General features: G+C 62.5%; 392 protein-coding genes, 10 tRNA genes, 1 pseudogene and 1 riboswitch (1 of these 404 only partly in view). Of the genes and pseudogenes, 158 read left to right on the plus strand and 245 right to left on the minus strand.

Annotation, left to right across the window (positions count from 1 at the left end):
* Positions 1-208: 208 nt before the first annotated feature.
* The 6 genes from KUV72_RS03595 to kdgD all read right to left on the minus strand — a co-directional run bounded on the left by KUV72_RS03595 (position 209) and on the right by kdgD (position 7,317).
* The gene (locus tag KUV72_RS03595; RefSeq protein ID WP_222237486.1) at positions 209-1,534 is read right to left on the minus strand and encodes an enolase C-terminal domain-like protein; all 1,326 of its coding nucleotides are present in this window, start codon (positions 1,532-1,534) and stop codon (positions 209-211) included.
* A gap of 45 nt (positions 1,535-1,579) precedes the next feature.
* A complete protein-coding gene (gene garD / locus KUV72_RS03600) occupies positions 1,580-3,172 on the minus strand; it encodes a galactarate dehydratase (RefSeq protein WP_222237487.1) in 1,593 nt (530 codons plus the stop codon).
* Complete coding sequence (locus KUV72_RS03605; RefSeq protein WP_206940895.1) at positions 3,162-4,709, minus strand: tripartite tricarboxylate transporter permease; 1,548 nt, start codon at positions 4,707-4,709, stop codon at positions 3,162-3,164. The genes garD and KUV72_RS03605 overlap by 11 nt, the downstream gene beginning before the upstream one ends.
* A gap of 14 nt (positions 4,710-4,723) precedes the next feature.
* Positions 4,724-5,158 (minus strand): tripartite tricarboxylate transporter TctB family protein, encoded by a 435-nt coding sequence (locus KUV72_RS03610; protein ID WP_222162874.1) that lies wholly within the window; start codon positions 5,156-5,158, stop codon positions 4,724-4,726.
* 101 nt (positions 5,159-5,259) lie between these two features.
* Entirely contained in the window at positions 5,260-6,315 is a 1,056-nt protein-coding gene (locus KUV72_RS03615; RefSeq protein ID WP_222162873.1) for an ABC transporter substrate-binding protein, read from the minus strand.
* A gap of 84 nt (positions 6,316-6,399) precedes the next feature.
* A complete protein-coding gene (kdgD, locus tag KUV72_RS03620) occupies positions 6,400-7,317 on the minus strand; it encodes a 5-dehydro-4-deoxyglucarate dehydratase (protein WP_206940901.1) in 918 nt (305 codons plus the stop codon).
* A gap of 252 nt (positions 7,318-7,569) precedes the next feature.
* Here kdgD and KUV72_RS03625 point away from each other — a divergent pair, with 252 nt between their 5' ends.
* Positions 7,570-8,532: an AEC family transporter gene (locus KUV72_RS03625; protein ID WP_222162872.1), complete on the plus strand. Its 963-nt coding sequence runs from the start codon at positions 7,570-7,572 to the stop codon at positions 8,530-8,532.
* A gap of 25 nt (positions 8,533-8,557) precedes the next feature.
* Here KUV72_RS03625 and KUV72_RS03630 read toward each other — a convergent pair whose 3' ends face one another.
* The 12 genes from KUV72_RS03630 to KUV72_RS03685 form a co-directional block, all read right to left on the minus strand.
* Entirely contained in the window at positions 8,558-8,872 is a 315-nt protein-coding gene (locus KUV72_RS03630; RefSeq protein WP_206940905.1) for an antibiotic biosynthesis monooxygenase family protein, read from the minus strand.
* A 57-nt stretch (positions 8,873-8,929) separates the two neighbouring features.
* Positions 8,930-9,415, minus strand: coding sequence for a phosphohistidine phosphatase SixA (gene sixA / locus KUV72_RS03635; RefSeq protein ID WP_222237488.1), 486 nt, complete (start codon positions 9,413-9,415; stop codon positions 8,930-8,932).
* Positions 9,408-10,475: an NAD(P)H-dependent glycerol-3-phosphate dehydrogenase gene (locus KUV72_RS03640; protein ID WP_222162869.1), complete on the minus strand. Its 1,068-nt coding sequence runs from the start codon at positions 10,473-10,475 to the stop codon at positions 9,408-9,410. Before KUV72_RS03640 ends, sixA begins: the two co-directional genes overlap by 8 nt.
* Before the next feature lie 243 nt (positions 10,476-10,718).
* Positions 10,719-12,161 (minus strand): NAD(P)(+) transhydrogenase (Re/Si-specific) subunit beta, encoded by a 1,443-nt coding sequence (locus KUV72_RS03645; RefSeq protein ID WP_206940911.1) that lies wholly within the window; start codon positions 12,159-12,161, stop codon positions 10,719-10,721.
* Between the two features lie 16 nt (positions 12,162-12,177).
* Positions 12,178-13,749 carry a Re/Si-specific NAD(P)(+) transhydrogenase subunit alpha gene (locus KUV72_RS03650; RefSeq protein WP_222162868.1) on the minus strand — a complete coding sequence of 524 codons (1,572 nt, stop codon included), beginning with the start codon at positions 13,747-13,749 and terminating at the stop codon, positions 12,178-12,180.
* A 336-nt stretch (positions 13,750-14,085) separates the two neighbouring features.
* Complete coding sequence (locus KUV72_RS03655) at positions 14,086-15,072, minus strand: alcohol dehydrogenase catalytic domain-containing protein (RefSeq protein WP_222237489.1); 987 nt, start codon at positions 15,070-15,072, stop codon at positions 14,086-14,088.
* Between the two features lie 15 nt (positions 15,073-15,087).
* Positions 15,088-15,855: an SDR family NAD(P)-dependent oxidoreductase gene (locus KUV72_RS03660; RefSeq protein WP_206940917.1), complete on the minus strand. Its 768-nt coding sequence runs from the start codon at positions 15,853-15,855 to the stop codon at positions 15,088-15,090.
* Positions 15,852-17,165: a histidinol dehydrogenase gene (gene hisD / locus KUV72_RS03665; RefSeq protein WP_222237490.1), complete on the minus strand. Its 1,314-nt coding sequence runs from the start codon at positions 17,163-17,165 to the stop codon at positions 15,852-15,854. Before hisD ends, KUV72_RS03660 begins: the two co-directional genes overlap by 4 nt.
* Before the next feature lie 228 nt (positions 17,166-17,393).
* Entirely contained in the window at positions 17,394-18,704 is a 1,311-nt protein-coding gene (locus tag KUV72_RS03670; RefSeq protein ID WP_222237491.1) for a TRAP transporter large permease, read from the minus strand.
* 11 nt (positions 18,705-18,715) lie between these two features.
* Positions 18,716-19,279: a TRAP transporter small permease gene (locus KUV72_RS03675; RefSeq protein WP_206940923.1), complete on the minus strand. Its 564-nt coding sequence runs from the start codon at positions 19,277-19,279 to the stop codon at positions 18,716-18,718.
* Positions 19,251-20,423 carry a TRAP transporter substrate-binding protein gene (locus KUV72_RS03680; RefSeq protein ID WP_222237492.1) on the minus strand — a complete coding sequence of 391 codons (1,173 nt, stop codon included), beginning with the start codon at positions 20,421-20,423 and terminating at the stop codon, positions 19,251-19,253. The genes KUV72_RS03675 and KUV72_RS03680 overlap by 29 nt, the downstream gene beginning before the upstream one ends.
* A 2-nt stretch (positions 20,424-20,425) precedes the next feature.
* Complete coding sequence (locus KUV72_RS03685) at positions 20,426-20,668, minus strand: hypothetical protein (protein WP_222237493.1); 243 nt, start codon at positions 20,666-20,668, stop codon at positions 20,426-20,428.
* A 225-nt stretch (positions 20,669-20,893) separates the two neighbouring features.
* Between KUV72_RS03685 and KUV72_RS03690 the strand changes: the two genes are divergently transcribed.
* Positions 20,894-21,910, plus strand: a complete 1,017-nt coding sequence (locus KUV72_RS03690; RefSeq protein ID WP_222237494.1) for a LacI family DNA-binding transcriptional regulator — start codon at positions 20,894-20,896, stop codon at positions 21,908-21,910.
* 7 nt (positions 21,911-21,917) lie between these two features.
* On the opposite strand, the gene KUV72_RS03695 is transcribed toward KUV72_RS03690, so the two are convergent.
* The 7 genes from KUV72_RS03695 to KUV72_RS03725 form a co-directional block, all read right to left on the minus strand.
* Positions 21,918-22,964: an Ldh family oxidoreductase gene (locus KUV72_RS03695; protein ID WP_222237495.1), complete on the minus strand. Its 1,047-nt coding sequence runs from the start codon at positions 22,962-22,964 to the stop codon at positions 21,918-21,920.
* Entirely contained in the window at positions 22,961-23,896 is a 936-nt protein-coding gene (locus KUV72_RS03700) for a hydroxyacid dehydrogenase (protein WP_222237496.1), read from the minus strand. The genes KUV72_RS03695 and KUV72_RS03700 overlap by 4 nt, the downstream gene beginning before the upstream one ends.
* An 80-nt stretch (positions 23,897-23,976) precedes the next feature.
* Positions 23,977-24,468 (minus strand): tripartite tricarboxylate transporter TctB family protein, encoded by a 492-nt coding sequence (locus tag KUV72_RS03705; protein WP_222237497.1) that lies wholly within the window; start codon positions 24,466-24,468, stop codon positions 23,977-23,979.
* Positions 24,465-25,991, minus strand: a complete 1,527-nt coding sequence (locus tag KUV72_RS03710; RefSeq protein WP_222237498.1) for a tripartite tricarboxylate transporter permease — start codon at positions 25,989-25,991, stop codon at positions 24,465-24,467. Before KUV72_RS03710 ends, KUV72_RS03705 begins: the two co-directional genes overlap by 4 nt.
* A gap of 10 nt (positions 25,992-26,001) precedes the next feature.
* Positions 26,002-26,967, minus strand: a complete 966-nt coding sequence (locus KUV72_RS03715; protein ID WP_222237499.1) for a tripartite tricarboxylate transporter substrate binding protein — start codon at positions 26,965-26,967, stop codon at positions 26,002-26,004.
* 149 nt (positions 26,968-27,116) lie between these two features.
* The gene (locus KUV72_RS03720; protein WP_206940942.1) at positions 27,117-28,286 is read right to left on the minus strand and encodes a UxaA family hydrolase; all 1,170 of its coding nucleotides are present in this window, start codon (positions 28,284-28,286) and stop codon (positions 27,117-27,119) included.
* 2 nt (positions 28,287-28,288) lie between these two features.
* Positions 28,289-28,573: a UxaA family hydrolase gene (locus KUV72_RS03725; RefSeq protein ID WP_206940944.1), complete on the minus strand. Its 285-nt coding sequence runs from the start codon at positions 28,571-28,573 to the stop codon at positions 28,289-28,291.
* A 213-nt stretch (positions 28,574-28,786) separates the two neighbouring features.
* On the opposite strand from KUV72_RS03725, the gene KUV72_RS03730 reads away from it, so the two are divergent.
* A complete protein-coding gene (locus KUV72_RS03730) occupies positions 28,787-29,509 on the plus strand; it encodes a GntR family transcriptional regulator (RefSeq protein ID WP_222162858.1) in 723 nt (240 codons plus the stop codon).
* Positions 29,510-29,589: 80 nt separating this feature from the next.
* On the opposite strand, the gene KUV72_RS03735 is transcribed toward KUV72_RS03730, so the two are convergent.
* The 11 genes from KUV72_RS03735 to KUV72_RS03785 all read right to left on the minus strand — a co-directional run bounded on the left by KUV72_RS03735 (position 29,590) and on the right by KUV72_RS03785 (position 43,099).
* Positions 29,590-30,885, minus strand: coding sequence for an adenylosuccinate synthase (locus tag KUV72_RS03735; protein ID WP_206940948.1), 1,296 nt, complete (start codon positions 30,883-30,885; stop codon positions 29,590-29,592).
* A 158-nt stretch (positions 30,886-31,043) separates the two neighbouring features.
* Positions 31,044-32,225, minus strand: a complete 1,182-nt coding sequence (locus KUV72_RS03740; RefSeq protein ID WP_222237500.1) for an ATP phosphoribosyltransferase regulatory subunit — start codon at positions 32,223-32,225, stop codon at positions 31,044-31,046.
* Positions 32,226-32,496: 271 nt separating this feature from the next.
* Complete coding sequence (gene hflC / locus KUV72_RS03745; RefSeq protein ID WP_222237501.1) at positions 32,497-33,402, minus strand: protease modulator HflC; 906 nt, start codon at positions 33,400-33,402, stop codon at positions 32,497-32,499.
* Positions 33,403-34,656, minus strand: a complete 1,254-nt coding sequence (hflK, locus tag KUV72_RS03750; protein ID WP_206940954.1) for an FtsH protease activity modulator HflK — start codon at positions 34,654-34,656, stop codon at positions 33,403-33,405.
* A 156-nt stretch (positions 34,657-34,812) separates the two neighbouring features.
* Positions 34,813-36,129 (minus strand): ribosome rescue GTPase HflX, encoded by a 1,317-nt coding sequence (gene hflX, locus KUV72_RS03755; RefSeq protein WP_206940964.1) that lies wholly within the window; start codon positions 36,127-36,129, stop codon positions 34,813-34,815.
* Between the two features lie 18 nt (positions 36,130-36,147).
* Positions 36,148-36,393, minus strand: coding sequence for an RNA chaperone Hfq (gene hfq / locus KUV72_RS03760; RefSeq protein ID WP_045993095.1), 246 nt, complete (start codon positions 36,391-36,393; stop codon positions 36,148-36,150).
* A 126-nt stretch (positions 36,394-36,519) separates the two neighbouring features.
* Positions 36,520-37,479, minus strand: coding sequence for a tRNA (adenosine(37)-N6)-dimethylallyltransferase MiaA (miaA, locus tag KUV72_RS03765; RefSeq protein WP_222162855.1), 960 nt, complete (start codon positions 37,477-37,479; stop codon positions 36,520-36,522).
* A gap of 11 nt (positions 37,480-37,490) precedes the next feature.
* Positions 37,491-39,629 (minus strand): DNA mismatch repair endonuclease MutL, encoded by a 2,139-nt coding sequence (gene mutL / locus KUV72_RS03770; RefSeq protein WP_222162854.1) that lies wholly within the window; start codon positions 39,627-39,629, stop codon positions 37,491-37,493.
* Positions 39,626-41,065 carry an N-acetylmuramoyl-L-alanine amidase gene (locus tag KUV72_RS03775; protein WP_206940971.1) on the minus strand — a complete coding sequence of 480 codons (1,440 nt, stop codon included), beginning with the start codon at positions 41,063-41,065 and terminating at the stop codon, positions 39,626-39,628. Before KUV72_RS03775 ends, mutL begins: the two co-directional genes overlap by 4 nt.
* A complete protein-coding gene (gene tsaE / locus KUV72_RS03780) occupies positions 41,062-41,568 on the minus strand; it encodes a tRNA (adenosine(37)-N6)-threonylcarbamoyltransferase complex ATPase subunit type 1 TsaE (protein WP_222162853.1) in 507 nt (168 codons plus the stop codon). The genes KUV72_RS03775 and tsaE overlap by 4 nt, the downstream gene beginning before the upstream one ends.
* Positions 41,549-43,099 carry an NAD(P)H-hydrate dehydratase gene (locus tag KUV72_RS03785; RefSeq protein ID WP_222237502.1) on the minus strand — a complete coding sequence of 517 codons (1,551 nt, stop codon included), beginning with the start codon at positions 43,097-43,099 and terminating at the stop codon, positions 41,549-41,551. The genes tsaE and KUV72_RS03785 overlap by 20 nt, the downstream gene beginning before the upstream one ends.
* Positions 43,100-43,222: 123 nt before the next feature.
* On the opposite strand from KUV72_RS03785, the gene queG reads away from it, so the two are divergent.
* A complete protein-coding gene (gene queG / locus KUV72_RS03790) occupies positions 43,223-44,323 on the plus strand; it encodes a tRNA epoxyqueuosine(34) reductase QueG (RefSeq protein ID WP_222237503.1) in 1,101 nt (366 codons plus the stop codon).
* Between the two features lie 80 nt (positions 44,324-44,403).
* Here queG and orn read toward each other — a convergent pair whose 3' ends face one another.
* On the minus strand, positions 44,404-44,991 hold the full coding sequence (gene orn, locus KUV72_RS03795; RefSeq protein WP_222237504.1) for an oligoribonuclease: 588 nt from the start codon (positions 44,989-44,991) through the stop codon (positions 44,404-44,406).
* A 93-nt stretch (positions 44,992-45,084) separates the two neighbouring features.
* Between orn and rsgA the strand changes: the two genes are divergently transcribed.
* The 3 genes from rsgA (at position 45,085) to asd (ending at position 48,030) form a co-directional block, all read left to right on the plus strand.
* Positions 45,085-46,119, plus strand: a complete 1,035-nt coding sequence (gene rsgA / locus KUV72_RS03800; RefSeq protein WP_206940990.1) for a small ribosomal subunit biogenesis GTPase RsgA — start codon at positions 45,085-45,087, stop codon at positions 46,117-46,119.
* Positions 46,120-46,162: 43 nt separating this feature from the next.
* The gene (locus tag KUV72_RS03805) at positions 46,163-46,993 is read left to right on the plus strand and encodes a sulfurtransferase (protein ID WP_206940992.1); all 831 of its coding nucleotides are present in this window, start codon (positions 46,163-46,165) and stop codon (positions 46,991-46,993) included.
* A gap of 107 nt (positions 46,994-47,100) precedes the next feature.
* Entirely contained in the window at positions 47,101-48,030 is a 930-nt protein-coding gene (gene asd, locus KUV72_RS03810; RefSeq protein ID WP_222237505.1) for an archaetidylserine decarboxylase, read from the plus strand.
* 27 nt (positions 48,031-48,057) lie between these two features.
* Here asd and epmA read toward each other — a convergent pair whose 3' ends face one another.
* Together epmA and efp are read right to left on the minus strand one after the other, a co-directional pair.
* Positions 48,058-49,029 (minus strand): EF-P lysine aminoacylase EpmA, encoded by a 972-nt coding sequence (gene epmA / locus KUV72_RS03815; RefSeq protein ID WP_222237506.1) that lies wholly within the window; start codon positions 49,027-49,029, stop codon positions 48,058-48,060.
* A 136-nt stretch (positions 49,030-49,165) separates the two neighbouring features.
* Entirely contained in the window at positions 49,166-49,732 is a 567-nt protein-coding gene (gene efp, locus KUV72_RS03820; protein WP_206940998.1) for an elongation factor P, read from the minus strand.
* A gap of 105 nt (positions 49,733-49,837) precedes the next feature.
* On the opposite strand from efp, the gene epmB reads away from it, so the two are divergent.
* Positions 49,838-50,875, plus strand: coding sequence for an EF-P beta-lysylation protein EpmB (epmB, locus tag KUV72_RS03825; RefSeq protein ID WP_222237507.1), 1,038 nt, complete (start codon positions 49,838-49,840; stop codon positions 50,873-50,875).
* A gap of 187 nt (positions 50,876-51,062) precedes the next feature.
* On the opposite strand, the gene leuA is transcribed toward epmB, so the two are convergent.
* Entirely contained in the window at positions 51,063-52,769 is a 1,707-nt protein-coding gene (leuA, locus tag KUV72_RS03830) for a 2-isopropylmalate synthase (RefSeq protein WP_222237508.1), read from the minus strand.
* Between the two features lie 922 nt (positions 52,770-53,691).
* Between leuA and KUV72_RS03835 the strand changes: the two genes are divergently transcribed.
* Positions 53,692-54,966 (plus strand): glycerophosphodiester phosphodiesterase family protein, encoded by a 1,275-nt coding sequence (locus KUV72_RS03835; RefSeq protein WP_261317343.1) that lies wholly within the window; start codon positions 53,692-53,694, stop codon positions 54,964-54,966.
* 247 nt (positions 54,967-55,213) lie between these two features.
* On the opposite strand, the gene arcC is transcribed toward KUV72_RS03835, so the two are convergent.
* The 9 genes from arcC to pgi form a co-directional block, all read right to left on the minus strand.
* On the minus strand, positions 55,214-56,143 hold the full coding sequence (arcC, locus tag KUV72_RS03840; RefSeq protein WP_222237509.1) for a carbamate kinase: 930 nt from the start codon (positions 56,141-56,143) through the stop codon (positions 55,214-55,216).
* 77 nt (positions 56,144-56,220) lie between these two features.
* Complete coding sequence (locus tag KUV72_RS03845) at positions 56,221-57,231, minus strand: ornithine carbamoyltransferase (protein WP_206941006.1); 1,011 nt, start codon at positions 57,229-57,231, stop codon at positions 56,221-56,223.
* A 98-nt stretch (positions 57,232-57,329) separates the two neighbouring features.
* Positions 57,330-58,586, minus strand: coding sequence for an arginine deiminase (gene arcA / locus KUV72_RS03850; RefSeq protein ID WP_222237510.1), 1,257 nt, complete (start codon positions 58,584-58,586; stop codon positions 57,330-57,332).
* Positions 58,587-58,673: 87 nt separating this feature from the next.
* The gene (gene arcD / locus KUV72_RS03855; protein ID WP_222237511.1) at positions 58,674-60,101 is read right to left on the minus strand and encodes an arginine-ornithine antiporter; all 1,428 of its coding nucleotides are present in this window, start codon (positions 60,099-60,101) and stop codon (positions 58,674-58,676) included.
* A gap of 514 nt (positions 60,102-60,615) precedes the next feature.
* The gene (serB, locus tag KUV72_RS03860) at positions 60,616-61,824 is read right to left on the minus strand and encodes a phosphoserine phosphatase SerB (protein ID WP_222162841.1); all 1,209 of its coding nucleotides are present in this window, start codon (positions 61,822-61,824) and stop codon (positions 60,616-60,618) included.
* Positions 61,825-61,888: 64 nt separating this feature from the next.
* Positions 61,889-64,150 carry a DNA topoisomerase IV subunit A gene (parC, locus tag KUV72_RS03865; RefSeq protein WP_222162840.1) on the minus strand — a complete coding sequence of 754 codons (2,262 nt, stop codon included), beginning with the start codon at positions 64,148-64,150 and terminating at the stop codon, positions 61,889-61,891.
* An 86-nt stretch (positions 64,151-64,236) separates the two neighbouring features.
* Positions 64,237-66,117 carry a DNA topoisomerase IV subunit B gene (parE, locus tag KUV72_RS03870; protein WP_206941016.1) on the minus strand — a complete coding sequence of 627 codons (1,881 nt, stop codon included), beginning with the start codon at positions 66,115-66,117 and terminating at the stop codon, positions 64,237-64,239.
* Between the two features lie 70 nt (positions 66,118-66,187).
* Positions 66,188-66,823 (minus strand): YqiA/YcfP family alpha/beta fold hydrolase, encoded by a 636-nt coding sequence (locus tag KUV72_RS03875; RefSeq protein ID WP_222237512.1) that lies wholly within the window; start codon positions 66,821-66,823, stop codon positions 66,188-66,190.
* A gap of 93 nt (positions 66,824-66,916) precedes the next feature.
* On the minus strand, positions 66,917-68,587 hold the full coding sequence (gene pgi, locus KUV72_RS03880) for a glucose-6-phosphate isomerase (RefSeq protein WP_206941020.1): 1,671 nt from the start codon (positions 68,585-68,587) through the stop codon (positions 66,917-66,919).
* Between the two features lie 178 nt (positions 68,588-68,765).
* On the opposite strand from pgi, the gene cmoA reads away from it, so the two are divergent.
* Positions 68,766-69,509, plus strand: coding sequence for a carboxy-S-adenosyl-L-methionine synthase CmoA (gene cmoA, locus KUV72_RS03885; RefSeq protein WP_206941022.1), 744 nt, complete (start codon positions 68,766-68,768; stop codon positions 69,507-69,509).
* Entirely contained in the window at positions 69,510-70,514 is a 1,005-nt protein-coding gene (cmoB, locus tag KUV72_RS03890) for a tRNA 5-methoxyuridine(34)/uridine 5-oxyacetic acid(34) synthase CmoB (protein ID WP_222237513.1), read from the plus strand.
* A gap of 72 nt (positions 70,515-70,586) precedes the next feature.
* Here cmoB and KUV72_RS03895 read toward each other — a convergent pair whose 3' ends face one another.
* The 7 genes from KUV72_RS03895 to KUV72_RS03925 all read right to left on the minus strand — a co-directional run bounded on the left by KUV72_RS03895 (position 70,587) and on the right by KUV72_RS03925 (position 76,815).
* A complete protein-coding gene (locus KUV72_RS03895; protein WP_224851996.1) occupies positions 70,587-70,838 on the minus strand; it encodes a Rho-binding antiterminator in 252 nt (83 codons plus the stop codon).
* A gap of 456 nt (positions 70,839-71,294) precedes the next feature.
* Positions 71,295-72,722 (minus strand): sulfate adenylyltransferase subunit CysN, encoded by a 1,428-nt coding sequence (cysN, locus tag KUV72_RS03900; RefSeq protein WP_222237514.1) that lies wholly within the window; start codon positions 72,720-72,722, stop codon positions 71,295-71,297.
* A gap of 126 nt (positions 72,723-72,848) precedes the next feature.
* Positions 72,849-73,805 (minus strand): sulfate adenylyltransferase subunit CysD, encoded by a 957-nt coding sequence (gene cysD, locus KUV72_RS03905; RefSeq protein WP_206941027.1) that lies wholly within the window; start codon positions 73,803-73,805, stop codon positions 72,849-72,851.
* 258 nt (positions 73,806-74,063) lie between these two features.
* Entirely contained in the window at positions 74,064-74,801 is a 738-nt protein-coding gene (locus KUV72_RS03910) for a metallophosphoesterase (protein WP_206941029.1), read from the minus strand.
* A 124-nt stretch (positions 74,802-74,925) separates the two neighbouring features.
* Positions 74,926-75,375, minus strand: a complete 450-nt coding sequence (locus KUV72_RS03915; protein WP_222237515.1) for a DUF1249 domain-containing protein — start codon at positions 75,373-75,375, stop codon at positions 74,926-74,928.
* A 1-nt stretch (position 75,376) separates the two neighbouring features.
* Entirely contained in the window at positions 75,377-76,003 is a 627-nt protein-coding gene (locus tag KUV72_RS03920) for an NUDIX domain-containing protein (RefSeq protein WP_206941033.1), read from the minus strand.
* A gap of 113 nt (positions 76,004-76,116) precedes the next feature.
* Positions 76,117-76,815, minus strand: a complete 699-nt coding sequence (locus KUV72_RS03925; RefSeq protein ID WP_261317344.1) for a hypothetical protein — start codon at positions 76,813-76,815, stop codon at positions 76,117-76,119.
* A gap of 331 nt (positions 76,816-77,146) precedes the next feature.
* Here KUV72_RS03925 and greB point away from each other — a divergent pair, with 331 nt between their 5' ends.
* The gene (gene greB / locus KUV72_RS03930) at positions 77,147-77,698 is read left to right on the plus strand and encodes a transcription elongation factor GreB (protein WP_222162834.1); all 552 of its coding nucleotides are present in this window, start codon (positions 77,147-77,149) and stop codon (positions 77,696-77,698) included.
* A gap of 18 nt (positions 77,699-77,716) precedes the next feature.
* Here greB and KUV72_RS03935 read toward each other — a convergent pair whose 3' ends face one another.
* Complete coding sequence (locus tag KUV72_RS03935) at positions 77,717-78,703, minus strand: methyltransferase (protein WP_222162833.1); 987 nt, start codon at positions 78,701-78,703, stop codon at positions 77,717-77,719.
* The gene (locus KUV72_RS03940) at positions 78,700-79,614 is read right to left on the minus strand and encodes a methyltransferase domain-containing protein (protein ID WP_222162832.1); all 915 of its coding nucleotides are present in this window, start codon (positions 79,612-79,614) and stop codon (positions 78,700-78,702) included. The genes KUV72_RS03935 and KUV72_RS03940 overlap by 4 nt, the downstream gene beginning before the upstream one ends.
* A 133-nt stretch (positions 79,615-79,747) precedes the next feature.
* Between KUV72_RS03940 and KUV72_RS03945 the strand changes: the two genes are divergently transcribed.
* The 5 genes from KUV72_RS03945 (at position 79,748) to KUV72_RS03965 (ending at position 86,321) form a co-directional block, all read left to right on the plus strand.
* Positions 79,748-79,824 (plus strand) — tRNA-Arg (locus KUV72_RS03945).
* A gap of 495 nt (positions 79,825-80,319) precedes the next feature.
* Positions 80,320-81,276: a hypothetical protein gene (locus KUV72_RS03950; protein WP_222237516.1), complete on the plus strand. Its 957-nt coding sequence runs from the start codon at positions 80,320-80,322 to the stop codon at positions 81,274-81,276.
* A gap of 741 nt (positions 81,277-82,017) precedes the next feature.
* Positions 82,018-83,109, plus strand: a complete 1,092-nt coding sequence (locus KUV72_RS03955; RefSeq protein WP_222237517.1) for a hypothetical protein — start codon at positions 82,018-82,020, stop codon at positions 83,107-83,109.
* A gap of 95 nt (positions 83,110-83,204) precedes the next feature.
* On the plus strand, positions 83,205-84,269 hold the full coding sequence (locus KUV72_RS03960) for a hypothetical protein (RefSeq protein WP_222237518.1): 1,065 nt from the start codon (positions 83,205-83,207) through the stop codon (positions 84,267-84,269).
* Positions 84,270-84,506: 237 nt separating this feature from the next.
* Complete coding sequence (locus KUV72_RS03965) at positions 84,507-86,321, plus strand: P-loop NTPase fold protein (protein ID WP_222237519.1); 1,815 nt, start codon at positions 84,507-84,509, stop codon at positions 86,319-86,321.
* Positions 86,322-87,039: 718 nt separating this feature from the next.
* Here the strand turns inward: KUV72_RS03965 and KUV72_RS03970 are convergent.
* Entirely contained in the window at positions 87,040-88,032 is a 993-nt protein-coding gene (locus KUV72_RS03970; protein ID WP_222237520.1) for a GlxA family transcriptional regulator, read from the minus strand.
* Between the two features lie 117 nt (positions 88,033-88,149).
* On the opposite strand from KUV72_RS03970, the gene KUV72_RS03975 reads away from it, so the two are divergent.
* Positions 88,150-88,872, plus strand: coding sequence for an enoyl-CoA hydratase/isomerase family protein (locus KUV72_RS03975; protein WP_222237521.1), 723 nt, complete (start codon positions 88,150-88,152; stop codon positions 88,870-88,872).
* Between the two features lie 229 nt (positions 88,873-89,101).
* Here the strand turns inward: KUV72_RS03975 and KUV72_RS03980 are convergent, their stop codons facing one another.
* Together KUV72_RS03980 and KUV72_RS03985 are read right to left on the minus strand one after the other, a co-directional pair.
* Entirely contained in the window at positions 89,102-89,524 is a 423-nt protein-coding gene (locus tag KUV72_RS03980; RefSeq protein WP_222237522.1) for a DUF3617 domain-containing protein, read from the minus strand.
* A gap of 336 nt (positions 89,525-89,860) precedes the next feature.
* Positions 89,861-90,574, minus strand: a complete 714-nt coding sequence (locus KUV72_RS03985; RefSeq protein WP_222237523.1) for an enoyl-CoA hydratase/isomerase family protein — start codon at positions 90,572-90,574, stop codon at positions 89,861-89,863.
* Between the two features lie 217 nt (positions 90,575-90,791).
* On the opposite strand from KUV72_RS03985, the gene KUV72_RS03990 reads away from it, so the two are divergent.
* Together KUV72_RS03990 and KUV72_RS03995 are read left to right on the plus strand one after the other, a co-directional pair.
* The gene (locus KUV72_RS03990; RefSeq protein WP_222237524.1) at positions 90,792-91,700 is read left to right on the plus strand and encodes a LysR family transcriptional regulator; all 909 of its coding nucleotides are present in this window, start codon (positions 90,792-90,794) and stop codon (positions 91,698-91,700) included.
* 135 nt (positions 91,701-91,835) lie between these two features.
* Complete coding sequence (locus KUV72_RS03995) at positions 91,836-92,903, plus strand: zinc-dependent alcohol dehydrogenase family protein (RefSeq protein ID WP_261317345.1); 1,068 nt, start codon at positions 91,836-91,838, stop codon at positions 92,901-92,903.
* Positions 92,904-93,011: 108 nt separating this feature from the next.
* On the opposite strand, the gene KUV72_RS04000 is transcribed toward KUV72_RS03995, so the two are convergent.
* Positions 93,012-94,046: an alpha/beta fold hydrolase gene (locus tag KUV72_RS04000; protein WP_222237525.1), complete on the minus strand. Its 1,035-nt coding sequence runs from the start codon at positions 94,044-94,046 to the stop codon at positions 93,012-93,014.
* A gap of 351 nt (positions 94,047-94,397) precedes the next feature.
* Between KUV72_RS04000 and KUV72_RS04005 the strand changes: the two genes are divergently transcribed.
* From KUV72_RS04005 to KUV72_RS04030, 6 genes are all read left to right on the plus strand, one after another.
* Positions 94,398-95,057: an aspartate/glutamate racemase family protein gene (locus KUV72_RS04005; RefSeq protein WP_222237526.1), complete on the plus strand. Its 660-nt coding sequence runs from the start codon at positions 94,398-94,400 to the stop codon at positions 95,055-95,057.
* Between the two features lie 103 nt (positions 95,058-95,160).
* Positions 95,161-96,237, plus strand: coding sequence for an isocitrate/isopropylmalate dehydrogenase family protein (locus tag KUV72_RS04010; RefSeq protein WP_222237527.1), 1,077 nt, complete (start codon positions 95,161-95,163; stop codon positions 96,235-96,237).
* A gap of 82 nt (positions 96,238-96,319) precedes the next feature.
* Positions 96,320-97,330, plus strand: a complete 1,011-nt coding sequence (locus tag KUV72_RS04015) for a Bug family tripartite tricarboxylate transporter substrate binding protein (RefSeq protein ID WP_222237528.1) — start codon at positions 96,320-96,322, stop codon at positions 97,328-97,330.
* Between the two features lie 73 nt (positions 97,331-97,403).
* The gene (locus KUV72_RS04020) at positions 97,404-97,874 is read left to right on the plus strand and encodes a tripartite tricarboxylate transporter TctB family protein (RefSeq protein ID WP_222237529.1); all 471 of its coding nucleotides are present in this window, start codon (positions 97,404-97,406) and stop codon (positions 97,872-97,874) included.
* Between the two features lie 26 nt (positions 97,875-97,900).
* Positions 97,901-99,418 (plus strand): tripartite tricarboxylate transporter permease, encoded by a 1,518-nt coding sequence (locus KUV72_RS04025; protein WP_222237530.1) that lies wholly within the window; start codon positions 97,901-97,903, stop codon positions 99,416-99,418.
* 116 nt (positions 99,419-99,534) lie between these two features.
* On the plus strand, positions 99,535-100,470 hold the full coding sequence (locus tag KUV72_RS04030) for a GntR family transcriptional regulator (protein WP_222237531.1): 936 nt from the start codon (positions 99,535-99,537) through the stop codon (positions 100,468-100,470).
* A gap of 31 nt (positions 100,471-100,501) precedes the next feature.
* Here KUV72_RS04030 and KUV72_RS04035 read toward each other — a convergent pair whose 3' ends face one another.
* The gene (locus tag KUV72_RS04035; protein WP_222162820.1) at positions 100,502-100,873 is read right to left on the minus strand and encodes a YkvA family protein; all 372 of its coding nucleotides are present in this window, start codon (positions 100,871-100,873) and stop codon (positions 100,502-100,504) included.
* Positions 100,874-101,320: 447 nt separating this feature from the next.
* Between KUV72_RS04035 and KUV72_RS04040 the strand changes: the two genes are divergently transcribed.
* Complete coding sequence (locus KUV72_RS04040) at positions 101,321-102,292, plus strand: TIGR03571 family LLM class oxidoreductase (RefSeq protein WP_222237532.1); 972 nt, start codon at positions 101,321-101,323, stop codon at positions 102,290-102,292.
* Positions 102,279-103,250 carry an alcohol dehydrogenase catalytic domain-containing protein gene (locus KUV72_RS04045; protein ID WP_222237533.1) on the plus strand — a complete coding sequence of 324 codons (972 nt, stop codon included), beginning with the start codon at positions 102,279-102,281 and terminating at the stop codon, positions 103,248-103,250. Before KUV72_RS04040 ends, KUV72_RS04045 begins: the two co-directional genes overlap by 14 nt.
* A gap of 67 nt (positions 103,251-103,317) precedes the next feature.
* Here the strand turns inward: KUV72_RS04045 and KUV72_RS04050 are convergent, their stop codons facing one another.
* The gene (locus KUV72_RS04050; protein WP_222237534.1) at positions 103,318-104,298 is read right to left on the minus strand and encodes a LysR family transcriptional regulator; all 981 of its coding nucleotides are present in this window, start codon (positions 104,296-104,298) and stop codon (positions 103,318-103,320) included.
* A gap of 201 nt (positions 104,299-104,499) precedes the next feature.
* Here KUV72_RS04050 and KUV72_RS04055 point away from each other — a divergent pair, with 201 nt between their 5' ends.
* Positions 104,500-105,882 (plus strand): efflux RND transporter periplasmic adaptor subunit, encoded by a 1,383-nt coding sequence (locus KUV72_RS04055; protein WP_206941063.1) that lies wholly within the window; start codon positions 104,500-104,502, stop codon positions 105,880-105,882.
* A complete protein-coding gene (locus KUV72_RS04060) occupies positions 105,879-109,067 on the plus strand; it encodes an efflux RND transporter permease subunit (protein WP_222237535.1) in 3,189 nt (1,062 codons plus the stop codon). The genes KUV72_RS04055 and KUV72_RS04060 overlap by 4 nt, the downstream gene beginning before the upstream one ends.
* Before the next feature lie 252 nt (positions 109,068-109,319).
* Here the strand turns inward: KUV72_RS04060 and KUV72_RS04065 are convergent, their stop codons facing one another.
* A complete protein-coding gene (locus tag KUV72_RS04065) occupies positions 109,320-109,925 on the minus strand; it encodes a TetR/AcrR family transcriptional regulator (RefSeq protein WP_222237536.1) in 606 nt (201 codons plus the stop codon).
* Positions 109,926-110,161: 236 nt separating this feature from the next.
* Here KUV72_RS04065 and KUV72_RS04070 point away from each other — a divergent pair, with 236 nt between their 5' ends.
* The 12 genes from KUV72_RS04070 (at position 110,162) to KUV72_RS04125 (ending at position 125,480) form a co-directional block, all read left to right on the plus strand.
* A complete protein-coding gene (locus KUV72_RS04070) occupies positions 110,162-110,716 on the plus strand; it encodes a carboxymuconolactone decarboxylase family protein (protein ID WP_206941068.1) in 555 nt (184 codons plus the stop codon).
* Between the two features lie 195 nt (positions 110,717-110,911).
* Positions 110,912-111,595, plus strand: a complete 684-nt coding sequence (locus KUV72_RS04075) for a haloacid dehalogenase type II (protein WP_222237537.1) — start codon at positions 110,912-110,914, stop codon at positions 111,593-111,595.
* Between the two features lie 860 nt (positions 111,596-112,455).
* Positions 112,456-114,006, plus strand: coding sequence for an arylsulfatase (locus tag KUV72_RS04080; protein WP_222237538.1), 1,551 nt, complete (start codon positions 112,456-112,458; stop codon positions 114,004-114,006).
* A 101-nt stretch (positions 114,007-114,107) separates the two neighbouring features.
* Positions 114,108-115,088: an HAD family hydrolase gene (locus tag KUV72_RS04085; RefSeq protein WP_222237539.1), complete on the plus strand. Its 981-nt coding sequence runs from the start codon at positions 114,108-114,110 to the stop codon at positions 115,086-115,088.
* Positions 115,089-115,250: 162 nt separating this feature from the next.
* Positions 115,251-115,327: transfer RNA gene (locus KUV72_RS04090), tRNA-Arg, on the plus strand.
* Positions 115,328-116,241: 914 nt separating this feature from the next.
* Positions 116,242-117,243: an AAA family ATPase gene (locus tag KUV72_RS04095; RefSeq protein ID WP_222237540.1), complete on the plus strand. Its 1,002-nt coding sequence runs from the start codon at positions 116,242-116,244 to the stop codon at positions 117,241-117,243.
* A gap of 20 nt (positions 117,244-117,263) precedes the next feature.
* Complete coding sequence (locus KUV72_RS04100) at positions 117,264-118,265, plus strand: DUF58 domain-containing protein (protein WP_222237541.1); 1,002 nt, start codon at positions 117,264-117,266, stop codon at positions 118,263-118,265.
* Entirely contained in the window at positions 118,262-118,801 is a 540-nt protein-coding gene (locus tag KUV72_RS04105) for a DUF4381 domain-containing protein (protein ID WP_222237542.1), read from the plus strand. The genes KUV72_RS04100 and KUV72_RS04105 overlap by 4 nt, the downstream gene beginning before the upstream one ends.
* Positions 118,798-119,805 (plus strand): vWA domain-containing protein, encoded by a 1,008-nt coding sequence (locus KUV72_RS04110; protein WP_222237543.1) that lies wholly within the window; start codon positions 118,798-118,800, stop codon positions 119,803-119,805. Before KUV72_RS04105 ends, KUV72_RS04110 begins: the two co-directional genes overlap by 4 nt.
* Entirely contained in the window at positions 119,802-121,469 is a 1,668-nt protein-coding gene (locus KUV72_RS04115) for a VWA domain-containing protein (RefSeq protein ID WP_222237544.1), read from the plus strand. Before KUV72_RS04110 ends, KUV72_RS04115 begins: the two co-directional genes overlap by 4 nt.
* The gene (locus tag KUV72_RS04120; protein ID WP_222237545.1) at positions 121,466-123,082 is read left to right on the plus strand and encodes a BatD family protein; all 1,617 of its coding nucleotides are present in this window, start codon (positions 121,466-121,468) and stop codon (positions 123,080-123,082) included. Before KUV72_RS04115 ends, KUV72_RS04120 begins: the two co-directional genes overlap by 4 nt.
* Entirely contained in the window at positions 123,075-125,480 is a 2,406-nt protein-coding gene (locus tag KUV72_RS04125; protein ID WP_222237546.1) for a tetratricopeptide repeat protein, read from the plus strand. The genes KUV72_RS04120 and KUV72_RS04125 overlap by 8 nt, the downstream gene beginning before the upstream one ends.
* Before the next feature lie 101 nt (positions 125,481-125,581).
* Here the strand turns inward: KUV72_RS04125 and KUV72_RS04130 are convergent, their stop codons facing one another.
* Entirely contained in the window at positions 125,582-127,570 is a 1,989-nt protein-coding gene (locus KUV72_RS04130; RefSeq protein ID WP_315857848.1) for a diguanylate cyclase domain-containing protein, read from the minus strand.
* 176 nt (positions 127,571-127,746) lie between these two features.
* Here KUV72_RS04130 and KUV72_RS04135 point away from each other — a divergent pair, with 176 nt between their 5' ends.
* Complete coding sequence (locus KUV72_RS04135; RefSeq protein WP_222237547.1) at positions 127,747-129,192, plus strand: catalase; 1,446 nt, start codon at positions 127,747-127,749, stop codon at positions 129,190-129,192.
* 93 nt (positions 129,193-129,285) lie between these two features.
* Here the strand turns inward: KUV72_RS04135 and KUV72_RS04140 are convergent, their stop codons facing one another.
* The 8 genes from KUV72_RS04140 to KUV72_RS04175 form a co-directional block, all read right to left on the minus strand.
* Complete coding sequence (locus KUV72_RS04140) at positions 129,286-130,398, minus strand: hypothetical protein (protein WP_222237548.1); 1,113 nt, start codon at positions 130,396-130,398, stop codon at positions 129,286-129,288.
* Positions 130,399-130,499: 101 nt separating this feature from the next.
* A complete protein-coding gene (locus tag KUV72_RS04145; RefSeq protein WP_222237549.1) occupies positions 130,500-131,657 on the minus strand; it encodes a porin in 1,158 nt (385 codons plus the stop codon).
* 578 nt (positions 131,658-132,235) lie between these two features.
* Positions 132,236-133,732 carry a ProQ/FINO family protein gene (locus KUV72_RS19955; RefSeq protein WP_315857849.1) on the minus strand — a complete coding sequence of 499 codons (1,497 nt, stop codon included), beginning with the start codon at positions 133,730-133,732 and terminating at the stop codon, positions 132,236-132,238.
* Between the two features lie 158 nt (positions 133,733-133,890).
* Positions 133,891-134,472: a dihydrofolate reductase gene (locus KUV72_RS04155; protein WP_222237787.1), complete on the minus strand. Its 582-nt coding sequence runs from the start codon at positions 134,470-134,472 to the stop codon at positions 133,891-133,893.
* Between the two features lie 11 nt (positions 134,473-134,483).
* Entirely contained in the window at positions 134,484-135,320 is an 837-nt protein-coding gene (locus KUV72_RS04160; protein ID WP_206941097.1) for a thymidylate synthase, read from the minus strand.
* A 137-nt stretch (positions 135,321-135,457) separates the two neighbouring features.
* Positions 135,458-136,261 carry a prolipoprotein diacylglyceryl transferase gene (gene lgt / locus KUV72_RS04165; RefSeq protein WP_206941099.1) on the minus strand — a complete coding sequence of 268 codons (804 nt, stop codon included), beginning with the start codon at positions 136,259-136,261 and terminating at the stop codon, positions 135,458-135,460.
* Positions 136,262-136,344: 83 nt separating this feature from the next.
* Positions 136,345-137,133, minus strand: a complete 789-nt coding sequence (locus KUV72_RS04170) for a sulfite exporter TauE/SafE family protein (protein ID WP_206941101.1) — start codon at positions 137,131-137,133, stop codon at positions 136,345-136,347.
* Complete coding sequence (locus KUV72_RS04175) at positions 137,133-138,329, minus strand: response regulator (RefSeq protein WP_222237550.1); 1,197 nt, start codon at positions 138,327-138,329, stop codon at positions 137,133-137,135. Before KUV72_RS04175 ends, KUV72_RS04170 begins: the two co-directional genes overlap by 1 nt.
* A 131-nt stretch (positions 138,330-138,460) precedes the next feature.
* On the opposite strand from KUV72_RS04175, the gene KUV72_RS04180 reads away from it, so the two are divergent.
* Positions 138,461-139,279: an NRDE family protein gene (locus KUV72_RS04180; protein ID WP_222237551.1), complete on the plus strand. Its 819-nt coding sequence runs from the start codon at positions 138,461-138,463 to the stop codon at positions 139,277-139,279.
* A gap of 43 nt (positions 139,280-139,322) precedes the next feature.
* Here KUV72_RS04180 and ptsP read toward each other — a convergent pair whose 3' ends face one another.
* Positions 139,323-141,584: a phosphoenolpyruvate--protein phosphotransferase gene (gene ptsP, locus KUV72_RS04185; protein ID WP_206941114.1), complete on the minus strand. Its 2,262-nt coding sequence runs from the start codon at positions 141,582-141,584 to the stop codon at positions 139,323-139,325.
* Between the two features lie 115 nt (positions 141,585-141,699).
* Positions 141,700-142,191 (minus strand): RNA pyrophosphohydrolase, encoded by a 492-nt coding sequence (locus KUV72_RS04190; protein ID WP_206941116.1) that lies wholly within the window; start codon positions 142,189-142,191, stop codon positions 141,700-141,702.
* A gap of 222 nt (positions 142,192-142,413) precedes the next feature.
* On the opposite strand from KUV72_RS04190, the gene KUV72_RS04195 reads away from it, so the two are divergent.
* On the plus strand, positions 142,414-143,070 hold the full coding sequence (locus tag KUV72_RS04195; protein ID WP_206941118.1) for an HAD family hydrolase: 657 nt from the start codon (positions 142,414-142,416) through the stop codon (positions 143,068-143,070).
* 222 nt (positions 143,071-143,292) lie between these two features.
* Here the strand turns inward: KUV72_RS04195 and KUV72_RS04200 are convergent, their stop codons facing one another.
* The 10 genes from KUV72_RS04200 to yrfG all read right to left on the minus strand — a co-directional run bounded on the left by KUV72_RS04200 (position 143,293) and on the right by yrfG (position 154,629).
* Positions 143,293-144,267, minus strand: coding sequence for a malate dehydrogenase (locus tag KUV72_RS04200; RefSeq protein WP_222237552.1), 975 nt, complete (start codon positions 144,265-144,267; stop codon positions 143,293-143,295).
* Positions 144,268-144,542: 275 nt separating this feature from the next.
* Complete coding sequence (rsd, locus tag KUV72_RS04205; RefSeq protein WP_206941122.1) at positions 144,543-145,025, minus strand: sigma D regulator; 483 nt, start codon at positions 145,023-145,025, stop codon at positions 144,543-144,545.
* A 176-nt stretch (positions 145,026-145,201) separates the two neighbouring features.
* Positions 145,202-145,726: a disulfide bond formation protein B gene (locus tag KUV72_RS04210; protein WP_206941125.1), complete on the minus strand. Its 525-nt coding sequence runs from the start codon at positions 145,724-145,726 to the stop codon at positions 145,202-145,204.
* On the minus strand, positions 145,723-147,369 hold the full coding sequence (gene gshA, locus KUV72_RS04215; protein ID WP_409995880.1) for a glutamate--cysteine ligase: 1,647 nt from the start codon (positions 147,367-147,369) through the stop codon (positions 145,723-145,725). Before gshA ends, KUV72_RS04210 begins: the two co-directional genes overlap by 4 nt.
* A gap of 109 nt (positions 147,370-147,478) precedes the next feature.
* Positions 147,479-149,845 carry a Tex family protein gene (locus KUV72_RS04220; protein WP_222237554.1) on the minus strand — a complete coding sequence of 789 codons (2,367 nt, stop codon included), beginning with the start codon at positions 149,843-149,845 and terminating at the stop codon, positions 147,479-147,481.
* 191 nt (positions 149,846-150,036) lie between these two features.
* The gene (msrB, locus tag KUV72_RS04225; RefSeq protein ID WP_222237555.1) at positions 150,037-150,534 is read right to left on the minus strand and encodes a peptide-methionine (R)-S-oxide reductase MsrB; all 498 of its coding nucleotides are present in this window, start codon (positions 150,532-150,534) and stop codon (positions 150,037-150,039) included.
* 193 nt (positions 150,535-150,727) lie between these two features.
* Positions 150,728-152,284, minus strand: a complete 1,557-nt coding sequence (locus KUV72_RS04230) for a phosphoenolpyruvate carboxykinase (RefSeq protein WP_206941133.1) — start codon at positions 152,282-152,284, stop codon at positions 150,728-150,730.
* Between the two features lie 316 nt (positions 152,285-152,600).
* Positions 152,601-153,476 carry an Hsp33 family molecular chaperone HslO gene (gene hslO / locus KUV72_RS04235; RefSeq protein ID WP_222237556.1) on the minus strand — a complete coding sequence of 292 codons (876 nt, stop codon included), beginning with the start codon at positions 153,474-153,476 and terminating at the stop codon, positions 152,601-152,603.
* Positions 153,477-153,575: 99 nt separating this feature from the next.
* Positions 153,576-153,962, minus strand: coding sequence for an RNA-binding S4 domain-containing protein (locus KUV72_RS04240; RefSeq protein ID WP_206941138.1), 387 nt, complete (start codon positions 153,960-153,962; stop codon positions 153,576-153,578).
* Positions 153,955-154,629, minus strand: coding sequence for a GMP/IMP nucleotidase (gene yrfG / locus KUV72_RS04245; RefSeq protein WP_222237557.1), 675 nt, complete (start codon positions 154,627-154,629; stop codon positions 153,955-153,957). Before yrfG ends, KUV72_RS04240 begins: the two co-directional genes overlap by 8 nt.
* 220 nt (positions 154,630-154,849) lie before the next feature.
* On the opposite strand from yrfG, the gene nudE reads away from it, so the two are divergent.
* Positions 154,850-155,434, plus strand: a complete 585-nt coding sequence (nudE, locus tag KUV72_RS04250) for an ADP compounds hydrolase NudE (RefSeq protein WP_222237558.1) — start codon at positions 154,850-154,852, stop codon at positions 155,432-155,434.
* An 18-nt stretch (positions 155,435-155,452) separates the two neighbouring features.
* On the opposite strand, the gene KUV72_RS04255 is transcribed toward nudE, so the two are convergent.
* The 11 genes from KUV72_RS04255 to nrdR form a co-directional block, all read right to left on the minus strand.
* The gene (locus KUV72_RS04255) at positions 155,453-156,544 is read right to left on the minus strand and encodes an oxidoreductase (protein ID WP_206941144.1); all 1,092 of its coding nucleotides are present in this window, start codon (positions 156,542-156,544) and stop codon (positions 155,453-155,455) included.
* Between the two features lie 248 nt (positions 156,545-156,792).
* The gene (gene ilvD / locus KUV72_RS04260) at positions 156,793-158,640 is read right to left on the minus strand and encodes a dihydroxy-acid dehydratase (protein ID WP_206941146.1); all 1,848 of its coding nucleotides are present in this window, start codon (positions 158,638-158,640) and stop codon (positions 156,793-156,795) included.
* Between the two features lie 272 nt (positions 158,641-158,912).
* Positions 158,913-161,360: an endopeptidase La gene (gene lon, locus KUV72_RS04265; RefSeq protein WP_206941148.1), complete on the minus strand. Its 2,448-nt coding sequence runs from the start codon at positions 161,358-161,360 to the stop codon at positions 158,913-158,915.
* 141 nt (positions 161,361-161,501) lie between these two features.
* Positions 161,502-162,758 carry a DUF945 family protein gene (locus KUV72_RS04270; RefSeq protein WP_206941150.1) on the minus strand — a complete coding sequence of 419 codons (1,257 nt, stop codon included), beginning with the start codon at positions 162,756-162,758 and terminating at the stop codon, positions 161,502-161,504.
* A gap of 48 nt (positions 162,759-162,806) precedes the next feature.
* Positions 162,807-163,280: a phosphatidylglycerophosphatase A gene (locus KUV72_RS04275; RefSeq protein WP_206941153.1), complete on the minus strand. Its 474-nt coding sequence runs from the start codon at positions 163,278-163,280 to the stop codon at positions 162,807-162,809.
* Positions 163,277-164,236, minus strand: a complete 960-nt coding sequence (thiL, locus tag KUV72_RS04280; protein WP_222237559.1) for a thiamine-phosphate kinase — start codon at positions 164,234-164,236, stop codon at positions 163,277-163,279. Before thiL ends, KUV72_RS04275 begins: the two co-directional genes overlap by 4 nt.
* 12 nt (positions 164,237-164,248) lie before the next feature.
* Positions 164,249-164,749 carry a transcription antitermination factor NusB gene (nusB, locus tag KUV72_RS04285; RefSeq protein WP_206941158.1) on the minus strand — a complete coding sequence of 167 codons (501 nt, stop codon included), beginning with the start codon at positions 164,747-164,749 and terminating at the stop codon, positions 164,249-164,251.
* Positions 164,746-165,243, minus strand: a complete 498-nt coding sequence (ribE, locus tag KUV72_RS04290; RefSeq protein ID WP_206941160.1) for a 6,7-dimethyl-8-ribityllumazine synthase — start codon at positions 165,241-165,243, stop codon at positions 164,746-164,748. Before ribE ends, nusB begins: the two co-directional genes overlap by 4 nt.
* Positions 165,244-165,348: 105 nt before the next feature.
* Positions 165,349-166,494, minus strand: coding sequence for a bifunctional 3,4-dihydroxy-2-butanone-4-phosphate synthase/GTP cyclohydrolase II (ribBA, locus tag KUV72_RS04295; protein WP_206941162.1), 1,146 nt, complete (start codon positions 166,492-166,494; stop codon positions 165,349-165,351).
* Positions 166,495-166,708: 214 nt separating this feature from the next.
* Entirely contained in the window at positions 166,709-167,881 is a 1,173-nt protein-coding gene (gene ribD / locus KUV72_RS04300) for a bifunctional diaminohydroxyphosphoribosylaminopyrimidine deaminase/5-amino-6-(5-phosphoribosylamino)uracil reductase RibD (protein ID WP_222237560.1), read from the minus strand.
* A complete protein-coding gene (nrdR, locus tag KUV72_RS04305; RefSeq protein ID WP_222237561.1) occupies positions 167,878-168,363 on the minus strand; it encodes a transcriptional regulator NrdR in 486 nt (161 codons plus the stop codon). Before nrdR ends, ribD begins: the two co-directional genes overlap by 4 nt.
* 193 nt (positions 168,364-168,556) lie before the next feature.
* On the opposite strand from nrdR, the gene KUV72_RS04310 reads away from it, so the two are divergent.
* Positions 168,557-170,347 carry a sugar phosphorylase gene (locus KUV72_RS04310; protein WP_261317347.1) on the plus strand — a complete coding sequence of 597 codons (1,791 nt, stop codon included), beginning with the start codon at positions 168,557-168,559 and terminating at the stop codon, positions 170,345-170,347.
* 284 nt (positions 170,348-170,631) lie between these two features.
* On the plus strand, positions 170,632-171,438 hold the full coding sequence (dsbG, locus tag KUV72_RS04315) for a thiol:disulfide interchange protein DsbG (RefSeq protein WP_224851991.1): 807 nt from the start codon (positions 170,632-170,634) through the stop codon (positions 171,436-171,438).
* A gap of 80 nt (positions 171,439-171,518) precedes the next feature.
* On the opposite strand, the gene KUV72_RS04320 is transcribed toward dsbG, so the two are convergent.
* The 7 genes from KUV72_RS04320 to KUV72_RS04350 form a co-directional block, all read right to left on the minus strand.
* Positions 171,519-172,739, minus strand: coding sequence for a glycosyl transferase (locus KUV72_RS04320; protein WP_222162790.1), 1,221 nt, complete (start codon positions 172,737-172,739; stop codon positions 171,519-171,521).
* Entirely contained in the window at positions 172,736-173,677 is a 942-nt protein-coding gene (locus tag KUV72_RS04325; protein ID WP_222237562.1) for an HAD-IIB family hydrolase, read from the minus strand. The genes KUV72_RS04320 and KUV72_RS04325 overlap by 4 nt, the downstream gene beginning before the upstream one ends.
* Before the next feature lie 305 nt (positions 173,678-173,982).
* Positions 173,983-175,248, minus strand: a complete 1,266-nt coding sequence (gene glyA, locus KUV72_RS04330; protein ID WP_206941179.1) for a serine hydroxymethyltransferase — start codon at positions 175,246-175,248, stop codon at positions 173,983-173,985.
* 242 nt (positions 175,249-175,490) lie between these two features.
* Positions 175,491-176,879 carry a hypothetical protein gene (locus KUV72_RS04335; RefSeq protein ID WP_206941181.1) on the minus strand — a complete coding sequence of 463 codons (1,389 nt, stop codon included), beginning with the start codon at positions 176,877-176,879 and terminating at the stop codon, positions 175,491-175,493.
* A gap of 280 nt (positions 176,880-177,159) precedes the next feature.
* On the minus strand, positions 177,160-178,710 hold the full coding sequence (locus tag KUV72_RS04340; protein WP_222237563.1) for a polyphosphate kinase: 1,551 nt from the start codon (positions 178,708-178,710) through the stop codon (positions 177,160-177,162).
* Between the two features lie 82 nt (positions 178,711-178,792).
* Complete coding sequence (locus KUV72_RS04345; RefSeq protein WP_222237789.1) at positions 178,793-181,369, minus strand: ABC transporter permease; 2,577 nt, start codon at positions 181,367-181,369, stop codon at positions 178,793-178,795.
* Between the two features lie 80 nt (positions 181,370-181,449).
* Complete coding sequence (locus tag KUV72_RS04350; protein ID WP_222237564.1) at positions 181,450-182,199, minus strand: ABC transporter ATP-binding protein; 750 nt, start codon at positions 182,197-182,199, stop codon at positions 181,450-181,452.
* Positions 182,200-182,290: 91 nt separating this feature from the next.
* Here KUV72_RS04350 and KUV72_RS04355 point away from each other — a divergent pair, with 91 nt between their 5' ends.
* Positions 182,291-182,944 (plus strand): arylesterase, encoded by a 654-nt coding sequence (locus KUV72_RS04355; RefSeq protein ID WP_315857852.1) that lies wholly within the window; start codon positions 182,291-182,293, stop codon positions 182,942-182,944.
* A gap of 62 nt (positions 182,945-183,006) precedes the next feature.
* On the opposite strand, the gene KUV72_RS04360 is transcribed toward KUV72_RS04355, so the two are convergent.
* Together KUV72_RS04360 and KUV72_RS04365 are read right to left on the minus strand one after the other, a co-directional pair.
* Complete coding sequence (locus KUV72_RS04360; protein ID WP_222237565.1) at positions 183,007-183,900, minus strand: DMT family transporter; 894 nt, start codon at positions 183,898-183,900, stop codon at positions 183,007-183,009.
* A 178-nt stretch (positions 183,901-184,078) separates the two neighbouring features.
* The gene (locus KUV72_RS04365) at positions 184,079-184,348 is read right to left on the minus strand and encodes a SelT/SelW/SelH family protein (RefSeq protein WP_206941189.1); all 270 of its coding nucleotides are present in this window, start codon (positions 184,346-184,348) and stop codon (positions 184,079-184,081) included.
* A gap of 62 nt (positions 184,349-184,410) precedes the next feature.
* Here KUV72_RS04365 and KUV72_RS04370 point away from each other — a divergent pair, with 62 nt between their 5' ends.
* From KUV72_RS04370 to KUV72_RS04390, 5 genes are all read left to right on the plus strand, one after another.
* Positions 184,411-185,724, plus strand: a complete 1,314-nt coding sequence (locus KUV72_RS04370; RefSeq protein ID WP_222237566.1) for an MFS transporter — start codon at positions 184,411-184,413, stop codon at positions 185,722-185,724.
* 161 nt (positions 185,725-185,885) lie between these two features.
* Entirely contained in the window at positions 185,886-186,320 is a 435-nt protein-coding gene (locus KUV72_RS04375) for a PAS domain-containing protein (RefSeq protein WP_206941193.1), read from the plus strand.
* Between the two features lie 146 nt (positions 186,321-186,466).
* On the plus strand, positions 186,467-186,667 hold the full coding sequence (locus KUV72_RS04380; RefSeq protein ID WP_206941195.1) for a PA3496 family putative envelope integrity protein: 201 nt from the start codon (positions 186,467-186,469) through the stop codon (positions 186,665-186,667).
* 296 nt (positions 186,668-186,963) lie between these two features.
* Positions 186,964-188,625 carry an energy-dependent translational throttle protein EttA gene (gene ettA, locus KUV72_RS04385; protein WP_206941197.1) on the plus strand — a complete coding sequence of 554 codons (1,662 nt, stop codon included), beginning with the start codon at positions 186,964-186,966 and terminating at the stop codon, positions 188,623-188,625.
* A gap of 228 nt (positions 188,626-188,853) precedes the next feature.
* Complete coding sequence (locus KUV72_RS04390; protein ID WP_222237567.1) at positions 188,854-190,206, plus strand: DUF2254 domain-containing protein; 1,353 nt, start codon at positions 188,854-188,856, stop codon at positions 190,204-190,206.
* A 41-nt stretch (positions 190,207-190,247) separates the two neighbouring features.
* Here the strand turns inward: KUV72_RS04390 and lpxL are convergent, their stop codons facing one another.
* From lpxL to KUV72_RS04490, 20 genes are all read right to left on the minus strand, one after another.
* A complete protein-coding gene (gene lpxL / locus KUV72_RS04395; RefSeq protein ID WP_206941201.1) occupies positions 190,248-191,168 on the minus strand; it encodes an LpxL/LpxP family Kdo(2)-lipid IV(A) lauroyl/palmitoleoyl acyltransferase in 921 nt (306 codons plus the stop codon).
* Positions 191,169-191,213: 45 nt separating this feature from the next.
* Entirely contained in the window at positions 191,214-192,323 is a 1,110-nt protein-coding gene (gene alr / locus KUV72_RS04400; RefSeq protein WP_222237568.1) for an alanine racemase, read from the minus strand.
* A 291-nt stretch (positions 192,324-192,614) separates the two neighbouring features.
* Positions 192,615-193,610: an RNA polymerase sigma factor RpoS gene (gene rpoS / locus KUV72_RS04405; RefSeq protein WP_206941780.1), complete on the minus strand. Its 996-nt coding sequence runs from the start codon at positions 193,608-193,610 to the stop codon at positions 192,615-192,617.
* Positions 193,611-193,721: 111 nt separating this feature from the next.
* Complete coding sequence (locus tag KUV72_RS04410; RefSeq protein WP_222237569.1) at positions 193,722-194,858, minus strand: peptidoglycan DD-metalloendopeptidase family protein; 1,137 nt, start codon at positions 194,856-194,858, stop codon at positions 193,722-193,724.
* A 28-nt stretch (positions 194,859-194,886) separates the two neighbouring features.
* Complete coding sequence (locus KUV72_RS04415) at positions 194,887-195,804, minus strand: DUF368 domain-containing protein (RefSeq protein WP_222162909.1); 918 nt, start codon at positions 195,802-195,804, stop codon at positions 194,887-194,889.
* A gap of 35 nt (positions 195,805-195,839) precedes the next feature.
* Positions 195,840-196,505 (minus strand): protein-L-isoaspartate(D-aspartate) O-methyltransferase, encoded by a 666-nt coding sequence (locus KUV72_RS04420; protein ID WP_206941207.1) that lies wholly within the window; start codon positions 196,503-196,505, stop codon positions 195,840-195,842.
* Positions 196,492-197,238 (minus strand): 5'/3'-nucleotidase SurE, encoded by a 747-nt coding sequence (surE, locus tag KUV72_RS04425; RefSeq protein ID WP_222237570.1) that lies wholly within the window; start codon positions 197,236-197,238, stop codon positions 196,492-196,494. The genes KUV72_RS04420 and surE overlap by 14 nt, the downstream gene beginning before the upstream one ends.
* A complete protein-coding gene (gene truD / locus KUV72_RS04430) occupies positions 197,235-198,443 on the minus strand; it encodes a tRNA pseudouridine(13) synthase TruD (RefSeq protein WP_222237571.1) in 1,209 nt (402 codons plus the stop codon). Before truD ends, surE begins: the two co-directional genes overlap by 4 nt.
* Positions 198,440-198,973 (minus strand): 2-C-methyl-D-erythritol 2,4-cyclodiphosphate synthase, encoded by a 534-nt coding sequence (gene ispF / locus KUV72_RS04435; RefSeq protein ID WP_315857858.1) that lies wholly within the window; start codon positions 198,971-198,973, stop codon positions 198,440-198,442. Before ispF ends, truD begins: the two co-directional genes overlap by 4 nt.
* 26 nt (positions 198,974-198,999) lie before the next feature.
* Positions 199,000-199,728: a 2-C-methyl-D-erythritol 4-phosphate cytidylyltransferase gene (ispD, locus tag KUV72_RS04440; protein ID WP_222237573.1), complete on the minus strand. Its 729-nt coding sequence runs from the start codon at positions 199,726-199,728 to the stop codon at positions 199,000-199,002.
* On the minus strand, positions 199,725-200,063 hold the full coding sequence (gene ftsB / locus KUV72_RS04445) for a cell division protein FtsB (RefSeq protein WP_206941219.1): 339 nt from the start codon (positions 200,061-200,063) through the stop codon (positions 199,725-199,727). The genes ispD and ftsB overlap by 4 nt, the downstream gene beginning before the upstream one ends.
* Positions 200,064-200,321: 258 nt before the next feature.
* A complete protein-coding gene (locus KUV72_RS04450) occupies positions 200,322-201,398 on the minus strand; it encodes a transporter (protein WP_224851990.1) in 1,077 nt (358 codons plus the stop codon).
* 234 nt (positions 201,399-201,632) lie between these two features.
* Positions 201,633-202,421 carry a hypothetical protein gene (locus tag KUV72_RS04455; RefSeq protein WP_222162775.1) on the minus strand — a complete coding sequence of 263 codons (789 nt, stop codon included), beginning with the start codon at positions 202,419-202,421 and terminating at the stop codon, positions 201,633-201,635.
* Positions 202,422-202,488: 67 nt separating this feature from the next.
* Positions 202,489-203,193: a C39 family peptidase gene (locus KUV72_RS04460; RefSeq protein WP_206941223.1), complete on the minus strand. Its 705-nt coding sequence runs from the start codon at positions 203,191-203,193 to the stop codon at positions 202,489-202,491.
* A gap of 84 nt (positions 203,194-203,277) precedes the next feature.
* On the minus strand, positions 203,278-204,438 hold the full coding sequence (locus tag KUV72_RS04465; protein WP_222237574.1) for a hypothetical protein: 1,161 nt from the start codon (positions 204,436-204,438) through the stop codon (positions 203,278-203,280).
* Between the two features lie 75 nt (positions 204,439-204,513).
* Entirely contained in the window at positions 204,514-205,194 is a 681-nt protein-coding gene (locus KUV72_RS04470; protein WP_222162773.1) for a hypothetical protein, read from the minus strand.
* Positions 205,195-205,196: 2 nt separating this feature from the next.
* Entirely contained in the window at positions 205,197-205,766 is a 570-nt protein-coding gene (locus KUV72_RS04475; RefSeq protein WP_222237575.1) for a hypothetical protein, read from the minus strand.
* Positions 205,767-205,771: 5 nt separating this feature from the next.
* The gene (locus tag KUV72_RS04480) at positions 205,772-206,122 is read right to left on the minus strand and encodes a hypothetical protein (protein WP_206941231.1); all 351 of its coding nucleotides are present in this window, start codon (positions 206,120-206,122) and stop codon (positions 205,772-205,774) included.
* 923 nt (positions 206,123-207,045) lie between these two features.
* On the minus strand, positions 207,046-208,419 hold the full coding sequence (locus KUV72_RS04485; RefSeq protein WP_224908422.1) for a sigma-54 interaction domain-containing protein: 1,374 nt from the start codon (positions 208,417-208,419) through the stop codon (positions 207,046-207,048).
* Between the two features lie 271 nt (positions 208,420-208,690).
* Positions 208,691-209,869 carry a GNAT family N-acetyltransferase gene (locus KUV72_RS04490; RefSeq protein ID WP_222237576.1) on the minus strand — a complete coding sequence of 393 codons (1,179 nt, stop codon included), beginning with the start codon at positions 209,867-209,869 and terminating at the stop codon, positions 208,691-208,693.
* 213 nt (positions 209,870-210,082) lie between these two features.
* On the opposite strand from KUV72_RS04490, the gene edd reads away from it, so the two are divergent.
* The 4 genes from edd to KUV72_RS04510 are packed head-to-tail and all read left to right on the plus strand — an operon-like array spanning position 210,083 to position 214,965.
* Entirely contained in the window at positions 210,083-211,972 is a 1,890-nt protein-coding gene (gene edd, locus KUV72_RS04495) for a phosphogluconate dehydratase (protein ID WP_206941235.1), read from the plus strand.
* A gap of 7 nt (positions 211,973-211,979) precedes the next feature.
* Positions 211,980-212,948 carry a glucokinase gene (glk, locus tag KUV72_RS04500; protein WP_222162771.1) on the plus strand — a complete coding sequence of 323 codons (969 nt, stop codon included), beginning with the start codon at positions 211,980-211,982 and terminating at the stop codon, positions 212,946-212,948.
* A complete protein-coding gene (locus tag KUV72_RS04505) occupies positions 212,945-213,994 on the plus strand; it encodes a D-hexose-6-phosphate mutarotase (RefSeq protein ID WP_222237577.1) in 1,050 nt (349 codons plus the stop codon). The genes glk and KUV72_RS04505 overlap by 4 nt, the downstream gene beginning before the upstream one ends.
* A gap of 17 nt (positions 213,995-214,011) precedes the next feature.
* Positions 214,012-214,965 carry a carbohydrate kinase family protein gene (locus KUV72_RS04510; protein ID WP_222237578.1) on the plus strand — a complete coding sequence of 318 codons (954 nt, stop codon included), beginning with the start codon at positions 214,012-214,014 and terminating at the stop codon, positions 214,963-214,965.
* A 109-nt stretch (positions 214,966-215,074) separates the two neighbouring features.
* Here the strand turns inward: KUV72_RS04510 and KUV72_RS04515 are convergent, their stop codons facing one another.
* The 4 genes from KUV72_RS04515 to zwf all read right to left on the minus strand — a co-directional run bounded on the left by KUV72_RS04515 (position 215,075) and on the right by zwf (position 218,766).
* Positions 215,075-215,743, minus strand: a complete 669-nt coding sequence (locus tag KUV72_RS04515; protein ID WP_222237579.1) for a hypothetical protein — start codon at positions 215,741-215,743, stop codon at positions 215,075-215,077.
* 160 nt (positions 215,744-215,903) lie between these two features.
* Positions 215,904-216,566: a bifunctional 4-hydroxy-2-oxoglutarate aldolase/2-dehydro-3-deoxy-phosphogluconate aldolase gene (locus KUV72_RS04520; protein WP_206941245.1), complete on the minus strand. Its 663-nt coding sequence runs from the start codon at positions 216,564-216,566 to the stop codon at positions 215,904-215,906.
* A 15-nt stretch (positions 216,567-216,581) separates the two neighbouring features.
* Positions 216,582-217,265, minus strand: a complete 684-nt coding sequence (gene pgl, locus KUV72_RS04525) for a 6-phosphogluconolactonase (RefSeq protein WP_206941247.1) — start codon at positions 217,263-217,265, stop codon at positions 216,582-216,584.
* Between the two features lies 1 nt (position 217,266).
* A complete protein-coding gene (gene zwf / locus KUV72_RS04530; RefSeq protein ID WP_206941249.1) occupies positions 217,267-218,766 on the minus strand; it encodes a glucose-6-phosphate dehydrogenase in 1,500 nt (499 codons plus the stop codon).
* Between the two features lie 341 nt (positions 218,767-219,107).
* Between zwf and KUV72_RS04535 the strand changes: the two genes are divergently transcribed.
* The 4 genes from KUV72_RS04535 (at position 219,108) to KUV72_RS04550 (ending at position 223,225) form a co-directional block, all read left to right on the plus strand.
* A complete protein-coding gene (locus KUV72_RS04535) occupies positions 219,108-219,965 on the plus strand; it encodes a MurR/RpiR family transcriptional regulator (protein ID WP_206941251.1) in 858 nt (285 codons plus the stop codon).
* A 124-nt stretch (positions 219,966-220,089) separates the two neighbouring features.
* Positions 220,090-220,965, plus strand: a complete 876-nt coding sequence (locus KUV72_RS04540; RefSeq protein WP_222237580.1) for a putative selenate ABC transporter substrate-binding protein — start codon at positions 220,090-220,092, stop codon at positions 220,963-220,965.
* Between the two features lie 29 nt (positions 220,966-220,994).
* Positions 220,995-221,720, plus strand: a complete 726-nt coding sequence (locus KUV72_RS04545; protein WP_222237581.1) for an ATP-binding cassette domain-containing protein — start codon at positions 220,995-220,997, stop codon at positions 221,718-221,720.
* Positions 221,717-223,225 (plus strand): PhnE/PtxC family ABC transporter permease, encoded by a 1,509-nt coding sequence (locus KUV72_RS04550; protein ID WP_222237582.1) that lies wholly within the window; start codon positions 221,717-221,719, stop codon positions 223,223-223,225. Before KUV72_RS04545 ends, KUV72_RS04550 begins: the two co-directional genes overlap by 4 nt.
* A gap of 109 nt (positions 223,226-223,334) precedes the next feature.
* Here KUV72_RS04550 and KUV72_RS04555 read toward each other — a convergent pair whose 3' ends face one another.
* Entirely contained in the window at positions 223,335-223,694 is a 360-nt protein-coding gene (locus KUV72_RS04555; RefSeq protein WP_222237583.1) for a RidA family protein, read from the minus strand.
* A gap of 242 nt (positions 223,695-223,936) precedes the next feature.
* Here KUV72_RS04555 and KUV72_RS04560 point away from each other — a divergent pair, with 242 nt between their 5' ends.
* The 4 genes from KUV72_RS04560 to KUV72_RS04575 all read left to right on the plus strand — a co-directional run bounded on the left by KUV72_RS04560 (position 223,937) and on the right by KUV72_RS04575 (position 226,872).
* On the plus strand, positions 223,937-224,215 hold the full coding sequence (locus KUV72_RS04560; protein WP_206941259.1) for a DUF2282 domain-containing protein: 279 nt from the start codon (positions 223,937-223,939) through the stop codon (positions 224,213-224,215).
* Positions 224,216-224,387: 172 nt separating this feature from the next.
* Positions 224,388-225,398 (plus strand): DUF692 domain-containing protein, encoded by a 1,011-nt coding sequence (locus KUV72_RS04565; RefSeq protein WP_222237584.1) that lies wholly within the window; start codon positions 224,388-224,390, stop codon positions 225,396-225,398.
* Complete coding sequence (locus KUV72_RS04570; protein WP_222237585.1) at positions 225,395-226,339, plus strand: putative DNA-binding domain-containing protein; 945 nt, start codon at positions 225,395-225,397, stop codon at positions 226,337-226,339. Before KUV72_RS04565 ends, KUV72_RS04570 begins: the two co-directional genes overlap by 4 nt.
* Before the next feature lie 59 nt (positions 226,340-226,398).
* Positions 226,399-226,872, plus strand: coding sequence for a DoxX family protein (locus tag KUV72_RS04575; RefSeq protein ID WP_222237586.1), 474 nt, complete (start codon positions 226,399-226,401; stop codon positions 226,870-226,872).
* A gap of 162 nt (positions 226,873-227,034) precedes the next feature.
* Here KUV72_RS04575 and KUV72_RS04580 read toward each other — a convergent pair whose 3' ends face one another.
* Both KUV72_RS04580 and KUV72_RS04585 read right to left on the minus strand, forming a co-directional pair.
* Complete coding sequence (locus KUV72_RS04580; RefSeq protein ID WP_222237587.1) at positions 227,035-227,889, minus strand: universal stress protein; 855 nt, start codon at positions 227,887-227,889, stop codon at positions 227,035-227,037.
* Positions 227,890-228,058: 169 nt separating this feature from the next.
* On the minus strand, positions 228,059-229,555 hold the full coding sequence (locus KUV72_RS04585; RefSeq protein WP_222237588.1) for a SulP family inorganic anion transporter: 1,497 nt from the start codon (positions 229,553-229,555) through the stop codon (positions 228,059-228,061).
* Positions 229,556-229,830: 275 nt separating this feature from the next.
* On the opposite strand from KUV72_RS04585, the gene KUV72_RS04590 reads away from it, so the two are divergent.
* Genes KUV72_RS04590 through KUV72_RS04625 form a run of 8 tightly spaced genes read left to right on the plus strand, consistent with a single transcriptional unit; the run spans position 229,831 to position 236,932 of the window.
* Complete coding sequence (locus KUV72_RS04590) at positions 229,831-230,940, plus strand: aminoglycoside phosphotransferase family protein (RefSeq protein ID WP_222237589.1); 1,110 nt, start codon at positions 229,831-229,833, stop codon at positions 230,938-230,940.
* A gap of 45 nt (positions 230,941-230,985) precedes the next feature.
* Positions 230,986-232,278 (plus strand): ABC transporter substrate-binding protein, encoded by a 1,293-nt coding sequence (locus KUV72_RS04595; protein WP_261317348.1) that lies wholly within the window; start codon positions 230,986-230,988, stop codon positions 232,276-232,278.
* Positions 232,265-233,992 (plus strand): ABC transporter permease, encoded by a 1,728-nt coding sequence (locus KUV72_RS04600; RefSeq protein ID WP_222237590.1) that lies wholly within the window; start codon positions 232,265-232,267, stop codon positions 233,990-233,992. The genes KUV72_RS04595 and KUV72_RS04600 overlap by 14 nt, the downstream gene beginning before the upstream one ends.
* Positions 233,993-234,016: 24 nt before the next feature.
* Positions 234,017-234,736, plus strand: coding sequence for an ATP-binding cassette domain-containing protein (locus KUV72_RS04605; protein WP_222237591.1), 720 nt, complete (start codon positions 234,017-234,019; stop codon positions 234,734-234,736).
* Positions 234,723-235,430, plus strand: coding sequence for a TIGR04283 family arsenosugar biosynthesis glycosyltransferase (locus KUV72_RS04610; RefSeq protein ID WP_222237592.1), 708 nt, complete (start codon positions 234,723-234,725; stop codon positions 235,428-235,430). The genes KUV72_RS04605 and KUV72_RS04610 overlap by 14 nt, the downstream gene beginning before the upstream one ends.
* Positions 235,420-236,088, plus strand: coding sequence for a TIGR04282 family arsenosugar biosynthesis glycosyltransferase (locus KUV72_RS04615; protein WP_222237593.1), 669 nt, complete (start codon positions 235,420-235,422; stop codon positions 236,086-236,088). Before KUV72_RS04610 ends, KUV72_RS04615 begins: the two co-directional genes overlap by 11 nt.
* Positions 236,085-236,666: a sigma-70 family RNA polymerase sigma factor gene (locus KUV72_RS04620; RefSeq protein WP_206941272.1), complete on the plus strand. Its 582-nt coding sequence runs from the start codon at positions 236,085-236,087 to the stop codon at positions 236,664-236,666. The genes KUV72_RS04615 and KUV72_RS04620 overlap by 4 nt, the downstream gene beginning before the upstream one ends.
* Positions 236,663-236,932, plus strand: coding sequence for a zf-HC2 domain-containing protein (locus KUV72_RS04625; RefSeq protein ID WP_222237594.1), 270 nt, complete (start codon positions 236,663-236,665; stop codon positions 236,930-236,932). The genes KUV72_RS04620 and KUV72_RS04625 overlap by 4 nt, the downstream gene beginning before the upstream one ends.
* Positions 236,933-237,174: 242 nt before the next feature.
* Here the strand turns inward: KUV72_RS04625 and KUV72_RS04630 are convergent, their stop codons facing one another.
* The gene (locus KUV72_RS04630) at positions 237,175-237,663 is read right to left on the minus strand and encodes a DUF302 domain-containing protein (RefSeq protein ID WP_222237595.1); all 489 of its coding nucleotides are present in this window, start codon (positions 237,661-237,663) and stop codon (positions 237,175-237,177) included.
* A gap of 251 nt (positions 237,664-237,914) precedes the next feature.
* On the opposite strand from KUV72_RS04630, the gene KUV72_RS04635 reads away from it, so the two are divergent.
* Positions 237,915-238,586, plus strand: a complete 672-nt coding sequence (locus KUV72_RS04635) for a DUF3047 domain-containing protein (protein WP_222237596.1) — start codon at positions 237,915-237,917, stop codon at positions 238,584-238,586.
* 11 nt (positions 238,587-238,597) lie between these two features.
* On the opposite strand, the gene purU is transcribed toward KUV72_RS04635, so the two are convergent.
* The 6 genes from purU to glyA (KUV72_RS04665) form a co-directional block, all read right to left on the minus strand.
* Complete coding sequence (gene purU, locus KUV72_RS04640) at positions 238,598-239,509, minus strand: formyltetrahydrofolate deformylase (RefSeq protein ID WP_222237597.1); 912 nt, start codon at positions 239,507-239,509, stop codon at positions 238,598-238,600.
* Entirely contained in the window at positions 239,506-240,123 is a 618-nt protein-coding gene (locus KUV72_RS04645; protein ID WP_261317349.1) for a sarcosine oxidase subunit gamma, read from the minus strand. Before KUV72_RS04645 ends, purU begins: the two co-directional genes overlap by 4 nt.
* A 52-nt stretch (positions 240,124-240,175) precedes the next feature.
* Positions 240,176-243,286, minus strand: coding sequence for a sarcosine oxidase subunit alpha family protein (locus KUV72_RS04650; RefSeq protein WP_222237598.1), 3,111 nt, complete (start codon positions 243,284-243,286; stop codon positions 240,176-240,178).
* A complete protein-coding gene (locus KUV72_RS04655; protein ID WP_222162751.1) occupies positions 243,283-243,708 on the minus strand; it encodes a sarcosine oxidase subunit delta in 426 nt (141 codons plus the stop codon). The genes KUV72_RS04650 and KUV72_RS04655 overlap by 4 nt, the downstream gene beginning before the upstream one ends.
* A 15-nt stretch (positions 243,709-243,723) precedes the next feature.
* Positions 243,724-244,974 carry a sarcosine oxidase subunit beta family protein gene (locus KUV72_RS04660; RefSeq protein WP_206941283.1) on the minus strand — a complete coding sequence of 417 codons (1,251 nt, stop codon included), beginning with the start codon at positions 244,972-244,974 and terminating at the stop codon, positions 243,724-243,726.
* A 110-nt stretch (positions 244,975-245,084) separates the two neighbouring features.
* A complete protein-coding gene (gene glyA / locus KUV72_RS04665) occupies positions 245,085-246,407 on the minus strand; it encodes a serine hydroxymethyltransferase (RefSeq protein WP_222237599.1) in 1,323 nt (440 codons plus the stop codon).
* 63 nt (positions 246,408-246,470) lie between these two features.
* Here glyA (KUV72_RS04665) and KUV72_RS04670 point away from each other — a divergent pair, with 63 nt between their 5' ends.
* Positions 246,471-246,683 (plus strand): hypothetical protein, encoded by a 213-nt coding sequence (locus KUV72_RS04670; RefSeq protein WP_222237600.1) that lies wholly within the window; start codon positions 246,471-246,473, stop codon positions 246,681-246,683.
* A 97-nt stretch (positions 246,684-246,780) separates the two neighbouring features.
* On the opposite strand, the gene KUV72_RS04675 is transcribed toward KUV72_RS04670, so the two are convergent.
* The 3 genes from KUV72_RS04675 to KUV72_RS19800 form a co-directional block, all read right to left on the minus strand.
* A complete protein-coding gene (locus KUV72_RS04675; protein ID WP_222237601.1) occupies positions 246,781-247,890 on the minus strand; it encodes a GlxA family transcriptional regulator in 1,110 nt (369 codons plus the stop codon).
* 93 nt (positions 247,891-247,983) lie between these two features.
* Positions 247,984-249,090 carry a hybrid-cluster NAD(P)-dependent oxidoreductase gene (locus tag KUV72_RS04680; protein WP_222237602.1) on the minus strand — a complete coding sequence of 369 codons (1,107 nt, stop codon included), beginning with the start codon at positions 249,088-249,090 and terminating at the stop codon, positions 247,984-247,986.
* A 145-nt stretch (positions 249,091-249,235) separates the two neighbouring features.
* Entirely contained in the window at positions 249,236-249,358 is a 123-nt protein-coding gene (locus KUV72_RS19800) for a hypothetical protein (RefSeq protein ID WP_261315894.1), read from the minus strand.
* A 101-nt stretch (positions 249,359-249,459) separates the two neighbouring features.
* Between KUV72_RS19800 and KUV72_RS04685 the strand changes: the two genes are divergently transcribed.
* The gene (locus KUV72_RS04685) at positions 249,460-250,746 is read left to right on the plus strand and encodes an aromatic ring-hydroxylating oxygenase subunit alpha (protein ID WP_206941292.1); all 1,287 of its coding nucleotides are present in this window, start codon (positions 249,460-249,462) and stop codon (positions 250,744-250,746) included.
* Positions 250,747-250,824: 78 nt separating this feature from the next.
* Here KUV72_RS04685 and KUV72_RS04690 read toward each other — a convergent pair whose 3' ends face one another.
* The 16 genes from KUV72_RS04690 to KUV72_RS04765 form a co-directional block, all read right to left on the minus strand.
* Complete coding sequence (locus tag KUV72_RS04690; RefSeq protein ID WP_222237603.1) at positions 250,825-254,373, minus strand: EAL domain-containing protein; 3,549 nt, start codon at positions 254,371-254,373, stop codon at positions 250,825-250,827.
* Positions 254,374-254,851: 478 nt separating this feature from the next.
* Complete coding sequence (locus tag KUV72_RS04695; protein ID WP_222162745.1) at positions 254,852-256,213, minus strand: GntP family permease; 1,362 nt, start codon at positions 256,211-256,213, stop codon at positions 254,852-254,854.
* Between the two features lie 265 nt (positions 256,214-256,478).
* A complete protein-coding gene (locus tag KUV72_RS04700) occupies positions 256,479-257,738 on the minus strand; it encodes a sugar diacid recognition domain-containing protein (protein ID WP_222237604.1) in 1,260 nt (419 codons plus the stop codon).
* 77 nt (positions 257,739-257,815) lie between these two features.
* A complete protein-coding gene (locus tag KUV72_RS04705; protein WP_206941298.1) occupies positions 257,816-258,079 on the minus strand; it encodes a hypothetical protein in 264 nt (87 codons plus the stop codon).
* A 135-nt stretch (positions 258,080-258,214) separates the two neighbouring features.
* On the minus strand, positions 258,215-261,202 hold the full coding sequence (gene fdhF / locus KUV72_RS04710) for a formate dehydrogenase subunit alpha (RefSeq protein ID WP_222237605.1): 2,988 nt from the start codon (positions 261,200-261,202) through the stop codon (positions 258,215-258,217).
* Complete coding sequence (locus KUV72_RS04715; RefSeq protein ID WP_222237606.1) at positions 261,199-262,944, minus strand: NADH-ubiquinone oxidoreductase-F iron-sulfur binding region domain-containing protein; 1,746 nt, start codon at positions 262,942-262,944, stop codon at positions 261,199-261,201. Before KUV72_RS04715 ends, fdhF begins: the two co-directional genes overlap by 4 nt.
* A gap of 60 nt (positions 262,945-263,004) precedes the next feature.
* Positions 263,005-263,910, minus strand: a complete 906-nt coding sequence (locus tag KUV72_RS04720) for an electron transfer flavoprotein subunit beta (RefSeq protein WP_222237607.1) — start codon at positions 263,908-263,910, stop codon at positions 263,005-263,007.
* Positions 263,900-265,411 carry an electron transfer flavoprotein subunit alpha/FixB family protein gene (locus tag KUV72_RS04725; RefSeq protein WP_222237608.1) on the minus strand — a complete coding sequence of 504 codons (1,512 nt, stop codon included), beginning with the start codon at positions 265,409-265,411 and terminating at the stop codon, positions 263,900-263,902. The genes KUV72_RS04720 and KUV72_RS04725 overlap by 11 nt, the downstream gene beginning before the upstream one ends.
* Complete coding sequence (locus KUV72_RS04730) at positions 265,408-267,492, minus strand: DUF3483 domain-containing protein (protein WP_222237609.1); 2,085 nt, start codon at positions 267,490-267,492, stop codon at positions 265,408-265,410. The genes KUV72_RS04725 and KUV72_RS04730 overlap by 4 nt, the downstream gene beginning before the upstream one ends.
* A 149-nt stretch (positions 267,493-267,641) precedes the next feature.
* Complete coding sequence (dgcA, locus tag KUV72_RS04735; RefSeq protein ID WP_222237610.1) at positions 267,642-269,729, minus strand: NADH:flavin oxidoreductase; 2,088 nt, start codon at positions 269,727-269,729, stop codon at positions 267,642-267,644.
* Between the two features lie 142 nt (positions 269,730-269,871).
* Positions 269,872-270,414, minus strand: a complete 543-nt coding sequence (locus tag KUV72_RS04740; protein ID WP_222162736.1) for a 4-vinyl reductase — start codon at positions 270,412-270,414, stop codon at positions 269,872-269,874.
* Between the two features lie 109 nt (positions 270,415-270,523).
* On the minus strand, positions 270,524-271,537 hold the full coding sequence (locus KUV72_RS04745; protein ID WP_222237611.1) for a dipeptidase: 1,014 nt from the start codon (positions 271,535-271,537) through the stop codon (positions 270,524-270,526).
* Positions 271,538-271,954: 417 nt separating this feature from the next.
* Entirely contained in the window at positions 271,955-272,653 is a 699-nt protein-coding gene (gene mtgA, locus KUV72_RS04750) for a monofunctional biosynthetic peptidoglycan transglycosylase (protein ID WP_222237612.1), read from the minus strand.
* A 224-nt stretch (positions 272,654-272,877) separates the two neighbouring features.
* Positions 272,878-274,020, minus strand: coding sequence for a GlxA family transcriptional regulator (locus KUV72_RS04755; protein WP_222237613.1), 1,143 nt, complete (start codon positions 274,018-274,020; stop codon positions 272,878-272,880).
* 456 nt (positions 274,021-274,476) lie between these two features.
* Positions 274,477-275,334, minus strand: a complete 858-nt coding sequence (fghA, locus tag KUV72_RS04760; RefSeq protein ID WP_206941310.1) for an S-formylglutathione hydrolase — start codon at positions 275,332-275,334, stop codon at positions 274,477-274,479.
* 147 nt (positions 275,335-275,481) lie between these two features.
* The gene (locus KUV72_RS04765) at positions 275,482-276,591 is read right to left on the minus strand and encodes an S-(hydroxymethyl)glutathione dehydrogenase/class III alcohol dehydrogenase (protein WP_222162732.1); all 1,110 of its coding nucleotides are present in this window, start codon (positions 276,589-276,591) and stop codon (positions 275,482-275,484) included.
* Between the two features lie 203 nt (positions 276,592-276,794).
* Here KUV72_RS04765 and KUV72_RS04770 point away from each other — a divergent pair, with 203 nt between their 5' ends.
* A complete protein-coding gene (locus KUV72_RS04770) occupies positions 276,795-277,724 on the plus strand; it encodes a LysR family transcriptional regulator (protein ID WP_222237614.1) in 930 nt (309 codons plus the stop codon).
* 75 nt (positions 277,725-277,799) lie between these two features.
* On the opposite strand, the gene KUV72_RS04775 is transcribed toward KUV72_RS04770, so the two are convergent.
* From KUV72_RS04775 to KUV72_RS04800, 6 genes are all read right to left on the minus strand, one after another.
* The gene (locus KUV72_RS04775) at positions 277,800-278,792 is read right to left on the minus strand and encodes a branched-chain amino acid ABC transporter permease (protein WP_206941313.1); all 993 of its coding nucleotides are present in this window, start codon (positions 278,790-278,792) and stop codon (positions 277,800-277,802) included.
* Between the two features lies 1 nt (position 278,793).
* The gene (locus KUV72_RS04780) at positions 278,794-279,681 is read right to left on the minus strand and encodes a branched-chain amino acid ABC transporter permease (RefSeq protein ID WP_206941315.1); all 888 of its coding nucleotides are present in this window, start codon (positions 279,679-279,681) and stop codon (positions 278,794-278,796) included.
* 94 nt (positions 279,682-279,775) lie between these two features.
* Positions 279,776-281,032 (minus strand): ABC transporter substrate-binding protein, encoded by a 1,257-nt coding sequence (locus KUV72_RS04785; protein ID WP_409995780.1) that lies wholly within the window; start codon positions 281,030-281,032, stop codon positions 279,776-279,778.
* A 190-nt stretch (positions 281,033-281,222) separates the two neighbouring features.
* Positions 281,223-281,975, minus strand: coding sequence for an ABC transporter ATP-binding protein (locus KUV72_RS04790; protein ID WP_409995781.1), 753 nt, complete (start codon positions 281,973-281,975; stop codon positions 281,223-281,225).
* Positions 281,972-282,748, minus strand: coding sequence for an ABC transporter ATP-binding protein (locus KUV72_RS04795; protein WP_206941317.1), 777 nt, complete (start codon positions 282,746-282,748; stop codon positions 281,972-281,974). Before KUV72_RS04795 ends, KUV72_RS04790 begins: the two co-directional genes overlap by 4 nt.
* A gap of 319 nt (positions 282,749-283,067) precedes the next feature.
* The gene (locus KUV72_RS04800; RefSeq protein WP_222162730.1) at positions 283,068-284,447 is read right to left on the minus strand and encodes an L-serine ammonia-lyase; all 1,380 of its coding nucleotides are present in this window, start codon (positions 284,445-284,447) and stop codon (positions 283,068-283,070) included.
* Between the two features lie 217 nt (positions 284,448-284,664).
* Here KUV72_RS04800 and KUV72_RS04805 point away from each other — a divergent pair, with 217 nt between their 5' ends.
* Complete coding sequence (locus tag KUV72_RS04805) at positions 284,665-285,576, plus strand: LysR substrate-binding domain-containing protein (protein ID WP_206941321.1); 912 nt, start codon at positions 284,665-284,667, stop codon at positions 285,574-285,576.
* A 117-nt stretch (positions 285,577-285,693) separates the two neighbouring features.
* Entirely contained in the window at positions 285,694-286,341 is a 648-nt protein-coding gene (locus KUV72_RS04810; RefSeq protein ID WP_206941322.1) for a hypothetical protein, read from the plus strand.
* A 268-nt stretch (positions 286,342-286,609) separates the two neighbouring features.
* On the opposite strand, the gene rpoD is transcribed toward KUV72_RS04810, so the two are convergent.
* The 3 genes from rpoD to rpsU all read right to left on the minus strand — a co-directional run bounded on the left by rpoD (position 286,610) and on the right by rpsU (position 290,953).
* Positions 286,610-288,451: an RNA polymerase sigma factor RpoD gene (rpoD, locus tag KUV72_RS04815; protein WP_222237615.1), complete on the minus strand. Its 1,842-nt coding sequence runs from the start codon at positions 288,449-288,451 to the stop codon at positions 286,610-286,612.
* Between the two features lie 304 nt (positions 288,452-288,755).
* Complete coding sequence (dnaG, locus tag KUV72_RS04820; RefSeq protein WP_206941324.1) at positions 288,756-290,573, minus strand: DNA primase; 1,818 nt, start codon at positions 290,571-290,573, stop codon at positions 288,756-288,758.
* 164 nt (positions 290,574-290,737) lie between these two features.
* Complete coding sequence (gene rpsU / locus KUV72_RS04825; RefSeq protein WP_013333229.1) at positions 290,738-290,953, minus strand: 30S ribosomal protein S21; 216 nt, start codon at positions 290,951-290,953, stop codon at positions 290,738-290,740.
* Between the two features lie 459 nt (positions 290,954-291,412).
* Between rpsU and tsaD the strand changes: the two genes are divergently transcribed.
* Entirely contained in the window at positions 291,413-292,444 is a 1,032-nt protein-coding gene (tsaD, locus tag KUV72_RS04830) for a tRNA (adenosine(37)-N6)-threonylcarbamoyltransferase complex transferase subunit TsaD (RefSeq protein WP_222237616.1), read from the plus strand.
* 48 nt (positions 292,445-292,492) lie between these two features.
* Here tsaD and plsY read toward each other — a convergent pair whose 3' ends face one another.
* Positions 292,493-293,080 (minus strand): glycerol-3-phosphate 1-O-acyltransferase PlsY, encoded by a 588-nt coding sequence (gene plsY, locus KUV72_RS04835; RefSeq protein WP_224908452.1) that lies wholly within the window; start codon positions 293,078-293,080, stop codon positions 292,493-292,495.
* A 316-nt stretch (positions 293,081-293,396) separates the two neighbouring features.
* On the opposite strand from plsY, the gene folB reads away from it, so the two are divergent.
* Positions 293,397-293,762 (plus strand): dihydroneopterin aldolase, encoded by a 366-nt coding sequence (gene folB / locus KUV72_RS04840; protein ID WP_222237617.1) that lies wholly within the window; start codon positions 293,397-293,399, stop codon positions 293,760-293,762.
* Positions 293,762-294,283: a 2-amino-4-hydroxy-6-hydroxymethyldihydropteridine diphosphokinase gene (gene folK / locus KUV72_RS04845; RefSeq protein ID WP_222237618.1), complete on the plus strand. Its 522-nt coding sequence runs from the start codon at positions 293,762-293,764 to the stop codon at positions 294,281-294,283. Before folB ends, folK begins: the two co-directional genes overlap by 1 nt.
* Positions 294,284-294,287: 4 nt before the next feature.
* Here folK and KUV72_RS04850 read toward each other — a convergent pair whose 3' ends face one another.
* From KUV72_RS04850 to KUV72_RS04885, 8 genes are all read right to left on the minus strand, one after another.
* A complete protein-coding gene (locus KUV72_RS04850) occupies positions 294,288-295,457 on the minus strand; it encodes a polynucleotide adenylyltransferase (protein WP_261317350.1) in 1,170 nt (389 codons plus the stop codon).
* Between the two features lie 2 nt (positions 295,458-295,459).
* On the minus strand, positions 295,460-295,792 hold the full coding sequence (glpE, locus tag KUV72_RS04855) for a thiosulfate sulfurtransferase GlpE (protein ID WP_222237619.1): 333 nt from the start codon (positions 295,790-295,792) through the stop codon (positions 295,460-295,462).
* Positions 295,793-295,879: 87 nt separating this feature from the next.
* Positions 295,880-296,698 (minus strand): symmetrical bis(5'-nucleosyl)-tetraphosphatase, encoded by an 819-nt coding sequence (locus tag KUV72_RS04860; RefSeq protein WP_206941332.1) that lies wholly within the window; start codon positions 296,696-296,698, stop codon positions 295,880-295,882.
* Positions 296,699-296,722: 24 nt separating this feature from the next.
* Complete coding sequence (gene apaG / locus KUV72_RS04865; protein WP_206941334.1) at positions 296,723-297,103, minus strand: Co2+/Mg2+ efflux protein ApaG; 381 nt, start codon at positions 297,101-297,103, stop codon at positions 296,723-296,725.
* A complete protein-coding gene (gene rsmA / locus KUV72_RS04870) occupies positions 297,100-297,966 on the minus strand; it encodes a 16S rRNA (adenine(1518)-N(6)/adenine(1519)-N(6))-dimethyltransferase RsmA (RefSeq protein WP_222237620.1) in 867 nt (288 codons plus the stop codon). Before rsmA ends, apaG begins: the two co-directional genes overlap by 4 nt.
* A 116-nt stretch (positions 297,967-298,082) precedes the next feature.
* Positions 298,083-299,120: a 4-hydroxythreonine-4-phosphate dehydrogenase PdxA gene (pdxA, locus tag KUV72_RS04875; RefSeq protein WP_222237621.1), complete on the minus strand. Its 1,038-nt coding sequence runs from the start codon at positions 299,118-299,120 to the stop codon at positions 298,083-298,085.
* Positions 299,121-299,198: 78 nt separating this feature from the next.
* Positions 299,199-299,840, minus strand: coding sequence for a SurA N-terminal domain-containing protein (locus KUV72_RS04880; RefSeq protein WP_222237622.1), 642 nt, complete (start codon positions 299,838-299,840; stop codon positions 299,199-299,201).
* 84 nt (positions 299,841-299,924) lie between these two features.
* On the minus strand, positions 299,925-302,387 hold the full coding sequence (locus KUV72_RS04885) for an LPS-assembly protein LptD (protein WP_222237623.1): 2,463 nt from the start codon (positions 302,385-302,387) through the stop codon (positions 299,925-299,927).
* Between the two features lie 188 nt (positions 302,388-302,575).
* On the opposite strand from KUV72_RS04885, the gene KUV72_RS04890 reads away from it, so the two are divergent.
* The 3 genes from KUV72_RS04890 (at position 302,576) to KUV72_RS04900 (ending at position 304,838) form a co-directional block, all read left to right on the plus strand.
* On the plus strand, positions 302,576-303,613 hold the full coding sequence (locus KUV72_RS04890; RefSeq protein ID WP_222237624.1) for an aminoglycoside phosphotransferase family protein: 1,038 nt from the start codon (positions 302,576-302,578) through the stop codon (positions 303,611-303,613).
* Positions 303,610-304,293 (plus strand): N-acetylmuramate alpha-1-phosphate uridylyltransferase MurU, encoded by a 684-nt coding sequence (murU, locus tag KUV72_RS04895; protein WP_222237625.1) that lies wholly within the window; start codon positions 303,610-303,612, stop codon positions 304,291-304,293. The genes KUV72_RS04890 and murU overlap by 4 nt, the downstream gene beginning before the upstream one ends.
* 125 nt (positions 304,294-304,418) lie before the next feature.
* Positions 304,419-304,838, plus strand: coding sequence for an OsmC family protein (locus KUV72_RS04900; protein WP_206941347.1), 420 nt, complete (start codon positions 304,419-304,421; stop codon positions 304,836-304,838).
* Between the two features lie 238 nt (positions 304,839-305,076).
* Here KUV72_RS04900 and coq7 read toward each other — a convergent pair whose 3' ends face one another.
* A complete protein-coding gene (coq7, locus tag KUV72_RS04905) occupies positions 305,077-305,721 on the minus strand; it encodes a 2-polyprenyl-3-methyl-6-methoxy-1,4-benzoquinone monooxygenase (protein ID WP_206941349.1) in 645 nt (214 codons plus the stop codon).
* Between the two features lie 280 nt (positions 305,722-306,001).
* Complete coding sequence (locus KUV72_RS04910; protein WP_206941351.1) at positions 306,002-306,343, minus strand: histidine triad nucleotide-binding protein; 342 nt, start codon at positions 306,341-306,343, stop codon at positions 306,002-306,004.
* 237 nt (positions 306,344-306,580) lie between these two features.
* Between KUV72_RS04910 and KUV72_RS04915 the strand changes: the two genes are divergently transcribed.
* Positions 306,581-307,816, plus strand: coding sequence for a cation:proton antiporter (locus KUV72_RS04915; RefSeq protein ID WP_222237626.1), 1,236 nt, complete (start codon positions 306,581-306,583; stop codon positions 307,814-307,816).
* A 143-nt stretch (positions 307,817-307,959) separates the two neighbouring features.
* Here KUV72_RS04915 and KUV72_RS04920 read toward each other — a convergent pair whose 3' ends face one another.
* Positions 307,960-309,384 carry a PLP-dependent aminotransferase family protein gene (locus KUV72_RS04920; RefSeq protein ID WP_222237627.1) on the minus strand — a complete coding sequence of 475 codons (1,425 nt, stop codon included), beginning with the start codon at positions 309,382-309,384 and terminating at the stop codon, positions 307,960-307,962.
* 204 nt (positions 309,385-309,588) lie between these two features.
* Here KUV72_RS04920 and KUV72_RS04925 point away from each other — a divergent pair, with 204 nt between their 5' ends.
* Positions 309,589-310,467, plus strand: a complete 879-nt coding sequence (locus tag KUV72_RS04925; RefSeq protein WP_222237628.1) for a DMT family transporter — start codon at positions 309,589-309,591, stop codon at positions 310,465-310,467.
* 18 nt (positions 310,468-310,485) lie between these two features.
* On the opposite strand, the gene KUV72_RS04930 is transcribed toward KUV72_RS04925, so the two are convergent.
* From KUV72_RS04930 to phaR, 4 genes are all read right to left on the minus strand, one after another.
* A complete protein-coding gene (locus KUV72_RS04930) occupies positions 310,486-311,358 on the minus strand; it encodes a phosphoribulokinase (protein ID WP_206941357.1) in 873 nt (290 codons plus the stop codon).
* Positions 311,358-311,792 (minus strand): acyl-CoA thioesterase, encoded by a 435-nt coding sequence (locus KUV72_RS04935; protein ID WP_222237629.1) that lies wholly within the window; start codon positions 311,790-311,792, stop codon positions 311,358-311,360. The genes KUV72_RS04930 and KUV72_RS04935 overlap by 1 nt, the downstream gene beginning before the upstream one ends.
* A gap of 60 nt (positions 311,793-311,852) precedes the next feature.
* Positions 311,853-313,136: a phosphoribosylamine--glycine ligase gene (gene purD / locus KUV72_RS04940; protein ID WP_222162714.1), complete on the minus strand. Its 1,284-nt coding sequence runs from the start codon at positions 313,134-313,136 to the stop codon at positions 311,853-311,855.
* A gap of 101 nt (positions 313,137-313,237) precedes the next feature.
* Positions 313,238-313,699, minus strand: coding sequence for a polyhydroxyalkanoate synthesis repressor PhaR (phaR, locus tag KUV72_RS04945; protein ID WP_222237630.1), 462 nt, complete (start codon positions 313,697-313,699; stop codon positions 313,238-313,240).
* A gap of 121 nt (positions 313,700-313,820) precedes the next feature.
* Here phaR and KUV72_RS04950 point away from each other — a divergent pair, with 121 nt between their 5' ends.
* On the plus strand, positions 313,821-314,534 hold the full coding sequence (locus KUV72_RS04950; RefSeq protein ID WP_222237631.1) for a 16S rRNA (uracil(1498)-N(3))-methyltransferase: 714 nt from the start codon (positions 313,821-313,823) through the stop codon (positions 314,532-314,534).
* A gap of 128 nt (positions 314,535-314,662) precedes the next feature.
* On the opposite strand, the gene KUV72_RS04955 is transcribed toward KUV72_RS04950, so the two are convergent.
* The 3 genes from KUV72_RS04955 to KUV72_RS04965 form a co-directional block, all read right to left on the minus strand.
* A complete protein-coding gene (locus tag KUV72_RS04955) occupies positions 314,663-315,232 on the minus strand; it encodes an ATP-dependent zinc protease (RefSeq protein WP_222237794.1) in 570 nt (189 codons plus the stop codon).
* A gap of 162 nt (positions 315,233-315,394) precedes the next feature.
* Positions 315,395-316,690 (minus strand): lytic murein transglycosylase, encoded by a 1,296-nt coding sequence (locus KUV72_RS04960; protein ID WP_222237632.1) that lies wholly within the window; start codon positions 316,688-316,690, stop codon positions 315,395-315,397.
* Positions 316,691-316,905: 215 nt separating this feature from the next.
* Positions 316,906-318,207, minus strand: coding sequence for a DASH family cryptochrome (locus KUV72_RS04965; RefSeq protein ID WP_222237633.1), 1,302 nt, complete (start codon positions 318,205-318,207; stop codon positions 316,906-316,908).
* 318 nt (positions 318,208-318,525) lie between these two features.
* On the opposite strand from KUV72_RS04965, the gene KUV72_RS04970 reads away from it, so the two are divergent.
* From KUV72_RS04970 to KUV72_RS04995, 6 genes are read left to right on the plus strand one after another with little or no spacing between them, the layout of a single operon-like run.
* On the plus strand, positions 318,526-321,381 hold the full coding sequence (locus tag KUV72_RS04970; RefSeq protein ID WP_222237634.1) for a monovalent cation/H+ antiporter subunit A: 2,856 nt from the start codon (positions 318,526-318,528) through the stop codon (positions 321,379-321,381).
* 1 nt (position 321,382) lies between these two features.
* The gene (locus KUV72_RS04975; protein WP_206941365.1) at positions 321,383-321,727 is read left to right on the plus strand and encodes a Na+/H+ antiporter subunit C; all 345 of its coding nucleotides are present in this window, start codon (positions 321,383-321,385) and stop codon (positions 321,725-321,727) included.
* On the plus strand, positions 321,724-323,232 hold the full coding sequence (locus KUV72_RS04980; protein WP_222237635.1) for a monovalent cation/H+ antiporter subunit D: 1,509 nt from the start codon (positions 321,724-321,726) through the stop codon (positions 323,230-323,232). The genes KUV72_RS04975 and KUV72_RS04980 overlap by 4 nt, the downstream gene beginning before the upstream one ends.
* Positions 323,229-323,726: a Na+/H+ antiporter subunit E gene (locus KUV72_RS04985; protein WP_206941367.1), complete on the plus strand. Its 498-nt coding sequence runs from the start codon at positions 323,229-323,231 to the stop codon at positions 323,724-323,726. The genes KUV72_RS04980 and KUV72_RS04985 overlap by 4 nt, the downstream gene beginning before the upstream one ends.
* Complete coding sequence (locus tag KUV72_RS04990) at positions 323,723-323,992, plus strand: K+/H+ antiporter subunit F (protein ID WP_206941368.1); 270 nt, start codon at positions 323,723-323,725, stop codon at positions 323,990-323,992. Before KUV72_RS04985 ends, KUV72_RS04990 begins: the two co-directional genes overlap by 4 nt.
* A gap of 15 nt (positions 323,993-324,007) precedes the next feature.
* A complete protein-coding gene (locus KUV72_RS04995) occupies positions 324,008-324,391 on the plus strand; it encodes a Na+/H+ antiporter subunit G (RefSeq protein ID WP_206941369.1) in 384 nt (127 codons plus the stop codon).
* A 69-nt stretch (positions 324,392-324,460) separates the two neighbouring features.
* Here the strand turns inward: KUV72_RS04995 and hemH are convergent, their stop codons facing one another.
* Positions 324,461-325,531 carry a ferrochelatase gene (hemH, locus tag KUV72_RS05000; protein WP_222237636.1) on the minus strand — a complete coding sequence of 357 codons (1,071 nt, stop codon included), beginning with the start codon at positions 325,529-325,531 and terminating at the stop codon, positions 324,461-324,463.
* A 112-nt stretch (positions 325,532-325,643) separates the two neighbouring features.
* On the opposite strand from hemH, the gene KUV72_RS05005 reads away from it, so the two are divergent.
* Positions 325,644-327,224 carry a cryptochrome/photolyase family protein gene (locus KUV72_RS05005; RefSeq protein WP_222237637.1) on the plus strand — a complete coding sequence of 527 codons (1,581 nt, stop codon included), beginning with the start codon at positions 325,644-325,646 and terminating at the stop codon, positions 327,222-327,224.
* Entirely contained in the window at positions 327,221-327,598 is a 378-nt protein-coding gene (locus tag KUV72_RS05010) for a thiol-disulfide oxidoreductase DCC family protein (RefSeq protein WP_222237638.1), read from the plus strand. The genes KUV72_RS05005 and KUV72_RS05010 overlap by 4 nt, the downstream gene beginning before the upstream one ends.
* Before the next feature lie 196 nt (positions 327,599-327,794).
* On the opposite strand, the gene KUV72_RS05015 is transcribed toward KUV72_RS05010, so the two are convergent.
* The 9 genes from KUV72_RS05015 to rnr all read right to left on the minus strand — a co-directional run bounded on the left by KUV72_RS05015 (position 327,795) and on the right by rnr (position 336,119).
* Positions 327,795-328,097 carry a DUF6482 family protein gene (locus tag KUV72_RS05015; protein ID WP_206941373.1) on the minus strand — a complete coding sequence of 101 codons (303 nt, stop codon included), beginning with the start codon at positions 328,095-328,097 and terminating at the stop codon, positions 327,795-327,797.
* 552 nt (positions 328,098-328,649) lie between these two features.
* Entirely contained in the window at positions 328,650-328,943 is a 294-nt protein-coding gene (locus KUV72_RS05020) for a hypothetical protein (protein ID WP_206941374.1), read from the minus strand.
* A gap of 92 nt (positions 328,944-329,035) precedes the next feature.
* Positions 329,036-330,424 (minus strand): replicative DNA helicase, encoded by a 1,389-nt coding sequence (dnaB, locus tag KUV72_RS05025; protein WP_222237639.1) that lies wholly within the window; start codon positions 330,422-330,424, stop codon positions 329,036-329,038.
* Between the two features lie 159 nt (positions 330,425-330,583).
* Entirely contained in the window at positions 330,584-331,030 is a 447-nt protein-coding gene (gene rplI / locus KUV72_RS05030) for a 50S ribosomal protein L9 (protein WP_206941376.1), read from the minus strand.
* Positions 331,031-331,046: 16 nt separating this feature from the next.
* Positions 331,047-331,898: a hypothetical protein gene (locus tag KUV72_RS05035; protein ID WP_222237640.1), complete on the minus strand. Its 852-nt coding sequence runs from the start codon at positions 331,896-331,898 to the stop codon at positions 331,047-331,049.
* Positions 331,899-331,909: 11 nt separating this feature from the next.
* On the minus strand, positions 331,910-332,137 hold the full coding sequence (gene rpsR, locus KUV72_RS05040) for a 30S ribosomal protein S18 (protein ID WP_016853668.1): 228 nt from the start codon (positions 332,135-332,137) through the stop codon (positions 331,910-331,912).
* 45 nt (positions 332,138-332,182) lie between these two features.
* Positions 332,183-332,554, minus strand: a complete 372-nt coding sequence (gene rpsF / locus KUV72_RS05045; RefSeq protein ID WP_206941380.1) for a 30S ribosomal protein S6 — start codon at positions 332,552-332,554, stop codon at positions 332,183-332,185.
* A gap of 284 nt (positions 332,555-332,838) precedes the next feature.
* Positions 332,839-333,561: a 23S rRNA (guanosine(2251)-2'-O)-methyltransferase RlmB gene (gene rlmB, locus KUV72_RS05050; RefSeq protein ID WP_222162899.1), complete on the minus strand. Its 723-nt coding sequence runs from the start codon at positions 333,559-333,561 to the stop codon at positions 332,839-332,841.
* A gap of 125 nt (positions 333,562-333,686) precedes the next feature.
* Positions 333,687-336,119 (minus strand): ribonuclease R, encoded by a 2,433-nt coding sequence (gene rnr / locus KUV72_RS05055; protein WP_222237641.1) that lies wholly within the window; start codon positions 336,117-336,119, stop codon positions 333,687-333,689.
* A gap of 240 nt (positions 336,120-336,359) precedes the next feature.
* On the opposite strand from rnr, the gene KUV72_RS05060 reads away from it, so the two are divergent.
* The 3 genes from KUV72_RS05060 to KUV72_RS05070 all read left to right on the plus strand — a co-directional run bounded on the left by KUV72_RS05060 (position 336,360) and on the right by KUV72_RS05070 (position 336,770).
* Positions 336,360-336,446 (plus strand) — tRNA-Leu (locus KUV72_RS05060).
* A gap of 74 nt (positions 336,447-336,520) precedes the next feature.
* Positions 336,521-336,607, plus strand: a tRNA-Leu gene (locus KUV72_RS05065).
* Positions 336,608-336,683: 76 nt separating this feature from the next.
* Positions 336,684-336,770: transfer RNA gene (locus KUV72_RS05070), tRNA-Leu, on the plus strand.
* Between the two features lie 123 nt (positions 336,771-336,893).
* On the opposite strand, the gene KUV72_RS05075 is transcribed toward KUV72_RS05070, so the two are convergent.
* Entirely contained in the window at positions 336,894-337,766 is an 873-nt protein-coding gene (locus KUV72_RS05075) for a DNA/RNA non-specific endonuclease (RefSeq protein ID WP_315857853.1), read from the minus strand.
* Positions 337,767-337,835: 69 nt separating this feature from the next.
* The gene (locus tag KUV72_RS05080) at positions 337,836-338,111 is read right to left on the minus strand and encodes an Lrp/AsnC family transcriptional regulator (protein ID WP_206941383.1); all 276 of its coding nucleotides are present in this window, start codon (positions 338,109-338,111) and stop codon (positions 337,836-337,838) included.
* A gap of 315 nt (positions 338,112-338,426) precedes the next feature.
* On the opposite strand from KUV72_RS05080, the gene KUV72_RS05085 reads away from it, so the two are divergent.
* The gene (locus KUV72_RS05085) at positions 338,427-338,741 is read left to right on the plus strand and encodes a high-potential iron-sulfur protein (protein WP_222237642.1); all 315 of its coding nucleotides are present in this window, start codon (positions 338,427-338,429) and stop codon (positions 338,739-338,741) included.
* A gap of 120 nt (positions 338,742-338,861) precedes the next feature.
* On the opposite strand, the gene KUV72_RS05090 is transcribed toward KUV72_RS05085, so the two are convergent.
* The 10 genes from KUV72_RS05090 to KUV72_RS05135 all read right to left on the minus strand — a co-directional run bounded on the left by KUV72_RS05090 (position 338,862) and on the right by KUV72_RS05135 (position 347,950).
* The gene (locus tag KUV72_RS05090) at positions 338,862-340,427 is read right to left on the minus strand and encodes a SpoVR family protein (RefSeq protein WP_206941386.1); all 1,566 of its coding nucleotides are present in this window, start codon (positions 340,425-340,427) and stop codon (positions 338,862-338,864) included.
* A gap of 181 nt (positions 340,428-340,608) precedes the next feature.
* Positions 340,609-341,907 (minus strand): YeaH/YhbH family protein, encoded by a 1,299-nt coding sequence (locus KUV72_RS05095; protein ID WP_222237643.1) that lies wholly within the window; start codon positions 341,905-341,907, stop codon positions 340,609-340,611.
* A gap of 63 nt (positions 341,908-341,970) precedes the next feature.
* Entirely contained in the window at positions 341,971-343,893 is a 1,923-nt protein-coding gene (locus KUV72_RS05100) for a PrkA family serine protein kinase (RefSeq protein WP_206941388.1), read from the minus strand.
* Between the two features lie 412 nt (positions 343,894-344,305).
* Positions 344,306-346,318, minus strand: coding sequence for an NADPH-dependent 2,4-dienoyl-CoA reductase (locus KUV72_RS05105; RefSeq protein ID WP_222237644.1), 2,013 nt, complete (start codon positions 346,316-346,318; stop codon positions 344,306-344,308).
* 322 nt (positions 346,319-346,640) lie between these two features.
* Positions 346,641-346,717: transfer RNA gene (locus KUV72_RS05110), tRNA-Asp, on the minus strand.
* Positions 346,718-346,720: 3 nt separating this feature from the next.
* Positions 346,721-346,797: transfer RNA gene (locus KUV72_RS05115), tRNA-Val, on the minus strand.
* A gap of 64 nt (positions 346,798-346,861) precedes the next feature.
* A tRNA-Asp gene (locus KUV72_RS05120) sits at positions 346,862-346,938 on the minus strand.
* A gap of 28 nt (positions 346,939-346,966) precedes the next feature.
* Positions 346,967-347,043, minus strand: a tRNA-Asp gene (locus KUV72_RS05125).
* A 40-nt stretch (positions 347,044-347,083) separates the two neighbouring features.
* Positions 347,084-347,159: transfer RNA gene (locus tag KUV72_RS05130), tRNA-Val, on the minus strand.
* A 218-nt stretch (positions 347,160-347,377) separates the two neighbouring features.
* Positions 347,378-347,950: an alpha/beta family hydrolase gene (locus KUV72_RS05135; RefSeq protein ID WP_261317351.1), complete on the minus strand. Its 573-nt coding sequence runs from the start codon at positions 347,948-347,950 to the stop codon at positions 347,378-347,380.
* Between the two features lie 303 nt (positions 347,951-348,253).
* Here KUV72_RS05135 and ccoN point away from each other — a divergent pair, with 303 nt between their 5' ends.
* From ccoN to fnr, 10 genes are all read left to right on the plus strand, one after another.
* Positions 348,254-349,678, plus strand: coding sequence for a cytochrome-c oxidase, cbb3-type subunit I (gene ccoN, locus KUV72_RS05140; RefSeq protein ID WP_222162702.1), 1,425 nt, complete (start codon positions 348,254-348,256; stop codon positions 349,676-349,678).
* A gap of 23 nt (positions 349,679-349,701) precedes the next feature.
* Complete coding sequence (gene ccoO, locus KUV72_RS05145; RefSeq protein WP_222162701.1) at positions 349,702-350,319, plus strand: cytochrome-c oxidase, cbb3-type subunit II; 618 nt, start codon at positions 349,702-349,704, stop codon at positions 350,317-350,319.
* A gap of 2 nt (positions 350,320-350,321) precedes the next feature.
* Positions 350,322-350,534: a cbb3-type cytochrome oxidase subunit 3 gene (locus KUV72_RS05150; protein ID WP_206941393.1), complete on the plus strand. Its 213-nt coding sequence runs from the start codon at positions 350,322-350,324 to the stop codon at positions 350,532-350,534.
* A complete protein-coding gene (ccoP, locus tag KUV72_RS05155; RefSeq protein ID WP_222237646.1) occupies positions 350,531-351,463 on the plus strand; it encodes a cytochrome-c oxidase, cbb3-type subunit III in 933 nt (310 codons plus the stop codon). The genes KUV72_RS05150 and ccoP overlap by 4 nt, the downstream gene beginning before the upstream one ends.
* A 127-nt stretch (positions 351,464-351,590) precedes the next feature.
* Positions 351,591-353,018: a cytochrome c oxidase accessory protein CcoG gene (ccoG, locus tag KUV72_RS05160; RefSeq protein WP_261317352.1), complete on the plus strand. Its 1,428-nt coding sequence runs from the start codon at positions 351,591-351,593 to the stop codon at positions 353,016-353,018.
* Positions 353,018-353,542, plus strand: a complete 525-nt coding sequence (locus KUV72_RS05165) for a FixH family protein (RefSeq protein WP_222237647.1) — start codon at positions 353,018-353,020, stop codon at positions 353,540-353,542. Before ccoG ends, KUV72_RS05165 begins: the two co-directional genes overlap by 1 nt.
* On the plus strand, positions 353,542-355,995 hold the full coding sequence (locus tag KUV72_RS05170) for a heavy metal translocating P-type ATPase (RefSeq protein ID WP_222237648.1): 2,454 nt from the start codon (positions 353,542-353,544) through the stop codon (positions 355,993-355,995). Before KUV72_RS05165 ends, KUV72_RS05170 begins: the two co-directional genes overlap by 1 nt.
* Positions 355,992-356,231, plus strand: coding sequence for a cbb3-type cytochrome oxidase assembly protein CcoS (gene ccoS / locus KUV72_RS05175; RefSeq protein ID WP_206941400.1), 240 nt, complete (start codon positions 355,992-355,994; stop codon positions 356,229-356,231). Before KUV72_RS05170 ends, ccoS begins: the two co-directional genes overlap by 4 nt.
* 9 nt (positions 356,232-356,240) lie before the next feature.
* The gene (locus KUV72_RS05180; protein WP_222237649.1) at positions 356,241-356,927 is read left to right on the plus strand and encodes a sulfite exporter TauE/SafE family protein; all 687 of its coding nucleotides are present in this window, start codon (positions 356,241-356,243) and stop codon (positions 356,925-356,927) included.
* A gap of 158 nt (positions 356,928-357,085) precedes the next feature.
* Entirely contained in the window at positions 357,086-357,826 is a 741-nt protein-coding gene (gene fnr, locus KUV72_RS05185; protein WP_206941404.1) for a fumarate/nitrate reduction transcriptional regulator Fnr, read from the plus strand.
* A gap of 250 nt (positions 357,827-358,076) precedes the next feature.
* On the opposite strand, the gene ttcA is transcribed toward fnr, so the two are convergent.
* The 6 genes from ttcA to KUV72_RS05215 all read right to left on the minus strand — a co-directional run bounded on the left by ttcA (position 358,077) and on the right by KUV72_RS05215 (position 364,234).
* Positions 358,077-359,000, minus strand: a complete 924-nt coding sequence (ttcA, locus tag KUV72_RS05190) for a tRNA 2-thiocytidine(32) synthetase TtcA (protein ID WP_224851979.1) — start codon at positions 358,998-359,000, stop codon at positions 358,077-358,079.
* Between the two features lie 229 nt (positions 359,001-359,229).
* Positions 359,230-359,469, minus strand: coding sequence for a hypothetical protein (locus KUV72_RS05195; RefSeq protein WP_224851978.1), 240 nt, complete (start codon positions 359,467-359,469; stop codon positions 359,230-359,232).
* An 85-nt stretch (positions 359,470-359,554) separates the two neighbouring features.
* Positions 359,555-360,247: a 3'-5' exonuclease gene (locus tag KUV72_RS05200; protein WP_315857854.1), complete on the minus strand. Its 693-nt coding sequence runs from the start codon at positions 360,245-360,247 to the stop codon at positions 359,555-359,557.
* Positions 360,244-362,058, minus strand: coding sequence for a DUF294 nucleotidyltransferase-like domain-containing protein (locus KUV72_RS05205; RefSeq protein WP_222237650.1), 1,815 nt, complete (start codon positions 362,056-362,058; stop codon positions 360,244-360,246). Before KUV72_RS05205 ends, KUV72_RS05200 begins: the two co-directional genes overlap by 4 nt.
* Before the next feature lie 86 nt (positions 362,059-362,144).
* Entirely contained in the window at positions 362,145-363,938 is a 1,794-nt protein-coding gene (locus KUV72_RS05210; protein ID WP_206941409.1) for a sodium:solute symporter family protein, read from the minus strand.
* Positions 363,939-363,976: 38 nt separating this feature from the next.
* Positions 363,977-364,234: a DUF4212 domain-containing protein gene (locus tag KUV72_RS05215; protein ID WP_206941410.1), complete on the minus strand. Its 258-nt coding sequence runs from the start codon at positions 364,232-364,234 to the stop codon at positions 363,977-363,979.
* Positions 364,235-364,616: 382 nt separating this feature from the next.
* Between KUV72_RS05215 and KUV72_RS05220 the strand changes: the two genes are divergently transcribed.
* Positions 364,617-368,561: a NahK/ErcS family hybrid sensor histidine kinase/response regulator gene (locus KUV72_RS05220; RefSeq protein WP_222162694.1), complete on the plus strand. Its 3,945-nt coding sequence runs from the start codon at positions 364,617-364,619 to the stop codon at positions 368,559-368,561.
* Positions 368,562-368,665: 104 nt separating this feature from the next.
* Here KUV72_RS05220 and KUV72_RS05225 read toward each other — a convergent pair whose 3' ends face one another.
* Both KUV72_RS05225 and KUV72_RS05230 read right to left on the minus strand, forming a co-directional pair.
* The gene (locus KUV72_RS05225; protein WP_222162693.1) at positions 368,666-370,189 is read right to left on the minus strand and encodes a protein adenylyltransferase SelO; all 1,524 of its coding nucleotides are present in this window, start codon (positions 370,187-370,189) and stop codon (positions 368,666-368,668) included.
* Between the two features lie 147 nt (positions 370,190-370,336).
* Positions 370,337-371,011 (minus strand): GntR family transcriptional regulator, encoded by a 675-nt coding sequence (locus tag KUV72_RS05230; protein ID WP_222162692.1) that lies wholly within the window; start codon positions 371,009-371,011, stop codon positions 370,337-370,339.
* A 208-nt stretch (positions 371,012-371,219) separates the two neighbouring features.
* On the opposite strand from KUV72_RS05230, the gene dctP reads away from it, so the two are divergent.
* The 12 genes from dctP to KUV72_RS05290 all read left to right on the plus strand — a co-directional run bounded on the left by dctP (position 371,220) and on the right by KUV72_RS05290 (position 388,718).
* The gene (dctP, locus tag KUV72_RS05235) at positions 371,220-372,317 is read left to right on the plus strand and encodes a TRAP transporter substrate-binding protein DctP (protein WP_222237651.1); all 1,098 of its coding nucleotides are present in this window, start codon (positions 371,220-371,222) and stop codon (positions 372,315-372,317) included.
* A gap of 67 nt (positions 372,318-372,384) precedes the next feature.
* Positions 372,385-372,936, plus strand: a complete 552-nt coding sequence (locus KUV72_RS05240; protein WP_222237652.1) for a TRAP transporter small permease — start codon at positions 372,385-372,387, stop codon at positions 372,934-372,936.
* A complete protein-coding gene (locus KUV72_RS05245; protein WP_222237653.1) occupies positions 372,936-374,285 on the plus strand; it encodes a TRAP transporter large permease in 1,350 nt (449 codons plus the stop codon). The genes KUV72_RS05240 and KUV72_RS05245 overlap by 1 nt, the downstream gene beginning before the upstream one ends.
* Before the next feature lie 28 nt (positions 374,286-374,313).
* Positions 374,314-375,669, plus strand: coding sequence for a malonyl-CoA decarboxylase (locus KUV72_RS05250; RefSeq protein WP_222237654.1), 1,356 nt, complete (start codon positions 374,314-374,316; stop codon positions 375,667-375,669).
* Complete coding sequence (locus KUV72_RS05255; protein WP_222237655.1) at positions 375,666-377,198, plus strand: malonate--CoA ligase; 1,533 nt, start codon at positions 375,666-375,668, stop codon at positions 377,196-377,198. Before KUV72_RS05250 ends, KUV72_RS05255 begins: the two co-directional genes overlap by 4 nt.
* Before the next feature lie 131 nt (positions 377,199-377,329).
* Complete coding sequence (locus KUV72_RS05260) at positions 377,330-378,355, plus strand: AraC family transcriptional regulator (RefSeq protein WP_206941420.1); 1,026 nt, start codon at positions 377,330-377,332, stop codon at positions 378,353-378,355.
* 83 nt (positions 378,356-378,438) lie between these two features.
* Positions 378,439-380,262, plus strand: coding sequence for a GMC oxidoreductase (locus tag KUV72_RS05265; protein ID WP_261317353.1), 1,824 nt, complete (start codon positions 378,439-378,441; stop codon positions 380,260-380,262).
* Positions 380,259-381,698 (plus strand): coniferyl aldehyde dehydrogenase, encoded by a 1,440-nt coding sequence (locus KUV72_RS05270; RefSeq protein WP_222237656.1) that lies wholly within the window; start codon positions 380,259-380,261, stop codon positions 381,696-381,698. The genes KUV72_RS05265 and KUV72_RS05270 overlap by 4 nt, the downstream gene beginning before the upstream one ends.
* 72 nt (positions 381,699-381,770) lie before the next feature.
* The gene (locus KUV72_RS05275) at positions 381,771-383,726 is read left to right on the plus strand and encodes an acyl-CoA synthetase (RefSeq protein ID WP_222237657.1); all 1,956 of its coding nucleotides are present in this window, start codon (positions 381,771-381,773) and stop codon (positions 383,724-383,726) included.
* A gap of 59 nt (positions 383,727-383,785) precedes the next feature.
* A complete protein-coding gene (locus KUV72_RS05280; protein ID WP_222237658.1) occupies positions 383,786-385,675 on the plus strand; it encodes a DUF1302 domain-containing protein in 1,890 nt (629 codons plus the stop codon).
* 67 nt (positions 385,676-385,742) lie between these two features.
* A complete protein-coding gene (locus KUV72_RS05285; RefSeq protein ID WP_261317354.1) occupies positions 385,743-387,767 on the plus strand; it encodes an alkyl/aryl-sulfatase in 2,025 nt (674 codons plus the stop codon).
* Between the two features lie 87 nt (positions 387,768-387,854).
* Complete coding sequence (locus KUV72_RS05290; protein ID WP_222237659.1) at positions 387,855-388,718, plus strand: SDR family NAD(P)-dependent oxidoreductase; 864 nt, start codon at positions 387,855-387,857, stop codon at positions 388,716-388,718.
* A 26-nt stretch (positions 388,719-388,744) separates the two neighbouring features.
* Here the strand turns inward: KUV72_RS05290 and KUV72_RS05295 are convergent, their stop codons facing one another.
* Positions 388,745-390,052 (minus strand): DUF2252 domain-containing protein, encoded by a 1,308-nt coding sequence (locus tag KUV72_RS05295; RefSeq protein ID WP_222237660.1) that lies wholly within the window; start codon positions 390,050-390,052, stop codon positions 388,745-388,747.
* A 448-nt stretch (positions 390,053-390,500) separates the two neighbouring features.
* Here KUV72_RS05295 and KUV72_RS05300 point away from each other — a divergent pair, with 448 nt between their 5' ends.
* Positions 390,501-391,049, plus strand: a complete 549-nt coding sequence (locus tag KUV72_RS05300) for a methylated-DNA--[protein]-cysteine S-methyltransferase (RefSeq protein ID WP_224851970.1) — start codon at positions 390,501-390,503, stop codon at positions 391,047-391,049.
* A 72-nt stretch (positions 391,050-391,121) separates the two neighbouring features.
* Here KUV72_RS05300 and KUV72_RS05305 read toward each other — a convergent pair whose 3' ends face one another.
* The gene (locus KUV72_RS05305) at positions 391,122-391,475 is read right to left on the minus strand and encodes a DUF427 domain-containing protein (RefSeq protein ID WP_206941431.1); all 354 of its coding nucleotides are present in this window, start codon (positions 391,473-391,475) and stop codon (positions 391,122-391,124) included.
* Positions 391,476-392,224: 749 nt separating this feature from the next.
* On the opposite strand from KUV72_RS05305, the gene KUV72_RS05310 reads away from it, so the two are divergent.
* Positions 392,225-392,947, plus strand: coding sequence for a hypothetical protein (locus KUV72_RS05310; protein ID WP_222237661.1), 723 nt, complete (start codon positions 392,225-392,227; stop codon positions 392,945-392,947).
* Between the two features lie 253 nt (positions 392,948-393,200).
* Positions 393,201-394,484 carry a chromate efflux transporter gene (gene chrA, locus KUV72_RS05315; RefSeq protein ID WP_222237662.1) on the plus strand — a complete coding sequence of 428 codons (1,284 nt, stop codon included), beginning with the start codon at positions 393,201-393,203 and terminating at the stop codon, positions 394,482-394,484.
* 102 nt (positions 394,485-394,586) lie between these two features.
* On the opposite strand, the gene KUV72_RS05320 is transcribed toward chrA, so the two are convergent.
* The gene (locus KUV72_RS05320) at positions 394,587-395,303 is read right to left on the minus strand and encodes a DUF3581 family protein (RefSeq protein WP_222237663.1); all 717 of its coding nucleotides are present in this window, start codon (positions 395,301-395,303) and stop codon (positions 394,587-394,589) included.
* 345 nt (positions 395,304-395,648) lie between these two features.
* Here KUV72_RS05320 and nhaD point away from each other — a divergent pair, with 345 nt between their 5' ends.
* The 5 genes from nhaD to KUV72_RS05345 all read left to right on the plus strand — a co-directional run bounded on the left by nhaD (position 395,649) and on the right by KUV72_RS05345 (position 402,945).
* Positions 395,649-397,124 (plus strand): sodium:proton antiporter NhaD, encoded by a 1,476-nt coding sequence (gene nhaD, locus KUV72_RS05325; protein WP_206941438.1) that lies wholly within the window; start codon positions 395,649-395,651, stop codon positions 397,122-397,124.
* A gap of 309 nt (positions 397,125-397,433) precedes the next feature.
* Positions 397,434-397,886 (plus strand): hypothetical protein, encoded by a 453-nt coding sequence (locus tag KUV72_RS05330; protein ID WP_224851969.1) that lies wholly within the window; start codon positions 397,434-397,436, stop codon positions 397,884-397,886.
* Positions 397,855-399,165: a hypothetical protein gene (locus tag KUV72_RS05335; protein WP_261317355.1), complete on the plus strand. Its 1,311-nt coding sequence runs from the start codon at positions 397,855-397,857 to the stop codon at positions 399,163-399,165. Before KUV72_RS05330 ends, KUV72_RS05335 begins: the two co-directional genes overlap by 32 nt.
* A complete protein-coding gene (locus tag KUV72_RS05340; RefSeq protein ID WP_222237664.1) occupies positions 399,165-402,032 on the plus strand; it encodes an EAL domain-containing protein in 2,868 nt (955 codons plus the stop codon). The genes KUV72_RS05335 and KUV72_RS05340 overlap by 1 nt, the downstream gene beginning before the upstream one ends.
* A gap of 103 nt (positions 402,033-402,135) precedes the next feature.
* Positions 402,136-402,945, plus strand: a complete 810-nt coding sequence (locus KUV72_RS05345) for a PEP-CTERM/exosortase system-associated acyltransferase (RefSeq protein ID WP_206941442.1) — start codon at positions 402,136-402,138, stop codon at positions 402,943-402,945.
* On the opposite strand, the gene KUV72_RS05350 is transcribed toward KUV72_RS05345, so the two are convergent.
* From KUV72_RS05350 to nanR, 3 genes are all read right to left on the minus strand, one after another.
* The gene (locus KUV72_RS05350) at positions 402,913-403,971 is read right to left on the minus strand and encodes a DUF3541 domain-containing protein (protein WP_222237665.1); all 1,059 of its coding nucleotides are present in this window, start codon (positions 403,969-403,971) and stop codon (positions 402,913-402,915) included. The genes KUV72_RS05345 and KUV72_RS05350 overlap by 33 nt on opposite strands.
* Before the next feature lie 458 nt (positions 403,972-404,429).
* Positions 404,430-405,251 carry a trimeric intracellular cation channel family protein gene (locus tag KUV72_RS05355; protein ID WP_315857855.1) on the minus strand — a complete coding sequence of 274 codons (822 nt, stop codon included), beginning with the start codon at positions 405,249-405,251 and terminating at the stop codon, positions 404,430-404,432.
* A 32-nt stretch (positions 405,252-405,283) separates the two neighbouring features.
* Complete coding sequence (gene nanR / locus KUV72_RS05360; protein ID WP_206941446.1) at positions 405,284-405,991, minus strand: transcriptional regulator NanR; 708 nt, start codon at positions 405,989-405,991, stop codon at positions 405,284-405,286.
* A 163-nt stretch (positions 405,992-406,154) separates the two neighbouring features.
* On the opposite strand from nanR, the gene KUV72_RS05365 reads away from it, so the two are divergent.
* The 13 genes and pseudogenes from KUV72_RS05365 to KUV72_RS05430 all read left to right on the plus strand — a co-directional run bounded on the left by KUV72_RS05365 (position 406,155) and on the right by KUV72_RS05430 (position 421,462).
* Entirely contained in the window at positions 406,155-406,985 is an 831-nt protein-coding gene (locus tag KUV72_RS05365) for a phosphogluconate dehydrogenase C-terminal domain-containing protein (protein WP_206941448.1), read from the plus strand.
* Between the two features lie 39 nt (positions 406,986-407,024).
* Positions 407,025-408,290: a ribulose-bisphosphate carboxylase large subunit family protein gene (locus KUV72_RS05370; RefSeq protein ID WP_222237666.1), complete on the plus strand. Its 1,266-nt coding sequence runs from the start codon at positions 407,025-407,027 to the stop codon at positions 408,288-408,290.
* Positions 408,287-409,648, plus strand: coding sequence for a four-carbon acid sugar kinase family protein (locus KUV72_RS05375; protein ID WP_222237667.1), 1,362 nt, complete (start codon positions 408,287-408,289; stop codon positions 409,646-409,648). The genes KUV72_RS05370 and KUV72_RS05375 overlap by 4 nt, the downstream gene beginning before the upstream one ends.
* A 55-nt stretch (positions 409,649-409,703) precedes the next feature.
* Positions 409,704-410,792, plus strand: coding sequence for a TRAP transporter substrate-binding protein (locus tag KUV72_RS05380; protein WP_261317356.1), 1,089 nt, complete (start codon positions 409,704-409,706; stop codon positions 410,790-410,792).
* Between the two features lie 114 nt (positions 410,793-410,906).
* Positions 410,907-411,509 carry a TRAP transporter small permease gene (locus KUV72_RS05385; RefSeq protein WP_222237668.1) on the plus strand — a complete coding sequence of 201 codons (603 nt, stop codon included), beginning with the start codon at positions 410,907-410,909 and terminating at the stop codon, positions 411,507-411,509.
* Positions 411,506-412,780, plus strand: a complete 1,275-nt coding sequence (locus tag KUV72_RS05390; protein ID WP_206941456.1) for a TRAP transporter large permease — start codon at positions 411,506-411,508, stop codon at positions 412,778-412,780. The genes KUV72_RS05385 and KUV72_RS05390 overlap by 4 nt, the downstream gene beginning before the upstream one ends.
* 65 nt (positions 412,781-412,845) lie before the next feature.
* The gene (locus KUV72_RS05395; protein WP_222237669.1) at positions 412,846-414,306 is read left to right on the plus strand and encodes an aldehyde dehydrogenase family protein; all 1,461 of its coding nucleotides are present in this window, start codon (positions 412,846-412,848) and stop codon (positions 414,304-414,306) included.
* Between the two features lie 62 nt (positions 414,307-414,368).
* Positions 414,369-415,268, plus strand: coding sequence for an NAD(P)-dependent oxidoreductase (locus KUV72_RS05400; protein ID WP_222237670.1), 900 nt, complete (start codon positions 414,369-414,371; stop codon positions 415,266-415,268).
* A gap of 196 nt (positions 415,269-415,464) precedes the next feature.
* Positions 415,465-416,565 (plus strand): annotated as a pseudogene (locus KUV72_RS05405) (mandelate racemase/muconate lactonizing enzyme family protein).
* 316 nt (positions 416,566-416,881) lie between these two features.
* Complete coding sequence (locus KUV72_RS05415; protein ID WP_222162673.1) at positions 416,882-417,412, plus strand: (2Fe-2S)-binding protein; 531 nt, start codon at positions 416,882-416,884, stop codon at positions 417,410-417,412.
* The gene (locus KUV72_RS05420) at positions 417,399-419,780 is read left to right on the plus strand and encodes a xanthine dehydrogenase family protein molybdopterin-binding subunit (protein WP_222237672.1); all 2,382 of its coding nucleotides are present in this window, start codon (positions 417,399-417,401) and stop codon (positions 419,778-419,780) included. Before KUV72_RS05415 ends, KUV72_RS05420 begins: the two co-directional genes overlap by 14 nt.
* 62 nt (positions 419,781-419,842) lie before the next feature.
* Positions 419,843-420,841: an XdhC family protein gene (locus KUV72_RS05425; RefSeq protein ID WP_222237673.1), complete on the plus strand. Its 999-nt coding sequence runs from the start codon at positions 419,843-419,845 to the stop codon at positions 420,839-420,841.
* A gap of 39 nt (positions 420,842-420,880) precedes the next feature.
* The gene (locus KUV72_RS05430) at positions 420,881-421,462 is read left to right on the plus strand and encodes an NTP transferase domain-containing protein (protein WP_222237674.1); all 582 of its coding nucleotides are present in this window, start codon (positions 420,881-420,883) and stop codon (positions 421,460-421,462) included.
* Between the two features lie 20 nt (positions 421,463-421,482).
* On the opposite strand, the gene denD is transcribed toward KUV72_RS05430, so the two are convergent.
* The 5 genes from denD to ltnD all read right to left on the minus strand — a co-directional run bounded on the left by denD (position 421,483) and on the right by ltnD (position 426,365).
* Complete coding sequence (gene denD / locus KUV72_RS05435; RefSeq protein WP_222237675.1) at positions 421,483-422,457, minus strand: D-erythronate dehydrogenase; 975 nt, start codon at positions 422,455-422,457, stop codon at positions 421,483-421,485.
* Positions 422,457-423,272, minus strand: a complete 816-nt coding sequence (gene otnI, locus KUV72_RS05440) for a 2-oxo-tetronate isomerase (RefSeq protein WP_222237676.1) — start codon at positions 423,270-423,272, stop codon at positions 422,457-422,459. The genes denD and otnI overlap by 1 nt, the downstream gene beginning before the upstream one ends.
* 117 nt (positions 423,273-423,389) lie before the next feature.
* Positions 423,390-424,037 (minus strand): 3-oxo-tetronate 4-phosphate decarboxylase, encoded by a 648-nt coding sequence (otnC, locus tag KUV72_RS05445; RefSeq protein ID WP_222237677.1) that lies wholly within the window; start codon positions 424,035-424,037, stop codon positions 423,390-423,392.
* Positions 424,034-425,326 carry a 3-oxo-tetronate kinase gene (gene otnK / locus KUV72_RS05450; protein WP_222237678.1) on the minus strand — a complete coding sequence of 431 codons (1,293 nt, stop codon included), beginning with the start codon at positions 425,324-425,326 and terminating at the stop codon, positions 424,034-424,036. Before otnK ends, otnC begins: the two co-directional genes overlap by 4 nt.
* 91 nt (positions 425,327-425,417) lie before the next feature.
* A complete protein-coding gene (ltnD, locus tag KUV72_RS05455; RefSeq protein ID WP_222237679.1) occupies positions 425,418-426,365 on the minus strand; it encodes an L-threonate dehydrogenase in 948 nt (315 codons plus the stop codon).
* Positions 426,366-426,686: 321 nt separating this feature from the next.
* Here ltnD and KUV72_RS05460 point away from each other — a divergent pair, with 321 nt between their 5' ends.
* Together KUV72_RS05460 and KUV72_RS05465 are read left to right on the plus strand one after the other, a co-directional pair.
* On the plus strand, positions 426,687-427,718 hold the full coding sequence (locus tag KUV72_RS05460) for a LacI family DNA-binding transcriptional regulator (protein ID WP_222237680.1): 1,032 nt from the start codon (positions 426,687-426,689) through the stop codon (positions 427,716-427,718).
* A 232-nt stretch (positions 427,719-427,950) separates the two neighbouring features.
* Positions 427,951-428,253, plus strand: a complete 303-nt coding sequence (locus KUV72_RS05465) for an ATP-binding cassette domain-containing protein (protein WP_222237681.1) — start codon at positions 427,951-427,953, stop codon at positions 428,251-428,253.
* 171 nt (positions 428,254-428,424) lie between these two features.
* Here the strand turns inward: KUV72_RS05465 and KUV72_RS05470 are convergent, their stop codons facing one another.
* The 3 genes from KUV72_RS05470 to KUV72_RS05480 form a co-directional block, all read right to left on the minus strand.
* Complete coding sequence (locus KUV72_RS05470) at positions 428,425-429,432, minus strand: sugar-binding transcriptional regulator (protein WP_222237682.1); 1,008 nt, start codon at positions 429,430-429,432, stop codon at positions 428,425-428,427.
* A gap of 115 nt (positions 429,433-429,547) precedes the next feature.
* Positions 429,548-431,266 carry a dihydroxyacetone kinase family protein gene (locus KUV72_RS05475; protein ID WP_222237683.1) on the minus strand — a complete coding sequence of 573 codons (1,719 nt, stop codon included), beginning with the start codon at positions 431,264-431,266 and terminating at the stop codon, positions 429,548-429,550.
* An 81-nt stretch (positions 431,267-431,347) separates the two neighbouring features.
* Positions 431,348-431,830: an RpiB/LacA/LacB family sugar-phosphate isomerase gene (locus tag KUV72_RS05480; protein ID WP_222237684.1), complete on the minus strand. Its 483-nt coding sequence runs from the start codon at positions 431,828-431,830 to the stop codon at positions 431,348-431,350.
* 800 nt (positions 431,831-432,630) lie between these two features.
* A riboswitch (FMN riboswitch) is annotated at positions 432,631-432,829 on the plus strand.
* Positions 432,830-432,908: 79 nt separating this feature from the next.
* Between KUV72_RS05480 and KUV72_RS05485 the strand changes: the two genes are divergently transcribed.
* Entirely contained in the window at positions 432,909-433,415 is a 507-nt protein-coding gene (locus KUV72_RS05485) for a 6,7-dimethyl-8-ribityllumazine synthase (protein ID WP_222237685.1), read from the plus strand.
* A gap of 159 nt (positions 433,416-433,574) precedes the next feature.
* On the opposite strand, the gene KUV72_RS05490 is transcribed toward KUV72_RS05485, so the two are convergent.
* From KUV72_RS05490 to KUV72_RS05500, 3 genes are all read right to left on the minus strand, one after another.
* The gene (locus KUV72_RS05490; RefSeq protein WP_222237686.1) at positions 433,575-435,137 is read right to left on the minus strand and encodes a glycerol-3-phosphate dehydrogenase; all 1,563 of its coding nucleotides are present in this window, start codon (positions 435,135-435,137) and stop codon (positions 433,575-433,577) included.
* Between the two features lie 47 nt (positions 435,138-435,184).
* Positions 435,185-436,819 carry an FGGY-family carbohydrate kinase gene (locus KUV72_RS05495; protein ID WP_222237687.1) on the minus strand — a complete coding sequence of 545 codons (1,635 nt, stop codon included), beginning with the start codon at positions 436,817-436,819 and terminating at the stop codon, positions 435,185-435,187.
* 188 nt (positions 436,820-437,007) lie between these two features.
* Positions 437,008-437,994, minus strand: a complete 987-nt coding sequence (locus tag KUV72_RS05500) for a sugar-binding transcriptional regulator (RefSeq protein WP_222237688.1) — start codon at positions 437,992-437,994, stop codon at positions 437,008-437,010.
* A gap of 246 nt (positions 437,995-438,240) precedes the next feature.
* On the opposite strand from KUV72_RS05500, the gene KUV72_RS05505 reads away from it, so the two are divergent.
* Both KUV72_RS05505 and KUV72_RS05510 read left to right on the plus strand, forming a co-directional pair.
* A complete protein-coding gene (locus tag KUV72_RS05505) occupies positions 438,241-439,038 on the plus strand; it encodes a hydroxypyruvate isomerase family protein (protein WP_222237689.1) in 798 nt (265 codons plus the stop codon).
* Between the two features lie 63 nt (positions 439,039-439,101).
* Complete coding sequence (locus KUV72_RS05510; protein WP_222237690.1) at positions 439,102-439,914, plus strand: triose-phosphate isomerase; 813 nt, start codon at positions 439,102-439,104, stop codon at positions 439,912-439,914.
* Here the strand turns inward: KUV72_RS05510 and KUV72_RS05515 are convergent.
* Both KUV72_RS05515 and zapE read right to left on the minus strand, forming a co-directional pair.
* Positions 439,892-440,362 (minus strand): GNAT family N-acetyltransferase, encoded by a 471-nt coding sequence (locus tag KUV72_RS05515; protein ID WP_222237691.1) that lies wholly within the window; start codon positions 440,360-440,362, stop codon positions 439,892-439,894. The genes KUV72_RS05510 and KUV72_RS05515 overlap by 23 nt on opposite strands.
* Before the next feature lie 112 nt (positions 440,363-440,474).
* On the minus strand, positions 440,475-441,689 hold the full coding sequence (gene zapE / locus KUV72_RS05520; RefSeq protein ID WP_222237692.1) for a cell division protein ZapE: 1,215 nt from the start codon (positions 441,687-441,689) through the stop codon (positions 440,475-440,477).
* 180 nt (positions 441,690-441,869) lie between these two features.
* Here zapE and KUV72_RS05525 point away from each other — a divergent pair, with 180 nt between their 5' ends.
* Positions 441,870-442,298, plus strand: a complete 429-nt coding sequence (locus KUV72_RS05525; protein WP_222237693.1) for a DUF2946 domain-containing protein — start codon at positions 441,870-441,872, stop codon at positions 442,296-442,298.
* Between the two features lie 68 nt (positions 442,299-442,366).
* Positions 442,367-443,725 carry a PepSY-associated TM helix domain-containing protein gene (locus KUV72_RS05530; RefSeq protein ID WP_222237694.1) on the plus strand — a complete coding sequence of 453 codons (1,359 nt, stop codon included), beginning with the start codon at positions 442,367-442,369 and terminating at the stop codon, positions 443,723-443,725.
* Between the two features lie 120 nt (positions 443,726-443,845).
* On the opposite strand, the gene KUV72_RS05535 is transcribed toward KUV72_RS05530, so the two are convergent.
* Positions 443,846-444,781 (minus strand): DUF808 domain-containing protein, encoded by a 936-nt coding sequence (locus KUV72_RS05535; protein WP_222237695.1) that lies wholly within the window; start codon positions 444,779-444,781, stop codon positions 443,846-443,848.
* A 95-nt stretch (positions 444,782-444,876) separates the two neighbouring features.
* Here KUV72_RS05535 and KUV72_RS05540 point away from each other — a divergent pair, with 95 nt between their 5' ends.
* From KUV72_RS05540 to KUV72_RS05560, 5 genes are all read left to right on the plus strand, one after another.
* Positions 444,877-445,158, plus strand: a complete 282-nt coding sequence (locus KUV72_RS05540; protein ID WP_222237696.1) for a hypothetical protein — start codon at positions 444,877-444,879, stop codon at positions 445,156-445,158.
* A 219-nt stretch (positions 445,159-445,377) separates the two neighbouring features.
* Entirely contained in the window at positions 445,378-446,535 is a 1,158-nt protein-coding gene (gene wecB, locus KUV72_RS05545; protein ID WP_206941486.1) for a non-hydrolyzing UDP-N-acetylglucosamine 2-epimerase, read from the plus strand.
* Positions 446,528-448,726, plus strand: coding sequence for a glycosyl transferase family protein (locus tag KUV72_RS05550; RefSeq protein WP_222237697.1), 2,199 nt, complete (start codon positions 446,528-446,530; stop codon positions 448,724-448,726). Before wecB ends, KUV72_RS05550 begins: the two co-directional genes overlap by 8 nt.
* 68 nt (positions 448,727-448,794) lie before the next feature.
* Complete coding sequence (locus KUV72_RS05555) at positions 448,795-451,845, plus strand: NfrA family protein (RefSeq protein WP_222237698.1); 3,051 nt, start codon at positions 448,795-448,797, stop codon at positions 451,843-451,845.
* A 36-nt stretch (positions 451,846-451,881) separates the two neighbouring features.
* Entirely contained in the window at positions 451,882-452,859 is a 978-nt protein-coding gene (locus KUV72_RS05560) for a DUF4434 domain-containing protein (protein ID WP_222237699.1), read from the plus strand.
* Between the two features lie 178 nt (positions 452,860-453,037).
* Here KUV72_RS05560 and astB read toward each other — a convergent pair whose 3' ends face one another.
* From astB to KUV72_RS05590, 6 genes are all read right to left on the minus strand, one after another.
* Positions 453,038-454,393, minus strand: coding sequence for an N-succinylarginine dihydrolase (astB, locus tag KUV72_RS05565; RefSeq protein ID WP_222237700.1), 1,356 nt, complete (start codon positions 454,391-454,393; stop codon positions 453,038-453,040).
* 5 nt (positions 454,394-454,398) lie between these two features.
* A complete protein-coding gene (locus KUV72_RS05570; RefSeq protein ID WP_222237701.1) occupies positions 454,399-454,551 on the minus strand; it encodes a hypothetical protein in 153 nt (50 codons plus the stop codon).
* A complete protein-coding gene (astD, locus tag KUV72_RS05575) occupies positions 454,551-456,020 on the minus strand; it encodes a succinylglutamate-semialdehyde dehydrogenase (protein ID WP_222237702.1) in 1,470 nt (489 codons plus the stop codon). Before astD ends, KUV72_RS05570 begins: the two co-directional genes overlap by 1 nt.
* Positions 456,020-457,063, minus strand: a complete 1,044-nt coding sequence (astA, locus tag KUV72_RS05580; RefSeq protein WP_206941494.1) for an arginine N-succinyltransferase — start codon at positions 457,061-457,063, stop codon at positions 456,020-456,022. The genes astD and astA overlap by 1 nt, the downstream gene beginning before the upstream one ends.
* Positions 457,063-458,133: an arginine N-succinyltransferase gene (locus KUV72_RS05585; protein WP_206941495.1), complete on the minus strand. Its 1,071-nt coding sequence runs from the start codon at positions 458,131-458,133 to the stop codon at positions 457,063-457,065. Before KUV72_RS05585 ends, astA begins: the two co-directional genes overlap by 1 nt.
* A gap of 62 nt (positions 458,134-458,195) precedes the next feature.
* Entirely contained in the window at positions 458,196-459,410 is a 1,215-nt protein-coding gene (locus KUV72_RS05590; RefSeq protein WP_222237703.1) for an aspartate aminotransferase family protein, read from the minus strand.
* A 275-nt stretch (positions 459,411-459,685) separates the two neighbouring features.
* Here KUV72_RS05590 and KUV72_RS05595 point away from each other — a divergent pair, with 275 nt between their 5' ends.
* Entirely contained in the window at positions 459,686-460,342 is a 657-nt protein-coding gene (locus KUV72_RS05595) for a class I SAM-dependent methyltransferase (protein WP_222237704.1), read from the plus strand.
* On the opposite strand, the gene KUV72_RS05600 is transcribed toward KUV72_RS05595, so the two are convergent.
* Entirely contained in the window at positions 460,313-461,317 is a 1,005-nt protein-coding gene (locus KUV72_RS05600) for a GlxA family transcriptional regulator (protein WP_261317357.1), read from the minus strand. The genes KUV72_RS05595 and KUV72_RS05600 overlap by 30 nt on opposite strands.
* Before the next feature lie 55 nt (positions 461,318-461,372).
* Position 461,373, minus strand: a 1-nt sliver of a protein-coding gene (locus KUV72_RS05605) for an isochorismatase family protein (protein WP_222237706.1). 554 nt of this gene lie beyond the right edge of the window; only 1 of the gene's 555 nt is visible here; its start codon lies beyond the right edge, outside the window; only part of the stop codon is in view: it crosses the right edge, with 1 base visible at position 461,373.

Consider the following 461,373-nt stretch of genomic DNA (forward strand, 5'->3'; position numbering starts at 1 on the left):
AGCCGGCGGCGTAGCCGGGCTCCAGGGTCTCGCCGGTGGCCGGATTGATGGCATGGATGGCCTTGCCGCTGGCCGCCACGGCCTGGCTGCCAATGAGTTGCTTGCCTTGCAGAGTCATGAAAAGGTCTCCTGTGATGGGTCGCGTGCGCGCTGACAGCGGACTATCAACGTGCTGTCAGCGGACTGTCAGCGGACTGTCAGCGCGCTATCAACGCACTAGGGCCGGACGCTTGGGATCAAACTCCCAGCCGTCGATCAGATACTGCATGGCCATGGCATCGTTACGGCTGGTGACATCCAGACGCTGGTACTTTTGGTGGGCTTCCATCAGCTTGTCATCATCAATCTCGACGCCAAGGCCTGGGGTGGTCGGGACCTTCAGCTTGCCACCCTCGATCTTGAACGGTTCCCTGGTGATACGCTGCCCGTCCTGCCAGATCCAGTGTGTATCAATGGCCGTGATATTGCCGGGGCACGCCGCCGCGACGTGGGTCATCATGGCCAGCGAGACATCGAAATGGTTGTTGCTGTGGGAGCCCCAGGTCATGCCCCACTCATGGCACAGCTCACCCACTGCTACCGCTCCCTGCATGGTCCAGAAGTGGCAGTCCGCCAGCGGAATGTCGACCGCGTTAAGCTGCACCGCCAGCTTCAATTGGCGATAGTCGGTGGCGATCATGTTGGTCGCGGTGGCAAGGCCGGTACGACGCTTGAACTCGGCCATGGTCTCGCGCCCGGAGTAGCTGCCTTCCTGACCGCAGGGGTCTTCAGCATAGCTCAGGATATCCTTGATCGGCTCAAGCACGCGTACCGCCTCCTCCAGCGACCAGGCGCCGTTGGGGTCCAGGGTCAGACGTGCGTCAGGGAAGGCCTCGTGCAGGGCTCGGATGCAGTCGGCCTCTTCTTCGCCGCGCAGCACCCCGCCCTTCAGCTTGAAGTCCTTGAAGCCGTAGCGGTCGTAAGCCGCCTTGGCCAGATTCGCCACCGCCTCAGGGGTCATCGCCTTCTGGTAGCGCACCTCATCCCAGGCGTCTACCGGGTCAGCCACCTTGGGATAGGGCAAGTCAGTCTTGTCCGGATCCCCCAGCAGGAACAGATAGCCCAGTGCCTCGACCTCATCACGCTGGCGTCCGTACTGGCCCAGCAGATCCGCGACCGGCATCCCGAGCGCCTGACCGAACAGGTCATAGAGCGCCGACTCGATGGCGGTGATCACGTGCACTGCCACCCGCAGGTCGAAGGTCTGGCGACCGCGCTCTTCCGGGCCATTGCGAGACAGCACCTGGCGAGCTTGGCTCAGTACCTGCTTGACCTCATTGACTCGGGCCCCTTCCACCAGGGAGCGACACTGCTCGAGCCCCTTGAGGATACCGTCGCTGGAGGGAATCTCCCCCACCCCGCGATTGCCTGAGGCGTCTTCCAGCACCACCACGCAGCGAATGAACCAGGGCGCATGTCCGCCGCTCAGGTTCAGCAAAAAACCGTCTTCACCGGCAACCGGCACGATGTTCATTTTGGTGATCTTGGGGAACATGAATACATGGCCTCTTGGTCGTTCGAATCGAAAAGGATGAAGCGCTCAGGTCACCGGCGCAGGGTTGAACAGCACCAGGTCGTTGTAGAGTCCCAGGCGGTCAGCGGCGACCTGGTGGCGTCCGCTGGCGACCTCGAGGATCAACTCGAACAGCTCCCAGCCGATGTCCTCGATGCTGGCCTCGCCGGTGGCAATGCGCCCGGCATCCAGGTCAATCAGGTCGTGCCAGCGCCGTCCCAGCGTGGAGTTGGTGGACACCTTGATCACCGGCGTCATCGCCAGGTTGTAGGGCGTTCCACGCCCGGTGGTGAACACCTGAAGATTCATGCCTGCCGCCGCCTGCAGGGTGCCGCAGATAAAATCGCTGGCGGGAGTGGCGGCAAAGGTCAGGCCGCGCTTGCGCAGGCGCTCGCCAGGGCCGATGACGTCCACAATGGGGGAGTTGCCGGACTTGATCACCGACCCCAGCGCCTTCTCAACGATGTTACTGAGCCCACCTTTCTTGTTGCCCGGTGATGGGTTGGCGCTGCGATCTGCCTGGCCTTGGGCGAGATAGTCGTCGTACCACGCCATCTGGTCGATCAGCGCCTGGCCGACCTGGCGGTCGACGGCTCTCGGCGTCAACAGGTGGATGGCATCACGCACCTCGGTCACTTCGGAGAACATCACACTGCCGCCGGCCCTTACGATCAGGTCCGTGGCAAAGCCTACCGCCGGATTGGCGGTCACCCCGGAAAACGCATCACTCCCGCCACACTGCATGCCCACCGTCAGCTCGGACACCGGGCAGGTTTCGCGACGACGCCGGTTCAGGCGTTCAAGGTGGCGCTCGGCCATTTCCATGATGCCTTCGACCATCTCGCCGAAGCCCTCGAAGGACTCGTGCTGCAGGCTAAGCACATTGGCATCGTCGTTGGTCTCGTCGTGCGTCAAGGCATCGGCGCTGCGCTCGAAGATCTTGACCGGCTCATCGTCGATCAGGGTCGAGGGCTGGAGCTTCTCGCAGCCCAAGCCGATGACCATCACCTCGCCACCAAAATTGGGGTTACGCGCCAGGTTCTTGAGCGTGCGAATCGGCACTATCGCGGCAGGTGCGCCGATGGCAACGCCACAGCCGTAGCTGTGGTTAAGCCCGACCACGTCATCGACATGGGGAAAGCGCGGCAACAGTTCGCGCTTGATCCTGGCCACCACGTGGTCCACCGTTCCCGCCACGCACTGCACGCTGGTGGTGATTCCCAGCACATTGCGTGTGCCGACGCTGCCATCGGGATTGCGAAACCCTTCGAAGGTATAGCCTTCCAGTGGCTCCACGGGGGGCGCTTCACGGGTCGCCAGCGGCAGTTCATCAAGGGTTGGCGGGATCGGTAGCCGGACGTTGTTCTCGTTGACATGGCCACCACGAGCAATGGCTGACAGCGCCGTGCCGATGACCTCGTTGTAGCGAATGATCCGCTCGCCCTCGCCGATGTCGGTCAGCGCCACCTTGTGGCCCTGGGGGATATCCACCCCCAGCACCACTCCGTCGTCCAGTCGCGTACCGGCAGGCAAGCCGCCCTGGCCGACCACAATCGCTACGTTATCGCTGGGATGGACGCGGATGACACGGCTTTGATTCACCTGGTTGTTAGCCGTCATGGCGATCTCCTTGCTGGGTGCTGCCGGTGACCTGGCTCAGCTCCATCTTCTGGCGCGCACGACTCTTGAGTCCAAGCACGATGGAGAAGCCAATCGACGCCGCGATCAACAGCCACAGCACGACCGCAATGGGGCTCTTGGTAAAGAAGATGGAGTAGGTGCCGAAGGACTCGAGGCTCTTGACGAAGTAGACCTCGGCGGAGCTTCCCAGGATAAAGCCGATGATCAGCGGCGCGACCTCCAGTCCAATCTTCTCGATCAGATAGCCAAAGATGCCGAAGATCAGCAGCGTCCAGACATCGAACATGATGCCGTAATTGATCGCGTAAGCGCCCACCACACACATCATCACGATAATGGGATACAGGATGTACTTGGGCACCAGTACCACCCTGGCGATGTACTTGATGGCGTAGAACATCAGGAAAAACATGACGACGTTGGCAAACACCAGCGCGATCATCATCACCGTCCAGGTATCCTGGTTTTCAGGAATGAACAGCGGCCCGACCTGGATCCCCTGAAGGGTGAAGGCACCAATCAGCACCGCCGTAGTGGAGTCACCGGGAATCCCCAGGGACAACAGCGGTATCAGTGCGCCACCGGTGAGTGCATTGTTGGCCGACTCCGAGGCAATCAACCCCTGGGGAGCCCCCTTGCCCATCTCGCTCGAGTCCCGAGACAGGTTCTTTTCCTGGGTGTAGGCCAGTACCGAAGCAGCGCTGCCGCCGACTCCCGGCAACATGCCGACGAAGGTGCCGATAAACGAGGAGCGTGTCAGATTGGTAAGGCGCCCCTTGAACAGCCCAAGGGAAAAACCACCGCCTTTACCCATGTCGAGCTTGGCGCCGGACAGGCCGCTTTTCACGCCCTTTTCCGCTTCCAGCAGGATCGTCGAGATACCAAAGATCCCGATCAATACCGGCAGCAGCGAGAAGCCATCCACCAGATAGGGCTCAAGAGCATCAAACATCAAGCGGGTCTTGCCGTTGCCGCCATCAGACAGGCTGTAGGTACCGATCAGACTGAGCCAGATACCGATAACGCCGCTGAAGATGCCAATCAGCATGTTGCTCGACATCGACGCAATCACCGTCAGCGCCAGCAAGATAATCAGAAACTTCTCGACATAGGAGAACTTGATCGAGAATTCCGCCAGCAGCGGGGCAAAGAAGAACAGCACCATTGCACTGATCAGCCCCCCCACCAGGGAAGACACCACGCAGACGCGCAGCGCCATTTCCCCCAGCCCCTTCTGGGCCATGGGATAACCATCGAACGTCGTGGTGATGGAGGACGGCGTTCCCGGAATATTGAGCAGCACGGCAGGTACCATGCCGCCGGAAATGCCGCCGACATAGAGACCAAGCAACAGCGCCAGGCCGTGCTCCAGTCCAAGGGCATAGGTCAGCGGCAGGCACACCGCCACCGCCATGGTCGCGGTCATGCCGGGTATCGCACCGAAGATGATACCAATCAGCGTGCCGATCGATGCCAGCAAGAAAAAGGTGATATCGAGGTAGGACAGGATTTCCATGGGTCAACGCTCCCCTACGGCAAGGTGATGTAGAACAGCTTGGCGAAGATCAGCCAGGCCAGGGATGGCGCCACCACGGCATTGATGGCAGCGGTGATCACCTTGCGGCGGGTTCGGGTATGCATGTACATCATCGACATCAAAAACAGAAAGACGATGGACACGAACAAGAAGCCATAGCCGGTGTAGGGAAACAGGTTGCCCACCACTGACATCAGCGCGAAATAGCCGACAATCAGTACCAGCGTGCCGAAGAAACGAACTCCATCCATGGACTCGCCGATGATCGGCAGCGTCTTTTCTCCGCGCTTGACCGCGGCGAGAAAGGGCACAAGACGAAACACCACGACCAGGGCAAACAGCAGTGCCAGCGCCCAATGAATGATCGTGGGAAAAAACAGATGAGACGAGTCGAAGTCGATCGACACACTCAGCGGGGAGGTTTCCATAGCGGCTCCGTGAAGGCCTGTCGGGAGAGCCTTGCAAGATGAGGTGACAGTGAAGGCGCCGGCGACGGGTCGCCGCCGGCCCTCCTTGATCGGTCAGCAGATCACGGCTTGATGCTGTCGATGATCTCGGCGTAACGATCTGCCTTTTCGCGCAGGTGAGCCTGGGCTTCGTCGGACGGCATGAAGTCGGGGATAAAGAACGACTGCTTTTGGGTTTCCTGGATCTCGCCCTCGGCGTAGATCTCGGCCAGGGTGGCGTCGATCTGCTCGACGATTTCGGGATTCATGTCCTTGTTGTAAAGGAAGAAGAATTCCTTATCGAAGGCGAAGTTCCCGGCGTCGCCCATGGTCACCTCGACGTTGGGCTCGACGAACTGAAGCAGGGTCTCGCGATCGGTCTGACCCAGTCCCTCTTCATGGGCTTGCTGCAGCGTGTCGTGACGCGCCGTCAGCCAGACAAAGCGCATCGCCTTCTGGTCATCTTCTGGCAGGCGGGTGTACTGCTCGTTGGCCTGCACCGAGCCATTGATCAGGTCGGCCTGGTCATCAAACAACAGCTGGTTCTTGTCTGCCTGGGAGCCGGTGTTCACCGCTACCAGGTTCTCCTCACTGCCAGGGTGCTCGATGCGAATCGCATTCTTCAGCGCGGTGTAGCCGATCTCCGAGACGCCACCCGGTTGAATGGCCACACGTACCGTCTCGCCGCTGCCTACCGCCTCGATGATGTCGTCCAGGCTTTGGTACGGCGAATCCTTCGGTACCAGGTAGGCGTTACCGGGATTGATGGCGATGGTCGGCCCGATGATGTAGTTCTCGAACGGATCCTTGTAGCCCTCGACACCATATTGATTACCCAGATAGGCCTGATCGTGGAAGATCATCAGGGTATTGCCACGGGGGTCACGATCCAGGGCTCGATAGGCGGCGCTGACACCCACCGCGTCAACCTTCATGTTCAGGTCCAGCGCCTCGGACAGCTGGTCGACCACGATGGCGGAATTCTGGTAGGTATCGCCCCCGGTGGAGCTCGAGCCGATGACCACGCGAATGTTGCCGCGCAGCGGGCCGTCAGCGGCCAGTGCCACGCTGCTCGACAGGGCCATGGAGGCCGCCAGAGCGGTGGTGGCCAGGGTAATGGAGAGTCTTGGCATGCTCATGGAGTCACCTGATTGAAATGGTTGTGGGTGGCTTCGTGCTTGGCCCTGCAAGCAGGGCCGGGGGCGGATATTCCGCCAGGAGAATCAGAAGGAACGGGCGCGCTCGATCAGCTGTTCAAGCTGCTTGCGCTCGTCCGCCGTCGGCATCTCGAGCGGCGCACGCACAGAGCCGGACGAACGGCCGATCAGGTCGGTGCCGGCCTTTATCAGGCTGACCGCGTAGCCAGCCTTGTTGTCACGCAGGGCAACGAATGGCAGGAAGAACTCGCGGGAGATCTTGCGCACGGTGTCGGTATCACCGCCGCGCAGTGCCTTGTAGAAGGTCACCGCCATGTCCGGCACGAAGTTGAACACCGCACTGGAATAGGTATTCACCCCCATGGCCAGGTAAGACTCGGCGATGATCTCGGCAGTCGGCACTCCGCCCACGTAGGCCAGGCGTTCGCCGACGGTCTTGATCACCCGGTTGAGCGCCTGCATGTCGCCCTTGCCGTCCTTGAGCCCTACCAGATTGGGATGGGCATCGGCCAGACGCTTCACCGACTGAGGGTTCAGCACCCCATTGCCACGGTTGTAGTAGATCACGCTGATGCTGGTGGATGCACAAATCTGTCCGGCATACTCCACCAGGCCGTCCTGGGGACACTCTGTCAGGTAAGGAGGCATCAGCAGAATGCCGTCGGCTCCCTCTTCTTCTGCAATGCGGGCGAATTCACTCCCGGTCGCCACGCTGAGGCCTGCGCTGGCAATCACCGGCAGCTTGCCGTCAACCACTTCCACTGCCAGCCGCACAATCTCACGAAACTCCTGGATCGAGAGATTGAAGAACTCTCCCGTGCCGCCAGCCACGAATACCGCCGAAATCTCGTGGCTGATAAACCACTCAAGGCGCTGACGATAGCTGTCGGCGTCAAAGCGGCCCTGGTCATCAAAATCGGTGACGGGAAATGACAGCAGACCATCGCTGATCGCCTGCTTGACCTGTGCATGGGTAAATTTCACCGGGACGTCCTCCTGTCTTCATGTCGTTGCGTCTTCGCAACACCTGTCGCATCACACTTCACATGGCGAGACGTGAGGGTCTCGACGCCCTCAAGTCATACATCATACAAAGTACAAGCTAGACACTTGCGTCCTGACTGACAAGAGGCGTTATGGTAGATTGAGACCAAAGTTCAAGGCGCGCACCCAGCTCCGTCGTGGGACATCTCATGGACGAATCAGCGCCTGACACGGAGGCTTTCAAGCGCACCCATGACCCTGCTCGACGTCTTTGTCTCGACGCTGAACATCAGCCTGCCGGTATTCGCCATGGTATTTATCGGTATCGGCCTGAAGCGCCTGGGCTGGATCGACCAGTCCTTCGTCAATACCGCCTCTCGGCTGGTCTTCCGCGGCACCCTGCCGGTCATGCTGTTCCTCAGCCTGATTCATACCGACATCGCCCAGACCCTCAACCCTTGGATGCTGCTCTATTTCGGCCTGGCCACCTTGGCGAGCTTCATCCTCAGCTGGGGCTATGCCGCGCTCAAGGTCAAGCGCCATCGGCGTGGCGTCTACGTGCAAGGCGCCTTCCGCGGCAACTGCGGGGTGGTGGGGCTCGCGCTTGCCGCCGGCATGTACGGTGATGTCGGGCTGTCGTTGGGCAGCTTGCTGCTGAGCGTGGTGATCTTGAGCTACAACATCCTGTCGGTCGTGGTACTGGCTGCCTACCAGCTGGATGAGCATGGCGAGCGTCGGGCCATCGACTGGAAGAGCATCCTCCGCCACATCCTGACCAACCCACTGATCCTGGCCGTGGTGGCAGCATTACCGCTGGCGGCCCTGGGCATTCAATTGCCCGCCTGGCTCGAAACCAGCGGTGACTACTTTGCTTCCTTGACGCTGCCCCTGGCCTTGATCTGTATCGGCGCCACCATCTCGACCCGAGCGCTGAAAAACAGTTACCGCACCGCCGTCAGCGCGAGCCTGGCGAAGATGGTGGTGATTCCGCTCCTGGCAACCCTGGGGGCCATGGCGGCAGGGTTTCGCGGGCCAGAGCTCGGCGTGCTGTTTCTGTACTTCGCCAGCCCCACCGCCGCCGCCGCCTTCGTCATGGCCAAGGCCATGGGCGGCGACGAGACGCTGACCGCCAACATCATTGCCTTGACCACCCTGATGGCCAGCATCAGCGTGACGCTAGGCGTGTTTATCCTGCGGATCAATGGGCTGATCTAATTCAGGAGCTGGCTCAGGGGCTGGCTCAGCGGCTGGCCTGCGTGCCCTCGACCACCTCGAACTGCTCGATGCCGCCGCCCTCGCGGGTCGCTTCTGCGGGCAGCGGGTTGGCGTGGGCGCGCTTGAAGTCATCGCTGCCGACCCAGGCACGAAAGGCGGCCTGGCTTTCCCACTCGGTTTCCACCACGTATGGCGCCTGGTTACCGAGTGGGCGCAGCACACGCATGGCAATGAAGCCTGGCTGCGCGTCGATCTCACCGGCTCGACGGCGAAAGCGCTCTTCAAACTCCGCCTCGAAACCCTCGTTGACATAGATACGATTGTTGACGATAAAACTCATGGTCATTCCTGTGGCGAGAAAGTGAGCCGCCCAAGGCGGCAGACGTACGCAAGGACATCAGGCAAGCGAAGCCGGGTGGGTCATGGACACCAAGCGCGCACAGCCCGCGGCATAGATATCCGCCTCCAGCTCCGCTATCGCGGCAGTGCCAAAGCCCACTCCGGCCTGCTCTCGACCCTCGACCAGCAGCCCCGTCAGGCATGCCACCAGCGGCATATGGCTGACCAGCAACAGCGGCGCCTCACCGGCGTTGAGGGTCAGCCAGTCCACCGCTGCCTCGGGCGGATCATCCGGCGTGATGATCTCCAGGGTATCTATGCTGATGCTGCCCGGTAGCATCTCCATCACCAGCGCCGCCGTCTGCTGGGCGCGGACGAACGGGCTCGCCAGGATCCGCAGGTTCGCCACATCGATATCGCTGCGGTCAGCCAGCCAGCGACCCATGGCACGTGCCTCACCTTCTCCGCGCTCGGTCAGACGTCGCTCGTGATCAGGATAGCCAGGGGCGGCCTCTCCGTGACGCATGATCAACAGCTCAGCCATGACGAGCCTCCGTGTCACGACGGTCCTGCTTGACGTCTTCCCGCGGAAGCACAAACTCGACGTCGCTGCTCTGCTCGTTGCGCATCAAGAGCTTGGCCATGTCTCTGGCCGGGACACCGCGGAACAACACCTGGTACAGGCCCTCTGCCAACGGCATGTAGACCCCTTCGGCATCGGCCTTGTCACGTACCAGCTTCACGGTATTGACGCCTTCGGCCACCTGGCCAAGGGATGCCACCGCATCATCGAGGGACTGCCCCTTGCCCAGGGCAAAGCCGACGCGATAGTTGCGCGACAGCTCCGATGAACAGGTCACGATCAGGTCACCCACTCCAGCGAGCCCCAGGAACGTCATGGGATTGGCCCCCTGAGACACCGCGAAGCGGCTCATCTCGGCCAGCGCCCGGGTCATCAGCATGCTGCGGGTGTTTTCGCCCATGCCCAGCGCCGCGGCCATACCGGCGGCGATGGCATAGATGTTTTTCAGCGCGCCGCCAAGCTCCACGCCATAGCGATCATTGCTGGCGTAGACACGGAAGTAGTCGCAGCCAAGCACCGCTTGAACACGGGCACGGGTCTCGGCGTCGTGGCTGGCAATCACGGTGGCGGTCAGCTGTTTCTGAGCCACCTCCGATGCCAGATTGGGTCCAGACAGGACGCCTACATGGGTAAAGCCGGTCTCATCCTCGAGAATCTGGCTCATCAGCTTGAAGCCTTCTTCCTGGATGCCCTTGGTGGTGCTGACCAGGATCTGCTCCGGCGTCAGAAAGGTGCGAGCTTGTCTCACGACATCGGCAAACGCCTTGGAAGGAATCGCCACCAGCACCAGGGAGGCCCCCTCCAGCACCCACTCAAGCTGCGTGGACGCCTCTACCCGAGGATTGATGGCATAGTCGGGCAAGTAGCGGGGATTGCGATGATCGCGGTTGATGCTATCTACCAGCGAGGCATCCCTAAGCCACTGGCGCACCTGACAGCCGTTGTCGGCCGCGATACTGGCCAGCGCCGTGCCAAAACTGCCCCCTCCCAGCACCGCTACCCGGGTGTCCTTGTCGGTCATGCTCGCTCCGCAGTCGATGAGTCCACAAGGATTGTACCGAATAATAGACCCGCAGCGAGACGCATCATCCAGACCTTGCCTACCCCATACCGAAAAACGACAACGCCCCTTCAACAGGGGCGTCGGCGGGCCCCTCAAACAAAGAGGGGCGGCAGCGGGCCCCTCAAACAAACAGGGGCGGCGGAGGGCCCCTTAAGCAACAGGGGCGTCGGCGGGCCCCTTAAGCAGCAGGGGCCTCTCAGATCAATCGATCAACGGTACCAGCGAATCAATGCTGGCTCGTGCATCGCCGTAGAACATCCGCGTGTTTTCCTTGTAGAACAGCGGATTCTCGATACCGGAATAGCCGGTACCCTGGCCACGCTTGCACACGAACACCTGCTTGGCTTCCCACACCCTGAGTACCGGCATGCCGGCAATGGGGCTGTTGGGATCTTCCTGAGCCGCCGGGTTCACGATGTCGTTGGAGCCAATGATGATCACCACATCGGTAGAAGCGAAGTCATCATTGATTTCGTCCATCTCAAGCACGATGTCGTAAGGCACCTTGGCCTCGGCCAGCAGCACGTTCATGTGGCCAGGCAGGCGTCCCGCTACCGGGTGGATGCCAAAGCGCACTTCCTTGCCGGCAGCACGCAGCTTGCGCACCAGCTCGCTGACGGCATTCTGCGCCTGGGCCACCGCCATGCCGTAGCCCGGCACGATGATGACGCTGTCGGCATCATTGAGGGCACTACCCACGCCGCCCGCATCAATGGCGATCTGCTCGCCCTCGATCTCCTGAGCCGGCCCCTGAGTGCCACCGAAGCCACCCAGGATGACGCTGACGAAGTTGCGGTTCATCGCCTTGCACATGATGTACGAGAGGATGGCACCGGAAGAGCCGACCAGGGCACCGGTGACGATCAGCAGATCATTGGACAGGGTGAAGCCGATGGCGGCCGCGGCCCAGCCCGAGTAGCTGTTGAGCATCGACACCACCACCGGCATGTCCGCACCGCCGATCCCGAGGATCAGGTGCCAACCGATGAAGAACGCCAGGGCAGCGATCAGCAGCAGCGTCCAGAAGCCCGCGCCATTGAGGTAGGCAATGGCCAGTACCAGCGAGAGTGCAGCAGCACCGGCGTTAAGCGCATGGCCGCCGGGATACTTCTTGGGCTTGCCGTCGATCTTGCCGGACAGCTTGCCAAAGGCGATCACCGAGCCGGTAAAGGTTACCGCACCGATAAACACTCCCAGCACCACCTCGACCTGGAGGAAGGTCAGCTCCGCCGCGGTCTTGTGGGCCAGGGTGGCAGCAAAGGCGGACAGACCGTCGAGGGACTCGCCTGCGGCCTTGAGATCCAGCACTCGGGCGCGCTCCATTTCGGCGTTCCAGCCGACGAACACCGCCGCCAGACCGACGAAGGAGTGAAGAGCCGCCACCAGCTGCGGCATCTGTGTCATCTCGACTCGCTTGGCCACCAGCGTGCCGACGACGGCACCGATGATCATCATCGGAATCATCAGCCAATAGTTGCCGATGTTCGGGCCCAGCATGACCGAAAACACGGCCAGCGCCATGCCGACGATGCCATACCACACCGCGCGCTTGGCCTTCTCCTGGTTGCTGAGTCCCCCCAGCGAAAGGATAAACAGCACACTCGCCGCGATCGCCGCGGCGGTTACGAATTGTTGTCCTAGCATTTCGTCTCTCCGCGGTTCAGGACTTCTGGAACATGGCCAGCATCCGGCGTGTCACCAGAAAGCCACCCACGACGTTGATGGAAGCGATCAATACCGAGATGGCTGCCAGCAGGGCGACCAGCCAGCTGCCGGATCCCACCTGAAGCACGGCGCCGAGAATGATGATCCCGGAGATCGCGTTGGTCACCGCCATCAGCGGCGTGTGCAGAGAATGACTGACGTTCCAGATCACCTGGAAACCGACGAAACACGACAGCGCGAAGACGATGAAGTGCTGCATGAAAGAGGCCGGTGCCACCAGACCCAGCAAGCCCATGATGACGCCGCCGACCACCAGCATGGTGACCTGGCTCTTGGTCTGCTTCATGAAGGCAGCGTGCTCAGCAGCCTTGCGCTCTTCCGGAGTCGGCTCCTTTTCCTTCGGCTTGGGCTTGGCCGCAGCAATCGCCTTGACCTTGGGCGGCGGCGGCGGAAAGGTGACCTCGCCCTGGTGGGTCACGGTGGCCCCACGGATGACATCATCTTCCATGTCATGAACGATCTGCCCGTCCTTCTCCGGGGTCAGGTCGGTCAGCATGTGGCGGATGTTGGTGGCGTACAGCAGCGATGACTGGGTGGCCATGCGCGACGGGAAGTCGGTATAACCGACCACGATAACGCCGTTATCGGTGACAACGCGCTCGTCGGCCACGGTCAGGTCACAGTTGCCCCCCTTCTCGGCGGCCAGATCGACCACCACCGAGCCGGGCTTCATGGCCTTGACCATATCCTCGAGCCACAGCTTGGGCGCTGGGCGTCCAGGAATCAGGGCGGTGGTGATGACGATGTCCACCTCGGGTGCCTGCGCCCGGAACAGCTCCAGCTGCTTCTCGCGGAACTCGGGGCTCGAGGGGGCAGCGTAGCCACCGCTTTCGGAGCCATCCTGGGAGTCCTCGAAGTCGAGAAACAGGAATTCCGCGCCCATGGACTCGATCTGCTCGGACACTTCCGGACGGACGTCGAACGCGCGCACCACGGCACCCAGGCTGGTGGCGGTACCGATGGCAGCAAGACCCGCGACACCGGCACCGATGATCAGCACCTTGGCCGGCGGCACCTTGCCGGCGGCGGTCACCTGGCCGGTAAAGAAGCGGCCAAACTGATTGCCCGCCTCGATCACTGCGCGATAACCCGCGATGTTGGCCGTGGAAGACAGGGCATCCATCTTCTGGGCGCGGGAAATCCGCGGCACCATGTCCATGGCAATGACGCTGGCGCCCTTGTCCTTGCAGGTGTTCAGCATGTCTTCGTTCTGGGCCGGCCAGAAGAAGCTGATCAGCGTCTGGCCAGAGCGCAGCAGATCGGATTCCTGCTGCTGAGGCTCCCTCACCTTGACGACCACATCGGCCTGCTCGAACACCGCCTCCATGCTGTCGACGATGGTGACGCCAGCCGCTTCATAGGCCGCATCATTAAATCCGGCCAGCTCACCCGCGCCTGTCTCGATCAGGCATTCGTGCCCCAGCTTCTGAATGTGTCCGGCGCTTTCGGGCGTCAGCGCTACCCGCGCCTCGCCCTTGTGCCGTTCCCTCGGTGCTCCAATCTTCACAATGGATCTCCCATGTGGCCAACGTTATAGCGATTGCTTGTTATGGGTTCTTGTTATTGTCGTTTGCACCAGTGTTACCTCTACTGGCCGGTCTGCACAAGAGGGCAACGACAGTAAATTGTGCAGTGCAGCGTTAAAGCAAGCACCTGAATCCATTAAGAGAACCGGCGGCATGCGGGGTGTAAGCTTATGCCCTGCCGAGCGTCGAAGCCCGCCCTGTTCGGCGGCGTGGCGTGATCACACCACCTGTTGCGACAGTGCCTGCTACCCCGCGGGAGGTACCCTCATCACCACGATGCGACTTTCGTCGCATGCCCCGCACCGAGTCGGAACGGCTCAGGGGTGCAGGATGATCTTGGCGGCACCGGTGCGCCCATTGGCCAGTGCATGGAAGGCGTCGCCCCCCTCGCTGAGGGACCGATGCTCTACCCAGCTCAGCTCTCCCAGCGCCGACGCGTCCAACAGCGCTACCGCAGCATGCAGATCCTCGAGGCTGTAGGTGTAGGCGCCCAGAAAGCTGAGCTCCTTCAGGGTGGTGGCACGGGTGTCGGTGACGCCTGCGTTATCCTGAAGCCCCAGGTGCATGATCGCTCCGCCAGGACGGGTACAGGCCACCGCCATCTGGCGAGTCGGCCCCGCCCCCACGCAGTCGAAGACGGCCTCCACGGAGTTTTCGCCTGGCGCGGCTGAGAGTGGATCCAGCGCCTCGAGCCCCGCTCTTTCCGCCGTCTCGCGCCGCAGCGGGTTGAGGTCAGCGATGCGCAGGGAGCGCACCCCACGTCCGCGCAGTACCAGTGCGGTGATCAGCCCGATGGCTCCGGCACCGATGACCAGTACGCTGGACTCGGCCAACGGCCGATCGAGCACTCGCTCAAGACGGTGAATGCCGTGCAATGCCGTTGCCACGGGCTCGGTCATGGCCGCCACCTCGGCACTCAAGGTGGCAGGCAGCTCGATCAGGCTGCTGTCGGCGATAGTGACCGACTCGGCAAAGCTTCCCGGCCGGGTCATGCCAATCATGCTGCGGTTCTCGCACAGATTCTGGCGCCCAGAGCGACAGTAGCGACAATGTCCACACACGATCAGCGGGTTCATGGTGACTCGTCGCCCCTTCCAGGCACCTTCGACCACCCTTCCGGCCGCCTCGTGGCCCAGAATCATCGGCGGAACACGGCGCGGATCATGGCCATGGTAAGCATGCAGGTCCGACCCGCAGATACCGGTTGCTTCAACCTGCACCCGTGACTCGCCCGGCGCCAGGGGCTGAGGTTCCGCCTGCTGCAGCGCCATGCGCTCATGCCCGGTATAGAACAAGGCTTGCATCCTGTTTCTCCTGGTTTACTTGGCGGTGAAACCGCCGTCGACATGCAAGATCTGCCCGGTGACATAGGCCGATGCCGGTGATGCCAGAAAGACTGCCGGCCCCGCGATGTCCTCGAGCCGCCCGTTGCGTCCAATGGCGGTCTGGCGTGCCAACGCCTCGGATCGTTCAGCGTCGCCGAATACCGGCGAGGTGAGTTCGGTGGGGAAGAAGCCAGGCGCCAGCGCGTTGGCGTTGACCCCATGCCGCGACCAGGCCTCCGCCATGGCGCGCGTCAGCTGGGCAATTCCCCCCTTGGCCGCGCCATAGGGGGCGCTGTCGGGAAAGGCGCGACTCGACTGCAACGAGGCCAGGTTGATGATGCGGCCGTAGCCTGCCCGGCGCATGCCAGGCACCAGAGCTCGGGACAGGAAGAACGGGGTTCCCAGGTGCAACTGCAGCGTCAGTTCCCAGGCGGCAAGATCGACCTCGCCCATCGGCTGGCGCAGATTGACTCCTGCCGCATTGACCAGAATGGTGGGCTCGCCGAAGGGTTCAGCGGCACGCCGCGCCACCTCGTCAAGCCCATGCGGGTCGGCCAGATCGGCAGCAAGAGCGGCCGCCTGGCCGCCCTCCCGACAGATCACATCAACGCCGTCGGCCAACGCCTCTGCTCGCCTGGCCGTCAACACGACCCGAGCACCACTCGCCGCCAGTGCTTCACCGATGGCGCGCCCCAGACCACTACTGCCCCCAGTGACCAGCGCCACCCGACCGGCTAGATGGAAGTCAGGACGCATGCTCATACCTCGTCTTCTACCGCCAGCTGGAAAATCTCGTCGGGATAGTACTTGGCCAGACGGATGTCGCCGGTACGCGCGTGCCCCTCCATGCCCTCACAGCGGGAAAGTCGCGCGGCGGTGGCGGCAACGGTACGCGTGGCCTCACGGCTCTGACGCTGGTAGGTCACGATCTTGAGGAACTTCTGGGCGCACAGCCCGCCGGTGTAGCGCGCAGCACCCTTGGTCGGCAGGATGTGGTTGGTGCCAGAACACTTGTCACCAAAGGCCACCGACGCTTCCTCCCCCACGAACAGCGACCCGTAGCTGTTCAATCTCGCCATCCACCAGTCCAGGTCCTCGACCTGCAGCTCCAGGTGCTCGGAGGCATAGCGATCGCTGACCTCGACCGCCTCTTCACGGCTGTCGCAAATGATGATTTCGCCGTAGTCGCGCCAGGCGGCATCCGCAGCCTTGCGCTGGGTGTCAGGCAACGCATCGATACGTGTCTGGATCCGCGCATCCACCGCTTCGGCCAGACGTAGGGACGTCGTGAACAGCCAGGCGGGGGAATCCGGGCCATGCTCTGCCTGGCCCACCAGGTCCTCCACCACGATGTCGGGGTCGGCGCTGTCATCGGCGATGATGCCGATCTCGGTAGGCCCGGCAAACATGTCGATGCCACAGCGGCCAAACAGCTGGCGCTTGGACTCTGCCACAAAGCGATTGCCGGGACCGACAAGGATGTCGGCAGGCTTGCCGGTGAACAGACCAAAGGCCATGGAGGCAATGCCTTGAACGCCACCCATCTGCAGAATGACGTCCGCTCCGGCCAGATCCATGGCATACAGGATCGCCGGATGAATGCCGTTCTCGTCACGGGGCACCGAACAGGCCACCACATTCTTGACGCCAGCCACCTTGGCCGTCGCCACGCTCATGATCGCCGACGCGATATGGGCGTAACGTCCCCCTGGTACGTAGCAACCGGCCGTTTCCATGGGAATCAGCTTCTGGCCGGCAAACAAGCCGGGCGACAACTCGGTCTCGAACCCTTGAATGCTGTCACGCTGGGCAGCGGCGAAGCGGCTGACTCGCTCGTAGGCGAAGTGAATATCCTGCTTGAGCTGTTCTGGCACCTTTTCCTTGGCCGCTTCGATCTGGTCACGGCCGACGATCACATCACCGCTCCAACCATCGAGTTCGCGACAGTACTCCCGCGCCTTGTCCTCTCCTCCCGCTTCAATCTCGGCGAGCATGCGCGACACCACCTCGCGGGTCTGATCGTCGTTGCTGGAGGCATTCTTGTCGGCTTGCTTGTAGTAATGAATTGCCATGATGTTTCTCCTAGAGGTGATCGGCCAATGTGGATCACCGCGCCTGCCTGGGCATGCGCAGCTCCAAGTAGGTGCCACCGGCTCGGCCGTCTAAGCCAGTGGCGTTGCTCACGTTGTGACGCATCAAGTCGTTGCGCTGCGGTACGTCGCATCCAATGTAAGCGCTTACAAATGACGCCTTAAAAGAGGGAGGCACAGGCGTCCTCCCTCGTCCATGTCGCTGTACCGTTATCCCAGCGCCCAGGTGGACAGCCACGGCAGATAGGCAATCATCAACACGACGATCAACATGCCGAGCACGAAGGGCACCGCGTAACGGGCAATCGCCAGCACCGAGCAGCGGGTCAGTCCTGACACCACGAACAGGTTGAGCCCCAGCGGTGGCGTGATAAAGCCAAGCCCCAGGGTGGTGACCATCAAGATGGCAAAGTGGAAGTCGTTCATGCCGGCCTCCTGAGCGACCGGCAGCAGCAGCGGCGCCAGGATGACGATGTTGGGAGTGGTCTCCATGACGCATCCCGCCAGTACCAGAATGCCGATCATCAGCAGGATCATCAGCCATGGTGCATCGGTGAGCCCGCTGATGCCGCTCACCAGCGTCTGGGGAATATCGAGGCTGGCCAGGCTCTGCGCCAGCGGCAGCGATAACGCGATGATGGGCACGATGACGCCGCACACCCTGGCCGAGCTTTCCAGCATGCGCGGGATATCTCCCAGCGTCAGCCGTCCCTGGCGCAGACCGATGATGACCACTACCACCACGGCCACCGCGGCCGCTTCGGTAGGGGTGAAGATACCGGTATAGATGCCGCCCAGGATCACCACCGGCACAAACAGTGCCCAACGGGCATCCCATACGGTGTCGAGCCAGCGCTTCCAGGAAAATCGCTCTCGATCGCCTTCGAAGCCATAGCGCCGATTGAGCACCATATTGGTCGCCATGACCGAGATCATGACCATGACCCCGGGAATGGCCGCAGCCAGAAACAGCGTCGAGGCCGACATGCCAAGTACCAGCCCCATGACGATGTAGGCAATCGAGGGGGGAATCAAGATGCCGGTACAGGCTCCCGAGGCGACCAGCGCACAGGCCGCCGGGAGCGGGTAGCCACGCTCTACCAGGCGAGGAATGGTCATGCGGCCAACCGCCGCCGCGCCTGCCGCATCGGAGCCTGAGATACAGGCGAAAAAGCCGCAGCCCAGGGTGGTGGAGTTGCCAAGGCCCGTCTTGAGCCCTCCGACACTGGCCTCCGCCACATCGAGCAGCTTGCCGGACAGCCCTGAGCGCACCAAGGCGTCACCGGTGAGGATAAACAGCGGCACCGCAATCAGCGCGAAGGCATTGATCCCCTCGAACAGTGACTCACCGAAGACGGACAGTGGCAATGCCTCGGTGAAGGTCAACATGCCAAGCGTCCCGAGCCCTATGGCCACCCAGATGGGCACGCCAACCAGAATCATCACGACCAGGGCGGTCAGCGGCGCGTAGAAGGTCCAGTCAAGCGAGGCCGCAGCCTGCTGAAGTTCCATGAATTCCATGACGCATCACCTCAGTCGAAGAGCTTCTGGCCATCGAACACGGGATCACCGCGCTGCATCCGACGGACATCGGCCAGCATGCACTGGATCACCCGCCAGGCGATCAGCAGAAAGCCCATGGGAATGGCGGCGAGAAACAGCGCCTGGGACACCCGCAGGCCCGGCGTCACCGATCCGAACTGGATGGACGTCAGGACCGGTGCGACAGACAGGTAGAGCGCCCATACGGCCAGAACCAGCGTGCACACGTCGGTGATCCACCATCCCAATCGCTTCATCCTTGGGCCGCCCAGATTGATCAAGACGTCGATGCGAATATGGGCACGGTCACGCACCGCCGCCGCTGCGGCCAGCCAAGCAAGATAGATGAAGGCATAGCGGGCCAGCTCTTCGCCCCACACCGAGGAGTAGTTGAGGACGAAGCGGCGGATGACTTCCACCGCGATAGTCAGGATGATCAGCGCATAAAAGGTCAGCAGCAGCCAGCGCTCAGTGCGCCGATCGACAGCATCCCAGCGCAGTCTGAGCGCGTGCCAGCGGTTGTCCTTAGGCGTTGCTGTCGACGTAATAGCCATTTGACACCTCCGCAGCTTCCAGCAATGAATCAAAGGCCTCCAGTGAACCGGCCAGCTCGCGCTTGGTCGCATCCCAGGCCGCCAGCTGGTGGCCACACTTCTCCTTCCACTGGCTGCGCTCATCCTCATCCGGGATATAGACCTCCACTCCCGCCTGGCGCATCTGGTCGTAGGCATAGGCTCGCGCCGCCGGCACCTTGGCCAGATTCTCGCGGAAGGTCACATCGGCTGCTGCCAGCACGCTTTCCTGCAGTGCCGCATCCAGCCCATCGAACCAGGCCTTGTTGCAGGTGTAGACCTGGGCGTCGGGTACCGACTGAATAGTGGAGATGCTCGACAGCACATCGGTAAAGCCGAACACCAGCAATGCCTGCACACTGGGATCCAGGGCATCGGCCACGCCCTGCTTGATGGCAGAGGAAGTTTCGCCCCAGGCCACTGGCGTGGGGTTGGCACCGGCCAGACGATAGACCTGCTGAAGAATCTGGGAAGACGGCACGCGGAACTTGATACCGGCAATGTCGTCGGGTACGCGCACGGGGCCGTCGAGCAAGCCCTCACGCACGGCAACGGTGCGCGGGTCGATACAGATGTACGACAGCACCTTGAAACCGCGCTCCTCCACCTTGTGATGGACCACCTCACGCCATGCATCAGAAGTGACCAGGTTGACCAGCCGCTGGTTGTCACCGCACCAGTAGGGAATATTGATCAGGTCGACCTCAGGGGCAAAGGCGGAGAGGTTGGACAGCGAATGCTGGGCCATGGCGATGGTGCCATTCTGGACCTTGGTGATCAGACCTCCCCCGGCGCCCAGCTGACCACCTGGCGCCAACTTCACGTACAGGCGACCGCCGGAGAAGTTCTGCAGGTTCTCCTTGAGGTTGAGTTGTATGATGGGATACGCCCGGGATGCCCCCAGCGTGTAGCCGGTGGCCATGACCAGAGTCATCTCCGCGGCAGATTCCCGCTCGGACTCTTCCTTGGCGGTGGCCGCCATGGCGCGCTCGGAGAACAGCGTTCCTCCCACCGCGCCGATAATGGCAGCAGTGAAGCCGAAACGCGCAACGCTGCCCAGGAAGTGGCGTCGTTCCGGCTGGCTGGGCGCTCCGTCGGCCGTAGTGTCGAAGTGGCGTGCAAGCATGATTATTGTCCTTGTTGTTGTGCGGTAGACGTCGCCTCCGCCTCCGCCTTCATGCCAGCCTCGAACTTGAGGCAGGCCGATACGAAGGTGGCGGTGGCAGCAGCGAGCAGAATGCCCTCCTCCGCCGCCCCCATGGTCCATAGGCCCGGCAGATAGCGTTGGATGGCAACGTTAAGGAAGAACGCGGCGAATAAAAGAATGGCTAGCCAAAGCAGTGGCTTGGCAGCAGATGACGACCTGGACATAAGAGGCGGCTCCGGTCTTTCGTTGGCGTTGTGTCGAGTGTTGGCCAGCGCTCCAAACGACGTCAGCAGGCATGGACACTCGGTGCTACACTTTGGTCAGATTATTTTTGTAAGCGCTTACAAAGCGTACTACTCAAGGTAGATTCCTCTATAGGACCTGTCCAGAAAAAAGTCCTCTATAGGACTAAAGGCCAAACCGGCTATACCATCGAGCGAGGACACCAGATGAGTGAGCGCCAGCGAAGAACCTTATTGGAAGACGTCGCCCGGGAAGCCGGCGTGTCCACCGCGTCGGTATCGCGCGTGCTCAACCAGGCCCCCCACGTCAGCGAGCGACTCAAGGCCAAGGTCGAATCTGCAGTGGCTCGGCTGGGGTACGTGCCGGATGGCTCGGCCCGGGCGCTGGCATCGCGGCGCATAGGGGCAATCGGCGCGCTGGTGCCCACTCTCGACAACCCGATCTTCGGCACCATGGCCGACAACCTCGAGCGCCAGCTCAAGGGACATGACTGTCGCCTGCTGCTGGCGACCTATCGTTACGACCTGGATGACGAGCTGCAGGCACTGCGCACGCTGATCCAGCATGGGGTCGACGGTATCGTGCTGATTGGCCACGAGCATCACGATCAGACATATGCACTGCTACAGCAGCGACAACTGCCCTTCGTGACCTCCTGGCAGACCTCCACCACGGCCCAGGGGCCATGTATCGGCTTCGATAATGCCGCAGCCGCCCGCCAGCTGGTCCAGCATCTGCTTGGCCTGGGCCACCGACGCTTTGGCATTATCACGGCCCCCTTCGGCCAGAACGACCGCGCCAGGGCACGTCTTCAGGGGTTTACCGACACCCTGACCGCTGCGGGATGCCCGGCACCTCAGATAGAGGTCGTGGACTATGGCATTGCTGAGGGCGCGGCAGCCTGCGCGCGTTTACTGACGTCCGACCGCCCACCCAGCGCCCTGCTGTGTGGCAACGACACCCTGGCGTTAGGGGCCTTGCTGGAAGCACAGCGCCGTGGTGTCAGGGTGCCCAATGCCCTCTCCATCACCGGCTTTGATGACCTGCCCCAGGCGGCGTTCATGACGCCCGCCTTGACCACCGTCTCGGTTCCCGCCAAGGACATCGGCATCCAGGCGGCCGATGCGCTGATGGGGTGGATACGCCACGGACATCGACCAGCGGATATCACCCTGGAGGCACAGGTGAAGCTGCGCCAATCGACGGGGCCTGTTCCTGACTAGTACATCCCTAGCCCCCGGAGAAGCTCCTGGCGATGTCTGAAAGCTCTGCCACCAACCCGGCGGGCAAGGAAATGCGGTCTCCACCCTGCTGCCGAAGCTGGCGGCGGCGGTCACCAGGCAAGCGCACCCCCGGCTGGTCGAGCATCGCCGCAAACAGGGTTTCACAACGCGACAGCACGTTGGGCGCAAAGCGAGCCGCATCGAACAGCAGGATCAGGTGGCCCACTTCGGGGGGCTCACCTTCGGCTTCAAAGAACGACCCCGCCTCAAACCCGAAGCGACTGCCGGAAAGGCCCGCGCAGAGCAGTTCGACCATCATCGCCAGGGCCGCACCCTTGGCATCTCCGGCGGGCACCATGCTGCCCTGAATGGCCAGGTCCGGGTCCGTGGTCGGCAGGCCATCGGGCCCGACCGCCCAGCCCTCGGGGATAGATTGCCCGGCCTTGCGGGCCAGCATGACCTTGCCTCTGGCCACCTTGGACAGGGACAGGTCGAGCACCATCGGTGGACCAGAGCATCGCGGACAGGCGAAGGCGATCGGGTTGGTACCAAACAGCGGCTTGTGACCGCCCCAGGGCGCCATAGCCGAAGGTGCGTTGCTGAAGGCAAGTGCCATGAAGCCGTCCATGGCAGCGCTCTCCACCGGAGCGCCAGCGACGCCGAAATGGTGTGAGCGTCCAACGGAGACAGCGCAGACACCCAACTCGGCAGCCACCTTCTGGCCTTCTTCAAGGCCGCGAGCCACCGCAGGAAAGGCGAGCCCCTGATCAGCATCTACCCGCACGACGGCTCCGTCTCGCGTCACCCGGGGCACCGCCCTGGCATTTACCTTGCCGGTGGCGGCTTGATCGAGATAGAACGGCAGTCGCGACAGGCCGTGAGACGGCAAGCCGTCGCGCTCGGCGTCCAGCAATGCTGTTACCGTCAGCGTCGCCTCGCGCTCGGCAAAGCCTCTGGCCAGCATTGCCTGCATGGCGAGGTGGCCGGCCTGCTCCCGGCTCAGCGCGGTGGTCTGCGGCAGCGCGCCCTCGCTGGGTTGTTCAGCTTGCTTCATGACACCTCCTCAGACGTCAGCATGATGGCCACGTTCTCTGCCGTCATCTGACTGATACGCTGATTGGATTCCTCCGTCACTCCGGCAATGTGCGGTGTCAGGATCAGGTTGGGCGCCCCCTCCAGCACCGATCCCGCCGCCAGAGGTTCCTGTTCGAAGACGTCCAGCATGGCGCCCGCCAGATGACCGCTCGTCAGCGCTTCCGCCAGGGCCGCTTCGTCGACCACGCCACCCCGCGCCGCATTGATCAGCACGGACTGGGGTTTCATGCAGGAAAGCCGCTCGCGATCCAGCAGGTGGCGCGTCTGATCCACCAGCGGTACATGCAGACTGAGCACATCGGCACGCCCGAGCAGATCGTTCAGCGTGTCGCACCGATCTATCGTCTGCCACACGGGGTCACTGGCCGGCACATGCGGATCGTAAGCCTGTACCTGCATGCCCAACCCCATGGCGAGTCGAGCGGTCGCCCGGGCAATCACTCCAAGCCCGACCAACCCCAGTACTGCGCCCTTCACCTCGCAGCCCATCAGTGCTTGACGGGGCCACTGGCCTTGCAACATCGCCTCAGTGGACGCGTACGCCCGGCGTCTCAACATCAAGGCGCCGGTCACCACGTACTCGGCCACCGAATCGGCGTTTCCGCCCTGAGCGGGCTTGACCTCGATCCCGCGCCTTGCGCACTCGTCCAGGGCGATGTTGTCGAGTCCCACCCCGAGGCGTCCCACCACCTTGAGATGGGGGGCTGCCGCCAGCAGCGCACTATCCACCTGGGTGCGGTTGCGAACGATCAGCGCCTCGCACTGGCTGACGGCTTCCCGCAGTCGCTCGGGCTGATCCACCAGCTGAGGGTCCATCACCACGTCATGCTGTTGAGCGAGCCAGGCCACCGCCCGCTCGTCCATGAACTCCGAAATCACGATCCTGGCCATGACGATCTTCTCCTTGTTGCCTGCCCACCCCTGGTGCGGACATCTCGACCGCCACAGGGGACGACAGGGTGTGGGTGGGGTCATGCCGCAAGCCAGCGTCCCGTAGGTAGTGGCACGTTGAGTACCACGGCGAAGAGCACATAGAAGAACGCCACCAGCAGACAGCCGGCCAACAGGTGTCCGGCCAAGCGCTTGAGCGTCCATTGCTGATACTGCGCCACCGCCATCAAGGCCACGAAGCTGCCAAGGCCAGTCAGCAGAAACCCGAGCCATGGCAGTGCCAGGGCCCACACCGACATGACCCCGACCAGCGCCAGGCGTCGAGGCCTGGAACCTCCCCCCGCCGGGCTCCCTGCGACCACCCCGCGCAGCAGTAACTGCGCCAGCCGCAGTGCGGCGGCTACCATCACCCCTGCAGAGATGACCGCAGGAAACACTGCGCCCAACTGGCTCATCTGGCGGGTTCCCCACAGGCAAAGGCCAGCGCCCACCATAAACAGCACGGGCAACAGCACCTCACTGGCGCGAGAGCGGGCGGCCGGTACGGCACGCATCGACTTGTCAGCCGTCATGACGACACCTCCTCGTTAAGGCTGTTGTTGCCTTGCCGCTTGGCGACGCGGCGCGCCTTGACCAACGGGTAGAAGACGCTCAACAGCGATAGCGCGATGATGATCAGGCTGATCGGCCCTCCGAAGAAGGTGCCGACCACGGAGCCGCTGGCACGTCCCATCAAGAACCCCTGGACGAAACCCTGCTCGGCGATGGGGCCCAGAATCAGTCCCAGCACAATGGGTGAGGGCCGAAAGCCATAGCGGTTCAGCACCCACCCCACCACGCCCAGGCAAAGCATGATCATGACGTCGCTGGCGCTGTTGCGTATGGCGTAGGTCCCGATCACCGTCATGAAGGCAATGGTGGGTACCAGCAGCGCCTTGGGAATGGCGATGATCGACTTGAAGGCGTAGCGCCCGATCAACAGGCCCAATGGCAGCAACAGGCAGGTCGCCAGGAACAGCCCCGCCACAAAGGTGTAGGTGATGCCGGCGTTGGTGGTGAACAGCTCCGGCCCGGTACGAAATCCCTGCACCAGCAAGGCCCCCAGGATCACCGCATCCGGCGGCGTGCCGGGAATGCCCAGAACCAGCGTAGGAATGAACCCTCCGCCCACGGTGGCATTGTTGGCAGACTCGGTCGCCAGCACGCCCTGTGGGTTGCCCTTGCCGAAGGAGCCTGGGTCCCTGGCCACGCGACGCGCCTCGGAGTAGGACACCAGACTGGCGATGGAGCCACCGGCACCAGGCAGGATCGCCACGCCGGTGCCGATGGTCGCAGAGCGCAGCAGGTTCCACTTGCCCCTGATCGCCTCGCCCAGGCCCTCGCGGAAGCGTACGCCGCGGGATGCGTCGTCGACTTTAAGATGAGCCGCTGGGGTCGCCACCAGGTCGATCAGTACCGGAATACAGTAGAGTCCGATCAGCGCCGACACGGTCTCGATGCCGCCGAGCAACACCGGCATCCCGTAGGTGTAGCGGATATCACCACCAATCACCGCGACGCCGACCGTGGACAGCAACAGTCCCAGGCCAGCCCCCATGAAGCCCTTCAGGGTCGAGTCCTCGGACAGCGCAGAGATCAGGGTGAGCCCGAAGATCGCCAGCCAGAAATACTCGACCGGGCCAAAGCTGAGAGCCACCTGGGCCAGCAAGGGGGCCAGCAGCAATAGCGCCAGCACCCCCACCAGCCCCCCCACCACCGAGGCAATGGTCGACAGCGTGACGGCCAGATCGCCATCACCCCGCTGCGCCATGGGATAGCCGTCGAAAGTGGTGGCAATCGCCGAGGGTGTCCCAGGCGTGTTCACCAGAATGGCGGAATAGGAGCCGCCGTAGATGGCGCCGGTATAGATGGCACCGAGCATGATCAGCGCAGACTCAGGCGCCATGCCGAAGGTGACAGGGACCAGCACGGCCACCGCCATGGTGGCAGATAGCCCTGGCAGCGCGCCGATCACGATGCCGGCGATGACGCCCAGCAAGGCCAGCGCAAGATTCAGCGGCGACAGCGCGCCGAGAGCATGAGTGATGAGCTCCATGATCGTAACCTCAATCGATCAAGCCGAGTTCTCGTGCACTGGTCTCGTACTGGGCGCTCTGTTCCACCAGAAAATCCGCTACCTCATCATTGCCGACATCCAGCAGGACGAACCCCAGATCCTCCATTTCCTGGCGGAACTGCGGGTTCTGATTGATCTCGCCGAAGATCTCCGACAGCTTGGCCGTGACCGCGTCGGGGGTGCCAGCAGGCACCGCCATGCCACGGTAGGCACCGCCTACCATGTCGTAGCCCAGTTCCTGAAAGGTCGGAACATCGGGGAACAGCGGATGCCGCTCGTCGGCCGCGACCGCCAGCATGCGCACCTTGTCCTGATGATTGGCGGCGACCGTGGTGTAGCCCCACTCCGCCTGAACCTGGCCACCGAGCAGCGCGGTGACGGCAGCGCCGGTGCCCTTGAAGGGAATATAGGTGGTGGTCACGTCCGCCAGCTGCTGAAAACGCGTATTGGCCACGTCATTGGCGCTGTAGGTGCCGCTGCCCGAAAAGGTCACGGCGCCAGGGGCCTGGCGCGCCGCTTCGACCAGCTCTTCAAGGGTCTGATAAGGGCTGTCGGCATTGACCAGAATGGCATCCGGTGAATAGTGGAAGAAGGTGAAGTTATGGATGTCCTGGGTAGCGAATCCAGCATCCTTGCCCATGGGTTTGAGCACAATATGGGGCAGGTTGGTCCCCATGATGGTATAGCCATCGGCAGACATGTCATTGAGCTGCGACCAGCCGACCGCTCCGCCGCCTCCGGGCATGTACTGGATGACCAGTTGCTCGCCGGTCAGCTCCTGAAAGTACTTTTGCTGCAGGCGGGCGCTGATATCGGACTCGCCCCCGGGACCAAAGGGAATGACATACTGGATATCCTTCGACGGAAAGTCCTCGGCTTCCGCCATCGCCAGCGGAGCGACAAGGGAGGATGCTGCCAGCATCGCAGTCAGTGTGAAGGTAGTGGAAAGGCGCATGACGTGACTCCTGATATTGTCGTTATGGGGTGGTCAGGATCTGAGTGGCGAGCCCACATCGCTCGCCGTTCTTGCACAACTTTCTTTTCCAAACGCGTCGAACCTCCCGACCACTGCCGGGAGGACCTTGCACTAGCAGTGTCGCGGTCTCAGGCGCTTTCGTAGAGACGCGTCAACACGAACTCCCGATGACCCAGCGCTTCGGCGGCGGTATGTCGGCCGTTGGCCGTGCGCACCATCATCTCGAGCAGCTGATCACCCGCTTCTTCCATGTTGATCTCGCGCTTGAGGATGGAGGACACATCCACGTCGATATGCTCGCTCATGGTGCGCACCGTGCGCGGGTTGGCGCAGATCTTGACGACCGGCAGGATGGGATTGCCGATCACGTTGCCCTGGCCGGTCGGGAAGAAGTGCACCACATAACCAGCAGCCGCGCACAGCGTGACCATTTCGGCGGCCGCGGACGAAGAATCCATGAACCATAGCCCTGGCTTGTCCGGGGTCTCGGCCTTGTCGAGCACACCATCGACCTTGCAGCGACGACCGATCTTCTGAATGTTGCCCAGCGCCTTCTCTTCGATAGTGGTCAAGCCGCCCTCGATGTTGCCCTTGGTCGGCTGGGACTCGGACAGGTCACTGGTCTTGTGACGATCAATCATGGCGCTGTAGCGATCGAACATTGCCTGGAACTGCTGGCGTACTTCCGGCGTTGCGCAGCGCTCAGCCACCAGGTGTTCACCACCAGTCAGCTCTGACGTTTCACCGAACACCAAGGTGCAGCCCGCGTCATACAGCTTGTCGAACGCATCACCGACGGTAGGGTTGGCACCGCAGCCGGAGGTGGTGTCCGATTCGCCGCACTTGGTGGACACCCACAGCTCGCTGATGTCGCACTCTTCACGCTGGATCTCGCTGGCGTACTGGACGAATTCCTTGGCCTTCTTGGAGGCGGCGCAGATGGTGTTGTGATCGCCATTCTGTTCGATCCAGAAGCCCTCGACCGGCTTGCCGGTGGTCTTGATGCCATCCACCACCTTGTTGGTCCAGCCCGGCTCAATGCCGATGACGATCACCGCTGCCACGTTGGGGTTACAGCCTGTACCAATCAGCGTGCGAAAGTGGAGATCCAGGTCAGCACCGAACTGCAGTCGACCATAAGGGTGCGGCAGCGCCAGCGCGCCCTTGATGTTATTGGCCACGGCCTCGGCGGCAGCGTTGGAAATATCATCCACCGGCAGCACGATAACGTGGTTACGTACGCCCACCCGGCCATTCTCGCGACGATATCCCTGAAACTTGCGTCCCTTGATTTCCATGCTTACCACCTCTTGGTTTTGACGTTGTGGACGTGAAGGTGCTCACCCTGCTTGATCGGCTTGACCACCCGACCGATGTCCACCCCGTACTTGATCACGGTGTCGCCCTCGGCCAGATCTCGCGTGGCCAGCTTGTGGCCAATTGGAATGTCATTGCTGACGGCAAAGGTCACGGTCTGGTCCTGGTGCATCACCCAGCCGGTCAGGGTTTGCCCTGCCTTGATCCCCTCCACCACCACGACCCCGACGCTGTCGTCGGCATCGTGAACCACAAAATCGATGCTCATGCTGTGCTCTCCTGAACGAATGTTATTGACGTTGTGATATCGCCAGCTGACCGGACGGCCTGATCATGGCCGGGTGGTCTCGGGCGACGCTTGCCGCCCTCACAACTCATGTATAGGACATAGGATATAGTACAGTCAAGTATCATCTACAGGTGGCCACCGCTATACTGTCCAGCAAGCACCGGACCTCGCGGAACGAAGAAAGGACATCCGATGGAACAACCCAACCTCAGCTATCGCCCGCTCTATCAGCAGATCAAGGACGTCCTGCTGCAACGCATCGTGTCCGGCGAATGGGCGCCCGGCACGTTTATTCCCAGCGAATCCGCGCTCGCCAACGAGTACAAGGTCAGCGTGGGCACACTACGCAAGGCACTGGACTCCCTGGCCAGCGACAATGTGGTCATTCGCTATCAGGGCAAGGGAACCGTGGTCGCCACCCACGATCAGGACAGCTCGCTATTTCGCTTCTTCCACCTCACACGACTGGACGGCACGCGATCCCTACCGACGTCGCGAATCCTGGTCAGAACGAAGCGCCAGGCAAGCGAACAAGAACGTGAGGCACTGGCACTCGCCCATGGCGCTGAGGTCATTCACATTCAACGGGTACGAGAGCTCGAAGGCACCCCCGCACTGCTTGAGGATGTGGTGGTATGTGCCAAGCGATTTGCCACGCTGGATAGCCATCCGGAAACCCTGCCCAACACGCTGTACCAGCTGTATCAGCAGCGCTTTGGCAGCAACGTAAGCCACGCCGAGGAGCGCCTGTTTGCGGTGGCGGCAAGCAAGGATGAGCAGACCCATCTGGGCATTGCGGAAGGAACACCGATTCTGGAGATTCGGCGCATTGCCAAGGATATTCAGGACCAGGCACTGGAATACCGCGTATCCCGTTGCGAGACACGCCATCATTGTTATTTCAATGAGCTGTAGAGTGGCTGACGGCAGCTAATGGGCGGGTCAAAAAGACAAAAAAGGCCGGCATCATTGCCGGCCTTTTACGGTCTTGCTGCTTATGCCCCGAAAGGATTACGCAGGACGATGGTCTCGTTGCGATCCGGGCCGGTGGAGATGATGTCGATAGAGGTACCGACCTGCTCCTCAAGGAAGCTGATGTAGGCACGAGCGGCACTGGGCAGGTCTTCGACGCGTTTGACGCCGAGGGTGGACTCGCTCCAGCCGGGCAGGTCCTGGTAGACCGGTTCGACGGCCTCGTAGCCCTCGGAGTCCACCGGGTTGTCGAGCACGTCGCCGTCCTTGCTGCGGTAGCCGACGCAGACACGGATGTTCTCGAGGCCATCGAGCACGTCCAGCTTGGTCAGGCAGATGCCGGAGACGGAGTTGATCTGTACCGCATGGCGCAGGGCCACGGCGTCAAACCAGCCGCAACGACGGGCACGACCGGTGGTCGCACCAAACTCGTGGCCCTTCTCGGCCAGGTGACGGCCATGCTCATCGAACAGCTCGGTCGGGAAGGGACCGGAACCCACGCGAGTCGTGTAGGCCTTGGTGATACCCAGCACGTAGTCCAGGTACAGCGGACCAACGCCGGAGCCGGTGGCCGTTCCACCCGCGGTGGTGTTGGAGCTGGTGACGTAGGGGTAGGTGCCGTGGTCGATGTCCAGCAGCGAGCCCTGGGCGCCCTCGAACAGGATGTTTTCGCCATCCTTGCGCAGGTCGTGCACCAGGCTGACGGTGTCGGCCACCATCGGACGCAGCTCTTCAGCCATCTGCATGGCGCTCTCGAGCGTCGCCTGGAAGTCCACCGGCTCTTCACCGTGATACTTGGTCAGCACGAAGTTGTGATAGTCCAGCACTTCGCCCAGCTTGGAGGCAAACCGCTCGCGGTGCAGCATATCACCCAGGCGCAGACCGCGACGGGCAACCTTGTCTTCGTAGGCCGGACCAATGCCGCGACCGGTGGTGCCGATCTTGGCGATGCCGCGCGCTTTCTCGCGGGCCTGGTCAAGACGCACATGGTAGTCGAGGATCAGCGGACAGGCTGGCGACAGGCGCAGACGCTCGCGCACGGGCACGCCCTTGCTCTCGAGCTCACGGATTTCCTTGATCAGCGCTTCAGGAGACAGCACCACGCCGTTGCCGATGACGCAGGTCTTGTCTTCGCGCAGAACGCCGGACGGAATCAGGTGGAGGACCGTTTTCTCACCGTCGATCACCAGCGTATGGCCGGCATTGTGACCGCCTTGAAAACGCACCACGGCGGAGGCAGATTCGGTCAGCAGGTCAACGACCTTGCCCTTGCCCTCATCGCCCCATTGGGTACCCAGTACGACTACGTTCTTGCCCATTGCTCTTCTCGTCTCTCTTGGTTGCGCCTTGGGGAAACACTGCACAGCTCGCGAATCGCGACTGGAGACAGCGTTTGCGTGGCGCCACTGTCGGTGTCAGCGCCAGACCCCGGCGCCCCGATTCGGCCTTCGTGAGAAGGCATCACCTTACTCTGGCGTTACGTGGTGAGGGGTTCTAGCACCCACTCCTGTCCTCTAGCGACCAGCTGCTCGCTGCAGTCGTGCCCTGGAGCACGCTGTCCCGGCAGGCCCTGGATCACGCGGCGGCCCTGTCGCCTAAGCTTCTGTACCGCCTCGTCGAGCCCTGGAGCGCCCTCATCAGCAGGCGCCCACACGCTATCTCCGGCCGGATCCTTGGTGGCCAGGGTAGCCAGCAGCTTGAGGTCCATGGAGAAGCCTGTCGCCGGACGGGCGCGGCCAAAGGCACGACCGGTATCGTCATAGCGACCGCCCTTGGCCAGTGCCTGACCATATCCCGGCACATACGCGGCAAACATCATGCCCGTGTGGTACTGATAGCCACGCAGCTCAGCCAGATCAAAGTAGCAGTCTACCTCGGGATGCTCGCGCTGCACGCCCTGGTACAGGTCATAGAGCTTGTCGAGGGCATCATTGACGGCCTGCGGCGCCTCGGCAAAGGCTTCGCGGGCCTGGTCGAGGACCTCGGGGCCGCCGTGCAGTTCGCCGAGGGTACGAAACATGGTGGCCAGCGCCGGATCGCTGACGGTGCGCGCGACCTCGGCCTCCAGCTGACCGGGTGACTTGAGCGCCAAGGCCGCGGAAATCGCATACTCCGCCTCCGCATCCAAGCCAGCCACTTCCACTAGATTACGGTAGATACCCACATGGCCCAGCGCCAGGTGAACTTCACCGGCACCCGAGGCCTCCAGGCTTTCCAGCGCCAGGCGCAGAATCTCGAGGTCGGCGGCCAGGCTGGCACTGCCGAACAGCTCGACACCGACCTGCACCGGGCTACGTCCGCCCTGATGCTTGTCGGCCTTGGCGCGCAGCACATTGGTGCAATAGCAAAGGCGTACCGGCCCCTCGCGTTTAAGCGAGTGCGCGTCGATCCGCGCGACCTGTGGCGTGACGTCCGCCGTCACCCCCATCATGCGGCCGGTGAGCTGGTCGGTAAGCTTGAAGGTCTGGAGATCCAGGTCCGTGCCGGTACCCGTCAACAGGGAGTCGAGAAACTCCACGGGAGGCGGCATCACCTGGTCGTAGCCCCAGAGATGAAAGAGGTCGAGCAGCGCCCGGCGCAGCTCCTCCATCCGGCTGGCCTGAGGAGGAAGCACCTCGTCCATGCCGTCGGGCAGAAGCCAGCGGTCAGCGATGGTCATGTCGATATCCTGCCTGGTCGATATCTTGCTGTGACGTTTTGCCTGTCCCGCACGCACGCCAAACCTCGCGCACAAGTGAATTCCGGTGATTCGTCTTGGGACAAGAATCAAGGACTTCGGCGTGCAGGCGAACGCGTTGAACTCAGCGATGTCGGGGAATGTCGGCCACAAAAAAACCGGGCCACGCCCGGTTGACGGATTCTATCACGTTTGGCCGCCAGTTGAACCCCGCAGGGGCGTCTTTCGCCCCTGCGAGTAGCAGCCATCTGATCTAGTTCACCACCCGAGGCGTACTGCCAGCATCGGGATTGGCGCTTTTCAGGTAACGGAAGAAGTCACTGGACGGGTCCAGCACCATCATGTTGCCCTCGCCTTCCGCGAAGGAATCACGGTAGGCATTGAGGCTGCGCCAGAAGCGGTAGAACTCGGTGTCGCCCTGATATGCCTGGGAGTAGATCGCGGCGGCTTCAGCGTCACCTTCACCGCGCAGTGTCTCGGCACGCTCGTTGGCCTGGGCCAGCAGCACCTGACGGCGACGATCGGCGTTGGCGCGAATACGCTCGGACTCTTCCTGACCCTGAGCGCGCCATTCCCGTGCCTCGCGCTCACGCTCGGAGCGCATACGGTCGTACACCGCGGAAGACACATCCTCCGGCAGATCGATACGCTTCACGCGAACGTCGAGAATGGCAACACCCAGCTCGTCCTGCATCAGGGTATCGAGCTCTTCGGTGGGGCCAGACATCAGCTCATCACGCTTTTCAGAGATGATCTGCTGCAGATTCAGCTGACCGAATTCGTTACGCAGGCTCTCGTCGACACGGGGCTGGATCAGGCGCACCGCCATCAGCTCATCCCCTGCCGTCGCCTCGTAGTAGCGGGTGGGGTTGACCACCTGCCACTTCACGTAGGAATCCACGATCACCGCCTTCTGTTCCTGGGTCAGATAGCGGCTGGCATCAGTATCCAGCGTCAGCACCCGGGTATCGAACTTGCGGATGGTCTGGGTGATCGGCACCTTGAAGTGCAGACCCGGCTGAATGTTTTCCTCGATGACTTCACCGAAGCGCAGCTTGACCGCACGTTCGGTCTCGTCGACCACGTACAGGCTGTTGCTGGCTAGCCAGGCCACGGCGGCCAGGCCACCGACGATGAGCAGGGATCGGTTATTGATCATTTAGCGACCCTCCCGCTGAATACCACTGTCGCGGCCGCTGCGACTGGAACTTGAATTGGCGCTCGAAGAGCCACTCTCGGCGCGAAGGCGCTCCAGCACCTGCGGATCGAGCGAGCTGGCGCTTTCGGATGAGGACTGGCTGCTGCCGCCACGACCAAGGCGGTCCATCGGCAGTACCATCAACGGACTGTTCTGATCGACGTCCACCAGTACCTTGCTGGTCTGGCCGAGCACCTCGGAGATGGTGTCGAGGTACAGGCGTTCACGCATGACCTCAGGCGCATCACGATATTGGGTCAGCAATGCCGTGAAGCGGTTGGCCTGACCGCGGGCCTCGGCAACCACCGACTCACGATAGCCCTGGCCCTGCTCAACGATACGCTGCGCCTGACCCTGTGCTTCCGGGATGATGGCATTGGCGTAGGCCATGGCCTGGTTGATCGTACGCTGACGATCCTCACGCGCCCGGATAACGTCATCGAAGGCATCCTGAACCGCATCGGGGGGCGAGGTGGACTCGACGTTCAAGGTCACCAGACGGATGCCCGTACCATAATTGTCCAGGTAGGTCTGCAGACGACTGGCCACGGCGCTGCCGAGAATCTCACGACCGGAGGTCAGGATGTCGATCATGTCGGTGCCGCCGACCACATGACGCAGGGCCGAGTCGAGGGCATTTTCCAGCGACAGCTCCGGATCACGCACGTTCAGCACGTAATCGCGGGGATCTGCGACCTGGTACTGGGCCGACATTTCCACGGACACGATGTTTTCGTCTTGTGTCAGCATGGACTGGGTCTGGCTGACAGAGCGCACGCGGGTCACGTTGACCATGCGCACATCGTCGATCAACGGCGGATTCCACTGCAGACCCGGCGTCACGACTTCCTGGAACTTGCCGAAGCGCAGAACCACGCCACGCTCGGACTGGTCTACCAGATAGAAGCCACTGGCCGCCCAGACAGCCAGACCGATAACGATCAGCAGGCCCGGCAGCGCAAAGGTGTTGCGCGGACGATTGCCGCCGCCCTTGCCACCGCTGCCACCGCCACGCTTGCCGCCTCGGCCACCCAGCATGCCATTGAGCTTGTCCTGAAACTTCTTCAGGGCTTCATCCAGATCAGGTGGTCCCTGGTTATCGCCGCCACGGTTGTCACCGCCGCGGTTACCGCCACCATTGCCGCCTCGACGCCCCCCGCCACTCCAGGGATCGTGCTGGTTGCCGTTGCCGCCACCAGGCTCATTCCAGGCCATACGTCGTCTCCACTCTGTGCCCCCGCGTCACGAGGCGCATCGATTGCGATCCTTGGGTCACGCTGCACAGACCTCTGCGCTCGACGTCCATCCAGCGTTTCCCTTGTGGCGTCGCCATCCGGGCGACGCTCTAGCCGACCCGTCTGACGGATCGGTTCACGCTTCCCAGACGTCACGCTCCTTGAGTGCGTCGGGAAGGTAATCATTAACACGCTCACCCAGGCGAGCCATCAACTGATTGAAATCGCGCCGCGGCAAGCGAATCTCCAGCTGAGTCCTGCCCTGTTCATCGAAGGACTCTTCCCGCACCGCGTTCACCTCGTGCAAGGCGGCGCGCAGCTTGCCCTGCTCCGGCGTCAGGGTCAGGGAAAAGTCGATGATGTCCTCAGCCAATCGCTCGGTCAGGGCCTGCGTCAACAGGTCCAGCCCCAACCCCTTCTGGGCAGACAGCCATACGGTCTGAGGCACACCATGCTCATCACGCTCGATGCGCGGCGAGCTGTCGAACAGGTCAATCTTGTTCATCACCTTCAGCGACGGCACATCCAGCGCACCAATCTCGTCGAGCACGGCGTCCACCTGGGTGACGTTGAGCTCACGATCCGGGTCCGCCGAGTCGATGACATGCACCAGCAGGCTGGCCTCGGCGGCCTCCTGCAGGGTGGCCTGGAAGGCTTCCACCAGCTTGTGCGGCAGGTGCCGGATAAAGCCGACCGTGTCCGCCAGTACCACCGGCCCCACGTCCTCGACGTTCAAGCGCCGCAGCGTAGGGTCGAGAGTAGCGAACAGCTGGTCCGCCGCATAGACCTCAGACGCCGTCAAGCTGTTGAAAAGCGTTGATTTACCGGCGTTGGTATAACCCACAAGCGAGACGCTCGGGATTTCCGCACGAGAACGTGCCCGCCGATTTTGCGTGCGCTGACTGCGCACCTTGTCCAGCCGCTTGTGAATCGACTTGATCCGTGCCCGCAACAGGCGACGGTCAGTCTCGAGCTGGGTCTCACCCGGGCCACGCAGGCCGATACCCCCTTTCTGACGCTCAAGGTGCGTCCAGCCTCGCACCAGGCGCGTGGACATGTACTCCAGCTGGGCCAGCTCCACCTGCAGCTTGCCTTCATGGGTACGCGCGCGCTGAGCGAAGATATCAAGGATCAGGCCCGTACGATCGAGCACCCGGCACTTGAGTGCCTGCTCGACGTTACGCTCCTGAGAGGGGCTGAGCGCGTGATTGAAGATCACCAGTTCCGCCTTGTGCACTGCCAAGGCCTCGCCGATCTCCTCCAGCTTGCCCGACCCCACGAAACTCTTGGGGTCAGGACGCTTCCGCGAGCCGGTGACGAGCGTCGCGGGCTCGGCACCCGCAGACCTCACCAGCTCGTGGAACTCACCGGGATCTTCGCGCTCCTTCTCGTCCTGAAAATCAATGTGGACGAGCACCGCCGTTTCACCGGCGTCGGGACGTTCAAAAAACAATCAATACCTCACGAAATATCAGCTCTCCGGCTGCGCCGCAGGATCCTGGGCCGGCAGACGCACGTTGCGTGACGGCACCACCGTGGAGATAGCGTGCTTGTACACCATCTGGCTGACGGTGTTGCGCAGCAGGATGACAAATTGGTCAAAGGATTCGATCTGGCCCTGGAGCTTGATGCCGTTGACCAGGAAAATCGATACCGGAATGCGCTCCTTGCGCAGAATGTTCAGGTACGGGTCTTGAAGGGACTGCCCTTTGGACATGTTGCTCTCCCTGAAGGTGTCTTAGGGTTTTAGGTTATGGTGGCGCCCGCTCCTGCCTTCAAGGCGACGGACATCACAGTATTCTGCGGGACCCTGAAAGCGGCCACACGAAATCGTTATCTTACGCTAAGTCCCAGCGCTGCGCACGAGTTTCAGGAGCCGCTCGGCGGGCTTGCCCGCCAGCGGATCCACCCATGTCAGTTCAGGCCAACTCCGCAGCCAGGTCAATTGACGCTTGGCCAATTGACGGGTGGCGACGACGCCCCGGTGGACGAAGGTGTCACGATCAAATTCGCCGTCCAGGTACTGCCAGGCCTGACGGTAGCCGACGCTCTTCATCGAAGGCATCGACAGCGACAGGTCTCCTCGTGCCTTCAAGGCGGCGACTTCGTCGAGGAAGCCCGCATCCAGCATGAGCGAAAAACGGCGCTCGATTCGCTGGTGCAGCACCGAACGGTCGGCAGGAGCGAGACCTATGGACAACAGCCGAAAAGGAAAGGTTTCACGGCGCTGTTCACGCCACAGCTCACTCATTGGCCGACCCGCCAACGCGTAGACCTCCAGGGCACGCATCAAACGCTGGGGGTCGTTGGGATGGATCCGCGCCGCCGAGGCCGGGTCCACCTCTGCCAGACGCCGATGCAACGCCTCCAGCCCCTCACGCTCAGCGTCTTGCTGCAGCTGGCGTCGCACCTCGTCGTCCGCCGCCGGCAAGTTGGCCACGCCCTCGACCAGGCGCTTGTAATACATCATGGTGCCCCCCACCAGCAGCGGCAGCTTGCCGTGGGCCGCGATATCGTGCATTTCGGCCAGGGCATCGTCGCGAAACTGCGCCGCGGAGTAAGACTCGGCAGGGTCACAGATGTCGATCAGGCGGTGGGGCGCCCGCGCCAGCTCCTGTGCAGACGGCTTGGCCGACCCGATATCCATGTCGCGGTAGATCATGGCCGAATCGACGCTGATGATCTCTCCGTCGAGACGCTCGCGAATATCGATGGCCAGGTCGGTCTTGCCCGCCGCGGTGGGGCCCATCAGCAGCACTGCCAGCGGCCGCTGATCCACTGTCGCGGCCGCTTCTGCGGCCATGTCCTTGCTCATCATTGGCCTCGCAGGAACAGCTTGTCCAGATCCTTGAGGCTCATCTGGGTCCAGGTGGGACGGCCGTGATTGCACTGACCGCTGCGCTCAGTGCGCTCCATGTCCCGCAGCAGCGCATTCATCTCGGCGACGGTGAGCTGACGATTGGCGCGCACGCTACCGTGGCAGGCCATGGTCGACAGCATTTCGTTGATATGCGCCTCGATCCTGTCCGAGCGGCCATAGCGCTCCAGGTCAGACAGCATTTCACGCACCAGCGGCTCGACATCCGCATCGGCCAGCAGCGCCGGCACCTGGCGCACCAGCAGGGTCTCAGGACCGGCGGCATCCAGCTCCACCCCCAGTCGCACAAAGGCGTCACGCTCTCGCTCCGCGGTCTCCGCCTCGGCCCCGCTGACCGCCAGTGACACCGGTACCAGCAGCGGCTGGGCATCCAGCGCTCCACCGTGTACCTGGGTCTTCATGCGTTCGTAGACAATCCGCTCATGGGCGGCGTGCATGTCCACCAGCACCAGACCCTGGGCGTTCTGCGCCAGAATGTAGATACCGTGCAGCTGCGCCATGGCATAGCCCAGCGGCGGCGCCTGGGTGGCGTCTTCCTCGGGCATCTGCGGGGCGTTCATCCCATGCTGTCCGGCGACCTGGCCATCGCGAGGCATGCTGATCGGTTCAGGCCTGCGTCTTTCGGCCAGCGCTGTCTCGGCGGCCATCCCCCCTGCGCCTGGGGCACCAGGCTGCGGGTTCAACAGGCTCTCTTCATGCTCGGGATGGAGCTTGCGATAACCGTCCATGAACGCCCGCACCCGATCCGGGGTCACGTTCGACTCTCCCTCTTCCCTGCGCGGGTGCAGCGCCATGGGCTGCTGCTGCCAGGAGGGCGACGACGCCTCGGCTGACCTGGCCTGGGAGGATGCTGCAGCTGGTTCGCGAATCTCGCCGGTCTCCGGGTCAACGTCCAGGCCATCATCGCGCTTGGCGTAGCCCTGGTCGTGTCCCTCGGCGCCTCCATCGCGCTGGCCAGCACGAGCTTCTCCCAGCGCGCGATGCAGGCTCGAGAACAGAAAATCGTGCACCATGCGACCGTCGCGAAAACGCACTTCGTGCTTGGTCGGGTGAACATTGACGTCCACCACGGTCGGGTCGACGTCGAGATACAGCACGAACACCGGATGACGGCCATTGAACAGCACGTCGCGGTAGGCCTGGCGAATGGCGTGAGCCACCAGACGGTCTCGCACCACACGTCCATTGACGAAGAAGTACTGCTGATCCGCCTGGGCCCGCGAATGGGTCGGCAAGCCAACCCAGCCCCACAGCCTGAGACTGCCGGTGGCAATATCAAGCGTCAGGGCGTTGTCCAGGAAGTTCTTGCCCAATAGCGAGGACAGGCGTCGCTCCACCGAGTGATCGTCCCGTGCCACCGGCAACTGGTGGATCGTCTTCTGGTTGTGGCGAAGCGTCCAGCCGATATCAAAGCGCGATAACGCCTGACGCCGAAACGCCTCTTCCACATGATTGAATTCGGTTTTCTCGGTGCGCAGGAACTTGCGCCGGGCCGGCGTATTGAAGAACAGATCCCGCACCGCGACCGAGGTGCCCCTGGGGTGCGGCGCCGGTGTCACGCGGGGTTCCATGCGGCGGCCCTCCGCCACCACCCGCCAGCCACCTTGGGGGTCGTCCTGTACATTCGAGGTCAGCTCGAGCCGTGACACCGAACTGATCGATGCCAGCGCCTCCCCCCGGAAGCCCAGACTGGCCACGCCTTCCAGCTCTTCCAGCGAAAGAATCTTGCTGGTGGCATGCCGCGACAGCGCCAGCGGCAGATCGTCCTCCCCGATGCCGGAACCATTGTCGCGAATGCGGATCAGCCGCGCACCGCCCGACTCGATATCCACTTCGATGCGCGAGCTTCCCGCATCGATGGCGTTCTCGATCAGTTCCTTGACCACGGACGCTGGCCGCTCGACCACCTCACCGGCGGCAATCTGGTTCGCCAGGCGCGGATCGAGGATCTGAATACGCCGGCGGGCATCCTGCTGTGCCTCCGGGTCGCTCAAGCGATGCCCACCGCCTGGGGTCTCGTCCTGAGCACCACGGCGGCCGACATCGTTGCTGGATACGTGCTGGGGATCATTCATGAACTGGGAATCCTCAATACCTGCCCCACACGAATCACGTCGCCAGACAGCTCATTGACCTGCTTGAGCGCATTCAACGCCACGCCATGACGCGAGGCGATGGCCGACAGAGTGTCGCCGGGCTGAATACGGTACTCGTTGGACGCCGTCGAGCGCCCCTGGTCACGCTGCCAGGCCAGCAGGCTGGCCGGCGGCGGGTTACGCTCGAAGTGCGCGCGAATCCCGCCGAAGACAGCGCTCATCATGCGCTGCTGGTAGGCGCCATCTCTCAGTCGCCGCTCTTCTTCCGGGTTGGAGATGAAGCCTGTCTCCACCAGCAACGAGGGAATGTCCGGCGACTTCAGCACCACGAAGCCAGCCTGCTCGACGCGGGGCTTGTGAAGATCGTTGATGCGACCAATACGGCTAAGCACCTCATCGCCGATCGTCAGCGAATCATTCAGCGTCGCTGTCATGGTCAGGTCCAGCAGCACCCCGCGCAGCACCTGGTCCTTGTCATCCAGCGACAGGCTGCCATCGACACCGCCGATGAGGTCGGACCGGTTCTCGGCAGCGGCCAGCCACTTCGCCGTCTCCGACGTCGCGCCACTCTGGGACAGCGCAAACACCGAGCTGCCGTGGGGCCTGGGGCTATTGAAGGCATCGGCATGAATCGACACAAAGAAGTCCGCTTTCTGCTCCCGGGCGATCAAGGTGCGCTGGCGCAGTCCGACGTAGTAATCGCCGTCACGAATCATCACCGCCTTGAAGCCGGGAGTGTCGTTGAACTGGCGGGCCAGGCGATCCGCCATCTGCAACACGACATCCTTCTCGCGGGTGCCACTGGGGCCCATCGCGCCAGGATCCTCGCCGCCGTGGCCTGCGTCCACCGCGATGATAATGTCACGCTTGGGGTGCGGCTGGGCGGCATCCACCACCGGCGCAGCGGCCACCGGATCGCGCCCTTCCGCCACGGCTACGGTCTTGGCACGTTCCGCGGCGATTTCCTGCTCACGGATCATCGACTCGATCGGGTCGATGGGGTCTTCCACCGCACTTTCGCCCGGATATTCGAGATCCACCACCAGGCGGTGGCCATACTGATTGTTCGGCGCCAGCGAGAAGTGACGCGGCTCGATGGCGCGGCTCAATTCAAGCACCACGCGCAGATCGTTGCCTTCGCGCACGCCGGTGCGCACAGCGCTGATCGCGCTGTTCGACAGGTCCATGCTGTTGGGATCGGCCGCCAGGCTGGTATCCCCCAGGTCGATGACCAGCCGGCGCGGGTTATCGAGCTCGAATACATTGGCGGTGGCCGCGGCAGACAGGTCAAACACCAGACGCGAATGGTCCGGCGCCGCCCACAGACGCATGTTATCGACGCTGGCGGCATGGGTCGCCGCGCAGACCACGGCAAGCCCCAGCCCCCCGACCAGAGTCAACAGCTGACGCATCATGCCTTGCCCCCTGCCAACCGCACGTCGCCGCTGATCTGCTGCGCCAGGCGTTCGAGCACCTCGCTGCCATAGGCGGTCAGCGCGCTGATGTGGGCCCGGCGCCCCCGGGGCTCCGCGTGGCTCAACGCTACCTCCAGGTCCGGCGGGGTCAGCCAGCCTTCACCGCGCTCGGCCCATTCGACCAGGCACAGGTTGCCCTCGGCGAACAGGTCCCTGCCACCAATGAATTCCAGCTCTTCAGGATCGCCAAGGCGATACAGATCGAAGTGATAGAGGGTAAGAGGCTCCTCACGCAGCGCCAGCTCGTAGGGTTCTACCAGCGTGTAGGTCGGACTCTTCACCGCGCCTTGATGGCCGTATGCGCGCAGCACGCCACGTGCCAGCGTGGTCTTGCCGGCGCCAAGCTCTCCCGACAGGTGGACACGCCCACGCCCATCCAGGGCTCGTCCCAGGCATTCCCCCAGTGCGACCTGGCGGTCTTCATCATCGAGTCGCAGCTGCATCTTCCTCGCCCATCGTCGGATTGACTAATTTTCGTGCACAGGATGCCAGATCGCTGGCCAACAGACCACGCTCGCCGCCCTCTCGCGCTGCCATATCCCCGGCCAGGGCATGCACCAGCACTCCCACTCTCGCGGCACGCTCGAGTGACCAATCGAGCGAGGGACCCTGGGCAACCAGGCCAGCAATGATGCCGGTCAGCGTGTCGCCCATGCCACCACTGGCCATGCCGGGGTTGCCGAAGGGACACAGCGCGAGTCCCTGGGGACCAGCGATCAGGGTGCCAGCCCCCTTGAGCACTACCACCCCGCCCCAGCGTTCACGCAGGGCCCGTGCGGCACCCGGGCGATCCGCTTCAATCTCGGCCACGCTGCACCCGAGCAGGCGTGCTGCCTCCCCCGGATGCGGCGTCAATATCCAGTCATCGCGGCGCTGACCGGAGAAGCGCGAGACCAGCAGGTTAAGCGCATCGGCATCCAGGACCAGCGGAATGGAGCGCCCCAGCGCGGTCTGCAGCACCGACTGGCCCCAGCTGCCCTGGCCAAGCCCCGGGCCTACCGCCAGCACCGTCAAGCGCTCCAACAGTTCGTCCAGTTCACTGGCATGGGTCACACCCCGCGCCATCACCTCAGGACAGCGCACCAGACTGGCACCGACATGCTCGGGAGCTGTCGCCAGCAGCACTCTGCCCGCTCCGACACGGGCACAGCACTGTGCCGCAAGTAGCGCAGCACCGCCCAGGCCGGGCGCACCGCCGAAGATGCCGGCGAAGCCCGCAGCGCCCTTGTGCATGTCACGCTCTCTCGGCGGCAGCGCCGACTCGATCAGGCCGGACTGCAGTCGCCAGGCGGTCGGCTCTATGTCGTCATGAGCTAGCGCATCGACACCCAGGGGCTCCACGACCACCTCGCCGGCCAACGCCGCGCCGCGGCCAGTGTGCAGGCCCAGCTTGTCGCCGATAAAGGTCACTGTCATCACTGCCTTGACGGCGAGACTCGGCTCGGCACCACCATCGGCGGTAATTCCCGATGGAATATCCACCGCCAGCACCGGCCGCCCACTGGCATTGATCGAGGCAATGCAAGCGGCGTAGTCGGCCCTGAGCTGTCCGGTAAAGCCGGTGCCCAACAGCGCATCGACCACTACCTCACCGTCCACCACGAGCTCGTCATTCCATTCAACAAAGGCCACGCCGGCATCATCTGCCATTTGCGCCGCACGCAAGGCGTCTCCTTTCAGCTGCCCACGTGGACACATCGACACCCGCTGCACCTGGCGCCCCTCGGTGGCCGCCAAGGCTGCCAGTACATGACCATCGCCACCGTTGTTACCGCCGCCACACAGCACGCTCAGCGACTTGGTGGCTGGCCAGCGCGCCTTCAACCAGCGCCAGGCGACACCGGAGGCGCGATGCATCAAGGCAAAGCCGTCCGTTTCTCCGGCAATCGCACGCCGGTCGAGCTCACGTACCTGTTCGGCGGTGTACAGCGGCGTCTGACCTGGCTCAGGCGTGCCGACGTCGACGTTATCCATGCGGTTCTCCCTACGATCCGGATGCTTTACCATGACGACCCTTCTTCCAGTCTAAGCGGTTCCCGTGCTGAGCAAAGCTCGGTGGCCCGCCGCTACGCCATCTTGCCAGGGTTGTCCTCATTCATGTCCGCATCGTCTCCGCGCGCCGACGTCGATTTTCACGAGCTGGCAGCCCGCATTCGCACCTGGGGGCGCGAGCTGGGGTTTCAGCAGCTCGGTATCACCGATGTGGACCTCAGCGAAGACGAGGCCTATCTGGAGCGCTGGCTGGCGGCTGGCTACCACGGCGAAATGGGCTTCATGGCCAAGCACGGTACCAAGCGTACCCGGCCTGCGGAACTGGAGCCCGGAACCATCCGCGTCATCAGTGTACGCCTGGACTACCTGCCGCCGGAGGTCGAGACCACCAAGGTGCTTGGCCAACCTGACCGGGCCTACGTGTCACGCTATGCGACTGGGCGCGACTACCACAAGCTGATGCGCAAGCGCCTGCAGCGCCTGGCGAAGATGATCGAAGCAGAAGTCGGCACCTTCGGTTATCGCGCCTTTGTCGACTCAGCCCCGGTGATGGAGCGTGCCCTGGCCCGCAAGGCAGGTCTGGGCTGGTTCGGCAAGAACGCCATGCTGCTCAACCCCAAGGCGGGGTCGATGTTCTTTCTGGGCGAGCTGTACACAGACCTGCCGCTACCGCTGGACGCGCCCTTCGAGCAGGAGCACTGTGGCAGCTGCAGCGCCTGCCGTAGCGCCTGTCCCACTGGCGCCATCGTCGACGACAAGGTGGTCGACGCCCGAGCCTGTATTTCCTACCTGACCATCGAGCTTCACGGTGCCATTCCTGAACGCTTTCGGGCCGATATGGGCAACCGGGTGTTTGGCTGCGATGACTGCCAGCTGGTCTGTCCGTTCACCCGCTTCACCCGAGTCAGCCACGAAACGGACTTCGCCCCGCGCCATGACCTCGACAGGGTCTCGCTACTGAGCCTGTTCGGCTGGAGCGAGGAGCAGTTTCTCGAGCGTACCGCCGGCAGCCCGATTCGCCGCATCGGCTACGAACGCTGGCTGCGCAACCTGGCCGTGGGGCTTGGCAATGCGCCATGGAGTTCCGCCATCGAAAGTGCGCTACTGGTGCGCCTGGCCTACCCCTCCGAGCTGGTGCGCGAGCATGTGCGCTGGGCGCTGGAACGTCAGCGCCGTCAACGCCCAGCGCTGATTCCGACCCAGTAACCCGTGCCGCTGGCACGCCCTTGTGGTTGGCCGAGCACACCAGCGAATCAGGACGGCGTCGTCAAAGCCCCCTGAGCAATTCAGTCGTTGACGTTCGCCTTGAGGAAGGTCTTGCGATAGTGCGCAAGCTCCGCGATGGATTCCTTGATGTCATCCATGGCCAGGTGCACGTTGCGCTTGGAGAATCCTTCAAGAGCCTCGGGATTCCAGCGCTTGGCCAGTTCCTTGAGGGTCGAGACATCCAGGTTGCGGTAGTGGAAAAAGGCCCAGAGTTCGGGCATTTCACGCTCCAGAAATCGCCGATCCTGGTGGATCGAATTGCCGCACATGGGCGAGCTGCCCGGGGCGACATGGGCCGCCAGAAAGGCCAGCGTCTGGCGTTCGGCCTCGGCGGTGTCGACGGTGCTCTTGCGCACGCGCTCCACCAGCCCGGACTCACCGTGGGTGCGGGTATTCCAATCGTCCATGCCGGCCAGCAGCGCCTCACTCTGGTTGACCGCGATGACAGGCCCCTCAGCGATGACATTGAGATCGCCATCGGTGATCAGCGTCGCCACCTCGATGATACGCTCTCGCTGCGGATCCAATCCGGTCATTTCCAGGTCAATCCAGATCAGCAGATCGCTTCGCGGTGTGGTGGGAGCCTGTGCGGCAGATGCATCAGCCATGATCGTTTCCTTGCGTCGTAGGGCGCCCGCTGTCGGGACAGGGGGCGTCCGGGTAGGTACAATGCCGCCCATTGTACCGACCATCAGGTGCTCATGAGCAAACGCAAGTTGAGCCGTCAGCAACGCTGGCGCATCGAGAAGATCCAGGCCGAACGTGCCGAGCGAGCCGCCAAGAAGGCTGGGCGGGACGACGAGAAGTTGGCGGCTGGCGAATACGGCGCGGAACGCGACGGCCGAGTGATTGCTCACTTCGGACGCACGCTGGATGTCGCTGAGCGGGCCGGTGATACCCCGACTCGCTGCCATCTGCGAGCCAACCTCGAGGGGTTGGTCACCGGAGACCGTGTCATCTGGCGCGCCGGCGAGGACGGTAGCGGTGTGGTGGTCGCCAGGGGCGAGCGCGACAATGTGCTTGAGCGCCCGGACATGCGCGGGCTGCTGAAGCCGGTGGCCGCCAACATCGACCAGATCCTGATCGTCTTCGCGGTAGAGCCCGAGCCCCACGCCGGTCTCATCGACCGCTACCTGGTCGCCGCCGAAGCCACCGGCATTACGCCGGTGCTGGTTCTCAACAAGACCGATCTGCTGCCCGAGCAAGGCGGTGAACTGCGCGCGCTGCTCGACCGCTACCGCCATATTGGCTATCAGGTGGTCGCCACGACCACCGCTCACGCGGGTGGACTGGACGACCTGTATGCTCAGCTCGCCGACCGCACCTCCGTATTTGTCGGGCAAAGCGGGGTTGGCAAGTCCTCGCTGATTGATCGGCTGCTACCGGATGAGGAGCTGCGTATCGGCGCCCTCTCCGAGGACTCTCGCAAGGGCCGGCACACCACCACAACGGCCCAGCTCTATCGCCTTCCGCCACCCAGCGACAGCCTTGCCGCGGGAGAGCTGATCGACTCCCCCGGTATTCGCGAGTTTGGCTTGACGCACCTGGACGAGCGCCAGGTGACCGAGGGCTTTATCGAGTTCGCACCCTACCTCGGCCTGTGTCGCTTCCGCGATTGTCGCCACCGGCAGGAACCGGGCTGTGCGCTGCTCGATGCTGTCGATGCTGGCGCTATTCACCCCGATCGCTTTGCCAGTTATCGTCGCATCGTCGATAGTCTGGATAGCCCGACCTAAATCCGCCGCCGCTATCGTCAGGATGATCCAGAAGGAGACCCCCATGAGCTCAGAAGACAATCTGCTGCCCCTGATCGCCGAGCCAGAGGACCTGGCGAGCGTGCTGGATCACGAGGATATTCTGGTGATCGACGTGCCGCTCAAGGCCGACAGCTACGCCCAGGGCCATGTCCCAGGGGCGATCTTCCTGGACCACCGCCGACTGCTGAAAGGCAGTGGCGACGTGCCCAACGACGTACCCGACGTTGAGGCCTTGTCAGCCCTGTTCTCGTCGCTCGGGCTGACCCGCGACACCCACGTGGTGGCCTACGACGACGAAGGGGGTGGCTGGGCCGGGCGCCTGCTGTGGACGCTTGAGCTGATCGGCCATCGCCGCTACTCCTATCTCAATGGCGGGATTCATGCCTGGCGGGCCGAGGGGCTGCCCCAGTCCACCGAGGAGCACGCCGCCACCGCCTCCGACTACCAGGCCGAGATCCTTAATCCAGAGGTCGCCATTGACCGGCTCGAGCTGCAGGAGCGACTGGGCAGCGACCACTTCGCTATCTGGGATGCCCGCTCCGTGGGCGAGTTCGAGGGCACCAAAGGCGACAACAAGCGCCGTGGTCACCTGCCCGGTGCGGTCAACATGGAGTGGACGGATGCCATGGATCGTGAGCGTTCACTTCGTCTGCGCGACTATGCGGAGCTGATCACCGAGTTGGACGCCATGGGCATCACGCCAGACATGGAAGTGGTCACTCACTGTCAGAGCCATCACCGCAGCGGCTTTACCTGGCTGGTGGCCAAGGCACTGGGCTTCGAGCGCATCCGCGCCTATCCCGGCTCATGGAAGGAATGGGGCAACCGCGACGATACGCCGATCGAGGGCTGACGCCGCCGCCTCATTGCGCCAGAGCCACCCGCACGTCTCACACGCTCAGGCTCACCGCCACGGTGGCCTGAGCCTGTTCCAACCCGTTTATCCGGAGCCGTCATTTCGTGACCCTCGCCAAGCTGTTTGCCCTGATCCAGTACCCGATCCCCCAACACCTGCTGTCCAGGCTGGTGGGTCGTCTCGCCGACTGCCGTATCGGCTGGCTCAAGAACCTGTTGATCCGTGCCTTCATCAAGCGCTTCAACGTCGACATGAGCCAGGCCGTCGAAAGCGATCCTGGTGTCTACCCAAGCTTCAACGCCTTCTTCACCCGAGCGCTGACCGCCGACGCTCGCCCGCTGGCGGACGGTCTGCTGTGTCCCGCCGACGGCACGCTGTCACAGTGGGGCGCCATTGATCGTGGTCGCCTGGTGCAGGCCAAGGGGCATCGCTTCAGCGTCTCCGAGCTGCTGGGGGGCGATCCGCTGTCCGCAGCGCGCTATCAGGACGGTAGCTTCGCCACCGTGTATCTGTCCCCCAAGGACTACCATCGCGTGCACATGCCGCTGGCGGGCACCCTGACCGAGATGGTCTACGTCCCTGGACGGCTGTTCTCGGTCAATGACGCTACTACCCGCCACGTGCCTGGACTGTTTGCTCGCAACGAGCGCCTGATTTGTCATTTTGATACCGAGCAGGGGCCGATGGTGATGGTCCTGGTCGGAGCGATGATCGTCGCCGCCATCGAGACCGTCTGGGCAGGCCAGGTTACGCCTCAGTCCGGCCGAGTCGAACGCATACGCTTCGACCGCCCGGTGCACCTGGAAAAAGGTGCGGAAATGGGGCGTTTCAAGCTGGGCTCCACGGTGGTGATGGCCTTTGCCGAAAAGATCGACTTCGACGCCCTGCACGGCAAAGGGGGCAACGCCGTAGCGGTTCGCATGGGTCAGCGCCTGGGGGCACACCCCGGCCAGCAGGCAACTCCAGCACCGGAAGACGCCAGCGAGGCGACGGCAGAGGACCAGCCCGGCGCGGCAAAAGACGGCGCTGAATGACACCAGGGGAAGTGGCAGTGGCCCCGGTCAGCACCGGGGCGTGGCAAAGGCCATGACCTGATCAATACGCGACTTGCCGAGCGCCAGCTGAATCAGCCGGTCGAGGCCCAGGGCGACACCGCTGCCCTCGGGCATACCGGCCTCCAGGGCCGCCAACAGGCGCTGGTCGACATCCACCTCCGGCAAGCCCGCCTGGGCTCGAGCGCGATTGTCTTCGGCAAAGCGCGCTCGCTGCTCCTGAGCGTCAGTCAGCTCATCGTAGCCGTTGGCCAGTTCGAGTCCCTTCAGGTACACCTCGAAGCGTGAGGCGACCCAGGCACCATCCTCGGGATCCCGATGGCGCCTGGCCAGGGCCGCCTGGCTCGCCGGATAGTCCAGCACCACATCGATGCCGTCGCGGCCAAGCGTCGGCTCGATGACCAGGCACATCAGCAGGTCCAGGCAGTCATCGCGCTCCGCCGTGCTCATGTCCAGTCCGCCGGTAGCGGTAGCCAGCGTGCGCAGTGCCTCCAGCTCGACCACGAAGGGGTCGATCGACAGCTCCCGTGCAAACAGCGCTCGGTAGCGATGACGGCGCGTCGGGCCCGGATCGGTCGGCAGCAGGGTGCGAATCAGCTGCTGGGTCTCCTCGATCAGTTGATCCAGTGACCAGCCAGGGCGATACCACTCCAGCATGCTGAATTCGATGTTATGACGCCGTCCGACTTCACCGTCACGGAAGCTGCGGGCAATCTGGAAGACAGGGCCTGCCCCTGCCGCCAGCAAACGCTTCATATGGAATTCTGGTGATGTCTGCAGCCACAGCGTTTCAGCACCCGCGGGAGTGCGGGCCTGGCAGGACAACGAGGCCAGGTGCACATCGGTACTGCCAGCATGCCCCAGGATAGGCGTCTCCACTTCCAGCACATCACGCTCGGTAAAGAACGCACGCACCCTTGCCAGCAGAGCCGCACGGCGCCGCAGCGTGTCTAGCGTGGCGGAAGGTTGCCAATCGTTCATGCTTGCCTACCTTGGGTAAAAGACGAAGGGCCACGCGGTAGCGTGGCCCTCGTTTAGCTATCGATCACTGCAATCGATCACTGCAATCGATCGCTGCAATCGATCGCTGCTGTCGATCGACGGCGTTCGCCCCGCCTCAGGCGCGGGAGACGTACTCGCCCTTGCGGGTATCGATCTTCAGCACTTCACCCTGGTTGATGAACAGCGGCACGCGGACCACCGCACCAGAGGACAGCGTCGCCGGCTTGGAACCGCCCTGGGCCGTATCGCCCTTCAGGCCCGGATCGGTCTCGACCACTTCCAGCTCGATGAAGTTGGGCGGGGTAACGGAGATGGCGTTGTCATTCCACAGGGTGATGGTGTAAACCACCTGCTCCTTGAGCCACTTGTCGCTGTCACCCAGTGCCTTCTTCTCCACCGCATACTGCTCGAAGGAACCATCGGTCTTCATGAAGTGCCACATGTCACCGTCGGTGTACAGGTACTCCATGTCCAGATCCATGACATCGGCGCTTTCCAGGGAGTCGCCGGACTTGAAGGTACGCTCCCACACGCGGCCAGTCATCAGGTTGCGCAGCTTGACGCGGTTGAAGGCCTGGCCCTTGCCGGGCTTCACATATTCGTTCTCGACGATGGCGCAGGGGTCGCCGTCGAGCATCACCTTCAGACCGCCCTTGAATTCGTTGGTAGAATAGTTCGCCATGAAATCTGTTCCCTTTTGGTGCCCGTCCCGGCCATCGGCCCCGGTCGGCACACGACTGACATTCCACGAGGGCCAGCCCCTCGCGCCTATCGATGGATGGCCCGCATGATAACCCGAAGCCCGTCGCTTTTGCATTGCTCTGCCCCGGATGAGCCGGAGCTTCCCGCCCCCGGTGGCTGGCAGCGCCAGCTGGCCGGAGCCATTCGCGACCCTGCCGAGCTATGCCGCCGCCTTGGCCTGGATGCCAGCTTGGTGCCTGGCGCCGAGGCCGGCCACGCCCTGTTCGAGGTGCGCGTGCCCGAGGCCTTTGCCGCCAGAATGCGTCACGCTGACCCGCAGGACCCCCTGTTGCGGCAGGTACTGCCCCTGTCCGACGAACAGTCGACGCCATCAGGCTACGTCACGGACCCGCTGCAGGAGGCGCAGCACACCGCCAGGCGCGGACTGATCCACAAGTACGCTGGCCGGGTACTGCTGATCACCAGTCCCGCCTGCGCGGTCAACTGCCGCTACTGCTTCCGTCGCCATTTTCCCTATCAGGACAATGCGCCTTCACGCTCTCAGTGGGACGATACCCTCGACTACCTGCGCGACGATGTCAGCCTGCGAGAGGCCATTCTGTCCGGCGGCGATCCCCTGGCCGCCAGTGACCGCCAACTGTCCTGGCTGGTCGAACGGCTGGACGCCATCAGCCATCTCAAGCGCCTCCGGATGCACACCCGGCTGCCGGTAGTGATCCCCGATCGGGTCGACGGACCGCTGCTCGACTGGCTTGGCAAGACGCGCCTGCAGAAGGTAATGGTGCTGCATATCAACCACGCCAACGAGATCGACGACGCGGTGATTCGCGCCTGCCAGCGACTGGCTCGAAGCGGCGTCACCCTGCTCAACCAGAGCGTGATCCTGAAGGGCGTGAACGACTCGGTCGATGCCCTGGAGGCCTTGTCAGAACGGCTGTTCGAGGCGGGTATCCTGCCCTACTACCTGCATGCCTTCGATCCCGTGGTCGGCGCCGCCCATTTCGATGTCAGTGACCAGCGGGCCGATGCTCTGGTCGATGAGCTACGCACTCGACTCCCCGGTTTCCTCATGCCGACGCTGGTGCGTGAGATACCCGGCGAGGCCAGCAAGACACCTCTGTAACAACAACAGAAAAGCGAACGGGAAGGAAAGCGAGGAAAGCGAGGAAAGCGAGGAAAGCGAGAAGGGAAAAGAGCAAGGAACGGGGATCGGTGACACCCCGGGCGCCAGTGCCCGGGCCAAGGAAAAGGCCCCCGCCGCAGGGAAGCTGCGGCGGGGGCCTCGTCATCGCGCCTGGCGGCGGTTAGGCTTAGGCCACGCTATCGGCGGTGACGTTGGGTGCCACCTCCTCGGTAGACAGGCAGCGGTTCACCGCGCTCATCACCCCCTTGATCGAGGCACTGGTGATGCTCTCGTCGGTACCAACCCCAAACACGGCTTCTCCCTTCACCCGCACTTCAACGTAGGCGATGGCTTCTGCGTCGGCGCCCTGGCCACGGGAGTGCTCGTGATAATCGATGATTTCGATGTCATGGCCCTCACCGCGCAATGCCTTGACGAAGGCCGCCAGGGGACCATTGCCCTCACCGCTGATGGTGTGGCGCTGACCGTCCTTGGCGATGCAGGCCTCAAGCATGACCGTCGGACTGTCCGGCTCGGACGACAGACGGTGACTGACCAGGCTGTAGGGCTCGGTCTTGGCCAGGTACTCGTCGACGAAGGTCTGGTAGATCATCGCCGAGGTAATCTCCTTGCCGACCCGATCGGCCACCTCCTGCACCACCAGGCTGAACTCCATGGACAGCCGGCGCGGCAGTTCGATGCCGTGCTCCTGCTCGAGCAGGTAGCTGACGCCGCCCTTGCCGGACTGGCTGTTGACGCGGATCACCGCCTCGTAGCTGCGGCCCACGTCGAGCGGATCGATGGGCAGGTAAGGTACCGCCCAGACGCTGTCCGGATCTTCCTTGCGCAGCGCCATGCCCTTCTTGATGGCGTCCTGGTGAGAGCCGGAGAAGGCCGTGAACACCAGATCACCCACGTAGGGGTGGCGCGGATGCACCGGCAGCTGGTTGCAGTGCTCGACCTCGCGCATGATCGGGGTGATGTTCGAGAAATCGAGCCCCGGATGCACACCCTGGGTGTAGAGGTTCATGGCGAGGGTCACGATGTCGACGTTACCGGTACGCTCACCATTGCCGAACAAGGTGCCCTCGACCCTGTCGGCGCCGGCCATCACCGTCAGTTCAGCGGCGGCCACGCCGGTACCCCGGTCATTGTGCGGGTGCACGCTGACGATCAGGTGATCACGGTGTTCGACATTGCGGCAGAACCATTCGATCTGATCGGCATAGTTATTGGGGGTCGCGCACTCCACCGTCGCCGGCAGGTTGACGATCATCTTGTTGTCGGCGCTTGCACCATAGGTCTCGCGCACCGCATTGACGACGTCGACGGCAAAGTCCATCTCGGTGGTGGTGAACAGCTCCGGTGAATACTGGAAGGTCCACTGGGTGTCGGGCGCCGCCTTCATCAGGTCGCGAATCTGGGTGGTGGCGTCAACTGCAATCTGGATGCACTCGGCCTTGTTGACGTTGAACACCACACGACGGAACACCGGATCCGTGGCGTTGTACACGTGCACGATAGCCTTCTTGGCGCCCTTCAGGGCCTCGAAGGTGCGCTCGATCAAGTGCGGACGTGCCTGAGTCAGCACCTGAATGGTCACATCGTCCGGCACCTTGTTGTCTTCGATCAGGCTGCGCACGAAGTCGAAGTCAGTCTGGGACGCTGACGGGAAACCCACTTCGATTTCCTTGAAGCCAATCTTCAGCAGCAGGTCAAAGAAACGCTGCTTGCGTTCCTGGTCCATCGGATCGATCAAGGCCTGATTACCGTCGCGCAGGTCGACGCTGCACCACTTCGGCGCGGCCTCGATACGCTGGTTGGGCCACTGCCGATCAGGCAGGTCCACGGCGACGAAGGGACGGTACTTGCTGGAAGGATCGTTGAGCATCATGGCGAATTCTCCGGATACGGGCTGTGTCTAGCGATCGTTGGTACGATCTTGCTCGCGGTATTGTCGAGCTATTGTTGGCAGGCCTGACGTGCGCCTTATGGGCTGTGGCCAGGCATAAACGGCGACGCCCCGCTCACCAAAGGAGAGCGGGGCGTCATAAGTCGTAGCGCAGTAACATCAATGACAGCACCATCGCGCACCGTGACGATCATGGCCGCATGACGAACACAGGCTCCTGGGCGGCTCATGGCGGGAAGGTTCATGGCGGGGGACTGGACACTGACTAACATGGTTCAACCTCGATTCGACTAACTCTTGGCAACAAGCTCCAGGCGATGAAGGCGGCTCGGGAAGAGCCAGGGCAGGCGCCATCGCCACGCGCATTTACACGCGTAGTAGTAGTCGTAGGTCGAGGAGTCGAAGTGTCATGTTCATGCGCCTAGAAAATCAGTCTTAGCTGCCCTTGTCAACCATTCCCCTGCATGACCCCGCCCGCAACGCAGCGGCCAAGTCCCCTGTCATCCCTCGCAGAAGCGGCGCCAGCGGTACGCGCGAACGACGCTTTTCTGCTGATTTGCTGACCTACCTCGCTGTCACGCATTTGTCCTCTACCCCGTCTAGAGTAGGTGTTAGGTCACAGGCCCCGATACGGCCGCAAGCCATGGACAAGGCGGCACGCCACCGGTTGTCTCCCGGCCGCGGCTTTACGGTCCCTACACCCTATCTGGACGATGTCGGGACGCCACGCCTCGCACCCAAGGCCATTCAATCCCCCACGTCATTCCTACACTGCTGGAGACACAAGATGGTTGCGCTGAACCACAGCACCCCACTTGCTAGTACGCGATATCGCACACCAATCGCCCCCCAGGACCGCAGTCCCCACAGGCCCCGTCACGCCGTTCTGAGCACAGCCCTGTGCTTGAGCGTTGGCATCAGCCTGCTGACGATGGCCCTGTCTTCCTCGGCGGTGGCAGCATCCGATCCCACCAGCGCATCGAACTCTCTACCGGTCAGCGTCGGCCCGCGGCCCTACTTCCTGATCGACGACATGGATGAGGACAACGCTCAGTCCGCCGAGCTCAAGGCCACACTTCAGCAGTGTGCGTCGTCCCTGGACCAGCTTGAGCCCAGCGACTTTTCGATTGGCCATCGCGGTGCGCCTCTCATGTTCCCGGAGCACACGAAAGAGTCCTACCTGGCGGCGGCAAGAATGGGTGCAGGGGTGCTCGAGTGTGACGTGGCCTTCACCGAAGACAAGGAGCTGGTGTGCCGCCACTCCCAGTGTGACCTGCATGGCACCACCAACATTCTGGAAACCGAACTGGCCAGCCAGTGCAGCGTGCCACCAGCCTTCAATGCCGACGGCACCCTGAGCAACGCCAGCGACATCCAGTGTTGTACCAGCGATATCACCCTGGCCGAGTTCAAGACCCTGGAAGGACGCATGGATGGCGTCGACACCAGTGCCGACACCCTGGAGGCCTATCTGGCTGGCAACCCCCGCTGGCGCACAGAGCTCTACGCCGATCGCGGCACCCTGATGAGCCATGCCGAAAGCATCGCGCTGTTCCAGCAGCTCGGGGTCAAGATGACGCCGGAGCTGAAGACGCCTAGCGTGGAGATGCCCTTCGACGGCATGAGCCAGCAGGACTACGCGCAGAAGCTGCTCGATGAGTACGCCGAGGCAGGCGTGGCGCCAGCCGACGTCTTTCCGCAGTCATTCCTGCTGGATGACGTGCGCTACTGGGTCGATAACACCGAGTTTGGAGATACCGCCGTCTATCTGGACGACCGCTATGACGTGGAAGGCTTTGACGTGACCGACCCCAGGACCTGGCAACCGTCTATGCAGGAGCTGGCGGATATGGGCGTCAAGATTCTGGCCCCGCCGATGTGGATGCTGCTGGCCGCCGGCGACGACCCTGACAAGCCCATCGTGCCATCGGTCTACGCCGAAGAGGCCAAGCAGGCGGGACTTGAACTGGTCGCCTGGTCCTTTGAGCGCTCGGCACCCTTGACCCGGGATGGCGCCTGGTACCACCAGACCATTGATGACGTGGTAGACAACGATGGCGACAAGATGGTCGCGCTGGACGTCATGGCCAGGGATATCGGCGTCAAGGCAGTGTTCTCGGACTGGCCCGCGGCGGTCACCCTGTATGCCAACTGCATGGCGGACGAGCTGGCGCCCTAGGCTCCCGGCAAGAAGATTAGCGCCCACCACGTAAAAACGGCCGGGTGGCAAGCCACCCGGCCAGAACGCCTTCCGTGGCGTTGGCGCCCCTAACGCCATTCCGAGGGTTCCATCCTAACGACCCTGCCTGGCTGCGGCGCTCCCCCATCGGCGGTACCCAGGCCCCCTCAGACGAGGGGACCAGCAGCGGCACTGCCATCTCGCCAAGTCCGTCACCAGCCAGGGGCACTCCCTTGCGGCAAGCCATTCAGGCGAAGGACAAGCCCTGCGCCTCAGCAGTAATGCGGGTGCCGGCACGTCCCGCCACGATGGCCTCGATATCAGCGAGTGCTCCGATTACCGCCGTCTTGCCGCTGGCTCGCACAAACTCACAGGCCGCCTGCACCTTGGGGCCCATGGACCCGCTAGCGAAGTCGAGCGCTTCCAGGCTGTCAGGGTCGGCCTCCGCCACCCGCCGGCTCTGGGGCGTTCCCCAATCCAGATAGACACCGTCAACATCCGTGGCGATGATCAGCAGATCACTGGCGAGCTCTCGAGACAGCAGCGACGAGCACATGTCCTTGTCGATGACGGCCTCGATGCCCTGAAGCTTGCCGTCCTCAGCGTACACGGTGGGAATCCCACCGCCGCCGGCACAGATCACCACCGTGCCCCGCTCGAGAAGCCAGCGCAGTGGGCGAATCTCGAAGATCCTTTTGGGCCTGGGACTCGGCACCACCCGGCGATAATGATCACCGTCCTTGGCCATGGCCCAGCCCTTGAGCTCCGCCAGACGGCTGGCCTCCTCCTGCGTGTAAATGGGACCGATCGGCTTGGTAGGGTGAGCAAAGGCCGGGTCAGCGGCATCGACTTCCACCTGGGTCAACAGCGAGGCGAACGGCACGTCGCCGGGCAACAGATTGCCCAGCTCCTGCTCGATCATGTAGCCGATCATGCCCTCGGTCTCGGCCCCCAGCACATCCAGCGGGAAGGCATTGTCCTCGTCATAGGCCGCCCCCTGCAGCGCCAGCAGCCCGACCTGAGGGCCGTTGCCGTGGGCAATCACCAGCTCATTGCCCGATGCGATTCGCGCGATCTGCTCACAGGCGATACGAATGTTGGCGCGCTGGGCGTCCCCATTCATGACTTCGCCTCGTCGCAGCAGTGCATTACCGCCAAGCGCTATGGTGATACGCATACGCTACTCTCCCGGTTCAGGTTGGCGAGCGGCACCAGGCCACTCGCCAGGTTCAGGCCAACATCGACGCCAGCGACTCACACATCTCCCAGCGTCGACACCATTACCGCCTTGATCGTGTGCATGCGGTTTTCCGCCTGCTCGAAGGCAATGCAGGCCGGGGATTCGAACACCTCCTCGGTGACTTCAATACCGTTCTTGAGGACCGGATACTGCTCGGCGACCTGACGCCCCACCTTGGTGTCGCAGTTGTGAAAGGCGGGCAGACAATGCATGAACTTGACCCGAGGGTTGCCCGACGCCGCCAGCAAGGCCTGGTTGACCTGATAGGGCAGCAGCTGGTCGATGCGCTCGGCCCATGCCTCCACCGGCTCACCCATGGAGACCCACACATCGGTGTGAATGAAGTCGACGCCCTTGACCGCTTCCTGGGGATCTTCGGTCAGGCAGAGTCGTGCCCCACTCTGCTCGGCAAAGCGACGACAGTTGGCCAGGTGCTCTTCATCCGGCCAGAGCGCCCTTGGCGCGGCGATACGCACGTCCATGCCCAGCTTGGCGCCGATCAGCAGCAGCGAGTTGCCCATGTTGTTGCGCGCATCGCCCAGATAAGCGAAGGAGATCTCGTGCAGCGGCTTCTCCGCGTGCTCACGCATGGTCAGCACGTCAGCGATCATCTGGGTCGGGTGGTACTCATCGGTCAGCCCGTTGTACACCGGCACCCCAGAGAAGGCCGCCAGCTCCTCCACCACCTCCTGGCTGAAGCCGCGATACTCGATGGCGTCATACATGCGTCCCAGGACCCGAGCGGTATCACGCATGGACTCCTTGTGACCGATCTGGGACGAGGTCGGGTCGATGTAGGTCACATTGGCGCCCTGGTCATAGGCGGCCACTTCAAACGCACAGCGGGTGCGGGTGGAGGTCTTCTCGAAGATCAGCGCAATGTTCTTGCCCTTCAGCCGCTGGGTCTCGCAGCCGCTGTACTTGGCGCGCTTGAGATCACGAGACAGGTCCAGCAGGTAGCGCAGCTCGCGCTCGGAGTGATGCATCAGTGACAGCAGGTGACGATGGTGGATGTTGAACGCCATGAGTGTCTCCTTGACGGCTGCCTGGCAGCCGTCGATGGGAAGCCAAAAGAGAAAAAGACGGTTCCGCTGACGTCAGCGATCGACGTCACAAGCCGGTATCAGTAGTCGACGGCATCGCGGGAAATGGGGCAGGTCATGCAGTGACCGCCACCACGTCCGCGCCCCAGTTCGCTGGCACTGATGGTGATGACCTCGACGCCTGCCTTGCGCAGCAAGGTGTTGGTGTAGGTATTACGGTCATAGCCGACCACCACACCGGGCTCGAGGGCGACCACATTGTTGCCGTCATCCCACTGCTCGCGCTCGGCCTCGTAGCTGTCGCCGCCGGTCTCCACCACACGCAGCCTGGGCAGACCAAGGGCCTCGGCCACGACCTCGATGAAGCCTTGATTCTCGCGTCGCACGTCGATGCCACTGGGCTTGCTCTCTTCCGGGCGCAGGCTGAACGGCACGATATCCTTGACCACCTCCGGGAAGACCGTGACCAGATCGCGATCACAGAAGCTGAACACCGTATCCAGATGCATCGCGGCACGAGAACGCGGCAAGCCCGCCACGATGACCCGTTCGGCTTCACCCGCCCGGAACAAGGCGCTGGCCACCTGGCCGATGGCCTGATGCGAGGTACGCTCCCCCATGCCGATCAACACGACGCCGTTGCCCACCGGCATGACATCGCCACCTTCCAGCGTTGCAGCACCGTGGTCCTGATCAGGGTTGCCATACCACACCTTGAAGTCGGCGCCGACAAACCTCGGGTTGAAGCGATAGATGGCTGACGTCAGCAAGGTTTCCTGGCGCCTGGCCGGCCAGTACATGGGGTTGAGGGTGACGCCACCGTAAATCCAGCAGGTGGTATCGCGAGTGAACAGGGTGTTGGGCAACGGCGGCAACACAAAGCTCGAGCGCCCCAGATAGTCACGGAAGGTCTTGAGGGTCTCGCCACCATGACTCTCGGTGATATCGGCCCAGGACACCCCGCCGATCAGAAAGTCGGCTAGACGCCGAGGCTCAAGGTCGGTCAGCCAGGCGCGAACTTCATCCGAAAGCCCATGGCCGACCAGGTTGGAGGTGATCTTGCGGTCCAGAATCCAGCGCACCGCGTCACGATTTTCCAGTGTTTCGGTCAGCAGATTGTGCATCTCGAGCACTTCGACATCACGCTCACGCATCTTGGTCACGAAGTCGAAATGATCACGCTTCGCCTGATTGGTCCAGAGCACATCATCGAATAACAGCTCGTCGCAATTACTGGGCGTCAGCCTGAGGTGAGCAAGCCCCGGTGAACACACCATGACCTTGCGAAGCTTACCCACTTCCGAGTACACACCCAATCGAGAACCGCCTATCTTCATCGCTTTTCTCCTTCCCCTATAAACAAGGGAATTCGTATCAGAAAGTCACTCTCCAGAACCTCTTTCACCTACTCTATTCGACTCCCCCTAGAGGCTTAACCACCCTTGATAAAGACCTGCTACTGCCAAGGCAAAAGCACCGACAGTCGCCATAAAAATGATCATCTCGTAGCGCTTGAAAACAGCCTCACCGCGCTCACGCTTAGCCCAGATAAACAGGATCGCGCCTGGCGCGTAGAGAAGCGCCGAGAGCAGCAGATACTGGATACCTCCCGCATACAGAAGCCAAAGGGCATACAGCGTGGCCAAGCCACTGATGCAAGCATCCTTCAGCCGATCTTCCGGGGAGCCCTCGTACCCCTCGCCCTTCAACGTCAGCATGAGGGCATAGGCAGCGGACCAGAGGTAAGGCACCAGAATCATCGAGCTGGCGAGATACAAGAGACTGAGATAGGTCGACTCGCTGAGCAGCGTGAGCAGAAGAAACACCTGGATCAGGCCATTGGATAGCCATAGCGCTTTGACCGGCACCTTGTTGACGTTTTCCCTGCTCAAGGCCGCGGGCATGGTGCCGTCACTGGAAGCGGCACGAAGTATCTCGGCGCACAGTAGCGTCCACGACAGCAAGGCTCCCAATAGCGAGATCGCCAAGCCTGCGCTGATCAGGTATCCCCCCCAGGGACCCACCACATGGCTGAGCACCAGCGCCATGGAAGGGTTTTTAAGACCCGCGAGTTCAGGCTGGGACATGATGCCCATGGACAGGACGTTGACCATGACCAACAGCAGCAGTACACCGAGAAAGCCGAGCACAGTGGCCCGCCCCACATCGCGACGTTCCCGAGCCTTCGAGGAATAGATGCTCGCGCCCTCGACGCCGATGAACACCCACACCGTCACCAGCATCATGTTGCGCACCTGATCCATCACGTTGCCAAGATCAGGGTTGGCCTGCCCCCAGATATCCAGAGTAAAGACGTCCAGCCGAAACCCAATCGACGCCAGCACGATGAACATCACCAGCGGAACCACCTTGGCGACGGTGGCCACGATATTGATATATGCCGCCTGCTGAATGCCCCTCGAGACAAGCCAGTGAACGCTCCATAGCAGCATTGAGGCGCACAGTACCGCGAGCGGCGTATTGCCATCACCGAAAGCGGGAAAGAAGAAACCGAGGGTACTGAAAAGAAGAACGAAATAGCTGACATTTCCGAGCCAGGCGCTGATCCAGTAGCCCCAGGCAGAAGAGAAACCAAGGTAGTCACCGAACCCCGCCTTGGCGTAGGCATAGATACCGGCATCCAGTTCCGGCTTTCGATTTGCCAGCGTCTGAAAGACGAACACCAGCGCCAACATGCCGACCGCCGTAATACTCCATCCGATCAGCATCGCTCCGGGAGACGCACTTGCCGCCATGTTCTGCGGCAGTGAAAAGATTCCTCCACCAATCATCGAACCAACGACCAGCGCAAGCAGTGCACAAAGCCCGAGCTTATGTCTGGGTGTTTCCATGGAGGCTTCCTCGCAGGAAAAAAAGTTTGCCGATTCAGCCTACGCTCTTTTTTCTCCGCGATAACGCCCCAAACCGAGGTATTCCCTTCTTCGGTGACTCGTATCAACAGCGTGAAGTAAGACGAATTTATTCGACATCGATCATGAAATGCGGCTCCACAACACATCATTGATCTGCATGCCTGGACGGCAACGATAGCCACCTCATGTGACCACCACTTGGGTCAAGTATTGGGCACTTTCACGAACGTCCACTCCTCTTCCTCAGGACGCCATAAAAGAGACACCTGCACCAGAAAGCCGCCCAAAAGACGTTGTGAACAGAACAACACACAGCATGGGAGAACGCGCAGAGAATACGAGAACGCGCCGAGACACGACGAACACGCAGGGAGAAAGCACAGGACAAACGAAAAAGAGGAGTCCGAAGACTCCCCTTTCGAGTGTGCTGGCATGGTGCCCCATCCAGCGTGATGTCCTTTCCGATGAGTCTTGGCCGGTCAGTCTTGGCCGGTCAGTCTTGCGCCAAATCCGCCTGACGATAGCCGATCAGGTACAACACGGCATCAAGACCAAGGGTCGAGATACTCTGTCTCGCCTGGGCTCTGACCATGGGCTTGGCCCGGAAGGCAATTCCCAGGCCGGCTGCCGCCAGCATCTTGAGATCGTTGGCGCCATCTCCCACGGCGATGGTCTGCTCCATGGAGATGCCCTCGCGCTGGGCGATCTCGCGCAGCAGCAGCGCCTTGCGATCGGCATCCACAATCGGCTCACGCACCTCACCGGTGACCTTGCCGTCCTCGATGACCAGCTCATTGGCGTGGATTTCATCGAAGCCCAGGCGTTGCTGGAGATAGCGCGCGAAGTAGGTAAAGCCACCGGACAGGATAGCGGTGCGATAGCCCAAGCGCTTGAGCTGAGCCATCAGTGTCTCGACGCCGTCCATTAACGGCAGCTCAGCGGCGATCTCGGCCAGCACGGACTCATCCAGCCCCTTGAGCTTGGACATGCGCTCGCGGAAGCTCTCCTGGAAGTCCAGCTCACCGCGCATGGCCCGCTCGGTGACCTCCGCCACTTCGTCATAGACACCGTGACGCCTGGCCAGCTCATCGATGACCTCGGCCTTGATCAGGGTCGAATCCATGTCGAAACACACCAGACGACGGTGAGTACGCCAGATCGAGTCTTCCTGCAGCGCGATATCCACCCCGTGGGCCGCGCCCAGGGCCAGGGCCTTCTCGCGCAGCGACTCGAGATCGATCTGTTCGCCGCGCAGCCAGCATTCGACGCAGCTGCCTTGGGCCGGTGCCTCGCCGTCCAGCGGCTCGCGTCCGGACAGGCGATGCATCAACTCCACCGTCAGGCCATGCTCTGCCGTCAGCGCGCCCACTTCGGCCAGGATGCCGGCAGGCAGTCGAGGCGCCAGCAAGGTCATGATCCACCGCGGCTGACCCGCGGTCTGACTCCAGCGATGGTACTCCTCGGCGCTGATCTGGATCGCCTGCACATCGAGCCCGAGCTCGTCGCCGGTGTGGGCCAGCGCACCTTCCAGGTCCGCCTCGTGATCCAGCGCCACAAGGGCCTCCAGCGAGACGATGCCAAAGGTCACGCTCTGGTTGATATCGAGAAGTCTTGCCCCGCTGCGGGCCAGCGCCTTGCCAAGTCCGGCCAGCTGGCCAGGACGAGCCTGGCCGGTGGCACGCATCAAGATTCTTCTGGTCATGTAGTCTGTCCTGTAACCTCACCGCCTTGTATGGGGTGGCGACAACGTGAACCCCCACCGAGGATCAGGCCTCGACGCGCTCCAGCCGATCAACCTTCTGCAGACCGCGCGGCAGCTTGCTGCCCCGACGCCCGCGTTCGCCGCGATAGTAGTCGAGTTCGCCATTCTTGAGCGATAGCTTACGTTTGCCAGCATGGACCACCAGGGTATCTCCCGGGGCCAACACGACCAGTCCACGCACGAATTCTTCACGCCGGGCGGCCCGGGCGCCAGGAATGTCGAGCATCTTGTTGCCCTTGCCCTTGGACATCTCCGGCAACTGCTCCAGCGGGAACAGCAGCAGCCGCCCCTCGTTGGATACCGTGGCCACGGTCAGCTCTTCGGCCGCTGGCAGCTCCACCGGGGGCAGCACGTTGCAGCCCTTGGGCAGTGACAGCACCGCCTTGCCGGAGCGATTCTTGCCGGTCAGGTCCTCGAGTCGCGCAACAAAGCCATAGCCGCCGTCGGAGGCCAGCAGGTAGCGGGAGTCGCCGGGAGCCAGCATGACCCCGGCCATATGCGCACCGGCCACCACGTTGACCTTGCCGGTCACCGGTTCGCCCTGGCCACGGGCGCTGGGCAACTGATGGGCCGGCAAGGTGTAGGCACGGCCGGTATCATCCAGCAGTACCAGCGGCTGGTTGGTCTTGCCCCGGGCGGCCAGATGGAAGGCATCTCCCGCCTTGTAGGACAAGCCAGCCGGATCGATATCGTGGCCCTTGGCCGCGCGAATCCAGCCCTTCTCGGACAGCACCACGGTGACCGGGTCGGCACCGACCAGCTCGACTTCGGACAGCGCCTTGGCTTCGCCACGCTCGACGATGGGCGAGCGACGCTCATCGCCGTGTTCTTCTGCCGCCTGTCTGAGCTCCTGCTCGATCAGGTCGGTCATGGCCTCGTCGCTGCCCAGCAGCTCCTCGAGCCGCTTGCGCTCCGCCTCGAGCTCACTCTGCTCGGTGCGGATCTTCATTTCCTCCAGCTTGGCCAGATGACGCAGGCGCAGCTCCAGGATGGCCTCGGCCTGACGATCGCTGAGACCGAAGGCCTCGATCAGGGCGCTCTTGGGCTCATCCTCTTCACGGATGATCCGGATCACCTCATCGATATTTAGGTAGGCGATCAACAGACCTTCCAGCAGGTGCAGGCGATCGTTGACCTTGCCCAGCCGATGCTCCAACCGCCGGCGTACCGTGGTACGGCGGAAATCGAGCCATTCGCCCAAAAGCTCCGGCAGTGGCATCACCCGCGGACGGCCGTCGAGACCGATCACGTTGAGGTTGACCCTGACGTTCTTCTCGAGGTCGGTGGTGGCAAACAGGTGCGCCATCATCGCCTCGATGTCGACCCGATTGGAGCGGGGCTCGATCACCAGACGGGTAGGCTCCTCATGGGTGGACTCATCGCGCAGGTCGGCCACCATCGGCAGCTTCTTGGCCTGCATCTGGGCAGCGATCTGCTCGAGCACCTTGGCCCCGCTGACCTGATACGGCAGCGCGGTGATGATGACCTGGCTTTCTTCCTTGTCGAACTCGTAGCGGGCGCGCATCTTGACGCTGCCACGGCCACTTTCATAGATCTTTCTGAGGTCGGCGCGGGGAGTGATGATCTCCGCCTGGGTGGGAAAGTCCGGTCCCGGCAGGTGCGCCATCAGATCCGCCGTCGTCACCGAGGGGTTACGCAGCACCTGGCAGGTGGCCTCGACCACCTCGCGCACATTATGGGGTGGAATATCCGTGGCCATACCCACGGCAATCCCGGTGCCGCCATTGAGCAGCACGTGGGGCAGCCGTGCCGGCAGCACCACCGGCTCATTCATGGTGCCATCGAAGTTGGGCGCCCAGTCCACGGTGCCCTGGCCCAGCTCACTGAGCAGCACCTCGGCAAACTTCGACAGCCTGGCTTCGGTGTAGCGCATCGCCGCGAAGGACTTGGGGTCGTCTGGGCTGCCCCAGTTGCCCTGGCCATCGACCAGCGGATAGCGATAGCTGAACGGCTGCGCCATCAGCACCATGGCTTCATAGCAGGCGCTATCGCCATGGGGATGAAACTTACCCAGCACGTCACCGACGGTACGCGCGGACTTCTTGTACTTGGCATTGGCGTTCAGCGACAGTTCACGCATGGCGTAGACGATGCGCCGCTGTACCGGCTTCATGCCGTCGCCAATATGGGGCAATGCCCGGTCGAGAATGACGTACATCGAATAGTCGAGGTAGGCCTTCTCGGTGTATTCGCGCAGGGACAGTCGCTCGACGTCGCCCTCCGCCACCTCAATGTCCAGAGTCATGTTCCCTCGTTCTCATCCTGGTCGCCGCAAGCGACGACATGGTATTCCCAGGCGCAACCGGCGCCGCCCGCTCTGCCTCGGCCGGATCAGACGTCGATATCGGCCAGGTTGCCGTAGTCTTCAAGCCAGCTCTTGCGGTCCGAGGCGCGCTTCTTGGCCAGCAGCATGTCCATCATCTCCAGCGTGCCGTCGCCATCTTCCCGGGTCAGCTGCACCAGGCGGCGCGTCTCTGGCGCCATGGTCGTCTCGCGCAGCTGCAGCGGACTCATCTCACCCAGGCCCTTGAAGCGCTGAACATTGGGTGTTCCACGCTTGCCTTCCAGGGAACGCAGAATGGCGGCCTTCTCGCTCTCGTCCAGGGCGTAGAAGACCTCCTTGCCCAGATCGATGCGGTACAGCGGCGGCATGGCGACAAACACATGCCCGGCGTCGACCAGCGAGGGGAAGTGGCGCACGAACAGCGCGCACAGCAGCGTGGCGATGTGCAGCCCGTCAGAGTCAGCGTCGGCGAGGATGCAGATCTTGTGATAGCGCAGCTTGGACAGGTCGGCGCTGGCCGGGTCGGCACCGATGGCCACGGCAATGTCGTGGACCTCCTGGGAGCCGTAGATATCATGGGAGTCGACCTCCCAGGTATTGAGGATCTTGCCGCGCAACGGCAGGATCGCCTGGGTCTCGCGGTTGCGTGCCTGCTTGGCGCTGCCGCCGGCACTGTCGCCCTCGACCAGGAACAGCTCGCTCATGGCGGGGTCCTGACCGCTGCAGTCGGCCAGCTTGCCGGGCAGTGCAGGACCAGAGGTCACCTTCTTGCGGGCCACCTTCTTGGAGCTCTTCTGGCGCCGCTGAGCCGCGCTGATGACCAGCTCGGCCAAGGCTTCTGCCTGGTCCACATGGTGGTTGAGCCACAGCGAGAAGGCGTCCTTGACCACCCCGGACACGAAGCCCGCCACGGTGCGCGAAGACAGCCGCTCCTTGGTCTGTCCGGCGAACTGCGGATCCAGCATCTTCACCGACAGCACGTAGGCGACGCGCTCCCACAGGTCTTCGGCGGTCAGCTTGACGCCACGGGGCAGCAGGCTGCGGTACTCGCAGAATTCCTTTAGCGCATCGAGCAGGCCGGAGCGCAACCCATTCACATGGGTGCCCCCCTGGGCGGTGGGGATCAGGTTGACGTAGCTTTCCATCAACGAGTCGCCGCCTTCGGGAAGCCACTGGATCGCCCAGTCCACCGCCTGCTCGTCGTCGGCAAAGTGACCGACGAAGGGCGAGCTTGGCAGGACCTCGTAGCCGTCGGTGGTCTGGGCCAGGTAGTCGCGCAGACCGTCCTCGAATTGCCAGGTGGTGGCGGTGCCATCGGCCTCGACCAGCTCCACCTTGAGCCCGGGGCACAGCACTGCCTTGGCGCGCAGCAGGTGCTTGAGGCGGCCCACGGCCAGATTGGGACTGTCGAAATAGCTGACGTCCGGCCAGAATCGCACCACCGTGCCCTTGGCCCGCTTGGCCGCAGTACCGATGACGTGCAGATCCTCGACCTTGTCGCCGTGCTCGAAGGCCATGGCGTGGCGCTCGCCATCGCGCAGCACTTCCACTTCCAGGCGCCTGGACAGGGCGTTGACCACGGATACCCCGACACCGTGAAGACCGCCGGAAAAGCGATAGCTCGATGAGGAGAACTTACCGCCTGCGTGCAGGCGCGTCATGATCAGCTCGATCCCCGACACTCCGTGCTCGGGGTGCACGTCGATGGGCATGCCACGACCGTTGTCCGACACCTCGATACCGCCATCATCGCGCACCACTACGCGAATCTCGTTGGCGTGCTCGGCGAGGGCCTCGTCGACACTGTTGTCGATGACCTCCTGCACCAGGTGATTCGGGCGGGAGGTGTCGGTGTACATGCCGGGGCGCTTGCGAACGGGCTCCAGCCCGGAAAGCACCTCGATCGAACTGGCACTGTATTGGGTCATGCGTGGTCCATCATCAGGATGACTGGAATCGTCTCTTTTCTGCCTTGGCGCCAGTCGCGAGGGCCTGCGCCTAATCCATCACCGGCGCCATCACGCCTGGTTCAAGGCGATGCCCGGCGTGGGCGAACACCGCTGGCAGGTAATCGGCCAGGGCATTGAAGCCGTGCTCCCCTCCGGGATGCAGCACCGCTCTGGCGCCGCGATAGGCCTCGAACGCATCGTGACTGTTCAATGTCTCGTCCTGGGTCACCAGCAGCAGCAGGTAACGCCATGGGGTCAAGCTCTCGGGCGTCAGCTGGGCCACCTGGTCACGATGCCCCTGCTCGACCACGAAGCGTTCTCCGGTGTAGGCGTTCACAAAGCTCTGGCCCAGCATAGTATCGACCAGCCGCGCCGGGCGCACCGCCGGATTGACCAATACCGCCTTGAGCCCGTGTCGCTCGGCCAATATCGTGGCCAGAAAGCCACCCATGGAACTGCCCATGACCAGCGGCTGCGGCCCAAGACGCGACATCAAGGACTCACCCAGCGCCAGCGCATCGACGGCACGCGACGGCAGATCCGGGGTCTCGCAGGGCAGGTCCAGTGCGTCGCAGGCGGCCTTGACCAGGCGTGCCTTTGGCGACGCCCCGGCGCTATTGAACCCGTGCAGGTACAAGATGCCGGTGGCGACTGGCGACGTCTGAGGCGTCATGGGGCTCAGCATAACGGAAAACCTGTATAAATGGCCAGTTTGCTGACAGGGCCGCCCCGCTGACCCACTGCGGGAGGCAGGGAGCCAGCGGGAACTGTGATCGCTTCAGCGCTCCCGCGAGGCCTGCCAGGTTGCCTCGATCAGGCCTCGGGTGGAATCGTCCATATCATCAAGACCCTGACGGCCTTCAATGATGTCACGGGTCTCGTTGGCGATCTTCTTGCCCAGTTCAACGCCCCACTGGTCGAAGGGATTGATGCCCCAGATGGTCGCCTGCACAAACACCTTGTGCTCGTACAGCGCAATCAAGGCGCCCAGGGTCTCCGGCGTCAACCGCTCCAGCAGCAAGGTGGTCGAGGGCTGATTGCCACGATAACGCTTGTGCTCGGGCCGTGGGCCGTCCTCGGCAATGGCGTCATCACCCAGCATCAACACGCGCGACTGGGCAAAGCAGTTGGCCAGAGTCAGGCGGTGCTGACCCATCAGGTGCTCACGGGTGGCCGGATCCTCGACATCCTCGTAGCGCGCCAGGGGCGCAATGAAGTCACACTCCACCGCCTGGGTGCCCTGGTGCAGCAACTGGTAGAACGCATGCTGGGCGTTGGGACCGAGCTGTCCCCACAGCACCGGGCAGGTGGAATAGTCCACCGTGTCACCGTCATTGGTGACCGACTTGCCGTTGGACTCCATCTCAAGCTGTTCGAGATAGGCGGCGAAGTACTCCAGTCGGCCGTCGTAGGGCAAGATCGAGTGGGCGCGGATGTCCAGGAAGTTGTTGTTCCAGATACCGGCCAGGGCCAGCAGCACCGGCAGATTGTCGGCCAAGGGCGCCTTCTGGAAATGCACGTCCATGGTATGGGCACCGGCCAACAGGGCACGGAAGCCCTCCATCCCGATCACCAGTGCGATGGGCAGGCCAATGCCCCCCCACAGCGAGTAGCGCCCGCCGACCCACTCCCAGAATTCGAGCTGGTGATCACAGGCGATGCCCCACTCGGCCATCTTCTCGGGACTGGCGGATACCCCGATGAAGTGCTGACGCAGTACCAGCTCATGGTCGACGCCTTCCTGGCGCGAGCCCACCAGCCGGGACAGCAGCCAGTCCCGCGCCGTATTGGCGTTGGACAGGGTGTCGATCGTGGTGAACGATTTTGACGACAGCACGAATAGCGTGGTTTCAGGATCGAAGCGCGTCAGGTAGTCGACCAGCTGCGAGCCGTCCATGGTCGAGGCGAAATGAACCTCCACCGGATGAGTCCCCTGAGGACGATAGTCGGCCAGGGCGTGGGTCACCATCAGCGGCCCGAGGTCGGAGCCGCCCACCCCCAGGTTGACCACGTCACGAATCGGCTTGCCGGTGGCGCCGCGCCACTGCCCCGAGTGGAAGCGCTCGACCATGGTGGCCATCTTGTCCAGGGTGGCATGCACCGCCGGCACCAGGTCTTCCCCCTCGACCACCAGCGTCGCATCGGCGGGCAGACGCAAGGCGGTATGCAAGGCAGGCCGATCCTCGCTGATATTGACCTTCTCGCCGGCCAGCAGACGCTGAGTGGCTGCCGGCACCCCTGCCTCCTCGGCAAGGCGCAGCAAATCCGCGAGGGTGTCCTGATCCCAACGCTGCTTCGACAGGTCCAGCTTGAGGCCAGCCGCTTCCCGGCTGAAGGTGGCGAAACGCCCCTGGTCCTGACGGAACATGTCGCACAGGTGGCGCTGTCCTACCTGTTGGGCCTTGTCCTGCAGGGACCGCCAGGCCTGGGTTTGGTCGATCGTCGGCATCTATCCTCTCCTTGGGCATAGTCTGGGGAGCGGCAGCCTTGGCTGCATCCATGTCACGTCTGCGACGGTTCCCCAGGTCAAAGGTGTGACGGGTCAGCGACGGCAGCTGCCTCATCGTGCAGCACGGGCCCAGGACGCGTACAATCACAGCCCCCGAGCCCGACAACACTGGCAATCCATGAGTGACGCATCTTACCGTGACGCCATCTTTTCCACACCCCTGGACAAGGTAGCGCGCTTTTCGTTCGACGAACGTGTCGTCGCCTGCTTCCCCGACATGATCCGCAGGTCCGTTCCCGGCTACGGCCAGATCCTTGGCATGCTGGGCGTGCTGGCCGAGCGCCATCTGCGCCACGGCGCCCACGTCTACGACCTTGGCTGCTCGCTGGGCGCCGTAGGCCTGGCGCTGGCCGGCCAGCTTCCGCGGGACGCCTTCACCCTGACCGGCATCGACCTGTCCCCGGCCATGGTGGAACGAGCACGTCAGACCCTGGCAGAGGAGTGTCCCGAGCACGCCATCGAGGTCATCGAAGGGGACATCCGTCACATCGATTACCGCCCCAGCGGCATGATCGTGCTCAACTTCACGCTGCAATTCCTGGCACCGGAAGATCGCAACGACCTGCTGGCACGGCTGTATCAGGCGCTGGAGCCCGGCGGCGTTCTGGTACTGTCGGAGAAGATCAAGTCCGGCGACGAGCAGGACAACGCCTGGCTGGTGGAGCGCTACCATGATTTCAAGCGGGCCAACGGCTACAGCGATATGGAAATCAGCCAGAAACGCAACGCCCTCGAGAACGTGCTGATTCCCGATACCCTTGAGCAGCATCATCAGCGCCTGGCGGATGCCGGCTTCGGCCGCTCGCTGACCTGGTTTCAGTACCTGAACTTCGCCTCCATGATTGCCTTCAAGGAGGCTTGAGTGATCCCCGAGCATCAGCGTGATCTGTATCGCGCCTTCCTTGAACACTCCTTTCGCCATGCCGGCATGGGCACCTGGCTTGCCAGACTGCCCGAACAGTTTGCCAGCGGTCTGGACCGTCAGCGGCATGGTGACCTTCCCGCCTGGGAAAAGGCCGTGGCCAAGCTCCCGGCGCTACCTGACAAGCGCCATGTCCACCTTGACCAGGACACCGTCGAGGTATCGCTTGAGCTGGATGAGAGCCGTAAGCGTCAAAGCGAGAACCTGCTTCGGGCGCTGATCCCTTGGCGCAAGGGGCCCTACCGGCTGGCTGGCATCACCATCGATACCGAGTGGCGCTCGGACTGGAAATGGCAGCGCCTGGCGCCGCACCTGGCGCCGCTGCGGGGCCGCAAGGTGCTCGACGTCGGTGGAGGCAATGGCTACCACGCCTGGCGCATGGCCGGGGCCGGGGCCGACTTCGTGCTGGTCATTGATCCATCGCCGCGCTTCTACTGGCAGTTCCAGGCCGTCAAGCACTTCGTCGGCGAGGCCGATGGCGGACGCACCCATTTCCTGCCGGTCGGTATCGAAGACGTCCCTGATCGGCTCGGCTTCTTCGACACGGTGTTTTCCATGGGCGTGCTCTACCACCGTCCATCACCGCTGGAGCACTTGATACAGCTACGGGACGCCCTGCGTCGCGGTGGCGAGCTGGTGCTGGAAACCTTGGTAGTCGAGGGCGATGAAACCCGCGTGCTGGTGCCGGGAGACCGCTACGCCGCGATGCCCAACGTCTACTTCCTGCCGTCGTCCAAGGCCTTGGTTGGCTGGCTTGAAAAGGTCGGATTCTGTGACGTTCGCGTTGTCGATGAAGGCCCCACCAGCCTGGACGAACAGCGCGCGACGGACTGGATGACCTTTCAATCACTGAATGATTTTCTTGATCCAGAGAACCCCCAACTCACCCGAGAGGGACATCCGGCACCACGGCGTGCGGTGATCATTGCCACCCGGCCAGCATGACCGACAGCAAGACGCCCTGCCGAGTCTATCGGCAGGGCGTCGTCATTCGGCACGCCATCGCGGCTTCAGGTGTTAGACGAAGTCCAGCACCATGAAATGAGGGTTGTCGACCAGCACCTCCATGCGGGTGATGTCATCGAGCACCACCAGCCGGTCACCTCCTTCAGTGCGCAGCGACAAGCACTCCTCATGGTCCTCGTTGAACGAGGTGTCTACCGCTTCGCCCTGTTTTTCGACCCCACCCTTCAAGGAAAGCTTGACCGGAAAATGGTACAAGCAAGCAAGTTCAATATTATCGTAGAGATGGCAAGCCACCATGCTCATGCCCTCCCCTGTTGATCAACTCACCTGGGTATCAACTCACCCAAGTATTAACTCACCCAAGTATTAACTCACCTATGTATTAACTTACTGATGTCGAGATCTGTGGATCACGTTGAGATTGCCGATATGCGTCGCCCTGTCGATGCCGTGACATGTGACATATCTCATATGCGAGGCATCCTGCCTTTGGTCTAGCCCAGATACCAGCGCGGCACCATTTGGCTGCACAAACCGCGTTAGTTTCACCGAAAAGCACGAGCCTTGCCGCTCAGAAAGAGCGCTGGTATTGCGCCAATTCGAGCTACCATTCCTGATCCAGCGGATGCTTCCATCGGTTATCCAGAACGGGCATCCAGAACGGGCATCCAGAACGGGCATCCAGAACGGCCATCCCCGCACATAACAAAGGCTCCTGCGTCAGCACGCAGGAGCCTTGTTCACACTGCCTTGACGGCGTCAGCGGTTCAGCAGGTCACGTACATCCTTGGCTTCCCAGTGGGGGAAGTACTTGCGAACCAGGGCGTTGAGCTCCAGCTCGAAGCCTGCCCAGTCGACTTGCCCGACAGACGCGCCCTCGGCACTGGCGGCACCCCGAATCATGCCGGCGCCAACGGTGACGTTGGTCAGACGATCGATGACGATAAAGCTGCCGGTGCCGGCAATCTTCGCATAGTCGTCGATCGGCACTTCGGCTGTCAGCGCTACCCGGCAGCGAGCGATGGCATTGAGCTCAAGCTGCTGCGCCTGGTGACGCTCCAGGGTGTTGACGTCGACCTGGTAGTGAATCGCCTCGACCTGTCCGGACACGGCACGCCCGGCCATGCGGATATCGTATTGGCGACCAGGCACCAGCGCGTCGTCATGCATCCACACGATATCGGCGTCGAAGGCACTCGACAGGGTGATGTCGGCATCGGCTGCCACCAGCCAGTCGCCGCGAGAGATGTCGATCTCGTCTTCCAGGGTCACGGTGATCGCCTGTCCCGGATAGGCGTCATCCAGGTCGCCGTCGAAGGTCACGATGCGCTCGACCTTGCTGAGCTTGTTGGACGGCAACACCTTGACCGACTGGCCAGGGCGCAGGATGCCCGCCTCCAGGGTGCCCGCATACCCCCGGAAATCGAGGTTCGGACGATTGACGTACTGCACCGGGAAACGCAAGTCACTGAGGTTCTGGTCGCGGCTGACTTCCACCGTTTCCAGCAGCTCGAGCAGGGCCGGGCCCTGGTACCAGTTCAGGTTGTCGCCGCGCTCGACCACATTGTCGCCCTTGAGGGCAGACAGCGGTACGAAACGAATGTCCGACGCCGACAGCTGCTCGGCAAAGGCCCGATACTCGGCGACGATCTCGTCGAAGCGCTCCTCGGCGTAGTCGACCAGGTCCATCTTGTTGACCGCGATGACCAGGTGCTGGATGCCCAGCAGGTCGGCGATAAAGCTGTGGCGACGGGTCTGGGTCTGCACGCCGTAACGGGCGTCGATCAGGATCACCGCCAGGCCCGCGGTGGAGGCACCGGTGGCCATGTTGCGGGTGTACTGCTCGTGCCCCGGGGTGTCAGCGATGATGAACTTGCGCTTGTCGGTGGAGAAGAAGCGATAGGCCACATCGATGGTGATGCCCTGTTCGCGCTCCGACTGCAGACCGTCGACCAGCAGCGCCAGATCCACCTCCTCGCCGGTGGTGCCCTTGGTCTTGGAGGCCTGGGTGATGGCCGCCAACTGGTCATCGAAGATCATCTTGGAATCGTGCAGCAGGCGACCGATCAGGGTCGACTTGCCGTCATCGACGCTGCCGCAGGTGATGAACCTGAGCAGGTCCTTGTTTTCGTGCTCGTGCAGATACTGCTCGATGTTGTCAGCAATCAGACTGGACTGGTGAGACATGCTGTACCCCTATGGGTGACCCGACGTCACTCTGGACGTCCGGCCCTTGATCTGTCATCTGCGTCCTTGTCCCCGGTCACTGTCGGCCGGGGCAAGGCGCGTGGCTGCGTGCGGTCGGTGCCGTCGTCAGAAGTAGCCTTCGCGCTTCTTCTTCTCCATGGAGCCGGCCTGATCGTGGTCGATGGCGCGGCCGGAGCGCTCGCTGGTACGGGTCAGCAGCATCTCCTGGATGATCTCAGGCAGGGTCTGGGCCTTCGACTCCACCGCACCGGTCAGCGGATAGCAGCCCAGGGTCCTGAAGCGCACCCACTTTTCCTCGGGCTGCTCGCCCTCGGCCAGGGGCATGCGCTCGTCGTCGACCATGATCTGCATGCCGTCACGCTCGACCACCGGACGCGGGGCCGAAAAGTACAGCGGCACGATGTCGATGTTTTCGAGATAGATGTACTGCCAGATGTCCAGCTCGGTCCAGTTGGACAGCGGGAAAGCGCGAATCGACTCGCCCTTGTTGATGCGTGCGTTGTACAGGTTCCAGAGCTCGGGGCGCTGATTCTTGGGGTCCCAGCGGTGATGCTTGTCACGGAACGAGAACACGCGCTCCTTGGCCCGGCTGGCCTCTTCATCACGGCGGGCGCCACCGAAGGCAGCGTCGAACCCGTACTTGTCCAGCGCCTGCTTCAGCGCCTGGGTCTTCATCACGTCGGTGTAACCGCTGGACCCATGGTCGAACGGGTTGATCCCGGCAGCCTTGCCTTCCTGGTTGGTATGGACGATCAGCTCCATGCCCGCCTCTTCGGCCATGCGGTCACGGAAGGCGATCATCTCGCGGAACTTCCAGGTGGTGTCCACGTGCATCAACGGAAACGGCGGCGGCCCCGGATAGAAGGCCTTGCGCGCCAGGTGCAGCATCACCGAAGAATCCTTGCCGATCGAGTACAGCATCACCGGGTTGGAAAACTCGGCGGCCACCTCACGGATAATGTGGATGGACTCGGCCTCAAGCTGCTTGAGGTGAGTCAGTCGCTTCGGCGTAAGAGAAGCCTGAGCGGCTCTCTCGCGGGCTGGTGCGGAAAGGCTGGTCATGACCGGGACACCTCGCATGACGGAAATAAGGAAGATGCTAGCGAGGATACTGCGAAGGGAATAATAACGTAAAAGAATTAATAACTATCTTTTTAGAACCATAAGAACTTTTGCCCGTACGCGCTCAACGACCATCTGCGCCCAACGACCAAATGCGCCCGACGACCCTCTGCGCCCAACGACCCTCTGCGCCCAACGACCATCAGTGCCCAAGCAAGCGACACTGGACATGGGCGCAGGTATGTCAGCAGCGCCTGACTACAGCTCGACCCGTTCCACCCAGGTCAGCCACTCCCCCCCTCGCTTCAGGTCTACCACGCGATAGCCTGGCCGGGACGCCTCATCCACGGCGAACTCATCGCTGCCAGGCAGAAACTGATCCGAGGTAGCCGGACAGGCATACACCTCCACCTGACCATCAGGCAGTGCCCTGGTGCCATGGAAGGCCTGGTGCACATGACCGCACAGGACCATCTTTACCTGCGGATATCGTCCCACCACGTCCCAGAAGTCATCGGCATCCTCAAGCCCCAGGGCGTCGATCCAGGCACTGCCCACGACCATGGGGGGATGGTGCATGACGATCACGGTGGGACGAAGCTCCTGGCCTAGACGCTGATCGAGCGCAGCCAGGGCATCTTCGCCCACCCGGCCGCTGGCCTCGCCCGGTATCTGGGTGTTGAGCTTGAGCACTCGCCAGGCTCCCGCGTCGACCTCTGCCAGCACCTCTCGCTCTGCACTCATCAGCGCCAGATCATCATGATTGCCGGGCAGCCAGAACCACGGACAGTCCAGCGCTGCCAGACGCTCTGTGGCCAGGCGGTACGCGCCTTCGGATTCATCCTGAGCGATGTCACCGGTCACCATCACCAGGTCTGGCCGGTCCAGATCCACCGCGGCGATGACCGCCTCGAGCTGGCGAGCGGGCAGGCCCCGTCGGGAGCGAGCCATGGGATCGGCATACAGGTGGCAATCGCTAAGCTGGATCAAACGCATGGCAATGTCTCGACAGCCCAAACCAAGGAAAGCCCTCCGCCAGGAGGGCCAGCGCAGGGTCAGGGTATCGCAGACAGCGTCGAGCGCAAGCGATCGAGATCAGAGGTTGGGCCCGGAGCTGTGGTCAGGGCAGCTGAGGAAGGTCCATGGAGTGGCCATGGGCCAGGCCGTGATCCAGCCATTCGCCGAGGAAGCGATTGATCTGCAGCTTTTCATCCGGCTGATGCATGTGCGCGTTGGGATAGCGATAGCGCCCATCGAAATGCCGCCGACGCTGAAAGTCGGTGACTTCTGCCATGCGCACGTCGTGGTACAGGTGCACTCGCATGCGCGGGCTGTCGATGACGCTGTCGAGAACGCCTTCCTGGGTCACGCGAACAATGGTGGTGTAAGGAGCCAACTCTTCGACGTGCAGACGCAGCGCGCCCAGGCGCCGCTCACCATTGCGCAGCTCGACGTCGCGAATCTCGCCCTCCTCCAGGTCACCCAGAAGCCGAGACAGACGGATGTAATTGGCGGTGCACTCGCTTTGCAGGGTGCGCAAGTCCGTTACATAAGCGCTGCGATGGGTCACGTTACCTCCTTGCTCTCAACGATGCGCGTTCGGCAGCCAACCAATGGAAACCGATCAGGCACATGGCGTTATCGAGTCGTCCCTGGCCGAGAAGTTCCCAGGCCCGCTGGAAGGGCAACACATGCACGCGAATATCTTCATGCTCTTCATCAAGGCCATGCACCCCGCCCAGCCCACGGGTGTCGACCAGCCCGCAGAACAGCGTCACGCGTTCGTCGCAGGCACCAGGACTAGGATAGTAGCTATGCAGCAGGATGAGGTCACCGACCTCGCAGCCCGCCTCTTCCAGCGCTTCGCGCCGAGCCACATCTTCCAGCGACTCATCCTTGTCGACCAGTCCGGCCACGCACTCCAGCTTCCACGGGGTGTGGGGATCTTGCAGCGCTCCCGCGCGAATCTGCTCCACCAGCACGACGCTGTCGCGCTCGGGATCATAAAGCATGACGCCCACCGCATCGTGACGACTGTGGACTTCCCTCACCACGGGCTCGCTCCAGCCGCCTTCGAACTTGCGATGGCGGTAGGTCAGCTTGTCCAGGCGGAAGAATCCCTGGTACAGGCAGTCCCGTGACACCAGCTCGACATCCTGAACGGTGAAGGGGGCATCAATGTGGCTCGTTTCCGGCATGGGGGCCTCCGCTGACAGATCGGCCCATTATCCGGATCGGTCATGGGCCCCACAAGGCGAGTCCAGGTGGGGCCTCCTGTCAAGGCGGAAAACAACAGGGAAGTCAGCGGGGGTCAGAGCTCGTTGAGCAGTGCGCGCGCCTCGGCCTTGAGCGCCTGGTCCGAGGCCTCGCGACCGGCACGAACCGAGCCATTGATGGCCTTCTCGGCGTGCTGGCGGGCCTCGGCGTCGCGGCCTTCATCGGCCAGGTAGGCGGCATAGTAGTAGTTGACGTCCACCCCACCCGGGCGAATCGCCAGCGCGCGCTTGAACATCTCCTCGGCCTTGTCGTCATCGCCAAAGGCGACCGGCCAGCCCGGCGCGCGGTCGTACAATGCTCCCAGGGTCACGTAGGCCGAGCCTTCGAGGCCGTTGGCATCCAGTGCGATGGCCCGCTCCAGCGCGCGGCGCGCTGCCTTGGCGTTGTCCAGCGCGCCGAGCCCGCCCTTGGCCTTGGCCAGCGACGCCTCGATGATGCCCTCCCACACCAGCAGTTCGCTGACGTTGGGATTGGCCGAACTCAACGCCCGGGCCTCGGCGGCCAGCGCTGTCAACGGGGCTTCCTGGGCCGACAGGGCGCTCGAGGTGGTAACGCTCTCCCAGCGATTCTTGATCTGGTCGAGCTCACCCTGCCAGGCCAGCGCCACACCACTGGCGAGGCAAGCGGACAGGGTGACAAGCGTCAGCGCCGTTGTGGCCAGCAGCCGACGCGGACGTTGGCGCAAGGACGTGAATGGAACATCAGGCGAGGTGGAAAACAGAGTTCGTGACATTTGGCGGCTCCGGATACTGTTATTGTGATGCACCCTGATGCTGGGTGGTCATGGTGGGCGGCCGAACTGAGCGATCAGGCCAAGCCATCAGGTCAAGCAATGGCGAGCACTGACCGGCTGGGGTGTAGCCCGATACGAGAAACCACATCGCGTTCTGGCGCCCTCCTCGAAATGTAACGAACGTTTGATTTATTCGCCAGTCACATTCTGGCTGAACGCTCACTGCATCGCTCTCCCGGCCTTTCCCCACCACCCAAGGCGCTTGCGCGGCGGCCCAAGTCGCGGCACCCTCGTGGACCTTGTCTGTTTCAACGACTCACCGAGGATCGCCATGAAAGGCCGCAACATGACACGTTGGCGTGACCCGGCCAAGGACCCGCGCCAGGAACCCAAGAGCAACCTGATCACTCAGGAAGGCGCTGATCGCCTCAGGGGAATCCTTGACCACCTCAGCCGGGTCAAGCGACCACAGCTGTCGGCCAAGGTGGGGGAAGCGGCAGCGCTGGGGGACCGCAGCGAAAACGCCGACTACACCTATAACAAGAAGGAGTTGAACCGCGTCATCGGGCGCATTCGCTACCTGACCAAGCGCCTGGACGAGCTGCAGGTCATCGACCGACTTCCCGCCGACACCGACCGGGTGTTCTTCGGTGCCTTCGTCACCCTGGAGGACGAAGACGGCGAAGAGATGTCGCTGCGCATCGTCGGCCACGACGAGACCGATACCAGCAAGCGCTGGATCAGCGTAGATGCGCCCTTGGCCAAGGCCCTGCTGGGCAAGTCACTGGATGACGAGGTGACGGTGGCCGCGCCGGGCGGCGAGACCACCTGGTTGATCACCGAGATTCACTACCGCGCGCCAGGCAAGACCGCCGGCCGCTGACCGAAGCTCACAGGCGCTTCAGCGACGCACCGCGCGGTACACGCGAAAGCGTCCGTTGTCGGCCAGGATCTCGAAGCTACCGAAGGCCCGCTCAAGAGGGTCGGCATAGGGCAAGAAGGCGTTGGCCACGAGGATCAGCTGGCCGCCAGCATCGAGATGGTCCGGCGCCTGCTGAATCAACCGGGCCGCCGGGCCGTAGTCGATGGACCGCTCCTGGTGAAAGGGCGGGTTACTGACAATCGCTGTGAAGCGCTGGCCGTCCAGCGCCGAATAGACATCGCTTTCCAGCACCTCCCCCGTCAGCCCATTGGCCTTGAGCGTGCGCCGCGTGGCTTCTGCCGCAAAGGCGCTGACATCCACCGCCGTGACATCACGCCCCAGCTGCGCCATCCAGGCCGCCAGAATGCCGTCACCGCAGCCCATGTCCAGCACCTTGCCCTGGGGTAGCTGCTGCTCCAGCTGTTCGATCAGCAGTTGCGTGCCCTCATCAAACTTGCCGTGGCCAAACACCCCCGGATGACTCGACAGCTGCAGGCCCGCCGCCTCGAACGAGGTCCAGACCGCTTCAGGGTCCAGCGCCAGTGCGCTGGTGCGCGTCTCGAACAGCGAGCAGCGGCGTGCACTGTCGAGCTTGCGACAGCCCATGCCCAGCGCCGCCAGGACCTTGAGCACTCGCTTGATGCCCCCCTGGTGCTCCCCCACCAGCTGCAGCGGCGTGCCCTCGGGCAGGGTCCGGCACAACCACAGCAGCCACCATTCTCCCAAGGCGTGTGCCTTCGGCCAGAACAGTACCGCCCCCGGGGGTGACGCAGGCTCCGTACTGAAGGGCGACAGCGCCGAACGCTGGCGCGCTTCCCAGGCAGCCCGTACCGAGACGTCAGCGCTGACCAGACAGCCCTCCCCGGCCTCCAGCCAGCTATCTCGCGGCGGCGCGACCCACCACCAGCCACGATAGTCCGCGTCTTGACGCTCAAGCAGCTGGCATACAGCAGTGTCGGCACTCATGGTGTTATCTCCTGACGCTTGGCGTCTGCCGGCAAGGGGCGGCGAAAGGTGTAAAGCAGATAGCGCCCCAGGCGCCAGTGTGGATCCATCTGGCAATAGCGGTGTTCCAGCGCCACCAGCTTTTCCAACTCTCGATCGTCCTGCGGGGGGCGACGTAGATAGTCGTGGAACACCCGGATACCGGCCACGTCCTGACAGACAAGCCCTTCCTGCTCGGCCCAGTCGGTGACCTGAGCATGGGTCAGGGGAGAAATCGGTGTCAGCCGCTGGCGTTGGCCCTTGCCTTCCAGGCGATCTTCCAGCGCCTTGTCCAGGTTGCCCTTGACCACATTGGACAGCCTCAGCGCGTCGCGATTGAACACCATCAGTGACAGCTGGCCGCCTGGGGCTAACAACGAGGCCAGGTGAGAGATCGCCTCGCGAGGGTTGCCCAACCATTCCAGCACCGCGTGACATACCACCAGGGGCCAGGGACCCGGCACCTCGCTGGCCAGTTCCTGCAGCGGCAGCGGCTGATAGCTCGCCTTGTCGGCCACCAGCTCGCGACCGGCTGCGGCCTGCTCGATTCCCGCCTGGGCCCGCTCCAACATCTCGGCAGAGGGCTCAGCCAGCGTTACCTGATGGCCCCGTTGCAGGAACCACTGCGCCTGCTGGCCAAGGCCAGCCCCGACGTCTAGCACCGGCTGCTGCGCCAACTCGAGCATCTCGGGCAGCAGACGATCCAGCAGGGACAGGCGAAGCTCACCGCGCAGGTGGCCGTAAAGTGAGGCCGAGAACTTGTCGGCCAGACCATCGAAATGGCGGTCGCCACGGGGCGACAGCGAAGAGGACGCTGCGGGCGTATCGACCGCTGGCGACGAGCAGGTCGCCTCGGAAAGCGAAGCAGCGGGGCCGTGTGACGGTTGGGACATCGACAGAAACCAGTGAGATCGCACAAAAGGCGCATTCTACCGAGCATGGCAGGCGCTGGCACCCACCCACGCCCTTCACCGGGCAACTGCGGGTTTATCTTGTGGAGTCAGCCGCTTATAATGCCGCCCCAACGCCCTCTTAGCTCAGCAGGATAGAGCAGCCGCCTCCTAAGCGGCAGGTCGCAGGTTCGAATCCTGCAGAGGGCGCCATTTCAGGGTCCTCATCCCTCCCTGGGATTTCCGCCCTCTCTGGCGCTTGACGAGTCGCATTCCCCCTTCACCAGCCAGGCAAGCGTCCTTTTGACGCCCGTTTTTTCGCCTATCGGCTGAGGCATCTCTTTCCAGTCCAATTCCCCATGCCTTCCGGGAGTTCACTCTTCCCGCCAATTCATTGCGGAAACCCTTGAAGCGCGGAATATAGCGCATTGGCCCGCGGTATTTACTCGATGATAGGCTTGTCCACTATACGACGCTCGCCACGCGCCGAATTATGGTGGAATGAAAGGAAGATCCATACATTTTGATCGGTGGTGCTGCGGGCAAAGCGACGAAACACCACCTTGACCATTGCCACCGTCACAACCAAAGCGATTATCGAGATCGTCAGGCGAAATACTGTCTGCAGCAGATCTTCACGGCAGCAAGGATCGCTGATCCGGCGTCAGGAAAAGCCACTGAGCACTAGGGAAGGTACCGAGACGGGCCATGACAAATATTCAGAAGAAGATACTAGAAGCCGTCGGCGTGTTAAGCAGAAATCGACTGCGCTTATCCACCTTTTCTCAGAATCATATATTTGACGTAACAGAAGGGCTGGACATAATAAAAGTTCCAAGCTTTATATGCACAAGAGACAAAGAATGCCTGGTGCTAGCCGAATCCTGGTTCCGAGAGAGAGGGCTATACCTCTCATGGGGAACCATAGGAGGCACTGTTATTTTAGGCTTCTTCTTATATATCGCACTCGTATTACCTTGGACGGTGGAGAGAGACCTGGGCATCATGGACGCTCTGATTCTTCCCCTGATGGGATGTTTGGGCTTCTTATTTTCCTTTCCTCTGGTATTTGCAGCAAAAGGCGAGTTAAAGAATCAAGGTCTCCAGTACGCCGTATTCAATCAGCGTACTAAAAATATTCATTATGTCAGTGACGTAGATTTTAACACCAGAACGTGTCGCTGGGATGAATGCACCTTCTGCCTTGCCTATTCGGCAGGAGGCATCGAAGGCAACTACTATGAACTGAAGGGTTATCTGCTTGATCAAGAGGGTAGTGTCAGAGATAGCTTCTCATTCGATGACTACTACTATATGCCATCAAACTCAGCCACTTCTCGCCAGGCAATGATTGATGACCTGACGGCCAGATTCGAATACGTACGCCGCTTCATGGAAGAGGGAGCCGAAGCGAAAGAGCCGGTTAGAGGGGGACTGGATTTGACACCTACTCTCTCCGAAGCCGCGCATCGGTTCCAGCCCAGGTCCACACCCTCCGACGGCAAGGTGGCTCACGTCATCTATTCGCTAGTGCGGGTCGTATTTCTGGTTCCCTTCAGCGTGCAAGTCGTTGGCCATTACTTTTTCTGCCGCTATTGCCGCCTGCCAACGTGGCCGCAGAGTGTGATTGACGAGTGCGGCGAGGACATTTTTCCCAAACGGTAGTGCTGCCCCATTTCAGGCTAGGGCCCAGCAGCACCACCCAGTATCGGTGCCTACATACGTTCACATTTATGTGACATGACCATGCCGAAAATACTAGATCTACGCCGCACATAAGATCGGCTTCCTACCCATCAACCCCGCCATACGGCGGGGTTGATCCGTTTCGGGCCCTATCAAAAGCGCTGCCCTAGGCGTCCATGAGTAACAAGCTCTCCTGGCTCACCAGCGCCCAGTTGCCACCATCCCCCCCTCACCCGTCCGCCACCCTGGCGCGCTGTCGACACCCCGCCCCGCCTGCGCGCTAAACCTGTCGGTTTTTATGCACTCATGCACAAGCCCCCATATCGCGCCACTACTGGGCTTCACTGGAGGTAGAGGGTCCGCAAGAATCATGCGAAATCATGCGGTTCCATGCAGAAAATACTGGGCGTTGTGGCTGCGTCAGTGGCGAGGAAGGTGAATCTGTGCCAAGTTCGCAACAGTATGGTCTCACACAAGCCTGACTGGTCCCGAGGCTGCTTACGACCCAAAGCGGCCCTGCTGGCAAAGGCAGCATGCTCGTTTATTGGTTTTATATAGCTACGTCAAATAAAATACACCGAAAAATCAATGAGTTGATGTGGCGGCATAAGAAAGTGGAACGCGCGCGCTCGTTCAAGTCAATAAACGAGCGGGCTGTCTAATACCTGTTAGGCCGCAGATGAGCCAAGGTGCAGAATGAATGACTCGAATGAACTAGTAATGATCGTTCGTGAACAGGTAAGTGGGTGGCTTACATCGCTTGTTGCTTGGTCTGAGGAAAGCAACATCTTGCTGCCAATCTTGCTATCAGTCGTGGCGGCAGTTGTGTTTTGGTTGGTGTTTTCATACCTGCCAGAACAAAATCGTCGAAAAAAGTTACGACCGATAGTAGAGATTTCGCTTTTTGACGCGTACAAACAGCTTTTTTTACTATTCGACCTAGTAATGCGTCATGGCTCGCACAGTCAGTCATTTTTCCAATCACAAATTCGCGCTGGCAAGCTTTCTGAAGATGACATCAAGCTAGGGCTTCAAAACAAGTGCCTGAACGAGTCTTACCTGCATGATCCGCATGTAAAGAATGCGCTTCTCGTTGTAGGGGAAGAAATCCTAGACCGGACATTAGATATTGACGAGCTTGCGAACAAGGTGCTCAGCTTTCATACATACGCCACTGCTGAAGAACTTGTTTTACTTGAAAAAATTCGAGAAAAGATTCGTGTTTATGACTTTGGTGAGCGCCACGTGAAGCGAACGTGTGTCACCATCATCAACGGGAGAGTGCTTCGTCCTATAGACCCATCTATAAGCTATCGCTATAAAAACTTCTTCGAGCTCTATCAGCTTTTCTGCCAATTGCAGAAGCTGGTTTTAAATCATAGTCCATTAGATCGGGATCGCTTTCTCTACAAAATGCAATCGCTTTACTACTCCGGCCAGTACCACACTTGCTCTAAGCTGGTTAGATCTGAAGGAAAGCGGTTCGAGAAGGGAACAACGCTCTATAATAGCTACTTAGCTTTGAGTGAGCGTGGGCGAGGCAGGATGAAATCCTTTTACAAAATTATCGAGGACACATATAAACACAGACCCTACGGTGGATCGTTGGTTTCCTCGAGAAGCATTTTTAGGGATCTCCTTTGTGACAAAAAATTGATTGAGATCCTTGCGCAGTTTCATTCCTCAGCTGAACTTTCTGCTTTGAGGGAATCTGTGCAGCAAGATCAGGAAGATAAGGAAGCGTTCATGGCTGCAAATCAAGCGTTGGCTAAACACTTTAGACGGCAAGTGGCTAATGAAAGTACGGCCTAACAAGCCGCTCAATTTCGTTCCCGGCCTGACGACCGTCCACCGGACGCCCTTGTCAGGGCGCCGCTTAGCTCAGCGTTATACCTTCGGAGGTTTTAATGATAAAAGTAGATAATGGGAAGATATTTTTCATCGAAAACCATCTTTTTGATCCTGTCATTGAAAAATTTGATGGAATATTGGATCGATACAGAAGGTATGAGGTCGAACTGTTCATACATATTGTCAGTGATCCTTCTTGCCGTTATGAGAGCGGGGTTGGGTCTAATCGAACCCTCAGAGAAATAGCAGGTCTTGATGCTAAGGATCGCTTCAAAAGGATATTGGTTAATAAAGTGGTTAATGCAAACCCGAAAGGGTTTTATGCAAATAAAGTAAAGAAAGACAAAGCTCTACCGGATGAGATAAGGTCGGTTAGTTTTGCATATTGTCACCAGGACGAGGTCAGTAATCACTTTTCTGCTAGAAATTCAGAATACGGATTTGTTTTTTTTCATGATTTCTTACAACGATTAGGGATGCTACCAGTAAGATACATCAATGAAGAGGATGAGGAGTCCATCCGTCGTCTCGTTTTCAATGAGGCCTATTTGTTGGAGGCGTATGGCAGGTCCTATGATATGCGGTGGGAAAACGAGTGGCGGATTAATCGTGACCTTTTTTTTGATTTTGAGGATGTGGCCTTCATTGTAGTGCCTGACGATGAATATTCCGAATTCATCGACTTTACTATAAAGGAAGATTTAGAATATCTCGTTATTCCATCGTCAGTTTTTAATGACCCTCTTCAGTTCTTTTTGACTGCACATACAATGGAACACCACGCTTGGAACCAAATAGCTCTGTACGGGGAATGGAAAGTGGATTTTGAGATGTTTCCTGAGTTTACTGACGAAGAAAGAGGCGAATTTATGGCGCGTTGTGGAGAGCATGTGGCTTGTCTAGCTAAAGCCGAAATCCAAGATGTATATGAGAGACGGTTCGTATCAAGGTTTATGAGCTTTGCATCAAGTTTGAAAGAGGATTTTCTCAGAAAAACATCCTTTAACGAACTCAAAACCGTTTCCGCTAACGCTGGGGAGCCTTACAAGACTCATAGAGACCTGATGATGCATTGCTACACAGAGCGATTGGACGTACAGCGAAAAAATATTGACCTTTGATTCTAAGTGTAACAATCGGCTGCACCGCGACCGATTTTTCGCCGCACCACGGCTCTAACTCGGCGCGTGAGCTGGGCGTTAATATCAGCAAAGTATCAACGACCGCTTTTGGCCGGACTCGGAAATTTAAGATACGCTGATGGAAAGATCGGCAGCTCATGGCCCAAAATGCATAAAAGTGGGTGCCCTTTTCTTCTTGCCTTGAATGTAGACAAGACCAATCGCAATGGTATCGATATGGATCGCAACCAGCACGTAAAAGAGTACCTGACCTACTACACTTCTTTCCCTCATCCTCCGCGGTACGCCGTTCTTCTGAATGGTCCATGGGGAATCGGTAAGACACATTTATTGAAGGAATTCCTTGGCGAACTCCCCTCCAAGGGAATCAGGTATATTTACCTCAGCCTTTATGGTCTTACAACCCTTGACGAGATCGATGACGTGCTGTTCCGAGCGATGTATCCGGTTTTCGATAATAAAAGTGTAAAAATAACAGGGCGCGCGGTAAAGGCGCTGGGAAAATATTTAAACATCAGTGTCGATTTAAAAGCCAAGGAGCTTCTAGATAGGGCCAATGCAGAAATCTTCGTCTTCGACGACTTGGAGCGGTGCAACATTCCAGTCAACAGGGTGCTCGGCTACATCAACGAGTTCGTAGAGCACGAGGGCCGAAAAGTACTTATAATCTGTAATGAGAGGGAAATCAAAGACAAGGATGATTACACTCGAGTACGTGAAAAGTTGATCGGCAAAACCCTCGAAATTCAGTCGGCCTTAGAGCAGGCTCTCAGTGCCTTCTTGGCGTTGGCGAAAGATGATCAATCTAGAGAGTTCATGGCTTCACAGATAGATGAAGTATCAATCATTTACCACCAATCAGAACTTCACAATCTGAGAGTGCTTCAGCAGACAATTTGGGACTTTGAGCGATTCTACACTGCTTTAGAAGACAAGCATCGAAATAATAATCATGCGATGACAGCTCTTCTAAGGATGCTCTTCGCACTATCTTTCGAAATAAAGACAGGTCGATTAACGGCTAGAGATCTACTCGATAGACAGACTGCACTACTCATGTCCCACATGCCCTCGGCTAAAGAAAAAGGTTCGGAATCGTTACTCGTAGCTGCTCAGCAGCGTTACCCAGAAGCTAGGCTAGATGATACAGTACTTTCTGATGAGACCCTTACGGATCTACTAATAAAAGGCGTTGTTGACAAAGGCGCGATCCGTACAGACCTGGATGCAAGCACATTTTTTGTCAGTGCTGACGATGAGCCCGCCTGGAGGACTGTTTGGTATGCCTTTGAACGAACGGAAGAAGAATTCGATACGGCATTTTACGAAATGGAGAGGGCATTCGATAATCGTGAGTACGAATCCCTCGGTGAGATTCTTCACGTTTTCGGACTTCGTCTATGGCTAGCAAAAATCGGTGCCATCTCTTGCACTCTTAAGGAAGTCATAGAGCAGGGTATGCGCTACATTGACGATCTCTACGCGGAAGGGCGACTACAGCCGCTTTCACCCGGCGAGGATGCGCATTACTTGAGACCCAGTAGCCATGGAGGGCTGGGATTTCATGAGAGTAAAACTGCAGAATATAAAGAGCTCTTCACATACCTCCAGGAAAAACGGGATAAAGCCGCAAGCGATCGATATCCAATTCTTGCAGAAGATATCCTGAAGGAGATGTCTACATCTCCAGAGTTATTTTTTCATCGAGTAAATTTGATTAGTGGAGAGAATAGTGGACTTTACAACGTCCCGGTACTAGCTGAACTTGATCCTAAAAAATTTGTTGCTGCTCTACTAGATATCCATCCAGCACAGCAATGCAATATCCTGATGGCGCTGAAAGCAAGATACGAAAGAAAGACTCTTGATAGGGAACTGGTCACAGAGAGGCCATGGGCTAGCGAGGTTCGCAGTCTCCTTCTTGACGCTTGTAAAGAAATGTCTCCCATCTCAAGATATAGAATTCATCGATGTGTCATGCATTCATTAGATGATGTGCTCGGGATAAAAAACCAAGGCCAAGAAGACTAAGGATGTAAAACAGACAACAAGGTCTCTGAGCATAGGTGGAAACAGTAGAAGAGCAACACTTGGGGAAAATAGGCACTGATGCCTCCAGTGCCTGTGCTAAGGTCAGAATCCGGTCGAGGGAATCGTAGAATTCGCTAATCTACAGTACGTTAATATGGCGCCTCATCAGGAAGGTGAAATATGCCTTCAATTTTTCATCGCTTAGTGACTCCCAAAATAACTCTAAGCTCTGCGCTATATCAGCCTCTTCTGAAAGACCGCTTCTGGCCGAAAGTGGACCGGGGGGGGCGTGCACTTCGCTGCGAAGGCATGGATCCACAGCCTTATGTTGAGGGGAGGATGGTATAGAAAATGGTATAATAAAAATCTCAATAACCTATAAAAATCATACAGAACAGTGAGTTACTTTGTTTTATCGAATCCTGCAGAGGACGCCATCAACGTATTCCACGCCATCACCTACTTCTTGAACACACAGCATCACTTCACGGCCCACGCTCACTTCTGTTCCCCCTATGACGTGCTGATGTTTCGCCAACCAAGCCATTCACACTGCGCGGACTATTGTGCTCTGGGCTGTCATACGGCATTCGAGGTATCTATGCGGTGTCGGAGACAGCGAGCTTGAGGTCTTACCGCTTTCATGGCGCAACATTGTGCGGAGGTGTATTGAATCGTCTTGGGTCACTTCCTGCTACGGCGCGCATTGCCCCCAGCTTCAACCCTCTGTTTTCATATGAAAGCGCTCTCGATAGACCCCAGGGCTAAGTCCTACGCGTTGGCGAAACAGCCTCGTAAATGAGCTCACGTCGCTATAGCCAACTTGAACCACAATTTCCTCAACACTATGGGAGCTGCTGTCGAGGAGCGCGCGGGCTGTTTCCAGTCGCAACTCCTGCAGGTAGACCAGCGGTGTCTGGTTCATGACGGCGCGAAAGCGCCTGATCAGCGTTCTATCGCTGACAGCAAGTGCTTTGGCAAGATCCGTCATCCGCACACGTTTCGACATATGGCGTTGCAGCCACTGCTGAGCCCGGCTTACCAGAGCATCTGAGTGCTGCTTCCTCGCCAGCAAGGGGAGGTAGGGAATCTGGCTCACCTGACTCACATCTATCAGCATGGTCTTCGCACATTGCGATGCGAGAACAGGTCCGGCACAGCGCTCGATAACACGTATCGTCTGAATCAAGTACGACGCTGAGGCGCCTGCGCACATCAGGCGATCATCTTCCGTCACTACGGACTGAAGCCGAAGGTCCACCTCTGGGAACCTCTCACGAAACTGGCGCTCAAGCCACCATGTGGTAGTGGCCACTCGCTCATTCAGCAGGCCTGTTTGTGCAAGAACAAACGTACCGGTGCAATTGGCTGCCACCCAGGCCCCTGCTTTCCATTGCTGCAACAGCCACTCACTTGCCCCCGCTTGCTGTGCGAGGAAGTGATCAAACTCACGCGAACCGCCATAAAAAACGCTAGGCACGAACACCAGATCATAATGCTGCCGTGTGTCCAGCGGATGCGTTTGCAAAGGAAGGCCATTGCTCGCGGTGACGGGGCCTCCCGCGGCTGAGACAAAGTCCCAGTGAAAGTAAGCCGACACCGGCGCCTGAGCGAGACGCAGATGGGAATTTGCCACATTCAGGATGTCGGCAAAGCCCGCCGCAGTCGATGCATAGCACTGATCAAGAGTGAGAATGGCTGCGTGGGGCATAGGATGTCGTAAATCGCATACTTTATGTCATTTTACACACTGTATGTGGATGCCATAGGCCTGTCCAATGTCGATGACCACCGTCGTATCCCATCTACCGGAACAGGACCCTTCCTCATGGAGCGAAGCGAAGCCATTCAGTGCAGTGTCCAAGACAGCATCATGCACATACGTATTGACCGGCCTGAAAAACGCAATGCGATCACCATGCCGATGTTCACTTCACTTACCGCAGCCCTGAAGGATGCCGAACAACGGGATGATGTGCTCTGCATTGTGGTAACAGGCAATGGTGAGAGCTTCTGCGCAGGTCATGACCTGAAAGCCTTCGAGGAGTGGCCCCAACAGCCCGAAGACCCGGTGCCATGTTTTTTGCATGCCATCGCCAACGTGCGCAAGCCGCTAGTCATCGCTGCGCATGGCTCTGCTGCGGGAATAGGCGTCACCTGGCTTCTTCATGCTGACTGGGTCGTCACAAGCGCTGAAACGACGTTCAAGCTACCCTTTGTCGCCCTGGGCATCGCTCCCGAGGCGGCAAGCTCTATGCTGCTTCAGCGCGCCATAGGGCTTCCGCGTGCCAAGCGTTTGATCTTCGGTGGAGAGGCCTTCACGGGTGAACAGGCATATCAGTGGGGGCTCGTCGCAGAGCTATCGCCGCCTGAAGAGCTTCAAGAACGGGCATTTGAGCGCGCAAGAGACTTCGCATCAAAGGACCCCATCATACTTCGGCGCATAAAGGACTGGTTGCATCCCGGCGATGAGTATCACCAGCGCATTGACCAGGAAGTGGAAGAAATCAATGCGGCGGTGGTTCGCAGGACGGCATCCAAAGAGCATTAGGGAGTCAGACACGCAACATTGAGGCGAACAATCCCCTCCCCTGGGCTGTCTCTTCGATATGGGGAGAACCCGGGGCCAAGGATGAAAGGGACACCTGGCAGTCAATCGAGCGGGACTACCGTCGAGATAACTCCCGCACTACGTCCAAGCAAACGATAAAGGCGCGCCCCTAGGCACGCCTTTCACTGCGATTCTTCTACGGCTTCAGTTGATCAATGCTTCGCGCAAATCAGCCTTCGCAGCTTTCGCCCAACCAGCGGCCTTCCTGATGAATGGTGACTTGCTGGCCGTTATCCATGTCGATCACGCTGGCGAAGTGCTCGTCGCTGTGGAGGGTGATGTCCGCATCGAAGCTGGTGCTGCGTGCACCGGCGGTGCATGAGGCCTGGGCGTCGATGGAGTTGCCGTCACGGTCGATGGTGATGCCCTCACAGCCAGATTCGGTCCAGTCCTTGCGCATGGTGGCGGCCAGGTCATCGGACTCTTCTGCAGTCATGCACTGGGTAGTGGTTCTTTCTTCGGTCATCTCGGCGGGCAGCTGTGCGCCTTCCATGCTCTGAGTGATCTCCCACTGGCCCGGCTTGAGATCTGCAGCCAGGGCGGTGGATGATACGGCAACGAGCAGTGTCGCAAGCAGAAGGTGACGTGACATGGATCCATCCTGTCGATAAGTGAAGCTCAGTATCCTATCAACGCCAAGGACACACTGCATAACTTACGGCGCTCGACATCTCGACTGCTAGGGGAGCTCAAGATCCTTGTTTTACCGCATGTAAACTCCGGTCTTTCCGCTCCGGAAGCGATCGACCTGTCATCGCTCGAAACATGTATTCAGCGTTTCCCTAATACACTGTGAACACCGTGTTCGGCAGATCACACTGCTAGCTCGACCGCGCCTTCTCTGGGCCTTCTCAGGGGCTGCTCAGGGCCTGCTCAGGGGCTGCTCAGGGCCTGCTCAGGGCCTGCTCAGGGCCTGCTCAGGGCCTGCTTATGCCAGGCTGACGGCGGCGGCACCTGCTGGAGAGATGACGTGACTCAGCATGGAGGCCACCTTGGCGGTGTGGGACTGCGCCATGCGTGTCGCGGTTTCCTCGACGTAGGCTCCCATCTCGTGCGGGTCCAGCGCACGCTGCACCATTCCCAGGTACTCGGCCTGATCGGCACCATAGTCACGGTTGCCCAGGGCTACCTGGCCGACGCCGTAGTCACGGCCGAAGGCGCCGAGATAGATCGATGCCAATGAATCGCGCGCGTCACTCTGTTGGAGACCCGCCATGGCGGTTTCCATCGGCATGAAGCGGGCTTTGCCTCGGGCGGCGATACAACTGTCACAGGCCATGGCCAGCTCGTGACCACCGTAACGGGCAATCCCTTCTACCCGGGCGATGGTCACCTGGGGCAGTTGACCAATACGGGTCAACAGTGCCTTGAAGTCCTGATAGGCGTATTCATTGCGGACGTTGAACTTTCCATCCAGCTGCTGGCAGCTGCTGCCACCAATCTGGGCGTTGAAAATATCGGGATGACGCGACTGAAACACCACGACGCTGATAGTGACGTCCAGTTCCAGCTGCTGTACCACTGTGGTCAACTCTTCCAGTGCCAGCTCACTGGAGTGTTCGGTGGGCGCGTCGCTGAAGCTGATCCAGGCGATGGCGTCGTCGATCTGAACATCTAGGGTGGCAAGCTTCTGGTAGCGCATGGGGTGTCTCCGCTGGCATGGTCGCTTGGCGATGTTGGCTTAGCGATACTGTTCTGTTGTCGTCGTTGTCTAAGCCAACTTAGCGCGCCGTTGGTCCAAGCAGAATAGCTACTTTCCGCTTTCAGAATTTAGGTTTTCTATATAATGCCAGAGCACTTGATGTAAACGCTTGAAGCCGCGCGATAATACCCTCCCCTCATCTTTCAGGAGTCAGCGCATGGATACCGACGGCTTGCGCCTGTTTGTCCTGGCGGCGGAAACACTGAATATCAGCGCCGCCGGACGTCAGCTGGGAATCGCCCCCGCCGTAGCCAGTGCTCGACTGTCGAAGCTGGAAACCCAGGTGGGGGCCGACCTGCTGCATCGCTCGACCCGCAAGGTCTCGCTCTCACCGGAAGGCGCCACCTTTCTGCCTTTTGCCAGGGAAATGCTGGCCCAGGCAGATGCCGGGCTTGCGGTGCTTGGCAAGGACAGCGAAGACGTGGTCGGCCGGCTGCGTTTTGCCGCATCCAGCACCTTCGCCCAGCAGTACATTGCTCCTATCCTCCCGGAGTTTCTGGAACGTTATCCGGGCATCAGCGTCGATCTCCGGCTCTCCGATACCCAGATGAACCTGATCGAGGGCGGTTATGACCTGGCCCTGCGCAACTATCCCATCGAGGACAGCAGTCTCAAGGCGCGCAAGCTGGCCGACGATCGCCGTATTCTGTGCGCCTCCCCCGGTTATCTGGAGCGCTACGGGGTGCCCACATCCCCCCAGCAACTGGCCGAACATAGCCTATTGGTGTTCCAGGACGGGGCGCCCCGCGCGCTGGCCAAGCATGGCGTCAGAACCCCTCACACCTTTCCCCCCGCCGGGATCAAGCCGCGGGTGTACTGCGATGACGGCGCCAGCATGAGATACGCCGCGGTGGCGGGAGTCGGCATCACCATGCATGCGCTCTGGAGCGTTCGCCACAACCTCGACCAGGGCAACCTCATTCGCGTGCTGCCGGACTACGAAGTGGACGATCGATCGGCAATCTGGCTGGTCTACCCAAAGTCCAGCGTGGTCACGGCCAAGGTCCGGGTGTTTATCGATTTTCTGCTGGAGAAGATCGGCGACCCGCCAGTCTGGGAGCGCTAAAAACGGCGCGGGCTATGTCGTCACGGGCCAGCTTCGCGAAATGGAAGAAACTGATTCCGGCCTCATGGCGTTTTTCTGCCGTGGCGATTCGGACATCCTGAGCAGCAACTCAACCCCTGACTCAGGAGTCGCACCATGTCCGCAACTACTCTCTCTGCCAGCACCCTCTCCACCAGCACCCTCTCCACCAGCACCATGCACGCCATGGTCCTCAACAGCTACGGCCCCGACGCACCCTTTGAGCCGGCGACCCTGCCGCGCCCCACGGTGACACCGGGTCACGTGCTGGTGCGCGTCAGCGCCACCAGCGTCAACACCATCGACACCATGATCCGGCAGCTCGGCCAGGAAGAGCTGCCCATCGCGCCGGCCCTTCCTGCCGTGCTCGGCATGGACTTCGCCGGTACCGTGGTCGAGGTCGGCGAAGGCGTCACCGACGTTGCACCGGGGGATGAGGTCTACGGCTGCGCTGGCGGCCTGGGTGATCTGCAAGGCACCCTTGCGGACTACATGCTGGCAGATGCTCGGCTGATTGCCCGCAAGCCTGATCGCCTGTCCATGCGCCAGGCAGCAGCACTGCCGTTGGTGGCGATCACTGCCTACGAGGGTCTGACGCGGTCAGGCGCAGGTAACGGCCACAAGGTGCTGGTCCATGGCGGCGCCGGTGGCGTTGGGCATGTGGCAGTGCAACTGGCCAAGCACTTCGGCTGCGAGGTCTTCGCCACCGGGTCTGGCGCCGCCCAGCTGGCCCAGATCGAGGCCTTCGGCGCGACCGCCATCGACTTCAAGGAACAGTCCGTCGAGGACTACGTGCATCGTTACACCGACGGCGCCGGTTTCGATGTCATCTTCGACACCGTCGGGGGGAGCAACCTGCTCAACTCTTTCAATGCCGTAGCGCTGAATGGTCAGGTGACCACTACCCTGTCTCTGGCAGAACTGGACATGTCGGCGGCACACTTCAAGGGCGCATCGCTGCACGTGATCTTCATGCTGATTCCGATGATTCACAATGTCGGCCGCGAGGTTCATGGCACGATCCTGGCGCGCCTGGCAGAGATCATCGATGCCGGTGCACTGACCCCATTGGTCGATGACCACCGCTTTGGCCTTGGCGATGTCGGCCAGGCGTATGCTCATCTCACCTCCGGCAAGGCCGTGGGCAAGGTGGTGGTAGAGCTGGACGCCGAAAGCGACGCCTGATCGCCTCGCCAGGCGCCCCGGCCATCCATGCCTGGGCCACCGCGCGATCATTGCGTCCTCAAAGACAAAGGGCTCGCCTGATGGCGAGCCCTTTGTCTGTTGCAACCGTCAGGGGGATTGACGGTCCTGCGATAGCGAGTCAAATGCTTCTAGCGCCTTCAGGCCTTCGACGATACGTGGCCAGGCCCGGTCCTTCGACGGACGAAACCAGTCGATGTGACCAAGCCGGGTATAGCCAAGAGACGCCGGGGTAACACAATCGGCGCTGGTGGAGGCAGCCGGAAAAAGACGCAGCAGGTCTGCCACATTGGCAGGGGTGGCAATGGGGTCATCGCTGGCATGTAGAACGGTGATAGGTATCGTCAGTTCATCATGATGATCCACCTCAGTGGTCTTGCCCAACGCATTGGCGACGTACCCCGGCGAGCTGCACCACTTGGCCCACTGACGCGCCACCCCTCTGGGCAGATTCTCCCCCCAACCCAGTGAACGCGTTCTCGCCTCGCCCCACAGTCTGACGCTGAACGGCAAGTACAGATAGAACATGAATGCCGCTAACGCCCGCATCTTCAACGGCATTCCGCCCAGATACCCGGTAGAACCGGAGATGCTGACTACCGCCGCCAGGCGACGATGGTTATGCCATAGGCCCATCATCTGCCCACCAGCACTATGGCCAATCATTACTGCTCGCTCGGCCCCAGTCAGTGTGAGCAAATGATCCAGCGCCGCGGGCTGGTCGTATACCCCCCAGTCCTGCAAGCGGCTGGTATCGTCGACAAGTGACCCATGGCGAGACTCGCCAATGCCTCGATGATCAAACACCAGCACATCTCGCCCTTGCTGGCTCAGCCACTCACAGAAATGACGATAGAACTGCTGACGAATACCGGTGGCGGGACACAGGAGAATCGGCAAGCGTCCTTGCTTGCGCGGGCCGGGCGCGTTCTGCTGCGCATCATCCGATGTCGCACGGGCACAACGGGCTGCGTAGTAGGTACCCACCAGCGTTACTGCATCCTTGCAGCGAATCTGGATCTGTTGCCCGACTCTACCCTGACGTGTGCTACCAGGATCTGCCTCCGCCGCCACACCGCTGCCGGACGTCCGGTATGCTTGTTGCGGCTCACCTGACTCAACCATCGCTGCTTCTCCTCCCCAAGGCTTGTCTGAAAAGTGCCTGCGCTCGTCGACTTTTCATACAAACCCTAGCGTCTGCCACGCGCTCGTGCGCGTCGGCCCTGTCCTTCAATAAATGCTCGAGCGCCGACTTTTAAAACGTTCGTTTGTTTCATTATTGACGCTCGCCTGTTCCCGTCAAGCGCCTGCGATGCACAAGGCACTCGGAAGCACCTGACCGCACGGCCTGAAGGGTCAGCTGCGACTAAAGACCAACGCGAGACAAATTGACACGCTAACACCCGGCCCATAGATTGTATTTACGAAAACAAAAGAACAATAAGCATTGCAGCCCCATGCCCTCAGGAGTCCCCCATGAGAATTGCGCTGATCCATGCCGTCACCCAGGCGATGTCTCCCATCCACGATGCGTTCGACCGCCACTGGCCAGACGCCGAGCGGATCAACATTCTGGATGACAGCCTGGGGCGCGACCGAGCAGACGACGCTATGGCGACAAGCTGCACGGATCACCGCATCAAGTCACTGGGTCGTTACGCGCTCGACTGCAATGTCGACGCCGTGCTCTACACCTGCTCTGCCTTCGGTCGGGCCATCGATACCGTAGCGGCCGATGCCCAGGTACCCGTGCGCAAGCCCAACGAGGCGATGTTCAGAGAGGCACTCAACTACGGCGATCACATCGGCCTGCTGGGGACCTTCGGCCCTGCCATGCAAGGTATGCGGGAAGAGTTCGAGGCACTGTGCCGACAGCAAGGTGCGGGGCGACTCGACAGCCTGTGCATCGAACACGCAGGCCAGGCGCTACGCGAGGGTCGCCAGCACGAGCACGAACAACTGATTTGCGACGCCATCCAGCGCCTGGCGCATTGCGACGCCATCATGCTGGCCCACTTCTCGACCTCGCTTGCTCTGGATCCGGCACGCCAGCGAGCGTCTCGCCCTGTTCTCAGCAGTCCAGATGCCGCCGTCCGCGCGCTCAAGCATGAACTATGCCCCGAGCGACAGCCATAGAGCGCATCAGCCGCCCTGCAAAGTGCAGGCACCCTCCACCCACGACGCCTCATGCCAAGCCACTTGGACCACCGGCGTCAGCAACCACCAAAGGACAACCAACGTGACGAAGCTACTCGTTCTTCCCTGTGACGGCATTGGCCCAGAAATCGTCGCCTCTAGCATGCAGGCAGTGGAGGCGGTCAATCGACGCCACGACCTTTGCCTGTCTTTTGACTATGACGTCGTCGGCTTCGACAGCCTCAAGCAACACGGCACCACCCTGAGAGAGGAAGTGCTGGACAAGGCCAAGGGCTACGACGGCATCATCCTGGGCACCCAATCCCACGCTGACTATCCAGCACCGGAGCAAGGCGGGCGTAACGTCTCGGCAGGCTTTCGCATCGGCCTGGATCTGTATGCCAATGTGCGCCCCGCCCGCACCCGTGAATTCCTGGAGTCCAACCTGCGACCAGGCAAGACGATGGATCTGGTGATCATGCGCGAGGCCACCGAGGGCTTTTATCCTGATCGCAACATGACCCGGGGCTGGGCCGAGCTGATGCCGTCTCCCGACATGGCGCTATCCGTGCGCAAGATCACTCGTCATTGCTGCGAGCGTATCGCCCGACGTGCCTTCGAGTTGGCCAGTGTCCGTCGCGGAAAAGTCACGGCGATCCACAAGGCCAATAGCTTCCACATGACGGATGGACTCTTTCTCGAGGTCGTCAGGGAGGTGGCTCAAGACTATCCCGGCGTAGACCTCGACGATCTTCTGATCGACGCCTCGACGGCCCATTTGGTCAAGAACCCCGAACAGTTCGACGTGATCGTAGCCACCAACTTCTATGGCGACATTCTCAGCGATCTCGCCAGCGAACTCTCCGGTAGCCTCGGCCTCGCCGGCTCGATCATGGCCAGCGACACCCACTGCTGTGCACAGGCCCAACACGGCTCGGCGCCAGACCTGGCCGGCAAGGACATGGCTAACCCCTCCTCCATGCTGCTGTCTATCGCCATGCTGCTGCACTGGATTGGCGAGCACCGTGGAAAAACCAACTTTGTCGAGGCCGCCGCCAATCTGACCCAGGCAGTAGACCGTTGCCTCGAGAACCCCGCCACTCGCACCGTCGACTTGGGCGGCAGCAGTGGCTGCCACGCCTTCGGCGCCGCCGTCGCCGAACGGATTGACCGTCCGTAAAGCGATCTCCAGGTTCGCGATAGCCACGCCACTCGCTTAAGTCCTCATCACGCCAACACGACAACACCAAAAGGCCAGAACCATGACTCACCACGCCCCCCAGACGACACGCACCACCAGCCAGACACGCCTTCCGGTCACTCAGCATCGCCCTTGGGGTGCTGCGCTTGCCCTGACTGGCGCGCTGGCTGGCCTTCTCGCTGCCACCTCGGCCCAGGCCGACGACTATCCGGCAGAGACCTTGAACTATGTCATCGCCTTCGGCCCTGGTGGCGGCAATGACCTGATGTCTCGCACCGTGGTGGACATCCTCAACAAGTACGATCTCTACGGCGAGCACAATATTGTCGTCAGTAACCGCGAAGGTGGCAGCGGCGCTGTCGGCTTCAGCTACGTCAAGAACAAGGAAGGTTCGCCTTATTACATGACCTCCACCAGCGGCAACTTCATCTCCACCCCGCTGGTATCCAACACCGATTGGAATTACCAGGACTTCACTCCGATCGCCCTGCTGGCCAACGATGCCATGCTGATCGTGGTCAACGCGGACTCCGAGATCGAAACCTTGGACGATTTCGTCGAAAAGGCCAGGAGCGAGCGTTTAACAGTGGGAGGCATCGGCGCAGCAGGCCCCGACAGAGTGGTGGCGCGCCTGTTGAAGCAGGCTGCGGATATCGACTTCGAGTATGTGCCCTCTCAGGACGGCGGGCAGGTGGTGACATCGCTGACATCAAGCAGCGTCGACGCCATCATCTCCAACCCCTCAGAGGTGGCCGGCCAGATAGAGGCCGGCAACTTCCGCCCACTGGCCTATTCCGAGCCTCAGCGCAGCAGCGTCTACCCGGACATCCCTACTTTCGAGGAACTGGGTTACGCGGTGAGCTTCTCGCTGCCCCGCGGCGTAGTGATGCCAAAAGAGATTCCCGACAGCGTGCAAGAGTGGTGGGTGGACACCCTTCAGCAGGTGGTCGCCACGCCGGAATGGGAAAGCTACCTGACCACCAACAGCTTGTCAGGCAACACCATCTGGGGGGAAGACTTTGGTCGCTACCTGATCGACACCAACGCCAAGTTCGCTGACTCCCTCAAGTAAGGGATCCGAGCGCCGGGCAGGTCAACGGCCTGCCCACCCAACCTCCCTTCATCGGCCGATTCAAGGTATCGCCATGAGCCACGCCTTTGCCCTCATCCTGTTTATAGGCTCCAGCTTCTATCTCGGCTACGGCTACTGGACCCTGGAGCCCCTCACCGACACTGGCCGTCCCGGCCCCGGCTTCTTCCCGCTGATTGTCGGGGGGCTGCTGACCCTGCTGACCGGACTGTCGTTGGTGAAGGAACTCTCGGCCAGGCATGCCCTGGCCACGGGCCTTACCAGCAAGCCAGTCCATGGTGACTCGGTACGCTGCAGTAAAGACACATGCCTCCTGGTCATCCTCATCGCCGGATTCATTCTGATCCTCAAGGTCGTTGGGGCCATCCTTGCGATGATGCTCTTCATGCTAACCCTGCTGGCGGTGTTCAACCGCGGCAGACATGTGCAAAACCTGCTGTACAGCACCGGCTTCCCGCTTGCCGTTTACGCCCTGTTCGAGCTCTGGCTTCGCGCCGGACTGCCCCAGGGTCCCTTTAGCAGCTGACCCACTCTCCTCGGAGCCACGCCATCATGATTGCAGAACTGTTTTCCAACCTAGGGATGGGCCTGGCAGTTGCCTTCACCCCGACCAACCTGATGTTTCTGCTGATCGGCGCCCTGGTCGGTATGATCGTCGGACTGTTTCCCGGCTTCGGCCCTGCGGCCGGCATCGCCATCCTGCTGCCTCTCACCTTTGGTCTCGAACCCACCACCGCCATCATCATGCTGGCGGGCATCTACTATGGCGCCATGTACGGAGGCACCATCACCTCCATCCTGATCAACACACCGGGGGAATCTGCCACGGTCGCCTCGACGCTCGATGGCTACCCTTTGGCACAGAACGGGCGTGCGGGCCCGGCATTAGTGATGCAGGCAGTGGCCTCCTTCGTCGGCGGCACCTCCGGGGTATTGCTGATCAGCGCCCTGATTCCTACCCTGGCCACCTTCGCGGCATCCTTCGGCCCCTCCGAGTATTTCCTGATCATCCTGTTTGGTCTCATCATGCTGACGGCGGTCATGGGCGACAACAAACTCAAGGGCGCCATTTCCGCCCTGATCGGCTTCGCTATCTCGATGGTGGGGGTCGATGTGATCAGCGGTTCCCAGCGCTTCACTTTCGGCTCTTCGGAACTGATCGGCGGCATCTATTTCGTTCCCGTGGCCATCGGGTTGTTCGGCATCGGAGAGCTGCTGTACTGCGTCTACATCGGCCAGCACCGCCAGCAGGTCAAGAAAATGCGGCTGTCCTACCGCAGCAAGGAATTCTGGCCCAGCCGAGACGACTTCTCCCGCTCCCGCTTCACCTTCGTGCGTGGCTCTCTGATCGGCTTTGTCTCCGGACTGCTCCCCGGGTCTGGCGGCACCCTGGGGTCGATCGTGGGCTACTCGGTGGAAAAGCGTGTGGCCAAGGATTCTGAAAACTTCGGCAAGGGTGACATGCGCGGGCTCGTCGCACCGGAATGCGCCAATAATGCCGCCTCCGCCGGTTCCATGGTGCCGCTGCTGTCACTTGGTATTCCGGGCTCCGGTGCAACCGCCGTATTGCTGGGCGCCTTCATGATGTGGGGGTTACGTCCGGGCCCGATGATGATCGTCAATGATCCGGAGTTCGTCTGGGGCCTGATTGCCAGCATGTATCTTGGCAACATGATCCTGATTGCGCTGTGTGTGGTCGCCATTCCACTCTTCGTCAAGTTTCTCGATATTCCCTATCGCTTGGTGATTCCGGTCATCGTGGTGCTCTGCGTAATAGGCACCTATGCCCTGCACTCCAGCATCATCGAGACCTGGATGCTGATCGCCGGCGGACTCCTTGGGCTGGGCATGAAACTCTACGGCTACTCCCCTGCGGCCACCGTCCTGGCACTGGTACTGGGCTCGATGGCGGAGAACACCCTGCTGCAGTCGCTGATCACTTCCGACGGTAGCCTGATGATCTTTGTAGAACGACCGGTATCGCTGGTGCTGACCTGCTTGGTGCTGTGCGTGGCCATGGGGCCCTGGCTGGCGAGATGGCTGCGCCGATCCGCCGCTCGCATCGCCTGAGGGGGAAGGCGGTGCGAGGCGCTTACTGACTCAAGGGGGCAGATACTGTCATTGATGGCGACAGCCCCCTTATACTCCAGCCACCCCGTCCCACCGAGATACCTCAAGGATCCGCGATGTCATCGACCAAATCTCGTGGCGCCTCGACCCAAGCCCTGGCGCTGGAGGCCTGCTACAGCATCAAGCGACTGGGTCTGGTCGAAGAGGAACACCTGCCCGAAGCCAGGCTGTGTGAGCTACTGAAGGTCTCGCGCACTCCCGTCCGCTCGGCGCTGGCCCTTTTAAGCGATGAGAAGGTGCTGATTCGACGTCCCAATCGCGGTTTTTTCCTGAGCGACAGCCAGGCCCTCGAGCGCTTTATCTCGCGCCACGCGACGGGGTCCAGCGAGGATAGCCTGCCCGCCTTGAGCTTTACCCTGGCGCTGGATTATCTCAATGGAGACCTGGGGCCTGAGCTTCAGGAAGCGGAGCTTGCTCGGGCTTACGAGGTGAGCCGCCAGCAGGCCCAGCAGGCCTTGTCCGCGATGGAGAGCGAGGGCTGGATGACACGACGTCTGGGCTACGGCTTCGAGTTCAATGCCACCCTGAGCTCGCCGGAAAGCTACGACCAGTGCTATCGCTATCGAATTCTGATTGAACCGGCAGCCCTGCTGGAGCCAACCTTCAAGACTGACCCTGCCGTGATGAAGCGGCTGCGCCAGCAACAGCAGGCCTTGCTCGACGGCAAGGCTCCACACCGGGCGGGCAGCATGTACAGTAGCGGGACAGAGTTCCACGAATCGCTGGTTGGCTTCTCCCACAACCCCTTTCTGCTCGATGGCCTGCAGAAAGCCAATCGATTGCGGCGGTTGATCGAGTACTCACTGTCCCGAGTACGCGAGACGACTCACAGGGAGTGCGAGGAGCACCTGGAACTGCTGGAGCTGATCGACAGCGGCGACCTCCCCCGAGCTGCAGCCTTCCTCGAGCGCCACCTCAAGCGCGCCCGAGAAGAGAAGGTGAGTCTCGTGCAGACCTTGCTACGTCAGCGCTTGGAGCGTCGTGCCGATTGAAACACCACGCCGGCGCGGTAGCGAAGTGGCCTCACGAAAACCACCGCGCCAGCTTGGCCCGCGCCAGTTGTCGATGCTCTTCCTTGACGTAGGAGGCCACGGTGATCAGCGCCACCGCCAGCATGCCCATGTCGTCGGTGTAGCCAATCAGCGGGGTCAGATCCGGCAGCGCGTCGATAGGGGAAATAAAGTAGCCAAGCGCCCCATAGATGGTGGTCTTGGCCCACACCGGGGTGTCCTTGTCGCGAGCGGCGTAGTACAGCGTTAGCGCCCGTGACAGGGTGACCTCGCCAGCGGCCTTGGCATAACGGCTGACCTTGGCCCAGAAACGTTCGTCCGAATAGTGTTCCGCGTGATCTGGTTCATCGGCCAGGATCACTTCTTGCCTGGTGTTGTCATTCATCTCATCAACCTCCTGATCAGCTACCGGCAGCCTGGCCTCATTCCGTGAGCCAAGCCAGCACTGCGTCAATGCCTGCCTGGACGAGTCGCTGGATAGCACGCCATTGAATGCCTTACCTGCACCGCATGGGCTGCGGGGTCTGCACCGCGGGCGCCGGGCACCGCTCGGCTAAGGTATGCAGCGCTTGCTTAGTGAAGCAGGACTGCCGCGGCGACTTCAATGGGTCTGCTGGGCGGGCACTAGCATCGATCTGCGTCCGCCCAGGGCTCATCCATTACCTGGGGTCCAGTATGACGCCAGCATAGCGCGATCTTCCTTAACCCCGGATAGATTGTTGTCGCAAACGAAAAAGTGTTTCGGCCCCAGGTGCCTTTTTCCCGTCAGCTTGCGACAGCACACTCGTGCCATGACCCTTCTGTTGATGCCTTACATAAGGCAGGAGCCACAATGAGCTTGCAACGTTTGACCCAGGGGCCTCTCACCATTGGTCTTGAGCTCCCCCTGGATAACGACTGGAGCCAGCCGGGCGAGGCGTCGAGACGACGGGACGATCGCCCCTTCGGCGTACCGGATCTGAGCGCTCACCTGGAGCGCGCCCAGCTGGCGGACCAACTTGGCTTTCGCGCGCTGTGGCTGCGCGATGTTCCGCTCTACGACCCCAGTTTCGGTGACGCCGGCCAGGTGTTCGAGCTGTTCACGTACCTGGGGTATCTCGCGGCATCTACCCGGCAGACCCTGCTGGGTACCGCGGCAGCCGTATTGCCGCTGCGCATGCCGTGGCTGGTAAGGAAGGCCGCCGCCAGCGTGCAACACCTCAGCCACAACCGCCTGCTGCTGGGCGTCGCCAGCGGAGACCGCCCGGTGGAATACCCCTTGTTCGGTGTGCCGTTCGAGCAGCGAGGTGAGGCCTTTCGCGATGCGGTAGCGGTGCTCAAGGGCGACGCCGACCAGCGCCTTGACGCGGGACAGGCCCTGCTGCCGGAGGCAGAGCAGCCACCATTGCTGGTCGCCGGTCTGGCTCAGCAGCGCCCCGACTGGGTCGGGCAGCACATGGACGGCTGGCTGGCCTACCCAGGCACCCCCGACGACCACGTTCGAAGAGTCGACCTGTGGCGCAGGGTGGCCGGCGACAAGCCCTACGTCAGCTTCATCCACCTGGACCTGGCCGAGAACCCTGAGGAACCGCCACGCCGGCATCGCTTCGGCCTGCGGGTCGGCAGCCAGGGCCTGATTCAGGAGCTGACGGCCATGCAGGCTGCAGGTGTCAACCACATCGGGCTTAACCTGCGGCGCACCCAGGCCCCGATCGAGGATACCCTGCAGCGCCTGGCTGCCGAGGTACTGCCCACCTTTCACCACGACGCTGAGGCGTCGTCGTCTTCTACAACGCAACAGGATGTTACCCATGCCCCAGCATGACACCTTCAAGGCCTGGACTTGGCACGAGCCGGGGGAGCCGCTGTCCCTCACCCTGGAAGATCACGAGATGCGCCCCGCCGAGGCCGGTGAGGTCATCGTCGATACCAGGGCCATCGGCCTGAACCCGGTCGACTGGAAATTCATCGCCATGGAAAGTCGCCTGTGGCAGCCCGGTCAGATTCCCGGCGTCGATGCGGCCGGCGTGGTGATTGACGCCGGCCCTGGCGTCGACCACCTGGCACCCGGCGACCGTATTGCGGTACACACCTCGCTGGCCGGACCCGGCACCTTTGCCACCCGACTCAGGCTGCCCGCCCGTGCGGTCATGCGGCTTCCGGATGGTATCGACTTCATCACCGCGGCGGCGTTCCCGTGCCCGGTGTTGACCGCCTGGCAGGCCATCGAAAAGCTGCCCGTCACGACCGGTGCGCAGCTGCTGGTGTCCGGCGGTTCAGGCAGTGTGGGGCGTATCATCGTGCAGCTGGCCAAGGCGCGTGGCTTCCACGTGATCGCCATGTCCTCTCCCGAACGCCATGAACTGCTGTACGCCCTGGGGGCCGACGAGGCCATCAGCTCACCCCATCAACTGACGGCACCGCTCTTCGCCGTCATCGATACCGTGAACGGCGAGCACGCCCGCCAGCTGTCACAGCATCTGGGCGCCAATGGCCATGTCGTATGTGTACAGGACCGCTTGGACGGCCCAGTGGCGCCGCCGTTCGAGCGAGCCCTGTCCCAGCATGAGGTGGCGTTGGGCGCATTACACATGACCGGCACCGACCAGGACTGGCAGGCGCTGGTCAACGCTGGAGAGACACTGCTGAATCAGGTGGCCGAAGGCGCCCTGTCGCTGTCCGATGTGGCGGTGGATGAGTTTGATGCGCTGCCGACCCGCCTGAGCGAGCTCAAGCACGGCCCGCGGCAGGCAGGCAAGCTGGTCATCCGTGTAGACGGCTAGGCGGTAGACGGCTTAGCGGCGCAAGGGCTGGCGACAGAGCGTCGCCCGCCCCTTTCAGACGGTGCGGTCAGGCGGAGCGGTCCGCCACTGGGCCAAGAGGTCCGGCCGCCTTGCCGTACATCTCGGCAAAGCCTGGGATATACGCCTCCCACTTGGGGGGCGTGCCGACCATCTCGCGCAGAATCTCGATAAAGCGTCGGGTCCGCAACGGCATCTCGCGATGGGGATACAGCAAGGTGATGATGCCAAAGGCCGGTAGCGGCAGGTCGGTCATCAGCGGCACGATCTTGCCCTCCTTGACCTCATCATTCATGGCAAAGGCTGGCAGCACGCCAATGCCCATCCCGGCCATCACCCCCCGTTTCACCACTTCCGCCTCACTGGTACGCATCTGGCTGTTGAGCGGCAGCTTCTGCTCTCGTCCCTGTTCGTCCAGATAGGGCAGGTAGTCCACCTGAAACTCGAGGGAGCTGAAGGTCAACGCGGGCAGCCGCGACAGTGTGGCGAGATCGCGGGGCTCTCCATGGCGCTCGATAAATTCCGGGCTTGCACCAATCAGCAGATGGTTCGGTGCCAGCGGCGAGGATACCAGCGTCGAGTCCTGAATATCCCCCACCCGCAGGACCAGGTCGTAGCCCTCCCCGATCACGTCGGCCCGACGCTCCTCCAGCTGCAGGTCCACTTCGACGTCGGGATAGTGTTCGCGAAAGCGACGCATGGCCTCGAAGCCCAGGCAGCGACCGAGAATGCCGGGAGCACTGATCTTCAACCTGCCACTGGGTGCCTGCTGCAGGTTCTCTGCCAGCGCCTGGGTGTTATACATCCATTCCCGCAGCTCGCGGCCCTGCTGCACCATGGCGAAGCCCGCCTGGGTCAACGACAGCGAGCGGGTAGAACGATTGAGCAGGCGGACGCCCAGCTCCTGCTCGAGCCTCGCGATATGCTTGGACACGACGGACCGATCCAGCTCACGCCGCTTTGCCGCCTCAGAGAAACTGCCAAGTTCCGCTACGTCTACCAGCAGCAGCAGTCGGCTGGGTTGGTCCATCGTGTCTTTCCTCGTGTGGGGGGTGGGAGCAGGGATCTCGGGGCTGGGGTCCCGGGGCTGGGATCTCGGCCTAAGACTGTGGGTGCGATTGATTCAGCATAAAACCGTGCATATGTGGCAACAATAATGTGCGACCAACCGGTCTAATACAACCCCCAATCAACGATTACACTGGCCAACCTTTTTTCGAGGAGTCGCCAGATGTCACATCTCAGCCCCCCGCGCGACCCCCAGGTGGCGTCGCAATCTCCCTCTCGCACCCTGCCCAGTGCCAGCATTCCCTCTGCTGGCCGTCTGCTTCTCGGGGTGCTGGGGATGGCCAGCCTTGGCCTGTTGCTGGCGGCTTGCCAGCCCAGCGAGGGCCAGTCGAACCAGAATGCCTCAGGCGCGGCCAGCGAGGCCCCCGCCGTCGAAGTCGTCGAGGCCGTGCGCCAGCCGGTCTCGAACTGGTATCGCTACACCACGCGCCTCGAGGCACCGGAGCGGGTCACCCTGCGTCCCCGGGTGACCGGCCAGGTCGCCGACATTCTGTTCGAGGAAGGCAGCCTGGTCGAACAGGGACAGCCCTTGGTGCGCCTGGACCTAGCCCCCTTCGAGGCACGTGTGCGTGAGCTGGAAGCCCAGCTCGCCCGAGGCAAGGCAGAGCAGGCCCGGGCCAACGGCGAGGCCAATCGCGCCAATCAGCTGGTTGGCCGCAACCTGATGGCCCGCGAGGAAGCCGAGGCACGCCGGGCAGGCGCCCAGGCCCAGGGTGCGCAGGTCGCGTCCCTGCAGGCCCAGCTCGACAGCGCGCGTCTGGACCTGGCACACGCCGAGGTCACCGCGCCGATCAGTGGGCGCGTCTCGCGTGCCGACCTGACCGTGGGCAACGTGGTCAGCGCCGGGCAAAGCGTGTTGACCACGATTGTCAGCACCGACCAGGTCGACGCCTACTTCGATATCGATGAACGCACCTGGAATCGCGACTTCGCGGCGGTGACAGCCGACCAGGGCTGGCCGGTGGAGCTGCAGCTCGCTGGCCAGGATGAGTTTGCCTTCGAGGGCCAGCTCGACTTCATCGACAACCAGGTGGATGAAGCCACCGGCACCCTGCGAGTGCGTGCCCGCTTCGATGCGGCGCATCCGTCCCTGCGTCCCGGCGCCTTTGCCAGGGTGAGACTCGCCGCTGCACGTGACCGCGAGGGTGTGCTGGTGCCCGACCGTGCCATCGGCACCGACCTGGACGCCAACTTTGTGCTGGTGGCTGGCGATGACGGCACCCTTGCCTATCGCAAGGTGACCACCGGTGCCCGTTTCGGCGCTTGGCGCGAGATCACCGAAGGCCTGGAGGGTGGCGAGCCGGTGGTCGCGGCAGGACCGTCGAAGTTTGGCCCCGGCATGGCGGTGTCTCCCCAGGTCATCGACGGGCCGGACCGCTCCACGCTGGAACAGCTGCGCCAGCGCACCGAGCGCCTGGCCCAGCGGCTGGGCGGTTCGTCCGGCGAGATTGCGGACACACAGCCAGCGCCGAGCGACGAGGGCCCTGCTGACGCGCTTGCCGCGGACAGTGCCGCGGGCGGCGACGAAGCACAGGAGCGTTCATGAATCTGTCGAGTTTCTTCATTCGCCGTCCGGTGTTCGCGGCGGTCCTGTCGATACTGATCGTGGTGGCCGGAAGCCTGGCGCTGGTCAAGCTGCCGATCTCGGAGTATCCCGAGGTGGTGCCGCCCACGGTCGTGGTCAAGGCCAACTATCCAGGCGCCAACCCTGAAGTCATCGCCAAGACCGTGGCGACTCCTCTGGAGCAGGAAATCACCGGGGTGGAGGGAATGCTGTACATGGATTCCCAGTCCACCGCCGATGGCAACCTGACGCTGACCGTGACCTTCGCTCTCGGCACCGACCTGGACCAGGCCCAGGTCAACGTCCAGAACCGTGTTGCCCGCGCCACTCCCCGCCTGCCCCAGGAGGTTCAGGCCCTGGGGGTGACGACCGAGAAGTCGTCTCCCAACCTGACGATGGTGGTCCACCTGACCTCACCCGACGGTCGCTACGATCAGCTGTGGCTGTCGAACTTCGCACGGCTGAACCTGCAGGACGATATCGCTCGCCTCGATGGTGTCGGTGATGTGCAGCTGTTCGGCGCCGGCGAATATGCCATGCGGGTGTGGCTGGATCCTGACGCGGTGGCTTCCCGTGGCCTCAGCGCCAGCGATGTGGTGGCCGCCCTGCGCGAGCAGAACCAGCAGGTTGCGGCGGGTAGCCTGGGCGCACAACCGGCGCCCAGCGAGAGCCAGTTCCAGCGCCTGCTCAACGTCAAGGGACGGCTGTCGTCACCGGAGGAATTTCGCGACATCGTGATCCGCGTGGACGACGATGGCCGCATTACGCGCCTGGGTGACGTGGCGCGGGTCGAGCTGGGGGCTGACCAGTATGCCCTGCGCGCTCAGCTCGATGGCAAAGACGCGGTCGCCATGCCGGTCTTCCAGCGCCCCGGCTCCAATGCCATTGCGCTGTCCGATGGCGTGCGCGACTACATGTCCGAGGCGGCCAAGGCCTTCCCCGATGGCGTGGGTTACGACATCGTCTATGACCCCACCGTCTTCGTGCGCGGCTCCATCGAGGCGGTGGTCCACACCCTGCTCGAGGCGGTGCTGCTGGTGGTGGTCGTGGTCGTGCTGTTCCTGCAGACCTGGCGCGCCTCCCTGATCCCGTTGATCGCGGTACCGGTCTCGCTGATCGGCACCTTTGCGGTGATGCAGTTGATCGGGGTATCGATCAACACCCTGTCGCTGTTCGGACTAGTGCTTGCCATCGGCATCGTGGTGGATGACGCCATCGTCGTGGTGGAGAACGTGGAGCGTAACATCGAGCTCGGCCACTCCCCCTACGAGGCGACCCAGATCGCCATGCGTGAAGTGACCGGTCCGATCATTGCCATCGCCCTGGTACTGACCGCCGTGTTCGTGCCGACCGCGTTCATCAGCGGTCTGACGGGCCAGTTCTACCAGCAGTTCGCCCTGACCATCACCATCTCGACGCTGATCTCGGCCTTCAACTCGTTGACCCTGTCACCGGCGCTGTCGGCCCTGTTGCTCAAGCCGCATGGGGCGAAGCCGGACTGGCTGACCCGGGTGATCGATGGCCTGTTTGGACGCTGGCTGTTCGCCCCGTTCAACCGTGCCTTTGCCGCCATGTCGCGGGGCTATACAGGTCTGATTCGCCGCCTGCTGCGCTTCGGTCTGATCGTCGGCCTCGGTTATCTGGCGCTGCTCGGTCTGACCGGCAAGCTGTTCCAGGAAGTGCCGGGCGGCTTTATCCCCTCCCAGGACAAGCAGTATCTGGTGGCGATGGCCCAGCTGCCGGACGCGGCAAGCCTTGAGCGCACCAGTGAGGTCATCAGCGAAATGCAGGAGATTGCGCTGTCGACCCCGGGTGTCGCCCATACCGTGGCCTTCCCTGGGCTATCGGTGAACGGCTTCGTCAATGCCTCGAATTCGGGCATCGTGTTCACCCCGCTGGATGCGTTCGAGGATCGCCAGTCGCCGGAGCTGTCTGCCAGCGCCATTGCGGCTCGCTTGAACGCCCAGTTCAGCCAGATCGACGAGGCCTATGTGGCGGTCTTCCCGCCGCCGCCGATTCTGGGACTTGGCACTACAGGTGGCTTCAAGTTGCAGCTGCAGGACCGCGGCAACGTGGGGTTCACCGGCCTGTTCGACGCTACCCAGGCAGTCGTGGCAGCGGCCAACCAGGACCCACGCTTGGCCGGCGTGTACTCCAGCTATCGGATACAGGTACCGCAATTTGACGTGGAGGTGGACCGCGAGCAGGCGTTGGTGATGAATGTCTCGCTGGATGCGGTATTCGACACCCTGCAGATCTATCTGGGCTCGCTCTACGTCAATGACATCAACCGCTTTGGCCGCACCTATCAGGTACGCGCCCAGGCCGATGCCGAATATCGCCTGGATGCCGAGGCCATTCGTCAGCTCAAGGTGCGCAGCAACGACGGTCGGATGATCCCGCTGGGCAGCTTCGTCGACGTCAGCCCCACCACGGGACCTGACCGGGTGATGCACTACAACACCTTCGTCAGCGCTGATATCAACGGCTCACCCGCGCCCGGCATGTCCAGCGATCAGGCCAAGCAGGCCATCGAGGAAGTGCTGGCCGACACCTTGCCTTCCGGTGTGGACTACGAGTGGACCGAGGTGACCTATCAGCAGGTGCTGGCAGGTAACACCATGATCTACGTCTTCCCGCTGGTGGTGCTGCTGGTGTTCCTGGTGCTGGCGGCCCAGTACGAGAGCTGGTCACTGCCCTTCTCGATCATCCTGATCGTGCCGATGACACTGCTGTCTGCCATGGCCGGGGTGTGGCTGACCGGGGGAGACAACAACATCTTCACCCGTATCGGACTCATCGTGCTGGTGGCGCTGGCCTGCAAGAACGCGATTTTGCTGGTGGAGTTTGCCAGGGAACAGCAGGACCAGGGGCAGTCGCGCCTCGACGCCGTGCTGACCGCTTGCCGCCTGCGCCTTCGTCCGATCCTGATGACCTCGGTGGCCTTCACCGCGGGTGTTATCCCGCTGATGCTGGCTAGCGGCGCCGGCAGCGAGATGCGTCAGGCCATGGGCGTGGCGGTGTTCTACGGGATGATTGGCGTCACCGTCTTCGGCCTGCTGCTGACTCCGCTGTTCTACGTTGGCGTGCGCCGCATGGTGGAACGCAAGCGCGCCAACGCTGGCCCCAGCGCTCCCGCACTGGAGGGCGATGCCCCTCATCAGTGACCGCGCGCAGTGCGCGAGCACTGCAACGAGTTCCAATGCTGTTTCGATGACAGCCCTCTTGCCCCGGCCTACCCCAGCCGGGGCTTTTTTTGGTCCATCGCCGACCAGCGGTAAACAGGTAAGGCTTGAGACAAGGGGAACACAGAACTGGCGGCGCGCCCACGAAAGCCCATGCCGGCCACCTCGGCGAGGCGGCCCACAAAGGATGAATCAGGAAGACCGGCTCAGGAAGACTGAATCAGGAAGGATAGATCAGTGCGGACGATCCTGGCGCAGGGCTTCAATGGCATCGGACATATCCTCGGCGAGGGCGTGCACCGCAGCGCTGTCGACATCACGCTGAGCAAAGGCCCGCAGCCCCATCACTTCGGCCTGCATCCGGCGGCCGAGGCGCACCGGATCAGCCCCAGCGGGAAGCTCCTGGGCATCACGCGCTGCTTCAAAACGTTCGACAAAGCGCTGCTCCATCGCCACCAGCAGGGTCTCCGCCTTGGACAACGCCACCTGTTCACGCTCGCCCAGCTCCAGCAGACTCTTCATCAACATGCAGGCGCGGCTGGGCACTTCGCTGTCACGCAGGCCTCCCAGCTTGCGCAAATAGGCGGCAAGCCCGGACAGCGGTGACGGGTGCTCGGCCATGATGCGTTCCAGCTCTACTAGGGCCAGACGGGCATAGCGTTCAAGGGCTTCCTGAAACAGCGCATCCTTGCTGCCAAAGGTGGCGTAGATGCTGCCAGGACGCATGTCGAGCACCCGTTCCAGATCCTTGAGCGAAGTCGCATGAAAGCCTTTCTGCCAGAACAGGTGCAGCGCTCGTTCCAGTGAGTCCTGGCGATTATGCAGTGTGGCTCGCGGCATGGTGAATCCGATGTTCCCGGTCAGTGGCTGACCTTCAGAAAATTGAGTGTTCGCTCAAATTTTATCTTGAGTGATCGCTCAGGTATAGCTAGAGTATGCCGGAACGGCTTTCAGCACGGTCTGCTGGCGGCCAATTTTGAGCAATCGCTCAACAAAACGGACTCAATGGCTCGTGCAACGCTTTAGGCTGCCACGGCCTGCGCCCTGACCACAGACGCCATCACACAGGAGGCAACATGACTCGCTTCACTCTCCATGACAAGCAAAGTGCCCCAGCCGACAGCCAGGCACTGCTCGACAACTCCGTCAAGGCGTTCGGCATGGTCCCCAACCTGCATGCGGTCATGGCCGAGGCGCCGGGCCTGCTGGAAGGCTACCAGCAGCTGCACCAGCTGTTCCTGGACTCCAGTTTCGATGCGGACGAAACCACCGTGGTGTGGCAAACCATCAACGTGGAGCACAACTGCCACTACTGTGTGCCGGCACACACCGCCATCGCCAAGCAAATGGGCGTGGACGACGCGGTCAGCGATGCCCTGCGCAACGAGACCCCGCTGCCCAACGAGCGCCTCGAAGCCCTTCGCACCTTCACCCTGAGCATGGTACGCGAGCGCGGTTTCGTGGATGCCGATGCGGTCCAGGCCTTCCTGGATGCCGGCTACACCAAGCGCCAGGTACTCGAGGTCGTGCTAGCACTGTCACAGAAGGTGATGAGCAACTACACCAACCACCTGGCCGACACTCCAGTAGACGAACCCTTCGCCAAGTTTGACTGGCACAAGGCAAAGTAAGTCGTGACTGGGCAATGGGCCACCCTGCGATGCCCCCTTTGGCCCATTGCCCATCACACTGCCCTCCTCGCCATCTGTGCTGCTCTCAAGGACCGATCGTCCATGATGCAGATCGCGCCTGAAACCGATAGCTTAGAGAAGAGACAGCTGAGGAATAGCGAGTCAAGGCAAGCTCGTCCATTGCAAGGAGGTGATATGAGTGATCACGCAATTCCCAAGGTGCTGGTCTTCGACGTCAACGAGACGCTGCTCGACCTGACCCACCTTGAGCCACTGTTCGAGCGGCTGTTCGACGACCCTGGAATGCTGAGGGAGTGGTTTGCCCAGCTGATCCTTTACTCACAGACCATGACCCTGTCGGGGCTCTACACCCCGTTTGGACAGCTCGGCGCAGGCGCGCTGCGGATGACAGCCGATATCCATGACATCGCCCTTGAGCAAAGCGATATCGATGAGCTGGCATCTCGCATCGGCTCCATGCCCGCACATCCGGATGTGGCCCCAGCGCTTGAACGGCTGAAGGCAGCAGGCTTCCGCCTGGTGACCCTGACCAACTCTGCCCCGGGCGCCTCACCGTCGCCACTGGAAAGGGCCGGGCTGAGCGACTATTTCGAGCGCAGCTTCAGTGTCGAGCCGGTCAGGCAATTCAAGCCCGCCGCATCCACCTATGCTCAAGTCGCCCAGGAGATGCAGGCCGAAGGGCATGAACTGTGCCTGATAGCGTGCCATTTGTGGGACACCATTGGCGCCCAGGCATGCGGCTGGCAAGGGGCACTGGTCCTGCGTCCCTACAACGCTCTGCTACCGGCGCAGAACGTCCCGATGCCTGACTATATCACCGATAACCTGTCACAACTGGCAGATCAATTGATTACTTAACCCTATGTTATATATTGGTTTCTAATTCCAAGCAGTAGCAGGACAGGGCGGTCTCACTGAGTAAGTGCAATAGTCACTACACCGACGATTTGCTCCACCGCACGTTACGCGAACGATGCATCTGTAGCTGAAAAGACTTAAGGGTTTGCGCTGGCGTCGCCCGACGACTTCAGCGCTTCTCTCATTCAGCGCCTCTCTCATTCAGTTCTTCTCTAGGCACCAGCGATAACCTGGCGAATTGATAGACGGCTATCGACAGGCGGCTATCAACAGAGCGATCAGGTCATATGTGACAATTGTCACCTCAAGATACCGAGACTGACTTTTTCTTTTGCCTGGTCTTGCCAGATCTTCACGCTTTTCATCTCTCTCGTTTTTTCTTGCGCTGTTGCCCCCTCTTTCTATCTCCCCTCTTCCTCTCCCGTGGCGCCTCTTACAGTGCCTCGCTTCTCCGGGCGCTCGTTCAGAATGCGCTGCGACATCTGGTCAACCACTCACTGCAAGATGCACCCAACCGCAGGTGTCCTTAGGAGCATTAGCGGCACTTACAATAAACCTACAAAGTGACAATGCCGTCGATCTCGTCAGTAAATACCGGGAAATAATAGGGTTAACCAACGAATCGGAGTCATTCTCACCTGTTGCCGTAGCGGAGATCTGGCTCAGCCGAGGTTTTCAGCACATAAACTCAGCGAACGTTATCTATACTCGGCCTGGGAACAAATAAGAACCCATCGCTAGATTTCGTGATTCAGAGCAAGCGCTATCGTCAGGGAGACGTCAAGGTGTTCAAAAATCCTAAGTTGCCAACAGGCTCGGCCCACTGGTGCCACTGGCTGACAGCCAGTCTGGCGCTGTCCATGTCGGCCTCTGCCCTCGCCCAGGACGACAGTGCGTCACAGGAACAGGACTCCGAGAGTTCGGGCAAGCCGAACATTCTGGTGCTGTGGGGTGACGACATTGGCCAGTCCAACATTTCCGCCTTTACCCACGGACTGGTGGGCTACCAGACCCCCAACATCGACCGCATTGCCGACGAAGGCATGATGTTCACCGACTACTACGGTGAGCAGTCCTGTACCGCCGGCCGCTCCTCGTTCATCACCGGGCAAAGTGTGTTCCGCACGGGTCTGTCCAAGGTGGGCCTGCCGGGTGCCGAACAGGGTATCAGCGAAGAAGATCCGACCATCGCTGCCATGCTCAAGGCAGAAGGCTATGCCACCGGTCAGTTCGGCAAGAACCACCTGGGTGATCGCGACGAGCACCTGCCCACCAACCACGGCTTTGATGAGTTCTTCGGCAACCTCTACCACCTGAATGCCGAGGAAGAGCCGGAACACCCCGACTATCCTGGCGATCTGGAAATGGCAGACGGTCGCACCTTCCGTGAGACCTATGGTCCCCGCGGCGTGATCAAGTCCACCGCCGATGGTCAGATCGAAGACACTGGTCCGCTGACCAAACAGCGCATGGAAACCGTCGACGACGAGACCTCCGCTGCGGCACTGGACTTCATCGAGCGCAAGACCGCTGAAGGCACCCCGTGGTTTGTATGGTGGAATGCCACGCGCATGCACTTCCGTACCCACGTCAAGGACGAGCTGCGCGGCGTCTCCGGCCAGAACGAATACGCCGACGGCATGGTCGAGCACGACATGCATATCGGCCAGTTCCTCGAAAAACTGGACGAGCTGGACATCGCCGACAACACCATCGTGTTCTACTCCACCGACAACGGGCCGCACATGAACACCTGGCCTGATGCGGGCATGACCCCGTTCCGTGGTGAGAAGAACACCAACTGGGAAGGCGGCTGGCGTGTTCCGGCCATGGTGCGCTGGCCGGGCCACATCGAGGAGGGCGCGATTTCCAATGAAATCATGCATCACATGGACTGGATGCCCACCCTGCTGGCGGCGGTCGGCAACGACACCGTCAAGGAAGACCTGATGGAAGGTGGCGTCGAAGCCATCGGCCGGGAGTACAACGTTCACCTGGACGGCTACAACTTCCTGCCGCTGCTGACCGGCGAGACAGAAGAAGGTCCACGCAACGAGGTGTTCTACTTCTCGGACGACGGTGACCTGACCGCCCTGCGCTACGACGACTGGAAGCTGGTGTTCATGGAGCAGCGTGTTGAGGGCACCTTCGAAGTCTGGGCCAACCCATTCACACCGCTGCGCGTGCCGCTGATGTTCAACCTGCGCCGCGATCCCTATGAGCGTTCACAGCTGACGTCCAACACCTACTATGACTGGCTGCTGGAGCACTCCTTCCTGCTGGTGCCGGCCCAGGCCTACGTGGGTACCTTCCTCGAGACCTTCAAGGACTTCCCGCCCCGCATGAAGGCGGCAAGCTTCAGTCTCGACCAGGTCATGGAGGCCCTCGAGCAACCCGCCAGCGTTCAGTAACGCTGCATTGCCAGGATACAGGCCGCTCCCCAGGGAGCGGCCTGTTGCGTCATGACAACCGATCGCACCAGCGACCTGCCCTTCATCGAGGATGCTTCGCCATGAAAAGCTTCATTACCACACGCGTGCTGCCTGCCTTGCTGGTGGCCGCCCTTCCGGCACTGGCTCAGGCGGATCCGCTGCCGTCCTGGAATGCGGGTCACAACAAGAGCGCTATCGTCGACTTTGTCGAGGCCGTCAGCGATCCCACCAGCGACGACTTCGTGCCGCAACAGCAGCGCATCGCGGTATTCGATAACGACGGCACCCTTTGGGGCGAACAGCCCGCCTACTTTCAGCTGATGTACGCGCTGGATCGCGCCAGCGAGGCAGAGCCGGAACAGCTGACCAGCGAGCTGCACCAGGCCGCAGCCGAGGGCGATATCGAGACCGTTCTGGAAGCCGGCGAAGAAGGCATTCAAGCGCTGCTGTCCTTGTCCCACCAAGACGTCTCCCTCGACGAGTTCGAGGAAGATGTGTCCGACTGGCTGACCAACGCCACCCACCCGGACACCGGTCGCTTCTACGCCGACATGATCTACCAGCCCATGCTGGAACTGTTGAGCTACCTGCGTGACAGCGGCTTCTCCACCTATATCGTCTCCGGCGGCGGACTCCACTTCATCCGCACCTTCGCCGAGGACGTCTACGGCGTCCCCCCGCAGAATGTCATCGGCAGCACAGGGGGCCTGGAAGTCAAGGATCTGGACAGCGACCCCAGCCTGTACAAGCAAGAGGGTGATACCTGGATCAACGATGGTCCTCTGAAAATCGTGTCGATCGAGCGTCATATCGGCCAGCGTCCGATCATGGCGGTGGGCAACTCCGACGGCGACGTGCCGATGCTGATCTGGACGACCCAGGGAGATGGTCCGCGTATGGGCGTGCTGGTCCACCACACCGACGCCGAGCGCGAAGTGGCCTACGACAGGGACAGCCATATCGGTCGCCTGGCCGACGGCCTGGACCAGGCAGAAGACCGCGGCTGGCAGCTCATCGATATGGCCAGCGACTGGCAGCGGGTCTACCCGCAAGCGCCGTAAGCGCCGTAAGCGCCGTAAGCGCCAGTACCACGATTAAACACGTCATCCGTCGGTTCAACCAAACGACGGATGACGTGATGCACAGTCCGTATGTCTTGCGCCGTCGACCACTTTGCTCTAACATGCGCCCCCTCTTGACGTCACCACTCGTGTGACAACTGCGCGCCCGTAGCTCAGCTGGATAGAGTACCTGACTACGAATCAGGTGGTCGGAGGTTCGAATCCTCCCGGGCGCGCCACTTTTTTACTTCTCCCTTATTTACTGCTCCCTTATCCCTCCTGCCATCTGCTCCGACCCCGGCGTCTTTTCTCCTGCACCTTTTCCCGAACCGTTCTCCTGCGCCTTTCTCTTAACCGTTATCCTGCTTCTGTCTCGTGCCCCAACGGGAACCGAAACAACACCGAGAGAAAGCCGAGAAAACTCGGAAACGTCGCGCCAATATTGATGTACATCATTTGAGCCTCTAGCCCGGCCCGTGACAGCAAGAAAACTTACATTTTGCTACCAAAAAAGACATTCCCATTATTTACCGCTATCGAAGATAACCACGGCGAACGTGTCGATAAACATGCGACAACGTGCGACATGTCGAAAACTCCCTCGGCAGGAGCCACGGATATCTCTCCCCTCTGACGTAATGACGTCAGCTCGGACCCTCTTATACTGCGACAGGCAGTCGACAGGATATGACGCGTCATAGTAGTTACCAGGGTAAATATAGGCCCGACAATAGTCCCGACACGAGGCATACTGAATCATTCTTCAGGTCGCGATGCTTCGCTCACCGGGATCAATAACGACGATAAAACGAGATGTTAGCGACACATCTGAACAGTAGCCTCAAGCTCGCTGATAACGCACTTTCTGACGTGCGGTAATCATCGCCATGCGAGGCCAAGCGGTGTCGGCATCCACGATGGCCATATCGATGTGGTCGCGGAACGTGACCACTGTCTCAAGGATACGAGCACATGGGCGCAGCCAGTTACCTGCGGCAGGACCCTCTTCATACAAGCGCAGACGGTGATATCGCCTGCGCTCGGCAAAGCCTGTTCGGGCATCGCTACAACATGGTCTCGACGAGGCCGCTGCACGCCATTGGCAAGTGGTCGACATGGCCACGGACTGGCAAACCATCTACCCGGAGGTTCCATGAGTCTGCTTGAGGATATTCGGGGGCTCGAAGCCGCCGTTGGAGAGTCCATCGTTGGCCAGCGCGAGGTGATCCGACGCCTGCTGATCGGCCTGCTGGCGGGGGGCAACCTGCTGATCGAGGGACTGCCAGGCCTGGCCAAGACCCGCGCGGTCAAGGCCATGGCGCGCAACCTGGAGGCTGACTTCAGCCGTATTCAGTTCACGCCGGACCTGTTGCCCTCCGACGTGACCGGCAGCGAGATCTATCATCAGAGCGAGCAAGGCTCGGTGTTCCGCTTTCAGCCGGGGCCACTGTTCGCCAACCTGGTGCTGGCAGATGAGATCAACCGGGCCCCAGCCAAGGTGCAGTCCGCCCTGCTGGAAGCCATGGAAGAGCGGCAGGTGACGGTGGCGGGCAAGACGCACCTGATGCCGGAGCTGTTCATGGTGCTGGCGACCCAGAACCCCATCGAACAGGAAGGCACCTACCCGCTGCCCGAAGCGCAGATGGATCGCTTCATGATGCACGTGCGGGTGGACTACCCGAGCCGCGAGGAGGAAGTCGACGTCATCCGGCTGGTGCGCCAGGAAGAGCAGGCCAAGGCCGCCAGGGATGCCGCAGCGGAAGGTGATCGCGCCGTGGCGGCGACTCCGGCGCCGCTGGCCCAGTCAGCCATCTTCGCCGCGCGCCGCGAGATCGCCATGCTGCATGTGGCCGAGGCCATGGAGCAGTACATGGCGACGCTGGTAGATGCCACCCGCCACCCCGCCGATTTCAGCGAGGAGTTGGGCCGCGCCATTGAACTGGGTGCGAGTCCACGCGCGTCACTTGCCCTCGATCGCTGCGCGCGCACCCACGCCTGGCTCGAGGGGCGCGACTATGTGGATCCCCAGGACGTGCAGCAGGTGGCTCCCGATGTGCTGCGCCATCGAATTGCACTGAGCTTCGAGGCCCAAGGACAGGGCATGACCAGCGATGACGCCATCGCCACCCTGCTGGGCTGCGTCGCGCTGCCCTGAACCGTCCAAGGAAGGTCACCATGCGCAACCCACACACCGCCAGGAAGGCTGACCCTCGCCCCGGCTCTGACCGGCGCGTGCACGTCGACCTGCAGCATCTGGCAGGCCTGGAGCCCCACGGCAACCGCCTGGCACTGCTGCCGCGGCAACCCGCGCGCAGTGTGCTCAATGGCCGCCACGGCTCGCGCCTGCGCGGTCGCGGCCTGGACTTCCTCGAGCTGCGTGACTATCAGCCGTCAGACGACGTGCGCAGCATCGACTGGCGCGTCACCGCTCGCACCGGTTCCCCCTACGTGCGGGTGTTTACCGAGGAGCGTGATCGTCCTGCCCTGCTGGTGGTGGATCAGCGCATGTCGATGTTCTTCGGCAGCCGCCATGCGATGAAGTCGGTCGTCGCCGCCGAAGCCGCCGCTCTGCTCAGCTTTGCGGTGGTGCACCAGGGAGATCGACTGGGAGGCATCGTGGTGACCGATGACGGTGTCGAGGAGTTCAGGCCGCGCCGCTCGCGTGCTCAGGTCATGCGCTTTTTGACCTCTTTGGCGAATGCCAACCAGCGCCTGGAAGCCCGTCGTCCGGCCCCCTCGCCCACTTCTCTCGATCAGGTACTGGTCTCGGCGTCACGCCTGGCCAGCCGCGATCACCTGGTCATTGTATTGAGCGACTTTGACGTGCCAGGGCCGCGCACCGAGGCCATGCTCAGCGCGCTTCGGCGCCATAACGATGTCATCCTGGTCGCGGTCAGCGACCCGCTGGCCGATGCCCTGCCAGACGACATGAGCTGTCTGGCCACCGACGGGCGCCAGCACGCGCGCCTGGACACCGCAGAAGCGGCCCAGCGTGAGGCGCTGGAAGGTGTCGCCCACAGGCGCCGAGCCGCACTGGACGCCTGGTCTCGCAAGTTCGCCATCAGCCTGGTGTCACTGTCCGCCGGTGCGCCGACGCTGCCCCAACTGCGCCGCCTGTTGGGGCTCGCTCCGACCCAGGATGACGGCCAGACCTCGGGCAAGGAGAGGCGGACATGACGCCGAGCGCTGACGTGAACGACATTACCCTGCTGTCGGATTTGATCGATCAGCTGTCACCGGCGCCGCAACCGGCGCCGATTGCCTGGATCCCTCAGACCTGGGGCTGGGCAGTGCTGGCCATGGGGCTGCTGGCCCTGCTGCTGTTTATCGGAGTGCGCCGGTGGCGTCACTGGCAGGCCAATGCCTATCGCCGAGACGCGCTGCGGGAGCTGGATCTTCGCCTCTCCCAGGAAGGCACCTCCGTCTTGGCGGAGGTGCTCAAGCGAACCGCCCTGAGCGCCTACCCCCGGGAGCTGGTCGCCGGACTCAGCGGGTCCCGCTGGTGGCAGTTCCTGGACCAGACGCTGCCGACGACGCCCTCGCCCGCCTCTCGGCGTTTTGATGGTCCGCTGGGGCAGGAGGTGTCGGCAGGAGCCTATCGCGACAGCGCCGCCTCGCCGTCCGCTGCACTGACTCAGCTTGCCCGTCAATGGATACGCAAGCACCGCACGGATGCCCCGACGCCGCACCACGACCAGGGAGCCGATCGATGATGGAGCTGGCCAATCCCTGGGCCTTCGCACTGCTGCCCCTGCTCTGGCTGGTCCGCTGGTTACCCGCCTACCGCCGCCCACTGGCCGCCCTGCGCCTGCCCTTCTTTGATCAACTGGTGGATGCGGCAGGCAGCTCGAAGGCCGGCGAACAACGCCGCTCCCCTTTAAGCCGTCTGTTACAGCTCACGATCTGGGTGCTGATCGTGGTGGCGCTGGCACGCCCGGAAAAACTCAGCGAACCCATCGTCTGGCAAAGTGCCGCCCGTGACCTGATTCTGGCGGTGGATATCTCCGGCAGCATGGACGAGCGAGACCTGATCGACAGTGAAGACCAGCCGCGCCAGCGCCTGGCGGCGGTCAAGGACGTCATCCGCGACTTTGTTGCTGACCGCGAGGGCGAGCGTCTGGCGCTGATCGTGTTCGGCACCCGCGCCTACGTTCAGGCGCCACTGACAGAGGATCTCGACACCCTCACGGCGCTGCTCGACCAGACCGAGGTGGGCATGGCCGGCCCCCACACCGCATTGGGCGATGCCATGGGCCTGGCGATTCGGCAATTCGAGGCCAGCGAGGTGGAACAGCGCCTGTTGGTATTGCTCTCCGATGGTGCCGACACCGGCAGCAGGATGAGCCCGATCAATGCCGCCAACATCGCCGCCCAACGTGAAGTTCGTGTGGTCACCATTGCAATCGGTGACCCTGACGGCAGTGGCGAAAATCGGGTCGATACCGATACCCTCAAGGCCATCGCCGACACCACCGATGGCGCCTTCTTCACCGCCGCGGACCAGCAGGCCCTGGCCGCGGTGTACCAGCGCATCGACGAACTGGCTCCGCGCAAGGTGGCGACCCATAGCTACCGCGAACACCACTCACTCAGTCACTGGCCGCTGGCGCTTGCCGGCCTGCTGGCGCTGCTGATGCTGACCCTGGATCGTCGTTCGCGCCCGCCTGCTACGCCCCCCCAAGCCGCGTCGGCAAGACCAGAGGAGGACGCCGCATGAGCGATTGGATGGCGGGTCTCGCTGACTTCCACCTGCTGCGTCCGCTGTGGTGTCTGCTGTTGCCGGTGGTCGCCGCGCTGTGGTGGTGTCGCCGTCGCATACCGGCCGACCAGCTGGGTGGAGGCCATGTTGCGCCACACCTGGCCGACGCGCTGCGCACCGACGCTAACCGCCGCAAGCGCCTGTCACCGGTGGATACTCTGGCACTGCTGGCCTGCCTGCTGATCCTGGCCGCCGCGGGTCCTTCCTGGACCCGCCTGCCAAATCCGCTGGTGGCCCATAGCGCTCCCCTGGTGGTGGTGCTGAAGGTGACGTCGAGCATGGAGGCAACCGATGTACCGCCCAGCCGCCTGGAGCGCGCCAAGCACAAGATTCAGGACCTGCTGAAGCGCAGGGATGGTGCTCGCACCGCCCTGGTGGCCTATGCAGGCAGCGTCCATCAGGTCGTGCCCTTGACCGACGACCCCACCTTGATGGCGCCCTACCTGGAAGGGCTGTCGACAGATGTCATGCCGAGTGGCGGCGGTGATGCGGGCGCTGACGCCTTGGCCCTTGCCAGTGATATCCTTGCCAAGGCCCAGCAGAGCGATGGCAGCGTGGCGGGTTCGGTGTTGCTGGTGACCGATACGCTTCCTGACGCGCCCAGCGCGGGCACGTCCACGCCTTCGCCAGACTCGCTGAACCAACTGATCACCCTCGCCGTTCAGCCTAGCGGTGCGCCGTCCCTTGGCGACATGGCGCCGGGCCCACTGTTCGCCGATGTGCAAAGCGTCAACCTGAGCACCGACGACAGCGACCTGGACCAGATCGTGGCCAGCCTGGATGCGACGTACCAGCAGGCGCTCAACAATGACGAGCGACTGTCCTGGGAAGATCGCGGCGTGTGGCTGGCCTGGCCGGCGGCACTGCTGGCCTTGCTCGGGTTCCGGCGTGGCTGGCACCTGACGCTGGCCGGCCTGGTGGTACTGCCGAGCCTGTGGTTGGGTCCCGTCCCGCAGGCCTTCGCCCAGGAGGCCTCCCGCGCGGTGGACCAGCATGTGGCGACGCCGCTGGAGCGCGCGGCGCAATCTGTCGCCAATGCGTTTCTGACGCCGGACCAGCAGGGCCGCTGGTGGGCAGATCGTGGCGACTACGGCCGCGCCGCCGAACACTTCCAGGATCCCGCATGGCAGGGCTATGCGCTCTATCGCGACGGCCAGTACGACGCTGCTGCCGAGTGGCTGGGACGCCAGGACAGCGCCGACGCCGCCTTCACCCAGGGTCTTGCGCTGATCAAGAATCGTCAGTATCGCCCCGCCATCACCGCCTTCGAGACCGTGCTCGAACGAGATCCCGACTACCCAGAGGGTGAGCGCAACCTGGCCCTCGCCCGGGAAATTCTCGAGTACGTCGAAAAGACCCGGGAACAGTCTGACACCGGCGAGGATCAGGGAATCGGCGCTGACGACGTGGTCTTCGACAACAAGGAAGCCCGCGGTGAAGAAACCGAGACGCCCGTCGATGAGCCCAGCGGCCAGATCAGTGCCGAGCAGTGGATCGAGACCCTCGACAGCGACACCAGCGACTACCTGCGCCAGCGCTTCGCTATTGAGGCGTTGCAGGATGGCCAGGCGATGATGTCGAGCGATACTCCCTTTCTGGACCTGGCAAGGACGACGCCATGACTGCCACACAACGCTCAAGCGTGTCCTCCGCCCTGCTGCTGACGCTACTGCTCACCTCTGGCAGCCTGGCCACGACCGCCCTGGCAGAGCCCGAGCCTACTGCAGACCCAGCGGCGGCATCAGCGAGCCCCGAAACCGCAGCGGACAGCGCGGACGCCAACCAGACAGCCGCTACACAGCCCCGCGTTGAGGCGAGCCAGTCCGAGGACAGCCTCGCCCCCGGGGAAGATTCAGTGGCGGCATCAGCGAGCCCCGAAACCGCAGCGGACAGCGCGGACGCCAACCAGACAGCCGCTACACAGCCCCGCGTTGAGGCGAGCCTGTCCGAGGACAGCCTCGCCCCCGGGGAAAGCAGCGAGCTGCGCATTACCGTGCTGGTGCCCACCTGGATGCCAACACCGGTCGAGTTCCCCACCCTCGACCAGCCTGGCCTGCGGGTGACCCTGGGCGAGCGTTCAACCACGCCCGTCAGCCAACAGGTCGACGGCAAGACCTGGTCTGGCGTATCGCGCCGCTATCAGCTGACGCCGCTGAGTGCGGGACGCTTTGAGCTCGGCGGCGGCACGCTGGATGTCAGCGTTGCCACCCCAGGCAGCCAGCAGGCCAAGGTTCAGCAGATAGTCCTGCCGCCTATCAGCCTCACCGCGAGCCTGCCTGAGGCCGCCCGTGGACTGGAGCCCTACCTGGCGGCGACGCGCATCGACCTGGAGCAATCCCTCGAGATCACCCGTGCCGATGGCGATAGCGAGACGCTGGATGAGATTGACCCGGACACCCCCCTCGAGCTTGCCCCCGGGGACAGCATCCGCCGCACGGTAAGCGCCACCCTGGAAGGGGGCAGCGCCCTGTTGTTGCCCACGCTGCTGGAGGCACCAGACAGCAATGATTCAGCCAGCTTCGCTAACCTGGGCGTCTACCCCCAGGCGCCGCGCCTGGAAGAGAGCCGAGGCGGCGGTCGCCGCACCGACACCCTGACCTATGTCGCCGAAGCCGGGGGACAGACAGAGCTGCCGGGCGTCACGCTTCGCTGGTATAACCCGATAGAGCAAGAGCTCGATAGCACCAGCCTGGAGTCGGTCCCGGTGAGCGTTTCGGGTTCCGCCGCGATCGGCGGCCAGCTCAAGAACCGTGCCCCCCTGCTGGTCGGCCTGAGCCTGCTGGCAGCGGTGCTGCTCGGACTGGCCGTCTGGCTCTATCGCCGTCTGGGACCCCGCGGACGCCTCTTGCTGGAGCAGCGCCGTCGCCGTCAGCAGGCACACAGGGAAGCCAACGGTCATGCAGACCGTGAACGACTCAAGCAGGCCATCGCTAGCCGCGACCTGGTCGCCTGCCGGCGCCACTGGCAAGCCCTAGGCAGTAAGTTGCCGGTCGACAGTCGCGCCCACCAGCAGGTGAATGATGCGCTGGATCGCCTGTGCAGACGAAAGCTGGGCCCGGATACCACGGCGTCGTCAGACCCTGACCCAGGCGTGGCTGAGGACTGGCAACGTCTTGAGCAGGCGCTCCCTCCCGTGCGCGAGCTGGCACGGCACACGCAGGGAGCCTCCCCCTTTTCCTCTGCTTCCATGAAGCCCTTGAACCCGATGGCAGAAGTGACTCGACGTAATGCATAGACCCCGTGGCTATTTCTCGACACGCCCGCCCCTCATTGTCGCTCTGCTCGGCTGGAAACAGCGCTCTATCGGCCTGCTGGTGGGGCTGACGGTACTGTTGGCAATGTCAGGACTGGGATTTCCCCCCACGGCTGCGGCCAGTCAACCCCAGGGGACCTTGCCCACTCTCGCCAGTGCCACCCAGGGCTATGCCCCCGAAGGCAGCTGCGCTTCCTGTCACGAGGCAGAGACCCAGGCGTGGCAGGACTCGGACCACGGTTGGGCCATGCGCGAGGCCACTCCGGCCAATGTGCTTGGCGACTTTGATGATGCGGTATTCGAGGATGGCGAGGTAAAAGCCCGCTTTACACGTGACGGCGAGACCTTTCTGGCGATCCTGGAAGGTCCCGGTGATCCCGCCGAGACCTTCGAGATTCTCTACACCTTTGGCTTCTCCCCGCTGCAACAGTACCTGGTGGCTCAACCGGGAGGACGCTTGCAGGGGCTGACCATCGCCTGGGACTCACGCCCCGAGAGCGAAGGCGGCCAGCGCTGGTTCTCCCTCTACCCCGGCCAGGCCTTCACCCCAGACGACCCACTGCACTGGCGCGGGCGCTATCAGAACTGGAATGCCATGTGCGCCGACTGCCATTCCACCAACCTGGAAAAGCACTACGATCTGGAGAGCGACAGCTTCGCCACCACCTGGCACGAGCAGAGTGTGGGCTGCCAGAGCTGCCATGGGCCCGCCCAGTCACACCTGGATTGGGCCGAGCAGTGGAGCGCGGAGGACAACGCACTGGATGCAGCTCAAGCATCGGCTAATAACGGCGACAAGGGCCTGCCGCTATCACTGAGTGAGATGCCTGGGCCTGAGCTGGTCGAGCAGTGCGCACGCTGCCACAGCCGTCGCCAGATGCTCGGCGCCGGGCCGGTTCACGGGGCTCCGCTGACCGATGCCGCTCTGCCCAGCCTGCTGAGCGACGGCATGTACCACGCCGATGGCCAGATCGAGGGAGAGGTCTATGTCTACGGCTCCTTCACCCAAAGCCGTATGTATCAGGAAGGGGTCAGCTGCGTCGACTGCCATGACCCACACACCAACAAGGTCAGGGTCGAGGGCAACGGTCTGTGCATGCAGTGCCACAACCCGTCACCCCCGCCGCGCTTTCCGACGATGAAGGCCGCTCACTACGATACGCCGGAGCATCACCATCACGAGCCCGGCAGCCCCGGCGCTCAGTGCGTCAGCTGCCACATGCCGGAAACCACCTACATGGTGGTGGACCCCAGGCGCGATCACAGCTTCCGCGTACCGCGCCCGGACCTGGCCGCCGCCACGGACAGTCCCGATGCCTGTACCCGCTGCCATGAGGACCTTTCCCCGGAACAGGCAGCCGACCAGATTCGCGACTGGTTCGGTGACCAGCGTCGGGCCGCCAGCGAATCCCACTATGGCGTGGCGCTGCAATCGGCCCGCCAGGGGCGTCCCGAAGCCCCGGACTACCTCAAGGCGCTGATAGATGACAGCGATACCCCTGACATTGTCAGGGCCACCGCCGTCGACGAACTGGCGCCATTTGCCAGCGAAGCGCTGCCCACCCTTGAACAAGCACTCAGCGATGACAGTGCTCAGGTCCGGGCTGCCGCCATCCCGGTCTTCGCCCAGGCGCCAGAACATGCTCGGGTCGAACTGCTGCTGCCGCTGGTCGACGACCCCCGCCTGGCGGTTCGCGATGAAGCCGTCAAGGCCCTGGCAGGGACCTCGTTGATGGTCATGCCCGAAGACCGGCGCGACGCCTTCCTCGAGGCGCGACGGGACTATGAGCGACGCCTGCGCGAAAACGCGGACCTGCCCGGCAATCGCCTCAACCTGGCGGTGCTGCTGGCACGTACCGCCCGTGAAGACGAGGCCGAAGCGCAGTATCGGGCGGCGCTGGAGATGGACCCCTACTTCCTGCCGGCCCGTGCCAATCTGGTGACTCAGCTCAGCGCTGAGGGCCGGCGAGAGGACGCCCAGGCGGTGCTGCGCGATGGCATCGATAGAGACGCCATGCCCGCGCCGGACCGTGGTCATCTGGCCTACCTGCTGGCCCTGTCGTTGTCGGAGAGCGGCAATATGGAAGAGGCGGTGGAGTGGCTGGAGAAAGCCGCCGAATGGCGCCCGGGACACGCCAGAACCCACTACAACCGCGGCCTTATGCTGGACCGTCTGGGCAGGAAGGACGAGGCCCGGGATGCGCTGATGCAAGGGCTTCGCCAGGCTCCCGGCGATGCCGACCTGCTGTACGCGCTGGTCTACGTCAACGCTACCAGCGGCCGAATCTCCGAGGCCTTGGCCGCACTGGCGGAGTTGCGAAGGCTGCGACCTGACGACCCCCGGCTTGGCCAGCTGGAGCGCCAGCTAAGGGCCAACTGACGGTCAGGCGTCGACAGACCTCATGAGCGAACAAAGCGAGCGAACAGGGTGAGCGAAAAAGGCGAGCGGAGACGACATACTCCGCCGCCTTGGCACGCGCCTCAGGCGCTGCTGGCATCGACCACCAGTCGGTTGCGGCCTTCCCGCTTGGCGGTATAGCTGGCCGCATCGGCTCGCTCGACCAGCGCCGCGACATCGACATCACCGGGGCGAAACTCGGTGATACCGAGACTGGACGTCACCCGATACTCGTGGCCTTCATGCACCACACAGGTCCCGTGAATGGCAGAAAGGATAGCCTCGCCGATGCGTCTGGCCTGAGCCAGGGAACAGCTTGGCAGAAGCACCGCGAACTCGTCTCCCCCCTGACGGGCAACATGATCACTGCTGCGCACACAGCCCGACACTTCCCTGGCGATACGCTTGAGCATCTCGTCGCCCAGGGGGTGGCCGCCTTCATCGTTGATCGGCTTGAAGCGATCCAGGTCGAACAGGATCAGCGCAGAGGGCGTCGACGTCTTGCGCCAGTCCACCATGGCCTCCTCCAGGCGCCGCTCGAAGCCACGCCGATTGAGTAGTCCGGTCAGCGGGTCATGCTCGGCCTCCCATTGACTCATGGCCTCCTGCTGGCGGCGAGCCGTGATGTCCTTGACGGTACCCACGAAACCGAAGATATCGTCGTCAATCGCCACCTGGCTGGCATGCACCTCAAGCCACAGCAGTTCTCCGTCTTCACGCCAGTAGCGATACTGACGCAGGAAGGTCTGACCAGACATCAGGCTGTAGCGCCACAGCTCGATGGCGGACTCGCGATCTTCTGCATGGATGGCCTGAACCCAGGCCGAACGGTCCATGTCATCCGGCGAACGCCCGGTCAGCTGCACCAGGGCATCGTTCACATAGGTGATACGGCCCTGGGTATCCGTCACGAACATGCCGATGGGGGAAGACGCCAATACCCCGTCCAGAAAGGCTTCACGACCGCGCAGGTCGGCCAGCGCCTTTTCGCGTTCCACCTCGACGGCATTGAAGGCCGAGGCCAGCTGGACCAGTTCCTTCATCTGGGTATCCAGCACCACGCGACCGCGGGTGCCCTTGCCCACCTGGGCGATCTGCGACTGCAACTGGTACAGCGGTCGCAGCAGCAGCCAGACCATCCATCCCAGCAACGGCAGCAGCAGCAAGGCAATCCCGATGCCCACCGCTCCCAAGCGCTCGAGTAGTCCTCGTAGCGGCGCGAGTACCTGGTTTTCCGGCAGGAAGACTCCCACCACCCAGTTGGCAGGCCACACCTGACGATAGGACTGGAAGGTCATCTCACCACTGAAAGCGGGACCATAGCGCTCTCCCTGCCAACCATACAGAGCAAGGTCGAGGGCCGGATTATGATTGAGCTCACCCTCGCGCCCCAATTCCCCCATTACCTGGCGTTGGTCCGGATGGTAGAGCACCTGACCGGCGGCGGAAAATACCGCAGCGTAGCCGTCATTGCCGATTCTGACTCGACTCAGGCGGCGAAAGATGCCTCCGGCGTTGACTTCCACCACCCCCGCCAGAGCGCCCTCGAAACGCCCCTCGTCGGACACCAGCGGTACCATGAGCAGAACCAGCGGCAGTCCGATGACGCGTCCATAGATGGGCTCACTGACGTAGGGGCGGCGCACCTCGCGCATAAAGCTGAAATATTCCCGGTCACTGATATCAAGGCCCTGGCGCCCTGGCGTAGGCGGCCAGTCGGCGGCTACCTTGCCGGTTGCGTCCATCACGACCAGAGCATCGAACAGCTCGAGCAGGGCCCCACTATCGCGAAGGGCCTCACTGGAGGCGTCCAGCAGAGCCCGGTTATCACGCAGCGCTGCCAGTCGACCGAGCATATCGAGCCGGGTATCAATTTCCTCGGTCACCTCATCGGCGATCAGTCGGGTTTCGTAACGCAGGTGGGAAAAGTTGACCTCGCGAACCAGATCCTTCCCGGTGTACCAGCCCCAGACCAGCAGAATCGTGATCACTACCAGCCAGGTGGCTGCTAGACCGATCAACATTCTCACTTGTAGTGACAGCGTTGCCACGACACTGAACAGCTTGGCCACGAAGGTTGGTCCTCAGGATATGTCAGCGAGTTATCACATCCGTCGTGAATAACATAAATACTACTCCTAAACACTCATTTCCTATAACCGAAATAGAAAGGAATCATTGTTCCCATGAGACATCAGTCTCTATCTTTAAGACGTAGACCGTGATCAGTGAACAATGGAGACGCCTCATGACCCGCAAGACCATGACCACCAGCGCCGGAGCCCCCATCGGCGACAACCAGAACAGCCTGACGGCCGGTCCGCGTGGGCCCTTGCTGCTTGAGGACTACCAACTGCTGGAGAAGCTCGCCCACCAGAACCGCGAGCGCATCCCCGAGCGTACCGTGCACGCCAAGGGCTGGGGCGCCCACGGCACCCTGACCATTACCGGTGACATCACTCGCTATTCCAAGGCCAAGGTCTTCACTCCGGGCAGCCAGACGCCGATGCTGGCGCGTTTCTCGACCGTTGCCGGTGAGCAAGGCGCAGCCGATGCCGAGCGCGACGTTCGCGGCTTTGCGCTCAAGTTCTACACCGAGGAAGGCAACTGGGACCTGGTCGGCAACAATACGCCGGTCTTCTTTATCCGCGACCCATATAAGTTCCCGGACTTCATCCACACCCAGAAGCGCCATCCCCGCACCAACATGCGCTCCGCCACGGCAGCCTGGGACTTCTGGTCACTGTCGCCTGAGTCACTTCATCAGGTCACCATGCTGATGTCGGACCGCGGTCTGCCCACCGATGTGCGTCATATCAATGGTTACGGCTCGCACACCTATTCATTGATTAATGCTGACGGCGAGCGCGTGTGGTGCAAGTTCCATTTCCGCACCGCCCAGGGACACCAGCACTTTACCGATGCCGAGGCGGAGGAAGTGGTCGGCAAGAGCCGTGAAACGACTCAGGAAGATCTCTACAACGCACTCGAGAACGGTGATTACCCGCGCTGGAACGTCTTCATTCAGGTGATGACAGAAGACGAGGCCAAGCGCTGCCCCTTCAACCCGTTCGACCTGACCAAGGTATGGCCCCACGGCGACTATCCGCTGATCGAGGTGGGTCACTTCGAGCTCAACCGCAACGCCGATAACTACTTCGCCGAAATCGAGCAGGCCGCCTTCTCACCGTCCAACAAGGTGCCGGGCATCGGCTTCTCACCGGACAAGATGCTGCAGGCCAGGGTCTTCTCCTATGCAGACGCCCACCGCTATCGTCTCGGCACCCACTACGAGGCGCTGCCGGTGAACCAGCCGAAATGCCCGGTCCACCACTACCACAAGGATGGCCCGATGCGCTTCTTCGCCAATGGAGAGGAAAACCCGGACGCCTACTACGAGCCCAACTCTTTCGGAGGCCCGCAGGAAGACCCCAGCGCTGTCGAGCCGCCGCTGCCGCTGGAAGGTGACGCCTGGCGCCACAACCATCGTGACGGCAACGACGACTACAGCCAGCCGCGGGCCCTGTTCGAGCTGATGAGCGACGACCAGAAGCAGCGTCTGTTTGGCAACATCGCCCGTCATATGCAGGGGGTTCCAAGCGAGATCAAGGAGCGCCAGCTGGGCCACTTCGAGAAGTGTCACCCGGAGTACGCTGCTGGCGTACGAGAGGCCATCGCCCGAGTCGGGGATTGATCACCAGTCCTGACGACGCCTTCACCACTAAAAAAACGGGCCCCGCGGGGCCCGTCCTTTTATTACTCTTTGCCACAACCGGCCCATCGGGGCTTAGTTGTCGAGCACAACCTTCAGCTCGTAGTTATTGGGGCCGTCCATCGCGTTGCCGAACTTCTGTCCAGTGACGCGGATGTGGTAGGTGCCCGGATCCAGCTGGGTGGACAGGTCCACGTTACCGTTAAAGCCTTCACCAGCGCCTTCGGCAACAATGCGACCGGAGCCATCCGCCACTTCCATGGTCAGACGATAGGTGTCTTCATCTCCCGGCGGGAAGGTGGAGGTCGTGATACGTACTTGACTAGGCTCAGCCACGTTGAAGGACAGCACCTCACCACGAGCACGAATCTTGACGTCGGTCTTGACGCTCTGTACCTGGCGCTCGCCCGGGTCATCACTGCGTGCTTCACTGCCACTGACGCTATCGGAGGCCCCGGCAACCGCCGCCGTACCGGCCACCGCGGCACCGCCGGCCGCTGCACTGGTGGCTCCAGCACTGGAGGCAGCCGCACTGGAAGCCGTCGCACTTGAAGCGGCGGCCGCCGAACCGCTAGCCGTCGCGGAGGCTGACGTTGTAGTGGCAGACTGGCCTCCCAGGGTCACCACGGCGTCACGACTGGTGACAAAGGCGCTCTGATTGCCGTCACGATCAGACCCCACGAACTGCAGCCCGACTCCATCATCGACTTCGATCCGGTTACCCTGGCTATCCAGGCCCACCACAGCAATGCTGTAGCCATCGCCGGCGCGGCCGCGACGGCCAAAGCGGGTGCCCTTGACCTGCAGTTCATACTTGCCAGGAGTCAGGCGGCTTTCGAGCTGCAGCCCGCCTTCCTGGCCGTAGCCCTGACCACGAGCGATCACATTACCGGCATCGTCTTGCAGTACGGCTTCAATCTGGTAGGTATCCTCGTAGCCGGCGCTGACGCGGCTTTCGAAACGATAGACACCCTCTTCCTCTACCTCGAAATCATGCGCGTGAGGAGTTCCGAACAGAAAGGTCTGGCTGCGCGCGTCGCTTTCCGGCTTGAAGAAGCCGGTCAGGTCGAGCTGACGATTCTCCTCGCGGAAGCGCTCGGTCATGACGCTATCGGATGCCTGGACGGTGGAGCTGGCCAGAGCAACGCCAAGCGCCAGCAGCGCCGCGGGTAGGGTGACGTCTTTCATGGATCCTCACATGCTTGCGGTAGAGTGCAGAAAAAAGCCGATCCCGGAGGATCGGCTTTCGTTTATAGCGTCACAACGCTAGGGGGGTCAAACCTGTTGGATTAGAACAGGTAGGTCAGACCCACGGCGTAGCCGTCACCCTGGTCGTTGTCACGGTCACGCCAGGCGCCTTCCACGTAGGTGTACATGGCGTCGGAGATGTTGTAAGTCACGCCGCCAACCACTTCGTTGAAGTTGTCGTCGTCGTTCTCGTCATCGTTGGCGGAGTCAAAGTCGCTGAAGCCATTGCCACCGAAGTCGATGTACTGGTAGGCGCCGTAGACGTCGCCCATGCCGTTGCCGTAGCCGTAGCGGGCACCGATGGCGTAGTAGTCAGCGTCCTTCAGGAAGTCGTTGTCAGACTCGAAACGCTCGTACTTGAGGGCAACGCGCAGGCTGTCCCACTGGTACTGCATGGTCACACCGTACTGGTCGCCCAGATCTTCGTCATCGATGGTGACGGTTTTCTGTTCGGTTACGACGATGTTGTCAGCATCAACAGTGGTAGTGTTGTAGGTGACGGTCTGGTCTTCGATGTCGTAGATGCCCAGGTCGTCGTACACACCAGCGATAGAGAAGCCGCCGTAGGTGTACTTCAGACCACCGAAGAAGGAAGCTTCGCCGCCGTCAGACAGGTTTTCGTTCTCGGCGTCGCCCTTGTACTGGCTACCAACCGCGAACTGGAAGCCGCCCCAGACCGGAGAGGTGTAGGTGATCTTGTCGCCTTCGGGATCGCCGGCAACAACGTCGGCGCTGTCAGCATCTTCACCCGGAGCACCCTTGAAGGTGTTGGAGTCAGAGGCATCGAAGTATTCGTTGTTGGTGATCGGATCCTGGATCCAGTCATCCAGCAGGGAGTCGTAGGAACCGACGCGCGCGTCACCGAAGTTGCCCTTCAAGCCGATGTAGGCAGTGTCGCCTGCATCACGGCCAGCAACCTTCATTTCGTCGGCCTTGAAGTCGTCGATTTCGATCTTGGCGTAACCGATCAGACCGTTGTAGATGACGTGCTCAGCGGCGAAACCGAAGGTAGAGCCGTTGTCGGCGATTTCGTCACGACTTTCGCCGTCAGCATCCTTAACGCCGGCGTAAACCAGCTGGACGTTACCGTAGATGTCGAGCTTGGTGCCGTCTTGGTTGTAGACGGTAGCAGCCTGGGCGCCAACGGCGGTGAAGGCAGCAGCACCAGCGATGGCAGTCGCTAACAGTGTCTTTTTCATTGCTGAGTTCCTTTTGACTAGCTTGCTGTTTCGATCGTTGCTGCGCTTGGCAGCCTTGGCTTGCCGGTCATTGCCGGCTCGTAATTCTGTCCTTACGGGTTCCTGGCAGGGAACCTGAACAGCGAGCCCGACAGCGGCGAAGCCTTGTTATAGTCCAATGCTCGCAAGGGCAACCATATACCGGGTTTCTCAGGAGCGCAACAAGAAAAAAACACTGTTTTCGTTCCAGCTGCCCATCGCTTCGACACCGATCCCTGCGAAAATGCTACCCGAGCAGAAACTGCAAAAGGCAGTTAACGAACAATGTTCGCCAACTGTTTACCGATTCTGCATAGAAAGCTGCATCGGGCGTAGCGCTAACATCATGCCCCGCTGATGTGACGCTTTCAAGTCAATGAGAGAGCAAACGGGTTGAACAGCCGCTCCTGCTATCAACGGCATTGGGCTACCATCGCAGCGACGCCAGTACCGGCGCGTCACTGCGTTGCGTTGTGTTGTGCTGTGTTAGTGCTTCACGGATAGGCTGGTGCTGGGCGGCAGGGGTCAGGCATTGCTCGACGGCTGCCGTCAGCGCTTCTTTAGCGGCTGCTGTTGTGACGCGCCAGCAGTTCATCCAGCTTTCGCTGAAGGCGCGTTTCCTCGCCATCCCCCTGACGATCCGGAGTGACGGCAGGTATATCGCTGTCTGCAGGACGAGCGGGCTTGGCGCTCACACTGTCAGTGTCCCGGTGGCCAGCGTGAGTCGACGCCTTGGCGGATGCGGAGGTGTCGCTGTTGCCGGTGCCTGAAGGCTTGCCGGAATCGGAACCCTTGTCGGAGTCTGAGTGGTTGTCGGAGCCTGAGGGCTTGTCGTTGCCGTGCCCCTTGTTGCGCCGACGGCGCGACATTGTGCCGCGCCCACGCTGCTCCGCCTGCAGTCGGTCCAGCTTGCGTTTGGCATGCTCCGCCGCCTGGGCATCGACCTGGCCGACCAGTTCGCCGTCCAGGCCAATCCGCTCCGCCCCTTCACGCACGGACTTGAGGTAGCGAGGCAGGTTCACATAGCAGGCCAAGGCCCGGCGGACGAGCTTTTCCGGCCAGGGTTCCCGGGCGGCCAGCTCCTCGTGGATGCCCACCTTAAGTGGCCGGGTGTGGCCCTTGAAGAAGGTCTGGTCATAACGACGATACCAATCACCCAGCAGTGCCTGGGGAGACGGCGCCTTGTCAAAGGCGAGGTCGCCCTGCACTCCCACCTCTGTATCAGGCTTTTCTGCGACCTGGTCATCGCTGTGACTGGACAGCGCAGCCGTGTCGGCCGTCGCCGTTGGGGGGTTCTCGGTAGCAGTCACCTCGGCAGCAGTCGACTCCTGTGCCCTTTCATCTTTCACCGGCTCGCTGCCATGGCCCAAAGAGGCCGGGCTGTCCTGGCCGGGCTGGGACGCGATCGTCGGCGCGCTGGACGAAGCGCCCTGCTCTCGTTCATCGCGTGCAGGGCTATCTATGGCAGGGCTATCTATGGCAGGGCTATCGATAACAGGGCTATCGCCGACAGGACGTGGACGATGCTGCATCAGGGCAGCCAACCCCTGGGCTCGGCGCTGGGGGGGACGGAAGGCAGTAATGTCAGGTTCGTGATCCGGGTGCTCGACGCGGTCACGCAGTCGGGCATTGTGCGCCTCAAGCTCGCGATTCTGCTCATCGAGTTCGCGGTTTTCTTCCTTGAGCTCGCTATTTTCCTCGAACAGCGCGGTGCGCTCTTGGATCAACGACGCGCGCTCCTCAATCAGCGACGCGCGTTCCTCGATCAACGACGAGCGCTCCTCAAGTAGCGACTCACGCTGGGACGCCAGGGCACGATGCTCGGTTTCCAGGGTCTGCTGCGCTTGCCGCAGGGTGTCGAGCTGTGCTTCCAGATCACCCAGGCGCTCCCGTGCAGCGTTCAATTCGCTGGCCAGGCGCTGCTTGTCATCCAGCAGCTGGCGCTGGTCGCTGGACAGCTGCCGCTCGCGCAGGCGACCTTCACGCAGTCCGTCCAACAGCGACGCCGTTCGTTGCTCAAGCGCCTCCAACGGGTGTTCTGCGCGTGTCTCGCTCACGTCGACTCCTCCAGGCTCACCAGGTTACTGCGATGACGGGGCCGCTGATGTCAGCGCCCGCTATTGTCGGGATTATCGACACAGTCTGTGCCAGGCCCGGCGATGTGGCAATTGTCGCCTGTCTGCGACGATCGGCACCCACTCTATTTACCGGACGTTCAGGCTGACATGCCGTCTTGCGAGCGGGACCGCTCGTAGCGCACAAAACGATAGTGGGGCTGGCCTTCGGCGGGCGTACCGGCGTCGCTTGCCTGTTCGGTCCAATCGTCATCAAGAGCCGGGAAGAAGGCATCCCCCTCGATCTCGATATCGACCTCGGTCAGATACAGTCGCGACGCCAGCGGCATGGCCTGGGCATAAATCTGAGCGCCCCCCATCACCATGATTTCCTCAGCGGCCTCGATGGTGGCCTGCTGGTCTGCCAAGGCAATGGCGCTGGCCAGATCGTGACATACCCTGACGCCGTCATGGGCGAAGGTCTTGTCCCGCGTCACCACGATGTTGAGGCGATTGGGCAGCGGACGGCCAATGGACTCGAAGGTCTTGCGCCCCATCACCAGGGGCTTGGCCTGGGTCATGCGCTTGAAGAACTTGAGATCCTCCGGCAGGTACCAGGGCAGCTGGTTATCCACACCGATCACTCGGTTGCGCGACATGGCGGCGATCATGGCCACCGGCACAAAGGTGTCGAGCTCCGCGATCCGCTGAGCATCACTGTCAGGATGAGACTGTTCCGTCATCGGCGCCTGGGTCATACCGCCACCTCTGCCTTGATATGGGGATGTGGTTCATAGTCTTCGATGGCAATGTGTTCGAAGCGGAAATCGAACAGGTTGTCGACGCTCGGGTCCAGCACCAGCCTGGGTGCGGAGGTCGGCTGACGACTCAGCTGCAGCTCGGCCTGCTCCAGATGATTGAGGTAAAGGTGGGCATCTCCCAGGGTATGCACGAAGTCGCCGGGCTTGAGCCCAACCACCTGGGCAATCATCTGCGTCAGTAGCGCATAGCTGGCGATATTGAACGGCACGCCCAGAAAGATATCGGCGCTGCGCTGGTAGAGCTGGCACGACAGCTTGCCGTCAGCCACATAGAACTGGAACAGGCAGTGGCAAGGAGGCAGCGCCATCTCATCCACCAGGGCAGGGTTCCAGGCAGAGACAATCAGGCGACGGGATCCGGGGTTCGTGGCGATCTGTTCCAGCAGCGTTTCGATCTGGTCCACATGGCCGCCCCGCGGGTCGGGCCAGCTGCGCCACTGATAGCCATACACAGGCCCGAGGTCGCCATCCTCATCCGCCCACTCATCCCAGATACGGACACCGTGTTCCTTCAGGTAGGCAATATTGGTATCACCCTTCAGAAACCACAGCAGCTCGTGGATGATCGAGCGCAGGTGAAGTTTCTTGGTCGTCACCAGCGGAAAACCACGGGACAGGTCAAAACGCATCTGGTGACCAAAGATCGAGCGGGTGCCCACGCCGGTGCGGTCTTCCCGCTCGACGCCGTTGTCCAGCACGGCGCGCATCAGATCCAGGTAAGGCTGTTCCAAGGCGGGCAGAGAGGCGGTTTCAGGGGCGACGACAGACATGGGCAATCACTCGTTGGAACGTTTCAAGACGAAGCTGGCCGGTCATTCTACTGACCGGCCAGCCGTGATACCAGAAGCGGCAGCGCTCGTCCCGAAAGCGATTCGTCAGCGCCGATCGTCAAGCAACAGGCGCGCCCTCATCCGGCGCTCGGGCTAAGCCTGGCATCCACTGGCTGACGACGGGACCAGGCCACCAGCAGCACGCCAAAAACGATCATCGGCAGGCTGAGCAGCATGCCCATGGTGACCCAGTCGAAGGCAATGAAGCCTAGCTGGGGGTCGGGTCTGCGCACGAACTCCACCGAGAAGCGGAAGGCGCCGTAGCCCAGCAGGAACAGACCCGATACCAGGCCCCGACGTCTGGGCGTGGCCGACACCCACCACAGCACCACAAACAGCACCACGCCTTCCAACAAGGCTTCGTACAGTGACGACGGATGGCGCGGTTCAGGGCCATAGCCGGGAAACGGCATGCCCCAGGGCAGGTCAGTGACGCGCCCCGGCAGCTCGTGATTGATGAAGTTACCGATACGTCCTGCCCCAAGGCCGATCGGTACCAGCGGCGCGACGAAATCGGTCAGCGTGAAAAACGCCAGCTGCTTGCGACGGGCAAACAGCAAGGCTGCCAGCAGCACCCCGATCAGGCCGCCGTGGAAGCTCATGCCACCATCCCACACCTTGACGATCCACAGCGGATCCGCCAGCCACTGGTCCAGTCCGTAAAACAGCGCGTACCCCAGTCGTCCCCCTGCCACGACACCGATGGCGGCGTAGAACAGCAGGTCGCCCACATCGTCACGGGTCAAACCGATCCGATGCGCTCGGCGACAGCCCAGCCACCATGCCGCGACAAAGCCGACGACATACATCAGTCCATACCAGTGGACCTTGAAGGGACCCAGCGCGATGGCCACCGGGTCGATTTGAGGGTATGACAGCATGCTCGGTTATGTCCCTGATCAGTAAGAGAGTGAAATCGATATGGCGGAAGACTCATGTGACCGCGAAACCCTGCTCGGGTTCGCTACAGCAGGAAGCCGAGTCCGACTACCGTCAGCAGCAGTGCGAATGACAGTTTGAGCACCCGTGCCGGCAGCCGGTGGGCCAGGCGCACACCCAGCCTGGCGCAGGGGACGCTGGTCAGGGCAATGCCGAACAGGGCAGGCAGCATGAGAAAGCCTACCGCCCCCTGAGGTAGCCGAGGATCGCCCCAGCCCACCGCGACAAAGGTCAGGGCCCCGACCAGCGCAATCGGCAGGCCACAGGCAGCCGAGGTGCCCACCGCCTGGGTCATGGTGGCGCCACAGCGAATCAGCCAGGGTACGCTCAGAGTGCCCCCGCCGATACCGAACAGTGCAGAAATCCCCCCGATGACGCCGCCAGCGACGATCATGCTGCGCCGCCCCGGCGCGCTGCTGCCGGCCTTGGGTGAGCGCCCCAGTACCAGCTTCAGCGCAACCAGCAGCAGGAACACCCCAAACAGCGTTCCCAGCATGCCGCCGGACAGGGCTCCCGCCACGAAGACCCCTGCGATGGCCCCAAGCACCAGCCCTGGAAGCAGGGCTACCAGCCAGTCGCGGCGAATGCTGCCGCGCCGATAGTGTCCCAGGGCCGAGGAAGAACCGGTGATGACGATACTTGCCAGGGAGGTGCCTACGGCCAGGTGCATGGAAATCTCCACAGGCACTTGCTGCAGTGCAAACACGGCCATCAGGCTGGGAACGATGATCAGTCCTCCGCCCACGCCATACAAGCCGGCAAGCGCCCCAGCGACCGCCCCGAGCGCCAGATAGGACATGATGGCCATGAGCATCAGGACAGCCTCGCGGATTGAGGCAGCCAGGTGTCGAGCAATTCGAGCAATGCCTGGGGACGATACGGCTTGGCCAGGAAGGCATCCATGCCGACCTCCTTGAAGCGCTGTTGGTCTTCATCGCTGGCATTGGCCGTCAGCGCGATCACTACCGCACGAGGGCGTTCCGGGTGAGCGGCCTCGACAGCGCGCAAGCGACGAGAAGTCTCGATACCGTCGATATCAGGCAGCACGATATCCATCAGCACCAGGTCCACCACATGGGCATCTAGCCACTCCAGGGCCTCTTCGCCGCGGGTTGCGGTAACCACGTCCACCCCACGGCGTTCCAGCACTTCGCGTGCCAGCATCAAATTGACCGGGCCATCGTCGACGATCAGAACTTTCGGTGCCTGGTGTCGCGGGGATGAATCCCGAGCGGCGCTTCTCTCTTCCTCGTCGCCCGCCTCCAGATTGTCCAGCAGCAGGCGTATATCGCCCAAGCGGCGCAGCAGCTCGCCGGAGGGCCTTGCCACGCCATCGACGGTCTCAGTGTCGGCTGCCCGACGGCTTTCCTGCTGACTGTCGGCCTGCGCCTGCGGTGAAGGGGTGCCATCTGCTTGCATCAGTGATTCCAGCTCGACCACCAGCGGCGCCAATGCCTTGCTCAGGTGGCTCAGATAGCTCGACTTCAAGCGCGATTCCTCGCGAGCACGGGATAGTGCAGCTTCCAGCCGGCGACTTTCCTGCTGCCAATTGCTGACTTGATCGGCATGAATGATCGGCCCCAGGCCAACCATAGGGGGCGGAGCTTCCGCCACGGGAGGAGCGCTGGACTCGAAGGCATCGAGCAGCGTTTCGACTCGGTCAACGGGAGCGCCGGCAGCCTCAGCGGGCTTTCCTGTCCTCGTCTTGAGTACCTGATGCAGGCATGCCTCGACTCTGTCGAGCAGCCCGCCAAGATCCCGCTCCACCTCGGCTAGTCGATGCTTGAGCAGCACCAGGAACACCATGATATTGAGCGCGGTGCCCACCAGCAGCCCCGTGATCATCCACAGCGTCGTGCTCCAGCTGGATGCCGCCGGCATCAGCCAGTGCAGCGATAGCGCCAGCACCAGGCATAGCGCCAGCAGTACCCCCTGGGCAGCTGCCACTGGCCACAGGATGGGAATGACCAGCCTGCGCCACAAGCGTTCCTTGCCGTCGTCGCCTAGCATCATCCCTACCGTTATGTGAAGGAACCACGAGTTTACGTCGCCAGCTGCCGACTGTCATGGTGGCACAGACGACGACATAAACGCTGTCCTCGCGGATTCCCATCGGCGACATATGCCGCTACCCTGCATCGATGTGTCTTATCGCCCTGCACCACGCCCCAGCTGACAGCGCCCCCGACAGTCGGCACGCTGTTGTTCTCATCGCCAATCGCGATGAGCTGCACGCTCGCCCGACCGCCCCGCTGGCGGCCTGGGACGATGCTCCCAGTCTGGTCGCAGGACGTGACCTGGAGGCCGGAGGCACCTGGCTTGGGGTCCACCGCCGCGGGCGCTTTGCCGCCATCACCAACGTCCGCGACCCCGACTTTATCCCCGAGCCTCCGGTAGCGAGCCGCGGCCTACTGGTGCGACAAGCACTGGAAACCGACGACCTAGAGCACTGGCTGCACCGTCAACAGTGCGACCATGCCTTGGCATATGCCGGTTTCAACCTGCTGGTCGGTGATGGGGAACATCTCTGGCATCTGCGCCGGGATCGTCATGGCGCTACCCTTGACCGGGTCACGCCAGGTACCCACGGGCTGTCCAATGCGTCACTGGATACGCCATGGCCAAAACTCGAGAAAGTGACGCAGGCCCTGACTGACGATGTCATCCACCAACGGGTCGAGACACTTCCTCAGGCCCGTCGAGGGTTCAGTGACCAGCGGCGCCCGGAGGACGAGCGCCTGCCCGACACCGGCGTCGGGCTCGACCTTGAGCGCTTCCTGTCACCTGCCTTTATCGTTGGCGATGACTACGGCACCAGGGCGACCACCAGCGTGGTGCTCGTGCGGGGCGATGTGAACAACGGCGTCGATGAGCACTTTGTCATCCACGAACAACGTTTTGGCCCTGGTGGCAGCTTCCTCGGGGAATCGCGGCTGACATTGCCCATCAGCCGCCGCTAACCCAGCGCAAGCCAGTAGGTACCAGGCACTGCGCCTAAGCATCTCAATCCCGTGGCGGCAGCAGATGGGCCAGCTGCCAATCTTCCATTCGCTGCGTCAGGTGAGCACGCACCTGGGCCGGGGTATCCAAGGCCAGCGTCTGCGTGACCAGCTCTGCCGCGTCCTGACGGGTCACGCGACGGATGGCAGCACGCACCCTGGGCAGGTTCGGGCCGTTCATGGACAGCACCCTGAATCCCATTCCCATCAGCAGCAGTGCTCCCGCAGGATCACCGGCCAACTCGCCGCACACCGATGTTGGCACACCCAGCTCGTCACTTTCTGCTGCCAGACGATACAGTGCCGACAGCACCGCCGGATGGCAGGAGTCATAGAGGTCCGCCACGCGTGGATTGTTGCGATCCACCGCCAGCAGGTACTGGGTCAGGTCGTTGCTGCCCACCGAGAAGAAGTCGACCCGAGCTGCCAGTGCCTTGAGCTGATACAGGGTCGCCGGCACTTCCAGCATCACCCCCAGGCGCGGACGACGCACATCGACGCCTTCTTCGCCCAGCTCGACGATGGCGCGCTCGATCAACCTCAGGGTGTCGTCCACCTCGTTGACGTTGGTCACCATCGGCAGCAGCAGCTCCAGGTTGTCGAGGCCTTGTGAGGCTCTCAACATGGCCCGCAGCTGCACCATCAACACTTCGGGGTGATCCAGGGTCACGCGGATACCGCGCCAGCCCAGGAACGGATTGGCTTCCTCGATCGGGAAATAGGGCAGATCCTTGTCGCCACCGATGTCCAGCGTGCGCATGACCACGGGCAGAGGGGAAAAGCTCTCCAACTGCTCGCGGTAGAGGCGTGTCTGTTCCTGTTCGCCGGGGAAGCGCTCGGTGATCATGAAAGGCACTTCCGTGCGATACAGCCCCACCCCGCCGATGCGCGTCTTCAATGACGCCACGGTATCGACCGTCAGGCCGGTGTTGACCATCAGGGTCATGGCGTGGGCATCCGGCGTCACGCTGGGCAGGTCCTGCTCGTGCTCGAGCATGGCCGCCAGGGCCTTCTCCTCGTTGATCAGGCTCTGGTAATGGGCCACCAGCTCCGGCCCGGGCCGCACGAACACACGCCCGCGGTGGCCGTCCATGACCAGTGGGGCACCGTCCAGGCGAGGCAGCGGCAGGTCGACCATCCCCGACACCAGCGGAATGCCCATTGCACGGGCAATGATGGCCACATGGGAGTTGCTGGAACCCCGCACCGAAATCAACCCACCGAGGCGCTCCCGCGGGACCTCGCCCAGCAGGGCAACGCTGATCTCGTCACCGATAAGAATGGCGCCCTTGGGATAGTGCTCCGGCAGGCGTGGGGATTCCTCCTGGAGGTGCGCCAGCACGCGCCGCCCCAGGTCACGCACGTCCGCCGCGCGCTCCCGCAGGTAGTCGTCATCCACGCGCTCCAGGTACTGCACGTGACGGCGGACCACGTCGGCCAGCGCCCCGGGCGCCCATTGCCCCTCGCGGATGCGCTTTTCGACTTCCTGGGATAACGCCGCCTCTCCCAGCATCTGCTGGTACACATCGAACAGCGCCAGCTCCTGAGTGGAGATACGATTGGCGAGGCGCTCGCCTGCCGCGCGAATCTCGTCACGCACCCGTGCGATGGCCTCCTTGAGGCGAGCGATCTCGTACTCCACATCGGTGGGAATCAGGTCAGGCACGCTATCCAGATCCGCCGGGGGTGACAGCACCACCGCTTCACCGATGGCCATTCCCGGGGATGCCGCCACCCCGACAAAGGTTGCCTGGACACCGGGAAAGGCCGGACAGGTCAAACCACCGGTGGCCAGCGCATGGGCCAGCACACCCGCCAGCTGAGCGCCCATGGTGACCAGAAAGGCCTCATCGGATTCGTCATAGCGTCGTCGTTCGGTCTGCTGCACCACCAATACGCCGAGCATGCGCCGCTGGTGAATGATGGGAACGCCAAGGAAACTGGAATAGCGCTCTTCGCCGGTGGCCTCGAAATAGCGGAAGCTGGGATGCGCCTGGGCATCTTCCAGGTTGAGAGGCTCTTCCCTGCGTGCAACGGTACCCACCAGCCCCTCGCCCACCGGAAGCGCCACCTGGCCCACGGCCTGGGTACGCAGGCCGATGGTCTCCATCAGGACCAGGGCTTCACGTTCGCTGTCGTAGAGATAGAACGAGCAGACATCGGTCTGCATCGCCTTGCGCGTGCGCCGAACGAGGGTCGCCAGCGCAGCGTCCAGGCTGCGCGCGCTGTTGACCTCTTGAATGATGCGTTGAAGGACCTTGAGCATGAAAGGCCTCACCCCTGTTCTTGTACTGGTCCGGTCAAGGGGCGACCGAACAATGATTGGGGACCATCTTGCCAGGTCAGCGGGCTCGCCGGACAAGATCGCCACACGCGCCGGATCATCCTTTCTCCAGCACCAGGCTCTGGGCACGGGGTAACAGTTCCCGTAACGCCCTGCGGTAGACCTCCCTCTTGAACGGCACTACCTGTCCTAGCGGATACCAGTAGCTGACCCAACGCCAGCCGTCGAACTCCGGCTTGGCGGTGCCATCTACACAGATGCGGTTTTCCTGACAGCGGATACGCAACAGGAACCACTTCTGCTTCTGTCCAATGCACACTGGGCGCGAGTGTGTGCGAACCATGCGTCGCGGCAGGCGGTAGCGCAGCCACCCCCTGGTGCAGGCCAGAATCTCCACGTCCTCGGCGGTCAGGCCGATCTCTTCATGAAGCTCTCTGAACAAGGCCTGCTGTGGCGTCTCATCAGACTTGATGCCTCCCTGGGGAAATTGCCACGCGTTCTGCCCTACCCGACGCGCCCAAAGCAGCTGCCCCAGGTCGTTGACGATGATGATGCCAACGTTGGGGCGAAAGCCGTCTGCGTCGATCACGGGCTTCACCTTTTTAATCGGTATTGACTGCATTCTTCCACAATGGCTTGAAGCGCATCAATACGACATCTCGAACCCCTGGCGACCTTCTGACATAATCGCCCCTTTTGCGGCCTCCCCGAACCACACGGCCATGGGTCCCTTGAGCGCTATCGTCGCGGGCGGATCCACCCACAATGCCGGGGCAGGAGGCCATGTCACGCATGCGCTGGGAGACACCGAGTGAGTCTGGCGATCTTCGATTTGGATAATACCCTGCTGTCGATCGACAGCGATCATGCCTGGGGCGAGTTTTTGCTCGAACAGGGCGCCGTGGACCCGGTGGCTTACCGCGAGGCAAATGATCGCTTCAAGGCGGACTACGATGCCGGACGCCTGGACATGATGGCGTTTCTCGAGGTGGCACTGAAGCCACTGGCGGACAATTCCATGGAGCAGCTGGCCGCCTGGCACCAGCAGTTCATGGTCAGCAAGATCGAGCCCAACATCCTGCCCCTGGCGGAGGAGCTGATCGCCCGTCATCGCACCCGCGGTGACACTCTGTTGATCATCACCGCCACCAATCGCTTCATCACGGCTCCCATCGCCGAGCGCCTTGGCATCGACGAGCTGATCGCCGTCGAGCCGGAAATACAGGATGGCCGCTACACCGGTCGGGTCAGCGGCACGCCCAGCTTTCAGCAAGGCAAGGTCACCCGGTTGCAGCAGTGGCTCGATACCCGCGACGACACCCTGGACGGTGCCTGGTTCTACAGCGACTCCCACAATGACCTGCCGCTGCTGGAAATGATCGACCATCCTGTGGCGGTGGACCCGGACCCGGCCCTGCGCGAAGTCGCCGAGGCCCGCGGCTGGAAGATCATCAGCCTGAGAGACTGAACCGACCGGGCCTTTATCTCAGGGGGGCTGTCTCAGGGGTTCTGTCTCAGAAGCCCTGTCTCAGGGGCCCTGTCTCCGCCCCCTGCCGCTCTGGTTTCTGGTTTCCGCCGACAGGCACGCCCTACAGGCAAAAAAAAGCCCCATCGCGATGCGATGGGGCTTTTGCGTATCAGACAGTGCATCCAAGACAGTGCATGGCTGACGGGCACCGCCTGGGGCTGATCAGCCCAGCAGGTGCTCGACGGCAGCACGCTCTTCGCGCAGCTCGTCTTCGGTAGCCTTCATCTTGCCACGGCTGAACTCGTCGACTTCCAGACCCTGGACGATCTCGTACTTGCCGCCCTTGCACACCACCGGGTAGGAATACATGATGCCCGGCTCGACGCCGTAGCTGCCGTCAGCGGGGATACCCATGCTGACGATGCCGTCGCTGCCCAGCGCCCAGTCGCGCATGTGGTCGATGGCGGCAGACGCTGCAGAGGCAGCAGAAGACGCGCCACGGGCCTTGATGATGGCCGCACCGCGCTGCTGTACGGTGGGAATGAAGTCGTTCTCGTACCAGTCACGCTCGACCAGATCGAATGCCGGCTTGCCGTCCACCTTGCAGTGGGACAGGTCGGGATACTGAGTGGCGCTGTGGTTGCCCCACACGATCATGCTGTCGACGTCGGTGACGTGCTTGCCCGCTTTCTGGGCCAGCTGGGTCTTGGCACGGTTGTGGTCAAGACGCATCATCGCGGTGAACTGACCCGGATCGAGGTCCGGTGCGTTGCAGGATGCGATCAGTGCGTTGGTGTTGGCCGGGTTGCCCACCACCAGCACGCGGATGTCACGGCTGGCGCTGTCATTGATGGCCTTGCCCTGGGCAGAGAAGATGGCCGCGTTGGCTTCGAGCAGATCCTTGCGCTCCATGCCCGGTCCGCGCGGACGAGCGCCGACCAGCAGAGCAAAATCAGCGTCCTTGAAGGCCACGTTGGCATCGTCGGTGGCAACGATGTCCTGAACCAGCGGGAAGGCACAGTCATTGAGCTCCATCACGACGCCATTCAGCGCTTCCATGGCCGGAGTGATCTCGAGCAGCTGCAGGATGACCGGCTGATCCGGGCCGAGCATGTCGCCGGCGGCAATACGGAAAGCGAGAGAGTAGCTGATCTGACCGGCGGCGCCGGTGATGGCAATACGGACGGGGTCTTTCATTTTGGCTCCTTGGGATTGTCGCCGTGGAAGGCCCGGGATCGACAGGGACATCTCTCGGCCGTCACCGGCGGCAAAGGCTGCTGACGGTCACTGCGATAGATGCCCTGACTGCCCAGGCGGCGTTCAGGACGCGGAAAATCTTATGCCTGCAGTGCACAAAACTCAATCGACCCGGTACGAATGGACCACAAACACCCCGACTTGACCGGCAGCATGACGCCGCCAATGGCAGCGGGGCGTGACCGGCGGCCACGCCATGGCCACGCTTCATGGGGTCAGGAAACACCCTCGGCAGGCGCGTGAGCGTCGTGCAGGCGCGATATCAACTGATCTTCCAGGCCAAAGCGCTCGGAAAGGCCCTTCTTCAGGCGCTCGAGCCAGGCCGGCAGGCGCGGCAGGAACCGCTGACAGCGCACCGGGGTAGAGTAATCCTCGTCAAACGACAGCACCAGTTCGGTGGACATTTCGAGCCGTTCCAGCAGACGATCCGCGAGATTGAGGGCAGCGGTGTCATCGAAGGCACGGGCCTCTTCCCGCAGCTGCGGATAGACCTCGAAATGCCCCGCGCTGATGTAGTCCATCAACGTTTCGCTGAAACTGTCGATACGCTCCTTGGTGATGGTCTCGAGATCTGCATCACAGGACTGTTCGAGCTCGCTTAGCACCTCCAGCAGATGCTCGCGCTGCTCAAGCCAGCGATCGATCAGCTGATGGACTCCTCCCCAGCGTTCGCTGGCAGACTTGCAATCTTCCAACATGGCGGCCTCCCTAGCGCTGCCTCACCACGAAAATGCGCGGATCAACAGACTCACTCCAGAAGACCGCCCTGTCAACGCATGCATGCCAAGTACCTGATTGGCCGTTGCCGATTCCCCCTGCTCGGCACAACAGCGCCGCTCAACTTGTCCGCAAGGGGACCGGGCGACGAGCGCTGTCAACCGTTCCAGCGATAGCCGGTAGAGCTTCTGCGAAGAGTCGTCAGCATGGCAATCGGCACCACCAGCAATACGACAAAGCCGATCAGCGTCCAACCGGGCAGCGACAAGCCCAGCAGCCGCCCACCCACTTCAGCGCACTCACCAGAACCGGTCAGGACCATGGACACCACCTGGGAAAGCGGCAGGATATCCACCATGTAATCGAGGCCAGGCCCACAGCTGGGCACCTGATCAGCGGGCAACGATTGCAGCCACAGATGGCGCATGGCCAGCCCCGCCCCCGACAGTACCGCGATGGCCGCCACGATGCTGTAGACAGCCCCAGCCAGGCGCCCCTCGGGCCCATGCAGCGCAGCAATGGCAAACACGACCCCCGCCGCGATGACCGCCACTCGCTGGAACACACACAGCGGACACGGCTCGAGCCCCACCACGTGCTCCAGCACCAGCGCCACCGCCATCATCATCACGCAGAACCCCAGCCCCACAAGGCTCCACTGCCGCAGACTCCATTCGCTCATTTAAGACGTTCTCCAGTCGGTGGCGTCATGTCCATCGGGGTCAGGGCACGGGTTTCTCGAGCCCGTGCAAAGTAATCTTCCAGAAAATCGGCAAAGGCCGTGCTGTCGTCCGCCTCGATGTCACGCTGCTGCTGATGCGAGGTCTCGACCAGCTCGTCCAGCATTCCCTGTCGCGAGCGATTGAGCGGTGTGCTCGCCAGCGTCTCGGCCTGCTCTCGTGCGATCGCCAGCATGGCATCGACGAACTCCTCGCCGGTCTCTTCCAGACGGGCCAGCAGACGCGCTGACGGCGTCAGCGAAGGGTCGTCTATGCGCGGCGCGAACGCATCGACGGCATCCAGGTGAGGACTGCCCTCCTCCAGCTGGTCGAGCAGCCTGGCGACCTCACGCATGTCGGCGATGATCCCATGGCTCCACTCGGCCATTTCTCGGACCTGCCCTCGGTCATTGAGTTCAAGTCCCGGCTTGCGCCCCTGCTCCACCACCAGACGACGATTGTCATCCAGGTGATCGCACTCCTCATCCGAAATCCACGGGCTGTCCGACAGCAGGCACCAGACCAGGAAGGTATCGAGGAAGCGCGTCTGCTGTGCATCGATTCCCAGGGTCGCGAAGGGATCGATATCCAGGCAGCGCACCTCGATGTACTCGACGCCCCTGGCCTCGAGCGCCTGGCTCGGGGTTTCGTCGTGGCGCGTCACCCGCTTGGGCCGAATATCGCTGTAATACTCGTTTTCGATCTGCAGGATATTGGCGTTCAGCTGGTTCCAGCGTTCCCCGTCACGGACACCAAGGGCGGCGTAGTCTGGCCAGGCGGTGGAGATCGCGTGGCGCAGCGTGTTGACGTAGTTCGACAGCGAGTTGAAGCAGATCTTCAACTGATCCTGGACCTTGTTCTGATAGCCCAGATCCGACATCCGCAGGCTGGTGGCATAGCGCGATACCAGGGTGTTCTCACCCAGTCGCTCTAGACCTTTCGGCACGCTGCCATCGGGCAGGAAACTGGTATCGAGCGCCGGCGAGGCCCCAAACAGGTACAGCAGCAACCAGCTATGGCGGCGGAAGTTACGAATCAGACCGAAATAGCGCGCCGAACGGTACTCGCCCATCGACATGGCTTCCTGCTCGTCCAGCGTCTTGAGCAGAGTCCACAGGTCATCCGGCAGGGACACATTGTAGTGAATCCCGGCGATCGACTGCATGATGCGTCCATAGCGGGCGTCCAAGCCACGCCGGTAGACGTGCTTCATGGTGCCGACATTGGACGTGCCGTAGTCAGCGATCGGCACGCTGTCATTGCCCTCCAGCCGGGACGGCATGCTGGCAGGCCAGATCCACTCCCCATCGAGCTGGCGATAGGTATAGCGCTGGAGGTCGGCCAGAAATTCCAGGGCCTCATCCGGACGGCTATAGACCGGCGTGATGTACTCCAGCAGCGATTCGGAGTAGTCCGTGGTGATATGCGGATGGGTCAGTTTCGAACCCAGCGCCCGTGGGTGAAAGGTCGCCGCGATACGACCGCGGTCATCGACCCTTAGCCCCTCTTTTTCGATGCCTCGGCGCAGACGGCCGAAGCGTCGCGCAGCCGCGGGGCCGCGCAGTCGTTCGAGGAGCGAGGAAAGCTGAGTGGACAAGGTGAACACCCCGTGTCATGGAAGGGCCCGGGGGCCTGCTTCGTGTGGCGGCGACGGCAGCGGGCGCTACTGCGCCCGCCCTTGTGGTCGCCAGATTATGGCGATCCGTCGACAGGATTCAAGAACGCCCCTGCTTGGCCTTGAGCAAGGCGGCCCCCAGTGCGCCCATCGGCGCAGCGGAAGCGTCCTCCTTGCCGCCACCGTTGCCCCGCTGGCGGCGCCCCTGTCCAGGGTGGCTCTTGCCACCGCCTTCGCGACGACGAGGTGCCTGCCTGGAGTCGCCTGCCTCGGCGTCCGGGGTGTCATCCAGGCGCATCGACAGTCCAATGCGAGCGCGCGGCAGGTCGACGTTCATCACCTTGACCTTGACGATATCCCCGGCCTTGACCACGCTGCGGGGATCTTCGACGAAGCGGTCGGACAGTGCCGAAATGTGCACAAGACCGTCCTGATGGACGCCGATGTCGACAAAGGCCCCGAAGTGGGTGACGTTGGTCACGGTGCCTTCCAGCACCATGCCTGGCTCCAGATCCTTCAGCGTTTCGACGCCTTCACGGAACTGCGCCGCACGAAACTCCGGACGCGGGTCGCGACCCGGCTTGTCGAGTTCCGAGATGATGTCGCTGACGGTGGGCACACCGAAGCGCTCATCGGCGTAGTCGGCGGGTTTCAGCGACTTCAGCGTCGCGCTGTCACCGATCAGTCCAGCCACCTCTCGACCACTGCCAGCGGCAATGCGCTCGACCAGCGGATAGGCTTCCGGGTGAACCGCGCTGGCATCCAGCGGGTTGCTGCCGTTCATGATGCGCAGAAAGCCGGCACACTGCTCGAACGTCTTGGGCCCCAGCCGGGACACGTCCAGCAGGTCGCGACGATCGCGGAAGACACCCTTGGCATTTCGCTGCAGCACGATGTTCTCGGCCAGCCCCGGATTGAGGCCCGCCACCCGTGACAGCAGCGCCGACGACGCGGTATTGAGGTCCACCCCGACCGCGTTGACACAGTCTTCGATAACCGCTTCCAGACTGCGGGACAGCTGCACCTGGGACACGTCATGCTGGTACTGGCCGACACCGATGGACTTCGGCTCAATCTTGACCAGCTCCGCCAGCGGATCCTGCAGACGACGGGCAATCGACACCGCACCACGAATGGTCACATCGAGATCCGGGAGCTCTCGGGCGGCGTATTCCGACGCGGAATAGACCGAAGCCCCGGCCTCGGACACCATCACCTTGGACAGGCCAGGATCCTTCATCGCCTTCAGCAGATCGCCGGCCAGGCGGTCGGTCTCACGGCTGGCGGTGCCATTGCCTACCGCGATCAACGCCACATCGTGCTTCTTGACCAGCTTCGCCAGTTCAGCCAGAGAGGCGTCCCACTGATTGCGCGGTGCATGGGGGAAGATGGTGGCCTGCTCGAGGAACTGCCCCGTCGCATCGACCACCGCCACCTTGCAGCCGGTACGCAGACCCGGATCGATGGCCAGGGTCGACTTGGGCCCCGCCGGCGCGGCCAGCAGCAGGTCCTTCAGGTTGGCGGCAAAGACATCGATGGCCTCGCCTTCGGCACGTTCGCGCAGGCGCCCCATCAGCTCTGTCTCGAGGTGGGTATACAGCTTCACTCGCCACGTCCAGCGCACGACTTCGGCAAGCCAGCGATCCGCCTTGCGGCCCTCATCGGTGATGCTGACATGCTTGGCGATGGCCACCTGCGCAGGATGCACCGGTGCCTCGTCCTCTCCTGGCAGGCGCAAGGACAGCGCCAGCACGCCCTCGTTGCGGCCGCGGAACATGGCCAGGGCCCGGTGAGAAGGCACCTTGGCCAGAGCTTCATCATGCTCGAAGTAATCGGAGAACTTCGCGCCTTCCTGCTCCTTGCCGGCAATCACCCTGCTGGACAGCTCGCCTTCGCTCCACAGGCGCTCACGCAGGCGACCCACCAGTTCCGGGTCCTCGGCAAAGCGCTCCATCAGGATCTGCTTGGCGCCATCCAGGGCTGCCTTGGCATCCTCGATGGCGGGCGTCTCGCCTTCCGCCGGACGCAGGTAGGCCTGAGCCTCGTGCTCGGGGTCCAGGGTAGGATCCGCCAGCAGGGCGTCAGCCAGTGGCTCAAGGCCAGCCTCACGGGCAATCTGGGCCTTGGTCCGACGCTTCTTGCGATAGGGAAGGTACAAATCTTCCAGGCGCTGCTTGGTGTCGGCCGAGCGAATGCTGGCGGCCAGCGCGTCGGTCAGCTTGCCCTGCTCGTCGATGGCGGCGAGCACCGCTTCCCGGCGCTCCTCGAGCTCACGCAGGTAACCTAGCCGTTCTTCCAGCGTGCGCAGCTGAGTGTCGTCCAGTCCGCCGGTGACTTCCTTGCGGTAACGTGCGATGAAAGGCACCGTCGCGCCGCCATCCAGCAGCTCGACGGTAGCAGAGATCTGAGATGCCTTGACCGCGAGCTCTTCGGCCAGGCGGGCAATGATCTTGGCGTTAGCGTCCATGAAATCCTTGGCAATACGACGTCAATGATCCCGCCAAGGTATCACAAAGCGACTGTCGACGCCGCCGCTACCCACTGCCGAGGATCAAGGACAGAACCCCTGATGAAACGGGCACCGGGGCATGCCGCCAGTGGCTATCCGTTACGTCCCGGCAGCCTCCCTGGCATGCGCCCAGTCGCCTCGATGGGAGGTCAGGCGGGCACGAACTTCAGCGCGACGCCATTGTTGCACCAGCGCAGACCGGTAGGATCCGGGCCGTCCTCAAAGACGTGACCATGGTGGCTACCACAGCGGGCACAGTGATATTCGGTGCGCGGCCAGAGAATCTTGTAGTCCACGCTGGTCAGCAAATGCCCCTGCACATGGTCAAAGAAACTTGGCCAGCCGGTACCGGAGTCATACTTCATCGCGCTGGTGAACAGCAGCAGGTCGCAGCCAGCACAGCGGAACTCTCCCTCACGCTTCTCATTGTCCAGAGGGCTTGAGCCTGCAGGTTCAGTGCCCTCCTCGCGCATCACGTCATATTGTGCAGGTGTCAGGCGCTCGCGCCATTCGTCCTCGCTCAGCTCCAGCGGCTCGATATCCGGGCTACGCGTCAAATCCAGCTCAGGGCGAGCGTTAGCCACGGCTGGCACCATACTGGCCAGGCCGCCAAGCCCGATAAGCGCCAAGAAGTTGCGTCGTTTCATTGTGCTGTCTCCTGCGTCAGGGTCGCTGCTCAGTCGCACCGATATCACTCGACCTTACAGCCGCACGGTCATGCCGTTGTCATTATCGACTCACAAAAAAAGGAGAAGGCCTTCGCCTTCTCCTCTCTCGACCGCGCCGCTTACCCAAGGTTCCTCTCTAGCAAGGTTCCCGCTGGCAACGCCGGTACAGCGTCTAGACCAGGCTCGGCCCGGCCTTGACGATGGCGTCGCTGACGCCGTCGAACTTCTTGAAGTTCTCGACAAACTTGGCCGCCAGCTCGTCGCGCTTGCGGTCGTAGGCCGCGAGGTCTTCCCAGGTCTGACGGGGATCCAGCAGACGCGACTCGACGCCGGGCACCGCCGTAGGTACAGACAGGTTGAGGCCGTCGATCTGGCGAGTTTCGACGTCGCGCAGTACGCCGGATTGAATGGCGTGGATGATGGCGCGTGTCGTGGGAATGGAGAAACGTGAACCGCCTTCACCATAGGCACCACCGGTCCAGCCGGTGTTGACCAGGTAGACCTGGGCATCCTTCTCTTCGACGCGCTTGATCAGAAGGTCGGCATACTCGCGCGCAGGGCGCGGGAAGAACGGCGCACCGAAGCAGGTGGAGAACGTTGCCTCAAGGCCGCTGGAAGAGCCCATTTCGGTCGACCCTACCTTGGCGGTATAGCCGGACAGGAAGTGATAGGCAGCAGCTTCCTTGGACAGCACGGATACCGGCGGCAGGACGCCGCTCATGTCGCAGGTCAGGAAGACGATGGCGCTTGGCTCGCCGGCACGATTTTCCGCCACACGCTTTTCCACGTGCTCCAGCGGGTACGCCGCTCGGGAATTCTGGGTCAGGCTGTCGTCGGCGTAGTTGGGCTCACGACGGTCGTTGAGCACCACGTTTTCCAGCACGGTGCCGAACTTGATGGCATTCCAGATGACCGGTTCATTCTTCTCGGACAGGTCGATGCACTTGGCGTAGCACCCGCCTTCAAAGTTGAACACGGTACCTACGCCCCAACCATGCTCGTCGTCACCGATCAGGAAACGACCCGGATCCGCCGACAGGGTGGTCTTGCCGGTGCCGGACAGACCGAAGAACAACGTGGTCTCACCGTCCTCGCCAACGTTGGCGCTGCAGTGCATCGGCAGCACGTCGAGCTCGGGCAGCAGGAAGTTCTGCACCGAGAACATGGCCTTCTTCATTTCACCGGCGTAACGCATGCCGGCGATCAACACCCGGCGCTTGGCGAAGTTGATGATCACGCAGCCGTCGGAGTTGGTGCCGTCACGGCTTGGGTCACACACAAAGTGCGGTGCGTTGAGAATGGCCCACTCGTCCTTGCGCGAAGGGTTATAGGCCTCGGGACGCACGAACATGGTACGGCCGAACAGGTTGTGCCATGCCGTCTCCGTGGTCACCCGCACCGGCAGGTAGTGAGTCGGGTCGCTGCCCACGTGCAGCTCGCTGACGTAGCTGTCCTGCTCACCCAGATAGCCTTCCACTCGCGTCCACAGGGCATCGAAGCGCTCGGCGTCGAAGGGACGGTTGACGTTGCCCCAGTCGATCTTGGCGCTGGTGGACGGCTCATCGACGATAAAGCGGTCCTTGGGCGAGCGACCAGTGCGTTCGCCGGTCTTGACCACGAGGGCTCCGTGGGAGGCCAGACGGCCCTCGCCATTGGCCACCGCGCGCTCGATGAGCTCGGCAGTACTGAGGTTGACGTGAACGACGGGAGACTGCTGGGTGGTGGTCATAGGATTCCTGGGCCTTCGGCTTCTCTCTCGTGGACTGGCACCGCCTGGTCAAAGGAGCGATGCGTTGGATCCGACGCGTCGGCTACGCGGTTAAACCGTCTTCTGCGATGACGTGGCATCGTCCGAGCAACGACACGGGCAGGATCGGCGGCGATTATGACAAAAAACTTCAGCGCAGGAAATGCCCATTTTTCAAGACGTTATTGTAGTTTAACTACAACATCATGAAGGTTTTCGGGCATTTTCTGTCATTTGACTACACGCCCTGTTCCGCTACGAGCAGCCGTGCCCGGTGCCGCCCCCCAAGGCCACAGCCTCAGTGCACCGTGGCGGTATCCGCGTCGGGGTTCTCCAGCAGCGACTCCACATCGGCGGCAGTGAACACGTAGCGGGTGTGACAGAAGTGACATTGGGTCTCGATGTCGCCCTGCTCCGCGACGACCTGTCGCAACTCGTCTTCCCCGAGGGACAGCAGCCCCCCGGCGATACGTGCCCTTGAGCAGGTACAGCCGAAGCGCAACGCCTTGGCGTCGAAGACGCGCAGAGATTCCTCATGGAACAGCCGTGTCAGCAGCGTCGATGCCTCCAGGGACAGCAGTTCCTCGTCCTTGAGCGTTTCGCCCAGATGGCAGGCGCGATCCCAGGCATCATCATCCTGATTCAATGATTCATCGGGCAACCGCTGCAGCAGCATACCGCCAGCGTTGACCCCGTCCGCTGCCAGCCACAAACGGGTAGGCAGCTGCTCCGACTGGGTGAAGTAGGCTTCCAGGCATCCCGCCAGGCTGGCGTGCTCAATGCCGACGATGCCCTGATAGCGGCGTCCCTCACGGGGGTCCAGGGTGATCACGATCTGGCCGTCGCCTACCAGCGAACGAAAGCCCTCCTGGTCTCCAGGCAGGGCCGCCCCCTCTGCCAGGCGAGCGATGGCCCGAAGCTCACCGCCGGGGTTGGACTCGGCCATGAGCAGGGAAACGTCACCGCTGCCACGCACTTCGATGGTCATGGTGCCGTCGAGCTTGACGGTGTCGGTCAACAGCGCGACCGCGGCCAGCAGCTCGCCGAGCTGACGATTGATGGCAGCGGGATACTCGTGCCGTGCCAGAACATCGGCGTAAGCCTGTTCCAGGCGAGTCACCTCACCGCGCACATTGGTGTTATCGATGATGAATCGCTGAATCTGATCAATCATGTAAAGCGTCTCGGTAGGCGCGCCTCACAGGACGCGCTTAGAAAAAGAAGGATGGACCGTGCGTTCGGACATTTCGAGCTGACGCTCGACGGGGCAGGCTCAGGACCCGCCTTCACGCTGAAAGCGCTTGATGTCTCTGCGGGCGCGCTTGTCCGGCCGCTTGTGGGGATGCTGAAAGACCTCGTTGGCCTGACGGCGCTGCTCGGCCTCGCGCTCTCTGCGCTCACGGCTCTGCTCGGTCTCCTGATACAACAGCCTGGCCTCGGGTGCGCCACGACGCTGCTCACTGACCTGAACCACCTCGACCTCCCAGACATCCCACCCCTGGGGCGCACGAATGCGCATCCCGGGGCTCACCAGCTTGCTGGTCTTGGCCTTGGCCCCATCGACTTCCACCTTGCCGCCCTCGATGGCCTTCTTGGCCAGCGCGCGGGTCTTGAAGAAGCGTGCCGCCCACAGCCATTTGTCGAGTCGAACGCTATCCACGAGAAACGCCTCCCGGGACCTCAGGCATGATCTCGGCAAAACGACCAAGCGCCACGAAATCCTTGAGCGTCTTCTCGGGCCGGCGGCTGTCCGGCTGACGAACCCCCAGCAGATGACGGATGCCGTACTCACGTGCACTTTCCAACACGTGAGCGTTGTCGTCGATAAACAGCGTGCGTTGACGGTCGAAGGGTTCGATCTCGTTCAGCGCATGCCAGAAGGCTTGCTCTTCCTTGGGTTCGCCAATATCGGCAGACGACACGATGGCATCAAGATACTCGTCGAGGCCAGTCAGCGGCAGCTTGAGCGCCAGACTCTCGCGGTCTGCATTGGTGGCCAGCACCACCCGCGGGTGGGCACTCTTGAGCCAGCCAAGAAAATCCAGCGCATCGCCACGCAGGCCAATGAGATGCTGAACCTCTCGCTTGAGCGCGACGATATCCACGTCAAGCTCGCGACTCCAGTAAGACAGGCTGTACCAGTTGAGCGTGCCCTGCTCGCGGATGATGCGCTCGCGCACGACGTCCTGAGTCGCTTCATCCAGCTTGTGCAGTTCCACATAACGACGCGGCAGGTGCTCGAGCCAGAAATGGCTGTCGAAATGCAGGTCCAGCAGGGTGCCGTCCATATCCAGCAATACGGTATCGATGGTGTCCCAATCGATCATTACGTCTCTCCAGCTCGTGTGCCGCCCGGTTGCCGTGACCCGGTCGATACCGCCAGGCAAACGGCTTCCCGGAAGACCGTCAGCGTAACGTGTTAGTGTACCTCAAAGGCATTCGGGCTCGCATGCGCTCCGGCGCAGGCCGGACCCTGTGGCCAAGGCCAGGACGATCGACTCGGCCAGCACGATAGCCCCCGCCTTCCCATTGACGCCAGGAGAAGCCATGGAAGACCGTACCCGGGAGAAACCCCACATTCTGTCGCGCAAGACCGTCGCCGAAAGCCGCCTGTTTCGCGTGGAGGAGCTCGACCTGCGCTTTTCCAATGGCGCCGAACGACGCTTCGAACGACTGCTGGGTAATGGACAGGGGATTGGCGCGGTGATGATCGTGGCCATGCCCGACCCTGAACATGTCCTGCTGATTCGCGAGTACGCCGCAGGGTTCGAGGACTACGTGCTGACCCTGCCCAAGGGCGTCGTCGACCCAGGTGAGGACATCGTCACCGCGGCCAATCGGGAGCTGATGGAGGAGTGCGGCGTCGGCGCGAGACGCATCGAACCGCTGATCGAACTGTCACTGTCACCCAACTACATGCGACAGCGCATCCAGGTCATGCTGGCCAGCGACCTCTACCCCCAGCGCCTCGAGGGAGACGAACCGGAGCCGCTGGTTGTCGAAACACATGCCCTGGACAGTCTTCCCGCCCTGCTGGCCCGGGAAGACTTCCATGAGGCGCGTGCCATCGCCGCACTCTACATTGCACGGGACCGGCTGCGCGGCGACCAGCCTGACAACCGGCTCTGGTGAACGCTGCTGGAAGCAACCTCAGCGCCTGGCGTGCAGACGCCTCAAGTTGCTGTTGCCCTCTTTCAGACGCACCCAGCGTCCTTGACGATAGCTGTCGAGCCCCGCCTCAAGCAGCGTCATGACATCCACCGCCTGCTCTCCAGTGACAGGGGGCGGGTCGCCATGCAGCAGGGTCTGAGCAATGCCGGCGTAGAAAGCAGGATAGTTGCCGGGCACCGACGGACAGGATTCGCTGATCAACTCAGGCTCCTCGGCGCTGCCGCGGTTCAGCGTCAGCTGACCCGGAGAGTCGTCGACACCCCAGTTGTCGCTTGGCGCCATCCCCTGCTTCAGCCAGCCCTCCTGGGGATCCAGCCCGTAGACCGAATAGCTGCCCTCGGTGCCGTGCACCACGAAGCGCGGGCTCGCCTCGGCCACCAGGGAGCTGGCCTGCAGCGTCACCCTCAAGCGGTCGTACTCGAGCAGCGCAAGAAAGTCATCATCGACCTCTGCTCCCTCTCGCGCCGTCGCCAGCTCCAGCAGGATCGCACGAGGCATTCCGAACAGCTCCCTGGCCTGGTCCAGCAGGTGGGGGCCAAGGTCGTACCAGATGCCGCCTCCCGGCTTGTGATGATCGCGCCAGCGGTTGGACACCGCCGGGCGATAGCGATCAAAGCGGGACGTAAACGACGTCACCCGCCCAAGCCGTCCTTCCTCCAGCAACTGACGCACCGTCAGAAAGTCACAGTCCCAGCGACGATTGTGAAAGACACTGAGTAGAAGTTCCGACCGGTCGGCCTGGGCCCGCAGCTGACGTGCTTCAGAAGCTGAAACGGTCACAGGCTTGTCCACTACCACGTGCTTGCCAGCCGCCAGCGCCGCCTTGGCCATGGCGTAATGTTGTTCATTGGGCGTCGCAATGACCACCAGGTCCACGTGGCGCACATCGAGCAACTCGCTGAGCTTGCCATGCACCGTGACATCCGGCAGGTCGTTCAACACCTTGGACGCATCGGAGCTCACCACCGCCGTCAACTCAAGTCCAGGCGCAGCCTGGATCAAGGGCGCATGGAACGTCCGTGACGCCATCCCGTACCCCACCAGCCCCACGTTAAGCGTCTGTGTCTTCATGTTCGGCCCCTGTGCCCGCGTTGCGCCCGTCTTGTCGAGGGCTTTATTGATCCGTCGATATCTATTGCTCCCAGCATGACCAAATCCTCGGAATTAATCGAGTTCCAGCACTCACGCTAGCACCCGGGCGAACGCAGGACGTCGGTCACCACCCTCCAAGGAAGCCCACTGGGGAAGAAGGCTCAGTAACGTTGAAGGCCGGCATCAGCCGGCCTTCGATCACCTCGAATACTTGCCAGCGGCCTGGATCAGGCGTCCAGCTTCTCGAGGTCGCGAACCGCGCCCTTGTCGGCCGACGTCGCCAGCAGCGCGTAGGCCTTGAGTGCCGGTGTCACCTTGCGCAGTCGCGTGATACGAGGCGTCCAGGCCTCCTTGCCACGCTCATCCTGACGCTGGCGGCGGGCGGCAAGCTCCGCGTCATCCAGCAGCACGTTGATGGTACGGCTGGGAATGTCGATGCGGATCAAATCGCCATTTTCGACCAGACCGATCGCGCCACCTGCCGCCGCTTCTGGCGATACGTGGCCGATCGACAGTCCCGAAGTGCCCCCTGAGAAGCGGCCGTCCGTCAGCAAGGCACAGGCCTTGCCCAGCCCCTTGGACTTCAGGTACGAGGTCGGATACAGCATTTCCTGCATGCCGGGACCGCCCTTGGGTCCTTCGTAGCGGATGACCACGACGTCGCCTTCCTTCACTTCACCGCCAAGGATGTGCTCGACCGCCTGATCCTGGGACTCCACGACGTGGGCCGGCCCTTCAAAGACCAGAATGCTGTCGTCGACACCGGCAGTCTTCACCACACAGCCGCTTTCGGCGATGTTTCCGTGCAGCACGGCCAGACCGCCTTCCTTGGAGAAGGCATGGGCGTAGTCACGAATACAGCCGGTAGCGCGGTCGCCATCGAGACTCGGCCAGCGCGCGCTCTGGGAGAATGCCGTCTGGGTCGGGATGCCGCCGGGCCCGGCCTTGAAGAAGTTGACCACTTCCGCCGAGGGATTGCGCATGATGTCCCACTCGTCCAGTGCCTCGAGCAGGCTGTCGCCATACACGGTGGGCACGGACGTATCGAGCACGCCAGCCCGGTCAAGCTCGCCGAGAATCGCCATGATACCGCCGGCACGATGGACGTCTTCGATGTGGTACTTCTGGGTGTTGGGCGCCACCTTGCACAACTGGGGCACTTCACGGCTCAGACGATCGATATCCGGCATGTTGAAGTCGACGCCTGCTTCCTGGGCCGCGGCCAGCAGGTGCAGAATGGTGTTGGTCGAGCCGCCCATGGCGATGTCCAGGGTCATGGCATTCTTGAACGCCGCCTTGGAGCCGATGGCGCGGGGCAGCAGGTGCGCCTCGTCACCTTCGTAATAGCGCTTGGCCAATTCCACGATGCGCTCGCCGGCGGTCTCGAACAGACGACGGCGATCCGCGTGGGTTGCCAGCACCGTACCGTTGCCGGGCAGCGCAAGACCCAGCGCTTCTGTCAGGCAGTTCATGGAGTTGGCGGTGAACATGCCGGAGCAGCTGCCACAGGTGGGGCAGGCGCTGCGCTCGACCTCGTTCAGGGTTTCTTCGTCCACCGAGTCGTCGGCGGCCATGACCATGGCATCGACCAGGTCGAGACCGTGATCCAGCAGCTTGGTCTTGCCGGCTTCCATCGGACCGCCGGAAACAAAGATCACCGGGATGTTGAGGCGCATGGCGGCCATCAGCATTCCCGGGGTGATCTTGTCGCAGTTGGAGATGCACACCAGCGCATCGGCGCAGTGGGCATTGACCATATACTCGACACTGTCTGCGATCAGGTCACGGCTGGGCAGTGAATACAGCATGCCGTCGTGGCCCATGGCGATGCCATCATCCACGGCGATGGTGTTGAATTCCTTGGCCACGCCGCCGGCTTTCTCGATCTCGCGGGCGACCAGCTGCCCCATGTCCTTGAGGTGCACGTGGCCCGGGACGAACTGGGTGAACGAATTGGCCACAGCGATGATCGGCTTGTGAAAGTCGTCATCCTTCATGCCGGTGGCGCGCCACAGGGCGCGGGCGCCGGCCATGTTGCGACCGGCGGTAGTGGTTCGGGAGCGATACTCTGGCATGGAATCCTCGTCATTTTTTGTCCACCTGTGGGGCCCTTGGCCGCCAGGCGGTGTCTCGTGTCCAGACCATCGATTCTGTCACGCCGGGGCAGCACTGGAAAGCCTTGCGCGGATACAACGCGTCGCCCCCGGCAAGACACCGGGGGCGAGCAGACATGCTGGAAGCAGCAAAGTGATTGACGTGCCGTTGATCGTCCTCGACACCGGACCAGCGCTGGCGACGCAGGCGCTGGGGCCTGTTAAACAGGGCCCCAGCGTCCTCGCTCAGTCCATCAACCGAACACGACCTTGGCCACGTCCTGATAGCGGCCGGCAAAGTGTACGGTCATGCCCTCCTTCAGATAGTCGGGCAGCTCGTCATAATCACGCCGATTGGCCTCGGGCAGAATGACTTCGAAGATCTCGCTGCGTCGAGCGGCGATGACCTTCTCCCGAATACCCCCCACCGGCAGCACCTGCCCCGTCAGGGTCAGTTCACCGGTCATCGCCAGATTGCGGTCAATCGGCTGCTGGCGGGCCAGCGACAGCAGCGCGGTGGTCATGGTCACCCCAGCCGAGGGACCATCCTTCGGGGTCGCCCCCTCGGGCACGTGCATGTGCACGAAGCTGGCGTCAAAGAATCCGGCATCGGCACCATATTCGCTCAGGTGCCCCTGCACGTAGCTGTAGGCAATGTTGGCGGACTCCTTCATCACGTCCCCCAGCTGACCGGTCAGCTTGAAGCCGCGATCCAGCCCATGCACCTTGCCCGCTTCGATGGATAGAGTGGCGCCGCCCATGGACGTCCAGGCCAGTCCCGTCACGACGCCCTGCCCCTTCATCACCTTTTCCTTACGGAACAGCGGCGCACCGAGAAATTCCTCCAGGTTCTTGAGCGATACCTTGACGGTTTCCTGGTCATTCTCGAGCAGCTTTACCGCAGCCTTGCGCACAATGCGGTGAAGCTGCTTCTCCAGCTGGCGTACTCCCGCTTCACGGGCATAGCCCTCGACCACCTGGCGCAGCGCCGCCGCCGTCAGGTTGATGCGCTTCTTCGGGATATTGTCCCGCTTCAGCAGCTTGGGCCACAGATGATGGCGGGCAATCGCCTGCTTTTCCTCAGCGATATAGCCAGACAGCCGAATCTGCTCCATCCGGTCCAGCAGCGCCGGCGGAATCGAATCCAGCGTATTCGCGGTGCACACGAACAGCACCTTGGACAGGTCGAGGCGCACGTCCAGATAGTGATCGAGGAAGTCGACGTTCTGCTCGGGGTCCAGCACCTCCAGCAGTGCCGAGGCAGGGTCACCCTGGAACGACTGACCCATCTTGTCGATCTCGTCGAGCATGATCACCGGGTTCTCGACCTCGACCTCCTTGAGTGCCTGTACCAGCTTGCCCGGCATGGCCCCCACGTAGGTCCGGCGATGGCCCTTGATCTCGGCCTCGTCGCGCATCCCACCGACCGAGAAGCGGTAGAACTCGCGACCGAGTGCCTCGGCGATGGAGCGCCCGATAGAGGTCTTGCCGACCCCGGGTGGGCCGACCAGCAGCACGATAGAGCCCCCGACATCGCCCTTGAACGTACCTTCGGCAAGAAACTCCACGATCCGCTCTTTCACGTCGGTCAGTCCATCATGATCGCGGTCGAGGACCTTGCGGGCATGGGCCAGATCAAGCTGATCCTGGCTCTGCTGGCCCCAGGGCATGGCGGTCAGCCAGTCCAGATAGTTGCGCGTGGTGCCGTACTCGGGGGAGCCGGTTTCCAGCACCGACAGCTTGCCCAGTTCGTCATCGATACGCTCTTGAACCCGCTCCGGCACCTCGCGCCCTTCCAGGCGAGCCCGGAAGGTATCCACATCGTTCTCGCGATCGTCCTTGGAGATGCCCAGCTCGCGCTGGATCACCTTCAACTGCTCACGCAGGAAGAACTCACGCTGACGCTCCTGCATCTGGGCGTTGACCTGCTCACTGATCTCGCTCTGCAGTTGCGCGACTTCAATCTCCTTGCGCAACAGCGGCAGCACTTTTTGCATGCGCGGAACCACTGGCAGCGTCGCCAGCACGTCCTGCAGCTCCCCCCCCTGCGCCGAGGTAATAGCCGCCGCAAAGTCCGTCAGCGGTCCAGGCTCGTGGGGGCTGAAGCGATTGAGATAGTGCTTGAGCTCTTCGCCGTAGAGGGGATTGATCGGCAGCAGCTCCTTGATGCCATTGATCAATGCCATGGCGTAGGCACGGGTCTCGTCGTCCTCGGTATCCACCGGCTCGCGGGGATACGACACCTCGACCAGAAATGGCGGCTTGCGTGACAGCCAGCGCTCGATCTTGAAGCGCCGGACGCCCTGGGCGATGAACTGGATCTGCTGATCCTCACCCTGCAGCTTGTGCGCTTTCACCGCCGTGCCGATGGTAGGGAAGTCTTCGTAGGACAGCTCTTCCACGCCCGCTTCCCCGACAAACGCAAGGCCTACGGTGTCGTGGGGGGTATTGGCCACCCTCTCGATGGTCTCGGACCAGCGCTCGCGGTTGATCACCAACGGCTGAACCTGGGCCGGAAAGAAGGGACGATTATGGATCGGCAGCAGGTACAACCGCTCCGGCAGACTCGCACTGGCAGGAATCACCGCATGGCTTTCAAGTTGGGACTGACTGTCATCGTCATCGTTCTGACCGTCGTCAGCAGCACCGCCAAGGGGAATCCAGTCCAGCTCATCAGACCGGGAATCACGATCATCGCTCATGGTCACCTCATCCTGAAGTTGGGGCCTTGCCCATATGCTACTCAGGAATGTGGGCGATCGACGCCAAGTTCAAGGCGTGGGGTGACAACCAAGCGCGTTAGTGCGTGCCGGTGCGACAACGCGGGGAGTCATCATCTTGCGTCAGCGGCCCAGCAGCGGCGGCAGCGGGCGTCCATTGATGCGCAGCTGGCCCTTGACCACATCGATGCCCAGCATCGACGTATCCAGCGGCAATCTCAGCCACAGCGCCACTACGGCAGGAGGTTCACGCCACTCGAAATCGCCGTCCAGGCGCTCCCGAAACTTGGCGCGCATCGAGGGGTCATCCAGCGCCAGGGGACTCAACTGATCCAGCTCACGCGGATCAAACACGACAACGCCATCCCCATGCAGGCTCAGCCCGAGCATGGGGCTATCCAGGTTGACGTCGACCAGATCCAGTCGCGGGGAGTCCTTGAGCAGCTGAGCCAGCGCCCGATCCATGGCCGAATCCGCCGCGGCGTCGTCCAACGACACCGTGCCCAATGCCGTCTTGTGGCGCGCCAGCTCAACGACAGAGCGCAGCGCGTCGGCATTGATCCGGGACAGCTCGATGCTCAGCTCGCCATCCACCAGCATGTCGTTGCCGGAGCGAATTTCGCCAAGCGTCAGGTTGCTCTTCAGCCTGAGTTCACTGTCATCCAACTGGGTGTCGGTCTGCAGCACGATCGAGGTGCCGTCCAGATTGACCTGCGGATGACGCAGGCTCAGCGCCTCGATGGTCAGACTGTCCTGCTGATTGAAGTGAAGCGCCCCTGGGGTGTAGGCATAGCGGCTCTGATACTGAAGCGGACCGACCTCGAGTCGGGCCTCACCATCACGCAACTGTACGGAATCGACGGTCATGCGGGTTCGCCAGTCACCGTAGATGCCATCGAAGGCGATCCGCGCACCCGAGAAATGCAGCGAGCGGGGGCCGCTGCGAGGGGGCGACTGGCTGACAATGAAGGGCGCCAGCGCCAGCTCACCCTGGAGGGTACCGCCCAGGGTGCGATAGTGGGCTTCCCAGCGCGGCGGGGCAGCGGGAATGGCATCGCCAAACAGCCGCTCGTCGGCCTCGCCGACATGCAGCTCCACAGTACCGATGACACTGGTATCGAGGACGCCGTGGCGCGCATCGTAGGGCAGCGACAGGTGCCAGGCGTGGCCGATGAGGGGGGCGATATGCAGTACGCCGGAAGAGCTCAGCCAGCCTTGCCGGACATCGCTGCGCGAGATGCGCAGGTCGCCCCTGGCTTCCAGGTCGGCCAGCGCACGCGCAAGCTCACGCTCGAACAGCAGGCTGGCGAGGTACTGAGCCACGGCCCAGGCCACCGCCAGCACCACCACTACGGGTACGATCCATCGTTCCTTGCGCATGTTCCTTCCTCTCAGCCAGCGAACGTCTTCCTCTGACGCACCGCTCGCTCAGTGCAACCAGAACCACAGGTGCATGGTGCACCAGGAGTAGACCCCCGCCAAGACGTCATCGACCATGATGCCAAAGCCGCCGGCAACACGCCGATCCGCCCAGCGAATCGGCCAGGGCTTGATGACGTCGAAGACCCGGAAGACAACAAAGCCCCACAGTGCCGCCTCCCATGAGAAGGGCACCGCCGCCATGGTCAACCAGTAGCCGACGAACTCATCCCAGACGATGCCGGAGTGGTCGTGGACACCCAGGTCGCGGGAGGTCTTGTCGCATAACCAGACGCCCCACACGAAGGTGATGGCGATCATCACCAGGTACCAACCGAGGGTCAGTTCTGACAATAGCCAGTAGAACGGAATGGCCGCCAGGGTGCCGAAGGTACCTGGAGCAAAGGGCGCCGCCCCACTGCCAAGCCCGAAGGCAAGAAAGTGGGTCGGCCGGTGCCAGACGCTAGCCGGTGCTTTGTTCACGATGTCCCTCCGTGGAAATGTTGCCAGCCAGCCCTGGATGGGATCTTCACGCCCTGTATGCCCGGCGTCTCGGTAAAATGACCGATCGGCGTCAGCTCGATGCCCAGAGCCAGCAGCGAAGCCTTCGCCTGGGCGACCCGTGACGGGGGCAAGGAGACCAGCAACTCATAGTCATCCCCGCCGCATAGCGCCGCCTCAATGGCGGCATCCTGGCCCAGCCTCGCGGCCAGACCGTCGGCCAGAGGCAGCGACGCGCTGTCCAGGACAGCACCGACGCCTGAGGCGCTGAGCACGTGATCCAGGTCAGCCAGCAAGCCATCGGACACGTCGATGGCCGCATTCGCCAACCCGCGCAGGACTTCACCGGCCTGCCAGCGCGCTTCGGGCAGCAGGTAACGCTTCAGCAGGGGCTGCTCCATATCTCGCGCTCCGCCTTGCCATGCGGCAAGACCGCCGGCGCCTCCGCCGAGGGCACCGGTCACCGCCAGCACGTCACCGGCCCTGGCCCCATCACGGCGCAGTGCCTGTCCGGTCGGCACCTCCCCCATGACGGTGACACTGATGGCGCGCTGGCCGCGGGTCACATCTCCGCCGACCAGCACCATACCGGCGCTATCGCACACAGCATGGAAGCCACGAGCGAATTCTGCCACCCAGTCGTCGTTGGCGTCAGGCAGGGTCAATGCCATCAGACACCAGCGTGGTCTGGCGCCCATGGCCGCCAGATCACTCAGACTGACAGCCACGGCTCGATGCCCCAGCGCAGCGGCGGGCGCACCAGGCGGAAAGTGCTGCCCCTCGACCGACGTGTCGACGCTGACCACCAGCTCATGGCCCGGGGTGGGCTGCATCAGGCTGGCATCGTCACCGACGCCCAGGCTTACGCCGGACGCGTCAGCAGACCCGCGTCTCGCCGGTGCCAGCCAGCGCTGGATGAGTTCGAATTCTCCGTACATCAGCAGCGACCTTCAGCGGCGACGGGCACTGACCTCGGCACTTCTCAGCTTGATCGCCAGCTTGTCGAGAATGCTGTTGATGTACTTGTGCCCATCCGTCGCACCGAACGACTTGGCCAGCTCGACCCCTTCGTTGATGACCGCACGGTACGGCACCTCCAGGCGCCGCGACAGCTCATAGGCACCAAGGCGCAAGATGGCCAGCTCGATCGGATCGATGTCCTCGAGACGACGGTCGAGCAAGGGAGCGATGTCCGCGTCAAGCTCCTTGCGATAGCGAGCGACGTTGTGCAGCAGCTCATGGAACAGCGCCAGGTCGGCGATTTCCATCACCTTGAGCCAGTTCTCATGGGTTTCCAGGTCATCATCCGGCACCTGGCTGCGGAACTCGGCTTCCACCGCGCTGATCGATTTCTCGGTCATCTGCCACTGGTAGAGTCCCTGCACCGCCAGCTCGCGGGCGGCACGACGGGATTGCTGAGCCTTGGTCGGCGCACGCTGTTCACGGCTCATGCGGAGGTCTCCTCGCCATCATCACCAAAGTGGCGCAGCAGGGAGACCATTTCCATGGCGGCCATGGCCGCTTCGGTTCCCTTGTTGCCTGCCTTGGTACCGGCACGCTCGATGGCCTGCTCGATGGAGTTCACGGTCAGCACGCCATTCGCCACCGGCGTGTCAAAGTCGAGCTGAAGACGCGACAGGGCCGAGTTGCACTCGCCGGCCACGTGCTCGAAGTGAGGCGTGCCACCGCGGATGACGGCGCCCAGGGCGATCACCGCGTCGGGCTTGGCCACCTGCAACACCCGCTTGACGGCCAGAGGCAGTTCCCAGGCGCCGGGGACATGAACGATATCGATCATCTCCATGTCCACGCCATGGCGCACCAGGCTGTCCACAGCGCCTTCCACCAGAGAGTCCACCACATGGTGGTTGAAGCGGCCCACGACGATCACGTAGCGGCCCTGAACCTCGACAAAGCTGCCTTCGACTTGGGAGATAGGTTGCATCTTGAAATTTCCTGAATTCGCCGGCACCTGGCCGGCAGTCGGGGATAATCCCCTAATGGATAGCCGAATCCCCAGGTGATGCCTTGGAGCATCGCCTGGGAATCATCATGCGTCTAGATCAGTGGGCGACACGATGTCCACCACTTCCAGGTCAAAGCCTGACAGCGCCGAAAACTTCCAGGGGGAGCTAAGCAGGCGCATCTTGCCTACTCCAAGCTCGCGCAGGACCTGGGAGCCGGTGCCGATGGTCAGGTAGTTGCCCGACCCGTCCGACTCACTGCCGCGGGCAGTGCGGCGGCGCTCGAGAAAGACCTGTAGCAGGTCGTTGAGGTCCTGGCGGGAGCGCATGTCATCGAGTAGCACAAACACGCCGTGCTCGGCTCGCGCCACCTCTTCCAGCGCCTGATGCGCACGCCAGGATGCTTCTTCACCCTTGACCAGGCACATCAGGTCACGCATCTCGTTGGCCAGATGGACGCGCACCGTGGTCACGCCATCCGGTGTCGGGTGTCCCTTGACCAGCGCCAGATGGTGCACCTTGTGGATGCGGTCGGCAAAGACGTGGGCCGTCAGCTCGCCATAGGCAGTGCTGACCGGCAACCGCTCTACCTCTTCCACCGTCTGCTCGTTATGGATGCGGTAGTGGATCAGGTCGGCGATGGTGCCCATCTTGATGCCATGGGTCTCGGCAAAGCGCTCGAGCTCCGGCCGGCGGGCCATGGTGCCATCTTCGTTCATGATTTCACAGATCACACCGCTGGGGTCACACCCGGCAAGCGCCGCCAGATCACAGGCCGCCTCGGTGTGGCCGGCGCGCCGCAGCACGCCACCCGGCTCCGCCATCAGCGGAAAGATATGGCCCGGCTGAACGATATCCTCGGGGCGCGCATTGCGAGCGCTGGCCGCCTGCACGGTGCGTGCGCGATCCGCTGCAGAGATGCCGGTGCTGACGCCCTCGGCGGCCTCGATGGACAGGGTGAACTTGGTGCCGTAACCAGAACCGTTATCCTGCACCATCAGCGGAAGCTTGAGCTGCTCGCAACGCTCGCGGGTCATCGGCATGCAGATCAGGCCGCGAGCGTGAACCGCCATGAAATTGATGTGGCTGGCCTCCACCTTCTCGGCCGCCATGATGATGTCACCTTCGTTTTCCCGATCCTCATCATCCATCAAGATGACCATGCGGCCTTGACGGATATCCTCGACGAGTTCGGCAATAGGGGCCAGGCCCCCGCTGGAAGACTGCGACATGTGTGCTCCCTGGATCTGAAGTGGCCACACGGCGACGGCGGCCAGAAACGGCCGTCAGGGTACCGTGGGACGCGCCTGGGCGCCAGTGGCGGCGAATGAGAGGGTATGCGGCGAACCACGTAACCACGCGGGCACCTGCACCCGCCCCGTATCGGGGCGCTAGAATAATCAGGGCTCTAGGTGATCAGGGCTCGGTCATTTCCAGGGCGTTAGCTCAGCGCCCTGTGCAAGCAGGCAGCGCGGGGCGAGCCAAAATTCGCCAGTCCTGGCCCATGGCGCGAATATCGATGATCTCGAGCGGTCGCTGATGGGCCATCTGGTCAATCCCGCTCAATGACATCAGTCCACGGGCCTCGGGTCCAAGCAGCGTCGGCGCCATGTAGAGGCGCAGCTCATCCACCAGACAGGCATCCATCATGGCACCGGCAAGGGTCGCACCGGTTTCGACTAGCAGCTCGTTGCATCCTTCTTCGCGCCCCAGCCAGTCGAGCAGCATCGGCAGATCTACGCGACCGTCCTCGCCGGCCGGCATTTCCAGTACTCGTGCCCCGCTGCGCTCCAGCGCTTCCCGGCGAGGAGATTCGACGCCTTCGACGCAGACCACCAGGGTCTGACCGGGCTCGCTCAGACAGGCAGCCGCCAACGGCATGCGCAGACGCGAATCGACCACCACGCGCAGCGGCTGGCGACGGGCAATGGTGTCAGCCTGATCGAGCCCCAGTTGCTCGGCTCGCACCGTCAGTCGCGAGTTATCGAAGATGATGGAGTCGACGCCAGTCAGAATCGCGCAGCTCTGGGCACGCAGGCGCTGCACATCGCGGCGTGCCGCAGGGCCGGTGATCCACTGGGACTCGCCGGAGGCCATGGCGGTACGCCCATCGAGGCTCATGGCCAGCTTCAGGCGCACCCGCGGGCGCCCCTTGGTCATGCGCGATACGAAGCCCGCATTCAAGGTCAGCGCATCGTCCTCAAGACAACCGACCAGCACCTCGATGCCTGCCTCACGCAGCCTCTGGATGCCGCGCCCAGCGACCTGAGGGTTGGGGTCCTGCATGGCCACCACGACCCGGGCGACGCCCGCCTGGATCAAGGCATCGCAGCAGGGGCCGGTGCGACCATGATGCGAGCATGGCTCCAGCGTCACATAGGCGGTTGCACCACGGGAGCGATCACCGGCGCCGTTCAGCGCATGGATTTCCGCATGGGGCTCACCGGCACGCTCATGAAAGCCCTCGGCCAGCCACTCGCCGTCCTTGACCAATACGCAACCGACACGCGGATTCGGCATGCTGGTGTAGCGGCCATGCTCAGCCAGGCGAAGAGCCCTCGCCATCCAGTGGGCATCATGGCCAGGGGCTGACGCCGGAGGTGCATCGTCGCGGCTCATGAAGGCTCCTCGTTGTCGGGGGTGAAGCTCGGCTCCTGAGCCAACCGGTCAATCTCGGCACGAAACTCGTCGATGTCCTGAAATCTGCGATACACCGAGGCGAAGCGAATGTAAGCCACCTGGTCCAGGCGCTTGAGCGCGTTCATCACTTCCTCACCCACGACCCGCGCCTGGACCTCACGCTCCCCTCGGGCCCTCAGGTTCTGGCGTATGCGCTCCACCGCCGCTTCGATGGATTCCGCACTGACCGGGCGTTTTTCCAGAGCCCTCAGCATGCCCGCTCGCAGCTTGCTCTCGTCAAACACCTCACGGGAGCCATCGGCCTTGACGATCCGCGGCATCACCAGTTCGGCGGTCTCATAGGTAGTGAAGCGCTCCCCGCATCCCGCGCACTGCCGACGTCGACGCACCTGGTCGCCTTCGGCAACCAGCCGGGAATCGGTCACACGAGTCTCTTGAGCGCCACAGAAAGGGCAATGCATAGCGGGCAGTCCGGCAGGAGAAAATGTCGCCATAGTGTAACGGTTGCGGCCTTTTTCGCCCAGCGCAACCGTCCGCCAAGCCCTTTGCGCGATGCCAGTTGGCACGCCCTGTGCTTGATGTTGTGCATTATCCTGCCAATAAGTCGTCGGGCACAGGCGTAACCTCCCGCCTCGCCCGCCCAAGGAGGACGCCATGGCCCCACCACTCACAGCGATGGACGCAGACCGCTTCCAACAGCATGCCAAAGCCTTGCTGACACCTCTGTATGGAGAACGTAGCGAGGAAGTGCTGCGCCGCCTGCTGCGCCTGATCGAAGCGCAGGGCGCCCGTCTTTCGCACCGTCATGGTGCAAGAAACGAACTGTGGAGTGAAAAGGATCAATGGCTGATTCTGTACGGTGATTCGCTGATCGATGAGCACGAATCACGCCCGGACAGCGGTCAGGAGACGTCGCCCACACCTCCTCTGGCCGTGCTCGATGACTTTCTTCACAGCCGACTGGCTGGCGTGTTCAGCGGGGTGCACGTGCTGCCCTTCTTTCCCTGGAGCAGCGACGATGGCTTCTCGGTCATTCACTACCGCGAGGTCGACCCGGCCCTGGGCGAGTGGCGAGACATCAGGCGGCTGGCCAGCCGCCACGACCTGATGGTGGATCTGGTCTTGAATCATGTCTCAAGGGAGTCGCTGTGGTTTGCCGACTACCTGGGCGGCAACCTGCCCGGTCGCGACTACTTCATCGAGATGGACCCGGAAACGGATCTCAGCGACGTCGTACGGCCACGCAGTTCTCCACTGCTGGTACCGGTCAGTACCCGTCGGGGGGTACGCCATCTGTGGGCCACCTTCTCGGAGGACCAGATCGACCTGAACTTTGCCAACCCCGACGTGCTGATCGAATTCATCGGCATACTGCTGTTCTATCTTCAGCAGGGCGCGCGGATCGTGCGCCTGGACGCCGTCGCCTTCCTGTGGAAACGGCCCGGCACCCGTTGCATTCACCTTCCCGAAACCCACGCCGTGGTGCGTCTGCTGCGCGCCATCGTCGATCATGTGGCTCCCGGCACCTTGATCATCACCGAGACCAACGTGCCTCACGCCGAGAACATCAGCTACTTTGGCCTGGAGCGTGAGCACACACCACCGGATGAAGCCCATCTGGTCTATCAGTTCCCGCTGCCCCCACTGCTGCTGCATACCCTGACCAGCGGTGAGGCCGGCACCATCGCCCGCTGGCTCAACACGCTGCCCGAGCTTCCAGAGGGCTGCAGCTATCTCAACTTCACAGCCAGCCACGACGGCATCGGGGTACGACCGCTGGAAGGCTGGCTCGAGCAACACGAAATCGATGCTCTGGTTGGCTTGATGCAGCGCTTCGGTGGCTTTGTCAGCATGCGCCGCCAAAGCGACGGCAGTGACAGTCCCTACGAACTGAACATCACCTGGTTCGATGCCATGAGCGGCACCCGCCGAGGCCCCGACCCCTGGCAGGTCGAGCGCTTCTTGTTGAGTCAGCACCTGATGCTGGTCCTGAAGGGCATTCCCGGGGTCTACATTCACTGTCTGACGGCTACCCAGAATGACCATGATGGCGTCGAGCGCAGCGGGCGCCTGCGCTCCATCAACCGCAAGCGCTGGCAGCGCCAGGAACTGGGGATGCTGCTGGACAGCCGGCACACGCCGACCCGTGAGGTATTCGTCGCCCTCACGCGTCGCCTTGAACTGCGCCGCCGAGAGCCTTGCTTCCACCCCGACGCCGCTCAGACGGTGGTGCCAACCGCGCCACAATTGCTGGCCATTCAGCGTGGGCCGATTGCCAGCGGCCGTCGCCTGCTGGCGATCCATAATGTTACCGACCGCCCGCAACCTCTGGTCATGGCGGAACTCGAACGTCCTGGCTGGGAGGACCTGCTGGAGGGCGGCGAATGGCGCCATTGCGATACCCTGGCGCCCTATCGCTCACTATGGCTGGTGCGTCATGATTGAGCATTCAGGAAACACTGCATCACTGCCTGCACCAACGATTCGCTGCGTTGCGCGCCCCACCTGTAGCGCAAAGGCTCCGGCGCCTGCGCTGCGGGCGCCTGGCGCCGCTCGGCTGATGACTGCAGCGTTTCCTTTATCCGTAACCCCACCAACCGGGCCGGCCACCGAACTGACCTCTCATCCTGTTGTCCCAGCTGTTGTCACAGCACTGGCCGCCCTACCACCGGGATGATCAGGTCACCTCTGCGCGCCCCTCCGACAACGACATGCGAGCCCGAACACCGATGAGTCAGGACACCCCCCGCCGCCCCGATGCCCCATCGCGCCCGCGTTACCCGCGATCCTTCATGACCCTTGCTGCGGTGGCCTTCGGTCTGCTGCCGCTATCCAGCGTCGAAGCCAAGGATTACCCCGCGCCTATCGAGGCCCTCGAGAAAGAAGGCCTGGAAGTGCATGGAGAATTTGATGCCCCTGGAGGCCTGGAGGGCTACGCTGCCAGCCACCGAGGCCAGCCCATGACAATCTTCGTGACTGCCGATGGCGAGCACGCCATTGTCGGCAACCTGATTGACGGTGAGGCCAACAACCTGTCGGAAGAGCCGCTGGAGCGACTGGTGCAAGGACCTCAGGATGAAGCGGTGTGGCAGGACCTGGCTGACAGCGCCTGGATCGCTGATGGCGACCCGGACGCGCCGCGCACGGTATACGTCTTCACCGATCCCAACTGCCCATACTGCACCCGCCTGTGGCAGATGACCCGCCCCTTCGTGGAGAGCGGAGAGGTCCAGCTACGCCACGTCATGGTGGGCATACTGGATCCAGCGAGCCCACGCCAGGCGGTCACCATGCTGGCCGCGGACGACCCCTCTGCCGCCCTGGCCGCTCACGAAGGGGGTGATCCAATTACGCCGATGCGCCAGCTACCCCGCGACCTGGAACAGCGTCTACAGAGCAATCATGAGCTGTTCCGAGGCTTCGGTATGGTGGCCACCCCAGGCATGGTCTATCGCCATGATGGCAAGGTCGAAATGACTCAGGGACTGCCGGGACAGGCCCTGTTCGAGACCATCATGGGAAGCGCCAGCCCCTGAGGGGCTGGCACCACAGCGGATCAGCTTTGTCATCACCGGGGCCTTGCCATGGCGAGCCCCCGTGACAGGCACTCTCCCTCCTAGACATCTCCGGCGTTGTCGGCTTCCACCGCCTGATAAAGGCGCTGTGGAAGATCCGGCAGCGCCGCTCTTACCCTGTTCCAACTGGGAATGAAGGGCTTCTCCCGGGGGTTGTCGAGGAAAGCATTTCCCGCCTCGATCAGATTCGCCGCAAACAGCTCTACGGCCTGCTCTTCGGCGTGGCGATCGAGGCTCAGGCCATTCATGGTGGCATCGTGGTCGTAGGACTCGATCAAATCCAGAGCGAGTCGGTAGTAGGTCGCCTTCAGCGTGCGAAAACCCTCGGAGGAGAACCCCACCCCCTGCGTTGCCAGCTTGCGATACAGCGCCTTGGCAATATCCAGACTCATGCGGTTGAGCCCCGCACTGGCATCATCGGCAGAGACCGGCTGATGCTTATGATCGTAGACATCGGCAATGTCGACCTGACACAGACGGTTGGTCGAATGGTCACGGTGCACCTCGGACAGCACCCCGATCTCCAGTCCCCAGTCGGCGGGTATGCGCAGGTTGTCGAGCACCTCCGTGCGCATGGAAAACTCGCCTGACAGCGGGTAGCGATAGCTATCGAGATAGTCCAGATAAGGCAGCGGCCCGTGCATGATCTTCAGCGCCCGCAGCAGCGGCGTGACCAGTAGCCGGGACACCCGTCCGTTCAGCTTGCCTTCGGCGATGCGCGAGTAGTAGCCCTTGCAGAACGCGTAGTTGAAGCGTGGATGCGCCACGGGGTACATCAGTCTGGCCAGCAGCGAGCGGTCGTAGGTCAGAATATCGCAATCGTGCAGTCCCACCGCTGCTGTGCGCCCCGATGCCTGGACATAGCCCGCACAGAACCAGACGTTGCGCCCCTTGCCCGGCTGCTGTGGGGCAAGCCCCTCGGCAGACAGGTCTGCGTCGAGCTCGCGCAGGCGAGGTCCATCATTCCACAGGATGCGGTGGTGCTGAGGCAGGCGGGAGAAGAATTCCCGAGCACGCAGAAACTGATCGCGGTCGGCACGATCCAGGCCGATGACAATCTCGGACAAGTAGTCGGCACTCGACAAGGTCTCGACGATCGCATCCAGTGCCGGTCCTTCCAGTTCAGAATAGAGCGACGGCAGGATCAGCCCCAGCGGCCGCTGTCTGGCGAACTGCTCAAGGTCCGCCTCAAGCTCTTCGGCAGAACGACGGGTCAGGTTGTGAAAATCGGTAATGATGCCGTTCTGATGGAAATCGCTCATGCGTCGTCCTCTTTTCCGCCAAGATGGTGATGCTGATCGTCTGTCTGCACGCCCTGGTCACCCCTGGCCGCTGCCTCGAGGGCCTGAGGGTTCGCTCCCCAGCAATGGGCTACCCCTTCGGCCCAGCCCCGTGGCCCCATCGCTTCACTGCGGTAGAGGTTTGGCTGATCCGGCCGGACATCCAGACCATGCTGGCCGCGAATGACCACCGCGGCGTCGGTTGCCTCCAGCATGGCCACGTCATTGGGGCCGTCGCCCAGGGACAGGGTGGTCGGTCGTTTGCCCTTCAACGCCTCGTAGCGCGCACACAGCCAACGCACCGCCTGGCCCTTGTCGGTATCCCCCAGCACATGCCAGAAGCGTCCGCCACGGGTCATGCGCAGGCCATCGCCTGCCAGCCCTTCGCGAAAGCGTTGCAACAGCGCATCGTCGTCTTCCCACAGCAGCGGCTCGCTGCCTTCGCGCAGGCGCGCCAGGCGTGCCTCCTGTTCATCCAGGCCGGTGAACGCCACGACGTCCTCCAGTGCCATTTCACTCATGGTCAGAAAGCGCGCCGACAGACGCTCCCGCCAGATCGCCACGCGCCGACGAATCAGTCCGATATCGACACCCAGGGTGCGAATGACCAGGCCATCGGGGCCCACTGGACCCTCGCGCCTGGCATGGCACCAGCTGTCGGGCAGGGCGATGACCGCTCCGTTCTCGGCAATAAAGGGCTGATCAGCAAGTCCCAGCGCCTGGCGCAAGCCAAGCAGCTCACTGCGCGTCTTGCTGGTCACCGGAATCACCCCGACACCGGCCTTGCGCAGCGTCTCGAGCCACGGCTGGGCAGGCGCCCAATCGTAGTCATGGTGGTCAAGTAGAGAGCCATCCAGGTCGGTAAACAGAAGGCGGGGTTCAGCGCTGTCGCCCAGGCAGGGCGTGGCAGTGGCGTGCATGGCAGGGCCTTCGCATCAAAAGAGTTCACCTTGACTCATAGCAAGGGGTACGCCACCGCGTTTAGGAAGATAAAAAAAACAGTCACATGCAAAAACATGTGCACAACGAAGCATCCATCGAGGTCAGGACAGGTGCACGCCCAGGCACCAACATGGTGCAGCAGCACCCGGCAGGCTTGGCCGGCCCCCTGGATGAGCCTGCCGCCAGCATGAAAATGCCCCCACGAGCAGGGCTCATGGGGGCATTTCGTCGTGCAGGCTACGTCATCAGGCTACGGTTCCTGATGGTGCTTACCCTGCCGCTATCAGGCGTAAACCGGAAGACGAGCGCAGACTGCCTCGACCTTGGCTTTCACGTCCGCTTCAACGGCTTCGCTGGACTCACCGCTGGCCATGACATCGAGAATGTCGCAGATCCAGCCGGCCAGGTCGCCGCACTCGGCCTCGCCGAAACCGCGAGTGGTCACCGCCGGGGTGCCGATACGCAGGCCAGAGGTCACGAACGGGCTCTGGGGATCGCCAGGCACGGCGTTCTTGTTGACCGTGATATGAGCGCGGCCCAGAGCGGCATCCGCATCCTTGCCGGTCAAACCTTGCTTGATCAGGGAGAGCAGGAACAGGTGATCTTCGGTGCCACCGGACACCACATCGTAGCCGCGCTCGATAAACACCTTGGCCATCACCTGGGCGTTCTTGACCACCTGCTGCTGGTAGGTCTTGAACTCGGGCGCCATGGCTTCCTTGAAGCAGATCGCCTTGGCCGCGATCACGTGCTCGAGCGGCCCACCCTGGCCACCAGGGAAGACGGCGGACTGCAGCTTCTTCTCGATGTCGGCATCGTTCTCGGCGGACAGGATCAGGCCACCGCGGGGTCCGCGCAGCGTCTTGTGGGTAGTCGTGGTGACCACATGGGCGTGGGGCAGCGGAGTCGGGTAGACACCCGCCGCCACCAGACCCGCCACGTGGGCCATGTCGACCAGCAGGTAGGCGCCCACTTCGTCAGCGATCTTGCGGAACTGAGCCCAGTCGATGATCTGGGAGTAGGCAGAGAAGCCTGCGATGATCATCTTCGGCTGGTGCTCGCGGGCCAGACGTGCCACTTCTTCGTAGTCGATACGTCCGGACTCGTCGATGCCGTACTGAACGGCATTGTAATGCTTGCCGGAGAAGTTGGGACGTGCGCCGTGGGTCAGGTGGCCCCCAGCGTCCAGGCTCATGCCGAGGACGGTATCACCCGGCTTGACCAGCGCCTGGAAGACCGCGCCGTTGGCCTGGGAGCCGGAGTGCGGCTGAACGTTGGCGTAGCTGGCACCAAACAGCTCCTTGGCGTAGTCGATGGCCAGCTGCTCGACAATGTCGACGTACTCGCAGCCACCGTAGTAGCGCTTGCCGGGATAGCCTTCCGCGTACTTGTTGGTCAGCTGGCTACCCTGAGCCTCCATCACGCGGGGGCTGGCATAGTTCTCGGAGGCGATCAGTTCGATGTGGGCTTCCTGACGAGCCACTTCCTTTTGCATGGCATCGAACAGGGCATCATCGAAACCGGCAATCTGCATATCACGGCTGAACATCGGCGGCATAACCTCGCGGCAGGGGAAAGACGACAGAGAATCGTATAAATCGGGCCGCCATAATAGCGCAGCCCATGACCGCTTTCACATGAAAGACCGTCATGAGCTGTTCCATGATTTCTCATCTTGGGGTTAGTTTTACTGAACCACGCCTGAACAAGCCGGTTATTTGGACGCCGACGACGTGGCCGCCGTCGGCGCAGCGACTCATTCTTCCCTTGCGATGCGCCGCTTTACCGCGATTACTCCACCGTGACCTGCATCGACAGCGCGTCCGGCAGACCCATCGGGTCTTCCTTGGCCAGTTTCTGAATATGCTGGCTGGGCGGAAGCTCGGTGGTGATCTGCATGCTGCTGGCTTCGCCCGCCATCATCTTGACGATACCGCTGAGCACCGCCCCGATCTGGGGCCCCATCATGATGCCGAAGCCTTCCGCCTGGGTCCGGAACTGCTCAAGCAGCGCGTCCTCCGAGACTCCCTGGGTCGCCGCGATCACCGGGGCAATCCGTCCGAAGACGCCGAGATCACCGATATCGAGCGACACATCGCCGCCCTGCAGATCCAGCTCGGTCCAGTCGTTCAGGCCCGCGAAATAGGTCGCGGGGTCCTGGCCCTTGGGAAGATTGACGGGCAGGTCGCTATCGAAACCGATACGCAGGGCGTCACGGGCCGTCATGGTGAAGCGACTGGCCACCTGGCCATTGGATCCCTGTGCTTCCCAGGTGCCGTCCATGTCGGCATCCAGGGTCAACTGCCCGGTGCCTCCGGTCAGCACATTGGCGACCATGCGCAGCTGGGTGCGCTCATCCGCCGGCGCCAGCTCGATCATCTTCGCCAGGTCCAGGGCCAGTCCTTCCATGCGACCGCTGTAGGCCCCATCCGTCATGTCGCCATCCGCCACCAGGCTGGCCAAGGAGGCCACCACACGATCGGAATCCAGCGAGAAGTCGGACAGCTCAAGCGCGTCGACGGTCGGCGAATCGCCTTCCATTCCCTTCAAGCCGGTCAGGCTCAGCGACGGCAGGGCAAAGGTCCCGGTGCCCAGGTCTTCGTCCCCCTGGAACGCCCCCGTCAGGCCCGACAGCACCAGACTACCGATGGCATCCTGGCTGAGCTCAGTCGCTTCCAGACTGTCGATATTGATCTGTCCGGGAAATTCGCCCCAGGGCAGGTCCGCGCCCACCGATCCTTCGCTCTGGTCCATGACCAGGCCTTCCAGACGTAGCCCCGCCAGGGGATTGTCCTGGCCCCAGGGCAGTTCACGCAGGTCCAGAACCGCCTGACCGGGCTCCTCGAAGCTCAACCGGGTGAGGGTCATGCTCGCGCCACGGTCAATCAATTCCACCTCTTCCAGCACGACTTCGTCGGGCGACTCGTAGTCACCTTCGACCAGATAGCGAGCAACACTGAGCCGCTCTCCATCAGGGCCCGTCAACACCAGATCCTCGGCGCTGGTGGTGCTACCGAAGAGTTCATCGGACACGTCACCGATCTCCAGCGTGCCCTCGCCTCCCAGCATCGTCTTGAGGTCCGCTTCAAGACGTTCGGCATCGGCCTGCGCCATACCGGACCCCAGCGCCAGCAGCAGCGCAAGTGGCGCCCCATGGCGCGGTTGAATCAGATACTTCATCGAGGTTCACCTCCCCTGTGAATTCGGTTATCAGCCTTTCAGCCATCTCAACAATTGGCTGTCGCAACGTCTGTGTCGTCCGACCGGTCCATCCGTCCGGTCGCCAGCAAGATGGGCCTGAGTGAATCACTGTAGCCTGTCGTCATGACCGCCGACAGCCTTGTTATGACGCCAGCCCCTGACGCCACACTGCTATCACACCACTCTTACACCTCTCGACGACACCTCTCGACCGACTCAGGCACCGTCACTGTGGTACCCGGTAGACCCGAAGGGATAATCATGCCAAGGGCAGCCTTGCGGCAAGCCGCCGACTGACTTCCTGGATCACCTCCAGCCGCGCCCTGCGCTTGTCATTGGCGTCGATCAGCGTCCACTCGGCACCGGGCACATGAGTCTGGCTGAACATCTCGTCGATCGCCTGCTGGTAATCGTCCCACCGCTCGCGGTTACGCCAGTCCTCATCGGTCAACTTGTGGCGCTTGTGGGGCGTGGCGGCGCGAGCCTCGAAGCGGGCCAGTTGCTCATCCTTGTCGATGGCAAGGAACAGCTTGACCACTACCGCCCCATGCTCCAGCAGACGCGCCTCGAACTGGCGTATTTCTTCGTAGCCTCTACGCCAGTCATCTTCCACGGCCAGGCCCTCCACCCGCTCGACCAGCACGCGGCCGTACCAGGAGCGGTCGAACACCGCGACCCTGCCATCCCTGGGGAGTCGCTGCCAGAAGCGCCATTGCCAGGGATGCAGCAACTCTTCCTCGGTCGGTGCCGCGATCTGGTGCACCTGATAGAGCCGGGCATCCAGGGCAGACGTCAGGCGGTGAATGCCACCGCCCTTGCCTGCCGCATCGTGGCCTTCGAACATGACCACCAGCGGGACTCGCTGGCGCGCGGCGCTGCGGGCCAGTTCCGCCAGGCGGGCCTGAGACTCGGACAGGCGTTCAACATAGTCGCGCTTCTTTAGCCGCTCAGGTGCTTCTCGCTGCACCAGCGCCGCCAGGGTGGGAGGCTGAACCGCCTCCAGCGCCGGTGACGACTCCGCTTCCAGGGCGGGAGGAGGCGTTGTCATGACGTTCTCGAGAAGCTTGGCCACCTGGGGCAGCAGCGAGTCGCCAGAACTGGCGTCCAGCTCAATCCAGGGGCTGTGGCGGCGGTGGGTGCGCTTGCGCAGGTCCCGCGCCAATTCATCCAGCAGCCCGTGCTGAGCATGTCGCCGCCACTTGTCTTCGGTGACCTGCCAGCGAGTCGCCGGGTCTGCCGCCAGCATCTCGAGCCGTCGGCGTTGACTCTCGGCGTCGATCTGCAGCCACAGCTTGACCAGCTGCACCCCATCGGCCGCGAGCTCGGCTTCGAACTGGCGCATCTGCTCGATACGGTCACTGTAAGCGCCTTCGCCCAGCGCCCTGGAAGCCCGCGCGAGGACCGCGTCGCCAACCCAGCCGTGCACGAACACCCCCAGCCGTCCGCGCGTCGGCAGGCGATGCCAGAAGCGCCACCAGTAGGGACGACAGCGCTCCTCGTCTCCTGGCGCCAGGGCGTGCACCTCCGTCAGCCGGTTCTCCAGCCAGTGGTTGAGCTGATTGATCAGCTCGCCCTTGCCGGTCGCCGCATGTCCCGCAACCAGTACCAACACCGCCCGATCCGCCTGCTGAGCCAGGGTCAGTTGCGCAGACAGCAGGCCGAAGCGCAGCCGCTCTTCGGCCGACATCTTGTTGCTGCCCTGTCGTTTGTCCGGCTTGGCGCGCTTGCGCTTTACGCTCGCCCCTGAAGCGCTCTGCATACCATCGCCACTGGCTCCCTTCTCGGTCGTTCCCTGCGCAGACTTGCCCATGTTCACTCCTTCGCGGCGGTCGCGACCGCTGCGCTGATGTCGCTTGTCCAGGAACCACTGTGCGCCCTGCCCTGCTCGACAGCTACTCAGCGCTTCCCAACAGCCCAAGGCTTGCCGCAGGCGCTTGGCGCCGCAGGCCTCGAGACAACAGGTGCCCTACCGCCCCCAGGATCAACGCGCCAGACAACGGCACCACCAACCAGATCCATAGATGAAAGCGGGGAGGAAGGTCCAACCACAGCAGGTATAACGCCGCAGTGGCGACCTCGGCCAGCAGTGAGGCCATCAGTCCACTGGCCAAGCCCAGAACGGCAAACTCGGACCACTGCACGCGGTCCAGCAGCCGTCGTCCCGCACCAAACACGCGCAGTAGTCCACTTTCGTGGGCCCTTACCGGCTGACTGGCAATCAGAGCGGCATAGAGCACGCTAACCCCCGCCAGCAGCACGAACGCCAATACCACCTCGACGGCGCGAGTCACCTGTCCCAGCACGTCGCGCACCTGGCCCAGCAGCGCATCCACATCCAGCAAGGTCACGCCGGGAAAGGACGCCACCAGCTGCCCCAGGTCAGCCTTGCGATCCGCCTCCAGATAGAAGGCGGTGATGAAGCTGTGTCCGAAACGCTCCAGCACTCCCGGCGGGAAGATCACATAGAAGTTGGGCTTGAAGCTGTCCCAATCGAGATCACGAAGGCTGGTGATTTCTCCGACCAGGGTGTCGGCCCCGATACTGAAACTGAGTCGATCCCCAAGCGTTAGCCCCAGGCGCTCTGCCAGCTCACGTTCCACAGAAATGGGGGCTGTCACTGTCTCGGGAGACGACGCGGCTGGCTCAGCGTCCACCTGCGACAGCCAGTCATCTGCGTTGGCTGACGCGGCGAACCACTCACCAGCCACCAGCCGATTGCCGCTTGGCAGCGACGCTCGCCAGGTCAGGTTAAGCTCCCGGCGCAGCGCATTCTCTCCCTGAGCGTCGGCGGGGACGGCCTGCCGCGGGGGCTCGCCATTGATTGCCGTGATTCTTCCTCTGACCATGGGATAGAGGTCACTGGTGGTCTGGGCAATATCACCAAGCTGTCGTTCGAAGGCATCTCGCTCGGTCGGCTGGATATTGATCGCAAAGTGGTTGGGCGTGTCGTCGGGCAGTTGGGCCTGCCAGGTGGTCAGCAGATCCCCTCGCACCAGAGCAATCATGGTCATGGCAAAGAAGGTGACCGCGAAGGCGAGCATCTGTCCAAGACTCGCGGTGCGGCGACGGGCCAGCTGGCGGGCGCCGAGACGCAGGGCATTGGCGACGCTGTCAGGTCGGCCATGTTGCCACCGGGAGACGAGCTTCAGCACTCCGTCAAGTATCAGCCCGGCCAACCCCCACAGCAGCGCCAGTGCCAGCATTCCGCCCACCAGCAGTCCTGCCGCCAGTCCCAGACTGCCAGAATACAGCCACAGCAATCCGCCAAAGGCCAGCGCTGCCGCCCCCAGCAGGGTCCAGCCGGAGGCCGGCAAGGGGTCAAGCTCACGCCGCAGGACCTTGAGTGCACTGACACGCTTCAATCGCAGCAGCGTCGGCCCGGCGAAGCCCGCCAGCACCGCGACGGCGGTCAAGATGCCAAGCCATAGCGGCAAGATGCCAGGAGGAGGCAGCTCCAGCGGCAGAAAGCGTTGCATCAAGGCGAGTAGCGCCGCCTGGCCTGCCAACCCCAACGCTGCTCCCAACGTACTGGCGACAACAGCCAAGCCCGCCAGCTGCAGCGCAAAGACACGGGTCAGGTCCTGCTGCGACGCGCCGAAGCAGCGCAGCAACGCGGCGGTATCCAGGTGTCGGTCCACATAGCGACGGGTGGCCATGGCAACCGCCACGCCAGCCAGCAGGACAGCAGCAAGGCCGGCCAGGCTGAGGTAGGTCTCCGCCCGCTCCAGGGCCGAGCCAAGACGCGGTCGATCCACCCGCACATCGCGCACCTCGACACCTTCGGCGCGAAGCTGCGCCAGCCAACCGGACAGGGAGGCCACTGCATCAGGCGAACCGGCCGCCAGAATTTCGTACTCGATACGTGAGCCTGGCTGAATCAGGCCGGTGGACTCGACGTCATCGACGTGCATCATCACCCGGGGATTGAAACTGCCGAACCCGGCGGACTGGTCGGCCTCGCGTTCGATCCAGCCAGATACGCGAAAGCTCCCCTGCCCCAGGTCCAGCTGGTCGCCAAGTTCGATATCGAGCAGGGTTTCGAGCCTGGGGGCCAGCCACACCTCACCCGGAGCCGGGCCCGTGGTCAGTTCCTCGGTACCCTGCCCCTGGTCGACCCGTGACGCCCCGTAGAGGGGGTAATCCTGATCAACGGCCTTGATACTGACGGGCTGAAAGGCACCGTCACGACTGGCCATGGAGACCAGGTCGACCTGGTCACTCAGCGTCATTCCTGCCGTTTCGAGGCGCTGACGCACCTCAGCGGTAAAGGGATCGGACTGCTCAAGCACCACGTCCCCGCCCATCATCTGGCTGGCCTGGCGGGTCAGGCCTCGCTCGAGACGATCGAGAAAGAAGCCCATCATGGTGGAGGCAGCCACCGCCAGGGTGAGTGCCACCAGCAGCGCGCGCACGTCCCCGGCCCGCAGATCACGCCGCAGCGAGCGCAGTGCCATCAGACACTGCCGCATGAACACCCGGGCATGACGGCTTCCCATCCCCTCGGCGGCTGACGCCGATGCTGTGCTGCTTGGCGGGTGGGAGCCTGCGCTCATGACGACACCTCCGCGGCGGGACCCAGCTGCGACAGGGGCATGTCGACCAGCTTGCCGGAGGCCAGCTGCAGGCAGCGATCGCAGCGCCGTGCCAGGGCATGATCATGGGTGACCAGCACCAGCGTGGTTCGCTCGGAACGGTTGAGCTCAAACAGGGTCTGAATGATGCGCTCCCCGGTCTCGGGGTCCAGATTTCCCGTGGGCTCGTCCGCAAAGACCAGCTCGGGCCCAGTCACAAAGGCGCGCGCCAGGGCGACACGCTGCTGCTCGCCACCGGACAGCTGCTTGGGCAGGTGAGCAAGCCGCTCACCCAGGCCAACCCGCTCGAGCCACTGGCGGGCACGCTGCTCGGGGCGATCCAGCGGGGTTAGCTCGGTAGGCAGCAACACGTTTTCCAGCGCGGTCAGGGTCGGCAACAGCTGAAAGTTCTGGAACACGAAACCGACCCGGCCGTTGCGCAGCGCCGCTCGGCCGTCTTCATCGAGAGCGGTCAGTGACGTACCGAACATGTCGAGCTCGCCAGCACTGGGCGTATCGAGACCGGCGAGCAGCGCCAGCAGCGTCGACTTGCCGGCACCGCTTTGCCCGAGAATGGCCAGGCTTTCCCCGGGCTGTACCTCAAGCTCCAGGTCGCGCAGGATAGTCAGTTCGCGACTGCCGCTGGCGACATGCTTGGACAGGCCACGCGCCAGAAGGACCGGAGCAGCAGCAGAGTTGACGGATTCACACGTAGGAGACAGCGACATGGTGATAGCAATTCCTCGGACGATGGCAAGAATAGGAGCGTCGTTCGCCGGCTCTTGCGTGAGGGCCACCAGGCGTAGGTGGCTGCCGGTCTTGTCGGGACTTGTGCTGGCGCTGCCCCTGTCGGGGGCACTATGGGCCCAGTCTGACACAGCACCACCGACTCTGCTGGTGGTCGGCGACAGCCTTAGCGCCGCCTACGGCATAGAGCGCGAAGAAGGCTGGGTGGCCTTGCTGGCACAACGCCTCGATCAACGCGCCGATGTCGTCAATGCCAGTATCAGCGGCGAGACCACCAGCGGTGGCGCCACGCGTCTGCCCGAACTTCTGCGACAGCATGACCCGGATTTGGTTCTGCTGGAGCTGGGCGGCAACGACGGCCTGCGAGGCCTGCCCCCGGCCCAGATGTCCGCCAATCTCGAGAGCATGATTGAACGTAGCCAACAGTCTGGGGCCGAGGTCCTGCTGCTGGGTATCGACATTCCCCCCAACTACGGTGATGCCTATCGTGAGGCCTTTACCGGTGTGTTCAGGGAGCTGTCGCAGCGTCATCAGGTGCCTCTGGTCCCATTCCTGCTCGAGGGGGTGGCGCTGACACCGGAACTGATGCAGGACGACGGCATTCACCCCAGCGCAGAGGCGCAGCCCATCATGCTCGACAACGTCTGGCCGGCCCTGTCACCGTTGCTGGATGGCGCCGCCACGACCAGCGAAGCGGGCGACCCGGCGTCAGCGGAGACCTCATAGGCCAGTCCGGCATCAACGCCAGCGCAGGCGAATCGCTGCCTTGCCTCACTCGCTGTCTTGCCTCACTCATTGGCAGTGGCGACCGCTGGCGCCTTCTGCCACTGCTGCAGGCCGAGCCCTCCCAGAATCAGCACCAGCCCCAACAGGGTCGACGCCTGGATAGGCTCTCCGACCACCAGGTACAGCAGCATCAGCGATACTGGCGGCGACAGAAAGATCAAGTTGGACACCTTGGCCGTGCGCGAGACCCGCTGTATGGCCGCCTGCCACAGGACGAAGGCAATCCCCATCTCGAACAGGCCCACGTAGATGCCGGCGGCGAAAGACACCGTGCCATGCCATTGCATCCCTGGTCCCAGCACCAGCAGCACGGTCAGCACCGGCACCCCAACACTGAAGTTCTGCCATTGCGCCACCAGCGGAGGACGCTGATCGCGAGCATTGAGCAGCCAGTAAAGGGCCCAGATCAGGGTTGAGGCCAGCGCCAGCGCGACCCCCAGGGGGTCGGCAAAATCCACATTGAATACCTGGCCGCGGGTGGCAATCACCCACACGCCGGCGTAGGCCACGAGTCCGGCTACCATGTCCATGCGGGTCAGGCGCTGCTTGAGGATCGGCACCGCCAGCAGCGCCATGGCCAGCGCCCAGGTGTAGTTGAGCGCCATGGCTTCCTGGCCGGGCAGTCGGTCATAGGCGGCGAACAGCACCAGGTAATAGGCCACCGGGTTCATCAGTCCTGCCCAAAGCGCCGTCTTCCAGCCCCTCTTCAGCGCGTGGCGAAGCTGACCGCGATAGATCACCAGCCCCCCCATCAGCGCCCAGGACACCAGCGCCGCCAGCCACATCAATTCCAGCGGGCTCATGTGCGTCAAGGCCAGCTTGAAGGCAGTGGCCACGGTGGACCACAGCGCTACGGCGCCCAGCCCAAAGGCCATCGCCTGTCGATCAGAAGTCATTGCAGTTCCTTGCATCATGGCGCAGCAGTGGCAGCGACAGCGGGACTACGCAAGATCACACGCAAGATCACACGCGAGACCACACGCGAGACCACGCTGATCGCACAGCATTCACAGCAGCAGGCCGGTTTCCCATGGCCTTCGGTGATTAGGCGGGGGCGCACCCGCGCCCCCCCTGCTAGCGGTCGATATGTCCCAGGTCGCGCCCTGGGGCGATGGCATCCCGAACACGCTGTTTCAGCGACTTGATATCCGGGAAGCCGCCATCTTGCTTGCGCTCCCAGATTACCTCGTCATCAACATGGATCTCGAACTGCCCCCCATGAGACGGCACCAGGGTGACTTCTGCCAACTCCTCGCCAAAGGTGGACAGCAACTCCTGAGCGTACCAGCCGCTACGCAAAAGCCACTGACATTGCGTACAGTAGATAATTCGGATTCGTGCCAAGTTCAGTCTCCCTGTTCAAGCACGTGGATACCTTTAGCATCTTATCAGCCAGGAACCCTCACATGGCCATAGGCGAGACCCAGACCCGACTCTACGAATGGCTGACCGGCGACGAGGACAGCCGGCTGTGCAAGGACATCCCCGACAGCGCCTGCAACGAACAGCCCCGCAACTTCTTCCTGCACCTGTTCGCCGCTCTCGGCAACAAGCTGGCCGACGAGCTGTCCAGCGCACGTCTGGTACTGCCCTGGCTGCTGGGCGCGATTGGCGCGCCGACCTGGATGGTCGGCCTGCTGGTGCCCATCCGCGAAGCGGGCGCCCTGCTGCCCCAACTGTTTGTGGCTGGCTTCATTCGCCTCAAACCCCAGCGCAAGTGGGTGTGGGTGGTCGGGGGCTTGCTGCAGGCGATCGCCGCCGCCGTCCTCGCGGGACTGGCACTGTGGGGGTCCGGCAGCCTGGGCGGCAGTCTGGTGCTGCTGACCCTGATCGTGCTGTCGCTGGCCAGGGGGCTCTCCTCCATCGCTACCAAGGATGTGCTGGGCAAGACCATTTCCAAGCAGCGGCGCGGCACGTTGATGGGCTGGAGCGGAAGCGTAGCGGGCGCAGTGACACTGGCAGCGGGTGGGGTGCTGGTCCTGTTCGATGACCGGCCAGGTCAGCTGGCCCTGGCCATTCTGCTCAGCGTCGCTGCACTTGGCTGGACGCTCAACGCCTTGTGCGCGGCGGCCATCGAGGAAGCCGAAGGGGCCACCGACGGCGGCGACAGCGTCTGGCACTCGATCAAGACCGGGGTAGCGCTGATGCGTGACGACGTCGCCTTCCGGCACTTCAACCTGACTCGGGCATTGCTGCTGTCCAGCGCCCTGGCACTGCCCTATGTCGCGCTCATGGCCCAGAACAATGGCAGCGCCGAGCTGGGTGGCCTGGGCCTGCTGATCCTGGTATCCGGTGTCGCCGGTATGGTCGCGAGCCCCATCTGGGGCAAGCGATCCGACGCTTCCAGCAGAACCGTCATGCGCGATGGCGCCATCGGCACCACACTCTGCTGTCTGCTGGGCGCGGGGCTGGCCTGGGCACCGGCGGCCGTTGCCGCCAGTACCTGGCCCTATGCCCTGGTCTACGGACTGCTGGTCATCGTCCACTCCGGTATTCGGCTCGGCCGCAAGACCTACGTGGTAGACATGGCTGGCGCCGATGACCGGGCACTGTACGTGGCACTCTCCAACACCATCACCGGTGTTCTGATGCTGGCCGTCGGTGCGTTCATCGGCGGCCTGGCCCAGTGGCTCGGCACGGGGCCATTGATGCTGGTACTGGCAGCCACGGCAGGCCTTGCGGCGTTAAGTGCACGCAGGCTCCCTGAAGTCGAGGAGTGACGAGGGGTTGCTTTGCTCTGGGTGACCCACAAGATGTCTTCGACAGACATTGATTTAAATGACATGCATCCCCATGCTAGGGACCCAACTATGCTGAAAGTGACACCACTTCCCTCGGCCTTCCGGGTGAAGCCCCCGTGCAGCCTTTAACAGGACGTCCCATGAAACGACCCAGCATGATCGACCCGGAACTGCTTGAACGCATCATCAATGCCTCTGAGGACGGGATCGTGGTGGCCGAAAAGGAAGGCGACGAACACATCCTGATCTACGTCAATCAGGGCTTTGAGCGTCTTACCGGCTACAGCGCAGACGAGATTCTCTACCGCGACTGCCGCTTCCTGCAGAATGACGATACCGACCAGCCTGGCCTCGATGCGGTCCGCGAGGCGCTGCGCGAGCTGCGCCCCTGCCGGGAAGTCCTGCGCAACTACAAGAAGGATGGCACCCTCTTCTATAACGAACTCTCATTGACCCCCGTCTTCGATGAAAGCGACGAACTGGTCTACTTCATCGGGGTCCAGAAGGACGTCTCGGAGCGCGTTGCAGATCACGAGGAGCTGGGACGCCTACGTTCAGCCGCCAGCGGCGCCTGACAGCCCATTGCTCTTCCCCTCTTGCACTTTTCTCGATTCGCGCTTATATAGCCAACAGAATCCAAGGATTCTGTTGGCGCTTTCCGGGTACCGGAAGCATGGAGTGATATGACGCGCCCCGGCGCTCTGGCCATGGGAGACTCCACATGAGCCGCGATTCCCTTCTCGATGATGCCTATCTCGACCTGTCCGATCAGGACGCGGTCAACGACGAAGACTACTCACGCAGTCGATCCTCAAGCCGCAGTGATACCCTGCGCGCCAGGCGACGAGTCGAAGCCCTGCTGGAAGAACGCCGATTGCGCCAGGCCATCGACGATGACTGGGACTACGACGAGGAAGAATAGGGCGAGTCTCTGACGCGCAAGTTGACAAACGAGCCACCGAGGCCATAGGGATGCCGATCGGGCTTGCGCGTACTGCTCTTGCGTCTCTCTCGGTGGGGCTTGCATAAGCCCTTCCGCTGCCGGCAGGCGGTGAATCTTGGTTGGTGGCTGGCGTTCGCTGTGCTCCGGCTCTATCATCTGTGGCCAGCATTTTTTCCGCGAACCCAACTGAGGAAGCCGGACAACATGAGCGCTGACGACGTCCAGGTACGCCGACAGCCCTGCATGGCACCGCTTCCCAACTTTAGCGAGTTCCCATGGCGCAATACGTCTACACCATGAACCGGGTGGGCAAGGTCGTGCCCCCCAAGAAGCAGATCCTCAAGGACATCTCTTTGTCCTTCTTCCCGGGGGCAAAGATCGGCGTGCTCGGCCTGAACGGTGCCGGTAAATCCACCCTGCTGCGCATCATGGCCGGCGTGGATACCGAGATCGAAGGCGAGGCTCGTCCGATGCCCGGCCTCAACGTTGGCTATCTGCCGCAGGAACCCGAGCTCGACGACAGCAAGAACGTGCGCGAGACCGTCGAAGAAGCCCTGGGCGAGATCAAGGACGCTCAGACTAAACTGGACGCCGTCTACGCTGCCTATGCTGAACCGGATGCCGACTTCGACGCTCTGGCCGCCGAACAGGCCAAGCTGGAAAACCTGATCGAAGCCGCCGACGCCCACAACCTCGAGCGCAAGCTGGAAGTGGCCGCCGACGCTCTCAGGCTTCCGCCCTGGGAGGCCAACGTCGGGCACCTGTCTGGAGGTGAACGCCGCCGCGTAGCGCTGTGTCGCCTGCTGCTGTCAAGCCCAGACATGCTGCTGCTGGATGAGCCGACCAACCACCTGGATGCCGAGTCCGTGGCCTGGCTGGAACGCTTTCTCCACGACTATTCCGGCACCGTGGTGGCCATCACCCACGACCGTTACTTCCTCGACAACGTGGCCGGCTGGATCCTGGAGCTGGATCGTGGCCAGGGCATCCCCTTCGAAGGCAACTACTCCCAGTGGCTGGAAGCCAAGGAAAAGCGCCTCGAACAGGAAGCCAAGGCCGAGGCCTCTCGCCAGAAGGCGATCAAGCACGAGCTCGAGTGGGTGCGCTCCAATGCCAAAGGCCGCCAGGCCAAGAGCAAGGCGCGTCTTAACCGTTTCGAGGAAATGCAGTCCGGCGATTTCCAGAAGCGCAACGAGACCAACGAGATCTATATTCCGCCTGGCCCGCGCCTCGGCGACAAGGTCATCGAATTCCACAATGTGACCAAGCGCTTCGACGACAAGCTGCTCTACGAAGACCTGAGCTTCACCATCCCCCAGGGTGCCATCGTCGGTATCGTCGGCGGCAACGGTGCCGGCAAGTCCACCCTGTTCAAGCTGATTCAGGGCAGCGAGTCACCGGACGCTGGCGAAGTGGTCAAGGGTGACACCGTCGATATCGCCTACGTCGAGCAGATGCGTGATGCCCTCGACGACAAGCAGACCGTGTGGGAGGCGGTGTCCGACGGACAGGACATCCTCAACATCAACGGTTACGAGGTGTCTTCTCGCGCCTACGTCGGTCGCTTCAACTTCAAGGGCAACGATCAGCAGAAGTTCCTGCGTGACCTGTCCGGCGGTGAGCGTGGCCGTCTGCAGCTGGCGCAGACACTCAAGCAGGGCGCCAACGTGCTGCTGCTTGACGAACCGTCCAACGACCTGGATATCGAGACCCTTCGCGCCCTGGAAGAAGCCCTGCTGGCCTTCCCTGGCTGCGCCATGGTGATCTCGCACGATCGCTGGTTCCTGGACCGCATCGCGACGCATATCCTGGCCTTCGAGGGCGACTCGCACGTTGAATTCTTCGATGGCAACTACACCGAGTACGAGGCGGACCACAAGAAACGTGTCGGCGACGACACCCCGCACCGCATGAAGTACAAGCGCATCGACGCTTGATCTGACAGGTTGTTGACCTGACACCTCGACGCCACCGGTAGCTCCGGTGGCGTCGCTGTTTGTGACCGGCTCACGGCCTCTGCAACGCCCCCTGCCTTGAGCGCTCACTCCCCTGAAACAGATAGCGCTTGCCAGCTCCCCCCTTCCGGCGCCATAAACGTCAGGGTAAATGCATCATTGCCTCGTCCTGACGCCGAGGTGATACCAAGGATCCGCCGGGACGCTTCCATGTCATCTGTCAGTCTGAATCCGGTGCGCCTGTTGCGTGCCTTCTACACCAGCATCGCCTATCTGCCGACACTATCTGCCTTGATCTATGGCGCACTCGGCCTGCTGGCATTGATGCCACCCATCAGCGATACCTCCTTGCCCGACGTCATTCAGCGCTTGAGCCTGACCGCGCCAGGAAGTGCTCAATCGCTGCTGGCTGCGCTGCTGGGGGGCATGATCTCGCTGATGGTATTCAGTTTTTCGATGGTCATGTCCGTGCTCTCCCAGGCCGGCGGAAATTTCTCCCACAAGCTGGTCTTCGGCCTGGTGACCGAGCGCGCCAATCAGTGGGTGCTTGGCCACTATCTCGGCACCATCCTGTTCATCCTGATTCTGCTGATCGTCCCGGAGGTCGATGAAGGCGAGGCCGCCTGGCGATCACTGGCTCTGTACCTGGCCTGCGCCATGGTCCTGCATTGCCTGGCACTGTTCGTCTACTTCATCCATAACGCCTCGCAGTCGATCCAGGTCGACGCGGTGATCTCCGGCCTGCATGCCGCCACCCAGCGCAGCATGGAGCGCAAGCGTCAGACCGAAGCCTCAGACCCCTGGCGGTATCTGCCCGCCAGCGCCCCCGCTCAGGGGTCGTGGCATCCCCTCAGGGCCCAGATGACCGGCTACGTGCAGAACGCCAATCTCGAGCGCCTGGCAGCGCTGGCGGAGAGCATCGGTGGCACCCTTCACCTCGATTTTCGCTTTGGCGACTACGTGGTGGAAGGCACGCCGATCATGATTCTGGAATGCGACGATGCGCCCAACGAGGAGTGGTGCAGCGAAATGCTTGCCACGCTGACCTACCTCGACGGCGAATCCATTGATGAGCACTTCGTGCACGGCATGACCCAGATGATGGAGGTCGCCATCAAGGCGCTGTCACCGGGTATCAATGACCCTGGGACCGCCAGGCTCTGCCTGCACAGGATGACGGATCTGCTATGCCGCTACATGTCCTGGCAACCCGCCAACACCTTGGTCGATGCCCAGGGCAGGCGCAGGGTCTGCTGGCCGGTGGAACGCTTCGATAGCCTGCTGCATCGCCTCTTCGTGCCCCTGCTGCACTACGGAGCAAACGACCAGAGCATTCTCCTGGGGCTGCTCAAGTCATTGAAGTCGCTATCGCTGTTTGCAGAACCTCATCATCTCGAGACCCTGCAACTGATGACACAAAGAGTTGGCCAGGCGCTAGCCCATGACAGCGCCCACCGCATGGACCTGACGTTCGTTCTCGAGCGGCTGGATCAAGGGGCCCACCGCCTCGACATGGCCCCGGTTCGGGACCAGCTGACGGCGCGACTGCATGAGATTGCGTGAGGCGTGGGCTGACGGCTGCCAGGGCTAGCCTGCCTAGCAAATCAGTAGATCTTGGCCTCGCCCCTGGGCCTGGTCTTGAAACGCCGATGCATCCACAGATATTGCTCCGGGTGACGGCGAATCGCCTGTTCGATCACCTGATTGATCCGGGCCGCATCGGCAACTTCATCTCCGCTGGGAAAGTTATCCAGCGGTGGCAGGTATTCCAGGCTGTAGGTCCGGTCGTCGGGATTGCGATGGAAGATCAGCGGCATCACCGGCGCCCCGGTCATCTTGGCGATCTTGGCGGTCAACTTGATCGACGCCGCCTCGACGCCAAAGAAGGGAGCAAACACGCTGGCATCGCGGCCGAAATCCTGATCAGGGCTGTACCAGACGTGGTGCCCCGTCTTGATCCGACGCACCACGCCACGCAAGTCATGGCGGTCGATGGCGGTGCCAAAGATGCCGTTGCGCGCCCGGGTCATGAAGCGTTCGAATACCGGGTTGTCATGGGGACGGTAGACCACATCGGCGGGGAAAAACAGCGAGTGCAGGGCACCGCCAAGATCCAGCGTGGAAAAGTGAATGCCGATGATCAGCGCGCCCTTCCCCGCCTCCTCGACCCGAGCCATATGCTGCTGGCCCTTGAACGTCACGCGGTGGCGCAGGTGCTCGGGATCGCGACACCAGCCCGTCGCCGTCTCGAAGATACCGATACCGTTGGCCATGAAGCTGTCCTTGACCAGGCGGGCCTGGGCCGCCTCGTCCAGCTCGGGAAAGCACAGACGAATATTGGTCTCGGTGATCTGGCGACGGCGCTTGGCAAAGCGCCAGGCGGCAAGCCCCGTCAGGCGCCCAAGCCCGAGCTTGACCCGCCAAGGCAGCCAGGCACTGACACGCATGCCGGCAATCGCCAGGTAAGTCGGCCAGTAGCGGGGCTGGGTCCAGTAGCGTGGCTTGGTCGATGTGTCCTCTGACATGCGATCCCTCGTCGGTCGGTCCAGGCGACCAACGGAGGCAGGCCGTCAGTCGATATGGCCGCCATTGTAACGCCTGGGCACCCTGGGCAGCACCCCGGTCAGCAAGGTATAGCTGATGGTATCGCAATAGGTCGCGACCTCATCCACGGAGAGCACAGTACCCGCCTGGCTGCGCCCCCACAGCACCACCTCGCTGCCGATATCGGCCTGAGGCATGTCGGTGAGGTCCACGGTCATCATGTCCATGGATACCTTGCCCGCCAGACGACAGCGTTGACCATCGACCAGCACAGGGGTGCCATCTACCGCGTGTCGGTCGTAGCCATCACCGTAGCCGCAGGCCACCACACCGATGCGAGTCGGCGCAGAAGTGACAAAGCGGCCGCCGTAGCCAACCGGTTCACCTGCGCCGAGTTCGCGCACCGCGATGATCTCGCTGCGCAGCGTCATGACCGGAGACAGCTGCTGGCTGGCGTCATTGGCCTGTTCGAGGGGATCGGAACCATACAGCATCACCCCCGGCCGGTTGATCGCCCCGTGGGCCTCGACGTGGGCCAGAATGCTGGGAGAGTTGGCCACGCACAGCGGAGCATCAAGCTGTTCCGCGAGCGCCATGATGATCTCTCGCTGCTGCGCGAAGTAGTGGTCGTCGCGACTGTCGGCGGTGGCAAAGTGGCTCATCAGATGCAGGTCCCTCACCACTTCAGGTGCCGCCTTGAGCGCCTTCCACACGGCGGCGGCGCGGTCGGGAGAAAAGCCGAGCCGATGCATGCCGGAGTCCACCTTCAGCCAGGTCATGACCGGCCTGGCCGGCCGCCAGGCCAGCACCGCTTCGAGCTGCCAGTCACTGTGAATGGCCATACCCAGCTCCAGCGACTCCACCAGCGCCAGCTCATCGGCGCTGAAGATTCCCTCGAGCAGCACGATAGGCTCGCGAATACCGGCCTCACGCAGTGCCATGGCCTCCTCGATCGCCGCCACAGCGAACATCGGCGCCAGGCCCGCCAGCGCCTTGGCACAGGTCACCGCCCCGTGACCATAGGCATCCGCCTTGAGCACCGCCACACTCAGGCTGTCGGGAGCAAGCCCGGCCGCCAAACGGTAGTTATGACGCAAGGCGTCCAGGTCGATATGGGCGATGAGCGGGCGGGACATGGGGGCTCCGATGACAGGATTCAGGGATGGTTCGCCACCACATTATGCTCGATACTCGGAGCCATTTCATGGCATTAAACGCCATTAAATCCTGTGTACCTAGCTGTTCTTTCTCAACAAATAGAGCTCTTTAGAAAAATCCCATAAAAAACGCCGGAAGTGCATCTGGAGTGATCCAGAGCAGCGCCCGGCGCTTGAGCAAGTCGGTTGATGTTTCCACGCCGCACTGGCGTTCACTGAGCGATCTCTTCGCTCAACCGCCGTCCATCCGGCGGCGTCAAGCGACTCGGCTTACTCGAAGATGGCGTCCAGGGACAGGCCCTGCTTGTCGAGCATGCGACGCAGCTTCTTGAGTGCCTCGACCTGAATCTGGCGCACTCGCTCCCGGGTCAGGCCAATCTCTTCACCGACCTGCTCCAGGGTTGCCGCCTCGTGCCCGCGCAGGCCAAAGCGACGTACCACGACCTCGCACTGTTTCTCGGTCAGCTCGGCCAGCCAATGATCGACGTGGGCCTTGACGTCGCCATCCACCAGTGTCGACTCGGGCCCCTGATCGTTGTCATCGGTCAGGGTCTCGATCAAGGGCTTGTCGCTCTCGCCGCCCATCGGGTAGTCGACCGAGGATACGCGCTCGTTAAGCCCCATCATCTTCTTGACCGTATCCACCGGCTTGTCCAGATGCTCGGCGATCTCTTCGGCGGTCGCCTCGTGATCCAGCTTCTGGGTCAGCTCACGGGCCGCGCGCAGGTAGATATTGAGTTCCTTGACCACGTGGATGGGCAAGCGAATCGTGCGGGTCTGGTTCATCAGTGCCCGCTCGATGGTCTGGCGAATCCACCAGGTGGCATAGGTCGAGAAACGGAAGCCGCGCTCGGGGTCAAACTTTTCGACAGCGCGAATCAGGCCGAGGTTGCCCTCTTCGATCAGGTCGAGCAGCGTCAGCCCACGGTTGAGGTAGCGGCGCGCGATCTTGACGACCAGGCGCAGGTTGGACTCGATCATGCGAGCCCGTCCCTGGGGGTCTCCCTTGCGCGCCAATCGCCCGAAATAGACCTCTTCCTCGGGCGTCAGCAGCGGGGAGAACCCGATCTCGTTCAGATAGATCTGGGTGGCATCCAGGCTCTGGCGCGCGTAGCGATCCTCACGGCCCAGAGCCTTTTCGAAGGCCTCGGAATCGTCATCGGCGTCCTCGATGTCATCGGCCTCGTCTGTCACATCCTCGACAGCGTCATCATCGGCCTCGTCTACGGTATCGAGGTTCACATCCTGAAGGTCCCGTTCAAGCATGCTCATCGTATAACTACCCCGTGGTTGCGACCCGGCGTTGTCGTGAACCTCCACGATCAACGCCAAAGATTATTATTGTGTGACGCTCATCCGGGAGAAACGTGGAGTTTCTCAACGGGAAGGAAGATATTTCGTCGGATCCTGTGGCTGGCCATCCTTGCGCACTTCAAAGTGCAGGCGAACATCCTCGGCGTCGCTGTCTCCCATCGTGGCGATCACCTGACCGGCCTCGACGACGTCATTCTCGCTGACCTTCAGGCTGTCGTTGTGGGCATAAGCACTGAGATATTCGTCGTTGTGCTTGAGCAGGATGAGCTTTCCATAGCCCCTGACACCGCTGCCCGCGTAGACCACCTTGCCTGGACCCGCCGCTCTGACAGGTTGCCCCTTTTGACCGCCGATATCAATGCCAGCGGTGATGCTGGAACTTTCGCCAAATTGGCTGACTACCTGGCCATCGGCAGGCCACTGCCAGGGCACCTCGTCCACTGGCGTGTAGGTACGCGTGGTGCTGGCTGAAGCGCTACCGGAGCCGCTGCTGGACGCTTCCTCGGAGGCGGCTTGAGCAGTGCTGGAATCCGCTTCACTGGCCGAGCCAGATTGTGCAGATTCGCTATTTTCAGACATCTCACGCGCCTCTTCCTCGGCGGCGGCCACCACCGACTCCTCGGCCTCGCGTCTGGCCCGCTCGGCCTGGTCACTGTCGCTCAGGCCTTCGGCTCCGGGGCTGTCATAGTCATAAACAGGACCCGGGCTGCCAGCGCTGGCTCCCGCCACACCGGCAGCGCCCTGCACGGCCGCTGACGATACCTGCTCAGCGCCATTGCTGACTGTTTCCGTGCTGCCGTCCGGCAACAGCCATTCGAGATCTTCACCAGTGGGCTGGCTGGTCGGAGTCGATTGGCCCAATGGCGTGGCCACGGCGCCCTCGTTGGCGCTGGCGACAGCACCGGTGGCCGCCATGCCTCCTGCCTGGGAGCCATCGGCGGACAGGCGCAGCGTCTGGCCGACGTCGATCCGATAGGGCGGTGTGATGTTATTGAGACGTGCCAGCTCACGGAAATCCATGTCATGCCGCCAGGCGATACCGTAGAGCGTGTCGCCGGACTGCACGGTGTACTGAGCCGGCACCTGGGCCGCTCTGGCCGAGGACAGGTCCTGGACCTGAACCGGTTGACTGGCGCCCTGCTGATTGGCACAGCCTGCCAGGGCCAAAGCCAGGCTGGAGATGACGAAAATCTTGTGCATCGTGTGATGTCTCCTTGTCGGCAGTCCGCTAGTGGCGGCCGGCGATAGTGTCTTTGCGAGTGGCTGAGGTGTCTCCGACCCTGGCGACGATGATCACCAGCAGCATGCCGAAGATAGCCAGCGCGGTCACCCCCACCAACTGCGCGGAGTCTCCGGTAACCGCAGAATAATCCCAGGGCGCCAGATAGCGGTAGTCCAGCGGTATGACCTGTCCATCGGATCCCAGCTGATAGCGGGTCAGCTCGCGCCACGGCCATAGAATCGGCAGTGAACCCACGATAAATCCTACCAGCAGTTGCAGCGTGGCCGTGTGATGACGCTGCAGCAGCCAGGACAGGACCCGGGAAAAGGTGAACAGGCCAATCAGACAGCCCAATGCGAACAGTCCCAGCAGCGGAATGTCGAATCCGCGTATCCCCTGCATCACGACATCGTAGAGGCCCATGCTCAGCAGCAGGAAGCTGCCGGAAACCCCGGGTAACAGCATGGCGCTGATGGCGATGGCACCGCCCACGATCAGCACCAGCGCCGGCGTGCCCAAGGCATTGACCAGCGGCATCAGCGACGGCAGAGCCTGGGCCAACACCAGCCCAAGCGCCAGCGGCAAGATGTGCCACCAGCGCCAGTCAGCAGGGTGCTTGCCCACCACCAGCGCGGAGGCCGCGACCAAGCCAAAGAAGAAGCCATTAAGCAACAGCGGGTGCGCGTCCAGCAGCCATACCACCAGGTGAGCTACCGTGATCAGGCTGGCCAGGATGCCCGCCATCAGCGGAAGCAGGAAGCTCAGGTTGAGATGAACCACCAGCCCCTTGAGGCCACCGCTACGCAGCGCACCGAAAGCGCTGGGGCCGAAACGCTTGATCGTGTGGATCAATTCTTCATAAATACCGGTGACGAAGGCAATCGTGCCCCCCGAGACTCCCGGTACGGCATCTGCCGCCCCCATTCCCGCCCCTCGCAGGAACAGGCCAAGCGAATGTTTCAACGAATCACTCCTTCCAATAAGGGCACGAAGCGCACCGGCTCCAACCGTTCGTATTCATAGCGTTCTCCATGGCGGCGCACCCGCGTCAGCCACTGCTGTCCGTCCTGCCCCTCCAACGGAGCGATCAGTACCCCCTGATCGACCAGCTGTGACAGCAAGGGCTCCGGCAATTCGCTGGCACAGGCGGTCAACAGGATGACATCAAAAGGGGCCGCTTCCGGCCAGCCATGCCCACCGTCGGCCAACCGCAGCCTGGCGTTGTGGGCTTTCAGCAGGCGCAGCCGGGATGCCGCCACGCGATGCAGCGCATTGATCCTCTCCACCGACCAGAGTTCCTCGACCAGGCGCGCCAGGATCAAGGTCTGGTATCCCGATCCGGTACCTACCTCGAGCACCCGCCGGGGAGACTCCTGCAGCACCAGCTCGCTCATGCGCCCGACAATCCATGGTTGGGACAGGGTCTGACCGTGACCGATGGGTAGCGCCGTGTCCTCGTAGGCGCGGTGCGACAGCGCTTCATCAAGGAAAAGATGACGCGGCTCGCTGGCCATCACTTCCAGCACCTGGGATGCACACACCCCTTGATCGCGAAGCCGCTGGACCATCCGGTCCCGCGTTCGCTGGGAGGTCATGCCGACGCCTTTGAGATCAGGTGAGCGCATCAAGCCAATCCTGCACATCGTTGCGCGCGGCGTGGCGCGTCAGGTCGGTCTGCAGCGGGGTAATGGACACGTAGCCCTGCGCCACGGCAGCAAAGTCGGTGTCATCGGCATCGTCTGCGTTGTCCCCGACAGGAGCAATCCAGTAGCGCACGCGGCCGCGGGGGTCTCGCGCCTCGATGGGACGATCGGCGGGTCCACGATAGCCCATGCGGGTTACCCGGAAGCCCTTGATCTCCTCCCAAGGGAGGTCAGGCACATTGACATTCAGCAAGCTGCGCGGCGGCAGAGACAGCTGCTCGAGCCCTCCCACCAGACTCGCCGCGACCCTTCCCGCAGTGGCAAAGTGGTGCTCGCCGACCAGTGACATGGCGATCGCCGTCATGCCGAGGTTTCTGCCTTCCATGGCGGCGGCCACCGTGCCCGAGTAGAGCACGTCATCGCCAAGGTTTCCGCCATGATTGATACCGGAAATGACCAGATCCGGCGTCTCATCCCACACCCCATTGGCGCCAAGATAGACGCAATCGGCGGGGGTCCCGTCGACGCTGTAGAACCCATCATGGGTCGGGGTCAGCGACAGCGGCCGCGACAGCGTCAGCGAGTTGCTGGCTCCACTGCGATCACGGTCAGGGGCCACGACCCTGAGCCTGGCGCAGGGCACCAGCGCGTCATGCAGCGCCTTAAGGCCAGGCGCATGGACGCCGTCATCGTTCGATAGCAGCAGTCGCCTCATGGGGTATCTCCTTGTTCGTCAGCGATGTTCCGCCCACCTGCGGTGGCGTCTGAGGCAGTGCGAAACTGCAGGCTCGGGTGGGTCATCAACTCGCGCAACACGGCGGTGGCAAAGGCACCGGCGGGTAGCCGAAAGCTCAACCACACGGCCTCCCCTTCCCGCACCAGGCTGGCCTCACCAAGCATCACCCGCAAGGCCCTGCGCGATGCCTGCACACCCGCCTTCTCCAGGCCCTGACACAGTGCGGGGGCGGCGCCAAGCACGTCCTTCTCCCACGCGCCGGCATCGGCCCGGGCGCGGCTTCCGCCGCGGCCCCACAGCACTGCAGTAGGGTGAATGTCACCCTGGGCGAGTCGCAGGGACAGGTCATCATCCGACGGCCCCTCGCCACTACCTGAGTCGGCGCTCGCGGCGTGGCTGCCTGCTGGCGCGCTGTCTGCTGACGTGGCTGCGAGCGCCTCGCTGGCGCCGACCTCGAACAGACTGCGGCTGCCTTCCAGCATCATCACGTCACCCGAGAGAACCTGACGCCACTCTCCCCGGCGCAGTCGTTCGGCGAGCTGGGCGTTGAACAAGTAGCTGCGCGCGGCGGACAGCAGCATGCCATCGCGATCATCACGCTTGCGCCAGCCTCGCGCCAGCACCGCCACGGCGCGGCTGAGGTTACGTCCCTCTGGACCAAAGCGCTGCGGGCCAAAGTAGTTGGGCACGCCATCCTGGATGACCGCGTCAAAGCGCGCCGCCAGCTGTGTATCCTGCACCACCGGCCCCGTCACCTTCAGTCGAAACCGGTTGCCGCGATGCACGCCACGCTTGAGCTTGCGCGGGTGGCGGGCGCGCGCTTCCACTTGGTAGCCCTCGGCGGCCAGGCGCGCTTCCAGGTCGGCGGGAGCCTCCTTGCCGGGCAGGTGCACCGAGAACCACTGGCGCGTCACCGCCACCCGGTCCTTCATGCCGGCATACCCCACGTCACGACGAGTGACGCCGCATAGATGGGCCAGGGACGAGGCGACCCGGGAGGTGGTGGCATCACGCTTGGCGATCCACAGCCAGAGATGTTCCCCCTGCCCTTCCGGCGCAAAGCCCAGGTCCTCCTCGACCAGGAAGTCGTCCGGCGTCTGCCGGTACTCACCCGGCAGGGGTGCACCCAGGCGATCATCCAGATAACGAGGCCACTGCGGCGGCCAGACAATGGCGTCGGTCATGGACGCTCCTGTCCCTGAGCCCGCTCCTGTTCTCCCTGCTGGTCGATACCGACCGCCTCGATCGCGGACAGCAGCACCACCGCCTCGGCGGCGATGCCCTCGCCCCGGCCGGTAAAGCCAAGGCGCTCTGTCGTGGTGGCCTTGACGTTGACGGCGGCGAGATCGATTCCCAGGTCTTCCGCCAAGTGCCCCCGCATGGCCAGGAGATGAGGCGCCATCTTGGGCGCCTGAGCCATCAAGGTGGCATCCAGGTTGGCCACCTGATATCCCGCTGCGGTCACTTCCTGCATCACGCGCCGAAGCAGGTCGCGACTGTCGGCACCCTTCCAGGCCGGATCGGTATCGGGAAACAGGTGGCCAATATCTCCCAGCGCACAGGCTCCGAGCAGCGCATCACTGACGGCATGGAGCAGCACGTCCCCATCGGAGTGAGCAACAAAGCCGTGGGCAAACGGCAGGCGCACGCCTCCGATCATCAGATGGTCGCCGTCGCCAAAGCGATGTACGTCAAATCCGTGGCCTATCCGCAAAGGCAGTAGCATAGTCGATGAGTCTCTTACGTTTCCCGCGGCGCGCCCGCGCTGGAGAGCAACAGCTCTGCCAGACGCAGGTCCTCGGGATGGGTGATCTTGATGTTGTCGCGGCGTCCTGACACCAGCCGGGGCGAGAGGCCCAGCGCTTCCACCGCAGAGGCCTCATCGGTGATGCGCGCAACGCCGATGCCATCGGCGGACAGCGCCTGCCCCAGCGCGCGCTGCAACAGCGCAAAACGAAAGGCCTGCGGGGTCTGGGCCTGCCACAGGCCGCGACGATCTTCGGTGCCGGCGATGTGCCCCTGACCGTTGTCACGCTTGATAGTATCCGCCACCGGCGAGGCCAGCAGGGCACCCTCCGTAGCCTCCAGTGCCGCCTGATACAGATGCTTCAGGTCCTCGCTGCTGACACAGGGACGAGCCACGTCATGCACCATCACCAGGTCATCCGGCTGGCACTGGGTCTGGATCGCTGCCAGCGCATTGACCACGCTGTGCACCCGTTCGGCACCGCCAGGAACACGCTGCCAGTGTGGAAACGGCACCAGCGCTGGGTCGAACCAGACATCCTCCGGCGACAGGCAAAGACACAGGTGGGCATCGGGAAAGGCCTGATACAGGCGTTCAAGGGTATGCGCCATGACCGGACGCCCGGCCACCTCCCGGTATTGCTTGGGCATATCGCCCCCGACTCGGCGCCCGACGCCGGCGGCTGGCACGATCAACCACAGTCGTGGAGCGGCAGCACTCATTGGCTACTCGCTCCCTGCCCGCTGCCTGGCTCAGGCTGGGGAGACGGCGCGACGTCCGTCTCGACCCCGGGCACCCAGAAGAACTGCTCGTCGGTGCGCACCATCCCGACATCGCTGCGCGCACGCTCTTCAATGGCATCCAGACCGGTCTTGAGGTCCACCACCTCGGCGCTCAGCCGCGAGTTACGGTCACGCAGCGGCTGATTCTGGGCTTCCAGTGCTTCCACACGCCCGCTGACTTCATTCATTTCCATGACACCACCCTGGCCCAGCCACAGTCGATACTGAAGCAGGGCGAGCAGTGCCAGCAGCACTATCGCCAAGGTCTTGAGCATGAGGGTACCGTCGACATTCGATTCGGCGCCTAGTATGCCATCGCCCGCCCATCCGGGGCGAGCCGCAGGGCCATCCGGAGCGTGCGGCGGCTATCCCCGGCTCGATGTCGCCACAACACACCGCGGCCACAACCGCTCGCTACCGCAGCAGACGGATATGACAGGGAGTCGATATGCCAGGGTGCCGATACGACAGCGGCCGCCATATCATGGCGGCCGCTGGGTCACGGGTCCGACTACTGTTGCATCCGACTACCGTTACAGCTGGAACGGCATGCGGAAGGTCAAGCTGATGTCCGAGGCGTCATCGGTCATGCCGATGCCCAGGTTGGTGACCACCGAGGTGGAGTCGGACATGGCGTAGGTACCACCAATATTGAACACACCGATGTTGGCATCACTGCCGATGACGTCGGTCTTGCGACCGCCATCCGGGGTGATCTCGGTCTTGCGGATGTACTCATGTGAATACGACAGCGCAAGGCTCAAGCGCTCGTTCAAGGCAAACGCCGTACCAAAGCCCGCGCTGATGCTGTCCCCCAGGTCCACTTCGGCCTTCTGGTCTCCCTCGCCTGCCGAAATGTCGTCGAACTCTTCCTCGATATTGTAGGTGTACCCCAGGTTGGCAAAGACGATGGCGGGATCCAGGGTCTTCAACACCGAGACCCCAGCCGTCACGCCCCAGACCCCGTTACCGGTAGGCAACTCCTTGGGCACCGAGAGGTTACCCGCCGAGTCGACCTGCTCGATCTCGATCCCGTAGGGGTCCTTGCCGGTCGGTGCGCGCACTCCGAGACTCACCACCACGTCGGGCCGCTCCGTGGTCTCGGGCAGCAGGCGATAGGACAGACTCGCCGAGATGTCACCCAATCCGGCCTCGTCGACATCCTCCTCGACATTCTGTTCGGTGGAAAACTCGCCACCGATGGACTGGATGGTGGTCGTCCGATAGACGAAGGGCACGTTGATGCTGGCCTCCAGCCTGTCGGTCAAACCATAGCGGGTGTTGATATCCAGCGTGGTGATATGGGTCTCGACATTATCCAGATTGAGCTCGCCGAGGAAGATCGCATCGAGGGCCAGAAAGCCGCGTAGGGCCAGGCTGTCGCGATCAGAGTAGGTATAGGTGATGCCCGGCTCGATGGTCAGTCGGTCCGAGAACAGCGCGTGTTCCTCACGGAAGATATCCTGCACGCTGCGCGAGGCTTCCTGAGACTCCAGCGCCTGCTGCTGCTCGGCACCCACGGTCTGCTGGGCGAAAACCGGTGTCGCGGCACCGGCAAGCAAAAGGCCCGCCAGGGGCGGGCAGAGCGTCCTGTTGATGACGATATTCACGTCGTTCTCCTTGTCCCCGAAATGGTCGCTTGTCGTTCTTCACTCTTTCTCGAGGGGCTACCTGCAACCGGTCGTCTGGCGCGCCCGTCAGGGGGAGGCCTGGCCCACCTGCATGCCAGTACCAGCGTGCCTCCCGTGCTCCTCTCCCGGCAGGAGTTCCCTGTCACCCCTGCTCAAGCGTAGTTAATGTGTACGTTAAAAGAGTCTTAAATACCGCGATTCGGGCATTTATTGTCAACGCAAGGCGGCTGCCGCCTTGATTCCACTCAGCATGCCGGGCGTCGCACGATCCCCCACGCCGGACTGATTGCCCATATACAGCTGCAGCCGGGTGAGGTTTCGCACCTGCTGCAGGCTGCTGGACAGCTGAATCGCCTGACTAAGCCCACTGCCTGGCACGATGGCCTGACGAATGTTGCCCATGCCCGGCATGTCGATGGACACGCTCATGTCGTTGCCCACCGCGGACACCGCGATGGTGCTGCCAGCGACCTGGCGGGTTCGGGTACCTCCCCCACTCGCGCTGCTAGTGCTGAAGCTGGAGGCATCCAGCACATCGATCACCAGGTCATTGGCGGCCACGTTGAAGTCACCGCCGGCCTGGATCGACTGCACGACCCCGGAGGCATTGGCGGTCCCCTGGTCGACCACCCGGGCGCCATTGCCAAGTCGCGCCAGACCCGCTCGGCTTTCCACGACGGTGATCGTGGGTTCAAAGCTGACACTGGGCTGCTGCCGGCTGAGATCCCCCAACATGCGAGCGCCCGCGGCCAGCTGGTCACCGGCGGCGGTGCGCCACTCACTGACCATCTGCACGCCAAAGAACATCAGCCGCCCCTTGTCGGCAAAACGGCCTCGCTGCACGCCAAGCTCGTTATCCGAAAGCTGGCGTGCACTGGCGAAGCCTTCAAAGGTGGTGAAATCGGTGGTGGCGGCCTGTGCCGCCGGTATCGACAGGGACAACGCCAGCGCCAACAGCATGGCGCCCCTGCCTGCCCCTGTTCCCTTGTCCTGTCCCATCATGTTCGTGCCCCCTGATCGACGGCGCCTCACCACGCCGCAGAGCCTTGCCGCTTTGTGATCGTTGTTGTCAGAACAGCTCGGCGTGACGGAAACCGAAGTCGATCATCTGTTCGCGTGATACGGGAGAAAACACGTCCTTCATACGATGCGCCGTCAACGGCTGGCGCGGATCCAGCAAGGCGGTATAGCGGTCGAAACCGTCTCCCACCACCGCGAAAATGATGTTGTTCCAGGCGGCCAGGAAGTCGTCACGGGTCATTACCCGATTGCCCAACGCCGGATCGCCGATGTAGACGCGATCCCCGCTGGCCTTCTTCATGACCACGAAGTGTCTGTATCCGTTGAGGTCCAAAAGGACGATCACCGGTATCGATACCTGGTCCAGGGTGTCGCCATCGACTTCATAGCCGCGGCCCCTGAGACCCAGCGTCTCGACATAGTTCTTGAGATCCAGCAGAGAGAAGCCCTGCTGCTGCACCAGCTCCAGATCGGCCACCTCGAGCATGCCCGCCAGGACATCGTGCTCGGTGGTATCGGACATCTGGTAGGCGTACTTGAGAAGCGTGGCCAGTGACGCGGCACCACAGGAAAAGTCGGTGCGCTGCTCCACCAGGTTCTCGTAGCGACGTTCACGGATGGACTGGACGTCCTTGTTGATCACCGTCCCCGGCACAATGCCGCCCAGGCGGATGGTGGCGGCGTGCCCGTCGAGGGCGGGCAGTGCCAGGCCAAGGGCGATTGCCGTGGCCAGCGACCAGCGTGGCAGCGTCATGGTCGGTCTCCCTTCGTGCTGAACGTCGTGGTGAAAGAACCCCGGCCCGCAAGGGCCGGGGAGTATCACGCGAGTGATGTTGGCTTAGTTCTCGCCACCGCCACCACCCATGGAGGTGCCACCCATGCTGGAGGCAATGGACAGCGAGTTGCGCTGCATGTTGCCGCCGCCAGCGGCGATGTTGACGCCGATGTTGCCGGTGGCCCCGGCCAGGGCGTTGGTGCCGAGAGAGGCGTTGTTTTCCTGGTAGACCAGGCGCTGGCGTGTATCGATGCTGAAGCCAGCGGAGACGCCACCCAGGCTGATCCGGCCGCGCTCGCGGAAGCTCAGAGTGCCGCTTTCCTCACCCTCGAACTTGCCTTCGTTCTTCAGGCCGCCAATGGTCGGACCATTGTCGTCGAAGTCGATGTGGCCCCACAGCACCTCGCCACCAGAGTGTCCATCGCCGCCCTGCCAGATTTCCGGATAGACGTCGTTGGTCTGTGCCCAGTCACCTTCGTAGGAGCCGCGACCGCCACCCACATAGCCACCGCGCAGCGCGGTCTTCTCGAGATAGGCAGAGGTGTTGGTCAGAGTCACGACTTCGCCGCCTGTCATAGAGGTGTTGCCAAAGCTGGCCTGGACGCCGCCGGATGTGGCATCGGCGCTGCCGCTGGCAGTGTTGACCGACGCGGCCAGACTGTTGTGCTGGGCGTTGCCGATACCGGCGGCCACGTTGACACCCACATTACCGCTGGCATTACGCAGCGCGTTGGTGCCCATGCGGGCATTGTTCGGGCTGGCGCTGATGTCGGTAGTGTTGTTGGAGGCGGACTGGAAGGAGAACGACGCAGACTGGCCGAACACGGTGGCGGCGTCAGAAGATGACAGCGCGGCATCGTTGGCCTGCTGGTTGTTGTCACCGGCCGCCACGTTGACGCCGACGTTACCCGAGGCGCCCTGGAGGGCACCGCTGCCCAGGGTGGCATTGTTCTTGGTCAGGCTCTGAGAGGCTTCGTTGTCGTCGCTGAACTGCTTGCTATCCACAGTCGCGCCAGAGTAGTTGGGATCATAGAAGATCGACCCGCCCAGGGCGCCCAGGCGCTTGTAGGTGTGGGAGTCGTTCTTGATATGAACGTCGTAGCGGTTGTTGACGTCGGAATCCATGTAGGAATCGGTGTCGAAACGGTTTTCCGCCATTGCCGCGGGCGCGGCCAGAAGTGCAGAGATGGCCAGAGCGAGCGGAGCTTTTTGGAAAGTTTTCATGGTCGTTCTCCTGAATGAACCGTACTGCCTATTCACTGCTGTTATTGACGTCACCCTTTGCTTCGTATCTTGACGCTATTGGTTGAAGCGAAAGCTGAAGCTATTGCGAGTGGCGTTCCCCGTGCCGGCTGACTGGTTGACTTGAATCACTCCTCTGGCCCCCGCAAAACTGCTCTCGTCAATGTCGAGATTGCGGGTCACGCCGTTGGAGTCACTGCCGTCCCCCCCGTTCAGCCCCTGCCTTGGAGCCAGCACCTGTTGCAGACTATCGTCGCTCAGGCCGCTGACCGTGCTCCCCAGAGCCATGCCGAAGCTGTTGCTCTGAAGGTTGCCTACTCCCGCCGTCTGGTTGACGGACATCCATCCGGAAGATTGCCCAAAGGCCCCTTCTCTGATGGCCGTCCCTACCTCCATGTCGGCGAGTCGCTCGTCGATGCGCACCTGCTGCACCAGACGATTGTTGATCGTGGCAGCGTCACCGGTTGCCAGTGAGCCGCTGCTGGATTGAAGATTCTGACTACCGGCGGCCAGATTGGCCGACGTCACACCGCTGACACCGCTGAGCGCCTGTCCACTGATGACGCTGCTGTTTCTCAGCACCCCCAGGTCTTGCCCCCTGGCCGAATCCGGGCTGACCATCACCAGGCCCAGGGCCGTGGCGAACATCACCACCCGTGTCAGCCGCAGCGGTATGGAGGACAACTCTGACATCTCGGCTGAGGCGTCCATCGCAGGCTTTAGTTGTTGAGTCAGCATGCTCAGCGCCTCCCGCCGGTCAGGGGCGCCAGCGCCCCGGTGACGGTGTTGGCGATACCTGAGGTGGCTCCGATCACGCTGCCACCGGTGGATCCGCCGCCTACGGATGTCGCCACTCGATTGCTCGAGCCGACGCCACCACTGCCAAGATGGGTGCCGGTGCCTAGGGCGCGGTGCATCTGGTTCATGCCTTGCCCGACGCCGGCACTGATGCTCGCGGCCCGGGTATCGTCGAGAACGATGGCGGTGACGCCTCCCATACGGCTGTGGACGCTACCGGTCGCGCTGCGCGCCATATTGCTGCTGCGCATCAGGTCAGCCCGCGCTCGGATAGGGCCGCTCTCGCGATTGACGTATCCGAAGGGTGCTGTCTCGACTTCTCGCAGCACGATGATTTCACCCGGCTGGACCCCAGGGCGTAGCTCGGCAGCCTGACTCTGACCGGTCCCCACACCGGTCAGAGCCGCCACTGCTGCAGCTGCCAGCATCAGACGCCACTGGCAGGCCACGGCCACGCCGCCCCCTTGCCCTGCTTCCATCCCCTGCCCTTCGTTGACTTTCAGGTGTCCCATGGTGATCACCAGTCCCGTTGCGTAGTGACGGTGGCGCTCTGCCGGTTGTTCAGGCCGTTGGCGACACGATGGCTGCTATCGCCGCCACCGCCCCCTGCGCCGCGCCCTGGACGCTCGTCCCAAAGAATGACGCCGTCAGCGTCTATTGCTGTGTCGGGAACAAAGCGTCCGCGAATCTGGTCCAGCGCTCCGTCATTGACGATGTGCTGTTCTATCGGAGTGGCGAATACCTGGGTCGCATCCGTCAGCGAGTTGTCGGACTGGGCCTGACCTGCCGCGGCTAGCGCAGCGGTCGCAATGATCGCGCTGGCTACGCAGCGAAACTGAATTCGGCCTTTCGCGATCATCTGGTTCATGTCGGCATCTCCTGCGGATGTTGATCCCTGCGCCCCTTTGCTCCTCGCCAAGTACAGAGCAAACGGCGTGCCAACTTTTAAACCATTGATATTTAATAACTTTTATTTTCCACGCTGTCGGAAACTGTTAACTGGCTGATACAACGAGCCGAGACACCACCTGAAGGACCTGCACAAAATGAGATTTAATCCATTGTTTTTAAATGGATTTAAAGGATAAGTAACAGGACTGGTACAGCCTTGGGCGCGACCGAGCTCGCCGAGGCCAAACGCCAGGAGCTGAAAAGGAAGGGAGTGCACACGAACCCGCACAAATCGTAGGTTTCAGCGCACAGGAAAAAAATCGACACACCGGTGAACAGGCTGTTGGCATGCGTTACGCCAACGTCGCCCCCGAGTCAGCAAGGACGTACCCATGGGCAGCCGATATGCTGACCAATGCCTTCCGAGAACCAAAAGCCATCGGCAAGCAACTGTTTTTATTGGATGAAAAAAGAATCGAAGGACATGAGGCGGGATGCAATTATGCTGTTTCACTCACGATACAGTTTCTGTTTCGAGCCCCTTCAGGCTCACTTCAGCTCACTGCATGGCTTTCACTACCTGGTTTTCACTACCAGGCTTTCACGACATGGCCGCCATTGGACGGCCTTCACTTCGCGACCTCCACCTGGGGGGCGGTATCAGCAGGTCAACCTCGGGAGAAAGTGGCTTGCCAGACACGCAAAGGCCCCGCCATCGCGGGGCCTTGCAGGGTATCGGCCCTGAGCCAGTGCCACCCTTGAACGCCGAGACAGTCATGTCGGCGCGGGGCATGGGAAAAAGGCTAGAGAGCGCTTGTTTGGCCTCACTGTCCACCGACATGGGGTTGAGCAGGCCTCAAGGAATCGACAGCTTCAGGCGAGAAAAGGGGCACCGCCTCCCTAAGAGAAGGCGGCCTCCTGGGGCGGGGTTCGGGAAATACCGTGCTTGTCGAGCAGGCGATAGATCGTCACTCGGGAGACTCCCAGCTCCTTGGCCGCGGCATTGACCCGGTACTTGTTGCGCCCCAGCGCCGAGAGCAGGGCATCCCGCTCGGCTTCTTCACGCACCTCTTCCAGGGTCATCTGGTGCCTGTTCAGGCCGCGACGCTCGATCCCGAGGTCTTCTGGCTGAATCAGCCGGTTTTCACACATCACCATGGCCCGACGCACCCGGTTGATCAGCTCACGCACATTGCCCGGCCAGTGGTAGCGCTGCATCACCGACAGCGCCTCGCGGGAAAAGCCTTTCAGACAGGAGGCCTTTTCGCTGGAAAAGCGTTCGAAGAAGAACCGCGCCAGGATCTCGATATCTTCGGAGTGCTCCCGCAGCGCAGGCACCTTGACCTGGAGCACGTTAAGACGGTGGTAGAGGTCCTCGCGAAAGCGCCCCTCCTTGACCGCCAGGTCCAGATTGACATGGGTCGCCGCCACGATGCGCACATCCACGGGGATATCGTCGAGTCCCCCGACACGCTGGATGCAACGCATCTCCAGAAATCTCAACAAGTTGACCTGCAGCTCCAAGGGCAAGTCGCCAATCTCATCGAGAAACAGGGTGCCCCCGTCGGCGGCCTCGATGCGTCCAATCTTGCGCTGGGTGGCCCCCGTGAAGGCGCCCTTTTCGTGACCGAACAGCTCAGACTGAATCAAATGCTCGGGCAGGGCTCCACAGTTGATCGCATGGAACGCTTCTCGCGACCTGGCCGAGCGCTCGTGGATGGCCTGGGCGGTCAGCTCCTTGCCGGTGCCGGATTCCCCGCTGATAAAAACAGGCGCATCGACCACCGCGACCTTGCGGATGGTCTTGAACAGGTTCCACATGACCGGGGTCGTGCCGACAAACTCGTATTCGGAATCTTCTGCGCTGGTCGACATGCTCTGCTCTTCTCGATCGCGCTGCTGCAGGCGCGCCAACTCGGACGCATGCTCCAGAAGAATCGACAGACGCAAGATATCGACCTGGGGTGACACCAGCGAATGGCTAAGATGGGCCATGATACGGCGCTTGTCGGCATCGCCTATCTGTTCTTCCGAGCCCACCGCAATCCAGGGCCTTTCGCTCTTGAGAATCAGCGGCTCCAGGTGCCTGAGATCATGGCTGGACAGATCCCCCAGCACCATCACTCCTACCTGGCAAGGATCATCTACCTGTAACCGGCAATCGGACAAGGGGGTGATCAGGGGATGCATCTGCCATCCACTGCTCTGCAAGCCTTTCAGCAGATGACCGGCGTCCCCCTCTGGATTGCCGATCCACCAACTGCACCGCGGCATCACATCCATCGTGTGTCCCCTGAACCCGACGCCTCGCCCAGCAGGCCATGATCACGGCAATCGCGCGATCCATGGCCCAATCGGCACAACCTTGACACGCTGCGCCGGCACCAGCCCCATGGACATCACGCTCGTTACCTTGCGACATCACGCCGGGTCGGTACTGCCGTCCGGTAAGTGACGGCCAAGATGGCCACTGGGTTGCCTGGATACGCTTCGTCGGTATGTCGTCGTTGTCTTACATTCTTATCGGTTGAATCATAGCACCGTATCACTCGCTGCCTCGAAACGGTAATCCACGCTCGGCAGCCTTGACGTAGCCGTCCACATGCAGGGCCTCTTCTCGACAAAAGCGCTGCACCGCGTCAGCAAGGCGCGGGTCGGCGATGTGATGCAGGGAGGTCAAACGCCTGGGGGCGAAGCCGCGAGCCACCTTGTGCTCGCCCTGGGTACCGGGATCGAAGCACGTCAGACCTTGCTCCAGGCAATGTTCGATCCCCTGGTAGTAGCAGGTCTCAAAGTGCAGGCAGTCTGCCATGACCTCACTGCCCCAGTAGCGGCCATACAAGGTGTTGCCACCTTGCAGGCACAGCGCTGTCGCGACCGGGCGTTCGTCAACCAGCGCCTGAATCAACACCAAGCTGTCCGGCATAGTGCGCCGTAGCTGCTGGAAGAAGGATTCACTGAGATAACCGGCGCTGCCTCGCTCCAGATAGGTGATGCGGTAGCAGCGATAGAAATGGTGCATCGCGGCCTCATCGATGTCGCGACCCTGAAGCCGGCGCATGCGTATGCCCTGTTCGGCGACCCGACGCCGTTCTCGCCGCACTTCCTTGCGGCGCCTTGAGGTCATGGCAGCAAGATAGCCATCGAAGTCGCCAAATCCCCGGTCGCGCCATTGAAACTGCTGTCCCTTCCTCGGGATGAGCCCAGGGCAGGCCTGTTGCCAATGAGCGATTTCATCGTCTTCGGCGAACAGCAGATGCCAGCTTGATAGGCTATCGTCGGCCTCCCACTGGCTGGCCAACAGCCTTATGGCGGCACCAGGGTCTTCGCCTTCGGCCAGGGCTAGCCTCGGCCCAGGAGCTGGGGTGAAAGGTATGGCGCTGATCGCTTTCGGATAGTAGCGACCTCCTGCTCGCTCCCAGGCATCTGCCCAGGCCCAGTCGAACACATACTCGCCCCAGGAATGCTCCTTGTAATACCAGGGCAACGCCCCGACGAGACGATCTCCTCGCCACAGGGTCAGGTGCGCGGGCAGCCACCCCGTTCCCTCTCCCACCGCCGCAGTCGCCTCCAGCGCATGCAGAAACTCATGGCGCGCAAAGGGATAGTCCGGCCCGACGACGGCGTTCCAGCGGTGGGCCGGTATCTCCGCCATGGCCGTCAGTCGGCGCAGCTCCAGCGCCAGTTCCTGATCGTTGCTGTTGGCCAGAGGGGGTATTGGCATCACAACTGCCTCCTAGCGCTTTGCGATTGCGCCACAGAGTGCCAGACTTTACGGCAGGACGCCGCTGCTCACCGGTAAAGGTGAGAAACCCACCCCTCACTCCCGTAAAATAACTACATATTCGACCAAAGCATTCGGTTAAAAGGGAGGAATGCGGTCAAATGTTTGGTAAAGTTACATACCTGACCCGCATCAACACGTCTGAGGTTGACCATGGCTAGCCAGCAAGCTTCTTCGCTCGATCCCACTGTTGCCCGCGTTACCGAACGCATCCGCGAACGCTCTCGTGAGAGACGTGCGCTCTACGTGGAGCGCATGGAGGCCCAGCATCGTCGCGGAGTTCATCGTGCGGAACTGTCCTGCGGCAACCTTGCTCATGGCTTCGCGGCCTGCGGTAGCGAGGACAAGAATCAGCTGAAACTGATGAACAGCGCCAACCTGGGAATCATTTCGTCCTACAACGACATGCTGTCCGCCCACCAGCCGTTCGAAACCTTTCCCGAGACCATTCGGGAGAGCGCTCGCCAGATGGGGTCCACCGCACAATTCGCCGGCGGCGTGCCCGCCATGTGCGACGGGGTCACGCAAGGCCAGCCAGGCATGGAGCTATCACTGTTCTCCCGTGACGTGATTGCCATGGCGGCCGCCGTAGGCCTGTCCCACAACATGTTCGATGCCGCACTCTACCTCGGGGTGTGCGACAAGATCGTGCCGGGCCTGTTTATCGGCGCTGCGCGCTTCGGCCATCTGCCCACCACCTTCGTTCCCGCTGGCCCCATGCCAAGTGGCCTGCCCAACAAGGAAAAGGCGCGGGTCCGCCAGCTGTACGCCGAGGGCAAGGTGGGTCGCGACGAACTGCTGGAGGCCGAGTCCGAGAGCTATCACAGTCCGGGCACCTGCACGTTCTATGGCACCGCCAACTCCAACCAGCTGATGATGGAATTCATGGGGCTGCACCTGCCCGGGGCTTCCTTCGTCAACCCCGGCACCCAGATGCGCGAGGCGCTGACGCGGTTTGCCACCGAACAGACCATCCGTAACACCGAGCCCGGCGGCAACTACCGCCCCTTCTATCGGCAGATCGATGAACGCGCCATCGTCAATGCGATGGTCGGGCTCCTGGCTTCCGGTGGCTCCACCAACCACACCATGCACCTGGTCGCCATGGCGGCTGCCGCTGGCATCACGATCACCTGGGACGACTTCTCGGAGCTGTCCTCGGCGGTACCCAGCCTGACGCGGGTCTACCCCAACGGCCAGGCCGACATCAACCACTTCCAGGCCGCAGGCGGCATGAGTCTGTTGATTCGCGAGCTGCTTGGCGCGGGTCTGATCCACGGCGACATTCCCACCGTGTTCGGCGACGACCTCACCGCCTACACCCAGGAACCCTTCCTGGAAGACGGCAAGCTGGTATGGCGTGAAGGCCCATTGGAAAGCCTCGACACGGATGTGCTGCGTCCGGTGGCCAATGCCTTTGCCCCCACCGGAGGTCTGAATGTGCTGCAGGGCAACCTGGGCCGCGGCGTCATCAAGGTCTCGGCAGTGGAGCCCCAGCACCGCATCGTGGAAGCCCCGGTCAAGGTCTTCGAGGAGCAGAATGACCTGAAGGCGGCCTTCGATGCGGGGGAGCTGGACCGAGACGTGATCGTGGTGGTGCGCTTCCAGGGGCCAAAGGCCAACGGCATGCCCGAGCTGCACAAGCTGACCCCCTACCTTGGCGTGCTCCAGGACCGCGGCTACAAAGTGGCACTGGTCACCGATGGCCGTATGTCGGGTGCGTCAGGTAAAGTGCCGGCAGCGATTCACATGACACCGGAAGCACTGGACGGTGGCCCCCTGGCGAAACTGCGCGATGGCGATATCGTTCGCCTTGACGCTGACAAGGGCGAACTGTCTGTGCAGCTCGATAATGCCGAGTGGCAGGATCGTCCGAAGCGCGTGGCCGAACTGGACCACTATCATGTGGGCCTGGGACGTGAACTGTTCGGCGGTTTCCGTCATCTGGCCATGGGCGCAGAGGAAGGTGCTGGCGTATTCGGCGGCTTCGAGGCCGACGACCTGGTACGCCAGCAGCAACAGATTCACGACGAGGACGCCTGACCACGCCATGACACGTCAAGCGCTGATCGGGGATATCGGCGGCACCAACGCGCGCTTTGCGCTGGTGTCGCCGGACCACCCTGCCCCCCACCACATCATGACGCTTCCCTGCGCCGACTATCCGGGAGTGGTCGAGGCCGTTCAGGACTACCTGAGCCAGGCAGGTGCCAGCGGCCAGGATGCGCCGAAGGAAGCCTGTCTGGCCTTCGCCTGTCCGGTACACGCCGAACGGGTCAGCATGTCGAACAATCACTGGGATTTTCTCAAGAGTGATGTTCGACGCGAGCTGGGGCTCGATAACTTCAAGGTCATCAACGACTTCATGGCACAGGCCCTGGGCGTCCCCCATGTCGCTGCCCATGAGCTGGTCAGCATTCAGACGGGTGACGAGGTCGAGCATGCCGCGCGCCTGGTGATCGGCCCGGGCACTGGCCTTGGCATGGCCGGCGTGTTCCCGGCGCGGCGTGCCTGGGTGCCCTTGCCCAATGAGGGCGGACACGCAAGCTTTGCCCCCACGGATGAGCTGGAGCTGGACATCTATCGCCACTTTCACCGCCGCTACGGGCGGGTCAGCGTGGAGCGCATCCTGTGCGGCCAGGGTCTGCTGGACCTGTACCGCGTGCTGGCCGACATGGACGGCCAGCCGGCACTGGCGTCATCTCCGGCGGAGGTGACCAGCGCGGCCAACAGCGGTGACCCTCTGGGGCGTGATACCATCCTGCGCTTTCTCAAGATCCTCGGTGATGTGTCAGGCGATGCCGCCCTGACCCTGGGAGCCAGAGGGGGCGTCTATCTGTGCGGAGGTATCGTGCCGAGACTGGTGGACTGGCTACCCCACAGTGGTTTTCTCAGCGCTTTCAGCAGCAAGGGCCGTATGCGCCCCTACAACGAAGCCATCTCCATACAGGTGGTCAAGGCCCCCTGGACGGGCTTGCTGGGCGCCGCCGAGGCGCTCCACAACGAGGAGGTCGAATGATTCCGGCAACGCTGCAGAGTTTGATCAATGACGTGCAAGGCCAGGGCCGTATCCACTGGGCCGGTCGTGAGGTCTGGGTGGCCAACGAGTCCTGGGGGCAGCTGGCGATCTCGCTCCAGGGGGCCCAGGTACTGCACTATCTACCCGCGCCCGACCCCGCGCGAGCCGCAGGCGCTTCTTCTTCCGCGTCCGACCCCGCGCGAGCCGCAGGCGCTTCTTCTTCCGCGCCCGACCCCGCGCGAGCCGCAGGCGCTTCTTCTTCCGCGTCCGACCCCGCGTCAGCCGCAGGCGGCGAAGTCGATAGCGGTGCGGATGACGCGCTGGTGCCCGGGGGTTGGCTGTGGGTAACGCCGACGCCCCAGCAGGTGCCGGGTGCCATCCGCGGCGGGATTCCGCTGTGCTGGCCATGGTTTGCCGACGAGAACACGGCGGACGAGTCTGCCGATCGTTCTGGGCCGATGCACGGTCCGGCACGCAAGGCTGACTGGCAACTGGATGCGGTGGATGAACACGAGGACGGCGTCGAGGTGCATCTGTCGCTGCCTCAGCGGCTGCACAGCCAGCTTCACCCCCGCGCCGTGGTCCAGGCCAACGCCCAGCGCCTGCATGTCGAGCTGATCACCGAGCACCTGGGGGAAACCCCGGTCAAGATGACTGCCGCGCTGCATAGCTATCTGGCCGTGGACCAGGTCTTTGCCTGCCGCGTCGAAGGACTGGCTGGCGCCCGCTACCTGGACAAGCTCAAGGGCTTTGCCGAGAGCGAGCAGATCGGCGAGCTAGGAGTGCGCGAGGGCATTGACCGGATCTACCACTCCAACGCCGAGGTGGTGCTGGATGACGGCCACCGGCGCCTGCGCATCGCTCGTCAGAACAGCGACTCGGTCGTGGTATGGAACCCGGGCGAGTCCCCCAACCCGGACACTCCCCTCGACGCCGCACGTCGCTTCCTGTGTGTGGAATCCGCCAACACCCGCCTTGACCCGGTGTGGCTGGTACCTGGGGCCCAGCACATGCTCGGCACCACCCTATCATTGGCCAACGACTGATCGCCGAGGAGCCTCCCATGACCCCCGTGATCGCCTTCGGAGAAGCGCTCGTGGATATGCTGTCCAGCCGGCTGGGCAGCAGCAGGCAAGGTCCAGAGACCTTCACACCCTACGCCGGTGGCGCACCGGCCAACGTCTCGGTGGCCTGCGCCCGTCTGGGTCTCACCAGTCGTTTTCTGGGCATGCTGGGAGACGACCACTTCGGTGACTTCATCGCTGCCGAGCTTCAGCACCACGGTGTCGATGTCAGCGGCGTAGCGCGCACGAAAGAGGCCCGCACCGCCCTGGCCTTCGTCTCACGGGATGACCAGGGTGAGCGCACCTTCGACTTCTATCGGCCGCCTGCCGCTGACCTGCTCTACCGCACGGAACACCTGCCCCAGGGCGTCTTTGCAGAGCCCGCCATCGTGCACCTCTGCAGCAACAGCCTGACGGATGAGGACATCGCCGAGACCTCGCTGGCCATTACCGAGATGGCCGCGCGAGCAGGCTGCCTGGTCAGTGTGGACGCCAACCTGCGCCATAATCTGTGGCCAGATCATCAGATCGACATCGGCCTGGTCACCCGCCTGCTGGACCAGGCGGACCTGATCAAGCTGTCGACCGACGAACTCGAAGCCCTGCGTGGCGATCACCCCCGGAAAGACTGGTTGGCCGAACGACTGGCGGCCGGAGCACGCCTGATCGTGATCACTGACGGCCCCGGCTCGGTGGCAGCCCATACGATTCGCGGCGTGACTCACATGACACCGCCAGCGGTGACGGCGGTTGACACCACCGCTGGCGGCGATGCCTTTATCGGCGGCCTGCTGGCGGCCCTTGCCGACCACGACTGGCAGCAGCCCGACTGGGCCCAGGACGGCGACTTTCTTGAGCGCGCCCTGACCCTGGCATGTCGCTGCGGCGCCCATGCCGTGACGCGTCCCGGTGCGTACTCGGCGCTGCCCCGGCGAGAAGATGTGATCGACTGAAGCGATCCGCTACGGTGACTGCCCGCCCCCGGGGCCGTCGCCTGACGTTCCATGCGCGCAGCGTAGTGTCACGTCAGCGCATGGATGCAGATGCAGATGCAGTGCTTGCTCAGGCCAGATCCCTGGCCTCGACAAGGTGACGCCCTGCCGGGGCCAGCACGGCACCGTCGACCAGCGCCTGGGCAATCCTTGATACCGGGCTCGGGCGCCACTGCCTGGGCAACAGCGGCCGCAGCAGACGCGACGCGGCCAGGCCCAGGCGCTCGCCGCGACGTACCTCGAGGCGCTGGCCATCGATCAAGCCAGGCCGCACTATCGTCAGGCTATTGAAGTCGAGTCCTCCTAGCGCGTCTTCCAGCTCACCCTTGACCCGGGAATAGAAGAAGCGTGAGTGGGGGCTGGCGCCCAACGCCGAATTCAGAGAGAAACGCTGGGCCCCGCCTGCTCGCGCCTGGCGGGCGAACCACAGCGGTAGTTCCAGATCGACCCAGCGAAAGGCGTCGCGAGATCCTGCCGCCTTGAGGGTGGTACCCAAGGCGCAGATGACGGCGTCGACGTGCCACCGTTCACCGCCTTGTTCGAGCTGGGCAAAGTCCACGACAGGACTCGTCAGGCAGGAGTGCTCGCGCTGCAGCGGTCTGCGCACCGGCGCCACCACGGCACTGACCTGCGGATGATCCAGCAGCCTGCTCAGCACCTCCTGCCCCACCAGTCCCGTCGCTCCCAGTAACAGCACCTTCATGTCGCCGCCTCCGACGCGGTTGTTGATGCCCTGCATCTTGCCATGCCGGGACGATATCCGAAGCCCTATCCGTGGCTATAGCGACATTGTGTGGACGAGCTCACAACGAAGCAAAAAAAATCCGGCCAGAGGCCGGATCAAGGACAGCACCAGCTGTCGAGAGAGAGCACATGGATCATCATCCAGTGCAGAGAGCTCAGTGGTGGAAGCGGTCAGCGGCTTCCTTGGCCAGGGCGCGAATGGCATCCCAGTCACCGGCATCGACCAGCGACTTCGGCGTCAGCCAGGAACCGCCAACGCACATCACATTCGGCAGTGCCAGATACTCGGAGGCATTGCCCAGATTGATGCCGCCGGTAGGACAGAAGCGCGCTTCGCCGATCGGGCCACCGAAGGCCTTGAGCGCCTTGACGCCTCCGCTGGCCTCCGCCGGAAAGAACTTGAAACGACGGTAGCCATACTGCCAGCCGGTCATCAGCTCGGAGATGGTGGCGACACCGGGCAGCATGGGCACCGGGCTTTCCACGCCATAGCGATACAGTGCATCCGTGGCGCCGGGGGTGACCACAAAATCCGCACCGGCCTGCTCGACCTGACGATACTGGGCCGGGGTCAACACCGTTCCAGCGGCGATGCTGGCCTGCGGCAGTGCCTTCTTGAGGCGCGCGATGGCCTCGATGGCGCAATCCGTGCGCAGGGTGACTTCCAGCACGCTGAGACCACCTTCCACCAACGCACGCCCCATCGGCACAGCATCCTCGATGCGGTCGATGACGATGACGGGAATGACCTCTGCCTTGAGGCAGATGCTGTCCAGTTCAGTGGTACGAGTGGAGGGAAGCTGTTTTTCAATGGTCATGAGTGACTCCAGAATTCAGGGTGCCCAGTAGACGGCCAGCGGGCAGCTCAGGAAGGCGCGGATGGGCAGTTCCCGCACGTCGTCTCCGGCCATGGCGGAGGCCAGCACCGAACGCTTGTCGTCGCCGGTAAGATGCAGCACGTGGCGACGTGCATGGTGCAGTCGCTCGGCACTGAGGGTGATGCGAGCCTGAGGCTGACTGGGGGTGCGCACCGCCACGGTCAGCGCATCGGTGCTCAGGGCCAGGTCCAGCTCGCGGCTATCAGGAAACAGCGATGCGGTGTGCCCATCACCGCCCATGCCGAGGATGACCACCGACGCCGGCCAGGACAGACCGGCCAGCCGCTCGGCCACCTCTTCAGCGCCCTGCTCCGGGGTGGCATGGTCTGTCGTCAGCGGCACGAAGTTGGCGCTTTGAGCGTGATTGACCAGCAGATGTTCACGCACCAGACGGGCATTGGCGTCATCTGCGTCAGCCGCGACCCAACGTTCATCAGCCAGCGTCACGTCCACTCGTTGCCACTCCAGCGACTGTCGCGACAGCGCATGAAAGAAGGGCACCGGAGTCGAGCCCCCGGAGACCACCAGCAGAGCCCGCTGCTGCACCGCCAGGTCTTCACGCAACGCCGCCGCCACACTTTCGGCCAGCTGATGGGCCAGTTGCTCGCGCGGCGACAACTCGGAACCTTGTGCACTCATATCAGTAGTCCTCGTACCAGCTGCGACCATCCTGGGTGATCATGGCGATCGAGGCCACCGGCCCCCAGGAGCCCGCAGGATAGCGACGCGGCGGTTCATTGCGGTCTTCCCAGGTGGCGATCAGCTCGTCGCACCAGCGCCAGGCATGCTCGACTTCGTCACGCCGCACGAACAGGTACTGCTGCCCCTTCATCACCTCGAGCAACAGCCGCTCATAAGCATCCGGAATACGGGCCTTGGGGAAGGCGCTGTTGAAATCCAGATGCAGGGGCCCCCGGCGCAAGCGCATGCCCTTGTCGAGGCCGCTGTCCTTGGTCAGCACCTCCAGGCGAATGCCTTCCTCGGGCTGCAGCCGGATGATCAGCTTGTTGGCGGCGATCGCGCGCTGATCCGGGTCAAAGATGTAGTGCGGCTGCTGACGGAAGTGGATCACGATCTGCGACAGCTTCTCCGGCATGCGCTTCCCGGTGCGCAGATAGAAGGGCACGCCCGCCCAGCGCCAGTTGGCCACTTCGGTCTTCATGGCCACGAAGGTCTCGGTGTAGCTTTGGGTATTGGCGCCCTCTTCCTCGAGATACCCCGGCACACCCTGGCCGTTGCTGGTGCCCGCCGTGTACTGGCCCCGCACCACGTCGCGACCAATCATGTCATCGGTAAACGGCTTCAATGCCTTGAGTACCTTGACCTTCTCGTCACGAATGGCATCCGCGTCCAGGTTGGCTGGCGGGTCCATGGCGATCAGGCAGACCAGCTGCAGCAGGTGGTTCTGGACCATGTCGCGGAGCTGTCCGGCCTGGTCGAAATAGCCCCAGCGCCCTTCGATCCCGACCTTCTCGGCCACGGTAATCTCGACGTGAGAAATATGGTTCTGGTTCCACTGGGTACCGAACAACGGGTTGGCAAAGCGCAGTGCAATCAGGTTCTGCACGGTCTCCTTGCCGAGGTAGTGATCGATTCGGTAGATGCGCGACTCCGGGAATACCGCTCCCACCGCATCATTGACCTCACAGGAGGACTCCAGGTCGTAGCCGATGGGCTTTTCCACCACCACGCGGCTCTCGTCATCCAGGCTGCCACTGGCCTCGAGATGTCGACAGATATCCCCGTACAGGCTGGCACCCACGGCAAGATAGACCACCAGCGGGCGCTGCTGGGCCTGCTGCTTGCGCCAGTCGGCAATCGCCGTGTAGCCCTCCACCGTGGTGAAGTCGACGGTCAAGAAGGACAGGCGGTCCAGGAAGCGCGACACCACCTTGTCATCCAGCTCGCTGGCCTTGACGTACTCCTTGAGCGACGCATGAATGCGCTCCCGGAAGGCGTCGAGATCGATATCCTGGCGTGCCAGTCCCAGCAGCCGGGTATCCGGATGCAGCAGACCTTCACGATCGAGCTGGTAGAGCGCGGGAAACAGCTTGCGGCGAGACAGGTCGCCCAAGGCGCCAAACAGCGCCAGATCAATGTCGGTGCGCTCGGCGTCACTGGAGCGGGAGTGTCGTGTCATAACCGTCCTCGTGTGCTGGTAGACTCCTGACGGGCGGGGCCAAGGCATCTAATGGCTGAGTGACTCGCCGCAGGGATATCTAAGTTTACAAAAAAATAGTCGAAATTCCGCGGCGAGTACACACAATATTTTGTAAACTTACACAAAATTTGAGCTCGCTGCGCTTATACATTCGGTGTACATTGCGGGGACATCGAATGTGGATTGGATGTCGTCGGCGAGACAGCTAGGATAGCTGGCATTGTGTAGTTAAATCACCACATCCCCTGAGGGAGTCGCCCTGGCTACCCCTTCACCCCACCGTCCCATTCACCCACGCCGCTACGGAGCCACTGCCGACCATGGTTCGCCACGATCTTATCGAACGCATCCGCGCCCGCCTGGACGAGCTGAATCGCTCCGAACGCAAGGTCGCCGATGTCATTCTGGCCGACCCTGCCGCCGCGACCGGCATGAGTATCGCCAGTTTGGCTCAAGCCGCATCGGTCAGCGAGCCTACCGTCAATCGCTTCTGTCGCAACTTCGACGCCAAGGGCTACCCGGACTTCAAGATTCAGCTGGCCCAGAGTCTGGCAGGGGGCACCCCCTATGTCAGCCAGGCAGTGGAACCCGATGACAGCGCCGAGGCCTACACCGGCAAGATTTTCGGTGCCACCATCGCCGCACTCGATCTCGCCAGCCGCGAGGTCTCGCCCGAACGTATCGACCGCATGGTCGACTATCTGATCCAGGCCAAGCAAATCCATTTCTTCGGCCTTGGCGCCTCCGGAGCCGTCGCCCAGGATGCTCAGCACAAGTTCTTCCGCTTCAACCTCCCGGTCAGCGCCTACGTCGATGTGCTGATGCAGCGTATGGTGGCCTCGGCCTGCCACACCGGGGACGTCGTGGTGGTACTGTCCTACACGGGACGAACGCGAGAACTGGTCGATATCGCCGCCATCGCGCGGGAACATGGTGCCGTGGTGCTGGGCATCACCGCCCCGGACTCTCCCCTGGCTCGCCAGTGCACCGAAACCCTGACGGTCAGCGCCCCGGAAGACACCGATCATTACATGCCCATGACGTCGCGGATGGTGCAGCTCGCCCTGATCGACGTCCTCGCCACCGGGGTCACACTGCGACGCGGCGAGGACTTCCTTCACCACCTCAAGAAGATCAAGGACAGTCTGCGCAGCACTCGCTACAGCGTGGACGACTGAGTCGAGCCGCTGTCGCGGCATGCGGCTTGCCTCAAAGGGGTAATGGCACAACAATAGGCGCCCTGCCCCGCGGGAATGCCCTCGCGATGGCTGACCATGCACCTCATTGCTCAAAGGCTGCCCCATGCGCTCACTTGCTTCGCTGACGTCGTTGCTGGCTATCGCCACCGCCGGCCTGATTGGCCTGCCCTCCGTCGCCGCCGCGGACACCTTCCGCTTTACCGCCATTCCCGACGAAGACGAGTCGCGCCTGGTTGAGCGTTTTTCCAAGGTAGCCGACTATCTCTCCGACACCCTTGAGGTGGACGTGGAGTATGTGCCCGTCAAGTCCTACGGCGCCGCCGTCACGGCCTTCCGCAACGATCAGGTGCAGCTGGCCTGGTTCGGCGGACTTTCCGGGGTACAGGCACGACGCCTGGTACCTGGCTCCCAGGCCCTGGCCCAGGGCGTCGAAGACGCGGCCTTCGAAACCTATTTTCTGGCCCACGCCAGCACCGGCCTGGAACCCGCTGATACGCTCCCGGACAGCATCGAAGGCAAGACCTTCACCTTCGGCGCCAAGACGTCCACGTCAGGCCGCCTGATGCCCGAGCACTACCTGCGCGAGCGCTTTGATGCCGCCCCGGAAGAGCTGTTTACCCGGGTGGGTTTCTCCGGTGACCATTCGCGCACGATTGCGCTGGTAGAAGCTGGCACCTACGACATCGGTGCGGTCAACTTCAAGGTCTGGGACGCGGCGCTGGCCAACGGCAACGTGGATACGGACAAGGTCGACGTGATCTGGTCCACACCCAGCTACCCGGACTACCAGTGGACCCTGCGCGGCGACGCCGATGAGACCTTTGGCGCAGGCTTCACCGACAGAGTGCGCCAGGCACTGCTGAGCATGGATGATCCTGAGCTGCTCGAGAGTTTCCCGCGCTCAGGCTTTATTCCTGCCGACAACGACATGTACGCCCCCATCGAGAGCGTCGCCGAGAACCTCGGCCTGCTGCGCTGATGTCACAAGGCCCCAAAGACACTGCCTCGATGTCCGAGGCAGTGGACTTCACTGGCCTGAGCCTTGACGGCGAGGATCTCGGTCACGGACGGCAGATCGTGTTGAGGGATGTCCGGCTGCGATTGGAACCAGGCCAACGAGTAGCGCTGCTCGGGGAGAGCGGTGCCGGCAAGTCCACCCTGCTGGCCACCTTGCGTCAGCGTCTGGGAGCGCACGCTGCCTGGTGTCCACAACACCATGGTCTGGTGCCCCAGCTCTCGGTCTACCACAACGTCTATATGGGACGACTGGAGCACCACTCGGCGCTGGCGAACCTGTGGAACCTGGTGCGGCCACTGGCCAGCTGCTGGAAGGACGTCACCGCGCTGTGCCAAGCGCTAGGCCTCGACGGACTCGCCCGACGACCGGTGGGCCGCCTTTCCGGCGGCCAGCGCCAGCGCGTGGCCATCGCCCGGGCCCTCTACCAGCAGCGGCCGGTGTTCATTGGTGACGAGCCCGTCGCCAGCGTCGACCCCCATCAAGCCATGTCCCTGCTGGACCGGATTGACGCCCAGCACACCACGACGGTCATGGCGCTGCACCAGCGGGAACTGGCCCTGAGCCACTTTGACCGGGTCTGGGGCTTGGCTGACGGACGACTCGTGCTGGATGCCCCCAGCCACAACCTGAGCCTTGCCGACCTGGACGCGCTGTACCCAAGTGCGACGGCTGCGCCTGACGCGTCCGCCATCACCAGTGAGTCAGCGATCCCATGATAGCCAGCGGTGACTCCCGTCCCGGTCTGCTGGCCGGCGACGGTATCGGCGCTCGGCTGGCCCGCCATAGCCTGTGGCTGATCGCGCTGGCCCTGATCGCCATTCCGCTGGCGGACCTCGAGATTCTCAGCCGTGACCCCTGGGCGGAGCTGGGACGCATGGCGCTGGGCCTGGCGCTGCCGGATCTCGGTGCCATCGAAACGCCGCTCCAGGCCATCGGCCTGACCGTCGCGGTGGCGTTCTGGGGAACCTTGAGCGGTGTCGTGCTCGGTTTGCCACTGGCATTGGTCTACTCGCGCTCGCGCTGGGTACGCGCCGCCTCGGCGGGTGTGCGCGCGGTGCATGAGTTGTTCTGGGCCCTGCTGTTCCTGCAGGTGTTTGGCCTGTCAGCGCTGACTGCCCTGGCGGCACTGGCGATCCCCTATGCCGGCATCTTCGCCAAGGTCTACGCGGAGATTCTGGAGCAGACCCCGCGGGCCGCCCAGGAGGCCCTGCCGGAGGGCACAAGCCGGCTGGCCAGGCTGGCCTATACCGAACTGCCGCTGGCATTCGCCCAGTTGGCCGCCTATACCCGCTACCGCTTCGAGTGCGCGCTGCGTGCCAGTGTTCTACTGGGCTTCGTCGGCTTGCCGACGCTTGGCTATCAGCTCGAGAGTGCCTTTCGCGAAGGCCGGTATCACGAGGCAGGGGCCCTGCTGTGGCTGTTCTACGCCTTGATCGCCACCTTGCCCTGGTGGGCCCATCGCCGCCTGCTGCTGCCGCTGGGTATCGCCAGTGTCACCCTGCTGGGACCGTGGCCGGAGATCGATGGAGGGCTGCTGTGGCGCTTCGTCAGCCAGGATATCTGGCCTCGTGCCCTGCTGACGGGCGATATCAGCGGCCTTGTCGACTGGCTGATGGGCTTGCCTGCCCTGGTGACAGCGGTCGCCAATACCCTGCTGCTGGGCTTGCTCGGCACGGTGGGCGCTCTGCTGATCGCACTGGCGCTGTGGCCGCTGGCATCACGTCACTTCGGCAACCCGCTGACGCGGGGCGCAGGACGGGGCATTCTGATTCTGCTGCGCTCTACCCCAGAGCTGATGCTGGCCTTCATCTTTTTGCTGCTGCTGGGTCCGTCGTTGCTGCCCGCCTGGCTGGCACTGGCACTGCACAATGGCGCATTGATTGCCTTTCTGGTCAGCCGCCACGCCCATGCCATCGAGCCCGGCATGGCAGGGCTGCCGGCATCAGGACGGCTGGCCTACGAGCTACTGCCCCGGGTCTACCCAGGCATGCTGGCCCTGGTCTACTACCGGGCCGAAGTGATTCTGCGGGAGAGCGCGCTGCTGGGCATGCTCGGGGTGGCCACCCTGGGTGACATCATCGACGATGCCTTCCAGATGCTGATGTTCGACGTGGCCTTCGCCCTGCTGGTGGTGACGGCACTGCTCAATATCCTGGTCGACGCCCTGGCGAGGCGTCTGCGTCCCTGCGAGCCGCCCATCGACGATCCCTGCCTACGCTGACCTCATACTGGCAACGACGACGCCGACCCAAGGGTCGGCGTCGTGGCTCACGATCTGCTGCACAACGGGCTGAACCAGTGTCGAGCTCAGCCGTTCACCGCAAGATGGCTCACCCCTTGATGGCAGCGGTCACGGTAATCTCGACCTTCAACTCGCCCGCCGGCATCGGCGCACAGACGCAGGTGCGAGCCGGAGCGTGACCTTCCGGTACCCAGGCGTCCCAGACCGCATTCATGGCCGCGAAATCCTCGCCTTCTTTCAGGTAGATGGTCGCGCTCAGCAGGTGCTCGCGATCACTGCCGACTTCGGCCAGCAGCTCGTCCACGCGCTCGAGCATGCTGGTGGTCTGGGCGGTGATATCGCCCTCACGCGCTTCGGGGCCGGCTACCTGGCCACACAGGTAGGCCACTCCCTGATGAATGACACCACGGCTCATGCGGGTCTTGGTGTCATGACGCTGAATGCTCATCGCGCTCTCCAAAAAAAGTGATATCAACTGTAAATTAGCAACAAGGAAGATGTTTCATCCGCCGTCTTCCCGGTAGTCTCGCCGGCTGCCTTGGGCCGGAGTTCAATATAGCCAACTTTCGCCTGCACGAGATAGCCCGATCGGGCGTTTTTGGCGGCACAACAGTGTCAGGTCTCTCTCATGAGGACGACTGAGTGATGACAGCCCGGCTGTCACCTTGTCTAAAACATGAGGGTTTACCAATGAAGCGTTCCATCATGATGGCAGCAGTGCTGTCGACCGCCATGGCACAAGCAGGAGTGATCGCTACCGCCCAGGCCGCCGACGGCGACATGGAAAAGTGCTACGGCATCTCACTGGCAGGCGAAAACGACTGCAAGGCAGGCCCAGGAACCACCTGTGCGGGCACCTCTACCGTCGACTACCAGGGCAATGCCTGGACGCTGGTTCCCGAGGGGACCTGTACCGGCATCGAGACCCCCCACGGCAATGGCAGCCTGAGCGAAGTCGAACGCCCCTGACGTCGAGTCAGACCTTCGACCACCGCGGGGCCAGGCGGACATGACCCCGCGGACTTCTTCCGCTTGAGGCCAGAAGCCCCGTGGCTGAAGACCTCAGCTCGCCGTAAGGTGCCGACCGTCGTCGACAGCTGGCGCCATGCAGGCGGCAAACGCCGCCAACGCGGAGTTCATCATGACGACACCCTCCACGCCCCCCGCCAAGACATCCTCGCTCACAGACTCGGTGTCGTCGGCCTGGACGCCGCCAGGGTCGTCCCGGGCGACGGCACTGGCCGCCAAGGCGAGCGCGCCATCGGCGATCACCGGATTGCCGCTGCCACTGGCGGCCATGGGCATCGGCCTGAAGTTTCAGCATCTACAGGAACTTGCTGCGCTGGAGAGCGGGCCTGACTTTCTCGAGCTCCACGCAGAAAACTACATGAATGCGGGAGGCCCGGTACAGGAACAGCTGGCGGTGCTGTCGCGTCGCTATCCGCTATCGGTGCATGGAGTGGGGTTATCCCTGGGAAGCGCTGAAGGCATCGACCCGGAGCACCTCAAGCGCCTGACAACGCTGGTCGACCAGCTCAAACCGGCACTGGTATCCGAGCACCTGGCCTGGAGCCGCCTGGATGGGCACAGTTACAACGATCTACTGCCCGTGCCTCTGAACCAGGAGTCTCTCAGGGTGATGTGCGACAACGTGGCACGCACCCAGGACAGCCTGGGGCGCCAGCTGCTGGTAGAGAATCCGAGCCTGTATGTCAGGCTGGATCAGACCATGAGCGAGACACAGTTTCTGCAGGCCCTGGTGGAGGCGACTGGCTGCGGACTGTTGTTCGACGTCAACAATGCCTTTATCAGCGCCGCCAACCTTAATCGTGACCTGGACAGCTATCTGCAGGAAGTGCCCTGGCACGCGGTAGGTGAATGGCACCTGGCCGGCCATACCCAGGACAGCACCAGCGACCTCTATATCGACGACCACGGCAGCCCGGTGGCAGACCCGGTATGGCAACGTTATCGGCAGGTAGCCCGCCTGCGCCCGGAACTTCCCACCCTGGTGGAATGGGACAACAGAGTGCCACCGCTATCTCGTTGGCTGGAAGAAGTGGCCCTGGCACGACGCCATCATGCCAGCGCCCAGGATGCTCCACCCTCGCAACAGGCGACGCCTTTACCCGCTAGCGGAGTCTTGCCATGAGCCGCCTACAGGACTGGCAGCGCCACTTCATCGACGCTGTGCGCCAACCCCACCGCCCTTCCTCGCCGATAGCCGATACCCCAGGCCTCGATGTCTATCGCAATAACATTCGCTCGAGTCTGATCGAGGCGCTCAAGGACACCTTTCCCCACACACTGACCCTGCTGGGAGAGCGCTGCTTCGTCGGCGAGGCCTCACGCTTCGTCGCCCGTCATCCTCCCAAGGACCCTCGTCTGGCCCAGTACGGCGGTGACTTCGTTACTGCACTCAGACAGTCGCCTGACATGTCGCGCTATCGCTTCGTTGCCGATATCGCGGGTCTTGAGCATGCCCGACTCAGGGTCAGCCATGCCGCCGACAGTGTCCCACTGGAAGCCTGTGAACTGGGCGCCTGTCTCGACAGCGACAGCTGTCTGGTACAGGCCTTGCCCGCCAGTCGCTGCGTCTCTTGCGAGCACGATGTGGAAGGGCTGTGGCAGGCCCTGGAAAGAGGAGAAGGCAGCGCTCCGCTAGGGTCACAGGGACCCAGACATTGGCTGCTGGTGCGCCACGGCCAACGCGTCCAGATGGCCCCCATCGATGACGTGACCGCAAACCTCCACCGGCGGCTTGATGGGACGACGTCACTGGCCCAGGCCCTCGACGAGATGGAGCAGGAGCTCGCCAGGGGACAACGTGCCAGCGACTCACTGGACGACCTGCTGGGGCGTGCCCTCGGCACACTGGTGGGTCAGGGGGCGCTATGCAAGCCCGCTGAGGCGTTTCATCAACCCGCTGAGGCTCTCCATCAACCCGCTGAGGCTCTTCATAAAACCGCTGAGGCTCTCCATCAACCCGCTGAGGCGCTCCATCAACCCGCTGAGGCTCTTCATAAAACCGCTGAGGCTCTACCACCCAAGAAAGCGTCACGCAACGCCGGTGCAACACCGCCACCCGTCTGAGCCAGCCGACGTTCAGGTGTCGCTGACAGCGTCTTTCTCGACCGCCAATGAGGATCGCCATGAGCATTCATACCACCCTGCTGACCACCTACGGACAGGCCTCGCGATGGCTGGACCATCGTTCGCTGGACCTAGTGCTGGTCCTCATGCGACTGGTTGTCGGCACCGTCTTCTTTCAGTCCGCCCTGACCAAGGTGGACGGCGTTGGCCTTGCCGACAGCACGTTCTTCCTGTTCGAGCACGAATACGCGCTGCCACTGATCTCTCCCGTGCTGGCTGCCTATCTGGCGACACTGGCAGAGTTTTCCCTGTCGCTGCTGCTATGGGCGGGACTTGCTACGCGGCTTGCGGCCACGGGACTGCTGATCATGACGCTGGTGATCCAGACCTTCGTCTACCCAGAAGCCTGGGTCACTCACGGGCTATGGGCGGCCAGTCTGGCCACCCTGGTGCTACGCGGGGCGGGACGACTCTCGCTGGATAAGCTGCTGTGCCGACAATTGTGCAAGCGGCCAGAAAGCGGGCAGCCGTAGTGTCGGGCACTGATGCCAAGAAGACGGGTCGGCAGGAGACAGAACGGAGGGAGACGGCAAGACGAACGACGGGAGCAGCCTTCAACAACAAGACCGCTCCCGGCTTCCTTCTAGGAACTTCTCTAGAAACGTAGCGGCCTGGCGCGGCTCTCGCCCCAGAACTCAGCGCAGCAATAGCACCGGCAGGGTGGTGCGCCTTAGTACGCTGGTCGTGGTGCTGCCCACCAGCAGGTGCCGAATACGCGAGTGGCCGTAGGCACCCATCACCACCATGTCGATAGCATGTTGCTGCTGGTAGTCGCACAGGGCCTCTTCAACGTCGCCCGCGTAGATGCCACCTTCGGCCTCATGACCGGCCTCTCGCAGGGTCGTCAAGGCCCACTCCAGCTGGCTGCGATGGTCGCCGGTATCGGCTCCCACCATCACCACATGGCAGTCAATGCCATTGAACAGCGGGCTACGCGCCAGCAACTCAACCCCCTTGCGGGTGGTGTTGCTGCCGTCGAAGGCGATCATCACTCGCTTGGGCACGCTGAACGACTCAGGCACCATCAGGATCGGCCGGTGCAGTCCTCGAACTACCCGCTCCAGATTCGACCCCAGGTGTTCGCTGGCCTGTTGGGCGCTCTCGCCGCGCTTGCCAATCACCAGCAGACGAATGTCATTCTCAAGCTCGAGCACTGTCTCGACCAGGGTGCCATTACGCTGGCGACAGTGGGGCTCGGAGATGCCGGCCGCCATGACGCGATCCTTGGCCGCCTTCAGCATCAGCCGGCCATGCTCCTGGGCCACCTTGGCACGCCGCTCGTCCAGGCTCGCCAACTCCTCCAGCAGGTGTTCGCGGGCACCCAGTCCCAGATTTCCAGACAGGTCTGCCTCTGCTGTCTGAGGGTGATTGTCCACCACATGAAGGAAGGTCAGCGGCGCACCCAGGGCCTGACTGGCCCAGGCGGCTACGTCGCACACGCTTTCGGCAAACTGCGACCCATCGATGGCAGCCATCACCTGTTCTGTCATGATTCTCATCCTGCCTGGCGTTGATGGATAAAGGGCCCCGAAAGACGGCGAGGCGCCCCGATGTCCTTGCATGATGCCGCGTGGCAGCGCGACCCGTCTCGTCACTCTCTCATGCCACACGTCCTTGTGTCTCGGTGCTCCACCTATCGTGCAGCACCTGTCACCGTGATCAGTGTCCGCCCATCAGCTTTTCCACCGCTGCGGGATTATCGTGGATGGCATAGCGATCAACGATGGTCGCGCTGGCTTCATTGAGACCGATCAACTCCACCTCGGTGCCCTCACGACGGAACTTGATGACCACCATATCCAATGCCTGCACCGCCGTGATATCCCAGAAGTGAGCGCGAGATAGATCAATCACCACTTTCTCGACACTTTCCTTGAAGTCGAAGGCAGCGGAGAAGCGCTGGGAGGAGGCAAAGAAGACCTGTCCAATGACCCGGTAACGGCGCCCCTGACGCTCGTCACCTTCGAGTTCCTCACTGGCAACGTAGAGGAAGTTGCCCACCTTGTTGGCGAAGTTGAGCGCAGCGATCAACACCCCTACGAAGACCCCAATGGCCAGGTTGTGGGTCCACACCACCACGGCCACTGTCGCGATCATGACAACATTGGTCGACATGGGGTGTTTCTTGAGGTCGCGCAGAGAACTCCAGCTGAAGGTACCGATGGACACCATGATCATGACAGCGACCAGGGCGGCCATGGGGATACGCGACACCCAGTCGGACAGGAACACCACCATCAGCAGCAGGAAGATGCCTGCCAGAAAGGTCGACAGGCGACCGCGACCGCCTGACTTGATGTTGATGACCGACTGGCCGATCATCGCGCAGCCTGCCATGCCCCCCAACAGGCCTGTGCCGATGTTTGCCATGCCCTGGCCCTTGCACTCACGATTCTTGTCACTGGGGGTGTCGGTCAAATCATCGACGATGGTGGCGGTCATCATCGACTCGAGCAGGCCCACCACGGTCAGCATGATCGCGTAGGGGAAGATGATGCCCAGGGTCTCCAGGTTCAGCGGTACGTTTGGCCACAGGAACACCGGCAAGGTATCCGGTAACTCGCCCATGTCGCCGACCGTGCGGATATCCATGCCGCTGAGCAGATACACGGCGGTCAGTACCAAAATGCACACCAGCGGAGACGGTAGCAGCTTGCCGATGCGCGGAACGTAGGGAAACAGGTAAATGATGCCGAGCCCCGCTGCCGTCATCGCGTAGACATGCCAGGTGACGTTGGTCAGCTCGGGCAGTTGCGCCATGAAGATGAGAATGGCCAGGGCGTTGACGAAGCCGGTGACCACAGAGCGCGACACAAAGCGCATCAAGTCAGCCAGGCGCAGGTAGCCCGCCACGATCTGCAGTACCCCCGTCAGCAGAGTGGCCGCCAGCAGATATTGCAGGCCGTGCTCTTTCACCAGGGTCACCATCAGCAGCGCCATCGCGCCGGTCGCCGCGGAAATCATGCCCGGCCGACCGCCGGCAAAGGCAATGATGACGGCCATGGAGAAGGAAGCATACAGGCCGATCTTGGGATCGACGCCAGCGATGATGGAAAAGGCGATGGCTTCGGGAATCAGCGCCAGCGCGACGACGATGCCGGACAGCACGTCGCCCCGAATATTGGAGAACCAGTCTTGTGTGATCGATCGCATCATGAGGCGGTCCAGGGGATGAGTGTGAAATGAGGCCGCGGTCAGCCTGCGCCAGCCGCTTCTCCACGAGGAAGCAGCGCTCTAGGCATGGTGCCTGGCGCTCGCTGATCGTGTCTGACGGGAAGTGGCGCAGTCTACCAGAAGCACACCCGCAAGGCGACGCCAGGCACGCTGCAAGGCCTGACCTGCACGGCATCGCCCATTGGCCAGCGGCGAAAAAAACCTGTAAGGATCGAGCAGGTGGTTCGACTTATGACAAAACGTCCAAGGAACGCGACATGGAAAAGTGCGCCCCGCCCAAGCCTAGCGAGCGTGATGGCCCTCCCCTGGCTGCGCTCAAGCAGAGCTTGTCGAGGCACGGTTGGCCCTTGCCCCAGCCCCCTGCATGCACGGACTCACTGCTGCAACCGCTAGCCGATACCGGTCTGGCACATTGGCACGTTCGATTGCCCCACAGCAGCGAAGACGGCGCCTGGCTGGCACGACTGCCCAAGCAGAGTCAGCTGGGTCTGGATGCCGCCAGCAACCTCAACTACCAGGTGGCCTGCTTCACCCGGGCGCAAGCCAGTGGCCATACCCCAAGACTCAACGACTGGCTACCCTGCGACGAGCTGTTGCCCAGGGGTGGCCTGGTAGTGGAAGCCATTGACGGCCGCTCGGCCAGGTTACCCAGCGACCTGCCCGCCATGACCACCGCCCTGGCCAGCTTGCACAGCCTGCCGCTGCCTGACCTTGAGCAACGATCACCGTTGCTATCACCTGCCGACCCCTGGCGGGATATGCTCGATGATGTGCGGGCCCAAGCCCGGCACCTGCCCGACGCCAACCTGAGCCGCCACAGCCTGCCGCTGATCGAAAAGGCCCTGTCACAGCTGCCCTCGCAACTCCCCGTCGCCAATGCCGCCGTGAGCCTCATCAGCTTCGACGCCCACCCCGGCAATTTCCTGATCACGCCAGAGGGCCGGGCAGTGCTGGTGGATCTGGAAAAGTGCCGCTACTCACTGCCGGGATTCGACCTCGCGCACATGAGTCTGTATACCTCTACCACCTGGGACCTGCACAGTCGCGCGGTGCTGTTCATCGAAGATCTGGTGGCGCTCTACCAGCGCTGGCGGGCGCGCATGACCGAAAGGGGGCGCGACACGCATTGGCGCAACCTGATGGCCTGTCGCCATGCCATGTGGCTGTGGTCACTGACCTGGTGCGCCAAGTGGCGCGCGCAGCAGCATCAGCAGATAGATCGTCGCCATCGCGGTGAAGACTGGTCCGCTCAGCTCAGCCAAGCCGCGCTGGTCGATCACGTGGCCGACCGCGTGGATCACTACCTGTCCGCCCCCATCATCCAACGAGTCACCGACGAGCTGGCGGAGCTGGCCGATGCGGGCTGACTCGACTCCAGCGTTTTCGCCCGCTCATTGCACAAGGATGCGATCATGACCCGCTTTGCGTCACGCACACCCCTATCCGCCGTTGTCTGTCGACTCGCCGTCACCATGCTGGCGCTGGCTCCGGTCCAGGCCACTCTGGCCCAAGAGACTCAAGCACCAGGCACTCTTGCCCAGAGCTCACCGCCACCCCACCCGCTGCTCCAGCAAGACTGGAGCGACGTCGAGCAGCAGGCTGAGGGTCAGACCGTCTACTTCAACGCCTGGGGAGGCGATCCCAACGTCAATGGCTATCTCGATTGGGTGGCAGGTCAACTCGATCAGCGATACGACGTGGAGCTGGTGCACGTCAAGCTGGAGGACACTGCCGCCGCCGTATCCCGCGTGTTGGCGGAAAAGTCCGCAGGCAACGTCGACCAGGGAGCCATTGACCTCATCTGGATCAATGGCGAGAACTTTTCTGCCATGAAGGAAAATGGGCTACTGCTGGGACCCTTTGCCCAGCGCCTGCCCAACTTTGCGCTGACCTCCCCCGACGCGAATCCCGAAATGACCACGGATTTCACCGTGCCGACTGACGGCTACGAGTCGCCTTGGGGAAAAGCACAACTGACGTTCTACTACGACAGTGACCGTGTCGACTCCCCCCCGCAGTCTCTTGATGCACTGCTGCAATGGAGTCATCAACATCCAGGCCGCTTCACCTATCCGCTGGTCCCGGATTTCCATGGCTCCACGTTCCTCAAGCAGGCGCTTCTCGCGTTGGTCGATGATCCCGCCGTGCTCTCCCGCCCAGCCAGCGAGGTTGATGCCGAGGCGGTCATGACGCCACTGTGGGACTATCTCGATGCCTTGCACCCGCAGCTATGGCGTCAGGGACGTGACTTCCCCGCCTCCGGGCCTGCCATGCGCAGCCTGATGGGTGATGGCGAGCTGTCACTGGCCTTCACCTTCAACCCGGCGGAACCTGCAGCGGCGGTCAGCTCCTACCAGCTGCCTCCTTCGATCCGCAGCTACGTGCTGGAAGGGGGCACCATTGGCAACGTTCATTTCGTGACGATTCCGTTCAACGCCAGCCATGTGGCCGGCGCCATGGTCACCGCCAACTTCCTGCTGTCCCCGGAAGCTCAGGCGCGCAAGCAACAGCTGGATGTGTGGGGCGACCCCACGGTCCTCGACCTCGAGCGTCTGGACAGCGACCAGCGGGATGCCCTGACGCCCATGGATGACCAGCCTGCGCGCCTGCCCGTTGCCGAGCTGCAAAACACCTTGCCTGAACCCCATCCGAGCTGGATGGAAGCCGTCGAGGCCGGCTGGCTGGAGCGATATGGCACGCGTTGACCAGCGTATCCTGGCCGCCGACTCCTGGTTTGTGAGATTGACACGCTGGGCGCCTCTACTCACCGTGTTACTGCTTGTCGTACCGGTCATGGTGGGCGTTGCTGGCGTCACGGCGCCAGCCTTTGGCTGGCTGCCTGCGCTGGGCGGGGAAAGCCTCAGCCTGGCGCCCTGGGCCGCGCTGTGGCACACCCCAGGCCTGGGCGAGATGATCACGATGAGCCTTTCCACGGGCTTGATCAGCACGGCGGTGGCGCTGGCCATCGTCATCCTGTTTCTCGGGGCCTTCGCCGACAGCGCGGCCTTTGTCTGGCTCAAGCGCCTGCTATCGCCACTGCTGGCCGTGCCTCACGCGGCAGCGGCCATTGGCCTGGCCTTTCTGCTCGCCCCATCGGGACTGGCCATGCGGCTCGTTTCGCCCGGTCTGAGCGGTCAACAGGTGCCGCCGGACTACCTGTTCCCCGGTGATCCTCACGGCATTGCCCTGATCGCTGGGCTGGTGGTCAAGGAAGTCCCCTTCCTGCTGCTGATGAGCCTGGCGGCGTTGCCTCAATGCCAGGCCCATCAACGCCGCCATCTGGCCCTGTCGCTGGGCTACTCTCCCGTCACCGCCTTTCTCAAGGGCGTCTTGCCGAGCCTGTATCCATTGATTCGGTTGCCGGTCTATGCGGTGATCGCCTTTGCTTCGTCCAACGTCGATGTCGCCATGATTCTGGGCCCTTCGACTCCGCCACCCCTGGCCGTCAGCGTTGTCCGCTGGCTAGGGGACCCGGACCTTTCCATGCGTTTCATGGCATCCGCGGCAGCGCTCACCCAGCTGGCGGTCACGCTGATGGCGCTCGGCATATGGTGGTGCATCGAGCACGCTATTCGCCTGCTGGCCACACCCTGCTTGACCGATGGTCAGCGCCACCTTGGCCAGCGTTTGGGAGTGGTGCTTGGCGGTGGACTGACCTGGCTCAGTGCGGGCCTGCTGTGTGCCAGCTTGCTGGGGCTGGTGCTGTGGTCTCTGGCCGCCTACTGGCCGTTTCCTGCCAGCTGGCCAACCCCGCTGACCCTGGCCAACTGGCGCGCTGCACTGCCGGGACTCCTGCCCGCTGCAGGTACTACGTTGGCCCTGGCAGTGGCTGCAACCCTACTGTCGACGATACTGGTCGTTGGCTGCCTCGAAAGCGAATCCCTGCATCAGCGCAGCATGGGCAAGGGCGCCACCCTGGTGCTCTACCTGCCACTGCTGGTACCGCCCGTGGCCTTTCTCTACGGCCTCGTTCAGCTCCAGGCTCAGCTGTTTCTGATGCCAGGATTTGTCCTGGTCGTGGTCGGCCACAGCCTGTTTGTCTTGCCATACGTGTTTCTGTCCCTGGCCGAGAGCTATCGCCGCCTGGATCCCCGCTGGAGCCAGGTCGCCGCCAGCCTTGGCAAGAGCCACGCCAGCATCTTCCTGAGGGTACGCTTGCCCCTGCTGCTCGCGCCGATGGCGACCGCCATGGCGGTGGGTCTGGCCGTCAGCATCGGCCAGTACCTGCCGACCTTGCTGTTGGGCGCGGGCAGACTGACCACGCTGACCACGGAGGCGGTTTCTCTGGCGTCCGGCGGCGACCGCCGGCTGACCGCTATCTATGCCTTGGCTCAATTGGCACTACCCGCCATTGGCTTTGCCTTGGCCATTGGCCTGCCTCGTCTGTTGCATCGACGGCGGCGAGCCCTGTTGACCTGACTCCACACAACCCGCGAGACCGCTATGCCCGAACTACGAGACACCGCTGGTACGTCGCGCCGCCCGTTGATCTTTGACGGCGTCAGCATCAGCCTGCAGGAGACACCGCTCGTCTCTCTGTCGGCACGCATCGACGCCGGTGAGGTCGTCAGCGTGATGGGGCCTTCTGGTGTGGGAAAGTCCACCCTGCTGGCGTTTGCCGCGGGCTTCCTCGCTCCGGCCTTTCACGCCAGCGGGGACGTTCGCCTGGGAGATCAGTCGATCACGTCACTGCCGACGGCCGCGCGTCGACTTGGCTTGCTGTTTCAGGATGCCCTGCTCTTTCCCCACCTTAGCGTTGCTGGCAATCTCGCCTTTGGCATGCCTCCGTCTCGACATCGCCGCCAGCGCCGAGAGGTCATCGATCAAGCCCTGTCGGACATCGGCCTGGAAGGTTTCGGCGAGCGCGACCCCGCCACCCTCTCGGGGGGCCAGCGTGCTCGCGTCGCCCTGATGCGTACGCTGCTGTCGCGCCCCCAGGCCATGCTACTGGACGAGCCATTCTCGAAGCTGGATGCCACCCTGCGCCAGGAGATGCGCGAACTGGTCTTTGGCCGCATACGGGAATACGGACTGCCTGCACTGCTGGTCACCCACGACCGGGCCGACGCCGAGGCCGCCGCAGGACCGATCATTGAGCTGTCGAGTGCCAGCACGGGACAGACCACCAGCACATGGCGGAGCGCACAGCATGCCCGACGCTGAGGCACTTGCCACGACGCCGCAACTCACCGTCATCATCCCCACCCTGAATGAGGCCAACATCATCACCGCTAGCCTTGACCGACTGGATGGCTGGCGCCGCGCAGGGGCCGAGATCATCGTCGTCGATGGTGGCAGCAGCGATGGCACCTGTGCGCTGGCGACATCACGGGCAGACCGGGTGATCTCCGCCGCTGCGGGGCGAGCCCGGCAGATGAATGCAGGCGCCGCCTCGGCTCGCTCGCCGGTACTTCTGTTTCTCCACGCGGACACTCAATTGCCGCCCGACGCCATGCCAGCGGTGTTGAAGGCCGTTGAAGCCTGTGCCTGGGGACGCTTTGACATTCGCATACGCGGCCACTCGCCGATGCTGCCGATAGTGGCCGCCTGCATGAACCTGCGCTCGCGACTGACGGGCATCGCCACCGGAGATCAGGCCCTGTTCATGCAACGCGCCACCTTTGTCGACCTGGGCGGCTTCCCGGATCAGCCCCTCATGGAAGACATCGAAATGTCCAGGCGACTCAAGCGTTCCTCTCGTCCCGCTTGCCTCAGGCTAAAAGCCACCACCGACGGGCGTCGCTGGGAAAAAAGAGGCATCGCTGCGACGATCTGGCTGATGTGGCGGCTGCGCTTTCGCTACTGGCGTGGTGCCAGTGCTGTAGATCTCGCCAAGGAGTATCACCATGTGCGATGACAGCGCGCACTGTCAGGGGCCGGACACCACCGATGGCGACCTGCCTGTCATCTCGATTCTGGCCAAGGCCCCACTGGCAGGACTGGCCAAGACACGCATGATCCCTGCACTAGGCCCAGAGGGGGCGGCGCGCCTCCAGCATCGATTGATCGAGCACACGCTAAAAGTGGCACTGGAGGCGACATCTGCAAGTCGGATTACGCTGTGGACAGCACTGGATCATCAGCACCCCTGCTTTTTGCAGGCGCAGGATCGCTACGGTATTCGCCTTGCCCGCCAGCCCGACGGCGACCTGGGAGCGAGGATGTATGCGGCACTGGCCGCGACTGACGCCCCAAGTCTATTAATCGGCACAGATTGCCCGTTATTGGATAAGAAATTACTGAAAACTTGTCAGAAACGACTCAAACAGGTAGACAGCGTCTTTCTTCCCGCGGAGGACGGCGGCTATGCTCTGGTTGGAGTTCGCCGACATGACCCACGACTCTTTGAGGGAGTCGACTGGGGCACGTCCGGGGTCATGTCCCAGACGCGCGCACGTCTGGCGGAGCTTTCTTGGACATTTGAGTGTCCAAGCACGGTCTGGGATCTGGATACCCCCCAGGACCTGGCTCGACTAGCCGACATGGAAGCCCTCTCGCTGGAGATTATGCCGTGACCGAAGACACCCTCACTGACCGACACAAGAAGCTTGCCGCGGTTCGCCCTCGCTTGCTGTCCTTTGCACGCATGCACCTGCGCGACCATGCCGCCGCCGAGGATGCGGTGCAGGAAGCGATGATTGCCGCCATCGAGAAAAACGACAGCTTTTCAGGTCGCTCCGGCTATGAGACCTGGGTCTTCGGCATCCTCAAGTACAAGCTGCTGGATCAGATGCGCCAGCAGAAACGTCACGGTCGCTGGGAACCCTTTGACGAAGAAACGACGGATGATGCCATTGATCGCATGTTCCAGCAGGACGGGCATTGGACTCACGAGGCCAAGCCCCAGGCCTGGGACACGCCAGAGCAGGCATTCGAGAATGAGCATTTCTGGAAAGTATTTGACGCCTGTATGCTGGGCCTTCCTGACAACGTGGCACGGGTATTCACTCTGCGCGAATTAATGGGCCTTTCTACCGAAGATATCTGTAAGGAAGTGGGCATCAAAGAAAACAACGCATGGGTGATCCTGCACCGGGCTCGCCTCAAGCTTCGCGCTTGTATTGAAAAAGGTTGGAAGGAGGATGCGGCATGATGATGTGCAAGGCCGCTACCAAGCTGATGTCGAAGCAGCTGGATGCGCCCCTGACGACGCGAGAGAAGCTCTCGCTTCGTTTTCACCTGATGCTCTGTTCGGTCTGCCGTCGATGTGACAAGCAATTCGAGATGTTAAGAAAGGCGGGACGAGCCTATGGGGGGGCCGCCGCTGACAAGGCTGAACACCACTGCATTGCTAGCGAAGAGGACATGAAGAAGGTTCAGGAAGCGATTGCCCAGGCGGAAGAACGCCGCCAGGGATAATCGCCAGCCTATCCCCCGGCGGATCGCGTAGCGCTCGAGCTTCGACGGCTACAGCGAAAGCTTCGATGAACTACAGCAGAAGCTTCGACGACTACGGTATCAGCCCCGTTTGTCACACTCTTGTGAACCCCGCCTACAGGCTATCTCTCCTACCTGCTACCGAGACAGCCTGACGGCGGTATTCCGCATCACGCGTACCGCCAGCAATCAACCGCACGGGTCTGCGCGCCGGCGACTGCTGGCTAGTCACCCGCCGCTTCCTGTGCCAGCCCCGACAAGGCTTGTGCGATCTGGTCGATGGGCAGTTCACAGTCACCTAGCCCATGCCGCTTTGCCATGTAATGCGGGTCATTCCACTCAAGTACCAGGTGGTCGTCCTGCTGGCGAACCACCATTTTCTGGGGCAGATCCAGTGCCGTGCTGCCATGACACTGCATCAGGCGTGTCCCTACCTCGGACTTGCCGAAGATGTAGGTGCGCGTCGGCGGCAGTTCAAGGCCTACACCCTCCGCATTGGCCTGGTGGTCTACCATCGCCATCAAGCCCATGCCACGCTTCTCCAGACCCTGCCTGAAGCGCGCATCGACCTCTTCTACGCTGTCCTGTGACGTCAGGCTGGCCACACCCGACTCATCGACCTGGGACTCTGCCGCTACACTTCCTGATCCGGCCAATACCAGACCCATAATCAGGCCCCCGACCCACTTCCTGCTGTAGTGACGCTGCCTCATACGATGGTTTCCTTGTTCAACGAGTGACACTGTGAGCTTGCCCATTGCCAGCGTGGACGACGCAAGCTTGATCAACGTAAGCATGGACAAAATAAGTGCCGCCCGACAAGTCGACATATGCCAATGACGCTGCGTGGTCGTGTAAGGATCGCGGAGTGCCAACCGACTCTGCAAAGCCTACCAACACTGCAGAGAAAGTAGGCTTTTGGCTAGCCATGTTTGCCCTACCGTCGCTACGGAGCCCGCCATCTATGCCTATATCCCACCGCCGTGCCTCTATCACGCTGCTATTGACTGCCTGTGGCGCCCTCTCGTTCGCGTCGACGCTCCAGGCGGCAAGCTTTTCGCCCCAGGTCTTGCTCTCCTGGCCAACCCGATCCTTCGAAGGCGAGACGTCGTATCGCGTAACAGCGCTAGAGGGCACCCAGGCACTTGAAGCACGTGCCAGGGGACAGGCGTCGGCCAAGTACCTGGAGCGTGAGATCGACCTGAAGGAGACACCTTATCTGCGCTGGTGCTGGCGCGTCTCGGGGGTCTATGCCAACGTCAATGAGCGCAGCAAGGCAGGCGACGACTACCCTGCCCGCGTCTATGTCGCCAGAAAGACCGGACTGCTTCCCTGGCAGGTAGAGTCGGTCAACTACGTGTGGTCATCGAACCAGCCCCGTGGTAACAGTTGGCCCAATGCCTTTACCGATAGAGCCATCCTGCTGGCCTTGCAGGGCGGTGACGAGAAGGTGGGTCAATGGGTGGCAGAAGTCCGCGACGTGGCCGCCGACTATCGCAGGCTGTTCGGCACTCAGCCCGACAGTATCGATGGGCTTGCCCTGATGAGCGATGGCGACAACGCAGGCGGTGATGCCACCGCCTGGTTTACCGGCCTTGAAATGAGCGCCTCGGCCTCACCGCCTAGCTGTCCGTAGAACAGCATTTATCATCGCTGAAACACCACCGTGCGGTTGCCGTTGAGAAACACCCGCCTCTGCAGATGCAGGGCAACCGCTCGTGCGAGCGTCAGACATTCGATGTCACGCCCTCGGGCGACCAGGTCATCCGCTGTATCGGCGTGGGTGACCGGCTCGACGCCCTGGCTGATGATCGGCCCCTCATCCAGGTCGTCGTTAATGTAGTGCGCCGTGGCACCGACCAGCTTGACCCCTTTCTCGAAGGCCTGGTGATATGGCCTGGCCCCCTTGAATCCTGGCAACAGCGAGTGATGAATATTGATCGCTCGGCCGGCCAGACGCTCACTCATGTCGCTGGAGAGTACCTGCATGTAACGCGCCAGGATCACCAGCTCAGCACCGCTATCCTCGATAATCTGCCACACCTTCGCTTCCTGCTCGGTCTTGGTGTCCGCGCTGATCGGGCAATGGTGGTAAGGCAGCCCGTGCCATTCGGCCAAGGGCGCGAGGTCCGGGTGATTGGACACGATGGCCTTGATCTCGACCGGCAGCTGTCCGGTGCGATAGCGATAGAGCAAGTCATTGAGACAATGATCTGCCTTCGACACCATGATGACCACCGGCGTCCGTCGATCAGGGGCCGTCAGCTCGAAAGTCATGGCAAACTCGGCGGCACGCTCGGAAAAACGTTGCTCAAAATCCGTGGCCGAAAAGCCCCCGTCAGCCGAGCCGGTGCTGGATGGCCCGCCCCCACCCGGGGGGCGGAACTCGGTCCGAATGAAGAACCGGCTGGAGCTGGCATCATCAAAGGACTGCTGCTCAGTGATATAGCACCCTTGCTCGCGCAGGAAGCGGGTCACCACGTCCACGGTGCCAAGGCGGCTTGGGCACTGGGCGGTCAGAATCCAGTTGGCAAGGCCCGTCGGGCGGTCAGTGCTCATGAACGCTCCCCATCAACGGCATCATCGACGTCACGCTCGACGCCGATGGCAAACTCCTCACCAGCATCCAGCAGCCACCGATAAACGTAGTCGACGAAGCTCGCCCGAACCACCAGCTCCCAGCCTTTGTCGTCAGGCCGCCTGAGGATCACGCTGGACTTGGCGAACACCGTCGTCACCCCCTTGCCAGGGGGAAAGTGACGCGGGTGAACGTCGTAGACGACCGATTTCATCAGTAGCTCGCGCATGGCGTCGTCATCCCCGCTCAAGGCGATCACCGTCTGTCCTGCACTGACATCGGTGAAGGCGACGCTGGCATCCCCCAGCACCGCGCGCAGACCGAGCTCGACCCGATGGGCATCACCCGGGGGCAGTATCGCCAGCCATTCATCCGGCGACAGCCATTGCAAAGACGCCGCGTCACCCTGCACCAGTTCGTGGGGACGTGCCGGCAGCGCCAGCCCCAGCACGCTGCGCACGGCTTCATCCAGCAAGATGGCCCCACCCCGCAGAATGAGGTGGTCGTGCCGGCGTTCTCGCATCACGACGCGAGACGCCGTCGATGGTGCCGGGACACCGACATGCTGATAGGACCAGGCCAACGGAGACGTCATGACCGATCTGCTGTGGGGATAGGCATCAAAGACATGCACAGTAGGCATCACTTCAGACATTCTGGCGCTCTCCCTTCGGATCGAGGAACACGGTAGAGACGATGCGCGCCTCGTGAGTCTTGCCATCCACACAGGGAAGATAGACGGTCTCGCCCAGGCGCTGATGACCTCCCTTGACCACCGCCAGGGCGAAGCCGGTCTCGAGGGTCGGGCTGTAGTAGCTTGAGGTGACGTGGCCCACCATGGGCATCGGCACCGGATGTTGCGGGTCGAGCACAATCTGCGCGCCCTCTTCCAGCACCACCTCGGGGTCGACGGGGCGCAGCCCTACCAGCTGCTTGCGATCTTGCCGCGCGGTATCAGTGCGGCTCAGGGCGCGCTGTCCGACCCAGGAGAACGGCTTGTCGTAGCCTATCGCCCACTGCATGCCGAGATCCTCCGGCGTCACCGAGCCATCGGTATCCTGACCGGCGATGATGAAGCCTTTCTCCGCCCGCAGCACGTGCATGGTCTCGGTACCGTAGGGGGTGAGGTCATACTTTTCGCCATGGGCAAACAGCGTCTTCCACACATGCAGGGCGGCGTGGGCCTGCACGTTGATCTCGAAGGCCAGTTCACCGGTGAAGGAGATTCGGAAGATGCGCGCCGGCACCCCGGCCACCCTGCCCTCTCGCCACTCCATGAACTTGAACGCCTCGCGATCCAGGTCGATATCCTCGACCACTTCGCTCATCAGCTCACGCGCCTTCGGTCCCGTCACGGTCATGGTCGCCCAGTGATCCGTAACCGAGCTGAAGGTCACGTCGAGATCCGGCCACTCGGTCTGGTGCCACAGTTCCAACCATTCGAGTACGCCAGCGGCACCGCCGGTTGTGGTGGTCATCAGGAAATGGTTCTCGGCCAGACAGCTGGTCGTACCGTCATCCATGACCATGCCGTCGTCCTTGCACATCAGACCGTAACGCACCTTGCCCACGCCCAGCTTGGCCCACTTGTTGGTGTAGATGCGGCCGAGGAACTCGCGGGCATCGGGGCCCTGGATGTCGATCTTGCCCAGGGTCGAGGCATCGAGGATCCCGACGCCCTCGCGGACCGCCAGGCATTCACGCTTCACCGCCTCATGCATCGTTTCAGGCTGGCCATCGTGGCGCCGTGGAAAGTACCAGGGGCGCTTCCACTGGCCGACATCCTCGAACTCGGCCCCTCGCTCCACGTGCCAGGAGTGCAGCGCACTGTAGCGCTCAGGATCAAACAGTGCTCCACAGTGGCGCCCCACCACCGCGCCGAAAGTGACCGGCGTATAGTTGGGCCTGAATACCGTGGTACCGACCTCGGGAATCGAACGACCCAGGCAGCGAGCGGCGATGGCCATGCCATTGATGTTGCCCAATTTGCCCTGATCGGTGCCGAAGCCCATGGCGGTATAGCGCTTGACGTGCTCGATGGATTCAAAGCCTTCACGGGTGGCCAGCTCGATGCCGGCAGCGGTGACATCGTTCTGCAGATCCACAAACTGCTTGGGGGCACGCAAGGTCGGTTTATCGTGGGGCACCTGGAACAGTGCCACCGCCTCGCCCTGGCGCACTTCTGTCACCCTGGGAAGCCGGCCCTGCGAGACAGCGTGGCTGTCATTGCCGTCAGTGCCGTCGCTGTCAGTATCATTAAGCGTCGTACCCTGACCGCCGACATCCAGGTTCGCCTCTGCCGCCGCCTGGCGACCCGCCTCCTGCCCCTCGGCCAGGGTGGCCGCCAGGGTAAAGGTGCCACCGGCGCTGCCCGCCACCAGCATGCCCTGGGGCAAGCTGGGCACGAAGGCGATCAGGTCGTCGCGCCAGCTCGGCCGTGCCCCGGTATGCGACGCCAGGTGAATCACCGGGCTGAATCCGCCGGACGTCGCCAGCGTGTCGCAGGCCAGGGTCTCAGCGCTTCCGGCGAGGCCGAAGCCGTCGATATCGATAGCCGCCACCCGCACCGAGGCAACGCGCTGCTCGCCGCGTGCCTCGATCACTGCCGAGCCTGGCAGGATGCGGACACCTCGTGCTCTGGCCTGCTTGACCAGCTCGCCGTCAGGGGCAGAACGGGCGTCCGCCACCGCGACCACCTCGCGGCCAGCGTCGAGCCAGTCAAGCACCGCACGATAGCCGTCATCGTTACTGGTAGACACCACCAGGCGCTGTCCCGGCACGACGCCATAGCGACGAATATAGGTCGACACCGCCGAGCACAGCATATTGCCTGGCACGTCATTACCGGCATACACCAGCGGACGTTCGTGGGCTCCCGTGGCCAGCACCACTCGAGCGGCACGCACGCGATGCAGGCGTGAGCGCGCCTGGCGCCGCCCCTCGATTCGAGGAGCACAGTGCCCAAGATGTTCAGTGCGCCGTTCATGCAGCGTGACGAAATGATGGTCGTGGTAGCCGTTGGCCGTGGTGCGGGGCAACAGGGTCACATCAGCACAGGCGGCGAGCTCTGCCACGGCCTCCTCGACCCAGGCGCTGGCCGGGCCATCATTGAGTCGCTCACGGCAATCCAGCAGCGAACCACCGAAGGATTCCTGCTCGTCACACAGGATGACCCGAGCCCCCGAGCGGGCAGCCTCCAGGGCGGCGGCAAGACCAGCAGGGCCCGCCCCAATCACCAGCACCTCGCAATGACGGTTGATGTGGTCATAGATATCCGGATCGGCTTCCATGGGGCTACGCCCCAGGCCCGCACTCTTGCGGATATAGCGTTCATAGGTCATCCACAGCGAGGCCGGTGCCATGAACGTCTTGTAATAGAAGCCAGGGGGCATCAGCTTGCCACCGACCTTGCCCAGCATGCCCATCAGGTCCCGCTGGACGCTTGGCCAGCCATTGGTGGAGCGAGCGTAGAGGCCATCGAACAAGGCCTGCTGGGTAGCCCGCACATTGGGCACCTGCTCGGCCTCATGCTGGCCAAGCTGGACCACGGCATTGGGCTCCTCGGCTCCGGCCGCAACGATGCCGCGGGGCCGCGAGTACTTGAAGCTACGATTGACGACATCGACCCCGTTGGCCAGCAGCGCCGACGCCAGCGTATCGCCCTGATAGCCGGTGTAGGACTTGCCGTTGAAGGTAAAACGCAGGGGCACGCTGCGATCGATCAGCCCCCCTGTCTCGAGGCGGTTGAGCTGGCTCATGCACGCACCTCCCGGGTATAGGAAGAATCGTGGGACGCGTCGTGGGATGAAGCGTGAGACGAGAGCTGGGACGTGGCACGGCCCGCGCCGCCTTGGCCGTCATCACCGGCGTCAGCTGGTGCCGTCTTGCCGTCAGGATTGGCCTGGGTGAAGCGCGGCGCCTCTCCGATGCGGTAGGTCTCGAGAATCTCGTAGGTCTGGGTGTGACGCGTCATGTTGAAGAACTTGCGACAGCCGACCGCATGAACCCACAGCTCGTGATGAATGCCCCGCGGATTGTCACGAAAGAACAGATAGTCCCCCCAGGCTTCATCCGAGCACTGGGCAGGATCCTCGGGCCGCTGAATATGGGCCTGTCCCTTGGGGTGAAACTCTTCTTCCTCGCGCCACTCATTGCAGTGGGGGCAATGGATGTAAAACATGCAAACCTCCTGGACTCAGTGGGCGACACCCGCGGCGCCGTGCTCATCGATCAGGGCACCACTGTGGAAACGGTCGATGGAAAACGGTGCGGCCAACGGATGCATCTCGCCCTTGGCCAGACTGGCGGCAAACACATGCCCAGACCCCGGCGTGGCCTTGAAGCCGCCGGTACCCCAGCCGCAGTTGAAGTAGAGTCCCTTGATGGGGGTCTTCGACAGAATCGGACAGGCATCCGGACAGGTATCGACGATGCCCCCCCACTGCCGATTCATGCGCACCCTTGAGAAGATCGGGAACATCTCGACGATGGCCTGCAAGGTGTGTTCGATGGTGGAGTAGCTGCCGCGCTGTCCATAGCCGTTGTAGCCGTCGATCCCGGCGCCGATGACCAGGTCCCCCTTGTCGGACTGGCTGATGTAGCCATGCACGTGGTTCGACATGACCACAGTGTCCAGCACCGGCTTGAGTGGCTCGGACACCAGCGCCTGCAGCGGATGGCTTTCCAGCGGCAAGCGCAGGCCGGCCAGACCGGCCAGGACACCCGAGTTGCCCGCGGTCACGCAGCCTACGGTGGTGGCCTCGATGTCACCACGGTTGGTATGCACCCCGAGGATGCGCCCATCGCGGATCTTGAAGCCGGTGACTTCGGTCTGCTGCAGAATATCCACACCCAGGGCGTCGGCACCGCGGGCATAGCCCCAGGCCACCGCATCATGACGCGCCACCCCAGCGCGGGGCTGCCATGAAGCGCCCATGACGGGATATCGCGCGTTTTTTGAACAGTCCATAATGGGCACGAGCTGTTGCACACCGCGGGCATCCAGCACCTCGCCGTCGATGCCATTCAGCCGATTGGCATTGACCCGGCGCTGGATATCGCGCATGTCCTGCAGGGTGTGACCCAGGTTGAGCACCCCTCGCTGGGAGAACATCACGTTGTAGTTGAGGTCCTGGGAAAGGCCCTCCCACAGCCCCATCGAATGCTCATAGAGGGCCGCCGCCTCATCCCACAGGTAGTTCGAGCGCACGATGGTAGTGTTACGAGCGGTATTACCGCCCCCCAGCCAGCCCTTCTCGATCACCGCGACGTTACGTACCCCGAACTCCTTGGCCAGGTAGTAGGCGGTCGCCAGGCCGTGCCCGCCGCCGCCAACGATGATCACGTCATAGGCCGCCTTGGGAGTGGGGTTACGCCACTGTCGCTGCCAGTTCTCATGGTGGCTGATGGCATGGCGCGCCAGCGCAAATCCGGAATAGCGTTGCATTATGTCTCCTCAAGGATCTCGTTTTCCGCTCAGTGGCATCAGCCCAGTAGCGTCAACCCAGAGCCACGGCCACTGCACCGCCAGCTAGCGCCTGGGGCTCCACTACCTGACTAGGCGGACTGCAGCTCGGATGGGTCGGCCATCGCGTAGACCGGGTGACGCGCACACAGCTCAGCGACCCGAGCTCGTACCTCCTCTTCGATGGCGGCGCTATCGTCGCCCCGGGTCAGGGCGTCCAGAACGTCACAGATATCACCGGCAAGCTGTGCACACTCCGCCTCATCGAAGCCCCGAGTGGTAACAGCAGGGGTGCCAATCCGCAGGCCCGAGGTAACGAAGGGACTTTGTGGATCGCCTGGCACGGCGTTCTTGTTGACGGTGATGTGGGCACGGCCCAGCGCCGCGTCAGCATCCTTGCCGGTAATGCCCTGGCGGATCAAAGAGACCAGGAACAGGTGGTCATCGGTGCCACCGGACACCACGTCATAGCCACGCTCAAGGAACGTCGACGCCATGGCTCTGGCGTTGGCGATCACTCGCTCTTGATAGCGCACGAAATCCTGGCTCATGGCCTCGCGGAAGGCGATCGCCTTGGCCGCGATGACATGCATCAGCGGGCCTCCTTGCTGACCAGGAAACACAGCGCCATTGAGCTTCTTGTAAAGCACTTCATCACCGCTGGCCGACAGGATCAGGCCACCGCGAGGACCGCGCAGGGTCTTGTGGGTCGTCGTGGTCACGACATGGGCATGGGGCAAAGGACTGGGGTACAGGCCCGCCGCCACAAGACCGGCAACGTGGGCCATATCGACCAGCAGCCAGGCTCCGACACTGTCCGCGATGGTGCGAAAACGACGCCAATCCACCACCCTGGAATAGGCCGAAAAACCCGCCACGATCAACTTGGGACGATGTTCGCGTGCCAGGCGTTCGACCTCGGCGTAGTCGATGCGGCCCGTCGCTTCATCCAACCCGTACTGCACCGCCCGGTAATGCTTGCCAGAGAAGTTGGGCGCCGCACCATGGGTGAGGTGACCGCCATGGGCCAGACTCATGCCAAGTACGGTGTCACCCGGCGAGACCAGCGCCATGAAGGCAGCAGCATTGGCCTGGGCACCACTGTGGGGCTGAACATTGGCATAGTCCGCCCCAAACAGGGCACAGGCTCGCTCCATCGCCAGGCGCTCGACCACATCCACGTGCTCGCAGCCACCGTAGTAGCGCTTGCCGGGATACCCCTCGGCGTACTTGTTGGTCAGTTGGCTGCCTTGGGCCTCCATCACCGCCGCACTGGCGTAGTTTTCCGACGCGATCAGCTCTACATGCTGCTGCTGGCGAACCTCCTCCGCGGCAACGGCCTCAGCTATCTGGGAATCGAATCGTGCAAGACAGAGCGACGTCCGCGATGAATGCGCCGTGAACAGATGGGACATGGGGTGCCTCCCGCTATGGCAAGCAACGGTTAAGCGACCGCACTCGCCTGATCAGATTTATCGTTGTCATTGCAGGCACGGGCCGGCAGTCTCACTCGCGAGGTCATCCTCGACCTCCAAGGTAAGCTGCTGCCACAACGCAATCGTTCTGAAAGCGACATCGACGTCTTCAACAAGGACATCTGTCACTCCCGCATGGGTGTCGGCGTTGTCGGCAACCTCCCCGCCTGCTGCCTGGTGCTGTCATTGAAGCCGACACGCCCCGGCGTGACTTGAACAAATGCGACAGCTTTATTGGACGCGGGTGACCGAGACGGTCTGTGTTTGCGAGAAGCTCAGCCTTGGTCGAGAAGGTCAGGCTGGGTCGAGACGCTCAGCCTTGGCCGAGACGAGTGCCAATATGCAGAAAGAAGGGGTCGACGCCGGCTTCCTCGCGCCCCTTGGGATCGCGGCGCAACTGGGAGGGAGACTGGCCATAGGCGGCGCGAAAATGGCGGGAGAAGTGTGCGGTGTCGGCGAAGCCACAGCGTTCACCGATATCGGTGATGCTGTGCTCGGTGAAGTACAGTAGCCACAGGCCATAGCGCAGTCTCAGGTCACGGGCGAACTTCTGTGGCCCGATGCCAAAGCTGTCCTGAAACTTGCGCTCGAGGCCGCGACGGGAGGCGCCTACGCGATCGGCCAGCTCATCCACGGAAATGACCTCCCCCAGATGCTGCTCCAGGATCGTCACCGCCCGGCGCACGATGCGGTCCTCGATACGCTCGAATACCACGGGCTGTGGCTGGCCATGCTCTCCGCCGCGGTGCCCATCCAGCAGCATGATGTTCAGACTCTTGCGCGCCCAGGCGCGGCCCAGATGACGCTCCACCAGGTACGCCGCCAGATCGGCCGCCGCGGCGCCACCCGCACAGGTCAGACGATCGCCATCATCCACGTAGAGCCGATCGGCCACCGCATTGACCTGGGGAAAACGGCGCACCAGGTCCGCATGGTGATACCAGCTGACACAGCAGCGTCGCCCTGCCATCACGCCAGCCTGGATCAGAGACAGCACACCCGTGCAGACGCCGACCAGGGGCACGCCAAGCCGAGCCGCCTGACGCAGGTACTCTGACGCCGCAGGATCGTCCGTCGGTGAGCCGTCGAGCACTCCGCCAATGACCACCAGGTAGTCGAACTGACGCGGGTCACAAAAGGGCGTGGCAAAGGGTTCACAGGGTGAGATGACCGCACCGCAACTCGACGGTGCATCCTCCCCGTCTGCCGTAAGAAAGCGCCAGCGGCAGCGCAGTTGACGACTGCGGTCGCCCTCATCGGAGGCCAGCCTGAGGCAATCCACAAAGGCAGCAAAGGGCAACAACGTAAAACGACGCAGCAACACGAAACCTACCGACAGCGCCGGCGGTTGGGCCACCGACGTTGACGCCTCAGACTCAGCCTCTGAGTCAGACAGGGGGGAGGAAGAATCGGTAGGAAACATGTCGCTCGTATGCCAGCGGAGGTGGCTGACCAGCGTACCCGATTCCCCCCGACCGCCTCCACTGGGCGTGGATTTTGCTACTGGCACGCCTCGCTACCAGTCGACAGTGACATTGCCTCGGGGCCGACTGCAGCAGGACAGAATGTAGCCCTCGGCCACGTCTTCGTCGGTGATGCCGCCGTTGTGGTCCATCTCCACCTCGCCTGCCACCAGCGGCACTCGACAGGTGCCACAGATCCCCATGCCGCAGGCCTTGGGAATGTGCAGCCCCAACTTGGCGGCCGCTGCGTGCACGGTCTCACCTGGCTGGATACGCACACTTTTTCCCGCAGCCGCGAACTCCACGCAGTGCATGTCCGCGACATCCAGCTCCTCGGCGAGCGCTTCGGCCTGCTCGGCCAGCTCGTGCACGTCCTCCTGAACGTCCACCGGCGTCGCGCCAAAGGACTCTTCATGGTAGCGGCTCATATCGAAGCCGCGCTGAACCAGCAGCCGTCGCACCGCCGCCATGAAGGGTGTCGGCCCACAGCAAAAGACCTCGCGATCCATGAAGTCCGGCGCCATCAACTCCAGCATGGCCTCTGACAGGAAACCGCGGTATCCGGCCCAGGACTGGTTCAGATCACTGTCACGCTCGCACACGATGTGCAGCCGAAATTCAGGAAGTCGAGAGAAGATATGGTCGAGCTCTCGGCGAAAGATGATATCCCTGGGAGTTCTGGCACAGTGGACAAAGTCCAGATCCACCGCCGCATTGGTGTCGAAAAACCAGCGCGTCATCGACATCAGCGGCGTGATGCCCACCCCACCGGACAGCATCAGCACCTTGTCGGCCGCATGATCGATACAGTTGAACTCGCCCACGGGGCCGTGCACCGCCAGTTCGTCGCCGACCTTGAGCGACTCATGCAGCCAGTTCGAGACACGCCCTCCCGGCACCCTCTTCACCGTGATCGAGAAGCTGTAGGGAACCGAGGGGGCACTGGCGATGGTGTAGGAGCGAAACACGCACTCATCGTCGATCTCGAGCTCCAGGGTGACAAACTGCCCCGGCTTGAAAAAGAACATGACCGGCTGCTCCGCCATGAAACAGAAGGTGCGCACGTCCCAGGTTTCCTGAATCACCTTGACGCAGCGCACCACGTGGCGTCCGTTGGACCAGGTCTGGGTCGTCACCGGGCTGAGAAAATTCGTCACCATGGCGTCGTCGCTCGCAGCTAGTGGTGGCTCTGATGACCGGGCAACGGCTACCGGCCAGGCTAATGAGGGAATTCTGCCCCTCGTCCTCCCGCCATCACTTGTCTAATCACGACATCAGCATGCTCGATTCCCCCGGCCATGCTCGTCACGGCAGCGATAGCGTCGCAACGGCATCATCTGGTGTCGTCGCCAGACAGCCCTGCTTCGAGCCCTTGTTCCAGACTGCCAGCACGCCACGCCCCACATGCCAGCCACCAGAGGCGTCCATCGCCCGTGACCTGCACGCGCACTGGGCCGTCACCCAGTACCCATTCGATGAGCAAGGACGACGTTCACCGCGAGCGTCTGCCGCATGACCTGGAGAGCAACATGGACCCCATTGCATCACCCCGTCTGGGGGACCCTCTGGAAGAGGCCCGCCACTTCGCCCTGGAAACGGCCATGCATCATCCTCACGGATTTTCGCTGCCCCAGGCGTTCTACAACGATGACCGCCTGTTCAGACTGGACATGCGAACCATCTTTGAAAGGGAGTGGATCTTTGCCGGGATGAGCTGCGAGATTCCAGCGAAGGGGCAGTTCATGACCCTGGATATCGGCGACAATCCGATCATTATCGTGCGCGGAGACGGCGGCAGCCTGCATGCCTTCCACAACACCTGTCGCCATCGGGGCTCACGCCTGTGCGCCACTCAAAGCGGCAAGGTGGCCAAGCTCGTGTGTCCCTACCATCAGTGGACCTATGAACTTGATGGCCGCCTTCTGTTTGCCGGCACGGAGATGGGCGCAGACTTTCGCCTGGAAGACCATGGTCTGGCCCCTGTTGCCCTCACCGAAGCCGGTGGCTATCTGTTCGTCAGCCTGGCCAGCGAGCCGCCGGATGCCAGCGATCTCAAGGCCGCCTTTGACAGCTACCTGAGCTTCTACGACATGGAGAATCTCAAGGTGGCGGTTACCACCACCATCGAGGAACAGGCCAACTGGAAGCTGGTGCTGGAAAATAACCGTGAGTGCTACCACTGCAACGGCTCGCACCCTGAACTGATCAAGACGCTCTACGAATTCGACGATACCGAGGACCCACGAGCGACCCCCGAATACCGGGCCCTGGTGGAGCGCAAGCAGCAGGAATGGGACGCGCTCGGCATCCCCTGGAAAATGCGCTGGGCAGGCGGCAAGCGCAATCGGCTGACCCGCACGCCACTGGTCGAGGGTACAGTATCGATGACCATGGATGGACGTCCCGCCTGTTCAACGCCGCTGACCCACCAGGGAATCGAGGACATGGGTTCACTGCGCCTGCTACATCTGCCAAACAGCTGGAATCACTTTGTCGGCGACCATGCGGCGGTGTTTCGCGTGTTGCCGCTGGGTCCCCAGCGCACCCAGGTCACGACCAAATGGCTCGTCCACAAGGACGCAGTGGAAGGCGTCGACTACGATCCCGAGAACCTGCGGCGAGTGTGGGATGCGACCAACGCCCAGGACCGTCGCCTTGCCGAGGAAAACCAGCGTGGCATCAACTCACTCGCCTATCGGCCGGGACCTTACTCCCCCACCTACGAATACGGCGTGATCGACTTCATCGACTGGTATCGCAGCACCTTGACCAGCAACCTCTCGGACACCCCGGAACTGAGCCTGGTACGCGCATGATCGAGGTATCCAGGACCTGACCAGCAGGCGGCCTGGCTAAGGCCGCCTGCCTAGGGCCATCTGACTAGGGCCGCCTGACTAGGGCCGTCTGTTGTCCGTCGCCACCAGCGGGATAACCTCGCCACTCTCGGCGGCCGTTGGTGGCGTCAGATGTTCACGGCGCAACAGCGCATCAAGCTCACGAAACGGCACCGGTCGCGAGAACAGATAGCCTTGGAATGTGGCGCAACCCAACTGCTTCAAGGTGTAGCAGTGTCGCGCGGTCTCCACGCCCTCGGCCAACACTTCCAGGTCCAGCTCTCGGGCCAGTGAGATAACGCTCCTGCACACGGCAAGGTCTGGCTCGCTATCGAGACAGTGAGCGACGAACCCACGGTCAATCTTGATCTTGTCGATGGGCAGCGACTTCAAGTAGTCAAAGCTGGAATAGCCGGTACCAAAGTCATCGATCGCAGCCGTCACGCCGCGGCGGGACAATTTTTCCAGGGTCTTGGCCACACCCGGCTTGTCTTCCAGCAGCATGCCTTCGGTGATTTCCAGCTCCAGCCAGTCCGATGGCAGCTGAATGTCATCCAACGCCTGGCACACACTGGACAGGAAGTCCTCACGGTGGAATTCCAGTGGCGACAGATTGACCGCCACCCTACCCGGCGATAAACCAAGCTGTAACAATCGCTTGGCGTCCTGACAGGCTCTACGCAGAATCCAGCGGCCCAGCTCGATGATCTGGCCGGTTTCTTCCGCCAGAGGAATGAACTCGGCAGGCGATACCCAGCCCAGGTCCGGATGGCACCAGCGCGCCAGAGCCTCAAGTCCCGTGACACGTCCAGCACCGTCCACCTGGGGCTGGTAAAAGACCTGCAACCGCTGCTGGTCCAGCGCCACCCGCAGTGCATTGCGCAGCATGACATGTCGACCGGAGGCTCCCTCCAGCGTGCGCGAGAACAGCTGGCACTGGTTTCGTCCTCGCTGCTTGGCCTGGTACATGGCCAGATCCGCCTGCTGGATCAACCGCTGAGAGCTCACCGCCGACTCACTGTCCAGCATCGCAATCCCGATACTCGCGGAGATATGCAGCTGGTGGCCATCCACGCGGAAAGGCTCATGCAACTGCTCAAGCAGCCGTTCGGCCACCACCACCGCTTCCTCTCGCCCACCAATGTCCACCAGCACCATGACGAATTCATCGCCACCGAGTCGTGCCAGGGTGTCTGAGCGGCGCTGTCCTCGCCCCAGCCGCTTGGCGACCTGTACCAGCACGCGATCACCGGTTTCATGGCCCAGACCGTCGTTGATCGGCTTGAATGCATCCAGATCCAGGAACAGCACGGCCAGCCCCTTCTCATGCCTCTGCGCAAGCGCCACATCATGCTCCAGACGGTCTGACAGCAGCAGTCGGTTGGGCAGACCGGTCAAGGCATCGTGGGTGGCCTGATGGGCCAGCATCTCCTCCTGGGCCTTGCGCTGAGTGACATCGTCGACAATGCCGATGAAGTGGCTGACACCCTCACGACTGGCGTGTACCGGAGACAGGGTCATGTCATACCAGCGGCAAGCCCCCACGTCCTGCGTTGCCAGCACCGTGACGGAGCCGGCCTGCCGAGTCTTCATCCAATGACAGATTTCGCCTTCGGTTACCGGGTCAAGTCCCATACGCCGCGCCAGTTCACTGGCCTTGAGGCCGATCAAGTCAGCGTTGCGCGCCCCCAGCATGCGACACACCGCGGCATTGACGTAGATGACCGGCCCGCCCCTGGCGATGGCATCGAAAATGACCACACCATTGGTGCTTTCGGTCAGACAGCGTTCCATGATCGAGAGCCTGGCCTGCTCCACCTGACGCTGGGTCACGTCGGTGAAGCTCGCAAACAGGCCTGCACAGGCCCCCTCGACCCGAATCTGCTGCAGCCTTACCAGGAAGCAGGAGTGCTTGGTATAGCACTCGAACTTGACCGACTGCTGGTGCCCGGACATGACCTCGTCGAAATGCTCATGCAGCTCAGACGGTGGCGTGTCGCAGCTCATCAACCGGCAGGCGATGTCACCAAAAGGCTGACCGATGGCAGTGGTTTCCGATGAGCCTGCCGACACCGAGACGGCGCCTACCGATGCTTGCTGATTCAGGGCACGCTCTGCCGATGCATTCAACTCGGTGACCAGTCCCGAGCGACGTACCTGCAACATGGGATCAGCGCTCAGCCCGAACAGGGAGCGAAACTCCTGCTCTCTTGCCGCCAGGGACATGGCCTGACGACTGCGGATCTTGGCCAGGGAAATCCACACCATCAATTGGTAAGTCGCGAACAACCCCAATGCCGCCAGCATCGCCGGCAGCAGGACGCCCACCAGTTTCAACGGCAGCGACGCCTGAATACGCAAGGTGCCGCCACCCGACATGGCAATGTCCTCCCGCATCAGCCCAGCGAGACGACCGTGCTCTACCCAGACCTCGCCGGGCCTATGCTCCACCAGCATGCCTTCATTCCAGCCGATCAGCGTCATTCTGGCTTCCAGCCCCTCACTCATGCGATCGAGCCATGGCCCCATACTCACCAACGTCACCAGCCTGGGGCCGAAGCTGCCAAAGCTATTGACCTCCAGCAGGGCGTCTCCCTCGGCGAGTATCCACCAGCGCATGGGTTCATCACGCCGGCGAGCGAGCCAATCGCGAACCTGAGGCATGTCGAGCAGTTCCATCAGTCGGCTGTCGGCCGAGCCTGTGTCAGGGCCAAGGCGACGCAACACCTTGCCATCCTGCCACCAGACATAGTCGACGATCTCTTCGTGGCCTGAAGACCCTGTCGGTTCAGGTGACCCGCCGGCCTGAGTCAGCGGCATACTCCATTCGCTCCAGCCTTCGCTGTAGCGCTCTTGCCATTGCGCAATACGACTACCGAGGATGTCCAACTGGGAGGCGAGATTGTCACTGAGACTGCGTGAATAAAGATGGTATCCCCCAAACGCCACCAGCAGACTGAGGCTGGTGCCTATCAGTCCAGCCCACACGGCACGGGGAGCAAGAACACGGAAGTTGATCACATCAGGGCGTGGCAGCAGCAGCAAGATCACCCCGAAAATGATGATCATCAGAGTCCCCAGGGGGCGCGTCTCGAACAATAGCTGCCGCCAGCGCGGCACGTCCTCGGCATCGATGATCATCAACAGGGTCAGGCTGCCGCAAGCAATACTCATCCCGCCGAGGCACTGCAGCAACCATCGCTTCCAGCGATCCGAAGACTCAGTCTCCCGACTGTCCTGCCACACCGAAACGGCCAGCAGCATCAGCAGCAGCGAGGACATGCCCGGCTGGGCGGTCACGCGCCCCGGGTGTTCCCATGCCTGGTCCAGCAGCCATAGCGCCTGGAACAGACCATAGCCAAGCAGCAGCAACGCTGCTCCACGCTTGATGACGTGACGCTGCTGGATCAGCGCAATGATGCCAGCCGTCGCCAGCAGCGACGCCAGGGCCCCCGAGCGACTGAAGGTCAACAGCTCGAACAGGAACAAGGCTGGGGATGGAGGCGCAATCAGCGCATGCAGAGCCACCAGCCCACCAAACGTCAGCAACACCACCACCAGCAGCGTGGTCGCCAATCCCGCTCCTTCTTCCTTATGCCGATCCATCATTCGTCAACCTCGCTCGCGGCTGACTTTCCCGGCGATCCTGCCTGCTGGCTTCCTGCAAACGCCAGCATTATCTGCCATGGCGCCCCTGCTTCAGCGGATACATAGCTTGCGCGTCGGAAAGTCCATCGTTATTTCTGCCTTTGCTAACTATCCTGCACAAGTTGGTGACGTCGCTCTTGGTAACAATATCGTAAACTCATGTAAGAATAATGCTACAAACTTTACAGTCACATCCTACTTAGGGGGAACAACGCCTGACGGCAGTGAGGCCCTATCACTGCGGTCATGGAGCGTTTCTGTGAGCCGGCAGTCCTGTGGCCAGGAGCATCGAGTGCCTTGCAAGAGGCCATATGCAGGCGAAAAAGGCAGGTAAAAACAGCAGAGACACACAGTAGGTACTCACCATCGGTACAAACAACAGATAAAAAAAGAGGGCAGGCCATTGGCCTGCCCCGTATCGGGTCATCGTGACGTACAGTTAGAGCATCACCAGTGACAGCAGATAGACCAAGGCCATCGCCGTCACCCCCTGCACCAGGGTTGCCAGGGTCTGGGCGCGATAGGCCAAGCCCACGCTCATCCGACTGAACTGAGACACTACCCAGAAGAAACTGTCATTGGCATGGGATACTGTCATCGCCCCTGCGCCGATGGCCATGACGGTCAGCACCCGGCCCATGTCACTCTCGAGACCGAGATCTCCCAGCATCGGGGCCACCAGGGCAGACGTTGTCACCAGCGCCACGGTAGAAGAACCTTGGGCAGACTTGAGCGCCGCAGACACGATAAAGGGCATGAAGATGCCAACCCCCAGTGCGGAAAGCGTCTGCCCAAGGTATTCACCCAGCGCCGTCGCCTTAAGCACCGCACCGAAGGCACCGCCGGCACCGGTGATCAGCAGAATTGGCGCGGCAGCGACAATACCTTCACCGATACGCTGGCTAAACTCTTCGATCTTGCTCTCACTCTTGAGCAGCATCGTGGACAGCAACAAACCGATGACCAGGGCGGTCAACGGCTGTCCCAGGAAGCTGAGCACGGTCAGCACATCACCCTCACCGAAAGGAGCCGCCGGCAGGCGCGCCACCGAACCGATGCAGATCAGCAGGATCGGGATAAAGATCGGAGCAAACGCCGCCATCGGGCTGGGCAGACGGCCGTAGCTGGCACGCAGCGCCTCCCAATCCTGATGGTGGTCGCCGTCCTCGAGGGCCGGATTGGCCACGTCCGGCTCGGTATGACGGAAGCGACGCGCCCACAAGGTGCCAGCCAAGGCGGCAACCGCGGCGACGAAGACCCCCACACCAATCACCAGGCCCAAATTCGCCTCGAGCCCAAGGTTGCCCGCGGCAGCAATCGGACCGGGAGTCGGCGGCACGAAGGTATGCGTGGCATAAAGCCCTGTTGCCAAAGCGACACTCATGGCAATGGGCGATGTCGTCAACTTGCGGGCCAGGGACTCTTTCAGCGAGTTCAGAATCACGAATCCGGAGTCACAGAAGACTGGAACCGAGACGATATAGCCGATAATCGACATGGTCAGCGTCGGAAAACGATCCCCGAGCTTGGCGATGATCACATCCGCCATGGTGATCGCGGCCCCACTCTTTTCCAGAATGATGCCGATGATGGTGCCCAACACAATGACCAGGCCGATATAGCCAAGGATGCCGCCAAAGCCCGATGTGATCGTACTGACCACCGAATCGAGTGGCAGCCCGTAGGCAAAGGCCGCGATAAAGGCCGACGCCAACAGCGCCAGAAAAGGGTGAACCTTTAACTTGCTGGTCGCGATCACGATGAACGCAATCACCAGCAGCAGGATGACAACCAGACTCATGGCGTCTTTGTCTCTCTATGTGGATGAATGGAAGACACCGCCAGCGGACGTGGCAAACGCTCACATCCCGCGACTCACGAGGTGTCCTGCTCCCTGAGGGCCCGGGACCTGCGGAGCTGAGGGGCCTGAGGCCTGACAACGGAAGATCTGATCCCAGTGGGCCAGCATTTCCCCGTGGGAGTATGCCTGATCCGGCCGCGGATAACGCCGTCATCTTGCACAAAATCCGCTGAAAATTGACCGCCCAGGTTGTGCGGATCACCCACTATTCATCATCGATGGACAGCTGAAGTCCGAGGTACAGCTCCACCAGGCCGGTGAAGCGGTGAGGAGAGATACCGGTGATGTCGTGGATCCGATCGAGACGATAGCGCAAGGTATTGCGGTGTATATGCAGCGCGTCGGCACAGCGACTCAGATTGCCCTGGTGCTTGATCAGGCTGTTCAGCGTCTTGATCAAGCGCCCACCGCTGTCGCTCTGGTGAATCAGGTCAATCGCAGAGCGAAGCTCATGCCCTTGCCACCCATCCGCCAAGGGCGACAGCAGCACCGGCAGGTGAAGGTCATCGTAGTAGTAGGTCGTTCGCTGCGGGTAGTGCTGCTTGCCGACCTGCAACACCTGCTGGGCACTTTCCACCGACAGATGCAGGTCCTGGGGGGCATCGAAGGCCCGCCCTACGGCGACCCTGACATCGTCGATGCCATGCCCCCGCAGTCGCTCCAGCAGGTCATTGATCCGCCGCTGTTCATCTGCCATGCCCTCCGCGCCGCTGGACGCCCTGCCGCGCCCCCGATTCATCATCGGCCGTGGCTGCTCTGTCGAGCTCTCACCCCTCGAGCTCTCACCCCTCGAGCGCTGACCCGCCGAGGACCGGCCTGCCACAGGCTTGGAGCTAAGCGGCTTGAGGACGAGGATACGGTGCGACGACACCAGCGACACCAGGTTATCCCGCTGAGGGCTGGCCAGCAGCTCCATCAAGCGCTGCATATCGGTCAGGCGCGACGTGGGACTAGCGCGATCCAGCTCAATCAAAACCGCCACCCGAGGCACTCTCACATCAATGCCTAGGCGCTCGGCCCAATCCAGCAACTGGTCGGGAGCAAGCTCATTGTTGATCCAGGAAAGGATGAACCCTTCGCGGTGGCGCTTGGCCCATTCCAGTCGCGCCAGCATATCGGCTTGCTCCACCAGCATTTCGGCCGCGACCTTGACCAATCGCGCAGACTGGCGGACCCGTTCCGGCTGGCCCGTGATGCCCAGCACACCGACCGTTTTGCCGGCACACTCCAGCAACAGGTTGATGCCAGGGCGCGCGCCCTTGAAGGCCGCCACGTCGGCATCACCGATTTCGAGCGCACTGCCACGTTTCAACGCCAGCACAGCTCCATCATGCAGCGTCCCCAGCCGGGCGGCATCGCCACTGGCGATGATGACCCCGCGTGCATCCATCACATTGATGTTGGCATCGAGGATATCCTGGGTCTTGTCGATGATCTGCTGTGCGAGCTCAGCGCTCAGAATCATGGGGCCACCTGCCACCGTTGGCGAATAGCCTCCATCTTCTCCGGCGCTTTAGCGGGCTGCAAGCCAGGTGTGAACGCTCAATGGGGGGCAACCAGTCCCCCTTCGTCGTTCAAGCCCATCAGGTGGGCATGGATGGCCTGATACACGGATGGCAGTACGATCTCACGCTGGCCCAGCAGCTCCGTGACCAGGGAAGCCAGTCCGGGCAGGCCGCCTTCACGGGCCTTGAGCCTCGCCATACGGGCGCAGGTCTCGGGACAGGCGTCTTCCGGCAATCTCAGCCCAAGAGCCACCAGGCGATCTCGAAAATCACGGCCATCCACCAGCTCGGCAATCATCATGTTCGCGCCCTCTTCTTCATCAGCTCGGCCACGGAAGCGAGGCATCCGGAGTGGATCGCAACGGCACAGGGCCCGCTCTCGCCGTCCAGACCCAGTACGAGCCCTCAGCCCTCAGCCCTCAGCCCCAACAGGGCCCTAGGACTCTACGGTATCAGCGACAGGCTCGGCGCGGGTCAGACGACACGCTGCATACTTGAACTCCGGAATCTTGCCGTAAGGGTCCAGCGCCGGGTTGGTCAACAGGTTCACCGCTGCTTCAACATAGCAGAAAGGCACGAAGACCATGCCGTCCGGCATACCGTCATCGAGCCGGGCCACCAAGGTGATGGCGCCCCGCCGGGTGGAGATCGTCAGCCGCTCACCTGGTTGCATGCCCAGGCGTGCAAGCTCTCCCGCCGACAGGCTGGCCACCGCTTCGGGCTCGAGCTCATCAAGGACACTGGCTCGTCGGGTCATGGACCCCGTATGCCAGTGTTCGAGCTGACGCCCGGTGGACAGCACCGTCGGGTAGTCATGATCGACAGGCTCGTCGGGGGGCATGGGTAGCGCCGGAGAGAACGTTGCCTTGCCAGTGGCCGTAGGGAAGGCGTCAGAGAACACCACATCGGCACCTTCGGCGTCCGGTGCCGAGCAGGGATAGGTGACCGCCCCTTGCTGTTCGAGGCGCTCCCAGCTGATGTTATCGAACGAGGCCATGCCCTTCTGCATCTCGGCGAAGACGTCACGGGGGTGCTGATACTGCCAGTCGAGCCCGAAACGTCGCGCCATTTCCTGAATGATCCACCAGTCCGGTCGGGCATCCCCTGGCAAAGGCAGTGCCTGACGCCCCAACTGCACCTGGCGATTGGTGTTGGTCACGCTGCCGTCCTTTTCCGGCCAGCTCGAGGCCGGCAGGATGATGTCGGCGAACTGAGCGGTCTCGGTCACGAACAGGTCCTGCACGACCAGGTGCTCCAGGCGGGCCAGCGCTCCCCTGGCATGAGCCAGATCCGGGTCGGACATGGCCGGGTTCTCGCCCAGGATGTACATGCCACGAATAGTACCGGCGTGAATGGCATCCATGATCTCGACCACGGTGAGGCCCGGCTCGGGATCAAGGCCGCTGCTGTCCAGGCCCCACAATTCCTCGAAGGATGCCCGTACCTGAGCATCAGAGACCGGCTGATAGTCGGGCAGGACCATGGGAATCATGCCCGCATCAGAAGCCCCCTGAACATTATTCTGACCACGCAAGGGGTGCAGACCGGTACCAGGGCGCCCGGTATGGCCACACGCCAGCGCCAGGGAAATCAGGCAGCGCGCATTGTCGGTGCCGTGGGTATGCTGGGAGATCCCCATGCCCCAGAAGATCATGGCCCGCTCGGCGCTGGCATACTCCCTTGCCGCCGCCCGTATCTCCTCGGCGGGAACCCCGCACAGGTCCGCGACCGACTCCGGTGTCTGGCCTCGCACGGCATTGGCCAGCCGCTCGAAGCCCTCGGTATGGTCGCGAATATAGTCCTCGTCAAACAGCGCTTCCTCGATGATGACCTGCAGCATGGCATTGAACAGGGAAACGTCGGCACCGGGGGTAAACCGCAGCACCCGGTGGGCATGCGCCCCCATGGCCTGACCACGGGGGTCGATAATGATGAACCGGGTACCGCGCTGGGCGGCCTGCTTGAAGAAGGTGGCCGCCACCGGATGATTGACCGCTGGATTGCAGCCGGTAAGGATCACCACATCCGCCTGCAGCGCCTGCATGAAGGAGGCCGTTACCGCACCAGAACCGATACATTCCATCAGGGCCGCAACGGAGCTTGCATGACACAGGCGCGTGCAGTGATCGACATTGTTGCTGCCGAAACCAAGACGCACCAGCTTCTGGAACAGCCAGGCCTCTTCATTGGAGCACTTGGCGCTCCCGAAGCCCGCCAGCGCCCGCGGACCGTGGCTTGCCTTCAATTGCGTCAGGCCACCCGCCGCCAGGGCCAGCGCCTCTTCCCAGGACGCTTCGCGAAAATGGGTCAGCGGATTGGCGGGATCAAACGCCGGGTCCAGCCACTTGGGCACGCCCTCACGGCGTATCAAGGGGCGCGTCAGGCGCGATGGGTGACGCGGATAATCAAAGCCGAAGCGCCCCTTCACGCATAGCCGCCCCTGATTGGCCGGCCCGTCACGCCCCTCGACAAAGGCGATGGCATCGTCCTTGATGTGGTAGGTCAGCTGACAGCCAACGCCACAGTAAGGGCAGACCGAGTCGACCTGGCGATCGACATTGGCACGACTGCCCCTGCCGTGGTCGTCGACCATGGTCGCGGGCATCAGGGCACCGGTAGGGCACGCCTGGACACACTCACCGCACCCCACGCAGCTGCTGTCGCCCATGGCGTCGTCAAGGTCGAACACGACCTTGCTGGCAGCCCCACGATGGGCCATGCCAATGACGTCGTTGACCTGCACTTCTCGACACGCCCGAACACACAGGTTGCAGGTAATGCAGGCATCCAGATTGACGGTCATGGCCGGATGACTGGCATCGTGACCCGCCGCCCCTTTAGCTGGCGTCATCGGTGATGTGGGAGGTGAGACAAGGTGCCGCCCTTCGGCCCCATCGCATCGGCCAGGCGGGGTCGGTAAGTGCTCACCGGGGAGGCGATAGTCAGGGGCGTGTTGCACCACATCGCGGCGCCTGCGCGGATAGCGCGCCCGCGCCTGGGTAGCATCCACCGCCAGCCGCTCGGCCATTTTCCACAGCTGACTCGCGCGATCAGGGCTGTCTTCCTGGGCGGGCTGATCGCTGAGCAGCAGCTCCAGCACCCCTTCCCGCGCCAGGCGGGAACGCTCCGAGGTGAGGCTCTTTACCACCATGCCTGGGCGTGCCTCGCGCAGGCAGCTGGCAGCGAGTACTCGCTCACCTTCAATTTCCACCATGCAGGCACGGCAATTGCCATCAGCGCGGTAGCCGGGGGCCTCCTTGAAACACAGATGGGGGATCGTCTCACCGGCGCGCTTGGCCACCTGCCAGACAGTCTCGCCTGGGTAGGCGCTCACTTCGGCGCCGTCCAGCGTCAGCAGAAAGGCCTCTGGCAGGGCCTCGTCGCTGGCAGTAGAAGCATCCGCTGTCTTGGTGACCTTGGTCATGATGTGGCTCCTTCCGCAGCGTCGCTGACAATGATGTCATGGCGGGCGAGGTCATCGCGGAAATGCCGCAGCAAGCTCAGCACGGGATTGGGGGCAGCCTGCCCGAGCCCGCAGATGGAGGCGTCCTGCATGATGCGCGAAAGACGTTGCAGGTCTTCCACCACCCAGTGCTTGCGCTCCAGCAGGCTCAGCATCTTCTCGCTGCCTACCCGACAGGGCGTGCACTGGCCGCAGGACTCATCGGCGAAAAACGCCAGCAGGTTCACGGCGACGGCGCGCAGGTCATCCTGATCGGACAGCACGATGATCGCCGCAGAGCCGATAAAGCAGCCTTCTGCCTGAAGGGTATCGAAGTCCAGGGGAAGGTCCGCCTTGGACGCGGGCAGGATGCCGCCTGAAGCGCCCCCTGGCAGGTAGCCGGCCAGCCGGTGACCGTCAGCCATGCCGCCGCCGAATTCCTCGATCAGTTCGTTCAGACTGATCCCGGCGGGAGCCAGATAGACGCCGGGACGACGCACCCGTCCTGACAGCGAGAAGCTCCTTAGTCCGCTGCGCTGGCGTCGTCCTTCCCGCGCGTACAGCGCCGCCCCTTCACGCCACAGCACCGGTATCCAGTAGAGCGTTTCGACGTTGTTGACCAGGGTCGGTCGACCGAACAAGCCCTGCTGGGCGACCAGCGGCGGACGGTGGCGCGGCTTGCCGGGCTTGCCTTCCAGGGATTCGATCATGGCCGACTCTTCGCCACAGATGTAGGCACCGGCCCCTCGGCGCAGTATCACCTGCCCAGGGTTGATCAACCCCTGGTCCTCGAGTTCAGCGATGGCCTCGCGCAGCACCCGATGCGCCCCCGGGTACTCGTCGCGCAGATAGATATAGACACCTTCCGCCTGAACCGCCCAGCAGGCTACCAGGGCGCCTTCCAGCATCTGGTGCGGGGCTCGCTCCAGGTAGTAGCGATCCTTGAAGGTGCCGGGCTCGCCTTCATCGGCATTGACGGCACACCAGCGAGGTCCGGGCTGTTCGCGCACGGTGCGCCACTTGCGGTGGGTCGGGAAACCGGCACCCCCCAGTCCGCGCAGGCCTGAGCGCTCAAGCAGCGTGGCCAGGTCCTCGAAATCAACCTGCCCCGCCTGGCATCCCTTGAGCAGCTCGTAGCCCCCTTCCTGCTGGTAGCTGGCCAGGGTCTGCCACACCACCGCCTCAGGGTGGGTACGCCCGGTATCCAGCAACACCTCCACCGCTTCCACGCTGGCATGCCCCAGATGATGATGCCCTACTTCCACTACCGGGGACTGATCGCAGCGACCCATGCAGGGAGCGCGGGTCACGCGCACCTGTGCGGGATCCAGGCCGTCCGCCAGTGCATCAGCGAGCCGCTGTGAGCCCGCCAACTGACAGGAAAGCGAGTCGCACACTCGAACGGTCAAGGCAGCAGGCGCTGGCTCATCGTCGTGCACCACGTCGAAGTGGGCATAGAAGGTGGCTGTTTCATACACGGCCGCCATGGGCAGCGACATGTAGCTGGCCAGCGCTCTCAGCCACTCCAGCGCAAGATAGCCGTTGGCATCCTGAATCGCGTGGAGGTGCTCGATCAACAGCTGTCGCTGGCGCAGCAGGGGTTGCTGACGCTCGTCCCCAAGCAGATGGCGCAGTGCTTCCAGCACCGAGGGAGTGGTCTGGCGCCCCTTGAGCGTCTTGCGGGTTCGCCTGGCAGGACTGGCGGTCACGGTTTCTGCGGTCATTGTTTGACTCTATTTATGTGGCGTTAAGGTCACCTGGTGACATGCTGGCACCAGCGGCTCTCAGCGTCCATTACCTTGTCGCGCATTAGTGACAGCTGCGCGACTAACCACACCTTCGGCATCAAGAAAGTCAAGAATCGCCATCGCGCCCTCTGTGGCGGACACCTGTTCGAGTACCCGCCCGCTGCCCGACTCTGCCTTTGCCGCTGCTGCCTTGAACCGTTCGCGCGCATTGGCCGAGGTGACGATCTTCAGCCGCTTCGGCCTTGGCGTGGCAGGCATGAAGGGCCAGGTCGCGCCGGCGGGGTCTATCGGCGGCTCTGCACCGCTGTCGAGCTGCAGCAGCTGCCCTCGCCGGGCCGGGCCGAAAGCGCTCTGGCGAGGCGCTGGTGCCGCTGCCTCGACCCCGAGAATGGCCGGGAGCCTGACCGCGATGCGCCGACGCTGCCCCCTTGGCAGGGCCTGCAGCACGACGGCCTGGGCCGCGCCGGACGATAGGGGCTCGATGGTCTCGATCGCGACCACCCCTGGCACCCAGCGCCAGTCCAGACGCTCGGCCAGGGCGATCGGCAACAGACCACTGCCCTCCCCCTGCTCGGCGTGCATGCCACACAGCACCAGTCGTGCGTCGGCGTCGACGGGTGCCCGCAACGCCTCATGCAATGGTGCAAGGGCATCCCCTGCTGCCGCCATATGCATCCAGCGAATGGAAGGTAGCCCCATGCCCAGATAGGCGCGCAGTGCTGTTTCGGTATCCTGTTCCGCCGGGCCAGCGTGCCAACAGGACAGGGTGGTATTGCCAGGCTTGCCCTTGTGCTGGAAGGTCAGCGCCATCTCCAGCGCACGCGCGTCCAGATCGGCCCGTCGAGGGCGCTGGGTCAGACCATGACGGCCCAGCGACAGCAGCACGTCCAGGCATATCGACGCCGGCTCTACAGCTGCCGGGGCTCGCGGTTCAAGCGACATGGCGGCTCTCCTTGATACGGTCGGAAAGAAGCGAAGACATGTCGGGGCTCTCGGTAGGGTCTGTCGGCGACGATGCCTCTGGTCCCTCCCCCAGCTGCTGCCGGCTGTCCCTTTGTTCGACCAAGGAGGGTTCGACCAAGGAGGGTTCGACCAGGGAGGCCAACTCGGCCAGGATCGCATCGCCGTCACCGATCACCGAGAGGTCCGCACGCTTGACCATGTCGCAACCGCCATCAGAGTTGATGGCGATCACCTTCTCGCAGCGCTGAATTCCCTGCAGATGTTGAATCGCACCGCTGATGCCGACGGCCAGATAGACGCGGGCACTGACGAAGGTACCCGTGGCGCCCACCTGACGCTCTCGCGGCATGTGCCCTTCATCCACCGCGACCCGCGAGGCGCCTTCGCTGGCCCCTAGCACCCTGGCCGCATGATGGAAGCCGTCCCAGTCACCGACGCCGTTTCCACCCGCAAGAATAAAGGGTGCCTCAGCCAGGGCGATCGCCGCTGGATCCACCGCCACGGCACCGAGATCTTGCATCGGCAGCGGTGCCTCCGGGTGATCGCAGGACGTTCGCGACAGCGGCCATTCACGGGCTTCGTGCCGGGTCGCCGTCACCGGCTCCGCGCATTGTGCGGCAGCCACCACCACACGCGGCAGCGGACGCGCCAGGTCCTGGCGGCCCGAGCCCGAGCGGCATAGGCAGGACCAGCCGCTGTCACTGGCGTCATCCGGCTCCACGCGCCACAGCCCGCAGGCAGGCCGCTCGCCCAGACGTACCGCCAGGCGGCGGCCCAGGTCTCCGCCCTCCAGGGTAGCGTCCGGGAACAGCCAGTGCCGCGGTGACAGCGCCCGGTCCGCCGCCAGACAGGCTGCAAGGCGATCCTCAGGGGAATATCCCGGCGCTACTGGCAGCACGATGACCCGATCTGCTCCGGCCTCGGCCAGCGCATCGTGCAGGGCGCTTTCGAGGGTTGCCGACGGCGATGGCAGCAACAACAGCGCCGTCACGGCAAGCGAGCTGCCGTCGATGTCAGCCCTGTCATCGGCCCTGTCATCGGCCCTGTCATCAGCCCTCTCATCAGCCAGTCGTCGGGCCAGGCCAAACACGTCGCGGTCGTGTTCGCTCAACCGACCTGAGGCGAGATCCGGCACCACGGCAATGACCCCCGCGGGATCGGCCACCACCACGTCGCGACGCTGATCTCGCTGCGTTGCTGTTCGACCCTGTTGTGGTCCGGCGGCGCCGACCAGAGCACCACTGCGATCAATCCGCCGCCGTCCGTTGGGCCCCATGACGCCGACAAGGTGGGGATTGCGGCGCATGCGTCCGTTGGGCCCCATCCAGAATGCCTGGCCCTCACCGCCTTGACCGAGGGCCGCCAGCACGGCGAGATGCTCCGGGTGACGTCGATTGCGAGCAATCCCTTCCAGCCTGGGATCTCGGCGGCGGCGAACATCGTGTTGCTGATGCTGGGACGTCGAATGAACATCACTCATTGGCTTGCCTCCTCGACGAGTCGACCAGGATGCCCCGTCTGGCGCGGCCGCCGCCGAGCACCTGTGGCGGTCGACGATGCCTCGGAAACCGATTCCTCGAAAACCGATTCCTCTAACACCAAGGCCTCAGCCACCAGTTCGGCGATGTCCCGAACCTCCGCCTGGCGATCCACCACCCCCTCCAGCATCGCCGTGCACTGGGGACAGCCTACCGCTACCACATCGGCCTCTACCTCGGCCACGTCGGCCATGCGCATGTCGGGAATCCGCCGTTCACCAGGGATATCGGTGACCGGGGCACCCCCTCCTCCTCCGCAACAGCGTGAGCGAAAGCCAGAGCGCGCCATCTCGGTCAGCTCGATACCCAGGGCAGCCAGCACCCGCCTCGGCGCATCGAACTCACCGTTGTAGCGCCCCAGGTAGCAAGGATCATGGTAGGTCACACGGGACCGCGGGCGTGGCGCTATCTTGAGCCTTCCCTGCTGCAACAGCTCATCCAGGAAGGTGCTGTGATGACGCACGCAATAGTGGCCGCCAAAGGCTGCGTATTCGTTGCCAAGAACGTGAAAGCTGTGCGGGTCACAGGTGACGATGGTCTGGAAGCCATAGCGCGACAGCGTTGCCACATTGTCCCTGGCCAGGCGTTGAAAGGTGGCCTCATCGCCGAGCCGTCGCGCCACATCGCCGCTGTCACGTTCTTCATCCCCCAGCACCGCAAAGTCCACCTGGGACGCCCGCAGGATCTTCACCAAGGCTCGCAAGGTACGCTGGTTACGCATATCGAAGGCTCCATCACCGAGCCACAGCAGAACGTCCACCTGGCCCAGTTCACGCATCAGCGGCAAGCTCAGGTCTGCCGCCCAGTGCATCCGCGAGTCCGGCGCGAAGCCCCCGGGATTGTCCGTCGCGATCAGGTTGTCGAGCACCGCCGCCCCCTTGCCCGGCGTGGCGCCATGTTCCAGGGTCAAATGGCGGCGCATGTCGACGATGGCATCGACGTGCTCGATCATCATTGGGCACTCCTCCACGCAGGCCCGGCAGGTCGTACAGGACCACAGCGTGTCCGCATCGACCAGCGCCCCGCCTGAGGTCACGACCATCGGGCCGCCAGGCTGGCCACGGTGCTCACCAAGCGGCTTGCCCGGATAGGGCGAGCCATGAAAGCCTGCGTCGCTGCCGCCGGTCATGCCAAGCACCATGTCCTGGATCAGTTTCTTGGGGTTGAGTGGCTGTCCCGCCGCGAACGCCGGACACACTGCCTCGCAGCGACCGCATTGCACGCAGGCATCGAAGCCCAGACGCTGATTCCAGGTGAAGTCCTCCGACGTTTCCACCCCGAGCGGAGCATCAGGGTCGTCAAGATCAAGCGGCTTTAGCCCCGTCGACCGCGGCGATACACCGTCGCGATCGCTCTGCCGGGTCGAGAAGCGTTCGGCACGCCGATGCCACGCCAGGTGCAGTGCGCCGGCAAAGGCATGTTTCATCGGACCGCCCCAGGTCATGCCGAGAAACATCTCGCCAAGCCCCAGCGCCAGCCCAGCCAGCAGCACCAGCGCCAGCGTCCCGCCGAGCACCCCCGTGAGCCACGCCGCAGGCAGCCAAGTGACCATCAGCATGATCAGAGACAGGCCTGCCACGCTGGCGGCAAATGCCGTCAGACTCCTTGGCAGTCGCTGCCAGGGGCCGCGGGATAGCCGCGACGGCGGACGTCGACGGCGCCTGGCCACCCGCCGGGCACCGCCCAGCATGACCAGACTCATCACCAGCATCAGCCCTGTCAGTAACGTCTCTCCACCCTCGGGCAGGGGCGCCAGGGTCACCAGCAGCAATAAGCCTGCAGCAGCGACAAACCCGCCTGCGGTAGCCACATGGGTATGAGCAAACGCCTTGTCTCGCGCCACCACATGATGCAGGTCCACCAGGTAGCGACGGGGCATGGCAGCAAGTCCCCCGAGCCATGCCACTGGCGACGGACGACCACGGCGCCACAGCAAAAAGCGCCTGGCAGCCCCCACCAGCGCCAGCAGCAGAGCAGCAAGCACCAGCCCCGTCAGGGAACCGTAAAAAAGCGTCGCGGACATGGGTGGCCTCCTGAACAATGTGGTGAAGAAAAGCGGTGGTGAAGAAAGGCGGTGATGAAGGGCGGCGAAGAAAGACGCTGAGGAAGGGAAGCGCCAGAGAGGCAGCGACATAGCGACAGAGACAGGGACGGCCTCTGCCGAGGTGCCGCCTACACGTCCTTGCACAGGCGGAGCGCATCATAGATGGCGGCATGCACGTTGCGCGGGGCGACCCCATCCCCCAGCCGGAACAGCGCGTATCCACCCTTGTGCTCATCGGCCTCCAACTCCGCCAGACACGGCTGGGGCTGGGCGGCATACAGCGCCTCCAGATCCACCTGTCCACGGTTCAAGGAAGCGGCCTTCATCGCCAGGTACAGGGTTTCGTCGGGGCGTACCCCGTTTTCCACCACGATCTGATCGACTACCCGCTCTTCCTGCACACCGCTGTACTCGTTCTCCAGCACCGCGATCAGGTTGCTGCCCTCTCGGTACACCTCATGGAGCATCATGTCCGACGTCATGATGACCTCCTTTTCATAGAGACTGCGGTAATAGGTAGGAAAGGTGGTTCCCCCAACGGCGGCCCCCGGCTTGATGTCATCGGTGACGATCTCGACCTTGGCCCCCTTGTCGGCCAGGAAGTCTGCCGCGGACACCCCGGCGAATTCGCAGATACTGTCGAACACCAGCACATTCTTGCCCGGGCCCACCTTGCCTGACAGAACGTCCCAGGTGCTGACGATCAGGCATTCCTCGGCATCCGCGGAAAATCCCCAGGCCGGATACTGGTCGAGGAACGGTCTTCCCCCGGTCGCCAGCACCACCAGGTCCGGGCGCAGATCCTCGATGGTGGCCACGTCGGCGCGGGTTCCCAGACGCAGGTCGACCTTGAGGCGTGCCAGCTCGAGCTGATACCAGCGAGTGATGCCAGCGATCTGATCCCGCGCAGGTGCCTTGGCGGCAAGGGTGATCTGGCCACCGAGGCTGTCGGAGGCTTCAAACAGGGTCACCTGATGACCGCGCTCGGCCAGTACCCTGGCGGACTCCATGCCTCCGGGGCCTCCTCCCACCACGACCGCGCGCCGTGTCGGTCCCTCGCTCGGCGTGATGATGTGCGGCAATCCCATGTATTCCCGCGAGGTCGCGGCATTCTGGATGCACAGCACATCGAGCCCCTGGTACTGACGATCGATGCAGTAGTTGGCCCCGACGCACTGGCGTATCTGGTCCACCGCTCCCATCTTGATCTTGGCGATCAGGTGGGGGTCGGCAATGTGTGCTCGGGTCATGCCCACCATGTCCACATACCCACCCTCGAGAATGCGATTGGCCTGGGTCGGGTCCTTGATGTTCTGGGCGTGTATGACGGGCACGCTTACCACTTCCTTGATGCCCGCCGCCAGGTGCAGGAACGGCTCCGGTGGATAGGACATGTTGGGGATAACATTGGCCAAGGAGTTGTGGGTATCACAGCCAGACCCCACCACGCCAAAGAAGTCCACCTGGCCCGTGGCGTCATAGAAGGCGGCGATGGCCTTCATGTCATCGTGGGTGAGACCGTCGGGATGAAACTCGTCGCCGCAGATGCGCATGCCCACCACGAAGTCGTCGCCGACCTCGGCGCGCACGGCCTTCAGCACCTCGAGACCGAACCGCATGCGCCCTTCAAAGCTCCCCCCCCATTCGTCCTCACGCTTGTTGACCCTGGGACTCCAGAACTGGTCGATCAGGTGCTGGTGCACGGCGGACAGTTCGACACCATCGAGGCCGCCCTGCTTGGCCCGCCGCGCCGCCTGAGCGAAGTCACCGATGATGCGCCAGATTTCCTCCTCCTCGATGGTCTTGCAGGTGGAGCGATGGACCGGTTCGCGGATGCCCGAAGGCGACACAAGGGTGGGCCAGTGATGGCCATCCCAGCGGGAGCGGCGCCCCATGTGCGTGATCTGGATCATGATCTTGCCGCCGTGGCGATGGACCGCCTCGGCCAGGTTCTGGAAGTGCGGAATGATCCGGTCAGTGGACAGGTTGACCGAGCTCCACCAGGCCTGTGGGCTATCGATCGAAACGACAGAAGATCCGCCGCAGATACACAGGCCGCAGCCCCCTTTCGCCTTCTCTTCGTAGTAGCGCACATAGCGCTCGGTGGTCATCCCACCCTCGGTCGCATAGACCTCGGCGTGGGCAGTGCTGACCACCCGATTACGAATGGTCTGGCGGCCGATGGTGATCGGCTGAAAGATCGCGTCGAAGGCCATGAGAAGGCTCCTCTGCCTGAACGAGGACGACAGGGGTGGCGTACCCGATGGACACCTTGCCTGTGCGTTCTGTGGGAGATGTGGCGTGATGCCAATCAGCGGGTTTCGCGGCAGGAGCGGGCCCGCCGTGCGCCCCGCTCGGTCAGTCTCGACGAGGCTCTGGCCTCACCTCGAAACGACCGACGTCGCAACCCGGTTCGGCGGCGCTCTGGGTCTGTTCGGCACGGGTGCGCAGGGGGGATCCCGACGCTGCCAGAATCTGGTCCATGGCGCCGGCAAACCAGCCGGTGAACATGTAGTCGACCCGAGTTCCGGTCTTGCCCAGCTGCAACACAAAGGCGCTGTGCTCCAGACGCACCGTGGCGCTGCCTTCGGTCAGCGCTATGGCTTCAGTGACAAAGCGTCCCCAACCACGCTGGGACAGGCGACTCATGTAATGCTGAAAGACCGCCTCACCGCTCAACCCATGCAGCTCGGCTTCCTTCTCGCACCAGTGCCAGGCGCTCTTGTAGCCGGCGTGGTACAGGATGTCGGCATAGACCTCGACCCCCAGGGCCTGTTCCACCGCGATGTGGTTGTTGATAAAAAAGTGGCGCGGCACGTAGAGCATCGGCAGGGCGTCGGTGGTCCAGACCCCGGTATCGGCGTCTACCTCGATAGGCAGCTCGGGAGCGATGGTCGTCACGGTAAAGTCCTCGGCAGCGGTCAGTGGTGTGGTCTTGTAGCTGTCATTGTGGTTTTCGTTGTGGTGTTAGTTGTCGTTGTCGTCCGCAGTGACGATGGGGCGGGGAGGTCTACTCTCCCCAGACATCTGCCAGTACCCGCACCCAGTTCTCGCCCATGACCTTGCGCACCTGGGTCTCGCTCAACCCATGGCGCAGCAGCGCCTCGGTAAGGTTGCCGAACTCGCCGATGGTGCGAATCCCCTTGGGATTGATGATCTCGCCGAAGGAGGTCAGACGACGGGCGTACCCCTTGTCGTGGGTCAGCCACTCGAAGAAGGCCTGATCCTGCCCCTGGGTAAAGTCGGTGCCGATGCCGATGGCATCTTCACCCACGATGTTCATTACGTAGAGAATGGCTTCGACGTAGTCATCGACGGTGGCATTCACTCCCGCCCGCAGAAACGGCGTGAACATGGTGACACCGACAAAGCCGCCGTGGTCGGCGATGAAACGCAGCTCTTCATCGGACTTGTTGCGCGGGTGCTCCTTGAGGCCCGACGGCAGACAGTGGGAATAACACACCGGCTTGTTCGAGGCTTCGATGACTTCGCGGGAGGTGTTGGCCCCGACGTGGGACAGGTCGCACATGACCCCGACGCGATTCATCTCGGCGACGATTTCGTGCCCAAAGCCGGACAGTCCGCCGTCCCGCTCGTAGCAGCCGGTTCCGACCAGGTTCTGGGTGTTGTAGCAAAGCTGGACGATACCGACGCCGAGCTGCTTGAAGACCTCGACGTAGCCGATCTGGTCCTCGAAGGCGTGGGCATTCTGAAAACCGAAGATGATGCCCGTGCGGTCCTCCTGCTTGGCCTTGCGAATATCGGCGGTGGTACGTACCGGGCGCACCAGATCGCTGCATTGCTCCATCAAGGTCCGGGTCGCCACGATATTGTCCACGGTCGCCTGGAATCCTTCCCACACCGAGACCGTACAGTTGGCCGCCGTCAGGCCGCCTCGTCGCATGTCCTCGAGCAGCTCTCGCTGCCACTTGGCAATAATCAGGCCATCGATGACCGTGGCTTCGCGGTGCAGCGAACGAGCGTCAATGGAACGAGTGTCGGATTGCGTCAGGGGGGAATTCATCGCGATAGCCCTTGCCCGGTGGACGAATGGACCGGACTCGAGCCGGCGTCATGGAGGCAGGATAGCGCTGCCGGAAGCGGCCACGACGCCTGATTGCGACGGCAAGAATTCCAAAAGCGTCACGTCATTCCGATAACGACAACAGCCCCCGACGCATGGCGCCAGGGGCTGTGCAGGAAGGATTATCTGGCGGGTTCAGCATGGCTGTCGGGAAGGACGCAAGGAGAGGGACTGAGAATAGGCATTGAGAAGAGGTCTTGAGAAGAGGTCTTGAGCAGAGCGCTGACGCCATTCGGCCAGGCACTCCGTGCTTCCCTCACGCCAGAGATTCCCTATCGCCAGTGATGCCCTAACGCCAGTGATGCCCTCACGCCAGTGATTCCCTAGCGCCAGAGATTCCCTAACGCCAGTGATGCCCTAGAGCTTGTCGAGATACCTGAGCCCCAGGTTATTCATCTGGCGCTGAATCCAGGCGGCGCGGTTGGCGGTACGAGGCCCGGGACGAGAGGCGCTGCGTTCGAGGGGATTAGGCAGCACAGCCGCCAGACGGGCAGCTTGCACCGCACTCAGTTGGTCGGCACCGACCCCAAAGTAGTGCTGGCTGGCGGCCTCCAGCCCGAACACGCCGCGATCGAACTCGACGATATTGAGGTAGACCTCAAGGATACGTTCCTTGGGCCACAACAGCTCCATCAGGGTGGCGAACCAGGCCTCAAACCCCTTGCGCACCCAGTCACGCCCCGTCCACAGGAACAGGTTTTTGGCGGTCTGTTGGGTAATGGTGCTGGCACCGCGCAGCGATCCCCCGTTTCTGGCGGATTCCACGGCACGTTTCAGCTCCACCAGGTCGAATCCGTTATGCTCGGGGAAACGCTGGTCCTCCGCCGCAATCACCGCCAGCTTGGCGTTGTCCGACAGTTCGTCCCAAGGCCGCCACTGCTGCTGAATGTCCAGCGGTTCCCCCGAAAACCAAGAAGACACCTCTCGCTCCAGCATGACCATGGAGCCAAAGACCGGCACCACACGAAAGAACAGCACCAGCACAACGGACCCCAGCACAAAGGCAAGAGTGGCGCGAAGCAGAAGTCGTAGGATGGGGCGCCACCGGATATGCATGCCTTGAGCTCTGTTGAAGGACGTGCCCGCAGTATATCAAGGCATTGGGCTAGCGCGACAAATGCGGCGCAGGCTGCGGCGACAGCCTGGCCAACGGGAGTGACAGACCAGCGAGACGAGCGTAGATGACACCCCGCTGGCATGCATCAAGCGTTTTCGGACTCAGGCTCTCTCGTGTCCAGGCTCTCCTGGACTCACCTCTCCTGAACTCACTTCTCTGGGCCTCAACCTATCTTGGACGTGACCCGGAAGCTGCCATAGGTTGGCTCTCCCCGGGCTTCTTCCAGCGCCGACAGGGCTCGGGATACCGGCTCCTGCAACGCTCCCGACACCAGCGGGGGTGCCAGGGTGCCCGCCACGACAGGAGAAAAAGCGCTCCATCCCAGGCGCTCTTCGCGGGGAGGCAGCCCGAAGCACTCGCGGTAGCACTTCGAAAAGTGGGGCGTCGAGACAAACCCGCAGGCGGCGGCGATATCGATGATCGACATTGAGGTCTGCTTGAGCAGTTGCCGAGCCCGGTTGAGGCGCAGCCGCATGTAATAGCGTGAGGGTGAGCAGTGCAGGTTGCGCTGGAACAGGCGTTCGAGCTGGCGCCGGGACAGGCTGACATAGCAAGCCAGTTCGTCCAGGTCGATGGGTTCCTCCAGGTTGTTTTCCATCAGGGCCACGATTTCCTGGAGCCTTGGCTGAGCGGTCCCCAGCATATGCTTGAGGGGCACCCGCTGCTGGTCCTGCTCACCACGCACCCGGTCGCACACGAACATGTCGGAAATCCCGGCCGCCAGCTCGCGCCCGTGGTCCCTCCCGATCAGCGTCAGCATCATGTCCAGCGGCGCGGTCCCGCCGGAGGCGGTACAGCGATCCCGGTCCATGGAGAACAGCTTGGACGTCAGGCCGATACACGGGTACGCCTCTTGCAGGGCCGCCTGACATTCCCAGTGGGTGCTGACCTCATAGCCGTCAAGCAGCCCGGCACGTGCCAGCGCCCAGGCACCGGTACAGATGGAACCAAAACGCTTGAGATGTCGCGCCTGGGACTTCAACCAGCTGACATGGCCCTGGTGCACGTGACGGGTGGGCGCCACCCCACCGCACACCACGACCATATCCAACGACAGGGGAACACTGAGCGACGAATCCGGGGTGACGGTCAGCCCGTCGCTGGCTTCCAGCGGCGCACCGTCGAGACTCAGTGTGAACCAGCGATAGAGCTCCTGGCCGGACAGCTGATTGGCCATGCGCAATGGCTCGATCGCCGACGCCAGCGAGATCAGGGTGAAGTGTTCCAGCAACAGGAAGCCGATGGTCTGGGGTCCTTCGTGGCCCCCCTGGGATACAGCCCGTCCGGGCTTGTTGGGCAAGCTCATGGTCACCTCCTCGACACGGTCGGTCTGCCCCTCGTCTGATCTGCTCCGCAGAAAGAGGCACCGCCGCGACCCATTATTGTTATGGCGGCATCATCTAGATGTCAGCACCGGCACTGAGCCCCGACATCGAACCCGGTTTTACATGACTTTAGGTCGTACCGACGTGTCATGACATCACAATAATCGCTATCGACATGCCCTTGACCAGTCGTCTGCGACAATGATGTCGCGAATAGCTACGTCAATGTCGCCATGGCGCCTAAAAGCGACGATCTCTTCGTCGCATGACGATTTTCACGACATACCTGGTCCCCAACGCGACCACCTCGACCAATGGCGACTTTGCAAGGGGCGCCAATTGCGCCACGCCTTTCTCCGGCCAGATACAACGCGGCCCTCGTCACAGGACGAGGGCCGCGTTGTCAGCGCTCTTTCGCGTGTAGCTTGTCGCTGCTGTCAGCGCTTGGCGTAGAGCTTCTCCGCGTGGTAGCGCAGGTGGTCTTCGATGAAGGTCGCGATGAAGAAGTAGCTGTGATCGTAGCCGGGCTGACGACGCAGGGTCAGCGGATGATCGCGCTCAGCGCAGACGGCCTCCAGGCGCTCCGGGCACAGCTGCTCTTCCAGGAAGTCATCGGCATCCCCCTGATCGATGAACAGGGGCTGGCGGGACGCCCCGCGCGCTACCAGTTCACAGGCGTCGTACTGGGTCCACTTGCTGGTGTCCTCCCCCAGGTAAGCCGTAAAGGCCTTGCGGCCCCAGGGACACTGGGTCGGATTGACGATAGGCGAGAACGCCGAGACCGAGCGATAGTGGCCAGGCTTGCGTAGCGCCAGAATCAAGGCCCCATGACCACCCATAGAGTGGCCGCTGATGGACTCACGCCCATTCAATGGGAAGTGCTGGCGCACCACCGACGGCAGCTCCTCGGTCACGTAGTCGTACATCCGATAGTGGGCCTTCCAGGGCTCCTGGGTCGCATTGACGTAGAAGCCGGCACCGGAACCCAGGTCATAGCTGTCGTGCTCGCCAGGCAGGTCCGTCCCTCTCGGGCTGGTGTCCGGGCACAGGATGGCGATACCCAGTTCGGCGGCCAGACGATGCGCACCCGCCTTCTGCATGAAGTTCTCGTCGGTGCAGGTCAGCCCGGACAGCCACCACAGCAGCGGAACCTTCTCGGTCTCGGCCTGAGGTGGCAGGTAGATGGCGAAGGTCATCTCGCAGTCCAGCGCCCGCGAGTGATGACGATAGCGCTTGTGCCAACCGCCGAAGCTGCGGTTGGCGCTGACCAGTTCCAGATGCTCGCTCATGGACATGGCGAATCTCCTTCGACAATGATGCCCCGCCAGGCGGGGCCGTGAATCGACAAGGGCTCGCGCGAACCACAGCATCGCCATGGTGGCTCGAGCGCCTGAGGCAAAGCGCCGCTAGCCCGGCGTCGACCGAGCCAGCAGGCGTGGGCGTCAGTAATGCAGCACGGTACGGATACTCTCGCCCGCATGCAGCAGGTCGAAGGCCTCGTTGATCTTGTCGAAGGCCATGTTATGGGTGATGAAGTCGTCGATGTTGAGCTCGCCGTTCATGTACTGCTCGACGTAGCCAGGCAGCTGGCTGCGCCCCTTGACCCCGCCGAAGGCCGAGCCTTTCCAGACACGACCGGTGACCAGCTGGAACGGACGGGTGGAAATTTCCTGACCGGCTCCGGCCACACCAATGATGATCGACTCGCCCCACCCCTTGTGGCAGCACTCAAGCGCGGAGCGCATGACATTGACGTTGCCGATACATTCGAAGGAGTAGTCGACACCGCCATCGGTCAAGTCAACGATGACCTGCTGGATGGAGTCGCTGTAGTCCTTGGGATTGACGAAGTCGGTCGCCCCAAACTGCTTGGCCAGCTCGAACTTCTCGGGGTTCACATCGATGGCGATGATACGGCCGGCCTTGGCCATCACCGCGCCCTGGATGACGGCCAGGCCGATGGCGCCCAGACCGAACACGGCAACGGTCGCGCCCGGCTCCACCTTGGCGGTGTTCAGCACCGCACCAATGCCGGTGGTCACGCCGCAACCCAGCAGACAGATCTTGTCCAGCGGTGCCTCCTGCGAGACCTTGGCCAGAGACACTTCCGGCACCACGGTGTACTCGCTGAAGGTCGACGTGCCCATGTAGTGGTAGAGCGGCTTGCCCTCGAAGGAGAAGCGAGTAGTGCCGTCAGGCATCAGGCCCTGGCCCTGGGTGGCACGCACGGAGCTACACAGGTTGGTCTTGCCAGAGCGACAGAACTTGCACTCGCCACACTCAGCGGTGTACAGCGGAATCACGTGATCACCCGGCTTCAGGCTGGTCACGCCCTCGCCCACCTCTTCGACAATACCGGCGCCTTCATGGCCCAGTACCGAGGGGAAGATGCCTTCAGGATCCGCCCCGGACAGGGTGAACGAATCGGTGTGGCAGACACTGGTGGCAACGATACGAACCAGCACTTCCCCCGCCTTGGGACCTTCCACGTCGATCTCTGTCAGGGTTAGCGGCTTGCCGGATTCCAAAGCAATGGCGGCACGTGATTTCATGGCAACATCCTCGAATAACGTCGATGAACGCAATAGGGCGCGTGTCCCCGAGCAGCGATGGTGGCACCAAGTGGCAGTGCCGACACGATATGGCCGGCCGCCACCGCTGACGGTAGTGGCATCAGTCTAGACCTCGCCACGGGCTGGGATAAAGCACGCAGACGACATAACATTGTTGCCATATAGCAATAATGGAGACGACCATGCACCCATGGGCCGGTATCGAAGCGTTCATTGAAGTCGTGCGGCTCTCGTCGTTCGCTGCCGCGGCAAGGCGCCTGGGCGTGTCCAGCTCCCACATCAGCCGCCAGGTCGCAGCGCTCGAAAGTCGCCTCGACACTCCCCTGCTCTACCGCACCACGCGTCAGATCAGCCTGACCGAGGCCGGGCGTCTCTACTACCAGCAATGCGAGGCGCTGGTAGACGGTTTTCGCGAGGCCGATGCGGTCGTAAAAGACTTTGAGGCCCAGCCCCGTGGGGAACTCGCCCTGACCTGCGCGACCACCTTTGGCGAGCGCTACGTGGCCCCGTTGATCAATGACCTGCTGATACAGTATCCGCAGCTGGGGGTACGCCTGCACTTTACCAACCGGCAGGTGGACCTGATCGAGGAAGGCTTCGACATCGGCATACGCATGGGCACCCTGGAAGACAGCACCATGCTGGCGCGCCGACTGGCTGACCGACGCGAATACGTGGTCGGCTCTCCGGCCTACTTCCAGCGCTTTCCCCAGCCCCATGCCCTATCGGAATTGAAGCACCACCGCTGCCTGCATGGCTCACGTGATCGCTGGCGTTTCGCCGTCGACGGCATACCCCGGGAAGTGTCCATCAAGGGGCCGTGGCAGGGCAATTCAGGTCCGGCCCTGCTGGACGCCGTGCTCAAGGGCGTCGGCCTGGGGCAATTGCCGGATTATTACGTCGAGCACCATCTGGCCAAGGGTGCGCTGGTCTCGGTGCTCGACACCTACCGACACAGTGATACCGGCGTCTGGGCCGTCACCCCGCACCATCGCCAGCGCTCGCCCAAGGTGCGCGTCGTCATCGACTACCTGGCAGAACACCTGGCCAACCAGCTGCCACCCCGCTATCACAACCGCCGGGAAGTGGACGAGCCAAAGACACAAATCTAAAGTTACCCGCACAATGAAGAAGCCCGGTACTTTTACCGGGCTTCTTTAATGCCAATCATCAATACCAAAGTGCAGCTACTTGAAGTTCTTGCGCACCATACGCTGAATCTCACCTACGATCCCGCTTCTAAAACTCAGCACGCAAAGTACGAAGATGGCGCCCAAAATGACGCTGACCCAATTCCCCAGCGGTGACTGCGCCAGCTGAGTCTGCAGGCTGACCACCAGGCCTGCGCCCACCAGCGGGCCAAACAACGTCCCGACACCGCCGACCAGGGTCATCAGAATCACCTCCCCCGACATGTGCCAATGGGCGTCGGTCAGCGATGCCAGCTGAAACACCACTGTCTTGGTCGCGCCAGCAAGACCGGCAAGTCCTGCCGACAGCACGAAGGCCACCAGCTTGTAGGCGTCCACGTTGTAGCCCAGGGACACCGCCCGCGGTTCGTTCTCGCGAATGGCCTTGAGCACCTGCCCGAAGGGTGAATGCACCGTTCGCTGAATGATGGCGAAGCCGATCACGAAGATCGCCAGCACTACGTAGTACATCGCCAGGTTGTTCGACAGGTCGATCAGTCCGAACAGCTTACCTCGGGGCACACCGTGCAGGCCGTCCTCGCCGCCGGTAAACGGCGCCTGAATGTAGAAAAAGAACATCATCTGCGCCAGCGCCAGCGTCACCATGGCAAAATAGATCCCCTGGCGGCGAATCGCCAAGGCACCAAACAGGGTGCCGAGAATCACCGCAGCGACAGTGCCGACAATGATGCCGAGCTCCGGCGTCAGGCCCGGATAGCTCGACAGCAGGAAGCCCGTCACGTAGCCCCCTGTAGCGAGAAAGGCGGCATGACCGAAGGACAGCAGTCCCGCGAAGCCAAGCAGCAGATTGAAGGCACAGGCGAACAGCGCGAAGCACAGGACCTTCATCAGGAACACCGGATAGGCGAACAGGGGAGCCACCAGCGCCAGTGTCAGCAGCGCCACCAGCAGCATGCCCCTGCGGCGGCGGGCGGCGCGCGCCCTGGCCTTCCCCGCCACCGGGGAAGCCGTTGTCGTCGTTGTGGTCATGTCACGCCTCCTTACCAAACAGGCCAGCAGGCCTGAGCATCAACACCATGATCATCACCAGAAAGATCACGGTATTGGCCGCTTCCGGGTAATACACCTTGGTCAGTCCCTCGATCAGCCCCATGGCGAGACCGGTGAGGATAGCCCCGAGGATGGAGCCCATGCCGCCGATCACCACCACCGCAAAGACCACGATCAGAAGACTCGATCCCATGGTCGGCGACACCGGGTACAGCGGCGCCGCTAGCACGCCGGCAAAGGCCGCCAGCGCAACGCCAAACCCGTAGGTCAGGGTGACCAGCAGCGGCACATTGACGCCGAACGCCTGCATCAGCGCCGGGTTTTCCGTGCCCGCACGCAGGTACGCCCCCAGCCGAGTGCGTTCGATGATGAACCAGGTTCCCAGGCATACCACCAGTGCCGCCACCAGCACCCAGCCACGATAGGTGGGCAGGAACATGAATGGCAGCTTGATGCCACCCGCAAGGGCCTCGGGAACCGGATAGCTGGCCCCAGAAACGCCGAACAGGTTGATCAGGCTACCCTCGAAGATCAGCGCCAGACCGAAGGTCAGCAACAGTCCATACAGATGATCGAGGTGAGCGATGCGCCGCAGCACGAGTCGTTCCAGCAGAGCGCCGAAGGCACCGACGACCAGTGGTACCAGCAGCAGCGCCAGCCAGTAATTGATGCCCAGATACTGGGCTCCCAGTAGAGCGGCGAAGGCCCCCAGCATGTACTGGGCCCCGTGAGCAAAGTTGACGATTTTCAGAAGGCCGAAGATCACCGCCAAACCAAGGCTCAAAAGTGCGTAGAAGGCGCCGTTGATCAGCCCCAGCATCAGCTGGCCCATGAATACCGCCAACGGTACGCCAAAGATCATGGTCATGAGGACATCCCTCGAGAAGGGGCGGTAGCGAGACCGCCCCGGAATGATTCAGCGCTTCCTGGAAACACCGTGGCATCGTGCCAACTGACACGGTTTAGTTGCTGACCAGCTTGCAGGAGCTTTCCGACAAGGGGCGATAGGCGTCTTCGGCAGGGATGGTTGCCTTGATCTCGTAGAGATCCCACTCACTCTCGGAATCGGCAGGCGCCTTGACCTCAGCCAGATACATGTCATGGACCATGCGTCCGTCTTCGCGAATGCGTCCATTGCGGGCAAAGAAGTCATTGATGGGTGTCTCACCCAGCTTGGCGCGCACCGTGGCAGGATCATCGGTACCCGCCGCCTCGACCGCCTCGAGATACTGTGTGGTGCTGGAATAGATGCCCGCCTGAACCATGGTTGGCATCTTGCCGACCCGCTCGAAGTAACGCTCAGCCCATTCGCGGGAGGCGTCGTCCATATCCCAGTACCAGCCGGTCGTCAGCAGCAGTCCCTGGGTGGTTTCCAGACCCATGGCATGTACGTCATTGAGGAAGATCAACAGGCCCGCCAGCTGTTGCCCGGTCTGCGTCAGGCCAAACTGGCTGGCCGTCTTGATCGCGTTGACGGTATCGGAACCGGCATTGGCCAGGCCGACAATCTTGGCCCCAGAGCCCTGGGCCTGAAGGATGTAGGAGGAGAAGTCGCTGGTCGGGAAGGGGTGACGGACGCGATCAACGATGGTGCCGCCATTGTCCGTGACGACCTTCTCGACATCGCTTTCCAGCGCATGACCGAAGGCATAGTCCGCCGTCAGCATGAACCAGCTGTCACCGCCCTGCTCTACCACCGCCTTGGCCGTTCCGTTGGCCAGGGGATAGGTATCGTACACATAGTGAATATGGTTGGGAGTGCAGTGCTCGTTGGTGATGCTGGAAGCCGCAGAGCCTGAAATGATCGCCAGTCCGCCGGCTTCTTCCAGTACCTTGGTCACGGCGATGGAAACCGATGAGGCCACCATGCCGGCGACCAGGTCCACGTTTTCCTGATCGACCCAGCCACGCACGGTGTTGGCACCCACATCGGCGCTGTTGCGGTCATCGGCATTGAAGATCTCGATAGGTGCATCACCGACGCTTCCACCGAAATCTTCCACCGCCATCTTCATGGCTTCAAGACCACCCGGGCCAGCCAGGTCGCGATAGGTGCCTGACATGTCCGCGAGATAGCCGATACGGATCTCGCCATCGCTGATTCCGTCCTGGGCCAGCGAGGGTGCGGCCATTCCCAGCATGCCGGCGACCAGCAAGGTGTTGGCGGCAACGGCGCGAGCCAGCGGCAAACGGCGGAAAGTACGGGTCTGTGACATCATGGAAGGCTCCTGGGCCCATGGCCCTTGTTGTTGTTGAATATGTCGTTGTTGGATATGTTGCTGAACGTGTTGTAGAGCAGGTGCTGAGGCGTCGGCACTGGCCGTCCACACAGCGCCGTCCGCGCTGGCGGCAACGGGCAGTGGGAACGGCTTCGCGAAGGGATGGGTGACGCGCCTGGCGAATAGCACGCTAGACCCCCAGCAGTGCATTGAGGTCGTCGCGCCGGGCGTCGAGATCGGCGGCTTCGATGGTATCGATGATGCGGCCGTGCTCCATGACGAAGTGGCGATCGGCTAGGGGGGCCGCGAAGCGGAAGTTCTGCTCCACCAGCACGATGGTCATCCCGCGGGATTTCAACGTCACCAGCACCTCGGCAAGCGCCTGATTGATGACAGGAGCCAGCCCCTCGGTAATTTCATCGAGCAACAGAATGTCGGCACCGGTGCGCAGGATGCGCGCCATGGCCAGCATCTGCTGCTCGCCACCGGACAGGCGGGTCCCCTGACTGCGCCGGCGCTCGTAGAGATTCGGAAACATCCCGTAGATATCGTCAAGGCTCATGCCACCGGAGCGTACCGTCGGCGGAAGCAGCAGGTTCTCCTCGACGTCCAGGCTGGCAAAGATACCCCGCTCTTCGGGGCAGTACCCCACGCCAAGGCGCGGTATGTGGTGGGGCTTCATGCCCAGTGTTTCCTGTCCATTGATGACAATGGAACCGCTGCGCGAGCCGACCATGTTCATGATCGTCTTCAGCGTGGTACTGCGGCCTGCGCCATTGCGCCCCAGCAGCGTCACCAGTTCACCCCGCTTCACCCGCAGGTCCACGCCGTGCAGGATATGTGATTCACCGTAGAAGGCGTTGACGCCCGCCAGGCAGATCGCTTCATCGCTGCTGGTGCTGATCCCATGGGGGGAGCGGCTAGCGTTCATCACAGAGGTCATGTGGTGGCCTCCTCGGCAACGCTGGCTTCGCTGCCCATGTAGGCCTCGCGCACTGCTGGGTCCGCCGAGACGCTGGCATAGTCACCCTCGGCCAGCACAGCGCCCCTGGCCAATACCGTGATGCGGTCGCATAACCGGCTGACAACGCTCAGGTTATGCTCCACCATCAGCACCGTTCTGCCCGCCGAGACCCGGCGAATCAGCGCAACGATGCGATCCACATCCTCCGCCCCCATGCCTTGGGTGGGCTCATCCAGCAGCATGACAGTGGGCTCAAGGGCCAGGGTGGTGGCGACCTCCAGCGCTCGCTTGCGGCCGTAGGGCAGTTCCACCGTCAACACATCTGCGACGTCCGCCAGACCGACCTCCTCCAGCAGCTCCATGGCGCGCTGATTCAGCGGCTCCAGCGAACGCTCCGACTTCCAGAAATGAAAAGAGGTACCGAGCTTACGCTGCAAGGCGACTCGCACGTTTTCCAGCGCCGTCATATGGCCAAACACGGCAGAAATCTGAAAGGAACGCACCAGCCCCAGGCGCGCGATTTCATTGGCACGCATGCGGGTGATGGGCTTGCCGCGGTAGAGGATATCGCCCCTGGTAGGCGGCAGAAATTTCGTCAACAGGTTAAAGACCGTGGTCTTGCCCGCTCCATTGGGGCCGATCAGAGCATGAATATGCCCCTCCGTGATCTTCAGATCCACGCCGTCCACGGCGGTAAAGCCTCGAAACGACTTGGTCAGGCCACGGGTCTCTAGCACGTACTGCTGGCTCATGTGGCGTCCTCGCCGGGACCGTAGCCCCTGTCTTGAGGTTGTTGTGGTTGTTCGACTCAGTACTGGAGACGCTTAACTTTACGTTTACGTAAGCTAGAAGAGACGTGCGTCCGACGCAATTCACCATGCGTTGAACTCGACCAAAGATGTATCCCACCGAATTTCAATAGGTTGCTTACTTAAAGCCCACAAGGTTTCCGCCCTGGCCCTCTGCGGCAGGACACAAAACTTCGGTACGTCGCTGACACTAGGGCAAAAAAGCGCGGCCCGGGGAGCCGATCCCCGGGCCGCTGCTGGCATACGAATGGTCAGGTGGACGTCAGCACTCGATGACGTTGACGGCCAATCCTCCCTTGGAGGTTTCCTTGTACTTCTCCTGCATGTCGGCACCGGTATCACGCATCGTGCGAATCGCCTTGTCCAGAGACACGAAATGTTCGCCATCCCCACGGCATGCCATCAAGGCGGCATTGATGGCCTTCACCGCCGCAATCGCATTGCGTTCGATACACGGCACCTGAACCAGCCCGCCTACGGGGTCACAGGTCAGCCCCAGGTTATGCTCAAGGCCAATTTCAGCGGCGTTCTCGACCTGGGGAACGTTGGCCCCCATCACCTCGGCCAGACCGGCAGCCGCCATCGCGCAGGCAGACCCCACCTCCCCCTGGCAGCCCACTTCGGCCCCGGAAATGGAGGCATTCTTCTTGCACAGGATGCCAACGGCACCCGCCGTCAGCAGAAAATTGACGACGTCCTTCTCCGATGCGCCAGGCTGAAACTTCATGTAGTAGTGCAACACGGCAGGGATGATGCCAGCAGCGCCATTGGTAGGCGCCGTCACCATGCGCCCGCCGGCGGCATTTTCCTCGTTGACGGCCAACGCATACACATTGACCCAGTCCATCGCGGAAAAGGTCGAGGCGATCAGGCCCACATCGTCAGACATGGCTTCCAGGCGACGATACAGCGAGGCGGCGCGGCGCTTGACATTCAGCCCGCCAGGCAGCACGCCCTCTGCCTGGATGCCCTGGTTCACGCAGGCCTGCATCGCCTGCCAGATGTCCCACAGGCCCGCGCGCACCTCAGCCTCGCTGCGCCAGGCCTTTTCGTTCTCCAGCATCAGTTCACTGATGCTCAGACCATGCAGACGGCACAACGCCATCAACTCAGCGCCGCTGTTGAAGTCATAGGGCAGCGCCGTGTTATCGGCGTCCAGCGCGCCATCTTGTGCCTGGGCCTCGTCCACCACAAAACCCCCGCCGACCGAATAGTAGGTCTCGCGCCGGATGTCACCTGCGTGCCCCTTGGCGACCAGGGTCATGGCGTTGGGGTGATAGGGAAGACTCTCCTCATGCCAGACAAGATCACGAGCCCACAAGAAGGGCACGGCGACCTGCCCTCCCAGCATCAGGGTCTGGCTCTCCAGTAGCTCCTCGATGCATGGCCCGATCACCGCGGGATCAATGCGGTCAGGGCGCTCCCCCATCAGCCCCATGACACAGGCACGATCCGTGGCATGCCCCTTGCCCGTGGCAGAAAGTGACCCATAAAGGTGAATCTCGACCGCTGCGACCCGCTCCAGAGCGTCATCGCGTCGTAGCGCCTCGACGAAATCATGGGCTGCCTTCATCGGGCCAACGGTATGCGAGCTCGATGGGCCGATGCCAATCTTGAAAAGGTCGAAAACGCTGATGGCCATGAGGTGCCTCTTGAAAGTAGATTCGCGTCTTGAAGGGATGCTGGTAGCCGACGATAGAACACTGCGCTGTCAGACGTTACGATCAGTCTCGCTAAAGCGACAGGATGTCGTCGCATGCCATTATGGGTATGCTGGCTGCCAAAAAGCCCTGGGACAAGGCAGAATATCTTGTCTTCAATATAGCTCAGCTAAATCATAAGCCCACAAGAGCGCATCCATGAGCCGACTTCTCAATGCCCAGACCCATGCCTGGCTCAAGGGCTTTGCGGTCAGTGCAAGACACCTCTCGTTTACCCGCGCAGCAGAAGAGCTGCACGTCACCACCGGGGCGGTCAGCCAGCAGATCAAGCAACTGGAGGACAGGCTGGGATTCAAGCTGTTCCGGAGGTTGCCACGCCGGCTGGAGCTGACCGAGGAAGGCAAACGCCTGGCTGCCGTGGTCGATGACGCCTATCAGGCGGTCGGGCTCGAAGTCAGCCGGCTGCGCAGCGGTGTCATGAGCGGCGTGATCCGGCTACGCTCGATCCCCTCGTTCCTGAACAAGTGGCTGATGCCGAGACTGCCGCGACTGCAGGCACGATTTCCGGATATCGAGCTGCACATCAGCTCGGAAGACAGCAACATTTCCCTGCGCGACGGGGATTTCGACCTGGCCCTGGACCTCAACGACGGCCACTATCCGGGGCTATCGATCACCCCATTGATGGAGGAGCGCATCTTTCCGGTATGCTCGCCCAGCCTGCTCAAGGGGCGTCCTGCCCTGCGTCGTCCAGAGGATCTGTCCTGGTATCCTTTGCTGCACGACATCACCGCCTGGCGCGGCAGCCAGGAGTACGGTGAATGGCGCCACTACCTGTCCGCCATCGGTGCGCCCTCGATCAATCTTGAAAGAGGCTATACCTTCAACCGAAATCACCTCACCATGGAGGCGGCTATCGCCGGCATGGGCGTCGCGATCGCCAGGGAAACCCTGATGACCAGCGAGCTCAAGAGTGGTGCCTTGATCGCTCCCTTCAAGTCACGGGTCGATACCGGCAAGCACTACGGCATTGTCCACGCACCGGGGGCGACCGATGATCGTCGGATCAAGGCCGTGCACGACTGGCTGGTGGAGGAAGCGCGGCGATAACGTGCAACGAGCGACAGCGCAAACGAGTCAAGAATACCTCGGGGAATTTCACACACACATGCAAAGCTGTAGGTATAATCCCCGCCTGATACACGCCTTACCTGGAGATTGAGAGGGATGCTAGATACCCCCCCATCCGCCGCGCCCACGATCAGTTTCCGCGCGACCTGCGCCAGAGCCCTGCTCTACCTCCTGGTCATCGGCGCCATGATGCAGGGCGTACTGTGGGAAACCGGCCTGCCGGAAGAGATTCGTTTCAGCGAGACGGGCTTTACGGAAAGCATGCAGACGCTTTGGCTGACGATCAGCTGTCTACTGCTGGTGTATGCCCGGCAAGTGCTGGGCGGGCTACCGCGGGTGACGCTACTGATGTTTGGCCTGCTGGCCGCCGCCCTGATTCGTGAGCAGGATGCCTTTCTCGACGCCTATGTGTTCGACGGCGCCTGGCAGACGCTGGTAACGCTGCTGCTGCTGCCGATCCTGTATATCGTCCTGCGCGAGCGCCACGCCTTCGTGCGCGAATTCGAGGGCTACGTCGAGAGTTTTTCCTTTGGCCTGTTCGCCGCAGGCTTTCTCGGCACCTTTGCCTTCTCGCGGCTCTACGGTCGCAGCGAGATGTGGGAGTCGCTGCTGGCGGAGCGCTATATCCGGGTGTTCAAGGACGCCGCGGAGGAAGTGACCGAGCTCTTCGGCTATACCCTGCTGCTGTTCGCCATGATCGAGCTGGTGCTGTGGATTCGGCGTCGCCAGGCCAAGCAGGCCTGAGCCGCCGCGAGTCCCTACCCTGCAGTACAGCCGCTACAGCCCCAGACGTCATGACAACGCCCGCTCATCGCGGGCGTTGTCATGTTGGTGGTACCCACATGAAGAGCGAGGGCAGGCGCCGACATCCGCCTGACGCGACACCCCCAGCAGATTGGCGAAGGGACACACCACAAAAAACGCCCGCGGCATGTGCCGCGGGCGTCTTGTATGACGACTGTCTGACCAAGGGCGTCGTCAACGCCCTCGGCCGACAAGGCGTGCGCTGAGCTTACTCGTCGAGGAAGGAGCGCAGCGGCTCCGAACGCGTCGGGTGGCGCAGCTTGCGCAGTGCCTTGGCCTCGATCTGACGGATCCGCTCACGGGTGACATCAAACTGCTTGCCCACTTCCTCGAGGGTGTGGTCAGTGTTCATGTCGATCCCGAAGCGCATGCGCAGCACCTTGGCTTCGCGAGCCGTCAGGCCGCCCAGCACGTTGCGCGTGGCTTCCACGAGCCCTTCCCCGGTGGCCGAGTCGATCGGCAGCACCATGGTGGAGTCCTCGATGAAGTCGCCCAGATGCGAGTCGTCATCATCGCCGATGGGCGTCTCCATGGAGATCGGCTCCTTGGCGATCTTGAGCACCTTGCGGACCTTGTCCTCCGGCATCTCGAGACGTTCGCCCAGCTCTTCCGGAGTCGGCTCACGCCCCATTTCCTGCAGCATCTGACGCGATACGCGGTTGAGCTTGTTGATGGTCTCGATCATGTGCACCGGGATGCGGATGGTGCGTGCCTGGTCCGCAATCGAGCGCGTGATCGCCTGACGAATCCACCAGGTCGCATAGGTCGAGAACTTGTAACCGCGACGGTACTCGAACTTGTCCACCGCCTTCATCAGGCCGATGTTGCCTTCCTGAATCAGGTCCAGGAACTGCAGGCCACGGTTGGTGTACTTCTTGGCGATCGAGATGACCAGGCGCAGGTTGGCCTCGACCATTTCCTTCTTGGCACGGCGCGCCTTGGCTTCACCGATGGACAGGCGACGGTTGACTTCCTTCACCTCGCTCACCGGCAGCTGGATCATCTCTTCCTCGAAGGCGATCTTGCGCTGAGCGCGCTGCACGTCGGCCTTCAGCGGCTCGAGACGGTCGGCATAGCGAGCGTTCTCGGCAATGAAGTCGTCCAGCCAGTCCAGGCGCGACTCATTGCTGGGAAATGCCTTGATGAAGGCCTTGCGCGGCACCTTGGCCTGCTTGACCAGGAGCTGCATCACGGTCTTTTCCTGAGCCCGCACCTGCTCGACGCTGATGCGGACCTGCCCCACCAGACGCTCAAAGTGCTTCGGCACCAGCTTGATCGGCGAGAACAGCTCAGCCAGACGCGCCAGCTCTTCCTTCGCCTCGGGTGATTGGCGCCCACCGCGTTCGATGGCGGCATTGGCAATGCCGCTCTGCTCTCGGATCTGCTCGAAACGGGCACGCGCTTCCTCGGGATCCGGACCGCCGCCAGAGTCGTCCTCTTCGCCCGCGTCCTCGTCGTCATCCTCGTCGGAGCTGCTTTCCTGCTCCTCCACTTCCGGGACTTCCGCCTCGGCAACGCCGGGGATTCCCTCATCAGGGTCGATGAAGCCGGAAAACAGGTCTGACAGGCGTCCAGGAGCCTCTTCGTCCTGAGTGGCGTCGTAGGCGTCAAGAATGGACTCGACCGCGCCCGGCACGTAGGCCAGCGCCGACATCACCTCGCGAGTCCCTTCTTCGATGCGCTTGGCGATCTCGATCTCGCCTTCGCGGGTCAGCAGCTCGACCGTCCCCATCTCGCGCATGTACATGCGCACCGGGTCGGTGGTCCGACCGACGTCGCTTTCCACCGCTGCCAGCGCCGCTACCGCCTCTTCGGCAGCGGACTCATCGGTTGAGTGATCCGACATCATCAGGGTATCTTCGTCGGGAGCTTCCTCGACGACGTTAATACCCATGTCATTGATCATGCCGATGATATCTTCCACCTGGTCGGGGTCGGCGATATCTTCGGGAAGGTGGTCGTTGACCTCGGCATAGGTCAGGAAGCCCTGCTCCTTGCCGCGCGCGATCAACTCCTTCAGACGTGACTGCTGCTGCGCATTTCCAGCCATAGAAACCCTATCTCGACGAAGAAGAATGAAGCACCTGAAGCGCTAAGGTGGAGAAAACTCGGTAAGCCGGACAGTATAGCGGTTTTGGGGCCACTTCTGCCAGTCTGGAGTGTTTGCGCGATGTCTCAGGTGTGTTAGCTTATCTGGTTGCGCCCAATATCAGCGCCTAGTCCCTTAGATGGTGATAGTAGTTGAGAATTCAACCCTGACACCTTCTATACCTCCTATTCGTCGCCAGCAAAGCGTGAAGGCTTACCTCAGAAGGTAGACCAGTGACGCTGAGGGATCGTTCGCTGCGACGTCTTCAATCACGTGCGGCCAGCAGACTCATCAGTCGCGAGCGCTCCTCACTCGAGAGACGCTCCCCTGATTGCTGCTTTGCCAGCAACGTATCAATCTCCTGCTGTCGCGACGGGGTCTTGCAGGCCCGCTGAAAATAGCTCACCAGACCGTCCAGCTCAGCCGCCCTTGCCGGCCCGGGGATCAACAGCTCCTTGCGCGCCAGTGCGGCCAGACGCTCGCCGTCCTCACTGCCATGGAAGTGCATCAACAGCACCTGAGCACTGGAATACCCCCCAGCCCGCAACAGCTCGATCACGTCGCGACAGAGTCGCGCATCGTCGCCCTGACCGTCACACCACTCGAGCGACTCGGGGAGACGCTCCACCAGGCGCGGCTCGTGCACCAGCAGCTGCAGGGTACGGCCCATCAGGCCCAGGGCCGCGGAGGACTTTCTGCGCCGCTGCGGCAACTGGCCCTCTTCAACAGCGGGCTCCATGGCGTCGTCGAAGGGCATCAGCTCGGGCTCTTCGGCAACCACGGGCGCCAGAAGCGCTTCAAAACGCGACTGTTCGACCCCGGTACGTCGCGACAGCTCCGTCAGCATTAACGACTTGAGCACTCCCTGGGGCATCTTCTCGATGGCCGACAGCACTTGGCTGGCGTAGCGTTCGCGCGACTCCAGCTGCGCCAGGTCACGCCCCTGGGCGGCGTGCTCGAACAGAAACTCCGACAGCGGACTGGCACACACCACGCGATCTTCGAACGCACTGGCACCCTCACGCCGCACCAGACTGTCCGGATCCTCGCCCTCGGGCAGGAACAGGAAGCGCGCCTGACGCCCGTCGATCATCTCGGGCAACACGGTTTCCAGCGCCCTGGCCGCCGCCTGACGTCCGGCCTTGTCACCGTCGAAGCAGAACACGACCTCACTGACCAGGCGAAACAGGCGCCGCAGATGATCTGCCGTGGTGGCCGTACCCAGCGTAGCCACCGCATTATGGATGCCGTACTGCGCCAGCGCGACCACATCCATATAGCCTTCGACGATCAACAACCGTTCCAGTTTCGGGCTGGCCTGGCGAGCTTCGTACAAGCCATACAGCTCGCGCCCCTTGTGGAACACGGGGGTTTCGGGAGAGTTCAGGTACTTGGGCTTGGCATCCCCCATGACCCGACCGCCAAAACCCAAGGTCCGCCCGCGAATATCGCGGATCGGGAACACCACTCGATCGCGAAAACGGTCGTAGCTGCGACCACTGTCTTCGTGGTGAACCAGCAGGCCATACTCGATCTGCACCGACTCGTCGACGCCCTGCCCCCCGAGGTGCCGCTTCAGCGCCTCCCATTGGGCCGGCGCATAGCCAATGCCGAATAGCTCGCGGATCTCGTCTGACACCCCGCGCTGCTCCAGATACTCTCGGGCAACCTGGCCCTCCGGCATCTTGAGCCGCTCGCGAAAGTAGCTGGCAGACATTTCCAGCAGGTTGACGCCTTCCTTGCGCTTTTTTTCTCGCGCCTGGGCTCTGGGATCGTCGGCACCCTCTCTGGGCACCTCCATCCCCAACCTGGAAGCAAGCTGCTCGACCGCTTCCGGGAAGCGTAGCTTGTCGTACTCCATCAAGAAGCGCAGCGCGTTGCCGTGGGCACCACAGCCAAAGCAGTGATAGAACTGCTTGTCCGCGCTGACCGTGAACGATGGGCTCTTTTCCTGATGAAACGGACACAGACCAGAGTGGTTGCGCCCGGCCTTTTTCAGCTTGACGCGCTCACCCACCACCTCGACCACGTCCACGCGCGCGAGGAGGTCATCAATGAAGCGCTGGGGAATCTGGCCGGCCATAGTCTCCTCGACAGGAGCGGTATCCTGAGAAGAACAAGAATCGTCCAGAGGTCTGGACGGGACACCCTCATCGGATGTCAGAAAAACAAGCGGCCACCTCAATGGCGGCCGCTTGGCGTCCTCCTGAATCGAGAGCGGCGAACCACGCTCGACTCAAGTACGGATCAATAGAGCCGTTCGAAACGCTTGCGCTCACGCTGGAGCTTCTTGGCGTGACGCTTTACAGCGGCAGCGGCCTTGCGCTTGCGCTCGGCAGTCGGCTTCTCGTACTGCTCACGACGACGGACTTCAGACAGAACGCCGGCTTTTTCACAGGAACGCTTGAAGCGACGCAGAGCGACGTCAAACGGCTCGTTATCACGTACTTTGACAGAAGGCATTAAGCACTCACCTACCTTAGGTAACTTGAGTTCGGTTTGTACGCACACCTTCAAGGCCAATACCCCACGACACTTCGTTCGACTGCCTTAACTCATACAGGAAGGCAACGCTATCGCGAATGCCATAATCAGCAAGGAAACGAAACAGTGACGGGGGACAGCGAGCCCTGGATGCACGACCCAGTCTTGCAGCGCACAGTATTTTAGTGAGCGAAGCCGAGCCTTGCAAATTCTTTTTGGAAAGAGAGCGCCTACCGGCCACCCAGCACGCACCACGATGCGGACGCCACTCTGTCCGTAGGATCAGGCGAGAACAGCGAGTTGCAGGACACAGGTTCGCCCGTGAGACGGCATCACGCTGGCCGCCGCCACACTTTCCCTCGCGCGCCCACTGTCGCAGCCACTCTCAAAACGGCGTAGAATCATGCCCCTTCCCGCTTTTGCTTCCCGAGTCGACCCATGCGAGTACTAGGCATCGAAACCTCCTGCGACGAGACCGGCGTCGCGCTCTACGACACCGACTGCGGTCTGGTGGCCGACGCCCTGCACAGCCAGGTTGCCATGCACGCCGACTATGGCGGCGTGGTGCCGGAGCTGGCTTCCCGCGACCATACTCGACGCCTGCTGCCATTGATCGACCAGGTTCTGGAGCAAGCCGCTATCGGGCGCGAACAGCTGGATGCTATCGCCTACACGGCAGGCCCGGGGCTGGTAGGCGCCCTGATGGTGGGTGCCAGCACCGCACACGGCATGGCCCGAGCGCTCGATATCCCGGTCCTTGGTGTCCATCACATGGAAGGCCACCTGTTGGCCCCCATGCTCGAGGATGAGCCTCCGGCCTTCCCCTTTGTGGCGCTGCTGGTGTCCGGGGGCCACACGCAGTTGGTGGAGGTCGCCGGTATCGGCCAGTACCGCTTGCTGGGCGAGTCCGTGGATGATGCAGCGGGCGAAGCCTTCGACAAGGCAGCCAAGATGCTCGACCTCGACTATCCGGGCGGCCCCCGGGTCGCCGCATTGGCGGAAACCGGTGATCCGGGGCGCTTCCAGTTCCCGCGTCCCATGACCGACAGGCCGGGACTCGACTTCAGCTTTTCGGGATTGAAGACCCACACCCTCACCACCATCCGCCAGCTGGAAAGCGCGGGACAGCTGGATGCACAGGCCCGTGCGGATGTGGCGCGTGCGTTCGAGGAAGCCGTGGCGGACACCCTGGCCATCAAATGTCGCCGTGCGCTCAAGCAGACTGGACTGAAGCGTCTGGTGGTCGCTGGAGGCGTCAGCGCCAATGTCCGCCTGCGCGCTCGGCTTGAAGACGCCACCGCCAAGCAGGGAGCCAAGGTGTACTACCCCCGCGGCCGTTTCTGTACCGATAACGGCGCCATGATCGCCTATGCCGGTGCGCAGCGCTTGCTGGCGGGCGAGCGGGACGTGGTAGGTCAGATGCAGGCCGTGCCGCGCTGGCCGATGGACCAGCTGAGCGCCCCGTGCTGAACGGATCAGCCCCACCAGAGCAGCGATCTACCGTGGCGTCTCGCCATGTCACAGCCGTGGCTCCTTGCCACGGCGCAGTCGATCTATATTGAGCGCATGCCGGGCCAGCACCAGCGCGGCAAACACCAGCACCACCCAGGCAAAGTCGGGGGACAGCCACAGGCTCAGCAACGGTGCCAGGGTGGCACTGGTCAGTGAGGCGACCGCCGCGGTATGCACCCGCCAGGCCAGCAGCCCCCAAATCACGGCACATGACAGCGCGACACCGGGGGTCAGCAGCAGCATCACGCCAAAGGCACTGGCAACAGCCTTGCCGCCGCGAAAGCGATACCAGGCGGGATAGCAGTGCCCCAGCAGCACCCCCAGGCCCACCAGTCCGAGCCCCCAAGGCGTCAGCCCCTGGTGCATGCCCAACAGCAGCACGGGCCAGCCCTTGAGCGCATCGATGGTCAGGGTTGCCAGCGCCAGCACGGGCCCATGCAGCCGCAGCACATTGGAAAACCCCGGATTACATGACCCGCTCAAGCGCGGGTCAGCAAGCCCCGCCACCCGGCATACGGTGATCGCCCCCAACCAGGTTCCACTGAGATAGCCCAGCGCCGTCAGCGGCAGTAATACTTCTATGGTCGGACCCACAACGACTCCTGCGCCATGAGGACGCCTCGGTGCGCACATGGTAGCCCCATGCGCGCGATCATGCTGGCAGCGCCGCTGCACCAGCGACGCCGGGAACCGCGACAGTCTTCTGGTGGTGCCAGACGATTGGCGTCCGGCCAAACCTCCAGGGAAGTACCACGCAGGCCGCCCCCTTTGAAGGACCAGTTTGCCAGCCCGGGCTCGCTGTCGCCATCTGCGGCCTGTTTCGCGACCGCCTGGTCAAGTACAATTGGCCGCCTTGTTCATTCTGCGTTCCCGGCCACGACCGGGACACCACGACCGGGAAACATCATCGATGGATCAGGTGCTGATCGAAGGCCTTGAGCTGGACACCGTCATTGGCGTCTACGACTGGGAGCGCTCCATTACCCAGCGTCTGATAGTGGATCTCACGCTGGCGACGGATATCCGAGCAGCGGCCGCGGATGACGACCTGAGCAAGACGCTCGACTACGACGCCATCAGTCGTCGCATTGGTGTCTTCGCCTCGGAGAATGACTTCCAGCTGGTGGAAACCTTTGCCGAGCGCCTGGCGTCGCTGCTGATGCAGGAATACGGGATCAGCTGGCTGAGAATGACCTTGCGCAAGCCCGGCGCTGTGGCCAATGCCGCCTCGGTAGGCGTGCGCATCGAGCGTGGTACACCAGCGGGAGGACATTGATGCGACTGGTCACCCTGAGCCTTGGCAGCAACATCGAACGGGAGCACCACATCACGGTGTGCCTGGATGCCTTGGCCGACACCTTTGGCCAGTTGGCCGTTTCCCGCGTATTCGAGAGCACGCCGGTGGGCTTCGAGGACGGCCGCAATTTCTTCAACCTGGTGGTCGCCCTTCACTGCGACTGGAGCGTCGGCGAGCTGCAAGCCTGGTGCAAACGATTGGAGAGCGCCAACGGCCGCAGCAAGGACAGCCCAAAGTTCAGCCCCCGCACCCTTGATGTCGATATTCTTACCGTCGACTCGCTGACCGGGGAGGTCGACGGCGTGTGCCTGCCACGCGGCGAGATCCTGCACCACGCCTTCGTCCTGTGGCCGATGGCAGAGCTTCTTCCCGACCATCGCCATCCCGTCGTGGGGCGCCGTTACCAGGAGCTCTGGCAAGCGTTCGACGATGGCAGCCAACAGCTGTGGCCGGTCGAGTTTCACTGGCGCGGAGAAGCGCTACCGCTGCCCCCCCGTTGAAGGATCAGCGCCCGCCCTGGTGAAAGCACGCCAGGCGACGTCGCCTCAGCTCCTGCCCCAGCTCCGCCCCTTTGAAGCCCTGATCAAGCAGCTCTCGCGGGGCAAGCGAGCGCGCCTGATCGACCCCACGCGCCAACCAGGCCGCCTGCTCGGGCACCTCCATGGCCAGCAACGACAGCAGGGGCGCGACTCGCTCGCTGCGCCGCCAGGCATCGATGCCGTCACACCAGGTCATGGCTATCCTGCTGGCCTCTTCTGAGCCTGCACCGTCGGCCAGCTGCGCCTTGAGCTCACGGGTCAGCGCCAGCTGGTGTCCCAGATCACGATACGGATTGGGCACCTTCAAGGCCTGTTCAAGCTGGCGACGCTGCTCGGCCGGCAGGGCCTCCACCAGGCGACCCCAGCGCCAAACGGGCTGGCCCGCAAGGGCCGAGGGCAATGCGCTCATTCTCTCGCAGGCGCGCTTGAACTCGGCCGCTCCTGGCTGCACCAAGCCAGGCATCAGCCGTGACAGTGCACCGCATGAGTCCAGCGCTTCGAAGTAGCGCCGGGGCTCTGGCTCGCCCAGCGCCTTCTCGGTTTCCACCCAGACGCGCTCAGCCACCAGGTGATCCAGCTCGCCGCTGTCGGCCAGCTGTTTCATCAGCGCTTGCGTACTCTCGGCAATGGTAAACCCGAGGCCGGCGTAGCGAGCGAGAAAGCGCGCTGTGCGCAACACCCTCAGCGGATCTTCGACGAAGGCCTGACTGACATGACGCAAGCGCCGCTGCTGCAGGTCGCGACGCCCGTTGAAAGGGTCCACCAGGTGCCCATCGAGCGACTCGGCCATGGCATTGATCGTCAGATCGCGCCGCCCAAGGTCCTCCTCCAGGGTGACGTCAGGACTTGCATGCACCTCAAAGCCGGTATATCCATGCCCGGACTTTCGCTCGGTACGGGCAAGGGCATACTCCTCATGGGTACGGGGATGCAGGAACACCGGAAAATCCCGGCCTACCGGCGTGAAACCACGCTCCCGCATCGACGCTGGGGTCTCGCCAACGACCACCCAGTCCGTGTCCTTGACTGGCCATCCCAGCAGCGCGTCACGCACCGCACCCCCCACCCGGTAACGTTCAAGACCGGCACAGGGGTCTGTGCTGCCGTGGTGCTTTCCCGGCATCTCAGGGGCCATGTTCAGCCCTTGCTGACGCGTTCAGGCAGAACGTGCTGCCACTGGGTGAAACCGCCGTCGAGGCTATAGACCTGAGTAAATCCCTGAGCGGCCAGCCAACTCGCCGCCTGCTGGCTGGAATGGCCGTGATAGCACACCACCACCAGCGGAGTATCCTTGGCGGTTTCCGCGACAAGCGGGCCGACGCTGTCATTGTCCAGGTGGCGGCTACCGGGAATATGCCCTTGGGCAAAGCTGCCCGGATCGCGAATATCGACAAGGCAAAGCTCACCGCCCTGATCCAGCCATTGTTGAAGGCGTTCGGTATCGAGGTGCTCGAAGGTCGCCGGTGTCATGCAAAACTCCAGAAGGCAAAAGCAAGAGGCCCATGGGCAACGCCGCACATGAGCGTGGCGGATGCCGCACAACGGGCTTGGTATCGGTTATCGCGTGATCTGCTGGCGGCTCGGAACGCTGATTCGCTCTCCGCTTGCCATATCCAGCGCGGTCAGGCTGCCGCCCCAGACGCAGCCGGTATCCAGGGCCTCTGCCCTCACCCTGCGATCTGGCGCAGTGCCATTGAGCGCCGCCCAATGGCCGAACAGCAGCCACGGATCGTCGGCACGGGGATACTGAAACCAGGGGGAAAATCCCTCGGGGGCACTATCCAGGCCTTCCTTGGCGTCAAAATCGAGACGCCCCTCGGCGTCGATGAAACGCATCCTGGTGAGGGTGTTCACGATGGCCCGGTAGCGATCTACGCCCTCCTGATGGGGCTTGAAGCGTCGCGGCCGGTTGCCATACATCCGCGACAGGAAGTCGCCGGACTGCTCTCCCGTCAGCACCCAGGACACCTCTCCGGCGAGCCCCTCGGCCTGCTCCACCGACCACTGGGGCGGTAGCCCGGCATGGGTCATCACGGCCTCTCCGTCACGCAGCAGCAGCGGCCTGGCCTGGAGCCAGTCGAGCAGCGTATCGCGATCGGGCACTGCCAGAATGTCGTCGAGGGTGTCCTTGCGCTTGAGCGAAGCCCCACCTCGTGCCACCGCCAGCAGATGCAGGTCATGGTTGCCCAGCACCACCTTGGCAGCAGAACCGAGGGCCATGACGTCCCGCAGGCAATCCAGGGATCCGGGCCCGCGATTGACCAGGTCCCCCGCAAGCCACAGTTCATCACGACGCGGATCGAAGCTGAGCGCCTCCAGCAGCTCGACAAACTCCTGATGGCAGCCCTGCAGGTCTCCAATGGCGTATCGACTCATGCGTCTCCCGCTGTCGTCAGACATTCAATGAATCTGGTTGGGCGTGGCCAGGCGGAACACCGAGATCGGCACCTCGAACGGTCGCTGGCTGGCCGTATCGACGCAGGTGTAGGCGCCTTCCATAAAGCCTACCGGCCCATCGAGTATCGCCCTGCTGGTGTACTGAAATGTCTGGCCAGGACCAATCATCGGCTGCTTGCCGACCACGCCCTTGCCACGCACTTCCTGCACCTGCCCGCTGGTCTGGGTGATCTTCCAGAACCGGGCCATGAGCTGGATATTACCGCTTGAGTGATTGTGAACCGTGACCGTATAGCTGAACACAAAGCGATCTTCCAGCGGCGCAGACTCGTCCTCACGAAAGGCCGGTGTCACGTCAACGCGCACGTCGGGGTGCTCGTTCATGCGGGTGTCTCCTCCCCAGTGTCCTGATCCCCCTGTGTGTCATGATCCGCTGAAGCATTACCTTGCTGCTGGTACACCGCATTGGCGATCGCGACAAACTCTGCCACCTCCAGGGTCTGCGGACGGCGACCAGGATCAATCCCAAGTTCGGCCAGGGCATCGCCATCAATGCGCCCTTTGAGGTTGTTGCGCAGGGTCTTGCGGCGCTGGCCAAAGGCCTCTCGCACGATATCGAACAGCAACGTCTCATCCTGGGCTGGCGCGATCTTCTGCTGACGCGGGGTCATGCGCACAATGGCAGAGTCTACCTTGGGCCGCGGAACAAACGCCTCAGGGGGAACCACAAACAGTGACTCGACCTCGCAGAAATACTGCGCCAGCACCGACAGTCGGCCACGATCTCCGCCACCGGCGGGAGCGGCCAGACGATCCACCACTTCCTTCTGCAGCATGAAGTGCATGTCCTGAACCGCAGAGCCAGCGCGCAGCAGGTGTGAAATCAGCGGAGTCGATATGTTGTAGGGCAGGTTACCGACGACACGCAGCGGCTGTCCGTCGCCACGCAGCGCCCCGAAATCCATCTTGAGGGCATCGCCCTCATGGATCACGAACGCCGGGTGATTGAAGAACTGCACACGCAGGCCCGGGATCAGGTCGCGGTCCAGCTCGATAACCTCCAGGTGCCCTTCGGTCGCCTCCAGCAATGGCTCGGTCAGCGCTCCCTGACCGGGGCCGATCTCGACCACGCGCTCACCAGGGCGCGCGCCGATGGAGCGAACGATGCGGGAAATGACGCCATGGTCACGCAAGAAGTTTTGACCGAAGCGCTTGCGAGCCCGGTGCGCCGTAGGGCGGGATGACATGCTTGAATCCTTTATGAAACCAAGGGGAGCGCCAAATCAATATAGCGAGCGATGATAGGGCGCTGATGGCCAGAGCGCAAAGGCTGGCCAAGGTCGGGCAGGGGAAAACGGCCGATTCAGCCCGCCTGGGCCAGGGCCCCCATCTGTTCGGCCAGGCTAATCGCCACTGCCAGGCTCTGCGGGCTGGCCTGCCCGGTCCCTGCCAGGTCAAGAGCCGTGCCGTGATCGACCGAGGTGCGCGCCAGCGGCAACCCTAGCGTGATGTTGGCGGCCTGACCGAACCCTGAATACTTCAGGACAGGTAGACCCTGGTCGTGGTACATCGCCAGCACGGCGTCGACGCCGGCAAGGTGTCGAGGCGTAAACAGCGTATCCGCGGGCAGCGGACCATCGAGGCAGAACCCTTCGGCCCGCAGCCGCTCCAGCGTCGGGGTGATCACCTCTATTTCCTCACGTCCAAGGTGCCCCCCCTCTCCCGCATGGGGGTTCAAGCCACATATGGCGATGCGCGGAGCCTTCACCGCGAAGTAACGGGTCAAGTCCTGCGCCAGGATCCGCAAGACCCGCTCGAGGCTTGCCTGGGACAAGGCGTCGGCCACTTCTCGCAGCGGCAAGTGAGTCGTGGCCAAGGCGACCCTGAGGGGCGTCGGGAGCGTGTCACTGGCTGCTTCCACACGCCCATGCAAGGCGTGGTCGGTCGCCAGCATCATGACCACCTCCTCTACCCCGCATGCATCGCGCAGGTACTCGGTGTGGCCGGTAAAACCGTCATGACCGCCGTCGCAGATCACGCCCTTGTGCAGGGGCGCGGTGACCATTGCGGCAGCGTTGCCCGCCAGACACTGCGTCACCGCAAGGTCCAGGGTCGCCAGCACATAGTCAGCGTTGGCGGGATCGAGCACCCCGGGAATGCAGCGGGCTTTCATGTCCACCGGCCACACCGCCAGGCGCCCGACCCTGGGGCCCGGATGCGGCTGACCCGGCGCCGTGACGGCCACCTCGATGTCCAGCGCCAGCGCCTCGGCCCGCTCCCTCAACAGCACTGGGTCGCCAATGGCGACCCAGTCAGTGGCATCTGCCGCCGCCAGCATCAACGCGAGCTCCGGGCCAATGCCCGCAGGCTCTCCGGTGGTGACTACGATAGGCGCTTTCACTTGCCGCTCACCTGTTGCGCTTTCACATCCACCTCATTGGCCTCTTCACGACGGTGACACCCGCTTGCGGACGCGCCTTCACCCCTGGTTCAGGCGCTTCTCGACGAAGGCTTCGCCGCGAATTTCCTGCATCCACTTCTCCAGCTCATCACCCACCTTACGCTGGAAAATCGCCTGACGTGCCTGGTCGCGGGTAGCACCCACGCCTTCCTGCTGCAGGAAGCGCTCGACTTCAGCCTCGGAAATATTGACGCGACTGGATACCTGAGCCTGCTGGACCTTCATGATCAGCATCTCGCGACGGATCTGGTCACGCACCTGGGCAAGGCTGGTGCCCTGTGACTCGAGACGATCCGCAAACTGCTCCAGTGTGGCGCCATTCTGGTTGGCCACGGAGCGTACCTGACGATTGAGCTCGGTCTCGTCGACACTCAGGTTCATGCGCTCGGCCAGCTGCACCTCGATTTCCTCGACAATCATGCGATCGAGAATCTGCTCACGCAGCGCCTGCTCCGGGGGCAGCGCCATGTCGCTGGTGCGCAGGCGTGCCATGGCCTGGTCGACACGTTCGTCCAGGTCCGATGCCATGATGGCGTCTTCATTGACCACAGCAACAATGCGATCCAGCGGCTGACGGTAACCGTCCTGGGCATTGGCAGCCACGGTGGTCAGCGCCAGACAGGCGGCCAGCGCCACGGCGGCAAGGGGTCGGCTACGCATAATCTTGCTTCCTCGTTCACTCAGAAATTCGATGCGGCAGGCGTGTTAGAACCCGCCTGCCGCAGGATAGTTCGCAGGAGATACTCAGTTCAGGCCAGGACGATAGCCGGGCACCGCTGACTGGAAGTAGGTGTCGGCCTCGCCACCGAAGCCACCCAAGCCCTTGAGCACGAAGCGCAGGAACAGGCCGCGATCCGTGGTGTCATCCTCGATATTGTTGGCCGTGTCCTCGTCTTCGATCCACTCGCGCCAGACGACCTGCACACCATAGCAGCAGTCGTTCCACTGCACACCCGCCATCTGGTCGAGGGCGCGATCATTGGTGTTGTCGTAGAGGACTCGCCCGATGATGTCGAAACGATCCGTGGCCTTGTAGGCAAACGACAGGTCGTATTCTTCCCTGTTGTAGTTACGGATGTCGTCGGCATCGTCCGCGTTGTCGAAGCCTTCCAGCTGCCAGCGGTAGCCAAGGTTGAGCACGTGGCCTGCATCGGCGCGATAGTGCACCCCGAGACCGGTGCTCTCGGTACGGCTCTCTTCATCGTCGTACAGCCACTGCCAGCGGGTGCTCCAGTTGTCGTTGATCGACCAGTTGATCCGTGTCACCCAGGGGGAACGGTCCCGCGTGGCATCGTAATAGTCGAACGACTCTTCGTCTCTGGGCAAGGTGTCCGGGTCGCCAGCCATATCGATGTTGCGATCCTCGAAGTAGGCTGCCTGGCCCACACCGATGGAGAGGCGCTCACGGCCGCTCTGATCTTCCAGGAAGCGACTTTCCACGCCGTAGGACAGTCGGTTCAGGTCACCGAGCCGGTCACCCCCAGAGAAGCGGTAAGGCGACCACAGCTGCCCCCATGAAAACGACAGCTCTTCAGTGTCGAAGTCGGGGAAGTCGCTCTGGTCCCTTTCCGGCACGTAAGCGTAGTTCAGGCGTGGCTCCAGGGTCTGGCGCCAGTCATCACCACCGAAGGCGAAATCACGTTCGAAGATCAGGCCAGCGTCGATGGTGGTGACCGGCGCCGTCAGCGACGGACTCTCGGTGTTATCGGTGATGCGGTCATCGTAATCGAGGTCATAGCTGGTGTGCTGCAAGGCCACGCGCGGCTCGAAGAAGCCCCAGCTCGGGTCAAAGCGATAGCCCACCGCAGGCGTCAGGTCGAGGCGTGCCCCCTTGACGTCCTCGCGCAGGGGAATGCGCCGAACCGTGTCCTCGTAGTCGTAGAAGCCGTTCTCATCGCCTTCGATATCACGCCAGAAGTAGGTCGCGTTGGAATTCCACTCCTGGTAGAAGCCAAGGTCCTGGGACCAGCGACCGTTGGCCGTGAGGCTAGGCAGGCGGTAGAACGGCTTGTCACCTTCGTCGACCGGATCATCAAGCAACTGATAGCCCTGGGCCTTGGCCTGGAGCGACCAGGTGTCACCCAGATAGTCGATCTGGGCCAGGCGAGGCATGTTGCTGGTATCGGCTTCGCCGAAGGTGCGCCCAAAGTCATCGAAATAGCGGCCATCACTGGCGGCCCCATAGCGCAAGCGATACGGAATCCGCGAACTGAACCGACCGTAATGGCTGTAGTCGAAGTACCAGCGCTCGTCCCCGTTCTCGAGCTCGGTGGTCGAATCGTCATCCCCGGCGGACTTGTCGTCGCCGATGTAGGCGCCCTCGACGGTACCCTGGTCCGAGGGAAACAGGTAACGGAACTCACCACCCAGCAGCAAGCCGCTGTCCTGAATCCAGCGAGGGGTGATGGTGGCGTCATAGTTGGGCGCCAAGTTCAGATAGTAGGGCTGGGCGTAGTCCACGCCGCCGTCGGACACCCCGATGGTGGGCCAGAGAAAACCGCTCTGTCGGCGTTCATCGATCGGGAAGCGTACCCATGGCCAGTAGAACACCGGCACATCGCCGACTTCCAGGCGGGCATGCTTGGCCGTACCAAAGCCCTGATTGCGGTCCAGCAGAATGTCGTTACCGACCAGCCGCCAGGTGCTGTCACCGGGTTCACAGGTGGTAAAGCTGGCTTCTCGCAAGCGGAACACGTTGTCGCTGACGCGCTCCAGCTGAATGGCATCGCCGCGCAGGCGCGCCTCGTGGGCCACATAATGGGCTGAGTCGATGGTCGCCTGATCGCTGTCCAGCGACACCTGGGCGCTGTCTCCACGTACCAGCAGGCCCTTGTCACGCAGGGTCAGGGGGCCACTGGCATTGGCCAGGTCGCGCTCCGGTGGCACCTGGACGCGGGTGGCCTCCAGCTGGGTGTCGCCCTTGCGCAGGATAACCTCGCCATCCAGCACGGTATCGCCATCCGTGCCGTAATTGGCGGTGTTGGATTCGCTGTTGACCTGACCATCAATGGCCGGCGCAGGCAGTCGGTAGTCTGGCTCGACATAGTAGCCTCGACACACGGTCCCCGCGGGACGGTCATCGCCCCAGGGCTGCCAATCCAGTTGGCCTGCCGGCAGGGAATCAGGGGGAGCCGCCCACAGGGGCGACGACACCAGACTAGTGGTGGCGAGGCCCGCCAGGGCCGTCCATGCGTATCGCTTGGCCATGTTGCACGCTGTCCTCGACGGGGTGAATCGGTATTATACAGGCCGCGGCCGGCCTGTAACGCCGATCTGCTCCAGCAGGAGTTGCGCCACAGCCGCCCATGATCCATGCACAGCATGCGGTGAGGCCAACGGAGCGTCAACCGACTTTGCCAACCGTCGCCCTTCCGCTATCAGGAGTTCTCTCAGCAATGTCCCAGGCCGAATGCCCCAGCCGACTCGAGCAACTGCGCCATTGGGCACACTCCCAGCACCCGCACGACCCTGGCGCAGGCCAACTGGTCCTGGCGGCCGGTGACGCCAGCTTTCGCCGCTACTATCGTCTGACCTTGAACGATGGCCAGACGCGCATACTGATGGACGCGCCCCCGCCTCAGGAAGACGTCGCCCCCTTTGTCGATATCGCCCGTCGCTGGCGCTCCGCGGGACTGCCTGCCCCAGCCATCCATGCTGTCGACCCCCAGCAAGGATTCGTCGAGCTGGAAGATCTCGGCGACGAGCCGCTGCAGCTCGCTCTCGAACACGCCGATTCAGCCGCCACGCGCAGCCGCTTCGACGCTGCCATCACCCTGCTCGAGCGACTGCAACAGCTGGCGCCTGACGGGCTACCGCCTTATGACGAGGCGACCCTGGCACGAGAACTGGACCTGTTTCCCGAATGGTGTACCGGACGATGGCTTGAGCAGGACACCGACATCCCTGGCTGGCAGGCGCTGCGCCATGCCCTGATCCGCGAAGCGCTGGTGCAACCCGTGGTCACGGTGCACCGAGACTTCGATGCCATGAATCTGATGCGCCACGCGGATGCGCTGTGGCTGATCGACTTTCAGGATGCGCTCGCTGGCCCCATCACCTATGACCTGATCTCACTGCTGCATGGCCGCTATCGACGCTTCGATGCAGCACAACGCCGACAGTGGTGCGACGGCTTTTGCGACAGGGCCATCGCCGATGGCCGCCTCACTGACAAGGTCGACCACGACACCTTCTGGCGCTGGACCAATGCCATGGCCGCCCAACGCTCGCTCAAGGTGCTGGGCATTTTCTGTCGCCTTACCCTGAGGGACGGGCGTGACGGCTATCTCCAGCGTCTGCCGCACTTCCTTGATCACCTTCAGGACAGCTTGGTGGAACTCGAAGGCCTGGAAGGCCAGGCCGACTTCCTGTCCTGGACCCAGCGAACGCTGCGCTCGCAGCTGTCAGACCGGCTGCAAGGAAGCGCATCATGAAAGCCATGATCCTGGCCGCGGGCTTGGGCAAGCGCATGCGTCCGCTGACCGACCACTGCCCCAAACCGCTGCTTCCCGTGGCGGGCGAACCATTGATCGGCCATCACCTCAAGCGGCTTGCCGCCGTGGGCATTCGCGATGTGGTGATCAATGTCAGCTACCGAGCTGACCAGATCGTGGAGGCGCTCGGCGATGGAGCCGATTACGGCGTATCGATTGCCTTCAGCCATGAGTCACAGCCATTGGAAACCGCCGGAGGCATCGCCAAGGCGCGCCCGCTGCTGGGTGAGGCGCCCTTTCTGCTGATCAGTGCGGATGCCTTCTGCGATATCGACCCCGCCACCCTGTCCTTGGCAGAGGGTGATCTCGCCCATCTGGTGATGGTCAATAATCCGCCGCATCACCCACAGGGGGATTTTCACCTGACAGCCGCCGGCAGAGTGCAGGCGACGGGAGCGCCACGCCTGACCTATTCGGGCATCGCGCTCATCGATCCGCGACTGGTGAACGAGCTACCCGAGCCCTGTTATCCTGTGGCACCACTGCTTCGTCAGGCCATGGCAAGTGACCGGGTAGCCGGCACCCATCACCATGGCGAATGGGTCGATGTGGGCACACCGGAACGCCTCGAGGCGCTCAACCAGCGCTTGAGCTCCGGCCACCGCTCCAGCCGACCCTAAGGTTGTCAATCAGAGGGTTGTCACTCATAGGGTTGTCAACCACAGGGTCGGCCGTAACCGACGACACATGATGTTCCCTGCGCACCTTGACGGTGCGCACCGACAGCAAAACATAAGGAAGCCCCATGAAAGCCAGCGTCAAATGGACCAGCGGTCGCCAGTTCGTGGCCGAATCCGGTAGCGGCCACAGCGTGGTCATCGACGGACCGCCCGATCACGGTGGTCGCAACACCGGCCCGCGCCCGATGGAGATGCTGTTGATGGGCATGGGAGCCTGCACCTCATTCGACGTGCTGGAAATCCTCGAGAAATCTCGCGCACCGGTGGAAGACTGCGTGGCCGAGATCGACGCAGAACGTGCCGACAGCGTGCCCTCGGTGTTCACCAAGATTCACGTCCATTTCACCGTGACAGGCAAGGGACTGAAAGAAAAGCAGGTGCAGCGCGCCGTCGAACTGTCCGCCGACAAGTACTGCAGCGCATCCATCATGCTGGCCAAGGGAGGCGTCGAAGTCACCCACTCGTACAGCATTGTGGAGTCGTGATCCGGCCTACTTTCTCTATCGCGAAAGCGCCCAACGGGCCTTGCTGAGAAGCGATAGAGAAGGGTGCTAGAGCACCAAAGCGCCAAAGCATCAGAGCGCAGCAAGAAAACGGCCGCCGAACACGGCAATGCCCCGCCTCAAGCGGGGCATTCCGACCACGGCCATACAGCCTGATACAGCCTGACAGCGCCCCACGACACGCTGCGGACAACAATGCCCCAGCGAGTGCTGGTGGGAGTTAGAAGCGATAGACACTCTTGGTCATGACCTTGGACATCAAGGTCATACCGGCCTTTACCGGCCCAGGAAAGCGCGCACCGCCTGCCTCAAGCGCCTGCTGGGCATGATGCGCTTCATCGATTGCCATCTGCCGCAGAACAGCGCGGGAGCGACGATCCCCCTCCGGCAACGTTTCCAGGTGCTCGTCCAGATGCTTGCCCACCTGCTCCTCGGTCGCGGCCACGAAACCGAGACTGACACGATCACCAATGGCACCCGCCAATGCTCCCATGCCGAAAGATGCCGCGTAGAACAGCGGGTTGAGCCGACTGGTATCGGCATTCAGCTCGCGCAGGCGATCCTCGCACCAGGCAAGATGGTCGATTTCTTCCTGGGCCGCCTCTTCCATCTGGCCACGCACCTCCGGCAGCTTGGCCGTGAGACCCTGGCCCTGATAGAGAGCCTGAGCACACACTTCACCGGTGTGATTGATCCGCATCAGACCGGCCGCATGGTGGCGATCTTCGTGGCTCATCTCGCCGTCATCAACGCTGCTGTCTGCAGGCGTCGGACGTGAGGCTCGGGCCGCACCCGGCACCAGCGTGCGCAGCACATTATCGAACTGATGAATGGCGCGATCAGCGGGGGAAAGAGAGCGTGGCATACCTGCATCCTTGGGCGGCGGTAGGAAAGTCGAGTCGCTGAGGCACTATTCTACGCCAGCCCGAGCTCTACGCCAGCCCGAGCTCTACGCCAGCCTGAGCTCGACTTAAACCACTGCGCTATCCGCCCAGACATTGGCGGCGCCCCGCGCACGAAGGCGAGCGGCGCAACGAGCGGCGCAACGAGCGGCGCCGTCCGAGTCATACCCACCGGACGGCGCCATGGAATGCACGGATGCGTCGATCGCTTGAGATGCCGGAAGAGTCTCCGTCAAGCGCCAGCTAGCCAGCCGGCCAAGTGAAGCGTCGACCGCCCATCACGTGCATATGAATATGATAGACCGTCTGTCCGCCGTCTTCATTGCAATTCATGACCACTCTGAAGCCGTCTTCGGCGAAGCCCTGCTCCTTGGCCAGGCGCGAGGCGATGAACGGCAATCTTCCCACTAGCGCAAGGTCATCCTCGCTGATGTCGTTCAAGGTGGCGATATGCTTTTTGGGAATGACCAGCATATGGGTCGGCGCCTTCGGATCGATATCGTTAAAGGCCAGAACCTGGTCATCCTCGTAGACGATATCAGCGGGAATCTCGCGATTGATGATCTTGCAGAACAGGCAATCCATGGCGGGCTCCGTGGGTGCTCATGACAACAGAGATAGAGTGCCGAGGTTACCGGGCATTATCCTCGCTGTCAGTCTTCCTGTGATCGACGGCTGACCCACGCCGTATGGGGATCGTTCCCAGCCCGCTTGCTGTGCAACGTTGAGCTTTGCGCCCAGGGCTCGCACGCACCTCGCCCATCGTGGTTGCTGCTGTGATACAACCTACACATTCGATACTTCTTTGGAGTACCGCCGCACATGCATCATGCCGCCCTGCTGCTGATACTGCTGGTCCTCGTGACATTCGCGCTGCTGTCACGGCGCATTTCCGCGTCGCTGATCAGCCTGCCCATGGTGTTCATGACCACCGGCATGGTGCTCGGAATGATGACGCCCGACCTGGTCCCGGTGCACATCCAGCAGGAGCTGACCCAGGTAATCGCCGAGATCACGCTGATCATTGTGCTGTTTGCCGACGCATCGGTGGTCAAGCTGAAGTCGCTGCGCAAGGATCTGTCGATTCCCCTGCGCATGCTGTTGATCGGCATGCCTCTGACCGTGCTGCTGGGTACCCTGATGGCAAAGTGGGTATCCCCCGAGGCCGCCTGGGCCACCGCCATGCTGGTCGCTGCCATCCTCACTCCTACTGACGCCGCGCTGGGCCAGGCGGTCGTGTCGAGCCCCAGCGTGCCTGAGCGCATTCGGCAATCGATCAATGTTGAAAGCGGGCTCAACGATGGCCTGGCGGTGCCGGTCATTCTGGCATCTGCCCTGATGGCAGCAGCGGCCACCGGGACAGACGTCGCCCATGCGCCAGACAACCTGCTGACCTTTGCCCTGCTGCAGCTGACGCTGGGGCCCCTGGTCGGCGTTGTGTTCGGCTGGGGGTTTGCGCGCCTGCTCGACGCGGCCATTGATCGAGGAACCGTCACCGTGGTCTACCAGGGCATTCTGTTTCTGGCGGTGGCGTTCCTGACCTACCTGACCGCTGAGTCCGTGGGAGGCAACGGGTTTATCGCCGTGTTCCTGGGTGGACTGACCTTCGGCAACCTGCTGCGCCACGAGACCACCTTCATCGAAGAGTTCATGGAAAGTGAGGGGCAACTGCTGACCATCGCCACCTTCCTGATCTTTGGTGCGGTGATGGTACCGCTGGCGTTCTCTCACGCCTCGTGGAAGACCGTGACACTGGCCCTGATGTACCTGACGGTCATCCGCATGCTGCCCATCTGGGTGTCGTTGACGGGTCTGGGGCTGTCGACCTATGAGAAGACCTTCCTCGGCTGGTTCGGCCCCAGGGGACTCGCCAGCATTCTGTTCGCCTTGCACGTCTACACCGAGTACCCAATTCCCGGCAGCAACGAAATCCTGGCCTGCGTGGTGTTGACGGTGATGATCTCGGTGGTGCTGCATGGCGTCAGCGCACAACCCATGGCGAAACGCTTTGCTAGGGGACGTGCTGCGAGCTCTCCAACGTCGGAGAAACCACATTGAGAGTGGCGGTGAGAGTGGCGGTTAGAGTGGCGGTGAGAGCGGCGGTGAGAGCGGCGGCCATCAACGCATCCCCACTCCCCCCCCAGAGGGTGCCCTGGCACATCTCGCCTGCTGGCGACGGAGGTCATGACAGCCGGTCTGACTCACTGCTGTCCGGCGACGCGCTCAAGGGTGCTATCGAGCAGGTCGAACACCTCGGGGCTGGTACACTGGGCGACGTTGAAGCGAAGATAGCGACTGGCCTTGCCATCAGCACTGAAGACCTCTCCAGGCGCCAGCACCAGGCCCACGTTCAGGGCTTCCCGCGCGACCTCCTTGGCCAGCAGCCCGCTGGGCAGGCTCGCCCAGACAAACATCCCACCCGCTGGCTCGATCCACGGCTCAAGGCCTGACGACCTGAGCCGCAGGTTGACTCGCCCCATGGCGTCGCCCAGGCGCGCCCTGAGCAGGTTGAGGTGGCGTCGGTACGCCCCTTCTCTGACCAACTGCAGCACCAACTCCGCAGACAGAGCGCTGGCACCAAAGGAGGTGGCAAGCTTGAGGTCCACGAGTTCTTCGATCCACTCGCCGCGTGCCGCGATGTAACCGCAGCGCACCGAGGCCGACAGGGTCTTGGAAAAACTGCCCACCTGAAGCACCCGGTCCAGTCCATCCAGCGCCGCCAGCCGAGGCGCCTGCTGAATGTCGAAGTCGGCAAAGATATCGTCTTCGATGATCAACAGATCATGCTGTTCGGCCAGGCGCAGGACGCGATGGGCCACCGCCAGCGTAAGGCCGGCGCCGGTGGGGTTATGCAGCCCGGAGTTGGTGATGTAAAGACGTGGTCGGTGCCGCTCGAGGGCGTGGCCAAGGTGGACCAGATCTGGCCCCGACGGGGTGAAGGGAACTCCGATCACGGTGACGCGATGGGCCTGCAGCATGGCATGAAAGTTGAAGTAGCAGGGATCATCCACCACCACGCAGTCACCCGGCTCCAGCAAGAAACGACAGAGCAGGTCAATCGCTTGAGTGCCCGACTCCGCCAGCATGATCTGCTGTGGTGACGCCTCCACCCCGCGTTCCGCCAGGCGGCGCGACAGCACCTGCCGCAATGCCCCCAGGCCTTGGGGCGGAGCATAGTCGGTCAGCGTCGGCAGGGCGCAGGAGCGGCGAGCCAACTGCCTCAAGCCTCGCCGTATATCATCATGCGGCATCCATTCTGCCGGCAGCCAGCCACAGCCTGGCCGCCAGCGGGCCTGATCGCTTTCGAGCGCTTGCCGGGTCAGCCACAGCGGATCGACTTCACGGGCACGGGGAGGACCGAGCTCGGCCAGGGAGAGTGGTGGAAGACGATCCCCCACGAAGAATCCCGCCCCGGGACGAGAGTGAATGGCGCCCTCGCTGACCAGACGGTCGTAGGCGTCGACCACGGTAGAACGCGAAATCGACAGCGACTCAGCCAACGCCCTGATCGATGGCAGTCGAGCCCCTGGAGCCAGCTGACGCTGCGCCATCCGCCGATGCACCAGGGCCACCACTTGCTCTACCAGAGGAACGGCCGACCGGCGGTCAATATCGGACAGGTGCATCCTTCCCCCTCGACATAGCAAGATGCGTAGTGCAGACCAACGCCATCGGATCGATCCTCTGGGCGATCATTTCAGTCGACACGGCGGCGCACTGTATTGGTCACCGCACCATAACAGTTTTCCCAAACTGTACTGAACTGTATCTCGATACCGCCGACGCTCCAGCCCAACCTAAGCAGATCATTTCGGCACGGAGCCTCACGCATGTCTTCCCCCCACCTTGGATGGGCCTACGGCTTTCTTGGAATGGCCATCTTCAGCGGCTCGCTGCCGGCAACGCGCATCGCCGTCGGTGCCTTCGATCCCCTGTTCCTCACCTTCGCCAGGGCTAGCATCGCCGGTGCGGTAGCGCTGATGCTGCTGCTCTGCATCGGCGGACGTCGCCCAGCATTTGGCGAGCTGGCCTCGCTCGCGCTGATCTCGGGCTGCGTGGTGGTCGGGTTTCCGCTGTTGACCGCGCTGGCTCTCGAACAGGTCAACGCCGCTCACTCTCTGGTCTTCATCGGGCTGCTGCCGATGGCCACTGCCCTGTTCGGTGTGCTGCGCGCAGGCGATAGGCCACGCCCGGTGTTCTGGCTGTTTTCCCTCTGCGGCGGCGGCGTCATTACCCTGTTTGCCCTGAGCCAGCATGGCTATGGCAACGGGTCGGGAGATCTGCTCATGGTAGGCGCTGTACTGGTCTGCGGGCTTGGCTATGCAGAAGGCGCACGTCTATCGAGACGCCTGTCTGGCTGGCGCGTCATTTGCTGGGCGCTGGTTCTCGCACTTCCCGTCATGCTGGCGCTGACAGGACTGTCTCGCCCGTCATCCTTTGCGAATATCGACATCGCTGCCTGGGGGGCCATGGGCTATGTGTCGCTGTTCAGCATGCTGATTGGCTTTGTCTTCTGGTACCAAGGGCTGGCTCAGGGTGGCGTCGCCGCCGTCGGACAGTTGCAGCTGCTGCAACCCTTTCTGGGACTGGGGCTAGCCGCCTGGTGGCTGCACGAAAGCATCAGCCTGATGATGCTGGTCACCTGTGCCATCGTGGTGCTGTGTGTCGCGGGGGCCAAGCGCTACGCGGCCCCCCTGGCGGCACGATGAACGCCGTGGTGAGGTGATTCAGCGAAAGCGACGCTGCGCCAGCAAATGGCGTACCAGTGGCCCCAGGATCAACTCCATCGCCAGAGACAAGCGCGAACCAGGCACGACCAGGGTATGGGGGCGACTCATGAAGGCATCTTGAATCATCGCCAACAGATAGGGAAAGTCCACCGTGGCGGGATCACGAAAGCGGATCACCACGAAGGACTCGGCATCGGTAGGAATGTCCTGCACCTCGAAGGGGTTCGAGGTATCCACCGTGGGCACCCGCTGAAAGTTGATATGGGTGCGCGAGAACTGGGGCAGAATATAGCGAACGTAGTCGTCCATGCGCCCAAGAATGGTGTCGATGACCGCTTCCTGGGTGTATCCCCGAGCATGCATGTCCCGATCAATCTTCTGAATCCACTCAAGGTTCATGGTCGGAGCAACGCCTACCAGCAGGTCGACATGCCGAGCGATATCCACCTCACTGGTCACCAGACCACCATGCAGGCCTTCATAGAACAGCAGGTCGGTGCCCGTCGGTAGCGGCTGCCACTCGGTAAAGGTACCGACCTGATAGCCAGCCTCGATCATCTTCTTGTCTTCGGCATGGATGTAATGGCGGAAGGTACCCGAGCCACTATCCCCGTACTCCTGAAACAGCGTTTCCAGACGATCGAGCAAGTTGGCTTCGACGGCAAAGTGGGACAGCTCATCCTTGCGCTCGGGCTCCTCGCGGAAGATTCGCGCCAGCTCCTGCCGGGTATAGCGATGAAAGGCATCACCGTCGACGAAGGCCGCATGCACGTCTTCGCGCGCAAACATGCGTTCAAAGGTCCTCTTGACGGTCGTGGTACCCGCCCCGGATGAACCGGTGACCGCGATGACCGGATACTCCCTCGACATCAGCGCACCCTCTCCAGCGCAGCATGCACAGCATCGGGCACCGCCACCGGACGAGCCGCCTGGGGATCCACCACCATCAAGTTGATGCGGGCGGTCGCCACAATGCGCTCGTCACGCTCTCGGCGAATCCGGTGGTAGACCGTGATGGCCTTGCGTCCCGGCACCGGAATCGCCGTGTCGATAACCAGGGCATCCGGCCAATGGGCTTCCGCCTGATACTGGATGGCCAAGTCCGCCGCCACGCTGGGGTAGCCCCCCAGGTCGCCCTCGTGCAGACCAAGTTCGGCCAGGGCGGCTGCCCTGGCCTCGTGCATCAGCGAAATCACCGCATCATGGCCAAGATGTTGGCCGTAGTTCATGTCGGTGATGCGCACCGTCAGCGGGTGGCGATGCACGATCGACTGCTCGGGGAAGTCGAGTTTCACACGTTCCATGCTCGCTCCTTGGAAATTGTTATTGGCCTGGCCACGGGGCGAGTCGGGCATGTTGCCCCATCAGCCCTGGCGAGCCATGGCGCGGTGGGCAATATCGGTTCGCCAGAACGCCCCATCGAATCCGACGCGATCCACGCCGCGGTAGGCAAGCTCGCGCGCAGCCGCAAGGTCATCACCCAGCGCCGTCACGCACAGCACCCGCCCGCCAGACGTTACCACCTGACCGTCGCTGTCTGCGGTACCCGCGTGGAAAACCTTGAGCCCCAGCGCCTCGGCCTCATCACAGCCAGTAATCGCATCGCCCTTGCGGTAGCCTGCCGGATAGCCCTCGGCGGCCATGACCACACCAATGGCAGGACGCGGGTCCCACTGACACTCATGACCGTCAAGGCGTCCCGTGGCACCCGCCAGGCACAGCTCGGCCAGGTCACTGTTGAGGCGCATCATGATCGGCTGTGTCTCAGGATCACCGAAACGGCAGTTGTATTCGATGACCTTGGGTTCACCGGCTTCGCTGATCATCAGACCTGCATACAAGAACCCGGTGTAAGGGTGCCCTTCTGCGGCCATGCCTTGCACCGTAGGACGAATGACCTCATCCATGATGCGCGCATAGACCTCATCGGTGACCACCGGCGCGGGGGAGTAAGCCCCCATGCCGCCAGTGTTGGGGCCAGTATCCCCATTGCCAACGCGCTTGTGGTCCTGACTGGTGGCCATGGGCACGATGGCGGCGCCATCCACCATCACGATAAAGCTGGCTTCCTCGCCCTCGAGAAACTCCTCGATCACCACCCGTGCACCAGCGTCGCCAAAGGCGTTGGCTTCCAGCATATCGCGGATGGCGGCCTCGGCTTCGGCCTCGCTCATGGCCACGATGACGCCCTTGCCGGCCGCCAGCCCGTCGGCCTTGATCACGATAGGAGCGCCCTGCTCTCGCAGATAGGTCAGGGCCGGCTCGACCTCGGTAAAGGTACTGTAGGCGGCGGTGGGGATGGCGTGGCGTGCCAGAAAGTCCTTGGTGAAGGACTTCGACCCCTCGAGCTGGGCAGCGCCCTGGGTCGGACCAAAAATCGCCAGCCCTGCCGCGCGGAAGCGATCGACGACGCCCTCCACCAGCGGTGCTTCGGGGCCTACGATGGTGAGATCAATGCCTTCGCCTTGGGCAAAGGCAACCAGGCCATCAAGATCAGCCACGCCGATATCGACGTTGGTCAGGCCTGCCTCGCGGGCGGTACCCGCATTACCTGGCGCGACGAATACCGCAGAAACGCTGGCCGACTGAGCCACTTTCCAGGCCAGCGCGTGTTCGCGGCCACCGCCGCCGATGATCAGGACCTTCATCCGCTCAACCACCTATCATGTACCAAATGAGGCGGCATTATGGCAGAAAAAGGCCCGGCCCGCGCGATAACGTGCGGCACTGCCGCCCCCCGCTGGACGACTCAGGACGATCGTTCGTCGTCATCCGAACGGGTGGCACCTCCTTGACTGATGGTGTTCTGCCAGAAGCGCATATTCTCTTCCGCCAACTCCCGCATCAGCTCCATCGGGGAATGGCGCATGGCCTGCTGCCACTGATCCTGCATCTTCTTCTGCTGTTCCATCATCAGCCGCGTGCCCTGTTCCAGATAGCGCGCCAGCGGCAGCGGCTGGGACATGGCGTACACCCGAATCAGCTGCTGCAGCAGGTCATTGGAGAAGACCTCGGCGTCGCTGTCAGCCTGTTCCTGTTCGATGATGATCGACAACAGAATGGTACGTGTCAGGTCTTCGCCACTCTTGGCGTCCTCGACACGGAAGGGCACTTCTTCGAGAATCAGACTGCGCAGATCCTCGAGGGTCACATAGCGGCTCTGTTCGGTATCATAGAGCCGGCGATTGGCATACTTGCGAATCACACGCACGGCGCTGCTCCTTACATTCTGTGGGAAGCCACCTGACCGCCATCACGGTCATTCGGCTTCGTTCGCATCCATTTTGCACCGCGACACCGCCCTTGCAAGACAAACCGGCATTCGAGGCTCCATGAACCTGATTCTTCTCACCCAGGACGACGTCAATGACTCACGGCTGGCCAGGGTCCGCGACCCCAGACGCCTGGCACACCTGCGTCAGGTTCACCGCGCCCAGCAAGGTGACGTCATGACCCTCGGGATAGAGAATGGCCCGCTTGGTCGTGGAACGCTGCTTTCGTTGGACGAAGATGAAGCTTGCTTCGACGTATCAGGCCTGGACCAGGCACCTCCCGAGGCGCTGCCGGTGCATCTGGTGCTGGCCCTGCCTCGCCCACGCATGCTGGCAAGAAGCATAGAGCATGCCACTGCGCTGGGGGTGAAGCACATCACGCTGCTGCATAGCCGGCGCGTGGAAAAAAGCTACTGGCAGTCGCCGGAACTCGATCCGGCTAAGATTCACCAGCACCTGGTGCTGGGATTGGAGCAAGCGCGTGATACTCGCATGCCCACGGTGGATACGGCGCGCGGCTTCCGTCCGTTTGTCGAGGACCGGCTACCGACTCTGCTGGAGGGGCGGCGCGGCCTGTTGGCTCATCCAGGCATGCCGCAGGCATGCCCTCGAGGCATCAATGATCCGGTGGTGCTGTTGATTGGCCCCGAAGGAGGTTTCATCGACTGGGAGGTGGAGCAAATGCTGGCCGCCGGATGTGAGGGCATTCACCTGGGACAACGCATACTCAGGGTGGAAACCGCCGTGACTGCCCTGCTGGCGCGACTGTTCTAGTGGGCCGGCCCAGGTGTGAGCACACCCTGAGCCACCACCACTGACGCCGGAATGACGGACCCTGGCAAAGCACACAGGCATGGCAGCGGCAGCCGCCATGCCGTGACGTACTGACCAGCAGACGGCGATCATTCAGCGTCAGCGTCCTGGTCCTCTGCGTCCTGGTCGTCGGTCTCTTCGGCCCTGCGATTGGTGCCGAACTCCCCTTCCCCATCGTGCTCGATCACCGGTGAATTCTCGTCACAGGTCGGCGCGATCAGGAAGGTTTCTCGCACATCGAGAAGGCCGAGCTCACCGATGGTGCGACGTCCCAGCAGCATCGGATAGTTCATTTCCTCGCGATTGCGCAGGCTGAACTGCTCTTCGTGAATGGTATCGCCCATGCACACCTTCATCAGCACGACCAGACGTTCGTCCCGGCCGCCGGCCCCACGTACCGTCATGTCACGATACAAAGGCCGCTCGAGCTCCTTCTTGAAGGTCTCGCCTGTCTCTTCATCTTCCAGCTCGAGCGCAAACCGTACCCAAGGCTCACCGTCCTTGTCGAAACGCTCGATATCTCGCGCATCCAGCGAGGATGTCAGCGCACCGCTGTCCAGCTTGGCCTTGACCTCCACGTCCCAGGGCTCCAGCGTCGCCTTCTCCACCCAGCCAAAGACATCGGGTCCGTCATCAGCCAGGGCGGCGTTCATCGGCATCAAGGTCAACGGTAGCGCTGCCAGCGCCACGGCACGTATCCGGCTCGCACACCAGCGTTCAAGCGATTCCTTCATCCTGCAATTCTCCCTGTGATGCGGCGCTGTCAGCCAGCGCCGATGTGCCGGGTGCCCAAACCGTCGCTTGGGCACGTCTGAAGAGGATCAGCGATTCAGCTGTTCGAGCAGGCGCAGGGTGGCAAAGCCATCCGGAACCAGCCCCTGATCACGCTGCCAGGCTCGCAGACCCGCGCGAGTATTGGGACCCATGATGCCGTCAGGGGTTCCCACCCCGTACCCCAGAGCCTGCAGCCGTGCCTGCAGCTGGCGCACTTGGGTGCGACTCAGGGGCTGTTCGTCCCTCGGCCATCCTCCCTGAATGCCTGGCCGGCCTGCGATGCGCTCGCTGAGTGAGGCAACCGCAAGGGCATAGCTGGTGGCATTGTTGTAGCGAAGGATGGCACGGAAATTGGGACCCACCAGGAAGGCCGGGCCGCGGGCACCCGCGGGGGTAATCACCGAGGCCTCAGCAAAGGCCGGCAACTCGCCACCACCGAGCCGGCGCACCCCTTGCTGGCCCCACTCAGCGGCACTCTTGCGGGTGTCGAGCTCAGTCTGGGCGTAGTCGAAGCCCGCAGGCAGCTCGACCTCCACGCCCCAGGGCTGGCCGGGCTGCCATCCGGCACGATTCAGATAGTTGGCGGTAGACGCCATGACGTCTGGAATGCTGGCCCAGATATCCCGGCGACCGTCTCCATCACCGTCCTTGGCATAGGACACAAAGCTCGACGGGATAAACTGCGTATGTCCCATGGCTCCCGCCCAGGATCCCTTCATGCGCTGGGGCGTGATATCCCCGGCCTGGATGATCTTCAGCGCGGCCAGCAGCTCCCCGCGGGCAAAGTCTCGACGGCGACCGTCGTAAGCCAGTGTGGCCAACGCTTCCAGAGTGGAGAAATCACCAAAATTCTGGCCGTAGTTGCTTTCTATGCCCCAGATAGCCGTCAGCACTTCCACCGGCACGCCATAGCTTGACTGGGCACGATCCGCTGCACTGCGGTTGGCTGCCAACTTGTCACGCCCTTGGGTCACCCGCGCGTTTGACACGGCGGTATCAAGATATTGCCAGACAGGGCGTACGAACTCGGGCTGCGAACCGTCGAGCTCAATCACCCTGGGACGGTAACGCACGCCATCCAAGGCGCGCGCCAGGGTGTCTTCGCTGATGCCCTCGCTGCGAGCCTGGCGACGGAAGTCGGCGAGCCACTGGTCGAAGGTACGACCGTCATGATCGTCAGCACTGGCGTCCTTGGCGGCGGGCGTTGCCGCGTCGCTGTCAGAGCTGGCACTCTCTGTCTCGGAGGCAGCAGGGCTGGCAGGTCCACTCTCTGGGGCGGCAGACGTCGTCTGGCAGCCGACCAAGGCAATAAGAAGAAAGGCGGGAAGCAGTCGCGTCGACATGTTGAAGGCAATCCTTGGCAATCAATGTGCAGGCATGATGACCCACTCCCCGCTGCGGCGCTAGATGCAAACGGAGGGAATCGGCGTCGACCACAGGAGGAGGCTGGGACTGTCCTTCGATACCACCATGTCACCGCACGTCCCGCCCTTTCGTCCTGCCAGCGCATGGCTCTGATCGCTGCGAACTGAGACGCCGATGGACCTTCTTCTCGTCCTCATGACACCCTCTGTCGCCGTTCAGGCTCGTCCTTCTCGAGCCAGTGTTGGACGTATCGCAACTCGGGGTCGTAACGCCGGACCTGATCATCCATGTCGAAGACCTTGGGCCGAGTGTCACGCCCCACGCCCGCGATGTACTTCCAGTTACCCCAATTACTGGCCACGTCATAATCCATCAGACAGTGCTCGAACCAGGCGGCTCCATGACGCCAATCTCCTGACAGGTCGTGCACCAGATAGCTGGCCGCCCACTGACGCGCACGGTTGGATATCCAGCCACAATCGCGCAGCTCCTTCATGGCCGCATCTACCGCCGGCTGCCCCGTCTCTCCCTGCTGCCAGCGTGTGAACGCCTTTCCTGGCGACGGCGCCCGCTTGCCAAACAGTGCGCTCCCCTCCTGCCATGCCGCCCAGTGGAAGTATTCTCGCCATAGCAGCTCGCGATAGAAGTGCTTCGTCGAGGCATTGACCCCGTGCTCCTGCTCCCAACGCGTCAGCGCGCTCAGCACCTGGGTGGCAGAGATACATCCCGTGGCCAACCAAGCCGACAGGCGTGACGAGAAGTCCGGCCCGATCAACCCGTTACGGGTGTCTTGATAGACACCGATCGCTTGCTGCTTCCAGAAATACTCATTCAAGCGGTCAAGCCCACTCGCTGCGCCGCCCACATAGCCAAGGCCCATCGGGTCAGGGTGATCATCGAGCGCCGCAGCCGCCGGCGAAAGACGCTGCAGCGACGGCAGCCCGCGAGGCGCCCGATCGGGCCAGGCGGGCTGAGTGGCTGCCGCTGGCAGTGCCTTTGCCGATGGCGTGGCCTCGCCCAGCTTGCGCTTGAACGCGGACCAGCTGCCCGGAACCTCCTCCACTGCAATAGGCAAGGTTGCATGCGCCCAGAGCGTGGCGGTACTGAACGTGTCGAGCCGACAACCAGGATGCAATAGCTGTGACAGGCGCTGCACCTGTGCCTGCTCTTCGCTACCGGGATGCTCACCCACACGCACTGCCGAGGCACCGATACGCTCGGCCAGATTTGCCACCAGCGTCACCGGCTCGCCCACGATGACCAGCAGATCGCTGCCGCACTTGAGCAACTCGCCTCTCAGCTCCCGTAGGCTCTGCCACAGGAATCGCAGCCTGCGCGCCCCCATTCTGGGGATGTCCAGCGGCGCCTGAGGCTCAAGGAGGGCAGCGTCGATCACGTACACCACGAGCCGCTCGCTGATCCCTCCCGGCGATGCCAGTAGCGGGTTATCTGCCAACCTGAGCTCCCCGCGCAGCCAGACCAGATCTGTCTCCATGCCAACTCCACTCACCATCCATTATGTCGGCCGATAGCGGCCCCTTCCGACTTCTGGCGCCAGGTATTCGATGGTCAGGCGCCATGAGGACCTCTAAAATATAGGTCTTGTACACCTATCGTACAAGCCTGTAAGAGAAGACCGAGGTCGTTGAATCCGAACAGGGCAGCGGGGCGTCCATCTTTCGGGTAAAGTGGGGCGGCGCTTCAGGGTAAGGTGACCGCCACTCCAGGGGGACTCATAACACCTTGTAGTCGAACGGCTTTTACAGGCGCGTCAGGGCTTACCACGTTCAAGGACAGGCAGGATGACCAACAGATGACTTTGCTATGGATTCCCTTGCTACCGCTTCTCGGTGTGCTGGTACCCGCATTGACCGGATCTCGAGGCCGCTTACTCTGCACCCTGGCCACCGCTTGCCTTCCGGCAGTGGCGCTGGCCCTTACCCTCAGTTATCTGCCCGCCATCGAGGCAGGCAACATTCCCCGTGCAGGCCTAGAGTGGGTGCCGCAGATCGGCCTTGACCTGGCCTTCCGCCTGGACGGTCTGTCGCTGCTGTTCAATCTGCTGATACTGGGTATCGGCCTGCTGATCATCCTGTATGCCCACTACTACCTGGACGCCAGCGAGAACTACGCCAAGTTCTACGCCTACCTGATCCTGTTCATGGCCTCCATGGTCGGCATTGCCATGGCCGACAATCTGCTGGTCCTGTGGATGTTCTGGGAGCTCACCAGCCTGTCGTCGTTCCTGTTGATCGGTTTCTGGTCACACCGCTCCGAGGCCCGCAAGGGTGCGCGCATGGCCATGACGGTCACCGGTGCGGGCGGTCTGGCCCTGCTCGCCGGCCTGCTGCTGCTCGGCGACATCGTCGGCAGCCTGGATATGCAGGTCGTGCTGGACAGCGGCGCCACCATTCTGGCGGACCCGCGCTACCCCATCATGCTGGTGCTCGTGCTGCTGGGCGCCTTCGCCAAGTCGGCGCAGTTCCCCTTCCACTTCTGGCTGCCCCACGCCATGGCAGCGCCAACGCCGGTCTCCGCCTACCTGCACTCGGCCACTATGGTCAAAGCCGGCATTTTCCTGATGGCTCGCCTGCACCCGGCCATTGCCGGCAGTGAGCTGTGGTCGGCCATCGTGACCGTGGTCGGGATCGTCACCATGGTCTACGCGGCATGGTTCGCGCTGATCAAGGCAGACCTCAAGGGCATCCTGGCATTCTCGACTGTCAGCCATCTTGGCCTGATCACGGTACTGTTGGGGATCGGCAGCCCCATGGCGGTGCTCGCCGCGCTATTTCATATTCTCAACCATGCGACCTTCAAGGCCGCGCTTTTCATGTGCTCGGGCATCATCGACCACGAAGCGGGAACGCGGGACCTGGCCAGGCTGGGCAGGCTTGCCAAGGCCATGCCGATCACCTGCGTCGTGATGAGTATCACAGGCGCTGCCATGGCAGGCTTCCCGCTGCTCAATGGCTTTATCTCCAAGGAGATGTTCTTCACGGAAACCCTGGACTCCCAAGCCTTTGGCGGTTTGAGCCTGGTGCTGCCGGTACTCGCCACCATCGGCGGTGTGCTGTCGGTGGCCTACTCGATCCGTCTGGTCCATGCGGTGTTCTTCGCCGAGCCTCGTCACGCTCCCCCCAAGGCTCCTCACGAGCCTCCTCACCTGATGCGCGCTCCGTCGGAGTTGCTGGCAACACTGTGCATCCTGGTCGGCCTGTTCCCCGCGGTGATGGCCACCTGGCTGCTGGCACCGGCGGTGGCCGCCGTTTTGCTTGAGCCCCTGGATTTTCACCTGGCCATCTGGCACGGCTTCAACCTACCGCTGGCGATGAGCGTCATCGCCACGCTGGCCGGCCTGACAACCTATCTGCTGCACCGCAAGATCCGCCAGTTTGTGCGTGACTTTCCGCCCCGCGATGCCAGCCGCATCTTCGAGGGCGTGGTCCAGACGATCGGCGATCGCGCAGAACGCATCACCGAGTGGTTCGACAATGCGTCGCTGCAGCGCTTCATGACGCTGCTGTTAGGCGCCTCTCTGATCGCCGGCGCCGTGGGTCTGGCGCGCATGGATGCGCTCACGGGAGCCAAGGGCAATCAACCGGTCGACGGTGTCCTGCTGGTCGGTGCCCTGCTGCTGATCTTTACCGGCATCGGCACCGCCATCACCCACCGACACCGCCTGATCTCACTGCTGATGCTGTCGGTGGTCGGTCTGCTGGTGTCACTGACCTTTGCCCGCTTCTCTGCGCCTGACCTGGCCCTGACCCAGCTGTCGGTAGAGGTGGTGACCATGATTCTGCTGATGCTGGCGCTGTTCTTCCTGCCACAAAAGACGCCAAGAGAGTCGACTCCGGCACGAGCCTTGCGCGACCTGCTGCTGTGCATGGGGCTTGGGGGCGTGATTGCGGGTCTCAACTACACCGTTCTGACCCGCGATACGGAGAGTATTTCTCAATTCTTCCTCGACAATAGCGTGCCAGGAGGAGGCGGCCACAACGTGGTCAATGTGATTCTGGTCGACTTCCGTGGCTTCGATACCCTGGGCGAGATCACCGTCCTGGCCATCGCGGGACTGGCCATCTTCAAGCTGCTCAATCGCCTGCGCCTGTTCATGCCGCACAGCGACAGCGAGGGCCGGATCTGGGCACCCGATCGCTATCCGATGATCCTGACAACCATCTCGCAGACGGTGTTGCCGCTGGCGCTGCTGGTGTCGGTCTTCATCTTCCTGCGCGGTCACAACCAGCCCGGCGGCGGTTTCATCGCTGGCCTGATCACTGCCGTCGGGCTGCTGCTGGTGTATATGGCCAGGGGGGTTGCCTGGACCCAGCAGCGACTCGACTTCCCCTATCAGCCCGTCGCCATCCTTGGCGTCGGCGTGGCGGCATTGACGGGCTTCGGCAGCTGGCTGTTCGGCGCGCCCTTCCTGACATCGTCCTTTGGCCACTTCCACATCCCCTTGATCGGTGACATCGAGCTGGCCACCGCCATGCTGTTCGACCTTGGCGTCTATCTCGCGGTAGTGGGCGCCACTCTGATGATCCTGGCCAACCTGGGCAAGGTCACCACGCCTCACCGCCCGGCCAAGGAAGACCATGACCAAGGTTCGGTAGAGCAGGGATTGCACCGAACCGCTGCCCCCTCCGACGGCAAGGAGACCGTGTGATATGGAAATGCTCTATGCCATTACCACCGGCGTGCTCGCCGCCAGTGGCCTGTACCTGATGCTTCGCGGGAGAACCTTCCCGGTGGTGGTCGGCCTTACGTTGCTGTCCTATGCGACCAACCTGTTTCTGTTCTCCATGGGCGGGCTCACGGCGGGAGGCTCCGCCATCATCGACGGCAAGAGCCACTACAGTGATCCGCTGCCCCAGGCGCTGGTACTCACCGCCATCGTCATCGGCTTTGCCATGACGGCCTTCGCGGTCATTCTCGCCATGCGCGCCCGGGGCGACATGGGCAATGACCATGTCGATGGGCGCAAGGCCGAGGACAAGGAGGAGCGACGTTGATGTCCCACCTGATCGTGATGCCCATCGTCCTGCCCCTGGCAGCCGCGGTGGCACTGTTGATGACGCGCTTCGGCAACCCGTCCTATAAGCGTGTTCTGGGCCTGGTGACCACCTTTGCCTTGCTGTTGGTCAGCCTGCTGCTGTTGCGTCAGGCCGCCGCTGGCGACATTCACTACTATGCGCTCGGTGACTGGCAGCCACCCTTTGGCATTGTCATGGTGCTTGATCGCCTGTCTGCGCTGATGATTTTCGTGACGTCCCTCCTGGCCGTTGGCGCCGTGCTGTTTGCCTGCGGCGGCGACGACGAGAAGGGCAGCAACTTTCATGGCCTCTTCCAGCTGCAGCTGATGGGGATCAACGGCGCCTTCCTGACCGGCGACCTGTTCAACCTGTTCGTCTTTTTCGAGGTGCTGCTGCTCGCCTCCTACGCCCTGCTGGTGCATGGCGGAGGCAAGGGTCGCATCCAGTCCGCCGTGCATTATGCGGTCCTCAACCTTGCCGGATCGGCACTGTTTCTATTCGCGGTTGGGCTGCTCTACGGTGCCACGGGCACCCTCAACATGGCCGACATGGCTCAGGCGGTGAGCCAGCTACCCAGCGAACGCCAGGGCATGGTGGTGGCCGGCGCGCTGCTGCTGCTGGTGGTCTTTGGCCTCAAGGCGGCCATTCTGCCGCTGTACTTCTGGCTGCCACGGGCCTATGCCAGCGCTCCGCCTCCGGTCGCCGCCCTATTTGCGGTAATGACCAAGATCGGGGTCTACGCGATATTGCGGGTCTACTGGCTGATCTTCGGCGACCAGGCCGGCCCCCTCGAGGCATTGGAGCAGAGCTGGGTATGGTGGCTTGCCCTTGGCACTCTGGCGATTTCCGGCATCGGCGTGCTGGCGGCGCGTGACCTGCGCCTGTTGGTGGCCTACCTGGTACTGGTGTCGGTGGGTACCCTGCTGGCCGGCGTCGGCATGCGCTCCTCTGCTGCGGTATCGGGACTGTTGTTCTATCTGGTCCATACCACCCTGGTCACCGGCGGTCTGTTCCTGCTGGCCGACATGATCGGCACCCAGCGTGGCAAGGCAGGCACGCGCCTGGTGCGGGGCCGTGTCCCCCACAATGCCACGGCCCTCGGGCTGATGTTCGTCATCGGTGGTATGGCCGTGGCAGGCTTGCCGCCGCTGTCAGGCGCCTTTGGCAAGGTCATGCTGATGAGTGCTGGCGATAGCGACCAACGCCTGTGGTTCTGGCCTTTACTGCTGGGCACCGGGCTGTGTGCAATCGTGGCGCTGTCCCGGGCCGGCTCCACCCTGTTCTGGCGCAGTCAGGCCAGCGATGACGGCGAGCCGTTGTCGGCCTGGCAGTGGGCCGGCACTGGCTGGTTGCTGGCCGCTTCCCCCCTGCTGGTAGTGCTGGCCGGGCCCCTGGCAGGCTATACCGAAGCCACCGCCGAACAGCTGACCAATCCTGAACCCATGCTCCGCGCCGTGCTGATGCAACAGGGAGACGCTCCATGACCACCCGCTCTCGTTCGTTGTTGCCCACCCCGCTACTGAGCCTGCTGTTGCTGGTTGTCTGGCTGCTGCTGGTCAATGATGTCTCTGTGGGCCATCTGCTGCTGGGCAGCGTCCTGGCGGTGCTGATCCCCTGGCTGACCTACCCCTTCTGGGACTTGCAGCCCGGCGTCAAGAAACCCTGGAAACTGCTGCGCTTCTTCTTGAGGGTCATCGGTGACATTGTGGTGGCCAACCTGCAGGTTGCCTGGATCATCATCAATCCCTGGCGCCGCACTCGGCCGCATTTCGTCGAGTATCCGCTGATGCTCGAAGAACGCTTTACCATCACGCTTTTGGCCAGCACGATCACGCTGACACCGGGTACGGTCTCGGCGAACCTGCGCATGGATGGGAAGACGCTGCTGATACACGCGCTGGACGTGCGCGATGAGCAAACCCTCATCGACACCATTCGGGAACGCTATGAGCGGCCGCTGAAGGAGATCTTCGAATGATCGATATCGCGTTGACCATCAGCCTGACGCTGGTCTCCCTGGCGCTGTTGCTGAACCTGTACCGGTTGACGGTGGGACCTGACATGCCCGACCGGATTCTCGCGCTGGACACGATGTATGTGAACTCCATCGCGCTGATTATCCTGATGGGCATCTGGCTCAACACCAAGACCTATTTCGAGGCGGCGCTGTTGATTGCACTGCTGGGCTTCATCAGCACCATCGCAGTCTGCAAGTACTTGCTGCGCGGCGACATCATCGAGTAATTCAGGAGAGTCTTCATGCTATACGTGTTTCTCGAGGGCCTGATCTCGGTACTGCTGATCGCTGGCGGGCTGTTTGCCTTCATCGGCTCGCTGGGCATGGCCCACCTCAGGGACTTCTACATGCGCCTGCATGGTCCGACCAAGGCCACCACCCTGGGCATGGGCTGCATACTCGCAGGCTCGATGGTGTACTTCAGCGTCACCCAGGGCGGCCTGCACCTGCAGGAAATGCTGATTACCCTGTTCCTGTTCATCACAGCACCTGTCAGTGCCCACATGCTGGCCAAGACCGGCCTGCATCAGCGTCTTAACTACCTGGACAAGACCCGGGGCAAGCCCCTCGAGTTTCGGGAAGAGGAAGTCGGTGCAAAGCCGGTCCCCCACCCCGATCCGGAGTAGGCCAGAGCGGTCTGCTAAACGACAATGGGCAGCCAGATGGCTGCCCATTTTGCGATGGCGTCTAGGCTCTCATAACCATCCGGCCAACTCTCGCCTGACGATGCCCGCCAGCGCGTCGATGTGATCGTCGCGATCATTCAGGCAGGGAATATAGACAAACGTCTCTCCGCCGGCCTCGATGAAGGCATCCCGAATTTCCTGCTGGATTTCTTCCAGGGTTTCTACGCAATCGGCACTGAAGGCAGGCGACAGCACTGCAATGCGCTTATGGCCCTGGCGTGCCAGTTCGGCCACCTTGTCGACCGTTGCGGGCCCGACCCACTCCTCTGGACCAAATTTCGACTGGAAGGCGGTAAGGACATCCTCTTCCGGCATGCCGAGCCGCTCTCGCAACAGCCGAGTCGTCTTCACGCATTGGCAGTAGTACGGGTCGCCTTCTGTCAAAAAGCGCTTGGGTACCCCGTGATAGGAGGCCACGATCCTGGTGGGCGGCTGGGTCTCCTGCGCCAGGCGCTCCCTCACCGAGGCCGCCAGAGCGTCGATATAGGCCGGCTCATCGAAGTAGGCCGACGCGGTCCTGATGGCCGGCTGCCACTTTCGCTTCATCAACTGGCGAAAGAACTGGTCGCACGCCGTCGCGGTGGTCGGTGAGCCATACTGCGGGTAAAGAGGGAAGAACAGGATACGCCGACAGCCCTTGTCCTCCAGCTCCTTGAGCGCCTTCTCTGTCGAGGGATTGCCGTAACGCATGCCGAAACTGACCTCGATATTCTCCCCCACAGCGTCACGCAAGCGCAGCGCCAGCTTGTCCGCCTGGTTGCGGGTGATCGTCAGCAACGGACTTTCGTCCTGCTCGGTGTTCCAGATGCTGCGATATGCCTCTCCTGAGGCAAACGGCCGACGGCTGAGGATCACCAGCTGCAACAGCGGCTGCCACAGCCAGCGAGGGTAATCAACGACCCGCTGATCCGATAGAAACTCGCTTAAATAGCGGCGCATGGACCAGTAGTCCGTATCATCCGGAGTCCCCAGATTGGCGACCAGCACCCCGATCTTGTCACGAGGAATGACAGGGTGGTCCGCTGGGGCATGTGGCGGACGGCGTACCTGCTCGGATGACGGGGAATCAGACTGATCCATGAAAATGGCTTCCTCTTGGCGGTCTCGGTAAGCAAAAAGACTAACACCAGCAGGTGTCAGGCTCGAATCAAGTGTTACTATAAAGAAGATTTGTACAACTGTTGGAAAACTTATGTCCAGATCCTTGATTCTGCTTGCCGGTGATCAGCTGAGCCACGAGCTGGCAGCACTGGAACATGCCTCGGATGACGACGTGATCGCCCTCTGCGAGGTCGCCGAGGAAGGTCGCTATGTTCCCCATCATCCGCAAAAGATTGCGATGATGCTGTCGGCCATGCGCCACTTTGCTGCCAGCCTGCGTGACAAGGGATATCGGGTCCATTACAGCGCGCTCGATGACCCGGACAACGCCCACTCGCTGCTGCAAGAGGCCGAGCGGCTCGCAAAGCTCTATGACTGTCAGCGCATCGTGACCACTCGCCCGGGGGAATGGCGCCTGCTGCAGGCGATCGAGGAGCGTCGCAGCGACGTGCCCTGGGAATGGACTGAAGACACTCGGTTCTACTGCACCCCCGAGGCATTCGCGCAGTGGCTGTCAGGGCGTAAGCAACCCCGCATGGAGGCCTTCTATCGCGAGATGCGGCGCCATACTGGGCTACTGATGGAAGGCGACGAGCCGATGGGCGGTCAGTGGAACTTTGACAAGGACAACCGCAAGCCACTCGACCAGCGCCTCGATGTGCCATCACCGCCTGAGCATGGTATCGATGACACCACCCAGGCAGTGCTCGACCTGGTGGCAGAGCACTTTGGCGATCACTTTGGCGATCTTGACGGCTTCCACTGGCCGGTGACGCGGCGGCAGGCGCTGGTCGACCTGCGCCATTTCATCGATGCGCTGCTACCCGACTTTGGTGACTACCAGGACGCCATCAGCGATGACGACCCCTACCTCTTCCACTCGCGCCTCTCGGCGCCGATGAACCTGGGGCTGATAAGCCCGAGAGAGGTCTGTGAGGCAGCCCAGAATGCGTATCTTGAAGGCAAGGCCCCGATCAACGCGGTCGAGGGCTTCGTGCGACAGATACTCGGCTGGCGCGAGTACGTGCGCGGCGTCTACTGGTCTCAGATGCCAGACTACAAGCGCGGCAACGCCCTCAAGGCGACTCGTGGCCTGCCTCGCTTCTACTGGACCGGAGAGACGGACATGCGCTGCCTGCAGCGCGCTATCGGCATGACTCGCGAGAATGCCTACGCCCACCATATTCAGCGTCTGATGGTCACCGGCAACTTTGCCCTGCTATGCGGCGTCAGTCCGGAGGCACTATGCGACTGGTATCTCGCCGTCTATGCCGATGCCTGCGAGTGGGTCGAGCTGCCCAATACGCTGGGCATGGTGCTGCATGCTGACGGAGGCATCATGGGGTCCAAGCCCTACTGTGCTTCTGGCAAGTACATCGACCGCATGTCGGATCACTGTCGCGACTGCCACTACGATGTAAAGAAGACCACAGGCGAGACGGCCTGTCCTTTCAACAGCCTCTACTGGCACTTCCTTGAGCGCCACGCCGACACCCTGAGCAACAACCACCGAATGAAGTTGATCTACGGCTCATTGAGCCGCATGAGCGATGACAAGCGCACCGCCATGCGTGAGCAGGCGGAGTCCTTTCTCGCCACGCTGGAGCTCGAGCCGAGCTACGGCCAAGGCGAACATGTGGCAGGCTATCGCGCCCGGGGGTCATCATCATGAACCGCTTCGACGACATCATCCCACCGGTCACCCTGTTCCACGACGGCGGCTGCCCGCTGTGTCGCCGGGAAGTGGCCTGGCTGCGCGGCCATCCCAGACGGGACCGTATTCGCTTCGTGGATATTCGCCATCCCGACTTTGATGCCGCGCAGTGGGGCAAGCGCATCGAGGACATGATGGGCAAGCTGCACCTTCTCGACGCAAGGGGCCACTGGATCGTCGGGATGGATGCCAGCAGAGCCCTGTACGCGACCTTGGGCTACCGGCGCTGGCTCTGGTTCAGCATGCTACCGGGAATGCGGCAGGCGCTGGACATGGGCTATCGCCTGTTTGCCAAGCTACGTCCCTGGCTGGGGCGACACGGGTCTGGCTAAGACCAGACTGGCAACCTACAGACTGGCCAAGTGCGGTCTGGTGAATAGAGTCGATCTGGAGGGGTTCGACCTGAAGATATTCGATCAAGACCGTCACGGGCCCTGGCTATCAGCGCCAGGGACTTGTATCGGTCAGAGGAAGGCAGGAACACCCAGGGGTGTCAGAACGTCAATGGTGGGGGTCGGGAGGGCAGTGTCAGAAAACCAGTGGCATGCGCGATGCCAGTGGCTGCGCATAGTGGGTCTCGCGGCCAATGACCTCGTCGTGAGCGACGTGCTGCACCAGGTAGGCTCGATGAATGCCTGCTCGCTTCAGCTCAAGGTAGACATCGTCCAGTGAACGGAACAGCACAGGCTTGCCGCGTCGGCAGAGCATATGACGCGCCCCTTCGACGTCTTCCAGCTCGACTTGATAGAAACGGCTACCCGCGTGGCTGATGACGCGGATCTCGAAGTTGTCGTGTCGGCCCACAAAGGCCTTCAGCTCCTGAAATTCCATAATATCTTTCGCCTCTTTTCATCCTGTAGTGGCGGCCAGCGTCTTGCCACCGCCTTGCTGATTAGCGCTATCTGTCACACCAGTCCATTCTCGCCACCGTCTGGCGCGGGTCATCGTCTCACAGCCTGCTCGACACTAGCGCGATGGACGGTGCGACGGTTTGATCATGGCACAGCCTGACGATGGAGAGTGACATTCTGGTTACGCTAACAATAATTTCTCTGACCTGGATACACACCTGCCGTTCCCTGCGCGATGCAATCAAGCACGCTCCAGCAGAAGACAGCCCCATGCCGTCAAGACACTCAGTAAAAAGAGAAGGCTAGAACGAAAGGTGACGCAGCAAGGGAAGCGCGCGCAGCGACGAGCGGACAGAGGGAAGAAGGAACAGAAGAAAGAGAATGCAGAAGACACCAAACCCAGACATGCGAGAGGCGAAGGAACGAGAACACACCAGGCAAAGGCCACCCCTTGGTGGCCTCGCGGGCAACCAGACGCCCGACAGGCCAGCCTGTCATGCGCTACAGCATCACCCTACTGCTGTCCCGACGCCTACTGATACTCGGAAGGATCGATCGCCTTGCCCAGGGAATTTCTGTCGACCCAGTTCCCTGCCTTGGTTTCCTTGTAACGAAAGACCACCTTATCCCCTACAGCCACCGGAAGTTCGGCATCTTCGGTCTGATAACTGTAGTCGACACCGTCCACCACCAGGTGGTAACGGTACAGATCGGGCATGCCCAGCCATTCCTTGAAAGGACCTTCACGTTCCACCGAAGTCAGCTCACCTCGGGCTTCCAGCTTGGGCGCGCGGCGCCGATTGCCGCGTCGAAATCCACCTGCCATGTCAGGGTCCTCCAGAGTCGGGTTACAGAGTGCAAGGGGCGGCATTATACGAGTCCACCGGTTCAGCTCAAGCCGCACCTCTTGCGCAGGGCCTATTCACCGAAGGTGTCGCCGTAGCTATCTGGTGCAAGATCCTCGAAACGGGTGTATTTGCCAATAAAGGCCATGTGAACCGTGCCGATCGGACCGTTACGCTGCTTGCCGATGATAAACTCGGCAAGCCCCTTGTTATCGGGGTTATCAGGATTGTAGACCTCATCACGATAGACGAAACCGATGAGGTCGGCGTCCTGCTCGATGGCCCCGGACTCGCGCAGGTCCGACATCACCGGGCGCTTGTTGGGTCGCTGCTCCAAGGAACGGTTGAGCTGCGACAGGGCAATGACCGGGCACCCGAATTCCTTGGCCAGCCCCTTGAGCGAGCGCGAGATCTCCGAGATCTCGCCGGTACGGTTGTCACCGAACCCCGGCACCTGCATCAGCTGCAGGTAGTCGATCATGATCATCGCCAGGTTGCCGTGCTCGCGCACGACTCGACGAACTCGCGAGCGCATTTCGTTGGGGGACAAGGCTGCGGTGTCATCGATAAACAGCTGCTTGTCCTTGAGCAGGTTGACCGCGGAGGTGAGCCGCGGCCAGTCCTCGTCTTCCAGCTGACCGGAGCGCACGCGAGTCTGATCGATACGACCCAGTGACGACAGCATACGCAGCATGATCGAGTCTGCCGGCATCTCCATGGAAAACACCATGACCGGCTTATCGCTGGAGACTACCGCATGCTCCACCAGGTTCATGGCGAAGGTGGTCTTGCCCATGGAGGGGCGACCGGCAACGATCACCAGGTCAGAGGGTTGCAGACCAGAGGTCATGTCATCGAGATCGCGAAAGCCGGTCGACAGGCCGGTCATCTCGCCTTTCATGTTGAACAGCTCATCGATGCGATCGACGGCCTTGGTCAGCAGTTCGCTCATGCCGATGGGACCACCGGCCTTGGGGCGATCTTCGCTGATCTGGAACACCAGCCGCTCGGCCTCGTTGACCAGCTCGTCAGCGGGACGACCGTTGGGGCTGAACGCGCCATCGGCGATCTGGTTGGCTGCCTGAATCAGTTTGCGCAGGGTGGCCCTTTCGCGAACGATATCACCGTAGGCGCGGATATTACTGGCGGAAGGCGTATTGCGGGCGAGCTCCGCCAGGTACGCCAGTCCACCCACGGTATCGAGTTGATCGCGAGCCTCCAGCGCCTCGGACAGGGTCACCACGTCCAGCGGGCGACTGGATTCCGCCAGCGCCACCATGGCGTTGAACACCAGACGGTGTTCATAGCGATAGAAGTCATCGGCGACCAGGCGGTCGGCGATGCTGTCCCAGGCCTGATTGTCCAACATCAGACCACCCAGCACCGATTGCTCGGCCTCGACCGAGTGGGGCGGAACCTTGAGCGCTGCGGCTTCCTGATCGATGGTCTGGACGTCACTCATCTGCTTGTCTCTCGCAACACATGTACTGCCGGTCGGTAAAGGGCTTCCAGTCTAGCCGATCTCCACCCTCTCGCAAGACCGTAGCTCCGCGGATCGCGGGCATAAAAAAAGGCGCGGGATATCACTCCCGCGCCCTTGCTGTTGCCGTGGGAGATGACCTTATTCGGCCACCACCACCACGCGCACAGCGGCGTCGACGTCAGCGTGCAGGTGCAGCACGATGTCGTACTCACCGGTCTGACGGATCGGGCCTTCCGGCATACGCACTTCGCTCTTGGCGACATCGATTCCAGCGCTGGAGATCGCTTCCGCCAGGTCACGCGGACCGATGGAACCGAACAGCTTGCCTTCGTCACCGGCCTTGGCGACCAGAGACAGCTCGATATCGTTGAGCTGCTCGGCGCGGGCTTCCGCCTCGGCCTTGCGCTCAGCGGCCTGGGCTTCAAGCTCGGCGCGCTGTGCTTCGAAAGCAGCGATGTTGTCCTTGGTGGCCGGCACGGCAAGGCCGTAAGGCACCAGGTAGTTACGGCCGTAGCCAGGCTTGACGGTGACCTTGTCACCAAGACCGCCCAGCTTGCCAATGTTGTCGAGCAGAATGACTTCCATCTCGTAAACCTCTATGTCAGTTGCTGTGACCTAGACGACCGCGGAAATCCGCGAAGGTGTCGATCAAGGCCACAACCAGCACGATGAGAATCATGGGCCAGGTGGTGATCAGCAGCAGATAGAACGCGACCAGCCACAACCCGTTCATTCCCTTACGTCCAACTACACCATGTGTCAGGCCGATGCCCGCCATCAGTAGCGGTATCCAGGCCAGCATGCCGATGCCAGGCAGTCCAAGCAGCGAGCCGGCAATCACCAGCGCCACCAGCAGAATCAGCTCCCGAGGGCTGAGCCGCATGGCGTGGAACTCTTCCCGAAAACCACCGGGGTTGTAGAGTCCCGCCTGCCAACTACGGGCCAGTGCCAGGCAAGCCACGGAGGCCAGCATGACAACCAGGCCGGTGACCCCGCTGATGACCAGCTCGGCCAGCTGTGTGGGGTCGACGCCTTGGGCCGCCAGCTCGTCGAGCATGGCCGCTACCTCGGACGAGCTCTGACGCAGCTGATCCAGCATCAGGGCGGTGTCCGCCCGGGGCAGAAACACCCCGATCTGGATCATCGCCGCGCCCGCCAGAGACCCCAGGATCAGTGCTTCGCTCCAGCGCATGCGAGAGCGCAGCACGACCGCCATCAACAGCGCCAGCAAGGTCGTCGCCAGAGGAATCGGATCCCCTTGCGTCCACCACCAGCCCGCAGGAACCGCTGCGGCAGCAATCACCGGCAACGCCGGCGCCATGCCCTTGCGCAGCGTCACCAGAGCGGCGATAGCGGCCCCGAACCAGAACAGCCAGGGCACCGCAGACGCCACCAAGGCGACCAGCGCCGCCTGGGGCGTCCCTTTCATCGACCATCGGGCGACAGGCAGCATCGGTTGATGACTTACTGGTGGCTGTCGGTGTAGGGCAGCAGAGCCAGGTAGCGTGCGCGCTTGATCGCAGTAGACAGCTGGCGCTGGTAACGGGCCTTGGTACCGGTGATACGGCTGGGAACGATCTTGCCAGTCTCGGTGATGTAGGCCTTCAGGGTGTCCAGATCTTTGTAGTCGATCTGCTTCACGCCTTCAGCGGTGAAACGGCAAAACTTGCGGCGACGGAAAAAACGTGCCATGGAAAGACTCCTTATACGTGCGTTGCAGAACTAGCGATGCGCGGCTTAGGCGGATTCAGCGGTGCGCGGCTTTTCTTCGCGACGGGCACGCTTCTCTTCCACCGGCTTCATCATCGGAGACGCTTCGGTGATGGCTTCCTTGCAGCGCACCACCAGGCTGCGGATGATGGCGTCGTTGAAACGGAAGATGTTCTCGATTTCCTCGAGAGTCTCGCCGCTGCACTCAACGTTCATCAGCACGTAGTGGGCCTTGTGGATCTTGTTGATCGGGTAGGCCAGGTGACGGCGACCCCAATCTTCGAGACGGTGAACGGTACCGGAGTTCTCGGTGACGATGCTGGTGTAGCGCTCGACCATGGCCGGAACCTGCTCACTCTGGTCCGGGTGGACCATGAAGACGATCTCGTAGTGACGCATGGATTCTCCTTTCGGTTTGGCAGCTTCCGCAGGGGCCTGAGCGGGTGTCAAGAACATCGCTCGACGCCGGGGGAAGCAAGGAGTGAATAACAAATAACCTGTCCCGCGCAGAACGCACGGGCGCATGGATTCTACGGAGTCAAGCGGCGTGATGCAACCTGAACATCACTTTCCTCTCTTTTAGCCAGGTGGCGATGACAGACGGTCTTGCTACCGCTTCTCTCTATCACCTCTGTCTATCACCTCTTTCTACCACCTCTCTCCACCATCCCTCTCTACCACTATCAGGACGATGAACGCTGTCGCACTGCCTCAAACAGGCAGATACCGGTAGCAACGGAGACGTTGAGGCTGGAGACCGCCCCGGCCATCGGCAGCTTGACCAGCGTGTCACAGGCTTCGCGGGTCAAGCGGCGCATACCCTTGCCTTCAGCCCCCATGACCAGCGCCGTCGGGCCGCGCAGATCCGCCTCGAAGACGCTGCCTTCGGCTTCGCCTGCCGTTCCGGTGATCCACACGCCCTCTTCTTTCAGTCGCGCCATGGCCCGCGCCAGGTTGGTCACCTGATACACCGGCACACTTTCAGCAGCACCACAGGCTACCTTGCGCACCGTGGCATTCAGCGGCGCCGACTTGTCCTTGGGCACCAGCACCCCATGCACTCCAGCGGCGTCGGCGCTGCGCAGGCACGCCCCCAGGTTGTGCACGTCAGTGACTCCGTCAAGGATCAGCAGCAGCGGCGGTGTTTCCAGCGGCCATGCCTTCAGCTTATGCCAGAGCGACTCCTCGCTCTCCGGTGCCAACGGCGGACAGAAAGCGACGACTCCCTGATGGGAAGCCCCCTGGGAGAGGCGGTCCAGCTCGTCTCGGGGCACCGCTTTGACACGTGCCCCACGCTGACGCGCCAGCTCGACCAGGTCGTGCAAGCGTCGGCCCGCTTCACCTTCCTGCAGCCACAGCTCGCGAGGCGATTCGCCGCGATCCAACATGGCTCGGACGGCATGCACGCCGAAGACGCCATCAAGACCTGCGGGCGCCGCGGCGCCAGAACCACCCCGTGGCTGACGCTGACGTTGACGCTTGGATTCATGCTTGGCCACGCAGGCCCTCCTGTAAACAGATCACGCTGGCGTTACCGCTTATTGCCATTGCCACGCGCATTGCGCCGAGGGCCACGACGACGACGCCCACCCTTCTTCTTCGGCGCCTCGGCCTCGGACGAGGCGCCATCCTTGCCACGCTTGCCGGCCTTGGCGTGACCGGTCTCGCTGGCCTTGCTCGCAGGCTCGCCACGACGCTTGCGCGGCGCGCGCCGAGGACGTGGCTTGTCATCGGCCATCTCGAAATCGATCTTGCGCTCATCCAGGTCGACCCGCGCCACCTGAACGGTCACTCCGTCGCCGAGACGGTAGCTGGTTCCCGTGCGCTCGCCCTTGAGGCGATGCTTTTCCGGCTCGTAGTGGTAATAGTCGGAAGGTAATGAGGTGACGTGCACCAGCCCCTCGACGTAGACATCATCCAGCCGCACAAAGATACCGAACTGGGTGACGGAGGCGATGGTTCCGTCGTAGACCTCACCGAGCTTATCGGACATGAACTCACACTTGAGCCAGTCCTCCACGTCGCGAGTGGCGTCATCGGCCCGGCGCTCTGTCATCGAGCAATGCTCCCCCAGCTCCAGCATCTGCTCGAAGGTGTAGGGGCACCACTTGGTCGGCGGCTCCACCGGCGCACCCTCGGCCCGCAGCACGGTATTGGTCTGGCGCGGACCGCGGATGACCGAGCGAATGGCGCGATGCACCAGCAGGTCGGGGTAGCGGCGAATCGGCGAAGTAAAGTGGGCATAGGCCGGATATGCCAGGCCAAAGTGCCCTTCGTTGTGCGGCGAGTAGACCGCCTGGCTCATGGAGCGCAACATCACTGTCTGAATGATGTCCGCATCGTCACGGCCCTTGATGGCCTCGGCCAGGTCGCGATAGTCCTGAGGCGTGGGCTCATCACCGCCACCTAGCGACATGCCGATCTCGTTCAGGAACAGCCTCAGCTTGTCCAGGCGTTCCGGCGATGGCCGCTCGTGAATCCGGTAAAGCGCTGGCAGGTCGTGCTTGTCCAGGAAGCGCGCGGTGGCCACGTTGGCGGCCAGCATGCACTCCTCGATGATCTTGTGAGCATCGTTGCGCGAGCGCGGCACAATCTTCTCGATCTTGCGTTCGTCGTTAAAGACGATCGCGGTCTCGGTGGTCTCGAAGTCGATGGCGCCCCGCTCGGTGCGCGCTTCCCGCAACAGCTGATACAGGCTGTACAGGTTCTTCAGCGACGGTACCAGCGCCTTGTACTGCTGTCGCAGCGCATCGCCCTCTTCTCCGTCATCCTGGAGAATGGATGCCACCTTGTTGTAGGTCAGCCTGGCGTGGGAGCGGAAAACGGCCTCATAGAAGCGATAGCGACTGATCGCGCCGGTCTTGGAAATGTTCAGCTCGCAGACCAGCGCCAGTCGATCCACGTCAGGGTTCAGCGAGCAGAGCCCATTGGACAGCAGCTCTGGAAGCATCGGCACCACCTGCCCCGGGAAGTACACCGAGTTGCCCCGAGCAATGGCCTCCTGGTCCAGCGGGCTGCCGGGACGCACGTAGTGCGAGACATCGGCAATCGCCACCAGCAGCTTCCAGCTTCCGGAACGCGTCTTGTAGGCACAGACAGCGTCGTCGAAGTCCTTGGCGCTTTCATCGTCGATGGTCACCAGCGGCTTGTCGCGCAGGTCGATGCGGTGAAGCTTGTCGTCCTCCGCTACCTCAGCGGACATGCTGGCGATCTGATCGGTGACATCCGGCGGAAACTCAGAGGGAATCTCGTAGCTTCGCAGCGCGATATCAATTTCCATCCCGGGGTCCATGCGCTCACCCAGCACCTCGATCACTTCCCCGACAGGCTGGACCCGGGTCTCCGGCTGCTTGACGATACGCGCCGAGATGACCTGCCCGTCCTGCGCGCCAGCGCAAGCACTGTGGGGAATGATGACTTCCTGGGTAATGCGGTTGTTCTCGGGAATCAACACGCCGAACTCAGGCGTGTTTTCCCGATAGACGCCAACGATCGTCTGGGTGTTGCGCGCGATGACTTCCACCACCGTCGCCTCGTCGCGACCACGACGGTCACGCCCGCTGACCCGCACCAGCACATGGTCACCGTGAAACACTCGGCGCATCTGCCGAGGAGGCATGACCAGGTCAGGCTTCTTGCCATCATCGCGGATCAGAAATCCAAAGCCGTCGCGGTGACCCAGCACCTTACCCTTGATCAGGTCCAGCTTGTCGATCAGCGCATAGGCGCCCCGACGATTGCGCAATACCTGGCCGTCTCGCTCCATGGCGGAGAGGCGCCGGCGTACCGCTTCTCGAAGGTCTTCATCATCCAGGCCAAGCTGATCGCTCATCGCCTCGTGGGTCGTCGGCGTACCGATTTCCTCGAGTCGATTCAACAGATATTCACGGGAGGGAGCAGGCTTGTCGTACTTATGGGCTTCGCGGCTGGCGTGTTCGTCGGCGTCGAGCGTCCAATGGTTCATGCGGAAGGCATCCTTGACAGGGGCGAGGACGGCAGGAGTGCGCCGCCACCCGGGCGCGAGCGTGCGGTCTTTTCGAAATTGTCTCTTAACATGCGCGCAGTATAGCGCCAGCAGCGCCGTCACCCAACCATAAGCGCCTCCGGATACAGAGCTCGCGCCATCAGTACGACGTTTTTTTCTCCCAGCAGCGATGCAAAAGGCTTGCAATATGCCAAAGTTTCGGTAACATACGCGCCACTTGCCCAGATGGCGGAATTGGTAGACGCGCTAGCTTCAGGTGCTAGTGTCCTTACGGACGTGGAGGTTCAAGTCCTCTTCTGGGCACCAAGATCCTTCGGGATCACGACGATGGAGATCGTCACGCTCTTTGATATATCGTTATCGGCAAAGCGCACGTGTTCGCCCAGGTGGCGGAATTGGTAGACGCGCTAGCTTCAGGTGCTAGTGTCCTTATGGACGTGGAGGTTCAAGTCCTCTCCTGGGCACCAACGATACATGCTATGGCATGCATCGATGAACACAGGCCGAGCAGATAACGTAGATCACGAGCACACAACATGACATGCCCAGGTGGCGGAATTGGTAGACGCGCTAGCTTCAGGTGCTAGTGTCCTTACGGACGTGGAGGTTCAAGTCCTCTCCTGGGCACCAATGTCATGCAGCAACAGGATCAGACAGATCCAACAAGAATCCGCGCCCCGTCGCGGTTTTTTTGTGCCTGCCGTTCCAGCATCCAGCGTGTTAGCACCCGGTCTTTAGTCCCTGGCCCGTCGCTCAATCGAAACGCGACGGCAACTCAGCCACCTGAGACAGCGCCCAGTCGCCCACCCCCGCACGAGCCTCCCAGGCCGCCTCTTCCTGCGGGCCCAGCCGCGGAAAGAAATTCAGTCCCGTGATCGCTTCCACCTCGTCGATGCTGACAAGATAGCGAGACAGCGATTCATCTCCACGCACGTTCTGGGGCATCACAAAAGCGACTGCCAGAGGAGTCTCTCCGGGCACCACCACCACCTTGTAGAAGCCGATTGGCACCTCCACAAAGCTGACGCGATCCAGCAATCGATCCAGGGAGAGATCGCTGACTCTGGTTTCTGCATAGACAGGCCCAGTGATGACCTGCAGGCGACCGAAGCGCGGCAGAAAATGGTCCATCACGACTTCTTCCAGGCGCTGCCATAGCTGACGGTTGAGGGCAGGCTTCTGCGGCATCATGTTGCTCATCAGGAAGCTGTCATGCTGAGCCTGCTCGCCCCAGACCTTGGCCATGGCATAGTTGGGAGCCAGGTGCCCACGGTCATATCCACTGCCAGCGTAGCTGGTCGTGCTGACGGGCCACAGCGTTCGCCAATCCTGTTCGAAGCCGGGGCGAGGCCCCACCCGGTGATCCGCCGACTGCCGCAGTTCATAGCTCGCCCACAGCGCACCAACGCGCAGATCAGACCATCCCAGCAGATACCCTTCATTACGCAGCACACGGGTGAACGCCAGCGTGGACGGTTCCGCCCACTCGGTCACCCCCATCCAGCTCATGCGGTCGCGATAGCCCTGCTCGGTGGAGTACCACAGGACAACCCCCAGCACGGCGATGGCCAGCGAGGCCAGGAAATGCCGCGGCCGAGGTATCAGACGATCAAGCGAGAGATCCACACACTTCCTTGTCGGCAATGGTCAGGACGAACAATGGTCAGGACGAACAATGGTCAGCAGGGCCTGCCCTTACCAACCCAACGAAAACATGGTTTCCAGATCGTGGCGCGAGTGCACCTGAAGCGCATTGAGCGTTTCCGTGTCGGCAATGCCTTCTACTGCATTCAGGCGTCCAGTGACCAGCTCCGCCAGACTCTCGAAATCCCGTGTACGGGCAATCGCCACCAGATCATAGCGACCGCAGGTCGAATAGACCTCGCTGATCCCTTCCACCTCGGCCAGACGCTCGGCCACCGCCTTGACCTGCCCTTTCTCGGCATTGATCAGAATCACAGCATTCTGCATGATCACGCTCCTTTCCCATCGCTCCACGCCAACGACTCAGGACGCGGATGTTAAACATGGTGGTTTGGCAACGCAGTATATCAGCGCCTCCTCACCACCTGCACCGCCGACTGCGCGGACCGCTTTTTTCGCGGCGGATTGCCGCACTCACAACGAGACGATTCGCCAAGGCTCAACGGCTTAGCTAATCTTGCAAGGCAGCGCCATCAAGAGCGCACGAGCAGGCTGCCAAGGCATCCTGACTCACCAAGACCGGCCCATCGCGGGCCTGACCATGACCGTATGACGCTCATCTTCCGACAATGAGGAGTCCCCATGACCAAGCACAGCCGTCGTGCCTTCCTGCGCACCAGTCTGCTGGGCATCGCCGCTCTGCCGCTGGGTGCTGGTGTCCTGTCTCGCACTGCGCTGGCACAGAGCCTGCCTCGCCTGAGTACCGACAATGCCCAGGCCAAGGCTCTGGGATACGTCGAAAAGGCCAGAGATGCCAGCGGCAATGCCGCCTACGAAGACGGAGAGCTCTGCTCGAACTGCATGTTCTTCAATGCCGAAACCGAGGGCTGTCAGCTATTCCCGCAGAATAGCGTCGCCCCAGGCGGATGGTGCCAATCCTGGACGGCCAAGCCATAAGGCTGCGTGTCGAGGTCCGGTACTAAGTAAGAAGAAAGAAGGCAAGAAGAAAGCAGGCAAGAAAACACGCCGCCGCAAAGCATCACTTTGCGGCGGCGTGTCGGTTATCTGCTGTCGGCGTCAGGCGGATTCTTCGCTGTCCGGCAGCGGCCACTGGTAACGCCGCACCACTTCATCACCATCGAAGGACTCCAGCTTGACCGGAAAGCCCCATAGCTGGTGAAGGTGTCGGATCACAGGGTAGACACTACGGGCCAACGGACGCCGCTGATCCTGCACGTGCCTGAGTGTCAGCGAACGATCTCCTCGAATATCGGCCTCGAACACCTGAATATTCGGCTCCCTGAGCGACAGGGCGTACTGCGCGGACAGCGCCTCACGGACCCGCCGGTAGCCCCGCTCGTCATGAATCGCTGCCACCTCGAGCATGTCCTCCTGATCATCATCGACCACCTGGAACAGCTTGAGCTGACGAATCACCTTGGGTGATAGAAACTGCTGAATGAAGGACTCGTCCTTGAAGTTGCGCATGGCGAAATTCAGCGTTTCGCGCCAGTCGCTTCCCGCAATGTCCGGAAACCACTCCCGGTCCTCGTCATCCGGAGACTCGCAGAGGCGCTTGAGGTCGGTGAAGATGGCGAAGCCCAGCGCATAGGGATTGATCCCGTTGTAGTAAGGGCTGTCAAAGGCGGGCTGACTGACGACGGCGGTATGGGACTGCAGAAACTCCAGAATCAGGCCTTCGTCCACGGCCCCTTCGTCGAACAGCCGATTCATCAGCGTGTAGTGCCAAAACGTCGCCCACCCTTCATTCATGACCTGGGTCTGCCGCTGAGGATAGAAGTACTGGGCCAGCTTACGCACGATTCGCACGACCTCCCGCTGCCAAGGCGCCAGCAAGGGTGCATTCTTCTCGATGAAGTACAGCAGATTTTCCTGTGGCTCGGGGGGATAACGCCCGCCACCGTGCAGCCCCAGCGGGTCATCGTCGGAAGACACAGGCGGCACCTCGATGCCGGCGTCACCCATGGGAATTGTCCGCCACAGGGTATTCACCTGAGCCTGGAGATAGTCTTCACGCTCCTTCTGCCGTCGAGCCTCCTCCTCCGGCGATACCGGAGACGGCCGCTTGTAGCGATCCACCCCATAGTTCTGCAGCGCGTGACAGGCGTCGAGCAACTGCTCGACGGCCTGCACACCGTGACGCTCCTCGCACTGACTGATGTACTTGCGGGCAAACACCAGGTAGTCGACGATCGAAGAGGCGTCGGTCCAGGTCCGAAACAGATAGTTGCCCTTGAAGAAGGAATTATGGCCGTAGCAGGCATGTGCCATGACCAGTACCTGCATCATCAGGGTGTTCTCTTCCATCAGATAGGCGATGCAGGGGTCGGAGTTGATCACCAGCTCATAGGCCAGCCCCATCTGCCCACGACGATAGGCCTGCTCGACGGCCAGGAACTGCTTGCCGAACGACCAGTGATGGTAGCCCACAGGCATGCCCACGCTGGCGTAGGCGTCCATCATCTGCTCCGTGGTGATGATCTCGATCTGATTGGGGTAGGTGTCCAGTCGATACTCGTCCGCAAGCCGAGCGATCTCGGCCTCGAACTCGGTCAGGTCGTCGAAGCTCCAGTCCGAGCCGGTCGCAATGGGCTTGGCGTGACGTTTGGTCAAGGCGGTCATGGCAATTCCTCTTCGTCCAAGGCGCTGCTCGTCCAACATGCTTCGCTTGCAAGGGAGTCCGCTTGCAAGATACGGCTGTGGCTAGGGGCTTACCTGGCGAGGTGCTTCAACACACGGCACGCCCTTCACCGTGCTCCCCTTTGCCAGTCCCGCTGCCGCCGTAGGGCAGACCTGTGCCTGCCTACCCCCTTTCCGCACTGTCCGCACGGCGCTTGAACAAGGCCCGGAACACCGGATAGATGTCCCCGGGTTCAACAATCTGACGCATGGCAAAGCGGTCGGGATAGGCGGCCTCGACCCGCTCGTATTCTTCCCATAATGCCTGGTGAGCGTGAGGCGTGATTTCCACATAGGTGAAGTACTGCAGGCGCCCCATCAGCGATTTGGTCAGCAGCTCCCGACAGTTGACCGAGTCATCGTCCCAGTTATCGCCATCCGATGCCTGGGCCACGTACAGGTTCCACTGGCCGGGGGGATAGCGCTTGTCGATGATCTCGTCGACCAGGGTAAGCGCACTGGAAACGATGGTGCCGCCAGTCTCCCGTGAGTAGAAGAATTCCTCCTCATCGACTTCCTTGGCGGCAGTGTGGTGACGCACAAAGACCAGCTCGACCCGCTCGTAGCTGCGCTCGAGAAACAGGTAGAGCAACAGGAAAAAGCGCTTGGCGATATCCTTGTGGGCCTGGGTCATCGAGCCCGATACATCCATGACGCAGAACATCACGGCCTTGCTGGACGGCTGAGGCTGGTTGATCAGATGGTTGTAGCGAAGATCATAGGTATCGATGAAGGGAACCGCCTCCAGACGCCGCTCTAGGCGTTCGATCTCGGCCTTCAACTCCTGGATGCGAGCGGGATTCTTGAGCACGGGATCCTTGCGCTCCTCGACTTCCAGCGCTTCCTGAGCTTCCCGCAGCGCGCGACGAATCGGTGCACGCATGGCAATTCGACGGGCCTGGGCTTCTCGCATCGAACGCACAATGTTGATCCGAGCCGGCACGCCATCTCTCGAGACCCCGGCGCGCACGGGGCGCACTTCTTCCACATCCACCAGCGGCTTGCGCTCCAGATGGGGCAACTCGAGGCCATCGAAGACAAACTCGAGGAACTCCTCCCTGGTCAGGGTGAAGGCGAACTCATCCATGCCCTCCCCCTGGTTGGAGGCGCCACCCTCTCCACTGCCATCGCCTCCACCGCCCCCGCCGTCTGGGCGACGCAGGCGATCACCTTCCTGAAACTCGCGATTACCGGGTGCGACAATCGAACGTCGCCCACCGCTGCCGTGCTGGAACACTGGCTCGGAGATATCGCGACTGGGGATGGAAACCTTTTCGCCTCGCTCCATATCGGTGATGGAGCGACGGTTGACGGCCTCCTCGACGGAGCGCTTGATATGGGTGCGATAGCGGTCAAGAAAGCGCTGGCGATTGACCGCGCTCTTGTTCTTGGCGTTCGCTCGTCGATCGATGAAGTAGGTCATGGGACCTCCTGGGCGCAGTCGACAAGGGTGTCCGGCGCCGGGCCTGGCCCGGCGCCTTCACGGCTACTGCGACTTGCGCACTCTCAGGTACCACTCCGACAGCAGGCGCACCTGCTTCTCGGTGTAGCCTCGATCCTTCATCCGTGCCACGAAATCCTCGTGCTTCTTGATATCCGCAGAGGACGCCTTGGCATTGAAGGAAATGACGGGCAGCAACTCCTCGGTGTTGGCAAACATCTTGTGCTCGATGACACCACGCAGCTTCTCGTAGGACTGCCACCCCGGGTTCATGCCGTTGTTCTGGGCACGCGCCCGCAGCACGAAGTTGACCACCTCGTGACGGAAGTCCTTGGGATTGGAGATGCCCGCCGGCTTCTCGATCTTTTCCAGCTCATCGTTAAGCGACTGGCGGTCGAACAGCTCGCCGGTCTCGGGATCCCTGTACTCCTGGTCCTGAATCCAGAAATCCGCATAGGTGACATAGCGGTCAAAGATGTTCTGACCATACTCGGAGTAGGACTCCAGGTAGGCGGTCTGAATTTCCTTGCCTATGAAGTCCACATAGCGCGGCGCCAGGTACTCCTTGATATAGCGCAGGTAGCGCTCGAAGGTCTCCTTGGGCAGCTGCTCCTGCTCAAGGCGCTGCTCGAGCACGTACAACAGGTGCACCGGGTTGGCCGCCACCTCGTGATTGTCGAAGTTGAAGACCTTGGACAGGATCTTGAAGGCAAAGCGCGTGGACAGACCATCCATGCCTTCATCGACGCCGGCGCTGTCGCGATATTCCTGAATCGACTTGGCCTTGGGATCGGTGTCCTTGAGGTTTTCACCGTCATAGACCCGCATCTTCGAGTAGACGCTGGAGTTCTCCGGCTCCTTGAGACGCGACAGCACCGAGAACTGGGCGAGCATGCGCAAGGTATCCGGTGCACAGGGCGCCTCATTGAGCGACGAATGCTCCAGCAGCTTCTTGTAGATGTTGATTTCCTCGGACACCCGCAGGCAATAGGGCACCTTGACGATATAGACGCGGTCGAGGAACGCCTCATTGTTGCGGTTGTTGCGGAACGCCTGCCACTCGCTCTCGTTGGAGTGCGCCAGCACGATGCCATCGAAGGGAATCGCGCCCATGCCCTCGGTGGGGTTGTAGTTCCCTTCCTGGGTCGCCGTCAGCAGGGGGTGCAGCACCTTGATGGGCGCCTTGAACATCTCGACGAATTCCATCAAGCCCTGGTTGGCCCGGCACAATCCTCCGGAAAAGCTGTAGGCGTCAGGATCATCCTGGGAATACATCTCCAGCTGGCGGATATCGACCTTGCCCACCAGGGACGAGATATCCTGGTTGTTCTCGTCACCCGGCTCGGTCTTGGCGATGGCGATCTGGTTGAGGCGCGAGGGGTACAGCCTGACCACCCGGAACTGCGAGATATCACCGCCGGACTCCTTCAGCCGCTTGGCGGCCCAGGGCGACATCACGCTGCGCAGGTAGCGAGCGGGGATACCATACTCTTTCTCGAGCAGCTCTCCGTCTTCCTCGGGCGAGAACAGCCCGAGCGGAGACTCGTGCACCGGCGACCCCTTGATGGCGTAGAACGGCACACGCTCCATCAGCAGCTTGAGGCGCTCGGCCAGGGATGACTTGCCGCCCCCCACGGGGCCAAGCAGGTAGAGGATCTGCTTTTTCTCCTCCAGCCCTTGGGCGGCGTGACGGAAGTAGGCCACGATCTGCTCGATGGCCTCCTCCATGCCGTGAAACTCACTGAACGCCGGATACCGACGTATCACCTTGTTGGAAAAGATTCGCGCCAGTCTCGGGTCCTTGGCGGTGTCAATCACCTCAGGCTCACCGATGGCCTCCAGCATTCTCTCAGCCGCACTGGCGTAGGCGGAAGGGTCTTGACGGCAGAGTTCCAGATATTCCTGCAGGGACATTTCTTCCTGCTGGACGCGAGCGAAGCGGTTCTGCACGTGGTCGAAGATGCTCATCGATGCCTCCTGTGATGCCCGGGACTCGCTCTTGGCTCTCAGGCCTTTCCCGTCAGCCAGCGCCAGTCACGAGTGGGTACTCTCAGCGTAGAACAGCATTAGCCAAAAACGATGTGCAGGTCTTCAACGCTGAGCGTCCTTACCTATAAGAACTCTTGCCAGCAGAAGCGTTTCGTTGTCCAGACGAAATTCGGCGTAAGAGGGACCATGAACATGATAAGCGAGGTATTCACTAGCCGTGAAAGCGACGCCCGCCGCTTGATCACGGGGCTCGTCAGCGTCTACCGCGCCATCTTGCCGCAGCCACCAAAATTGCACACAACGGCACACTTCTTAAGTAATTTTCATCACGCTTGCCTGGGGCGCGAGCCAGATCCTGCTGGGCTGGCCCGACGCCACCAGAATGACGGCTCTAGAAGGACGCCGCCAACCTCACCCCCTGGTCAATGGCACGCTTGGCATCGAGTTCGGCCGCCTCATCGGCACCGCCGATGATGGAGACAGCGACACCCGCCGCCTCGAGGGGCGCCACGAGTTCGCGCACCGATTCTTGACCGGCACACACCACGACCGTATCCACCTCCAACACACGCGGCTCGCCCTCGACGCTCAGGTGCAGCCCTTGATCATCGATATGCCGATACTCGCAGCCAGCCATTGCGGTCACACCTCGATGGCGAAGGGATGCCCGGTGCACCCAACCTGAGGTGGTGCCCAACCCCTTGCCCGGCTTGGACGTCTTGCGCTGAAGCAAGTAGACCTGTCGTGGCGACTGCGGCCGGCGGGCCGGCTTCAGCCCCCCTGGCGTGCTGACCTCAAGATCCACCCCCCACTCGTCGCACCAATCCTGCAACGGGTCATCACCGGGCGGCGTATGGGTCAGCAACTCCGCCACATCGAAACCGATACCGCCAGCGCCGATGATGGCCACCCGGCGCCCGACACGCTGAGGAGCATCGATGGCCTCGGCGTAACTCATCACACTAGGATGATCACTGCCGGGCAACGCCAACGGTCTGGGTCTGACGCCGCTGGCCAGCACCACACGATCGAAGGCCAGGAGATCGTTGACACCCGCCTCGCAGGAGAGCCTGACGTCGACTTCCAGCTTGTCCAGCATCACCTGGAAGTAACGCAGCGTTTCGTCAAACTCTTCCTTGCCGGGAATGCGGCGCGCAAAATTGAACTGCCCACCCAGGATCGGCTGACGTTCGAACAGGGTAACCCTGTGCCCACGCTGCGCGGCACTGACTGCCGTGGCGAGCCCTGCAGGACCACCACCCACCACCGCCACGGACACTGTCTGGTCAGCGGGCTCAAGCGTCAGCTCCGTTTCATGACAGGCGCGGGGATTGACCAGACAGGACGTCAGCTTGCCCTGGAACGTATGGTCGAGACAGGCCTGGTTACAGGCGATACAGGTATTGATCTCGGCAGCACGCCCCTCCCTCGCCTTGCTCACCCATGCCGAATCCGCCAGCAGCGGACGCGCCATGGACACCATGTCAGCATGTCCTTCGCGCAGCACCCGCTCGGCCACATCCGGCATGTTGATGCGATTGGTGGTGATCAACGGGATCGAGACGGCGTCTTTCATGCGTCGCGACACCTCGGTGAAAGCGGCTCGCGGGACGCTGGTCACGATGGTCGGGACTCGCGCTTCATGCCAACCGATGCCGGTGTTGATCACGTTGGCACCGGCCGCCTCAACCGCCTGGCCCAGCGCAATGACCTCGTCATAGGTACTTCCGTCCTCCACAAGGTCGATCATCGACAGCCGGTAGATCAACAGGAAACGCTCTCCCACCGCCGCACGGACGCGGCGAAGAATCTCCAGCGGGAAGCGACAGCGATTGTCGAAGCTGCCCCCCCAGCGATCCTCGCGCACATTGGTTCGGCGGCAAATGAACTGATTGATCAGGTAGCCCTCGGAGCCCATGATCTCGACGCCGTCATAGCCCGCCTGCTGCGCCAGACGCGCGCAGCGCACGTAGTCCTCGATCTGCTGCTCGACCTCATCGTCACTGAGCGCTCGCGGCTGGAAGGGGTTGATGGGGGCCTGCAGCGCTGAAGGGGCTACCAACTCCGGTGAATACGCGTAGCGCCCCGCATGCAGAATCTGCATGCAGATGCGGCCCCCCTGTGCATGTACCGCCTCGACAACACCGCGGTGATCATCGAGCTGCTCAACCGAGGTCAACTGCGACGCCCCCTGAAAAACGGCGCCCTCCGCATTCGGTGCAATGCCACCGGTCACGATCAGCGCCACGCCTTCGCGAGCACGTTCGGCGTAAAAGGCGGCCAGACGGGAAAACCCCTGCGGCGCCTCTTCCAGATTGGTATGCATGGAGCCCATCAACACGCGATTGGGCAATTCCAGGTGCCCCAGTCTCAGTGGGGCCAGCAGGTGGGGATAGGCGGTCACGGCGCGGTCCTTGGCAGCCTTGGCTGCAATCTTGTTGTCGTGAGGTCCGGAACTGGCACTGCATCAGGGCAGCCAGTCTACGGCTATTTTCAAACAACTGTATGATAGCGAGTCAATCCTCGCCACCCCAGAAAGGCAAAAAGCAGCGACACGATGCGAACCCCGCCAGCGCCATGGGCTAGCCCATAGCGTCAGTGTGGTGTAAACGCCTTGAGGGGACCCAAAACGAGAAAAGCCCCGCTGCAGAAGCAGCGGGGCTTTTCGGAATAACTGCCGGCAACGTGACCGGACTTTTTTCCAGCGTGTGCTGGGTCGAGCGAAATGGCGGACCGGACGGGACTCGAACCCGCGACCTCCGGCGTGACAGGCCGGCATTCTAACCAACTGAACTACCGGTCCGCGTGGTGGGTGATACCGGATTCGAACCAGTGACCCCCAGCATGTGAGGCTGGTGCTCTAACCAACTGAGCTAATCACCCACATCATTTCACACGGTGCGATGCCTCAAGTTTCCTGGAGCTCATCGACTTTGGCGAGTCATCGTGGCGGACCGGACGGGACTCGAACCCGCGACCTCCGGCGTGACAGGCCGGCATTCTAACCAACTGAACTACCGGTCCACATTGATGACGATTCGAGAAGTGACGTTGGCGGACCGGACGGGACTCGAACCCGCGACCTCCGGCGTGACAGGCCGGCATTCTAACCAACTGAACTACCGGTCCAACGTCTACAACTCTACGTGTCCAGCCATCACCAAGGTGATGGTGGGTGGTACAGGGTTCGAACCTGTGACCCCCAGCTTGTAAGGCTGGTGCTCTCCCAACTGAGCTAACCACCCCTGGTCACGTGGCGCTGCATTCTACAGAACATCGGGGGGATGTCAACGCGGCCAAACCATCTTTCTCGTTTTTTTTGTCGCCTATTTTGCCCGTGCATTCATCGACTTGGGCGGAAACGCAGGCGGCACAAGGGCTCACGAGATTCAGCGGCCCTCCGCAACGAGCCAAAACAACCGTAAAAAAAATGGCGAGACCCATCCCCCTGACCGTAGCGGCCTCAATTCACCTGCATCAACGTTGCTGCGCATTTTGCCGCGCGCTGCATCAGTTCGTCTCGCGTCACGCCGCTGGCACGCCGGGTCAGCCAGTCGTGATCACCGTCCTCCAGCCATTCGACGGTGGCCACCTCGGGCAAATCATAGCCTTGCACTTGCTCGAGGGTGCCAAACGGATCTCGGGTGCCCTGCAGCACCAGCGTTGGACACTTGAGGCGAGGCCAGTGCGCCAGGCGAAGTCGTTCGGGCTTGCCCTGGGGGTGAAAGGGATAACCCGCTACCACCACTCCAGGTGCCGTCTCCTCGGCCGCCAGCAGGGTCGCCACACGCCCACCCATGGACTTGCCCCCCAGCCATAGGCGGCCAGGCACGCTATGCGACAAAACGTCACGCCAGGTGCGCAGCTCATCGACCAGAAGATCGACCTTGGGCGGCGGGCGCCGGCGCCCAAGCGCCTTCATCTGGCGCATGTAGGCGAATTCCACTGACAAGGTGGCCACACCGGCGTCGGCCAGCGCCTTGCGCCAGGCGACCAGAAAGGGTGAATCGTGCCCAGCGCCTGCACCATGCGTCAAAAGAAGTAGGTCGTCACTGGCAGGGCCCGCCAGGATGCAGGGTCCAATGCCCTCCCATTGCCCGTGATGTTCTCCGTGAAACGGGCTTTGCCGGCGCAATTCCTGACCAAAAATGTCGGATAAAAGATTTTCAGACATGGACAAATTTCCAAAGTTCACTGCCACCAGTGGCTAAGTGCCAGCCCTAGCCGTGCTGGTCTAGAATTCTGAATGGTTGTTGATCTGCATCATTCTGAGACTGCCGCTGGGTAGGCACTATGGCCGGGGGATCGTCCCCTTTACGCGATCGATGGGAACCTGATCATGAGCACAGCATTTGAACATCCGACCTACAACTACAAGGTGGTCCGGCAGTTCTCGATCATGACGGTGGTATGGGGCATCGTGGGCATGGCCCTCGGTGTCATACTTGCTGCCCAACTGGTCTGGCCGGAACTCAACCTTGGCTTGCCCTGGACAAGCTTTGGTCGGCTTCGCCCCCTGCACACCAACGCAGTCATCTTTGCCTTCGGCGGATCCGCGCTGTTCGCGACCTCCTATTATGTGGTCCAACGCACGTGTCAGGTAAGGCTGATCAGCGACAAGCTGGCTGCCTTTACGTTCTGGGGCTACCAGGCCGTCATCCTCTGCGCCGTCGCCACCCTGCCCCTGGGCCTCACCGAGGTCAAGGAATACGCCGAGCTGGAATGGCCCATCGACATTCTGCTCGCCGTCGTCTGGGTATCCTATGCCATCGTGTTCCTCGGCACGGTCAAGATTCGCAAGACCTCGCACATCTACGTGGCCAACTGGTTCTTCGCCGCCTTCATCCTGACGGTGGCGGTGCTGCACATCGTCAACAGCGCGGCCATTCCCGTCACCGCCACCTACTCCATCTCCCTCTACTCCGGGGCCATCGATGCCATGGTGCAGTGGTGGTATGGACACAACGCGGTGGGCTTCTTTCTGACCGCCGGCTTCCTGGGAATGATGTATTACTTCGTGCCCAAGCAAGCCGAGCGCCCGGTCTATTCCTACCGTCTGTCCATCGTCCATTTCTGGGCATTGATCATGGTGTACATGTGGGCCGGCCCGCACCACCTGCACTACACCGCGCTGCCTAACTGGGCCCAATCCCTGGGCATGGTCATGTCCATCATCCTGCTGGCCCCCTCCTGGGGCGGCATGATCAACGGCATGATGACCCTGTCGGGCGCCTGGCATAAGTTGCGTACCGATCCGACGCTGCGCTTTCTGGTGGTCGCCCTGTCCTTCTACGGCATGTCGACCTTCGAAGGGCCGATGATGGCGGTGAAGACCGTCAATGCCCTGTCTCACTACACCGACTGGACCATTGGCCACGTCCACGCGGGAGCGCTGGGCTGGGTGGCAATGATCACCATCGGCTCGATGTATCACCTGATCCCCCGCCTGTTCGGTCAGAACGAGATGTACTCGGTCAAGCTGGTGGCAGTGCACTTCTGGCTGGCCACCATCGGCACCGTGCTGTACATCGCCGCCATGTGGGTCAACGGCATCCTGCAGGGCCTGATGTGGCGCGCCATCAATGCCGACGGCACGCTGATGTACACCTTCGTCGAGACCGTGGAGGCCAGCGGCCCCGGCTACATCGTGCGCCTGATCGGCGGTCTGTTCTGGGTGACTGGCATGCTGATCATGGCCGTCAATGTCGCGATGACCGTCAAGGGTTCCGCCAAGAGCGGTGCTCCCCTGCCACAGACCGCCTGAGTCAATGAAGGACCGAGACTGACATGAGACACGAGATCATAGAAAAGAACGTCGGCCTGATGGCGGTGCTGGTGCTGGTGGTGATCAGCTTTGGCGGCCTGGCCGAGATCGTGCCGCTGTTCTTCCAGAAGCAGACGACCGAGCCGGTGGATGGCCTCAAGCCACTGACCGCGCTGCAACTCGAGGGCCGTGACATCTATCGCCGGGAAGGCTGCGTCGGCTGCCACTCGCAGATGATTCGTCCCTTCCGGGCGGAAACCGAACGCTACGGCCACTACAGCGTGGCAGGCGAATCCGTCTACGAGCACAACTTCATGTGGGGCTCCAAGCGAACCGGTCCGGATCTTGCCCGCGTCGGCGGTCGCTACAGCGACGACTGGCACCGCGCGCACCTGTACAACCCGCGTGACGTGGTGCCTGAGTCGATCATGCCGGCGTATCCCTGGCTGTTCGAGAACACCCTGGATGGCGAACACACCCCAGCCAAGATGCGCACCCTCCAGACCCTGGGCGTGCCCTATACCGACGAACAGATCGCCAGCGCGACCAGCGATGTTCGCGGCGAACGGGAGATCACCGCGCTGGTGGCCTACCTGCAGCAGCTTGGCACCGTACTGCCCAACTCGGCAAAGAGCCCGTAACCATGGATATCGGAACCTTTCGCGGCATTCTCACCGGCATTCTGCTGGTCGCCTTTCTGGGCCTGGTGGCCTGGGCGTATTCCAGCCGTCGCAAGCGCGAGTTCGAACAGGCAGCCAACCTGCCGTTCGCGGATGACGACGAGCAACCGAACCGTGACCGCATGGCCGAGCAACAGGCCGATTCCCGAAAGGACAGGGGAGAAAAGAACACATGAATACACTCTGGGGTGATGCCCTCTCAGGCTTCTGGAGCGCCTGGATCATCGTCATCACGCTCGGCACGATTGGCTTCGCCTTCTGGCTGCTATGGGCCAATCGCAAGACCGACAAGCGCCCTGATGCAGACGGTACTGTCGAGACCACCGGCCATACCGCCGACGGCATTGCGGAATACGATAACCCGCTGCCACGTTGGTGGTTCCAGCTCTACGTTGCCACCGTGATCTTTTCACTTGGCTACCTGGTGCTGTATCCGGGCCTGGGCAATTTCGCCGGCGTGCTGGGCTGGAGTCAGGAAGGCCAGTGGGAGGAAGAAGTGGCCCAGGCCGAACAGCGCTTCACACCGATCTTCGAGAAGTATCAGGAAATCCCGGTGCCGGAGTTGATCAAGGATGCCGAGGCCATGCAGATTGCCGAGCGTATCTTCCTCAACAACTGCGCGATCTGCCACGGCTCGAATGCCAAGGGCGGCTACGGATTCCCCAACCTGACTGACACGGACTGGCTGTACGGGGGCGAGCCCGAGCACATTGTCGCCACCATCGAGAACGGGCGGAACGGACTGATGCCCTCGTGGCAGCAACTCGGCGCCAACAACATCGAGAACCTGACTCAGCATGTGCTGTCGCTGTCCGGCCAGGCCGAAGATGCTGAGCGCGCTGACAAGGGGGGCGCGGTGTTCGGATCGGTGTGTGCGGCGTGTCACTCGCCTGACGGTACTGGCAACCAGGCGCTGGGAGCCCCCAACCTGACCGACGAGACCTGGTTGTACCAGGCACCGGGACAGAGCCTGGCCGACTCGATTCGCCAGACGCTGCGTAACGGCCGCAATGGCCATATGCCTGCCCAGGCCGCTTACATCGGCGAGGAGCGCGTGCATCTGGTGGCGGCCTACGTCTACAGCCTGAGCCAGCCTGCGCAGTAATCCACAAGAGGGGGCCACCCCCGTATCCAGTGCGGCCAAGCGCCGCACTGGCCTCTCACCTACCTGACGATCGCTAGACTGACCGTCGTCACAACGACGAATGATCGGTCAGCGATGCGAGCCTGCCATGAGCGACAAGATACCCACCCAAGATGTGACCGACAGCGCGGTATCCCACCACACACCCGAAGCCCCCTCGTCACACAGCATGTACGAGAGCCGCCGTCATATTTACGTACGCGAGATGAAGGGCGTCTTTCAACGGGCCCGGCGTGCTGCCAACTGGGCGCTGATGCTGGGATTTCTGCTGTTGCCTTGGGTGCCATGGGGAGACCGTCCTGCGGTCTGGTTTGACCTGCCGGGTCGCGAATTCCACATCTTTGCGGCGACCTTCTACCCCCAGGAGTTCGTGCTGCTGTCCTGGCTCTTGATCATCTGCGCCTTTGGCCTGTTCTTCATCACGGTGTTTGCCGGCCGGGTATGGTGTGGCTACACCTGCCCCCAGAGCGTCTGGACGTTTCTGTTCATCTGGGTCGAGCATCGTGTCGAGGGGCCACGCAACCGCCGCATCAAGCTGGACAAGCGCGCCCTTGATGCCGATAAGCTCCTGCGCAAGAGCGCCAAGCACGCGATCTGGCTGATCATCGCCGCCGCCACCGGCATCACCTTTGTCGGCTACTTTACGCCCATCAAGGGCCTGGTCGTCGACCTGGCCACCCTGTCAGCCAACGGCTGGTCCTACTTCTGGGTCGGCTTCTTCATTGTCTTCACCTACCTCAACGCTGGCTGGCTACGGGAGCAAGTGTGTCTGTACATGTGTCCTTATGCCCGCTTCCAGTCGGTGATGTTCGATCGCGATACGCTGATCGTCTCCTACGATTATCATCGAGGCGAGCCCCGTGGCCCCCGCAAGCGCAGTGCCGACCCCACCGAGCAGGGACTCGGCCACTGCATTGACTGCGAACTCTGCGTCCAGGTCTGCCCTACCGGCATCGACATTCGCGATGGCTTGCAGTATCAGTGCATCACCTGCGCCGCCTGCATTGATGCCTGCGACAGCGTCATGGACAAGATGGGCTACCCTCGGGGTCTGGTTCGCTACACCACCGAGCATGCCCTTGACGGCAACAAGACCCATTTGCTCAGGCCACGCCTGATCGGCTACCTGGTGGCGTTGCTGGTGATGATCGGGCTGTTTATCTGGACCCTGGCCGACCGCACCCCGCTGGACGTCGACGTCGAGCGCGATCGGGCGCGGCTGTTTCAGACGCTGAGCGATGGGCGTATTGCCAACTCGTATGCCATCACCGTGCGCAATCTCGACAATCAGGCACACCGCTATCTGATCGAGGTCACCGGCATCGAGGGCCTGCAGAGCGATACCGAGTCACTCGAGGTACCCGCCAACGCGTCCCGGCAGCTGGTGATGACGCTGAGCGTAAATCCTGCTTTGATGGAACAGCGTAGCGCCGACATCAGCGTCCGCCTGCACGCTGAAGACGATCCCTCGGTCGCGGTGGAACGCGAAAGTCGATTCATAGGAGTCACCCCCTGATGTCTTCGTCCGATCCCCAGGTGCCGCCCTGGTACAAGCAGTTCTGGCCCTGGTTTCTGATTGCTTTGCTGCTGTCCTCGGTCACCTTCAGCATGGTCTACCTGGCGCTGTCGATCCGCTATTTCGATGGCTCGGTACCGGACGACTATTACAAGGAGGGGCTGGCGATCAATGTTCAGCTGGAAAAGCAGCAGCGCGCCGAAGCCCTTGGGCTGGCAGCCGATCTACGGATCGATGCCACCACCGGCGACGTGGTCGTCCAGCTGCTCGGCGACGAGCGCCCCGAGCGCCTGCAGCTGGAGCTGAAGTTTCCCACCGATGGCGATCGCGACCGCCTGCTGACCCTGAGCCATACCCGTAATGGGCAATATGTTGGCACCCTGGAGCGCAACCTTCGCTACCGCTGGTACCTGCAGCTCCAGCCATGGATCGACGACGGCAGCGGCGATGATGCTGCATGGCGCTTGACCGGCGAGGCCGAATTCCCGCGAGACGGCACCATTCACCTGACGCCAGGTCTGTGATGCCGGCTACCGATACTCCGCGGTCCTGCTACCACTGCGGCGCCACGGTGGAAGCAGGAGCCCCCTGGTCGATCACCATCGATCAGCAAGCGCACCCCCTGTGCTGTCCCGGATGCGAAGCCGTGGCTCACGCCATTGTCGACGGTGGCCTCGATAGCTACTACCGCTTTCGCACCGCCATGCCTGAGCGTCCCTCGGCCACGCCCGCGGACGCCGAACGCTACCAGGTCTTCGATGACCCCGGCCTGCAAGCCCGATTCGTGCGCCAGCGCGACGGGCATCAGGTCGCCACCCTGGCGGTGGACGGCATCACCTGCGCCGCCTGCGCCTGGTTGATCGAGCATCGCCTGAACGCTCTCGATGGTCTGGCCAGCAGCGCCGTCAATCTGTCACAACATCGCCTGCAGGTGAGCTGGGACCCGAGCCAGCTGACGCTGTCACGCATTCTTGCCGAGATGGCGGCCATCGGTTACCCCTCGCAACCCTACGAACCCGATCAGGCTCAACTGCGTCTCAAGCACCAGTCGCGCCAGATGGTTCGCCGCTTGATAGTGGCAGCGGTAGGCATGATGCAGGTGCTGATGTTCTCGATCCCCCACTACGTTGACAGCGGGGACCTCAGCGCCGATTTCGACCAGCTGTTTGCCTGGCTATCACTGGCGCTGACGACGCCTGTCGTGCTGTATGCCGCTCAACCGTTCTTCCTTGGCGCCTTGCGGGACGTACGCTCGCGCATACTCGGCATGGATGTACCCGTCTCCCTGGCCATCGGTGGCGCCTACCTGGCGAGCTGCTGGTCGGTGGTCAGCCAATCGGGAGATCGCTACTTCGATTCGGTCAGCATGTTCACCTTCTTCCTGCTGTTCGGTCGCTATCTGGAATCCCGCGCCCGCGCCCACTACGGGCGCCAGGGCAACGTTCTGGCCAGCGCCTTGCCCAGCGCTGCAGTGCGCGTCGAGGCCAATGGCGACGAACGAGTCATTCCCGCCAGCAAGCTCGAACCGGGTGATCGCGTGCGCGTCAGTCCTGGCTCACTGATTCCGGCTGACGGTGTCCTGACATCAGGCGTGGCACAGATCGACGAATCGCTGCTGACCGGTGAGTCGCTGCCCTCACTACGACGACAGGGCGATATCGTTCACGCTGGCACGCTATGCATCGACAGCCCGGTGGAGCTCGACGTCCTGCGTGTCGGGGACGCGACCCGCGCAGCGGGCATCCTCGACCTTACCGACCGAGCCTTTGCCCATCGCCCGCGTATCGCCAAGGTGGCAGAGCAGGTGTCTCACCGCTTTGTCCTGAATCTGCTGATCATCACCACGCTGGTCGCCATGGCCTGGTGGTGGATCGACCCCAGTCGCAGCCTGTGGGTCACCCTGTCGGTACTTGTCGTCACCTGTCCCTGCGCCTTGGCACTGGCCACGCCTACCGCCTTGACCGTCGCCCACGGGCGTCTGCGTCGCGCCGGCGTGCTGGTCGCTCGCGCCGATGCGCTGGAAACCCTGGCCCGCCTCGACCGCATCATCTTTGACAAGACCGGCACCTTGACTCGAGGTCAGCTGCGCCTGGCCGAGCACCGACGCCTCACGGCAGACTGCCTTGCAGGCATCGACCCTCGTCAGCTGGCCGCTGCGTTGGAAGTCGGCTCGGAGCACCCGGTCGCCCATGCCTTCCGGCCCTGGCGCGACGCCCGAGTCACGGCCAGCGACATTCGCAACGTGCCCGGTCAGGGCGTGGAAGGTTACGTGGCTGGGCAGTGTTGGCGCCTTGGGCGCCCGGACTTTGCCCTGGCCAGCCAGCACCCCCTCGACGTACCAGGCGACGGCCTGTGGCTGCTGCTGGCATGCGAGGGGCAGGCTGTCGCCTGGTTCCAGCTACACGACCAGCCCCGCACAGACGCCGCCATGACCCTTGCGGCTATCCGCGACGCGGGTATCGAGATCGAGATCCTGTCCGGCGATCGCCCCGGCAACGTTCAGCCACTGGCCGATCAGCTGGGGGTAGCGCAGTGGCACGGCAATGCCAGTCCCGAGGACAAGCTCACATTGGTCCGCAAGCGTCAGCAAGCGGGAGAGGTCGTTGCCATGGTGGGAGATGGCATCAACGATGTGCCCGTTCTGGCCGGGGCGGATCTCGCCATTGCCGTTGCTGGCGCCAGTGACCTGACCCGCACTCGCGCCGACCTGATCTTGCTCGGCGAGCCGCTGGAGCGTATCGTCCAGGCTATCCATAGCGCACGCCAGACGCGCCGCATCATTCGCCAGAACCTCGCCTGGTCAGTGCTCTACAACGTCGTCGCGCTGCCCGCCGCCGCGTTGGGCTTCGTGCCTCCGTGGCTCGCCGCCATCGGCATGTCGATCAGCTCGCTGCTGGTCATAGGCAATGCCCTTCGCCTGAGACGCGCGGCGCCGCCATCACCCTCACGTCTTGCCGTAGCGGCGCATGCTCAATGAACATTCTCTATCTGTTGATACCGCTGTCGCTGATCCTGTTGAGTCTGGCGGTATGGGCGTTTTTCTGGGCGGTCCGCAACGATCAATTCGACGATCTGGAGGGTCCTGCCTATCGCATCCTGTTCGAGGACGAAGACCCGCCGACATCGAACCCATCCAGAAAGCCGGCAAAAGAGACACCGGTCGATGACACAACAGCCGACGAACATGATTCCACGCCACCCCCTGGATCCTGAGCAGAACGCATGAACCCAGTAGGTCTAGACCTGCCGCCCGCGATGGCGGCTTTTGTCTTCGGGCTGCTTGGCGGAGCACATTGCATCGGCATGTGCGGCGGTATAATGAGCGCCCTGACCTTTGCCATTCCCCCGAGCATGCGCCACCCTGTTCGTGTAGGAATTTTACTACTTGGCTACAACTCGGGACGTCTGTTCAGCTACTGCCTGGCAGGCGCTATGGTCGCAAGCCTAGGCTCTGTGGTGGCGCTGGCACCGGGCATGCGGGACCTGCTGCAGGTGGTTGCCAGCCTGATGCTGATCACGATGGCGCTTTACATTGCCAACCTGTGGAAAGGGCTACGCTGGCTGGAGGCATTGGGCCAGCGCCTGTGGAGGTACCTGGAGCCAGCAGGACGTCGCCTGTTGCCAGTGGTCAAGCTACCTCAGGCGGTTGCACTCGGGGCCATCTGGGGCTGGCTGCCCTGTGGCCTGGTGTATTCCATGCTGGCATGGAGCATGGCCATCGCAGACCCTGCCCGTGGAGCACTACTCATGCTCTGCTTTGGCCTGGGGACGCTACCGGCACTGGTGACAACAGGGATTGCTGCGCGTCAGCTGCAGAGTTTGCTGGCACACTCTGCCACACGATTTATGGCAGCGGGCATGATTGTCGGTTTAGCTGTGTGGAATATCCTACAAATTGTAGGAAATTGACGATTATCATATCGCCGCCAGATTATTGAGGCAAAAGAGGTATATGCACCTTTGGCCTAATATCTGTGTGTAGAATAGCGACAATAGCATGCAGCAAGGGAAAGCCAGTTTCCTACATGCTTTGCTCATCATGAACCCCAGACCCACAGGAGCTGCGAATGAGTCCATCGGCCCAAGATCGACGGCGCCCCATGCTACATGAGACTCGTTGCGAGTCCTGCAGCTTGAGCTCCCTGTGCCTTCCGTTGTCGCTGGAGACCGCTGACCTCGAGCGCTTCGATTCCATTATCCGCCGTCATCCTCCGATCAAGAAGGGCACTCGCCTGGTCGAGCAGGGAGATCGCTTCACCAGCGTCTTCGCGGTTCGCTCCGGCAGCCTCAAGCAGATCACCACCGAAGGTAGTGGCGAAGCGCAGTTGACCAACTTCTTCTTGCCCAGTGAGCTGGTCGGCCTGGACGGCATCGACGATGGCAGATATCCCGGCAGCGTGGTGGCACTCGAGACCACGACCGTATGCGAGATTCCCTTCGATCGCCTTGACGCCCTGACCCAGACGCTGCCGGAACTACGCGCGCAACTGTTCCGCACCCTCAGCAAGGAGCTGCGCGAAGATCGACGCATGATGCAGCTGCTGTCGCGCAAGACCGCTGACCAACGACTGGCCTGCTTCTTCCTCGGACTGTCGGACCGTTTCCGCCGCCGCGGCTACTCGCCGTTCAGCTTCCGCCTGTCCATGTCCCGGGCAGATATCGGCAACCACCTGGGACTAGCCGTCGAAACGGTCAGCCGCATTCTGGGGCGCTTTCAACAGCAGGACCTAGTGGCGGTCTCTGGACGGGAGGTCAATATCCTGGACCTCGCCTCACTGTCGAACCTGGCTGACACCGACGCCAGCTGATCCGCGGCGCTGACAGGGCCTGGGGCCGACAGCGACCGATAGACGTCGTGCCACGCCACGAGCCCAGCCCCCCTAGGTAGGGCGACGATATACCGACTCCATCAACAAGAGAGGCCGCATCCCAGGATGCGGCCTCTTGCTATCTTATCGGGACGAGCGTTCAGGCATTGAAGAGGGCCACTGCGTGATGTGGCCCTAGCTCGCTTCGCGCTTCAGCAGTGCCTTTTCAGCAAGGCTTGTTCAGGCGAGCTTAGTCGGCGTCAACGATATCAATACGCCGAGCCTGGCGATGCGCCTGCACGGCCTCCAGACCTTCAAAGTCGAACAGCTCGCGGTCTGCCAGCTGCGAGGGTGCCACGTTGGTCACGGCCTTGAACATGCTCTCCAGGCGCCCTGGGTGCTTGGCCTCCCACTCTGCCAGCATTTCCTTCACCACCTGGCGCTGCAGGTTGGGCTGCGAACCGCAGAGGTTGCAGGGAATGATCGGAAAGGCCATGGCATCGCTGTAGGCCTGGATGTCCGCCTCGCGGCAGTACGCCAGCGGCCGGATGACAATGTTCTTGCCATCATCGGACAGCAGCTTGGGCGGCATGGCCTTGAGACTTCCCCCGAAGAACATGTTGAGGAACAGCGTCTCGAGAATATCCTCGCGGTGGTGTCCCAGGGCAATCTTGGTCGCACCGATCTCTTCCGCAAAACCGTACAGCGACCCTCGGCGCAGTCGCGAGCACAGCGCGCAGGTGGTCTTGCCCTCGGGGGTCTTTTCCTTCACCACCGAGTAGGTGTCACGCTCGAGGATGTGGTAGTCCACGCCAATGCTGTCCAGGTAGTCCGGTAGCACGTGCTCGGGAAAGCCGGGCTGCTTCTGGTCGAGGTTGACCGCCACCAGGGAGAAGTTCACCGGCGCATTGCGCTGCAGGCTGCGAAGAATCTCGAGCATGGTGTAGCTGTCCTTGCCGCCGGACAGGCATACCATGACCTTGTCGCCTTCCTGAATCATGCCGTAATCGATGATGGCGTTGCCGGTCTGACGCCGCAGACGCTTCTGCAGCTTGTTGAACTCGCGCTTGGCCTTGGCCTGGGCGCGCTCGTCGTCAGCTGCCGGGGACGCGGCATCACGACGGTCGAGGACACGGGGATCAAACAGGGAGGCGGAAGCGGGCTGAGCAGACATGGGCAGGGCACATCACGGCTGAAAATGAAGACCCGCTAGTCTATCACTCACGTCCGCCACAGGCGAAGAAGTCAGCAACCACTCACCCCTGCGATTACGCTGGTTCACAACCGCGTGTCCTGGGCCAAGGTGCTTTTGACTAGCCGCCCTGTGACTAGCCGCCCTGTGACTAGCCGCCCTGTGACTAGCCGCCCTGTGAAGAGAGGACCTGTGACAAGACGACCTGTGGCTAGACGACTTGTAGTGCCAGCAGATAGCGCGCCACCACACCAAGCAACAGCAGCAAGATGCCGAAGCGTTGCCAGGCGTGCTCACTCACCGTCAGCGTCAGACGCTTCTCCCAGAACTTGACCATCCCCCACAGGTCACGGGTGCGGCGATAGTACTGGCAGTAAGCCACCATCACAGCCAACAGGCCAAGCGATAGCAAGGTCGGCTCAAGCAACATCATCAGACCATGAAGGCTCATGCAAAGATCTCCCCATTACGGTGACTACGGCACCTGACACGCCGCTCGTCCCAGGTCACGCGTCGTGACAGCGGCGTGGATGGAATCATCGGGACGACTCGGCCAGCGCGTCGGCGTCCAGCCGCAAATGCATCAGTGCCGTAGTGACGGCATCACCCAATGCGGTATGCCGTCCCATGATCGGCACTCCCAGGCGCTCTGCCAATTGTTCGAAAGTCGGCTGCAGCTCAAGTTCGGGGTGGCTGCGCCGCATCCGCTTGCGGTACTGCTGCGCCACATCGATGGTGGCGTTAGGCAACGAGAAGCCAAACTCCGCCTTGAGATAGCGATCGAGCATGGCCAGGTCAAAGTCGATGCACCACCCCACCAGCGGACGGTTGCCGATGAATTCCAGCAGCGTCTCGAGGGCATCACGCACCGGCATTCCCCCCTCAAGATCGACCCCACGCAGGCGGTGAATCTTGATGGAATCACCATCCAGGCTGGCCGGGGGCTCCAGGCGCAGATCAAGCGACTCGCTGGTCAACACGCGCCCATCGTGGATCCGCACTGCCGCAATCGACACCAGTTCGGCGCGACGCGTATCCAGGCCGGTGGTCTCGCAGTCGATGGACACCAACTCATCACCGGTGTAGGGATTGAACAGCCAGGCAAAATCGCCATCGGCTTGACGACGGCGGTCGGCCGCACGTCTGATCGCTCGCAGCATGGGGTACTCTCCTAAACGAAACCACTGACGCCAGGTCAGTTTTCCCTGAGGCGATGCCTCGACGCTCATGCATACTCCAGGTGATAACGATGGGACAGACTGCCCTTGAACTCCTTCACCAGATGAAGTGCCTCCCGCAACAGGTCACGCTCCAGGGAGTTGAGGGACTGCACCACCACGTTGTCGCTGGCCAGGAGATCATCGCGCTGGCACCTGAGCTGGGCCTTGAGCCTCAGCTCACTGAACAGTGACAGCGCCTCACCGAGGTCTTCCGCCACCTCTGCATCGAGGCGACCGAGCCTAGCCAGAGCGGACAGGCGATCGTGGGTCGAGGTCTCGCGCAGGCCAGCATCCAGCGCCATGGTGCGAACCCCATGAACGATCGGGAAGATGCCCCCTTTCTTGATGTCGATGCCGTGTGCGGGCTTCTTGAGCGAGCCGAACAGCGTCAATGGCGTAGAGAACCGCAGTACCGCGCGGGCCAGATGGGTCAGCAACAGCGCGTTGCCCCTGGTCTCCTCGATCAACACATCACGCAGGCGGTCCACCAACGCCATGTCACCTGCCACGCCAGCGACATCCACCAGAATCGCCAGGCTCATCAAGCTATTGCCATCCGGTTCCGCGACCCATCGCCGAATACGCCCGCGCCACTGCTCCAGCGTTCCTGTCCATTGGGGATTGGACACCATGATATTGCCGGGGCAGCGCGGATAGCCCAGGTCCATCAGCACCTCGGTAAAACGACGACTGTCCGCGGCCAGGTCCGGCCACTCGAGGTCGTCCGGGAGAATCAGCGCGTTGTCCTGATCCGTCTTGAGGATCTGCTCGCCCCTGCCCTCACTTCCCAGCACGACAAGACAGACACGGTCGCGCTGAGGGGCGGGCATCGAAAACTGCCATGCCTTGCCAATAATGCGACCGTTAAGCGCTGACAGCATGCCCATGGCAAAGCGCATGCGAATTCCCTGCGCCATCAGTGCATCGATCAGCTCAGGCGTGCGCTGGCTGGCCTCGTTCAGTTCCGCCAGGCTGTCAGCCTGCTCCACCTGAAGACTGACCACATAGCTGCGACTGGAGAAATAGCTCAGCACATCGGTCAACTCGACCACGCCTTCCAGCGCGCCTTCGTGATAGACCACCACCCTGGCCACCTTGTGGCGGGTCATCTCGATCAGCGCTTCGAACAGGTACTGGTCCCTGTTGACGCTCACCAGTGCCAGGCCAGCGATACCTTCCAGGGCATCGCCCCCTCCCCGCTCCTGCATCACCAGTGCATCGAGCAGGTCGGTCTTGGTCAGCATTCCGGGGCCTTCCGGGGTATCCACCAACAGACTGTCGGCGCCCTTCTCCTTCAGCGTGAGCACCGCCTGACGAATACTGATGGACGGGTCCACCAGCAGGGGTGGCCGCATGCATTCATGCACCTTGGCCAGCATGAAACCGGCCAGCGTCACGCCGCCATCGGAACGCCGCTCCGCCAGCAGCCGCGTCTTGCTGACCAGACGCTGGTGAAAGTAATCGGAGAAGTCCTCGGACTGTTCGCAGAGCGAGAGGAACAACGCCCTGGGCATCAGGTAGCACAGGGTTTCCTGTTCGGCGACAAAACGATAGCGGCTCTGGCCGTTGATGACGCTGATCGCGCCAAACAGATCGCCACTGGTGTAGTGGCCGATGCGTCCGCCGGTGGAGGACTCGTTCATGTCCAGTTCGGCGACTTCGCCCTTGTGAATCACAAAGACGAACTCGCCGGCCTGTCCAGCCTCGAGAATCACTTCATCCCGCGCGTAGTACGCCAGATCAAGCCCTGCGCGAATACGCTCGCGTCCGGCATCATCCAGCAGCGCAAAGGGAGGTTCTGTGACGTTGATGTCGATCATCGTTCGCTCCGTGCTCAACCCCGGCTGTCCCGGGGCTGAGCAGGTTGGCGAAGAGGAGCCCACGGCGCTGGGCCCCTCGTCCAGTTCTAGTGTGCGTGGGCCACACCAGCGCCTCTTGGCACCCGCACGTTCTCGACCAGTTCCTGGATGTGTTCCGGCGGAGCGGCAGTTGCCCGCGATACCACGAACGCCACCACAAAGTGCAGGATCATGCCGAGCGTACCGATACCTTCCGGCGAAATACCAAACCACCAGATCGACGGATCCGTGTTGATGAACTTGGTATAGACGATATAGGTAAAGGTGAAGCTGAGACCCAGCACCATGCCGACGATGGCCCCCTCGCGGTTCATGCGCTTGTCGAAGATGCCAAGCAGAATGGCCGGGAAGAAGGAGGACGCCGCCAAGCCGAAGGCAAACGCCACCACCTGGGCCACAAAGCCCGGAGGATTGATGCCAAAGTAGCCGGCCACCACGACTGCCACCGCGGCAGCGCCACGAGCAGCCAGCAGCTCTCCCTTCTCGCTGAGGTTCGGGTTGATCTGCTTCTTGATCAGGTCATGGGACACAGCCGCCGAAATGACCAGCAACAGCCCGGCCGCGGTCGACAGTGCTGCCGCTACACCACCGGCCGCCATCAGCGCGATCACCCAGGCTGGCAAGCCACCGATCTCGGGGTTGGCCAGCACGATGATATCGCGATCGATATACACCTCGTTGGCGCTGTCGGTGGGTGCATTGGTGACCACCCGCTGACCGTAGCTACCCGTGGAGGCTTCTTCCAGGGGACCGCTCTCGAAGGTGGGCTTGCCCTCGAACGGCGCGCCTGGCCCCATCTGCACCCTGCCATCGTCGTTCTTGTCGAGCCAGCCGATCAGGCCCACCGTCTCCCAGCTCTTGAACCAGCCGGGAACCTCCTCGTAGCTTGTTTCATTCACGGTCTCGATGATGTTGGTGCGAGCGAATACCCCCACCGCCGGTGCAGTGGTATACAGCAAGGCGATGAACACCAGGGCCCAACCGGCGCTGACCCGCGCATCACGAACCCGCGGCACGGTGAAGAACCGCACGATGACGTGAGGCAGACCCGCCGTACCACACATCAGCGCAGCCGTGATGAAGAACACGTTGATCATCGGCTGACTACCGTCGGTATAGGGCGTGATACCGAGATCTGTCAGCAGGCCATCGAGACGATCAAGGATGTATTGACCGCTATCGTTACCTGCTGCATCAACGAAGGTCGCACCGAGGCCGGTCTGGGGCAGCACGTGACCGGTCATCATGATCGACAGAAACACCGCCGGTACAATGAAGGCGGTGATCAGCACGCAATACTGAGCCACCTGGGTATAGGTAATGCCCTTCATTCCCCCCAGTACCGCATAGAAGAAGACGATGACCATGCCGATGACAACGCCGAGGTTCACATCCACTTCGAGGAAGCGCGCGAAAACGATGCCAACACCTCGCATCTGTCCAGCCACGTAGGTGAACGAGACGAAGATGACGCAGATGACCGCTACGGTCCTCGCGATATTCGAGTAGTAACGGTCGCCGATGAAATCTGGCACCGTGAACTTTCCGAACTTGCGCAGGTAGGGAGCCAGCAGCATTGCCAGCATGACGTAGCCACCGGTCCAGCCCATCAGATAGACGGAGGCGTCATAGCCCAGGTAGGCGATCAACCCTGCCATCGAAATGAACGACGCCGCGGACATCCAGTCAGCTGCGGTCGCCATGCCATTGGCTGCGGGATGAACACCTCCCCCCGCCACATAGAAGTCCTTGGTGGAGCCGGCCCGCGACCAGATCGCGATACCGATGTAGAGAGCGAATGACGCCCCTACAAAGAGATAGGTAAGCAGTTGTACATCCATGGAATCAATTCCCGTTCATTGACGTTATTTTGCGGGTTTCACTGTTCGTGGACGTCGTACTCTTCATCGAGTCGATTCATCTTCCAGGCGTAGAAAATAATCAGCACGATGAAGGTGTAGATGGATCCCTGCTGTGCAAACCAGAAGCCTAACTTGAAGCCAAAGAAGCGGATGTTATTGAGCACATCCACCAGGAGAATGCCGAAGCCATAGGAGACGACAAACCAGACGGCAAGACAGCCAAGAATGGTTCTAATATTTCGTTTCCAGTAGGCCTGTGCGCTCTTGTCTAGCATAAGGCTACCCTCAAGAAGTGGTTTGTTCGCCAAATGCCCTGTCAGGCAGAGCTAAAAGGCTCGAACAAAAGACTAGTCAAAAGGGCTTTTAGAGGAACGATAACTTTAGTCGAAAATCATAAATGCAGTGCACCATGTTATGAGAAAATTCTTTTAATTCAATAAAATAAAAACATTCAACAAATATTAGCCGTTGGTCTATCACTACAAAGGTGCATTCCACCTTAGTCGCGATTCTCTGCCTTATTTTCCGGTAATCGACGTTGGTCGATACCACAGAAATCCATCGAGTCTGTGATATTCGCCTCAAGAGACACCCTGCGCCCCCTGCCTGGCGGCCTTCCGATACCCTAGAATGGCAGCTGACATCGAGGAGGTGCCCATGTTTGCCGGTTGGCTGTTGATCGTCGTTTCACTTCTCTACATTGCTGTGCTGTTCGCCATTGCCTGGCGCGGCGACCGGCGTGCCCGGCATCAGGGCGCAAGCCAGCGGCGCCCGCTGGTCTACAGTCTGGCTCTGGCGATCTACTGCACGTCATGGACGTTCCACGGCGCCGTCGGACAGGCCGCCACCTCTGGCTGGTCGTTTGCCAGCATCTTTGTCGGTCCGGTGCTCACCTTGCTGCTGTTCTGGCCTGTCCTGGCCAAGATGGTGCGCGTGGCCAAGCATCAGAACATCACCTCGATTGCCGACTTTATCGCCTCACGCTATGGCAAGACCCAGTCCCTGGCTGCTTTCGCGAGTCTGGTCGCATTGATCGGCACGTTGCCCTATATCGCCCTTCAGCTGAAGGCGGTGTCGACCTCCTTCGCGGTGCTGACCGACGCATCCGATATCACACGAGCCCCGCTGTTCGGAGACACGGCGTTTTATGTAGCGGTGGTCATGGCGATCTTTGCCATCCTCTTCGGCACTCGCCATACCGATGCCACCGAGCATCATGAGGGCCTGATTCATGCGGTGGCCTTCGAGTCACTGGTCAAGCTGGTGGCCTTCCTGGTACTCGGCGCCTATGTGACCTGGGGGATGTTCGACGGCCTGCAAGACCTGCTGACCCGCGCCGATATACACTTGCAACTCCAGCGCCAGCTGGCCCAGCAGGACTTCGGCCAGAGTTTCTGGGCCCAGACCTTGCTGGCGATGCTGGCCATTCTGTGCCTGCCTCGACAATTCCATGTCACCGTGGTGGAGAACACCCACCGCGACGACGCCGCCCGCGCTCGATGGCTGTTCCCGCTGTACCTGGTACTGTTCGCGTTCTTTGTACTGCCGCTGGCGGCGGCTGGCCTGACCACCTTTGCCGGCACTGACGTCGCGCCCGATACCTACGTCCTGTCGCTGCCGATGGCAGCGGACCAGGGCTGGCTCACACTGCTGACCTTCATCGGTGGATTCTCGGCCGCCACTGGCATGGTGATCGTCGCGGCGGTCGCCGTCTCCATCATGATATCCAACGAAATCGTGATTCCCGCCTTGTTCCGCATGCGCTGGTTTGACACCAAGCCGCGGGACTACGGACGTCTGGTGCTCAGGGCTCGCCGGATCACCATCGCGGTGATCCTGGCGATGGCCTACGGCTTCTATCAGCTGATCGGTGAATTCACCTCGCTAGCCTCGATCGGCATGCTCTCCTTTGCTGCTGCGGCGCAGTTCGCGCCGGCACTGATCGGGGGACTCTACTGGAAGCGTGGCAACCGTCTTGGCGTCATCGTCGGCATGAATGCCGGCTTCGCCATCTGGGCTTACACGCTGCTGCTGCCCGCCATGATCAACGCCGGCGTGCTCCCGGCTGACTGGCTCAGTGGCGGGCCGCTGGGGATTGCCTGGCTGTCGCCCACCTCGTTGTTCGGGCTGCATGTGGGCGATAACTTCACCCATGGCGTCATGCTGTCGCTGGGGATCAACCTGGTGGCCTACATCTTCGTGTCCCAGGTCACGCCCCAGCGCGTGGTGGAGCGCATTCAGGCCTCGCTGTTCGTGGACAGCGTCGAAACCCGTCAGACCTCGGTCAATCGTCCCTGGACCGGTGCCACCACGGTGGGCGACCTCAAGGTGCTATGCCAGCGATTCCTCAGCGCCGGCCAGGTCGACCGTGCCTTCAGCGACTACGCCCGTCGCAACGGCAAGGCACTGGAAGACAGCGCACGAGCGTCCATTGACGTGATCCAGTTCACCGAACGTTTTCTGGCATCCGTACTGGGTGCGTCCTCCGCCCGTATCGTGGTCAATTCCGCCCTGCAGGGTCGCGGCATCGGTATTTCCGACGTGATATCCATCGTCGATGAAGCGTCCCAGGTGCTGGAATTCAACCGCGCCCTGCTTCAGGCCACCATCGAGAACATCAACCAGGGCATCAGCGTGGTCGATCAGAACCTGCGCCTGGTGGTCTGGAATCAGCGTTACCTGGAACTGTTTCGCTTCCCGGACCATCTGATTCGTGTCGGCGCGCCCATCGACCGCATCTTTCGCTACAACGCCCATAATGGCGAATATGGCCCAGGTGACCCCGAAGAGCATGTCGAGCTATTGCTCGACAACATTCGCGAGGGACAACCACATCGCTACGTGCGCTACCGCCAGGACGGCAGCGTGCTGGAGGTCCAGGGCAATCCCATGCCCGGCGGAGGCTTCGTCTACACCTATCAGGACATCACCCAGCAGAAACGCACGGAAGAGGCGCTGATCCGTTCCGAGAACAACATCCGTATCTACACGGACAACGTGCCGGCATTGATCGCCTACTTCGACCGTGAGTGCCGCTACCTGTTTACCAACCGGGCCTACGAGCAAGCCTTCAGCATCAACCGCAACGAGGTGATCGGCAAGAAGGTCACCGACGTGATCCCGACCGACATGGCAGAGGAGCGCACGCCCTGGTTCAAGCGCACGCTGGCCGGAGAACGGGTCAGTTTCGAGGTCTCGCTGGACATCAGCGGTGAAGGGCTTCGCTACATGCTGGTGACCTACACCCCCCACTTCGGCGACAGTGGCGCCATCCTCGGTTTCTTCGCCCTGTACCAGGACATCACTGAACGCCGCCGAGCCGAGATTGCCCTTAAGGAAACCAACGAGACGCTGGAAGAGCGCGTGCGCTCCCGTACTCTGGCGCTGTCCGAGGCCAACTCGGCACTGCGCCAGGAAAACCGGGTCAGGGCCGAGGCGGAGCAGGCGCTGCGCCAGGCCAAGCAGGTGGCCGAAGATGCCAATGCCTCCAAGACCCGCTTCCTGGCGGCGGCCAGCCACGACCTGCTGCAGCCGCTCAATGCGGCGCGACTGTTCACGTCGGCCCTGTCCCAGGACATGGGGGCCGAGGACATGAAGCGCACCATCGGCCACATAGACAGCTCGCTGCAGTCTGCCGAGGAGCTCCTCGGCACCCTGCTGGACATCTCGAAGCTGGATGCCGGGGCGCTGACGCCGCGTCGCAGCCACTTCGCCCTGACCGATATCCTGCGGCCCCTGCAGGCCCAGTTTGCGGTAATGGCCGAGGACCGAGGTCTTGACCTGAAGGTGGTGGGCTCACGCCTGTGGGTCGACAGTGACAGCCAGATGCTCAGGCGCATCATCCAGAATTTTCTGTCGAACGCGATTCGCTACACCCAGGAGGGCCGCGTGCTGCTGGGTATCCGGCGACGGGGCGAACGTCTGTTGATCGAGGTGTGGGACAGCGGCCCTGGCATTCCAGAGGCCAAGCAAGCGGAGATCTTTCAGGAGTTCCGCCGGCTGGACCAGGCTTCCCGACACAAGGAAAGCGAAAAGGGACTGGGACTGGGGCTGTCGATTGCCGATCGCATGAGCCGGGTGCTCGATCATCCCATCCGCGTGCGCTCCTGGGTCGGTATCGGCACCGTGTTCTCGGTCAGCGTGCCGCGGGTCGAGGCCAAGGCCGAGGTCGCCGAGTCGGACAGCAAGCCCTCACGCAAGGTCGCCAGCAAGCTCGATGGCAAGCGCATTCTGTGTATCGACAACGAGTCGCTGATTCTCGAGGGCATGAAGGCGATGCTGTCGGGCTGGGGCTGCGAGGTCTTCACCGCCACCTCCATCGGCGGCGCCAAGTCGGTACTGCGACACCTGGATGGCGATCCTGACGCCATCCTGGCCGACTACCATCTGGACAATGAAGTCACTGGACTGATGGCACTGGATGCCCTGAGCGAGCGCCTCGAAGGAGAAGTACCCGGCATCGTGATTACTGCAGACCGTACCGAAGAGGTGGCAGAGGAGGTCCGTCGCGGTGGCTTCCAGCTGCTGCTCAAGCCGGTGCGGCCCGCGGCCCTGCGTGCGCTGTTGACGCGGACCCTGCAGGCCAGCCAGGCCCCTTCATGAGGTGCAGCAACGTGCAGGCAGCCTTGCCGCCGACATCCTTGACGGCGTTTGCCTGCAGACACATGGTGCACCAGCCCCGCGCGATAACCCCGCGGGGGCTGGTCTCAGGTACCACAGAAGGTTCTGAGCACGCGCTCGTCTCGCGTCGGGGGTGCCATCAGCCAGGCCTCGCTCGGCGCCTCATGGGGGCGCGTCACGGCGGCCAGCAATGACTCAAAGACGCTCAAGTCATCGTCGTCCACCGCGGCCCGGATGGCCTTCTCGACCAGGTGGTTGCGCGGGATCACCAGGGGATTGGCAGCGCTCAATCGCTGCCTCAGGGTTGGCGCGTCCACACCCTGTTGCTGCAGCCGCTGGCGCCAACGCGGCAGCCAGTCGTCAAGGCGATGACGTCGCTCGAATCCTTCGGCCAGGGTCTCGTCACCATCTTCCAGTGCGGCCGACAGACGGGCGAAGCCAAGGGTAAAGTCGGCATTGCCCTCCTCCATCGCCTTGAGCAGATCCTCGCCCAGGGCAAGATCATGGTCATCTGACTGGTCGTCTTGGCTATCGAGCCCCAGCTTGGCGCGTAGCACGGCGGTCCAGGCAGCATCATGCTGTTCGGCAAAGTTCTCGATCGACGCCGTGGCCAGCTCAACCGCGCGCTCCTGGTCGTCATCGATCAACGGCAGTAGCGTCTCGGCCAGGCGCGCCAGGTTCCACTGGGCGATGGCGGGCTGATTGTCCCAGGCATAACGGCCTCGCTCGTCGATGGAACTGAACACCCGGTGGGGATGAAAGGCGTCCATGAAGGCGCAGGGCCCGTAGTCGATGGTCTCACCGGAGATCGCGCAGTTGTCGGTGTTCATCACGCCATGGATGAAGCCAAGCCCCTTCCATTGGGCGATCAGACTGGCTTGACGCTCCACCACCGCGTCCAGCAGCGCCAGCGCCCTGCCTCCTTCCGTACTCTCGGCCGGTTGGGGCGCACTCTCGGCCAGATGTGGCGCACTTTTGGCCAGGTGTGGATAGTGACGCTCAATGCAGAAGTCCACCAACAGAGACAGGGCCTCGGTATCCCGCCGCGCGGCAAAGTACTGGAAAGTGCCCACGCGGATGTGGCTGGTTGCCACCCGCGTCAGCACCGCTCCCGGCTCCACCATCTGACGCACCACGGAATCGCCGCTGGCCACTGCTGCCAGTGCGCGTGTGGTAGGAACCCCCAGGGCGGCCATGGCCTCGGATACCAGGTATTCCCGTAGAACCGGCCCCAACGGGGCGCGGCCATCGCCTCCACGGGAGAACGGCGTGCGCCCGGCTCCCTTGAGTTGCACCTCCCGCAGCGTGCCATCCCGGTGCGTGAGCTCACCCAGCAACAGGGCACGGCCGTCTCCGAGTTGAGGCACGAAGTTACCGAACTGATGGCCAGCATAGGCAGTCGCCACAGGGCGGGCCCCCTCCGGCACCAGGTTGCCTCCCAGCACCTCGGCAAGCTGGTGATCATCCAAGGCATCCAGGTTCAGCCCCAACGCCTCGGCCAGGGGGCGATTGAACGCCAGCAAGCGTGGTGACGATACCGGCGTCGGTGACATCTCGGCTCGCATGCGATCCGGCAAGGACGCATAGCGCGCGGAAAAAGCGGGAAACATGACATACCCTCAGGCTAGCAATGACGCTGGGACCACCCTCGACCCCAGACGCGCCGTCGTCAAGCCTAGGACAGACGCTTCGTGGTGGAGAGGATCAGCAAGACAGGCCGCATTGTGCTTGATCACTGGCCAGACTCACCAGCAGGATCAGCGATCCGCGGTGGCTTCAAGCTTGCGCACACTGGATACGAAGTCGCTGAAACGCTCGCCCTGAATCAGCACGTGATCGCGCAAGATGCGCTCAGCGGCCTCCGCATCGCCAGCCGTAAGGGCGTCCAGCACAGCGCGATGCTCCTCCAGCGAACTCTGCATTCTGGAGCGCACCTGCAGCTGCAGCCGACGATAGGGTTTCAGCCTTTGCTTGAGCGACTGAGCCTCCTCGGCCAGGAAGGCGTTGTGACTGGCCGCATAGATAATGCTGTGAAAGGACTCGTTCTCATAATAGTAGGCGTCGCTGTCGCCGGTCTCGCTGGCTCTCTGGCAGCCCTCGAAGGCGGCCTGCAGCGCCTCAAGTTCCTCCGGGGTCATGCGCCGGGCGGCAAGACGGCCACACATGCCTTCCAGCTCCGCCATCACCTCGAACATCTCGATCAATCGCTCAAGCCCGAGCCGTGCCACAAAGGTGCCCTTCTTGGGATAGACGGTCACCAGACCACTGGCTACCAGCTGCTGGATGGCTTCTCGCACCGGCGTGCGCGATACCTTGTAGGCCTCGCACAGGGCCTCGGGGTCCAGGCGCTCACCCGGCGCGCGTCGACCGTTGATGATGTCGTCCTCTAGAGAGTCTCTCAAGCGCTGAGCGTTGGAGGTCTTGTTGCTCATGTCAGCATCCTCGCCGGCAAGCCTAACTCTGCCAGTTCATCGATTCATCGGCCCAACCGCCACCTTGGTCTAAGCCTGCCGCATTGACAGGAATATACCTGAGGGCTATTGATGTATACATCATAGCAAATGAAACATTTTTTACACCCTTTATCACCCGCCGTCCGCGGCACCCATCGCCACAATAACAACTCCTCAAGGAGACACCATGACACGCCACGCCTCCCCCGCTCATCCCGCTCGCTCGGCTGATTGCGATTGCACGACTCAGGACGCTCGCTCACTCCAGCAGGCTCGACCACGCTCAGGCACCAGGGCGCTGACGGTCGCCGCTTGCGTTGCGCTGTCGTCACTGGCCGTCAGCGCCTCGGCCAGCGCGGAAACCACGCTGCGGGTCTCTCACCAGTTTCCTGGCGGCCAGGGAGATGTCCGCGATGAAATGGTGCAACTGATGGCCAAGGAAGTGGAAGCTGCCGACGTTGACCTGGCCCTGCAGGTCTACCCCGGCCAGTCCCTGTTCAAGGCCAAGGAACAGTGGGGCGCCCTGGTGCGCGGTCGCCTCGACATGACCTCACTGCCGCTGGACTATGCCAGCGGGCGCCATCCTGAATTCTCCGCCACGCTGATGCCTGGCCTGGTGCGCAATCATGAACGCGCCCAGCGACTCAATGACTCGGCGTTCATGGACATGATCAAGCAGGTCATCCAGGACGCCGGTGCGCGGGTGCTGGCCGATGCCTGGCTGGCCGGTGGATTCGCCTCCAACAAGCAGTGCATCACCTCACCTGACACGGTGGCGGGGCAGACCATGCGCGCGGCAGGCCCGGCTTTCGATGAAATGCTGGCAACCGCGGGTGCTTCCATCGCCTCGATGCCATCGTCAGAGATTTACACCGCCATGCAGACCGGTGTCCTGGACGGTGCCAACACCTCGTCAGGCTCCTTCGTGTCCTACCGCATCTACGAGCAGGTCAACTGCCTGACAGCACCGGGGGAAAACGCCCTGTGGTTCATGTACGAGCCGATCCTGATCTCGGAGCAAAGCTGGAGTCGACTCGATGAGGCCCAGCAGCAGGCGTTGCTCGAGGCCGGTGAAAAGGCCGAGGCCTACTTTGCGGAACAGGCCGCCAAGCTGGATCAGACCATGGTGGACGTGTTCGAGGAAAATGGCGTGGACGTCGTGCAGATGTCCCAGGCGGACTATGACGCCTGGCTCGAGGTGGCCAAGGAGAGCGCCTACAAGAGCTTTGCCGAGAACGTGGACAACGGTCAGGCGCTGATCGACGCCGCTCTGGCCGTGGAATGAACCGAGGAAGGCGCGGCGTGATGCCGCGCCTTGCTGCTCGTTGCCGTCATGTCACCTCGGAGGCTCCATGTCCCATACTCACTCTCCCCCCCACGTCGAGGCCGCGACTGCTGCCTTGTCACGCCGCCACAGCGCCGGCCCCATCGGCGCGTTCTGTCGTGGCATGGACAGGCTCTCCATCGCCTTCGCCGTTGTCGCGGCGGCTGCACTGCTGCTGGGCGTGCTGGCCGTCTGTCATATGATCTTCGTGCGCTATCTGCTTGGCGAAAGCACCACCTGGCAGACCGAATTCGCCATCTTTTCGATCACCGGCGCCATGCTGCTGGGTTCCCCCTATGTGCTGCTCACCGGTGGCCAGGTGGCAGTCACCGTGCTGCCCGACGCCCTCAAGGGAGGCCTGAAGAGTGCCATGAACCTGGTCGCTGCGCTGTGCGGCCTGGGGTTCTGTATCGCCCTGGCCTTCGGCTCGTGGCTGTATCTGCTTGAGGCGTTCCACGGCGGCTGGACCACCGGCACGGTATGGAACCCTCCGCTGTGGCCAGCACTCGTTCCGCTGGCCCTCGGCTCGACCCTGCTGGCGATCCAGTATCTGGCAGACATTCTGGGAGGAGCGCGCTGATGGACCCCGTCACCAGCGGTATCCTTATTGTCACCGCACTATTCGTGCTGATGGCCATCGGCACCCCCATCGCCTTCGCCCTGAGCGGGGTCTCATTGGCCGCCCTGGTGCTTGATCAAGGCATGGGCGAGCTGACCTACTTCGGCGAGACCTTCTTCGGCAGCCTGGCCTCATTCGGCTTCGTCGCGATACCCATGTTCATCCTGATGGGGGCGGCCGTGGCATCGTCCCCCACCGGACGAGACCTCTACCGTTCACTGGATCTGTGGCTCGGCAAGGTGCCCGGTGGACTGGCCATCTCCAATATCGGCGCCTGCTCGATCTTCGCAGCGCTATCAGGTTCGTCTCCGGCCACCAGCGCAGCCATCGGCAAGCTGGGCATTCCCGAGATGCGCAAGCGCGGCTATCCGGATGGTGTCGCCGCGGGGTGTGTCGCAGCAGGGGGTACCCTGGGCATTCTGATTCCGCCTTCGGTCACCATGATCGTCTACGGGATTTCCACCGAGACGTCGATCGGCCGCCTGTTCATCGCCGGCGCCTTGCCCGGTGTCATGCTGGCGCTGCTGTTCATGGCCTGGACCCTTATCGCCTGCAAGCTGGCCGGTGGCTATCACGCCCCCAACCCAGTAGCGGAAGCCGCTCGCGAGCTCAAGGACAAGGTCGCCAGCAACGTCGAGCACAACCTCAAGGCACTGGTACGGGTGCTACCCTTCCTGGTCGTGGTCAGCGGCATCCTGTTCGCCCTCTACGGCGGTGTCGCCACGCCCTCAGAGGCCGCCGGAGCGGGTGCCTTCCTGTGCCTGGCACTGGCCATCGTGGTCTACCGCATGTGGCAGGTGAAGCCGCTCACCACCATCATGCGTGACGCGCTGCGGGAAAGCGTGATGATCATGCTGATCATTGCATGCGCCGAGATCTTTGCCTATGCGCTGTCGTCGCTGTTCATCACCCAGACCGTGGCCGAGGCCATCGCCAGTCTTGAGGTCAATCGCTGGGTGCTGATGGGCATCATCAACGTCTTTTTGCTGGTGGCCGGCTTCTTTCTGCCTCCGGTGGCAGTCATCGTCATGACGGCGCCGATTCTGCTGCCCATCATTCTGGCGGCCAACTTTGATCCCTACTGGTTCGCGGTCATTCTGACCATCAACCTGGAGATTGGCCTGATCACCCCGCCGGTGGGCCTCAACCTGTTCATCATCAAGGGGATAGCCCCAGATATCGCGCTCAAGGACATTCTGCTCGGTAGCCTGCCCTACGCTCTGTGCATGGTGCTGGGCATCATCCTTCTATGCATCTTTCCGGGCATTGCCACCTGGCTGCCTGACCTGATCATGGAAACCGCCGGCTGATCGGCTCCGCCCCAACGAGGTGTTTCTGATGAACTTCAGCTTTCTGCAGGAACTGTTGTCCAACATCACCCAGCGCGACGCCCTGCTGCGCAGGCGTAGCGATGGCCCACCGCTGGACCACTCCCAGGTGATCGACGCCTGTCATCGACTGCTGGCAAGCGACGGCGAAGCATCGAGCATTACCCTCGCCTGCCAGGCCCTGGATGCCTATGGGCGCCTGGGCGACGCCGAGAAGACCCGCTTCTTCCTGACCCTGACAGAGGAGTTCACCGCAGACCCCGACGCCGTGGATCGCGCCTACCAAGACTACCGTGTCGAGCGCGGCAACATGGCACTTCAGCGTTTGTTCGAGGCCTGCGAGCCCAGACGGCAGGAGCTGCTGCGTCGCCTCAACCTCACCACCGGCGGAACCCATGATCTGGTGCGCATGCGCGAGGATCTGCTGCCCAGGCTCAAGGACAACCCGGATCTCAGGGCGCTCGATGATGACTTTGCCCACCTGTTTGCCTCCTGGTTCAACCGGGGTTTTCTGGTCCTCAAGCGCATCGACTGGAACACCCCGGCGGCAGTGCTGGAGAAGATCATTCGCTACGAAGCGGTACACGAGATCTGCGACTGGAATGATCTGCGCCGCCGCCTGGATGCTCGTGACCGACGCTGTTTTGCCTTCTTTCACCCGGCCATCGGCGACGAGCCGCTGATCTTCGTCGAGGTCGCCTTGACCAAGGGACTGCCAGACCGCATCCAGCCGATTCTCGATGCCAACCACGAGGCCATCGAGGCGGAAGATGCCGACAGTGCCGCCTTCTTTGGCATCAGCAACTGTCAGGTGGGACTGCGCGGTATCTCCTTCGGCAACTTCTTGATCAAGCAGGTGGTGCAGGAGCTGAAGGCCGAGCTGCCCAGGCTCAAGCATTTCGTCACCCTCTCTCCCGTGCCTGGATTTCGCGCCTGGCTGGACGCCGAGCGCCAGCGGGAAGATGGCCGGCTGGACGATGACACCCAGACGCTGCTCAAGGAGCTCGATAGCGAAGGGTGGGAGGCAGACCCGGAGCGCGCCAAGACCCTGGGCGAGGCTATCCGCCCCCTGGCGGCCCACTACCTCACGAAAGAGCGCAACCCCAAGGGGCTGCCCCTCAACTCGGTCGCTCGCTTTCATCTCGGCAATGGCGCCGAGCTTCACCGCATCAACTGGCTAGGCGACACCTCGCGCCGCGGCCTGGCCCAGTTCGGCGGTCTGATGGTCAATTACCTTTACGTCCTCGATGACATCGAGGGCAATCACGAACGCTACTCCAGCGAAGGCACGGTCGCCTGCTCTTCCCAGGTCAAGGACCTGCGTCGGCGAGCACGCAAGCATCTCAAGGGAGATCCCGTCACATGAACCACAACCTCTTTGCCACCTTTGAAAAACGCATGCACGAGCGTGGCGATGCCCCCTTCATCACCACCCGGGAAGGTCGGGATTACCGTTACTCGGACGCCCTCGACATGGTGGCACGGCTGGCTGGCGCGCTGGTCGAGCTTGGCGTCGGCCCGGGGGACAGAGTCGCCGTGCAGGTCGACAAGAGCCCCGAGGCCATTTTGCTCTACCTGGCCAGCCTCAAGGTCGGCGCCGTCTACCTGCCGCTCAACACCGGCTATACCAGCGAGGAAATACGCTATTTTCTCGGCGACGCCGAGCCCGCGCTGTTCGTGTGTCGTCCGGCCTCACTCGACGCCGCCACTCAGGTCGCTTCATCCTGCGGCGACGTACGTGTGGTGTCGCTGGGCACTGCCGCCGACGGCGGACTGATGGACGTGGTCGCCGCGGCCTCACCCGTCACCGACTGCCTTGAGCGCGACGCCAACGATCTGGCCGCCATCCTGTACACCTCCGGCACCACGGGTCGTTCGAAGGGGGCCATGCTCAGCCACGGCAACCTTGGGTCGAATGCCGAGGCGCTGGTGTCTGCCTGGCGCTTTAGCGCAGACGACCGCCTCATCCATGCCCTGCCGATCTTCCACACCCACGGCCTGTTCGTGGCCTGCAACGTGATCCTGATGGCCGGTGCCAGCATGCGCTTCCTGCCCAAATTCGATGCGGATGTGGTGTTCGAAGAAATCGCACAGGGCACCACCATGATGGGTGTGCCGACCTTCTATACGCGCCTGCTGAAGGACCCTCGACTCACCCGTGAAGCCACCGCCAATATGCGCCTGTTCACCTCTGGCTCGGCGCCGCTGACCGCCGACACCCATGAGGCCTTCGAGGCGGCCACGGGCCATGCCATTCTCGAACGCTACGGCATGACCGAAACCAACATGAATACCTCGAACCCTTATGACGGCCAGCGTATCGCCGGCACCGTCGGGATGCCCTTGCCGGGGGTCGAGGTACGCATTACCGATCGCGAAGGCAAGCATCATGACGCGCTGCCCCAGGGCGAGATTGGCATGCTCGAGGTGCGTGGCCCCAACGTGTTTCAGGGATACTGGCGGATGCCGGAGAAGACCGCGGAGGAGCTGTTGGACGATGGCTTCTTCATCACCGGCGACCTGGCGTTGATCGACGAGCGAGGCTATGTGCAGATCGTTGGACGGGACAAGGACCTGGTGATCTCCGGGGGCTACAACGTCTACCCCAAGGAGGTCGAGGGCCATATCGACGAGCTCGGCGGCGTGCTCGAATCAGCGGTCATCGGGCTACCCCACCCGGATCTGGGCGAGGGCGTCACCGCCGTGGTCGTCCCGGCAGAAGGCGCCACACCGCAGGAAACCGAGATCATTGCCGCGCTGGCCGACAAGCTTGCGCGCTACAAGCAGCCGAAGCGGGTGTTCTTTGTCGACAGCCTGCCACGCAACACCATGGGCAAGGTGCAGAAGAACCAACTCAGAGAGCGCTTCAAGGATACCTACGCGGCCAGCTCATAGGCGCCATCTGTTCCCCTATGCTCGTTCATTCATAACACCCCGCAACGGCGCCCCATTGGGCGCCGTTGAGCGTTCGCGGGAGTCTCGGCGCCCATATATACTCACACCCACCAACGTTGTGGAGACCCTCCATGCAGCCTATGGTGCGTGCTGCTGCTCTGACCGGCTATCCGACCCTGCTCAGCGAGTTGGGAGGCAGTGCCCATCAGGCGCTGGCTCGCCTGTCCTTGCCTGGCGACTACCTTGACCGCCCCGACCGCCTTATTCCGGTGGCGACCAAGATCGACTTGCTCGAGCTGGGCGCTCAGCTCAGCGGCTGTCGCCATTTCGGCCTGCTGCTGGGACGCCACCAGAACATTTCCATGCTGGGCATGGTGGGTCTGCTGATTCAGCAGTGCGACACCCTGCGTGAGGCCATGGTCACCATTGCCGATCAGATCGGTCGGCATGTACAGGGCCTTGAGGTCAGACTGGAAGAGCGCGACGACCAGGCCCACTATCACTTCACCTATCGGGTTCCCGGCTACATCAGGCCATCACGCCAGCATAACGACAACACCCTGATGGGGGCCTACAACATCCTCACCTTCCTGTATGGCGAGCCCATCAAGCTGCGCGCCGTATACCTGTGTGGCGAAGAGCCCAAGGACCTGGAACCCTACACCCAGCAATTCCATGCCGCCCTGCGCTTCAACCATCCGGAGAACACTCTGGTCTTCGACCGGCATTGCCTTGACCACGCGATTGCCGGGGGCAGCCCCGCGCTGCGCAGACTGATCAACTCCTTGCTGCATCGTCACCGCTGGGACGATATCGAAAGCAAGGTGGAGTGGATCATCACCAACCTGCTGCCGCTGGATCAGGTCAGCCTGGAGGCGGTGGCCACGGCGCTGGATGTCCCACCGCGCACGCTGCAGGACCGGCTGCTCAAGCGAGGCCTTAGCTTTCAGCACTTGCTGGACCGGGTCCGCATGCGCAGCGCTCAGGTGTATATGCTGGACACCCACCTTAGCCTCACCGAGATCGCCGACCTGCTGGGCTATAGCCAGCTCAGCGCATTGACTCGCAGTTTCAAGCGCGTCATGGGCGAGAGTCCTGCCCAATGGCGACGAAAGCATAAGGCTGAAACGGCCAATATTGCGTCATTTGTCAAGTAACACGCGCCTTCGGTCAATCTGTGGCCTCCCGCCTTCACTATGCTCGGGCATGACAATAACGAGACGAGCAGGGGGACCCGGCCATGTCTGCCAGCGAGCAAGCGCACTTCGACTTCGACCAGATCATCATCGGCACCGGCTTCGGTGGTTCCGTCAGCGCCCTGCGCCTGTCGGAGCAGGGACATCGGGTCTTGATGCTGGAAAAAGGACGGCGCTGGAAGGACCAGGAGTTCTCGGATAACTCCTGGAATCTCAAGAAGTTTCTATGGGCTCCCAAGCTTGGGCTGACAGGCAATCTGCAGATCAGCCTGACCCGCAAGATCACCGCCCTGCATGGCGTCGGGGTGGGCGGCGGCTCACTGGTCTACGCCAATGTCCATCTGATTCCCAAGGATGAAGTCTTTGCCGCCGAATCCTGGACCCGGGTGCATCACGACTGGAAAGATCGCCTGATGCCCTACTACGGGCTGGCCCAGCGCATGCTCGGGGTCACCAAGAGCCACTACGAGAATGCCGCGGATCACGCCCTCAAGGAAACCGCCAGGCGCATGGGCCGTGAGGCCACCTACCAGACCGTCAACACGGGCGTGTTGTTCCCTGAAGACCCCGCCGATGGCAGCGGTGCCGGACGTGGCGATCCCTACTTCTCCGGGGACGGCCCCACACGTAACAGCTGTCGCTATTGCGGTGGCTGCACCATGGGCTGTCGCCACAACGCCAAGAACACGCTGGTCAAGAACTACCTGTGGTTTGCCGAGCGTAACGGCGTCGAGATTCGTGCCGAGAGCGAAGTCACCCGTATCGAGCCGCTGGCCAACGATCGCGGAGAGCGTGATGGCAGTGCCGGCTACGAGATCACCGTGCAATCCTCGACCGCCCGCTTCGCCAAGAAGCCCTATCGACTGAGGTGCCGAGGGCTGGTGCTATCCGCCGGGGTGTTCGGCACCATCCCCCTGCTGCTCAAGGCCAGGGATCAGGACAAGACACTCCCCCGGCTATCGTCGCGGCTGGGACGGGAGGTGCGCACCAATTCCGAGACCCTTATCGTCAACACCGCCCGGTTTGCCGATGGGCAGGGCCAGCCCCAGGAAATCTGCCATGGCCCGACCATCACCTCGATGTTCGACCCTGACGACGAGACCCGCATCGAGATCAACCGCTTTCCTCGCTACGGTGACGCGACCTTTGCCCTGCAGAGCGCCGTGCCGCTGACCGACGCCCAAGGCCAGGTGCCACGCTCTGTCAGCATGTTGATCAACATCCTGCGCCAGCCGCTCAAGACGCTGCGCATGCTCAACCCGGTGGGCAAGTCCCGCCACTCGATCATCTTTCTGGTGATGCAGACGCGGGATACCTACGTCCATCTGAAAAGCCATCGTCCCTGGTATAGCGCCTTTGCCCCAGGCTGGTCGGTCTACCAGGACAAGGGCGACCGGGCCCTGACCAACTACTTTCCCATCGCCCACGAGGCCGCTCGACACTATGTCGCCGCCGCTGGCGGCGGCGATGCCGGCAATGTGGCTACCGAGGTCCTTTCCGGTGCTCCCAGCACGGCTCACCTGATGGGCGGCGTCGCCATCGGTACCGATGCCGACAACGGGGTGGTCGATGACCGTGGCCACGTCTTTGGCTATCACAACCTGCGCGTCATCGACGGCTCGCTGATTCCCGGCAACCTGGGGGTCAACCCGTCGCTGACCATCCTCGCCCTGGCCGAGTACGCCTGGGCCAACGCCCCTGTGTTTGATCAGGCGCGGGCCGCCAGCGTTCGGCGCGTCCATTTTTCAGCTCCCCTGCCGGGTTCCAGCTCATCCCTGGACGGTAGCGGGGACCTGCACGACCTCATCGCCAGCGACGGCGCCAGCCCTTCCCCTACGACGAGCGAACACGCCGGAGCCGACCTATGAACGCGCCACTCGCCTCCCACGACGATGCGACCCAGGATGACCTGAACGCGGCCTTCACCCTGCAGCGGCAGGCCTATTTGGCAGACCCTGTGCCCGACTATCAGGCACGCGTGCAGCACCTGCGCGCCCTGGCCAGGATGATCCAGGACCACCAGGAGGCCATTGTCCAGGCGATCAGCGACGATTTCGGCAATCGCGCTCGGGAAGAAACCCTGTTCTGCGAATTTGTGGTGGTACTCAGCGACATCAAGGATGCCATCAAGCATCTCAAGTCATGGATGCGGCCCCAGCGTCGACGGGTCGATCACAGTCTCTACTTTGGCGCCCGCAACAGGGTCATCCCTCAGCCGCTGGGGGTGGTCGGCGTGCTGGTACCCTGGAACTTCCCGCTCAACCTGAGCCTGGCCCCGCTGATCGGCATCTTTGCCGCCGGCAATCGCGCGCTGGTCAAGATGTCGGATCGCTCGCCTCGCCTGACCCAGCTGCTGATCGATATCTGCCCAAGCTACTTTGCCGCGGACAAGCTCAGATTCTTCGCCGATGATGGCATGCTTGGGCCACATTTTAGCCGGCTGCCCTTCGATCACCTGGTCTTCACCGGCTCCACCGCCACCGGACGCAAGGTGATGGCCAACGCCGCCGAGAACCTGACACCTGTCACCCTGGAGCTGGGGGGCAAGGCTCCGGCGATACTCGCCCCGGATTTTCCATTGGAAGAGGCCGCCAGACGGCTGCTGTTCGTCAAACTGCTCAACGCAGGTCAAATCTGCACCACGGTGGACTACCTGTTTGTGCCTGAAGGGACGCTGGATGCCCTGGTGGATGCTGCCAAGGCCATCGTTCACCAGCGTTACCCCGACCTGGCAAGCCCGGACTACACCTCGATCATCGACGAGACCTCCTATCAGCGTCTTCAGGCCACCCTGGACGATGCCGAGGCCAAGGGCGCGCGAGTCATTCGACTGTCACAACAGGGCAGTGATCCGGCCACGCGCAAGTTCGCCCCCCACCTGGTGCTGGACGTGGCCGATGACATGCAGATCATGCAGCGCGAGATCTTCGGCCCGCTGCTGCCCGTGATGACCTACCGCGAGCCACAGGAGGTCATCGACTACATCAATGCTCGGCCTCGCCCTCTTGCGCTCTATCCCTTCTCCCGGGACACGGCGCTGGTGGATCGCTATATCGAGCGTATCCAGTCGGGAGGGGTCTCGGTCAATCATGCCTTGCTGCACGTGGGTCAGCATGACCTTCCCTTTGGCGGCATCGGCGACAGCGGCATGGGCCACTATCACGGGCGCGATGGTTTCATCACCTTTTCGAAACTGCGCCCGGTGTATCGACAGGGCCCCTTCGACAGCATGAAACCGCTGATACCGCCCTACACCAGGACCACCCACAAGGTCCTCAAGCTGATGCAATGGCTGGCGCGCTAGGGATGACCCCATGCAGCGCAGGCTTGTGATGACGGTATTACCTGCCCCGTCAAAACGATCTGGAGCCCCGACATGACCACCGCTGGCATCCCTGAGCTGCCCTCCTACCTCGCTCACATCCAGGGCTTCCCGTTGATCCGGGACCGAGGCGACATCGAGACCATCGAGCAGACGCCCTGGGAATCCCTGGGCCTGCCCGAGAGCACGCTGGATGTGATTGCCGACAGCGCTCGCCGAATGCCCGACGCTGTCGCCCTTCGCTTCGTCATGCAGCCCGATGACGACAGCAGCCACTGCTATCGCTACCGCGACTTTCTCGCCCGCACCCTGCAGGCGGCCAATGCCTTTCATGCCCTTGGCATCGACCGGGACGCGGTCGTCTCGTTCCTGCTGCCAAGCCTGCCGCAGACCCACTTCACCCTGTGGGGGGCGGAAGCCGCAGGAGTGGTCAATCCGATCAACCCGATGCTCGAGCCCGAGCACATTGCCGGCATCATGAAGGCCGCGGGCACCCGCGTTCTGGTTGCCCTGGCCCCCTTTCCCGGCAGCGACATCTGGGCCAAGGTCGAGGCCATCAGAGACCAGGTCCCTACCCTCACCAAGGTCCTGTATGTGGACGCGGCGCAGTTTCTGCCCGAGGCAGAGGCCGTCGCCTTGCGTCAGACGCTGCCACTCCCCGATGAGGACTGGTGTGCCGACTTCGACGCCTGCCTCGAGCGTGCCCCTGATGACCACCTGGTCAGCGGACGCCGGATTCGTGCCAGCGACCGTGCCTCGTTGTTCCATACCGGGGGCACCACCGGGCTGCCCAAGCTGGCGCCTCACAGCCACGCCAACGAGGTGGCCAACGCCGCCATGATGCAGATGCTGTTCCGCCATGCCGATGATGCGGTGATCCTGTGCGGGCTGCCGCTGTTTCATGTCAACGCGGTGCTGATCACCGGGCTAGGCCCGCTGATGATCGGCGCTGAGGTGCTGTTGGCAACGCCGGCAGGCTTCCGCACGCCAGGGCTGGTCGAAGGCTTCTGGTCACTGGTGGAGCGTTACCAGGTCACCTTCTTCAGCGCGGTCCCGGCGATCTACTCACGGCTGCTTGAGGTGCCTTTTGGTGACGCCGATGTGTCCAGTCTCACCAGCGCACTCAGCGGTGGTGCGCCCTTGCCTCGAGCGGTTCACGGCCACTTCGAGGAGTTGACGGGGATCGTCCTGATCGAGGGCTTCGGCATGACCGAGGGCACCTGCGGCAGCATGGCCAACCCTCTGGCAGGCGAGCGCCGCACCGGGTCCGTCGGCCTGGCCCTGCCCTACACCGGCGCCCGAGTGGTCGCGCTGGACGACCACGGCCGCTACCTGCGTGACTGTGAGGTCGATGAAATCGGCACCCTGGTGATCCGCGGACCCAACGTCTTCGCTGGCTATAGCCAGCCCGAACAGAACCGTGACATCTGGGCCGAGGAGGGCTGGTTCAACACCGGTGACCTGGCCCGCCAGGATCGGGATGGCTACATCTGGATCACCGGCCGCGCCAAGGACTTGATCATCCGAGGCGGCCACAACATCGACCCACAGCTGATCGAAGATGTCCTGTACCGTCACCCCTCGGTACAGATGGCCGCCGCGGTGGGCAAGCCCTGCGACCGGGTCGGTGAACTCCCGGTGGCCTATGTCAGCCTGCAGCCAGGTCGAGAGGTCGGCGAAGAGGCCTTGCTCAGTCACTGCCAGGCGCACCTGGCAGAGAAGGCCGCGATCCCCAAGAACATCTGGTTCATGGACACGATCCCGCTGACCGCCGTGGGCAAGGTGTTCAAGCCAGCGCTGCGCCAGGATGCGGTCGCACGGGTCTACCGGTCGGTCGCCGATGCCCTGCTCGGCGCGGGGGTGGCCAGGATCAGCGCTCGCCAGGACGCCGCCCTTGGGCTGGTCGCCGATGTCCAGCTGCCCGACAACGTTGACGCCAGCGAGCTTGAACAGCGACTGGCAGCCTACCCGATTCCCTGCCTGTGGCGTCGCTATCCTGCCCGGGAATAGCCACGACATGACGGTATCGCAGCTCCCATAACGATAACGACAAGACCAAGAGGCGAACCATGCCACTCACTTCTACAGCGCATGCCAGCGGCATGCGCCGGACGGCCCTGTGCCTGTCCTTGGCCACCCTGGCGGGCCTCCTGTGCGTCCCTGACGCTGACGCCCTGGAGGGCGACATCGGCGAGATTCACGCCAAGCTTTCCGGCTCGCTCAGTGTCGGCGCCATCTGGCGTGCCGAATCTTCCGACCAGGACTTTCTGTTCCAGGGTAACGCCGAGGCAGCCGACTCTGGCGCCAGTGGCTACAACCCCACGGGGGCACGCAACATCGATGATGGTCGTGCCAACTATGCCGATCGCGAGCTGGCCTCCACGCCGGTGATCCTGGCGACCCAGTTGGATCTCGACTATCGCAACGTCGGTGCTCGGATTGCCGGCAAGGCCTGGTATGACATCCACCAGCAGCACCACAGCGTCCCGTTCGGCAGTCTGGCCAATGGCTACGAGCGCAACGAACCCCTCGATGACCACCGCTTTCATCGCCTGTCACGCTTCAAGGGCACGACGTTCACCGAAGCCTACGTCTACGGGGACTTCGCCCCTGCGGGCCACGACCTCCATCTGACCCTCGGCGACCAGTACCTGCCCTGGGGAGAGAGCAAGTTCTTCATCAACGGGGTCAATACCATCAATCCCTACCGCCCGGCGGCGCTGCGCATGCCGGGCGACAACCTGCGTCTGGCGACCACCCTGCTGTCGGCAGAGCTGGCCCTGACACCACGCTGGGAGCTGGGGGCCTTCTACCAGCTCGACTGGGACAAGTCGGTGCTCGATGGCTGCGGCACCGCCTTCAGTTCTTACGACTACATCGCCGATGGCTGTGGTGGTGCGGTACCCCGGGGGCCCAATGACCGGGCAGGCTACCAGGGAGATTTGTATGTCGACCGAGGACCGGACGATACGCCGGAGGATGAAGGCCAGTTCGGCTTGCGCCTGAGCTATTCGCCCAGCGCGGATACCACCTTCTCCGGCTACGCCATGAATATCCACTCCCGCCGCCCCTACGCCAGCGTCATCTCCGACAGCTACACCGGCCCCGATGACAACGGCCTGTCGCCGGGCTGGCGGCCGCCAACCGACTCAAGCTATGACCGCTCACGCAACATGCAGTACTTCGCTGACTACCCAGAGGATATCCAGGTCTTCGGGTTGGGCTTTCACACCAAGTTCGGTCAAGCCACGCGAGTGTTTGGCGAGTACAGCTTTCGTCATGACCAGCCGTTGCAGCTGGCCACCGCAGACCTGATCGCGGCCTTCATCGCCGATCCTGAATTCCTGTCCGGCGCCATTGGCCAGGACATCACCCTGGCTCAGGCCGCCCGCGACACCGCAGCAGGCGATGTCTTTCGAGGTTTTGACCGCTACGACGTGTCCCAACTGACCCTTGGCGCTATCCAGCCGGTACCGGACGTATTGGGTTCCAAGGCGCTGGTGCTGGTGGGCGAAGCCGGCATGAAGTATGTCCACGACCTGCCCAGCCTGGACGAGCGTCGCTATGCCAAGGGCGATTTGTTCGGCACCGACCTGGCCCAGGGCAGCGAAGCGGGTTGCACCATCGCTACCGCCAACCCTGCCTACAAGGGGCGCGGCTGCTCCGGGGACGGTTACGCCAGCGATTTTTCGTGGGGCTATCGCCTGCGCGGTCAGCTGATTTACCCCAATGTGCTGCCGGGGCTGACGCTGACGCCCTACGCCCTGTTTGGCCATGACGTTTCCGGCTGGTCCTATGACCTCAACTTCGTCGAAGACCGGCTGTTCGGCAGCCTTGGCCTGCAAGCGGACTTCCAGGAGCGCTACCACGCCGAGGTGAGCTGGAGCGGCAGCGGCAACACCCCCTATGCAGATACCGACTTTGACTATCTGACGGCGAGCCTCAGGGTCGACTTCTGACCGTTGGCGCCAGCACTCAGGACCACGACAACCATCACCCTACACAAGACCAAAAGAGGATATCGTCATGATGTCTCGCTCCCTGCGCCGCACCCTGCTGGCCTCAGCCGTTGCCTTCGCCAGCTACATGCCCTGCGTTTACGCGGCGGACGCCATTGCCCCCAAGCCCGCCAGTGACGCCACCATCGCCGCCCATCAGGCCGTGCTGGACTCTCTCGATTTCTCTGACCGGGCCGACTTCGACGATGCCGGACGCGGACTGATCAAGGCCACCCCGGATCTCAAGATCCAGGCTGACGACGGTCACGTGGTCTGGGACGTCGCGGTCTATCAGGAATTCCTCAACGGCGAGGCGCCCCACAGCGTCAACCCGAGCCTGTGGCGCCAGGCGCAGCTCAACAATACCCCCGGTCTCTACGAAGTGGTCGATGGCATCTACCAGGTGCGCGGCTTCGATCTCACCACCATGAGCGTGATTCGTGGCGACACCGGCTGGATCGTGATCGATCCGATGACCATGACAGAGCCCGCAGAGGCCGCCATGGCACTGGTCAATCAGGAGCTTGGCCAACGACCTGTCACTGCCGTGATCTACACCCACTCTCATCCCGACCACTTCGGCGGGGTCAAGGGGGTGATCAGCCAGCAGCAGGTGGATGCGGGGGAAGTACGGGTCATCGCCCCCGAACATTTCACCGAACACGTCGCCAGTGAGATGGTGCTGCTGGGCAACACCATGAGCCGACGTTCTCAGTACATGCACGCCATGGGCCTGCCGAGAGGGCCTCGTCAGCAGGTCGACAACGGCCTTGGCAAGGGCGTCGCCAGGGGCACCTTCACCCTGATCGAGCCCACCGAGGAGATTACCGCCAGCGGCCAGACGCTGACCGTCGATGGTGTCGAGATCGAGTTCCAGCTGACGCCCTCCACCGAAGCCGATGCCGAGATGATGTTCTACTTTCCCCAGCACCGCGCGCTGATGGCGGCAGAGAACCTCAACGCCTCGATGCACAACATGCTGACACCACGAGGCGCCAAGGTGCGCGATGCCCTGGCCTGGGCCGGCGCCCTGGATGACACCCTCAGCCTGTTCGGGAATCGCTCGGATGTGGTGTTCACCTCTCACTACTGGCCGCGCTGGGGCCAGGACAATGTTCGCAACTACATCGAGAAGCAGCGCGATGCGATCAAGTACCTGCACGACCAGACCCTTCGGCTGGCCAACCTGGGCTACAAACGCGATGAAATTGCCGAGGCCATCCAGCTGCCGGATAGCCTGGCGCAGGAGTGGTTCAATCGCGGCTACTACGGCACCGTCACCCATAACGTGAAGGGCATCTACCAACGTTACCTGGGCTTCTGGAGCGGCAATCCCGCCACACTGAACCCGCTGCCTCCGGTGCCAGCGGGACAGCGCTATGTCGAGGCATTGGGTGGCGCCAACGCCGTGCTGGCCCTTGGCCAGTCCGCCGTTGAGCAAGGCGACTACCGCTGGGCAGCAATGCTGCTGGACCATCTGGTGCAGGCCGAGCCGCAGCTTGCCGAGGCCCGTGAGCTACAGGCGGACGTCTTCGAACAGCTCGGCTACCAGACCGAGTCGGGGCCCTGGCGCAACATCTACCTGACCGGAGCCCGGGAACTGCGCAACGGTATCGATACCGCCAAAGCGGTCACCACCGCCTCCCCGGACATGATCGCTGCGCTGCCGATCGAGCAAGTCTTCGATCTGCTGGCGGTTCGCCTCAATGGTCCCCGCGCAGCCGCCACGCGCCTCACTATCGACTGGCACTTCAGTGACAGCGATAGCCACTACCGGTTGAGCCTGGCCAACGGCGTCCTGCGCCACCGTCGCGACGCCACCGGCGATGACGCCGATCTGAGCCTCACCCTGTCCCGAGATGTGCTGAACCGTGTGCTGCTGCAGCAGACGTCCCTGGGCGATGAAATCGCCGCAGGGCGTGTGACCCCACAGGGTGACCTGCAAACATTGCAGACCCTCTTTGCCCTGATGGACACCTTCAGCCCCACCTTCCCGATTGCCACTTCCGCCATCCCCGCCAACGCCTCGGAGGCTACTTCTGCCAGCGACTAGCAGCGTAATGACAGCGCAATAACAGTCACGAGGTGCGAACGCCCGGGCCGTCACCCGGGCCCTCACTTGGCAAGCAGGAGAGAGAGCATGTTCAAGCAACGTCATATCGTCATCACCGGAGGCTCCTCCGGGCTTGGGCTGGCACTGGCCGGCAGACTGCTGGATAAAGGCGCCCGCGTCACTCTGGTGGCGCGCCAACGGGCGCGTCTGGAAAGCGCCCAGCGTTCACTCATCGCCGCACGGCCCTCCGCCATGGTCGAGATTGAGGCTCTGGACGTGACCGATGCGGCCGCTACACGCAGCGGCATGGACGCCATTGCCGCCAGAACAGAGGGCATCGATGGCCTGATCAACTGCGCCGGCATCCTGCGCGAGGGCTACTTCGAGACGTTGACCGACAACGACTTTCGCGAGGTCATGGAGGTCAACTACTTCGGACCGCTCAACGCCACCCGGGCGGCATTGCCCCATCTGGTCGCCGGCAGCAACAACGACACCAGCACCGGCGCGCCCACGGCCTGGCTGATCAATATCGCCTCGGTGGCTGGCCTCACGGGCGTCTTTGGCTATACCCCCTACTGCGCCAGCAAACATGCCCTGGTAGGTTTGACCGAATCGCTCTACTACGAACTCGCGCCGCGTGGCATTCGCGTCCAACTGGCCTGCCCTGGCGAATTCGACTCCCCGATGGTGGATCAGCTCGAACAGGGCCGCACCCCGGAAAACCGCGCCCAGACGCTGTCCATTCCCAAGGCCAGCGTCGACGCCATCGCCGACGACATCATGGCTGGGCTGGCCCAGGGCGACTTCCTGATCGTGCCGACCCGCAAGGCGCGCCTGGCGACCCTGGGCATGCGACTGCTGCCGAGCCTATCGCGCAGGCTGATGAGGCGAACCGTCGAACGGGTCTATCAGGGCCCCGACGACAGCCTGCAGCGACAGATCGGTTAGGTCGTGCGCCTCAACGCTGGCCAGGGTCAGGTGGCTGCGGCCTGTGCTTCCACAAAGGTCTGATGGTCCTGAGCCACGCAGCGGGCATAGCTCAGGGACAGGGTACTCACCATTTCCACGACGCTGTGCAGCTGGCCGTCAACCTGGCGACCGACCGCACGGGCAAAGCGCCCAGGGTCGTCAGGCGCCAGCGCCGCTGCTCCGCGCAGATGCTCCCGCGCCAGAATCGCTCCCCACTGTTTCACCAGCTGCCGATACGCCTTGCCGCTGTCGAGCTTGTGGGTCGGAAAGTCCTCTTTGTAGGGAGACCGCTCACGCACCGAGAACACCTTGTCACCCAGGTGCAGCCACCCCAGATAGATGTCGGGGTGTTCGGCAATGGCTCGAAAGGCGGCGGCGTGACGGGCGCCTTCGTGGGGAAAAGTGGCTTTCCAGGCTCGCTTGCCGGCGCTGCTCATGAGTACCAGTCCTGCTGGCCCCGGCTGCTCCTTGACGTCGAGAATGACATCGTCGTGCTCGTGATCCTTGCCTCCCTCGATCAAGACGTAGTAGCGCTCGAGGCCCAGCGACCCGGTACCGGCATCAATCCGCCTGGCGGTATCCTTGACGGAAAAGTGCGCATCCCCCGCGTCACTCAGCTCACCTTTCAGGGTACTGCGGTACTCTTCATTGATGGCCTTGCGCAGCTGACTATCCAGATGGGCAGGCAAGTTGATCAGCTTGCCTTCACGCTGCAGCCTGCGCCCGGTTTCCTCCTGCACGGTCCACTTGTCGAGCATCTTGGCCCGACTTTTCTTGCGTTCCACCTTCTGCATGAAGGGCTTGAGCGGCCCCTTGGCGGTATCGACACTGACATGCCCCGGCGACTCTCCCGCGCGATACGTCGCCAGGGTCTTGTGGTAGCTGAGCACCAGATGCTTGAGACCACGCCTCAATGTCTTGCGCGAGACGCCATTCTCCTCAGCATCCAGCACCAGGCTGATGGACAGGCGCCACAGGTCATACTGATAGTCCCCGATCAGCGCATCGTCGAAGTCGTCCATGCCATATCGCACGCGATCGTCATGGTGGCCATAGGCGCCGAAGTTGTAGGCGTGGGCATCGCCCTGCAACCATGTCTGCGTGTCCACCTGGCCACCGAAGAGAGAGAAGCGCCAGTCGTGCCATACATCCGCCCAGTAAAGATGATTGGTGCCCCGAAAGAAGGCGTAGGGAGACGCCGCGATCTTGGCGTACTTGGTGCGCTGGTCATCCGCATCAAGGTGCGCGTTGGCCGTGTGGATGGCCTCCATGACCTGGCGCGGTCGATGGTGGCGAGTCAGGGGAAGTGACATGCCAGTCTCCTCGGCAGCTGACAGACGTCATCGGCAGACGATGCCGTCCAGAGAGTTTTCAGAGAGTGCCGCTTTTGGCCAGTCCTGGCCTCAAGGCGCGAATAGACGCGTCATCAAGCATACCTTTCGGAAGCCGGACATGCCGTCTCACCAGCCAACGCCGACCAGGCGCCGGGGCGACACGCTCGACAACCCCGTCGTCAGTGGTGGGCGCCCCCTGCCCTCAGAGGACAGAGGCACAACGCACCGCGCTCGCCCATAGCTGGCGTTACGTGGTAATGATGGGCAGACGGCGGACGTCGAGGGGCAGGCGGTCTTCGTAGAAAGCGCGATCCCGAGGTATGGCGGGCCAGTAACGGTCATACCGGGCGACCTGGGCATTTCCTCAATAGGGATGACACCCGCCCCTGACACCGTCATCTTTTACGGCCACTGTGGAGACTCGATCATGCCAAGGCGCGCAACGCCCATCCAGGCTGACCCGCAAACCCGTTACGCCGGCTTTGCTGGCATCGACGTCTATCATCCTCCCGCCAGCAGCGCTCTGGGCGCTGTCGTCATCGCGGCAAGCGCCCGGGGCATCGCCAGAATTGACTTTATGGAGAGCGCCGCGGCAGCGACGATCACGCCCCGCGCCACGCCCTTGACGGAGGTCTGCCGTGAACAGCTGACAGAGTTCTTTGCCGGACAGCGTCAGCAGTTTGATCTACCGCTCGAGCCGCAGGGCACCGAGTTTCAGCGCCAGGTGTGGCAGGCACTGGCCGCCATTCCCTTCGGCGAAACGCGAAGCTACGGACAACTTGCCGAAGGCCTGGGACGCAAGGGTGCCCAGCGAGCGGTGGGGGCGGCCAACGGGCGAAATCCGATTTCGATCGTGATTCCCTGCCATCGGGTCATTGGCAGCGACGGCAGCCTGACCGGCTATGCTGGTGGGATGGGGCGCAAGCAGTGGCTGCTCGCCTTCGAAGCGCAGGAAGTGCCGCTGACGCTGTGCTGAGGGCAGCTAGCATAGGCTCCGCCAGCCCGCCGCTCAGCGGACAGATATCACCTTGCCGGACGGAGAAAGGTCTCAGGACTCGACATTGGCAGACGCGATTCGCGGATCGAAGACCAGGTGCGCACGAATGGCCTGGACGTCATCCAGCGGGTGCTCGTAGCTCCACACAGCATCCTCATAGCGTTGCCCATCGACATCGACATGGAAGTAGCTGGCATCCCCCTTGAAGGGACAGTGCGTGCGCGTCTCGCTGGGCGTCAATCGTGTCATGTCCACATCAGCCCGAGGAAGATAAAGCCTCGTTGGATAGCCAGGTTCGTTCAACTCGAGCGCGTGCAGGGTGTCGGCGACCACCTCGCCATCAATATCCACTCGCACGCGAGTAGTCAGGGGATAGATCGCAATACGCTGTCGTGGTGCATCCATCGGCATTCTCCTGTGATTGATTAACCCGCAATCCCGCTGGCCAAGTGACGCCTCGCCGTCTTCCACTGGTAACTCACCGGGTGCCCTTCATCGACCGTGCCGATACCCGTATACGTGTGTTATCTCGGCGGTGCCACGCCTTTCGTTCTGACTATCACTAGAGCCTAGTACTGAGGATCATTAGAGCTTAGTGCTGACGGTGATTAGAGCCTAGTTCTGCCCGTCATGAGACCGTGTCCACGATGACTGCCATGGTCGCGGGCTCTGTAGGGACTATCTCGCTGCTATTGGGTGCTTTCTCAAGGAAAAAACTTACGTTCTCACGCAGCTATCCTACTGCGAGCGGCCCTGTTGACGTCTTTTTCTTGAGCTTCCCTCACCCCAGAATGAGAGGGGGCCGCTAGTGTCAGACGCCCTTTTCATCACACCATCGCATCACACAATTGCATCACCCTATCGCTTCACACTATCCCGCTCTTTTCGGCAGATTATCATGCTGTGAGAATTCAACTCGGTCCGCGTTATGCTGCCTCGGTCGTGGTTCCCATGACGTTTCCCTATTGACCAAAAATCAACGAAGACTCATTTAGTGGAATCCAATGTCAGGGTTTTCTATCCTAGGCCCTCGTGGCGCCATTTTCGGGCCACGAATCTGGCACTACCTGACGCGCTCAGGCGCTTTCATGACGATAACATCTGGCGCATTTCAGCCGGTCAGACCCACCGGTGCGCCGCCCAAGGAAACTTCCATGCCCCCGTTCGCCCGCACATCGCTTGCCCTGGCCCTGCCTCTGCTGACCGCCGCCTGCGCCAGCATGTCCACCAGCAAACCCGCTGTCGCTCAATCCCTCGACTGGACCGCGACCCCCGTCTACACCACCCTGACGCTGTCTGCCGGCTTCCAGCCGGATCCCCAGACGGTCAGCGTCATGGCTGGCGGCGATACACGTGCAAGCGTTGTCAGTGCCGACTGTGCGGGCTTCGTCAATCCCGCTGCTCCGGACGTGGACATCAATTACACCGCCGGCAGCTATCCGCTGAAGATCACCGCCAGTGCCTCCAGCGATACGACGCTGGTGGTCTATGATCCTGCCGGTATCTGGCACTGCAACGATGACGCCAGCGGCACCAATCCCGCCATTGTGTTGCCCAATCCGGCAAGCGGTAACTACAACGTGTGGATCGGCACCTATGAGTCGGGCGGCCGACTGGTGCCGGCGGAACTGCAAATTTCCGAGTCTGTGAGTTCGAACACCGCGGCTGCCAGCCCTTCTGCCAGTGCCTCCAACGATTACATTGGTGGCGATATCGAGTGGGGGGATGATGGAAGCCAGTGGAGCAATGACGGTGAGTGCGATGATCCGCGCTTCCTGGGCCCGGGCGCTGCCGCCGGCAACATCGACGCCGACCGCTTCCACGACGCCAGCGACTGCCGCAGCCTGTACGAACAGGGCCAGCTCTACTTGCGCTAAGAGAGTTCAGACGCGCGGATGACGCCTGCCGCCCTTCGCGTTCAGGACTCACCGCGTAAGGCCCTTTGCCCGCGGGGTGCATGCGAAGAGCTACATGCCTTCACATGCACCTCATTTCGCGGCGGGTCCTGCGGTGGTGCCATGGTGATCCATCGCGGCCAACGAGACTCTGCGTGTGTTTACCACATGGGCCTTCATCGCATGGTCATGGGAAGACGATACGCTGAACCGACTTTTTTCCTTCGGTGAACCCATGCACCACGATCGCCCCTCTTCACGCCGCCGTTCTTCACACGGTCGCGGTCCGGATCACTCCTGTCCGGACACCCCGTGGCAAGATCATCCTGCTCCAGGATATCGGGAGATTTTCCTGACGTTTCTTGGCCTGGGGCTGACATCCTTTGGCGGGCCTGTCGCTCACCTGGGCTACTTTCGGCAGGTCTTTGTCAAACAGCGTGGATGGCTTTCTGATACCGCTTACGCGGAGCTGGTCGCGCTGTGTCAGTTCTTGCCGGGCCCTGCCAGTAGCCAGGTGGGGCTGGCCATCGGGCTGATGCGCGGAGGACTGACCGGGGCGCTGCTGGCCTGGCTCGCCTTCACACTGCCTTCTGCGCTGGCGATGATGGCATTTGCACTGGGTGCTGGCAGCATGGACGGCGCCATCGGCGAGGCGCTGATTCATTCGCTCAAGCTGGTGGCCGTCGTCATTGTCGCTCACGCGATCCACGGCATGGCGCGTCAACTGTGTCCCGACCTGCCCCGTGCAGGCATTGCGCTGGCAGCCCTGGCGGTCATGCTCGCCATGGGTGGCATCAGTGCACAGGTGGCCGTCATCCTGTTCGGGGGCCTGTGTGGCATCTGGTGGCTAAGCGCCGACGCTCCGCCGGGCTCTACCACTTCCCTGGCGGCGCCCCTTGCTGGCTGGGTCAGTGCGCTGGCACTTTTGCTTGGCGCCGTGATGCTGGTGGCCTTGCCGATCCTGGCGGCAGGCACCGACGCCCTATGGGCCGACCTTGCCGACAGCTTCTACCGGGCGGGGGCTTTGGTCTTTGGCGGCGGCCACGTCGTGTTGCCGCTACTCGACGCCGAAATGGTGGGCAATGGACTCGTGTCAGAAGCGGACTTTGTGGCGGGGTACGGCGCTGCCCAGGCAGTCCCGGGGCCTCTGTTCACCTTCGCGGCCTATCTGGGCACCGTGGCGGGAGGCATGAGCCTATGGGCCGGTGCTCTTGCGCTGGTCGCCATCTTCCTTCCTGGCGCCCTGCTGGTGGTGGGCCTGCTGCCACTGTGGCAGCGCTTGGGCCAGCACGCTCGTTTGAGAGCGGCGATGAAGGGAGCCAATGCCGCCGTCGTCGGACTGCTCGGTGCGGCCTTCATCGACCCTATCTGGCGAAGTGCGATCGATTCGCTGGTCGACATTACCACCGTGGTGGCAGGTTTTATTGTGCTGAAGCGCATCCCGGTGTGGGCGCTGGTGCTTCTGTTTCTGGCCCTTGGTCTGGTTCGGGGATCATGGAGCTTGCTGCTGCAGGGGTAGTCCAGCAGTACGCTGGCTCTAGCTCTGGCTCCGACTCTGGCGTCACTCGGAACATGCCCCCTATCCCAGCGCATCCTCTCCCAGCGCTGAGGGCAACCGCCCTCAGCAGGTCACGCCCGCGTGCTCCTGCTTGAGTCGATAGAAGTCCTCGACGATCTCCTCCATGGCGCCAGCGTCGTAGGGGCAGAGCCCGCTCACCACCAGCTTCTTGCCACCACGCCCGATCACCTCACCCGACGCTTCAATGGCAAAATCGAGATGCACATCGCCACGCTTGCCAATCACTTCCAGCCGCGAGTCAAGCAGCCGCAATGCAGGCATCTGGGCATCCAGTCGATCCAGCGAGAAGCCCATGCTGTCGTAGATCACCAGCGGACGCTTGGGATTGAACATGACGCCGCAGTCTTCCATCAGCGGCTTCAGGTAGTGCGGGAAATTCTTGCCCGAAAAGGCGACATAGCAACGCGTGAAGGCTTCGACCACCTGCTCGTCGAAGGTCACCTCACCACGCCGCTCTACCTCGAGGTAACACTTGCCATCACCGTCCTGCACCCGGATGACGCGATCACCATGCTCGATGAAACTGAGCGGGCGGTCGGCGCCCACCATGGCCAGGAACCGGAAATTCATGTGCTGCGACAGACCAAATCGCTTCAATACCAGGGCGAACAGCAGATCTCCGGGGACACAGAACCGACGGGCGCCCGGCGTGTGAATTGGATTGAAGTCACCGGCGATACACTTGGCAAAACGGCTGGCCTGTTCGGCGGATACCGAGATGCCATCGTCGATACAGGAATGATACTCATCAAGAAACATGGGACGGACGCCTGGCTAAAACTGGAGTGGGAAAGGCCGGCTCAGCCCTTCTGGCCCGCATGATGCCATAGATCCCCATCAAATGAGCAGGTCCGCGAATGCTTCAACCGATCCACGTCAGTTGCGCCAGCGTCGCGTTTCTTGTCCTGCCCGCCACTTCATGACACTCCTTTGCCGACATGTGAACCCTTATGGCTGCATCGGCTACCTCCAGGTCACGGCACCAACGCCCCCTACCAAAGGTGCAGCACAGCGCGCCTTTGGCAGCATATTGCGGTGCAAAACGCTGTGATAGGCTCGATGGCGATTTCTCCATCTTTCATTCATTTTCAGGATGCCATCGTCATGTACACGACTGATATTGGCTTACGACGACCACGTCGCTGGCCGCTGCTGATCGCCATGCTCCTGGCGGGCCTCACACTGGCAGGCAACAGCCTCGCTGTTACCGGAGAGCTTGATCTCACCAGCTCCACCACTGGCTTCATTGCGGTAGCCATCTTCGTACTGGCCTATGCACTGGTCATGGCCGAAGAAAAGCTGCACATGCGCAAGTCCAAGCCAGTATTGGTCGCTGCGGGCTTGATCTGGGCGCTGATTGGCTGGACCTACGTTCAGTCCGGCATGCCTGACGCGGCAGAGCATGCCTTCCACGTCACCCTGCTGGAATTTTCCGAGCTGATGCTGTTCCTGCTGGTGGCGATGACCTACATCAACGCCATGGATGAACGCAGGGTATTCGACGGGCTGCGCTCGTGGATGGTGCAGAAGGGGTTCAGCTATCGCACCCTGTTCTGGCTGACCGGCGGCCTGGCGTTCGTGATTTCCCCCATCGCCGACAACCTGACCACCGCGCTGCTGATGTGTGCAGTGGTGACGAAGGTGGCGGAAGGCGACAAGAAGTTCATCAATCTGTGCTGCATCAATATCGTGGTGGCGGCCAACGCGGGAGGGGCCTTCAGCCCGTTCGGCGACATCACCACGCTGATGGTCTGGCAGGCCGGACTGATCGAGTTTCAGGAGTTCTTCGACCTGCTGCTTCCCTCGCTGGTCAACTTCCTGGTGCCGGCGGTGGTCATGAGCTTTTTCATCCACAACCGTACCCCGGACAGCCTGGAAGAGACGGTCGAACTCAAGCGTGGCGCCAGACGTATCATCGTGCTGTTCCTGCTGACGGTAGCGACTGCCGTGGCCTGCCATACCCTACTGCACCTGCCGCCGGTGCTGGGCATGATGACCGGGCTCGGCTACCTCCAGTTCTTCGGCTTCTACCTGCGCAAGAGTCTGCCGAAGTCGTTGGACCGCAAGCGCACTGCCTATACCCAGAAAGGTGACTGGAAGAAGCTCGAACAGCTCGGCAGTGTGGTGCCCTTTGACGTCTTCAACCGCGTGGCGAGGGCCGAGTGGGATACGCTGCTGTTCTTCTACGGCGTCGTCATGTGCGTCGGTGGCCTGGGCTTCATGGGCTATCTCGGTCTGCTCTCCGACGTGATGTACCAGCAGTGGGATGCGACCTGGGCCAATATCGCGCTGGGCATCATCTCGGCGGTGGTCGACAACATTCCCGTGATGTTCGCGGTGCTGACGATGGAGCCGGACATGTCCCACGGCCACTGGCTGCTGATCACGCTGACCGCAGGCGTCGGCGGTAGCTTGCTGTCGATCGGGTCTGCTGCAGGGGTCGCATTGATGGGCCAGGCTCGCGGCTACTACACCTTCATGGGCCACCTGCGCTGGGCGCCGGTGATTGCCCTGGGCTACGCCGCCAGCGTTGCCGTGCACCTGTGGCTCAACCAGGCTAGCTTCGCCGTTTCAGGCTGAACCCGCTATCCGAGGCGAGGACCAACGCAGGTGCTGGGAGCGCTTGCGTTGGTGGCATAAACTCTTTGCTACCTCTCTTTTGCCGCACATTGGCTCTCCTTAGGATAAGCTTGTTAAAGCACAATACAGACGCATGACATGCGTAAAGACATAAGGCTATCCGCTCTTGCATGGCGCTGCCGTCGCCTTTACCGCGCAGGCGCCATGACGCAAGGAAGCCAAGCAGGGAACTCAGACCTTTATGACACCGTGGATGCCACTCTCCAGGCGACATCTGCCCGCTAGCGGGGCGATCGAGAGGCTGCATTGATGCGCAAGGCTGCTCTTCGCCTCCTGTTCTGCGTATGTACGGCTCTGCTGACAGGAGGGCTCGTCGGCACGACCGCGTGGGGAAAGCCCCCGACTGACGTCGCCGTCATCGCACACCCTGGCGTCGCCCTGCAGGAGCTGGACCGAGACACTCTCAGGGCGATCTTTGCCATGCGTCTTCGCACCTGGCCCGACGGCCATGCGGCGGAAGTTTACGTACTGGCCAACGACGACCCGGTTCACGGGGCCTTCGTCAAACAATGGCTCTCCGTCTATCCCCACCAACTGCAGTTGGCATGGGACCGCATTGTTTTTTCCGGCACTGGCCAGGCACCCCACCGCGTGCGCAGCCAGCGGGACATGATTGACACGGTGGCGTCCACCCCAGGTGCCATCGGCTACATCGAAAGGGAGTACCTGGATGAGCGCGTCCAAGCCATCAGCAGGGATTAGCGAAGCGCTATCAGCTTGCCGCGAGCCATTTTCGCCTGGCATCCACGGCGGCCACTATCATGCCACGGGGCGAGTGCCTCAACGCCATGGCCTACTCCGCGTATCGCCGGCCCGGCTAGGCCTGTTGGCGACGCTGGTGCTGTCCTGCCAGGCCAAGGCACATGCCAGCCCGTTGGACACTGTTCAGGTTCATGGTTTCCTCAGCCAGGCGCTGGTCATCACCGACGACAACAACATGTTTGGTGACAGCAGCGACAGCGGCGGCAGCTGGGACTATACAGAGCTGGGCATCAACGCATCGATTCGGCCCACGGAGAACCTGCTGCTCGCAGCACAGGCATTGAGTCGTCGCGCCGGCGGGATCGACAATGGCTCCATCGAGCTCGACTACGGGATCGCCGACTGGCAGCTGCTGTCCAACACAGAGCGCACCTTCGGCGTGCAACTTGGGCGCTTCAAGAACCCTTTCGGCTTCTATAACCAGACCCGTGACGTTGCCTTCACTCGCCCCAGTATCCTGCTTCCCCAGTCGATCTACTTCGATCGCACACGTTCGCTGGGACTTTCCGCCGACGGCCTGAAGCTCTATCACGAAGAGCGCATCAATGATGGCGTGATTCATACCCAGCTCGGAGTCGGCCAGGCTCAGGTCGACGATGACGTCGAAGAGGTCCTCGGCCTGGATGTCCTGCCAGGCTCCTTCGACGCCGATACCTCGCTGGTGGGTCAGGTCCGCTATGAACATGATGGTGGACGCATGGTGTTCGCCTTGAGTGCCGCGTCCGTCAAGGCCGACTATGACTCTCCCGGAGCCTTTCCCGGAGACGGCACGCTGGACTTCCAACCCTGGATATTTTCTGCGCAATACAATGCCGAGCAATGGAGTCTGACGGCGGAGTATGCCCTGCGCGATGTCGAGCTGGCCGGGTTCAATGCGTTCGAGGACAACAAGAACCAGGGCGAAAGCTGGTACGTGCAGTACCGTCGCCGTTTTCTCGACGACTGGCGCTGGCTGATTCGCTACGACAGCCTGGTCAACGACCGCGATGACCGTAACGGCAACGACTACGAACGCGAGGGCCGTGGGCCGAGCTATTCCCAGTACGCCAACGACTGGACCTTCGGGTTGCAGTGGCAGCCCCATAGCCGCGTCATGCTGGCGGGGGAGTACCACCACGTGGACGGCACTGCCTGGCTGCCGGTGCAGGACAATCCGGACCCGCGTGATACAGAGCGCAGCTGGGACATGTGGCTCTTTCAGCTGTCGTTGAGGTTCTGATGTCACGTGCTTCCGATAGCCGATCCCAGCGCTTGCGCCTGGGCTTGACCTGGCGTGTGGTGACGCTGACCAGCCTATTGCTGGTCGCCCTGGCGGTGCTCTTCACGTACCTCTCCTACACCAACCTCACGCGGCAGTTCACGGCCTCTCGCCAGGAACAGATCGAGCGCCAGCAACGAGAGCTCGAATTTGCCATCCGCCGCTCGGAGAACGGCTTGCAGCAGCTGGCGGGACTCATTGCCGCGTCTCCTGACCTGGGTCCCGCACTACGCCGCCCCACTCTGCCCTCGTCGGCTGCCGAGCTGTCACCGGATCTGGCATCGCTGTGGCCCTCACTGCAGCTGGAAGCCGGCGTTGAACGCATGCTGGTGTACGACGACCAGGCTGGCCAGGTCATGGCGCTGGGAGGCGAACCGGACCAGCAGGCGCCCTCTCGCTACACGCGCTGGATGACCACCGTCATGCGTGAGGAGCGCCCCTTATCCCCTCTTGAGTGTGCCCCCCAGTGCCGCCAGTATGCCGTGGTCCCCATTCTGGCCGATGGCGGCAGTTCCGGAGCTTTGCTGCTATCGCGTTCCCTGGCCGACGTGACCCGCCAGACCCGCGATATCTCGACCAGCGAGGTGGCGCTGATCAGCCTTGTGGCCAGCGACGACCAAGGGCCAGGCACCCAGGCCGAGCGACAGCTGCCTGACTGGCAAGGGCGCGTGCAGGCCGTGACCAATGCGCCCCACAGCCTGGCGCTGCTCAGGCAGGCAAGTCGCAAGGGCTCGCTCGAGGACCTGGCGCGAACGCCACTGCGCATACAGCAGGACGGTCGCCATCTCGAGCTGTCGGCTGTGCCGCTGACCTCATCCTCCGGAACACGTGCGCCCGCCTACTTTGTGCTGATGTCCGACATCACCACGCAGATTCATGCCATCCAGCTGGACACCCGCACCCAGATGATCGCGAGCCTGTTTGGCTGGCTATCGGCTGAACTGCTGCTGCTGGCGATTCTGCTGCGGCCCATGGCCCGCCTGCGCCGCGTGGCCTCGGTGCTGCCGTTACTGGCTCGAGGCGGCTTCTCCCAGGCGCGTGATGCACTGCCGCTGGCGCCACGCCGCCTACCGGACGAGATCGATGTGCTGGAAGCCAGCACACTGACCCTCGCCGACCATCTCGAGCGCCTGCAACAGCAGGTCAGCCAGCGTGGCGAAGAGCTGGCTCGCCGGATCGAGGAGCTGGCCCGGGAGCGAGACTTCATCAGCAGCCTGATCGATACCGCCCAGGTCTATATCCTGACCCAGGACGAGGAAGGACGTATCGACATGATCAACGCCTACCTCGAACAGCAGCTGAGCTGTCCGTCTCGCGAACTGCTGGGACGCCGTTTCGACGACATCTTCGATGCTGCGCTGGAGGCCACCACGCCAGGCTCGTCCCGACTGCAGGAGGAGCGGACCCTGACCCTGCCCGATGGTGAGCTACGCACCATCATCTGGTACCACAGCCCCCTACTGGGCCGCGACAGCACGTCTCTGGCACGGATTTCGGTCGGCCTTGATATCACTGAACGCAAGGCGGCCGAGTCTCGCCTGACCTGGCTCGCCGAGCGCGATCCGCTCACTGAGCTTTACAATCGACGCTTCTTCCTCGAATCCCTTCGGCGCGCATTGAGCCGCGGCGAACACGGTGCAGTGATGCTGCTGGATCTGGACCAGTTCAAGGAGGTCAATGAACTCAGCGGTCATCACGCAGGCGACCGCATGCTGCACACCGTGGCCCGGTTGCTGCAGCAGGAGTATGCCCACCGTGGGGTGATCGCACGTCTCGGGGGAGATGAGTTTGCGTTGCTGCTGAATGGCGTGGACGAGGATCATGCCATACGCATTGCCCAGCACCTGAACCAGCTGTTCGAAAGCCTCGGCTTTGTTGCCGAAGGCCGCCGCCACAGGATCACTGCCAGCATCGGCATCGTCCCCTTCCCCAGTGAAGGGGCCACACCTGCAGACCTGATGGCCAGCGCCGACGTGGCCATGTACAAGGCCAAGGCCAGCAACCTCCAACGCTGGCACCTGCTGGCCACGCTGGAGAATGCTCGTGACGAGTTGAATGAGCGCGTCTACTGGGTCGACCGTATCCGCCGTGCGCTGGTCGACGGCGACTTTGTGTTGATGGTGCAACCCATCGTCAAGCTTGAAGACCGCTCCATCCGTCACTATGAGGTGCTGCTGAGGTTGCGTGATGACGATGGCAGCCTGATCTCTCCCGCTCGCTTTATCCCGGTGGCAGAGCACTCCGGTCAGATCGTTGCCATCGATCGCTGGGTGCTGCACCACTGCGTGCACGCCCTGGCACGCCTTGACGGCATCAGCCTGGCGGTGAACCTGTCCGGCCAGTCACTGCATGACGAGGGTCTCAAGCAATTCCTGGCGGACTTGCTTGAGACCAGCCAGGCGGATCCCCACCACCTGGTGCTGGAAGTCACCGAAACCGCTGCCGTGACCGACTTTTCGACGGCACGAGGCGTACTGCAGAGCGTTCGCGACCTGGGCTGCCGTACGGCGCTGGATGACTTCGGGGTGGGCTTCTCGAGCTTCCACTACCTGGGTCAGCTGCCCGTCGACTACATCAAGATCGATGGCTCCTTCATCCGTAGCCTGGCCACCAGCCCCGATAGTCGTGTCATCGTCAAGGCGGTTTCCGACATTGCCACCGGCTTCGGCAAGCAGGCCGTCGCCGAGTTTGTGGATCAGGAGGCCCTGATCCCTCTGCTGTCGTCTTACAACATTGCCTACGGCCAGGGCTATCACCTGGGCCGCCCGGTGCCGTTCGAAGAGGTCTTCGACTTCAATCCGGTGAACAATACGCACCACGGGAAATAGTGCATATTAAAGGGACCTTAATAACAAGGGGAGGAGCGCATCTTGAGCGGGTATGCCACCTCCCCGCGACAGGCAGGAACCGACAACAGGGAGGTCACCGTCCATGCCAGCAGATGAGGCGCACAGTTCGACGCAGCGGCAACGCTTGCTAGAGCAATTTGCCGATCAATTTCGCGTCATTCTTGTACGTACCGCCGAGGACCGTGAGCGGGTCTATTCTCTGCGCCACGATGTGTTTCTACGCGAGCTGAACTACGCGTTGCCTGGCAGCCATGACGCCAATCAGGAGCACGATGACTTCGACGACCAGGCCTTGCACTGCCTGGTCGAGCACCGGGCCAGTGGACTCGCTGCCGGGTGCGTGAGACTGGTGTTTCCGCCGCCGGATCGCCCTGACCACCTGCCCGTCATCGATGCCACTCGACATGTATTCAGCAACCGAGAGCTTCACCCCCAGCAACATCAAGGCCGCGACGTCGCAGAGATCTCGCGCCTGGCCATATCACGGCTCTTCCGAGCCCAGGCAGCGGACGAAGACATCCAGCTCGCCCAGTTCCCGCCAGAGGAGCGTCGCGCCTTTCCGCTGATCGTCACCGGTCTGTTTCTCAGTGCCCACGCGCTGGCGGGACTGACCTCTCGTCGCCATCTGTATGCCTTGATGGAACCGCCGCTGGCAAGGCTTTTGACCTTATCCGGGTTTCGCTTCCAATCCGCCAGCGACACCATTCAATACTGCGGGGTCAGGCGCGCCTACTATATCGACAATGATCTCGCCGAGCGCGAACGCAACCCCCTACTCGACCCTCTCTACTACCGCCTGCGTGATTCACTGAGCCGCCAGCTGCCCGCCGCTGCGGAGCCATCCCACGGCCCCGGAGGGTTATGGTACCGATCGTTCGACTGCCTCTCGTGAGCCTGTCTCGCGTACACCTGGCTCACCAGCGCCACAGGCCACTGCGGTGTCTCCTTCTTCCAGCGTCAGTGAAGGTCCCGGGTAAAGACTACCGGTCCAGCCCAGGGTCATGATGGCCAGCACATTGCGATGCTCTCCACTGGCCAGATCTAGGCTGCCGTCGGTGCCTGGCAGGATTCCCGTGGAGGGATCACGACGCTCCAGCAGGATGGCATGCAGCGTCTCCACCAGTGGGTGATCCGCACGTCCCCCGAGCTGCAGCGAGAGCGCGACCTCGGCCACGATATCCGTCTTGACCTGAGCGAGTGCAGAGGACTGGGACACCAGGGCTTCCACCGCCCAGTCGACCGACCGATGTTGGGCAGTGCGCTGATAGTAGCGACTGGCGGCGATCACAAAATGCGTCAGGCCGTAGAGCCAATTGTGATAGTCGGCGGAAGACAGCTCGGCGATCCGCTCCGCCGGGTACTGCGAGCGAAAGGCCGACGCCACGTCGTCACGTAGATCGACGATACCCAGCTCAGCGAGAAACGTCGCCTGATTGGCGACCTGGGCCGCATAGACAGAGATAACCTCGGGGTCGGTCAGGAAGGCGTGCCAGTCGACCTCGTCAAGCGCCCGCTTGAGTGGCGCGTACTGGCCGGGAGGCAGACCCTCCAGCAGACCGTGATACTGAGCCTGGGTCAGCCGAAACAGGATTCCCATCGGCAACATCATCTGTGGATAGTCCGCCAGCATCGCCTTACGCCGCCGCTGCTTGGCCCGAGTCTCGGGATAGCCCTCGAGCAACTGGCGATTACGTGAGCGCAGCGCCGCAGGATCCTCCACCGTGGCGGCGTCACGCGCCAGCTGTTGCAGCAGGCGCTGGGCATACTGACGATTCCAGCAAAGATAGGCCGGATCGCCGGTCAATCGCCACAGTCGCTGCGCATAGTGGCGCTGCTTGTCATTGGGCAGGGATTCCAAGGCTCCATCGTAGCTGGCACGAATCTCGATCGCCGCCTGGCGCGAGCGTGCCTCCAGCACACCTGCCTCATGGACAGGGACCAAGGCGTCGGCAGGTGCGTGGCTAGCAGGTGAATCGTCAGCTACGCGTGTGGATACATCGCCAGCGTCATATGCCGACGCAGGGGACGCCCAGGATAACCCCACCAGCACCACATACAGCAACCTTCGCTGCAGTCGCCGACACCTCTGCCACTGTCCCATTCGCGCCCCCTTGCCCCGGTAACGTCGGCACACCCCCTGTGCACGCCATACAGTGCTTTTCAGACAGGCGGTGCGTTTCTGGCAAGATAGTTGATCACGCCGTCAACGACACTTGCCTAGGGTTTGTACGAAAAGTCGACGAGCGAAGGTTAGACAAGGCAAAAATCGGTGAGAAAGCGCAGTTTACAGGGGGTAAATGAGCATTTTGACCGGGCTGGCGTACCAGCTGATTTTTAACGCCGTATTACCGAGCGCAGGCACTTTTCAGACAAGCCCTAGTGGCCGTCGTCCTCATCAGGCCACAGCCGTGCCGCCTTGCGACGGGACACCAGGCGAACGCGCATCTTGGGGCGTGTCGGTGCAGGACTCAAAGGCGCTTGAGGGGGAGCCGCAGAGGCATCGCGCCGTTGCTCGTGCGTTAACGAAGCTTCAGCCGCTGAGGACGTGTCATCTGGGGGGGAGGCTGACGCAGACGGCTCGATCACGACCCACGCCACCAAGGGCAGCGCCAGCTGCCAGCGGATGGCGGCAAGCCTCAAGCCTAGGGTGGTGGCCAGGGACAGCACGATCCCCAGCATTGGCAGCTCGAGTCGAGTTAACACCACATATACGACCCCACCGGCAATGGCGGCGGTGGCGTACACCTCGCGACACAGCACCATGGGCACGCGACGCGCCAGCACGTCTCTGACCATGCCGCCCGCCACACCGGTAAACAGCCCCATCAGAACAGCGACCAGCCCCGAGGTGTCCAGCAGCAACGCCTTGTTGGCGCCGATGATGACAAACAGCGCGAGGCCGAAGGCGTCGGCTACCGGCAGGACCACCCGGTGGAGACGGTGGATGTAGTGAAAGCCCACCAGGGCGCCCATGACGGTGGCCAGAATGACCCAGAGATAGACAGGATCACGCACCCAGAAAACCGGAGCCACACCGAGCACCAGATCGCGCAGCGTGCCTCCGCCCACGGCGGTGACTGCGGCCAGCACCAGCATGCCGATGGGATCCATGCGCGAACGGCATGCCAGCAAGATACCCGAAAGCGCGAACACGACAGTGCCCGCCAGATCAAGCGCATAGACCAGCTGTGTATCCACTCCTTAGATCCCCTGACACGATTGCCTAACCATCAACTCGGAGCGTACACCGAGCGCGCCCGCTCCAGATGCGCCTGCATCTCGCGAATGGCGGCCCCTTCATCGGCCTTCTTGAGTGCCGCCAGGATGCGCTCGTGCTCTTCCAGCGTCACGTGCTCGCTGCCCTTCCAGTGAATCAGCGAGGTGTGAAACCGGGCCAACCATTCGAACATGGCGCGACTGACGGCGACGAAGATGGGGTTCCCGGTAGACTCGGCGATGGCGACGTGAAAGTCCATATCCGCCGCGATGAAGGCCTTGATGTCTCGGTTGAGCGCACGCCTCTGCTGGGCAACCAGCGCTTCGAGTCGCGCCAGGTCCTTCGGAGCCAGCTTGCGCGCCGCCCTCGCCACCATGCCGACCTCAAAGAACTTCCTGGCCTCTTTCAGGTGATCCAGCGTTGCCGGCTCAGTCGCCAGCAGGTGCATGGCGGTCAGTTCGATCTGCGCCAGCATGCCGTCGGCGCTGGGCGTCAGTACCTTGGGCCGCTGCCCATGATGAATCGCTACCAGGCCGAGGCGTTCCAGAGCCTGCACGGCCTCCCGAATAGCCGGTCGCCCTACCCCAAAGGACTCCATCAGCTCGCGCTCGGAGGGCAGGCTGTCGCCTGGCGCATACGCCCCCTCCAGCAGCTGTTGATACAGCCGGTCAAACACCTCGTCGGACAACTTGCGGCGAGAAATCTTCAACGAGTCGCTCATGGCTCATTTCCTGCACTGTCTGGGCTCGTGGATCGCCTCCATGACGGGGCGCGAGCGTGACACTCGACCAAGGTCGTGTTTGACACTATCGGTCACTTATATTGTCATCATACCAGTTGCACGACGACTTGCCTCCTTCCTCATTCGAACAGGTTACCTGACCATGACCAGCATTGCCTTGATCGGCGCCGGCGGCAAGATGGGCGCCCGCCTCTCCCGCAACCTCTCGTCCTCGGACTTTGAAGTGCGTCATGTGGAAGTCAGCGAGCAGGGGCGCCAGCGCCTTCGCGATGAATTGGGGATCGAGTGCGTCGACAGCGGCGAGCAGGCGGTGAAGGGGGCAGATGTGGTCATCCTGGCCGTGCCCGATACATTGATTCAGAAGATTGCCGCCGACCTTTCGCCGTCCATCGCTCCTGGCACCATGGTGATCTGCCTGGACGCCGCTGCACCGTTTGCCGGTCACCTGCCGGATCGTGACGACCTGGTCTACTTCGTGACCCATCCCTGCCATCCGCCGATCTTCAACGACGAGACCACGCTGGAGGCCAAGCGCGACTATTTTGGCGGCAGCCATGCCACCCAGCACATTGTCAGTGCCTTGATGCAGGGTGACGAACAGCATTTTGCCCTCGGCGAGTCCGTGGCCCGCACCATCTACGCTCCAGTCGGACGCAGCCATCGGGTCAGCGTTGAACAGATGGCCCTGCTTGAGCCCGGTCTGTCCGAGACCGTCTGTGCCACACTGCTATCGGTGATGCGGGAAGCCATGGATGAAGTGGTCGCCCGAGGGGTCAGCCACGAGTGCGCGCGAGACTTCCTGCTCGGCCACCTCAATATCCTGGGCGCGGTGATCTTCGACGAGCAGCCAGGTGCCTTCTCCGATGCTTGCAACAAAGCCATCGAGAACGGCAAGCCGATGCTGATGCGGGACGATTGGAAGCGTGTCTTCGAGCCTGACGCCATCGCTGACAGCATTCAGCGCATCACCTGACGTCCACTCCCGCGTCCCGCTGATCAAGGAGCCCCTGGCATGAGCCGTATCGAAGCCCGCTATCTGATCGAGACTCCGTTCGACGTGGCCCATGCCTGCGACGTCATGGCCGGGGAGCAATCCTGCGGCACCTTTACCCGGCTGGCCGCGGAGACCGACGAGTTGCGCGAGCGCCATGCCGCCAGGGTGGAATCCATCGAGCTGCTCGACAGCGTCACGACGCCGTCCTTGCCCATGCCGACACGCCCCCAACCCGACGGCACGCGCTATCAACGGGCTCGAGTGACGCTGTCCTGGCCGCTGGAGAATCTGGGGCCTTCGCTGACCACGCTGATGGCCACCCTGGCCGGCAACCTGTATGAGTTGAAGGAATTCTCGGGTCTCAGGCTCGAGAGCGTCCAGCTGCCGGATGCCTTTGCCGGAGCGTATCCTGGCCCTCAATTCGGCATCGCCGGCACTCGACAGCTGACCGGGATTGGCCAGGGCCCGCTGATCGGCACCATCATCAAGCCCAGCGTGGGGCTGGACCCACAGGCCACTGCCGGCGTCGTCCAGCAGCTGCTGGATGGCGGGATCGACTTCATCAAGGACGACGAGCTTCAGGCCAATGGTCCCCACAACCCATTGGAGGCTCGCGTCGATGCCATCATGCCGCTGGTCCATGCCCATCAGCAGAAGACCGGTCGCAAGGTCATGGTGGCGTTCAATATCACCGGCGAGATCGACGACATGCGTCGCCACCACGACCACGTGCTGGCCGCTGGCGGCAGCTGTGTCATGGTGGCGCTCAACGCGGTGGGTCTGGCCGGCGTCAGCCACCTGCGCCGTCACTGTCAGCTGCCGATTCATGGCCATCGTGCCGGCTGGGGCATGTTCAGTCGCGACCCACTGCTGGGGATGGACTTCGCCGCCTGGCAAACGTTCTGGCGCCTGGCGGGGGCCGACCACCTTCATGTCAATGGCCTGGCCAACAAGTTCTCGGAGTCTGACGCAAGCGTTGCCGCCAGTGCCAGGGCCTGCCTGACCCCACTGTTTCCCGCTGCTGGCCCTGCCCATACGGTGATGCCGGTGTTCTCCTCCAACCAGACGGCCTGCCAGGCGATCGATACCTGGCGTGCCATGGGCGGCTCCAGCGACATGATCGTCACCGCTGGGGGCGGCATCATGGCACATCCCGGCGGTATTGCCGCCGGCGTCAGGAGCCTGCGTCAGGCCTATGATGCAGCCGCCCAGGGGGTTTCCCTTGCCGAGCATGCGCGCGAGCACCGCGAACTGGCCCAGGCCTTGGAGACCTTCTGCCCATGAGCGAGCTGCTGCTGAGCTACTACGGTGACGATCTGACCGGCTCCACCGATGCACTGGAAGCCCTCGCCAGCCACGGCGTGCCCAGCGTGCTGTTCACCCGCCGCCCCAGTGACGAGCAGCGAGCGCGCTTCGCCCACTGCCAAGCCCTGGGGCTCGCCGGCACCAGCCGCAGCGAATCCAATGAGTGGATGCGCCGCGAGCTCAAGCAGGCCTTCCACTGGCTGGCCCAGCAAGGCGCCGAGCTGACCCACTACAAGACCTGCTCGACCTTCGACAGCAGTCCCGAGGTGGGCAGCATCGGCTGCGCCATGGAAGTGGGCCGCAGCGTCTTCGGCAACACCCCGATTCCGCTGGTGGTCGGCGTGCCACAGATGCGCCGCTACACCGTCTTCGGCGAACTCTTTGCCGCCTACCAGGACCAGGTCTATCGGATTGACCGGCACCCCGTCATGGCGCGTCATCCGGTGACCCCCATGCGAGAAGCCGACCTGCGCCGCCACCTGGGGGAGCAGACAGCGCTGTCGATTGGACTGATCGCCGCGCCAAGCCTGACTCACCCAGATATCGACGACCATGTGGATGAAGCGATGGCGGCGTCATCCGCGGTGCTCTTCGACGTGCTCGAGCCACACCACCAGCAGGCGGTGGGCTACCAGCTGTGGCGGACGCGCCCTGGTGTCACAGGGACCTCTGGTGGCGGCCTCGTGGTGGGCTCTTCAGGGGTGGAATACGCCCTGCTGCGCGAATGGCAGCGCCAGGGCACGCTAGCGGGGCCAGCAGCATTTGCGCCGCTACCCTCGGTGGATCGTATTGCGGTGGTCTCTGGCAGTGTCTCGAGTACCACGGCTCGGCAGATTGACTGGGCCCGACGGCACGCCAACTTTCACACCATTGAAGTGGATGCCAGGCGCCTGGCCGATCCAGTCTCCTGCCAGCAGGTCATGGCCAGCGCGGTGAGCGAGGCCCTTGAGGCATTGAACAAGGGGCGCAGCATCATTGTGCATACCGCCATGGGCCCCGACAGCCACGACGACAGCCTGACGGCGGAATCCAGCCGCCACCGCCTTGGCAAGTCATTGGGCGAGATGCTCAGGCGACTGGTCGATGACCAGGGACTGAGCCGCGTCTGTGTGGCGGGTGGCGATACATCGAGCCACGCCATCGCCGCGCTGGACATCCACGCCCTGACCGTTCGGCTGCCGCTGCCGGACACCCCTGGCTCGCCGCTATGCCAGGCTCACAGCGACGATCCTCGCTACCACGCCCTGGAGGTGGCCTTCAAAGGCGGCCAGATCGGGGGCGACGACTACTTCGAACGCCTGCGGCGGGGCAGCCACATCGCCGACCACGAGCATTAGTCCGGTCGTGCCAGCGCACGGCCACCAAGCGTCATCCCGCAAAGAGGAAACAACAATGACGATGTCCCAACGCCACGCTCTCTCGCTTCATCCTGCTCAACAGCGCTCTCGCAAGCGCCCACATACGCGCTCTCGCAAGCCCTATCGCCCGGCACTTCTGGGCACCACGGCGCTCAGGCCATGTCTGCTGGCGGTGGCCACCGCTCTGTTCTCGCTACCGGCACTGGCCGCCCAGACCATCACCGTGGGCCACACCACGTCGGACAGCTCGCACTACTCAGAGGGCATCGATGCCTTCAAGGCCACCCTGGAGGAGCTGTCCGGGGGAGAGTTCACCGTCAATGAGCAATCCTCCGGCGCGCTTGGCGGCGAACGCGCCATGATCGAGGGGCTGCAGATCGGCACCATCGATGCCGTCGTCACCTCCACCGGCCCCCTCGGCAACTTTGTGCCGGAGACCTATGTGCTCGACCTGCCGTTCCTGTTCAAGGACTACGCCCATGCCCGCTGCGTGCTGGATGGTGAGGTGGGCCAGGACCTGCTGGACAAGATCGGCGAACATGACCTCGTGGGACTCGCCTGGACCGAAAACGGCTTCCGCCACATGACCAACAGTCAGCGTGATATCAACACTCCGGAAGACGCCCAGGGGCTGAAGATTCGCACCATGGAAAACGAGATGCACATGGCCGCGTTTAACGAGATGGGCGTGCACCCCACGCCGATGGCCTTCCCGGAGCTGTTTACCGCACTGCAACAGGGCACCGTCGACGGCCAGGAAAACCCCATTTCGGTGATTCTCACCGGTAACCTGTGGGAAGTGCAGGACCGTCTGTCGCTGACCGGCCATGTCTATTCGCCGGCCATCATGCTGGCCTCGCCAATCCTGTGGGACGGCCTCACCGACGAACAGAAGGGCTGGTTCATGGAAGCCGCCCACGCCGGTGCCGAAGCGACCCGCGCCATGGTCTCCCGACTCGAGACCGAGGGCGTGGAAGAGCTCAAGGCCAAGGGCATGACCGTGGTCGAGGACATCGACAAGGCACAGTTCCAGGCAGCCGTCGAGCCGTCTTACTCGGTCTATACCGATGAGTACGGCTCCGAGATGCTCGACCGCATTCGCGCCAGCGACTGCGGCAACTGATCTCGCGGGGTCGTCCGGGGTGACTCGGACGCGCCTGGCCAGCTCGCGCCTGTCGCGGGCTGGCCAGGCGCTCCCCGTGGCCGACTCCCTGTCACTCGAGATGAGGAACGTCTCATGCTGGATCTGTTCTTCCGCTTCGAGCGCGCCGTTTCCCAGATCGCCCTGTACGCAGCGGTGCTGATGCTGGTGGCCTCGGTCAGTCTTGGCTTCTACCAGGTGCTGACGCGCTTTGTTTTCGATGCGCCGTCTACCTGGTCCGAGGTGATGGCCCGCTCCACCATGATCTGGTGCGTCTTTCTGGGTGCTGCTGCCACCTTCCGCGGCGGCTACATGATGGCCGTCGAGGTGATCTACAAGCTGGTGCCGGCCCCTGCGCTGAAGGTGCTGGAAAGCGTGATTGCCCTGTGCTGCATGATCGTGCTGGCGATCCTGGTGATCTATGGCTATCAAATGACCCTGCGGGTACAGAACCAGATGCTCTCTGGGGTTGGCATTTCGATCGCCTGGATCTATGCCGCCATCCCGATCGGCGCGGCCTTCTCGCTGCTGTCGGTGATCACTCGCCTGGTCGCCCAGTTGACCGGGCGCGAGACGATCGGCGTAGCCGACGCCGAAGCCCCCCTGGCACCGCCGGCGACGCCTCCCTCTGCATCCACCAGTACTGCATCCACTACCTCGACCGCCAGCGCTGCCGACGAGGGGAGGAAGACACCATGAATGCTGCCATTGGCCTGTCGCTGATCATCCTGTTTGCCCTTGGCGTACCGATTGCCGTCTCGATTCTGCTGGCGTCGGTCATCGGCATCGAATTCTTTACCCGCTTCCCACTGCTGATGGTGCCCCAGCAGATGTTTGTCGGCATCGACAACTTCCCGCTGATGGCGATTCCCTTCTTTATCCTGGCTGGCAACCTGATGGCCGCCGGTGGCATTTCCCAGCGCCTGGTCGACCTTGCCAAGTCCATCGTGGGGGGCCTGCAAGGCGGCCTGGCCATGACCTGCGTGCTGACCTGCATGCTGTTCGCTGCGGTATCGGGCTCGAGCGTGGCCACCACCTTTGCCATTGGTTCGATCCTGATCCCGGCGATGGTCGCCCATGACTATCCGCGCCCCCTGGCCGCCTCCATTCAGGCGTCCTCGGCGGAACTGGGGGTACTGATCCCTCCGTCCATTCCGCTGATTCTCTACGGCGTCAGCACCGACACCTCGATTGGGCGCCTGTTTATCGCGGGGATCGGGCCGGGGCTGCTGATCGGGTCGGCGCTGCTGCTGTTTCTCTACGTCTTCTGCAAGCTCAGAGGCTATGGCCTGCGTGACCGCGAAGATCGTGCCTCCTTTGGTTCCTCGCTGCGGCGCGCCTGGGCGGCCTTGCTGATGCCGGTAGTCGTGATCGGCGGTATCTACGGTGGGGTCTTCACCCCCACCGAGGCCTCTGCAGTGGCGGTGTTCTATGCACTGATCGTCGGCGGGCTGGTCTACCGTGAACTTCCCCTGCGCGAACTGTTGCCGATTCTGCGCCAGAGCGTCATCTCTACCGCCACCGTGATGCTGATCATCTCTGCCGCCGCTCTGTTCAGCTTCCTGATCAGCCGCTCGGGACTGCCTGGGGAGGTCGCCGCCTGGGTCACCCAGGTGTTCGAGAGCCCGGTAAGCTTCCTGCTGGCGGTCAACGTGATGCTGCTGGTGATCGGCATGTTTGTCGAAACCTCGGCAGCCATTCTGGTGCTGGCTCCTATCTTCACGCCTATCGCCGTGCAGTACGGCATCGACCCGGTGCACTTCGGGCTGATCGTGGTGGTCAACCTGGCGCTCGGCATGTTCACCCCGCCGCTAGGCGTCAATCTGTTCGCCGCCTGCGCCGTCGCCAAACTGTCCATCGACCAGCTGATTCCGTGGCTCGCGCGCTTTGTTCTGGTCGTGCTGGCCTGCCTGATGGCCATCACCTACCTGCCCTGGATCTCGTTGGGCCTGGTAGACCTGCTGTACTGACACCCTTTACCTCGCCTTAGCCCGCGTCGCCCGGCGCGGGTCCTCTCATCCCTGCGGAGACCTTCATGAACACACTTCCCGTCCAGCCACCGTCCGGCGCTCTGATTGGCGGTCAATGGCATGCCACCAGCGAGACACTCGAGGTCTTGCGTCCCGCCAGCGGCGACCCGATTGCCCGTATCGCCGCCAGCACTGCCGACGATGTCGATGCCGCGGTGGCGGCCGCCCGAGCGGCATTCGCCGGGGAGCTGGGTAGCTGGGCAAGCTGGTCTGCCCGGGCACGCAGTGAATGGCTGTACCGCTTCAGCCAGGCCATCGACGCCGATGCCGACCATCTCGCGGCACTTGAATGCGCCGATACCGGCAAGCCCATCAGTCAGGCACGGGGCGACATCGCCGCCTGCGCGCGCTACTTCCGCTTCTATGCAGGCGCGGCGGACAAGCTTCACGGCGAGACGATTCCCTTCGACCCTGACTACGCGGTGATGACGCTGCGGGAACCCTACGGCGTCTGCGCCCAGATCATCCCTTGGAACTATCCCGCCCAGATCTTCGGACGCTGCGTGGCGGCAGCGCTGGCGGCGGGCAATACCTGCGTGTTGAAACCCGCCGAGGATGCCTGCCTCAGCGTGCTGCGACTCGCCGAGCTGGCCGTCGACACGGGCCTGCCCGACGGCGCCCTCAACGTGGTCCCGGGTCTCGGTCGCGTCGCCGGCGCTGCCCTGGCGGAGCATCCCGATATCGATCACCTGTCCTTCACCGGCTCCCCCGACACCGGCACGCTGGTCACCCAGGCGGCGGCGGTCCACCACGTCCCGGTCACCCTGGAGCTCGGTGGCAAGTCGCCCCAGCTGCTGTTCGCCGACGCGGATCGCCAGAGCGCCCTGGACGCCGTGGTGCGAGGCATCATTCAGAATGCCGGACAGACCTGTTCAGCCGGCAGTCGCCTGCTGGTCGAAGCCAGCATTCATGACGAGGTGGTCGACGCCCTGGCCCGCCGCTTCGAGGCGCTGGTATGCGATACCGGCGAGCAGGACCCGGACTGCGGCGCGCTGATCAATGCCCGTCAGCGAGACAAGGTGATGACCTTGATCGAGGCAGCGACAGAGGACGGCATCCAGATCGCTGCCCGTGGCCGCCTTGCCGACGATGCCCCTGCTGCCGGCCACTTTGTCGTGCCTCACCTGCTGACACAGGTCCCCGAAGGCCACAGCGTCAGCCGCGAAGAGCTGTTCGGGCCGGTACTGGTAGTGCAGCCGTTCGCGGATGAAGCCGAGGCGGTACGTCTTGCCAATTCTACCGACTTCGGCCTGTGCGCTGGCGTATGGACCCGTGACGGCGGCCGCCAGCTGCGCCTGGCCAAGGCCATTCGCTCCGGCCAGGTGTTCGTCAACAACTACGGCGCTGCAGGGGGCATCGAACTGCCGTTCGGCGGCGTCGGCAAGTCCGGGCACGGCAGGGAAAAGGGCTTCGAAGGCCTCAAGAGCTACACTCGACTAAAGACCGTGGCCATTCGCCACGGATGAGCCACGGAGGCGTCGCCTCTGTGCCGCCTCATGACAGCTTCATCTACCATAAGGAACCGGGAATGACCTCTTCTGTTCATGTAGGCCTGATCGGCGTGGGCCTGATGGGCCATGGCATCGCTCAAAGCCTGCTGCGTCAAGGACATCGGCTGAGCTATCTGGATCACCCAGGCAACCAGCCCTGCGATGACCTTCAGACGGCCGGCGCCACGCCACTGGAAACACCGCGAGACGTGGCCTCTGCTGCAGAGCTGGTCATCCTCTGTGTCACCGGCACCCCCCAGGTGGAAAGCGTACTGTTCGACCCCCAGGGGGTTCTGCAAGGGCTCAAGCCCGAGCAGATCGTCGTCGACTGCTCCACCGCCATTCCCAGCTCCACGCAGGCGATTGAAGCTCGCGTGCGGGAGGCAGGGGGCCGCTTCGTTGACGCCGCCATGACACGAACGCCCAAAGAGGCCGCAGAGGGGCGACTCAACCTCATCGTGGGCGCGGACAAGGCGCTGTTCGACGAATTGACGCCGCTGTTTTCGGCGTTTGCCGAGCACATCACCCACGGCGGCCCCGTCGGGGCAGGCCATACCTTGAAGCTGCTGCACAATTTTGTCTCCTTGGGATTCACTGCCGTGCTGGCCGAGGCCAGCGCCGCCTCGCAGCGGGCGGGCATCGACAACAGCGTGCTGCTGGAGGTACTGGGCAACGGTGGCGGCGGCGGTGTGGTGCTGGAGCGGCTGCGACCGTATCTGGTGGACGCCGATCCCTCGGGCTTTCGTTTCAGCCTGTCGAACTCGCTCAAGGATGTGGGCTACTACCACAGCATGAGCAAGGACCTGGGAGCCTCACGCCAGATGGGCCAGGCCGTCCATCAGCTGTATGCCGATATCGTGGCCGAGGGCAACGGCGAACGACTGCTGCCTGAGCTGATCAGCCTGCTGGCCGACGCCTCGACTCAGCGAATGGACTGAGGAGTCGCCTCCCGCCATCACGGCCAGCGCATTTGACGCCCGCTTTCCACACCACTGACAATCGCCAGGAGTCTCCATGAAGATCCAGCGCATTGATACCTTGCGTCCGAAGGCTCGGCCCTCGCTGATCTGGGTGCGTCTGCACACCGAGGACGGGCTGATCGGCCTGGGAGAAAGCTGATTTGGCTGCGACGCCATCGAAGCCGACATTCATGGCCGCCTGGCGCCCCTGCTGCTGGGCGAGGACGCCCGTCGTATCGAAGCCCTGCACCGCAAGATGCAGCCCTACGTGGGCTTCACCGGCACCAGCGCCGAAACCCGCGCGCTGTCTGCGGTCGACGTGGCACTGTGGGACCTGGCGGGACAGCGGGCAGGCTTGCCACTGCACGACCTTCTGGGGGGCAAGAGCCGTGACCGGGTGCCGCTCTACAACACCTGTGCGGGTCCCGACTACGTGTCCCAGTCAGCCGACGTGCGGCCGGGAAATTTCGGTCTGGGGAGCGGGGCCGCAGCGGCATCCGTCCAGGCCCGACCACGTTACGAGGATCTACAGGGATTTCTCGAAAGTCCGGCAGAGCTCGCCTCGGAGCTGCTCGACATGGGCATTTCGGCGATGAAGATCTGGCCCTTCGATTTCGCCGAAGGCGCCCACGATGGCATGACCATCTCGCCCCAGGATCTCAACCGCGCCCTATGGCCGTTCGAGGAGATCCGCCGAGTCCATGGCGATCGCATGCGTCTCAAGGCCGAGCTGCATGGACTCTGGAGCGTGAACGCCGCTGGCCGGATTTGCCGTGCGCTGGCGCCTATCGATCCCGACTGGGTTGAAGACCCGCTGTGGATGGATCGCTTCGATCCGTTAAGCGAACTGGCCGACATCGGAATACCGCTGGCAGGAGGAGAAACGCTGGGCGGGCTCGGCCAGATACGTGACCTGCTGCAGCGCGGCCGTATCCACACGCCGATCATCGATGTCACCTGGGGCTGAGGCATCACCTTTGCCCGCAAGGCCGCCGCCCTGGCGGAGGCAGAGGCGCGACCGATCGCCTTCCATGACTGTTCAGGCCCAATCACCCTGGCCGTTTCCACCCACCTGGCCATGGCCCTGCCCAACGTGGCCGAACAGGAGTTCACCCGCGCCTTCTACTATGGCTGGTACGGCGACTGCATCGACGGGCTCCCCCCCATCGAAAACGGCATGATCCGCGTCAGCGGCGAAGCGGGACTGGGGGTGAGGTTGAAGGTAGATACCGAAGGCGCGGATAACGCTGTCAGCTGTACCACCAGCCAAGGCTGACGCGACATTTCAGACTCGCCGGACGCTCGAGCGCCCTCCATGTCACGTTACCAGTCGGCCAACCATTTCAACGGCCTGTCCAGCACGCCTCATTCTGCTAAAGCACACTCTCGCATTTTCAACGTTGCCCTCTAGTCGACTGGTCTATAGTATCGCCGCAACGCTTTTAAAATGTCTTTCATGTGCTGCTGAACGCGCCAGGACAGGCGGTCACGCCCTGACCAAGGTAAAACGCGGTACACGACGGCGCCTATAACAACAACGTATCCAAGACCGCTCGACAGACCAGCAACGAGACTGCGAGGAACCCCTACCCATGACCAGCTTCACCCTTAACGGCGAGGCGGTAAGTGTCGAGGTGGATCCACAGACCCCACTGCTGTGGGTGCTGCGCGATACCCTTGGCCTGACCGGCACCAAGTTCGGCTGCGGCATTGCCCAGTGTGGCGCCTGTACGATCCACTTCAATGGCTCTGCCACGCGCAGCTGCGTGCTGCCGCTGGCCGCCGCGGAAGGAGCCGAGATCACTACCATTGAAGGCCTGGATGCCGACGGCAACCATCCGCTACAGCAGGCCTGGCGGGAAGAGCAGGTGCCCCAATGCGGCTACTGCCAGTCAGGCCAGATCATGCAGGCAGCCGACCTGCTCGCACGCAAGCCCTCCCCCAGCGACGACGAGATCACTCAGGGCATGAGTGGCAACCTGTGTCGTTGCATGGCCTATGTGCGTATTCACCGAGCGGTCAAGCGTGCAGCGAACATGGCGCAGGCCGGTGTACAGCGCTGGGAGCCCCCCACGGGTGAAGCCAGCGATAGCGTGGAGGGCAACCAGCATGCCAAGGCCTAACGATCCACAGGTTGGCGATGTCCACGGCCGTGACCCGCAGCAGCGTTCATCCATCAGTGCCTCAGGCATCAGCCGTCGGGGCTTTTTGATCGGCACCCTTGGCTCGACAGCGGTGCTGGCGTTTGGCCTTCCCGGCATTGCCCTGGCCCAGGACGCAACCGATACCGCCCTCAAGGAAGGCCAGTACGAGCCGACCTTGTGGTACGCCATCGATAGCAACGGCCAGGTCACACTGCACTGCACCAAGGCCGAGATGGGCCAGCACGTGGGAACCAGCCTGGCACGTCTGATCGCCGAGGAGCTTGAGGTCGACCCGGCGACCATGCGTATCGAGTACGTCGACAGCGATCCCAAGTGGGGATACATGATCACCGGTGGCAGCTGGTCGGTGAATCACAGTTTTCTGCCGCTCTCCCGCGCAGGTGCCGCTGGCCGCGAAGCGCTGATCGACGCCGGCGCTCGTCTGCTGGATGTGGACCCCGCACGCTGCCACGCCCGCAATGGTCAGGTCATCTGCGACGATCAGCGGATCAGCTATGGCGAGATCGTTGCCAGCGGCACCCTGTCGCGTAGCTACAGCGCCGAAGAGCTGGAAGCGATAGCCCTGAAACCCGCCAGTGAGCGACGCGTACTGGGCAGCCCCGGTAACGCCCAGGACATCCCGGACAAGACCACCGGAGCCGCCCTCTTCGGGATCGATGCCAAGATCGATGGCATGGTCTACGCGCGCCCGGTGCTGCCACCTGCCCGTTTTGGTTGCCAGGCCGTCTCGATCGATGACAGTGCTGCAGCAACGATCCCGGGCTATCAGCAGACGCTGCGCCTGGAGGATCCCTCAGGCCTATGCCAGGGCTGGCTTGCGGTGGTTGCCGACAGCTTTTCGGCGGCCATGCGTGCGACCGATGCGCTCAAGGTCGAGTGGGACGTCGGTCCCGCTGCCGCCATCAGTGAAGCGGACATACAGCAGGAAGGACGTCGTCTGACCGAGGCGCCGACCCGTGACAATGGTGCTCTGTTTGTGGACAGCGGCGACCTGGCATCCGCCTTTGAGCGTGCCGACGCCGACAGCGCGACCCTGGTCGATGCCACCTACACCACCGCGAGCGTGCTGCATTTCCAGCTGGAGCCAGTGAACGCCACGGTGGTTGAGCGCGACGGGCATTGGCATATCCATTGCGGCAACCAGCAACAGTCCGCCGCGGTGCCGTTGGTGGCCAAGGCGCTGGAGGTCGACGACAACCAGGTGACCTTCCATCAGTATTACCTCGGCGGTGGTTTCGGGCGACGCCTCTATGGCGACTATGCTGTTCCGGCGGCGCTTGCCGCCAAGGCGCTGGGCAGACCGGTCAAGATGGTGTTTACCCGCCCCGATGATAGCCGTCTCGATTGCGTTCGCTCGCCGTCGGTGCAGCGCCTGCGCTCAGCCGTCACGGCAAGCGGTGAGATCCTGGCCAGTGAGCATGCAGCTGCGGCGGGATGGCCCACCGCGGCGATCGCGCCCGGCTTTCTGGGCGAGTTCGTCGATGGTGGCGGCAAGCTAGACTCCTTCGCCATCAGCGGAGCGGACCACTGGTACCAGGTCGCTGCCCAGCGGGTGTGGGCTCAGCAGAATCACAAGGCCCACGAGGCCTTCGTCCCTGGCTACCTGCGTTCGGTGGGGCCGGGCTGGACCACCTGGGCAGTCGAGAGCCATATGGATGAACTGGCCCAGGCGGCAGGGCTCGACCCGGCCCGCTTCCGCCTGGCACTGCTCCAGGCGGAAGGGCGCAACGCCGGAGAAGCGCCGAACAGCGTGGGTGGCGCCGAACGCCTGAAAGCGGTGTTGCAGCGCGCGCTGGAGAAGTCGGGCTGGAGCGAACGCGATACCTTACCGGAGGACACAGGGCTCGGCGTGGCACTCAGCTTCGGCCAGGAACGCCATATGCCAACCTGGGTGGCCTGTGTCGCCCGCGTCAAGGTAGATCAAAGCAGCGGCGACGTCTCGGTTGAAAAGCTGACCTCGGTCGTGGACGCCGGCACCCTGGCCCACCCGGATGGCGCCATGGCCCAGCTGGAAGGGTCACTGCTGTGGGGCCTGTCCATGGCACTGCACGAAGGCACCGAGTATGCAGAGGGGCAGCCCAGCGATCTCAATCTCAACAGCTACACCCCGCTGCGTATGCATCAGGTGCCAGAGCTGGATCTTGAGTTCATGATCAACGACCACACGCCGGTCGGGCTCGGTGAACCCGGCACCTGCGTGGTGGCGCCCGCCATCGGCAATGCTGTCGCGCATGCCTGCGGTGTGCGTTTACGCGATCTTCCGATGCGGGCACAAACCCTCAAGACACGGCTCGGCAACCGCGCCGATGACCAGATAACGAGCTGACAGCCGCACGGGAGCCCTCCGGCCAACAACGGAGGGCTCCCCCCGAACAGGACACGCAACCCATGCAACATCTGGATCTGACGGTGGTGCGTCGTGCCCTTGAGTGGCTGCACGACGGACGCGAACTGTGGCTGGCCACAGTGCTGTCCACCTATGGCTCTTCCCCTCGTGAGCCCGGTGCCTGGCTGATAGCCACCCAGGACGGCGAGCATGCCGGCTCGCTATCTGGCGGCTGTGTCGAAGACGACTTTCTTGAACGCCTGAGTCGGGGTGAGTTCCACCGGCCGGTGACCCGCGTGCGCTACGGCGCAGGAGACGACGTCGACTATCCCGCACCGACATTACCCTGTGGAGGCGTGCTGGAGGTGTTGATCGAGCGCTTTGCGCCTGACGAGGCAGCCGTGACCCACTTCACTGCACTGGCAGCTGCACTGGAGGGCAAGGGTCCGCTGCGTCGGCGGGTCTCGTGGTCGACGGCAGAGCGGCAACTGCTCGATGACGATGGCATCGGCGACCGCGTGCAGCTGCAGGAGACCGAGCAGCAAGCCTTGCTGCGAGTAGGCCCCAGCGCCCGCCTGGTGCTGGCTGGCGTCTCCCCGGTTGCAGTGTTCTGCGCCCAGTTCGCCCTGGGTCTGGGCTTCGAGGTCATCGTCTGCGACCCGCGGGAGGGCAAGCTGGAAGAGCTTGTCGAGGCTCTGGGCGAATCCGCAGCACGAATCGACACCATCGCCCGGCTTCCCTCGCGCTTCATCGCCGAAGGCGGATGCCACGCGGCGACCGCCGTCGTAGCGCTGACCCACGACCCGCGCATCGATGACCTGGCGATGATGGAAGCCGTGCACTCCCAGGCGTTCTATATCGGCGTGATGGGATCGAGGCAGACCTCCAGCGCACGCGCAGCCAGACTCGCCCGCAGCGGTGGTCTCAGCGAGGCCGACATCGCGCGGATCCATATGCCGATCGGTCTGCACCTGGGCAGCAAGACCCCTGCAGAAATTGCGCTGGCGGTGATGGCAGACGTGATCAGGGTACGTCGTGGCAAACCACGTGATGGGCTTTAAACCGCTGTCACAACCGATAAACCGGAGGAGCCTCAGCCGATGACTACGCTGTGGTGCGTGATGGCAGCTGCCGGCAGTTCGCGCCGATTTGGCAGCGCCGACAAGCGCCTTGCCCGCCTGAGCGACAGCCGCACACTGCTGGCCGCAAGCCTGTCCGCCAGCGCCGCCCTGTCGGCCAGACGACTGCTGGTGATCGGTCCCCGTGACACCCTGGCTGGCTTGTCCGTCCCCGCGTCCCCCGGACTCGAGGTGCTGACCCTGGCACAGACCAGCCGCAGCCTGGGGGATAGCCTGGCCCAGGCGTTCAACTGGCTGGAACACCATGCATCAACGGCCGAGGCAGCGGCGGTGTGGCTCGCCGATATGGCCTGGGTGACACCGGCCAGCTGCCATCGTCTGGCATCGCAATCCCGGCGGGATCGCCTGGTCAGGCCGACGTATCAGGGCCAGCCGGGACATCCAGTCATCATTGGCCGCGACTTCTGGGGCGAGATGGGAGGCCTGCATGGCCAGGAGGGGGCCAGAGCCGTACTCGCACGCCACCCACAGGCGCGGGTGGACATTGCGGTGGACGACCCGGGCGTGGTGCGTGACCTGGACCGTCCGCAGGACCCTCGCTAGCGCCGTCGACCTGATCCGCGCTAGCGCGCCCTGGTGTGTTCCGCCATAAAGGCATCGACAATGGCGTCAAAGTCGCTATCGCCTACAAAGCCAAGGGCATCTGCCTTGGCCGTGCGGAAGCGACCCGGCCAGCTGGAAACGATGGCATTCACCCGCTCGTCCGGGCGAAAGCTCACCCGAGCCCGCGCTTCAGCGCCACCCTTGCGTTCGAGGGCGTCCAGCATCTCGGCCACGCTGACGGTGATACCCGGCAGCATAAAGGCGCGGAAATCGCCCAGGGAGTCAGCAGCCACCGCTGCCCCATGCACCAACGCCTCCACTACCTTGCCCGGCGACATAACAAAGAGCTCGAGCTCTGGGGACACGGGACACACGGCGTCTTCACCATTGAGAGGCTCACGTAGGATACTCGACGCGAAGCTCGACGCCGCCGCGTTGGGCCGCCCCGGGCGAATCACGATCGTCGGCAGACGCAGGACCAAGCCATCGACCAGGCCTCGGCGGCTGTAATCCTGGATCAACAGCTCGCACATCGCCTTCTGGGAACCATAGGAGCTTTGCGGCCGTAGCGCGGTCATGTCATCGAGCACGTCGGGCAGCTCGCCGCCATATACCGCCACGGAGCTTGCCATGATTACCCGGGTCTCGCTCATCCCGCGCTGATGGCAGCCTTCGAGCAGGCGACGGGTGGCATCAAAGTTGACCGCTTGACCGAGGGCAAGGTCCGCCTCGGCAGCGGAGCTGACAACCGCCGCCAGGTGATAGATCACCTGTGGGCGGCCTTCCAGCAAGGCATCCCAGGCACCGTCCTCGGTCAGGTCTCTGGCGGTCGTGGTGATCGCCACTGCCCCTTGCGCGGTCGGGTGGGGCGGCGTGCTCTGGTCGACCAGGGTCAAGCGGGTCAGTGGCTCGCCACAACACTGCCCGGCCGCCAGCAGCGCCTGGGTCAGGCGCTGGCCAAGAAAGCCTGCCGCACCAGTAATCAGAATATGCATCAGGGCGTCTCCTCAGCGTGTCCAGCGATGATCCCATAGGGGCGCGCCCAGCCTAGTCCTGCGACAGTGCCCGCCCTGGGGCGGTATTCGCAGCCGACCCAGCCGTCGTACCCTTGGGCGTCGAGATGCTCGAGCAGCGCGCCGATATTCAACTCACCCTGGTCAGGTTCGTGACGTTCCGGCACCCCGGCAATTTGCACATGCCCCACCTGAGCGAACTGCTGCTCGAGGGTGCGCATCAGATCACCCTGCATGATCTGGCAGTGATAGAGGTCGAACTGCAGGCGCAGGTGCGGCGATCCTACGCGTCGAATCACCTCCCGCGCCAACGCCTGGTGCTGCAACAGATAGCCCGGCATGTCGCGCCCATTGATGGGTTCGATCAGCAGCGTGCGCCCGTCCTGGCCACAGCGCTCAGCGGCGTAGCTCAGGTTATCGACGTAGGTCTTCAGGTAGGCGTCGCGGGTGGCGGGGTCGGCTTTGTCGGGCAACAGCCCGGCCATGGCGTGCACCCGCGGGCAGTCCAGCGCTTGCGCATATTCGAGAGCACGTTCCAGTCCGTCGCGAAACGCCTGCTCCCGACCCGGTAGGCCAGCCAAGCCGCGCTCGCCGGCCTCCCAGTCGCCTGGGGGCAGATTGAACAGCACCTGGGTGAGTCCCTGGTCATCCAGTCGAGCGCGCAGCTCGCTTGCTGGGAAGTCATAAGGAAACAGATACTCGACACCGCGAAAGCCGGCCTTGGCGGCGGCGGCAAAACGGTCGAGAAAGTCGTGCTCCGTAAACATCATGCTGAGATTGGCGGCCAAGCGAATCATCGGGCGCTCCTGCTGCTGTCGTTGTCGTTGTCGTTATCGCTGTCATCGCCCCGGCACCCTGCAACTGGCACCTCACATCTGATCTGGCGTCCCATAACGGGTACCGGGGCGGCAGACTCAGTCCCGCGGGAAGCGCGCCTCCAGCTCGGCGACCTGCTCCGGGGTCAGGCCTCGGGGATTCTGCCCGCGCAACAGCAAGAATAGCTTGGCGGTCTCCTCGAGCTCTTCGGTGGCGTACACCGCCGCCTCCAAGGACTTGCCGGCCACCACCGGCCCGTGGTTGGCCAGCAGTACCGCGCTATGCTTGCCCGCCAGCCCCCTGACAGCATCTCCCAGCGCCGGATCTCCCGGTACATGGTAGGGCACCAGCGGCAAGCGACCGACACGCATCACATAGTAGGCGGTCAGCGGTGGAATGCAGTCGCAGTGATCGACGTCCGGCAGGCAGGATACCGCCACCGAATGGGTCGAGTGCAGGTGCACGATGGCCTCGGACTGGGGCCGCTCGGCGTACATCGCCATGTGCAAAAAGCTTTCCTTGGTCGGCTTGTCGCCGCCGAGCCACTCGCCGCTTGCTGACAGCGTCGAAATGGTCGCTGGGTCCAGGCGACCAAGACAGGCGTTGGTTGGCGTCATCAGCCAGCCCCCATCATCCAGGCGCACGCTGATGTTGCCACTGTAGCCCATGGTCAGCCCGCGGTCGAACAGTGACTTGCCGTAGGTGGCGATCTGTTCACGCAGGCGGTTGACGTCGCGAGTGCTCATCGGGTCGCCTCCTCGAGCACGGCAAAGCCGCGGGTAAAGATATCGATACCCCCAAAGTTGCCCGACTTCAGCGCCAGCGACAGCGTTCCTGCTGCCACACTGGCCTGGGTCCAGGGCACCCCAGCATCGATCTGTGGGCCAATTCGCAGCCGATCCAGCGACAGCGCCGACACCACCGCGCCGGAGGTCTCGCCCCCCGCGACCAGCAGACGGCCAACGCCTTCCGCCACCAGGGTGGTCGCCAGTGAGGCCAGGGCCCGCTCGACCAGTTCACCGGCCCGGGCCACCCCTAGCTGCTGCTGAGCCGCCTTGACGCGATCAGGCGCCGCGGAGGCATACACCAGCACGGGCTCGTCGGGGGACTCCGCATGCTGTCGGCGCACAAAGTCGAGCGCCTCGGCGATGGGCTGGTCACCCTGCGCCAGGGACAGTGGGTCCAGGGCAAATCCTGGGCGATGCTCGAGAAAGTGCTCGACCTGAGCGAGGGTTGCCCGCGAACAGCTACCCGACAGCACCAGTGACCGCCCCTGGGCCGGCGCCAGTCGCGCCGCATCCTCAACCGGTGCCAACCAGCCCTTGCGCCGATACTCTGCCGGCAACGCCTGACCAAGGCCGGACCCACCGGTCACCAGGGGCAGCTCGACGGTCGCTGCGGCCAGCACGTCCAGATCACCGTCATCCAGCGTATCGCAGATGACGTGGCGCACCCCGCTGGCATCGAGCTCACCCAGGCGACAGCGGCATGCCTCGGCGCCAGCGCGAATGACCGCGTGGGAAACGAGCCCTACCGGATGCGAGGTCTGGGCCCCCAAGACCCTGACCAGGTCGGCATCGGTCATGGGATTAAGCGGATGATCCTGCATCCCACTGTCGTTGAGCAGGCGATCTCCGACGAACAGATGTCCTTGGTAGACGGTGCGCCCCGTGGTGGGAAAGGCCGGCACCATCACCGTCTGCCGCCCGCCAAGACGCTCCAGCAGGGCATCGGCGACAGGCCCGATATTGCCCTCGGCGGTGGAGTCGAAGGTCGAGCAGTACTTGAAGAAGACTTGCCGCACGCCCTGCCCGCGCAGCCAGTCCAGTGCCGCCAGGCTGTCCTTGAGGGCCTCATCGAGTGCACAGCTGCGTGACTTGAGCGCCACGACAACGGCGTCGACGCCCTCGGGCAGGGGCTTGCCGGTGGGGTCCCCCAGTATCTGGACGGTGCGCATGCCCGAGCGCACCAGGTTATTGGCCAGATCGGTGGCTCCCGTGAAATCGTCGGCAATAGCGCCGAGTACCAGGCTCATGCGAGATCCTCTTTAAAACCATCAAAGTGACAAACGCGAGGGGCAGAGACAGCGGGAACAAGCGCGCTGCTCACAGCGACGGAACCGACCGTCACTGCGCCGACTCGTCATTGGCGGCAGGCAGCGCCACGCCCCCCGTTGCAGCATAGACCTTGACCACCGCTGAATCGTCCTCGCGCCCCAGTCCCATGCCGCTGGCAGCGGTAAACTGCTGCAGCGCGCTGGAGGCCACAGGCATCGCCAGACGCAGCTCACGGCCGGTGTCGTGCACGATGTTCAGGTCCTTGACGAAGATGTCGACCGCCGACAGCGGCCGGTAATCCCCGTCGAGGATGTGGGGTACGCGATTTTCGAACATCCAGGAATTGCCCGCCGACTGCGTGATCACCCGGTAAAGCGCGCGACCATCGATGCCCATCCTGAGCCCTAACGCCATGGCCTCGGCGGCGGCGGCGATATGCACGCCGGCCAGGTGCTGGTTGACCAGTTTCACACTTGAGCCCGGGCCGGGAACATCGCCCAGGTGATGCACGGTAGCGGCCATCGCATCGAGTACCCTTGCGGCCTTGGCGAAGGCCTGGGGCGTCCCGGATGCCATCACCGACAGCTCCCCCGTGGCCGCCTTGGCCGCACCACCGCTGATCGGCGCATCCAGCATCAAAAGCCCCGCCTGATCCAGCCGCTGACCCAGTGTCTCGGCCACGCTGGGCGCTACCGTCGCGCACTGAATCACCAGACTCCCCGCGGCTAGCTGGGTCGCCAGCCCGTCGTCTTTGTCTTTGCCATCGCCAAACAGCACCGACATCACCTGGTCTGCATTGACCACGACCAGCAGTATCACGTCGCAACGCGCGGCCAGCGCGGAGGCTTCCGCCACACATTGGCCCCCTTCGTCCTCGAAGGTCTTGCGCGACGCGGCAGACACATCACAGCCGACGACCTCGAGACCTGCGCGCTTGAGGCTTCTGGCAATGCCCATCCCCATGGCACCGAGTCCGACCACACCGCACACAGGCAATCCTGAAGACGCGTCGCTCATGTTGCACTCCCGAGAAGTTGTCGTGGCGAATGACGTTGAAGTTTAAATGTTAGCGCTAACATTTTTAGTCGAGAGCCCTCTCAAGCACAAGTGTCAGACGCATCACATCGACCATGGTCTAATCCCAGTGCCGGCGTCTTAACCGCCATCCTCAACAGCCTTCAGGGGCAGGCCGACCTTCCCGAACCGCACAGCCATGCCCGGCCCTCTCGGCGCGAGGAACAGCACTCAGGTCCTCAAGACGACCGGTTCGGCATAAAATAGGCATAGGTGGCCATAAGACTGGCATAGCCATAAGCAGCGCCCAACAGGGAGAGCATCATGAGTGAGCCACAAGGCGGCGACCGGCGACGGCGCAAGGGACTTGATAACCCCACCCTGGACGACGTCGCGCGGGAAGCGGGGGTATCGGCCATCACCGTCTCCCGCGCCATCCACCGTCCCGACAGCGTGCGCGAGGTCACCCGCGAGAAAGTGGAAGCGGCTATCGCCAAGGTCGGCTACGTCCCCAATATGGTCGCCGGCACCCTGGCCTCGGCCAGCTCACGATTTATTCCTGTCATCGTGCCTTCGCTGTCCAACGTGGTGTTCGTCGAAGTCATACAGGGACTTCAGGCCGTCTTCGACCAGCACGGATATCAGATGCTGCTGGGCAATACCGACTACAGCATGGAACGCGAAGAGGAGCTGATCCGCACCTTCCTAGGCTGGTCTCCCACCGCCCTGGTGACCACGGGCCTGCGTCACCGGGAGGGCCTGAGTGAGCTGCTCAAGCGCTTCCCCCGCCCGCTGGTGGAGATCATGGAACTGGGCCAGGCAGTGGACATGAACGTGGGCATGGACCATCAACGGGCCGGCGCCACCATGGCCGACCACTTGCTGGCCCAGGGCTACCGCCACATCGTGTTTGCCGGCACTCGACTCGCGCATAACTATCGCGCCGCCCAGCGCTACGAAGGCCATCGCTCACGCCTGGTCAGCGAAGGCCTGGATGCCCCCTTGATGGAATGGCAGCAGGACAGCCACTACGACCTCGGCGGTGCAGCGCTGGACGAAATACGCCGCCAATACCCGCAGGTCGAGGCCATCCACTTCATCGATGACGTAATGGCATCCGGTGCCTTGCTCGAAGCACAGCGCCAGGGCCTGCGCGTGCCCGACGACATCGCTATCGCAGGTTTTACCGGACTGCCCTTCGCACGCGCCCTGATTCCCCGCCTGACGACCATTGTCTCCCCCCGCGAAGCCATCGGACGCCTGGCCGCCCATCAGATCATCGATCGCCTGGAGGGTCGCCAGCCAGAGGCCTGCATCGACGTCGGCTTTACGCTGCAACAAGGCGAAAGCACATGAACAAATGAGTGATATAAGCTCACATGAACAACCAAGACGGCTCACCTGTTAACAAATCCCGCCACCCTCTATAACGATCTCTCCGCAAAGCCATATCACATCTCTTTTAAAATAAAGCGACTATAAGAAACATAGACCTATGTCTAAGCACCGAAACAAGCAAGTGCTTTGACTAATTCCATCATGCCGACCAAACATAAGATCAAAAAAAGAACATTTGAACGGCGTCGGCATGACCACCTCTCTGCTTCTTGACGCTATTGGCATTGCCAAGTCCTTTTCCGGCGTGCCCGCCCTGCACGATGGCCGCCTGAGCTTGCGCGCGGGTAGCGTACATACCCTGTGCGGCGGCAATGGTGCCGGCAAGTCGACGCTACTCAACGTGCTGATGGGCGTCCTGACGGGGGACGCAGGAACTTTGCGAATCGACGGCCGAGAGACCTTCTTCCGCTCACCCCATGACGCCCTGCAGGCCGGCATCGTCATGATCAGCGGCGAAAACCTGGTGATCGACGGTGGCTATACGGTGCAGTAGAGGCCAACACGCCACTACCAGCTTGCCAGAGTCCGCAGTCGCACTTGTGCAGGCCACTTTTTAGACGACATCTTATGGCAAGACATCTTCTGGAAAGACCTCTTATGACAAGGCCACCTGTGGCAAGACCTACAATAGCAAGGTGGCAACTCGCGCTAAAAAAGCCGGCACCTACTCCCCCGCCAGCACCTCGCTGGCCGAGAGATCTCCGGTGCGCGTGGCTTCATCAAGGCGAATGATGGTGTGGGCGTTGGTGACGCTGGTCGCCAGGGTATCAATGACGCCGGTTCGCAGGGCACCAAGGATACCCACCGCCTTGGTATGCTCGCTGGCAATCGCGATGACGTCAGGGATCCGGGTCAGATCCTGGATGTTGAGACCGACCACACGACCTTGCATCGGCGTTACCGACGGGCGTCCATGAATGTCGATAAAGTCATACCCCATCATATCGCCGACGGTGCCCGATAGGCGCGCCTCGGCGATTTCCTGCGGTGTGAACCAGCCCATGCGCACCATGTTGCTGTTCTCGCTGACGTCGCCGACACCGATCAGGGCGGTGTCAGCGCGGCGAGCGCGGTCCAGGGTCTGGCGCACTGTAGGGTTGTCGTAGAGAGCATCACGCAGGGTCGTATTCTGCACCAGAGCGGGCGCATACAGCGTCTCGCTTTCACCGCCAAACTTGCTGGCCAGACGACGGCAGATATGATCCGGATTCATGTACTCGCCAGCCCTCAGCGAGCCACCAATGGCACACACAAACGAGACATTGAGCTCCCCCTCACCGAACACGTTGTCGGCCACGGCGCCCACGTTGCGTCCCATGCCGACCGCGACGATATGACCATCGGCCAGGGTCCGTGAAAGATGATCGGCGACCAGACTGGCCACCGATGAGCGCTGCACGTCGGGGTCAGCGTGATCCAGCGCCACCAGCGCTCGCTTGATGCCGAAACGTCGCTTGAGCTCCTGTTCGATCTCTACACTCACCGCAGGATGTTGACGCACACGCACATCGACGATGCCTTCAGACTGCGCACGCTTCAACAGACGCCCCACCCGCACGCGAGATAGACCAAGCCGGTTGGCGATGACCTCCTGGGTCTCTCCTTGCACATAGTAGAGGGTCGATATCTCGGTCATCAGCTCGATATCGGCGGCGTCCTGGCGATCGATCATCGCGCGTATCCCTGGTTGTCCATGGTGCCCCGCCCCCGGGGCGAGGGCAGGAGCACACTTTAGCATATCGCCGCAGCCCCCGGTCATCCCGACGCGGCATGGGGCGAGGACCACACTATGGACAGCGACGCAGCAGCGGCGCGATCGCGGTAATGATCAGTGACAGCGATACCGCGCCAGGGTCTGGCGTCCCCAGGCTCTTCTCTGCCAACGGACGCGCCCGCCCCACCTTTGGCAGCAACTCGGCGGTGGCATCGGCGGACTGCCGCGCCACTGCCGCCGCCTGATCCCAGGCCTCACTGACGCCCAGCGTCGATGCCTCGTACAGCGCGCTGGCGAAGGGCACCAATACATCCACCAGTGTCTTGTCCCCAGGCCTGGCCTTGCCGAACTGCATGACATTTTCGCTCGCCGCCGAGACACCCGTGGCGAGACGCTCAGCACTCAACGGAGCATGATCACCGAGGGCATCGCCCAACGAGGTCAAGATCACCCCCCAGATCGCACCCGACGTACCGCCACCGCGATCAGCCCAGGCGTCAGCAGCTATCCTCAACACGGTCTGCGCACCGGCACCCTGCTCAAGCGCGCCGCGCGCCGCCTCAAGCCCGGCAAGACTGCCACGCTGCATACCGATACCGTGATCACCGTCACCGGCCACGGCGTCGATACGACCGAGCTCATCGCAATGATAGTCCACCGTCTTAGCCAGCACCGCCAGGGCCTCGACCACCCGCTTCGCCAGCTGGCGCGAGGCGTCGCTGGCCGGAGGAACCTCACGCACCTGGGTCGGCACCACCTCAGCGGCATCACGCGCCTTGGCAGGCACCAAACTGCCCTTGCGATAGGCCGCACAGTTGGCAGGCGCCCGCCACAGACGCTCCATCTCGTCATCCAGCCAGAACAGCGTCAACGACACCCCCGCCATATCGAGACTGGTCACCAGCTCGCCGACATCCGGCTCGACGATGACCACACCGGCCTGACGCAACAGCTCATCGACGCGTCGGTAGACCACGAACAGCTCTTCATACTTGATCGTGCCCAGGCCATTGAGAATCACCGCCGCTCGCCCTCCGTCGGCGCTGACGCCCTCGGGCAGCTCGGACAACACCCGCTCGACCAGGGTCTCGGCCAGGCCGTCGGCACTGGGCACATCCCTCTCGCTGATGCCCGGCTCACCATGGATGCCAAGCCCCAGCGCCATGCGCCCCTGAGGCACATGAAAGAGGGCGCCTTCGCCGCCTGGCAAGGTGCAACCATCGAAGGCCACCCCAAACGACCGGGTACGCCGATTGGCCTCTTGCGCCACCCTGACCACCTCTTCGAGATCGGCTCCTGCCTCCGCCGCCGCCGAGGCCGCCTTGAATACCGTGAGGTCGCCGGCGATACCGCGGCGCTTGTCGATCTGCTCAAACGAAGCACTGGAGATATCATCGGTGACCAGCACGATCTCGCAGGGAATACCCTCCTCGATAAGCCGCTCCCGGGCCTGACCAAAGTGCAGCACATCACCGGCGTAGTTGCCGAAGGTGAGCAGGACGCCGCCACCGTTATCGGCAGCCTTGGCCACGCTGTATACCTGCTGAGCGGAGGGTGAGGCAAACAGGTTGCCCATGGCCGCGCCGTGGGCCAATCCCTGGCCGACCAAGCCGGCGAAGGCCGGGTAGTGGCCGCTGCCACCACCGATCACCACCGCCACACTGCCGGGTGCACTGCGGGTCGAACGCACCACACCACCGGGCACCGCCATGAGGATCTCTGCGTGTGCCGCCACCAGACCCAGGCGGGCCTGCTCGGAAAAGTCACTGGGATCGTTGTAGAGTCGTGTCATACGTGTGTCCTGACGCCATGTTGGGACATTGCCGGGCGACACCTTCTGACGATCCGCGCCGCCACAGAGACCAATGCCAGCTCATCTCTCCACTGCACCGCCGTGGGTCGCTTCATAGGCGGCAATACGTTCCACCTTCTGCGCCGATGCACCGCCAGGAAAGCTCTTGGACAGAAACGTCGACACGATATCCTTGGCCAGCTCCGGCCCCACCACCCGCGCCCCGATGGTCACGATATGGGCATCATTGCTGGTTCTCGCCTTGCCTGCCGAATAGGTGTCGTGGGCCTGGGCGGCGCGAATACCCGGCACCTTGTTGGCCGAAATCGCCACGCCGATACCGGTACCGCACACCAGCACCCCACGATCAAATCGCTCAGCCTTGATGGCCTCCGCCACCTCGATCGCCACGTCCGGGTAGAGGATCGGTTCGGCATTGAAGGTGCCGAAATCCTCAACCTGATGCCCCAACTCCCTGATATGAGCAATCAGCGTCTCCTTGAGCTCGTACGCCGCCTCATCACCGCCGACCGCCACCCTGAGAGATGAGCCTGAATTCACCATGAGCGTTCTCCGATAGTCGATAGCGCGCCCGACACCCGACGCCGAGCCGTGTTTTCACCCTATCACCGACCGAGCATTTGTAAAGCTATCGATCAAAAGATCATCCTTATCTTACCTTTTATCGTTTCACATCTGTGATTCAAGATCTCAGCAACTCCCTGAATACTTAAGACTCTGTCCGACAAAAGGCATAAAAGGCCGGCAAATGCCCCTTTGGTCGCATATCCAGATCAGGCGCCATTGCGCATAGCCTGTGATATCAGACCGAACATTAGTTCATCATGTGTTCAAGCATTCTCTACGCGCTCGCTATGACGCTCCGCCGCGGGGCCGAGGCTCCACGCTGGCCAAAAAGCAAGGCGTGGAACGTTAGGGAAACGCTGAATACATGTTTCGAGCGATGACAGGTCGGTAGCTGCCGGAGCGGAAAGACCGGAGTTTACATGCGGTTAAATGAGGATCTTGAGCACCGCCAGCAGCCGAGATGTCGAGCGCAGTCATTTATGTAGTGTTTCCTTGGAGGCGCATGCCTCATCACTGTGGACACTGGCCGTCGCGAGGGCGGATGAGTAGAATATGCTGCCCCGCAGCACATGCGGTGGGGACGGTGCTCGCACCGTCATTAAACGGGGGTCATCGTTCCCTTCAGGGCGATAACCCAACAAAGGAAAACACGGCCTGCACGGACACATCGCTGCGTTGCGTGGCTCCACTGCCTCACCTGTACTGCATAGGCTCTGGGTGGTGCGTGGTGAGCGCCCTACGCTGCATTGTGTACGGCTGGCTTATCCAGCGTTTTCCAAGGTTCTCAGGGCGGGGTGAAAGTCCCCACCGGCGGTGATGGCCATGGTCTTTCAGGAAGGATGGGAGACCCCAGGCACAAGCCCGCGAGCGCCCTTTCGATGACCGATGGACACCCATCATGGTCCACGAAAGGGGTCAGCAGATACGGTGAGATTCCGTAGCCGACGGTGATAGTCCGGATGAAAGAGAACGGCAGCCAGTGACCGTAACGCCCCATGGCGTCACTCGGCGCGGGCGCCTACTTGCCCTGATTCTGGTGTTTCAGGAGATAACCATGAATCAGTCCCACTCCCCCTCCAGCGCTAGCCACGTGGCGAGCCAGGAAGTCCCCCGCATCGCCTTTATCCAAGCGAGCTGGCACAGCGATATCGTCGCCCAGGCCCGCGAGGCGTTTGTGTCCACCCTGGCTGACGAACACGGTATTGCGGCGTCCCAGGTCGATGTTTTCAGCGTGGCCGGCGCTTACGAGATCCCGCTTCAAGCCAAGATGCTGGCGAAAAGCGGTCGCTATAGCGCCATCATCGGCGCAGGATTTGTCGTCGACGGCGGCATCTATCGCCATGATTTTGTCGCCCAGGCGGTCATCGACGGCATGATGAAGGTACAGCTTGATACTGAGGTGCCGGTATTGTCGGTGGTGCTGACCCCCCACCACTTCCACGAGCACGCGGTGCACACCGCCTTCTACCACGAGCACTTCATCACCAAGGGTCGCGAGGCCGCCCACGCCTGCGCCATGACCCTGGACAACCAGCGGCAGCTACGCTCACTGTTCACTTGACCAGGTGATAGGGACACGATCACCTGAAGGGGAGCCTGCTGGCTCCCCTTTATTTGTCTAGCCGAGCCCTACTTCTCTCATCGAGCCTCAGGTGCCTGGCCACCCAACGTTCGCCCCCAACGCAGCCCATAAAAAACCCGATCCGTATCCCATCGCGGCTCAGGCCTGAACCACGCTCGGAGATTCCGAAGAGGTACCAAGGCGAATCAGCTCCCCCGCGATCCAGCGCTCGACCGCGTTGATCTCTTCCTGATTCATCACCAGGTAGAGCTTGGTGCGGCGCTCGAGAATATCGGACCCACGGCGCGCCCACTCATGCTGGACCAGATAACGCGCCTCGCGCTCATAGAGATCCGCGCCCAGATGTTCGCCAAGGTCCGCGTAGCTGGCAGCGTCGCCAAGCACACGATAGGCCAAGGAGCCGTAAAGCCGAGCGTAGCGGTTGAGGGTGGCGGCCTCGAGCCAGGGATAGTCCTGTGCAATGGTATCGATAAAGGCCACGACGTCGGCGCCGGGGATATCGCCCCCTGGCAGGGGGACGTGTTTGTTCCAGCACTTGCCCATCTCAGGGAAGTACGGCGCCAGCTTGTCGAGGCCGTGTTCGGCCAGCTTGCGGTAGGTGGTGATCTTGCCACCAAAGACCGACAGCAAGGGCACCTTGCCATCCATGTCGTCGATGTCAAAGACGTAGTCCCGGGTCACCGCCGAGGGATTCTCCCGGGCATCATCGAACAGCGGGCGAATACCGGAAAAACTCGTCAGGATATCGTCCTGGGTATAAGGCGTCTTGAAGTAGCGATTGACCACGCCCAGCAGGTAGTCGATCTCACCCTGGTCGATGGCGACCTGGTCAGGGTCACCTTCGTAGACGATGTCGGTGGTTCCGACCAACAGCTTGTCTCCCTCGTAAGGGTTGACGAAGATGACTCGCTTGTCGTCATTCTGCAGCAGGTAGGAATTGGCGGTGGCGTAGCGCTTGGGCAGCACGATATGGCTACCTTTTACCAACTTGACCCTGTCCTCTCCCCCTTGAGTGAAGGAGCCCTTGAGCACCTTGTCAACCCAGGGGCCGGCGGCGTTGATCACCGCCTTCGCCTGCAGTCGCATCAGCTCGCCGGTGTCACTGTCGGTCAATTCCACCTCCCAGTGATCCTCAAGCCGTACCGCCCGGGTACAGCCCATCCGGGTGTAGATCCTGGCGCCCCGAGCCTCAGCATCCTGGGCATTGAGCACCACCAGACGTGCGTCGTCGACCCAGCAATCGGCGTACTCGAAGCCCTTGGCGAAGTCGTCCTTGATGGCCGCCCCCTCTGGGTCGCGATTCATACGGATACTGCGACTGCCGGGCAACAGATCGTCCTTGCCACCAAGATGGTCGTAAAGAAAAAGTCCGCAGCGCACCAACCACGCAGGTCGCTGCTCAGGACTATGGGGCAGCACGAAGCGCATCGGCCAGATGATGTGCGGCGCCTTCTTCAGCAGTACGCTTCGCTCGCGCAGCGCCTCGCGGACCAGTCGAAACTCATAATACTCGAGATAGCGCAGCCCCCCGTGCACCAGCTTGCCGCTGCGCGACGAGGTGCCCTGGGCCAGGTCATCCTTTTCACACAGCGCCACGGAAAGCCCACGTCCAGCGGCGTCCTGGGCAAAGCCCGCGCCATTGATGCCCCCGCCGATCACCAGCAGGTCGAAGAATGGCAAGCTGTCTGTTGCGGTTGTCATGAACGTCTCCTCGGGTACGGGCCCCGTGTGCATGCAGTGATGCTGAATCAGGTGTCGGCGCGAACGCGCTCGAAATGGCGCCAGAAGCCATCGGCACTGGCGTAGGAGCGGCGATAGACGCCATAGAGCCGCTCATAGAGGTTGTGCAGATCCGGGTCGGGCATCACCCGGTCTTCGGCGAGGAAAGGGGTCACCCAGGTGGCGCAGGCATCGGCCAGGTCACGGTGACGGCCCAGACACAGGCTGGCGACCATGGCCGCGCCGGCGGCACCGGTTTCACCGCGACTCAGGGTGCGCACCGGCACCCCCATCACCGATGCCAGGATGGTGCACAGGGTGCGACTCTGGGCGGCGCCACCGGTCAAGCGCAGTTCTTCGGGGTGGGCCTCAAGGGCCTGGTAGCAATCCCGGGCGGCAAAGGCGACGCCCTCATAGATGGCTCGAGCCATGTGCAAGTGCGTGCATTCAGCGCTGAGGCCGAGAAACTGGGCCCGGGCCCGCGGGTTGAAGAAAGGGCCTCGCTCGCCATTGGTGCAGATAAACGGATGGTAGATCAGTCGTCCTGGTTCGGTGGCCGCAAGCGCCTTGTCAAGGCGTGGCAACAGTCCATCGGTGGACATGGGCGCCTCGCCCAGGGCCGTGAGCATCTCGTTCATGCCCTTGATGAACCATTCCAGGTTGAGGGTGGCCGCCATGTTCGAACACAGCTGGACCCAGGTGTCGGGGGCAACGCAGGGCATGGTGTAGCAGGACTGGTTGCTCAATACGATATCGCGAGCGTCTTCACGCACGCACAGGTGGGCACCGGTGGTACCGATGATCGAGCAAGCCACCCGCCTGCCCGGCTCGTAGACGCCAGCGCCCAGCGCGGTTGCCAGCATGTCCACCGGCGCCAGCACCACCGGCACCCCGGGACACAGACCCAGCGCTTGCGCGAGCTGCCCGTCGAGCGGCGCATGGTGTCGACTGCCGTCAACGATCGGCGGCAGCTTGTCACGCATCTCGGATAAGCCATAGGCCGCCAGCACCGCCTCACTGTAGTGGCCGCCCTTGACGTCACCGTAGGTCCACAGCGCCTCGGCGGGGTCTGTCGCCCTCTGGCCAGTCAGACAATAGTAGAGCCAGTCCTTGCAGTGAAAGACCGTCGCCGCGCGCTCGAGCTGTTCCGGGTGGTGGTCCTTGAGCCAGCGCAGCTGGCCGCTCTGGATCGATTGATTGAGTCCGGTACCGGTGAGTCGATAGCTATCGGGGCCCGCGCGGGAAGCCCGCCAGTGGGAGACGATGTCGCTGGAGCGGTTGTCCAGCCACAGCATGGCATCCCCCACCGGACGACCGGCGTCATCGATCAACCAGGTGCCGTCCCCCTGGCCCGTCACGGCGATGGCGCCCAGGCGATCTGCCAGTTCAGGGTGTTGCCTGAACAGCTCATCCAGGGTGGTGCGCGCCGCCCGCCAGGTGTCGTCAAGACCCTGCTCGACCGCCCCTCCCGGACGGTGGTGCACCTGGTTCGCGCACTGAGTCTTGGCCAGCTCACGTCCATCGCCAGCGAAGGCAACCGCCTTGATCACCGACGTACCCGCATCCAGCCCCACGATGACATCGCGGCGCTCGCTGCGAAGGGCGTTGTGGGAGGGAGTGTCGCCGGGGGAAGCATGGTGAGAGGGAGCATTGTTATTGTGCATGGACCACCTCTTGTAGGCGTGCCGCCATTCTTATGGGTGTACCGCCGCTCTCATGGCTGTAGCACCACTGTTCATGGATGTACCACCACTCTTCATGGATGTAGCGCCACTCTTGATGGATGCGGCATAACTCTTGATGGATGTCGCGACAAAGGGACGGTCGCATAGCGCGGTCTTGATGGCGACGGCTAGGTCTCCCCGCCGTCCTGGCGCAGGCCTGCCACCAGTTGCCGGGCGACCTCTTCATCAGTGATCAGCCCCTTGAGTAGACCGCTGGCCAGCACGGCCCGGGTCGCCGCGATCTTCTGCGCTCCCCCTGCCACCGCCACGATGCGATGCCCACGCAGTTGCGCCAATGACAGGCCGAGGGTGCGCCGATTGATCTCACTATCGAGCTCTCGTCCATCGCGGCTCAAGAATCGCCCGAGAATTTCCGCGCTGGCACCGTCCTGGCGCAGACTGGCGGCGTCTTCGGCATTGATCTCGCCCAGCTCCATCAGCAGCGAATGGCCCTGGTCCGGCACCGCGCCGATCCCCACCATGGTCAGGTCGGCCTGTGCGGCGATGGCCATCACATCCTGGACACTGCGCTGGCTCATCAGCACATCGCGATGGTCCACGGTGTCGGCGAACAGCGGCACCGGCAGCAGGTAACCCTCCCCCCCAGTCTTGTCCACCAGTCGATGGATGACGTCATAGGGATTCAGCGCCATCTTGTGCACCACGCTGCCGAGCACCGGCACCATGCGCACACCACGACAGTCCAGCGTCGGCAGGCAATTCACCATTTCCGACAGACTGCGCCCCCAACCGAGTCCCAGCGTGCTGACCTGCTTCGCCTCCAGGCGAGCCTTGAGGTAGTGGGCGGCGGCCCGGCCCAAATTGACCTCGGGACGAATGGCATCATGCTCCGGCGACGGCACCACGATGCAGTCCTCAAGTCCGGCGAGCCGCTTGAGCTCATCTTCCAGCTGCAATAGCGCCGCCGGTGACCCTTCGATAAACACCTGGACGGCGCCCATGTCGTGGGCCAACGCCACCAGGCGATGGACCTTCATGCGCGACACCTGCAGGCGCTCGGCAATCTGCGCCTGGGTGTAACCCCCCACGTAGGACAGCCAGGCGGCACGCAGAGCGAGATCGGCTTCGGTGTGACTGGCAGGTGGCGTCTTCACGGTATCGGCTCTCTTCATCGGGTCATCAGTGGGGGGATGAGCGTGGGCACTGCCACCGCCACGCCGGACGCGGCAAGTGACGTCTCGAGATAGCAAAACGTCGTCTTTGAAATTTTTTTCGGTGACTGTTAAATATCACGTTAGCGAAACGTTAGTGAATCCACAGCCGACCGTCAACGCCCGACCAAGGTCGTAGAAGGCCTCCCTCCACCATGCTTCGCCACACCACAACGCCAAGAGCCTGCCATGCTGAAGTTCGCGACCAACCTCACCTTCATGTTCACCGAAAAGCCCTTTCTCGAGCGCTTCTCGCTGGCCCGTGCGGCGGGATTCCGACGGGTGGAATTTCATCATCCCTACCCGTTCTGCGAACGCCTCGACGATATTCGCTACGCCGCCAGGGAGGCCGGCGTCGAGATACTTCACTGCAACCTTCCGGGGGGCGACTGGGACTCGGGAGAGCGAGGCATCGCCGTGTGGCCAGAACGCAGGAATGAGTTTGCTGACGGCGTAACAACCACTCTGGAGATCGCCAGAGTACTGGGCATACACCAGTTGAACTGCCCGCTTGGCTATCCACGAGACGATCAGGCCGCCGACGAAGCCCAACGTACGCTGATCGACAACCTGCGCTATGCGGCCGACACCTGCGCGGCCCAGGGCGTGCGACTTCTGGTAGAACCGCTCAACCCGATCACCCACCCTGGCTATCCCCTGGTCACCACGCGGGACGGTGTGGCGCTGCTCGGAGCAGTGAATCACCCCAACCTCAAGCTGCAGTACGACATCTATCAGATGCAGCGCTCCGAAGGAGAGCTGATCGAGACGCTACGTCGACACCGCGAACATATTGGTTTCGTGCAACTGGCCGACAACCCGGGGCGAGGTGAACCGGGCACCGGTGAGATCCACTACCCGTTCCTGTTTCGCGAGCTCGAGAAGATGGCATTCGACAAGGTCATCTCGCTGGAATACACCCCCAGCACGACGACTCAGCAGTCGCTTGGCTGGCTCAAGGACTACGGTTTGAGCCTGGATGCCTGAGCCTCTTCCAGCACAGTGATAGAGACAAAGACAACGCCAACGAACGCCAACGAGGACAGCCCCATGACGACCCCTTTCTGGATCGGGACCAGCTGGAAGATGAACAAGACCCTGGGCGAAGCGGCCCGCTACGCCCAGGAGGTGGCAGGCACCGAGGTATTCCATGACCCGCGCTTGCAGGGTTTCGTCGTACCACCCTTCACTGCCTTGGCCCAGGTCTGCAGAGACTTGACGAGTAGCCCACTGAGGGTCGGTGCCCAGAACATGCACTGGGCCGAGTCCGGCGCCTATACCGGTGAGATTTCACCGCTGATGGTGGCCGATACCGGTGCCGACCTGGTAGAGCTGGGACACAGCGAGCGCAGGGAACATTTCGGCGAGAACGACAGCGACCTCAACCGCAAGGTCCACGCCGCCCTGAACCATGGCCTGACCCCGCTTCTGTGCGTCGGAGAAACGGCTCGGGAAAAAGCGCTGGGCAGCGCCGCCGAGACCGTCATCCGCCAATGCAAGATGGCCCTGGCCGGCGTCACCGGCCCAGACCTTGATCGCGTGCTGATCGCCTACGAACCGGTCTGGGCCATCGGTGAGGGCGGCATTCCGGCCAGCGCCGATGACGCCGCCTGGATGCACCGCCAGATCCGCGCTGCCCTGCCCGCCAACTCCCGCGGAGAACCTCTGACCGTGCTCTACGGTGGCAGTGTCAATCCAGTTAACTGCGAGGCGCTGGCCGCACGGGAGGAGATCGGCGGGCTGTTCATTGGTCGCAGTGCCTGGCGCGCCGAAGGCCTGGTCCAGATTGCCGAGAAGGCGTTGCGCTCCCGCTTCGGCGAAGCCGGACCCGACAGACCGTCTAGCCCAGGTCGCGGCGCATGATGGTCACACGCTCCCCCAGGTAGTCGACATCCTCGACGGCTTCCCATCCGCCCCGCCGATACAGCGACTGCTGGTCGGGTGTGTAGAGGTGCAGCCGTGCGATGCCGTGCTCACGGGCTTCCTGTTCGACGCGTCGGACCAGGGCCGAGGCGATACCCTGCCCACGCTGCTCCGGCGGCACGAACACCGATGCGAGCCAGGGGCCCAGTTCCCGCCGAATGCTCATGTCATCCGGCGACAGGCTGGCGGTGCCCAGTGGCTGGCCGCCCGCCATCGCCACGAATACCGAGGGGACCCCGTCGGGGCCGCACAGCTCGGCGGTAGCTTCGCGCCAGCTCTGCAGAGTGGCGTCCTGGTGCTGGTGGCCCCAAGCGCCGAAGGTCCAGCCAGCGACCTGATCGAGATGTGGCGAGTCGGCCCGCAGCCGCTCGATGACGTAATGGCTCACCTGCTCACTCCCTGTGTGTCATGTCCCTGGCCCGCCCTGGGGGCCGGGGCCCGTGACGAAAAACATGATGCGTGCCGCCCTGGGGATTCACTCGGCCCCGGCGCCTCGCCCACTATCGATGCGCAAAGCGCTCAAGCTGCATTTCCCCAAGCCGGCTTAGCGTACGCTGAAACGCAAAGGACAGGTAACCGTGGGAGTACAGTGATGGCATCGGCACGGCTGCCTCGATGACCAGCGGCACACGTCGGTCATAGCACTCGTCCACCAGCGCAATGAAGCGCCGCACGCTGTCGTCCTTGATGCTCAAGGGTGGCAGCTCACGCTCCCCTGCCGATACCTGCTCGCAGGCATCTTCGGTACCGCGAGCCAGGGCGCGCGGCCGGGTAGACGGGGAACCCGCGAATGGCGCTTGCTCAGGTTCAGGCTCTTGCTCGGTAGCCAGACAGGGCACGGCGCCCAGCAGCAGCACACCGAAGCGGTCGCATAGTTCGATAAAGTCCAGTGCCGATAATGGCGCCTCACACAGCTGCGCGAAATCCCCGTACAGCACCCGCTGGGCGGCCCCACGAAGGCACAGCGCTCGTCCGCGCAGCTCCAGCGAGCAGGAACGTGCGTGCTCGCCGGCAAGTGCCAAAAAATGCTGCGGCAACACGCTGCTTTCTCCCGGCTGACGCACAAAATAGCGTTGATGGGGCGCCCCTGGGTGGTGGCGATGGTCCTGACCACCATCGAGCTCCATCACCTCGAGATGCGCCTCCATGGTCGCGATGGCTGGCAGCAGTCGCTCTCGATTGAAACCGCCGGGGTAGAGTCCCGACGGCGGCTGATTGGACGTTGCCACCATCACCAGACGCCGCGCCAACAGGCGCTCGATCACCCCTCCCAATAGAATCGCATCCGCAATGTCGTCGACGTATACCTCATCGAGGCACAGCACCCGCACCTGTGCCGCCAGTTCATCGGCCAGCAGTGTCAACGGGTCTGGCTGGCCCCTCAGTTGAAACTGGCGCTGGTGCACCCAGCGCATGAAGTGATGAAAATGCCAGCGTCTGGCTGGCACCGGACAGCGCTCGACAAACTGATCCATCAGCCAGGTCTTGCCGCGGCCCACCGGCCCCCACAGATAGCAGCCCCGTGCAGGCTGTTCGTCCCGCAACGCCTTGAGCAGTTGATCGAGGGAGGCGATCGCCCGAGTCTGAGCGGCATCGGCAACGATCTGACCGGTATCGACCCATCTCGCGTAGTCTTCAGCCAGTGGCGATACGCCTTCTGCAGCAGACGAGGCCCCCGCCAGCGCCTTCTGGCAGGAGGGTGCGACCCTCTCCATGTCCTGTCCTCCCTTGCCGTGGACCTGGCGCCACGTGGTGCCTTCAGCCAGGTATTGGCTATCTCGATTCCGGCCGCGTTCCGCTACTCCCAAAGGGCGAGGGTTCCCGATGGGAATGCAAGCCCAGCTGGACTATAGTGGCGCGTCACTGTTCCCGCGTCGATCTTCAGGCTAGCGACCATGTCATCCACACCTCACAGGCTCCGATTATCGCCACGCTTCCAGCGTCGGATCTGCCTGTTGGCCGTGGCCGCCATGCTGATGCTGTTCGTCGGCCCCTTGGCCAGTCAGCTGCAGCGACTGCTGGAGCCTCCCGCGGTCTCTTTGCACCATCACCATCATGCCCATGGTGGCGCACTGACGTCGGACGAAACCTCGGTCCAGACCGAGAGCACATCACTGGATGCGGGCCATCATCATCTCGCCGCTTGCGGTTATTGCGTGCTGTTCGCTCAGGTGCCAGCGCTGTCGATAATAGCGGTGACGGCACTCGCCGGCGCCGCCCCCCGCGCCCCACCTGGCCCGTCGACGCTCAGGGTATTCCTGCCGCTGCTGCAGCGATTCACGCTGCCGACACCACGCGCCCCTCCCGGTCGTTCCGTCCGCTGAACGAGGCATCGCCCTCTCCTGGCCATGGCTGCCTGTCACGGCCTCCACCGGATTTCACGAGAACGACCATGACAACGCGAACCACCCATGCTGGACCGGCGCTCAAGACGCTGGTCATTCGGCTGCACTTCTATATCGGCCTGCTGGTCGGCCCCTTCATCTTCTTTGCGGCGCTGACGGGCACGCTCTATGCGCTCACTCCGGCCCTGGAGCAGGTGCTCTACAAGGAAGCACTGTCCACCTCGTCGTCCTCTGGCACACCTACCCTGCTGTCCCGCCAGGTTGCCGCGGCTCAGGACTATCTGGGGGTCGATACGACTCCCAGTGCGGTTCGCCCCGCACCGGAGCCGGGTACCACGACGCGGGTGATGTTTGCCGACCCGCTGCTCGGTGCCAGTGAACACCGCGCTATCTTTATCGACCCGCATAGTCTCGAGGTGCGTGGCGACATGACGGTCTACGGCACCAGCGGTGTCCTGCCCCTGCGCCGGATCATCGATCAGATCCACCGTAGCCTGATGCAGGGAGATCCCGGCCGCCTGTACAGCGAACTGGCCGCCTCCTGGATGTGGCTGGCTGCCCTCGCTGGCCTCGCCATCTGGGCGCTGACCCCATCGCCCAAGGTGGATCCAGGCAAACAGTCCGCGACCGCCCGCCGCTTGCGCACCCGTCGTCGCCATAGCCTGCTGGGCCTGTTTCTGCTGATCGGCCTGCTGGCACTGTCGGCGACCGGCATGACCTGGTCGAAGCACGCCGGTGACAACTTCTTCACGGTCCTCAAGGCGGCCGGTTGGGGCACCCCAAGGGTGTCACAGTCCTTGGACGGGCACGCGTTACACCAAGCCGACGCCCACGCGGATCATGGCATGGCACAGGCCGGCGCTGCCGAGCGCTTGGCAGACTTCGACATTGTCGAAGCCACCGCCAGAGAGGCAGGGCTGGACGCCGGCAAGATCGAACTGCTGGTGCCGGGCCCGAATCAGGCCTGGAAGGTGCGGGAGATTGATCGCAGCTGGCCTTCACAGGTCGATGAGGTGGCGGTGCATCCGTCACGCTTCACGGTGCTGGATCAGGTCAGCTTCAGTGACTACCCGCTCGCCGCCAAGCTGACCCGCTGGGGCATTGACGGCCATATGGGCATCCTTTTCGGGCTGCCGAACCAGCTGCTGCTGGCGGCCCTGGGCATCGGCATCATGACCATGGTGGCCTGGGGATACGCCATGTGGTGGCGGCGTCCCTCGGCCAGCAACGGCCAGACCTTGTGGCCGGCGCTGCTGGCGCTGCCCCTGCCCGCCATGGCCCTGGTGATCGTCACCGGCGTGCTGCTCGGTCTGGCGCTGCCCGTCATGGGAGCGAGTCTGGTGCTGTTTCTCGCCGTAGACGCCGTGCGCTCACTGCGCTTCGCCCGACAACGCGCCAACGCCTGAAGCAAGCACAAGGGCGACCCGCGGGTCGCCCTTTTTCATGGTTTACCATGCCACCACTCAGGCAAGCGCTGGATACGCCAGCCCAGCGTCATGAGGCGCAGGCATTGATGCAGTGTTTCCTCAGTGGGTCTGCTGCTTGCCGCGCAATCGCTGCAACCCCGTCCACACGGCGACCAGCACGGCGCCCACCGCCAGCCCGAACAGCCCATTGCCCAGCATGGGCACCAGCCCGTGGAGAATCGCATCGACTCCCGGCAGGGCAACGTCGGTCTCGGCCAGGCCCTCGATCCAGTGGCCCACCATCGGTACACCGTGAGCCAGAATACCGCCACCGACCAGGAACATGGCCAGGGTGCCAAAGATCGATAGCCCCTTCATCAGCAGAGGAGCACCGCGCAATAGTCCCTTGCCGAGCGTCTGAGCCAGACCACTGTCACTCTTGGTGAGGTGCAGGCCCAGGTCATCGAGCTTGACCAGACCTGCCACCAGGCCATAGACCCCTACGGTAATCAGCAGCCCAATGGCGATCAGCACGGCTATCTGCTGAGTGAGAGGAGCCGCCGTCACCGTCCCCAGGGCGATCACGATGATCTCCGCCGACAAGATGAAGTCCGTGCGAATCGCGCCTTTTATCTTGTCTCGCTCGAACGCCTGCATGTCCACATCATTGTCGGCCAGGGCGGCAAGGCGAGCGTCGTGCTCATGCTGGTCATCCTTCTTGTGCAGAAACTTGTGCGCCAGCTTCTCTGCGCCTTCAAAGCACAGAAAGGCGCCACCCAGCATCAGCAACACCGTCACCAGCCAAGGGACAAAGGCGCTGATCAACAGCGCCCCCGGTATCAGAAAACACTTGTTGAGCAACGAGCCCTTGGCGACCGCCCAGACCACCGGCAACTCGCGCTTGGCGGCGACACCGGTCACCTGCTGAGCATTAAGGGCAAGATCATCCCCCAGCACTCCGGCGGTCTTCTTGGCCGCCACCTTGGTCATCACCGAAACGTCGTCGAGCAGGGTGGCGATATCATCGATCAGGGTTAACAGACTGCTTCCTGCCACTGGGGCTCCCTCCTTGGCGTGGGGTATGGTGAATAGCCTCAGCATAACCGTTGATCTTCTCTTGCGCTGCAGCAATCGCCCGGGAGCCCTGTGCCATGTCAGCAACCACTGCCGATCTCGCCACGCTGCTAGGGCGCCTGCCCGTGGGCTACAGCGACGCACTGTTTCGCGGCCAGCGCTATGGCGTGACGCTCAAGATCTACAACGCGGGGCGCTCGCTCAAGCTGCTGGCCCAGCAACTCGGCGGTACTGACATGGTCAGCTTGAATGCCTACCTGACCGGGTCAGAGTGGCGCCTGAAACCCTGCGAGATGAGCGAGCGCAAGGTGCTCAACTTTCTTGCTGAAGCACAGCCGCTCCCTCGCATCGAGCCTTGAGTCGCCGCATTACCTAGGCTGCGGGAGCCAGCCATCACCAAGCCCTGCTCCTGCATAGCGACCACCTCGAAAGACCTCACCACTACTACCCACTTGAGGTAGGGACCCGCCGCCTTGCACGAGAAAAAATGAACGTTCGTTGACGTGAGCCAGCTCTCACGCCCGGACCCTTCATTGTGGGTACCCCCTCATGGTGGGTATCTCCGGCTGGACAGCCCCATGCCCGTAGTCATGCTCGTTGTCGGTACTCGCCCCGAGGCCATCAAGATGGCCCCGGTCGCCCTGGCGATCCACTCTTCCGCCATCCTCTCCCTGCATCTTTGCGCCAGCGGTCAGCACGACGAAATGCTCGACCAGGCACTGTCGCTGTTTGACCTTGTGCCAGACAGCAACCTGGCGGTCATGACCCCCTCTCAGACGCTCAATGGCCTGATGCAGGCCTTGCTGGGACGGCTGGACAGCGTCATGGCCGAGGTGATGCCCGATCTGGTGATGGTGCATGGCGACACCGCCACCTGCTTCGCGGCCAGTCTGGCTGCCTTTCAGCGCAAAGTGCCGGTGGCTCACGTCGAGGCCGGGCTGCGCACCGGCAACATCGACTCACCCTGGCCAGAAGAGGCCTATCGCAGCATGGTGGCGCGTATCGCCCGCCGCCATTACGCGCCAACCCCGTCCGCCAGGGACAACCTGCTGCGCGAACAGGTGGCGCCAGGCAGCATTCTGGTCACCGGCAATACCGTGATCGATGCCCTGATGTGGATGAAGGACAGTCTCGATGCCCACGGCTATCGGCCGTGGCCGGACAGTCCCTTGGCACGACTACGCCCCGGCGCCCGGCGGGTGCTGATTACCGGGCATCGCCGAGAAAATCATGGTGAAGGCATTCGCACCATCTGCCAGGCCATCGCTGAGCTGGCCGGGCGCTATCCCGATACCGACTTCGTCTATCCAGTGCACCTGAACCCCGCCATCAAGGACGTGGCCGAGCGTGAATTGGCCAATCTGCCCAACGTGCACCTGACTCCCCCCCAGGACTATCGCGACTTCGTCTGGTTGATGGGGGGCGCCACCCTGATCCTGACCGACTCTGGCGGACTTCAGGAGGAAGCTCCCGCCCTGGGAGTACCGGTACTGGTCATGCGCGAACATACCGAGCGCATCGACGCCCTCGATGCCGGGACCGTCATGCTGACCGGCAGTGCCAGCGACGCCATTGTGGCCGTTGCCTCGCGCCTGCTCGACACTCCTGAGGAGCGCCAGCGGATCGCCCAGATCCCCAATCCCTATGGACAAGGCGACGCCGCCGACAAGATCGTCCGCGACATGGAGTCCTGGCTGCTGTCGCGTCGGGCAGATGTCGAGGCCAGGCATGGCTGAACTACCGCCCGATCTGACGCTGTGGTTGCTCGATGCCTCGCTGCACGCCCTGTTCGCGCTGAAGTACGTTGCCATCACCCTGTGCCTGATGATGCTGGCGCTGGGGATCGATGACCTGTTTCTCGACATCGTCTACTGGACGCGGCGCAGCTGGCGCTACTGGTCCATCTATCGCAAGGTGCCCTACGCCGATGAGGAGCGGCTGTATCAGGCCCGCGAGAAGCCGCTGGCGGTGATGGTCCCCGCCTGGCAGGAAGTCGGCGTGGTCGGCCAGATGGCTCAGCTGATGGCCAGCACGATGGACTACGAAAACTACCAGATCTTCGTCGGCACCTATCCCAACGATCCGGACACCCAGGCCGAAGTCGACGTGGTCTGCCAGACTTTCTCGAACGTCCACAAGGTGGTCACGGTGCGCCCGGGCCCCACCAGCAAGGCAGATTGTCTCAACAACGTGATCGAAGCCATCGCGCGCTTCGAGCAGGCGGCCGGTATCGAGTTTGCCGGCTGCATCCTGCACGATGCCGAGGATGTGATCTCGCCGATGGAACTCAGGCTGTTCAACTATCTGCTGCCGGCCAAGGACTTGATCCAGGTGCCGGTCTATCCGTTCAGGCCCCGCTGGTATCAGCTGTCCGGGGGCCACTACATCGACGAATTCTCCGAGTATCACGGCAAGGATGTACTGATCAGGGAGGCCATGTGCGGTCAGGTCCCCAGCGCTGGCGTCGGCACCTGCTTCAGTCGCCGCGCCTTGGCACGCTTGAGAGAGCTCAACGATGGCATCACCTTCGACATCTGGAGCCTGACCGAAGACTACGACATCGGCTTTCGCCTGCACGAGAGCGGCCTTTCCTGCATCTTCGTTCGCTACAGCATCGAGCGCGACGACCTGTCACCCCGGCGCGAGCATGCGCCGGGGCAGTCGCTGCGAGAAAGCAAGGTGATCTGTGTGCGCGAGCACTTTCCCACCGCCCTGTCGGCGGTGGTTCGCCAGAAGTCCCGCTGGATCACCGGCATCGTCTTCCAGGGCTATCAGCATCTGGGCTGGAGCCGTACCAACTGGCGCCTCAACTACTTCCTCTGGCGCGACCGTCGCGGCCTGATCGCCTACCCGCTGGCGTTGGTGGCGACGCTGTTGCTGCTGATCATGTTCGGTCTATGGCTCTACGCCGCCCTGGTGGAGGACGCCTGGCGCTTTCAGTCCATCGTCGGCGGCTCCCTGCTGGAGGTACTGCTGTCCATCAACGGCGTGTTGCTGGCCAACCGTGCCTTCCAGCGGTTCTACTTCGTCAAGATCTACTACGGCTGGCGCCAAGGCCTGCTGTCCTTTCCCCGCATGCTGTGGAGCAACGTGGTCAACTTCCTGGCCAACGTTCGGGCCTGGAAGCTGTTCTTCACCCGCGCACGTCACCGCACCTTTGCCTGGGACAAGACCACCCACGACTTTCCCCATATCGATGGCGCCCAGCAGGTGTCGCTGCAGACGCTTCTGCTGGAAGCGGAGCTGATCGCTGACGCTACGCTGGCGGCTACCCTGAAGGAGGTCGGACCACGTCGACTGGCGCGTGAACTGGTCATCCGCGGACAGCTGCCGGGAATGGCCCTGGCCGAAGTCCAGGCCCGCTATCGCGGCCTGGAAACGACCGCGTTGCATCCGCTCAAGGTACCCGCTGCACTGGTCGAGGTACTGCCTTCCCATGTCGCCATCCGCTACGCCGTGCTGGCCATCGGCGAGCAGGACCAGCAGCTGATCCTGGCCACCGAAACGGTGTTGAGCCCGGTCGCCCTTGGCGCCATCAGCCGACGACTGCAGCGCCCGGTGGTCCAGCGTCTGGCCGCGGTGGGAAGAGTCTCGCTGGGCCTGCGCCACTGGTACCTGGGAGGTCTCGATGAGGACACCCAAGCCAGTCTCCAGCAATGGGACGAGGCGACTCCCGACGGTAACGCGCGGCTGGATGCCTTCTGTTGTCACCAGCCCATGCTCGGCGAGCTGCTGCTGGAACACGAGCTGATTGCGCCGACTCTGTTCGGCCAGGCCATGATCGACTTCGACCCTGAGCAGAGCCGCCTCGGCGACTTCCTGATCGCTCGCAAGATGATCGATGACACCACCCTGGCACGCGCGCTGGCCCTGCAGCAGCAGCATCGTCGCGCTGCCATGGCGGCCGTCGTGGAGGCCCCCGCGTGAACCCCCAGATAAAGCGGTCAAGCAACCGACTGAGCCGATGTCTGAGGCGCCCTTGGTGGCTTGGCATAGTGTTGATCGTCTGCCACCAGGCCCAGGCACTCAGCGAGTTTGACGAGTTTCGCAGCTACCCCTACCTCGACCGGGCCTACCGCGCCGCAGAAGCCAGGGACTGGGCCGAAGTACAGCGACTGATGGAGCATCTGATCGGACAGGTGCCTGGCAATATCGAGGCATATCGCCTGCTGTCACAGGCGCTGGAAAAACAAGGCAACCTGGACGGCGCCGTGGCGGCGCTAGGGGCGCTGGATGCCAACCTGGCCGCGGTGCAGATCAATGCGCTGCGCCGCGACTGGATCGCCGACGGCCATGCCAGCGCCGACCAGGTCGACCAGTGGCTGGCCGAGACTTCCGGCGCGGCACGCAGCGAGCTATGGCGTACCCGGGGGGACTACCTGCGCGCCACCCGCGGGGCCCCGGAGGCGCTTGCCTGGCTGCGCTCCGTCCAGGCCAAGGACGACGGCCTGGCGCTGGACCGCTATCGCGCCACCCTGGCAGAGCGGGTCCAGGACTGGGATCAGGTGATCGATGCCCTGGTGCCCCACGCGCTGGAAAACGTGCTGGAAGAAGACGACTGGCGACGCCTGGCGATTGCCATGGTCCAGTCCGACAACGAGAAGGGCGTCAACGCCATGGTGGCGGCCCTGCCCGATGGTGATATTCGGCGGTTCGTGCTCAAGGCGGGAGCGGATCGTGCCATTGCCCTGGGCTATCCGGAGCCCGCCCAACGCTGGCTCAAGACCCTCGAAGACAGCGGCCAGCTACTGCCCAGCGACGAGGACAAGCTGCTGCAGACGTCCTTGGCACTGGGCGACACCGCCAAGGTCAGGGAGCTGGCACTTCGTCACGACATGGATTGTCTGACGCTGGTCGACTGGCTTTCCCATCAAGGCGACCCCGACGCCCTGGCGACCTTCGCCGAGTGCGACCCCGCCGACAATCCAGAAAGCTGGCTGGTACTGGCCGATCGGCTAGACGCCATCGCCCTGCTGGAGACCATAACACTCCCCCGGCAGTGGCAGGCGCGCCAGGACGCAGTGTTACTGGATCGCTATCGTGCCGACGGCCATCTGACCAAGGCACTGGCGCTACTGCAGCGACAACCCCAGACCGCTGCCACCCTTCGCGAGCGCGCCGAACTGACCCAGCGCTTGTCGCGCCCACTCGCCGCCGCCGAGCTGTGGGAACGCCACTATCTGCTGAGCGGCGAAACCCGCTCGCTGGACCAGGCAAGCTACCTGTACCTGTCCTCGGATCACCCCCTGGCGGCCAGGCAGATCCTGCAGCAGGCCCTGCTCGCCGCCCCTGACCGGCTTTCACCCCAAGCCCTCGATCGCCTGGCCTTCCTGTACCGCGAAGACACCGCCAAGATACCCGACGGCACCCTGGCCATCCTGATCCAGCAGCCACGTCTTGGCAGCATGGTGCGGGAGGGGCTGCTCGAACAGCTTGCGCGCCAGGATCGCTGCGCTCTGGTCAGAGAGTTCGCCGACTCACAGCCCCCTCCCTGGGGGCCACTGGGCATCTGCTCGCGAGATAGACCGGGCCAGGCCGCCCGCTATTTTCAACGCGCGCTGGCGCAGCGCCTGGAGCAGCAGGCCCCCATCGGCGACGTCAGCCAGGCGCGCAAGCGGCTTGCCTATGCCCTGTTTGCCGCTGGCGACCCCTCCGCCGCCTGGCGCGAATGGCAGGCGGTCGAGGTCAACCTGCTGGAACAGCAAGATCGCCTTGCCGGCGCTCGCAGCGCGCTGGCCAGCGGTGACACCGAGGAGGCCTGGCGCTGGTGGAATGCCAGCAGCGCCAGCGCCGAGCATAGCCTGCTCGGGGCGCGCATTGCCCTGGCCAACGGCGAGCCACCGACATCACTGGCCCTCGCCACAGATGCCATCAGCCAGGCAGCGCCTGCGGATTCGGCCACTTTCGAAGGTGCCAGCCAGCTCGCCCAACAGGCCGGCGACGATGTCCTCGCCCGCCGCTGGCTTGAGCAGGCCCAGGCCGCAGCGCCGGATTCACCAAGACTCGCACGGGAACTGGGGCTGACATTGGCATCCAGCGACACCCAGATATCGCGCCAACAGGCGATACCTCTGCTGGAACGTGCACGCCACGCCTATCCCGAGGATATCGTCAGCGCGAGCACCCTGGGGGATCTGTACGCTGCCGTCGGCGACAACGCCCGCGCGCTAACCCGCCTTGAGCAGGCCATCGATCTGCAGCCCCTGGACCTTAGGGTGGGAGACGATAGCGCCGAGCGCATGGCTGAACGCCGCTATCGCCAGCGCCGCCAGCACGAAAGCCTGACCCGGCGCGACCGCATCACCCTGTCCTCAAGCTGGTCTCCGGCGAGCCCGACACCCGGTATCCGCAGCGATAGCGAGGATGACAGCGCCAGCGGCCACGATATCAACACCCAGATCCTGCAGTGGGATCATGCCCTTGGCCACGATCCGCTCAGTCAGGGGCGCCAGCTGGCGGGCTACGTGCGCACTATCTTCGGCGGCGATGACCGGGATGACTATGGGCGAGGCCGCTCTCTGGGCATGGGCCTGCGGGCCAAGCCGCTAGCCCGTCACAACATCAATCTCTACGCCGAGGTGTTTGCCGAGTCCCAGAAAAACGATGACCAGCATACGGACATCGACCTGCTGCTGCGCGCCAGCGGCTCCTTGCTCGACCAGGGTGGCTACAGCAATGAATGGCGGCCTACCGAGGACCATTGGCACGAACGCTCGCTCTATCTGGACGGTGCCTGGTGGACCCAGCGCGGCGACGTGCAACTGTTCAGTCGTTACCGCCAGGGCTACACCCTCAAGCTGCCGACCGACAGCGCTCAGACCCTGATGCCCTACGCCAGCCTCCAGGCCACCAGCCATGACACCGATGGCTGGGACGAGGATGTGCGGGTCGCAGCGGGCCTGCGCTGGGAGCTGTGGTACGACGAGGATCACTACAACGCCTTTCGCCGGAAACTCAGCGTCTCGACGGAGTATCAGCAGTCCCTGGGCGGCAACCTCTACGATGGCCGGGACGGCTGGATGATTCACCTGGAATGGAGCCTGTAACACGAGGCCTCGCCCTTGATCATGGGAGTACCTGCCATGTCCTTTGTTGCCACAGTCGCTGAGCCGCTAGCGTCGATCGCCCACCCTGCACGCCCACGCGCCAAGGCACGAGCCGGGCACTCTGTGGTGATCGCCGCCGTGCTGCTGACAAGCCCGCTAAGCGGTGTCGCCAGCGCTCCCGCAGACGATTTGGTCGGCTATGCCACAAACCATGCCGCAGCCCATGCCAGCGCCTACTCCACTCCTATCCTGTTCTATCAGCCCCAGAATCACGATGAGCTGCTGACCCGCGAGCGCTGGCAAACGTTATGGCAACAGGCCGCCGATCATGGCGTCGATACGCTGATCGTGCAGTGGACCCGCTATGGCGACGATACCTTCGGCGGTGCCGAAGGTTGGCTGGCCGACGCCCTGGTGGAAGCAGAGCGCCAGGGGCTCGAGCTGATCCTCGGTTTGCACCAGGACCCGGCCTACTACGATACGCTGCCGGACAACGCTCGCTTTGCCCACTACTGGTATCAGCTGCTGGCAAGGTCCGCCGCACAGCAGCAAGCGATTCTGCAGCAGTGGCCGTTGACCCCGGTGGGCTGGTATCTGCCGCAAGAGCTCGACGACTGGCTGTTTCGTGACCCTGGCGTGCGCGATGAGCTGGTGTCACAGCTGGCCAGCGCCAGCACGGCCTTGGCCGGCCCGCTTCACTTGAGCATGTTCAGCGGCGGCTTTGTCACCCCACAGGTCTATACCGCCTGGGCCGAAGCGATCAGTGACAGTGGATGGCAGGTCTGGTGGCAGGATGATGAAGGCACGCGCAATCTCGACCCCCTTGTGCGCAGCGACTACCGCCATGCCTTGAGCTGTCGTGTCGGTATCGTGCGTGAAGCCTTTTCACGCACCAGTGGTGCTACCGAACCCTTCCACGCGATTCCCACGCCGCCCCGTCGTCCGGCACGGGACTGCCACCCTGACGCCGTGTTTTCGCTGCGCTATATGCCCTGGGCCCAGGATCTTCTTTAAGGCCTTGAAGAAAGCCTTCGATGCTTCGTGTGGTCGCTCGTGGGCGGGCCCCTGACACACGGTAGCGGCTCAGCCAGTAGCGATATTAAAGAAGACCCTACCGGAAGGTAGGGTCGAAACATCCGATCGATCTAGAGCAGCCAACAAGACACGCACGCTCATTTAAGCCGATCGCGCCTTAGCCGGCTGCTCCCTGGAAGGGATACACCGGCCCCAGCTCAAGGAGGGAGGTCAGTTCGTCCAGAGCTGCCAGCGTCTCTTCGGCAAGCCGTGGATCGGCCAGATCCTCCGGGGCCAGCCGCTCGCGGTAGTGGCGCTTGACCCAGGCCACCAGGTCTTCGTACAACGCATCGTCGAGCAGCACGCGACCGGTCAGCGCTGAGCGCTCGGCTTGGCTCAGCACAACGCGCAGCCTCAGACACGCAGGACCTCCGCCATTGCGCATGCTCTGCTTGACGTCCTTGACCACCACTTCACTGATGGGGTTGTTGCCCGCCAGCAGATGATCCTGGATGCAGCGCCATACCGCTTCCCGCTCCTGGCATTCGCCTGGCACGACCAGAGTCATGCTGCCATCGTCGTTGGACAGCAGCTGGGAATTGAACAGGTACGACGCGACGGCATCTTCCAGGCTAACCGCCTCCAGCGGTACACGCACGGGAATCAAGGGCGTCGACATCTTGTCACGTAGCGCGTCCAGGGTGCCCTGTTCATCGCGGAACGCCAGCTCGTGGTACAGCAGCACCGGGCCATTGCCCACGGCAATCACATCGTTGTGAAAGACCCCTGCATCGATGGCATCAGGGTGCTGCTGGGCATAGACCACCTGATGGTCGCCCAGACCGTGCTGGCGGGCGATGGCCTGGCTGGCCTCCAGGGTCTGGCGGGCAGGGAAGCGGCTGGGTTCGACCCCATCACCGCCGAAAGCCTGGCGCCCATACACGAACAGATGCACACCCGGCTCGCCGTGTTCGCCACACAGCCTGGTGTGATTGGCCGCCCCTTCATCGGAAAACGCCGGGGTCGCCGGCAGTACCGGGTGATGGGCAAAGCGGGTCGGGTCGGCGAAGATTGCGGCCAGCACCCGTGCGGTGGTTTCCGGCTCCAGAAAGCGATGGAAGCTGGACTGCAGGTTGGCCGGGGTAAAGTGCACGCGCCCATCCGCAGCGTCACCGCTGGGCGTCACCGTACCGGCGTTGGCCGTCCACATGCTGGAGGCAGAGCAGACCGCGCGCAGCAATTGCGGGGCCTGCTCCGCCGCCTGGGCCAGCACCTCGGCGTTGTCACCGGTGAACCCCAGCGAGCGCAGCGCGCCCAGGTCCGGGCGCTGCTGCGGCGGCAATACGCCCTGGGCGTAGCCAGCGTCTTTCAGGGCCTTCATCTTGGCCAGACCCTGCAACGCAGCCTCACGGGGATTGGACACCAGACCCCCGTGGGACATGGACGCCACATTGCCGTGGGCCAGGCCGGAATAGTTATGGGTCGGGCCGACGAGGCCGTCAAAGTTGACCTCGACCACGTCTTGTTGACTCATATCCTTCACAGGCTCACCCCCGGCGGCAGCTTATCGGGCAGGTTCAGCGCTTCACTCTCGACTGAAGCGACCGGGTAGGCGCAGTAGTCGGCGGCGTCAGATAAAGAGCGCGCTGGGCGCGTTGTCGCGTCGACCAGCGTCACTGCTGATAGCGTCATCACAGGCTCACCCCCGGCGGCAGCTTATCGGGCAGGTTCAGCGCTTCACTCTCCACTGAAGCGACCGGGTAGGCGCAGTAGTCGGCAGCGTAGAACGCACTGGGACGATGGTTACCGCTGTCGCCGACCCCGCCAAACGGTGCATCCCCGGACGCTCCCGTCGTCTGGCGGTTCCAGTTGACGATGCCAGCGCGGATGCGCAGCAGGAAGTCGTCCCAGTCGCTGCGCTCGCCGCCGATCAGGCCGGCAGAAAGCCCGTAGCGCGTGTCATTGGCCAGGACGATGGCCTCATCCCAGTCGCGGTAGCGATAGACCTTGAGCAGCGGCCCGAAGTGCTCTTCATCGGGCACCTCGACGCCGGTCACGTCCACCAGCCCCGGAGACAGCAAACTGGTGCCCTCCTCGAGCTGACGCATCCGTGCCAGCACCGTGCCACCTCGTGCTTCCAGATCCGCCTGGGCCGCCAGCAGTCCCTCGGCGGCCGCTACGCTGACCAGACCGCCGTAGAAAGGCGCGTCTTCAGCGAAGGGCTGTGCCACCCGCAACCGTCCCATGGCCTCCGTCAATGCCGCCAGCAAGCTGTCCCCAGCGCTTCCTTCAGGCACGATCAGACGACGGGCACAGGTACACCGCTGACCGCCGGACAGAAACGCGGACTGCAAGATGGTCAGCACGGCGGCGTCCTCATCCGGCACATCCTTCACCACCAGCGGGTTGTTGCCGCCCAGCTCCAGCGCCAGCACCTTGCCCATCTGGCCGGCAAACTGCTGATGCAGCAGCCCGCCGACCTTGGCACTCCCCGTAAACAGCAGGCCGTCGATGCCGGCGGCCGCCGACAACGCCTGTCCCACCGGGGCAGCGCCCTGCACGAGATTGATGACCCCAGCGGGAAGGCCCGCTTCAAGCCAGCATTTCAAGGTCAGATCGGCGGTCAGCGGCGTCTGCTCGCTGGGCTTGAAGACCACCGTGTTGCCTGCCAGCAAGGCGGGCACGATATGGCCATTGGGCAGGTGGCCGGGAAAGTTGTAGGGACCAAACACCGCCATCACACCATGGGGACGATGGCGCAGCACGGCGCGTGCATCTCCCAGGTCACGCTCGCGCTCACCGGTGCGCTCCTCACGGGCGCGGATGGACAGCGCCACCTTGCCGATCATGGCGCCAACTTCGGTGCGTGCCTCCCAGATCGGCTTGCCGGTCTCGTGGGCAATGCTGGCGGCCAGATCTTCACGATGGTTTTCCAGCACGCCACGGAAACGCTCGACCAGCGCCTCACGCTCGGCCAATGGCGTTCTGGCCCAGGCAGCGAAGGCGCGCCTGGCGCTGGCCACCGCTTGCTCCACCTGTTCGGCGCTGGCCGCGGCACCCTGCCACAGCGTCGCTCCGCTGATGGGATCACGCTTGCTGAAGGTCTCTGCATCACCAGACACCCACTGACCGTCGATGAGCAATTGTTGGGTGGGTTGCATCACGCCTCCTCGTCGGAATTCAGCACACGCAAGGTATCGCCGGAGCTGACCTCCAGCCTGCGTGCTTCGTTGTCATTGAGTACCAGGATGCCGGCGTCGTCGGGCCCTCGTCCGACCCAGGCGGCGCGGAAGTCGGCCATGGACGTGGTGGCCGCCAGCCACTGGGGACGTTCGCTGCTGACAGCATCAGGATCGACTTCCACCCGCACATGGCGGGACAGCCGAACGCCCTTGACGTCGTCGATATAGGCCTCGACGGTGGGCCCCCCGTCGAAGATGTCGATATAGCCTTCCCAGCGCAGTCCCTGCTTCTTGAGCATCGCCAGCGCTGGTCGCGTATGTTCGTGGACCTGACCGATGCAGGCACGCGCCTGTTCGGACAGGAAGGGGGTGTAGATCGGAAACTTGGGCATCAGTTCGCCGATAAAGCTCTTCTGACCCAGACCGGTCAAGCGATCCGCTTCATCGAAGTCCATCGGGAAAAAGTTGGCGCCCAGGCACTCCCAGAAAGCACTGCGACCGTTGTCGTCGAAGCGTCCGCGCATCTCGGCCAGGACCTTTTCCGGAAAGCGATCGCGAAACTCCGCCATGAACAGCCAGCGCATCATCGACAGCAGCGCACCGTTGCGCTGATGGCGGCGGTCCGCGCCCCTGAACTCGGGGCGCAGAAACAGTGACGCCACCTCGGCGTCGCCGGTGTGATCAGAGCTCAGAAACAGCGTATCGACGGTGCGATGCAGGTCGAGCTGCTTGGAGGAGTGCGCCAGGGTGCCGACGCGATAGTGATAGAACGGTACCTCGCGTCCCACCTGGCCCTCGATGGCACAGCAACCGGCCAGGCGACCGCTCTCTTCGTCCTCCAGGACAAAGAAATAGAGCCGCTGATCCACCGGGGTCTGCTCATTGAAGGCGCTGCTGGCAGAGGCGATCTTGGCGGCCAGGAACTCGCGATTATCGGGCAGGGAGGTGAAGCCGACGCCGGTCTCCCGGGCCAGCGCCTGGAGCTCGTCCAGGTCCCCTTCCTTGATCGGACGCATGCGCATTACAGCTCTCCCTCGTCATATCCCGGATCGAGGCCATCAGCCGACAACGCCAGGGGCGCGGCCAGTACCGCACGACCTTCTTCCACCCCCAGCAGCTCGGCATGGGCCGGTGACAGCATCAGCTGACCTGTGGGAGACAGCGCGTAACGGGCCACCGTGCAGCAGAAGCCATCCAGGCGCTGATTGGCCACCATGGCCGGCTCGGCGTCGGGAAGGGTGTGCTCGGGACGAATGCGCACCGGGTGCCAGGCCGCGCGCCGAAAACTCTCCAGCCGAGCACGATCCCCCTTGATCACGGGACCTGCATCGAACAGGTCCACATGGCGGGAGCGCAGGAAGCCTTCGGCCAGCATTTCCTCGAGCGCGTCTTCATGGGCGGGATGCTCGCGACCGATGGCCGCGCGAGCCTTGGGCGTCAGCATGGCCAGGTAAAGCGGGAACTGTGGCATCACCTCAGCGATGAAGCTCTTGGAGCGCACGCCGGCGATATAGTTAATCTCGTGATAGTCGCGCACGAAAAAATGCCGGCCCACGCTGTTCCAGAACGGCGACGCACCGTCCTCGTCGAGATAGCCGGGGAAGGCCATCGCCAGCACGTCGGCGAACCGCTCCGGGTACTGGGCAATGAACATCAGCCTGGCACGCCGGAGCAGGCTCTCCGCGCTGGTGCCCTTGTAGCGCGGGTCCAGCGACAGGGCACACAGCAGGCTGGCATCGGACACTTCGTGGGACAGCGCCAAGGTCTGCACCTCACGCCTCACATTGAGCTGCTGCGAGGCATGAATCAGCGTCTCCTGGCGATAGGTGTAATAGGCCTCATTAGCGCCGGCCAGGGCACGAATGGTGGCCGTGCCCACGACGTCGCCACGTTCCTGGTCTTCGAGTACGAAGGTGTAGTGCTCGTCTCCCGGCACTTCGACCTCCGACGCGAAGGCCCGCTGGGAGCGCGCAATGCGCTCCTCAAGACGATCGCGGTGGGCCGGCAGATTGGTCAGGCGCGGCTGGGCGCTGCCTGCCAGGCGCTCCAGCGCCGGCAGGTCACCAGGCCGCACAGGGCGAACAGCCAACATGGGATGCCCTCCTGTCGCAGCTTGCTCAAGATCCGATGACATAGTCTGTGGCAGGGGCCTGCTCACGATGCGCTCACCAGACGAGCGATGGCACGCTCCAGGCGCTCGAGGCCCTCGACGATGTCTGCCTCGGGGATCACCAGTGACGGCGCCATGCGCAGCACATTAGGTCCGGCGATCAAGGCCATCAGGCCCTCTTCAATGGCCAGCGGCAGGATGTCCTTGGCACGGCCTTCGTAGTCCGGCGCCATCTCGGCACCGATCAGCAGCCCCATGCCGCGCACTTCCTTGAACACGCCGTGCTTGCGGTTGATGGCTTCGAGGTGCTCGCGGAACAGCTCATGACGCTTGGCGACGCCACCGAGCACCTCCGGCGTATCGATGTGGCGGATCGCGGCCAGGGCCACGGCAGACGCCAACGCGTTACCGCCATAGGTCGAGCCGTGGGTGCCCAGCACCAGCACCGGGGCCACGCGATCGGTCGTCAGCATGGCGCCCACGGGAAAACCACCGCCCAGGCTCTTGGCGCTGGTCAGGATATCGGGGGTGATACCGTAATCCATGTAGGCATAGAGAGAGCCCGAGCGACCCACGCCAGTCTGCACTTCATCAAATACCAGCAGCGCATCATGCTGGTCACACAGATCGCGGAGTCCCTGCAGGAATTCCTGAGTGGCCGGAACGACACCGCCTTCACCCTGCATCGGCTCGACCACGATGGCACAGGTGTCATCCCCTACCAGCTCGCGGACGCTGTCCAGGTTGTTGAACTCCGCATGCAGGATGCCGCCCGGGACCGGACCAAACCCCTGCGAGTACTTGGGCTGGCCACCTACGCTGACGGTGAACAGGGTGCGTCCATGAAAGGACTGGCGGAAGGAAATGATCTTGTCCTTGTGCTCGCCGTGGGTGTCATGGGCCCAGCGACGCGCCAGCTTGAAGGCCGCTTCGTTGGCCTCGCCACCGGACGAACACAGGTATACCTTGTCGGCAAAGGTGCGCTCGACCAGCTCCCGGGACAGCTCGAGCGCCGGTTCGTTGGTATAGACGTTGGACAGATGCCACAGCTTGTCAGCCTGAGCCTTGAGCGCATCCACCAGCACCGGGTGGCAGTGACCGAGAGAGTTGACCGCGATACCGCCGGCAAAGTCGATGTACTCACGCCCCTCCTGGTCCCACAGGCGGCTGCCCTCGCCGCGCACCGGGATGACCTTCTGGGGCGCGTAGTTGGGCACCATGTACTGATCAAAGTCGGCACGGCTCGGGGTGTGGCTCATCGGTGATCTCCGCTGTCATGGGTGGTTGCCGTCGCGAGACGGCTGAGCATGTAATGCGCGAAATCGCAAAACATGCAATCAATCGATCACTCGAGTATAGGGACGCCATCGCAGGAAGGCTTTCAGCAATGGGACCGGCTTTTTCACAAAGCACAGCCACGTCCGCGCAGCACCGTCACCCTCGACAACCCACAGCCGCGTTTCTTCTGCATGCTTCGGCCCAGCGCCTCGTCTAGTCTGTAGACAGCCAGTCTTCCACTACTCAGTGAATCCTCATGATCAACACCACTCGCTGGAATCGTTGGCGCTACTCGCTGTATGCGCCTGTGTATGACGTGGTCGCCGAAAGAGCCTTTCGCCGGCCGCGCCGTCAGGCACTGGCCCAGGTGCGCTGGCAATCCGGCATGCGGGTATTGCTGGTGGGTGCGGGCACCGGGCTCGACCTGCCGTGGCTACCACGAGATATCGAGGTGCACGCCAGTGACCTGTGCCCCGCCATGGTCAAGCGACTCAAGGTCAGGGCCAATCACCTTGGGGTGGATGTGGAAGCACGAGCAATGGACGCCGAGCAGCTGGATTACCCGGATGGCTATTTCGATGTGGTGGTGATGCACCTGATTCTGGCGGTCATGCCGCAACCGGACAGGGGGCTGGCCGAGGCCTATCGCGTGCTGGGCGGCGATGGACAGCTGTGCATCATGGACAAGTTCCAGGACGACGAGCGGCCTTCCGGGATGCTGCGACGCAGCCTCAACCTGGCGACCACGACCATCGCCACCGATATTACCCGCCAGGCCGCACCTCTGCTGACAAAGGCAGGCTTCGTCATTGAACAGGACACTGCGGTCCTGATGGGCAAGGTATTTCGCGCCCTGCTGGCCTGCAAGGCGCCACCCACATCATCAACAGACCCGGCAGGCGTCCTGCGATGAGCTGTCACGCTGCCATTGACGGCGCCACTGCGCCGGCGTACCCGCTTCGAAGCGCTGCCATAGGCGCCTGAGCTGGTGTTCGTCCGACACGCCCACCTTTTCGGCAATGGCTGCGAGGCTAAGCGATGATTCCTGCATCAGCTGGCGGGCCAGCTGAAGGCGAATTCTGGCCAGATAGTCCAGTGCGCTCATGCCGGTCAGCTCGACGAAGCGGCGCCGCAGGTGGCGCTCTCCCATGGCGGACTCCCTGGCCATAAGCGACATGGACCATGTATCAGCCGGGGCAGCAGCGATGCGATCCTGAAGCCGGTGGATACGCTGATCGACATGATTTCTCCCCGTCAGCCACACCCCCAGCTGGGGTTCCTGGCCGCTACGACGAAGATACAGCACCATATCCCTCGCCACCGTTACCACGATGTCGTGTCCGACGACTCGCGTCAGCCAATGCAACATCGTATCGATCCCGGTGGAGATGCCAGCGCTGGTAAACAGCCCACGGTCCTCGGTGAATATGCAGTCCTGCTGAACGAGTGCCCTGGGTGCCAGACACCGCAGTCTGTCGAGAAGTTGATGATGGGTGGTACAACGGCGCCCCTCCAGCAAGCCTGCCTGGGCCAACAGTAGCGTACCCGAACACACGCTCATCACGGCACGAGCCTGGGGCGCCACTGACCGCAGCCACCCCACCACCTCATCCTGAGCATCGGCTTCCATGGCGGCGCGATACTGGCCAGGCACCAAAAGCAGGTGGCAATCCCCCAGGGAGTCGGGCAGCGGCGCTATACCCGACAACGATAGCGGCCCCATCCAGTCAAACTGAGAACGGGGCCCGATGAAGTCGATCTCAAAGGGTTGCCTGATCGATGCACTGCGTAACACCTGCCATGGCCCCACGAGGTCGAGGGGCACCATCCCAGGTACCAACACGATACTCACTCGAAGGGGGCCATCACCTGCAGCACGAGTTTCCATCATTCTCCCTGGCCCCCCCCTCTTGTCATATGGCTCGGTCACAGATGGCCGCTGGT

Origin of the sequence: Halomonas sp. DP4Y7-1, assembly GCF_019800705.1 — a bacterium.
Classification (GTDB): Bacteria; Pseudomonadota; Gammaproteobacteria; order Pseudomonadales; family Halomonadaceae; genus Halomonas; species Halomonas litopenaei_A.

Excerpts from the sequence above, each read along its gene's own strand:
- KUV72_RS03995 (WP_261317345.1), top strand. The coding sequence starts at position 91,836 with ATGTCCGCAACTACTCTCTCTGCCAGCACCCTCTCCACCAGCACCCTC.
- KUV72_RS05600 (WP_261317357.1), bottom strand. The coding sequence starts at position 461,317 with ATGGAAACTCGTGCTGCAGGTGATGGCCCCCTTCGAGTGAGTATCGTG.
- KUV72_RS03655 (WP_222237489.1), bottom strand. The coding sequence starts at position 15,072 with ATGCAAGCCTTGTTCTATACCGGGCATGAGCGCATGGCGCTGCAGCAG.
- KUV72_RS04590 (WP_222237589.1), top strand. The coding sequence starts at position 229,831 with ATGGAAAAGTGCGCCCCGCCCAAGCCTAGCGAGCGTGATGGCCCTCCC.
- KUV72_RS04140 (WP_222237548.1), bottom strand. The coding sequence starts at position 130,398 with ATGAAAGACGTCACCCTACCCGCGGCGCTGCTGGCGCTTGGCGTTGCT.
- KUV72_RS04965 (WP_222237633.1), bottom strand. The coding sequence starts at position 318,207 with ATGGAGACAGATCTGGTCTGGCTGCGCGGGGAGCTCAGGTTGGCAGAT.
- KUV72_RS03910 (WP_206941029.1), bottom strand. The coding sequence starts at position 74,801 with ATGCGTTTGATCCAGCTTAGCGATTGCCACCTGTATGCCGATCCCATG.
- KUV72_RS05225 (WP_222162693.1), bottom strand. The coding sequence starts at position 370,189 with ATGTTTCCCGCTTTTTCCGCGCGCTATGCGTCCTTGCCGGATCGCATG.
- KUV72_RS05250 (WP_222237654.1), top strand. The coding sequence starts at position 374,314 with ATGAACTTCAGCTTTCTGCAGGAACTGTTGTCCAACATCACCCAGCGC.
- murU (WP_222237625.1), top strand. The coding sequence starts at position 303,610 with ATGAAAGCCATGATCCTGGCCGCGGGCTTGGGCAAGCGCATGCGTCCG.
- KUV72_RS05165 (WP_222237647.1), top strand. The coding sequence starts at position 353,018 with ATGTCTTCGTCCGATCCCCAGGTGCCGCCCTGGTACAAGCAGTTCTGG.
- KUV72_RS04360 (WP_222237565.1), bottom strand. The coding sequence starts at position 183,900 with ATGACTTCTGATCGACAGGCGATGGCCTTTGGGCTGGGCGCCGTAGCG.
- KUV72_RS03690 (WP_222237494.1), top strand. The coding sequence starts at position 20,894 with ATGAGTGAGCGCCAGCGAAGAACCTTATTGGAAGACGTCGCCCGGGAA.
- KUV72_RS04345 (WP_222237789.1), bottom strand. The coding sequence starts at position 181,369 with ATGCGGCAGTGTCTGATGGCACTGCGCTCGCTGCGGCGTGATCTGCGG.
- KUV72_RS04410 (WP_222237569.1), bottom strand. The coding sequence starts at position 194,858 with ATGCACAAGATTTTCGTCATCTCCAGCCTGGCTTTGGCCCTGGCAGGC.
- KUV72_RS04535 (WP_206941251.1), top strand. The coding sequence starts at position 219,108 with ATGGTTCGCCACGATCTTATCGAACGCATCCGCGCCCGCCTGGACGAG.
- KUV72_RS03695 (WP_222237495.1), bottom strand. The coding sequence starts at position 22,964 with ATGAAGCAAGCTGAACAACCCAGCGAGGGCGCGCTGCCGCAGACCACC.
- KUV72_RS04635 (WP_222237596.1), top strand. The coding sequence starts at position 237,915 with ATGCCTATATCCCACCGCCGTGCCTCTATCACGCTGCTATTGACTGCC.
- KUV72_RS03920 (WP_206941033.1), bottom strand. The coding sequence starts at position 76,003 with ATGCCGGAAACGAGCCACATTGATGCCCCCTTCACCGTTCAGGATGTC.
- KUV72_RS05265 (WP_261317353.1), top strand. The coding sequence starts at position 378,439 with ATGTCTGCCAGCGAGCAAGCGCACTTCGACTTCGACCAGATCATCATC.
- KUV72_RS04615 (WP_222237593.1), top strand. The coding sequence starts at position 235,420 with ATGTGCGATGACAGCGCGCACTGTCAGGGGCCGGACACCACCGATGGC.
- KUV72_RS03740 (WP_222237500.1), bottom strand. The coding sequence starts at position 32,225 with ATGACCATCGCTGACCGCTGGCTTCTGCCCGACGGCATGGACGAGGTG.
- KUV72_RS05585 (WP_206941495.1), bottom strand. The coding sequence starts at position 458,133 with ATGTTGGCTGTTCGCCCTGTGCGGCCTGGTGACCTGCCGGCGCTGGAG.
- KUV72_RS05095 (WP_222237643.1), bottom strand. The coding sequence starts at position 341,907 with ATGACCTACTTCATCGATCGACGAGCGAACGCCAAGAACAAGAGCGCG.
- KUV72_RS03660 (WP_206940917.1), bottom strand. The coding sequence starts at position 15,855 with ATGAGCATGCGTCCTGACTTCCATCTAGCCGGTCGGGTGGCGCTGGTC.
- KUV72_RS03990 (WP_222237524.1), top strand. The coding sequence starts at position 90,792 with ATGGATACCGACGGCTTGCGCCTGTTTGTCCTGGCGGCGGAAACACTG.
- KUV72_RS04105 (WP_222237542.1), top strand. The coding sequence starts at position 118,262 with ATGACGCCGAGCGCTGACGTGAACGACATTACCCTGCTGTCGGATTTG.
- KUV72_RS04765 (WP_222162732.1), bottom strand. The coding sequence starts at position 276,591 with ATGAAATCACGTGCCGCCATTGCTTTGGAATCCGGCAAGCCGCTAACC.
- KUV72_RS04630 (WP_222237595.1), bottom strand. The coding sequence starts at position 237,663 with ATGAGGCAGCGTCACTACAGCAGGAAGTGGGTCGGGGGCCTGATTATG.
- KUV72_RS04485 (WP_224908422.1), bottom strand. The coding sequence starts at position 208,419 with ATGCCGCGGTGCAGTTGGTGGATCGGCAATCCAGAGGGGGACGCCGGT.
- tsaE (WP_222162853.1), bottom strand. The coding sequence starts at position 41,568 with ATGCAGCTGCGACTCGATGATGAAGACCGCCAGGTCGCACTGGGGGAA.
- cysD (WP_206941027.1), bottom strand. The coding sequence starts at position 73,805 with ATGACCAGCCTTTCCGCACCAGCCCGCGAGAGAGCCGCTCAGGCTTCT.
- KUV72_RS03980 (WP_222237522.1), bottom strand. The coding sequence starts at position 89,524 with ATGTCACGTCACCTTCTGCTTGCGACACTGCTCGTTGCCGTATCATCC.
- KUV72_RS03805 (WP_206940992.1), top strand. The coding sequence starts at position 46,163 with ATGAGCTCAGAAGACAATCTGCTGCCCCTGATCGCCGAGCCAGAGGAC.
- rpsF (WP_206941380.1), bottom strand. The coding sequence starts at position 332,554 with ATGCGTCACTACGAGATCGTCTTCATGGTCCACCCGGACCAGAGTGAG.
- KUV72_RS05480 (WP_222237684.1), bottom strand. The coding sequence starts at position 431,830 with ATGGTGAATTCAGGCTCATCTCTCAGGGTGGCGGTCGGCGGTGATGAG.
- edd (WP_206941235.1), top strand. The coding sequence starts at position 210,083 with ATGGCTAGCCAGCAAGCTTCTTCGCTCGATCCCACTGTTGCCCGCGTT.
- KUV72_RS05280 (WP_222237658.1), top strand. The coding sequence starts at position 383,786 with ATGCCACTCACTTCTACAGCGCATGCCAGCGGCATGCGCCGGACGGCC.
- KUV72_RS05230 (WP_222162692.1), bottom strand. The coding sequence starts at position 371,011 with ATGAGCAACAAGACCTCCAACGCTCAGCGCTTGAGAGACTCTCTAGAG.
- apaG (WP_206941334.1), bottom strand. The coding sequence starts at position 297,103 with ATGAACGAGCACCCCGACGTGCGCGTTGACGTGACACCGGCCTTTCGT.
- KUV72_RS04200 (WP_222237552.1), bottom strand. The coding sequence starts at position 144,267 with ATGAAAGACCCCGTCCGTATTGCCATCACCGGCGCCGCCGGTCAGATC.
- KUV72_RS05210 (WP_206941409.1), bottom strand. The coding sequence starts at position 363,938 with ATGGATGTACAACTGCTTACCTATCTCTTTGTAGGGGCGTCATTCGCT.
- KUV72_RS03610 (WP_222162874.1), bottom strand. The coding sequence starts at position 5,158 with ATGGAAACCTCCCCGCTGAGTGTGTCGATCGACTTCGACTCGTCTCAT.
- KUV72_RS05285 (WP_261317354.1), top strand. The coding sequence starts at position 385,743 with ATGATGTCTCGCTCCCTGCGCCGCACCCTGCTGGCCTCAGCCGTTGCC.
- fnr (WP_206941404.1), top strand. The coding sequence starts at position 357,086 with ATGAGTCCATCGGCCCAAGATCGACGGCGCCCCATGCTACATGAGACT.
- KUV72_RS04065 (WP_222237536.1), bottom strand. The coding sequence starts at position 109,925 with ATGCCGCGAGCCACACTGCATAATCGCCAGGACTCACTGGAACGAGCG.
- KUV72_RS04120 (WP_222237545.1), top strand. The coding sequence starts at position 121,466 with ATGACTGCCACACAACGCTCAAGCGTGTCCTCCGCCCTGCTGCTGACG.
- KUV72_RS03925 (WP_261317344.1), bottom strand. The coding sequence starts at position 76,815 with ATGTCACGAACTCTGTTTTCCACCTCGCCTGATGTTCCATTCACGTCC.
- KUV72_RS05195 (WP_224851978.1), bottom strand. The coding sequence starts at position 359,469 with ATGAGCCTTCATGGTCTGATGATGTTGCTTGAGCCGACCTTGCTATCG.
- KUV72_RS04800 (WP_222162730.1), bottom strand. The coding sequence starts at position 284,447 with ATGGCCATCAGCGTTTTCGACCTTTTCAAGATTGGCATCGGCCCATCG.
- rsmA (WP_222237620.1), bottom strand. The coding sequence starts at position 297,966 with ATGTCATCCCGCCCTACGGCGCACCGGGCTCGCAAGCGCTTCGGTCAA.
- KUV72_RS04785 (WP_409995780.1), bottom strand. The coding sequence starts at position 281,032 with ATGATGTCACAGACCCGTACTTTCCGCCGTTTGCCGCTGGCTCGCGCC.
- KUV72_RS04050 (WP_222237534.1), bottom strand. The coding sequence starts at position 104,298 with ATGGACCAACCCAGCCGACTGCTGCTGCTGGTAGACGTAGCGGAACTT.
- KUV72_RS03630 (WP_206940905.1), bottom strand. The coding sequence starts at position 8,872 with ATGAGTTTTATCGTCAACAATCGTATCTATGTCAACGAGGGTTTCGAG.
- KUV72_RS04850 (WP_261317350.1), bottom strand. The coding sequence starts at position 295,457 with ATGGCCCCTGAGATGCCGGGAAAGCACCACGGCAGCACAGACCCCTGT.
- KUV72_RS04540 (WP_222237580.1), top strand. The coding sequence starts at position 220,090 with ATGCGCTCACTTGCTTCGCTGACGTCGTTGCTGGCTATCGCCACCGCC.
- KUV72_RS05150 (WP_206941393.1), top strand. The coding sequence starts at position 350,322 with ATGGATATCGGAACCTTTCGCGGCATTCTCACCGGCATTCTGCTGGTC.
- arcA (WP_222237510.1), bottom strand. The coding sequence starts at position 58,586 with ATGAAGATAGGCGGTTCTCGATTGGGTGTGTACTCGGAAGTGGGTAAG.
- KUV72_RS04170 (WP_206941101.1), bottom strand. The coding sequence starts at position 137,133 with ATGCTCATGGCCATCATGTCCTATCTGGCGCTCGGGGCGGTCGCTGGG.
- ccoS (WP_206941400.1), top strand. The coding sequence starts at position 355,992 with ATGAACATTCTCTATCTGTTGATACCGCTGTCGCTGATCCTGTTGAGT.
- KUV72_RS04005 (WP_222237526.1), top strand. The coding sequence starts at position 94,398 with ATGAGAATTGCGCTGATCCATGCCGTCACCCAGGCGATGTCTCCCATC.
- astB (WP_222237700.1), bottom strand. The coding sequence starts at position 454,393 with ATGAGTCAACAAGACGTGGTCGAGGTCAACTTTGACGGCCTCGTCGGC.
- KUV72_RS04935 (WP_222237629.1), bottom strand. The coding sequence starts at position 311,792 with ATGGAACGTGTGAAACTCGACTTCCCCGAGCAGTCGATCGTGCATCGC.
- KUV72_RS05470 (WP_222237682.1), bottom strand. The coding sequence starts at position 429,432 with ATGATCGATCGCCAGGACGCCGCCGATATCGAGCTGATGACCGAGATA.
- serB (WP_222162841.1), bottom strand. The coding sequence starts at position 61,824 with ATGACCAGAAGAATCTTGATGCGTGCCACCGGCCAGGCTCGTCCTGGC.
- KUV72_RS04380 (WP_206941195.1), top strand. The coding sequence starts at position 186,467 with ATGAGCCGCGATTCCCTTCTCGATGATGCCTATCTCGACCTGTCCGAT.
- KUV72_RS05205 (WP_222237650.1), bottom strand. The coding sequence starts at position 362,058 with ATGATCGACATCAACGTCACAGAACCTCCCTTTGCGCTGCTGGATGAT.
- folK (WP_222237618.1), top strand. The coding sequence starts at position 293,762 with ATGCGACTGGTCACCCTGAGCCTTGGCAGCAACATCGAACGGGAGCAC.
- astD (WP_222237702.1), bottom strand. The coding sequence starts at position 456,020 with ATGCAACCCACCCAACAATTGCTCATCGACGGTCAGTGGGTGTCTGGT.
- garD (WP_222237487.1), bottom strand. The coding sequence starts at position 3,172 with ATGACGGCTAACAACCAGGTGAATCAAAGCCGTGTCATCCGCGTCCAT.
- KUV72_RS05415 (WP_222162673.1), top strand. The coding sequence starts at position 416,882 with ATGACCAGCTTCACCCTTAACGGCGAGGCGGTAAGTGTCGAGGTGGAT.
- wecB (WP_206941486.1), top strand. The coding sequence starts at position 445,378 with ATGCCCGTAGTCATGCTCGTTGTCGGTACTCGCCCCGAGGCCATCAAG.
- KUV72_RS03605 (WP_206940895.1), bottom strand. The coding sequence starts at position 4,709 with ATGGAAATCCTGTCCTACCTCGATATCACCTTTTTCTTGCTGGCATCG.
- KUV72_RS05290 (WP_222237659.1), top strand. The coding sequence starts at position 387,855 with ATGTTCAAGCAACGTCATATCGTCATCACCGGAGGCTCCTCCGGGCTT.
- KUV72_RS05010 (WP_222237638.1), top strand. The coding sequence starts at position 327,221 with ATGAACCGCTTCGACGACATCATCCCACCGGTCACCCTGTTCCACGAC.
- ptsP (WP_206941114.1), bottom strand. The coding sequence starts at position 141,584 with ATGCTCAAGGTCCTTCAACGCATCATTCAAGAGGTCAACAGCGCGCGC.
- KUV72_RS04690 (WP_222237603.1), bottom strand. The coding sequence starts at position 254,373 with ATGATGGATCGGCATAAGGAAGAAGGAGCGGGATTGGCGACCACGCTG.
- KUV72_RS03985 (WP_222237523.1), bottom strand. The coding sequence starts at position 90,574 with ATGCGCTACCAGAAGCTTGCCACCCTAGATGTTCAGATCGACGACGCC.
- KUV72_RS04675 (WP_222237601.1), bottom strand. The coding sequence starts at position 247,890 with ATGTTTCCTACCGATTCTTCCTCCCCCCTGTCTGACTCAGAGGCTGAG.
- KUV72_RS04975 (WP_206941365.1), top strand. The coding sequence starts at position 321,383 with ATGGAAATGCTCTATGCCATTACCACCGGCGTGCTCGCCGCCAGTGGC.
- nhaD (WP_206941438.1), top strand. The coding sequence starts at position 395,649 with ATGTACACGACTGATATTGGCTTACGACGACCACGTCGCTGGCCGCTG.
- ftsB (WP_206941219.1), bottom strand. The coding sequence starts at position 200,063 with ATGCTCAAGACCTTGGCGATAGTGCTGCTGGCACTGCTCGCCCTGCTT.
- KUV72_RS03955 (WP_222237517.1), top strand. The coding sequence starts at position 82,018 with ATGATCGTTCGTGAACAGGTAAGTGGGTGGCTTACATCGCTTGTTGCT.
- KUV72_RS04585 (WP_222237588.1), bottom strand. The coding sequence starts at position 229,555 with ATGATGCGATCGATCACACAAGACTGGTTCTCCAATATTCGGGGCGAC.
- KUV72_RS04725 (WP_222237608.1), bottom strand. The coding sequence starts at position 265,411 with ATGAGTGATGTTCATTCGACGTCCCAGCATCAGCAACACGATGTTCGC.
- KUV72_RS04020 (WP_222237529.1), top strand. The coding sequence starts at position 97,404 with ATGAGCCACGCCTTTGCCCTCATCCTGTTTATAGGCTCCAGCTTCTAT.
- KUV72_RS04455 (WP_222162775.1), bottom strand. The coding sequence starts at position 202,421 with ATGATGGGACAGGACAAGGGAACAGGGGCAGGCAGGGGCGCCATGCTG.
- KUV72_RS03970 (WP_222237520.1), bottom strand. The coding sequence starts at position 88,032 with ATGCCCCACGCAGCCATTCTCACTCTTGATCAGTGCTATGCATCGACT.
- KUV72_RS04985 (WP_206941367.1), top strand. The coding sequence starts at position 323,229 with ATGACCACCCGCTCTCGTTCGTTGTTGCCCACCCCGCTACTGAGCCTG.
- KUV72_RS04375 (WP_206941193.1), top strand. The coding sequence starts at position 185,886 with ATGAAACGACCCAGCATGATCGACCCGGAACTGCTTGAACGCATCATC.
- KUV72_RS04700 (WP_222237604.1), bottom strand. The coding sequence starts at position 257,738 with ATGATTCTGAGCGCTGAGCTCGCACAGCAGATCATCGACAAGACCCAG.
- KUV72_RS04925 (WP_222237628.1), top strand. The coding sequence starts at position 309,589 with ATGTCTTCCCCCCACCTTGGATGGGCCTACGGCTTTCTTGGAATGGCC.
- KUV72_RS04755 (WP_222237613.1), bottom strand. The coding sequence starts at position 274,020 with ATGAGCTTGCCCAACAAGCCCGGACGGGCTGTATCCCAGGGGGGCCAC.
- KUV72_RS05240 (WP_222237652.1), top strand. The coding sequence starts at position 372,385 with ATGTCCCATACTCACTCTCCCCCCCACGTCGAGGCCGCGACTGCTGCC.
- KUV72_RS04080 (WP_222237538.1), top strand. The coding sequence starts at position 112,456 with ATGTCGGCCTCTGCCCTCGCCCAGGACGACAGTGCGTCACAGGAACAG.
- KUV72_RS04255 (WP_206941144.1), bottom strand. The coding sequence starts at position 156,544 with ATGAAGACACAGACGCTTAACGTGGGGCTGGTGGGGTACGGGATGGCG.
- greB (WP_222162834.1), top strand. The coding sequence starts at position 77,147 with ATGAAAGGCCGCAACATGACACGTTGGCGTGACCCGGCCAAGGACCCG.
- KUV72_RS04625 (WP_222237594.1), top strand. The coding sequence starts at position 236,663 with ATGATGATGTGCAAGGCCGCTACCAAGCTGATGTCGAAGCAGCTGGAT.
- queG (WP_222237503.1), top strand. The coding sequence starts at position 43,223 with ATGTCCGCATCGTCTCCGCGCGCCGACGTCGATTTTCACGAGCTGGCA.
- KUV72_RS05080 (WP_206941383.1), bottom strand. The coding sequence starts at position 338,111 with ATGCAGAATGCTGTGATTCTGATCAATGCCGAGAAAGGGCAGGTCAAG.
- KUV72_RS04085 (WP_222237539.1), top strand. The coding sequence starts at position 114,108 with ATGAAAAGCTTCATTACCACACGCGTGCTGCCTGCCTTGCTGGTGGCC.
- KUV72_RS05310 (WP_222237661.1), top strand. The coding sequence starts at position 392,225 with ATGCCCCCGTTCGCCCGCACATCGCTTGCCCTGGCCCTGCCTCTGCTG.
- KUV72_RS04780 (WP_206941315.1), bottom strand. The coding sequence starts at position 279,681 with ATGACCATGATCTTTGGCGTACCGTTGGCGGTATTCATGGGCCAGCTG.
- mtgA (WP_222237612.1), bottom strand. The coding sequence starts at position 272,653 with ATGCATATCCGGTGGCGCCCCATCCTACGACTTCTGCTTCGCGCCACT.
- KUV72_RS05560 (WP_222237699.1), top strand. The coding sequence starts at position 451,882 with ATGTCCTTTGTTGCCACAGTCGCTGAGCCGCTAGCGTCGATCGCCCAC.
- ltnD (WP_222237679.1), bottom strand. The coding sequence starts at position 426,365 with ATGAGCGACGCGTCTTCAGGATTGCCTGTGTGCGGTGTGGTCGGACTC.
- KUV72_RS05305 (WP_206941431.1), bottom strand. The coding sequence starts at position 391,475 with ATGGATGCACCACGACAGCGTATTGCGATCTATCCCCTGACTACTCGC.
- KUV72_RS04415 (WP_222162909.1), bottom strand. The coding sequence starts at position 195,804 with ATGGGGGCGGCAGATGCCGTACCGGGAGTCTCGGGGGGCACGATTGCC.
- KUV72_RS03680 (WP_222237492.1), bottom strand. The coding sequence starts at position 20,423 with ATGCTTGCACGCCACTTCGACACTACGGCCGACGGAGCGCCCAGCCAG.
- KUV72_RS04310 (WP_261317347.1), top strand. The coding sequence starts at position 168,557 with ATGGCCCCACCACTCACAGCGATGGACGCAGACCGCTTCCAACAGCAT.
- ilvD (WP_206941146.1), bottom strand. The coding sequence starts at position 158,640 with ATGCCAGAGTATCGCTCCCGAACCACTACCGCCGGTCGCAACATGGCC.
- KUV72_RS03710 (WP_222237498.1), bottom strand. The coding sequence starts at position 25,991 with ATGGAGCTCATCACTCATGCTCTCGGCGCGCTGTCGCCGCTGAATCTT.
- KUV72_RS04560 (WP_206941259.1), top strand. The coding sequence starts at position 223,937 with ATGAAGCGTTCCATCATGATGGCAGCAGTGCTGTCGACCGCCATGGCA.
- KUV72_RS05525 (WP_222237693.1), top strand. The coding sequence starts at position 441,870 with ATGTCATCCACACCTCACAGGCTCCGATTATCGCCACGCTTCCAGCGT.
- KUV72_RS04505 (WP_222237577.1), top strand. The coding sequence starts at position 212,945 with ATGATTCCGGCAACGCTGCAGAGTTTGATCAATGACGTGCAAGGCCAG.
- KUV72_RS04045 (WP_222237533.1), top strand. The coding sequence starts at position 102,279 with ATGCCCCAGCATGACACCTTCAAGGCCTGGACTTGGCACGAGCCGGGG.
- tsaD (WP_222237616.1), top strand. The coding sequence starts at position 291,413 with ATGCGAGTACTAGGCATCGAAACCTCCTGCGACGAGACCGGCGTCGCG.
- ccoO (WP_222162701.1), top strand. The coding sequence starts at position 349,702 with ATGAGACACGAGATCATAGAAAAGAACGTCGGCCTGATGGCGGTGCTG.
- KUV72_RS04210 (WP_206941125.1), bottom strand. The coding sequence starts at position 145,726 with ATGAGCGAATGGAGTCTGCGGCAGTGGAGCCTTGTGGGGCTGGGGTTC.
- KUV72_RS05590 (WP_222237703.1), bottom strand. The coding sequence starts at position 459,410 with ATGAGCCACACCCCGAGCCGTGCCGACTTTGATCAGTACATGGTGCCC.
- KUV72_RS04595 (WP_261317348.1), top strand. The coding sequence starts at position 230,986 with ATGACCCGCTTTGCGTCACGCACACCCCTATCCGCCGTTGTCTGTCGA.
- thiL (WP_222237559.1), bottom strand. The coding sequence starts at position 164,236 with ATGTACGGAGAATTCGAACTCATCCAGCGCTGGCTGGCACCGGCGAGA.
- KUV72_RS04000 (WP_222237525.1), bottom strand. The coding sequence starts at position 94,046 with ATGGTTGAGTCAGGTGAGCCGCAACAAGCATACCGGACGTCCGGCAGC.
- KUV72_RS04775 (WP_206941313.1), bottom strand. The coding sequence starts at position 278,792 with ATGACCACAACGACGACAACGGCTTCCCCGGTGGCGGGGAAGGCCAGG.
- KUV72_RS04660 (WP_206941283.1), bottom strand. The coding sequence starts at position 244,974 with ATGCAACGCTATTCCGGATTTGCGCTGGCGCGCCATGCCATCAGCCAC.
- hisD (WP_222237490.1), bottom strand. The coding sequence starts at position 17,165 with ATGGCAATTCATTACTACAAGCAAGCCGACAAGAATGCCTCCAGCAAC.
- KUV72_RS05425 (WP_222237673.1), top strand. The coding sequence starts at position 419,843 with ATGCAACATCTGGATCTGACGGTGGTGCGTCGTGCCCTTGAGTGGCTG.
- KUV72_RS04570 (WP_222237585.1), top strand. The coding sequence starts at position 225,395 with ATGAGCCGCCTACAGGACTGGCAGCGCCACTTCATCGACGCTGTGCGC.
- KUV72_RS04160 (WP_206941097.1), bottom strand. The coding sequence starts at position 135,320 with ATGTCTGTCGTCGCCCCTGAAACCGCCTCTCTGCCCGCCTTGGAACAG.
- KUV72_RS04575 (WP_222237586.1), top strand. The coding sequence starts at position 226,399 with ATGAGCATTCATACCACCCTGCTGACCACCTACGGACAGGCCTCGCGA.
- KUV72_RS05200 (WP_315857854.1), bottom strand. The coding sequence starts at position 360,247 with ATGAGCGTCGAGGCATCGCCTCAGGGAAAACTGACCTGGCGTCAGTGG.
- KUV72_RS04060 (WP_222237535.1), top strand. The coding sequence starts at position 105,879 with ATGAATCTGTCGAGTTTCTTCATTCGCCGTCCGGTGTTCGCGGCGGTC.
- KUV72_RS05300 (WP_224851970.1), top strand. The coding sequence starts at position 390,501 with ATGCCAAGGCGCGCAACGCCCATCCAGGCTGACCCGCAAACCCGTTAC.
- KUV72_RS04040 (WP_222237532.1), top strand. The coding sequence starts at position 101,321 with ATGAGCTTGCAACGTTTGACCCAGGGGCCTCTCACCATTGGTCTTGAG.
- rsd (WP_206941122.1), bottom strand. The coding sequence starts at position 145,025 with ATGTTGGAAGATTGCAAGTCTGCCAGCGAACGCTGGGGAGGAGTCCAT.
- purU (WP_222237597.1), bottom strand. The coding sequence starts at position 239,509 with ATGAGCACTGACCGCCCGACGGGCCTTGCCAACTGGATTCTGACCGCC.
- dnaB (WP_222237639.1), bottom strand. The coding sequence starts at position 330,424 with ATGAGTGACGTCCAGACCATCGATCAGGAAGCCGCAGCGCTCAAGGTT.
- KUV72_RS04220 (WP_222237554.1), bottom strand. The coding sequence starts at position 149,845 with ATGGACGCTAACGCCAAGATCATTGCCCGCCTGGCCGAAGAGCTCGCG.
- KUV72_RS05245 (WP_222237653.1), top strand. The coding sequence starts at position 372,936 with ATGGACCCCGTCACCAGCGGTATCCTTATTGTCACCGCACTATTCGTG.
- KUV72_RS04270 (WP_206941150.1), bottom strand. The coding sequence starts at position 162,758 with ATGCGCAAGGAACGATGGATCGTACCCGTAGTGGTGGTGCTGGCGGTG.
- KUV72_RS04145 (WP_222237549.1), bottom strand. The coding sequence starts at position 131,657 with ATGAAAAAGACACTGTTAGCGACTGCCATCGCTGGTGCTGCTGCCTTC.
- lgt (WP_206941099.1), bottom strand. The coding sequence starts at position 136,261 with ATGCTGTCATACCCTCAAATCGACCCGGTGGCCATCGCGCTGGGTCCC.
- KUV72_RS05595 (WP_222237704.1), top strand. The coding sequence starts at position 459,686 with ATGATCAACACCACTCGCTGGAATCGTTGGCGCTACTCGCTGTATGCG.
- fdhF (WP_222237605.1), bottom strand. The coding sequence starts at position 261,202 with ATGACCAAGGTCACCAAGACAGCGGATGCTTCTACTGCCAGCGACGAG.
- KUV72_RS04810 (WP_206941322.1), top strand. The coding sequence starts at position 285,694 with ATGCTAGATACCCCCCCATCCGCCGCGCCCACGATCAGTTTCCGCGCG.
- rnr (WP_222237641.1), bottom strand. The coding sequence starts at position 336,119 with ATGAACCATTGGACGCTCGACGCCGACGAACACGCCAGCCGCGAAGCC.
- KUV72_RS04795 (WP_206941317.1), bottom strand. The coding sequence starts at position 282,748 with ATGAGCCAGCAGTACGTGCTAGAGACCCGTGGCCTGACCAAGTCGTTT.
- KUV72_RS04025 (WP_222237530.1), top strand. The coding sequence starts at position 97,901 with ATGATTGCAGAACTGTTTTCCAACCTAGGGATGGGCCTGGCAGTTGCC.
- KUV72_RS05550 (WP_222237697.1), top strand. The coding sequence starts at position 446,528 with ATGGCTGAACTACCGCCCGATCTGACGCTGTGGTTGCTCGATGCCTCG.
- KUV72_RS05255 (WP_222237655.1), top strand. The coding sequence starts at position 375,666 with ATGAACCACAACCTCTTTGCCACCTTTGAAAAACGCATGCACGAGCGT.
- orn (WP_222237504.1), bottom strand. The coding sequence starts at position 44,991 with ATGGCTGATGCATCTGCCGCACAGGCTCCCACCACACCGCGAAGCGAT.
- KUV72_RS05335 (WP_261317355.1), top strand. The coding sequence starts at position 397,855 with ATGAGCGCGTCCAAGCCATCAGCAGGGATTAGCGAAGCGCTATCAGCT.
- KUV72_RS04350 (WP_222237564.1), bottom strand. The coding sequence starts at position 182,199 with ATGTCGCTGTCTCCTACGTGTGAATCCGTCAACTCTGCTGCTGCTCCG.
- KUV72_RS05570 (WP_222237701.1), bottom strand. The coding sequence starts at position 454,551 with ATGACGCTATCAGCAGTGACGCTGGTCGACGCGACAACGCGCCCAGCG.
- coq7 (WP_206941349.1), bottom strand. The coding sequence starts at position 305,721 with ATGCCACGCTCTCTTTCCCCCGCTGATCGCGCCATTCATCAGTTCGAT.
- KUV72_RS03705 (WP_222237497.1), bottom strand. The coding sequence starts at position 24,468 with ATGACGGCTGACAAGTCGATGCGTGCCGTACCGGCCGCCCGCTCTCGC.
- dctP (WP_222237651.1), top strand. The coding sequence starts at position 371,220 with ATGACACGCCACGCCTCCCCCGCTCATCCCGCTCGCTCGGCTGATTGC.
- KUV72_RS05510 (WP_222237690.1), top strand. The coding sequence starts at position 439,102 with ATGACGACCCCTTTCTGGATCGGGACCAGCTGGAAGATGAACAAGACC.
- KUV72_RS03775 (WP_206940971.1), bottom strand. The coding sequence starts at position 41,065 with ATGATGCGTCAGCTGTTGACTCTGGTCGGGGGGCTGGGGCTTGCCGTG.
- KUV72_RS03640 (WP_222162869.1), bottom strand. The coding sequence starts at position 10,475 with ATGACCGACAAGGACACCCGGGTAGCGGTGCTGGGAGGGGGCAGTTTT.
- cysN (WP_222237514.1), bottom strand. The coding sequence starts at position 72,722 with ATGTCTCACCAGTCCAGTCTGATTGCTGACAACATCGAGCAGTATCTG.
- KUV72_RS04955 (WP_222237794.1), bottom strand. The coding sequence starts at position 315,232 with ATGCCGATGAACGCCGCCCTGGCTGATGACGGACCCGATGTCTTTGGC.
- rplI (WP_206941376.1), bottom strand. The coding sequence starts at position 331,030 with ATGGAAGTCATTCTGCTCGACAACATTGGCAAGCTGGGCGGTCTTGGT.
- KUV72_RS05380 (WP_261317356.1), top strand. The coding sequence starts at position 409,704 with ATGACGATGTCCCAACGCCACGCTCTCTCGCTTCATCCTGCTCAACAG.
- KUV72_RS05505 (WP_222237689.1), top strand. The coding sequence starts at position 438,241 with ATGCTGAAGTTCGCGACCAACCTCACCTTCATGTTCACCGAAAAGCCC.
- KUV72_RS04950 (WP_222237631.1), top strand. The coding sequence starts at position 313,821 with ATGAACCTGATTCTTCTCACCCAGGACGACGTCAATGACTCACGGCTG.
- mutL (WP_222162854.1), bottom strand. The coding sequence starts at position 39,629 with ATGAATGATCCCCAGCACGTATCCAGCAACGATGTCGGCCGCCGTGGT.
- KUV72_RS05530 (WP_222237694.1), top strand. The coding sequence starts at position 442,367 with ATGACAACGCGAACCACCCATGCTGGACCGGCGCTCAAGACGCTGGTC.
- KUV72_RS05330 (WP_224851969.1), top strand. The coding sequence starts at position 397,434 with ATGCGCAAGGCTGCTCTTCGCCTCCTGTTCTGCGTATGTACGGCTCTG.
- KUV72_RS04770 (WP_222237614.1), top strand. The coding sequence starts at position 276,795 with ATGCACCCATGGGCCGGTATCGAAGCGTTCATTGAAGTCGTGCGGCTC.
- KUV72_RS05495 (WP_222237687.1), bottom strand. The coding sequence starts at position 436,819 with ATGCACAATAACAATGCTCCCTCTCACCATGCTTCCCCCGGCGACACT.
- KUV72_RS03895 (WP_224851996.1), bottom strand. The coding sequence starts at position 70,838 with ATGAGCATGGTGGCTTGCCATCTCTACGATAATATTGAACTTGCTTGC.
- ccoP (WP_222237646.1), top strand. The coding sequence starts at position 350,531 with ATGAATACACTCTGGGGTGATGCCCTCTCAGGCTTCTGGAGCGCCTGG.
- glyA (WP_222237599.1), bottom strand. The coding sequence starts at position 246,407 with ATGTCCCATCTGTTCACGGCGCATTCATCGCGGACGTCGCTCTGTCTT.
- KUV72_RS03730 (WP_222162858.1), top strand. The coding sequence starts at position 28,787 with ATGGAACAACCCAACCTCAGCTATCGCCCGCTCTATCAGCAGATCAAG.
- ettA (WP_206941197.1), top strand. The coding sequence starts at position 186,964 with ATGGCGCAATACGTCTACACCATGAACCGGGTGGGCAAGGTCGTGCCC.
- otnK (WP_222237678.1), bottom strand. The coding sequence starts at position 425,326 with ATGAGCCTGGTACTCGGCGCTATTGCCGACGATTTCACGGGAGCCACC.
- fghA (WP_206941310.1), bottom strand. The coding sequence starts at position 275,334 with ATGTCCATGAGCGAGCATCTGGAACTGGTCAGCGCCAACCGCAGCTTC.
- KUV72_RS04095 (WP_222237540.1), top strand. The coding sequence starts at position 116,242 with ATGAGTCTGCTTGAGGATATTCGGGGGCTCGAAGCCGCCGTTGGAGAG.
- KUV72_RS04125 (WP_222237546.1), top strand. The coding sequence starts at position 123,075 with ATGCATAGACCCCGTGGCTATTTCTCGACACGCCCGCCCCTCATTGTC.
- sixA (WP_222237488.1), bottom strand. The coding sequence starts at position 9,415 with ATGGCTGAGCTGTTGATCATGCGTCACGGAGAGGCCGCCCCTGGCTAT.
- KUV72_RS04390 (WP_222237567.1), top strand. The coding sequence starts at position 188,854 with ATGTCATCTGTCAGTCTGAATCCGGTGCGCCTGTTGCGTGCCTTCTAC.
- astA (WP_206941494.1), bottom strand. The coding sequence starts at position 457,063 with ATGCGCATGCGTCCGATCAAGGAAGGGGACCTGGACGAGCTCCAGGCG.
- alr (WP_222237568.1), bottom strand. The coding sequence starts at position 192,323 with ATGTCCCGCCCGCTCATCGCCCATATCGACCTGGACGCCTTGCGTCAT.
- KUV72_RS04115 (WP_222237544.1), top strand. The coding sequence starts at position 119,802 with ATGAGCGATTGGATGGCGGGTCTCGCTGACTTCCACCTGCTGCGTCCG.
- KUV72_RS04600 (WP_222237590.1), top strand. The coding sequence starts at position 232,265 with ATGGCACGCGTTGACCAGCGTATCCTGGCCGCCGACTCCTGGTTTGTG.
- KUV72_RS05220 (WP_222162694.1), top strand. The coding sequence starts at position 364,617 with ATGTTTGCCGGTTGGCTGTTGATCGTCGTTTCACTTCTCTACATTGCT.
- lpxL (WP_206941201.1), bottom strand. The coding sequence starts at position 191,168 with ATGTCAGAGGACACATCGACCAAGCCACGCTACTGGACCCAGCCCCGC.
- KUV72_RS05395 (WP_222237669.1), top strand. The coding sequence starts at position 412,846 with ATGAACACACTTCCCGTCCAGCCACCGTCCGGCGCTCTGATTGGCGGT.
- KUV72_RS04325 (WP_222237562.1), bottom strand. The coding sequence starts at position 173,677 with ATGCACGCCACTGCCACGCCCTGCCTGGGCGACAGCGCTGAACCCCGC.
- KUV72_RS03715 (WP_222237499.1), bottom strand. The coding sequence starts at position 26,967 with ATGCGCCTTTCCACTACCTTCACACTGACTGCGATGCTGGCAGCATCC.
- KUV72_RS04100 (WP_222237541.1), top strand. The coding sequence starts at position 117,264 with ATGCGCAACCCACACACCGCCAGGAAGGCTGACCCTCGCCCCGGCTCT.
- KUV72_RS05260 (WP_206941420.1), top strand. The coding sequence starts at position 377,330 with ATGCAGCCTATGGTGCGTGCTGCTGCTCTGACCGGCTATCCGACCCTG.
- KUV72_RS04920 (WP_222237627.1), bottom strand. The coding sequence starts at position 309,384 with ATGCACCTGTCCGATATTGACCGCCGGTCGGCCGTTCCTCTGGTAGAG.
- KUV72_RS05170 (WP_222237648.1), top strand. The coding sequence starts at position 353,542 with ATGCCGGCTACCGATACTCCGCGGTCCTGCTACCACTGCGGCGCCACG.
- KUV72_RS04070 (WP_206941068.1), top strand. The coding sequence starts at position 110,162 with ATGACTCGCTTCACTCTCCATGACAAGCAAAGTGCCCCAGCCGACAGC.
- KUV72_RS04475 (WP_222237575.1), bottom strand. The coding sequence starts at position 205,766 with ATGGGACACCTGAAAGTCAACGAAGGGCAGGGGATGGAAGCAGGGCAA.
- chrA (WP_222237662.1), top strand. The coding sequence starts at position 393,201 with ATGCACCACGATCGCCCCTCTTCACGCCGCCGTTCTTCACACGGTCGC.
- KUV72_RS04520 (WP_206941245.1), bottom strand. The coding sequence starts at position 216,566 with ATGACCATTGAAAAACAGCTTCCCTCCACTCGTACCACTGAACTGGAC.
- ribD (WP_222237560.1), bottom strand. The coding sequence starts at position 167,881 with ATGAGCCGCGACGATGCACCTCCGGCGTCAGCCCCTGGCCATGATGCC.
- KUV72_RS03670 (WP_222237491.1), bottom strand. The coding sequence starts at position 18,704 with ATGGAATTCATGGAACTTCAGCAGGCTGCGGCCTCGCTTGACTGGACC.
- ribBA (WP_206941162.1), bottom strand. The coding sequence starts at position 166,494 with ATGTCGCAGTCTTCCAGCGGGGGCCTGGCCCCTATTGCCGAACTCGTC.
- KUV72_RS04490 (WP_222237576.1), bottom strand. The coding sequence starts at position 209,869 with ATGCCAATACCCCCTCTGGCCAACAGCAACGATCAGGAACTGGCGCTG.
- KUV72_RS04580 (WP_222237587.1), bottom strand. The coding sequence starts at position 227,889 with ATGACAGAACAGGTGATGGCTGCCATCGATGGGTCGCAGTTTGCCGAA.
- KUV72_RS04335 (WP_206941181.1), bottom strand. The coding sequence starts at position 176,879 with ATGAAGTATCTGATTCAACCGCGCCATGGGGCGCCACTTGCGCTGCTG.
- KUV72_RS04805 (WP_206941321.1), top strand. The coding sequence starts at position 284,665 with ATGAGCCGACTTCTCAATGCCCAGACCCATGCCTGGCTCAAGGGCTTT.
- KUV72_RS03700 (WP_222237496.1), bottom strand. The coding sequence starts at position 23,896 with ATGGCCAGGATCGTGATTTCGGAGTTCATGGACGAGCGGGCGGTGGCC.
- KUV72_RS04545 (WP_222237581.1), top strand. The coding sequence starts at position 220,995 with ATGTCCGAGGCAGTGGACTTCACTGGCCTGAGCCTTGACGGCGAGGAT.
- KUV72_RS05100 (WP_206941388.1), bottom strand. The coding sequence starts at position 343,893 with ATGAGCATCTTCGACCACGTGCAGAACCGCTTCGCTCGCGTCCAGCAG.
- KUV72_RS04420 (WP_206941207.1), bottom strand. The coding sequence starts at position 196,505 with ATGCGCTCACCTGATCTCAAAGGCGTCGGCATGACCTCCCAGCGAACG.
- KUV72_RS04685 (WP_206941292.1), top strand. The coding sequence starts at position 249,460 with ATGGACCCCATTGCATCACCCCGTCTGGGGGACCCTCTGGAAGAGGCC.
- KUV72_RS04110 (WP_222237543.1), top strand. The coding sequence starts at position 118,798 with ATGATGGAGCTGGCCAATCCCTGGGCCTTCGCACTGCTGCCCCTGCTC.
- KUV72_RS05015 (WP_206941373.1), bottom strand. The coding sequence starts at position 328,097 with ATGGAATTTCAGGAGCTGAAGGCCTTTGTGGGCCGACACGACAACTTC.
- KUV72_RS05090 (WP_206941386.1), bottom strand. The coding sequence starts at position 340,427 with ATGACCGCCTTGACCAAACGTCACGCCAAGCCCATTGCGACCGGCTCG.
- KUV72_RS04930 (WP_206941357.1), bottom strand. The coding sequence starts at position 311,358 with ATGTCGAGGGAGTATCCGGTCATCGCGGTCACCGGTTCATCCGGGGCG.
- rpoD (WP_222237615.1), bottom strand. The coding sequence starts at position 288,451 with ATGGCTGGAAATGCGCAGCAGCAGTCACGTCTGAAGGAGTTGATCGCG.
- KUV72_RS03940 (WP_222162832.1), bottom strand. The coding sequence starts at position 79,614 with ATGTCCCAACCGTCACACGGCCCCGCTGCTTCGCTTTCCGAGGCGACC.
- KUV72_RS03735 (WP_206940948.1), bottom strand. The coding sequence starts at position 30,885 with ATGGGCAAGAACGTAGTCGTACTGGGTACCCAATGGGGCGATGAGGGC.
- KUV72_RS05420 (WP_222237672.1), top strand. The coding sequence starts at position 417,399 with ATGCCAAGGCCTAACGATCCACAGGTTGGCGATGTCCACGGCCGTGAC.
- denD (WP_222237675.1), bottom strand. The coding sequence starts at position 422,457 with ATGCATATTCTGATTACTGGTGCGGCAGGCTTTCTTGGCCAGCGCCTG.
- KUV72_RS03785 (WP_222237502.1), bottom strand. The coding sequence starts at position 43,099 with ATGGATAACGTCGACGTCGGCACGCCTGAGCCAGGTCAGACGCCGCTG.
- KUV72_RS05085 (WP_222237642.1), top strand. The coding sequence starts at position 338,427 with ATGACCAAGCACAGCCGTCGTGCCTTCCTGCGCACCAGTCTGCTGGGC.
- KUV72_RS04480 (WP_206941231.1), bottom strand. The coding sequence starts at position 206,122 with ATGAACCAGATGATCGCGAAAGGCCGAATTCAGTTTCGCTGCGTAGCC.
- hflC (WP_222237501.1), bottom strand. The coding sequence starts at position 33,402 with ATGATCAATAACCGATCCCTGCTCATCGTCGGTGGCCTGGCCGCCGTG.
- yrfG (WP_222237557.1), bottom strand. The coding sequence starts at position 154,629 with ATGATCGATTGGGACACCATCGATACCGTATTGCTGGATATGGACGGC.
- KUV72_RS05215 (WP_206941410.1), bottom strand. The coding sequence starts at position 364,234 with ATGCTAGACAAGAGCGCACAGGCCTACTGGAAACGAAATATTAGAACC.
- KUV72_RS04135 (WP_222237547.1), top strand. The coding sequence starts at position 127,747 with ATGACCCGCAAGACCATGACCACCAGCGCCGGAGCCCCCATCGGCGAC.
- KUV72_RS04605 (WP_222237591.1), top strand. The coding sequence starts at position 234,017 with ATGCCCGAACTACGAGACACCGCTGGTACGTCGCGCCGCCCGTTGATC.
- KUV72_RS03685 (WP_222237493.1), bottom strand. The coding sequence starts at position 20,668 with ATGTCCAGGTCGTCATCTGCTGCCAAGCCACTGCTTTGGCTAGCCATT.
- KUV72_RS04465 (WP_222237574.1), bottom strand. The coding sequence starts at position 204,438 with ATGAAAACTTTCCAAAAAGCTCCGCTCGCTCTGGCCATCTCTGCACTT.
- KUV72_RS05020 (WP_206941374.1), bottom strand. The coding sequence starts at position 328,943 with ATGGCAGGTGGATTTCGACGCGGCAATCGGCGCCGCGCGCCCAAGCTG.
- KUV72_RS04460 (WP_206941223.1), bottom strand. The coding sequence starts at position 203,193 with ATGACGCTGCCACGCTGGTCGCTGGCCACGGCAATCGCCCTTGGCCTG.
- KUV72_RS05340 (WP_222237664.1), top strand. The coding sequence starts at position 399,165 with ATGTCACGTGCTTCCGATAGCCGATCCCAGCGCTTGCGCCTGGGCTTG.
- KUV72_RS05490 (WP_222237686.1), bottom strand. The coding sequence starts at position 435,137 with ATGACAACCGCAACAGACAGCTTGCCATTCTTCGACCTGCTGGTGATC.
- KUV72_RS05430 (WP_222237674.1), top strand. The coding sequence starts at position 420,881 with ATGACTACGCTGTGGTGCGTGATGGCAGCTGCCGGCAGTTCGCGCCGA.
- KUV72_RS04030 (WP_222237531.1), top strand. The coding sequence starts at position 99,535 with ATGTCATCGACCAAATCTCGTGGCGCCTCGACCCAAGCCCTGGCGCTG.
- nusB (WP_206941158.1), bottom strand. The coding sequence starts at position 164,749 with ATGAGCCGTGAACAGCGTGCGCCGACCAAGGCTCAGCAATCCCGTCGT.
- KUV72_RS04645 (WP_261317349.1), bottom strand. The coding sequence starts at position 240,123 with ATGACGTCTCCGTTGGCCTGGTCCTATCAGCATGTCGGTGTCCCGGCA.
- hflK (WP_206940954.1), bottom strand. The coding sequence starts at position 34,656 with ATGGCCTGGAATGAGCCTGGTGGCGGCAACGGCAACCAGCACGATCCC.
- surE (WP_222237570.1), bottom strand. The coding sequence starts at position 197,238 with ATGAGGCGACTGCTGCTATCGAACGATGACGGCGTCCATGCGCCTGGC.
- glk (WP_222162771.1), top strand. The coding sequence starts at position 211,980 with ATGACACGTCAAGCGCTGATCGGGGATATCGGCGGCACCAACGCGCGC.
- KUV72_RS03625 (WP_222162872.1), top strand. The coding sequence starts at position 7,570 with ATGACCCTGCTCGACGTCTTTGTCTCGACGCTGAACATCAGCCTGCCG.
- arcC (WP_222237509.1), bottom strand. The coding sequence starts at position 56,143 with ATGCGTATCACCATAGCGCTTGGCGGTAATGCACTGCTGCGACGAGGC.
- KUV72_RS04900 (WP_206941347.1), top strand. The coding sequence starts at position 304,419 with ATGAAAGCCAGCGTCAAATGGACCAGCGGTCGCCAGTTCGTGGCCGAA.
- KUV72_RS05365 (WP_206941448.1), top strand. The coding sequence starts at position 406,155 with ATGACCAGCATTGCCTTGATCGGCGCCGGCGGCAAGATGGGCGCCCGC.
- KUV72_RS04705 (WP_206941298.1), bottom strand. The coding sequence starts at position 258,079 with ATGATGATTGCCGAGCTGGTGGATGGCCGTGATTTTCGAGATCGCCTG.
- KUV72_RS04035 (WP_222162820.1), bottom strand. The coding sequence starts at position 100,873 with ATGAATGACAACACCAGGCAAGAAGTGATCCTGGCCGATGAACCAGAT.
- KUV72_RS03960 (WP_222237518.1), top strand. The coding sequence starts at position 83,205 with ATGATAAAAGTAGATAATGGGAAGATATTTTTCATCGAAAACCATCTT.
- KUV72_RS04510 (WP_222237578.1), top strand. The coding sequence starts at position 214,012 with ATGACCCCCGTGATCGCCTTCGGAGAAGCGCTCGTGGATATGCTGTCC.
- rpsR (WP_016853668.1), bottom strand. The coding sequence starts at position 332,137 with ATGGCACGTTTTTTCCGTCGCCGCAAGTTTTGCCGTTTCACCGCTGAA.
- KUV72_RS05320 (WP_222237663.1), bottom strand. The coding sequence starts at position 395,303 with ATGTTTCTTGATGAGTATCATTCCTGTATCGACGATGGCATCTCGGTA.
- KUV72_RS05295 (WP_222237660.1), bottom strand. The coding sequence starts at position 390,052 with ATGTCACTTCCCCTGACTCGCCACCATCGACCGCGCCAGGTCATGGAG.
- KUV72_RS04860 (WP_206941332.1), bottom strand. The coding sequence starts at position 296,698 with ATGAGTCGATACGCCATTGGAGACCTGCAGGGCTGCCATCAGGAGTTT.
- leuA (WP_222237508.1), bottom strand. The coding sequence starts at position 52,769 with ATGATGCTCAACGATCCTTCCAGCAAGTACCGTCCCTTCGTCGCCGTG.
- KUV72_RS04910 (WP_206941351.1), bottom strand. The coding sequence starts at position 306,343 with ATGGATTGCCTGTTCTGCAAGATCATCAATCGCGAGATTCCCGCTGAT.
- KUV72_RS05385 (WP_222237668.1), top strand. The coding sequence starts at position 410,907 with ATGCTGGATCTGTTCTTCCGCTTCGAGCGCGCCGTTTCCCAGATCGCC.
- lon (WP_206941148.1), bottom strand. The coding sequence starts at position 161,360 with ATGAGCGATGATCGTGATTCCCGGTCTGATGAGCTGGACTGGATTCCC.
- dnaG (WP_206941324.1), bottom strand. The coding sequence starts at position 290,573 with ATGGCCGGCCAGATTCCCCAGCGCTTCATTGATGACCTCCTCGCGCGC.
- nrdR (WP_222237561.1), bottom strand. The coding sequence starts at position 168,363 with ATGCATTGCCCTTTCTGTGGCGCTCAAGAGACTCGTGTGACCGATTCC.
- KUV72_RS04155 (WP_222237787.1), bottom strand. The coding sequence starts at position 134,472 with ATGACGGAACAGTCTCATCCTGACAGTGATGCTCAGCGGATCGCGGAG.
- KUV72_RS04880 (WP_222237622.1), bottom strand. The coding sequence starts at position 299,840 with ATGCGTAGCCGACCCCTTGCCGCCGTGGCGCTGGCCGCCTGTCTGGCG.
- purD (WP_222162714.1), bottom strand. The coding sequence starts at position 313,136 with ATGAAGGTCCTGATCATCGGCGGCGGTGGCCGCGAACACGCGCTGGCC.
- hslO (WP_222237556.1), bottom strand. The coding sequence starts at position 153,476 with ATGATTGATCAGATTCAGCGATTCATCATCGATAACACCAATGTGCGC.
- epmB (WP_222237507.1), top strand. The coding sequence starts at position 49,838 with ATGATAACCCGAAGCCCGTCGCTTTTGCATTGCTCTGCCCCGGATGAG.
- KUV72_RS04320 (WP_222162790.1), bottom strand. The coding sequence starts at position 172,739 with ATGAGCGATTTCCATCAGAACGGCATCATTACCGATTTTCACAACCTG.
- KUV72_RS03935 (WP_222162833.1), bottom strand. The coding sequence starts at position 78,703 with ATGAGTGCCGACACTGCTGTATGCCAGCTGCTTGAGCGTCAAGACGCG.
- KUV72_RS04180 (WP_222237551.1), top strand. The coding sequence starts at position 138,461 with ATGTGTCTTATCGCCCTGCACCACGCCCCAGCTGACAGCGCCCCCGAC.
- KUV72_RS03645 (WP_206940911.1), bottom strand. The coding sequence starts at position 12,161 with ATGCTAGGACAACAATTCGTAACCGCCGCGGCGATCGCGGCGAGTGTG.
- KUV72_RS05540 (WP_222237696.1), top strand. The coding sequence starts at position 444,877 with ATGTCAGCAACCACTGCCGATCTCGCCACGCTGCTAGGGCGCCTGCCC.
- nanR (WP_206941446.1), bottom strand. The coding sequence starts at position 405,991 with ATGAGCGACTCGTTGAAGATTTCTCGCCGCAAGTTGTCCGACGAGGTG.
- KUV72_RS05370 (WP_222237666.1), top strand. The coding sequence starts at position 407,025 with ATGAGCCGTATCGAAGCCCGCTATCTGATCGAGACTCCGTTCGACGTG.
- KUV72_RS04720 (WP_222237607.1), bottom strand. The coding sequence starts at position 263,910 with ATGTCGCTTGAACCGCGAGCCCCGGCAGCTGTAGAGCCGGCGTCGATA.
- KUV72_RS04175 (WP_222237550.1), bottom strand. The coding sequence starts at position 138,329 with ATGCTAGGCGACGACGGCAAGGAACGCTTGTGGCGCAGGCTGGTCATT.
- KUV72_RS04515 (WP_222237579.1), bottom strand. The coding sequence starts at position 215,743 with ATGCAGGGCATCAACAACCGCGTCGGAGGCGGCGACATGAAGGTGCTG.
- KUV72_RS04015 (WP_222237528.1), top strand. The coding sequence starts at position 96,320 with ATGACTCACCACGCCCCCCAGACGACACGCACCACCAGCCAGACACGC.
- KUV72_RS04915 (WP_222237626.1), top strand. The coding sequence starts at position 306,581 with ATGCATCATGCCGCCCTGCTGCTGATACTGCTGGTCCTCGTGACATTC.
- rpoS (WP_206941780.1), bottom strand. The coding sequence starts at position 193,610 with ATGCTTGAACGGGACCTTCAGGATGTGAACCTCGATACCGTAGACGAG.
- KUV72_RS04995 (WP_206941369.1), top strand. The coding sequence starts at position 324,008 with ATGCTATACGTGTTTCTCGAGGGCCTGATCTCGGTACTGCTGATCGCT.
- KUV72_RS03720 (WP_206940942.1), bottom strand. The coding sequence starts at position 28,286 with ATGGAAATCAAGGGACGCAAGTTTCAGGGATATCGTCGCGAGAATGGC.
- KUV72_RS05475 (WP_222237683.1), bottom strand. The coding sequence starts at position 431,266 with ATGACACGACTCTACAACGATCCCAGTGACTTTTCCGAGCAGGCCCGC.
- KUV72_RS03975 (WP_222237521.1), top strand. The coding sequence starts at position 88,150 with ATGGAGCGAAGCGAAGCCATTCAGTGCAGTGTCCAAGACAGCATCATG.
- KUV72_RS04370 (WP_222237566.1), top strand. The coding sequence starts at position 184,411 with ATGGCCATAGGCGAGACCCAGACCCGACTCTACGAATGGCTGACCGGC.
- KUV72_RS04885 (WP_222237623.1), bottom strand. The coding sequence starts at position 302,387 with ATGGCCAAGCGATACGCATGGACGGCCCTGGCGGGCCTCGCCACCACT.
- efp (WP_206940998.1), bottom strand. The coding sequence starts at position 49,732 with ATGGCGAACTATTCTACCAACGAATTCAAGGGCGGTCTGAAGGTGATG.
- KUV72_RS04715 (WP_222237606.1), bottom strand. The coding sequence starts at position 262,944 with ATGACCGCAGAAACCGTGACCGCCAGTCCTGCCAGGCGAACCCGCAAG.
- KUV72_RS04680 (WP_222237602.1), bottom strand. The coding sequence starts at position 249,090 with ATGGTGACGAATTTTCTCAGCCCGGTGACGACCCAGACCTGGTCCAAC.
- ccoN (WP_222162702.1), top strand. The coding sequence starts at position 348,254 with ATGAGCACAGCATTTGAACATCCGACCTACAACTACAAGGTGGTCCGG.
- KUV72_RS03595 (WP_222237486.1), bottom strand. The coding sequence starts at position 1,534 with ATGTTCCCCAAGATCACCAAAATGAACATCGTGCCGGTTGCCGGTGAA.
- KUV72_RS04470 (WP_222162773.1), bottom strand. The coding sequence starts at position 205,194 with ATGCTGACTCAACAACTAAAGCCTGCGATGGACGCCTCAGCCGAGATG.
- KUV72_RS05270 (WP_222237656.1), top strand. The coding sequence starts at position 380,259 with ATGAACGCGCCACTCGCCTCCCACGACGATGCGACCCAGGATGACCTG.
- KUV72_RS05005 (WP_222237637.1), top strand. The coding sequence starts at position 325,644 with ATGTCCAGATCCTTGATTCTGCTTGCCGGTGATCAGCTGAGCCACGAG.
- KUV72_RS04075 (WP_222237537.1), top strand. The coding sequence starts at position 110,912 with ATGAGTGATCACGCAATTCCCAAGGTGCTGGTCTTCGACGTCAACGAG.
- KUV72_RS05275 (WP_222237657.1), top strand. The coding sequence starts at position 381,771 with ATGACCACCGCTGGCATCCCTGAGCTGCCCTCCTACCTCGCTCACATC.
- arcD (WP_222237511.1), bottom strand. The coding sequence starts at position 60,101 with ATGGAAACACCCAGACATAAGCTCGGGCTTTGTGCACTGCTTGCGCTG.
- KUV72_RS04695 (WP_222162745.1), bottom strand. The coding sequence starts at position 256,213 with ATGAGTCTGGTTGTCATCCTGCTGCTGGTGATTGCGTTCATCGTGATC.
- KUV72_RS05035 (WP_222237640.1), bottom strand. The coding sequence starts at position 331,898 with ATGCTGCCTGTCGCCCGATGGTCGATGAAAGGGACGCCCCAGGCGGCG.
- KUV72_RS04230 (WP_206941133.1), bottom strand. The coding sequence starts at position 152,284 with ATGACCACCACCCAGCAGTCTCCCGTCGTTCACGTCAACCTCAGTACT.
- KUV72_RS04730 (WP_222237609.1), bottom strand. The coding sequence starts at position 267,492 with ATGTCCGCGACGCTTTTTTACGGTTCCCTGACGGGGCTGGTGCTTGCT.
- KUV72_RS03875 (WP_222237512.1), bottom strand. The coding sequence starts at position 66,823 with ATGCTGAGCCCCATGACGCCTCAGACGTCGCCAGTCGCCACCGGCATC.
- epmA (WP_222237506.1), bottom strand. The coding sequence starts at position 49,029 with ATGAACGATTGGCAACCTTCCGCCACGCTAGACACGCTGCGGCGCCGT.
- KUV72_RS03675 (WP_206940923.1), bottom strand. The coding sequence starts at position 19,279 with ATGGCTATTACGTCGACAGCAACGCCTAAGGACAACCGCTGGCACGCG.
- KUV72_RS04890 (WP_222237624.1), top strand. The coding sequence starts at position 302,576 with ATGTCCCAGGCCGAATGCCCCAGCCGACTCGAGCAACTGCGCCATTGG.
- miaA (WP_222162855.1), bottom strand. The coding sequence starts at position 37,479 with ATGGCCGCAGAAGCGGCCGCGACAGTGGATCAGCGGCCGCTGGCAGTG.
- KUV72_RS05485 (WP_222237685.1), top strand. The coding sequence starts at position 432,909 with ATGAATCAGTCCCACTCCCCCTCCAGCGCTAGCCACGTGGCGAGCCAG.
- otnC (WP_222237677.1), bottom strand. The coding sequence starts at position 424,037 with ATGAGCACTCGCGACGTCAACCGCCTGCGTGAACAGATCGCCACCTAC.
- rsgA (WP_206940990.1), top strand. The coding sequence starts at position 45,085 with ATGAGCAAACGCAAGTTGAGCCGTCAGCAACGCTGGCGCATCGAGAAG.
- KUV72_RS04960 (WP_222237632.1), bottom strand. The coding sequence starts at position 316,690 with ATGTCGACGCGACTGCTTCCCGCCTTTCTTCTTATTGCCTTGGTCGGC.
- KUV72_RS05375 (WP_222237667.1), top strand. The coding sequence starts at position 408,287 with ATGAGCGAGCTGCTGCTGAGCTACTACGGTGACGATCTGACCGGCTCC.
- KUV72_RS03845 (WP_206941006.1), bottom strand. The coding sequence starts at position 57,231 with ATGGCGTTCAACATCCACCATCGTCACCTGCTGTCACTGATGCATCAC.
- KUV72_RS05180 (WP_222237649.1), top strand. The coding sequence starts at position 356,241 with ATGAACCCAGTAGGTCTAGACCTGCCGCCCGCGATGGCGGCTTTTGTC.
- KUV72_RS05390 (WP_206941456.1), top strand. The coding sequence starts at position 411,506 with ATGAATGCTGCCATTGGCCTGTCGCTGATCATCCTGTTTGCCCTTGGC.
- glyA (WP_206941179.1), bottom strand. The coding sequence starts at position 175,248 with ATGTTCAGCCGTGATATGCAGATTGCCGGTTTCGATGATGCCCTGTTC.
- dgcA (WP_222237610.1), bottom strand. The coding sequence starts at position 269,729 with ATGGCCTTCGACGCGATCTTTCAGCCGATCACCATCGGCCGCCAGACC.
- pgi (WP_206941020.1), bottom strand. The coding sequence starts at position 68,587 with ATGCCGACGATCGACCAAACCCAGGCCTGGCGGTCCCTGCAGGACAAG.
- KUV72_RS05400 (WP_222237670.1), top strand. The coding sequence starts at position 414,369 with ATGACCTCTTCTGTTCATGTAGGCCTGATCGGCGTGGGCCTGATGGGC.
- KUV72_RS19800 (WP_261315894.1), bottom strand. The coding sequence starts at position 249,358 with ATGGACGCCTCTGGTGGCTGGCATGTGGGGCGTGGCGTGCTGGCAGTC.
- KUV72_RS05460 (WP_222237680.1), top strand. The coding sequence starts at position 426,687 with ATGAGTGAGCCACAAGGCGGCGACCGGCGACGGCGCAAGGGACTTGAT.
- hfq (WP_045993095.1), bottom strand. The coding sequence starts at position 36,393 with ATGTCCAAAGGGCAGTCCCTTCAAGACCCGTACCTGAACATTCTGCGC.
- ccoG (WP_261317352.1), top strand. The coding sequence starts at position 351,591 with ATGAGCGACAAGATACCCACCCAAGATGTGACCGACAGCGCGGTATCC.
- KUV72_RS04745 (WP_222237611.1), bottom strand. The coding sequence starts at position 271,537 with ATGAATTCCCCCCTGACGCAATCCGACACTCGTTCCATTGACGCTCGT.
- KUV72_RS04555 (WP_222237583.1), bottom strand. The coding sequence starts at position 223,694 with ATGAGCATTCAGCGTCATGACACCAAGACCCGCATGAGCCGTGGTGTC.
- parE (WP_206941016.1), bottom strand. The coding sequence starts at position 66,117 with ATGACCCAATACAGTGCCAGTTCGATCGAGGTGCTTTCCGGGCTGGAG.
- otnI (WP_222237676.1), bottom strand. The coding sequence starts at position 423,272 with ATGATTCGCTTGGCCGCCAATCTCAGCATGATGTTTACGGAGCACGAC.
- KUV72_RS04970 (WP_222237634.1), top strand. The coding sequence starts at position 318,526 with ATGACTTTGCTATGGATTCCCTTGCTACCGCTTCTCGGTGTGCTGGTA.
- KUV72_RS04990 (WP_206941368.1), top strand. The coding sequence starts at position 323,723 with ATGATCGATATCGCGTTGACCATCAGCCTGACGCTGGTCTCCCTGGCG.
- hemH (WP_222237636.1), bottom strand. The coding sequence starts at position 325,531 with ATGGATCAGTCTGATTCCCCGTCATCCGAGCAGGTACGCCGTCCGCCA.
- glpE (WP_222237619.1), bottom strand. The coding sequence starts at position 295,792 with ATGACACCGGCGACCTTCGAGCACCTCGATACCGAACGCCTTCAACAA.
- KUV72_RS03950 (WP_222237516.1), top strand. The coding sequence starts at position 80,320 with ATGACAAATATTCAGAAGAAGATACTAGAAGCCGTCGGCGTGTTAAGC.
- KUV72_RS03965 (WP_222237519.1), top strand. The coding sequence starts at position 84,507 with ATGGATCGCAACCAGCACGTAAAAGAGTACCTGACCTACTACACTTCT.
- truD (WP_222237571.1), bottom strand. The coding sequence starts at position 198,443 with ATGACCGACGCCATTGTCTGGCCGCCGCAGTGGCCTCGTTATCTGGAT.
- KUV72_RS04340 (WP_222237563.1), bottom strand. The coding sequence starts at position 178,710 with ATGGGCAAGTCTGCGCAGGGAACGACCGAGAAGGGAGCCAGTGGCGAT.
- KUV72_RS05465 (WP_222237681.1), top strand. The coding sequence starts at position 427,951 with ATGACCACCTCTCTGCTTCTTGACGCTATTGGCATTGCCAAGTCCTTT.
- ttcA (WP_224851979.1), bottom strand. The coding sequence starts at position 359,000 with ATGTCTGCTCAGCCCGCTTCCGCCTCCCTGTTTGATCCCCGTGTCCTC.
- ribE (WP_206941160.1), bottom strand. The coding sequence starts at position 165,243 with ATGCAACCTATCTCCCAAGTCGAAGGCAGCTTTGTCGAGGTTCAGGGC.
- ispD (WP_222237573.1), bottom strand. The coding sequence starts at position 199,728 with ATGAGTGCTGCCGCTCCACGACTGTGGTTGATCGTGCCAGCCGCCGGC.
- zapE (WP_222237692.1), bottom strand. The coding sequence starts at position 441,689 with ATGGAGAGGGTCGCACCCTCCTGCCAGAAGGCGCTGGCGGGGGCCTCG.
- KUV72_RS04565 (WP_222237584.1), top strand. The coding sequence starts at position 224,388 with ATGACGACACCCTCCACGCCCCCCGCCAAGACATCCTCGCTCACAGAC.
- parC (WP_222162840.1), bottom strand. The coding sequence starts at position 64,150 with ATGACTCTGGACATTGAGGTGGCGGAGGGCGACGTCGAGCGACTGTCC.
- KUV72_RS03615 (WP_222162873.1), bottom strand. The coding sequence starts at position 6,315 with ATGAGCATGCCAAGACTCTCCATTACCCTGGCCACCACCGCTCTGGCG.
- KUV72_RS04610 (WP_222237592.1), top strand. The coding sequence starts at position 234,723 with ATGCCCGACGCTGAGGCACTTGCCACGACGCCGCAACTCACCGTCATC.
- zwf (WP_206941249.1), bottom strand. The coding sequence starts at position 218,766 with ATGACACGACACTCCCGCTCCAGTGACGCCGAGCGCACCGACATTGAT.
- KUV72_RS04655 (WP_222162751.1), bottom strand. The coding sequence starts at position 243,708 with ATGTTTTACATCCATTGCCCCCACTGCAATGAGTGGCGCGAGGAAGAA.
- cmoA (WP_206941022.1), top strand. The coding sequence starts at position 68,766 with ATGAGTGACGCATCTTACCGTGACGCCATCTTTTCCACACCCCTGGAC.
- folB (WP_222237617.1), top strand. The coding sequence starts at position 293,397 with ATGGATCAGGTGCTGATCGAAGGCCTTGAGCTGGACACCGTCATTGGC.
- KUV72_RS04790 (WP_409995781.1), bottom strand. The coding sequence starts at position 281,975 with ATGACCTCTGTGATGAACGCTAGCCGCTCCCCCCATGGGATCAGCACC.
- KUV72_RS05345 (WP_206941442.1), top strand. The coding sequence starts at position 402,136 with ATGCCAGCAGATGAGGCGCACAGTTCGACGCAGCGGCAACGCTTGCTA.
- pgl (WP_206941247.1), bottom strand. The coding sequence starts at position 217,265 with ATGAGTGCACAAGGTTCCGAGTTGTCGCCGCGCGAGCAACTGGCCCAT.
- nudE (WP_222237558.1), top strand. The coding sequence starts at position 154,850 with ATGGAAGACCGTACCCGGGAGAAACCCCACATTCTGTCGCGCAAGACC.
- rpsU (WP_013333229.1), bottom strand. The coding sequence starts at position 290,953 with ATGCCTTCTGTCAAAGTACGTGATAACGAGCCGTTTGACGTCGCTCTG.
- KUV72_RS04055 (WP_206941063.1), top strand. The coding sequence starts at position 104,500 with ATGTCACATCTCAGCCCCCCGCGCGACCCCCAGGTGGCGTCGCAATCT.
- KUV72_RS03725 (WP_206940944.1), bottom strand. The coding sequence starts at position 28,573 with ATGAGCATCGATTTTGTGGTTCACGATGCCGACGACAGCGTCGGGGTC.
- KUV72_RS04650 (WP_222237598.1), bottom strand. The coding sequence starts at position 243,286 with ATGAGCCAGCTCAACCGCCTCGAGACAGGGGGGCTGATCGATCGCAGC.
- msrB (WP_222237555.1), bottom strand. The coding sequence starts at position 150,534 with ATGAAACGACGCAACTTCTTGGCGCTTATCGGGCTTGGCGGCCTGGCC.
- dsbG (WP_224851991.1), top strand. The coding sequence starts at position 170,632 with ATGAGTCAGGACACCCCCCGCCGCCCCGATGCCCCATCGCGCCCGCGT.
- KUV72_RS04550 (WP_222237582.1), top strand. The coding sequence starts at position 221,717 with ATGATAGCCAGCGGTGACTCCCGTCCCGGTCTGCTGGCCGGCGACGGT.